This window comes from Pseudomonas sp. Z3-8 (assembly GCF_051131975.1).
Classification (GTDB): domain Bacteria; phylum Pseudomonadota; class Gammaproteobacteria; order Pseudomonadales; family Pseudomonadaceae; genus Aquipseudomonas.
The window spans coordinates 2,192,785-2,644,751 of record NZ_CP071643.1 but is presented as its reverse complement, the minus strand read 5'-3'; the positions used below and the strand labels follow the sequence as shown (position 1 = coordinate 2,644,751).

The 451,967-nt window shown below is 61.5% G+C and carries 417 protein-coding genes, 3 tRNA genes, 4 pseudogenes and 1 riboswitch (1 of these 425 running past the window's edge); of the genes and pseudogenes, 180 read left to right on the top strand and 244 right to left on the bottom strand.

Features of this window, described 5'->3' with window-relative positions; translation table 11 throughout:
• Nucleotides 1-1,215: 1,215 nt before the first annotated feature.
• The 3 genes from J3P94_RS12270 to J3P94_RS12260 are packed head-to-tail and all read right to left on the bottom strand — an operon-like array spanning nt 1,216 to nt 4,114.
• Nucleotides 1,216-2,235 carry a TRAP transporter substrate-binding protein gene (locus J3P94_RS12270; RefSeq protein ID WP_434573692.1) on the bottom strand — a complete coding sequence of 340 codons (1,020 nt, stop codon included), beginning with the start codon at nt 2,233-2,235 and terminating at the stop codon, nt 1,216-1,218.
• Between the two features lie 56 nt (nt 2,236-2,291).
• Complete coding sequence (locus J3P94_RS12265) at nt 2,292-3,572, bottom strand: TRAP transporter large permease subunit (RefSeq protein WP_434573690.1); 1,281 nt, start codon at nt 3,570-3,572, stop codon at nt 2,292-2,294.
• Nucleotides 3,569-4,114: a TRAP transporter small permease gene (locus tag J3P94_RS12260; RefSeq protein ID WP_434573688.1), complete on the bottom strand. Its 546-nt coding sequence runs from the start codon at nt 4,112-4,114 to the stop codon at nt 3,569-3,571. Before J3P94_RS12260 ends, J3P94_RS12265 begins: the two co-directional genes overlap by 4 nt.
• Before the next feature lie 500 nt (nt 4,115-4,614).
• Between J3P94_RS12260 and J3P94_RS12255 the strand changes: the two genes are divergently transcribed.
• Nucleotides 4,615-4,830 (top strand): phage infection protein, encoded by a 216-nt coding sequence (locus J3P94_RS12255; protein WP_434573686.1) that lies wholly within the window; start codon nt 4,615-4,617, stop codon nt 4,828-4,830.
• A 162-nt stretch (nt 4,831-4,992) separates the two neighbouring features.
• Here the strand turns inward: J3P94_RS12255 and hpaR (J3P94_RS12250) are convergent, their stop codons facing one another.
• Together hpaR (J3P94_RS12250) and hpaA are read right to left on the bottom strand one after the other, a co-directional pair.
• Nucleotides 4,993-5,415: a homoprotocatechuate degradation operon regulator HpaR gene (gene hpaR / locus J3P94_RS12250; protein ID WP_305500516.1), complete on the bottom strand. Its 423-nt coding sequence runs from the start codon at nt 5,413-5,415 to the stop codon at nt 4,993-4,995.
• A gap of 215 nt (nt 5,416-5,630) precedes the next feature.
• Nucleotides 5,631-6,542, bottom strand: a complete 912-nt coding sequence (hpaA, locus tag J3P94_RS12245; protein WP_434573684.1) for a 4-hydroxyphenylacetate catabolism regulatory protein HpaA — start codon at nt 6,540-6,542, stop codon at nt 5,631-5,633.
• Nucleotides 6,543-6,726: 184 nt separating this feature from the next.
• Between hpaA and J3P94_RS12240 the strand changes: the two genes are divergently transcribed.
• From J3P94_RS12240 to hpaI, 8 genes are all read left to right on the top strand, one after another.
• The gene (locus J3P94_RS12240; protein ID WP_434573682.1) at nt 6,727-7,404 is read left to right on the top strand and encodes a fumarylacetoacetate hydrolase family protein; all 678 of its coding nucleotides are present in this window, start codon (nt 6,727-6,729) and stop codon (nt 7,402-7,404) included.
• On the top strand, nt 7,401-8,171 hold the full coding sequence (locus J3P94_RS12235; RefSeq protein ID WP_434573680.1) for a fumarylacetoacetate hydrolase family protein: 771 nt from the start codon (nt 7,401-7,403) through the stop codon (nt 8,169-8,171). Before J3P94_RS12240 ends, J3P94_RS12235 begins: the two co-directional genes overlap by 4 nt.
• Before the next feature lie 5 nt (nt 8,172-8,176).
• Complete coding sequence (gene hpaE, locus J3P94_RS12230; RefSeq protein ID WP_434573678.1) at nt 8,177-9,637, top strand: 5-carboxymethyl-2-hydroxymuconate semialdehyde dehydrogenase; 1,461 nt, start codon at nt 8,177-8,179, stop codon at nt 9,635-9,637.
• Between the two features lie 105 nt (nt 9,638-9,742).
• Nucleotides 9,743-10,600: a 3,4-dihydroxyphenylacetate 2,3-dioxygenase gene (gene hpaD, locus J3P94_RS12225; protein WP_434573676.1), complete on the top strand. Its 858-nt coding sequence runs from the start codon at nt 9,743-9,745 to the stop codon at nt 10,598-10,600.
• Between the two features lie 82 nt (nt 10,601-10,682).
• A complete protein-coding gene (locus tag J3P94_RS12220) occupies nt 10,683-11,075 on the top strand; it encodes a 5-carboxymethyl-2-hydroxymuconate isomerase (protein ID WP_434573674.1) in 393 nt (130 codons plus the stop codon).
• Between the two features lie 42 nt (nt 11,076-11,117).
• Nucleotides 11,118-12,422: an MFS transporter gene (locus tag J3P94_RS12215; RefSeq protein WP_434573672.1), complete on the top strand. Its 1,305-nt coding sequence runs from the start codon at nt 11,118-11,120 to the stop codon at nt 12,420-12,422.
• An 11-nt stretch (nt 12,423-12,433) separates the two neighbouring features.
• Entirely contained in the window at nt 12,434-13,237 is an 804-nt protein-coding gene (gene hpaH, locus J3P94_RS12210) for a 2-oxo-hept-4-ene-1,7-dioate hydratase (RefSeq protein WP_434573671.1), read from the top strand.
• Between the two features lie 13 nt (nt 13,238-13,250).
• Complete coding sequence (gene hpaI, locus J3P94_RS12205) at nt 13,251-14,048, top strand: 4-hydroxy-2-oxoheptanedioate aldolase (RefSeq protein ID WP_434573670.1); 798 nt, start codon at nt 13,251-13,253, stop codon at nt 14,046-14,048.
• 170 nt (nt 14,049-14,218) lie between these two features.
• On the opposite strand, the gene hpaR (J3P94_RS12200) is transcribed toward hpaI, so the two are convergent.
• Nucleotides 14,219-14,641, bottom strand: coding sequence for a homoprotocatechuate degradation operon regulator HpaR (hpaR, locus tag J3P94_RS12200; protein ID WP_434573669.1), 423 nt, complete (start codon nt 14,639-14,641; stop codon nt 14,219-14,221).
• A gap of 145 nt (nt 14,642-14,786) precedes the next feature.
• The gene (locus J3P94_RS12195; protein WP_434573667.1) at nt 14,787-19,655 is read right to left on the bottom strand and encodes an NAD-glutamate dehydrogenase; all 4,869 of its coding nucleotides are present in this window, start codon (nt 19,653-19,655) and stop codon (nt 14,787-14,789) included.
• Between the two features lie 430 nt (nt 19,656-20,085).
• Between J3P94_RS12195 and J3P94_RS12190 the strand changes: the two genes are divergently transcribed.
• Nucleotides 20,086-20,439 (top strand): hypothetical protein, encoded by a 354-nt coding sequence (locus J3P94_RS12190; RefSeq protein WP_434573665.1) that lies wholly within the window; start codon nt 20,086-20,088, stop codon nt 20,437-20,439.
• Between the two features lie 156 nt (nt 20,440-20,595).
• Here the strand turns inward: J3P94_RS12190 and J3P94_RS12185 are convergent, their stop codons facing one another.
• The gene (locus J3P94_RS12185; RefSeq protein WP_434573663.1) at nt 20,596-22,749 is read right to left on the bottom strand and encodes a WG repeat-containing protein; all 2,154 of its coding nucleotides are present in this window, start codon (nt 22,747-22,749) and stop codon (nt 20,596-20,598) included.
• A 243-nt stretch (nt 22,750-22,992) separates the two neighbouring features.
• On the opposite strand from J3P94_RS12185, the gene J3P94_RS12180 reads away from it, so the two are divergent.
• From J3P94_RS12180 to J3P94_RS12115, 14 genes are all read left to right on the top strand, one after another.
• Nucleotides 22,993-24,018 (top strand): LacI family DNA-binding transcriptional regulator, encoded by a 1,026-nt coding sequence (locus J3P94_RS12180; RefSeq protein WP_434573661.1) that lies wholly within the window; start codon nt 22,993-22,995, stop codon nt 24,016-24,018.
• A gap of 152 nt (nt 24,019-24,170) precedes the next feature.
• Nucleotides 24,171-24,953: a sugar phosphate isomerase/epimerase family protein gene (locus J3P94_RS12175; protein ID WP_434573659.1), complete on the top strand. Its 783-nt coding sequence runs from the start codon at nt 24,171-24,173 to the stop codon at nt 24,951-24,953.
• Nucleotides 24,946-25,926, top strand: a complete 981-nt coding sequence (locus J3P94_RS12170) for a sugar kinase (RefSeq protein WP_434573657.1) — start codon at nt 24,946-24,948, stop codon at nt 25,924-25,926. Before J3P94_RS12175 ends, J3P94_RS12170 begins: the two co-directional genes overlap by 8 nt.
• 82 nt (nt 25,927-26,008) lie before the next feature.
• Nucleotides 26,009-27,304 (top strand): MFS transporter, encoded by a 1,296-nt coding sequence (locus J3P94_RS12165; RefSeq protein ID WP_434573655.1) that lies wholly within the window; start codon nt 26,009-26,011, stop codon nt 27,302-27,304.
• 16 nt (nt 27,305-27,320) lie between these two features.
• Nucleotides 27,321-28,298 carry an NAD(P)-dependent oxidoreductase gene (locus J3P94_RS12160; RefSeq protein ID WP_434573653.1) on the top strand — a complete coding sequence of 326 codons (978 nt, stop codon included), beginning with the start codon at nt 27,321-27,323 and terminating at the stop codon, nt 28,296-28,298.
• A gap of 393 nt (nt 28,299-28,691) precedes the next feature.
• On the top strand, nt 28,692-29,651 hold the full coding sequence (locus tag J3P94_RS12155; protein ID WP_039589986.1) for an AAA family ATPase: 960 nt from the start codon (nt 28,692-28,694) through the stop codon (nt 29,649-29,651).
• Nucleotides 29,652-29,660: 9 nt separating this feature from the next.
• Nucleotides 29,661-30,605 carry a DUF58 domain-containing protein gene (locus J3P94_RS12150; RefSeq protein WP_434573652.1) on the top strand — a complete coding sequence of 315 codons (945 nt, stop codon included), beginning with the start codon at nt 29,661-29,663 and terminating at the stop codon, nt 30,603-30,605.
• Nucleotides 30,602-31,096, top strand: coding sequence for a DUF4381 domain-containing protein (locus tag J3P94_RS12145; RefSeq protein WP_434573650.1), 495 nt, complete (start codon nt 30,602-30,604; stop codon nt 31,094-31,096). The genes J3P94_RS12150 and J3P94_RS12145 overlap by 4 nt, the downstream gene beginning before the upstream one ends.
• Nucleotides 31,089-32,168: a vWA domain-containing protein gene (locus tag J3P94_RS12140; RefSeq protein ID WP_434573649.1), complete on the top strand. Its 1,080-nt coding sequence runs from the start codon at nt 31,089-31,091 to the stop codon at nt 32,166-32,168. Before J3P94_RS12145 ends, J3P94_RS12140 begins: the two co-directional genes overlap by 8 nt.
• Nucleotides 32,165-33,898: a tetratricopeptide repeat protein gene (locus tag J3P94_RS12135; protein WP_434573647.1), complete on the top strand. Its 1,734-nt coding sequence runs from the start codon at nt 32,165-32,167 to the stop codon at nt 33,896-33,898. Before J3P94_RS12140 ends, J3P94_RS12135 begins: the two co-directional genes overlap by 4 nt.
• A complete protein-coding gene (locus J3P94_RS12130; protein WP_434573645.1) occupies nt 33,895-35,532 on the top strand; it encodes a BatD family protein in 1,638 nt (545 codons plus the stop codon). Before J3P94_RS12135 ends, J3P94_RS12130 begins: the two co-directional genes overlap by 4 nt.
• Nucleotides 35,533-35,705: 173 nt before the next feature.
• Nucleotides 35,706-36,950: an exonuclease SbcCD subunit D C-terminal domain-containing protein gene (locus J3P94_RS12125; protein WP_434573643.1), complete on the top strand. Its 1,245-nt coding sequence runs from the start codon at nt 35,706-35,708 to the stop codon at nt 36,948-36,950.
• A complete protein-coding gene (locus tag J3P94_RS12120) occupies nt 36,947-40,588 on the top strand; it encodes an AAA family ATPase (RefSeq protein ID WP_434573641.1) in 3,642 nt (1,213 codons plus the stop codon). Before J3P94_RS12125 ends, J3P94_RS12120 begins: the two co-directional genes overlap by 4 nt.
• A complete protein-coding gene (locus J3P94_RS12115; RefSeq protein ID WP_434573639.1) occupies nt 40,585-41,187 on the top strand; it encodes a glutathione S-transferase in 603 nt (200 codons plus the stop codon). The genes J3P94_RS12120 and J3P94_RS12115 overlap by 4 nt, the downstream gene beginning before the upstream one ends.
• Before the next feature lie 134 nt (nt 41,188-41,321).
• Here J3P94_RS12115 and J3P94_RS12110 read toward each other — a convergent pair whose 3' ends face one another.
• From J3P94_RS12110 to J3P94_RS12070, 9 genes are all read right to left on the bottom strand, one after another.
• Nucleotides 41,322-41,579: a hypothetical protein gene (locus J3P94_RS12110; protein ID WP_434573637.1), complete on the bottom strand. Its 258-nt coding sequence runs from the start codon at nt 41,577-41,579 to the stop codon at nt 41,322-41,324.
• Nucleotides 41,576-41,761, bottom strand: a complete 186-nt coding sequence (locus J3P94_RS12105) for a hypothetical protein (protein ID WP_434573635.1) — start codon at nt 41,759-41,761, stop codon at nt 41,576-41,578. Before J3P94_RS12105 ends, J3P94_RS12110 begins: the two co-directional genes overlap by 4 nt.
• Before the next feature lie 114 nt (nt 41,762-41,875).
• Nucleotides 41,876-42,001: a hypothetical protein gene (locus J3P94_RS12100; RefSeq protein ID WP_305500469.1), complete on the bottom strand. Its 126-nt coding sequence runs from the start codon at nt 41,999-42,001 to the stop codon at nt 41,876-41,878.
• A 170-nt stretch (nt 42,002-42,171) separates the two neighbouring features.
• Nucleotides 42,172-42,351: a hypothetical protein gene (locus J3P94_RS12095; RefSeq protein WP_018611529.1), complete on the bottom strand. Its 180-nt coding sequence runs from the start codon at nt 42,349-42,351 to the stop codon at nt 42,172-42,174.
• A gap of 156 nt (nt 42,352-42,507) precedes the next feature.
• Nucleotides 42,508-43,683 (bottom strand): lactonase family protein, encoded by a 1,176-nt coding sequence (locus tag J3P94_RS12090; protein WP_434573633.1) that lies wholly within the window; start codon nt 43,681-43,683, stop codon nt 42,508-42,510.
• Nucleotides 43,670-43,966 (bottom strand): DUF5629 family protein, encoded by a 297-nt coding sequence (locus J3P94_RS12085; protein WP_434573631.1) that lies wholly within the window; start codon nt 43,964-43,966, stop codon nt 43,670-43,672. The genes J3P94_RS12090 and J3P94_RS12085 overlap by 14 nt, the downstream gene beginning before the upstream one ends.
• 233 nt (nt 43,967-44,199) lie before the next feature.
• Complete coding sequence (locus tag J3P94_RS12080; RefSeq protein WP_434573629.1) at nt 44,200-45,780, bottom strand: aldehyde dehydrogenase (NADP(+)); 1,581 nt, start codon at nt 45,778-45,780, stop codon at nt 44,200-44,202.
• A gap of 13 nt (nt 45,781-45,793) precedes the next feature.
• On the bottom strand, nt 45,794-46,786 hold the full coding sequence (gene araD1 / locus J3P94_RS12075; RefSeq protein ID WP_434573627.1) for an AraD1 family protein: 993 nt from the start codon (nt 46,784-46,786) through the stop codon (nt 45,794-45,796).
• 219 nt (nt 46,787-47,005) lie between these two features.
• Nucleotides 47,006-48,328 carry an MFS transporter gene (locus J3P94_RS12070; RefSeq protein WP_434573625.1) on the bottom strand — a complete coding sequence of 441 codons (1,323 nt, stop codon included), beginning with the start codon at nt 48,326-48,328 and terminating at the stop codon, nt 47,006-47,008.
• Nucleotides 48,329-48,521: 193 nt separating this feature from the next.
• Between J3P94_RS12070 and J3P94_RS12065 the strand changes: the two genes are divergently transcribed.
• From J3P94_RS12065 to J3P94_RS12055, 3 genes are all read left to right on the top strand, one after another.
• A complete protein-coding gene (locus J3P94_RS12065) occupies nt 48,522-50,258 on the top strand; it encodes an IlvD/Edd family dehydratase (RefSeq protein ID WP_181290491.1) in 1,737 nt (578 codons plus the stop codon).
• Between the two features lie 199 nt (nt 50,259-50,457).
• The gene (locus J3P94_RS12060; RefSeq protein ID WP_434573623.1) at nt 50,458-51,177 is read left to right on the top strand and encodes a FadR/GntR family transcriptional regulator; all 720 of its coding nucleotides are present in this window, start codon (nt 50,458-50,460) and stop codon (nt 51,175-51,177) included.
• A 150-nt stretch (nt 51,178-51,327) separates the two neighbouring features.
• Nucleotides 51,328-56,034, top strand: a complete 4,707-nt coding sequence (locus J3P94_RS12055; RefSeq protein WP_434573621.1) for a dermonecrotic toxin domain-containing protein — start codon at nt 51,328-51,330, stop codon at nt 56,032-56,034.
• 91 nt (nt 56,035-56,125) lie between these two features.
• On the opposite strand, the gene J3P94_RS12050 is transcribed toward J3P94_RS12055, so the two are convergent.
• The 8 genes from J3P94_RS12050 to J3P94_RS12015 all read right to left on the bottom strand — a co-directional run bounded on the left by J3P94_RS12050 (nt 56,126) and on the right by J3P94_RS12015 (nt 66,493).
• Nucleotides 56,126-58,501 (bottom strand): efflux RND transporter permease subunit, encoded by a 2,376-nt coding sequence (locus J3P94_RS12050; RefSeq protein ID WP_434573619.1) that lies wholly within the window; start codon nt 58,499-58,501, stop codon nt 56,126-56,128.
• A gap of 43 nt (nt 58,502-58,544) precedes the next feature.
• Nucleotides 58,545-59,597 (bottom strand): WD40/YVTN/BNR-like repeat-containing protein, encoded by a 1,053-nt coding sequence (locus tag J3P94_RS12045; protein ID WP_434573617.1) that lies wholly within the window; start codon nt 59,595-59,597, stop codon nt 58,545-58,547.
• Nucleotides 59,598-59,958: 361 nt separating this feature from the next.
• Entirely contained in the window at nt 59,959-62,616 is a 2,658-nt protein-coding gene (gene pepN / locus J3P94_RS12040) for an aminopeptidase N (protein ID WP_434573616.1), read from the bottom strand.
• A gap of 13 nt (nt 62,617-62,629) precedes the next feature.
• The gene (locus J3P94_RS12035) at nt 62,630-63,460 is read right to left on the bottom strand and encodes a DUF2797 domain-containing protein (RefSeq protein WP_434573614.1); all 831 of its coding nucleotides are present in this window, start codon (nt 63,458-63,460) and stop codon (nt 62,630-62,632) included.
• Nucleotides 63,457-63,717 carry a YeaC family protein gene (locus J3P94_RS12030; RefSeq protein ID WP_434573613.1) on the bottom strand — a complete coding sequence of 87 codons (261 nt, stop codon included), beginning with the start codon at nt 63,715-63,717 and terminating at the stop codon, nt 63,457-63,459. Before J3P94_RS12030 ends, J3P94_RS12035 begins: the two co-directional genes overlap by 4 nt.
• A gap of 45 nt (nt 63,718-63,762) precedes the next feature.
• The gene (locus J3P94_RS12025) at nt 63,763-64,635 is read right to left on the bottom strand and encodes a rhomboid family intramembrane serine protease (protein ID WP_434573612.1); all 873 of its coding nucleotides are present in this window, start codon (nt 64,633-64,635) and stop codon (nt 63,763-63,765) included.
• On the bottom strand, nt 64,632-65,606 hold the full coding sequence (locus J3P94_RS12020) for a metallophosphoesterase (protein WP_434574157.1): 975 nt from the start codon (nt 65,604-65,606) through the stop codon (nt 64,632-64,634). Before J3P94_RS12020 ends, J3P94_RS12025 begins: the two co-directional genes overlap by 4 nt.
• A complete protein-coding gene (locus J3P94_RS12015; protein ID WP_030142621.1) occupies nt 65,603-66,493 on the bottom strand; it encodes an NAD(+) kinase in 891 nt (296 codons plus the stop codon). The genes J3P94_RS12020 and J3P94_RS12015 overlap by 4 nt, the downstream gene beginning before the upstream one ends.
• A 104-nt stretch (nt 66,494-66,597) precedes the next feature.
• Here J3P94_RS12015 and J3P94_RS12010 point away from each other — a divergent pair, with 104 nt between their 5' ends.
• Entirely contained in the window at nt 66,598-67,548 is a 951-nt protein-coding gene (locus J3P94_RS12010; protein WP_434573610.1) for a DUF1853 family protein, read from the top strand.
• 123 nt (nt 67,549-67,671) lie between these two features.
• On the opposite strand, the gene J3P94_RS12005 is transcribed toward J3P94_RS12010, so the two are convergent.
• Both J3P94_RS12005 and J3P94_RS12000 read right to left on the bottom strand, forming a co-directional pair.
• The gene (locus J3P94_RS12005; RefSeq protein ID WP_434573608.1) at nt 67,672-68,955 is read right to left on the bottom strand and encodes an arsenic transporter; all 1,284 of its coding nucleotides are present in this window, start codon (nt 68,953-68,955) and stop codon (nt 67,672-67,674) included.
• 176 nt (nt 68,956-69,131) lie between these two features.
• Nucleotides 69,132-69,689 (bottom strand): NADPH-dependent FMN reductase, encoded by a 558-nt coding sequence (locus tag J3P94_RS12000; RefSeq protein ID WP_305500446.1) that lies wholly within the window; start codon nt 69,687-69,689, stop codon nt 69,132-69,134.
• A 186-nt stretch (nt 69,690-69,875) separates the two neighbouring features.
• Here J3P94_RS12000 and J3P94_RS11995 point away from each other — a divergent pair, with 186 nt between their 5' ends.
• Both J3P94_RS11995 and J3P94_RS11990 read left to right on the top strand, forming a co-directional pair.
• Nucleotides 69,876-70,136 (top strand): hypothetical protein, encoded by a 261-nt coding sequence (locus J3P94_RS11995; protein WP_305500444.1) that lies wholly within the window; start codon nt 69,876-69,878, stop codon nt 70,134-70,136.
• A gap of 85 nt (nt 70,137-70,221) precedes the next feature.
• The gene (locus tag J3P94_RS11990) at nt 70,222-71,115 is read left to right on the top strand and encodes a LysR substrate-binding domain-containing protein (RefSeq protein WP_434573607.1); all 894 of its coding nucleotides are present in this window, start codon (nt 70,222-70,224) and stop codon (nt 71,113-71,115) included.
• Here J3P94_RS11990 and J3P94_RS11985 read toward each other — a convergent pair.
• The 4 genes from J3P94_RS11985 to J3P94_RS11970 form a co-directional block, all read right to left on the bottom strand.
• Complete coding sequence (locus tag J3P94_RS11985) at nt 71,081-71,695, bottom strand: GNAT family N-acetyltransferase (RefSeq protein WP_434573605.1); 615 nt, start codon at nt 71,693-71,695, stop codon at nt 71,081-71,083. The genes J3P94_RS11990 and J3P94_RS11985 overlap by 35 nt on opposite strands.
• Before the next feature lie 258 nt (nt 71,696-71,953).
• Nucleotides 71,954-72,715, bottom strand: coding sequence for a DNA polymerase III subunit epsilon (gene dnaQ, locus J3P94_RS11980; protein WP_434573603.1), 762 nt, complete (start codon nt 72,713-72,715; stop codon nt 71,954-71,956).
• An 87-nt stretch (nt 72,716-72,802) separates the two neighbouring features.
• The gene (gene rnhA, locus J3P94_RS11975) at nt 72,803-73,255 is read right to left on the bottom strand and encodes a ribonuclease HI (RefSeq protein ID WP_030142629.1); all 453 of its coding nucleotides are present in this window, start codon (nt 73,253-73,255) and stop codon (nt 72,803-72,805) included.
• Nucleotides 73,256-73,347: 92 nt separating this feature from the next.
• Nucleotides 73,348-74,106 (bottom strand): class I SAM-dependent methyltransferase, encoded by a 759-nt coding sequence (locus tag J3P94_RS11970; protein WP_434573601.1) that lies wholly within the window; start codon nt 74,104-74,106, stop codon nt 73,348-73,350.
• A 65-nt stretch (nt 74,107-74,171) separates the two neighbouring features.
• On the opposite strand from J3P94_RS11970, the gene gloB reads away from it, so the two are divergent.
• The 8 genes from gloB to fabI all read left to right on the top strand — a co-directional run bounded on the left by gloB (nt 74,172) and on the right by fabI (nt 84,969).
• Nucleotides 74,172-74,939 carry a hydroxyacylglutathione hydrolase gene (gene gloB, locus J3P94_RS11965; protein ID WP_434573600.1) on the top strand — a complete coding sequence of 256 codons (768 nt, stop codon included), beginning with the start codon at nt 74,172-74,174 and terminating at the stop codon, nt 74,937-74,939.
• A 99-nt stretch (nt 74,940-75,038) separates the two neighbouring features.
• Complete coding sequence (locus J3P94_RS11960; RefSeq protein ID WP_434573598.1) at nt 75,039-76,496, top strand: transglycosylase SLT domain-containing protein; 1,458 nt, start codon at nt 75,039-75,041, stop codon at nt 76,494-76,496.
• A 265-nt stretch (nt 76,497-76,761) separates the two neighbouring features.
• A complete protein-coding gene (locus tag J3P94_RS11955; protein WP_434573597.1) occupies nt 76,762-78,594 on the top strand; it encodes an extracellular solute-binding protein in 1,833 nt (610 codons plus the stop codon).
• Nucleotides 78,591-80,444, top strand: coding sequence for an extracellular solute-binding protein (locus J3P94_RS11950; protein ID WP_434573595.1), 1,854 nt, complete (start codon nt 78,591-78,593; stop codon nt 80,442-80,444). Before J3P94_RS11955 ends, J3P94_RS11950 begins: the two co-directional genes overlap by 4 nt.
• A 4-nt stretch (nt 80,445-80,448) precedes the next feature.
• Nucleotides 80,449-81,522, top strand: a complete 1,074-nt coding sequence (locus J3P94_RS11945; protein WP_434573593.1) for a microcin C ABC transporter permease YejB — start codon at nt 80,449-80,451, stop codon at nt 81,520-81,522.
• 1 nt (nt 81,523) lies between these two features.
• Complete coding sequence (locus J3P94_RS11940) at nt 81,524-82,543, top strand: ABC transporter permease (RefSeq protein ID WP_434573592.1); 1,020 nt, start codon at nt 81,524-81,526, stop codon at nt 82,541-82,543.
• Nucleotide 82,544: 1 nt separating this feature from the next.
• Nucleotides 82,545-84,155: an ABC transporter ATP-binding protein gene (locus J3P94_RS11935; RefSeq protein WP_434573590.1), complete on the top strand. Its 1,611-nt coding sequence runs from the start codon at nt 82,545-82,547 to the stop codon at nt 84,153-84,155.
• 19 nt (nt 84,156-84,174) lie between these two features.
• Nucleotides 84,175-84,969 (top strand): enoyl-ACP reductase FabI, encoded by a 795-nt coding sequence (gene fabI / locus J3P94_RS11930; RefSeq protein ID WP_003202751.1) that lies wholly within the window; start codon nt 84,175-84,177, stop codon nt 84,967-84,969.
• 54 nt (nt 84,970-85,023) lie between these two features.
• On the opposite strand, the gene J3P94_RS11925 is transcribed toward fabI, so the two are convergent.
• From J3P94_RS11925 to J3P94_RS11915, 3 genes are all read right to left on the bottom strand, one after another.
• Nucleotides 85,024-85,437, bottom strand: coding sequence for a hypothetical protein (locus tag J3P94_RS11925; protein ID WP_434573588.1), 414 nt, complete (start codon nt 85,435-85,437; stop codon nt 85,024-85,026).
• Between the two features lie 6 nt (nt 85,438-85,443).
• Nucleotides 85,444-86,142, bottom strand: coding sequence for a lipid II-degrading bacteriocin (locus tag J3P94_RS11920; RefSeq protein WP_434573586.1), 699 nt, complete (start codon nt 86,140-86,142; stop codon nt 85,444-85,446).
• A 1,465-nt stretch (nt 86,143-87,607) separates the two neighbouring features.
• The gene (locus tag J3P94_RS11915) at nt 87,608-88,579 is read right to left on the bottom strand and encodes a sensor domain-containing diguanylate cyclase (RefSeq protein ID WP_434573585.1); all 972 of its coding nucleotides are present in this window, start codon (nt 88,577-88,579) and stop codon (nt 87,608-87,610) included.
• A 119-nt stretch (nt 88,580-88,698) separates the two neighbouring features.
• Between J3P94_RS11915 and J3P94_RS11910 the strand changes: the two genes are divergently transcribed.
• Nucleotides 88,699-89,523, top strand: coding sequence for an AraC family transcriptional regulator (locus J3P94_RS11910; protein ID WP_434573583.1), 825 nt, complete (start codon nt 88,699-88,701; stop codon nt 89,521-89,523).
• Between the two features lie 141 nt (nt 89,524-89,664).
• Here J3P94_RS11910 and J3P94_RS11905 read toward each other — a convergent pair whose 3' ends face one another.
• The gene (locus tag J3P94_RS11905) at nt 89,665-90,252 is read right to left on the bottom strand and encodes a LysE family translocator (RefSeq protein ID WP_434573582.1); all 588 of its coding nucleotides are present in this window, start codon (nt 90,250-90,252) and stop codon (nt 89,665-89,667) included.
• A 176-nt stretch (nt 90,253-90,428) separates the two neighbouring features.
• Between J3P94_RS11905 and J3P94_RS11900 the strand changes: the two genes are divergently transcribed.
• On the top strand, nt 90,429-91,883 hold the full coding sequence (locus J3P94_RS11900) for a TrkH family potassium uptake protein (RefSeq protein ID WP_434573580.1): 1,455 nt from the start codon (nt 90,429-90,431) through the stop codon (nt 91,881-91,883).
• Between the two features lie 77 nt (nt 91,884-91,960).
• On the opposite strand, the gene J3P94_RS11895 is transcribed toward J3P94_RS11900, so the two are convergent.
• Nucleotides 91,961-92,464, bottom strand: coding sequence for a hypothetical protein (locus J3P94_RS11895; RefSeq protein WP_434573578.1), 504 nt, complete (start codon nt 92,462-92,464; stop codon nt 91,961-91,963).
• Nucleotides 92,465-92,608: 144 nt separating this feature from the next.
• Between J3P94_RS11895 and J3P94_RS11890 the strand changes: the two genes are divergently transcribed.
• The 3 genes from J3P94_RS11890 (at nt 92,609) to J3P94_RS11880 (ending at nt 94,982) form a co-directional block, all read left to right on the top strand.
• Nucleotides 92,609-93,691: a bifunctional transcriptional activator/DNA repair enzyme AdaA gene (locus J3P94_RS11890; RefSeq protein WP_434573576.1), complete on the top strand. Its 1,083-nt coding sequence runs from the start codon at nt 92,609-92,611 to the stop codon at nt 93,689-93,691.
• Nucleotides 93,692-93,694: 3 nt separating this feature from the next.
• Nucleotides 93,695-94,309, top strand: a complete 615-nt coding sequence (locus J3P94_RS11885; RefSeq protein WP_434573574.1) for a DNA-3-methyladenine glycosylase family protein — start codon at nt 93,695-93,697, stop codon at nt 94,307-94,309.
• Between the two features lie 184 nt (nt 94,310-94,493).
• On the top strand, nt 94,494-94,982 hold the full coding sequence (locus J3P94_RS11880; RefSeq protein WP_434573573.1) for a GFA family protein: 489 nt from the start codon (nt 94,494-94,496) through the stop codon (nt 94,980-94,982).
• A 140-nt stretch (nt 94,983-95,122) separates the two neighbouring features.
• On the opposite strand, the gene J3P94_RS11875 is transcribed toward J3P94_RS11880, so the two are convergent.
• Complete coding sequence (locus J3P94_RS11875; protein ID WP_434573571.1) at nt 95,123-95,728, bottom strand: tRNA-(ms[2]io[6]A)-hydroxylase; 606 nt, start codon at nt 95,726-95,728, stop codon at nt 95,123-95,125.
• Nucleotides 95,729-95,887: 159 nt separating this feature from the next.
• Between J3P94_RS11875 and J3P94_RS11870 the strand changes: the two genes are divergently transcribed.
• On the top strand, nt 95,888-96,751 hold the full coding sequence (locus J3P94_RS11870) for a universal stress protein (RefSeq protein ID WP_434573569.1): 864 nt from the start codon (nt 95,888-95,890) through the stop codon (nt 96,749-96,751).
• Between the two features lie 189 nt (nt 96,752-96,940).
• Here J3P94_RS11870 and J3P94_RS11865 read toward each other — a convergent pair whose 3' ends face one another.
• Nucleotides 96,941-97,411 carry a DUF1289 domain-containing protein gene (locus J3P94_RS11865; protein ID WP_434573568.1) on the bottom strand — a complete coding sequence of 157 codons (471 nt, stop codon included), beginning with the start codon at nt 97,409-97,411 and terminating at the stop codon, nt 96,941-96,943.
• 407 nt (nt 97,412-97,818) lie between these two features.
• On the opposite strand from J3P94_RS11865, the gene acnB reads away from it, so the two are divergent.
• Nucleotides 97,819-100,419, top strand: a complete 2,601-nt coding sequence (gene acnB, locus J3P94_RS11860) for a bifunctional aconitate hydratase 2/2-methylisocitrate dehydratase (protein ID WP_305501222.1) — start codon at nt 97,819-97,821, stop codon at nt 100,417-100,419.
• A gap of 371 nt (nt 100,420-100,790) precedes the next feature.
• Here acnB and J3P94_RS11855 read toward each other — a convergent pair whose 3' ends face one another.
• The gene (locus J3P94_RS11855; RefSeq protein ID WP_434573566.1) at nt 100,791-102,071 is read right to left on the bottom strand and encodes a serine/threonine transporter; all 1,281 of its coding nucleotides are present in this window, start codon (nt 102,069-102,071) and stop codon (nt 100,791-100,793) included.
• 382 nt (nt 102,072-102,453) lie between these two features.
• Between J3P94_RS11855 and J3P94_RS11850 the strand changes: the two genes are divergently transcribed.
• Entirely contained in the window at nt 102,454-103,407 is a 954-nt protein-coding gene (locus J3P94_RS11850; protein WP_434573565.1) for a 2-hydroxyacid dehydrogenase, read from the top strand.
• Here the strand turns inward: J3P94_RS11850 and tssA are convergent.
• Genes tssA through J3P94_RS11825 form a run of 5 tightly spaced genes read right to left on the bottom strand, consistent with a single transcriptional unit; the run spans nt 103,404 to nt 110,924 of the window.
• On the bottom strand, nt 103,404-104,486 hold the full coding sequence (gene tssA, locus J3P94_RS11845; protein ID WP_434573563.1) for a type VI secretion system protein TssA: 1,083 nt from the start codon (nt 104,484-104,486) through the stop codon (nt 103,404-103,406). The genes J3P94_RS11850 and tssA overlap by 4 nt on opposite strands.
• A complete protein-coding gene (locus J3P94_RS11840) occupies nt 104,483-108,307 on the bottom strand; it encodes a type VI secretion system protein (protein WP_434573561.1) in 3,825 nt (1,274 codons plus the stop codon). Before J3P94_RS11840 ends, tssA begins: the two co-directional genes overlap by 4 nt.
• A complete protein-coding gene (locus J3P94_RS11835; protein WP_434573560.1) occupies nt 108,304-109,065 on the bottom strand; it encodes a DotU family type IV/VI secretion system protein in 762 nt (253 codons plus the stop codon). Before J3P94_RS11835 ends, J3P94_RS11840 begins: the two co-directional genes overlap by 4 nt.
• Nucleotides 109,066-109,083: 18 nt before the next feature.
• A complete protein-coding gene (gene tssK, locus J3P94_RS11830; protein ID WP_434573558.1) occupies nt 109,084-110,415 on the bottom strand; it encodes a type VI secretion system baseplate subunit TssK in 1,332 nt (443 codons plus the stop codon).
• Nucleotides 110,416-110,465: 50 nt separating this feature from the next.
• Nucleotides 110,466-110,924 carry a type VI secretion protein gene (locus tag J3P94_RS11825; RefSeq protein ID WP_434573556.1) on the bottom strand — a complete coding sequence of 153 codons (459 nt, stop codon included), beginning with the start codon at nt 110,922-110,924 and terminating at the stop codon, nt 110,466-110,468.
• Nucleotides 110,925-111,148: 224 nt separating this feature from the next.
• Between J3P94_RS11825 and tssB the strand changes: the two genes are divergently transcribed.
• From tssB to J3P94_RS11775, 10 genes and pseudogenes are all read left to right on the top strand, one after another.
• Entirely contained in the window at nt 111,149-111,709 is a 561-nt protein-coding gene (gene tssB, locus J3P94_RS11820; RefSeq protein WP_030142659.1) for a type VI secretion system contractile sheath small subunit, read from the top strand.
• A 30-nt stretch (nt 111,710-111,739) separates the two neighbouring features.
• Entirely contained in the window at nt 111,740-113,221 is a 1,482-nt protein-coding gene (gene tssC / locus J3P94_RS11815; protein WP_434573555.1) for a type VI secretion system contractile sheath large subunit, read from the top strand.
• 260 nt (nt 113,222-113,481) lie between these two features.
• Nucleotides 113,482-113,975, top strand: a pseudogene (locus J3P94_RS11810) (Hcp family type VI secretion system effector).
• A gap of 12 nt (nt 113,976-113,987) precedes the next feature.
• The gene (tssE, locus tag J3P94_RS11805; RefSeq protein WP_434573553.1) at nt 113,988-114,431 is read left to right on the top strand and encodes a type VI secretion system baseplate subunit TssE; all 444 of its coding nucleotides are present in this window, start codon (nt 113,988-113,990) and stop codon (nt 114,429-114,431) included.
• Nucleotides 114,415-116,205, top strand: a complete 1,791-nt coding sequence (tssF, locus tag J3P94_RS11800) for a type VI secretion system baseplate subunit TssF (protein WP_434573551.1) — start codon at nt 114,415-114,417, stop codon at nt 116,203-116,205. Before tssE ends, tssF begins: the two co-directional genes overlap by 17 nt.
• Nucleotides 116,169-117,194 carry a type VI secretion system baseplate subunit TssG gene (gene tssG / locus J3P94_RS11795; RefSeq protein WP_434573549.1) on the top strand — a complete coding sequence of 342 codons (1,026 nt, stop codon included), beginning with the start codon at nt 116,169-116,171 and terminating at the stop codon, nt 117,192-117,194. Before tssF ends, tssG begins: the two co-directional genes overlap by 37 nt.
• 1 nt (nt 117,195) lies before the next feature.
• Nucleotides 117,196-119,739 carry a type VI secretion system ATPase TssH gene (tssH, locus tag J3P94_RS11790; protein WP_434573547.1) on the top strand — a complete coding sequence of 848 codons (2,544 nt, stop codon included), beginning with the start codon at nt 117,196-117,198 and terminating at the stop codon, nt 119,737-119,739.
• Nucleotides 119,740-119,772: 33 nt separating this feature from the next.
• Nucleotides 119,773-120,186, top strand: coding sequence for a hypothetical protein (locus J3P94_RS11785; protein WP_434573545.1), 414 nt, complete (start codon nt 119,773-119,775; stop codon nt 120,184-120,186).
• Nucleotides 120,187-120,228: 42 nt separating this feature from the next.
• Nucleotides 120,229-122,238, top strand: a complete 2,010-nt coding sequence (gene tssI, locus J3P94_RS11780) for a type VI secretion system tip protein TssI/VgrG (protein ID WP_434573543.1) — start codon at nt 120,229-120,231, stop codon at nt 122,236-122,238.
• A gap of 10 nt (nt 122,239-122,248) precedes the next feature.
• The gene (locus tag J3P94_RS11775) at nt 122,249-122,791 is read left to right on the top strand and encodes a toxin-antitoxin system YwqK family antitoxin (RefSeq protein WP_434573541.1); all 543 of its coding nucleotides are present in this window, start codon (nt 122,249-122,251) and stop codon (nt 122,789-122,791) included.
• Between the two features lie 135 nt (nt 122,792-122,926).
• Here J3P94_RS11775 and J3P94_RS11770 read toward each other — a convergent pair whose 3' ends face one another.
• Complete coding sequence (locus J3P94_RS11770; RefSeq protein ID WP_434573539.1) at nt 122,927-123,322, bottom strand: DUF4280 domain-containing protein; 396 nt, start codon at nt 123,320-123,322, stop codon at nt 122,927-122,929.
• Nucleotides 123,323-123,519: 197 nt separating this feature from the next.
• On the opposite strand from J3P94_RS11770, the gene J3P94_RS11765 reads away from it, so the two are divergent.
• From J3P94_RS11765 to J3P94_RS11755, 3 genes are all read left to right on the top strand, one after another.
• Nucleotides 123,520-124,587, top strand: a complete 1,068-nt coding sequence (locus J3P94_RS11765; RefSeq protein ID WP_434573537.1) for a phosphotransferase family protein — start codon at nt 123,520-123,522, stop codon at nt 124,585-124,587.
• A 24-nt stretch (nt 124,588-124,611) separates the two neighbouring features.
• Complete coding sequence (locus J3P94_RS11760) at nt 124,612-125,379, top strand: SDR family oxidoreductase (protein WP_003180553.1); 768 nt, start codon at nt 124,612-124,614, stop codon at nt 125,377-125,379.
• A gap of 209 nt (nt 125,380-125,588) precedes the next feature.
• Nucleotides 125,589-126,704: a Gfo/Idh/MocA family protein gene (locus J3P94_RS11755; protein ID WP_434573535.1), complete on the top strand. Its 1,116-nt coding sequence runs from the start codon at nt 125,589-125,591 to the stop codon at nt 126,702-126,704.
• A gap of 147 nt (nt 126,705-126,851) precedes the next feature.
• Here the strand turns inward: J3P94_RS11755 and J3P94_RS11750 are convergent, their stop codons facing one another.
• Both J3P94_RS11750 and J3P94_RS11745 read right to left on the bottom strand, forming a co-directional pair.
• Complete coding sequence (locus J3P94_RS11750; protein ID WP_434573533.1) at nt 126,852-128,282, bottom strand: FAD/NAD(P)-binding protein; 1,431 nt, start codon at nt 128,280-128,282, stop codon at nt 126,852-126,854.
• Between the two features lie 151 nt (nt 128,283-128,433).
• A complete protein-coding gene (locus J3P94_RS11745) occupies nt 128,434-128,997 on the bottom strand; it encodes a helix-turn-helix domain-containing protein (RefSeq protein WP_434573531.1) in 564 nt (187 codons plus the stop codon).
• Here J3P94_RS11745 and J3P94_RS11740 point away from each other — a divergent pair.
• Complete coding sequence (locus J3P94_RS11740; RefSeq protein WP_434573529.1) at nt 128,992-130,014, top strand: DMT family transporter; 1,023 nt, start codon at nt 128,992-128,994, stop codon at nt 130,012-130,014. The two genes, J3P94_RS11745 and J3P94_RS11740, sit on opposite strands and share 6 nt — an antisense overlap.
• Nucleotides 130,015-130,271: 257 nt before the next feature.
• On the opposite strand, the gene J3P94_RS11735 is transcribed toward J3P94_RS11740, so the two are convergent.
• The 6 genes from J3P94_RS11735 to J3P94_RS11710 all read right to left on the bottom strand — a co-directional run bounded on the left by J3P94_RS11735 (nt 130,272) and on the right by J3P94_RS11710 (nt 135,574).
• On the bottom strand, nt 130,272-131,771 hold the full coding sequence (locus J3P94_RS11735) for a bacteriocin immunity protein (RefSeq protein WP_434573527.1): 1,500 nt from the start codon (nt 131,769-131,771) through the stop codon (nt 130,272-130,274).
• 81 nt (nt 131,772-131,852) lie between these two features.
• Nucleotides 131,853-132,128 (bottom strand): bacteriocin immunity protein, encoded by a 276-nt coding sequence (locus J3P94_RS11730; protein ID WP_434573525.1) that lies wholly within the window; start codon nt 132,126-132,128, stop codon nt 131,853-131,855.
• Nucleotides 132,129-132,133: 5 nt separating this feature from the next.
• Entirely contained in the window at nt 132,134-132,415 is a 282-nt protein-coding gene (locus J3P94_RS11725; RefSeq protein WP_434573523.1) for a hypothetical protein, read from the bottom strand.
• A gap of 93 nt (nt 132,416-132,508) precedes the next feature.
• Nucleotides 132,509-132,634: a hypothetical protein gene (locus J3P94_RS11720; protein ID WP_434573522.1), complete on the bottom strand. Its 126-nt coding sequence runs from the start codon at nt 132,632-132,634 to the stop codon at nt 132,509-132,511.
• A gap of 82 nt (nt 132,635-132,716) precedes the next feature.
• Nucleotides 132,717-132,995, bottom strand: coding sequence for a bacteriocin immunity protein (locus J3P94_RS11715; RefSeq protein WP_434573520.1), 279 nt, complete (start codon nt 132,993-132,995; stop codon nt 132,717-132,719).
• The gene (locus J3P94_RS11710; RefSeq protein WP_434573518.1) at nt 132,992-135,574 is read right to left on the bottom strand and encodes an S-type pyocin domain-containing protein; all 2,583 of its coding nucleotides are present in this window, start codon (nt 135,572-135,574) and stop codon (nt 132,992-132,994) included. The genes J3P94_RS11715 and J3P94_RS11710 overlap by 4 nt, the downstream gene beginning before the upstream one ends.
• 251 nt (nt 135,575-135,825) lie before the next feature.
• Here J3P94_RS11710 and J3P94_RS11705 point away from each other — a divergent pair, with 251 nt between their 5' ends.
• Genes J3P94_RS11705 through J3P94_RS11680 form a run of 6 tightly spaced genes read left to right on the top strand, consistent with a single transcriptional unit; the run spans nt 135,826 to nt 141,886 of the window.
• Nucleotides 135,826-138,750 (top strand): monovalent cation/H+ antiporter subunit A, encoded by a 2,925-nt coding sequence (locus J3P94_RS11705; protein ID WP_434573516.1) that lies wholly within the window; start codon nt 135,826-135,828, stop codon nt 138,748-138,750.
• On the top strand, nt 138,750-139,094 hold the full coding sequence (locus J3P94_RS11700) for a Na+/H+ antiporter subunit C (protein ID WP_003202835.1): 345 nt from the start codon (nt 138,750-138,752) through the stop codon (nt 139,092-139,094). The genes J3P94_RS11705 and J3P94_RS11700 overlap by 1 nt, the downstream gene beginning before the upstream one ends.
• Nucleotides 139,091-140,776, top strand: coding sequence for a monovalent cation/H+ antiporter subunit D (locus J3P94_RS11695; RefSeq protein ID WP_434573515.1), 1,686 nt, complete (start codon nt 139,091-139,093; stop codon nt 140,774-140,776). The genes J3P94_RS11700 and J3P94_RS11695 overlap by 4 nt, the downstream gene beginning before the upstream one ends.
• Nucleotides 140,773-141,261 carry a Na+/H+ antiporter subunit E gene (locus tag J3P94_RS11690; RefSeq protein ID WP_434573513.1) on the top strand — a complete coding sequence of 163 codons (489 nt, stop codon included), beginning with the start codon at nt 140,773-140,775 and terminating at the stop codon, nt 141,259-141,261. Before J3P94_RS11695 ends, J3P94_RS11690 begins: the two co-directional genes overlap by 4 nt.
• Nucleotides 141,258-141,536 carry a K+/H+ antiporter subunit F gene (locus J3P94_RS11685; protein WP_186615355.1) on the top strand — a complete coding sequence of 93 codons (279 nt, stop codon included), beginning with the start codon at nt 141,258-141,260 and terminating at the stop codon, nt 141,534-141,536. Before J3P94_RS11690 ends, J3P94_RS11685 begins: the two co-directional genes overlap by 4 nt.
• Nucleotides 141,533-141,886, top strand: coding sequence for a Na+/H+ antiporter subunit G (locus tag J3P94_RS11680; RefSeq protein ID WP_434573511.1), 354 nt, complete (start codon nt 141,533-141,535; stop codon nt 141,884-141,886). Before J3P94_RS11685 ends, J3P94_RS11680 begins: the two co-directional genes overlap by 4 nt.
• Before the next feature lie 34 nt (nt 141,887-141,920).
• On the opposite strand, the gene J3P94_RS11675 is transcribed toward J3P94_RS11680, so the two are convergent.
• The 3 genes from J3P94_RS11675 to J3P94_RS11665 all read right to left on the bottom strand — a co-directional run bounded on the left by J3P94_RS11675 (nt 141,921) and on the right by J3P94_RS11665 (nt 144,150).
• Nucleotides 141,921-142,358 (bottom strand): DUF3995 domain-containing protein, encoded by a 438-nt coding sequence (locus J3P94_RS11675; protein WP_305500389.1) that lies wholly within the window; start codon nt 142,356-142,358, stop codon nt 141,921-141,923.
• A 138-nt stretch (nt 142,359-142,496) separates the two neighbouring features.
• Nucleotides 142,497-143,513 (bottom strand): ABC transporter substrate-binding protein, encoded by a 1,017-nt coding sequence (locus J3P94_RS11670; protein ID WP_434573509.1) that lies wholly within the window; start codon nt 143,511-143,513, stop codon nt 142,497-142,499.
• 187 nt (nt 143,514-143,700) lie between these two features.
• Entirely contained in the window at nt 143,701-144,150 is a 450-nt protein-coding gene (locus tag J3P94_RS11665; RefSeq protein ID WP_305500385.1) for a hypothetical protein, read from the bottom strand.
• Nucleotides 144,151-144,928: 778 nt separating this feature from the next.
• Between J3P94_RS11665 and J3P94_RS11660 the strand changes: the two genes are divergently transcribed.
• Together J3P94_RS11660 and J3P94_RS11655 are read left to right on the top strand one after the other, a co-directional pair.
• Nucleotides 144,929-145,159, top strand: coding sequence for a hypothetical protein (locus J3P94_RS11660; RefSeq protein ID WP_434573507.1), 231 nt, complete (start codon nt 144,929-144,931; stop codon nt 145,157-145,159).
• Nucleotides 145,160-145,249: 90 nt separating this feature from the next.
• The gene (locus J3P94_RS11655) at nt 145,250-145,486 is read left to right on the top strand and encodes a DUF2789 family protein (protein WP_434573505.1); all 237 of its coding nucleotides are present in this window, start codon (nt 145,250-145,252) and stop codon (nt 145,484-145,486) included.
• Between the two features lie 146 nt (nt 145,487-145,632).
• On the opposite strand, the gene J3P94_RS11650 is transcribed toward J3P94_RS11655, so the two are convergent.
• The 14 genes from J3P94_RS11650 to J3P94_RS11585 form a co-directional block, all read right to left on the bottom strand.
• A complete protein-coding gene (locus tag J3P94_RS11650; protein ID WP_434573503.1) occupies nt 145,633-147,240 on the bottom strand; it encodes a methyl-accepting chemotaxis protein in 1,608 nt (535 codons plus the stop codon).
• A 173-nt stretch (nt 147,241-147,413) separates the two neighbouring features.
• Complete coding sequence (locus J3P94_RS11645) at nt 147,414-147,818, bottom strand: TraR/DksA family transcriptional regulator (RefSeq protein ID WP_434557518.1); 405 nt, start codon at nt 147,816-147,818, stop codon at nt 147,414-147,416.
• Between the two features lie 371 nt (nt 147,819-148,189).
• Nucleotides 148,190-149,212 carry an ABC transporter permease gene (locus J3P94_RS11640; protein WP_003180516.1) on the bottom strand — a complete coding sequence of 341 codons (1,023 nt, stop codon included), beginning with the start codon at nt 149,210-149,212 and terminating at the stop codon, nt 148,190-148,192.
• Nucleotides 149,213-149,247: 35 nt separating this feature from the next.
• On the bottom strand, nt 149,248-150,801 hold the full coding sequence (locus J3P94_RS11635; protein ID WP_434573500.1) for a sugar ABC transporter ATP-binding protein: 1,554 nt from the start codon (nt 150,799-150,801) through the stop codon (nt 149,248-149,250).
• A 74-nt stretch (nt 150,802-150,875) separates the two neighbouring features.
• Nucleotides 150,876-151,799, bottom strand: coding sequence for a sugar ABC transporter substrate-binding protein (locus J3P94_RS11630; RefSeq protein WP_434573498.1), 924 nt, complete (start codon nt 151,797-151,799; stop codon nt 150,876-150,878).
• A gap of 53 nt (nt 151,800-151,852) precedes the next feature.
• Nucleotides 151,853-152,053 (bottom strand): hypothetical protein, encoded by a 201-nt coding sequence (locus tag J3P94_RS11625; protein ID WP_434573496.1) that lies wholly within the window; start codon nt 152,051-152,053, stop codon nt 151,853-151,855.
• Nucleotides 152,054-152,147: 94 nt separating this feature from the next.
• The gene (locus J3P94_RS11620; protein WP_434573494.1) at nt 152,148-153,200 is read right to left on the bottom strand and encodes a Gfo/Idh/MocA family protein; all 1,053 of its coding nucleotides are present in this window, start codon (nt 153,198-153,200) and stop codon (nt 152,148-152,150) included.
• 397 nt (nt 153,201-153,597) lie between these two features.
• Nucleotides 153,598-154,608, bottom strand: a complete 1,011-nt coding sequence (locus J3P94_RS11615; RefSeq protein WP_434573492.1) for a Gfo/Idh/MocA family protein — start codon at nt 154,606-154,608, stop codon at nt 153,598-153,600.
• Nucleotides 154,609-154,637: 29 nt separating this feature from the next.
• On the bottom strand, nt 154,638-156,569 hold the full coding sequence (gene iolD / locus J3P94_RS11610; protein WP_434573490.1) for a 3D-(3,5/4)-trihydroxycyclohexane-1,2-dione acylhydrolase (decyclizing): 1,932 nt from the start codon (nt 156,567-156,569) through the stop codon (nt 154,638-154,640).
• Between the two features lie 149 nt (nt 156,570-156,718).
• Nucleotides 156,719-157,540: a TIM barrel protein gene (locus tag J3P94_RS11605; RefSeq protein ID WP_434573488.1), complete on the bottom strand. Its 822-nt coding sequence runs from the start codon at nt 157,538-157,540 to the stop codon at nt 156,719-156,721.
• Nucleotides 157,541-157,573: 33 nt separating this feature from the next.
• Entirely contained in the window at nt 157,574-159,079 is a 1,506-nt protein-coding gene (locus J3P94_RS11600) for a CoA-acylating methylmalonate-semialdehyde dehydrogenase (protein ID WP_434573486.1), read from the bottom strand.
• Between the two features lie 30 nt (nt 159,080-159,109).
• Complete coding sequence (gene iolB, locus J3P94_RS11595) at nt 159,110-159,919, bottom strand: 5-deoxy-glucuronate isomerase (RefSeq protein ID WP_434573484.1); 810 nt, start codon at nt 159,917-159,919, stop codon at nt 159,110-159,112.
• Entirely contained in the window at nt 159,916-160,809 is an 894-nt protein-coding gene (gene iolE, locus J3P94_RS11590) for a myo-inosose-2 dehydratase (protein ID WP_434573482.1), read from the bottom strand. The genes iolB and iolE overlap by 4 nt, the downstream gene beginning before the upstream one ends.
• 161 nt (nt 160,810-160,970) lie before the next feature.
• Nucleotides 160,971-162,908, bottom strand: coding sequence for a bifunctional 5-dehydro-2-deoxygluconokinase/5-dehydro-2-deoxyphosphogluconate aldolase (locus tag J3P94_RS11585; RefSeq protein ID WP_434573480.1), 1,938 nt, complete (start codon nt 162,906-162,908; stop codon nt 160,971-160,973).
• A 312-nt stretch (nt 162,909-163,220) separates the two neighbouring features.
• On the opposite strand from J3P94_RS11585, the gene J3P94_RS11580 reads away from it, so the two are divergent.
• Both J3P94_RS11580 and J3P94_RS11575 read left to right on the top strand, forming a co-directional pair.
• Nucleotides 163,221-164,144 (top strand): MurR/RpiR family transcriptional regulator, encoded by a 924-nt coding sequence (locus J3P94_RS11580; RefSeq protein ID WP_434573478.1) that lies wholly within the window; start codon nt 163,221-163,223, stop codon nt 164,142-164,144.
• A 34-nt stretch (nt 164,145-164,178) separates the two neighbouring features.
• On the top strand, nt 164,179-164,790 hold the full coding sequence (locus J3P94_RS11575) for a glutathione S-transferase N-terminal domain-containing protein (RefSeq protein WP_434573476.1): 612 nt from the start codon (nt 164,179-164,181) through the stop codon (nt 164,788-164,790).
• 160 nt (nt 164,791-164,950) lie between these two features.
• Here J3P94_RS11575 and hcnC read toward each other — a convergent pair whose 3' ends face one another.
• The 3 genes from hcnC to J3P94_RS11560 are packed head-to-tail and all read right to left on the bottom strand — an operon-like array spanning nt 164,951 to nt 167,872.
• Nucleotides 164,951-166,210: a cyanide-forming glycine dehydrogenase subunit HcnC gene (gene hcnC, locus J3P94_RS11570; RefSeq protein WP_434573475.1), complete on the bottom strand. Its 1,260-nt coding sequence runs from the start codon at nt 166,208-166,210 to the stop codon at nt 164,951-164,953.
• Nucleotides 166,194-167,612, bottom strand: a complete 1,419-nt coding sequence (gene hcnB / locus J3P94_RS11565; protein ID WP_434573473.1) for a cyanide-forming glycine dehydrogenase subunit HcnB — start codon at nt 167,610-167,612, stop codon at nt 166,194-166,196. Before hcnB ends, hcnC begins: the two co-directional genes overlap by 17 nt.
• Entirely contained in the window at nt 167,609-167,872 is a 264-nt protein-coding gene (locus J3P94_RS11560) for a (2Fe-2S)-binding protein (protein ID WP_434574155.1), read from the bottom strand. The genes hcnB and J3P94_RS11560 overlap by 4 nt, the downstream gene beginning before the upstream one ends.
• 336 nt (nt 167,873-168,208) lie before the next feature.
• Between J3P94_RS11560 and J3P94_RS11555 the strand changes: the two genes are divergently transcribed.
• Nucleotides 168,209-168,892 (top strand): response regulator transcription factor, encoded by a 684-nt coding sequence (locus J3P94_RS11555; RefSeq protein WP_434573471.1) that lies wholly within the window; start codon nt 168,209-168,211, stop codon nt 168,890-168,892.
• On the top strand, nt 168,870-170,255 hold the full coding sequence (locus J3P94_RS11550) for a sensor histidine kinase (RefSeq protein ID WP_305500350.1): 1,386 nt from the start codon (nt 168,870-168,872) through the stop codon (nt 170,253-170,255). Before J3P94_RS11555 ends, J3P94_RS11550 begins: the two co-directional genes overlap by 23 nt.
• 185 nt (nt 170,256-170,440) lie before the next feature.
• Here J3P94_RS11550 and J3P94_RS11545 read toward each other — a convergent pair whose 3' ends face one another.
• From J3P94_RS11545 to J3P94_RS11525, 5 genes are all read right to left on the bottom strand, one after another.
• Nucleotides 170,441-170,689 carry a DUF1652 domain-containing protein gene (locus J3P94_RS11545; protein ID WP_434573469.1) on the bottom strand — a complete coding sequence of 83 codons (249 nt, stop codon included), beginning with the start codon at nt 170,687-170,689 and terminating at the stop codon, nt 170,441-170,443.
• 233 nt (nt 170,690-170,922) lie between these two features.
• Nucleotides 170,923-172,407 carry a PAS domain S-box protein gene (locus J3P94_RS11540; protein ID WP_434573468.1) on the bottom strand — a complete coding sequence of 495 codons (1,485 nt, stop codon included), beginning with the start codon at nt 172,405-172,407 and terminating at the stop codon, nt 170,923-170,925.
• Nucleotides 172,408-172,498: 91 nt separating this feature from the next.
• Nucleotides 172,499-173,632: an HlyD family secretion protein gene (locus tag J3P94_RS11535; RefSeq protein WP_434573466.1), complete on the bottom strand. Its 1,134-nt coding sequence runs from the start codon at nt 173,630-173,632 to the stop codon at nt 172,499-172,501.
• A complete protein-coding gene (locus J3P94_RS11530) occupies nt 173,629-175,290 on the bottom strand; it encodes an MFS transporter (protein WP_434573464.1) in 1,662 nt (553 codons plus the stop codon). Before J3P94_RS11530 ends, J3P94_RS11535 begins: the two co-directional genes overlap by 4 nt.
• Nucleotides 175,291-175,526: 236 nt before the next feature.
• Nucleotides 175,527-175,805: a hypothetical protein gene (locus J3P94_RS11525; protein ID WP_434573463.1), complete on the bottom strand. Its 279-nt coding sequence runs from the start codon at nt 175,803-175,805 to the stop codon at nt 175,527-175,529.
• Between the two features lie 422 nt (nt 175,806-176,227).
• Here J3P94_RS11525 and J3P94_RS11520 point away from each other — a divergent pair, with 422 nt between their 5' ends.
• The 7 genes from J3P94_RS11520 (at nt 176,228) to J3P94_RS11490 (ending at nt 183,403) form a co-directional block, all read left to right on the top strand.
• Entirely contained in the window at nt 176,228-177,526 is a 1,299-nt protein-coding gene (locus tag J3P94_RS11520) for an OprD family porin (protein WP_434573461.1), read from the top strand.
• A 170-nt stretch (nt 177,527-177,696) separates the two neighbouring features.
• Nucleotides 177,697-178,518 (top strand): NAD-dependent epimerase/dehydratase family protein, encoded by an 822-nt coding sequence (locus J3P94_RS11515; protein WP_434573459.1) that lies wholly within the window; start codon nt 177,697-177,699, stop codon nt 178,516-178,518.
• Between the two features lie 41 nt (nt 178,519-178,559).
• Nucleotides 178,560-179,465, top strand: a complete 906-nt coding sequence (locus J3P94_RS11510; protein WP_434573457.1) for an SMP-30/gluconolactonase/LRE family protein — start codon at nt 178,560-178,562, stop codon at nt 179,463-179,465.
• Nucleotides 179,466-179,521: 56 nt separating this feature from the next.
• Nucleotides 179,522-180,490, top strand: coding sequence for a TRAP transporter substrate-binding protein (locus tag J3P94_RS11505; RefSeq protein WP_434573455.1), 969 nt, complete (start codon nt 179,522-179,524; stop codon nt 180,488-180,490).
• A gap of 76 nt (nt 180,491-180,566) precedes the next feature.
• A complete protein-coding gene (locus J3P94_RS11500; protein WP_434573453.1) occupies nt 180,567-181,094 on the top strand; it encodes a TRAP transporter small permease in 528 nt (175 codons plus the stop codon).
• Nucleotides 181,094-182,374 (top strand): TRAP transporter large permease, encoded by a 1,281-nt coding sequence (locus J3P94_RS11495; protein ID WP_434573451.1) that lies wholly within the window; start codon nt 181,094-181,096, stop codon nt 182,372-182,374. The genes J3P94_RS11500 and J3P94_RS11495 overlap by 1 nt, the downstream gene beginning before the upstream one ends.
• A 159-nt stretch (nt 182,375-182,533) precedes the next feature.
• Nucleotides 182,534-183,403 carry an aldose 1-epimerase gene (locus J3P94_RS11490; protein WP_434573449.1) on the top strand — a complete coding sequence of 290 codons (870 nt, stop codon included), beginning with the start codon at nt 182,534-182,536 and terminating at the stop codon, nt 183,401-183,403.
• A 132-nt stretch (nt 183,404-183,535) separates the two neighbouring features.
• Here J3P94_RS11490 and J3P94_RS11485 read toward each other — a convergent pair whose 3' ends face one another.
• The gene (locus J3P94_RS11485; protein ID WP_434573447.1) at nt 183,536-184,336 is read right to left on the bottom strand and encodes a sulfite exporter TauE/SafE family protein; all 801 of its coding nucleotides are present in this window, start codon (nt 184,334-184,336) and stop codon (nt 183,536-183,538) included.
• Nucleotides 184,337-184,543: 207 nt separating this feature from the next.
• Here J3P94_RS11485 and J3P94_RS11480 point away from each other — a divergent pair, with 207 nt between their 5' ends.
• Nucleotides 184,544-185,407: an MBL fold metallo-hydrolase gene (locus tag J3P94_RS11480; RefSeq protein ID WP_434573445.1), complete on the top strand. Its 864-nt coding sequence runs from the start codon at nt 184,544-184,546 to the stop codon at nt 185,405-185,407.
• A 134-nt stretch (nt 185,408-185,541) separates the two neighbouring features.
• On the opposite strand, the gene bkdR is transcribed toward J3P94_RS11480, so the two are convergent.
• Nucleotides 185,542-186,030 carry a Bkd operon transcriptional regulator BkdR gene (gene bkdR / locus J3P94_RS11475; RefSeq protein ID WP_003202929.1) on the bottom strand — a complete coding sequence of 163 codons (489 nt, stop codon included), beginning with the start codon at nt 186,028-186,030 and terminating at the stop codon, nt 185,542-185,544.
• A 194-nt stretch (nt 186,031-186,224) separates the two neighbouring features.
• On the opposite strand from bkdR, the gene J3P94_RS11470 reads away from it, so the two are divergent.
• From J3P94_RS11470 to J3P94_RS11450, 5 genes are all read left to right on the top strand, one after another.
• Nucleotides 186,225-187,460 carry a 3-methyl-2-oxobutanoate dehydrogenase (2-methylpropanoyl-transferring) subunit alpha gene (locus tag J3P94_RS11470; protein ID WP_434573443.1) on the top strand — a complete coding sequence of 412 codons (1,236 nt, stop codon included), beginning with the start codon at nt 186,225-186,227 and terminating at the stop codon, nt 187,458-187,460.
• Between the two features lies 1 nt (nt 187,461).
• Entirely contained in the window at nt 187,462-188,520 is a 1,059-nt protein-coding gene (locus tag J3P94_RS11465; RefSeq protein WP_305500321.1) for an alpha-ketoacid dehydrogenase subunit beta, read from the top strand.
• A complete protein-coding gene (locus J3P94_RS11460) occupies nt 188,521-189,801 on the top strand; it encodes a dihydrolipoamide acetyltransferase family protein (protein ID WP_434573441.1) in 1,281 nt (426 codons plus the stop codon).
• Between the two features lie 3 nt (nt 189,802-189,804).
• On the top strand, nt 189,805-191,187 hold the full coding sequence (gene lpdA, locus J3P94_RS11455) for a dihydrolipoyl dehydrogenase (RefSeq protein ID WP_434573439.1): 1,383 nt from the start codon (nt 189,805-189,807) through the stop codon (nt 191,185-191,187).
• 256 nt (nt 191,188-191,443) lie between these two features.
• Entirely contained in the window at nt 191,444-192,463 is a 1,020-nt protein-coding gene (locus J3P94_RS11450) for a branched-chain amino acid aminotransferase (protein WP_305500317.1), read from the top strand.
• Between the two features lie 414 nt (nt 192,464-192,877).
• Here the strand turns inward: J3P94_RS11450 and J3P94_RS11445 are convergent, their stop codons facing one another.
• Nucleotides 192,878-193,633, bottom strand: coding sequence for an ArsR/SmtB family transcription factor (locus tag J3P94_RS11445; RefSeq protein WP_434573436.1), 756 nt, complete (start codon nt 193,631-193,633; stop codon nt 192,878-192,880).
• 82 nt (nt 193,634-193,715) lie between these two features.
• Between J3P94_RS11445 and J3P94_RS11440 the strand changes: the two genes are divergently transcribed.
• Nucleotides 193,716-194,834 (top strand): cytochrome P450, encoded by a 1,119-nt coding sequence (locus J3P94_RS11440; RefSeq protein ID WP_434573434.1) that lies wholly within the window; start codon nt 193,716-193,718, stop codon nt 194,832-194,834.
• Between the two features lie 11 nt (nt 194,835-194,845).
• Here J3P94_RS11440 and J3P94_RS11435 read toward each other — a convergent pair whose 3' ends face one another.
• Nucleotides 194,846-195,187: an FKBP-type peptidyl-prolyl cis-trans isomerase gene (locus J3P94_RS11435; protein ID WP_434573432.1), complete on the bottom strand. Its 342-nt coding sequence runs from the start codon at nt 195,185-195,187 to the stop codon at nt 194,846-194,848.
• A gap of 141 nt (nt 195,188-195,328) precedes the next feature.
• On the opposite strand from J3P94_RS11435, the gene J3P94_RS11430 reads away from it, so the two are divergent.
• Nucleotides 195,329-196,393, top strand: coding sequence for a M4 family metallopeptidase (locus J3P94_RS11430; RefSeq protein ID WP_434573430.1), 1,065 nt, complete (start codon nt 195,329-195,331; stop codon nt 196,391-196,393).
• Nucleotides 196,390-196,713 carry a protealysin inhibitor emfourin gene (locus tag J3P94_RS11425; RefSeq protein WP_305500309.1) on the top strand — a complete coding sequence of 108 codons (324 nt, stop codon included), beginning with the start codon at nt 196,390-196,392 and terminating at the stop codon, nt 196,711-196,713. Before J3P94_RS11430 ends, J3P94_RS11425 begins: the two co-directional genes overlap by 4 nt.
• Before the next feature lie 4 nt (nt 196,714-196,717).
• On the opposite strand, the gene J3P94_RS11420 is transcribed toward J3P94_RS11425, so the two are convergent.
• Complete coding sequence (locus J3P94_RS11420) at nt 196,718-197,026, bottom strand: RcnB family protein (RefSeq protein WP_434573428.1); 309 nt, start codon at nt 197,024-197,026, stop codon at nt 196,718-196,720.
• 257 nt (nt 197,027-197,283) lie between these two features.
• Here J3P94_RS11420 and J3P94_RS11415 point away from each other — a divergent pair, with 257 nt between their 5' ends.
• Nucleotides 197,284-198,378: a DNA alkylation repair protein gene (locus J3P94_RS11415; protein WP_434573426.1), complete on the top strand. Its 1,095-nt coding sequence runs from the start codon at nt 197,284-197,286 to the stop codon at nt 198,376-198,378.
• A gap of 9 nt (nt 198,379-198,387) precedes the next feature.
• On the opposite strand, the gene J3P94_RS11410 is transcribed toward J3P94_RS11415, so the two are convergent.
• Both J3P94_RS11410 and J3P94_RS11405 read right to left on the bottom strand, forming a co-directional pair.
• A complete protein-coding gene (locus J3P94_RS11410; protein WP_434573424.1) occupies nt 198,388-200,466 on the bottom strand; it encodes a putative bifunctional diguanylate cyclase/phosphodiesterase in 2,079 nt (692 codons plus the stop codon).
• A gap of 96 nt (nt 200,467-200,562) precedes the next feature.
• Nucleotides 200,563-200,727: a hypothetical protein gene (locus J3P94_RS11405; protein ID WP_434573422.1), complete on the bottom strand. Its 165-nt coding sequence runs from the start codon at nt 200,725-200,727 to the stop codon at nt 200,563-200,565.
• A gap of 34 nt (nt 200,728-200,761) precedes the next feature.
• Between J3P94_RS11405 and J3P94_RS11400 the strand changes: the two genes are divergently transcribed.
• A complete protein-coding gene (locus J3P94_RS11400; RefSeq protein WP_434573421.1) occupies nt 200,762-201,403 on the top strand; it encodes a DUF1345 domain-containing protein in 642 nt (213 codons plus the stop codon).
• Nucleotides 201,404-201,457: 54 nt separating this feature from the next.
• Here the strand turns inward: J3P94_RS11400 and J3P94_RS11395 are convergent, their stop codons facing one another.
• The 4 genes and pseudogenes from J3P94_RS11395 to J3P94_RS11380 all read right to left on the bottom strand — a co-directional run.
• On the bottom strand, nt 201,458-202,759 hold the full coding sequence (locus J3P94_RS11395; protein WP_434573419.1) for an ATP-binding protein: 1,302 nt from the start codon (nt 202,757-202,759) through the stop codon (nt 201,458-201,460).
• Nucleotides 202,760-202,762: 3 nt separating this feature from the next.
• On the bottom strand, nt 202,763-203,464 hold the full coding sequence (locus tag J3P94_RS11390) for a response regulator (protein WP_434573417.1): 702 nt from the start codon (nt 203,462-203,464) through the stop codon (nt 202,763-202,765).
• A gap of 216 nt (nt 203,465-203,680) precedes the next feature.
• Nucleotides 203,681-204,865 (bottom strand): pyridoxal phosphate-dependent aminotransferase, encoded by a 1,185-nt coding sequence (locus tag J3P94_RS11385; protein WP_434573415.1) that lies wholly within the window; start codon nt 204,863-204,865, stop codon nt 203,681-203,683.
• Between the two features lie 41 nt (nt 204,866-204,906).
• A pseudogene (locus J3P94_RS11380) lies at nt 204,907-205,065 on the bottom strand (methyl-accepting chemotaxis protein); the annotation flags it as partial.
• Between the two features lie 251 nt (nt 205,066-205,316).
• Nucleotides 205,317-205,537: riboswitch (cobalamin riboswitch) on the top strand.
• A gap of 97 nt (nt 205,538-205,634) precedes the next feature.
• Between J3P94_RS11380 and J3P94_RS11375 the strand changes: the two are divergent.
• From J3P94_RS11375 to cobM, 4 genes and pseudogenes are all read left to right on the top strand, one after another.
• On the top strand, nt 205,635-205,823 hold the full coding sequence (locus J3P94_RS11375; RefSeq protein WP_420764493.1) for a CbtB domain-containing protein: 189 nt from the start codon (nt 205,635-205,637) through the stop codon (nt 205,821-205,823).
• A gap of 11 nt (nt 205,824-205,834) precedes the next feature.
• The gene (locus J3P94_RS11370) at nt 205,835-206,530 is read left to right on the top strand and encodes a CbtA family protein (RefSeq protein ID WP_434573412.1); all 696 of its coding nucleotides are present in this window, start codon (nt 205,835-205,837) and stop codon (nt 206,528-206,530) included.
• Nucleotides 206,527-206,931, top strand: coding sequence for a cobalamin biosynthesis protein (locus J3P94_RS11365; protein ID WP_434573410.1), 405 nt, complete (start codon nt 206,527-206,529; stop codon nt 206,929-206,931). Before J3P94_RS11370 ends, J3P94_RS11365 begins: the two co-directional genes overlap by 4 nt.
• 67 nt (nt 206,932-206,998) lie before the next feature.
• Nucleotides 206,999-207,746 (top strand): annotated as a pseudogene (gene cobM / locus J3P94_RS11360) (precorrin-4 C(11)-methyltransferase).
• Nucleotides 207,747-208,191: 445 nt separating this feature from the next.
• On the opposite strand, the gene nfuA reads toward cobM, so the two are convergent.
• Together nfuA and J3P94_RS11350 are read right to left on the bottom strand one after the other, a co-directional pair.
• Nucleotides 208,192-208,776 carry a Fe-S biogenesis protein NfuA gene (nfuA, locus tag J3P94_RS11355; RefSeq protein WP_003182850.1) on the bottom strand — a complete coding sequence of 195 codons (585 nt, stop codon included), beginning with the start codon at nt 208,774-208,776 and terminating at the stop codon, nt 208,192-208,194.
• Nucleotides 208,777-208,892: 116 nt separating this feature from the next.
• On the bottom strand, nt 208,893-211,184 hold the full coding sequence (locus J3P94_RS11350; protein ID WP_434573408.1) for a fatty acid cis/trans isomerase: 2,292 nt from the start codon (nt 211,182-211,184) through the stop codon (nt 208,893-208,895).
• A 155-nt stretch (nt 211,185-211,339) separates the two neighbouring features.
• Here J3P94_RS11350 and metH point away from each other — a divergent pair, with 155 nt between their 5' ends.
• The 4 genes from metH (at nt 211,340) to J3P94_RS11330 (ending at nt 218,049) form a co-directional block, all read left to right on the top strand.
• Nucleotides 211,340-215,050 (top strand): methionine synthase, encoded by a 3,711-nt coding sequence (metH, locus tag J3P94_RS11345; protein WP_434573406.1) that lies wholly within the window; start codon nt 211,340-211,342, stop codon nt 215,048-215,050.
• A gap of 97 nt (nt 215,051-215,147) precedes the next feature.
• Nucleotides 215,148-215,366: a DUF2970 domain-containing protein gene (locus J3P94_RS11340; protein WP_024781254.1), complete on the top strand. Its 219-nt coding sequence runs from the start codon at nt 215,148-215,150 to the stop codon at nt 215,364-215,366.
• A gap of 546 nt (nt 215,367-215,912) precedes the next feature.
• The gene (locus J3P94_RS11335; protein ID WP_434573404.1) at nt 215,913-217,571 is read left to right on the top strand and encodes a nitrite/sulfite reductase; all 1,659 of its coding nucleotides are present in this window, start codon (nt 215,913-215,915) and stop codon (nt 217,569-217,571) included.
• Entirely contained in the window at nt 217,555-218,049 is a 495-nt protein-coding gene (locus J3P94_RS11330) for a DUF934 domain-containing protein (protein WP_305500286.1), read from the top strand. The genes J3P94_RS11335 and J3P94_RS11330 overlap by 17 nt, the downstream gene beginning before the upstream one ends.
• Before the next feature lie 194 nt (nt 218,050-218,243).
• On the opposite strand, the gene sohB is transcribed toward J3P94_RS11330, so the two are convergent.
• Nucleotides 218,244-219,275: a protease SohB gene (gene sohB, locus J3P94_RS11325; protein ID WP_305500284.1), complete on the bottom strand. Its 1,032-nt coding sequence runs from the start codon at nt 219,273-219,275 to the stop codon at nt 218,244-218,246.
• Between the two features lie 226 nt (nt 219,276-219,501).
• Between sohB and J3P94_RS11320 the strand changes: the two genes are divergently transcribed.
• The 3 genes from J3P94_RS11320 (at nt 219,502) to J3P94_RS11310 (ending at nt 221,596) form a co-directional block, all read left to right on the top strand.
• Nucleotides 219,502-220,212 carry a histidine phosphatase family protein gene (locus J3P94_RS11320; RefSeq protein ID WP_434573402.1) on the top strand — a complete coding sequence of 237 codons (711 nt, stop codon included), beginning with the start codon at nt 219,502-219,504 and terminating at the stop codon, nt 220,210-220,212.
• 52 nt (nt 220,213-220,264) lie between these two features.
• Nucleotides 220,265-220,582 (top strand): SCP2 sterol-binding domain-containing protein, encoded by a 318-nt coding sequence (locus tag J3P94_RS11315; protein ID WP_434573401.1) that lies wholly within the window; start codon nt 220,265-220,267, stop codon nt 220,580-220,582.
• Between the two features lie 150 nt (nt 220,583-220,732).
• Nucleotides 220,733-221,596: a LysR family transcriptional regulator gene (locus J3P94_RS11310; protein ID WP_434574153.1), complete on the top strand. Its 864-nt coding sequence runs from the start codon at nt 220,733-220,735 to the stop codon at nt 221,594-221,596.
• A gap of 113 nt (nt 221,597-221,709) precedes the next feature.
• Here J3P94_RS11310 and J3P94_RS11305 read toward each other — a convergent pair whose 3' ends face one another.
• Complete coding sequence (locus J3P94_RS11305) at nt 221,710-221,943, bottom strand: YdcH family protein (protein WP_434573399.1); 234 nt, start codon at nt 221,941-221,943, stop codon at nt 221,710-221,712.
• A 217-nt stretch (nt 221,944-222,160) separates the two neighbouring features.
• On the opposite strand from J3P94_RS11305, the gene J3P94_RS11300 reads away from it, so the two are divergent.
• Entirely contained in the window at nt 222,161-222,682 is a 522-nt protein-coding gene (locus J3P94_RS11300) for a DUF4142 domain-containing protein (RefSeq protein WP_434573397.1), read from the top strand.
• Nucleotides 222,683-222,733: 51 nt separating this feature from the next.
• Here J3P94_RS11300 and J3P94_RS11295 read toward each other — a convergent pair whose 3' ends face one another.
• The 27 genes and pseudogenes from J3P94_RS11295 to J3P94_RS11165 all read right to left on the bottom strand — a co-directional run bounded on the left by J3P94_RS11295 (nt 222,734) and on the right by J3P94_RS11165 (nt 252,400).
• A complete protein-coding gene (locus J3P94_RS11295) occupies nt 222,734-223,000 on the bottom strand; it encodes a hypothetical protein (RefSeq protein WP_434573395.1) in 267 nt (88 codons plus the stop codon).
• A 93-nt stretch (nt 223,001-223,093) separates the two neighbouring features.
• On the bottom strand, nt 223,094-225,205 hold the full coding sequence (locus tag J3P94_RS11290) for an ATP-binding protein (protein WP_434573393.1): 2,112 nt from the start codon (nt 225,203-225,205) through the stop codon (nt 223,094-223,096).
• Nucleotides 225,206-225,295: 90 nt separating this feature from the next.
• Nucleotides 225,296-225,514: a hypothetical protein gene (locus J3P94_RS11285; RefSeq protein WP_434573392.1), complete on the bottom strand. Its 219-nt coding sequence runs from the start codon at nt 225,512-225,514 to the stop codon at nt 225,296-225,298.
• The gene (locus J3P94_RS11280; protein ID WP_434573390.1) at nt 225,487-225,702 is read right to left on the bottom strand and encodes a contractile injection system protein, VgrG/Pvc8 family; all 216 of its coding nucleotides are present in this window, start codon (nt 225,700-225,702) and stop codon (nt 225,487-225,489) included. Before J3P94_RS11280 ends, J3P94_RS11285 begins: the two co-directional genes overlap by 28 nt.
• Nucleotides 225,703-226,562: 860 nt before the next feature.
• Nucleotides 226,563-227,225 (bottom strand): GAD-like domain-containing protein, encoded by a 663-nt coding sequence (locus tag J3P94_RS11275; RefSeq protein WP_434573388.1) that lies wholly within the window; start codon nt 227,223-227,225, stop codon nt 226,563-226,565.
• A gap of 2 nt (nt 227,226-227,227) precedes the next feature.
• Entirely contained in the window at nt 227,228-229,066 is a 1,839-nt protein-coding gene (locus J3P94_RS11270) for a DUF2169 domain-containing protein (protein ID WP_434573387.1), read from the bottom strand.
• 9 nt (nt 229,067-229,075) lie between these two features.
• Nucleotides 229,076-230,086 (bottom strand): type VI secretion system Vgr family protein, encoded by a 1,011-nt coding sequence (locus J3P94_RS11265; protein WP_434574151.1) that lies wholly within the window; start codon nt 230,084-230,086, stop codon nt 229,076-229,078.
• 286 nt (nt 230,087-230,372) lie between these two features.
• Nucleotides 230,373-231,041 (bottom strand): GAD-like domain-containing protein, encoded by a 669-nt coding sequence (locus J3P94_RS11260; RefSeq protein WP_434573386.1) that lies wholly within the window; start codon nt 231,039-231,041, stop codon nt 230,373-230,375.
• 11 nt (nt 231,042-231,052) lie between these two features.
• Nucleotides 231,053-232,285: a polymorphic toxin type 15 domain-containing protein gene (locus J3P94_RS11255; RefSeq protein WP_434573385.1), complete on the bottom strand. Its 1,233-nt coding sequence runs from the start codon at nt 232,283-232,285 to the stop codon at nt 231,053-231,055.
• Between the two features lie 3 nt (nt 232,286-232,288).
• On the bottom strand, nt 232,289-232,645 hold the full coding sequence (locus J3P94_RS11250) for a DUF4150 domain-containing protein (RefSeq protein ID WP_434573384.1): 357 nt from the start codon (nt 232,643-232,645) through the stop codon (nt 232,289-232,291).
• Between the two features lies 1 nt (nt 232,646).
• A complete protein-coding gene (locus tag J3P94_RS11245) occupies nt 232,647-233,996 on the bottom strand; it encodes a DUF2169 family type VI secretion system accessory protein (protein WP_434573383.1) in 1,350 nt (449 codons plus the stop codon).
• A gap of 9 nt (nt 233,997-234,005) precedes the next feature.
• Nucleotides 234,006-236,018, bottom strand: coding sequence for a type VI secretion system Vgr family protein (locus tag J3P94_RS11240; RefSeq protein ID WP_434573381.1), 2,013 nt, complete (start codon nt 236,016-236,018; stop codon nt 234,006-234,008).
• A 354-nt stretch (nt 236,019-236,372) separates the two neighbouring features.
• Nucleotides 236,373-239,450, bottom strand: coding sequence for an error-prone DNA polymerase (locus J3P94_RS11235; RefSeq protein WP_434573379.1), 3,078 nt, complete (start codon nt 239,448-239,450; stop codon nt 236,373-236,375).
• Nucleotides 239,447-240,868 carry a Y-family DNA polymerase gene (locus tag J3P94_RS11230; protein ID WP_434573378.1) on the bottom strand — a complete coding sequence of 474 codons (1,422 nt, stop codon included), beginning with the start codon at nt 240,866-240,868 and terminating at the stop codon, nt 239,447-239,449. The genes J3P94_RS11235 and J3P94_RS11230 overlap by 4 nt, the downstream gene beginning before the upstream one ends.
• A gap of 7 nt (nt 240,869-240,875) precedes the next feature.
• Nucleotides 240,876-241,499 carry a translesion DNA synthesis-associated protein ImuA gene (gene imuA, locus J3P94_RS11225; RefSeq protein WP_434573376.1) on the bottom strand — a complete coding sequence of 208 codons (624 nt, stop codon included), beginning with the start codon at nt 241,497-241,499 and terminating at the stop codon, nt 240,876-240,878.
• Entirely contained in the window at nt 241,499-242,116 is a 618-nt protein-coding gene (gene lexA / locus J3P94_RS11220) for a transcriptional repressor LexA (RefSeq protein ID WP_305500270.1), read from the bottom strand. Before lexA ends, imuA begins: the two co-directional genes overlap by 1 nt.
• 397 nt (nt 242,117-242,513) lie before the next feature.
• A complete protein-coding gene (locus tag J3P94_RS11215) occupies nt 242,514-242,786 on the bottom strand; it encodes a DUF971 domain-containing protein (protein WP_434573374.1) in 273 nt (90 codons plus the stop codon).
• Nucleotides 242,783-243,745, bottom strand: a complete 963-nt coding sequence (locus tag J3P94_RS11210) for a HEAT repeat domain-containing protein (RefSeq protein ID WP_434573372.1) — start codon at nt 243,743-243,745, stop codon at nt 242,783-242,785. The genes J3P94_RS11215 and J3P94_RS11210 overlap by 4 nt, the downstream gene beginning before the upstream one ends.
• Complete coding sequence (locus J3P94_RS11205) at nt 243,742-244,590, bottom strand: ABC transporter ATP-binding protein (RefSeq protein WP_434573371.1); 849 nt, start codon at nt 244,588-244,590, stop codon at nt 243,742-243,744. Before J3P94_RS11205 ends, J3P94_RS11210 begins: the two co-directional genes overlap by 4 nt.
• Nucleotides 244,590-245,372 (bottom strand): ABC transporter permease, encoded by a 783-nt coding sequence (locus J3P94_RS11200; protein WP_434573369.1) that lies wholly within the window; start codon nt 245,370-245,372, stop codon nt 244,590-244,592. Before J3P94_RS11200 ends, J3P94_RS11205 begins: the two co-directional genes overlap by 1 nt.
• Nucleotides 245,373-245,501: 129 nt before the next feature.
• On the bottom strand, nt 245,502-246,908 hold the full coding sequence (locus tag J3P94_RS11195; RefSeq protein WP_434573367.1) for an ABC transporter substrate-binding protein: 1,407 nt from the start codon (nt 246,906-246,908) through the stop codon (nt 245,502-245,504).
• Nucleotides 246,909-247,144: 236 nt separating this feature from the next.
• On the bottom strand, nt 247,145-247,390 hold the full coding sequence (locus J3P94_RS11190; RefSeq protein WP_053213656.1) for a 4Fe-4S dicluster domain-containing protein: 246 nt from the start codon (nt 247,388-247,390) through the stop codon (nt 247,145-247,147).
• Nucleotides 247,391-247,414: 24 nt separating this feature from the next.
• Nucleotides 247,415-249,154 carry a fumarate reductase/succinate dehydrogenase flavoprotein subunit gene (locus tag J3P94_RS11185; protein ID WP_434573366.1) on the bottom strand — a complete coding sequence of 580 codons (1,740 nt, stop codon included), beginning with the start codon at nt 249,152-249,154 and terminating at the stop codon, nt 247,415-247,417.
• On the bottom strand, nt 249,151-249,903 hold the full coding sequence (locus tag J3P94_RS11180; protein ID WP_305500258.1) for a GntR family transcriptional regulator: 753 nt from the start codon (nt 249,901-249,903) through the stop codon (nt 249,151-249,153). The genes J3P94_RS11185 and J3P94_RS11180 overlap by 4 nt, the downstream gene beginning before the upstream one ends.
• Before the next feature lie 107 nt (nt 249,904-250,010).
• Nucleotides 250,011-250,982: a Gfo/Idh/MocA family protein gene (locus J3P94_RS11175; protein WP_434573363.1), complete on the bottom strand. Its 972-nt coding sequence runs from the start codon at nt 250,980-250,982 to the stop codon at nt 250,011-250,013.
• A gap of 92 nt (nt 250,983-251,074) precedes the next feature.
• A pseudogene (locus J3P94_RS11170) lies at nt 251,075-251,161 on the bottom strand (AraC family transcriptional regulator); the annotation flags it as partial.
• Nucleotides 251,162-251,515: 354 nt separating this feature from the next.
• Entirely contained in the window at nt 251,516-252,400 is an 885-nt protein-coding gene (locus J3P94_RS11165) for a LysR family transcriptional regulator (RefSeq protein WP_434573361.1), read from the bottom strand.
• A gap of 129 nt (nt 252,401-252,529) precedes the next feature.
• Between J3P94_RS11165 and J3P94_RS11160 the strand changes: the two genes are divergently transcribed.
• Together J3P94_RS11160 and J3P94_RS11155 are read left to right on the top strand one after the other, a co-directional pair.
• Nucleotides 252,530-254,173 (top strand): GMC family oxidoreductase, encoded by a 1,644-nt coding sequence (locus J3P94_RS11160; protein ID WP_434573360.1) that lies wholly within the window; start codon nt 252,530-252,532, stop codon nt 254,171-254,173.
• 204 nt (nt 254,174-254,377) lie between these two features.
• A complete protein-coding gene (locus J3P94_RS11155; protein WP_434573358.1) occupies nt 254,378-256,000 on the top strand; it encodes an MFS transporter in 1,623 nt (540 codons plus the stop codon).
• Between the two features lie 41 nt (nt 256,001-256,041).
• On the opposite strand, the gene J3P94_RS11150 is transcribed toward J3P94_RS11155, so the two are convergent.
• From J3P94_RS11150 to J3P94_RS11135, 4 genes are all read right to left on the bottom strand, one after another.
• On the bottom strand, nt 256,042-258,519 hold the full coding sequence (locus J3P94_RS11150; protein ID WP_434573356.1) for a TonB-dependent siderophore receptor: 2,478 nt from the start codon (nt 258,517-258,519) through the stop codon (nt 256,042-256,044).
• Between the two features lie 112 nt (nt 258,520-258,631).
• Entirely contained in the window at nt 258,632-259,582 is a 951-nt protein-coding gene (locus J3P94_RS11145; protein ID WP_434573354.1) for a FecR domain-containing protein, read from the bottom strand.
• Nucleotides 259,579-260,100: a sigma-70 family RNA polymerase sigma factor gene (locus tag J3P94_RS11140; protein ID WP_434573352.1), complete on the bottom strand. Its 522-nt coding sequence runs from the start codon at nt 260,098-260,100 to the stop codon at nt 259,579-259,581. The genes J3P94_RS11145 and J3P94_RS11140 overlap by 4 nt, the downstream gene beginning before the upstream one ends.
• Before the next feature lie 105 nt (nt 260,101-260,205).
• Nucleotides 260,206-260,613 (bottom strand): response regulator, encoded by a 408-nt coding sequence (locus J3P94_RS11135; protein WP_305500247.1) that lies wholly within the window; start codon nt 260,611-260,613, stop codon nt 260,206-260,208.
• A 241-nt stretch (nt 260,614-260,854) separates the two neighbouring features.
• On the opposite strand from J3P94_RS11135, the gene J3P94_RS11130 reads away from it, so the two are divergent.
• Together J3P94_RS11130 and J3P94_RS11125 are read left to right on the top strand one after the other, a co-directional pair.
• The gene (locus J3P94_RS11130) at nt 260,855-262,801 is read left to right on the top strand and encodes a DNA topoisomerase III (protein ID WP_434573350.1); all 1,947 of its coding nucleotides are present in this window, start codon (nt 260,855-260,857) and stop codon (nt 262,799-262,801) included.
• Nucleotides 262,802-263,470: 669 nt separating this feature from the next.
• On the top strand, nt 263,471-263,800 hold the full coding sequence (locus tag J3P94_RS11125) for a hypothetical protein (protein ID WP_305500244.1): 330 nt from the start codon (nt 263,471-263,473) through the stop codon (nt 263,798-263,800).
• Nucleotides 263,801-263,858: 58 nt separating this feature from the next.
• On the opposite strand, the gene glsB is transcribed toward J3P94_RS11125, so the two are convergent.
• On the bottom strand, nt 263,859-264,767 hold the full coding sequence (glsB, locus tag J3P94_RS11120; protein ID WP_434573347.1) for a glutaminase B: 909 nt from the start codon (nt 264,765-264,767) through the stop codon (nt 263,859-263,861).
• Between the two features lie 202 nt (nt 264,768-264,969).
• Between glsB and J3P94_RS11115 the strand changes: the two genes are divergently transcribed.
• Nucleotides 264,970-265,164, top strand: coding sequence for a hypothetical protein (locus tag J3P94_RS11115; RefSeq protein ID WP_434573346.1), 195 nt, complete (start codon nt 264,970-264,972; stop codon nt 265,162-265,164).
• A gap of 6 nt (nt 265,165-265,170) precedes the next feature.
• Here J3P94_RS11115 and J3P94_RS11110 read toward each other — a convergent pair whose 3' ends face one another.
• From J3P94_RS11110 to J3P94_RS11055, 12 genes are all read right to left on the bottom strand, one after another.
• Nucleotides 265,171-266,190: a hypothetical protein gene (locus J3P94_RS11110; protein ID WP_434573345.1), complete on the bottom strand. Its 1,020-nt coding sequence runs from the start codon at nt 266,188-266,190 to the stop codon at nt 265,171-265,173.
• A 192-nt stretch (nt 266,191-266,382) separates the two neighbouring features.
• On the bottom strand, nt 266,383-267,789 hold the full coding sequence (locus tag J3P94_RS11105; protein WP_434573343.1) for a saccharopine dehydrogenase C-terminal domain-containing protein: 1,407 nt from the start codon (nt 267,787-267,789) through the stop codon (nt 266,383-266,385).
• A gap of 94 nt (nt 267,790-267,883) precedes the next feature.
• Entirely contained in the window at nt 267,884-268,693 is an 810-nt protein-coding gene (locus J3P94_RS11100; RefSeq protein ID WP_434573342.1) for a DUF3618 domain-containing protein, read from the bottom strand.
• Nucleotides 268,690-269,121 carry a phage holin family protein gene (locus J3P94_RS11095; RefSeq protein WP_434573341.1) on the bottom strand — a complete coding sequence of 144 codons (432 nt, stop codon included), beginning with the start codon at nt 269,119-269,121 and terminating at the stop codon, nt 268,690-268,692. The genes J3P94_RS11100 and J3P94_RS11095 overlap by 4 nt, the downstream gene beginning before the upstream one ends.
• Nucleotides 269,121-269,786, bottom strand: coding sequence for a hypothetical protein (locus J3P94_RS11090; RefSeq protein WP_434573339.1), 666 nt, complete (start codon nt 269,784-269,786; stop codon nt 269,121-269,123). Before J3P94_RS11090 ends, J3P94_RS11095 begins: the two co-directional genes overlap by 1 nt.
• Before the next feature lie 352 nt (nt 269,787-270,138).
• On the bottom strand, nt 270,139-270,639 hold the full coding sequence (locus J3P94_RS11085) for a ferritin-like domain-containing protein (protein WP_434573337.1): 501 nt from the start codon (nt 270,637-270,639) through the stop codon (nt 270,139-270,141).
• Between the two features lie 126 nt (nt 270,640-270,765).
• Nucleotides 270,766-271,695: a ZIP family metal transporter gene (locus tag J3P94_RS11080; protein ID WP_434573336.1), complete on the bottom strand. Its 930-nt coding sequence runs from the start codon at nt 271,693-271,695 to the stop codon at nt 270,766-270,768.
• A 107-nt stretch (nt 271,696-271,802) separates the two neighbouring features.
• A complete protein-coding gene (locus tag J3P94_RS11075) occupies nt 271,803-272,684 on the bottom strand; it encodes a manganese catalase family protein (protein WP_434557679.1) in 882 nt (293 codons plus the stop codon).
• A 260-nt stretch (nt 272,685-272,944) separates the two neighbouring features.
• Entirely contained in the window at nt 272,945-273,322 is a 378-nt protein-coding gene (locus tag J3P94_RS11070; protein WP_039589227.1) for a general stress protein, read from the bottom strand.
• A gap of 510 nt (nt 273,323-273,832) precedes the next feature.
• Nucleotides 273,833-274,081 carry a metallothionein gene (locus J3P94_RS11065; RefSeq protein ID WP_434573335.1) on the bottom strand — a complete coding sequence of 83 codons (249 nt, stop codon included), beginning with the start codon at nt 274,079-274,081 and terminating at the stop codon, nt 273,833-273,835.
• 26 nt (nt 274,082-274,107) lie between these two features.
• Nucleotides 274,108-274,377, bottom strand: coding sequence for a hypothetical protein (locus J3P94_RS11060; RefSeq protein WP_434573334.1), 270 nt, complete (start codon nt 274,375-274,377; stop codon nt 274,108-274,110).
• A gap of 67 nt (nt 274,378-274,444) precedes the next feature.
• Entirely contained in the window at nt 274,445-274,954 is a 510-nt protein-coding gene (locus tag J3P94_RS11055) for a ferritin-like domain-containing protein (protein ID WP_305500226.1), read from the bottom strand.
• A 180-nt stretch (nt 274,955-275,134) separates the two neighbouring features.
• Between J3P94_RS11055 and J3P94_RS11050 the strand changes: the two genes are divergently transcribed.
• Complete coding sequence (locus J3P94_RS11050) at nt 275,135-275,962, top strand: NAD-dependent protein deacetylase (RefSeq protein ID WP_434573332.1); 828 nt, start codon at nt 275,135-275,137, stop codon at nt 275,960-275,962.
• 111 nt (nt 275,963-276,073) lie between these two features.
• On the opposite strand, the gene J3P94_RS11045 is transcribed toward J3P94_RS11050, so the two are convergent.
• The gene (locus J3P94_RS11045; RefSeq protein ID WP_434573330.1) at nt 276,074-276,976 is read right to left on the bottom strand and encodes a LysR substrate-binding domain-containing protein; all 903 of its coding nucleotides are present in this window, start codon (nt 276,974-276,976) and stop codon (nt 276,074-276,076) included.
• A 167-nt stretch (nt 276,977-277,143) separates the two neighbouring features.
• On the opposite strand from J3P94_RS11045, the gene J3P94_RS11040 reads away from it, so the two are divergent.
• The 3 genes from J3P94_RS11040 to J3P94_RS11030 are packed head-to-tail and all read left to right on the top strand — an operon-like array spanning nt 277,144 to nt 279,736.
• Nucleotides 277,144-277,842: a CoA transferase subunit A gene (locus J3P94_RS11040; RefSeq protein ID WP_434573329.1), complete on the top strand. Its 699-nt coding sequence runs from the start codon at nt 277,144-277,146 to the stop codon at nt 277,840-277,842.
• Nucleotides 277,843-277,877: 35 nt separating this feature from the next.
• Nucleotides 277,878-278,543: a CoA transferase subunit B gene (locus J3P94_RS11035; protein WP_003180355.1), complete on the top strand. Its 666-nt coding sequence runs from the start codon at nt 277,878-277,880 to the stop codon at nt 278,541-278,543.
• An 11-nt stretch (nt 278,544-278,554) separates the two neighbouring features.
• Complete coding sequence (locus tag J3P94_RS11030; RefSeq protein ID WP_434573327.1) at nt 278,555-279,736, top strand: acetyl-CoA C-acetyltransferase; 1,182 nt, start codon at nt 278,555-278,557, stop codon at nt 279,734-279,736.
• A 369-nt stretch (nt 279,737-280,105) separates the two neighbouring features.
• Here the strand turns inward: J3P94_RS11030 and J3P94_RS11025 are convergent, their stop codons facing one another.
• A complete protein-coding gene (locus tag J3P94_RS11025; RefSeq protein WP_434573326.1) occupies nt 280,106-280,819 on the bottom strand; it encodes a FadR/GntR family transcriptional regulator in 714 nt (237 codons plus the stop codon).
• Between the two features lie 328 nt (nt 280,820-281,147).
• Here J3P94_RS11025 and J3P94_RS11020 point away from each other — a divergent pair, with 328 nt between their 5' ends.
• Together J3P94_RS11020 and gudD are read left to right on the top strand one after the other, a co-directional pair.
• Nucleotides 281,148-282,494 (top strand): MFS transporter, encoded by a 1,347-nt coding sequence (locus tag J3P94_RS11020; protein ID WP_434573325.1) that lies wholly within the window; start codon nt 281,148-281,150, stop codon nt 282,492-282,494.
• 30 nt (nt 282,495-282,524) lie between these two features.
• Nucleotides 282,525-283,868, top strand: coding sequence for a glucarate dehydratase (gene gudD / locus J3P94_RS11015; protein WP_434573323.1), 1,344 nt, complete (start codon nt 282,525-282,527; stop codon nt 283,866-283,868).
• 151 nt (nt 283,869-284,019) lie between these two features.
• Here the strand turns inward: gudD and glgB are convergent, their stop codons facing one another.
• From glgB to J3P94_RS11000, 3 genes are all read right to left on the bottom strand, one after another.
• Complete coding sequence (gene glgB / locus J3P94_RS11010) at nt 284,020-286,254, bottom strand: 1,4-alpha-glucan branching protein GlgB (RefSeq protein WP_434573322.1); 2,235 nt, start codon at nt 286,252-286,254, stop codon at nt 284,020-284,022.
• Between the two features lie 11 nt (nt 286,255-286,265).
• Nucleotides 286,266-289,610, bottom strand: a complete 3,345-nt coding sequence (gene treS / locus J3P94_RS11005; RefSeq protein ID WP_434573320.1) for a maltose alpha-D-glucosyltransferase — start codon at nt 289,608-289,610, stop codon at nt 286,266-286,268.
• 172 nt (nt 289,611-289,782) lie between these two features.
• Entirely contained in the window at nt 289,783-291,780 is a 1,998-nt protein-coding gene (locus J3P94_RS11000; RefSeq protein ID WP_434573318.1) for an alpha-1,4-glucan--maltose-1-phosphate maltosyltransferase, read from the bottom strand.
• 209 nt (nt 291,781-291,989) lie between these two features.
• Between J3P94_RS11000 and J3P94_RS10995 the strand changes: the two genes are divergently transcribed.
• Nucleotides 291,990-292,154 (top strand): hypothetical protein, encoded by a 165-nt coding sequence (locus J3P94_RS10995; RefSeq protein WP_434573316.1) that lies wholly within the window; start codon nt 291,990-291,992, stop codon nt 292,152-292,154.
• Between the two features lie 140 nt (nt 292,155-292,294).
• On the opposite strand, the gene J3P94_RS10990 is transcribed toward J3P94_RS10995, so the two are convergent.
• A complete protein-coding gene (locus J3P94_RS10990) occupies nt 292,295-292,795 on the bottom strand; it encodes an MgtC/SapB family protein (RefSeq protein ID WP_434573314.1) in 501 nt (166 codons plus the stop codon).
• A gap of 136 nt (nt 292,796-292,931) precedes the next feature.
• On the opposite strand from J3P94_RS10990, the gene J3P94_RS10985 reads away from it, so the two are divergent.
• The 3 genes from J3P94_RS10985 (at nt 292,932) to mapR (ending at nt 296,272) form a co-directional block, all read left to right on the top strand.
• The gene (locus J3P94_RS10985; protein WP_434573313.1) at nt 292,932-293,168 is read left to right on the top strand and encodes a DUF3203 family protein; all 237 of its coding nucleotides are present in this window, start codon (nt 292,932-292,934) and stop codon (nt 293,166-293,168) included.
• A gap of 194 nt (nt 293,169-293,362) precedes the next feature.
• Nucleotides 293,363-294,775 carry a cytochrome c oxidase accessory protein CcoG gene (gene ccoG, locus J3P94_RS10980; RefSeq protein ID WP_434573311.1) on the top strand — a complete coding sequence of 471 codons (1,413 nt, stop codon included), beginning with the start codon at nt 293,363-293,365 and terminating at the stop codon, nt 294,773-294,775.
• Nucleotides 294,776-294,862: 87 nt separating this feature from the next.
• Nucleotides 294,863-296,272 carry a GntR family transcriptional regulator MpaR gene (gene mapR / locus J3P94_RS10975; protein WP_434573309.1) on the top strand — a complete coding sequence of 470 codons (1,410 nt, stop codon included), beginning with the start codon at nt 294,863-294,865 and terminating at the stop codon, nt 296,270-296,272.
• A 149-nt stretch (nt 296,273-296,421) separates the two neighbouring features.
• On the opposite strand, the gene J3P94_RS10970 is transcribed toward mapR, so the two are convergent.
• Nucleotides 296,422-297,168 (bottom strand): SDR family oxidoreductase, encoded by a 747-nt coding sequence (locus tag J3P94_RS10970; protein ID WP_305500206.1) that lies wholly within the window; start codon nt 297,166-297,168, stop codon nt 296,422-296,424.
• Between the two features lie 98 nt (nt 297,169-297,266).
• Nucleotides 297,267-298,145: a Dyp-type peroxidase gene (locus J3P94_RS10965; RefSeq protein WP_434573307.1), complete on the bottom strand. Its 879-nt coding sequence runs from the start codon at nt 298,143-298,145 to the stop codon at nt 297,267-297,269.
• 226 nt (nt 298,146-298,371) lie between these two features.
• Here J3P94_RS10965 and ampC point away from each other — a divergent pair, with 226 nt between their 5' ends.
• On the top strand, nt 298,372-299,520 hold the full coding sequence (gene ampC, locus J3P94_RS10960; protein WP_434573306.1) for a class C beta-lactamase: 1,149 nt from the start codon (nt 298,372-298,374) through the stop codon (nt 299,518-299,520).
• Nucleotides 299,521-299,670: 150 nt separating this feature from the next.
• Here ampC and J3P94_RS10955 read toward each other — a convergent pair whose 3' ends face one another.
• The 4 genes from J3P94_RS10955 to J3P94_RS10940 all read right to left on the bottom strand — a co-directional run bounded on the left by J3P94_RS10955 (nt 299,671) and on the right by J3P94_RS10940 (nt 303,429).
• On the bottom strand, nt 299,671-300,219 hold the full coding sequence (locus J3P94_RS10955) for a DUF4174 domain-containing protein (protein WP_434573304.1): 549 nt from the start codon (nt 300,217-300,219) through the stop codon (nt 299,671-299,673).
• 136 nt (nt 300,220-300,355) lie between these two features.
• Nucleotides 300,356-301,714 (bottom strand): erythromycin esterase family protein, encoded by a 1,359-nt coding sequence (locus J3P94_RS10950; RefSeq protein ID WP_434573302.1) that lies wholly within the window; start codon nt 301,712-301,714, stop codon nt 300,356-300,358.
• A gap of 69 nt (nt 301,715-301,783) precedes the next feature.
• Nucleotides 301,784-302,569, bottom strand: a complete 786-nt coding sequence (locus J3P94_RS10945; RefSeq protein WP_045156451.1) for a sulfite exporter TauE/SafE family protein — start codon at nt 302,567-302,569, stop codon at nt 301,784-301,786.
• A gap of 110 nt (nt 302,570-302,679) precedes the next feature.
• A complete protein-coding gene (locus J3P94_RS10940) occupies nt 302,680-303,429 on the bottom strand; it encodes a hypothetical protein (RefSeq protein WP_434573300.1) in 750 nt (249 codons plus the stop codon).
• A gap of 298 nt (nt 303,430-303,727) precedes the next feature.
• Here J3P94_RS10940 and J3P94_RS10935 point away from each other — a divergent pair, with 298 nt between their 5' ends.
• The gene (locus J3P94_RS10935; RefSeq protein ID WP_434573298.1) at nt 303,728-304,876 is read left to right on the top strand and encodes an aldose epimerase family protein; all 1,149 of its coding nucleotides are present in this window, start codon (nt 303,728-303,730) and stop codon (nt 304,874-304,876) included.
• 111 nt (nt 304,877-304,987) lie between these two features.
• Nucleotides 304,988-305,809, top strand: coding sequence for an aldo/keto reductase (locus J3P94_RS10930; RefSeq protein WP_434573296.1), 822 nt, complete (start codon nt 304,988-304,990; stop codon nt 305,807-305,809).
• Nucleotides 305,810-305,949: 140 nt separating this feature from the next.
• Here J3P94_RS10930 and J3P94_RS10925 read toward each other — a convergent pair whose 3' ends face one another.
• On the bottom strand, nt 305,950-308,313 hold the full coding sequence (locus tag J3P94_RS10925; protein ID WP_434573294.1) for a DNA polymerase II: 2,364 nt from the start codon (nt 308,311-308,313) through the stop codon (nt 305,950-305,952).
• 228 nt (nt 308,314-308,541) lie between these two features.
• On the opposite strand from J3P94_RS10925, the gene J3P94_RS10920 reads away from it, so the two are divergent.
• From J3P94_RS10920 to J3P94_RS10900, 5 genes are all read left to right on the top strand, one after another.
• Nucleotides 308,542-308,982 (top strand): CBS domain-containing protein, encoded by a 441-nt coding sequence (locus J3P94_RS10920; protein WP_305500192.1) that lies wholly within the window; start codon nt 308,542-308,544, stop codon nt 308,980-308,982.
• Between the two features lie 70 nt (nt 308,983-309,052).
• On the top strand, nt 309,053-309,649 hold the full coding sequence (locus tag J3P94_RS10915; protein WP_434573292.1) for a paraquat-inducible protein A: 597 nt from the start codon (nt 309,053-309,055) through the stop codon (nt 309,647-309,649).
• Nucleotides 309,646-310,305: a paraquat-inducible protein A gene (locus J3P94_RS10910; protein ID WP_434573290.1), complete on the top strand. Its 660-nt coding sequence runs from the start codon at nt 309,646-309,648 to the stop codon at nt 310,303-310,305. The genes J3P94_RS10915 and J3P94_RS10910 overlap by 4 nt, the downstream gene beginning before the upstream one ends.
• Nucleotides 310,286-311,941 carry an intermembrane transport protein PqiB gene (locus J3P94_RS10905; protein WP_305500189.1) on the top strand — a complete coding sequence of 552 codons (1,656 nt, stop codon included), beginning with the start codon at nt 310,286-310,288 and terminating at the stop codon, nt 311,939-311,941. Before J3P94_RS10910 ends, J3P94_RS10905 begins: the two co-directional genes overlap by 20 nt.
• A gap of 17 nt (nt 311,942-311,958) precedes the next feature.
• On the top strand, nt 311,959-312,495 hold the full coding sequence (locus J3P94_RS10900; protein WP_434573287.1) for a PqiC family protein: 537 nt from the start codon (nt 311,959-311,961) through the stop codon (nt 312,493-312,495).
• A 1-nt stretch (nt 312,496) separates the two neighbouring features.
• Here the strand turns inward: J3P94_RS10900 and J3P94_RS10895 are convergent, their stop codons facing one another.
• Complete coding sequence (locus J3P94_RS10895; protein ID WP_434573285.1) at nt 312,497-313,126, bottom strand: glutathione S-transferase family protein; 630 nt, start codon at nt 313,124-313,126, stop codon at nt 312,497-312,499.
• A 195-nt stretch (nt 313,127-313,321) separates the two neighbouring features.
• Here J3P94_RS10895 and J3P94_RS10890 point away from each other — a divergent pair, with 195 nt between their 5' ends.
• Nucleotides 313,322-313,756: a phage infection protein gene (locus tag J3P94_RS10890; RefSeq protein ID WP_434573283.1), complete on the top strand. Its 435-nt coding sequence runs from the start codon at nt 313,322-313,324 to the stop codon at nt 313,754-313,756.
• Between the two features lie 85 nt (nt 313,757-313,841).
• Here J3P94_RS10890 and J3P94_RS10885 read toward each other — a convergent pair whose 3' ends face one another.
• The 3 genes from J3P94_RS10885 to J3P94_RS10875 all read right to left on the bottom strand — a co-directional run bounded on the left by J3P94_RS10885 (nt 313,842) and on the right by J3P94_RS10875 (nt 316,869).
• Entirely contained in the window at nt 313,842-314,936 is a 1,095-nt protein-coding gene (locus J3P94_RS10885; RefSeq protein WP_434573282.1) for a DUF1615 domain-containing protein, read from the bottom strand.
• Between the two features lie 107 nt (nt 314,937-315,043).
• Nucleotides 315,044-316,018, bottom strand: coding sequence for a porphobilinogen synthase (hemB, locus tag J3P94_RS10880; protein WP_434573280.1), 975 nt, complete (start codon nt 316,016-316,018; stop codon nt 315,044-315,046).
• 152 nt (nt 316,019-316,170) lie between these two features.
• Nucleotides 316,171-316,869, bottom strand: a complete 699-nt coding sequence (locus tag J3P94_RS10875) for a glutathione binding-like protein (RefSeq protein WP_434573278.1) — start codon at nt 316,867-316,869, stop codon at nt 316,171-316,173.
• Between the two features lie 340 nt (nt 316,870-317,209).
• Between J3P94_RS10875 and J3P94_RS10870 the strand changes: the two genes are divergently transcribed.
• A complete protein-coding gene (locus J3P94_RS10870; RefSeq protein WP_434573276.1) occupies nt 317,210-317,881 on the top strand; it encodes a histidine phosphatase family protein in 672 nt (223 codons plus the stop codon).
• A gap of 1,072 nt (nt 317,882-318,953) precedes the next feature.
• Here the strand turns inward: J3P94_RS10870 and mnmH are convergent.
• Together mnmH and selD are read right to left on the bottom strand one after the other, a co-directional pair.
• Complete coding sequence (mnmH, locus tag J3P94_RS10865; RefSeq protein WP_434573274.1) at nt 318,954-320,057, bottom strand: tRNA 2-selenouridine(34) synthase MnmH; 1,104 nt, start codon at nt 320,055-320,057, stop codon at nt 318,954-318,956.
• Entirely contained in the window at nt 320,057-321,091 is a 1,035-nt protein-coding gene (selD, locus tag J3P94_RS10860; protein ID WP_434573273.1) for a selenide, water dikinase SelD, read from the bottom strand. The genes mnmH and selD overlap by 1 nt, the downstream gene beginning before the upstream one ends.
• A gap of 155 nt (nt 321,092-321,246) precedes the next feature.
• Here selD and J3P94_RS10855 point away from each other — a divergent pair, with 155 nt between their 5' ends.
• The gene (locus tag J3P94_RS10855) at nt 321,247-321,525 is read left to right on the top strand and encodes a hypothetical protein (RefSeq protein WP_305500172.1); all 279 of its coding nucleotides are present in this window, start codon (nt 321,247-321,249) and stop codon (nt 321,523-321,525) included.
• Between the two features lie 5 nt (nt 321,526-321,530).
• On the opposite strand, the gene J3P94_RS10850 is transcribed toward J3P94_RS10855, so the two are convergent.
• Together J3P94_RS10850 and J3P94_RS10845 are read right to left on the bottom strand one after the other, a co-directional pair.
• On the bottom strand, nt 321,531-321,983 hold the full coding sequence (locus J3P94_RS10850; protein WP_434573271.1) for a DMT family transporter: 453 nt from the start codon (nt 321,981-321,983) through the stop codon (nt 321,531-321,533).
• Between the two features lies 1 nt (nt 321,984).
• Nucleotides 321,985-322,482: a DMT family transporter gene (locus tag J3P94_RS10845; RefSeq protein ID WP_434573269.1), complete on the bottom strand. Its 498-nt coding sequence runs from the start codon at nt 322,480-322,482 to the stop codon at nt 321,985-321,987.
• Between the two features lie 109 nt (nt 322,483-322,591).
• Between J3P94_RS10845 and J3P94_RS10840 the strand changes: the two genes are divergently transcribed.
• Complete coding sequence (locus J3P94_RS10840; protein WP_434573268.1) at nt 322,592-323,527, top strand: LysR family transcriptional regulator; 936 nt, start codon at nt 322,592-322,594, stop codon at nt 323,525-323,527.
• Between the two features lie 14 nt (nt 323,528-323,541).
• Here the strand turns inward: J3P94_RS10840 and J3P94_RS10835 are convergent, their stop codons facing one another.
• Nucleotides 323,542-324,144, bottom strand: coding sequence for an NADPH-dependent F420 reductase (locus J3P94_RS10835; protein WP_434573267.1), 603 nt, complete (start codon nt 324,142-324,144; stop codon nt 323,542-323,544).
• Nucleotides 324,145-324,277: 133 nt separating this feature from the next.
• On the opposite strand from J3P94_RS10835, the gene J3P94_RS10830 reads away from it, so the two are divergent.
• Both J3P94_RS10830 and J3P94_RS10825 read left to right on the top strand, forming a co-directional pair.
• Nucleotides 324,278-325,222 (top strand): LysR family transcriptional regulator, encoded by a 945-nt coding sequence (locus J3P94_RS10830; RefSeq protein WP_434573266.1) that lies wholly within the window; start codon nt 324,278-324,280, stop codon nt 325,220-325,222.
• A 56-nt stretch (nt 325,223-325,278) separates the two neighbouring features.
• Nucleotides 325,279-325,869, top strand: a complete 591-nt coding sequence (locus tag J3P94_RS10825; protein WP_434573265.1) for a hypothetical protein — start codon at nt 325,279-325,281, stop codon at nt 325,867-325,869.
• 77 nt (nt 325,870-325,946) lie between these two features.
• Here J3P94_RS10825 and J3P94_RS10820 read toward each other — a convergent pair whose 3' ends face one another.
• From J3P94_RS10820 to J3P94_RS10805, 4 genes are all read right to left on the bottom strand, one after another.
• Nucleotides 325,947-326,663, bottom strand: coding sequence for an alpha/beta hydrolase (locus J3P94_RS10820; protein ID WP_434573263.1), 717 nt, complete (start codon nt 326,661-326,663; stop codon nt 325,947-325,949).
• Between the two features lie 64 nt (nt 326,664-326,727).
• Nucleotides 326,728-327,840 (bottom strand): succinylglutamate desuccinylase/aspartoacylase family protein, encoded by a 1,113-nt coding sequence (locus J3P94_RS10815; protein ID WP_434573261.1) that lies wholly within the window; start codon nt 327,838-327,840, stop codon nt 326,728-326,730.
• Between the two features lie 103 nt (nt 327,841-327,943).
• On the bottom strand, nt 327,944-328,723 hold the full coding sequence (locus J3P94_RS10810; protein ID WP_434573259.1) for an ABC transporter substrate-binding protein: 780 nt from the start codon (nt 328,721-328,723) through the stop codon (nt 327,944-327,946).
• 222 nt (nt 328,724-328,945) lie between these two features.
• Complete coding sequence (locus J3P94_RS10805) at nt 328,946-329,380, bottom strand: rhodanese-like domain-containing protein (RefSeq protein WP_434573257.1); 435 nt, start codon at nt 329,378-329,380, stop codon at nt 328,946-328,948.
• Between the two features lie 102 nt (nt 329,381-329,482).
• On the opposite strand from J3P94_RS10805, the gene ftrA reads away from it, so the two are divergent.
• Nucleotides 329,483-330,442 carry a transcriptional regulator FtrA gene (gene ftrA / locus J3P94_RS10800; protein WP_434573256.1) on the top strand — a complete coding sequence of 320 codons (960 nt, stop codon included), beginning with the start codon at nt 329,483-329,485 and terminating at the stop codon, nt 330,440-330,442.
• Between the two features lie 144 nt (nt 330,443-330,586).
• Here ftrA and cobF read toward each other — a convergent pair whose 3' ends face one another.
• Together cobF and J3P94_RS10790 are read right to left on the bottom strand one after the other, a co-directional pair.
• Entirely contained in the window at nt 330,587-331,342 is a 756-nt protein-coding gene (gene cobF / locus J3P94_RS10795; RefSeq protein WP_434573254.1) for a precorrin-6A synthase (deacetylating), read from the bottom strand.
• Complete coding sequence (locus tag J3P94_RS10790; RefSeq protein WP_434573252.1) at nt 331,339-331,917, bottom strand: histidine phosphatase family protein; 579 nt, start codon at nt 331,915-331,917, stop codon at nt 331,339-331,341. The genes cobF and J3P94_RS10790 overlap by 4 nt, the downstream gene beginning before the upstream one ends.
• Nucleotides 331,918-332,353: 436 nt before the next feature.
• On the opposite strand from J3P94_RS10790, the gene J3P94_RS10785 reads away from it, so the two are divergent.
• The 4 genes from J3P94_RS10785 (at nt 332,354) to J3P94_RS10770 (ending at nt 336,346) form a co-directional block, all read left to right on the top strand.
• Nucleotides 332,354-333,106, top strand: coding sequence for an N-formylglutamate amidohydrolase (locus tag J3P94_RS10785; RefSeq protein WP_434573250.1), 753 nt, complete (start codon nt 332,354-332,356; stop codon nt 333,104-333,106).
• A gap of 105 nt (nt 333,107-333,211) precedes the next feature.
• The gene (locus J3P94_RS10780) at nt 333,212-334,228 is read left to right on the top strand and encodes an arginine N-succinyltransferase (RefSeq protein ID WP_434573248.1); all 1,017 of its coding nucleotides are present in this window, start codon (nt 333,212-333,214) and stop codon (nt 334,226-334,228) included.
• Between the two features lie 61 nt (nt 334,229-334,289).
• On the top strand, nt 334,290-335,324 hold the full coding sequence (astA, locus tag J3P94_RS10775; protein WP_434573247.1) for an arginine N-succinyltransferase: 1,035 nt from the start codon (nt 334,290-334,292) through the stop codon (nt 335,322-335,324).
• Between the two features lie 152 nt (nt 335,325-335,476).
• Nucleotides 335,477-336,346: an isocitrate lyase/PEP mutase family protein gene (locus J3P94_RS10770; protein WP_434573245.1), complete on the top strand. Its 870-nt coding sequence runs from the start codon at nt 335,477-335,479 to the stop codon at nt 336,344-336,346.
• 141 nt (nt 336,347-336,487) lie between these two features.
• Here the strand turns inward: J3P94_RS10770 and J3P94_RS10765 are convergent, their stop codons facing one another.
• Nucleotides 336,488-337,717: an acyl-CoA dehydrogenase gene (locus J3P94_RS10765; RefSeq protein WP_434573243.1), complete on the bottom strand. Its 1,230-nt coding sequence runs from the start codon at nt 337,715-337,717 to the stop codon at nt 336,488-336,490.
• Nucleotides 337,718-337,895: 178 nt separating this feature from the next.
• On the opposite strand from J3P94_RS10765, the gene J3P94_RS10760 reads away from it, so the two are divergent.
• The 3 genes from J3P94_RS10760 to J3P94_RS10750 all read left to right on the top strand — a co-directional run bounded on the left by J3P94_RS10760 (nt 337,896) and on the right by J3P94_RS10750 (nt 340,477).
• Nucleotides 337,896-338,825: a LysR family transcriptional regulator gene (locus J3P94_RS10760; RefSeq protein ID WP_434573242.1), complete on the top strand. Its 930-nt coding sequence runs from the start codon at nt 337,896-337,898 to the stop codon at nt 338,823-338,825.
• A gap of 195 nt (nt 338,826-339,020) precedes the next feature.
• Nucleotides 339,021-339,422, top strand: a complete 402-nt coding sequence (locus tag J3P94_RS10755; protein ID WP_305500139.1) for a MerR family transcriptional regulator — start codon at nt 339,021-339,023, stop codon at nt 339,420-339,422.
• A 155-nt stretch (nt 339,423-339,577) separates the two neighbouring features.
• Nucleotides 339,578-340,477 carry a hydroxymethylglutaryl-CoA lyase gene (locus tag J3P94_RS10750; RefSeq protein ID WP_434573240.1) on the top strand — a complete coding sequence of 300 codons (900 nt, stop codon included), beginning with the start codon at nt 339,578-339,580 and terminating at the stop codon, nt 340,475-340,477.
• A 631-nt stretch (nt 340,478-341,108) separates the two neighbouring features.
• Here J3P94_RS10750 and J3P94_RS10745 read toward each other — a convergent pair.
• Nucleotides 341,109-342,818 carry an AMP-binding protein gene (locus J3P94_RS10745; protein ID WP_434573239.1) on the bottom strand — a complete coding sequence of 570 codons (1,710 nt, stop codon included), beginning with the start codon at nt 342,816-342,818 and terminating at the stop codon, nt 341,109-341,111.
• A gap of 202 nt (nt 342,819-343,020) precedes the next feature.
• Between J3P94_RS10745 and J3P94_RS10740 the strand changes: the two genes are divergently transcribed.
• Genes J3P94_RS10740 through J3P94_RS10725 form a run of 4 tightly spaced genes read left to right on the top strand, consistent with a single transcriptional unit; the run spans nt 343,021 to nt 348,581 of the window.
• Complete coding sequence (locus tag J3P94_RS10740) at nt 343,021-344,184, top strand: isovaleryl-CoA dehydrogenase (RefSeq protein WP_434573237.1); 1,164 nt, start codon at nt 343,021-343,023, stop codon at nt 344,182-344,184.
• An 11-nt stretch (nt 344,185-344,195) separates the two neighbouring features.
• Nucleotides 344,196-345,803 carry a carboxyl transferase domain-containing protein gene (locus J3P94_RS10735; RefSeq protein ID WP_434573235.1) on the top strand — a complete coding sequence of 536 codons (1,608 nt, stop codon included), beginning with the start codon at nt 344,196-344,198 and terminating at the stop codon, nt 345,801-345,803.
• Between the two features lie 13 nt (nt 345,804-345,816).
• Nucleotides 345,817-346,635, top strand: coding sequence for a gamma-carboxygeranoyl-CoA hydratase (locus J3P94_RS10730; protein WP_434573233.1), 819 nt, complete (start codon nt 345,817-345,819; stop codon nt 346,633-346,635).
• Complete coding sequence (locus tag J3P94_RS10725) at nt 346,632-348,581, top strand: acetyl/propionyl/methylcrotonyl-CoA carboxylase subunit alpha (RefSeq protein WP_434573231.1); 1,950 nt, start codon at nt 346,632-346,634, stop codon at nt 348,579-348,581. The genes J3P94_RS10730 and J3P94_RS10725 overlap by 4 nt, the downstream gene beginning before the upstream one ends.
• A 30-nt stretch (nt 348,582-348,611) precedes the next feature.
• Here J3P94_RS10725 and J3P94_RS10720 read toward each other — a convergent pair whose 3' ends face one another.
• Nucleotides 348,612-349,259, bottom strand: coding sequence for a LexA family protein (locus J3P94_RS10720; protein WP_434573230.1), 648 nt, complete (start codon nt 349,257-349,259; stop codon nt 348,612-348,614).
• A gap of 129 nt (nt 349,260-349,388) precedes the next feature.
• On the opposite strand from J3P94_RS10720, the gene J3P94_RS10715 reads away from it, so the two are divergent.
• Both J3P94_RS10715 and J3P94_RS10710 read left to right on the top strand, forming a co-directional pair.
• Nucleotides 349,389-349,730: a DUF6124 family protein gene (locus tag J3P94_RS10715; RefSeq protein WP_434573229.1), complete on the top strand. Its 342-nt coding sequence runs from the start codon at nt 349,389-349,391 to the stop codon at nt 349,728-349,730.
• A 488-nt stretch (nt 349,731-350,218) separates the two neighbouring features.
• Nucleotides 350,219-351,370, top strand: coding sequence for a M14 family metallopeptidase (locus tag J3P94_RS10710; RefSeq protein ID WP_434573227.1), 1,152 nt, complete (start codon nt 350,219-350,221; stop codon nt 351,368-351,370).
• A 163-nt stretch (nt 351,371-351,533) separates the two neighbouring features.
• On the opposite strand, the gene J3P94_RS10705 is transcribed toward J3P94_RS10710, so the two are convergent.
• Complete coding sequence (locus J3P94_RS10705; protein WP_434573226.1) at nt 351,534-352,070, bottom strand: cytochrome b; 537 nt, start codon at nt 352,068-352,070, stop codon at nt 351,534-351,536.
• Entirely contained in the window at nt 352,067-353,149 is a 1,083-nt protein-coding gene (locus tag J3P94_RS10700; protein WP_434573224.1) for a catalase family peroxidase, read from the bottom strand. The genes J3P94_RS10705 and J3P94_RS10700 overlap by 4 nt, the downstream gene beginning before the upstream one ends.
• A 167-nt stretch (nt 353,150-353,316) precedes the next feature.
• Here J3P94_RS10700 and J3P94_RS10695 point away from each other — a divergent pair, with 167 nt between their 5' ends.
• Nucleotides 353,317-353,823 carry a sigma-70 family RNA polymerase sigma factor gene (locus J3P94_RS10695; RefSeq protein ID WP_434573222.1) on the top strand — a complete coding sequence of 169 codons (507 nt, stop codon included), beginning with the start codon at nt 353,317-353,319 and terminating at the stop codon, nt 353,821-353,823.
• Nucleotides 353,820-354,572, top strand: a complete 753-nt coding sequence (locus tag J3P94_RS10690) for an anti-sigma factor family protein (RefSeq protein ID WP_434573220.1) — start codon at nt 353,820-353,822, stop codon at nt 354,570-354,572. The genes J3P94_RS10695 and J3P94_RS10690 overlap by 4 nt, the downstream gene beginning before the upstream one ends.
• A 131-nt stretch (nt 354,573-354,703) precedes the next feature.
• Here J3P94_RS10690 and J3P94_RS10685 read toward each other — a convergent pair whose 3' ends face one another.
• Nucleotides 354,704-355,540 (bottom strand): IclR family transcriptional regulator, encoded by an 837-nt coding sequence (locus J3P94_RS10685; RefSeq protein WP_434573218.1) that lies wholly within the window; start codon nt 355,538-355,540, stop codon nt 354,704-354,706.
• 245 nt (nt 355,541-355,785) lie between these two features.
• Between J3P94_RS10685 and J3P94_RS10680 the strand changes: the two genes are divergently transcribed.
• The 8 genes from J3P94_RS10680 to J3P94_RS10645 all read left to right on the top strand — a co-directional run bounded on the left by J3P94_RS10680 (nt 355,786) and on the right by J3P94_RS10645 (nt 364,073).
• Nucleotides 355,786-356,811 (top strand): ABC transporter ATP-binding protein, encoded by a 1,026-nt coding sequence (locus J3P94_RS10680; protein WP_434573217.1) that lies wholly within the window; start codon nt 355,786-355,788, stop codon nt 356,809-356,811.
• Nucleotides 356,808-357,677: an ABC transporter permease gene (locus tag J3P94_RS10675; protein WP_434573215.1), complete on the top strand. Its 870-nt coding sequence runs from the start codon at nt 356,808-356,810 to the stop codon at nt 357,675-357,677. Before J3P94_RS10680 ends, J3P94_RS10675 begins: the two co-directional genes overlap by 4 nt.
• A 6-nt stretch (nt 357,678-357,683) precedes the next feature.
• On the top strand, nt 357,684-358,478 hold the full coding sequence (locus J3P94_RS10670) for an ABC transporter permease (RefSeq protein WP_434573214.1): 795 nt from the start codon (nt 357,684-357,686) through the stop codon (nt 358,476-358,478).
• A gap of 7 nt (nt 358,479-358,485) precedes the next feature.
• Nucleotides 358,486-358,776: a (2Fe-2S)-binding protein gene (locus J3P94_RS10665; RefSeq protein WP_434573212.1), complete on the top strand. Its 291-nt coding sequence runs from the start codon at nt 358,486-358,488 to the stop codon at nt 358,774-358,776.
• A 148-nt stretch (nt 358,777-358,924) separates the two neighbouring features.
• Nucleotides 358,925-360,280 carry an FAD-dependent oxidoreductase gene (locus tag J3P94_RS10660; RefSeq protein WP_434573211.1) on the top strand — a complete coding sequence of 452 codons (1,356 nt, stop codon included), beginning with the start codon at nt 358,925-358,927 and terminating at the stop codon, nt 360,278-360,280.
• The gene (locus tag J3P94_RS10655) at nt 360,277-361,392 is read left to right on the top strand and encodes an NAD(P)/FAD-dependent oxidoreductase (RefSeq protein ID WP_434573209.1); all 1,116 of its coding nucleotides are present in this window, start codon (nt 360,277-360,279) and stop codon (nt 361,390-361,392) included. The genes J3P94_RS10660 and J3P94_RS10655 overlap by 4 nt, the downstream gene beginning before the upstream one ends.
• A gap of 18 nt (nt 361,393-361,410) precedes the next feature.
• On the top strand, nt 361,411-362,472 hold the full coding sequence (locus J3P94_RS10650; RefSeq protein WP_434573208.1) for an ABC transporter substrate-binding protein: 1,062 nt from the start codon (nt 361,411-361,413) through the stop codon (nt 362,470-362,472).
• 257 nt (nt 362,473-362,729) lie between these two features.
• A complete protein-coding gene (locus J3P94_RS10645) occupies nt 362,730-364,073 on the top strand; it encodes a leucine-rich repeat-containing protein kinase family protein (RefSeq protein ID WP_434573206.1) in 1,344 nt (447 codons plus the stop codon).
• A gap of 5 nt (nt 364,074-364,078) precedes the next feature.
• On the opposite strand, the gene J3P94_RS10640 is transcribed toward J3P94_RS10645, so the two are convergent.
• Nucleotides 364,079-364,783, bottom strand: coding sequence for a YebC/PmpR family DNA-binding transcriptional regulator (locus J3P94_RS10640; RefSeq protein ID WP_305500095.1), 705 nt, complete (start codon nt 364,781-364,783; stop codon nt 364,079-364,081).
• 219 nt (nt 364,784-365,002) lie between these two features.
• Here J3P94_RS10640 and J3P94_RS10635 point away from each other — a divergent pair, with 219 nt between their 5' ends.
• Nucleotides 365,003-366,394 carry a type VI secretion system Vgr family protein gene (locus J3P94_RS10635; protein ID WP_434573204.1) on the top strand — a complete coding sequence of 464 codons (1,392 nt, stop codon included), beginning with the start codon at nt 365,003-365,005 and terminating at the stop codon, nt 366,392-366,394.
• A 92-nt stretch (nt 366,395-366,486) separates the two neighbouring features.
• Here the strand turns inward: J3P94_RS10635 and J3P94_RS10630 are convergent, their stop codons facing one another.
• From J3P94_RS10630 to J3P94_RS10620, 3 genes are all read right to left on the bottom strand, one after another.
• Nucleotides 366,487-366,783 carry a T-complex 10 C-terminal domain-containing protein gene (locus J3P94_RS10630; protein WP_434573202.1) on the bottom strand — a complete coding sequence of 99 codons (297 nt, stop codon included), beginning with the start codon at nt 366,781-366,783 and terminating at the stop codon, nt 366,487-366,489.
• Between the two features lie 518 nt (nt 366,784-367,301).
• Nucleotides 367,302-368,210 (bottom strand): 1-aminocyclopropane-1-carboxylate deaminase/D-cysteine desulfhydrase, encoded by a 909-nt coding sequence (locus J3P94_RS10625; protein ID WP_434573200.1) that lies wholly within the window; start codon nt 368,208-368,210, stop codon nt 367,302-367,304.
• 201 nt (nt 368,211-368,411) lie between these two features.
• A complete protein-coding gene (locus tag J3P94_RS10620) occupies nt 368,412-370,451 on the bottom strand; it encodes an FAD-dependent oxidoreductase (RefSeq protein ID WP_434573198.1) in 2,040 nt (679 codons plus the stop codon).
• Between the two features lie 260 nt (nt 370,452-370,711).
• Between J3P94_RS10620 and J3P94_RS10615 the strand changes: the two genes are divergently transcribed.
• Together J3P94_RS10615 and J3P94_RS10610 are read left to right on the top strand one after the other, a co-directional pair.
• Nucleotides 370,712-371,842, top strand: a complete 1,131-nt coding sequence (locus tag J3P94_RS10615) for a carbon-nitrogen hydrolase family protein (RefSeq protein ID WP_434573196.1) — start codon at nt 370,712-370,714, stop codon at nt 371,840-371,842.
• A 2-nt stretch (nt 371,843-371,844) separates the two neighbouring features.
• A complete protein-coding gene (locus tag J3P94_RS10610) occupies nt 371,845-372,906 on the top strand; it encodes an AraC family transcriptional regulator (protein ID WP_434573194.1) in 1,062 nt (353 codons plus the stop codon).
• 10 nt (nt 372,907-372,916) lie between these two features.
• On the opposite strand, the gene J3P94_RS10605 is transcribed toward J3P94_RS10610, so the two are convergent.
• From J3P94_RS10605 to J3P94_RS10555, 11 genes are all read right to left on the bottom strand, one after another.
• The gene (locus J3P94_RS10605) at nt 372,917-373,060 is read right to left on the bottom strand and encodes a hypothetical protein (RefSeq protein ID WP_434573193.1); all 144 of its coding nucleotides are present in this window, start codon (nt 373,058-373,060) and stop codon (nt 372,917-372,919) included.
• A 113-nt stretch (nt 373,061-373,173) separates the two neighbouring features.
• Nucleotides 373,174-374,049 (bottom strand): DUF2242 domain-containing protein, encoded by an 876-nt coding sequence (locus J3P94_RS10600; protein ID WP_434573191.1) that lies wholly within the window; start codon nt 374,047-374,049, stop codon nt 373,174-373,176.
• A gap of 218 nt (nt 374,050-374,267) precedes the next feature.
• Nucleotides 374,268-376,139 (bottom strand): SurA N-terminal domain-containing protein, encoded by a 1,872-nt coding sequence (locus J3P94_RS10595; protein ID WP_434573189.1) that lies wholly within the window; start codon nt 376,137-376,139, stop codon nt 374,268-374,270.
• A gap of 223 nt (nt 376,140-376,362) precedes the next feature.
• On the bottom strand, nt 376,363-376,635 hold the full coding sequence (locus J3P94_RS10590) for an HU family DNA-binding protein (RefSeq protein WP_008077714.1): 273 nt from the start codon (nt 376,633-376,635) through the stop codon (nt 376,363-376,365).
• A gap of 148 nt (nt 376,636-376,783) precedes the next feature.
• The gene (gene lon / locus J3P94_RS10585; RefSeq protein ID WP_305500081.1) at nt 376,784-379,180 is read right to left on the bottom strand and encodes an endopeptidase La; all 2,397 of its coding nucleotides are present in this window, start codon (nt 379,178-379,180) and stop codon (nt 376,784-376,786) included.
• Nucleotides 379,181-379,341: 161 nt separating this feature from the next.
• Nucleotides 379,342-380,625 (bottom strand): ATP-dependent Clp protease ATP-binding subunit ClpX, encoded by a 1,284-nt coding sequence (clpX, locus tag J3P94_RS10580; protein ID WP_024778305.1) that lies wholly within the window; start codon nt 380,623-380,625, stop codon nt 379,342-379,344.
• A gap of 112 nt (nt 380,626-380,737) precedes the next feature.
• Complete coding sequence (clpP, locus tag J3P94_RS10575) at nt 380,738-381,373, bottom strand: ATP-dependent Clp endopeptidase proteolytic subunit ClpP (protein WP_030140021.1); 636 nt, start codon at nt 381,371-381,373, stop codon at nt 380,738-380,740.
• 92 nt (nt 381,374-381,465) lie between these two features.
• The gene (tig, locus tag J3P94_RS10570) at nt 381,466-382,776 is read right to left on the bottom strand and encodes a trigger factor (protein WP_434573186.1); all 1,311 of its coding nucleotides are present in this window, start codon (nt 382,774-382,776) and stop codon (nt 381,466-381,468) included.
• 417 nt (nt 382,777-383,193) lie between these two features.
• A tRNA-Leu gene (locus tag J3P94_RS10565) sits at nt 383,194-383,278 on the bottom strand.
• Between the two features lie 58 nt (nt 383,279-383,336).
• Nucleotides 383,337-383,412, bottom strand: a tRNA-His gene (locus J3P94_RS10560).
• A 41-nt stretch (nt 383,413-383,453) separates the two neighbouring features.
• Nucleotides 383,454-383,530: transfer RNA gene (locus J3P94_RS10555), tRNA-Arg, on the bottom strand.
• 281 nt (nt 383,531-383,811) lie between these two features.
• Between J3P94_RS10555 and folD the strand changes: the two genes are divergently transcribed.
• Both folD and pbpG read left to right on the top strand, forming a co-directional pair.
• Complete coding sequence (gene folD / locus J3P94_RS10550) at nt 383,812-384,666, top strand: bifunctional methylenetetrahydrofolate dehydrogenase/methenyltetrahydrofolate cyclohydrolase FolD (RefSeq protein WP_039589132.1); 855 nt, start codon at nt 383,812-383,814, stop codon at nt 384,664-384,666.
• 357 nt (nt 384,667-385,023) lie between these two features.
• A complete protein-coding gene (gene pbpG, locus J3P94_RS10545; protein WP_434573184.1) occupies nt 385,024-385,962 on the top strand; it encodes a D-alanyl-D-alanine endopeptidase in 939 nt (312 codons plus the stop codon).
• Between the two features lie 48 nt (nt 385,963-386,010).
• Here pbpG and J3P94_RS10540 read toward each other — a convergent pair whose 3' ends face one another.
• From J3P94_RS10540 to J3P94_RS10525, 4 genes are all read right to left on the bottom strand, one after another.
• Nucleotides 386,011-386,214 (bottom strand): DUF6021 family protein, encoded by a 204-nt coding sequence (locus J3P94_RS10540; protein ID WP_305500075.1) that lies wholly within the window; start codon nt 386,212-386,214, stop codon nt 386,011-386,013.
• A 100-nt stretch (nt 386,215-386,314) separates the two neighbouring features.
• Entirely contained in the window at nt 386,315-386,992 is a 678-nt protein-coding gene (locus J3P94_RS10535) for a peptidase C39 family protein (protein WP_434573182.1), read from the bottom strand.
• Between the two features lie 426 nt (nt 386,993-387,418).
• Nucleotides 387,419-388,168, bottom strand: coding sequence for a TerC family protein (locus tag J3P94_RS10530; protein ID WP_434573180.1), 750 nt, complete (start codon nt 388,166-388,168; stop codon nt 387,419-387,421).
• Between the two features lie 28 nt (nt 388,169-388,196).
• Nucleotides 388,197-388,460 (bottom strand): hypothetical protein, encoded by a 264-nt coding sequence (locus tag J3P94_RS10525; protein WP_305500071.1) that lies wholly within the window; start codon nt 388,458-388,460, stop codon nt 388,197-388,199.
• Between the two features lie 136 nt (nt 388,461-388,596).
• Here J3P94_RS10525 and nhaR point away from each other — a divergent pair, with 136 nt between their 5' ends.
• Nucleotides 388,597-389,493 carry a transcriptional activator NhaR gene (gene nhaR / locus J3P94_RS10520; RefSeq protein WP_434573178.1) on the top strand — a complete coding sequence of 299 codons (897 nt, stop codon included), beginning with the start codon at nt 388,597-388,599 and terminating at the stop codon, nt 389,491-389,493.
• On the opposite strand, the gene J3P94_RS10515 is transcribed toward nhaR, so the two are convergent.
• A complete protein-coding gene (locus J3P94_RS10515) occupies nt 389,490-390,650 on the bottom strand; it encodes an MFS transporter (protein ID WP_434573176.1) in 1,161 nt (386 codons plus the stop codon). The genes nhaR and J3P94_RS10515 overlap by 4 nt on opposite strands.
• Nucleotides 390,651-390,930: 280 nt before the next feature.
• Between J3P94_RS10515 and sstT the strand changes: the two genes are divergently transcribed.
• Nucleotides 390,931-392,163: a serine/threonine transporter SstT gene (gene sstT, locus J3P94_RS10510; RefSeq protein WP_434573174.1), complete on the top strand. Its 1,233-nt coding sequence runs from the start codon at nt 390,931-390,933 to the stop codon at nt 392,161-392,163.
• Between the two features lie 176 nt (nt 392,164-392,339).
• Here sstT and J3P94_RS10505 read toward each other — a convergent pair whose 3' ends face one another.
• Nucleotides 392,340-392,849 (bottom strand): DUF1993 domain-containing protein, encoded by a 510-nt coding sequence (locus tag J3P94_RS10505; RefSeq protein ID WP_434573173.1) that lies wholly within the window; start codon nt 392,847-392,849, stop codon nt 392,340-392,342.
• 130 nt (nt 392,850-392,979) lie between these two features.
• Between J3P94_RS10505 and J3P94_RS10500 the strand changes: the two genes are divergently transcribed.
• Nucleotides 392,980-393,630 (top strand): YceH family protein, encoded by a 651-nt coding sequence (locus tag J3P94_RS10500; RefSeq protein ID WP_434573171.1) that lies wholly within the window; start codon nt 392,980-392,982, stop codon nt 393,628-393,630.
• Here the strand turns inward: J3P94_RS10500 and J3P94_RS10495 are convergent, their stop codons facing one another.
• Complete coding sequence (locus tag J3P94_RS10495) at nt 393,631-394,449, bottom strand: shikimate 5-dehydrogenase (protein ID WP_434573170.1); 819 nt, start codon at nt 394,447-394,449, stop codon at nt 393,631-393,633.
• 248 nt (nt 394,450-394,697) lie between these two features.
• Between J3P94_RS10495 and J3P94_RS10490 the strand changes: the two genes are divergently transcribed.
• Nucleotides 394,698-395,066 (top strand): hypothetical protein, encoded by a 369-nt coding sequence (locus J3P94_RS10490; protein ID WP_434573168.1) that lies wholly within the window; start codon nt 394,698-394,700, stop codon nt 395,064-395,066.
• A 76-nt stretch (nt 395,067-395,142) separates the two neighbouring features.
• Here the strand turns inward: J3P94_RS10490 and J3P94_RS10485 are convergent, their stop codons facing one another.
• From J3P94_RS10485 to J3P94_RS10465, 5 genes are all read right to left on the bottom strand, one after another.
• On the bottom strand, nt 395,143-396,663 hold the full coding sequence (locus J3P94_RS10485; protein WP_434573166.1) for a nucleobase:cation symporter-2 family protein: 1,521 nt from the start codon (nt 396,661-396,663) through the stop codon (nt 395,143-395,145).
• 131 nt (nt 396,664-396,794) lie between these two features.
• Nucleotides 396,795-397,622, bottom strand: a complete 828-nt coding sequence (locus J3P94_RS10480; protein WP_434573164.1) for an arylamine N-acetyltransferase family protein — start codon at nt 397,620-397,622, stop codon at nt 396,795-396,797.
• 99 nt (nt 397,623-397,721) lie between these two features.
• A complete protein-coding gene (xth, locus tag J3P94_RS10475; protein ID WP_434573162.1) occupies nt 397,722-398,516 on the bottom strand; it encodes an exodeoxyribonuclease III in 795 nt (264 codons plus the stop codon).
• A 70-nt stretch (nt 398,517-398,586) separates the two neighbouring features.
• Entirely contained in the window at nt 398,587-401,163 is a 2,577-nt protein-coding gene (locus J3P94_RS10470) for a bifunctional diguanylate cyclase/phosphodiesterase (protein ID WP_434573160.1), read from the bottom strand.
• A 199-nt stretch (nt 401,164-401,362) separates the two neighbouring features.
• Entirely contained in the window at nt 401,363-402,934 is a 1,572-nt protein-coding gene (locus J3P94_RS10465; protein ID WP_434573158.1) for a diguanylate cyclase, read from the bottom strand.
• A 261-nt stretch (nt 402,935-403,195) separates the two neighbouring features.
• On the opposite strand from J3P94_RS10465, the gene chrA reads away from it, so the two are divergent.
• The 3 genes from chrA (at nt 403,196) to J3P94_RS10450 (ending at nt 406,542) form a co-directional block, all read left to right on the top strand.
• Complete coding sequence (gene chrA, locus J3P94_RS10460) at nt 403,196-404,554, top strand: chromate efflux transporter (protein ID WP_434573156.1); 1,359 nt, start codon at nt 403,196-403,198, stop codon at nt 404,552-404,554.
• Between the two features lie 155 nt (nt 404,555-404,709).
• Nucleotides 404,710-405,861, top strand: a complete 1,152-nt coding sequence (locus J3P94_RS10455; protein ID WP_434573154.1) for a mechanosensitive ion channel family protein — start codon at nt 404,710-404,712, stop codon at nt 405,859-405,861.
• A 204-nt stretch (nt 405,862-406,065) separates the two neighbouring features.
• Nucleotides 406,066-406,542 carry a hypothetical protein gene (locus J3P94_RS10450; protein WP_434573153.1) on the top strand — a complete coding sequence of 159 codons (477 nt, stop codon included), beginning with the start codon at nt 406,066-406,068 and terminating at the stop codon, nt 406,540-406,542.
• A 47-nt stretch (nt 406,543-406,589) separates the two neighbouring features.
• Here the strand turns inward: J3P94_RS10450 and J3P94_RS10445 are convergent, their stop codons facing one another.
• The gene (locus J3P94_RS10445) at nt 406,590-406,865 is read right to left on the bottom strand and encodes a hypothetical protein (protein WP_434573151.1); all 276 of its coding nucleotides are present in this window, start codon (nt 406,863-406,865) and stop codon (nt 406,590-406,592) included.
• A gap of 160 nt (nt 406,866-407,025) precedes the next feature.
• The gene (locus J3P94_RS10440) at nt 407,026-408,258 is read right to left on the bottom strand and encodes an MFS transporter (protein ID WP_434573149.1); all 1,233 of its coding nucleotides are present in this window, start codon (nt 408,256-408,258) and stop codon (nt 407,026-407,028) included.
• Here J3P94_RS10440 and J3P94_RS10435 point away from each other — a divergent pair.
• On the top strand, nt 408,257-408,400 hold the full coding sequence (locus J3P94_RS10435) for a hypothetical protein (RefSeq protein WP_434573148.1): 144 nt from the start codon (nt 408,257-408,259) through the stop codon (nt 408,398-408,400). The genes J3P94_RS10440 and J3P94_RS10435 overlap by 2 nt on opposite strands.
• A gap of 18 nt (nt 408,401-408,418) precedes the next feature.
• Here J3P94_RS10435 and J3P94_RS10430 read toward each other — a convergent pair whose 3' ends face one another.
• Complete coding sequence (locus J3P94_RS10430) at nt 408,419-409,468, bottom strand: NAD(P)-dependent alcohol dehydrogenase (protein WP_434573146.1); 1,050 nt, start codon at nt 409,466-409,468, stop codon at nt 408,419-408,421.
• Nucleotides 409,469-409,648: 180 nt separating this feature from the next.
• Between J3P94_RS10430 and J3P94_RS10425 the strand changes: the two genes are divergently transcribed.
• Nucleotides 409,649-410,566: an AraC family transcriptional regulator N-terminal domain-containing protein gene (locus tag J3P94_RS10425; protein ID WP_434573144.1), complete on the top strand. Its 918-nt coding sequence runs from the start codon at nt 409,649-409,651 to the stop codon at nt 410,564-410,566.
• A 31-nt stretch (nt 410,567-410,597) separates the two neighbouring features.
• Here J3P94_RS10425 and J3P94_RS10420 read toward each other — a convergent pair whose 3' ends face one another.
• Both J3P94_RS10420 and J3P94_RS10415 read right to left on the bottom strand, forming a co-directional pair.
• On the bottom strand, nt 410,598-411,449 hold the full coding sequence (locus J3P94_RS10420) for a TIGR03915 family putative DNA repair protein (RefSeq protein ID WP_434573142.1): 852 nt from the start codon (nt 411,447-411,449) through the stop codon (nt 410,598-410,600).
• Nucleotides 411,446-412,666, bottom strand: a complete 1,221-nt coding sequence (locus J3P94_RS10415) for a putative DNA modification/repair radical SAM protein (RefSeq protein ID WP_434573140.1) — start codon at nt 412,664-412,666, stop codon at nt 411,446-411,448. The genes J3P94_RS10420 and J3P94_RS10415 overlap by 4 nt, the downstream gene beginning before the upstream one ends.
• Nucleotides 412,667-412,835: 169 nt before the next feature.
• Here J3P94_RS10415 and J3P94_RS10410 point away from each other — a divergent pair, with 169 nt between their 5' ends.
• Both J3P94_RS10410 and J3P94_RS10405 read left to right on the top strand, forming a co-directional pair.
• Nucleotides 412,836-413,006, top strand: a complete 171-nt coding sequence (locus J3P94_RS10410) for a YhfG family protein (protein WP_434573138.1) — start codon at nt 412,836-412,838, stop codon at nt 413,004-413,006.
• A complete protein-coding gene (locus tag J3P94_RS10405) occupies nt 413,006-413,605 on the top strand; it encodes a putative adenosine monophosphate-protein transferase Fic (protein WP_434573137.1) in 600 nt (199 codons plus the stop codon). The genes J3P94_RS10410 and J3P94_RS10405 overlap by 1 nt, the downstream gene beginning before the upstream one ends.
• An 823-nt stretch (nt 413,606-414,428) precedes the next feature.
• Here the strand turns inward: J3P94_RS10405 and J3P94_RS10400 are convergent.
• On the bottom strand, nt 414,429-415,445 hold the full coding sequence (locus tag J3P94_RS10400; RefSeq protein WP_434573135.1) for a chemotaxis protein CheB: 1,017 nt from the start codon (nt 415,443-415,445) through the stop codon (nt 414,429-414,431).
• A gap of 378 nt (nt 415,446-415,823) precedes the next feature.
• Here J3P94_RS10400 and J3P94_RS10395 point away from each other — a divergent pair, with 378 nt between their 5' ends.
• Nucleotides 415,824-416,039 (top strand): hypothetical protein, encoded by a 216-nt coding sequence (locus J3P94_RS10395; RefSeq protein ID WP_434573133.1) that lies wholly within the window; start codon nt 415,824-415,826, stop codon nt 416,037-416,039.
• An 88-nt stretch (nt 416,040-416,127) separates the two neighbouring features.
• On the opposite strand, the gene J3P94_RS10390 is transcribed toward J3P94_RS10395, so the two are convergent.
• The 4 genes from J3P94_RS10390 to J3P94_RS10375 form a co-directional block, all read right to left on the bottom strand.
• A complete protein-coding gene (locus J3P94_RS10390) occupies nt 416,128-416,349 on the bottom strand; it encodes a hypothetical protein (protein WP_434573132.1) in 222 nt (73 codons plus the stop codon).
• Between the two features lie 1,049 nt (nt 416,350-417,398).
• Nucleotides 417,399-417,800 (bottom strand): response regulator, encoded by a 402-nt coding sequence (locus J3P94_RS10385; RefSeq protein WP_434573130.1) that lies wholly within the window; start codon nt 417,798-417,800, stop codon nt 417,399-417,401.
• A 202-nt stretch (nt 417,801-418,002) separates the two neighbouring features.
• Nucleotides 418,003-419,280 carry a translesion error-prone DNA polymerase V subunit UmuC gene (umuC, locus tag J3P94_RS10380; protein ID WP_434573128.1) on the bottom strand — a complete coding sequence of 426 codons (1,278 nt, stop codon included), beginning with the start codon at nt 419,278-419,280 and terminating at the stop codon, nt 418,003-418,005.
• The gene (locus J3P94_RS10375) at nt 419,273-419,698 is read right to left on the bottom strand and encodes a LexA family protein (protein WP_434573126.1); all 426 of its coding nucleotides are present in this window, start codon (nt 419,696-419,698) and stop codon (nt 419,273-419,275) included. Before J3P94_RS10375 ends, umuC begins: the two co-directional genes overlap by 8 nt.
• 224 nt (nt 419,699-419,922) lie before the next feature.
• Between J3P94_RS10375 and J3P94_RS10370 the strand changes: the two genes are divergently transcribed.
• A complete protein-coding gene (locus tag J3P94_RS10370; RefSeq protein WP_434573125.1) occupies nt 419,923-420,177 on the top strand; it encodes a hypothetical protein in 255 nt (84 codons plus the stop codon).
• A 21-nt stretch (nt 420,178-420,198) separates the two neighbouring features.
• Here J3P94_RS10370 and J3P94_RS10365 read toward each other — a convergent pair whose 3' ends face one another.
• The 35 genes from J3P94_RS10365 to J3P94_RS10195 all read right to left on the bottom strand — a co-directional run bounded on the left by J3P94_RS10365 (nt 420,199) and on the right by J3P94_RS10195 (nt 447,824).
• Nucleotides 420,199-420,993, bottom strand: a complete 795-nt coding sequence (locus tag J3P94_RS10365; protein WP_434573123.1) for a DNA adenine methylase — start codon at nt 420,991-420,993, stop codon at nt 420,199-420,201.
• A gap of 149 nt (nt 420,994-421,142) precedes the next feature.
• On the bottom strand, nt 421,143-421,685 hold the full coding sequence (locus J3P94_RS10360; protein WP_434573121.1) for a lysis system i-spanin subunit Rz: 543 nt from the start codon (nt 421,683-421,685) through the stop codon (nt 421,143-421,145).
• A complete protein-coding gene (locus J3P94_RS10355) occupies nt 421,667-422,230 on the bottom strand; it encodes a glycoside hydrolase family 19 protein (protein WP_434573119.1) in 564 nt (187 codons plus the stop codon). Before J3P94_RS10355 ends, J3P94_RS10360 begins: the two co-directional genes overlap by 19 nt.
• A 67-nt stretch (nt 422,231-422,297) precedes the next feature.
• Nucleotides 422,298-423,344: a phage late control D family protein gene (locus J3P94_RS10350; RefSeq protein WP_434573118.1), complete on the bottom strand. Its 1,047-nt coding sequence runs from the start codon at nt 423,342-423,344 to the stop codon at nt 422,298-422,300.
• Nucleotides 423,345-423,407: 63 nt separating this feature from the next.
• Nucleotides 423,408-423,614 carry a tail protein X gene (locus J3P94_RS10345; protein ID WP_434573116.1) on the bottom strand — a complete coding sequence of 69 codons (207 nt, stop codon included), beginning with the start codon at nt 423,612-423,614 and terminating at the stop codon, nt 423,408-423,410.
• Nucleotides 423,589-424,434, bottom strand: a complete 846-nt coding sequence (locus tag J3P94_RS10340; RefSeq protein ID WP_434573115.1) for a phage tail protein — start codon at nt 424,432-424,434, stop codon at nt 423,589-423,591. The genes J3P94_RS10345 and J3P94_RS10340 overlap by 26 nt, the downstream gene beginning before the upstream one ends.
• Nucleotides 424,435-424,443: 9 nt before the next feature.
• Complete coding sequence (locus J3P94_RS10335) at nt 424,444-427,020, bottom strand: phage tail tape measure protein (RefSeq protein WP_434573113.1); 2,577 nt, start codon at nt 427,018-427,020, stop codon at nt 424,444-424,446.
• Between the two features lie 14 nt (nt 427,021-427,034).
• Nucleotides 427,035-427,157 carry a hypothetical protein gene (locus J3P94_RS10330; protein WP_434573111.1) on the bottom strand — a complete coding sequence of 41 codons (123 nt, stop codon included), beginning with the start codon at nt 427,155-427,157 and terminating at the stop codon, nt 427,035-427,037.
• Nucleotides 427,120-427,446, bottom strand: coding sequence for a phage tail assembly protein (locus J3P94_RS10325; RefSeq protein ID WP_434573109.1), 327 nt, complete (start codon nt 427,444-427,446; stop codon nt 427,120-427,122). The genes J3P94_RS10330 and J3P94_RS10325 overlap by 38 nt, the downstream gene beginning before the upstream one ends.
• A 66-nt stretch (nt 427,447-427,512) precedes the next feature.
• On the bottom strand, nt 427,513-428,022 hold the full coding sequence (locus J3P94_RS10320) for a phage major tail tube protein (RefSeq protein WP_043041982.1): 510 nt from the start codon (nt 428,020-428,022) through the stop codon (nt 427,513-427,515).
• Between the two features lie 12 nt (nt 428,023-428,034).
• Nucleotides 428,035-429,198 carry a phage tail sheath subtilisin-like domain-containing protein gene (locus J3P94_RS10315; protein ID WP_434573107.1) on the bottom strand — a complete coding sequence of 388 codons (1,164 nt, stop codon included), beginning with the start codon at nt 429,196-429,198 and terminating at the stop codon, nt 428,035-428,037.
• A gap of 87 nt (nt 429,199-429,285) precedes the next feature.
• Entirely contained in the window at nt 429,286-429,705 is a 420-nt protein-coding gene (locus J3P94_RS10310) for a phage tail protein (protein WP_434573105.1), read from the bottom strand.
• Between the two features lie 8 nt (nt 429,706-429,713).
• Complete coding sequence (locus J3P94_RS10305; RefSeq protein WP_434573103.1) at nt 429,714-431,681, bottom strand: phage tail protein; 1,968 nt, start codon at nt 431,679-431,681, stop codon at nt 429,714-429,716.
• Nucleotides 431,681-432,283: a phage tail protein I gene (locus J3P94_RS10300; protein WP_434573101.1), complete on the bottom strand. Its 603-nt coding sequence runs from the start codon at nt 432,281-432,283 to the stop codon at nt 431,681-431,683. The genes J3P94_RS10305 and J3P94_RS10300 overlap by 1 nt, the downstream gene beginning before the upstream one ends.
• Complete coding sequence (locus J3P94_RS10295; protein ID WP_434573099.1) at nt 432,280-433,164, bottom strand: baseplate assembly protein; 885 nt, start codon at nt 433,162-433,164, stop codon at nt 432,280-432,282. The genes J3P94_RS10300 and J3P94_RS10295 overlap by 4 nt, the downstream gene beginning before the upstream one ends.
• Nucleotides 433,161-433,487: a GPW/gp25 family protein gene (locus tag J3P94_RS10290; protein ID WP_069971005.1), complete on the bottom strand. Its 327-nt coding sequence runs from the start codon at nt 433,485-433,487 to the stop codon at nt 433,161-433,163. The genes J3P94_RS10295 and J3P94_RS10290 overlap by 4 nt, the downstream gene beginning before the upstream one ends.
• A gap of 4 nt (nt 433,488-433,491) precedes the next feature.
• Entirely contained in the window at nt 433,492-433,740 is a 249-nt protein-coding gene (locus tag J3P94_RS10285) for a hypothetical protein (RefSeq protein ID WP_434573097.1), read from the bottom strand.
• 59 nt (nt 433,741-433,799) lie between these two features.
• On the bottom strand, nt 433,800-434,363 hold the full coding sequence (locus tag J3P94_RS10280) for a phage baseplate assembly protein V (RefSeq protein WP_434573095.1): 564 nt from the start codon (nt 434,361-434,363) through the stop codon (nt 433,800-433,802).
• Nucleotides 434,360-434,890 (bottom strand): hypothetical protein, encoded by a 531-nt coding sequence (locus J3P94_RS10275; protein ID WP_434573094.1) that lies wholly within the window; start codon nt 434,888-434,890, stop codon nt 434,360-434,362. The genes J3P94_RS10280 and J3P94_RS10275 overlap by 4 nt, the downstream gene beginning before the upstream one ends.
• Entirely contained in the window at nt 434,883-435,545 is a 663-nt protein-coding gene (locus J3P94_RS10270; RefSeq protein ID WP_434573092.1) for a hypothetical protein, read from the bottom strand. The genes J3P94_RS10275 and J3P94_RS10270 overlap by 8 nt, the downstream gene beginning before the upstream one ends.
• Nucleotides 435,542-435,862 (bottom strand): head-tail joining protein, encoded by a 321-nt coding sequence (locus tag J3P94_RS10265; RefSeq protein WP_434573090.1) that lies wholly within the window; start codon nt 435,860-435,862, stop codon nt 435,542-435,544. The genes J3P94_RS10270 and J3P94_RS10265 overlap by 4 nt, the downstream gene beginning before the upstream one ends.
• Nucleotides 435,862-436,050 (bottom strand): hypothetical protein, encoded by a 189-nt coding sequence (locus J3P94_RS10260; protein WP_434573088.1) that lies wholly within the window; start codon nt 436,048-436,050, stop codon nt 435,862-435,864. Before J3P94_RS10260 ends, J3P94_RS10265 begins: the two co-directional genes overlap by 1 nt.
• 1 nt (nt 436,051) lies before the next feature.
• Complete coding sequence (locus J3P94_RS10255; RefSeq protein WP_153388756.1) at nt 436,052-437,083, bottom strand: major capsid protein; 1,032 nt, start codon at nt 437,081-437,083, stop codon at nt 436,052-436,054.
• 12 nt (nt 437,084-437,095) lie between these two features.
• Nucleotides 437,096-437,446, bottom strand: coding sequence for a head decoration protein (locus tag J3P94_RS10250; RefSeq protein WP_343470293.1), 351 nt, complete (start codon nt 437,444-437,446; stop codon nt 437,096-437,098).
• Nucleotides 437,447-437,458: 12 nt separating this feature from the next.
• A complete protein-coding gene (locus tag J3P94_RS10245) occupies nt 437,459-438,679 on the bottom strand; it encodes a S49 family peptidase (RefSeq protein ID WP_434573086.1) in 1,221 nt (406 codons plus the stop codon).
• A 2-nt stretch (nt 438,680-438,681) separates the two neighbouring features.
• Nucleotides 438,682-440,289 (bottom strand): phage portal protein, encoded by a 1,608-nt coding sequence (locus J3P94_RS10240; RefSeq protein ID WP_434573084.1) that lies wholly within the window; start codon nt 440,287-440,289, stop codon nt 438,682-438,684.
• Nucleotides 440,290-440,291: 2 nt separating this feature from the next.
• On the bottom strand, nt 440,292-440,507 hold the full coding sequence (locus J3P94_RS10235) for a hypothetical protein (protein WP_135846607.1): 216 nt from the start codon (nt 440,505-440,507) through the stop codon (nt 440,292-440,294).
• A gap of 11 nt (nt 440,508-440,518) precedes the next feature.
• Entirely contained in the window at nt 440,519-442,408 is a 1,890-nt protein-coding gene (locus J3P94_RS10230; RefSeq protein ID WP_149632522.1) for a phage terminase large subunit family protein, read from the bottom strand.
• 43 nt (nt 442,409-442,451) lie between these two features.
• Nucleotides 442,452-442,976, bottom strand: a complete 525-nt coding sequence (locus J3P94_RS10225; RefSeq protein ID WP_149632523.1) for a terminase small subunit — start codon at nt 442,974-442,976, stop codon at nt 442,452-442,454.
• Nucleotides 442,977-443,094: 118 nt separating this feature from the next.
• Entirely contained in the window at nt 443,095-443,436 is a 342-nt protein-coding gene (locus J3P94_RS10220) for a phage holin family protein (RefSeq protein ID WP_135846610.1), read from the bottom strand.
• Nucleotides 443,437-443,972: 536 nt separating this feature from the next.
• On the bottom strand, nt 443,973-444,332 hold the full coding sequence (locus tag J3P94_RS10215) for a hypothetical protein (RefSeq protein WP_434573081.1): 360 nt from the start codon (nt 444,330-444,332) through the stop codon (nt 443,973-443,975).
• Nucleotides 444,325-446,544 (bottom strand): VapE domain-containing protein, encoded by a 2,220-nt coding sequence (locus J3P94_RS10210; RefSeq protein WP_434573079.1) that lies wholly within the window; start codon nt 446,542-446,544, stop codon nt 444,325-444,327. Before J3P94_RS10210 ends, J3P94_RS10215 begins: the two co-directional genes overlap by 8 nt.
• Nucleotides 446,534-446,761 carry a TraR/DksA family transcriptional regulator gene (locus J3P94_RS10205; RefSeq protein WP_014339657.1) on the bottom strand — a complete coding sequence of 76 codons (228 nt, stop codon included), beginning with the start codon at nt 446,759-446,761 and terminating at the stop codon, nt 446,534-446,536. Before J3P94_RS10205 ends, J3P94_RS10210 begins: the two co-directional genes overlap by 11 nt.
• On the bottom strand, nt 446,754-447,272 hold the full coding sequence (locus tag J3P94_RS10200) for a phage regulatory CII family protein (RefSeq protein ID WP_181289207.1): 519 nt from the start codon (nt 447,270-447,272) through the stop codon (nt 446,754-446,756). The genes J3P94_RS10205 and J3P94_RS10200 overlap by 8 nt, the downstream gene beginning before the upstream one ends.
• Nucleotides 447,273-447,599: 327 nt before the next feature.
• On the bottom strand, nt 447,600-447,824 hold the full coding sequence (locus tag J3P94_RS10195; protein ID WP_135846614.1) for a helix-turn-helix transcriptional regulator: 225 nt from the start codon (nt 447,822-447,824) through the stop codon (nt 447,600-447,602).
• 102 nt (nt 447,825-447,926) lie between these two features.
• Here J3P94_RS10195 and J3P94_RS10190 point away from each other — a divergent pair, with 102 nt between their 5' ends.
• From J3P94_RS10190 to J3P94_RS10160, 7 genes are all read left to right on the top strand, one after another.
• Nucleotides 447,927-448,637 carry an XRE family transcriptional regulator gene (locus J3P94_RS10190; protein WP_135846615.1) on the top strand — a complete coding sequence of 237 codons (711 nt, stop codon included), beginning with the start codon at nt 447,927-447,929 and terminating at the stop codon, nt 448,635-448,637.
• A gap of 249 nt (nt 448,638-448,886) precedes the next feature.
• Nucleotides 448,887-449,471, top strand: coding sequence for a hypothetical protein (locus tag J3P94_RS10185; protein ID WP_434573076.1), 585 nt, complete (start codon nt 448,887-448,889; stop codon nt 449,469-449,471).
• 10 nt (nt 449,472-449,481) lie between these two features.
• Nucleotides 449,482-449,766, top strand: a complete 285-nt coding sequence (locus J3P94_RS10180) for a phage antirepressor KilAC domain-containing protein (protein WP_434573074.1) — start codon at nt 449,482-449,484, stop codon at nt 449,764-449,766.
• A 158-nt stretch (nt 449,767-449,924) separates the two neighbouring features.
• On the top strand, nt 449,925-450,248 hold the full coding sequence (locus J3P94_RS10175; RefSeq protein ID WP_434573072.1) for a pyocin activator PrtN family protein: 324 nt from the start codon (nt 449,925-449,927) through the stop codon (nt 450,246-450,248).
• 49 nt (nt 450,249-450,297) lie between these two features.
• On the top strand, nt 450,298-450,714 hold the full coding sequence (locus J3P94_RS10170; RefSeq protein ID WP_434573070.1) for a hypothetical protein: 417 nt from the start codon (nt 450,298-450,300) through the stop codon (nt 450,712-450,714).
• Entirely contained in the window at nt 450,711-450,932 is a 222-nt protein-coding gene (locus J3P94_RS10165; protein WP_434573068.1) for a hypothetical protein, read from the top strand. The genes J3P94_RS10170 and J3P94_RS10165 overlap by 4 nt, the downstream gene beginning before the upstream one ends.
• Nucleotides 450,929-451,471: a phosphohydrolase gene (locus J3P94_RS10160; RefSeq protein ID WP_434573067.1), complete on the top strand. Its 543-nt coding sequence runs from the start codon at nt 450,929-450,931 to the stop codon at nt 451,469-451,471. Before J3P94_RS10165 ends, J3P94_RS10160 begins: the two co-directional genes overlap by 4 nt.
• Before the next feature lie 248 nt (nt 451,472-451,719).
• Here J3P94_RS10160 and J3P94_RS10155 read toward each other — a convergent pair whose 3' ends face one another.
• Nucleotides 451,720-451,967, bottom strand: partial view of a hypothetical protein gene (locus J3P94_RS10155; RefSeq protein ID WP_434573065.1) — the 3' portion only. 349 nt of this gene lie beyond the right edge of the window; only the last 248 of its 597 coding nucleotides appear in the window; its start codon lies beyond the right edge, outside the window; it ends in the stop codon at nt 451,720-451,722.

Below are 451,967 nucleotides of genomic sequence, written 5' to 3'. Positions count from 1 at the left end.
CAACCCAAAACAGACTGTGGGAGCGAACCTGCTCGCGAAGGCGCCAGATCAGTCGACATCTTCATTGACTGACACACCGCTTTCGCGAGCAAGCTCGCCCCCACAAGAGCATCTGTGGCGCATGCAGATCCTGAGTCCCACCCAAAACCACTGTGGGAGCGAGCCTGCTCGCGAAGGCGCCAGATCAGTCGACATTTTCATCAACTGACACACCGCTTTCGCGAGCAGGCTCGCCCCCACAAGAACATCTTTGGCGCACGCAGATCCTGAGTCCAACCCAGAACCACTGTGGGAGCGAACCTGCTCGCGAAGGCGCCAGATCAGTCGACATCTTCATTGACTGACACACCGCTTTCGCGAGCAAGCTCGCTCCCACAAGAGCACCTGTGGCGCATGCAGATCCTGAGTCCAACCCAGAACCACTGTGGGAGCGAGCTTGCTCGCGAAGGCGCCAGATCAGTCGACATTTTCATCAACTGACACACCGCTTTCGCGAGCAGGCTCGCTCCCACAAGAGCATCTTTGGCGCATGCAGATCCTGAGTCCAACCCAGAACCACTGTGGGAGCGAGCCTGCTCGCGAAGGCGCCAGATCAGTCGACATTTTCATCAACTGACACACCGCTTTCGCGAGCAAGCTCGCCCCCACAAGAGCATCTGTGGCGCATGCAGATCCTGAGTCCCACCCAAAACCACTGTGGGAGCGAGCCTGCTCGCGAAGGCGCCAGATCAGTCAACATTTTCATCAACTGACACACCGCTTTCGCGAGCAGGCTCGCCCCCACAAGAACATCTTTGGCGCACGCAGATCCTGAGTCCAACCCAGAACCACTGTGGGAGCGAGCTTGCTCGCGAAGGCGCCAGATCAGTCGACATTTTCATCAACTGACACACCGCTATCGCGAGCAAGCTCGCTCCCACAAGAACATCTGTGGCGCACGCAGATCCTGAGTCCCACCCAAAACCACTGTGGGAGCGAGCCTGCTCGCGAAGGCGCCAGATCAGTCGACATCTTCATCGACTGACACACCGCTTTCGCGCGCAGGCTCGCTCCCACAAGAACATCTGTGGCGCACGCAGATCCTGAGTCCAACCCAAAATTACTGTGGGAGCGAGCCTGCTCGCGAAGGAGCCAGATCAGTCGACATTTTCATCAACTGACACACCGCTATCGCGAGCAAGCTCGCTCCCATAGTCCAGGGTCTCTAAAGGGGTCTCACTGCCCCGCCCGCACCTTGGCGATTTCGGCGTACATCATCTTTACCAGCTCACCGTCCAGGGATTTGGCGAATTTATCGATCACCGGCTGCACGCGTTCGCGGAAACGATCTTTCTCGGCCGGGGTGATTTCGTTGACAGTCATGGCGCCCGCCAGCGTCGCCTTGGCCTTGTCCATGCTCGCCGCGGTGACTTCACGCTGGAACTTCTGCGCCTCGCTCGCGGCCTCGCGGATCAGCGCCTTTTCATCGTCGTTGAGGCGGTTCCAGGTTTTCTGGCTGATGATCAACGACTGCGGATTGAAGATGTGGCCCGTCACCGAAAGGTACTTCTGCACCTCGTAGAATTTGTTGCCTTCGATCACCGTGAACGGGTTTTCCTGACCATCAATAGTGTGTTGCTCCAGGCCGGTATAGACCTCCGGGAAAGCCATCGGCACCGGGTTGGCGCCCAGGGCACTGAAGGTTTCCAGATAGATCGGCGACTGGATGACGCGAACCTTCAAGCCCTGCATGTCTTCAAGTTTCGCCACCGGATGCTTGCTGTTGGTCAGGTGACGGAACCCCAGGTCCCAGTAACCCAGGCCGACCAGGCCCTTGCTGTCCAACTGCGCCGCGAGTTTCTGGCCGACCGGCCCGTCGATGACCGCGTGGGCTTCCTCGGCGTTGTTGAACAGGAACGGGAAATCGAGCATGGCGAAATCCGCGGCCTGGGCAGCGAGGATGCCGGAGTTCAGCACCGTGATGTCCAGCGTGCCGCCTTGCAGGGCCGAGACGGTCTGCACGTCGCCGCCCAGGGTTCCGCCAGGGAACAGACGAACCTTGAGCTTGCCGCCGCTCTTTTCACTGAGCAGGTCGGCAAACTTCTGCGCGCCCTGCCCTTGCGGATGTTCCTTGACGTTCTGGAAGGCAAAACGCAGGGTGCGCTCGCGGATCTCAGCGGCGTGGCCGGCCACGCTGCCGAGCAGCAAGCCTGTTGCGCAGGCCCCGGCCAGCAAGGTTTTCATCAGTTTTTGCATGTCAGTCTCCGATCTTTATTGTTGTTGGTTTCGAGCTGCTACGGATTGCACCGGCATCAACCGGTGAAGAACTTCAACGGTCCCAGGACGAGCTGAGGGAACAGCACCAGCAGGAACAGCACCGCAAATTGCGCAAGCATGAACGGCCACACGCCACGCACGATTTCCTCGAATTCCAGCTTCGCCACGCCACAGACCACGTTGAGCACCGTGCCCACGGGCGGCGTGATCAGGCCAATCGCGGTGTTGATCAGAAACAGCACGCCGAAGTACACCGGGTCGATGCCCGCCTGGATCACCGCGGGCATCAGCACCGGCGTGAGGATGAGGATGGTCGGGGTCATGTCCATCACCGTGCCGACCAGGATGATCAGCGCCATCATCACCAGCAGCAGGAGGGTCTGGTTGTCCATGAACGGCGCCAGCAGGTCGGCCAACTGGCCCGGCAGGTCGGCGATGGTCACCAGCCAAGACGAGACCATCGCGGCCGCCACCAGCAACATCACCACCGAGGTGGTCCTGGCCGATGACAGGATCACTTCGTACAGCTGGCTGATCTTCATTTCCCGGTAGATCACCAACGACACGAACAGCGAATAGACCGCCGCGACCACCGCCGCTTCCGTGGGGGTGAAGATGCCGAACTTGAGGCCGAGGATGATGATCAGCGGCAGGCCCATCGCCCAGCTGCCGTCCAGCAATGTGCGCAGTACCTCGGAACGGGAGCGCTTGGGCGCCGTCTCGACATTCTCGCGGCGGGAGATGAACCACCAGGCGATGGCGAGCCCGGCACCGAGCATGAGCCCGGGCACAATTCCGGCCAGGAACAGCTTGGAGATCGATACCCCGGAGGCCACGCCAAAAACGATGAAACCGATGCTCGGCGGAATGACCGGCGCGATGGTGCTGCCAGCGGCGATCAGCCCGGCCGAACGTCCTCGGTTGTGCCCGGCCAGCACCATCATCGGCACCAGCAGCGCTGCCAGTGCCGCGGCATCAGCCACCGCCGAACCGGATAGCGACGCCAACAGGCAGGAGGCGATGATCGCGACATAACCCAGGCCTCCGCGCTTGTGCCCCACCAGCGCCATGGCAATGTTGACGATGCGCTTGGACAGGCCGCCGACATTCATGACCTCACCGGCGAGCATGAAGAACGGCACGGCCATCAACGGAAAGCTATCAGCGCCATTGAGCAGGTTCTGCGCAATGATCTGGGCATCGAACAGGTCCAGGTAGAACATCAGCGCGACGCTGACCACCAGCAAGGCAAAGGCAATCGGCATACCCAGCGCCATGCTGCCCATCAACGACCCGAGGAAAATGGCCAAGGTCATGGGCGGCTACCTTTGAGGGTGTCGTGGTTGGCTGCCGAAGCATCGCTGGCTTCGACCATCACCAGCTCGTCATCCGCGAGTTTACCGAACAGCGCCAGGTACAGTTCATACAGCAAAATGACGGTGGCGCTGACGCCGAACACCAGGCCGGCGGCGTAGAACAACGCCATCGACAGACCCGAAGCCGGCGCGACCACGTCCAGGTTGATCACCGCCTGTTGCCAGCTGCCGCTGACGATCAAGCCGCAGATATACAGCATCAGCAGATGGCTGATGACCAGGCAGGCACGCTTGCCGGCGGGCGGCAAGCGCTTGACCAGGCTGTTCATGCCCAGATGGGCGCGGTCCTTGAGCGCCACCAGGGCGCCGAGGAAAATCATCCAGACGAAGAACCAGCGCGACAGTTCTTCCGAAACGCTGATGCCGGAGTTGAACGCATAGCGCAGCACGACGTTGCCAAACACCAGCACGATCATCGCGACCATGCACAGGACAATCAGCAGCTTCAGCAGCTTGAAATACAAATCGACGACTTTTGTCATCTTGAAGACCTCACAGGTTGACCGAGCGCCGACATGTATCCGGCGCGACAGAGCGCAAACGCGTGCGCTATCGGATCGAAACTGAAACGTCCCGGCAGATACCGGAGCTGGAGGCGTGGGACGGGGCGAAAGCCATTGGACGGGAGCGCATGAGGACCTCTGTTTTTTATTATGGCCTTGCCTGGGCATGGCGAGGCTGAGTGCCAGCTAAAATGTACTACCCAGTTAATCCGGTCAATAACCTTGCGGGGCCTGAGCACGAATCAAGACGGAACTAGCGTGCGATTATCGGTCACTGGTCAGTGGATTACGGGGTCTAACCCGCTGGTCACGGGGGATTTGTATCGCTGTGTATATGGGCAGCGAATTGATACGAATTCGCCGATTTCACGCCTTCCCGGCACACATCGCCGATACACCTGCGCGTTTAACTGCACACACCGGACAGCAGCACACAGGCGCTGCCACGGCCCACTCAATAACGCGCAAGGAGAATCACCATGTTCAATTTCTCGAAACTTTCATCCCTCGCAATTGCCCTGACGCTGGTTGGCGGTATCGGCTTGTCGACGGCGGCCTCGGCAAAGAGCTCCCTTTCCCATGGCCAGGCTGCGCAGCAGCTGGCTGAGGGTGGCTCTGATCGTCTGATTCAGAATCGCGTGGCTGAAGGCGGGGCTGATCGGTTGCAGGAGCTGCGTGAACGCAGCACCGCATGAAAGCGCTGTTGTGGCGAGGGAGCTTGCTCCCGCTCGGCTGCGCAGCAGTCGTCAACCTGCCAGCCGGTTTTTCCTGGAGAACCGGGTTGAATGGTTTTGGGGCTGCTGCGCAGCCCAGCGGGAGCAAGCTCCCTCGCCACGAAAAGCTCTAAGGGCAAAGGCTCAAGGCTTGATGTTTTTCAACTCATTGAGCAAACCCAGCAGTTGCTGCATTTTTTCTTCGCCGAACTGTTCCTCGATCCGCCGGTAGTTGCTTTCCATGCCTTCGCTCATGGACACAAAACACTGCTGGCCGCGCTCGGTCAGGCCAACAAAAACCCGACGCTGGTCCTGGCTGGATTTCTGCCGCCGCACCAGCCCGTCGCGCTCCAGGCGAGTGAGCACGCCGGTCATGCTGGGCTTGAGAATGCAGGCCTGATGGGCGAGCTGGTGGCTCTCCAACTCACCCTGCTGGTGCAGAATGCGGATCACCCGCCACTGCTGCTCCGTAAGATCATGCTGGTTCAGCGCCGGACGAAAAAAAGCCATCGCCGCTTCGCGGGCTTGCAGCAGAGTCAGCGTCAGTGAAGGTCTCGGGTTGGCCATGTTCTAACTGTATGGATGGGCGAGTCGGCAGCTTAGTGTCGCCGGCAGGCTGCTGCAAGCGCCTCGCTTTTGTGGCGAGGGAGCTTGCTCCCGCTGGGCCGCGAAGCGACCCCAAAACCATTCAACCCCGCTGTCCAGGACGAAATGCATTGGCAGGCTTTACGACTGCTACGCAGCCGAGCGGGAGCAAGCTCCCTCGCCACGGGTTAGTCGACCTATTTGAACAACATGCCCGACTGCCGTTGCCGATATTCCCCCGGTGTCAGCCTGGCGTAACGCTGGAAAAACCGGCTGAAATACGCGGGGTCCTTGAAGCCGAGTTGGTAGCAGATTTCATTGGCCGAGCTACCGGTGAACAACAGCAGCCGCTTGGCCTCCTGCATCAGGCGCTCCATGATCAAGCGCTTGGAAGGCAGGTCGGCGATTCGTCGACACACGTCGTTGAGGCGCGCCTCGGTCACGCCAATGTCCGCGGCATAACGCGACAGGGGCCAGTGCTGGAAATAATGCGCTTCGATCAACTCATTAAAACGGTGGAAGATCTTCAGGTCTTCATGCCGCGCCGGCCTGGCTTCCAGGGAGTTGGAGCACAGCCGCAGCAGGCTGATCATGATCAGCCGCGTCAAGCCGTCCAGCGCCGCGCTGCGCCCCGGCCGCCCGGCCGTCACCTCTTCGCTCAATTCCTCGAACAGGCAGTCCAGCCGCCGCACCTCCCCCGTCTGCTCCGGCCCCAACTGCGCCAGCGCGACGCAGGACGCCGGCATCTGCACGCCCGCCGGCGCCAGGCTCGGATCGGCATCGATCAATTGCCACACCAGTTGCTGACGCACCGTCAGTACGTGTCCGTCGCTGTCGGCTTCGGTAACAAAAGCGTGGGGGATGGTCGGCGGCGTGAGAAAAAACATCGGCCCTGATTCGACGTATTGCCGATCATCCAGATACACCCGCACGGTGCCGCTCTTGACGTAGTGAACCTGGAAGAACCGGTCATGCCGATGGACCGGCATGTTGCGCCCAAAAAAGCCGGCCAGGTTGGCGAGCCGGTCGTAATGCACTTCGGCATCGCTGTAGCGCTGGTCGTACACCTGGCCAATGTTGATGTTCGGGATCGGCTGCCGTTCGGTCATCACGCATTACTCGTTTTTATTCTGATTCAGGCCACTGCCTGCGCTCATGCTGCGCCGAAATCGGCAGGGCAACCAGTGCCGGAAGATTCTGCCACGCTTGACGATAGTTAACATCTTAATTATAACTGTTAACACGTTAACAATATCCGCAGAGCACTGGTCTCTGCCATCCCAGGAGACAAGCATGAGCCGTGCCCTGCATGACGTCGCGACCGGCACCCTGTTCGGGGTCGCGCTGAACTACCAGGGGCTGCTGAAGCAGCGCCTCGCCGAGTTCGAGCAAGCGCCTTACCAGAAGCCGCCGCTCAAGCCCGTGCTGTTCATCAAGACGCCGAACACCCGCAACCAGCACGAGGCCGAGGTGATTCATCCAGGCCAGGGCGAGCGCTTGCAACCCGGGCCGGCCTTGGGTGTAGTGATGGGCAAGTCCGCCAGCCGCGTCAGCGCCGACGAGGCGTTGAACTACGTGGCCGGCTACATGGTGGTCAATGAATTCAGCCTGCCGGAGGACAGCTACTACCGCCCCGCCGTCAAGGCCAAGTGCCGGGATGGCTTTTGCGCCATCGGTCCCGACCTGGTGCCCAGCGCCGACGTGGCCGACCCCCACAGCCTGGCGGTCACGCTGTACGTCAACGGCGAGGTTCGCCAGCAGAACAACACGGCCAATTTCGTTCGCGACATCCCCCGCTTGATCGCCGAGATCAGCGAGTTCATGACCCTGCATGCCGGCGATGTCTTGATCACCGGCACGCCCGAGGGCCGGGTCGATGTACTGCCCGGCGATCGCGTCGAAGTGGACATCAGCGGCATCGGCCGACTCGTCAATACCATCGTCGCCGAGCAAACAGGAGCCGCCTCATGAAACGCGCACGCATTCACTTTGAAGGCCGGGTCCACGCCGTCACGGTCGAGCACGATAACGCCGTGCGCCTGGCCGACGGTCGGCTGCTGGCCGAAAACCAGGTGCAGTGGCTGCCCCCGGCCACCGGCAGCATGTTCGCCCTGGGCCTGAACTATGCCGATCACGCTGCGGAGTTGGCGTTCAAGCCGCCGACCGAACCGCTGGCCTTCATCAAGTCCCCCGGCACCTACACCGGCCACAACCAGATCACCTGGCGCCCCGACAACGTTGCCTACATGCACTACGAGTGCGAGCTGGTGGCGGTCATCGGCAAACCGGCGCGCAACGTCAAGCGTGAGGACGCGCTGGACTACCTGGCCGGCTACACCGTCTGCAACGACTACGCGATCCGCGACTACCTGGAAAACTACTACCGCCCCAACCTGCGGGTGAAGAACCGTGACGCCACGACACCGGTCGGTCCGTACATCGTCGACGTTGCCGATGTAGCCGACCCCGGCAACCTGACCTTGCGCACCTGGATCAATGGCGAGTTGCGCCAGCAAGGCAGCACCAAGGACATGATCTTCGACATTCCCTACCTCATCGAATACCTGTCCAGCTTCATGACCCTGCAACCCGGCGACATGATCGCCACCGGCACGCCCGAAGGCCTGGCCGATGTGGTGCCGGGCGATGAAGTGGTCGTGGAAGTGGAAGGCGTCGGTCGCCTGGTCAACACAATCGTCAGCGAAGCCGAGTTCTTCGCGTCCCGGAAAGAGGCTTGAGCAGCATGATCAAACACTGGATCGATGGCCGTGAGGTCGAGAGCAAAGACGTCTTCGTCAACTACAACCCCGCCACCGGCGAGGCCATTGGCGAAGTCGCCAGCGGTGGCGCCGAGGAAGTCGCCCAGGCAGTCGCGGCGGCCAAGGCAGCGTTTCCGAAATGGGCCAACACCCCGGCAAAAGAACGGGCCCGGCTGATGCGCAAACTCGGCGAGCTGATCGAACAGAACGTGCCGAAACTGGCCGAACTGGAAACCCTCGACACCGGCTTGCCGATCCACCAGACCAGGAACGTGCTGATCCCAAGGGCCTCGCACAACTTCGATTTCTTCGCCGAAGTCTGCACCCGGATGGACGGTCACACCTACCCGGTCGACGACCAGATGCTCAACTACACCCTGTACCAGCCGGTGGGTGTCTGCGCCTTGGTCTCGCCGTGGAACGTGCCGTTCATGACCGCGACCTGGAAGACCGCGCCATGCCTGGCACTGGGCAATACCGCCGTGCTGAAAATGTCCGAGCTGTCACCGCTGACCGCCAACGAACTCGGGCGCCTGGCCGTCGAGGCCGGCATTCCCAACGGGGTGCTCAACGTGATCCAGGGCTACGGCGCCACGGCCGGCGATGCGTTGGTGCGTCACCCGGACGTGCGGGCGATTTCTTTCACCGGCGGCACCGCCACCGGCAAGAAAATCATGCAGACCGCTGGCCTTAAAAAGTACTCGATGGAACTGGGCGGCAAGTCACCGGTACTGATTTTCGAAGATGCCGATCTTGACCGTGCCCTCGACGCGGCACTGTTCACCATCTTCTCGTTGAACGGCGAGCGCTGCACCGCCGGCAGCCGGATCTTCATCCAGGAAAGTGTCTACCCACAATTCGTAGCCGAGTTCGCCGCCCGCGCCAGACGCCTGATCGTCGGCGACCCGCAGGACCCCAAGACCCAGGTCGGCTCGATGATCACCCAGGCCCATTATGACAAGGTCACCGGCTACATCAGGATCGGTATCGAAGAAGGCGCCACCCTGCTCGCCGGTGGCCTGGAGCGTCCGGCCAATCTGCCGGCGCATCTGAGTCGCGGCCAGTTCATCCAGCCGACGGTGTTCGCCGACGTGAACAACAACATGCGCATCGCCCAGGAAGAAATCTTCGGCCCGGTGGTATGCCTGATTCCGTTCAAGAACGAGGCCGAGGCGTTGCGGTTGGCCAACGCTACCGAATATGGCCTGGCCTCCTATATCTGGACCCAGGACATCGGCAAGGCCCATCGCCTGGCTCATGGCATCGAGGCCGGCATGGTGTTCATCAACAGCCAGAACGTGCGCGACCTGCGCCAGCCTTTCGGTGGCGTAAAGGGTTCCGGAACCGGCCGCGAAGGCGGACAGTACAGCTTCGAAGTATTCGCCGAGATCAAGAACGTGTGCATCTCCATGGGCAGCCATCACATTCCGCGGTGGGGGGTGTAGCCCAAGCCTCCTTGGCGACGATGGCCCCGTGGCGAGGGAGCTCATCGGCAAGACCTGATTCAGCGTTTTGAAGATCAACAAGAACAACATTTCAGGAGAATCATCATGGGCGAAGTCGTCCTGGCTGCGAAAATCTGCCACGTTCCCTCGATGTACCTGTCCGAGCTGCCCGGCAAGCATCATGGCTGCCGCGCGGCAGCGATTGCCGGGCACAAGGAAATCGGCCGTCGCGCCCGTGAACTCGGCGCCGATACCGCCGTGGTGTTCGACGTGCACTGGCTGGTCAACAGCGCTTATCACGTCAACAGCGGCGCGCATTTCAAAGGCATCTACACCAGCAACGAACTGCCGCACTTCATCAAGAACATGGAGTACGAATACCCGGGTTGTCCGGAGCTGGGCGAGTTGATCGCCGCCGAGGCCAATGCCGCCGATATAAGAACCCTGGCCCACGACATCCCCAGCCTCGAGCTGGAATACGGCACCTTGGTGCCGATGCGCTACATGCACATGGATGTACCGGCGCAGCAGAAATTCAACGTGGTGTCGATTGCCGCCTGGTGCGCCTGGCACCGCCTGCAGGACAGCTTTGCCTTCGGCGCCGCCGTGCGCCGGGCCATCGAGAAGAGCGACCGCAAGGTCCTGGTCCTGGCCTCCGGCTCGCTGTCCCACCGTTTCTCCGACGACCGCAACGCCGAAGCCAACATCCACAACTGGACGCGGGAATTCGACAAGCAGGTCGATCTGCACGTCGTGAAGTTGTGGCGCGAAGGCCGCTGGAAAGAGTTCTGCGCCATGCTGCCGGACTACGCCGAACACTGCTTCGGCGAAGGCAAGATGCACGACACGGCGATGCTGCTGGGGCTGCTCGGCGGGCCGGACTACGCCAAACCCGCCGAAATCATCACCGAGCCCTTCGGCAGCTCCGGCACCGGCCAGATCAACGCGATTTTTCCAGTCTGAACAACAGCCGCAAGCTCAAGCTGATCGCCTCAACTTGCCGCTTGCCGCTTACAACTCGAAGCTGCCGACGCAGGAGGCCCCCATGCCCCATTTCATCGCGGAATACACCGATAACATCGAGCAGCAGGCCGACCTGCCCGGCCTGTTTGAAAAGGTCCACCTGTTGCTAGGCGACAGCGGCGTGTTTCCCTTGGGCGGCATCCGCAGCCGTGGCGTGCGCCTGGACACCTGGCGCATGGCCGACGGCAAGCACGATTACGCCTTTGTCCATATGACGCTCAAGGTCGGCCATGGTCGCGACCTGGCTACCCGGCAAAAGATCGCGGAAAAACTTTTCGAACTGATCACCACGCACTTCGCCGACTTGCAGGCCCAACGCCTGCTGGCGTTGTCGTTCGAGATGATCGAGCTGCACGAGCAGCTCAACTTCAAGGCCAACAACGTCCACGCCTTTCTCAAGGGCCAGCCCAGCTAGCCCGTTCGCCCCATCGGCCTCTCAGACAAAAAGTACAAGATCATGAGCACAGCCAATACTGCCGACACCGCCGGCACCCTCGCGCACGACCGCACCCATGCCAGCATCACCTGGCGGCTGATGCCGCTGTTGCTGGTCTGCTACCTCTTTGCCCACCTGGACCGCATCAACATCGGCTTCGCCAAGATGCAGATGAGCGCCGACCTGCAATTCAGCGACACGGTCTATGGCTTCGGCGCCGGCCTGTTCTTCATCGCCTATGCGCTGTTCGGCGTGCCGAGCAACATGGCCCTGGACCGGGTCGGCCCGCGTCGCTGGATCGCCACGCTGATGGTGGTCTGGGGCGCGTTGTCGACCGGCATGTTCCTCATCGAAAGCGCCAGCGGATTCTACGTGTTGCGCTTTCTGCTGGGCGTGGCCGAGGCCGGGTTCTTCCCGGGCATCCTGGTTTTTCTCAACCGTTGGTACCCGGCGCGGCGCCGGGCCCAGGTCACGGCGCTGTTTGCCATTGCGGTGCCGATGGCGGGCGTGATCGGCGGGCCGTTGTCAGGCGGCATACTGGAACATTTCCATGACTTCGGCAGCCTGCGCGGCTGGCAATGGATGTTCATCATCGAAGGCTTGCCGGTGATCCTGCTCGGCCTGGTGGTGCTCAAGTGCCTGCCCGACAGCTTCGAGACGGTCAACTGGCTCAGCGCCGACGCCAAGCAGCAACTGCGTGCGCAACTGAGCCACGAAGAACAGCGCAAATCCATTACCTCGTTCTCGGCCATTCTCGGCAACCCGCAGGTCTGGCTGCTGGTGGCGGTGTATTTCGCGGTGATGCTGGCGGTCAACACCCTGGCGTTCTGGATGCCCACCCTGATCCATGGCGCCGTCATCGGCAGCGATGGCAAGGTCGGGCTGCTCAGCGCCGTGCCTTACCTGGCCGGCTGTTTCTTCATGATCGGTTGCGGACGCTCGTCCGATCACCACCGCGAACGCCGCTGGCACCTGTGCGTGCCGCTGTTGATGGCGGCGGCCGGCATTGCCGTCGCCGGGCTTTCCCCGGCCAATCCGACTCTGGTGCTGGGCGGCCTGATCCTCGCCGGCATGGGCGCCAGTGCCGCGTTGCCGATGTTCTGGCAACTGCCACCGGCGTTCCTGTCCAACAGCACCCAGGCCGCCGGCATCGCACTGATCAGTTCCTTCGGCAGCATCGCTTCGTTCTTCGCGCCCTACCTGATCGGCTGGATGCGCGACACCACCCAGAGCGCCAGCCTGGCCCTTTACGTCCTGGCACTGCTCATCGCCCTGGGTGGCCTGTTGGTGCTGCGCACCCGGGCAGCCATCGTCAATCCACAATAGAGACCCTTGTCATGCTCGATCAAAGCCTCATCCAGCAAGCCGCCGCGCGTCTTGACCAAGCCGAACGCTCCCGTGAACAGGTGCGGCAATTTTCCCTCGACCATCCAGGCATCACCATCGATGACGCCTACGCTATCCAGCGCGCCTGGGTCGCGCAAAAAATCAACGACGGGCGCAAGCTGGTCGGCCACAAGATCGGCCTGACTTCCCGCGCGATGCAGGTCTCGTCGAATATCACCGAACCGGATTATGGCGCGCTGCTGGACGACATGTTTTTCGATGAAGGCAGCGACATTCCGTTCGAACGCTTCATCGTGCCGCGCGTGGAAGTCGAACTGGCGTTCATTCTCGGCAAGCCGCTCAAAGGCCCGAACGTGACGCTGTTCGACGTGCTTGATGCCACCGAATGGGTGATTCCGGCGCTGGAAATCATCGATGCGCGTATCCAGCAGATCGACCCGCAGACCAAGGTCACCCGCAAGGTCTTCGATACCATTTCCGACAACGCCGCCAATGCCGGCGTGGTCATGGGCGGCCGTGCCGTGCGGCCCACCGAGATCGACCTGCGCAAAGTGCCGGCAGTGCTCTATCGCAACGGCGTGATCGAAGAGTCCGGCGTGTCGGCGGCGGTGCTCAATCACCCGGCCAAGGGCGTGGCCTGGCTGGCGAACAAACTGGCGGCCTACGACGTCACGCTGCAGCCGGGCCAGATCATCCTGGGCGGCTCTTTCACCCGCCCGGTGGCGGCCAATCCGGGCGATACCTTCCATGTCGACTACGACATGCTTGGCTCCATCGCTTGCCGTTTCGTCTGACCGGAGACTTCTCATGGACATGCCCGTCAATACCTTCAAGCAACGCCTGCGCAGCGGTGAAGCACAAATCGGCCTGTGGCTGGGCCTGGCCGACGCCTACTGCGCGGAGCTGGCAGCCAACGCCGGATTCGATTGGTTGCTGATCGACGGTGAACACGCGCCCAACGACCTGCGCACCGTGCTCGGCCAGCTCCAGGCCATCGCGCCCTACCCCGGCCAACCGGTGATTCGCCCGGTTATAGGCGACACGGCGCTGATCAAGCAACTGCTCGATATCGGCGCGCAAACGCTGCTGGTGCCGATGGTGGAAAGCGCCGCCCAAGCCAGCGAACTGGTGCGCGCCATGCATTACCCGCCCCACGGTGTACGCGGCGTCGGCAGCGCACTGGCCCGGGCCTCGCGCTGGAACAGCATTGCCGGCTACCTCGACCACGCCGATGAGCAGATGTGCCTGCTGGTGCAGATCGAGAGCTGCGAGGGACTCGCCAACCTGGACGCCATCGCCGCCGTCGAGGGCGTCGACGGGGTGTTCATCGGCCCAGCGGACTTGAGCGCATCGATGGGCCATCGCGGCAATCCCGGCCACCCGCAAGTGCAAGCCGCCATCGAGGACGCCATCGCGCGCATTCGCCAGGCGGGCAAAGCGGCCGGGATCCTCAGCGCCGACGAGACACTCGCCCGACGCTACATCGAACTCGGCGCAGCCTTTGTCGCCGTGGGCGTGGACACGACGGTGCTGATGCGTGGGTTACAGGCGTTGGCTGCAACATTCAAGAACACCCCAAGACCATCGACCGGCGGTGTCTATTGATTCAATGTTCCCCCCGTGGCGAGGGAGCTTGCTCCCGCCAGGCTGCGCAGCGGCCTCTGGATCAGCTACCAGGATGAACCAGACACTCCGGGTCGGCAGATCGAGGGGACTGCTGCGCAGTCCAGCGGGAGCAAGCTCCCTCGCCACAAAAGCACATCCACTCGCGCCTTCTAGCGTTTGATTGTCTTGAGGTCATCAAGCAACCCCAACAACGTCTGCAATTTCTCCTCCCCCAACCGCCCCTGCAGACGCTGGTAATTTTCCTCCATGCTCTGGCTCATCGAGTCGAAGCATGCCTGGCCCTGGGGTGCCAGGCGCACCAGCACGCGGCGCTGGTCCTGCTCGGCCTTGCGCCGCACGACCATGCCCGCTGCTTCCATGCGTACCAGTACGCCGGTCATGCTCGGCTTGAGGATACAGGCCAGTTCGGCCAGGCGATTGATTTCCAGCTCGTCATGCTGGCTTAGGATGCGGATGACCCGCCACTGTTGCTCGGTCAATCCGTGCTGGTTCAGCGATGGACGGAAAAAAGCCATGGCTGCTTCACGGGCCTGCAGCAGGGTCAAGGTCAGGGATTGCCGGGGTTTGGGCATGACATGTTTTCGCGGAAAAATAGTTAATGAGTTAACCAAATCTTATCAGCTTCACGCTGGAACACTCAGCTTTGTGCGAACTGTTTGAAAACCAATAAAAAAGCCCCGCTTCTCTCGAGGCGGGGCTTCTTTATTCAGCGGTGTATCAGTTGGCCGTGACGACCGCCTGACCGCTCAACGCCAGGTCGAGCAGTTCGCGGTTGGCGACTGCGTACATGGCGTAGTCGGTACCACTGGCGGCACGGATGTCCACCAGCATGGCGCGCCAGCGCTCGACCATCTCGCGGTGCTGCTCCAGCCACAGCGCCAGACGGGTTTCCACGTCCTGGCTACCGTCGCCTTCCTGCAGGACCGAGATGGTGATCGCCCGCTGCTGCCAGTCGATGTCATCGCGGAACGCTTCACGGGCCAGGGCCTGCCAGTTGTTTTCAACCGGCAAGGCGCTGATCTGTTGCAGGTACCAAGTGATGTCCAGCGCACTGCCCACGGCGAAGTAGGCCTTGGCCACATCGGCGGCGTTCTGGCCGGTGACGTCGGACGCCTCGATGATCGGCAGCAAGGTGTACAGGTGCGTGGTGCCGGCAACCATGCGCGCCAGCAACTCCGGCACGCCGGCGGCCACGTAGGCCTGGTAGCGGGTCTGCCAGCCTTCGCGGGTCGGGCCTTCCAGCAGTTCGTCGAGCTTGAGGCCCAACGCCGCCAGGTGCGGACCGAAGTGAGCGACGTCACGGGCAGCATTCTGCTCGTTGCGGCGGCTGCGCAGGAACCAGCGCGTGGCGCGACGGCCCAGGCGCATCAGCTCGTCCATCAGCTCCAGTTGCACGTCGGCGGAAACCTGGTGGTCCAGGGCTTCGATCTGACGGAACCAGTGCGGGAGATGGAAGATGTCCCGAACGATTACATAAGCACCGGCCACGTTCGCCGGGCTCATGCCGGTCGACTCTTTCAACCGCTGGACGAACGTGATGCCCATGTGGTTGACCAGGTCGTTGGCGATCTGGGTGCTGACGATCTCGCGCTTCAGGCGATGGCGACGCATCGCTTCGGAGAACTTGCTCACCAGCGTTGGCGGGAAAGCCGTCTCCATGTCGCGGGTCAGGTAGTCATCGTCCGGCACCAGGGAATTGAGCAGCGCTTCCTTGAGATCGATCTTGCTGTAGGAGATCAGTACCGAAAGCTCGGCACGGGTCAGGCCCTGGCCTGCAGCGACACGTTCGGCCAGTTGGTCTTCGGTCGGCAGGAACTCGATGGCACGGTCCAGCTTGCCACGGGCTTCCAGATCGTTCATCAGACGCTTGTATTCGGCGATCCGCACAAAGGCGCGACGCGCCGCCAGGGACAGGGCCTGGGTCTGCTTGTAGTTGTTGCCCAACACCAGGCCGCCGACTTCGTCGGTCATGCTCGCCAGCAACTGGTTGCGTTGCTTGTCGGTCATGTCGCCGGCCTGCACCACTTCGTTGAGCAGGATCTTGATGTTCACTTCGTGGTCGGAGCAGTCCACGCCACCGGCGTTATCGATGAAGTCGGTGTTGGTGGCACCGCCATGCAGGCCGAACTCGACGCGACCGAGCTGGGTCATGCCCAGGTTGCCGCCCTCGCCCACCACTTTGCAGCGCAGCTCGTTACCGTTCACGCGCAGCGCATCGTTGGCCTTGTCGCCGACATCGGCGTGGCTTTCGGTGCTGGCCTTGACGTAGGTGCCGATACCACCGTTCCACAACAGGTCCACCGGCGCCTTGAGCAAGGCGTTCAGCAGTTCGGTCGGGGTCAGCTTGTCGGCCTTGATGTCGAAGCGCTCTTTCATCTGCGGCGAAATCGCGATGCTCTTCGCGCTACGCGAGAAGATACCGCCACCTTCGGACATGATGCTGGTGTCGTAGTCGGTCCAGGCCGAACGCGGCAGATCGAACAGACGCTTGCGCTCGGCGAAACTGCTGGCAGGCGTAGGGTTCGGGTCGATGAAGATGTGCAGGTGGTTGAAGGCCGCGACCAGTTGCAGCTTGTCGGACATCAGCAAGCCGTTGCCGAACACGTCGCCGGCCATGTCGCCGACGCCCACCACGGTGATGCTGTCTTCCTGCACGTTGATGCCGCGCTCGCGGAAGTGACGCTGTACGCCAACCCACGCGCCCTTGGCGGTGATGCCCATTTTCTTGTGGTCGTAGCCGGCCGAACCGCCGGAGGCGAACGCGTCACCCAGCCAGAAGCCGTAGTCGATGGCAATGCCGTTGGCGATGTCGGAGAAGGTCGCGGTGCCTTTGTCGGCCGCCACCACCAGGTACGGGTCATCATCGTCATGCCGCACGACGTTGGCCGGCGGCACCAGGGCGCCGTCCTTCAGGTTGTCGGTGATGTCCAGCAGACCCGAAATGAAGATGCGGTAGCAGGCGATGCCCTCGGCCGCGATCTCGTCCCGGCTGCCACCCAGTGGCAGGCGACGCGGCAGGAAACCGCCCTTGGCGCCCACGGGCACGATCACCGAGTTCTTCACTTGCTGGGCTTTTACCAGGCCGAGCACTTCGGTGCGGTAGTCTTCCTCGCGGTCGGACCAGCGCAGGCCACCGCGAGCGACGTTGCCGAAACGCAAGTGCACGCCTTCGACCCGTGGCGAGTAGACGAAGATCTCGAACTTGGGCACCGGCTTCGGCAGTTCCGGAATCAGGTGCGGGTTGAACTTGAAGCTGAAGTACGACTTGTTATGGCCGTTGGCGTCGGTCTGGTAGAAGTTGGTCCGCAGGGTCGCCTTGATCAGGTCCAGGTAACGACGCAGGATGCGGTCTTCATTGAGCACCTGCACATCGTCGAGGGCCGTGAGGATCGCCTGTTCCAGACGCTGTTGCTTGTCTTCCAGGTCATCGCCGCTGAGCTTGCGCGCCAGGTAGAAACGCGTCTTGAACAACCGGGTCAGCTCGCGCGCGATATCGGTGTGGTTGTTCAAGGTGCTGGCGATGTAGCCGAGGTCGAAGCCCAGGCGGATCTGCTTCAGGTAACGGGCGTAGGCACGCAGCAACGCCACGTCGCGCCATGGCAGGCCGGCAGTCAGCACCAGGCGGTTGAACGCATCGTTCTCGGCATCGCCACGGACGATGTGGACAAAGGCGTCCTGCAGGGTGTCGTTGAGCTGCTGGATGTCGAGGTCGAGGCCTTCGGCGGCGGTGAACGCGAAATCGTGAATCCAGAACTCGCGGCCGTTGGTGTGGCGCAGGCGATACGGGAATTCGCCCAGCACGCGCAGGCCGAGGTTTTCCAGGATTGGCAGCACGTCGGACAGCGCCAGCGGCGTGTCGGCGTGATACAGCTTGCAGTGCAGCTCACGCTGGCCGGACACCTGGCCCAACGGCTGGTAGAAGCTCATCACCAGCGGATTGGTTTCATTCAGGCTCAGCAGGTGTTGCATGTCCACTACGGCCGAGTGCGCGGCAAAACGCTCGCGGTAGCCGGCCGGGAAGCCTTTCGGGAAGTCCGACAGCACGTTGGTGCCCTGGGCTTCGCCGAAGCTCTCGATCACCAGGCTGGCGTAGTCGTCCTTCCAACTGCGGCAGGCCTGCACGACTTCTTTTTCCAGCAGGACCGGGTCGATGTCGAGACGGTTTTTCGGGTCCACGCGCAGGATCAGTTGCACGCGAGCCAGTACGGATTCGGAGAAGAACGTCCAGAACTCGCAGTCCGAGGCTTTCAGGCGATCCATCAGCACTTGCTGGATCTTCTGGCGCACTTCGGTGGAGTAGATATCACGCGGCACATAGGCCAGGCAGTAGCAGAAACGACCGTACGGGTCCTTGCGCAGGAACACGCGGATCTTGTTGCGTTCCTGGATCTGCACGATGGACATCACCGTGCTGAACAGCTCGTCCACCGGGGTCTGGAACAGGTCGTCACGGGGCAGCACTTCGACCACCTGGGCCAGTTCCTTGCCCAGGTGCGCCTTGGCCTGGAAGCCCGAACGACGTTCGATTTCCTCGACCTTGCGACGGATATACGGAATGACCCGCACGCTTTCGCCGTACACCGAAGAGGTGTACAGACCCATGAAACGGCATTCCTTGATGACCTTGCCGTTGGCGTCGATTTCACGGATCGACACGTAGTCCGGGTAGGCCGGACGGTGCACGCGGCTTGGGTGCGCGGCCTTGGCGAACGACAACACGGTCGGTTCGCGCAGGTAATTGACCGCGTAGTCTTCGATGCGCAGGTCTTCGGCGGTCAGGCCGGCGCGCAGCAATTTGGTCAGGCCGAGGAACGATTCAGGATCGTATTCGATGTGGCCGCCGTCGGCTTCATCGCGAACCACGAACTCTTCGTAGCCGAGGAAAGTGAAGTGGTTGCCCACCAGCCATTCCAGGAAGCTCTTGATTTCGGCTTTTTCGTCGGCATCGGTGGTGTAGGCGCTGTTGTCCAGGCTCGCGAGGATTTCCCGGACCTTGGCTTTCATCGGCTCGAAATCGGCCACGGCCACGCGCACTTCGCCCAGCACCTGCTCAAGTTCCTTGCTCAGGACATTGAGTTCAGCGGCATTGGCGCAGCGGTCGATCTCCAGGTACATCAACGACTCTTGCAGCACGTCGTCGCTCTGGGTGCCTTTGGGCAGGATTTCCAGCAACTCGCCCTTGCTGCCGCGACGCACGCTCAGGACGGTGGTTTGCAGGGTATGGATGCTGTAGCCGCGACGGTTCAGCTCGGTGCGGACCGAGTCCACCAGAAATGGCAGGTCGTGGTGCAGCACTTCGACGGCGGTGTGGGTCGACTGCCAGCCGTGACGTTCATAATCGGGGTTGTAGACACGCACCTGCGGTTGCGCGTGATCAAAGCGCTCAAGCAGGCGCCAGGCGGACAGGGTGCAGCCGGCGAGGTCGGACAACCGGCGCTGGGTGAGTTCATCGAGGGAAATGATGCCGAAGAATTGTTCAGCGAACAGCGCCACTTGTGGCAGTGCCTGTTCACTGATGTGCTGCGCCAGTGCCGCTTGCAGTTGGTGCTGGAAGTCGGCTTTGCTGGCTGCGGTGAAGAACGCCATCTGTGGTACTCCGCTTGGGCTTGTTATTGATGGTAGCGTCGCGTGCAACCCCTTTCGGGGCCGTCGGCCATCCTGTTCCTGATTCTCGGGCAGAGGAAACAGGATGACAGGTGGGTGAAGCTGGACGAGACCCGCAGGTCACATCCTTTTCCATGTAATTCCATGTCATGGACACCTGCAAAAAACACCCTCGGGTGGCCTTTGCAGGTGCACATCCGTTGCGCAGCTTAACGAGTGCGACAATGTGCCTGCTTGCAACGCTGCGACATATTCGGTCATCGGCAAGCGTTATGACCGCTCCGCATCGAACAACCCTAGCAGCCTGGAGCCCAAACGGCACCCGAAGGTGGTAATCCTGCAGAAAATCGTCCGGACTGGCAGAATTCCCGTTTTCGCCCCCGCAAGGCTCATCGAGCCAGGAGCCCTCCCCATGCAAATGACCACCGCCCTGCTGATCGCCAACCCGTGCGACGAAGAAGAGGACAACATGGCCATGCTGTGCTGCCACAGCAACCAGGGCGACATGTTCCTGATGACCCGCTATCCCGACGAAGACGAGCTGGAGATCACCCTGGACGGCGAGCCTTCGACGCTGGAAGGCGTCAAGGTCACCCTCAGCCGTACCTTGTTGAAAATCGAAATCGCCGCGGCGGATGCCGATGCGCTCAATGGTGATGACGTGCTGGAGATAACCTACGACGCAAACGTGACGGATCTGGCGGAAGTCGAACTGACATTGCAGAACATCCTGAAGGGAACCGGTACTTACATCAGCCAGCTCTGAGCTCCCCGTGGCGAGGGAGCTTGCTCCCGCTGGGTTGCGCAGCAACCCCAAAACCAGGCACCACAGATCCGGCAGGCAAACCGCGCCGGCCGATTTGCGACTGCTGCGCAGCCGAGCGGGAGCAAGCTCCCTCGCCACAGGGGGGGGGCGGAGGCTTTATTCGCCGTCCTTCACCAGATTGCCATCCGCGTCATACACCAGATATTCATCGCTATCACCCGGTCCCCTTACATAATAACGGGCGTTATTGCCGTTATCCGGCACCTTCATGCTGGTATAGGAGCCCAGTTTCTTGAACAGTTTGTTGTCTTGACTGATCAACACCAGGGCAGAACCACCACCGGCCCGGGTAGCGGCTGCGTAGCGGGTCTGGAAGGCGTTGAGCCGGTCGTACTCCAGCGGCACCTTCAGCCTGCCGGCCAGGTCGATGGCACCGTAGCTGCCATCGCGCCCGACCACCGCCATGCCGTTGGAAAACGGCTCCACCTCGTCATAGGGCAACTTGATAGGCAGTCGCGCGCCCTGGCGATTGATAAACGCGAACTTCTTGCTTTTAACCTCCTGCACGAGCAGCGGTTGCTGCCCCACGAAGCGACCTGACGTGTTGTATCCCTCGGGGTTGATCCGCTTGCCGTCCAGGTTGTAGACATCCTGCCGGCTTCGATCGGCGGAGCTGGCGTAGAGGTAACCCTCGCTGTGCTCGATGCCGGAAAACTGCGCTGGCAGGATTTCCTTACCCTCCAGGGTATAGGCGCCGTAAAGGCCTTCCATGAGATCGGTGCGTTTGCCGAGACGAGCAATGAACACCTTGCCGGCCACGGTGGGGTTGACGAATTTCATCGGCAAGATGAAACGATGCTTCCTGGCATCGTAGAGCCCATAAGGGCCGTTGGTTTCTCGCTCCACCAGCAGCAGGCCATCGCTCAATGCCTCGGCGATGTACTCGAATGGCAGATCGACGAGCTTGTTGCCGCCCGCGGGGAAATAGGCGAACTGGCTGCGCAACGCCTGCCCGTCCGACTCCGGGTCGCTGGGCTTAGCGGCTGAAAACAGCGTGTAGGCATCCGCCATCAGGCTGTCCTGTATCTGTACCCAACGGGGCTTGATGAGCCACTGGCCGGCCTCATCGATAAAGCCGTAGCGCTCGGTGTCTCGGTCAAGCGCGATGTAACGCGCCTGTGGCGCAAGGACGTTGTTGACCTGGCCGAATTCAACGCTGTTGTCTTCCAGCGGCTCGAGCACATGAATGACGATACGTTGCGGGGTGGCCTCGAACTGGTACTCGACCTCGGTGTTTTTCAACGGCCCCACCTGGGCGACAAGCGCTTCGGTCAGGCGCTCCAGCTGTTGTTGCACCGCCTGGCCGGTCTTGAGTTGCTTGAGATCATCCTTGGTCTGCTGCAGCGCTTGGTAATAATCCTGCAACGCTGCGATATCGCTCTCGGAGGGAAACGTCCGCGAACTGCTGCCGTTGCTGTAGAGCGCCTTGCCCGTCCCGTCCAGGCCCTGCACGACGAAGGTCGACGACTTCGGCGTACTCAAGCGCACGGAGGCGCTCGCGTCGCCCAAGGCGGTGAGCTGGAAGGATTGTCCGTCGTCCAGCGTCACTTTCGGCTGATCCTTGTCCAGTTGCACTTTCCTGAACGCCGGATAGCTGCGGTAAGCAACCGTCAGGCCGATACTCGCCAATGGCTTGTTGACATCGATCAGGAAGGCGTCATGGGACGCGATCATGTCGTCCGACTCAATTTCGGAGGGTGCCTTGGGTTCGGCGAAGGCTTTTTCGCTGCCATCACGAAAGCGCAGGCGTTGCGGCAGGTACCGCTCGGCCACGGGCTCGTCCGGGGTGGCGGCGCGCTTCCAGAGCGGATCGAGGCTGCTGGTGTCGAGCCTTGCTTCGGAGCCATCGGCAAACAGCCTCTGGGCAAAACGCAGGCCTTGGATCGTCGCCAGTTCAGCTTTCAGCTGCGCGCTGGTGAACGGGACAAACAGCGGCTCGTATTGCAACGACTGCTCGCCGGCAGACTCGCTCGTTTCGATGGACACGCTCAGTTGCGCATCACTCACCAACTCCAGGGACCGCAGGGTTTGCCCGGTGTCCTGAAGCAAATAGTTGAGGCGCTTTTCCACCTCGGGCAACGTCAGGGTGCCGATGTCTTCCACGCCCCCTTCGTTGAGTTCCCCGGCGACAAAACCTTCGTCTTGCGGCGCGCCGCTGTGACGAAACAGGGTGTAGGACGTACCGCCTACCACCAATACGATCACACTCAATATCGACAGCAATCTCAAACGAGGCTGGGTAAGGTTCATGGTGGCTTCGGCAGTCAAGGGGCTGGGAACGTCAGGCAGCTAAACACACGGCCTGGCGCGCTGCAAATCGCCTGCCTGGCCCGGTTCTGACAAGACCTGCCTGAAGCGCCGCCACGGCCCCGCTGCTGCGAAGCACCGTTGGTCGCTCCTATGACACGCCGCCCTTGACGCCCGTTGAGCTTCTGGTGTTTCCTGAAACCGGTTTCAGAACCGCTAATAAATCCAATAAGCAGGTTTAAATCCGTGACTTCTTTCTCCGCCGCCCAGCGCAGCCGCGTGACCATGCTTGATGTTGCCGAGCGCGCCGGGGTTTCCAAGGCCAGTGTCTCGCGCTTTATTGGCGAAGACCGCGCCCTGCTCTCCGAAGCCATCGCCCGGCGCATCGAGCAGGCGATCGACGAGCTGGGCTACCGGCCCAACCAGATGGCCCGCGGCCTCAAGCGCGGGCGCACCCGCCTGATCGGCATGCTCGTGGCCGATATCCGCAACCCTTATTCGATTGCCGTGATGCATGGCGTGGAAACCGCTTGCCGTCGCCACGGCTACAGCCTGGTGGTGTGCAACACCGACCGTGATGACGAGCAGGAACGCCAGCACCTGGCGCTGTTGCGCGCCTACAACATCGAAGGGCTGATCGTGAACACGCTGGGTCATCACCGCGACGAACTGTTCGAGCTGCGCAGCGAAATGCCCATGGTGCTGGTGGATCGCAAGGTCGACCGGCTCGACACCGACCTGGTCGGGCTGGACAACCCGGCGGCCGTCGAGATGGCCCTCGATCACCTTGACCAGCGAGGCTACCGCGACCTGCTGCTGGTGACCGAGCCATTCGATGGCACGAGCTCGCGGATCGAACGGGTCGAGAGTTTCAAGACCGGCATCGAAAGGCGTCCAGCCCTGGCCGGCGCCGTGGTGGAAACCGGCGATCAACTCCTTTCGCGCATCAAGACCTTTCTCGCCCAGCCGGACCGGGGCCCCAAGGCACTGTTCTGCGCCAACGGCATCGCCGCACTGGCCGCCACTCAGGTACTGCGCGACCTCGGTTGCCATTTGTTCAACGACATCGGCCTGATCGCCCTGGATGACCTGGATTGGTACCCGTTGGTGGGCAGCGGCATCACCGCCCTCGCCCAACCCACCGCCGAAATCGGCGCCCGTGCATTCGAATGCCTGCTCAAGCGCTTGCGCGGTGACAACGGGCCGGTGCAGACCCTGGATTTTGCGGCGCGGTTGATTGAGCGCGGATCGACGCGGGGAGGTTCGCAGTGATCGGGCTGGCCCCTTCGCGAGCAGGCTCGCTCCCACACTGGATCGGCGTCGCACTGGAGCCCCCTGTGGGAGCGAGCCTGCTCGCGAAGCGGCCCTGAAGCAAAACCCTTTTTTTGAACAGAACTGAAACCGGTTTCAGAGGTACAACAACAATGACCAGACCACACGTTTCCATCAGCCTATCCAGCTTCGGCGCCGACCTCGTGCGCCAACGCGGCCAAGGCAGCTTCGTCGAACTGCTGGCCGCCGCCGGCGCCTCGCGCATCGAATGGCGAGAGGAACTGTTCACCCACGAACAGCCCGACGAGCTGGCTGCTGGCGCCCGGGCTCAAGGGCTGGCAAGCATCTATTCATCGCCGCTCGAACTTTGGCTGCCCGGCCAACCCAGGCCCAATCCAGCTTTGCTGATCGCCTTGCAACGTTGCGAGGCGTTCGGCTCGTCCTGGCTGAAAGTGTCCCTCGGCCACTTCACCGATTCCCATGACCTCTCGGCCCTGGCGCCAATATTGGCGACAAGCCCGGTGCAACTGCTGGTGGAAAACGACCAGACCCTGCAGGGCGGACGGATCGAACCCCTGCAGCGTTTTTTCACGGCAGTTGAAGCACAGGGGTTGCCCGTCGCCATGACCTTCGACATCGGCAACTGGCAGTGGCAGGACCAATCGGCCACCGTGGCGGCGCGCCAACTCGGGCGGCATGTGGCGTATGTGCACTGCAAGGCCGTGGCCAGACGTGACGACGGCAAGCTGATCGCCGTGCCCCCGGCGCTAGCAGACCTGCACCTTTGGGAACAATTGCTCAAGCACATGCCCGTCGGGGTGATGCGCGCCGCCGAGTATCCGCTGCAAGGCGACGACCTGGCGCAACTGACCGCTGAACATGTCGCCACCTTGTCCCGCCTCGGACAATCGCGCCGGGAGACTGTCCATGCCTGAGTTCGATGTGTTGTCGTTCGGCGAAACCATGGCGATGCTGGTGGCCGACCAGACCGGCGACCTGGCCAGCGTCGACCAGTTTCACAAACGCATCGCCGGGGCCGACAGCAATGTCGCCATCGGCTTGGCGCGGCTGGGTTTCCAGGTGGCCTGGCTCAGCCGGGTCGGCGCCGACTCCCTGGGACGCTTCGTGGTGCAGACGCTGGAGAAAGAAGGCCTGGATTGCCGCCACGTGGCGGTCGATCCGGCGCACCCCACCGGATTCCAGTTCAAGTCCCGCACCGATGATGGCAGCGATCCGCAGGTCGAGTATTTCCGTCGCGGCTCGGCGGCCAGTCACCTGTCGATCGATTCCATCGCACCGCCCCTGCTCCGCGCCCGTCATCTGCACGCTACCGGCATCGTCCCGGCGCTGTCGGACACAGCCCGCGCGATGTCCTTCGAATTGATGAGCCGCATGCGCGAGGCCGGCCGCAGCCTGTCGTTCGACCCCAACCTGCGCCCGAGCCTGTGGGCCAGCGAAGCGTTGATGATCAGCGAGATCAACCGCCATGCCGCCCTCGCCCACTGGGTCTTGCCGGGCCTCGGCGAAGGTCGGTTGCTGAGCGGTTTTGACGACCCGGCCGACATTGCTGCCTTTTACCTGGACCAAGGTGCCGAAGTCGTGGTGATCAAGCTTGGCCCGGACGGTGCCTACTACCGCACCCAGCTGGACCAGGGATTTGTCGCCGGCGTGCCGGTGTCCAGAGTAGTGGACACCGTCGGTGCCGGCGATGGTTTTGCCGTCGGCCTGATCAGCGCGTTGCTCGAAGGCCGCGACGTCAGCGAGGCGGTACAGCGCGCCAACTGGATCGGCAGCCGCGCGGTACAGAGCCGCGGGGACATGGAAGGCTTGCCGACGCGCCAGGAATTATTGGCTGGATTTGAAACTGCCGATCGCGAGCAGGCTCGCTCCCACAAGGGCCGCCGCTGACCCTGTGGGAGCGAGCCCGCTCGCGAAAAAGCCACCGCAAACGCACCTGCTGAACAAAAACAACAAGCTCAGGAGTCACAACATGCAAACGCTCAATCTCGCCACCCGCCGCTGGTGGTACATCATGCCCATCGTGTTCATCACCTACAGCCTGGCCTACCTCGACCGCGCCAACTATGGCTTCGCCGCCGCGTCGGGCATGGCCGAGGACCTGATGATCACCCCAGGGCTTTCCTCGCTGCTCGGCGCACTGTTTTTCCTCGGCTATTTTTTCTTCCAGGTGCCGGGAGCGATCTACGCGCAAAAGCACAGCGTCAAGAAGCTGATCTTCGTCAGCCTGATCCTCTGGGGCTCGCTGGCGACCCTCACCGGGGTGGTGTCCAACGCGTACTGGCTGATCGTGATCCGCTTCATGCTCGGCGTGGTGGAAGCCGCCGTGATGCCGGCGATGCTGGTCTATCTGTGTCACTGGTTCACCCGGGCCGAACGCTCGCGCGCCAACACTTTCCTGATCCTCGGCAACCCGGTGACCATGTTGTGGATGTCAGTGGTCTCAGGCTATCTGGTGGAGCAATTCGACTGGCGCTGGATGTTCATCATCGAGGGACTGCCGGCGGTGCTCTGGGCCTTTGTCTGGTGGCGCCTGGCCGATGATCGCCCGGCCCAGGCCAAGTGGCTCAGCGACCAGGAAAAACAAGACCTGGAAACCGTGCTGGCGGCCGAACAGGTCGGCATCAAGGCAGTGAAAAACTATGCCGAGGCCTTCCGCTCGCCCATGGTGATCATCCTGGCCATGCAGTTTTTCTGCTGGAGCATCGGCGTCTACGGGTTTGTGCTGTGGTTGCCGTCGATCCTCAAGGCCGGCCTGAAAATGAACATGGTCGAGGCCGGGTGGCTGTCATCGCTGCCTTATCTGGCGGCGGTGATCGCCATGCTGATCGTCTCATGGGCGTCGGACAAGGTGCAGAAGCGCAAGCGTTTTGTCTGGCCGCCGCTGCTGATCGCCTCCATCGCCTTCTACGCCTCCTATTTGCTCGGGGCGGAACATTTCTGGTGGTCCTACGCCTTGCTGGTGCTTGCCGGCGCGTGCATGTACGCGCCCTACGGTCCGTTTTTCGCCATTGTTCCGGAAATCCTCCCGGCCAACGTCGCCGGCGGCGCCATGGCGCTGATCAACAGCATGGGCGCGCTGGGCTCGTTCGGCGGCTCGTACCTGGTGGGTTACCTCAACGGCTCCACCGGCTCCACCGGCATGTCCTTCCTGCTGATGAGTGGCGCGTTGCTGCTGTCGGTGGTGCTGACCCTCGCCCTCAAGCCCGGCGCCAGTGACCGGGTCGTGTCCAAAACCGCGACGCCTCAGCCGGCGCCTGTCCGTTAACGAATCGGAAATCCCCATGAAAAAGCACGTGGTGTTGTACAAGAAACTGTCAGCGCAACTGATGGATCGCCTGCAAGCCCAGGCCCAGGTCACTCTCATCGAACACCTCGACGCCCAGGGCCTGGCGCAACTGCGCGACGCCCTGCCCAGCGCCCATGCCTTATTGGGCGCAAGCCTCAAGCTCGATGCCTCGTTGCTTGATCTGGCGCCGAATCTTGAGGCCATCGCCAGCGTTTCGGTCGGGGTCGACAACTACGATATCGATTACCTGAGCGAACGTCGGATCCTGCTCACCAACACGCCGGATGTACTGACCGAAACCACCGCCGATACCGGGTTTGCCTTGATCCTGGCTACGGCCCGACGCGTCGTCGAACTGGCCAATCTGGTTCGGGCCGGCCAATGGCAGCAAAGCATCGGCCCACGGCATTTCGGCAGTGATGTCCATGGCAAGACCCTGGGCATCGTCGGCATGGGCCGCATTGGCGAAGCCCTGGCCCAGCGCGGCCACTTCGGCTTTGGCATGCCGGTGCTCTATCACAGTCACTCACCCAAGCCTGCGGTGGAACAACGTTTCAACGCGCGCTACTGCGACCTCGATACACTGCTGCAACAAGCGGATTTCATTTGCCTGACCTTGCCCCTGACTGCTGAGACCGAAGGCCTGATCGATGCACGGGCATTCGCGCAGATGCGCCCTGAGAGCATCTTCATCAATATCTCCCGGGGCAAAGTCGTCGACGAAACGGCAATGATCGACGCCCTGCGCAACGGGCAGATCCGTGGCGCCGGGCTGGACGTTTTCGAACGCGAGCCCCTGAATGCGGACTCGCCGCTGTTGCAGATGGATAACGTAGTGGCGACGCCACACATGGGCTCGGCGACCCACGAGACCCGGGAAGCGATGGCGCGTTGTGCGGTGGACAATCTGCTGGCCGCGTTGGTGGGTGAGCGGCCGATGAATCTGGTGAATCCGGGGGCCTGGAAAGGCTGAGAATTGTCACCGGTCAGACTAATGCTGTTCACTTAACAAAATGATGTATCCGTGGCGAGGGAGCTTGCTCCCGCTCGGCTGCGAAGCAGTCGTAAACCGGCGGATGCGGTGTGTCTGATACTACGTATGCGGCAGGTTTTGGGGCAGCTTCGCGGCCCAGCGGGAGCAAGCTCCCTCGCCACGGGTTCTCCGATTGCCTTAAGTGAACAGCATTACACCGGTCAGACCGCCTTCGCGAGCAAATCCGCCCCCACACCAGACCGAAGCCGATCACAAATCCGCACCCTCCATCAAAATCCCGTTAGTCGCCACCCCCCGCCATGCATTAAAGTATCGCCCCCAGCCCCGGCGTTATCCGAACGCCTGGGCCACCCTTTCCAGGAACAGTCACCGATGGAACATCGTGAAGCGCTGCTGGCGCTGCGAACCTTTCTTTCAACGCAGATTCTCGGCCAGGAAAAACTCATCGAGCGCCTGCTCATCGCCCTGCTCGCCGACGGCCACATGCTGGTGGAAGGCGCCCCGGGGCTGGCCAAGACCAAGGCGATCAAAGAGCTGGCCGAGGGCATCGAAGCGCAGTTCCATCGCATCCAGTTCACCCCCGACCTGTTACCTGCCGACATCACCGGCACCGAGATCTATCGCCCGGAAACCGGCAGCTTCGTGTTCCAGCAAGGGCCGATCTTCCACAACCTGGTGCTGGCGGACGAAATCAACCGTGCCCCGGCCAAGGTCCAGTCGGCCCTTCTCGAAGCGATGGCCGAGCGGCAGGTCAGCGTCGGGCGCAGTACTTATGAGCTGTCGCCACTGTTCCTGGTGATGGCCACGCAGAACCCGATCGAGCAGGAAGGCACCTACCCGCTGCCCGAAGCACAGCTCGACCGGTTCCTGATGCACGTCAAGATCGGGTTTCCGGACGCCGCGGTCGAGCGCCGTATCCTGCAGCAGGCACGCGGTGAGGCGTTGAATGGCGAAACCAAGCCCGAGCGTCGCGTCAGCCAGCAGGCAATTTTTTCGGCGCGCAAGGAGATCCTCGGGCTGTACATGGCCGACGCCGTGGAGGAGTACCTGGTGCAACTGATAATGGCCACTCGCAACCCGGCCAAGTTTGACCCGGAGATGGCCGAGTGGATCGCCTACGGCGCCAGCCCGCGGGGCTCGATTGCCCTGGACCGCTGCGCCCGGGCCCACGCCTGGCTGGCCGGACGCGACTTCGTCAGCCCGGAAGACATCCAGGCCGTGCTGTTCGACGTGCTGCGCCATCGCATCATCCTGTCGTTCGAAGCCGAAGCCGCCGGCATCGACCAGGATCGGGTCGTGCAGCGGATTCTCGACGTCGTCGCTGTCGCTTGAGCATGAATCATGAATAACCCACTGGCGCCCGTCCCGGGCATCCGCGTCAGCCTCTCGGAGCTGATCGAGATGCGCCATCGCGTGCGCGAAGTGCAGTTGTTCTCCACCCCTGGCCAGCGCAGCCCGCTGATCGGCCTGCACCATTCCAAGCTGCGCGGGCGCGGAGTGGACTTCGATCAGGTGCGGGTCTACCAGGCCGGCGACGACGTGCGGACCATCGACTGGCGCGTCACCGCCCGAACCCAGGAGCCCCACACCAAACTGTTCCATGAGGAACGCGAACGGCCGATCTTCATCATGATCGAGCAAAGCCACCGCCTGTTCTTCGGTTCCGGGCAGGTCTTCAAGTCGGTGCTCGCCGCCCAGGCCGCCAGCCTGATCGGCTGGGCCGCGCTGGGGCACAACGACCGGGTCGGCGGTCTGGTGTTCGGCAATAACAGCCACTACGAGGTCAAGCCTCGGCGCAGCAAACAAAGCCTGCTGCAGCTGCTCAACCGCCTGGTGCGCGTCAATCAGTCGTTGCACACCGAAGGCGAGTCGGACCGCGATTCCTTCGGTGTCGCCTTGCGCCGGGCCCGGGAAGTCCTGCGGCCCGGCAGCCTGGCGATCGTGATCTGTGACGAGCGCGCCCTCTCCGACGGTGCCGAGCAGCAGTTGAGCCTGCTGTCGCGTCATTGCGACCTGCTGCTGCTGCCGCTGTCCGACCCGCTGGACCACGCCCTGCCTGCCGCCGGCCTGCTGCGGTTTGCCCAGCGCGGTGAGCAATTGGAGCTCGACACGCTGAACCTGGAACTGCGCCAGACCTACCGCGCCCAGGCCGAGGCGCGCCTGGAGCGCTGGGAAATGCTGGCGCAGAAGCTGCGGATCCTGATGCTGCCCTTGAGCACTCAAGGCGACATGGTCGAACAACTGCGCGAGTACCTGAACCCCAAGCGCCCAGGGAAAACCCGATGAGCAACCTCGATCAGTTGCAACCACTGATGGCGCCACCGGCCATCGGCTTCTGGCCGCCCGCGCCGGGCTGGTGGTTGCTGCTGGTATTACTGCCATTGCTGGGCCTGGGCCTGTGGCACTTGCGCCGGTTCATTCCCGCCAAGCGCACCCAGGACCGCGCCGAGCAACCTCTGGACCCGGTGCGCCTGGCCGCGCTGGCCGAGCTGGCGCGGTTGCCCAAGCCCTACGACGGCGCGCCGGCCGGCGCCTGGCTGCAGCAACTCAACGGGCTGCTCAAGCGCCTGTGCCGCAACCATTATCCCTACAGCCAGAGCCATACTCTCAACGGGCGCAAATGGCTGGCCTTCCTCGACAACCGCTGCCCGGCCGCCGGCCTGACCCGCTGGATGATCCTTGTAGAAGGTGCCTACAAGCCCGAATGCAAGCTTGACGACAAAGCCATCGCCGGCCTGACGCAAGCGGTCGAGACGTGGATTCGCAAACATGTTTGAGTTCGCCTGGCCGTGGATTTTCGCCCTGCTGCCGCTGCCCTGGCTGATGCGCATGGTGCTGCCCGCAGCGGACAGTGGCGAACCGGCACTCAAAGTGAGTTTCCTCGAGGACCTCGAAGGGCTGGTCGGGCGCCGGGCCCGGGCCAATCTGCCGACATGGCGCCAGCAGGCGCCTTTCATCCTGCTTTGGTTGTTGCTGCTGATCGCCGCCGCCCGCCCGCAGTGGCTGGGCGAGCCGTTGCCGATTGCCGCCAGCGGTCGCGACCTGCTGGTGGCGGTGGATGTCTCCGGGTCCATGGATTTTCCTGACATGCAGTGGAAAGACGAGGACATCAGTCGCCTGGCGCTGGTCCAGCACATGCTCGGGGATTTTCTCGAAGGTCGGGAAGGTGACCGGGTCGGCCTGATTCTGTTTGGCAGCCAGGCCTACCTGCAGGCGCCGCTGACCTTCGACCGCCGCACCGTACGCCACTGGCTCGACGAGGCGCGCATCGGCATTGCCGGCAAAAACACGGCGATCGGCGATGCGATTGGCCTGGCCCTCAAACGCCTGCGGCAACGCCCGGCCAACAGCCGCGTGCTGATCCTGGTGACCGATGGCGCCAATAACGGCGGCGAAATCGACCCGCTGACGGCCGCCCAGCTGGCTGCCGACGAAAGCGTGAAAATCTACCCGATCGGCGTGGGTGCCGATCCGGAGCAAAGTGGCACGGCGGGATTTCTCGGCGTCAACCCCAGCCTGGATCTAGACGAAGCGACACTCAGGGAAATCGCTCAGGTCACCGGCGGCCGGTATTTCCGCGCCCAGGATGGCGAGCAGTTGCTGGCGATCAAGACCACCCTCGACCAACTCGAACCGGTGACCCAGCAGCCGACCCAGGCCCGCCCCGCCCAGGCGCTTTATCATTGGCCGCTGGCCGTTGCCTTGCTGTTGAGCATGTTGCTGGTGGTTCGTGAGCGCTGGCCAGACAACCCCTTGCAACGCCTGTTCACCCAGCCGCTGTTCCAACCCTCGCAAACCTCCGAATGGCGCCAGCGGCTCAAGCGCCTGCGACTGCGGAGGCGTCGATGATCGCGCTCTGGCCGCATTGGCTGCGTCCCGCTTTTATCTTGCTGCTGCCCCTGTTGGGCTGGCTGCTCTGGCAACTGTGGCACCGACAGAAACGCGTGGGCCGCTGGCAGATGATCCTGCCGCCGGCGTTCCATGCCGTGCTGCTCACCGGTGGCAGTGGTCGCGAAAGCAAGCTGCCGTGGATCGCCCTCGGGCTGGGCTGGCTGCTGGTGGTGCTGGCCTTGCTCGGCCCCAGCTGGACGCGGGTCGAACAGACCAGCCAGAAACCCGCCGATCCGCTGGTGGTGATTCTCGAACTGACGCCAGAGATGCTCGCCACCGACGTCCCGCCTACGCGCCTGGAACAGGCCCGGCGCAAAGTGCTCGACGTGCTGCAGAACCGCAGCGACGCGCAGACCGCGATCATCGTCTATGCCGGCAGCGCCCATACGCTGGTGCCGCTGTCCGACGACCTGGCCACCAGCGCCAACCTGCTCGAAGCCCTGGCGCCATCGATCATGCCGCAAGGCGGCCACCGTGCCGACCTGGCCGTCAACAAGGCCATGGCGTTGCTGGACCAGGCCGGGCTCGGCCACGGCCGGATCCTGTTGATCGGCTCATCCCTGAACGAGCAGGAACGCCTTGGCATAAGCCAGAGGCTAGACGGCTCCGCCACTCGTTTGCTGATGCTCGGCATCGGTACGCGTGAAGGTGCGCCCGTGGCCCAGGAAGACGGCAGTTACCTGAAGGATGCCCAAGGCGCGATCCTGGTGCCGCGCCTGGACAGCCCAAGCCTCAAGTCATTTCTCGATGAGCTGGACGGCCGTTACCGTCCCGCGCACCTGGACGACAGCGACCTGCGCAGCCTGGGCCTGCTGGACGGTCCGCGCCGTCTGCGCAGCGATGGCCAGAAACTGCGCCTGGACACCTGGGCCGACCAGGGTTATTGGCTGCTGTTGCCGCTCCTGCTGCTGGCCGCTTGCGCCGGGCGTCGGGGCTGGCTGTTCTGCCTGCCGCTGCTGTTTGCGCTGCCGCAGACCGGCCATGCCTTCGAATTCGAGGACCTGTGGCTGCGCCCCGATCAACAGGGCCAGCACCTGCTCAAGCAGAAACGCCCAGCCGAGGCCGCCACCCGCTTCGAGGACAGCCAATGGCAAGGTGTCGCCCTCTACGAGGCCGGCCAGTACAGCGAGGCCGCCCGGCGTTTCGCCGAAGGCAACGATGCCCGCGCGCATTATAATCGCGGCAATGCGCTGGCCCGCAGCGGCGAACTGGAGGCCGCGATCGATGCCTATGAGCAAGCGCTGGAATTGCAGCCGGACCTGCGCCCGGCGCAGACCAACAAGGCCTTGGTGGAAAGCCTGCTGAAAGAGCAGGCTGCGCCACCGGACACCGCCAAGCCCGACGAAAACCAGGACCCCGCGCCCACCGAGCAATCGCCGGATAGCGATACCCCGAATCAGTCGTCCGAGCCGGGCCAGCCTTCTTCCGAGGCGCCAGCGACGCCGGAGCAATCCCCGGCGTCCCAGGCGCCACCGACCCGCGCCGAGGACGTGCCCGGCAGCGAACTGCCCGACGAGCAGACCACCACCCCGCCACTGCGCCCGGCCGCGGGCCAGCGCAATGCCGAAGAGCAGCGCCAGGCACTGGAACAATGGCTGCGCCAGATCCCGGACAACCCGGGCGAACTGCTCAGGCGAAAATTCTGGTATGAACAGCAAAGCCACCAGGCTCAGGAAAAACACCAATGACCCGCTTCACCGCCTATCTCCTCGTCTTGCTGCTCTGGGCTGCCGGGTCCCAGGCCGCGCAGCTGACTGCCAGCGTGGACCGCAGTCGCCTGAACTCCGGGGAGACCGTCGAGCTGACGCTGGAGTCCAACGATGCCACGCTGTTCGGCAAACCTGACCTGAGCCCGCTCCAGGCACTGTTTGATGTGCGCGGTACCCGCCAGGTCAACCAGTTGACCACCCTTGACGGCGAGAATCGCGCCACTACCCGCTGGATCGTCACGCTGCTGCCGCGTCAGAGCGGCACGGTGGTGATCCCGCCGCTGCAACTGGGCGAAGTCAGCAGCCAGCCGATTACTTTGCAGGTGATCGAAAGCGAAACCCGCAACGCCTCTGGCACCCTCGCGCCGGTGTTCATCGAAGCCAGCCTCGACCAGCGCGAGGTGTATGTGCAGGCCCAGGCCATCCTGACGCTGCGCATCTACCATTCGGTGTCGCTGTACGACGACAGCAGCCTGACACCGCTGCATATTCCCGATGCGCGCACCGAGCAACTGGGCGAATCGCGCACCTACGAAAAAGTCATCAACGATGTGCGCCACGGCGTCATCGAGTTGCGTTACGGCATCTACCCGCAGCGCAGCGGCGAACTGGCGATCCCGGCCCAGACCTTCAGCGCCACGCTGGTTGAACCCACGGCCCAGGGCACCGCAGCACCGGGCGCCAAACCCGGCCAGTTGATGCGCGTCAGTTCGACGCAACTGCAACTGACCGTCAAGCCCAAGCCCGCCAGTTACCCGGCAGACCTCCCCTGGCTGCCGGCGCGCAGCTTGTCCTTGAGCGAAAGCTGGAGCCCGGAACCGACTCACAGCCAGGTCGGCGATTCGCTCACCCGCAGCCTGACCCTGGAGGCGGAAGGCTTGACCAGCGCCCAGTTGCCGCCGCTTCCGCCTACCGAAATCAATGGCCTGCGGCGCTACCCCGACCAGCCGGTGCTGAGCAGCCGCAGCAGCGAGCGCGGCCTGGTTGGCAGCCGCGAAGACCGCGAAGCCCTGGTGCCCAATCGTAGCGGCACCATCGAGCTGCCGCCCGTGGAAGTGGTCTGGTGGAACACCCTGGAAGACCACCTGGACCGCACCAGCCTGCCGGCCCGGACCCTGCAAGTGGCGAACAACCCGAGCCTGATGGTCGACACACCGGCAGGCACCACTCAGATCGTCACCACTGTCGACAGCGAAACCCTCTGGTACTGGCAACTCAGCACGTTGATCCTGGCCTGCACGACGCTGCTCGGCTTCGGCCTGTGGTGGCGCGCGCGCTGGCAGCCGGCGATCCTGCGCTCGGCCCAGGCCGGGCCGAGCCCACGCACACTGCTGGATGACCTCAAGCGCGCCTGCCTGGCCAACGACTCGCACGCCACCCGCCAGGCGCTGGATGCCTGGGCTCGACAGCAACCGGAAACCCTGGCCGACATGGCGGCGCGTTTCGTGCCACTGTCCGACGCCCTTGATGGCTTGAACGGCGCGCTCTACAGCGAAACCGGTCAGTATTGGCAAGGTGAAGACCTGTGGCGGGCGATCCGGACCATTCCGCCTCTGGAAGGAACGCCGGACGCTGCCAGTGATTCCAGCCTGCCGCCGCTCTATCCAAAATAACCCGGTTTTGTTGCGCAGGGCTGTTGTGACAAGGGAGCAAGCTCCCTCGCCACAACAGCCGCGCCGGTGCATCCGACAAAGTTGGGCAGCCCCTGCCCCGCGTTTCCCAGTAAACTCTGCATTTTTGCGCCGCCTCTCCTCCCGCGGCCACCGTCTGTATTCTGGAGTCTGCCTTGCGTCTGTTTCACACCTCCGACTGGCACCTGGGGCAAAACCTCCACGGCCAGGATCGTGACTTCGAACACGCCTGTTTCCTCGACTGGCTGCTGCGTCAACTGGGCAGCGAAAAGCCCGATGTGCTGCTGATTGCCGGCGATATCTTTGACACCGTCAACCCACCGGTCAAAGCCCAGGAACGGCTGTACGACTTCATCGTCAGCGCCCACGAACAAAACGCCAACCTGACGATCGTCATGATTGCCGGCAACCACGACTCCGGCTCACGCATCGAACTGCCGGCGCCGTTGATGCGACGCTTGCGCACCCATGCCCTGGGCCGGGTGCTGTGGCTGGATGATGGACAACTGGACGTCGAGCGCCTGTTGCTGCCATTGCCCGACACCAAGGGCAAGGTCCGCGCCTGGTGCCTGGCGCTGCCGTTCCTGCGGCCGGCGGAAGTCACTGGCGCGCAGTTGGGGGATGACTACCTGCGCGGCATCGGCCAGGTCCATGAATGGCTGATCACCGCTGCCAACGACAAGCGCAAGAAAGGCCAGGCACTGATCGCCGTCAGCCATGCGCACATGGCCGGCGGCTCGGTATCGGAGGACTCCGAGCGCAGCCTGATCATCGGCAATGCCGAAGCGCTGCCCGCCAGCCTCTTCGGCCCGAGCATCAGCTACGTTGCCCTCGGCCACCTGCACAAGCCGCAGAAGGTCAACGGTGAAGAGCGCATCCGCTACAGCGGCTCGCCGATCCCGCTGTCGTTCTCCGAGATCGGCTATCGGCACCAGATCCTCGACGTCACCCTGGACGGCGAAACCCTGGTAAACGTCGAACCCCGACTGATTCCCCGCGCCGTCAACCTGCAACGCCTGGGCCCGGCGCCGCTGGCCGATATTCTGCTGCAACTGAAAGACCTGCCGGACATCGACCTGCTGGCGGACGTGCAGCGCCAGCCCTGGCTGGAGGTTCGAGTGCGCCTCGACGAGCCGCAGCCCGACTTGCGCCATCAAGTGGAGACGGCGTTGCAAGGCAAAGCCGTGCGGCTGGTGCGCATCGCCGCCGAGTACGCCGGCAACGGCAGCTCCAGCGGCGTCGAGGACGGCACCGCGCTGGTCGAACTGGACCAGTTGAGCCCGCAGGAATTGTTCAGCCGTGCCTGGCAGGACACCTACGGCAACGAAGTGGACGAACAGACCCTCAAGGATTTTGCCGTGCTGTTGCAAGACGTGCAGATGGAGAGCGAGCAGCCATGAAGATCCTCGCGATTCGCCTGAAGAACCTCGCCTCCCTCGCCGGGCCGTTTGAAATCGATTTCACCGCCGAGCCGTTGGCCAGCGCCGGCCTGTTCGCCATCACCGGCCCCACCGGCGCCGGCAAGAGCACGCTGCTCGATGCCTTGTGCCTGGCGCTTTTCGGTGCGGTGCCGCGCCTGAACAACACTGGTCGTGACGCCAAGGTGCCGGATGCCGACGGCGAGATCGCCACGGGCGATCCGCGCACGCTGCTGCGCCGTGGCACCGGCGACGGTTATGCCGAAGTGGATTTCCGCGGTATCGACGGGCGCCGCTACCGGGCTCGCTGGGAGGCCAATCGCGCCCGGGAAAAAGCCGGCGGCAAATTGCAGGCCAGCCGCCAGAGTCTGCGCGACCTGGACAATGACCAACTGCTGGCCAGCCAGAAAGGCGAATACAAGACCCAGCTCGAAGCCGCCTTGGGCCTGAACTTCGAGCAGTTCACCCGCGCGGTGCTGCTGGCCCAGAGCGAGTTCAGCGCCTTTCTCAAGGCCGACGACAACGACCGCAGCGAGTTGCTGGAAAAACTCACCGACACGGCCTTGTATACGCGTCTGGGCCGCCGCGCCTTCGACAAGGCCAAGCAGGCCAGGGAAACCCACAAGCAGTTGCAGGACCAAGCCACCGGCGTCACGCCGCTGGCCGCCGAAACCCGCGCCGAGCTGGACCAACGCTTCAACGACGCCCAGCAACTGCTCAAGACCCAGCAGGCACAGCTCAAGCAATTGGAACAGCAGCACACCTGGCTCAGGGACCTGCGCCAATTGCAGGACGAACAGGCCAGCGCCGCCGAACAACTGCAACGGGCCCAGGCCGATTGGGCTGCGCTGGCCGGCGAACGCCTGAAACTGACACGCCTGGAACAACTGGCGCCCCAGCGGCACCCATTCATCCGCCAAGCGGAATTGGATCGTCAGCTGGAGCCGCTGGCAGTCAGGATCCAGCAACTGACCCAGCAGCAAGTCGAGTTGCATGAGCAACAGGCCGAACTGGAAAAAGGCCTGGGCGTGGCGCAATTGGCCCTGGCCGCCGCCCGCCAGCAGAGTGCGGATAACGCACCGCTGCTACGCCAGGCATTCGACGAACAAAGCAGCCTCGCTCGCCTGGCCAGGGAAGCCGGCCAAGGCGCCGAACAGTTGCAACAGGTCCAGCAGGCTTGCACCGACGGCCAGCGCAGCATCGACACCCTGCTCGAACAGCAACGGCAGGTTGATGAGCGCCTGCAAAGGATCGCCGGCGAACTGGAACAAAGTACCGATCTCGCACCGCTGGGCGATGCCTGGTCCGCCTACCGCGATCGCCTGCAACAGTTGATGTTGATCGGCAACCGGCTGAACAAGGGCCAGGACGAACTCGCGCTGCTGGAACAAAGCGCCACTCGCGCCGCCGATGACCTGGCAACCCGCCGGCAAAACCTCGAAGTGCTCTACAAGGAAGCCGGGGCCGAACCGCAAGCGGTGGCGGAACAGATCCAGTTGCTCGGCAACCTGCTGCAAGACAATCGCAAGCAACTGCGCGCATTCGAAGAATTGACCCGGCTTTGGGCCAGCCAGCAAGAGCTGGACAAACGCAGCGCAGAGCTGGAGCTACGCCAGCAGCAAGCCTTGCAGGAACGCGACCGGCTGGGGCGCGAAGGCGGCGAAGCCAAGGCCGAGCTGACCATTGCCGAACAGACCCTGACTGTCACCCGTGAACTGCTGGAACGCCAGCGCCTGGCTCGCAGCGAAAGCGTCGAGCAACTGCGCGAACAGTTGCAGGACAACCAGCCGTGCCCGGTCTGCGGCAGCGTCGAACACCCGTACCATCAGCCCGAAGCGCTGCTGCAAAGCCTCGACCGATTCGATGAAAGCGAAGAGGCCAATGCGCGCAGAGCCGTCGACCTGCTCAATGAAAAAGTCATCGATCTGCGAGCGCAATACAGTGGGGTCATTGCCCAGCTCAAGGAATTCAAACAGCAGCAGGAACAACTCGCCGCCCAGCAACAAGGCCTCGCGCCAAGCCTCGAAGCCCATCCGTTGTCGGAGCAGTTGCTGGCTCAGGCGCCAGACCAGCGTGACGCCTGGCTGGCCCAGCAAAACAGCCAGTTGAACCTGCGCATCAGCCAGGACGAACAACGCCAGGCCGCCCTGCTCACCCTGCAACAGGACGCCGCGCGCCTGACGCAGCAACTGCGCGAAGCGGAAACCGCCAGCCAGCAGGCGTCGCTGCACCTGGGCAACCAGCAACAGGAAATGGCCCGCGACCGCCAGCGCCTGGACGAAGAGCTCGGGCATTTCAGTGCGCTGCTGCCGGCCGATACTTTGCAGGCCCTGCGCAGCGATCCCGCCGCGACGTTCATGCGACTCGACCAGCGGATCACCCAGCGCCTGGCGCAACTGGAACAGCAACGCGAAGAACTCGGCGAACAACTTCAACGCCAGCAAGCCCTGGAGAAAGAGCAGGACCGCCAGCAGACCCGTGTGCAACAACTCGAAGCGGCGCAGCAGCAATTCAACGCACTGAATGAACAACAGCAGACCTGCCAGCAAAAGCTCACGCAACTGCTGGGCGAACATTCCAGTGCCGAACAATGGCAGCAACAACTCGACCAGGCCCTGGAACAGGCCCGCCATGCCGAGGCAGCGGCCGGTCAGCAGTTACAGGAGTTGCGCAATACCCTTGTGCAACTGGCTGCCGAGCTCCAGGCCCGGCATGAGCAGGCCCAGTTGCTTGAGGCCGAACAGCAGACGCTCGCCGCCGGCATCGCCCAATGGCGCGCTTCTCATCCGGAACTCGACGACGCCGCGCTCGATGCCCTGCTCGGCCTCGACGAGCAACAGGTCAGTCAACTGCGGCAACGCCTGCTCACCAGCGAAAAAGCCATCGAGCAGGCCCGCGTCCTGCTCACCGAACGCGAGCAGCGCCTGCACAACCACCAGGCCCAACACAACGGCAACCTGCCGCCTGAAGAATTGACCCAAGCCTTGGCGGTACTGCAGGAGCAGTTTGCCGCCAGCGAACAACGCTGCGCCGAGTTGCGCGCCGAACAGGCTGAAGACCAGCGTCGGCAGCACGCCAACCAGGCCCTGGCCCGACAGATCGAGCAGGCCTATGCCGAATACCAGCGCTGGGCGCGCCTCGACGCCTTGATTGGCTCGGCCACCGGCGACCGCTTCCGCAAACTGGCCCAGGCGTACAACCTCGACTTGCTGGTCCACCATGCCAACGCCCAGTTGCGCCAACTGGTTCGCCGTTACCGGCTCAAGCGCGGCGGCAGCATGCTTGGCCTGCTGGTAATGGACACGGAAATGGGCGATGAACTGCGCTCGGTACATTCGTTGTCCGGCGGCGAGACCTTCCTGGTCTCCCTTGCCCTGGCGTTGGGCCTGGCTTCGATGGCGTCCAGCACGCTGAGAATCGAATCGTTGTTCATCGACGAAGGCTTCGGCAGCCTCGACCCCGAATCGCTGCAACTGGCGATGGACGCCCTCGACGGCTTGCAGGCCCAGGGGCGCAAGGTCGCGGTCATCTCCCATGTGCAGGAAATGCACGAGCGAATCCCGGTGCAGATCCAGGTCCGCCGCCAGGGCAATGGGCTGAGCACGCTGGAGGTGAAATGAGCCGTGCCACGCTGTACTCCTTCCGTCGCTGCCCCTATGCCATGCGCGCACGCATGGCGTTGCGTTACAGCGCGGTCGAACTGACGATCGTCGAAGTCAGCCTGAAGGCCAAGCCCGCCGAGATGCTTGCACTCTCGAGCAAAGGCACGGTGCCGGTGTTGCAGGTCGATGGCCGAGTGATCGACGAAAGCCTGGAGATCATCAACTGGGCCTTGGCCCAACACGATCCGCAGGACTGGCAGCTACGGGACGATGCCAAGGCCCAGGCATTGACGGCAGCGTTGATCGAGGAAAACGACCAGGTATTCAAGCTTCACCTGAACCGCTACAAATACCCGGAGCGACATCCCGAATACACGCAGGAACACTACCGCAGCGAAGGCGAAGTTTTTCTGCGCAAGCTGGAAGGACTGCTTGAAACCCGGCCGTTCCTGGCGGCCGAACATCAGAGCCTGGCCGACGTGGCGGTGATGCCCTTCGTACGCCAGTTCGCCCATGTCGATCGCGACTGGTTTGCCGAGGCGCCCTATCCGCGATTGCAAGGTTGGTTGCAGAAATTCCTGGATTCCGAGCTGTTCGTAGCGATCATGGCCAAGTGAGCTGCATCGCCGTCGTGGCGAGGGAGCTTGCTCCCGCTGGCCTGCGCAGCAGGCCCATTCGGTCTACACCCAAGGCGTCTGCTGCGCAGCCGAACGGGAGCAAGCTCCCTCGCCACAAAAGCCCGTAGATCCCTTCAAGCGGCGACGCTGCACATGCGCACCAGCGCGCAATCAACCTGAAACGGCCCAAACTCAGCCACCCTCGGCGCCGACGGCGGATTACCCACCAACACCCCCAATGCCCTGGCGGTGAGAATGTTATGGGCGATGTTGTGGTTGCACTCGATCGTCCGCGCCAACGACCCCGCCGACGCCTGCCCCAACCCAAGCAACGAAAACCCGTTGGTGATAAACGCCAGGAAGGCAATCACCCAGAACTTGCATCTGCTCATGCGCCGACAGCCCCTTTGCCTGCGCCGCGTTCGGCGGCGACAGTGGCAACCGACGCATGCAGCGACGAATCAACGAAGCCTTGGTATTGGGCGCCGACGCTGACCACCAGCACCAATGCGACGTAAAGGCCGATGGCGATGTAAGCGCCGTGTCTGGCGGAAGAAAGGATTGCGCGGGCCATGGGGTTCTCCGTGGGCATGTTTCGATGCCCACAGAATCAATCAAATAAACCGTTATGAATAGCGACGATTATGCATAGTCACCATCAGGTTTATTGATTGATGAAACCCTGAAATCAGTCGTTGACCAAGCTCAACAATCGCTCGCGAGCCACTTCCAGCTCTCCAGGAATTGGCTGGGCCGCCGAGACAATCGGAGTGGAGTAGAGAAACAGCAGCATCACTGCCAGACGCATCGCCATGGTGTCGATCCTTATTGGTAAGGAGTCAATTAACTAGCGTCAAATTTAAACACATGGCTATGTGATATCACAACGGGATTTTCTGCCCAGGCACGAAGCCTGCGATCTTTTCTCTCCGCTGGCATCCAGCAGCAAATGAAAAGATCGCAGGCTTCAAGGGTCAGCGTGATTCAGTGTTGGGTCTTGTGATCCAGTGCGGCGTAGAAGTTGGCGCTCTGTTGCAGGTATTTCTCGGTGTAGCTCTGGGTGCGGTTTTTCTTGTCGCTGATTTCGATGCTGGCACTGGCTGGCAATGCCACGGTAGCAGAGATAGCGGAAGCGGCAATAACGGAGAAGAGATTCAGATTCATGGCGGTAGTCCTCGGATTCAGTTTGCTGATTTGCCCGGTGGGGCCGTGAAGCAAACTTACGCGCCGAGGCGTCTCGTCTTGAAATGCTTTGTAATACTAGCGACTATCAGTCTGGTTGATACAACGGCGAAGGCCCCGTGAGCCGGGGCCTTCAGCTTACTGACGAACCATGAATTTCAAGTCGCTCGGCGCATCCATCGCCAGCTTCTGGACGGTTTTACCCAGCAGGCCGGTCTTCGGATCACGCTCGATGACGACGATCTGGTTGCTCTTCTGGTTGGCCACCAGGACAAATTTTTCACTCGGGTCGAGGCTGAATTCCCGAGGGTGGTCGCCCTCGACAGAGCGCCGCTGAAGTTCTTTCAGCGTGCCAGCCGCCGGGTCGATGGCAAACACCACCAGTTCGTTGGTGGTGCCCCGATTACTGACGTACAGGAACTTGCCGTCCCAGGACGCATGCAGCGCTGCCGCCGCTTTACCCGGCTGGGGCTTGCCGGCGGCGAGGTCGACCAGTTGACGCTGGGTAAGGCGGCCATCCTGGTAGTCGAACACCGCAACCTGGGCAGTCATCTCCATGGTCAGCCAGGCGTGCTTGCCGTCGTTGCTGAACAGCAGGTGACGCGGCCCGCTGCCCGGCGGCAACTGCACGAATGCCGGATCGGCAGGCGTCAGCGGCAGCTCGGGGTTGGCTTTCGGGTCGTAGCGGTAGACAAATACCTTGTCCGCCCCCAGGTCATTGGCGAACACATACTTGCCGTCCGGCGAAGGCACCGCCGAATGCACATGCCCCGAGTTCTGCCGCTCAGGGTTGACCCGGCTCGGCTGATGGCTGCCCGACTGCACCACTGGCGCGAGCTTGCCATCCGCCCCCACCGGCAGCACGACCAAGGTGCCGCCCGGGTTTTCCAGAACGGAATAATTACTCACCAGCAGATGCTGGCCGTCATGGCTCAGGCTGGAATGAGTCGGCTCGTTGCCCAGGGACTGGACCTGATTGATCAGGCTCAGTTCATGGGTCTTGGGGTTAACGGCGTAACTGCTGACCTTGCCCACCGGGTCTTTCTGGCCCGGGCCGTTTTCGTTGACCACGAACAGCCGGCTCAGGTCCTTGGAAAGGGTCAACCAGGACGGGTTGTCCGTCTTGATCACCTGCAGTGGCTTGGCGTCGAGCTGGCCGGTCCGGCTGTCGAACTGCATGCGGTAGATGCCCTGGCTCTGGTCCGCCGTGTAGGAGCCCACCAGCAATTGATAGTGCTCGGTGGTTTCTGCCTGGACGCCCATGGCGCCCACGCTGCCGGCCATCAGCAATGGCCAGAAACTACGCATCTTCATGCTCGGAGTCCTCGTCGTCGTGGCCGCTGGTCGCCTCCACGCATTCCAGATGGTGATCGCCCGAATCACTGGTGATGACCCAATGTTTCGAGGCTGTGTCGAAAGTCGCGGCCTGCATCTGTGCCGGCGTGAAGCGCCAATGCTCGAGGGTGCGGCCGTTCATGCATTCGACGTGCAGTTGGTCCTGCTCGTCGAGGGAAAAATCGAAAGCGTGCAGCCCGTCGATGATCAGCATGTCGCAGTGTTCGAGGGCTTGCAGCAGAGTGTCGGTCGGGGCAGTCATGGCGATCAGTCAGTCATTGGGAAAGGCGGCATGATAACCCAATGTCAGAGTGGGGCTTGGGCCATAAGGTTCGAAAGCGGTGCTGGCCGACCTATCGCCATCGCGAGCAAGCTCGCTCCCACAGTTGAGATTTTCAGTGAACACAAATTTGGTATTCACAATAGATTCCCTGTGGGAGCGAGCTTGCTCGCGATGGCGGCGGCCCATCAAACCTCAATGGAACGGTCGAAACTTCAGAGCGCCTCGCGCCCCGGCACGCCATCCACCAGCCGCAGGATCCCCAGCGGGTTGGCGTTCTTCAACGGCTCTGGCAACAGGTTGTCGGGGTAGTTCTGGAAGCACACCGGACGCAGGAACCGATCGATCGCCAGCGTGCCGACCGAAGTGCCACGCGCATCGGACGTCGCCGGGTAAGGCCCGCCATGGACCATCGAATCGCAGACCTCCACACCGGTTGGATAACCGTTGAGCAAGATGCGGCCGACTTTCTGCTCCAGCAACGGCGTCAGTTCACCGAACCGTTCGAAGTCCGCCGGTTCGCCAATGATCGTGGCGGTGAGCTGGCCGTGCAGGCCATGCAGCGCAGCGCTCAATTGCGCCTGGTCCGCCACTTCGACAAACACCGTGGTCGGGCCGAAGACTTCTTCCTGCAACGCCTCGTCACCGTCGATCAACAGGCTGGCGTCAGCCTTGAACAATTGCGGTTGCGCCTGCTTGCCTTGCTGCTCGCGACCGGCCAGGTGTTCGATGCCTGGGTGGGCGAGCAATTTTTGCAGGCCTTTGCCGTAGCTTTGCAGCGTGCCGGCATTGAGCATGGTTTGCGGCGCCTGGTCGCCGATCAGCGCAGCCACCTGCTGGGTGAAGGCAGTGAACTCAGGTGAGCGGATACCGATCACCAGGCCAGGGTTGGTGCAGAACTGACCGCAGCCTTGCACCACCGAGGCGGTCAGGTCGCGAGCAACGATTTCGGCGCGCGCTTGCAACGCTTGCGGGAGGACGATCACCGGGTTAATGCTCGACATCTCGGCGAAGACCGGGATCGGCTGGGGCCGCGCGGCCGCCATGTCGCACAGGGCACGCCCGCCTTTCAGGGAACCGGTGAAGCCGACGGCCTGGATCGCCGGATGCTTGACCAGCCATTCGCCGACGCCACCGCCGTAGATCATGTTGAACACACCGGCCGGCATCGAAGTCTTTTCAGCCGCGCGAATGATCGCATCGGCCACATGCTCGGCGGTGGCCATGTGGCCACTGTGCGCCTTGAATACCACCGGGCAACCGGCGGCCAGCGCGGCAGCGGTGTCACCGCCAGCGGTGGAGAATGCCAATGGGAAGTTGCTGGCGCCAAACACGGCCACCGGACCGAGACCAATGCGGTACTGGCGCAGGTCCGGGCGCGGCAGCGGCGTACGCTCCGGCAAGGCCCGGTCGATGCGCGCGCCGTAGAAATCGCCACGGCGCAAGACCTTGGCGAACAGGCGCATCTGCCCGCTGGTGCGGCCGCGCTCGCCCTGGATCCGTGCGGCTGGCAACGCGGTTTCGCGGCAGACCACGGCGACGAACTCATCACCCAAGGCGTCCAGCTCATCGGCGATGGCATCGAGAAATTCGGCCCGGCGCGCCGCGCTCAGGCTGCGGTAGGCTGGATAAGCCGCCGCGGCGGCCTTGGCGGCGGCGTCGACTTCTTCCGCCGTGGCCTGGACGAAATCATGCGGCAAGGCCTCGCCGGTGCTGGCGTCGAAACTTTGCAGGCGAGTCTGGCCGGCCGCGCTGCGGGCGCCGCCGATGTAGTTGTGGCCAAGGATCTGGTTCATCGCAAGTCTCCTTTTAAAGTGTGCCGATAGTACCTGGGTTGAACACCGCGTCTACCGGAGCAATGCCGTTGATCAGCGGTGCGCCGAATTCGGCCTGGCTGATTTCGAACACGTCCCCCGGCTGGGTGCGGATGCCGTCGGCGAACGACAGCGTCGCGGTGCCGAAGAAGTGAACGTGCACGTCCCCGGGGCGCAGGAACTGACTGTACTTGAAATGGTGGAACTCGAGGTTCTCGAGGCTGTGGCACATGTTCGCCTCGCCGCTGAGGAATTCGCTCTGCCACAGCACTTCGCCGTTGCGCAGGATACGACTGGTCCCGGACAGATGTTGAGGCAGTTCGCCCACGCGAAGTTCCGGGCCGAAGCTGCAACTGCGCAGTTTCGAATGGGCCAGGTACAGATAATTCTTGCGTTCCATGACGTGATCGGAGAATTCGTTGCCCACCGCAAAGCCCAGCCGATATGGCTTGCCGTCGTGACCGATGACATACAGGCCGCTGATTTCCGGCTCCTCGCCAGCGTCTTCGGCAAAGGGCGGCAGCGGGAACGGATGGCCGGGACGGACGACGATGCTGCCGTCGCCCTTGTAGAACCATTCCGGCTGAACGCCAGCCTGCCCGGCGGCGGGTTTGCCGCCCTCCACGCCCCATTTGAAGATGCGCATGGTGTCGGTCATGGCGCTCTCGTCGCCAGCCTGTTGGTGCATCTTGTCCCGGGCCGAGGCGCTGCCCAGGTGAGTCAGGCCGGTACCGCTGACCAGCAGGTGAGCCGGGTCTGGATGGTCCAGCGGCGGCAGGATGCGCAACTCGCTCAGCAGTTGCGCATAGTCATGGCTCGCTCCCAGGCCCAGGCCGTCGACCTGTTGCTCAAGCTTGACGCCCGCCTCGATGGCGGCCAGCGCCAGGTCGCGCACCGTCGCGGCGCCCTGCACTTCGCGCACCTGCTCGCCGTCAACTACACCGACGCGGCGTTCGCCGTTACTCAATTCGAACTGAACTAAACGCATGGGTTTCTCCCTGTAAACAAAACTTGAATATGAACGCCGAATCGCTTTGCAGGCTTTTTTGTGGCGAGGGAGCTTGCTCCCGCTGGGGGCGAAGCCCCCCTACTTTCAGGCGCCGTGTTCATTCAGGCAAAACACATCGCCCATATTGCGACTGCTACGCAGTCGAGCGGGAGCAAGCTCCCTCGCCACAAAAGCTCTTGCGCAGCGGATTGCAATAAATCAGCTACGCGTCGCCCCGCGGGCGCTTGCCGCGAACTGGTCAGCCGGCAATACGTGCTTGCGTTCGAGCAAGCGATAGACCACGCCGGTCAACACCAGGCCGAACACCATCACGCACGACAGGAAGTACAGCCCGGACGCCAGATTACCGGTGTATTCCTTCAAGGCGCCGATCACGAACGGGCCGATGTAGCCGCCCAGGTTGCCTACCGAGTTGATCAAGGCAATGCCCGCCGCCGCGCTGGCACCGGCGAAAAACCGCCCCGGCAAGGTCCAGAACACCGCCGTGCAGGAAAACAGTGCAAACGCCACCAGGCACAACGCCGCCAGTTGCAGCACCGGCACGGTCAACCAGGCGCTGAGGAACAGACCGATGGCGCCCAATACATACAACACGGCCAAGTGACCGTAACGGTCGTTCAGGCGGTCGGAGCTGCGAGGAATGATCAGCAGGCCAATGATGCCGAAGATATACGGCACGGAAGAGACAAAGCCGGTCACCAGGTCACTGCCGCCGAACTGCTTGATCAGCGTCGGCAGCCACAGCCCCAGGCCGTAGATGCTCAGGGTCACCGGCAGGTAGAACAGCGCCAGCAGCAGGACGCGCTTGTCCTTGAGCGCATGCAGCGGGTTGCCATGACGGGTCTGGCCGTATTCCTCCAGGTCCTTTTTCAGCTCACCGGTCAGCCAGTCCTTCTCGGACTGGTCCATCCATTTGACCTGTTGCGGGCCGTCCGGCAGATAACGCAGCACCGGCCAGGTCAACAGCACCGCCGGCAGGCCGATGACGATGAACAACCACTGCCAGCCGTGCAGGCCGAGGATGCCGTCCATGCCCAGCAAGCCACCGGAAACGGGGCCGGTGATCATCATCGCAATGGGTTGGGAAAGAATGAACAGCCCGAGGATCTTGCCGCGATGGCGCACCGGGAACCACTGGGTGATGTAATACAGCACGCCCGGAAAGAACCCGGCTTCGGCCGCGCCCAACAGAAAGCGCATCACGTAGAAACTATAAGGCCCCTGCACAAAAGCCATGCCGATGGTGATTGCGCCCCAGGTGATCATGATCCGGGCAAACCAGCGCCGCGCACCGAAGCGTTCCAGCATCAGGTTGCTGGGAATCTCCAGGAGGAAATAACCGATGAAGAACAGGCCCGCGCCGAGGCCGTAGGCGGCGTCGCCGATGCCGATGTCCGCGCCCATGTGCAGCTTGGCGAAGCCCACGGCGGAGCGATCCACGTACGCGATCAGGTAAAGCAGGATCAGGAAGGGAATCAGTTTGAGTGTGATGCGACGTATAAGCCGCAATTCCTGGCTCATGGGACCGGTCTCCGATTGTTGTTGTTATAGAACCTCGGGGGATTTCTCTCGCGAATGACCGCCAGGACAACCCCTCCGTTAAATCGGACTATATAGTAATACTATTTACCCAACAACACTTCCAAACGGCGTAAATTGCGCTTATGTTACGCTTCAGCTCGAACAATATAGTCATACAATAAGAGAATCGATCATGTCTGATAAGAAACCCTCCCTGCGCTCGGCCCAATGGTTTGGCACCGCCGACAAAAACGGCTTCATGTACCGCAGCTGGATGAAAAATCAGGGCATCGCCGACCACCAGTTCCATGGCAAGCCGATCATCGGTATCTGCAACACCTGGTCGGAGCTGACACCGTGCAACGCGCATTTCCGGCAGATCGCCGAGCACGTCAAGCGCGGCGTGATCGAGGCCGGGGGCTTTCCGGTGGAATTCCCGGTGTTCTCCAACGGCGAATCGAACCTGCGCCCCACCGCCATGCTGACCCGCAACCTGGCGAGCATGGACGTGGAAGAGGCGATTCGCGGCAACCCGATTGATGGCGTGGTATTGCTCACCGGTTGCGACAAGACCACTCCGGCCCTGCTGATGGGCGCCGCCAGTTGCGACGTGCCGGCCATCGTCGTCACCGGCGGGCCGATGCTCAACGGCAAGCACAAGGGCCAGGACATTGGCTCGGGCACCGTGGTCTGGCAGTTGAGCGAACAGGTCAAGGCCGGCACCATCACCATCGATGATTTCCTCGCGGCCGAGGGCGGCATGTCCCGCTCGGCCGGCACCTGCAACACCATGGGCACGGCGTCGACCATGGCCTGCATGGCCGAAGCCCTCGGCACCTCCCTGCCCCACAACGCGGCGATTCCGGCCGTGGACGCCCGTCGTTATGTGCTCGCCCATATGTCCGGCATGCGCGCCGTGGAAATGGTCCGCGAAGACCTGAAACTGTCGAAGATCCTGACCAAGGAAGCCTTTGAAAACGCTATCCGCGTCAACGCCGCCATTGGCGGTTCGACCAACGCGGTGATCCACCTCAAGGCCATTGCCGGGCGCATTGGCGTACAGCTGGACCTCGACGATTGGACCCGCATCGGGCGCGGCATGCCCACCATCGTCGACTTGCAGCCGTCCGGGCGCTTCCTGATGGAAGAGTTCTATTACGCCGGTGGCCTGCCCGCCGTGCTCCGTCGTCTCGGCGAAGCGAACCTGATCCCCCACCCGAACGCACTGACGGTGAACGGCAAGAGCCTCGGCGAAAACACCAAGGACGCGCCGATCTACGGCCAGGACGAAGTCATTCGCACCCTCGACAACCCGATCCGCGCCGACGGCGGCATCTGCGTACTGCGCGGCAACCTGGCGCCATTGGGCGCAGTGCTCAAGCCGTCCGCGGCCACCGCCGAACTGATGCAGCATCGCGGTCGCGCGGTGGTGTTCGAGAACTTCGACGAGTACAAGGCGCGGATCAACGATCCGGAGCTCGACGTGGATGCCGACTCGATCCTGGTCATGAAGAACTGCGGGCCGAAGGGTTATCCGGGCATGGCCGAAGTCGGCAACATGGGCTTGCCAGCCAAACTGCTGGCCCAGGGGGTGACGGACATGGTGCGTATTTCCGATGCGCGCATGAGCGGCACCGCCTACGGCACCGTGGTGCTGCATGTGGCACCGGAAGCGGCGGCCGGTGGGCCTTTGGCCGCGGTGAAAGAAGGTGACTGGATCGAACTCGATTGCGCCAGCGGCCGCTTGCACCTGGACATCCCCGACGCCGAACTCGCCGCGCGCCTGGCCGACCTGGCGCCACCGCAGCAATTGCTGGTCGGTGGCTACCGCCAGCTGTACATTGACCATGTGCTGCAAGCCGACCAGGGTTGCGACTTCGACTTCCTGGTGGGCTGCCGCGGCGCCGAGGTGCCGCGTCACTCCCATTGATCCTGTCTCATGTGGGAGCGAGCCTGCTCGCGAAGGCATCGGCTCAGCCTGCATCACTGTAGGCTGGGCCACCGCCTTCGCGAGCAGGCTCGCTCCCACAATGGATCTGCGTCTATGAAAAACTCGCACTAGCGACCCGCCCTCGCCGCGCCTGCTATCATGCGCAGCACCCCTCGCACACAGGATCGCGCCGCCCCCCATGGATTACCGCAAACCCTCCGACCGCAAGAGCATGCACGCGCGCATCGTCCAGGAACTGGGCATGCAGATCGTCTCTGGCCGCTTCAAGCCCGACGACAAACTGCCCGCCGAAGCCTTGCTGTGCGAAGAATATGCCGTCAGCCGCCCGGTACTGCGCGAAGCCACGCGCGTGCTGGTCGCCAAGGGCCTGGTGTATTCGCGGCCGCGAGTGGGCACGGTGGTCAAGCCGCGTCGGGAATGGCACATGCTCGACCCCGATGTGCTGCACTGGCTGATGCAGAGCAGTCCGCAGAACGAGTTCTTCGGACTGCTCACCAGCGTGCGCAGCATCATCGAGCCGGCCGCCGCCGCCCTCGCCGCGCAATTCGCCACCGACGCCGACATCGCCGCCATCAGCGAAGCCTACCAGCGCATGGAAGCCGCCCCGACCCCGGAAGCCCTTCTGCAACCGGACCTGGACTTTCACAGCCGCATCGCCGACGCCACCCACAACGACCTGCTCGCCAACCTGTGCAACATGCTGTCGGTGGCCATCGCCGAAGCCCTCAAGCACTCCAACCAACGGCCCAACCTGCACGAGCTGGCGATGCCACGGCACAAGGCGATCCTCACCGCCATCGAGAACCGCGATGCCCTCGGCGCCCGCCATGCCACGCTGGTGCAATTGGACGATGCCCGCAGTGCGCTGAATGTAGTGCTGGGCAGCGATCCCGCCTGATCCACCGCCGATTTACTGAAGTCCCTCACGAACCTGGCATGCCTGGCGTTCAAGCGGGCGGTATCTATGTACCGCACGCCTGGAACAGTCATGGCGATACTGCGCGAGTCGTCATCCTGACGGCCTCGGGTTTATGAAAAGGAACTTCACATGGCATCGCCCTCCCCGGCTGGCAACGCCAGCACACAGGCACAAACCGTCAGCCTGCAATTTGCCGGTCGCCCCACCTTCGAACAGGTTGTGCTGAGCGTGTTCGAGCAAACCATTAAACGCAGATACGGCTGGCGAATGTTGAACCTCAACCTCTCCAAGGTTGTATTGGCAACTCCAGACGAGACCTCTGCCGGCTGGACGACCGTCCCCTTCATGACGCTCGTCCTCGATTACCTGGCTACCGGCACTCCCATCGACTTCCCGCAGTGGAGCAAGCTTGGCTGTTTCCTTTCCGAAAATATGCCGCACCCTCTCATAGCTCAAACGCAGGACATGCGTAAGCTCGAAAATCTGTTACTTGAGCTGCCCTGGACAGTACCGATCGGATTTGAAGATGCGCTGGTCCGCTATTGGAATGCCGACATTGATCCTCATCAAGGCAGCAGCCGCTGGGACTGGCTCAGCGGTGTATTGAAAAACATATTGCAGACTCGCGGCTTGCAACAATCCGGGCTCAGCGAACAGGCACGTGAAATCATCGACCAGATCACCCGCCGGCCGGTCAGCAAGCAGCGCTTGCGCGCCGACAGTCAGGCCAACGTCTACGCCTACAGCCTGGAAAGTACCCTTGTTCGAGGCGCCTTGCGCAGCGTGACTTACAGCAGCGAGATTCTGCTGAGCCGCGCCACCAAAGGTGGAACTCTCCTGCTGCTTTGCAGCCCGGGCAGCGCCGTTCAGTCCTTTGAATCGCTGGAGGCCTTTCATCGTTACTGGAGTGAACTCATCGCCAGCCGGTACCTTGTCGACACCGTCACTTGCACACGCAACGAGATCGCCGGCAACGTGTTCGATACCCAGGCAGCGCTGATCCTGGAGCAACAACTGGCTGACCTTCGGGCGCTGGAGTTGCCTTCCCGGGTCGGGCTGCAGGACTTGCGTACGCTGCACCGCGAATTGAGCGACCCGGCCCGCTACCTGCTCGATACCCCGCACCTCACGCCTCAGATGTCGCAGCTCATTGAGCCGCTGTTGCCCGAGTGGTTGAAAAAAGCACCCATCGCCGATCAATCCAGATTCCAACATTACTGCCTGGTGTTGGCCGGCGCGAAAAAACGCAGCCCGGGCCAAACCTTCCTGAGTAATATCCAGGATATCAAGACCTTCACGTCCCAAGCCCTGTTTGAGCGCATGGCGCGAACGAACGATAACTCGCCAAAGAAAGCCCAGCCCTCCAGCTACAACCCCGACGATGTGATACTGACCTTCACCGTAGCGAGGGGATATCCCGGCACAGTCGGAATCATCGAGAAAAAAACGATGAAGCTGACCGAACTGGCCATCCACAATCTCGTCGCCCGCCCCAGTGGCAACCTCGCACTCAGCCATCACTTGGGCCTGACGCTCCCCGAATGGCTGACACCGGACTACATAACCCGCCAGGGAGGGCTGATTGAACAGGTCGACATCGGCGCGACTTATCCCAAGTATCTACAGCAAAAGCTGTTTGACGATCTGCCTACCCTGCGTCAACAGAGATTCGCTGACCAGGTCCCCGCAGAGCTGCTTCTCGAAGCACTCAAGCAAAAGCTCGACCACGAGCCGGGCATAACCCGTCAAGGCCTGGATCTTCTCGAAGCCGTCCTTCAACCCGATGTCGATGACCAAAAGGTCGACGGTCGCCCGGTGGTGATTCGCCTCCTGGCCCTTCTGCGTAAAACGGGGTCCCGCCCTGACGTCGTGACGAACATGTTTGTCATCGAAGCGCAAGACGTCGATACGGGACCGCACTTGCTGTATCGCCCGCTTTACTCGCCCTCGTTGATGGAGTTCCCAACACGCCAGGCACTGTTGACGGCCATTGGCGAGGACGGCGAACTGCAGACCAGCGTCTTGACTTGGTTAGCGGATGCCGCGCGCCCGGTGTATGCCAATGGCGGCTTCCTGGAGCCACACATCGTGCACTTTTTTCAAGGCGACGAATTCGGGCTTCCCGAAAAGCCGGCCCCGGCGACACTCGCGATGGACGGTATCAACGAGGAACTGTTGCAATTCCTGCACAACGGCAAGCTGATGGAGTATCTCTACGGCAGCAACGCCCGAGCCCTGGTCGCCCAGGCCGACAGGGATTCGGTGTCCAACGCCGAGAGCCGCTGGGCTACCCTTCTCGAGGGCGGCGGGCTGCTGTTCAACACACTGTTGGTGCCTATCCTGCGTGGCCCGCTGATAAGCGTCGCCTGGTTATGGAACGTGATCGCCGTCGCCGGGCAAGACATCCCGGCCATGCAGAGCGAGGATCGGACAACGCGGGAGCTCGCTACCGTCGACTTTCTCTTGAACTTCGCCATGCTCGGGCACCAGGCCTTGTCCCTCGGCGAGCCCGTTCGCAAGCCACTGCCCCACGAACTGGAAGACCGGGCGATGCGTGCGCCTGCGCCGCGCATCGTTCCCGAGCAATGGCCCAAGCCGGCCCTGCCAGACGTCATCGAAGGCCCCGTCTACCTGCCCGGGGAACACGCCCAAGCTGCTTTTGACCACCTCGACTTCAGTTTCGCCAGCGCCCGTCGGCGCCTGACGCTGGAGCAACGCACCCGCCTGCAGCGCCTGACAGTGCAGCGTCCCGCTGACATGCCCACTGCACTCGCGTCTGGTCCGTACACCGGCCTCTATGTCATTAACAACAAATGGCATGCCCTGGTTGAGGGCGAGCTGTATCAAGTCGACACGTGGGACGGCACCGTACAGATCGTCGACCCACACGACCCGACACGAAGGGGACCGGCATTACTATCGGACGGCCAGGGTAACTGGTCCGTGGATGTGGGTCTCGGCTTGCGTGGCGGGATGCCGCCCAAGCGCGTGGAGGAACAACGCCGCCTCAACGAAAAAAGAAAGACGGAAATCCACGCGCAAACCAGGGAATTCATCGAAAAAAGTGAAGAGCGGACTAAAAAGCTCAACATCACCTTCAAACTGCTGACGTCCTTGGAGGCTGGTACGCCACCTGATGAGACGCGGATGGCGCCAATACGTAAAAGCTTGTATGAACAGCTGAAAGAGCAGGCCGATGCCGCTTTGAAAATCCTGGACAACGAGCCCGAAGCTCTCAAACTGAACATACCAATCTCCCTTGACAATATTTACCAGATCACACAGGCGTTGATTGATTATGGTCGTTCAGCCATTTCCGTCGTCGCGAAGGACATGCGAGCCCTGGAGGCCGCTCAGTCCTTATTCGTGGGGGTGTTGCCAGACCGCTTGAAGGCGATCGCTGATGACCCGACGGGCTATTTGAGGTTTGCCGCGCAGTTGTACGAACTCAATGAGCGCACGATCTATTGGATGGAGCTCGAACACCGCTTGCTGGATTCACTATTGAACCGGTCTGGCAAGGGCCGGGAAGCGTTCGACCGCCTGACCCGTGATCGCCCGGTGGCAAAAACCGATTCGTTGAGTACCAAAGCGCTGCAGGCGACCTTAGGCGCAATGCTCGCTTCACGCGGCGAAAGCGAGGTGGGCGAGCGCCTGAAAAGCATCAGCACGCCGTTAATGGAACAAGTGCAATCTCACGCTACGTTGTGGACGTACGACTTCTCGGAACGGTTCGAGGTGTTGGAGAGCCTGTCCGAACACTATGGCAAGGCGCTGGATGCCCTACAGATCGTGAAGGCCCTTCACGCCGATGAGATGGACCTGCCTTATTTCGACAGGCTGGTGACCTTGGTCGAGGGGCTGTATCAGGAAGTTTCCCAGGAACTGGCCACGGAAATAAAACCCGAGCCGAAACCGCCCGTGCGTGCGCCCAAACGCACCGGAACATCCGCCGGACGCCCTCAGAAAAAAGTGATCCGAACCCGCCATAATGGTGTATTGGTTGGCGACCTAAAACCTGCCGGCGAAACGGTATTAGTCGGAGGTGAGACCGTCACGGGCACAACCTTGTCGATTGATGTCGTCGAGCTGCGTTCCGAAAACGATGGCCGGTTGCTAGGCACCTATTCCCGCCATGAAGACGCTTGGGACCTCGTCGAGGAAGTGCGACAGGCCCCGCTTCTGAAAACGAGACCTGTCAGCGAAATCAAAGGCGCCGCACGAAAACTGCTCGGGCAACTGGAACAACTTCTGAAAAAGTCAAAAGGCTATAAAGCCCAGTGCCGCTACCCGCAGGAAATCGAGGAGATCATGAACAACGAGGCGGCTCGCTTTCGTAAAGTCGCCGAGGAACTTGAGCAAGCCGTCAAGGCCTCCACAACGGCGCCCGATCCGCGAGACCAGACCTTGATCAAGGAACTGACAACGGCCGCCACCCGCCTCGCAGCCCAGGGCGGCTACCTGCGCACCGAGCTGAGCCTGAAACTGCCACCCACCGACGGCAATCTCCGCTATCTGTTCGCAAAAGAATTGATCCAGGTCGGCAAGTACGGCGACCGCACAGCAATGAGCGGAGTCCGCAAGGACTTCATCCAGGAATATGCAATCCACGACCGTAACGGCTTCCCCCTCTGGTATGCCCATTTTCACTATGAAAAGGCCGACACCCCGAAAGCCGACTACAGCGTTGCACACGTGAAAACCAAGGAGCAACGGAAGGAAAGCTACTATTCAATGCTGTCCAAAGCTGAAGGCCCCTACGCCGTCGTGAACGTGCATCGCGGCCAGATCGGCAAACCTCTGGCGCAACGCTGGTTCTTGCCCCTCGACCAATAATCGCTGAGCTATCGGCACGTTTGTCCGAAGCCGGATGAAAAAAGCCGCAACCTCAGGTTGCGGCTTTCCTGTTTTTTTCAGGCATCAGGCTTCAGTGAGCAAACAACGAGTTGCCCTTCTGCCCCGCCAGCTTCTCCGGCTTGATCAGGAATCGCGCCAGCGCGGGCAGCAGCCACAGCGCACCGAACATGTTCCACAACAACATGAACGTCAGCATCAGGCCCATGTCCGCCTGGAACTTGATCGCCGAGAAAATCCAGGTGCAGACGCCGATGGCCAGGCACAAGCCGGTGAACAGCACCGCCTTGCCAGTGGATTTCAGCGTCTGGTAATAGGCCTCCTGCAACGGCAGGCCGGCGCGCAGGAAACTTTCCAGGCGGCTGTAGATGTAGATGCCGTAGTCCACGCCGATCCCTACGCCGAGGGCTACCACCGGCAATGTCGCGACTTTCACGCCGATGCCCATGAACGCCATCAGAGCGTTGCCCAGCACCGAGGTCAGCACCAGTGGCAGCACGATGCACAGCGTTGCTGCCCAGGAACGGAAGGTGATCATGCACATCGTCGCCACGCAGATATACACGAGGATCAGGATGGTCAGTTCCGACTCCTTGATCACCTCGTTGGTGGCCGCCTCGATCCCGGCGTTACCGGCGGCGAGGATGAACTCCAGGCCATCGCGGTTGTGCTCCTTGGCGAAGTCCTGCACCGCCGTCACGGCGCGGTCGAGCGTCTCGGCCTTGTGGTCGTTGAGGAACACCAGCACCGGCGCCAGGGAACAGCTGTTGTTGTACAGGCCGTCGGCCCGGGCAATGGAGCTGTTCAGTACATCAGGGTTGCGCGACAGGGTTTCCCATTTCAGGTTGCCCTCGTTCATGCCCTTGATCATCTGCTTGGACACAGTCACCAGGGAAATAGCCGACTGCACGCCCTCGGTGTTCTGCATCTTCCACATCAGCTCGTCGATGGGCGCCATGGCTTCGTAGCGCGAACAGCCTTCGGCCTTGGTCTTGACCATCACCACCAGCACATCGGAACTGGTGGAATAGTTGCTGATGATGAAATTGTTGTCCTGGTTGTAGCGCGAGTCCGGACGCAATTCCGGGGCACCCTGGTCGAGGTCGCCGATCTTCAGGTTCTGGCTGTACCAGAGGCCGCCGCCAAACGCGAGCACGGCCAGGGCAATCGATACCGGCGCGACCTTGGCGCTGGCAAAGTTCGACAGCAGGCGCCAGAACGGATGTTCGCGGGTCGCGTCTTTCTTGCTGCGCTCGACCGCGCGCTTGCTGATACCGACGTAGGAAATCGCCACCGGCAGCAGGATCAGGTTGGTGAACACAATCACCGCCACGCCGATGGACGCGCCGATGGCCAGTTCGCGAATCACGCCGATGTCGATGATCAGCAAGGTGATGAAGCCGACGGCATCGGCCAGGATCGCGATCATCCCTGGCAGGAATAATTGGCGGAAGGTGCGCCGCGCCGCCGTCAAGGCGTTGTCCGCCTCGCTGGACTGCAAGGCGATGCCGTTGATTTTCTGTACGCCGTGGGAAATGCCGATGGCGAAGATCAGGAACGGCACCAGCATCGAGTACGGATCCAGGCCGAAACCGGCCGCGTGCATCAACCCCAGCTGCCAGACCACCGCCACCAGGGTGGTGCTCAATACCGCAACGGTGCTGCGCATGCAGTTGGTGAACCAGTACAGCAGGATCAGGGTGATGACGAAGGCCACGCCGAAGAACAGCACCACCATGACCAGGCCGTCGATCAGGTCGCCGACCTTCTTGGCGAAGCCGACGATGTGAATCTGCACATTCGGGTTCTGCGCTTCGAACTTGTTGCGGATCTTGTCTTCAAGCTCGTGGGAAAACTTCCGATAATCGAGGGCGAGCAATTTGCCTTGGTCTTGCGGGTCGGGATAGGACTCCAGCAGCGGGATATCGATGATGCTCGATTTGAAATCGTTCGCCACCAGGCGCCCGACCTGGCCGGACTTGAGCACGTTGTTGCGCAACAGGTCGAGGCTGTCGGCCGAACCGTTGTAGCTCTGCGGGATCACCTCGCCACCGGCGAAGCCCTCCTCCGTCACTTCGGTCCAGCGCACGCTCGGGCTCCACAGCGACTTCAGGCCGGAGCGGTCGACGCCGGAGATGTAAAAGACCTCGTCGTGGATCTGGCGCAGGGTCTCCATGTACTCCTTGGAGAAAATATCGCCGTTGGTAGCTTCCACGGAAATCCGTACCGTGTTGCCCAGGTTCGCCAGGTCATTGCGGTGTTCGAGCATCTTCTCGATGAACGGGTGCTCGAGGGGAATCATTTTTTCGAAACTGGTGGACGGCCGGATCAGCGTGGCCTGCCAGAACAGGAAAATGCTGACCAGCAGGCAAATGATGATCACTGCCGGGCGGTTGTTGAAAATCAGGCGTTCGAGGAACGTCGCCTTGTCTTGGTGATGACTGCTCATGGGGTCCGCCTTCTTGTTATTGTGCCCGTCTGACAGGCCCGGCTCATTTGCTCAGTTCGGCGCCAGTGGGCGTGGTAGCGCGAACGCCGCCCTGTCCCGCCAGGATCAGGTTGCCGTTGCCCGCCGCCGTGACGGCCGCCACGGAAATGCGATCCGGACGGTTGAACACGCTGAAGGTCACGCCATCGTCGGTGCTGCGAATCACGCTGCCGCCGTTGCCGACGATCACGATCGAGCCATCCGGCAACAGCGTCGCGCCCGACAAGCCGAATTCCAGCGCGCCACGGGCCGCCTTCAGCTCGACCTGCTCCCAGCTGTCGCCGAAATCCGTGGAGCGATAGAGATTGCCGCGCAGGCCGTAGGCCAACAGGGTCGAAGGCTGGGCGGTGCCGATGGCGCCAAACAGCGAACCTTCGTACGGACCTTCGAGTTTTTCCCAGGTCTGCCCCCAGTCGGCGGAGCGGAACATGCTGCCGGCCTCGCCGACGATGAACAGCCCGGCGTCCTTTACCGCGGCGATAGCGTTGAGGTGATATTGGTCTTCATTCTCGAGGCGGTCGCTGGCCTGCTCCCAGTGCTTGCCGCCATCGGTGGTCGCGTACAGCGCACCGTAGGCGCCCACCGCCAGGCCACTGCTGGCGTCCTTGAACCAGACGTCGAGCAGCGGTGCTTCACGGGTGAGGTCTTCGAACTGCTTGGTCCAGGTGGTGCCGCCGTCCTCGCTGGCGAGGATCTGCGCGTCGTGCCCCACGGCCCAACCGTGCTTGTCATCGACAAAGAACACCGCAGTGAGCAGTTGGCGCGTCGGCACCTTGGCCTGGGTCCAGGATTTGCCCTGGTCATCGGCAAAGACGATATGCCCACGGTCACCGACCGCGACCAGGCGCTGGCCGGCATGGACCACATCGAGCATGAGGGTTTTGCTGGCCTTGGCCGATTCGACGGAATAGATGACATCGGCCGTCGACGCCGCAACCGCCAGCACCGGCGCCGACAAAACGGCAGAGCCCAGCAGCGAGAGCGCCGAGACCAGCAGCGCAACTCTGCGCAGCACTGGCGGGCGGCAGCGGCCCACAGCCATGACAGGCTCATTCATAGACCTTTCCCCCATTTATTATTGTTATGGCTTGGTACGTTGCAGTCCTGAAGCATAGTCCTGAAACCTGCAATCTAGAGCCACTTCGCAAGCTGGACCTATCCTATCGGGCTTTCGAAAGGTCTGACAATCGACGCCACGTTATCTTTTGTTAACCGTGGGGGGTTGGTGACAAGGGTGAATGGCGGGGTATTCGGCGGGGTGATGGCGCGAGTTTCAAGTGGCCCCCTTCGCGAGCAGGCTCGCTCCCACAAGGAATCCACGTCGATCACAGAATATGTGTCCACAGAGATCCATTGTGGGAGCGAGCCTGCTCGCGAAAGGGGCACCGCGGTCCGCCAGGCAGACCGCGGCATCAAGGTCAAGCCAGGCTCTTGTTCACCACTTCAAACACATCGGCCGACAGCCCACCGGACGCCAGGATGCGCTCCAGCTCGCCCTTCATCAGGGCCTGGCGGGCGCTGTCGTATTTGCGCCAGCGGGTCAGTGGCGCCAGTTGCCGCGAGGCGATCTGCGGGTTGAAGGCGTTGAGCTGGATCACCAGGTCCGCCAGGAAGCGATAACCGGAACCGTCGGCGGCGTGGAAGTTGATCAGGTTCTGCCCGGCGAACGCGCCGACCAGTGCCCGCACCTTGTTCGGGTTCTTGATGTTGAACGCCGGGTGCTCCATCAACGCCTTGACCCGCGCCAGCCCGCCCGGCAACGGGCTACCGGCCTGGACGCTGAACCATTGGTCCATGACCAGCGGGTTGCCCTTGAAGTTCTCCGCGAACACTTCCAGGGCCTTGGCCTTTTCGGTCTCGAACGGCGAGTTGACCAGCACCGCCAGCGCCGTGAGGCGCTCGGTCATGTTGTCGGCGGTGTCGAACTGTTCAAGCGTGGCGCTCAACACTTCAGGCTTGTCGGTCAGCATCAGGTAGGACAGCGCGATGTTCTGCAACGCACGCCGCGCGAAGTGCTCGGCCTCGGCCACGTACGGCGTGCGCCGGGACAGGTCGCGGTTGGCCTCGTAGCGCAGCCACAGGGCTTCGAACAGGTTTTCGGCCAACTGCCGGCGAGCGAACTCGCGGGCGGCGTGGATCGCCTCGACGTCCGCCACTTCGCTGATTTCGGTCAGGTAGGCTTCGCTTGGCAGCGAGAGCATTTCCGCGACCATCGCCTGATCCAGGGATTCATCCGACAGCACGCTGCGCAACGCGCTGACCAGCCGAGGGTCAAGCACCAGGCTTTCGCCTTTCTGGTGCTGGCCGATCAGTTCCTGCAAGACCTGCACCGACAATTGCTGGCCGGCATCCCAACGGTTGAAGCCGTCGCTGTCGTATTGCATGAGGAACATCAGTTGATCACGGTCGTACGGGAAGCTCAGCTTCACCGGCGCCGAGAAGCCGCGCAGCAACGAAGGCAGGGGCTTTTCAGCGATATCGACGAAGGTGAAGGCCTGCTCGGCCTCGGTCACCGAGATCACCCGGGTCGTGCCGCTCGCCGCCGCTTCGCCGCTCAGGCGCAGTGGAATTTCGGCGCCATTGCTGTCCAGCAGGCCCAACTCGACCGGAATCACGAAGGGCAGTTTCTCGGCCTTGTCCGGCGTCGGCGGGCAGCTTTGGCGGAACGTCAGGCTGTAAGTCTTCGCCGCGGCGTCGTAGGACTCGCTCACCGCCAGTCGTGGCGTACCGGCCTGGCTGTACCAACGTTTGAACTGGCTCAGGTCGACGCCATTGGCATCCTCCATGGCCTTGATGAAATCGTCGCAGGTGACGGCCTGGCCATCGTGGCGCTCGAAGTACAGGTCGCTGCCCTTGCGGAAGCCTTCGGCGCCCAACAGGGTATGGATCATGCCGACCACTTCCGAGCCCTTTTCGTACACGGTCAGGGTGTAGAAGTTGGAAATCTCGATGAAGCTGTCCGGGCGCACCGGGTGAGCCATCGGGCCGGCGTCTTCAGCGAACTGGTGGGTACGCAGGTACGCCACGTCCTGGATGCGCTTGACCGTGGCCGAGTTCATGTCCGCCGAGAACCCGGCGTCGCGGAACACCGTGAAGCCTTCCTTGAGCGACAGCTGGAACCAGTCGCGGCAGGTCACGCGGTTGCCCGACCAGTTATGGAAGTATTCGTGGGCGACGATCGCCTCGACCCGCTGGTGCGCGGCGTCGGTGGCGGTTTCGGCGCGGGCCAGTACGGCGCTGGAGTTGAAGATGTTGAGGCCCTTGTTCTCCATCGCGCCCATGTTGAAATCGTTGACCGCGACAATCATGAAGATGTCCAGGTCGTATTCGCGCCCGTACACCTCTTCGTCCCAGCGCATCGACTTCTTCAGGCTGGTCATGGCGTGCTGGCACTTGTCGATGTTTTCCGGCTCGACGTAGATGCGCAGCGCCACGGTGCGCTCAGTCATGGTGGTGAAGGTGTCTTCGACGCACCACAGGTCACCGGCCACCAGGGCAAACAGATAGGCCGGCTTCTTGAACGGGTCTTCCCAGGTCGCCCAGTGCCGGCCGTCTTCCCCAGGGCCGCTGGCAATCGGGTTGCCGTTGGAGAGCAGCACCGGGTAGCTGTGCTGTTCGGCGACCACGGTGGTGGTGAACTTGCTCATCACGTCGGGACGGTCGAGGTAATAGGTGATCTTGCGAAAGCCTTCGGCCTCGCACTGGGTGCAGAACATGCTGCCGGATTTGTAAAGGCCTTCCAGGGCCGTATTGGTTTCCGGATGGATGCGCACGGTGGTATCGACGGTGAACGCCTGGGCCTTGGGCTGCAAGGTCAGGTGGCTGTCATCCAGTTGATAGTCGCCCTGCCCCAGGTCGGCGTCGTCGAGCTTGATCGAGAGCAATTCCAACTGCTGGCCATCGAGCACCAGCGGCGGTAATCCGGCGCCGCGCTCGGGGTTGCGGCGCAGCATCAGTTGCGCATGGACCAGGCTGTGGTCCTCGAACAACTCGAAGGTCAGGTGCGTCTCGTCGATCAGGTATTCGGGAGCCTGATAGTCCTTCAGGTAGATCATCTTCGGTTGTTCGGTGCGCATGGGTCGAATCCTTCTACTGATGCACGGCGAGCTGGTAGGCCGTGTATTTACGAATATTGATCACGCCGGTGTCGAAAATCAGGTATTGGCCCTTGATTCCCAGCAGCGTGCCCTCGGCGATCGGGTCCTTGTCCAGGTTGAAGCTGACGATCTTCGCCGGGTACTGCTGCACCGGATAACGGATCTCGACGGGTTCGACGTCCGCTATGGTCTGGATCGCCTGCAAGCCGAATCGTTCCTGCAAACCCTGCAGGCCCTGGGCGCAGCTTTCAAACAGTGAATCACGGATCTGCCGCAAGTCCACCGCCGCTGCGTCACCCTTGAGCAAGGCGCGCCAGTTGGTCTTGTCCGCCACCTGGCTGCGGAACAGGTCCTCGACGAAACCCGACTGCTGCCGGGTGGCGACCCGCAGGATCGGCAGCGCCTGGCTCGCGCCCTGGTCGAGCCAGCGGGTCGGCAGTTGCGTGGCGCGGGTGATGCCGACTTTCACGCCCGATGAGTTGGCCAGGTAGACCACATGATCGGTCATGCAGAACTGCTCGCCCCAGGCCGGGTCGCGGCAGGTACCCGCCTCGAAATGGCAACGCTCGGGGCTCATGATGCAGACGTCGCATTGGGCCAGTCTGGTCATGCAGGGGTAGCAATAACCCTGGCTGAAACTGGTCTTGGTCCGCCGTCCGCAATGGGTACAGTGGATCGCACCGAGGTATTCCAGGCGGATCCTGCTGCCGATCAACGGATTGACCGGCACCTCGACATCGCCCAGGCGAAAGGCGTATTGAACGGTCGGCCCGTCAAGGCGTGCCGACATCTTGCTGATTGCACCGCGGCCAATCTCGATCAATGGATGGCGTCCGACTTGAACAGGATATTCGGCACGACGGTGGCTTTCGACTGGCATTCCTGCGGGCCCATATAGCCGGTGCGCTCTTCTTCGGGCAGGTTCTGGATTTCCCAGGCGATCATCGCTTGCAGCGACAACTCGCGCTGCTCGGCGGTGAGCTTGTTGCCGTCGGCCCATTTACCGATTTCCACGGCCAGTTTCAGGCTGCGGTAGATGTCGGGGGTGATGTTGTCGATCATTTCGTTGAAGGAAGACATGGGTTCTCCGCGCAATTGCGCATTCTCAAAAGGCACAGGCGCCGGTCAAAGGGCCATTTTACGGCGAGCGAACAGCCCGCCCAACAAGCCCGTGAAGCAACCGACGAGCAACCCGCCGACGTGGGCCGCGTTGGCGATCTCGCCGAAACCGATCAGCGAAACCAGCCCGGACAGGCACAACAGCAACCACACCAGCATCATCACCAGCACCCCACGGGGCAAGTGATAGGCCGGGTTCGGCGCGAGCAACTGGTAGATCCAGCAATGGCCCAGCAGGCCGTACAGCACTCCGGACAGCCCGCCGAACAGGGTCGCGCCGCTGAACAGATACTGGGCGAAATTAGACACGAGGCTGAACAGCAGCGTCAGCCCCAGCAGGTTGATCCCGCCCTGGCGCGCTTCGATCCGGCGTCCCAGTTCCCAGTACCACATGCCATTCATGGCGAGGTGCAGGAAGCCGAAGTGAACCAGCATCGGCGTCACCAGCCGCCACCACTGCCCCGCCGCGAGGCTGTCGGCCAACGGCGTGAACTGGATGTAGTCGCCGACGACGCGAAACTCGAGGAAGGTCAACCAGCGCAGGGTTTGAAGATTTTCCCCCAGCAGGGTCACGGCACCGACGATCAGGCTCAGCAGCAATATCAGGGCCGTCACCGGACTGCGGGCCAGTTGCTGGACGAACCCTGCCCGCCGGGACGTACTGCCGGTGTCAGGCAGCTCCAGCTGTTGCTCGGGATCGCCAGCGGGAAAACGCTCATATAACGAACGCACGTTTTCGCTGATTTCATCCGGCACCCAGAGCACCTGCTCGCCCGCCTCTTCGCTGACGCGATGAGGCACCTGCATGCGCTGCAGCAGCTTGACGAAACCGCTCAGGTCCACTGCCAGGGGCAGGCGCAGGACGGCGACGACGCTCATCGCCCCATCTCCGGCCGCTCGACATCGACCCAGACGAACTTGTGCGGGTCCAGACGGGTTTCCTGGTCGAGCCGATAGGCGACCAGCTTGCCGTAGAGCACCGCGCTGTAGTCCAGGCAGGCCAGGTTCGGGCGGATCGGCGCCGGTTTGCCGCTGCGCCAATAGTGGCCGACGAACAACATCGGCTCATCGACGCCATACCGCAGCAGGTTGTTTTTTTCGTCCGGTGACAACGGTGTGCGGGCCACCGGCTCCGGCAATGCGTCGGGCTGGAAGACGATATCGCCGTAGGTCTGCGGGTTGTCTTCCCAGAATTTGGTGCGAAAGAACGCACGGGTCAGGCCGTCGCCACCCGTCAGGGTCATGCCATGGGGCAGGCGCATGTCGGTGCCGCGCAACAGGCGATCGAACACTGTGCAGGCAAAACTGCCCGATTCGGCCGAAGCCTGGAGAAAATGCTCGTCGATGCAGCCTTCCGGGAACAAGCCGCGCAATGGCTCGATCAGGCCGGCGTCCCAGCAGGCGTGGACGACCCGGAAGCGCCCGGCGTCGACAAACAGCGGCAGCTCGTAGAACCACTTGAGAAAATCACGCCATTCACCCGGGTGCTGATCGAACTGGGTCAGGGTTTCGTTGAGCAAGCGGGCATGGCGCGGCGTGTGTTCGCGCACGTAGCGCTGGCCGCTGCCCGGCAATGCCGGGGTGCTCCAGCCAAGGGCATTGAACTCGTGGTTGCCCATGATGCACAGCGCCTGGCCGGCCACGACCATGTCGTGGACGATGTGCAGCGCCTCGCGAATCCGCGGGCCCCGGTCGATGATGTCGCCGAGGAACACCGCCATGCGCGAAGGATGTCGCCAGACCCCGGCCTGCTTGCGGTAACCGAGTCGGTCGAGCAGGTGTTCCAGGGTCAAGGCGCATCCGTGCACATCGCCGATCAGATCGTAACTGCGCGCGGGATCGAGCATCAGTCGCCTCCACCCCCCAAACGACTGCCCCAGCCGAGCTTGGTCCGGCAGACTTCGTAGTAGTTGTGATCCAACGGATGGATCAGGCGCAGCTTTTGCGCCTTCTTGCTGACGGTGATGGTGTCACCCGGCGCGCAGGTGAAATGGTTCTGGCCGTCACAGGACACTTGCGGGTAGATCTGCATATCCTTGGACACGACGATTTTCAGCTCACTGTTGCCATCGACCACGATGGGTCGCCCAGACAAGGTATGGGGGTACATGGGCACAATCACAATAGCGTCGAGCTTGGGATGCATGATCGGGCCACCGGCCGACAGCGCATAGGCCGTGGAACCGGTCGGGGTGGCGACGATCAGGCCGTCGGCCTTCTGGCTGCAGACGAACTGGCCGTCGATGTACAGCTCGAATTCGATCATGCGCGTGGATTTGCCAGGGTGCAGCACCACGTCGTTGAGCGCATCGCCCTGGCCGATGGCCTCGGCATGACGGCGCACCTCGGCTTGCAGCAGGAAGCGGTTTTCCACCAGGTAATGGCCGTCCAGCACCTCGGCGACCTTGACCTCCAGCTCGTCAGGGCGGATATCGGTGAGGAAGCCCAGGCTGCCACGGTTGATCCCCAGCACCGGGATGTTGTGCCGCGCCAGGGCCCGGGCGGCGCCCAACAGGCTGCCGTCGCCACCGACCACGATGACCATGTCGCAGACTTCGCCGAGCATCTTGCGCGACGACGTCTGCAGGCCGTGGCCCGGCAGCACTTCGGCGATGGTATCTTCGAGGATCACGTGCAGGTGCCGCTCCAGGAGGAAGCGCTTGAGACGGCGAACGGTGTCCAACACCTGGGAACTGCCCAGGCGACCGATGATGCCGATATTGCGAAATTGCTCCATGAGGCTCCTGCGAGGTCTGCGACGGGCGAAAAACCCGATTATGGGCGAAACCGCGCCGTAGACAAAATCCTTTAAGCCTGCAGTGCAACGGCTATGCTCGCAACATGATCCTGTTTCCCGAATTGCTCGACCTGCCCCGCCGCCTGCGCCATCCCGAAGTACGGGACCTGGCGTGGGTGATCGTCGCCCCGCCGATGCTCATCGACACGCCCTGGCCCCAGCGTCATCCGCTGGCGGGCAGCGGCTGGGTGCAGCAGCCCCATCGCCTGGAACACTGGTTGCGCGAACTGGACCGCGACAGCTATCCGTTGTTGCAGTGCCTGTCCCAGGGGCGCACGCGGCGCCTGGGGCTGTATTACGAAAGGCTCTGGCAATTTGCCGTGCAGCATGCGCCGGGCATCGAACTGATCGCGGCGAACCTGCCGATCCGGCGCGACGGCCATACGCTGGGCGAATTGGACCTGCTGCTACGCGATAATGAAGGCGTGCATCACCTGGAGCTGGCGATCAAGTTGTACCTGGGCCCGCAGCAAGGCAACGGGCGGGATACCGCGCAATGGCTTGGGCCCGGCTGCCATGACCGACTCGACCGCAAGCTGACGCATCTGCATGAGCATCAACTGCCGATCTCGGCACGCCCGGAAAGTCGCGAGGCCTTGGCAGCGCTGGGCATCGAGTCGTTTCGCTCGCACCTTTGGCTCGGCGGCTATCTGCTCTATCCCTGGCCGGGCGAGGCCGAACCGCCGAGCGGTGCGCACCCCCGGCATTTGCGCGGCCGCTGGTTGCACCAGCGGGACTGGCCCGGATTCGTCACCCAGCGCCCGCCAGGGCGCTGGCAGCCCCTGCCCCGCGCGGCCTGGCTGGCCCCGGCCCATTACCCGGTTGACCAGGTCTGGACTGCCGGACAACTGGAGGCCTGGCGAACCGCCCTTGATCCCATGGCACCGGCGCAACTGATGGTGCGCCTGACCGAAAATGCCGAGGGCGAATGGGAAGAAGCCGAGCGGGCGTTCCTGGTGGCGGATCTTTGGCCGGATGTGCCGGGTAATAGCTGAGGGTTGGGGTGCTTCTCAAGGCCCCATCGCGAGCAAGCTCGCTCCCACAGGGGAACGTATTGCCAGAGGAAGCTGCACTTCCAATGTGGGAGCGAGCTTGCTCGCGATTGAAGCCGACTCGGTCTAGATGGATAAGCGCACAGCCAGCGCCGCCAACGTCACCAGCAGCACCGGCACCGTCAGCACAATCCCGACCTTGAAGTAATAACCCCAGCCGATGCGGATATCCTTGCGTGCCAGCACATGCAGCCAAAGCAAGGTTGCCAGGCTGCCGATCGGAGTGATTTTCGGCCCCAGGTCACTGCCGATGACGTTGGCGTAGATCATCGCCTCCTTGACCACGCCAGTGGCCTGGCTGGCATCGATGGACAAAGCGCCGATCAGCACCGTTGGCAGATTGTTCATCACCGATGAAAGCAGCGCGGTCAACAGCCCGGTCCCCATGGCCGCGCCCCACACCCCGTAACCGGCGAAGCCATCGAGCCAGGCGGCGAGGTAGCCGGTGAGGCCGGCGTTGCGCAGGCCATAGACCACCAGGTACATGCCGAGGGAAAAGATCACGATCTGCCAGGGCGCTTCTTTCATCGCCTTGCGGGTGGAGATCTTGTGTCCTCGAGCCGCCACCGCCAACAGCAGTGCAGCGCAGACCGCCGAAATCGCGCTGATGGGAATGCCCAGCGGCTCCAGGGCAAAGCAGCCCAGCAAAAGGATCGCCAACACCACCCAACCGGCATAGAAAGTTGCCGTATCGTGGATGGCGCTTGCCGAGTCGTCCAGCTGCTGCGGGTCATAGTCGCGCGGGATATCGCGACGAAACATCCACAGCAGTATCGCCAGGCTGGCCGCAACGCTGACCAGGTTCACCGGCACCATGACCGACGCGTAGCGGTTGAAGCCGATGCCGAAGAAATCCGCGGAAACGATGTTCACCAGGTTCGATACCACCAGAGGCAGGCTGGCGGTATCGGCGATGAAACCGGCGCCCATTACAAACGCCAGGGTCGCCGCCGGCGAGAACCGCAGGGCGAGCAGCATGGAAATCACGATGGGCGTCAGGATCAGCGCCGCTCCGTCGTTGGCGAACAATGCCGAGACCAGCGCCCCGAGCAACACCATGAACGCAAACAGCTTGCGGCCGCTGCCTCGCCCCCAACGGGCCACATGCAACGCGGCCCAGGCAAAGAACCCGGCCTCGTCCAGCAACAGGCTGATGATGATCAACGCGACGAACGTACCGGTGGCATTCCAGATGATCTGCCACACGAGGGCAATGGCCCCGACCTGTACCACACCGCTCAGCAAGGCCAACAGCGCACCAAGGGTGGCACTCCAGCCGACGCCCAACCCCTTGGGCTGCCAGATCACCAGCGTTATGGTCAGCAGGAAAATCAATGACGCGATGAGCATGCGTTACAGCCTTGAAAGGAAAAGAAAAAACCAGCAGCAGGACGCCACTGCGCCAGCGAACGGCGAAGATAGGGAGTTTCGGATATCCGGTAAAGCAGCAATTGAACGGCTTATGCGGTCATGGATGCACTTGTGGCGAGGGAGCAAGCTCCCTGGCCACGGGTTTCACGGTGATATCAAACCTTCTTATGCTGCTCCACCCACTTGCCATAGGCATCGATGAACTTCTGCAAAAACGGCCGCACCGATTCCGACAGGTTGCCCGCCTCGTCGAACGCCGTTCCCGCACCGCTCAGGTAGGCTTCCGGTTGTTGCATGCAAGGCACGTCGAGAAAAACCAGGGATTGGCGCAAATGGTGGTTGGCGCCAAAACCGCCGATGGCACCGGGTGAGGCGCTGATCACTGCGCCCGGCTTGCCGCTCAGGCAACTCTGACCGTAGGGGCGCGAGCCGACATCAATGGCGTTCTTCAGCGGGGCCGGCACCGAGCGGTTGTATTCCGGTGTCACGAACAACAACGCATCCGCCGCGCCGACCTTCTGGCGAAACGCGGTATAGGCCGCCGGCGGCGAGACGTCGATGTCTTCGTTATAGAGCGGCAGCTCGCCGATTTCGACGATCTCCAGTTTCAGGTTGGACGGCGCCAGGTCCGCCAGGGCCAACGCGACCTTTCGGTTGATCGACGCCTTGCGCAGGCTGCCCACTAAAACCGCCACTGTGTAGACATTACTCATGAGAGGCTTCTCGACTATCGGCTCAAAGGGAGCCTGTAGTTATAGATGATCGGCACCACAATTGGACCAGTGGATCACCTAAAACCTGCCAACCGGACTATTTTTTTACTGTAGGAAAACTTACCGCACTTGACCAAGGTCTACAGAACCGCAAATCGAGTGATCTATTTTCAGAGGTTCCAAGCAATGGCAGCAGTACTTGTCGGACAATTTCACGCACGGGACGCCGAAGGTCGCGTCTATTCGGTGCATGAATTCCAAGAATCAGACCCGTCACAAGACGGCATTGGCAAGGATGTCATCACTTATAAGCTGGCCATTGGAGATCGGGTCAACAAAGTCGACGAGGACACGTTCCTGCTGGTGCAATCCGGCATCCACCTGACCCGCGAGCCTGAAACGCCACGGCAGCCTCAGGCGCCAGTCGAAACGCAGATCGCTCTATAACTGTTTGCATGAGCAGAAGTCGCACCCGTAATTGGGTTAGGATTCAGCCACTCAATGGCTTACCTGCCTAATACGGACCTCTTGCATGCGTTTACGCCACATCGAAGTGATCCAGGCGCTGCTGCAGACTGGCCACCTGGGTACCGCGGCCGAATGGCTGCAATTGCCGGTGGCCGAAGTCGAGTCGATCCTGCGCGATGCGGAGGCCCAGCTCGGTTTCATGCTGTTCGCCAGCGTGCGCGGACGCTTGCAGGCGACGCGGGAAACCCTGGAATTACGCGAAGGCATCACGCGGCTGTACGACACCCTCGAACCGATACAGCGAATGGCCGCCAGCCTGAAGCATTATCAGGCGCCGCCCCTGCGCATTATCTGCACCCCACCACTCGCCCAACAGCTGTTACCCCTGAGCATTGCCGCCCTGCGTCGGCGCCATCCGGATGCGCCGTGCACCCTGCTCAGCCAGCCGACCCGGGAAATCGTCAAGAGCCTGCTGCTGCGTGAAAGCGATTTGGGCCTGAGCCTGCACGATCCCGAACACCTCGACATCGATTGCCAGATGATCGCCCAAGGCAAACTGCAGCTGCTAGCGCCCCATGGCTGGCTGCAACCACGACAGAAATACGTGTCGGTTCAGGATCTGGCGGGCCAGTCGCTGGTCGGGCTGGAGGGGCATGATCCGCTGAGCCCGGCGTTCGACCATAAGCTTGGCGCACTGCGCCCGGCACCGGTGGTGCAGATACGCGTGCAGACTCATCAGATGATGCGGGCAATGGTCGAGGCCGGTGAAGGCCTGGCGATTGTCGACCCGTTTACCGCCTCGGGGGCCAGGGGCGGCGACCTGGACATCTGTCCGGTATCGCCTGCCGTGCCCATCTGCCTCTATGCATTGAGCCTGAACGGTGCCACGCCTTCACCGGCGGTCCAGTCGTTGCTGGAACGGATCACGGAACAAGCCGAGGCGTTGCTGAACCACTGACCGTCATGCCCAGCGGATCGTCGAACAACCGGTACCAGAACAGCGCCACCTCGGCGGTGTGCCGGTCAATGCCGCGATAACGCAGGTGATCGATGCCGCCGAGCACATAGCCGCAGCGCTCGTAAAGCCGACAGGCGCCCAGGTTGTTGTTCTGGGTTTCCAGCATGATGCCCGGCAGTTTTTTCTTGCGGCTCCAGAACTGGGCCACGTCGAGCAAGGCCTTGGCCACCCCATGCCGGCGAGCCGGTGCATGCACCGCCAGCTCGTCGATATGGGCATACCCGTTCCAATTGGTGCTGACGACCAGATGGCCGACCGGTTGATCGTCCAGGTAGGCCATGAAGATTTCGCTGTCCGGGGCATCGCGAAAACTGCCGAACTCTTCAGGGTCGATGCCGTAGCACTTGCGGTAGGGAACGATCGGCGTCACCGGCCACTGGCTCACCGGCCGGCCGATCTGCGCCGTGCCATAGACGCTGACTTCGAAACTGAAATCGCTGCCCCAGATATAAGCGGCGAAGCCGTCATCGGCGACGCGCACCGACAGGCCGGGGTGCTTGGGATTCATGACCGGTTGCATACTGGGGAAGGTCCTCATTCCTTGAGACAACCAACGGCGCGAAGCCATCCATTGCCCTTGCTTGTCGAATCTTCACACGTCACGCGGATAACCATGGCCTGCCTTTACTTCAAATTGGAAGGTATTGGCGATTGCGCCGAAAACTGCATGAGGAAAGCTCTTGTGGGAGCGAGCCTGCTCGCGAAGGCGTAGGCACATTCGACAGTTGCCAATTGACCCAGCGCTTTCGCGAGCAGGCTCGCTCCCACAGATATCTCATCAACTCGCGGCAGCCTGCGCCTCGACCAATTGCGTCCACAATGCCGGGGCACCGGCGGACTTGGCGATGGCTTCCAGACGCGTGGCATGTTCGGCCAGGTCGCTTTCGCTGGCGCGGATGATCCGGGCCGGCTTGCGGTCTGCCGGTAAACGCCGGATCTCGCTCGCCTGGTTACCCGAACCTTCGCCGGTGCCATTGCCGTCAGACGCATTGCCGGCCAGGGACAGACTGGTCTGACCGCCAGTCATGGTCAGGTAGACGTCGGCGAGGATCTCGGAGTCGAGCAAGGCGCCGTGCAGCTCACGACCGGAGTTGTCGACCCCGTAGCGCTTGCACAAGGCATCAAGGCTGTTGCGCTGGCCCGGATGCCGCTCCCGCGCCATCATCAAAGTATCGAGGATAGTGCAATGCCGGGTGATGTCGGCCCGGTCGTGCTGGCCCATCAGGGCGAATTCATTGTTGATGAACCCGACGTCGAACGCCGCGTTATGGATGATCAACTGCGCGCCCTGGATGAATTCGAAGAACTCATCGGCTACCTCGGCGAAACGCGGCTTGCCTACCAGGAATTCGTTGGTGATGCCGTGCACGCCAATGGCACCCTCGTCGCTTTCGCGGTCCGGTTGCAGGTAAACGTGGAAATGACGACCGGTCAGGCGTCGACCGATCAGCTCGACACAGCCGATTTCGATAATCCGGTGACCGTCGGTCACCGGCATGCCGGTGGTTTCGGTATCCAGTACTACAGATCTGTTGGCCATCAGTGTTCAGCTCTCAAACGGGCAGTCTTGCAAAAGCGCGAATGTTAGCACGCTATTCGGTGGGATAAGCCCGGGACCGCTTTTGGATCAAGCCTGCTTATACCCCCGTACCTCATCGACCCCACGATTGGCCAACTGGTCGGCCCGCTCGTTGCCGTGGTGGCCGATGTGCCCGCGCACCCATTTCCAGGTGACGTTGTGGCGGTTGACCTGCTCGTCCAGCAGCTTCCAGAGATCAGCGTTCTTGACCGGTTCCTTCGCCGCCGTTTTCCAGCCGCGCTTCTTCCAGTTGGCCATCCACTCGTTGATGCCTTTCATTACATATTGCGAGTCGGTCACCAGCAGCACATCGCATGGCCGCTTGAGTTCTTCCAGGCCGCGAATGGCGCCCATCAGTTCCATGCGATTGTTGGTGGTATTGGCTTCGCCGCCCCAGAGCTCCTTTTCCACGCCCTTGCACACCAGCAACGCACCCCAGCCACCCGGGCCCGGATTGCCCTTGCAGGCGCCATCAGTGAAAAGTTCTACGCTATCGCTCATGCCAATCTATCCAGAAAAAATGCAAAGGCCCACCGGCCGGGACCGCTCGACGCCCGAAACCGAATGCCGGCCAGAACCATTGGAAATAAAAGTTACGGCTCGATGTGACGGCGATTGACCTTGGCCATCGGCAAGGGAATCAGCTTGCCCACCGGCTCGCGCCGCGCCTGGCGTACCGGGCGCAAGCCGACCACGATCTTGCGCGCCACCAACAGATAGAAGCCACCGCCGGACAACTGCCAGTCACTGGCCTTGCGCTCCCAGCCGGCCAGACGGGCCTGCCACTTGGGCGACGCAAGCGGCGGACGATAGCACCCGAAGCGGCGTTTCTCCAGCGCGAAGCCCAGCAGGTTGAGCCAGTCGCCCACTCGCGAAGCCGAGATGCAACGGGCCTGGCGCAGCGCGTCGCCGGCGAATACATGACGCAGCCCCCAACTGCTCCAGGGGTTGATGCCGATAATCAACAAATGGCCACCGGGACGCACGCTGCTGGCGGCCTCGCGCAACAGGCCATGGGGCGACAGGCAGAAATCCAGGCCGTGCTGCATGACCACCACGTCGGCGGCATGCTCGCTCAACGGCCAGGCCTGCTCCTCGCAGACGATCTCCACGCCAGGCAACGGCGCGCCCAGGCGTACGTTGCGCTGCACCTGCGGGGCCGACGGTGGGGTCTGCGCCGAGGGGCCGTAATGCACCAGGTAGCCGCCGAAGAACCGGCCCAACTCGTCTTCGAGCATGCGCCGTTCTTCTTCCAGCAGGAATTGCCCGACAGGGCCGGACAGCCATTCACGGGCGGAACTGATCAATGCCAGCCATTCAGGATCAGCCTGAGCGAACGCTTCATCGGTCATTGCATTCTCCAACGCGCCAGGAAGTTCTAAGATGCGCCTTTGTTTTGAGCTTGGCGAATTCAGCGATGATACAGATCAGTGCCCTGCCCGCGTTTACCGATAACTACATCTGGTTGTTACGGGATCACTCGACCCAGCGCTGCGCCGTGGTCGACCCGGGCGACGCCGCCCCCGTACGGGCCTGGCTCGACGCCCATCCGGGCTGGGTCCTGAGCGACATCCTGGTCACTCATCACCACCATGACCATGTCGGCGGTGTCGCGGCGCTGAAAAGCGCGACGAACGCCACCGTCTACGGGCCGGCCAGCGAAAACATCCCGGCGCGGGACATCGCCCTGGAGGACAACGCCAAGGTCAACGTGCTGGGCCTGGACTTCGATATTCACGCCGTGCCCGGACACACCCTTGGGCATATCGCCTACTACCATCGCGGCCTGCTGTTCTGCGGCGACACGCTGTTCGCCGCCGGTTGCGGCCGGCTCTTCGAGGGCACGCCCGAGCAGATGCACCACTCCTTGAGCCGCCTCGCCGCACTGCCCGACGATACGCTCGTCTACTGCACCCATGAATATACCCTGAGCAACCTGAAGTTTGCCGTCGCGGTCGAGCCGGCCAACCCGGACATTGCCGCGCGCCTGGAGAAAGTCGCCGAGCAGCGCAGCCAGGGTGTCATCACCCTGCCGTCGACCCTGGCCCTGGAAAAGCTCACCAATCCGTTTTTGCGCACCTCTGAAACATCCGTTAAAGAAAAAGCAGACGAACGGAACGGCCAGCGTAACCAGACGGCGAGTGAGGTTTTTGCGGCCTTGAGGGCCTGGAAAGATAAGTTCTAAGCCCGCTATCAATTGATACAAAAATTCTGAATGGTTGACCTGTTGGGGTGCGCTTCCTAGAATCGGCCGACATTTTTGCCCGGAACTTACTTCCAGCCAATGTCGTCATCTATTAGCAGGTCCGTCCAGTCAGACACATTGACCCGCTTGGCTCAAGCCATCGCGGTGGCTGTGTCCGCCACGCTGGCCGGCTGCCAGAGCACCAGTCAGGTGCCGCAGGCCGATGTCGCGCATACGCCGAATATCGCCGCGCGAGCCAAGCAAAAACCCGTCTGGCTGACGGAAAAACCCAGCCCGCAAGTGCCCCAGGACGTCTGGGAACGCATGCGCCAGGGATTCCAGCTGCAGGAAACCGCCGGGGTCAACCCGCGCATCGAGCAGCAGCGCCTGTGGTTCGCCAGCAATCCTTCCTTCCTGGAAAACGCCGGCGAGCGCGGCAGCCTGTACATCCATTACATCGTCGAGCGCCTGGAAGAGCGCAACATGCCGCTGGAGCTGGCGCTGTTGCCGGTGATCGAAAGCGCCTACAACCCGATGGCCTATTCCCGCGCCAACGCGGTGGGCCTGTGGCAGTTCATCCCCTCCACCGGGCGTTATTTCAACCTGCGCCAGACGCGTTTCTACGACGGACGTCGCGACATCACAGCGTCGACCACGGCCGCCATGGATTACCTGACGCGCCTGCATGACATGTTCAACGGTGACTGGCTGCTGGCGCTGGCGGCCTACAACGCCGGTGAAGGCACGGTCAGCCGGGCCATCGAGCGCAACGAAAAGCTCGGCCTGCCCACCGACTACTGGAACCTGCCTCTGCCCAGCGAAACCCAGGCCTACGTGCCGAAGCTGCTGGCGCTGTCCCAAGTGGTACTGGCCCCCGATGCCTACGGCGTGAACCTCAACCCGATCGCCAACGAACCCTACTTCCAGGTCGTCGAGATCAACCAGCGCATGGACCTTTCAAAAGTCGCAGCGGTGGCGAACATCGACGAAGACGAGCTGTTCCAGCTCAACCCGGCGTTCAAGCAACGCACCACCGTCGACGGCCCACAACACCTGCTGGTCCCGACTTCCAAGGCACAGTTGCTGACCGCCAGCCTGTCAACCATGCGCCCGGAAGAACTGATCAGCCCGCGCTCGCTCAAGCCGGTCTTCGAAAACGCCGATGACAGCGAAGTGGAAGGTGTACGGCGCAGCTACCGGGTCAAGCGCGGCGACAACCTGGCCCAGATCGCCAAGGCCAACAACGTCCAGACCAAGGACCTGCAACGCTGGAACAAGCTCAGCGGCAATAAGCTCAAGGTCGGCCAGACCCTGGTCATGCAAGACGTCAAGGCCACCAAGGCAACCAAGGCCAGCGGCAAACGCATCAACACTGTCGTAGCCGCCAAGGGCAAGGAACAGAAGAAGCAGACCCAATACAAGGTCAAGCAAGGCGACTCGCTTTACGTCGTTGCCAAGCGCTTCAACGTCGAAATGCAGCACCTCAAGCGCTGGAACCCGCGCATGGGCAAGGCGCTCAAGCCTGGACAGATGCTGACGGTCTATTCCCCGCATTAACAGCGGAGCTCCCGTGGCGAGGGAGCTTGCTCCCGCTGGGCTGCACAGCAGCCCCAAAAGCAGCGACTCAATTCACCTGTCACACCGAGGTGCCAGGTTCACGGGTTGCTTCGCAACCCAGCGGGAGCAAGCTCCCTCGCCACACAGGCACTCTCGCCATGGATCCAGGTAATCCAGCGCTTTGAGCCCCCGCCTTTTTCCTGCCGATACAAGCTGTTACTGTACAGGCCATAAAAGCCCAAGCCGCCTGGATCGGATCTCAGACTTGATACGTCCCCTCCTCCTGTTCCTGATCAGCCTGGCCTTGAGCTCCCCCGCCGGCGCCACCATCAGCGAAAGCCATGGCTATGCGCAGTTCGGCACGCTCAAGTACCCGGCCAGATTCACCCACTTCGACTGGGTCAACCCGCAAGCGCCCAAGGGCGGCACCTTGCGGGTCATGGCATTTGGCACCTTCGACACACTCAATCCGTATACCTTCAAGGGCAGCAGCCCGGTTTCAACGGCAAATTTCCTGCAATACGGCATCAATGAATTGAACGAGCCGTTGATGGTTGGCACCGGCCAGTACGCACCGTCCGGCGACGAACCGACGTCGAGCTACGGCTTGATCGCCCGATCCGTGGAATACAGCGAGGACCGTAGCTGGGTGGTGTTCAACCTGCGGCCGGAGGCGCGGTTCCATGACGGCGTGCCGATCACCGCTTATGACGTGGCGTTTTCCTACAGGACGCTGCTCAAGGAAGGTCATCCGCAATACCGCACCAACCTGCAGGAAGTGCTGCGGGTCGATATCCTCAACCCGCTGAAAATCCGCTTTGTCTTCAAGCGTGCGGGCAATCCCTTGCTGATTCTGCGCCTGGGGGAACTGCCGGTGCTGCCCCAGCACTACTGGAAAGACCGCGACTTCAAGGCGACCACCTTCGAGCCCCCCCTGGGCAGTGGCCCTTATCGCATCACCAAGGTGCAGCCCGGTCGCCAACTGGTCTTCGAACGGGTCAAGGACTACTGGGGCAAGGACCTGCCGGTCAATCGCGGCAAATACAACTACGACCGCATGGTCGTCGAGTTCTACCGCGACAGCGAGGTGGCCTTCGAAGCGTTCAAGGCCGGTGAATTCGATATCTACATCGAACACCAGGCCAAGAACTGGGCCAACGGCTACAACTTTCCGGCGATCAACCGTGGCGATGTGATCAAGGCGCAGATTCCCCATCAGATTCCGACCCAGACCCAGGGCCTGTTCATGAACACCCGGCGCAGCACCTTCGCCGAGGTCAAGGTGCGCGAAGCCCTGGGATTGATGTTCGATTTCGAATGGACCAACCGCACGTTGTTCAGCGGTGCCTACAAACGCACACTCAGCTATTACCCCAACAGTGAATTTTCGGCCACGGGCCTGCCCGTGGGGCACGAATGGCTGCTGCTCAAGCCCTATCGCGAACAATTGCCGCCCCGGTTGCTGACCGAACCCTTCAGTCTGCCTCGCACCGACGGTCGCGGCGTTCCGCGCGAGACACTGCGCAAGGCCCTGGGCCTGTTGAAAGAAGCCGGATGGACCCTCCACGGCCAGCACTTGCTGAACGCCGACAAGCAGCCCCTACGCTTTGAAATCCTGTTGGTGAACCCGAACCTGGAGCGCATCCTCCAGCCCTACGTCGAGAACCTCGCCAGCATCGGCGTCCAGGCCCGTCTGCGCACGGTGGACCGCGCCCAGTACAAGCAGCGCCTGGACCAGTTCGATTTCGACATGATCCTGCTGACCCTGAGCCAGACCCTCAGCCCGGGCCTTGAGCAATGGCAGTACTTCCACTCCAGCCAGGTCGGGATCAAGGGCAGTAAAAACTATGCGGGCATCGCCAACCCCGTGGTCGATCACCTGCTGGAGAAGCTGCTCGCCGCCCAGACTCGCGACGAACAGGTCGCCGCCGGCAAGGCCCTGGACCGCGTGCTGCTATGGCAGCACTACTGCATTCCCAACTGGTATCTCAATTATCATCGCCTGGCGTACCGCAACCGGTTCGCTTTCGTCACTACGCCGCCCTACACCCTGGGCCTGAGCGCATGGTGGCTGAAATCTTCGGAGAAAGATCAATGAAGCCTTTACGCGCCCTGCTCCTGCAGGCCAGCGGTCTGTTATTCGCCGGACTGGCCTGTGCCGCGCCGCAGCACGCCTTGACGTTGTACAACGAGCCGCCAAAGTACCCGGCCGACTTCAAGCATTTCGATTACGTGAACCCGGATGCCCCCAAGGGCGGGATATTCCGCCAGGGCGGGTTTGGCGGCTTCGACAGCCTCAACCCGTTTATCAGCAAAGGCGTACCGGCCGACGATATCGGCCTGATCTACGACACCCTGGCCAAGCAAGGCCTCGACGAGCCCTTTACCGAGTACGGTCTGATCGCCGAAAAGATCGAGAAGGCCCCGGACAATGGCTGGGTGCGCTTCTACCTGCGCCCCGAAGCCCGCTTCAACGACGGCCATCCGGTGCGCGCCGAAGATGTCGTGTTCAGCTTCGAGACCCTGACCAGGGACGGCGCCCCGATGTTTCGCGGCTACTACAACGATGTCGCCGAAGTCGTCGCCGAGACACCGCTCAAGGTCCTGTTCAAGTTCAAGCACACCAATAACCGCGAACTGCCGTTGATCCTCGGCCAACTGCCGGTATTGCCCAAACACTGGTGGGCCAACCGCGACTTCAACAAGGGCAATCTGGAGATCCCCCTCGGCAGCGGCCCCTACCGGGTCACCGAAGTGAAGGCGGGGCGTTCGATCCGCTACGAGCGCGTCAAGGATTACTGGGGCAAGGACCTGGCGGTCAACCGCGGCTTCTACAATTTCGACGTACTGACCACCGATTACTACCGCGACAACACCGTGGCCGTAGAGGCGTTGAAAGCCGGGCAATTCGATTTCTGGCTGGAGATGGCTGCCAAGAACTGGGCCAACGCCTACAACATTCCCGCCGTCAGCGAAGGCCGCCTGATCAAGGAACAGATCCCCAACGGCAACCCCACCGGCATGCAGGGTTTTGTCTACAACCTTCGCCGCCCGATCTTCCAGGACGTGCGGGTGCGCCAGGCGTTGAGCCTGTTGCTGGACTTCGAATGGACCAACAAGCAGTTGTTCCACGGTGCCTACGCCCGCACCCGCAGCTATTTCGAGAACTCGGAAATGGCCGCGACCGGCCTGCCCGGCGAAGACGAATTGAAGATTCTCGAACCGCTGCGCGGCAAGATTCCGGAACAGGTCTTCACTGAAACCTTCCAGCCTACGGTCTGCGATGGCAGCGGCATGATCCGCGACCAGCAGCGCAAGGCCTATCAATTGCTGCAGGAGGCCGGCTGGCGCATCGTCGACGACAAGATGGTCGACGCCCAGGGCAAACCGGTGGTGCTGGAATTCCTCCTGGCCCAGACCGAATTCGAGCGGGTGCTGCTGCCTTTCAAGCGCAACCTGAGCGACCTGGGCATCGAGCTGGTGATTCGCCGCGTCGACGTGTCCCAGTACATCAACCGCGTGCGCTCCCGGGACTTCGATCTGGTGGTGGGCAGCTTCCCGCAGTCCAGCTCGCCGGGTAACGAGCAGCGCGAGTTCTGGATGTCGGCTGCCGCGGACAAGCCTGGCAGCCGCAATACCATGGGCCTGAAGGACCCGGCCGTCGACCAGTTGGTGGAACAGTTGATCAACGCCGATTCGCGCAAAAGCCTAGTAGCCCATGCCCGGGCGCTGGACCGGGTGCTGCAGTGGGGCTATTACGTGATCCCCAACTGGCACATCAAGACCTGGCGCGTGGCCTACTGGAACCATATCGGCCACCCGAAAGTCACCCCGACCTACGACATCGGCACCACCACATGGTGGGTGAAGCCGGACGTCAAACCGGCCGACGAAGTGGAAAAACAAGTGATCGAGCAGCAAGTCGCCGCCCCTGTGAGCGTGGAGTAACCCGATGCTGGCTTATATTTTTCGGCGCCTGCTGCTCATCATCCCGACCCTGTTCGGCATCCTGCTGATCAACTTCGTGATCATCCAGGCCGCGCCCGGTGGGCCGGTGGAGCAGATGATCGCCAAGCTCGAAGGTTTCGAAGGCGCTACCAGCCGCATCGCTGGCGGCGGCGCGGAAGTGTCGGTGGCCGGCTCCTCCTACCGCGGCGCCCAAGGCCTGGATCCGGCACTGGTCAAGGAAATCGAGCGCATGTACGGCTTCGACAAGTCGGCCCCCGAACGCCTGTGGATCATGATCAAGAACTACGCCCGCCTGGACTTTGGCGACAGCTTTTTCCGCGACGCCAAGGTCATCGACCTGATCAAGGAAAAGATGCCGGTGTCGATCTCCCTCGGACTGTGGAGCACGCTGATCATGTACCTGGTGTCGATCCCGCTGGGGATCGCCAAGGCCACGCGGCACGGCAGCCATTTTGATGTGTGGACCAGTTCGGCGATCATCGTCGGTTATGCGATCCCGTCGTTCCTGTTCGCCATCCTGCTGATCGTGGTGTTTGCCGGCGGCAGTTATTTCGACTGGTTTCCATTGAGGGGGCTGACGTCGAACAATTTCGAGGAACTGAGCCTGGGCGGCAAGATCCTCGATTATTTCTGGCACCTGGCCTTGCCTGTCACCGCCCTGGTGATCGGCAACTTCGCCACCATGACGCTGCTGACCAAGAACAGCTTCCTCGATGAAATCAACAAGCAGTACGTGGTCACCGCCAAGGCCAAGGGGCTGACGCGCAACCGGGTGCTCTACGGGCATGTATTTCGCAACGCCATGCTGCTGGTGATTGCCGGTTTCCCTTCGGCGTTCATCGGGATCTTCTTTACCGGCTCGCTGCTGGTGGAAGTGATCTTCTCCCTCGACGGCCTTGGCTTGATGAGCTTCGAAGCCGCCATCAACCGTGATTATCCGGTGGTCTTCGGCACACTGTTCATCTTTACCCTGCTGGGGCTGGTAGTGAAACTGATCGGCGACCTGACCTATACCTTCGTCGATCCGCGTATCGACTTCGAAAGCCGGGAGCATTGAGATGAACCTCTCCCCTCTCAATCGTCGCCGTTTCGAACTGTTCAAGGCCAACAAGCGTGGCTGGTGGTCGTTGTGGCTGTTTCTGTTCTTGTTCATCCTCAGCCTGGGCGCCGAGCTTATTGCCAACGACAAGCCACTGGTGGTGCACTACGACGGCGGCTGGTACTTCCCGGCCCTGAAGCGTTACCCGGAAACGACGTTCGGCGGCGAATTCCCGCTGGAGGCCAACTACAAGAGCCCGTATATCCGCGAGTTGCTCGCCGCCAAGGACGCCTGGGTCGTGTGGGCACCGATTCCATTCAGCTACCAGAGCATCAATTACGACTTGAAGGTCCCGGCCCCGGCACCGCCCTCGGTGGTGAACTGGCTGGGCACCGATGACCAGGGCCGCGACGTGCTGGCGCGGGTCATCTATGGCTTCCGCATCTCGGTGCTGTTCGCGCTCACGCTGACGGTGCTCAGCTCGATCATCGGGGTGATTGCCGGTGCGTTGCAGGGCTTCTATGGCGGCTGGGTAGACCTGGCCGGACAGCGCTTCCTGGAAATCTGGTCCGGGCTGCCGGTGCTCTATCTGCTGATCATTCTCGCCAGCTTCGTCCAGCCGAACTTCTGGTGGCTGCTGGGCATCATGTTGCTGTTTTCCTGGATGAGCCTGGTGGATGTGGTGCGCGCCGAGTTCCTGCGCGGGCGCAACCTCGAATACGTGCGCGCCGCGCGAGCGCTGGGCATGCAGAATGGCGCGATCATGTTCCGCCACATCCTGCCCAACGCCATGGTCTCGACCATGACCTTCATGCCGTTCATCCTCACCGGCGCCATCGGCACCCTCACCGCCCTGGATTTTCTCGGTTTCGGCCTGCCGGCCGGAGCGCCATCCCTCGGTGAGCTGGTGGCCCAGGGCAAGTCCAACCTGCAGGCGCCCTGGCTGGGCATCAGCGCATTCGCCGTGCTGGCGATCATGCTGAGCCTGTTGGTGTTCATCGGCGAGTCCGCTCGCGATGCCTTCGATCCGAGGAAGTGAAATGAACCAGGACAATCTGATCGAAGTGCGCGACCTGGCGGTGGAGTTCATCGTTGGCGAACGCCGCCAGCGCGTGGTCGAGGGCATCAGCTTCGACATCAAGCGCGGCGAAACCCTCGCCCTGGTGGGTGAAAGCGGCTCGGGCAAGTCGGTGACGGCCCATTCGATCCTGCGCTTGCTGCCCTACCCGCTGGCCCACCACCCGACCGGGACCATCCAGTACGCCGGCCAGAATCTGCTGGGCCTGAAGGAAAAGACCATCCGCCATATCCGTGGCAACCGGATCGCGATGATCTTCCAGGAGCCGATGACTTCCCTGAACCCGCTGCACTGCATTGAAAAACAGCTCAATGAAGTGCTCGGCATCCACAAGGGCCTGACCGGCAAGGTCGCCACCCGTCGCTCCCTCGAGCTGCTGGAACTGGTCGGCATCCCCGAACCGCACAAACGGCTCAAGGCGTTGCCCCACGAACTGTCCGGTGGCCAGCGTCAGCGGGTGATGATCGCCATGGCCCTGGCCAACGAGCCGGAACTGCTGATAGCCGACGAACCGACCACCGCGCTGGACGTCACCGTGCAGTTGAAAATCCTCGATCTGCTCAAGGATTTGCAGGCGCGCCTGGGCATGTCGCTGCTGCTGATCAGCCACGATTTGAACCTGGTGCGAAGAATTGCGCATCGTGTATGTGTCATGCAGCGCGGTTGCATCGTCGAACAGGCATCGTGCGCAGAGTTGTTCCGCGCGCCGCAACATCCGTACACTCGGGAATTGCTCGCCGCCGAGCCCAGCGGCAACCCGGCGACCAACGTGGTCGGCCCGCCGCTGCTGGAGGTCGAGGACCTGAAAGTCTGGTTCCCGATCAAGAAAGGCCTGTTCAAGCGCACGACGGATTACATCAAGGCGGTGGACGGAATCCGCTTCAGCCTGCCCCAGGGCCAGACCTTGGGCATCGTCGGCGAGAGCGGTTCCGGCAAGTCCACGCTGGGGCTGGCGATCTTGCGGTTGATCGGCAGCCAGGGCGGGATCCGCTTCGACGGCAAGCAGCTCGACAGCCTGTCGCAGCAGCATGTCCGGCCGTTGCGCCGGGAGATGCAAGTGGTGTTTCAGGACCCGTTTGGCAGCCTGAGCCCGCGAATGTGTGTGAGCCAGATCGTCGGCGAAGGACTGCGGATCCACAAGATCGGCACCGAAGCCGAACAGGAACAAGCGATAATTGCGGCATTAAAGGAGGTAGGCCTGGACCCGGAAACCCGGAACCGCTACCCCCACGAATTTTCCGGAGGGCAACGGCAGCGCATCGCCATTGCCCGGGCCCTGGTGCTCAAGCCGGCGTTGATTCTGCTGGACGAACCAACGTCGGCCCTGGACCGTACCGTGCAACGCCAGGTGGTGGAGCTGTTGCGGTCATTGCAAACCAAGTACAACCTGACGTACCTGTTTATCAGCCATGACCTGGCTGTCGTCAAAGCGCTGAGCCACCAATTGATGGTGGTCAAGCATGGCCAAGTGGTCGAACAAGGTGATGCCCGCAGCATATTCGCCGCGCCGCAACACCCCTATACACAGCAGTTGCTGGAGGCCGCTTTCCTGGCCCCGACAACTGCCGAATAACCTGAAAGAGGAGCAACACATGGGTTTTCTCGCCGGTAAGCGCGTACTGATCGTCGGTGTCGCCAGCAAGCTGTCCATCGCATCCGGCATCGCTGCCGCCATGCATCGCGAGGGCGCTGAGCTTGCCTTCACTTATCAGAACGACAAACTCAAGGGTCGTGTCGAAGAGTTCGCGCAAGGCTGGGGTTCGAGCCCTGAGCTGTGCTTCCCGTGCGACGTCGCCAGCGATGAAGAAATCGCCAAGGTCTTCGAAGAACTGAGCAAGAAGTGGGATGGCCTGGACTGCATCGTGCACTCCGTGGGCTTCGCCCCGGGCGACCAACTGGATGGCGACTTCACCGAAGCCACCACCCGTGAAGGTTTCCGCATTGCCCACGACATCAGCGCCTACAGCTTCGTGGCCCTGGCCAAGGCCGGTCGCGAGATGATGAAAGGCCGCAACGGCAGCCTGCTGACCCTGTCGTACCTGGGCGCCGAGCGCACCATGCCGAACTACAACGTCATGGGCATGGCCAAGGCCTCCCTGGAAGCTGGCGTTCGCTACCTGGCCGGCTCCCTGGGCCCGGACGGCACCCGCGTGAACTGCGTATCGGCCGGTCCGATCCGCACCCTCGCCGCTTCCGGCATCAAGAACTTCCGCAAGATGCTGGCCGCCAACGAAGCGCAAACCCCGCTGCGTCGCAACGTCACCATCGAAGAAGTCGGCAACGCCGGCGCCTTCCTGTGCTCGGACCTCGCGTCGGGCATCAGCGGTGAAATCATGTACGTGGATGGCGGCTTCAACACCACCGCCATGGGCAACATCGAAGAGTAAATCTTCACGTTGCAATAAAACGCCGCTTGCCCTGGAAAGGCCAAGCGGCGTTTTTTATTGCGGCTTTGGGGGGATGGCCAACAACACGAAGGCAAAGGCGAGCAGGAACAACAACGCCGCTATTAATCCGGACACGGCGTCATACAGGTAGGCCAAGGAGACCAACCCCCCCAGGAGCGACGTTAAAACAAGGGGAATATTGGCAAGCACATACACGCTGATACGCAGTCTGAAAGACCGGCGCCTGAGAAACCGCTGGGCGATACTGCCTATTCCGGTCAGGGCCAATGATGCCGAAGCCAATATGATCAGCAAGACCAGGTAGATCGAAACAGCGGGAACACCCCGGGTGTCGGTGAGATCTCCGGGATTCTCCACCACGCTGTCTGGGGGAAAGAAAAACAGCAGTGCACAGGCCGCCAATAGGCAAAGGATAGCGGCGCCCAGTCTTTTCTCGCTGCGTATCATGGTGGGTCACCTTGAAAAATTGATCGGAAGCTCGCCGGTAATTCGTATTTCATAGTCCTGCGCTCGGGCAACGCGCCCCACCTGATGCAGTGCCGTGGTCGCTTTTTCATCAAATACCGAACGATGATTGCTGGCATTTGCATCATAACGATCCGAAAAAGCCTTGGCAGTCCCTGTAAACGACAGGCTACCTGAGGTGTTACGGATCACCTGACCGGTTATTTGAAGCGTGATGTTTCCAAGGTAGATCCTTGCGATATTCGAATCCTGAGCCGTGGAATAGGGAAACCTCATATTGACACTGGTTACCCCTACTCCCGCGGTATTGATAATCGCCATCAGGTCGGGAATCTTGTTCGGTGCTGGGCTGATTCCAATTCTGTCGAGTCGAACGCTTGCAGGTTTGCCCTTGCCAAGTAACCAATGACCGATAGCTTTGAAGGGTGTGAACACGCCTCCGGAAAACTCCTGCTCGACCGCCAGCTGTTCAATAGCAGTTATCTTGGTTCCTTCTTTAACTCCCAGCTTCCAAGCGTCTGCAGTGCCAAGCCCGGGATTCTTCAGCATTAACAGATCAGAACCATGGGCAACCTTCAAATCACCAATGATGAAGCCGTCCAAGCCATAACGAACCGGTCGATTATTGCGCATGGCTACGAGATGACGTCCAAGCATCTGAGGCCAATGACCCCGTTCGTAAGCCACGTGCGCTCTTGGATCATTTTTCCAATCATCGCCAGCGGCGCAGGGAATGGGAGCCCCCTTCCACTTCCGCGTGACGTGCCAAATTCTTCGGGATAAACAAATGTCAGGGGCAATTCGTTATTCATAAGGGGTACCAGTCAGATGGAGGTAAGGCTGCGGTCATGGGTCTGCAAACATGATGCAAAGCTCATTCTGCGTACCTCCGCTCCCCCTTGTGCGGTACATATATATAGCGTCGCGTCGGCTACCTGCATCACTGCTGAATGCCTCCAAAGTGGAGCTGGACCATTCATCCCACAATGCATTTGCGCCATCCGAAGCATCCAGGAAAAACACAAAATCCTGTGGGAGCAAGCTTGCTCGCGATAGCGGTGCATCAGTCGACGGGGATGCTGAATGGGCTGGCCTCTTCGCGAGCAAGCTCGCTCCCACAGTGGAGCTGCGCCATTCGGAGCATCCAGGCACAACACAAAATCCTGTGGGAGCGAGCCTGCTCGCGAAGGCGGTTTTTCAGTCGCCATAGATGCTGAATGGGCTGGCCTCTTCGCGAGCAGGCTCGCTCCCACAGTGGTTCTGCGCCATCCGGAGTGTCAGGCAAAACACAAAATCCTGTGGGAGCGAGCTTGCTCGCGAAGGCGGTGTTTCAGTCGCCATAGATGCTGAATGGGCTGGCCTCTTCGCGAGCAAGCTCGCTCCCACAGTGGTTCTGCGCCATCCGGAGTGTCAGGCAAAACACAAAATCCTGTGGGAGCGAGCTTGCTCGCGAAGGCGGTGTTTCAGTCGCCATAGATGCTGAATGGGCTGGCCTCTTCGCGAGCAAGCTCGCTCCCACAGTGGTTCTGCGCCATCCGGAGTGTCAGGCAAAACACAAAATCCTGTGGGAGCGAGCCTGCTCGCGAAGGCGGTGTTTCAGTCGACAGAGATGCTGAATGGGCTGGCTTCTTCGCGAGCAGGCTCGCTCCCACAGTGGGTCTGCGCCATCCGGAGTATCCAGGCACAACACAAAATCCTGTGGGAGCGAGCCTGCTCGCGAAGGCGGTGTTTCAGTCGACAGGGATGCTGAATGGGCTGGCCTCTTCGCGAGCAGGCTCGCTCCCACAATGGAGCTGCGCCATCTGGAGCTCCAGGCACAACACAAAATCCTGTGGGAGCGAGCCTGCTCGCGAAGGCGGTGTTTCAGTCGACAGAGATGCTGAATGGGCTGGCCTCTTCGCGAGCAAGCTCGCTCCCACAGCGGAGCTGCGCCATTCGGTGCATCCAGGCACAACACAAAATCCTGTGGCAGCGAGCTTGCTCGCGATGGCGGGGTTTCAGTCGACGGGGATGCTGAACTCTTCGCGAGCAGGCTCGCTCCCACAGTGGTTCTGCGCCATCCGGAGTGTCAGGCACAACTCGAGACCGTGTGGGAGCGAGCCTGCTCGCGAAGGCGGTGGGTCAGCTGGGGGTGACGTCGAGGGTGGCTTACTCAGCTTGGGCTATTGCGCCGCTCCTGCTTCTGCGCATACATCGCCGCATCCGCCTCTGCCAGCAGGCTGTCGATCGACTCATGCCGCTCGGGGTCGTATTCGATCTGGCCCACGCTGAAATCGATGTCATAGCCGCGCTGCAACGTTATGTTGCGCTCTTCGAGCATTTCCCTGAGCCGTGCCATGATCGCCGTCGTCTCGACATGGGAAGCGCCGGTGAGCAAGGCGACGAACTCGTCTCCGCCCATGCGACCGATCACGTCGCTTTCACGAAAGGCAATGCGCAATACGTCGGCGAATGTCTTCAGCGCGCCGTCACCCTCGGCATGCCCGAAGCGATCGTTGATCGGCTTGAAGTCGTTGAGATCGAAAAACAGCAGTGTTGCCGGCCGCGAAAGACGGCTGCAGACACTCAGCGCGTGCTGGGCCAGCGTCATGAAGCCGCGCCGATTGGACAGCAGTGTCAGTTCATCCATGCTGGCCATCTGCACGGCCACCAGCTCCTGCTCGGCCATGCTCGCCAGATCGCGCAGCAGCTCGCGCTCGTCGTCGTTGAGGGTGCGCGGCCGGGTGTCCAACAAGCACAGGGTGCCCATCTTGCTGCCATCATCCAGCCCCAGCGGATGCCCGGCATAGAAGCGGATGCCAGGTTGGCCCTTGACCAACGGATTATCGTGGAACCGCACGTCCTGTTCCGCGTCGCAAATCTCCAGGATCTCGTCCTGCAAGATCGCATGCCCGCAGAACGACACCTCGCGCGGGGTCTCACTGGCTTCCAGGCCGGCGCTTGACTTGAACCATTGCCGATTGGCGTCCACCAGCGACACCAGGGCGATCGGCACGTTGAACAGACGCCGGGCGAGACGGGTCAGGCGGTCAAACCGCTCCTCAGGAGGGGTATCAAGCAGTTTGAGCGACTGCAATTGTTTGAGGCGAACGGCTTCGTTGTCAGGTTTGCCTGGCGCAAGCATCAGTAACTCCGTTGGCGGGACTCATCAGAGTCTAGCGCAGACCGGAGCAAACTCGAACGGGCATTTTCCGGCACGGACGCATACACTCAGGCACAGCCAATAAAACAGGACATTGCCTGATGAAGCCCGCCAACCACGACGCCGCCCCACGCTTCTGGCGCGACGCGGCGCTGCCTTTCATCGAGGCCCGGGCCATCGCCGATGGGCGCAAGGTCTGTTATTCGCGTCATTCCCATGATCACTTTTCCATCGGCGCAATCACCGCCGGACGCAGCACCTACCTGCACGAGCAATTGCGGTTCCAGGTCCAGAGCGGCACGGTAGTGCTGATGAATCCCGGCGACGTCCATGCTTGCAACCCGATCGACGATCAGCCCTGGTCTTATGTGATGCTGTATGTCGACACTCAATGGCTGCGGGATCTGCAACGCCGTATCGGCTTTGACCCCTCGCTGGACTTCCAGGCATTCGGCACAACCCATAGCCGTGATGTCGCGCTTTTCTCCGGCCTGTGCGGGCTCTACGAAACGCTGGTGGCTGAACATATCGATGCCAGCGGCAAGCAAGTCGCCGCCGAAGTGTTTTTCACCGATCTCCAGCATCGACTCAACCCGGCAGGACGTCCGGAGCGTGGCAGCCATCCGGCGCTGATGCGGGCGGCGCAGTTCATTCACGACCATTGCACCGAAGCCCTCAAGCTCGAGGATATCTGCGCCTTCGCGCAGCTTTCGCCATCCTATTTGAGCCGGGCTTTCAAGCGCCACTACGGCATGACACCGCACGCCTTCCTGATCAACCGGCGTATCCAGTTCGCCCGCCGTCAACTGCGCGAGGGCAAGCTGATTGCCGATGTGGCGCTGGACAGCGGGTTTGCCGATCAGGCGCACTTCCAACGGGCGTTCAAGCAACACCTGGCGGCTACACCCGGGCAATACCGCGGCTGACGTAGCCACTTGACTCCATGGCGAGGGAGCTTGCTCCCGCTGGGCTACGCAGTAACCCCAAAACCTGGCGACTGCTGCGCAGTCGAGCGGGAGCAAGCTCCCTCGCCACAAAAGCTCTGCCAGTTGGACACCTCGTCAGACTCAAGGCAACAACAGATACACCGCGCTCGCCACCAACAACGCCGCCATCAGTCGATTGAACAGGCGCATGGTCGCCGGGTTACCCAGCCACGTGCGCAGAAAGCTGCCCGCATAGGCCCAGCAACCCACCGAGACATAGCAGATGACCAGGTAGATCGCCGCAAACTGCCACACCAGCCGCGCCTCGCCGTCGGCCACGAAGGCGCCCATCCCCGCCACGCAAGCCAGCCACGCCTTGGGGTTGAGCCACTGCATCAACGCGCCATGGAACATCGAAGGCGCGCGCCCCTCGTCCCGGTCACCCAGCTCGCCTTTGTCCACCGCCAGTTTCCAGGCCATGTACAACAGGAACGCCACGCCAGCCAGTTGCACCACACGCGTGAGCCCAGGCCAGCGCTGCAATACTTCATGCAACCCCAATCCCATCAAGACCAGCAGCAGGACGAACCCGAGCGTGGCGCCGGCGACATGGCGCAAGGTTGCGCGAAATCCATATCGGGCACCGGAGCTGAGGGCGACGATATTGACCGGGCCCGGAGTAATGGAAGCCACCAGGGCAAAGGTGGCCATGGAAAATATCAAGCTCATCACATATCTTCTTGAGTTCAGGAAAGAGGTCCCAAGGTAATGGGGTCGCCTGCTCGGGTATTGAAGAAAACTGCCTTGGTCGTCGAGCACTTCCGCTTCATTTTTTTACGCAAATTTTACGCGGTAAGCGATTCACCGAATCGATACTGGGCAGCTCTTTGAATCAGGCGTCATCCATGTCTATAGCGGTTCTGCGTCTCATCGGTTTCATCCTCGGGATTTTCCTGATCACCCTTGCGATCAGCATGGCGATTCCGCTGTTTACGCTGATGTTCTACGAGCGCAACGATGACTTGTCGGCGTTTCTATGGTCGAGCCTGATCACCTTCGTCTGCGGTGTGGCACTGGTGGCCCGTGGAAGGCCGGACCACGTCCAGATGCGTCCCAGGGAAATGTACCTGCTCACCACCGCCAGCTGGGTAATTGTCTGCGCATTCGCCGCCCTGCCCATGGTATTCATCCAGCACATCAGCTACACCGATGCATTTTTCGAGACCATGTCAGGCATCACCACCACCGGCTCGACCATCCTGACCGGGTTGGATAGCGCATCGCCCGGCCTGTTGATCTGGCGGTCGATGTTGCACTGGCTCGGCGGAATCGGCTTTATCGGCATGGCCGTGGCGGTCCTGCCGCTGCTGCGGGTCGGCGGCATGCGGCTGTTCCAGACCGAATCTTCGGACTGGTCGGAGAAAGTCACGCCGCGCTCTCACGTCGCGGCCAATTACATCCTGTGGATCTACATCGGCTTGACCGCTCTCTCGACGTTGGGGCTGTGGCTTGCGGGGATGACGCCTTTCGAAGCGATCAACCATGCGATGTCGCTGATTTCCACTGGAGGTTTTTCCACCTCCGATTCATCCCTGGCGCACTGGCCGCAACCGGCGGTTCATTGGGTGTCAGTGGTCGTCATGATGGCCGGATCGCTGCCCTTCACGCTGTATGTCGCGACATTGCGGGGCCATCGGCGCGCCCTGCTCAAGGACCAGCAAGTCAGGGGCTTCATCGGCTTCCTGGTCGTTACATGGCTGTTGGTGGGTACCTGGCTGAGCCTTAACAGCGATCACGCGTGGTGGGACGCGGTCCGTATCGTGGCGGTCAACGTCACTTCAGTCGTCACGACCACTGGCGTGGCGCTGGGTGACTACACGTTGTGGGGCAGCTTTGCCCTGTTGCTGTTCTTTTACCTGACGTTCGTCGGCGGCTGTTCGGGATCCACGGCCGGGGGCCTGAAGATTTTTCGCTTTCAAGTCGCCAGGGTGCTGCTGATGGGCAGCTTGAAGCAGCTGATCCATCCCCGGGCGGTGATCCAGAAGAAATACAACAACCATCCCATCGACGAGGAAATCGTTCGTTCGCTGCTGACGTTCTCGTTCTTCTTCACCATCACGATCGGCGCCATCGCCCTGGGTCTGGCCCTGATCGGCCTGGACTGGACGACCGCCTTGACCGGTGCCGCCACTGCCGTCTGCAACGTGGGTCCTGGCTTGGGCAACATCATCGGCCCCGCCGGCAACTTCTCGACCTTGCCGGATGCGGCAAAATGGCTGCTGACCATCGGCATGCTGCTGGGACGGCTGGAAATCCTGACGGTGCTGGTGCTGTTCACGCCGGTGTTCTGGAAGTACTGACTCGTCGAACAGGACTGAACAGCAGACGAAAAAAATCGCGAGGCCCGGAAACAGGCCTCGCGATTTCATTCAAGCAATCAGCGGTCGTTCTTCATCGATGAACGGGTCGCGTTGCTCAAGCCCTTGGTGTTATGGGTGCCCGGCGTAGCGGCGGAAATCGCCGAAGCCTTGGTCAAGCCGCGAGTATCACGGTCCTTGGCAATGGCGGAAGTTGCCGACGCCTTGCTGGCGCGATCGGTGCGGGTGGTGCCGGTGTGCTTACCGCTCAGGCCATGATCGCGAGTCCGGGTACCGGCGCGATCACTGGCCAGTCCTTTGCCGTGGCCGCTGGAGTCGCTGGACTTGCCACCGTTGCCATTGCCTTGCCCACCGCCCACGCCGCCACCGTGGCCGCCGCCATTCCCTCCGCCATTGCCGCCACCGCCTCCATTACCGCCGCCACCGCCGCCGCCACCGCCGTTGCCACCGCCCGCGGCATAGCTCGAACCGATAGGTGACAGGTCGGCAGGCAACAAAGCCGAGGCGCCGAACGCCAAGGCACAGACAGCTACGGCGACGAGGGATTTCTTGTGTTTGGACATGATGTCTCCGAAAGACAAAAACAGCGGGTGAACCTCTAAGACTTGAAGGTTCAATTTTTGTTCGCGGGCATCCGACCAAATGACCATGAATTCATTGTCGATTTTTCGGTGGAGTCGTCCCGGCCACGGTTCTATGCTCTGCCCATGAACCTACATCACTCGCTGCTTCCGCCCCACGCCGAGATGGTCCGCGCCATGCTCGAACGAGACACCACCTACGAGGGGGTGTTCTTCACCGCGGTCAAGACCACCGGTATTTTCTGCCGCCCTAGTTGCACCGCGCGCAAGCCGAAACCGGAGAACGTCGAGTTCTTCGCCCACGCCGACGAGGCGATGTCCGCCGGTTATCGGGCCTGCCTGCGTTGCAAGCCGCTGGATGCCGCCGCCATTGCCCCGGACTGGATCCAGGCATTGCTCAAAGCCGTCGACGCCGAGCCAGACCTGCGCTGGACCGACGCCCTGCTGCTGGAACAAGGCATCGAACCGCTGAAATTACGCCGCTGGTTCAAACAGCATTTCGGCATGACCTTCCACGCCTACCTGCGCACCCGGCGCCTGGGCATCGCCCTGGGCGGGATAAAGGAAGGCGCCTCGATCGACAATGCGGCGTTCGACTCCGGCTATGAATCGCTGAGCGGGTTTCGTGATGCCTTCGTCAAATCCTTCCACATCACCCCCGGCCGCGCCGGCCTCAGCGAACCCTTGCTGTTTACTCGCCTGACCACGCCATTGGGGCCGATGCTGGCCATGGCCGAGTGCCGCGGCCTGGTATTGCTGGAGTTTCTCGATCGCCCGGCCTTGACCAAGGAGCTGGAGGAACTGCAGCAACGCTACGGCTATACGGTTGCGCCGGGCCACAACGCGCATCTGCAACAGATCGAAAGCGAGCTGGCCGACTATTTCGCCGGCAAGCTCACGGTTTTCAACGTCCCGTTGCACATGCCTGGCAGCGCCTTCGCGGCCAGGGTCTGGGCCGAGCTGCAGAAAATCCCCTACGGCGAAACCCGCAGCTACGGCGCCGTCGCCAACGCACTGGGCAGCCCTGGCGCCAGCCGCGCCGTGGGCCTGGCCAATGGACAGAACCGCTTGGCCATCGTCATCCCTTGTCACCGGGTGATTGGGGCGGATGGCTCCTTGACCGGCTATGGCGGCGGTCAGCCGCGCAAGGCGTTTCTATTACGGTTGGAGCGAGCCGCGGTGCAGGTTTCGTTGCCTTTAGCGTTTTGACTGATGGCGGCGTCTTATCAGCAAGCGAGCACTTTCCTGGCAGGCCTGGACGAAGACTGGCGACGCCATATCGAGTCGATCGGTCCTTGCCTTCTGCAACCCAAACCGGCCCGGGATCCGTATGAGGCGCTGATGCGGGCGATTGCCTATCAGCAACTGCACGCCAAGGCCGGGGATGCGATCATTGGCCGGCTGCTCGGGCTGTACCCATCGGGGACGTTTCCCGGGCCTGAGCAGATACTGGCAACTGATGCAGCGCAATTGCGCGGTTGTGGATTTTCAGCCAGCAAGATCGCCACTCTCCAGGGTATCGCCCAGGCCACGCTGGACGGCATCGTGCCGGATTACGCCACGGCGCAGGCCATGGACGACGAAGCATTGATCAAGCGCCTGGTCACCCTGCGCGGCGTCGGACGCTGGACCGTGGAGATGCTGTTGATCTATAGCCTGGAACGGCCGGATATCCTGCCTGCGGATGATTTTGGGGTTCGCGAGGGTTATCGGCGGCTGAAGGGGCTGGATGCCCAACCGAGCTCCAGACAGATGAGCGAAATCGGCCGGGCCTGGAGTCCCTACCGGACGGTGGCGGCGTGGTACCTGTGGCGGGTGCCCAAGTAATGCTGGCTGTACCAACGCCTTCGCGAGCAGGCTCGCTCCCACAGGGGATTTGTGGACCTCCCGATTCCAATGTGGGAGCGAGCCTGCTCGCGAAGGCGTCCGCACATTCAACATAAATCCAACCGGCAAAAAACGCCGACCGTCTAGGCTGTACTGAACCATTTCCAATCCACCGGAGGCTCCCATGCACCTCGAAGGATCCTGCCACTGCGGCGCCGTATCGTTCAGCCTGGACAGCAGTCACCCCTACCCTTACCAACGTTGCTACTGCTCGATCTGCCGCAAGACCCAGGGCGGCGGCGGTTTTGCGATCAACCTGGGGGGAGACGCCACGAGCCTGAAGGTGCAGGGTCGCAAGCACATCTCGATCTACCATGCGCGGCTCAAGGACGAGGGCGACAAACGCGCCCACCGCAGCAGCGCCGAGCGGCATTTCTGCTCGCTGTGCGGCTCGGGATTATGGTTGTTCAGCCCTGAATGGCCGGAATTGATCCACCCTTTTGCTTCCGCCATCGACACGCCGCTGCCGGTGCCGCCGGAACGTACCCATCTGATGCTGGGTTCCAAGGCGCCATGGGTAGAGGTCGAGGCGCGCTCGGGTGACCAGCAGTTCGACGTGTATCCCGAAGAATCGATTGCCCAGTGGCATGAACGCCTGGGTTTGACCCGTTGAGATGCAGCGCGGCTTTGGGCCCTATCGCGAGCAAGCTCGCTCCCACAGGGGATTCGGGATGGACTCAGGATTTGTGTTCAAAGAGAGTCCAATGTGGGAGCGAGCTTGCTCGCGATGGCGCCGTCATAACACCACAGTTCCTAAAGCGCAGGCACACCACTGTGGAACCGAAACTCCACATCCACTGATTCGATCAACTCGCGCTCCGCCTCGCGGACCTTCTCAATGACCTGGGCAATATCCTTGGCGTCGCCATACTGGTAGGCCAGTTTCAGGTAACCCTGAAAATGCCGGGCCTCGCTTTTCAGCAGGCCGAAATAGAACTTGCCCAGCTCCTCGTCCAGATGCGGCACCAAGGCCTCGAAACGCTCGCAACTGCGAGCTTCGATAAAAGCGCCGACCACCAGGGTGTCCACCAGTTTCACCGGTTCGTGGCTGCGCACCACTCTACGCAGGCCCGAAGCGTAGCGCCCGGCAGAGAGCTGGCGCAGGGCGACCTTGCGTTTTTTCATCAGGCGCATGACCTGCTCGTGATGCACCAGTTCTTCCCGGGCCAGGCGTGACATCATATTGATCAGGTCGACATGGGAGTGATATTTGGCGATCAGACTCAAGGCCGTGCTGGCGGCCTTGAATTCACAGTTCTTGTGGTCGATCAGCAACGTTTCCTGGTCGGCCAGCGCCGCCTGGACCCAGGCATCGGGGGTGCGGCAGCCGAGGAATTCGTGGATTTCGGGAAGGATCATGAGACTCACGGGCAAAGGTAGTCGAGCGAAGGGCGCCGATTATACCGGCCTGCCCCCAGACCACCAGCCACCGCCGTTGATATGCATCAAGTCGACGGGCCGTCCAGAACAACTATAGTTGAGCAACGCCGTGCCTTTTCACTGCTGGAGACGCCGATCATGCAAGCCATTCGCAGCATCCTCGTGGTCATCGAACCCGAACATTCGGAAAGCCTGGCACTCAAGCGCGCCAAACTGATCGCCGGCGTGACCCAGGCCCATTTGCACTTGCTGGTCTGCGACAAACACCATGACCATGCCGGGATGCTCAGCGTCCTGAAGGCCGCACTGGCGGCCGACGGCTACAGCGTGACCACCGAGCAGGCCTGGAACGAAAGTCTCTACGAAACCATCATCGACGTGCAGCAGGCCGAAGGCTGTGGCCTGGTCATCAAGCAGCACTTCCCCGACAGCCCCTTGAAAAAAGCCCTGCTGACCCCGGCCGACTGGAAACTGCTGCGCCATTGCCCGACTCCGGTGCTGCTGGTCAAGACGTCGGGGTCCTGGAAAGACCGGGTGATCCTGGCCGCCGTCGACGTGGGCAATGCCGATGGCGAGCACCGCCACCTGCACTCGACGATTATCGACCATGGCTACGACATCGCCCTCCTCGCCAAGGCGCACCTGCATGTCATCAGCGCCCACCCGTCGCCGATGCTCTCGTCCGCCGACCCGACCTACCAGCTCAAGGAAACCATCGAGGCGCGCTACCGTGAGCAATGCCGGGCGTTCCAGGCCGAATTCGACATTGATGACGAGCACCTGCATATCCAGGAAGGCCCGGCGGATGTCTTGATTCCCTACATGGCCCACAAGCTACAGGCCGCTGTCACCGTGATCGGCACCGTGGCCCGCTCGGGTTTGTCAGGGGTGCTGATCGGCAACACCGCCGAAGCCGTGCTCGATACGCTGGAAAGCGATGTGCTGGTGCTCAAGCCGCAGGAGGTGGAGGACCATCTGGTGGAGATGGCGGCAAAAGAATAAAAACCTTGGGCGATCAAGCTATTGTGGCGAGGGAGCTTGCTCCCGCTCGGCTGCGCAGCAGACGCTTGGGTTTTCAGGTTCAAAATTATCCGGATCAAGAGCGAGGGTCGCTTCGCAACCCAGCGGGAGCAAGCTCCCTCGCCACAAGAGCTACTGGGTACAAAGCAACTTGCCACAGATGAGGGCCTTTCAGCCGCCGATCGCATCCTTCAAGAACCCCGGCGCGATGTAGCGCTGGTAATGCGCTTCGGACAGGAGGAAAAATTCCCGATCAATGGCATCGCGCAGGTCGGGCAGCTCCCAGTCGCGAAATTCCGGCAGCAGCACCATTCCGTACGCTTCCAGGTTATTGATCACCCGCGCGCCCCGGGCGATCAACTGATAGGCCCAGCAATATTCCGACTGATGCGGCACGAAGCGGATCTTGCGCGATTCCAGTTGCTGGCGCAGCAGCTGCGGGTCGAAAACCTCGAGCTTGGCCACCATCACCTGCACCAGCAGCTGCTCGAGCCGCAACCACACCGCGCGCTTTTCCTCTTCGTTGTAGCCGTTCCAGTGAATCACTTCATGGTGGAACCGCTTGCAGCCACGGCACACCAGGTCGCCGTAGACAGTGGAACAGAGGCCGACGCAGGGGGTCTTGATGAGCTGGTTGGGCATAAGGCAACGCACACGCAAAAACAGGACAGGCCGGCATGTTAGCCCTTTGTCTAAGATTGATCACCCCTCAAACTTCCAGGCTCAACTTACCTTTAATTTTTTTTTCCCGTAGAATCAGCCAGCCTTTTAAGGCGCCAATGTCCGTTAGAAGCTGTTTTCAAAGCGTCACGAGCACAGTCGTTCCTTCAGAGCGGTGTTGGCGAAGGGTCTTTCCAGCGGGGAAAGCCCAACGCCAACCCTCATCAGCTCCCGTTCTGCAGGCGTAAAACTTTGAAAGCAGCTTCTGTGAGGAACTCCGGCAATTCTGGCGTGGAGGCCCAAAAAGCCCCCTGACGCGCATGAGTGCCGTGAGTTTCTGGATGAGCGTCCCGGACACCCATTTGGGACCACTGATGAGGGTAATAACTGTGCTTGAAGCCTACCGCAAACATATCGAAGAGCGCGCAGCACTGGGTATCGTTCCCCAGCCGCTTAACGCCGAACAAACCGCAGGCCTGATCGAGCTGCTGAAGAATCCCCCGGCTGGCGAAGAAGCTTTCCTCGTTGACCTGATCACCAATCGCGTTCCGCCTGGAGTCGACGAAGCCGCCTACGTCAAGGCCGGTTTCCTGTCCGCCCTGGCCAAGGGCGAAGCCCAATCCCCTCTGATCGACAAGAAGCGCGCTGTAGAACTGCTCGGCACCATGCAGGGCGGCTACAACATCGTGACCCTGGTAGACCTGCTGGACGACGCCGAGCTGGCTCCGGTCGCCGCCGAAGAACTCAAGCACACGCTGCTGATGTTCGATGCCTTCCACGATGTGGCGGAAAAAGCCAAGAACGGCAACGTCCACGCCAAGGCCGTCCTGCAATCCTGGGCCGACGGCGAGTGGTTCAAGAACCGCCCGGTGCTGGCCGACAAGATCAGCCTGCGGGTCTTCAAGGTCACCGGCGAAACCAACACCGACGACCTGTCCCCTGCCCCTGACGCCTGGTCCCGCCCGGACATCCCGCTGCACGCCCTGGCCATGCTGAAAATGGCTCGCGACGGCATCGTGCCCGATGAGCAAGGCAAGACCGGCCCGATGAAGCAGATCGAAGAGATGCGTGGCCAAGGTTTTCCGATCGCCTACGTCGGTGACGTGGTCGGTACCGGTTCCTCGCGTAAATCCGCCACCAACTCGGTGCTGTGGTTCTTCGGCGACGACGTCCCGTATGTGCCGAACAAGCGCGCCGGTGGTTTCTGCTTCGGCAGCAAGATCGCGCCGATTTTCTACAACACCATGGAAGACGCCGGCGCCCTGCCGATCGAGTTCGATGTGTCGAACATGCACATGGGCGACGTGATCGACCTGTACCCGCATGCCGGCAAAGTCTGCAAGCACGGCACCGATGAAGTCCTGACCACCTTCGAAATGAAGACGCCGGTCCTGCTTGACGAAGTCCGTGCCGGCGGTCGTATTCCGCTGATCATCGGCCGTGGCCTGACCGAAAAAGCCCGCGCCGAGCTGGGCCTGCCGCCTTCGGACCTGTTCAAGAAGCCTGAAGCGCCGGCCGAAAGCACCAAGGGCTTCACCCTGGCGCAGAAAATGGTCGGCAAGGCTTGCGGCGTGACCGGCGTTCGCCCGGGCACCTACTGCGAGCCGAAGATGACCACCGTAGGCTCCCAGGACACCACCGGTCCGATGACCCGTGACGAACTGAAAGACCTGGCGTGCCTGGGCTTCTCGACCGACCTGGTGATGCAGTCCTTCTGCCACACCGCGGCGTATCCGAAGCCGATCGACGTGACCACCCACCACACCCTGCCAGACTTCATCATGACCCGTGGCGGCGTGTCCCTGCGTCCGGGCGACGGCATCATCCACAGCTGGCTGAACCGCATGCTGCTGCCGGACACCGTCGGCACCGGTGGTGACTCCCACACCCGTTTCCCGATCGGCATCTCGTTCCCGGCCGGTTCCGGCCTGGTCGCCTTCGCCGCCGCCACCGGCGTGATGCCGCTGGACATGCCCGAGTCGATCCTGGTGCGTTTCAAGGGCAAGCTGCAACCGGGCGTCACCCTGCGCGACCTGGTCCATGCGATCCCTTACTACGCGATCCAGAAAGGCTTGTTGACTGTCGAGAAGAAAGGCAAGAAAAACGCCTTCTCCGGCCGCATCCTGGAAATCGAAGGCCTGGAAACCCTGACCGTCGAGCAGGCTTTCGAACTGTCCGATGCCTCGGCAGAACGTTCGGCTGCAGGTTGCACCATCAAGTTGTCCAAGGAATCGATTGCCGAGTACCTGAAGTCGAACATCACCCTGCTGCGCTGGATGATCGGCGAAGGCTACGGCGATGCCCGCACCCTGGAGCGTCGTGCCCAGGCGATGGAAGCCTGGCTGGCCAACCCGGAACTGCTGGAAGCCGACAAGGACGCCGAGTACGCGGAAATCATCGAAATCGACCTGGCCGACGTCAAGGAGCCTGTGCTCTGCGCGCCGAACGACCCGGACGACGCCCGCCTGCTCTCCAGCGTTGCTGGCGAGAAGATCGACGAAGTGTTCATCGGTTCCTGCATGACCAACATCGGTCACTTCCGCGCTGCCGGCAAGTTGCTCGACCAGGTCAAGGGCCAGCTGCCAACCCGTCTGTGGCTGTCGCCGCCGACCAAGATGGACGCTCACCAGCTCACCGAAGAAGGCTACTACGGCATCTACGGCAAGGCCGGTGCACGGATGGAAATGCCGGGCTGCTCGCTGTGCATGGGTAACCAGGCACGCGTGGAACCGAACTCCACCGTGGTCTCCACTTCGACCCGTAACTTCCCGAACCGTCTGGGTGACGGCGCGAATGTCTACCTGGCTTCGGCTGAGCTGGCATCCGTGGCGTCGATCCTGGGTCGCCTGCCGACCGTCGAGGAGTACATGGAATACGCCGGCAAGATCGACAGCATGGCAGCGGACGTATACCGCTACCTGAGCTTCGACCAGATCGCCGAGTTCCGTGAAGCGGCTGCCAACGCCAACATCCCGGTCGTTCAAGCGTAAAGCTTAAAACGCACCACTGAAACGCCGCCCTTCTTGCGAGGGGCGGCGTTTTTTTATGCCTGGGGATTTGATGCAAGCTGACAGACCGCCATCGCGAGCAGGCTCGCTCCCACCTTGGACTGCGGATGGGCGCAGAACCCCTGAACACCTTGGCCCTCTGTGGGAACGAGCCTGCTCGCGAAGACGGCGGCACAGCCACCATCCCTGCCGACTGAACCACCGCGATCGCGAGCAAGCTCGCTCCCACATTGGATTGCAGATAGACGCAGATCCTCTGAACACCTTGGCCCTCTGTGGGAGCGAGCTTGCTCGCGATTGCGGCCGGACAGCCAACATCCCTGCCAACTGAGCCACCTTCCCACCCTGGGTTATCAGGCCATGAGGGAATAGACCAACGCAGTGATCGCCACCAAGCCCACCGACACCACAAAGACATTCGACGCCTGGCCACGATAGCGGGCCATGGCTGGGACTTTGCGGATCGCGTACATCGGCATCAGAAACAGGATGGCCGCGATGACCGGGCCGCCCAGGGTTTCGATCATGCCCAGGATGCTCGGGTTAAGGGTCGCAACGACCCAGCACACCACCAGCATGAACGCCGCCGTCAGGCGATCGAGGGTTTTCGGCGCCGGGCGCCGGCCGCTCTTGACGATCAGGCCCTTGAGACCTTCGCTGGCGCCGATGTAGTGCCCCAGGAACGACTTGGAGATCGCCACGAAGGCAATCAGCGGTGCCGCGAAGGCGATGGTCGGGTTGCTGAAATGGTTGGCCAGGTACGACAGGATCGACAGGTTCTGCGCCTTGGCCTCGGCCAGTTGTGCCGGGGACAGGGTCAGCACGCAACTGAACACGAAGAACAGCACCATCACCACCATCAGCACATGCGCGCGCGACAGGATCTGTGAGCTGCGCTCTTCAGCGTTATCGCCGTAGCGACGTTTCTGGTCCACCGCAAATGCCGAAATGATCGGCGAATGGTTGAACGAAAACACCATTACCGGAATTGCCAGCCACAAGGTATGCAGCAATGCCGAAGGCTCCGGCAGCGTCGACGCAGTGGTCAGGATCCCGCCGTTCCAATGGGGCATTAGGAACACCGCAAGGAACAGCAGCGCCACGATGAACGGGTAAACCATCAGGCTCATGGCCTTGACGATCGCCTGCTCGCCGCAACGCACCACGGCCAGCAGGCCGAGAATGAGCATCAGCGACAACACAATCCGAGGAGGCGGCTGCACGTGCAGCTGATGTTCCAGGAAACTGCCCACCGTATTGGTCAGCGCCACGCTGTAGATCAGCAGGATCGGAAAGATCGCAAAGAAGTACAACAGGGTGATCAACGCGCCGGCCTTGATGCCGAAATGCTCTTCCACCACCTCGGTGATGTCTGCCCCGTCGCGACCGGACAGCACGAAACGAGTCAGGCCCCGGTGCGCATAGAACGTCATGGGGAACGCCAGCAGCGCCAGGATCAGCAGCGGCCAGAAACCGCCGAGGCCGGCGTTGATCGGTAGAAACAGCGTGCCAGCGCCAATGGCGGTACCAAAAAGGCCCAGCATCCACGTCGTGTCGTGGCGACTCCATTGACCGAGGGTGGCTGGGGCTGTCGTTTCAAAGCGCTCTTCGACGCTGTTGGCCTGATCATTCATCCGGTCGGATCTCCGCTTTCCGGTCACATGCACCCGGCCAGGACGAGTCGGAAAACCCCGACAGGCAGCGCCCTGGCCGAAACAGGGGCGCGATTGTCCGGGATTCATGAACAGAAGCAAAGACTTAGCTGAGGAGTGGTTATCCGGAGCAGATCATGGACAGAAAAATTGTCCCCCACATTCCTTGTGGGAGCGAGCCTGCTCGCGAAGAGGCCCTTCCTGTAACACCTCGCTGCCTGAACCAGCGTCTTCGCGAGCAGGCTCGCTCCCACAGGGAAATGTGCCAGCCAAAAATGAAATACAAAAAGCCCAAGCTACACCTCCCTGCGGCCCCTACAATCAGGTTGAATATCAAAATCGCCCGCGCCCACAGGAGCACAGCATGACTGCAACCGTTCTGGTACTGGTTGAAACCGTTAACGAATACCTGCCGATCCTGGAGCGCCAAGGCTATCACCTGGAACTCGCGCCCACGCCCGCCGAACGCAAGGCAGCGGTTTTCGAACACGGTGAACGGTTCAGCGCGGTGTTGACCCGCGGCCCCTTGGGCTTGACTGCCGAGGAAATGGCCGCCCTGCCCAACCTGAAGATCATCTGCGTGATCGGCGCCGGTTATGAACAAGTGGACCTGCAAGCCGCCAGCGACCGAGGCATCGTTGTCACCAACGGTGCCGGGGTCAACGCTTCATCGGTGGCCGACCATGCCATGGCGCTGTTATTGGCGTTGGTGCGCGATGTGCCTCGATCCGACGCAGCCCTGCGCCGGGGCGAATGGCCGCGAAGCACGCGCCCTTCCCTCGCTGGCAAGCACTTGGGCGTGCTGGGACTCGGCGCCGTGGGCATGGCGATTGCCAAGCGGGCCGCCCTCGGTTTCGACATGAACATCAGCTACCACAATCGCCGCGTACGCAGCGACGTGCCCTACGCCTTCTGCGCAACGCCCACCGAACTGGCCAGGGTCTCGGATTTTCTGATTATCGCCACGCCCGGAGGGCTGGACACCCGCCAGTTAATCAACAAGCAAGCCCTCGACGCCCTGGGTCCCAACGGATTCCTGGTCAACATTGCCCGCGGCAGCGTGGTCGCCACGACCGAGCTGATCTACGCCCTCGAACATCGGCGAATTGCCGGGGCTGCGCTGGATGTATTCGACCATGAACCCGAAGTACCCGACGCCCTGAAGCAATTGTCGAACGTCGTGCTGACACCTCACGTGGCCGGCCTGTCGCCGGAAGCGACACGCGCCATGGTGGAGTTGGTCGGCGATAACCTGAACGCGTTTTTTTCCGGCAAACCGGTGCTGACGCCAGTGGAGCTACCCGACGCGCAGCATTAGAGGACCCCGAGTAACGTCCACAGCCGCCGAGACTCGGCATCGGCACTGATCAGTTCTCCCAGCAGCTCGCTCAGCGGCTTGTTGCCCCACTCCACACCGCGCCGGATCAGATAGGGCACGGGACTGTGGGGTTCGGTGCGCGCCAGGTAACCGGCGATGACCAGCAATTGTCGATAGGCCTCCTCACGATTGGCCGGTTCCTGGAAGACCTGGGCAGGTGCCGCCGTCGGCGGGGAGGTCGGCGTCGTTGCCACCGTGGGCGTTTGCGCGGGCACGACGGCGGGTTGCTGTGGATGCATCGCGATGAACTCCTTTACCAATGCCAACATGGCTTGCATCACGTCCTGCAAGGATTTGTAGCCCGGCGCCAGGTTACCCAGGTAGGCGTCGCTCCAGGCTTCGAGCCGTTGCAAGTGTTGCAGGCTCAACATCAGGCTGCCCTGGCGGTGCAACCAAAACGACAACGGGGTGTTGCGAATCAGTTCGCTGAGCTTCTTTTGTTCGTTGCGCGCCGCCTCCGCCGAGGCCTTGGCATTCTTGCTGTCGTTGCCCAGCACTTGCTGGCGCTGCAGGCGCTGCCAATCGTCCAGGCTGAAACCCGCGAAGGCTGGGTCACGACCATCAAGCAACGGCACCCGCGTCAGCAGCACTTCGCTGTAGCGACGGGCCAGCCATTCCAGCGGAATCACCCGCCACGATTGATCGCCATCCTCGGCAAGGGGATGCAGGTGTTCCGGATAGCGCTCGCATAGCCCCGCCACCAGTGCCAGGCTGCCGGGCAAACCTTCCAGCCCGGCCAGGTGCAGCCAGGCCTCCCCCAGCCAGGCACTGATCATCAGGTCCTTGCTGCGCTCCAGCAGCAACGTGGTCGCGAGCCGCTCCAGGTCCGGCCAGAGCGCGCGCTTGATCGAAGACTGCCACACGCCGGTGGGTAGGCTGGTGTCGTCTTCCCGACGCAATTCGCGTAGCTGGTCGTACTCCGTTTCGTAACGCAGATCCTGGCCACAGGGCGACTCGGCGCTGATCGGTTCGAGCAGTTGGCTGACCAATTCGGGCAACGGGGTTATCGGCAAACTCACAGGCCCTCCTCACGGGTGGCAATGGCAGGCCTCGACGCAGGCGCGAGGAAAGGTGAACGAGGCGCCTGTGTCGGCAGCGGCGGGATCGACAGCGGCAATTTGGAACCCTGGCTCATCAACGACAGGCGCACGAACATCAAGGTCTGTTGCGCCGTGCGGGCTTGGGTCTGGGCGGTCACCGGCAGTTGCAGGGCCAGGGGAAAATCGGTGTAGTCGACATTCGGCTGGCGTTGGACCGAGCCCAGCGAACGCATCAGGCGCAGCAACGACCATGGCCCTTGGTATTCCCAGCCGGCTTCGAGGTCGCGCACCACCAGGTTCGGTTGCAACGGGTCGTTGGCCGGGCGCTGGTAGCCGTTGCGGGCCCAACGCAAGGTCAGGCGCACGGGCTGGCCGACCATCCAGCGCAGGTTCTGCTGGCCCTCACCGGGGTAGTTGATCTGCTGGTTGCCGGCGTCCAGGCTCCAGGCGATGACCTGGTCGGCGCCGCGCTCTTCCTCGCGGTCGGTGCGCCAGCGCACGTCCATCTCCACGCCCAGGATGCCGCTCTTGTCCCGCACGAACAGCGGCCCGAGCCAGACACCGGCCTGCTTCAAGCGGTTGAGGAAATCCTCGGCCGCCAACCGCTCCGGCGTCTGGCTGAGCGTCAGCCCGGCCTGGGCCAGGGGCACACGTGTCTCGATCAATTCCAACAGGTGCCGGACCCGTGCCGGGTCGGCATCACTGGCCCACACGTCCTGGGAAAACGGGAAGCGTCCCGCCAGGTACTGGTTGAAATAATTGGCCAGGTCATTCCAGGCCATTGCCGCCTGGTTCTGTTGCAGGTACAGGCAACGCTGCAGCGCCCCCTGCTGCAATGCGACCGTGCGCCGAGCCAGGTCGCCGCGCCCACCGGACAGGCTGGAGGTCTGCAAGATCTGCGCGCAGGACGCGGTGTCCATCGCATTGAAATCCCGACTTACCAATTGTTCCAACTGGGCAGCCGAACTGGCCGGGTTCTGATTCTTGTACTTGAGCAGTTCGTCGTTGAGGGCCATGAACCGCGCCACCTGGTCATGCTCCAGGGCGGACAGGTCGTCCTGCTGGACGATCAGCCATTCCAGGGCAGGCATGCGCTGTTCGGCGATCTGCAGCATGGCACTGAATTGCTGGTTCAGGTTCAGCTTCAGTTCCTGTGGATCGTTGGCGCCATACAGCTGCAAGCCGAAGTTCTTCGAACCGTCCCAACGCTCGATATCGGCGCGCTGGCTGAATAACGGCTGGGCATCGATTTCGGCCAGGCCATTGTTGATCTGCGCCAATGCCCGGCGATTGAGCAGGCGCTGGAAACGTATCGCCAGGTCGCCCCGGTGCACGTCCATGAAGGCTTTCTGCAGCGCCACGGCTTGGGCGGTCTGTACGTTGAAGCCCAGGTCCGGCGACGGCTCGTCGCTTTCATCCAGGCTCAACCACATGGCCCGTGCCGCGGCGCTTTCGGCGGCCTGCATCAGCGCGTCACGGTAATCCGGCGGGATCCGCGACAGCTCTTCGCTGGCATAGCTCTTGTAGCTGGCGAAATAATTCAGGGCGACGCTGAAATCATCACTGCCATCGCCCTGGCCTATTGAATCCGGATTGCCGGTCGACGGATCCTTCTGCATCGCCAACGCCACGAAATCCCGTTTGAACAGCGCTTGCACCGCGCCGTCCAACGCCGTGACATGGTCCTGCAACACCAGCAAGCCACTGCCCTGCTGCACCAGCAGATTGTCCCGGGAACCACTCTGGACGATCCATTGGTCGCGAAAACTTTGCTGCAACTTCGCCGCCTGGCTCTCCAAGTCCTGTGTGATATCCGGGCCAAGCAAAGTGCTGTGGCTGACCTTGTCCAGCATCTGGGTGTAGCCAGGCACGAGGTCCTGGCCCTTGCCCCGCCCCCAGGCGGAGTTGGTCAGGCTGACCAGCGTCTGCAGGTCATCGATCAGCGCCATCAGGTCTTCCAGCTCACTCAAGGAGTTGCCGCTGCCTGCCTCCAGTCCTTGCAGGTGCAACTTGAGATAACCGGCCTGGCGAACGAAGTTGTCCGCCAGGAAGTAATGGTCCAGCCAGCGTTGCATCAGGCCGGTGAAATTATCGGTAATCACAGGGCGCGCGGCGTTCAGGTCCAGCCCTTGCAAATCACTGTTTCGCGCATCGAACAGGACCCGGTTGTAAAACTGTGGGCGACTCAAAGTCCCGGTGTTCAGGCCCAAGGACAACGCGGCGTTGCTCAACTGCACCAGTTCGTCCAGTGGCGCCTTGGGGTCGTTCACCACTTGGCTGAACATCTGGTTGTGCTGCTCGAGGCGTGCCGCCAGATCCACCAGCGCCTTGGCCTTCAGGTAGCTTTGCCACTGCGCCGGATCGTCGTTCTCGACGTTGCCCCGCCGCTCGGTGTTGCGGATGGACTTGAGCTGTTCCAGGTCGGAATCGAGCAAGTCTCGCAGCGGTAGTATCCAATGGTGCCGGGCGGTCAGGCGCAAGCCATCCTCCAGCTGCGTGTCCACGGAGGAAAACCAGGAGGTGGGGAAGACGACCGAGACATAACGCCAGCGCGGGGCTTTCTCCAAGACGTTCCAGTAGTTCTGCACGTTATGCCGGGTCGGCTCCAGTTGCGGCTGGTCCGGGTCAACGACGATGTGGTTCTTGTGGGCACTGAGGACCAACCGTGACAGTCCCTCGGCGTTTTCCACCGAATCGCGCCAGACCCAGACCATGCCTCCCAACCAGACCAGGCCCACCACCAACGCCACCGCGCCGGCCAGCCGATGACCGCGTTGGCGCACGCGCAGCAAGCGAGGCACCGGCTGGGCCAGGCCGCGTTCGGCCATAAGACGTCGCGACCACAATTGCCGGGCAAACACCGTTTGCCGCTGGCCATCGTGATGGGCGGCCAAACTGTCGCCGCTGACGGCCGGTGCCTGACTGGCGGTGAAGTACACGCCGCGAAATCGCGGCGCTTCGCCTTGGGCGTTGCCCTGGAATACCGGCTCCAACAAGATCTGCAAGGTTCGTCGCAAGCCTTCGAAGCGTTCCGGCAAGCCATAAAGATCGGTGCTCAGCTGTCCCGACAACGCACCGATCTCGATGATCGATTGCGCCAGTGCGGCGTTGATCTCATCCAGCGCCTGGTCACTCCAGTGCGACTGCCACGCCGCATCCGGCAAATAAGGCGACGACCAACCCAGCATCGACTCCCGCGCCTTGGCAGGCAGCGCGCTGACCAATTCCTGGAACCCGGGCAACTCTTCCATCCCGGTGATCACCACGTAAACCGGCAGGCTCAGGCCAAACCGTTGCAGCAAATCGATAAAAACCCGTCGGACCTTGAGGCTCAGCTCAGTGGTGTGCTCGATGTCATCGAACTTGCTGAACGGTACTGTCCAGATCACCCCGTCCAATGGCCGCTTGCTGCGCAGCCGCAACAGCAGGCCCAGCAGTCGCCACCAGTTGCCCCGTTGCCGGTTCATGCCTTCATCGGGCAGGAACAACGCCTGGGGCACTACCAGCAAGGCGCCTTCGGCATCGCAAAACCAGCGCCCGAACCAGCCCGCCTTGTCCGTGGGTTGCAAACGCCATTGGCTGCACAGCTGGGCGCCGTCGGTTTCGTTGCCGAGCATCATCAGCCATGGCGTCTGATAGCGGTCGCGGGTGCCCTGCTCCTGCTCCATCTGGCGCACCGCCCCGTAGAAATTGCGAACCGCCGCGCCGCCCTGGGTTCGCAACCACCAGACCGCTGCCGCGACCACCAGCACCACGACAATGGCGAGCAGCACCAAGGCGACGATGCTCAGGGTATTCATGAATCCTTCTCCTGGCCTGACGACTCGTTCAGTTGCAATACCGGTTCGAGCTCCAGGCGGATGTCACGCCAGAAGACCTGCCCCAGGCCAGTCAACAACAGCACCATCGCCACGATCGCCAACCCCAGGCGAAAGCCGTCCGGCAAGGATTGCTGCGCGGGCATACGCGCGGGCGTCGCCGCCGCAGACATCGCCAGGCGCTGGCTGACGTCGACGTAATCGGGTTCGTGCTGCCAGGCAAAGGTGAACAACGCCACGCGCCATTTTTCGTGCTGGACCTGGCCAGGCTCGCCGCGCAAGCGCCCTTGGAATCCCAGGATCAGGCATTGCAGGTAGACATTCGCCAGGTCCCGAGTGCCCGGCATCTGCTCATCCAGCAGTTTCTTGATCGCTGCGGGCAAGCGCTCGCCGGCCTGGCGGCTGGCGTACATGCGTGACTCGAGGGGATGCTGCTGCCAGGCCAGTTGGCCGGGCCAGGTGCTGAACAGCAAGGTCTCGTCCACCAGCGCGACGAAGGCATAGACCAGCGCCTTGACCTGCTCGGAAGCGGCATCGCCGACGGTGGCATAGGCCACCCGCCAGAGACGCTGGGCGCCGCGACCGGAAAACTCCACGACCCGATTGACCAGCACCGCAGGGTCGCTGTCCTTGGGCAAGTCTTGCCATTCCTGGGACCACTTCAACCAGGCTTGACGAAACGCACTGCTCAGCGGCGCCTCGTGCAGACTCCGAACCACCCCGCCACTTCCGTCAGGCATACGACTCCCCTTCTGCGATCAGGCATTTTCACTGGCTTGCGCCACGAACAACACCACTTGCCACGGGCTGCTGGCCTGGGCTGAGGCCGGCGCCACGATGTGCAGCGGCAATTGCCCGTCGAACCATTGCCCGCTCGCGGCCACCACAAACAAACGGGTGTCGTCACCGACGCTGTAGGCCACCTGCTCGTTGCGGCTCATGGCCTGGTGCGGCAAACCACTCATGCGTTGGCGGCTCAGCAGCGCAATGTGGGGCGCCGACGCGATGATCGCGCCGCGCAACCATTCCGCCGCCGCTTGTTCGCCGGCGCCGTTGGGCATGCGCAAACCGATCACCAGGCGTTGATCGGGCTGGTCATCAGGCAACTGGATCGAGAAGACCTGCTCGTTGCGCTCGAATGCCAGGCTGCGGTAGCCGGCGCGGACCAATTCCAGGGTGGTTTCCAGCCAGTCGAGCAGCGGCTCGTAGCCGCGCTGCAACTCGAGAAAATCCAACGGCGCGAAAGCCGGGACGCCCGCCAACGGGTCCAGCGCCGACCAACTCCCGGCCAGCCCCAGCAGCAAACCGTAGAGCGCCTGGGGCGTCGCCACCCGGGTATTCAGCATCCCCTCGAGCTCCGGCAAGCGCGCCCACAGGGCCGTCAATTGCCGACGGATCTCCATGGCATCGTCCTGGTTGCCAGCCGCCTGGGCCTGACGCAAGCGACCGGCGAGAAACATGCACTTTTCCCTGGCCCTCGCGCACACCCCGGCCACCCGCCGACCAAGGGCCGACTCCGGCAGCAGGATCGGCGTTGGCGGCGTATACGGCACGCGCCAGAAACCGCCGCCTTCCTTGCGGATGCGCAGCAATGGCAAGCAGATCGAATCAGCCTTGCTCAATTGCGTGCACAACCTCGGGTTGGGCCGCCAGACGGTGATCGACTCGGGAAACTCGCCGCTGGTGAGGTCTGGCAAAGCCTCGCCGACCACCGATTGCAAACGTCCCTTGAGCGGCAGCAACTGCCCGGCACGCCACAGCGGGCTGACCGCCAGGTACACGGTCACGGTGGCGTCGTCGGTCTTGTCGATCGCCTCGCTGACGTCCAGTTCCAGGGTTGGCCCGACACCGGCCAGCAGATTGACCGGCAAGCCGTCCGGCAAGGTGCCTTGCAATTGCAACAGGCGTACCTGGCCGGCACTCAGGGCCGAAGGATCGACTTCCAACTGGCTGACGCCCCAGAACCAAGGGTTGCAAGCCCCGGCAAAATGCGCGGCAAGGGCCTCGGCGCGCAGTCCTTGCAACTGAAAATGCTGGGGCAACAGTTGCATGCCCTCGTGCCAGCACACCGCGTCAGGTAACAGGCTCATACGACTCCCTTCGACATCCCAAATTGCCGCGCGAGGCGGCCCGCGGTCACTCAAGGCTGCTTGTGCCGATCATCATTCACGAGGGTCATCTCGCGACTGTCGAACTTCAGCCAGGCCTCGTGCTGATCGTCCAGCCGAAGCCGGTGGGCTCCCGGAGTGTTATAGCTGGCGAAGACCAAAAGTCCAGCGGCGCGCCGGCCCTCCAGCGGGAAGGGTTGGCGGTCGATGAATTGCCCCGGGACCAGCTCCAGCCCCCACACCGACATGAGCTGACGATAGTCACGCTGGAACTGTTCGCGCTCGGCAAACCACTGGCTAGCGGTGATGCCCGAGAGTTGCTTGAGCAGGTCCGGGTCGTTTACCGCAATGAAATCCACGGCGATCGGCGTGTCGTCGTTGGCCCGAGGCGCGACGTCCAGGGTCAGGCTGTCGAGGTCGACGCTGGGGGCAAAGAGCGAGCAACCGGTGAGTGCCAGGCTCAAAAAAAACCCATGAAAAAACCCACGCAAAATGAATCTTCCTTTTCTCAGCGGTCAAAAATTGTTTTTGCTTGCATTTTTATAGACCTGTTCTAGCGTCTTGGATAGTTCGACCCACACAGTCGAATGGACCAGGTTCGTCAAGGGAATGACAGGTTTTCTGCCGTCCGTTTGCAACCTGCGGATCAGCAAGGGAATGCGATGAGCGGGACTCCCGATGCATTGCTTCCACACCTGCATCGGAGTCGGCCACCATGGCAGAAAGTACCCAGCACAAGCTCGACAGAGTCCGTCCTCCCCGCGTCCAGATCACCTACGACGTGGAAATCGGCAACGCCATCGAGAAAAAAGAACTGCCACTGGTCGTCGGCATTCTGGCCGACCTCTCGGGCAAGCCACTGGAGCCGCTGCCCAAGCTCAACGAGCGGCGCTTCACCGAGATCGATCGGGATAATTTCAACGAGGTGCTCGCCTCCATCTCCCCCCGCGCCACGCTGCAGGTGAACAACACCCTCAGCGGCGACGACAGCAAGCTCAATATCGAACTCAACTTCCGGCACATCGACGATTTCGACCCGGTAAAGGTCGTCGAGCAGGTCACGCCGCTGCGCCGCTTGTTCGAAGCCCGGCAGCGCCTGCGGGACCTGTTGACCAAGCTCGACGGCAACGATGACCTGGACAAGCTGCTGCGTGACGTGATCGCCAACACCGAAGGCCTGCAGGAGATCAAGTCGGCCCGGCCCCAGGACGCGACGCAAGAACTGCCCACCGTAGCCGCCAACGATGACCCTGCCCCGGCCGAACCACAGGCCTGATCGCGCGCCTCAATCAAGGGAGATAAAGCCATGCCTGCTTCATCCAGCGCTCAAACCAGCGAGAGCACGACCCAGACCCTGTCCTTGCTGGACAAGATCATCGCCGAAGGCCGCATGGCCCACGACGACAGCCAGCAAGACTACGCCCGCGACATGCTGGCGGAGTTCGCCACCCAGGTCCTCGACGAAGGCATGGCCATCGACAAGGACACCGTGGCCATGATCAACGACCGCATCAGCCAGATCGACGAGCTGATCAGCGCCCAGCTTAACGAAGTCCTGCACCATCCCGACCTGCAAAAACTCGAGGCCTCCTGGCGCGGCCTGCACCTGCTGGTGCAGAACACCGAAACCAGTACCCGGCTCAAGTTGCGCCTGCTCAACGTCACCCAGAAAGAACTGCAGAACGACTTGGAGAAAGCCGTCGAATTCGACCAGAGCGCGTTGTTCAAGAAGATCTACGAGGAAGAGTACGGCACCTTCGGCGGGCACCCGTTCAGCCTTCTGGTGGGCGACTACACCTTTGGCCGGCATCCGCAGGACATCGGCCTGCTGGAAAAACTCTCGAACGTCGCCGCCGCCGCGCACGCGCCGTTCATTGCCGCCGCCAGCCCGCGGCTGTTCGACATGACCAGCTTCACCGAACTGGCGATCCCCCGGGACCTGTCGAAAATTTTCGAAAGCCAGGAGCTGATCAAGTGGCGCGCCTTCCGCGAAAGCGAAGACTCGCGTTATGTGTCCCTGGTGTTGCCGCAGTTCCTGCTGCGCCTGCCGTACGGCCCGGACACGCTGCCGGTGGAAGGCATCAATTACGTCGAGGACGTCAACGGCACCGACCACAGCAAATACCTGTGGGGTAACGCCGCCTGGGCACTGTCGCAACGCATCACCGAGGCCTTTGCCAAATACGGTTGGTGCGCGGCGATTCGCGGGGCCGAGGGCGGTGGTGCGGTCGAAGGCCTGCCGGCCCATACCTTCCGCACCAGCTCCGGGGACCTGTCGCTCAAATGCCCGACCGAGGTGGCGATCACCGACCGTCGCGAGAAAGAACTCAATGACCTCGGCTTCATCGCCCTGTGCCACAAGAAAAACAGTGACGTGGCGGTGTTCTTCGGTGGCCAGAGCACCAACAAGGCCAAGGTCTACAACACCAACGAGGCCAACGCCAACGCACGGATCTCGGCGATGTTGCCGTATGTGCTGGCGGCCTCGCGTTTCGCCCATTACCTGAAGGTGATCATGCGCGACAAGGTCGGCAGCTTCATGACCCGCGACAACGTCCAGACCTACCTCAACAACTGGATCGCCGACTACGTGCTGATCAACGACAACGCGCCGCAGGAGATCAAGGCGCAGTACCCGTTGCGCGAGGCCCGGGTGGACGTGACCGAGGTGGCTGGCAAGCCCGGGGCCTATAAAGCGACGGTGTTCCTGCGGCCGCACTTCCAACTGGAGGAACTGACCGCCTCGATCCGCCTGGTGGCGACGCTACCGCCGCCGGTAGCTGCCTGACCACGGCGTGGCTGTGTGGCTATGTGGCTGGAGAGCTTTTTGTGGCGAGGGAGCTTGCTCCCGCTGGGGCGCGAAGCGGCCCTGTTTTTTGGGACTGCTGCGCAGTCCAGCGGGAGCAAGCTCCCTCGCCACAACAGCTCCATTGCCACAAAAGCGCTCCAGCCACAAAAAGCTATCTAGCCACAGCAAGCGCATTGGCCACGGGTTAATTCATCGGTATCGGGCACTGCCTCATTCGTCTTCTTCAGGAGTTCCAAACAATGGACGCAATCATTCTCGACCTCGGCGGCGACATCAAGGGCGACAGCCTGCTGGAGGGTTTCACGGACAAGATCGAGGTCATGTCCTACAGCCACAACGTGGCGATGCAGGTCACCAACGACGTCAGCAACTCGGAGCGCACCTCCGGCCGCCCGCACATCGGCGAGTTCACCCTGACCAAATTCATCGACAGCTCAACTCCGTCGCTCAATGAATATTGCTGCGCCGGTAAGCCGATCCCGCAAGCCGTCGTCACCATCGGCCGCAACGCCGCCGAAGGCAGCGGCCAGATCATGCCGTTCATCGTCTACACCCTGACCAACGTCGTGCTGTCCAACGTCAGTGTCAGCGGTGGTACCGGTGGCAAGCCGGTGGAAACCCTGTCGCTGAACTTCACCAAGATCAAATGGGAGCTCACCGCCCAGAAGACGGCACCAAGGAAGGCACGGCCGGCACGACCTGGGATTTGGCCGCCAACAAAATGACCAAGTAGGGACGCCGCGCCATGGCTGGCTTCGGGCTGCGGCCGCCCCTGTTCGAACGTTTGGCAAGCCCGGCAGACGATGCCGGGCGGGTGTTCGATCGACAGGCATTGCAGGACTCGGTGCATGCCGAACTGTCACGCCTGTTCAATACCCGGCGCGGCTCACGGGCGCTGACCGAACCGCCGAGCATCCTGGACTACGGCATCGCCGACTGGACCGCGCTGCAACAGCAGCGCAGCGATGACCGTCGTCAACTGACCCGGGAAATTCGCCAGGCCATCACCCACTTCGAACCGCGCCTGCGCCTGGGCGAGGTAGAAGTCTGCCCGGTGCCGGGCCATCCGCAGCAACTGTGCATACGGCTGTCGGGCGAACTGCGTGGGGACCCGCACCCATGGCCCGTGGCGTTTGTAATCGAGCACGCCGGCGACGGCCTTGAGGTGCGCCATGAGCGACTCGATTGACCCGCAACTGTTGGATTACTACCAACGCGAATTGACTTGGCTGCGCCATGCCGGAAGCCTTTTCGCCGAGCGTTACCCCAAGGTTGCCCGGCGCCTGGAATTGTCCCCCGGTGAATGTCCCGATCCCCACGTCGAACGACTATTGGAAGGCTTCGCGCTGCTGGCCGCGCGCTTGCAACGCCGGCTGGATGACGACTACGCCGAATTCAGTGATGCCCTGCTCGAACAACTTTACCCGTTGGCCATGCGACCCTTGCCATCGTGCGCCATCGTGCAGTTCGAGCCCGACCCGAGCAAAGGCAACTTGAACGAGGGCTATCCCCTGCCCCGCGACACGCCATTGTTCGTCACCACGGACAAAGGCCAGAGCATTCATTTCCGCACCACTGCTGCCGTGCATCTATGGCCACTGCAAGTGAGCGAAGCGTTGCTGCTGGGCAGTGACGAGGCCCAGGCGTTGACCGGAGTAGTCCAGGCCCGCTCGGCCTTGCGCCTGGAGTTGCGTTGCCTGGGAAAAAGCCAATGGTCGACGCTGGGCATCGATTCGCTGCGGATACACCTGGCGGCGTCACCGATGATCAACGCCGGGCTGTACGATTTGCTGGGCGCTCACGCCATCAAGGTCCTGGCTGGCGCGCCGGGCAGCGTGCCGGAACCGTTGGCGGGTTTGCCACGCATCGTCGGTTTCGCCAGCGACCAAGCCTTGCTGCCGGACGAGGACGGCGTGCACCCAGGCATGCGCCTGTTGGCGGAGTATTTCGCCTTTGCGGACAAATTCGGCTTTTTCGACCTGCCGCTGGCCGGCGCCCACAGCGACAACGCATCTTTATACCTGTACATCGCGTTCGACCGGGCACCAACCAGCCGCTTGCCGCTCCAGGCCAGCGACATCGCCCTGGGCTGCGCTCCGGTGATCAATCTGTTTCCCCGGACCTCCGAGCCGCTGCGCCCGGACGGCACTCGCAGCGAGTATCGGCTGGTGGCCGACAGTCACCGGGAAAACAGCGTCGAGATCCACAGCATCCGAGGCATGCGCGCCATGACCGAACAAGGAGTGCGCAAAGTGCCGGCCTATTACGGCAGCCAGCATGGCAACGAGCAAACTTGCTACTGGCATGCGCGCCGGGTCAGCGGCATGAGCCCGAACCGACTGGGCACTGACGTGATGGTCAGCCTAGTGGACACCCGCTTCGATCCACTGGCCGAATCCCGGGATTACAGCCTCACCGCCGAACTGCTGTGCACCAACCGCCACCTGGCCCAGAGCCTGCCGGCCGGCACGCCATTGGGTTTCGAGCGCCCCGGACCGGTGGCCTGGGCGCGCCTGCGCAATCCTCCCAGCCCGCAGAGCCTGCCGCGCCTGGACGGTGAGTCGCGCTGGCGACTGGTGTCGCAACTGACCCTCAATCATCTGTCACTGGTGGAAGGTCCCCAGGCGCTGGACGCATTGCGCGAGATTCTCGAATTGCACAACCTGCGGGACGAGGCCAGCGCGCGCCGCCAGATCGAAGGCGTATCCGGACTGACCTGTGAGCGGGTCATCGCCCATGTTGGCGAGGATGCCTGGCGCGGGTGGCGCAACGGCTTGGAGGTGCGCCTGCAATTGGATCCGCATCACTTCGTCGGCAGCAGCGCCGTGCTGTTCTCCGGCGTGCTGGCGCAATTCTTTTCTTTGTATGCCACCGCCAATCGATTTGTGCGCACCGTGCTGGTCCAGTCCGACAAGGAGGTGAAGACATGGCAACCCCAAGCCGGCAAACCCCTCGCGCTCTGAACCTGGGCGAGCGACTGCGGCGCGACCCACAACGCTTCGAATGGCTCCAGGCCCTGTTGCTGCTCGAACGCGAACATCCCCAGGCCGAGCCCCTGGGCAGCGGCACCGCGCCACAGGCCGAGGCCGTGCGTCTGCGTGGACCGCTGACGCCACTGTTCGCCGCCAGTGAGGTCGAGAGCCTGGGCCAGGAACCCGGCCTGCCGCCGACCCTGACCACGCCGATCTTTGGCCTCGGCGGCCCGGACGGCCCGCTGCCCTACGCCTACCAGGAATGGCTGCAACAACGGGCGCGGGCGAAGGACCATGCCCCGGCGGAATTCCTCGACCTGTTCCAGCACCGCCTGCTCAGCCTGCTGTACAAGGTGATGCGCAAACATCGCATCGCCCTCGGTTTCACGGCGCCAGGCGCGTCCGCCGTACACGCGCAACTGCGCGCTTTGACCGGCCTGCTGCCCAAGGCCTTGCAGGAACGCCAGGCCGCACCCGACTCGGCGGTCCTGGCCTGCACCGCGCTGTATGCCGATGGCCGGCGCTCCCTGGAGGGGTTCGCGGCGATTGTCCGTGAACAGTTCGGCTTGCCTGTGGAGCTGAGCGGTTATGAAGGTGGCTGGCGTGAAATCCCGCCGGCCAGCCGCAGTTACTTGCAGCCGGACGGACGCAACCTGCGCCTGGGCCGCAACGCAGTCGCCGGCACTCGGGTCTGGGACGAACATGCCGGCGTGCGCCTGACGCTGGGACCGTTGAGCGCGCCCCAAGCCAGCGGCGTGCTGCCCACTGGCGAAATCCATCCGCTGCTCGCCAGCCTTTATGCGCTGTATTTCGGCCCGGACCTGGATTGCACATTGGTCCTGCTGGTTCGTGGCGCCGGCCCGTTGCAGTTGAGTCGCCAGACTGCGCCACGGCTGAATTGGAACGGTGGCCTGCAACGCCAGCCGAGCCTGGCCGTGCAACGCATCGAAACCCGCCTTCGCCAGCCGGAGATCGCCTGAAATGGAACTGGCCAGCCTGATCGGACGCCTCAATCCGGACAATCGCCGAGCCCTGGAACGGGCCGCGCAACGCTGCCTGCAACGCAGCCACCACTACGTCGAAATTGAACACCTGCTGTTGGAACTGCTCGACATCGAAGGCGGTGACTTCGCCTGCCTGCTGCCGCGTTTCGGCCTGGAGCGTGACGCGGTGGCCGCCGAAACCAATAAGGCCCTGGACCTGTTCAAATCCGGCAGCACCCGCACGCCCGCCCTGTCGGCACAAACCATCGGCCTGCTGGAGGACGCCGTGGTCCAGGCCAGCGTGTTGGGCCTGGACAGCATTCGCTCCGGGCTATTGTTGCTGGCGTTGTTGGACCGTGACGAACGTCGCAGCCTGCTGCTCAACAGCGCCTCGTCCCTGCTGCGCATTCCCCGCGATGCCCTGCGCGCCCATCTGTTGGAATGGACCGAAAGCTCCCGCGAGCATGTCGGCGGCGTGCGCCCGGCCAAACCCGGCGAAGCACCACCGAAACAGGACCCGGTGCTGGACCAGTACACCCAGGACCTGACCGCCGACGCCCGGAATGGCCGCATCGACCCCATCGTCGGCCGCGACGGCGAGATCCGCCAGTGCATCGACATCCTCCTCAGGCGCCGGCAGAACAACCCGATCCTGGTGGGCGCGCCCGGCGTCGGCAAGACCGCCGTGGTGGAAGGCCTGGCCCTGCGCATCGCCGCCGGGGATGTGCCGCCGTCGTTGCAGGAAGTCACCCTACGCGTACTCGACCTGGGCTTGTTGCAGGCCGGCGCCGGGGTCAAGGGCGAGTTCGAACAGCGCCTCAAGGGCGTGATCGACGCGGTACGCAGCGCCGAAAAACCGATCATCCTGTTCATCGACGAGGCTCACACCCTGATCGGCGCCGGCGGTGCGGAGGGCGGCAGCGACGCGGCCAATCTGCTCAAGCCAGCCCTGGCCCGGGGCGAACTGCGCACCCTGGCCGCCACCACCTGGCTGGAATACAAGAAATACTTCGAGAAAGACCCGGCCCTGGCCCGCCGCTTCCAACTGGTTCAAGTCGAGGAGCCGGACGAACTCACTGCCGTGGAAATGCTCCGGGGCGTGGCGAGTAAATTGGAACAGCACCACGGCGTGCAGGTGTTGGATGCTGCCATCCACGAGGCGGTGAAGCTGTCCCACCGCTACATCTCCGGACGACAGTTGCCGGACAAAGCCATCAGCGTGCTCGACACCGCCTGCGCCCGGGTTGCCCTCGGCCAGCACGACGTACCGCCGCCGCTGGAAAGCCTGCGCCACCGGCAGAACAGCCTCAAGGATGAAGTCGAACGCCTGCGCCGGGAACAGGCCACCGGTCTGGATCATCGCGAGCGCATCACCTTGCTGGAAAGCGAATCGACCAGCAACGTGCAGGCCATTCGCGAGCTGGAAACCCGCTGGGGCGAAGAGCGCGAAGCCGTGCGCGAACTGCTCGACACCCGCCGCGAACTGCTCACCCTGAGCGAACGTGCCGACAGCGAAAAAGCCGACACCGAGATCGATAATCGCATCGACCACCTGGCCGCCGAACTGCTGCGCCTGGAGGCGGGCCTGGATGCCATTCGCCAGGACGATCCGCTGGTGCCCGAACAGGTCGACAGCAAGACCGTCGCCGCCGTGATCGCCGGCTGGACCGGCATCCCGGTGGGCAAGATGCTCGCCGATGAAGCCCATGCCGTGCGCACCCTCGGCCAACGCATGGGGCAGCGGGTCATGGGCCAGGGCACCGCGCTGAACACCATCGCCCAACGCCTGCAAGCCTACCGCGCCGGCCTTACCGACCCGCAGAAACCGGTCGGCGTGTTCCTGCTGGTGGGCCCAACTGGCGTGGGCAAGACCGAAACCGCCTACGCCCTGGCCGATGCCTTGTATGGCGGTGAGCGCAACCTGATCAGCATCAACCTCTCGGAGTACCAGGAAGCCCACACCGTCAGCCAACTCAAGGGCGCCCCGCCCGGCTACGTCGGCTACGGCAGCGGCGGCGTGCTCACCGAAGCGGTGCGCCGCAAGCCCTATTCCGTGGTGTTGCTGGATGAAATTGAAAAAGCCCACCCGGACGTGCTCGAGGCCTTCTACAACGTCTTCGACAAAGGCCTGATGGAAGACGGTACCGGCCTGGTGGTGGACTTCAAGAACACCGTGATGCTCGCCACCAGCAACGTCGGCGCCGAACTGCTTTTGGACACGCCAGTGGCGCAACTGGGCAGCGAGGCCTTCAACGACGCCTTGCACAAGGTCCTGCTGCAAGCGTTCCGCCCGGCGTTTTTGGCGCGCATGACGGTGGTGGCGTACCGGCCGCTGGATGAAGCGACGCTGGAGGGGATCGTGTTGGCGAAGTTGGAGAAATTGCGCGGGCGCTATAAGGCAGCCACCGGCAAGCAGTTCGAGTTCGATGCGGGAATCGTCAAGGCTGTGTTGGCCAAGTGCAGCGCGGCGGGGGCACGGGATGTCGAGAATGTGTTGATGACGCAGGTGACGGGGAAATTGGCGGAGTGGGTGTTGGAATGAACATACCTGATCGGCAGCAACCGGAGAATTAAAATGATATCGGATGAAGTAAAACAAAAAGTGCGAGTCGAATTACTTAGAAGGGAAAGGGCTTACCAGCATACCGCTGCCGCGGGCATTGTATTGTATGACGACGATAACTATGGCGAGATTCATTTTGGTCACAGTGGCTACATCCCCCCCGGCAAACACAACTTTACGGTTTACGACCATCGGTACCTTGCTGGAAAAAGCAAAAATGACGCCGAGGTGACTGTATTCAATGAAGCCGGCTGGGAAATCATCTACTGGAAGCAACGGAAGATCAAACCGAGTGAGATGTATATCTACATCGTGGGCCCTCATGACATGTGCAAACAATGCAAAGCACTCAAGTCCAAATTCGCCATGTCATTCGGAATAAAGTTTGGATCTATAAAAAAAGAGTACGCACAAAAAACAAACTGACCGCATCAACCCGATATCCCGCGATTTATATCCAGGTATTTTATGCCCCGCTCCACTGACAGCAACACCACCCTCTCCCTCACCGCCACCTCCCTGTCGGCGCTGTACCCCGATTCGCTGTCCGGCGAAGAACGCCTCAATGCCTTGGGCTCGCACATCCTCAACGGCATCAACGACGGCGCCTCGCTGGACCTCACCACGGCCGTCGCCAGCCACGTAACCACCACGCTGCACAAGGACGCCTTGCTGCGCCCGCTGGATTGGCTGGTGGCCGAGATCCGCCAACTGCCGGCCGACGCCACCGCCGAGCGGTATCAGCTTTTGCTCCGGCCGTGGCTTTGGTGGTTGAGCCTTGCCAGTAACAACCGTGTGTTCCAGAACCTCGCCACGTCGGACATCGTCACGACGATTTTCAAGGTCCACGGCTTCACCGACTTCCAACTCAAGCTCACCGGTAGCTACACACCCCGCGAGTATTGCGTGCAATATGGCGAAACCGACCTGGCCTTCGTCTCGCGCCTGCTGGAGGAAGACGGAATTTTCTGGTTCTTCAGCCATGAAGCCGGCAAGCACACGCTGGTACTGGCTGACAGCAACGACGCCTTCGCGCCCATCCCCAATGGGCCGACGGTGAACTATCTCGGGCAAAAAATGGGCGAGCGGGAACTGCACGGCATCCGTTCGGGGCAGGTGTGCCTGCAAGCGGTGGCCGGGGTTTACCAAGCCACCGATTATGAGTTCACCACGCCGACCACCTCGCTCTTCAGCCAGGCCGAAGCCACGGCCGGGCCGAGTTCGATGTACGAGCATCCCGGCGGTTATACCGCCAAGGCCCAGGGCGATGCGCTGACCAAACAGCGGGTGGACGGCCTGCGCAGCCAGGAGAAACGTTTCGTTGGCGAAAGCGATTGCCGCTGGCTGGTCCCGGGCTATTGGTTCACCCTCGCCGGCCATGAAGACACGACGCTGAATATCGATTGGGTAGTGACGTCGGTCAGCCATGAAGCCAGCCACGACAGCTATCGCAACCGCTTCGAAGCGATCCCCAAGACTACCGCCTACCGACCGGCTCGCATCACGCCAAAACCGCGCATGCACACCCAGACGGCGGTGGTGGTGGGCAAGGCCGGCGAAGAAATCTGGACCGATGAATACGGCCGGATCAAATTGCAGTTCCCCTGGGACCGCACCGGCAAGAACGACGAGACCTCCTCCTGCTGGGTGCGTGTGGTCTTGCCCTGGAGCGGCAAGGGCTTCGGCATGCAGTTCGTGCCGCGCATCGGCCAGGAAGTCATCGTGACCTTCATCGACGGCGACCCGGATCGGCCCCTGGTCACCGGTTGCGTCTACAACGGCGACAATGCCATGCCCTATGCGCTACCGGCGAACCAGACCCAATCCGGGATCAAGACCAACTCGTCCAAGGGCGGCGGCGGTTTCAACGAGTTGCGCTTCGAAGACAAGAAAGACGCCGAGGAGGTGTTTCTCCAGGCGCAAAAGGACTTCAACATCAACGTGCTCAACGACACCACCGCCACCGTCGGCCACGATGAAACCCTCACGGTGCAGAACGCCCGCACGCGCACGGTGAAGGACGGCGACGAAACCGTCACGCTTGAGAAAGGCAAGCGCAGCGTGACCATCCAGACCGGCAGCGACAGTCTCGACGTGAAGGACGCCCGCACCGTCACCGTGGGCTCGGACCAGACCCACAGTACCGGCGGCAATTACGATCACAAGGTCACCGGCAATTACAGCCTGACGGTGGACGGCAACCTGACCATCAAGGTCAGCGGCACCCTGACCCTGCAAAGCGGCGGCAGCTTCGCCATCAAGAGCGGCGCGGACCTGGCCGCCCAGGCCAGCACGTCCATCAGCCAGAAGGCCGGCACCGCCTTGAGCAATCAGGCGGGTACTTCGCTGGAAAACAAGGCCGGCACCACCCTGACCAACGATGCTGGCATCAGCCTGGTGAACAAGGCGGCCGCCGAACAGACCGTGGACGGCGGCGGCATGCTGACCATCAAGGGCGGCCTGGTAAAGGTCAACTGAGGAAGCGGCCATGGCCTCGAAAAAACTGGACGTCGAGCGTGGTGACAGTCGACTGAATGGGCAACTGATCGATGGCAAGCTCGACGGCCCCTTGCAGATTGAAGAAGCGCAGCGCCCACAAGCGAAACTCAACTACAGCCAGGGTGAACTGGAAGGCACCAGCACGTTGTATCACCCCAATGGCAAGGTCTCGGCCGTGTTGCCGTTCGTCAAAGGCAAACTCCAGGGAATGGCAAGCTTCTACGCGGCCGAAGGCGGCTTGCAACGCCAGGCCAGTTACCGCCGCGGGTTGTTGCACGGTGAGGCGAACAATTATTTTCCCGACGGGAAACTGGCCGAAGCCGAGTTCTATCGCGACGGCGTGCGTGACGGCCATTATCGGCGCCTGCACCCCAACGGCAGCCCGGCAGTCGAGGCCCGCTACCTCAACGGCCAACTGCTGGAACCGGCCCAGGCCTACGCCGAAGACGGCCGGCCACTGGACGCCGAGGGCAAGCCGATCTCCCGGGTGCGCTGGTGGTTCAGGCGCTGGAATGACCCGGCGCAGGCCTGAGTTTTCTGCCTTACCCCTTTCCCTTGTGGGAGCGAGCCTGCTCGCGAAGACAACAGTTCAGTCAACATCGAGCCCAACCGAGTTGGCACTTTCGCGAGCAGGCTCGCTCCCACAAGAGTCATCTTTTTAGCGCTATCAAGGAATCAACATCTGCACCTGCCCCGGCACGACGATCTTGATCACCCCGGCCCAGGTACACATCAACGTGCTGTTGGCGTCGATAGCCGGCATGTTGCCGAGCAACAGGGTCGGTGCGCCGCCGGGGATCCACGGGGTCGCGGTGGCCGGAATGCATGGCATGGGCGTCAGCACGCCCAACGCCGCCGCAGTGGCCGCGGCCACCGTCGGATTCGCCAGGCTCTGGCACATGCCGAACGTGGTGATGTTCACCAAGGGAATATGATCCATGATATTGGCCGCCGGCATCCCGCCGGTCAGCAGACGATTGACCGGCAGCACATTGAGCACCGCCGACGCCACGCCGAAGCTGCATTGCAGGGTCGCGGTGCCACAGACTTGCGGACATCCCATCGCGGTTGCTCCTTGGAGGCGACAGTCTCCAAACCTTAGCTCGCAAGCGCCCGCTGCGCACGGACGCCATGCATCAAGGCCGCTGATTATCCAGCAACACGCTAACCTATAAGACCCCGGCGTGCTTGTGACGCCTCCCACGCGCCATTAGATTAGCCAATGATCGATGGCCCCCAAAATAAGCAGAAGGGATAAGCATGGCAGTGACTGATCAGTCCACCCGCGTGCGCGACGGTGAAGAACTCGATGCCAACCTGATCGACCCGTACCTCAAGGCCCACATTCCTGGCTTGACCGGCACGCCGGTGATCAGCCAGTTTCCCGGTGGCGCGTCGAACCTGACGTACCTGCTGGAATATCCCGAGCAGGAGTTCGTCCTGCGGCGTCCGCCGTTCGGCCACAAGGCCAAGTCGGCCCACGACATGGGCCGTGAGTTCCGCATCCTCAATCAGTTGCGCGAAGGTTTCCCGTACTGCCCGAAAGCCTACGTGCATTGCACCGACGAGGCGGTGATGGGTGCCGAGTTCTACGTGATGGAACGGGTCAAGGGCATTATCCTGCGCGCCGAGCTGCCACCGGAACTGGGCTTCGACGCCGCCCGCACCGAAGCACTGTGCAAGAGCTTCATCGACCGGCTCGTCGAGCTGCACCGCGTCGATTACAACGCTTGCGGCCTGGCCGACCTGGGCAAACCCGAAGGCTACGTGGCGCGGCAGATCCGTGGCTGGAGCGAGCGCTACGAAAAAGCCCTGACCCCGGATGCGCCCAAGTGGGAGACGGTCAAGGCATGGCTCAACGACAAGATGCCTGCCGACCATCCAACGTCGAGCATCGTCCACAACGACTACCGCTTCGACAACGTGATCCTCGACCCGGACAACCCGATGCAGATCATCGGGGTGCTGGACTGGGAGCTGACCACCCTTGGCGACCCGTTGATGGATTTGGGCAACAGCCTCGCCTACTGGATCGAGGCCGGCGATCCGGCACCGGTGCAATTGATGCGCCGCCAGCCAAGCCACGCGCCGGGCATGCTGACTCGCCGCGAATTCGTCGATTACTACGCCGAGCGCGCCGGGATCCGCATCGACAACTTCGACTTCTACTACACCTACGGGCTGTTCCGCCTGGCCGGCATTGTCCAGCAGATCTACTACCGCTTCTTCCATGGCCAGACCCAGGACAAACGCTTCGCGCAGTTCGTTCAGATGAACAAACTGCTGGAGCAGATGAGCCTGCAGGTCATCAGCAAATCCACGCTCTGAGCGCACCTATAACAAGGAAACAGCATGTCCAAGACCCAGTTGTTCGACCTCGACGGTAAGATCGCTTTCGTTTCCGGCGCCAGCCGTGGCATCGGCGAAGCCATCGCCAAACTGCTGGCCCAGCAAGGCGCCCACGTAATCGTTTCGAGCCGCAAGCTCGACGGCTGCCAGCACGTCGCCGATGCGATCATCGCCGCTGGCGGCAAGGCCACCGCCATTGCCTGCCACATCGGCGAAATGGAGCAGATCAGCCAAGTGTTCGCCGGCATCCGCGAGCAATTCGGGCGCCTGGACATCCTGGTGAACAACGCCGCCACCAACCCGCAATTCTGCAACGTGCTGGACACCGACCTGGGCGCATTCCAGAAAACCGTCGATGTGAACATCCGCGGCTATTTCTTCATGTCGGTGGAAGCCGGCAAGCTGATGCGCGAGAACGGCGGCGGCAGCATCATCAATGTCGCGTCGATCAATGGCATCTCGCCGGGCATTTTCCAGGGCATCTATTCGGTGACCAAGGCCGCGGTGATCAACATGACCAAGGTCTTCGCCAAGGAGTGCGCGCAGTTCGGCATTCGTTGCAACGCCCTGTTGCCGGGCCTGACCGACACCAAGTTCGCCTCGGCGCTGGTCAAGAACGACGCCATCCTGAAGACCGCCCTGGCGCAGATCCCCCTCAAGCGCGTGGCCGACCCGAGCGAAATGGCCGGCGCGGTGTTGTATCTGGCCAGCGATGCGTCGAGCTACACCACGGGCGTGGCGTTGAATGTGGATGGTGGGTTCTTGTCCTGAGGATATTTCCCTAGTGGGAGCGAGCCTGCTCGCGAAGGCGTCAGGTCAGTCGACCTCAATGTTGACTGAACTATCGTCTTCGCGAGCAGGCTCGCTCCCACAGGAATCAGTACCGAAAATAAAATGAATATTTATTCCAGTATTTGCAATTAGAGAATATTTATTCCATAAAGAGCCTTCTGAAAATAACAATTCAAAGGGCTCCTCTCATGCGCGAACTCGGCATCGGTCTGATTGGCACCGGCTTCATGGGCCGTGCCCATGCCTTGGCATTCCACAATGCCAAGGCAGTGTTCGACCTCCCCCTGAACCTGACACTGGCCGCCCTGGCCGACGCCGATCCGCAACGTGCGCGCCAATGCGCGCAGAGTTGGGGCTTCGAGACGGCCCATAGCGACTGGCAACGGTTGATCGACGACCCGAAGGTTCATCTGGTCGCCATCACCACCCCCAACCATCTGCACTTCCCGATGGCCATGGCCGCGCTGGCTGCGGGCAAACCGGTGTATTGCGAAAAGCCCCTTGCGGTGTCCCTGGAACAGGCCGAGCAGATGCACCAGGCGGCCAAGGCTGCTGGCGTGGTGACACGCGTCGGCTACAACTATCAGCACAACCCGATCATCCGGTTGGCGCGGGAAATGATCCAGCGCGGCGAGCTGGGGCAGATCGTCAGCTTCCAGGGGGAATTCAGCGAGGACTTCATGGCCGACCCGACCTCGCCATGGTCCTGGCGCTGCGAAGCCGAGCATGCCGGCGGCGCCCTGGCTGACCTGGGCAGCCATTTGCTGGCCATGGCTCGTTACCTGCTGGGCGCTGTCGATTCGGTGTGTGCCGACAGCCAGACCGTCCACAACCGGCGTCCGGCCAGCGCCGGCGCGATCGAACAACGGGTCATTGCGGTTGACGACCAGGTCCAGGCACTGTTGCGCTTCACCAGCGGCGCCCGAGGCTCTGTGAGCAGCAGTTGGCTCAAGCACGGCTACAAGAACCACTTGAGCTTCGAGATCAGCGGCACCCTCGGGACGCTGGCCTTCGATCAGGAACGACTGAATGAATTGCGCCTGTGCCGCGCCGGCCAGGCAGGTTTCCAGCGACTATTGGCCGGCCCCGACCTGCCGGGCTACGCCGCCTTCAGCCCGGCGGCCGGGCACCAGCTGGGGTACAACGAATTGAAGACATTGGAAGTCCAGGAGCTGGTTATGGCCCTCGCGGGCGATGGCGGCAACGGGACGGATTTCGAAGAAGCCTGGGAAGTGGAACGCTTGGCGGCAGCGATCCGCGTGGCGGCGCGGGAGGAGCGTTGGGTACAAGTGCAGTCGCAATGAAACTCGCTTCTGTGGCGAGGGAGCTTGCTCCCGCTGGGTTGCGCAGCAACCCCAGAGAATGGGGAGGTAGTTGACCTGACACACCGAGGTGAATGGTTTTAGGGCTACTTCGTAGCCCAGCGGGAGCAAGCTCCCTCGCCACGGTGCTCAGTTTTGAGCTTTTAGTTCAACCAACCGCCCCGCCAGCGCCTTGGCCTGGCTCGCCACATCTGTCACCGCCGTGCTTTCCCACCACACCCCGCGCAATGGCGGGCCCATTGCAAACAGGCGACTGGCCGGCTCGCCATGGGCGTCCAGCACCGCGCCATCTGCACGCGCGGCGATACCCAGTGCCAAGGGACCGGGCTGGACCAAACCTCGTGCCAACAACTGCTGCGGCAACGGTCGCGCAACCCGGCGCCAGTCGTATTCGATACCACTGGAGTTGATCAACGCGGCGCCCTGCACCACTTCCAGTCCAGCCTCGCCCCGTCGGCGAATGTTGATTGCCACTGATCCTTCGCCAGCCGATACCAGCCCCTTGTACGACGCCGCCTGAATCCGCAACCGCCCTTCCCCATGCAGACGCGCCACCAGTTCCGCGCTCAACGGCGGCGAGCGATGGTGATGGCTTTCCCACCACGGCCGCACATGCCGCACGAACTGTCGGCGCTGCACGTCGCTGGCCTGGTTCCACAAACGCCCGATGTGTGCGCGCACCGTGTCCAGCGGCGCCTGCCAATCGATCCCCTCGGCCTCGGCTTTACGGCATTGCTCGCGCAGCACACGCATCAACTGCCGGGGCGAACGCAAGTTGTGATCTTCGGCGAGGAAATCCACCCAGGCCGGTGGCTGGCGACGTACGTGAGGCAACAGGCCATGGCGGGAAAACACTTCGATCGGCCCACGGTGCCCGGCCTGCTCCAAAGACACCACGGCATCGACCATGGTCAGGCCCGAGCCGATGACCAGCACTGTGGACTGCGGATCGAGCTGGCGCATCGCGGCCACGTCCCAAGGATCCAGCGCCGCGGCATTCAAGCCGCTCGATTCAGTCTGCGGGGTCCGCGCCGCTGGGAACATGCCGGTGGCCAGCACCGCAAAACGACCATGCAAGACCTGGCCGCCGCCCAGCGTCACCGTCACGCCACCGTCGGCAAGCCGTAGGTCCACGGCTTCCCCGCGCACATGCTCGGCGGTCGAACCGTGTTGTGCGCCCAACTCGCGCGCTTCGGCAAGGCGTTGCTGCGCGTAAAGGCCGAATATGCCGCGAGGCGGGAACAACTCACTAATGGGCACGTGTTGCTGATCCGACTCGGGCCAGCCGCCGGCCTCAATGAATGCGGTGAGCCATTGGGTCAAATCGTCGGCGTTGTCCGGATCGACACTCATGCGCGCCGCGTTGCCGTTCAAGGTGTGGCCCAGCTCCACCGCGCTGTAGGCCTCGCCCCGGCCCAACTCGCTGCGCGGCTCGACAATCAACACCTCGCGCCGGCCCGGCAGGCGCAGCAGCTGCGCCGCGAGCATGGCACCGCTCAGGCCACCGCCGATGATCAGCACATCGGCGGAACGGGAAATCGAGGTTGGCACGTCAGTCATCGAACGCTTCCGTCCTGAAAACAGCGGTTATCGTTCGCGGCTCAAGGCCCTGACGGGGCGCCGAAGCAACGGAACGACGAGACGCTACCTTACTGCCATCGCCTGATGCTCCGGAAGCGTTCTTTGGTAGCACTCGCGATGCAACGGAAGTTCAGATCACCACATTGCGCACAAACCGCGCCGCCACCAAATCGTTGTTGCGATAGGCATGGGGCTGGTTGCTGGCAAACATGAAAAATTCACCGGCCTCGATTCGACGCTCCTCGCTGCCCAGCAGTAGCGTCAGACAACCTTCGAATACATAAAGCTGCTCGCTCCAGCCGTCCGCGTCAGGCTCCGAGACATAATGCTCGCCGGGCTCCAGGCGCCATTCCCAAAGTTCCACTTCGCGATTGGCGGTGGCCTTGGCCAACAGTACAGCTTTGCTGCCTGGAATCACGCCGGCCCAGGCCAGCTCATTGATACGGCTCGGGTCGCGGGCATCGGGAGCCTGGATCAAATCGCTGAAAGCCACATCCAACGCTTCGGCGACACGGTCCAGGGTGGTCAGGCTGACATTTTTTTCGCCAGCTTCGATGGCGACCAGCATCCGTCGACTGACCCCGGAACGCTCTGCGAGCGCGGTCTGGCTGAGCTGCGCGGCGTGCCTCAGGCGTCGGACGTTCTGGCTGACGTGTTGCAGGACCGATGCCCGCTGGCTGTTTTCTTTGTGCACTATATTGCTCATCTGCCGGGGTTGCGCATTATACTGCCCAACTTCGGGCGCATTGTGCGTCCGCCTCAAGTAGCGCGCAAGGTCATGGCATCGTTGAACTCCCCGCAAGCGTCCACCCGTATCCCAAAGTTCAGCAAGGCCGAGTGCGTGCTGGTGCTGATCACCATGATCTGGGGCGGAACGTTCCTTTTGGTGCAGCACGCCATGACCGTCAGCGGACCGATGTTCTTCGTAGGCTTGCGCTTCGCCGCGGCGGCGGCATTCGTTGCGCTGTTCTCCTGGCGACACCTGCGCGACCTGACCTGGTTCGAACTCAAGGCCGGAGCCTTCATCGGTGTGGCGATCATGCTCGGCTATGGCCTGCAGACGGTCGGCCTGCAAACCATCCCCAGCAGCCAATCGGCCTTCATCACCGCCCTCTACGTACCCTTCGTGCCGTTGTTGCAATGGCTGGTGCTGGGCCGCCGGCCAGGGTTGATGCCGAGCATCGGGATTATGCTCGCGTTCACCGGGCTGATGCTGGTGTCCGGCCCGGCCGGCGCGTCACTGAATTTCAGTCCGGGGGAAATCGCCACCCTGATCAGCGCCATCGCGATCGCCGCCGAGATCATTCTGATCAGCGCCTATGCCGGCCAGGTCGATGTGCGCCGGGTGACCGTGGTGCAACTGGCAAGCACGGCGGTGCTGGCGTTCCTGATGGTGGTGCCGACCCAGGAAGCGATCCCGGATTTTTCCATGTTGCTGCTGGCCAGCGCCGTGGGCCTGGGCGCCGCCAGCGCGGCGATCCAGGTGGCAATGAACTGGGCACAGAAAAGCGTCTCGCCGACCCGCGCCACACTGATCTATGCCGGCGAGCCTGTGTGGGCCGGTATTGCCGGGCGCCTGGCCGGCGAACGGTTGCCGGCGATCGCCCTGGTGGGCGCCGGGTTGATTGTGGCGGCGGTGGTCGTCAGTGAGCTGAAGACTCGAAACAAAGCCGTTGTCGAAGTGGACGAGGCGCTTGAGCGCGAGCAGTAATACCGATCAATCAGCGAATAGCCGCGAACAGAAGTCCCCTGTGGTGGTGGATTGAACCTCTTGAACCTGTGGCGAGGGAGCTTGCTCCCGCTGGGCTGCGCAGCAGCCCCCCCCCCCCGCAGACCACCCAATCAACCTGGAATATCGCATCGACAGGTTTCAGGGTCGCTGCGCGCCCCAGCGGGAGCAAGCTCCCTCGCCGCGGGTTATGTGTATGCCGCGCTATTGAGCGCTATCTCCTACCCGAGTGCCTTCGATCACGAGTCGCGACGCTCGTTGAACACAGCATAGAGCGGCTCCAATCCCGAGTCTTGCGGAAATACCACGACGTAGTCATCAAATCCAACCTCTCCAAGGGAGTCGAAGGATTCCAACGTCGGTACCGGCGATGAGTGAATAAAACCGGCAGAATCGAGTCGATTTTGCTCGGATGTCATCGACGCCTCCATGGAGTCTGCGAAGGTCCATTCGAGCACTCGTGGTTGCGGGCCGTCCGTGGTCAAGCGAAAAAACCGTCCAGCTTCATCCCAAACCGCCAACCTCACGCGCACCTTGGACGCCAACACACCGGTGGCAGGCGTGATGTATATCTGAAAAAGCTCACGTATTTCTTTCAGGCCCCTGAAATGGCTGCCGGGTTTTGTCGCGATCATTGCCGTGCCCATTCGCAACGGCAACTCCACCTCGTCCTGCCGTGCGGCGAGAGCCTGCCAGTCTTGTTCGATTGCAGAAATCTCGGCCAGCGCAACACACAGGCCAAAACGCACTTCTTTGGTTCGACTGGCAAGATCAAAACTAAGGACTCCGGCATATTGCCCGGTGTGTGCCTGTTCTGGATGCGTCATCAGCCAATTGAACTCGGCGACAGCTGAACGAATGGATTTTTGCAAGTCCACCTTTTGACTGGTTCTTAGCGGCGGCGCGTCGCTTAGCAGCAGATTCGGACGCCTCATATCCTGGATCGCGGACATACGAAACAACACCGAGCCGTTGTCCTGCCCGCGTAACCGCATGAGTTGCTGCGAGGAACGCTCCAGTACCGCTTCAGCGGCGGCATGAAGAACGGCATTGCGCTGAGCGACGGAGGACAAACGCGCAAGATATTGGCCATGATTGGCAGCGGCCTGCCGTGCATTCGCTTGCCAGAGCGCCTCGTCAGCTTTGTTATAGGCCAGATCACGATGGGCGCCACTCAGGGCGAACTCGACGCGCATTTTATGGCGCTCGAACGTGCGAACGGCCATGACCACTTCGTGTTGAGCGTGCTCCACTCGCCGCATCCCCTGCTTGAGTGCATCCAGCGTCTGCTCGGCATCCCGTTCGTCCTGTCGTTGCCGGGTCGTAAGCTCCAGCTGGCTAAAAGCCTTTTCAACCGTCTGTGCTGCGGCAGTGATGTCCGAGGCCAACTGCTGTGCATTGGCAAGCTCGCGCTGGGCTCTTGCCGTCGCGTGTTGCGCCATGCTCAAGCGAGGCGCGGGCTTGGCCGGGGCAGGCAGTACCCCACCTTTGAAGGGAATAACATTTTTTTTGAAATGCCACTGTTTTACGAAGCGGACAATCGTTTCCGGGCCGTTCGAATACCCGGTGTCCTCGGGATAAAACAGCAGGTCCGCGCCTTTGGGGTGCCCGACAATTCGATCGAAGTGGTTGATCAGTCGGTCATGCTCTTCTTTGCTCATGTCGACATTCCAGATTTGCCCTACGAGCGCCTGAAACTCGGTTTCAGTGTAATCCTGGAGTTTGGGTTTAAGTTCCATCTATGGTTTTCCTTATTTAGCGTGCATGCTCGGTAAGGCACCTGCTCGATTGTTCGAGCAGATGCGTACACGGGGCTTGGTCTATTCCGGTTTGAAGCCGGGTTTGCTATTGCGGGCGCGCCATTCCTTGACTTCTTTCAGGATGCCTTCGGGGCTGTCTTCCTGGCCCTCCTTTGGGTAGAAGAGAACATCTGAGCCGTCGGGGTGTTCTGTAATAAGTTCGAAATGATCAACCAGTTTATCCAGATACTTCCCCAGCTCCTGCCCTTTAAGATCACTCGTATGACGGAATAGCTCCCCGAGAAAGGATAAAAATTCCAGCTCGGTATAATCTTCCAGCGCTTCTTTAAAGATCATTATCCTTAACCCTCCCTGTGGTGTTGGATGTGACGCTTGGGCGTAAGTACACGAATGTTGTCCACGTTATACACATCACCACCTTTTGAAATTTCAATCTCATGATGGAGTTCAAATACTTTTCGCCCTCCTACTTGGTCCTTTCTTATGGAGTATGGTGACTGGCCATTTCGCATCCTATCCAAATTGATGCCGGTAAATTGCTGACCCAGCTCCACATCCGCCGCCACGGCCTTCCAAACTGCCTCCCTGAACCGATGAAAGTTCGCAAACTCCCTCCCCCTCAACTGGTTTTAGGTAGTAGACGATATCGCTCGGAGAAGTCGGATCCAAGGTATCTTCCGGATAGAACAGCAGGTCCGCACCGCTGGGATGACCCACTATGCGATCAAAGTGATTATCGGTCTGTCATGGTCCTCTTCAAGAATATCGACGTTCCAGAACGGGTCGACGAACATCTGAAGCTCGGAATCGGTGTAATCCTGGAGTTTTGGTTTAGTTTCCATCTTTTGCTTTTCCTTGTTAAGCGTGCCTCCTTGACGACGCACCTGCTTGTATTGAATCAAGCGGTGCGTTCGAGGGGCTTATTTATTCCGACTTGAAACCAGGCTTGTTATGGCGCGCTCGCCATTCTTTTACCTCTTTTAGTATTCCTTCTGGACTGTCCTCCTGACCTGTCTTTGGGTAGAAAATAACGTCTGAGCGATCTGGATGCTCAGTAATCTCATTGAAGTGATCAATTAGCTGGTCAGTGTAACCATTCAGGGCTTCCCCCGTCATGCCGTCAGGAAACTCAAAAAAACAGCGTAAAAACTCGAGAAATTCACTCTCTGAGTACTCCTCATACTTCTTCTTCGCAAAGATCATTGGCCATTACCTTTATGAATATTGATATGCCGCTTAGGAGTCATAACAGTCAGATTTTCCATATCGTAAACCCCGCCGCCTTTTGCCACCTCTACCTTATGGTGCAATTCAAACTTTTTGCGTCCGCCGACTTGATCAAGTTGACTTGGATACGCAGCAGAGCCGTTGAGCATATGTTTCAGATTCCTTTCGTTGAATTGTTTCTGCAACACATCATCCACAGCCACAGCCCGCCAGAACGCCTCCCTGAACCGATGAAAATTCGCAAACTCCCTCCCCCTCAACTGATCTGCAATCCGATCAGGAATAGCTGCGCCAGTCGTCCTCGCCGCCTCCCCCAACCAAATACCCGAGACTGGCTGCCCAAACCCGAGCGCCACGCCGCGATCATCTCGCCGGTCGTAAAACAGCGCGTCCGGTGAAGGCAACTCCATGTCCGCCGGGTACCCCGGAATATTGGCATCGGTTTGCCCTGGATCAACAGCCGGAAACGTCTGGTTTTCCGGTAGGACCGGGATGACAGGGTTGCCGGGATATACCGACGAGAGTGGCGGTGTAATCGGTGAGGTGGTCGGGGCGAGCAGTTCGATGCCCGGCGGGACCAGGGGTGTTCGGGTGCCGTTGCCAATGGGAGGCGCCGGCCATGGGATGACGGCCGGAACGATGCCTGGCCTGCCGAGCAGGCTGTTCGGCGTGGTAATGCTGATGCGGTCGAGATTGAATGGGTTCTCACCCAGTTCTGCCCGTTCCTGGTAACGCAGTTCGAATTCGCGGCGCTCGCCGACCCACGTGCTTTTCGGCGCATAGGGGGCAAAGCCGCGTTCGATGCGTTTTTGGTTGATTTCGTCGGCGTTGCCCGACACCGACAGCGTTGGGTGCTCGGCGAGGGTACGCCACACTGCCTGGTCGAAGGCGCTGAAGGACTTTATTGGCTGCGCCCGCATCTGATGACCGACTTGCTCGGGAATGGCCGCGCCTTGGGGCTGGCTGGCCGTGCTCCACCAATCATTCGCAGCCGGCTTGCCGGCGCCCGTGACGATGCCCGAGCCCAGCGGCGGCAAATCGAATGAGAAATAGGTCGGTGGCAAGCCGGGAACACAGACGATGCAGTCTTGAATGCGCAGGTCCACGCCCGCTGGCAAGGTCTCCACCTGAGGCGCCATCGCCGTCAGCACCGGTTGGCTTGCAGGCATCGCCTGGCTGGCGGCATCGGCGGTAAATTGCAGGTGTCGGGTCGGTGAGCCGGGGACCTCTGCGTAGTAGAGGCCGGTCAGCGGATCAAATTGCGCGTTGATGACGGGTACATGAGCGCTGATCGTGTCGCCGGTACTGGCAATGCTAAGCGCAGTGCCTTCAGGAACAGCGTGCGGCTTGAGCCGGTACGCCACTTCAACCGAACCGCCTGCATCAGCAATCGATTGCAGCGCGGGTCCGTCGGTGAGACCGAGCGCTTGCGCCGATACCCCGACGCCTTGGAACAGGCGGCTGCGTTGTTCTGGAGTCAGTTCGCCGTCGCCCAGCGTTGGCGAGTAAACCATCGCCGTGACGAAGACCGGCCCCGTTCTGGCGAGGATCCGCCCGTAGTCCTTGAGCGTTTCGACGGAAGTGGCGACAGCCTGTTCCAGTACCGCTACGGCTTGCTGGCCGACGAACACGGCATCACGGGTCAGTACCATCCCGCCCGCAGTCAACGAAGGCGCAGGTATACTCAAGGTATGAACTTGCCGGAACCGCTCCAGCCGGACATTTTCATCCAGCTGCTGTTTGAAGCGAATGCGCGCCGCCCGTTGTTCGGCGTATTGGCGCTGGCGTTCCCAGACAGCCTCCCGTTCACGCCACACCACTGTCTGTTCGGCATGGTACCGGGCCAGCGCGTTGGATTTTTCGCTCAAGGCCTTGATCAGCTCGGACAGCAGCCGCGCCTCCTGGGCCGCGGTGTAACTTTGCTCCCAGAGTCGATGACCGTCATCGAGCGCGGCGCCGAACTGATCCAGTCGTGTGCGGTAGTCGTTCACCGAACGTATGAGCGGGTCCTGTCCATCAAAGACCTGGGCAGCGAGTTTCCTGGCGTTGAGTTCCTGGGTCTTGTGGGCAATCAGCCCGTCGATTTCGCTTTTTTCCTTGGTGATGGTGTAAAGCTGCCAACGCTCGGTCGAGTTCGAGGCGGGTGGCCGTTTTGCTGCCGAAATTTCCTTTTGAAGCGTCGCCTCGAGTTGTTGCTTTTTATTCGCGAAGATTCGATCCACCTCGGTCCGGGTGGAGGTGTGGCGTTGCACCATAGTCGCCAGTGCTTGTTGGCGTGCCTGCTCATTGGCGTTTGCGGCAGCCGCAGCCTTGGCTTTCACAGCGTCTGCTTTCGCTTTTGCAGCAGCATTCGCTTCCTCGGCCCGGCGCTTGAGCGTCGCTTGCCGCCGCTTTTTCATCCCCTTGGCTGAACGCATCGGACCGCCTGTGGCTCCGACGCGGTTCCCTCCATAGCCGCCACCGTATCCGCCCTCGGAACCGCCGCCCGAAGAGGGCCGTCCCGGCCTGATGACTACCGTTCCATCCGATCCATCGTTAAGTGTTTGCTTTGCCATACAGTTCTCCTTGTCTGTATGGCGCACAGTGGCGATGGAGCCACGTTCGGGGGCGGTACATATGTATGGCGCCCGGGTTTTTTTGCGTGTCTCCAGTACTCATGCCGAATTCTGACGCGCCGTCCCCCGCCCCTAAACGACGCAAAGTCAGAAAACTTCACCTACCTTGTAGGATTCTGCGACACCCTGGCGGTTGGTGATCGGGAATACGCCACGTATGATCCCGCACAACCTTTGCCGAATAGAAGCCTATGTCACTGATAGTTCTATTGCTTTTGCCCTTTATCGGCAGCTGTGTCGCGGCGCTGTTACCGCATAACGCCCGTAACGCCGAATCGCTGCTGGCCGGCCTCGTAGCCCTGGCCGGCACTGTTCAGGTGGCCTTGTGGTACCCGCAGATCGCCGATGGCGGCGTAATCCGTGAACAATATGATTGGCTGCCGAGCCTGGGCCTGAATTTCGTGCTGCGCCTGGACGGTTTTGCCTGGCTGTTCTCGTTGCTGGTGCTGGGCATCGGCACGCTGGTGTCGTTGTACGCCCGCTATTACATGTCGCCGGACGATCCGGTGCCGCGTTTCTTCGCGTTTTTCCTGGCGTTCATGGGCGCGATGCTCGGGCTGGTGATCTCCGGCAACCTGATCCAGATGGTGTTCTTCTGGGAACTGACCAGTCTGTTCTCGTTCTTGCTGATCGGCTATTGGCATCACCGCGCCGACGCCCGACGCGGTGCCTACATGGCGTTGATGGTGACCGGTGCCGGCGGGCTGTGCCTGTTGGCCGGGGTGATGCTGCTCGGCCATGTGGTGGGCAGCTATGACCTGGACAGGGTCCTGGCCGCCGGCAACCTGATTCGTGACCACGCCCTCTACCCGATCCTGCTGCCGCTGATCCTGATCGGCGCCTTGAGCAAAAGTGCTCAGTTCCCCTTCCACTTCTGGCTTCCCCACGCCATGGCCGCACCCACACCAGTGTCGGCGTACCTGCACTCGGCAACCATGGTCAAGGCCGGTGTCTTCCTGTTGGCGCGGCTGTGGCCGTCATTGTCGGGCAGCGAGCAATGGTTCTATATCGTCGGCGGCGCGGGGGCCTGCACCCTGGTGCTGGGCGCCTACTGCGCGATGTTCCAGAACGACCTCAAGGGCCTGCTCGCCTACTCGACCATCAGCCACCTCGGGCTGATCACCCTGCTGCTGGGTCTCAACAGTCCGCTGGCGGCGGTGGCGGCGGTGTTTCATATCCTCAACCACGCCACGTTCAAGGCCTCGCTGTTCATGGCCGCCGGAATCATCGACCACGAAAGCGGCACCCGGGACATCCGCAGGCTCAGCGGCCTGGTGCGACTGATTCCGTTCACCGCCACCCTGGCGATGGTCGCCAGCGCGGCGATGGCCGGGGTGCCGTTGCTCAATGGTTTCCTGTCCAAGGAGATGTTCTTCGCCGAGACGGTGTTTATCTCGGCCACCGCCTGGGTCGAACTGGCGTTGCCGATCATCGCGACCATCGCCGGCACCTTCAGCGTCGCCTACTCCCTGCGCTTTACCGTGGACGTGTTCTTCGGCCCCACCGCCACCGACCTGCCTCACACGCCCCATGAACCGCCACGCTGGATGCGCGCGCCGGTCGAGCTGTTGGTATTCACCTGCCTGCTGGTGGGGATTTTCCCGGCCCAGGTGGTCGGCTCGTTGCTGGCCGCCGCCGCACTCCCCGTGGTGGGCGGCCCGCTGCCCGAATACAGCCTGGCAATCTGGCACGGGCTGAACGCGCCCATGCTCATGAGCCTGGTGGCGATGGCCTCGGGCATCGTCCTGTACTTGCTGCTGCGCAAGCAATTCAAGCAAGGCCAAATCAAGCATCCGCCCCTGATCGGCCGCCTCAGCGGCAAGCGCCTGTTCGAACGCTGCCTGGTGCTGATGATGCGCCACGGCCGCCGGCTGGAGCGCAAGATCAGCACTCGGCGCCTGCAGGCGCAACTGTTCCTGCTGGTACTGGCGGCGCTCCTGGCCGGGTTGATCCCGATGCTGCACAGCACGCTGGTCTGGGGCGACCGGCCGAAGATTCCCGGCTCCGTTGTGTTCGTCACCCTGTGGGTACTGGCAATCGCCTGCGCCCTGGGCGCGGCCTGGCAAGCCAAGTATCACCGTCTCGCGGCGCTGACGATGGTCAGCGTCTGCGGCCTGATGACCTGCGTGACCTTCGTCTGGTTCTCGGCACCGGACCTGGCCTTGACGCAACTGGTGGTGGAGGTGGTCACCACGGTGCTGATCCTGCTGGGGCTGCGCTGGTTGCCCCGACGGATCGAGGACGTATCGCCCCGGTCCAACAGCGAACGGCGCGCGCGCATCCGACGCCTGCGGGACCTGCTGCTGTCCGGCGCGGTGGGCGGCGGCATGGCGCTGCTGTCCTATGCCATGCTGACGCGCCAGACCCCCAACGATATTTCCTCGTTCTACCTCAGCCGCGCGCTGCCTGAAGGCGGCGGCAGCAATGTGGTGAACGTCATGCTGGTGGACTTCCGCGGTTTCGACACCCTGGGGGAAATCACCGTGCTCGCGGCGGTGGCCCTGGCGGTGTTCGCCCTGCTGCGGCGCTTCCGTCCACCGAAGGAAAGCATGCAACTGCCGGCGCAACAACGCCTGCTGGCGCCGGACGTGGTCACCGACCTGGTCAACCCGCGCCACGCCAGCGACACCGCCCTGGGCTTCATGATGGTGCCGTCGGTGCTGGTTCGCCTGTTGCTGCCGATTGCCCTGGTGGTGTCGTTCTATCTGTTCATGCGCGGCCACAATCAACCCGGCGGCGGCTTCGTGGCCGGGCTGGTGATGTCGGTGGCGTTCATCCTGCAATACATGGTCGCCGGCACCCAGTGGGTCGAAGCGCAGATGAGCCTGCGACCACTGCGCTGGATGGGCACCGGGCTGCTGTTCGCCAGCGCCACGGGGTTGGGCGCGCTGGCGGTGGGTTATCCGTTCCTGACCACGCACACCTGGCATTTCGAATTGCCGCTGCTGGGGGATATTCACCTGGCCAGCGCGCTGTTCTTCGACATCGGCGTCTATGCCGTGGTGGTTGGTTCGACCCTGCTGATTCTCACTGCCCTGGCCCACCAGTCAGTGCGCGCCCACAAGCCGGGCCTGCACGCCAAACCCGTCGCCCCTCTCAAAGGAGCCAACGCCTGATGGAAGAAGTCATCGCAATCGCAATCGGCGTATTGGCCGCCTCCGGTGTCTGGCTGGTGCTACGGCCGCGGACCTTTCAAGTGGTCATGGGCCTGTGCCTGCTGTCGTATGGCGTCAACCTGTTCATCTTCAGCATGGGCAGCCTGTTCATCGGCAAGGAGCCGATCATCAAGGACGGCGTGCCCCAGGACCTGCTGCACTACACCGATCCGTTGCCCCAGGCCCTGGTGCTGACCGCCATCGTGATCAGCTTCGCCATGACTGCCTTGTTCCTGGTAGTCCTGCTCGCGTCCCGGGGCCTGACCGGCACCGACCATGTGGACGGTCGGGAGCCGAAGGAATGACGTTGACGCCACACTTGATCGCTGCGCCCATCCTGCTTCCGTTGCTGACCGCCGCGGTGATGCTGATGCTCGGCGAGAAGCACCGCCCGCTCAAGGCGCGGATCAATCTGTTCTCCAGCCTGCTGGGTCTGGGCATCGCCGTGCTGTTGTTGCGCTGGACCCAGGAGCAGGCGCTGCCCGCGTCCATTGGCGTCTATCTGCCCGGTAATTGGCAAGCGCCGTTCGGCATCGTGCTGGTGGTCGATCGGCTGTCAGCTCTGATGCTGGTGCTGACCGGGATCATCGGCGTCTGCGCGCTGCTGTTCGCCATGGCCCGTTGGGACCGGGCCGGGGCGAGTTTCCATGCGTTGTTCCAGATTCAGCTGATGGGGCTTTATGGGGCCTTCCTCACGGCGGACCTGTTCAATCTGTTCGTATTTTTCGAGGTGCTGCTGGCGGCGTCCTACGGCTTGATGTTGCATGGATCGGGCCGGGCGCGGGTGTCGTCGGGGCTGCACTACATTTCCATCAACCTGCTGGCCTCGTCGCTGTTCCTGATTGGCGCAGCCCTGATCTACGGCGTTACAGGGACCTTGAATATGGCCGACCTGGCCCTGAAGGTGCCCCTCGTGCCGGAAGCCGACCGCGGCCTGCTGCACGCCGGCGCGGCGATCCTGGCGGTGGCGTTCCTGGCCAAGGCCGGCATGTGGCCGCTGAATTTCTGGCTGGTGCCGGCCTACAGTGCAGCCAGTGCACCGGTGGCGGCACTGTTTGCGATCATGACCAAGGTCGGCGTCTACACCATCCTGCGGCTGTGGACCTTGCTGTTTTCCGGGCAGGCCGGCGCCTCGGCCTATTTTGGCGCTGACTGGCTGGTCTACGGCGGCCTGGCGACTATCGCCTGCGCGGCCATCGCCATCCTCGCCGCCCAACGCCTGGAGCGCATAGCCAGTCTGAGTATCCTGGTCTCGGCCGGCATCCTGTTGTCAGCCATCGGCTTTGCCCAGCCAAACCTGGTGGGGGCTGCGCTGTTTTACCTGGTGAGCTCGACCCTGGCGCTGTGCGCGCTGTTCTTGCTGGCCGAGTTGATCGAGCGTTCACGCTCGGCCAATGATCTGCCGCTGGAAGACGATCTCGACAGCCTGCCGCGCCCACTGGAATCGCTGCAGCCGCCCAAAGGCATCAACCTCGACGACGAACAGAAAGCCGTAGTCGGCCAAGTGATCCCCTGGACCATGGCCTTCCTCGGCCTGAGCTTCATCGCCTGTGCGCTGCTGATTATCGGCATGCCACCGCTTTCGGGCTTCATCGCAAAACTCGGGCTGCTCAACGCGTTGCTCAACCCCCAAGGACTCGGAGCAAGTACCGACACGCCCGTCTCTGCCGCCGCCTGGGGCCTGTTGGCGCTGTTGATCCTGTCCGGGCTCGCCGCGCTGATCGCCTTCTCGCGCCTGGGCATCCAGCGCTTCTGGACGCCACAGGAGCGGCCGTCGCCACTGTTGCGGCCGTTCGAATGCGTGCCGATCATCGCGCTGCTCGGCCTCGGAATCGCCCTGACCTTCAAGGCCGAGCCGCTGCTGCGCTACACCCAGTCCGCCGCCGATGCGCTGAACACACCTGAATATTATGTGATGGCGGTGCTTGGCACCCGCGCCGTACCCAACCCGCAAGTCGACACCGCAGTGCAGGCGGTGCAGCCATGAAGCGGCTGTTTCCCGCACCCTGGTTGTCGCTGGCGTTGTGGCTGCTCTGGCTGCTGTTGAACCTGTCCGTCAGCGCCGGCCAGCTGCTGCTGGGCGCGGCGCTGGGTTTCCTGGCGCCATTGATGATGCGTCCACTGCGGCCGCGGCCCATCCGTATCCGCCGGCCCTGGGTCATGCTGCGGCTGTTCCTGCTGGTGGGACGCGATGTGCTGGTGTCCAACCTGGCCGTCGCCTGGCGCGTACTGAACGCCGGACGCCGCCCGCCTCGCTCGCGTTTCGTCAAGGTGCCGCTGGACCTGTACGACGCCAATGGCCTGGCAGTGCTTTCAATGATCACCACGGTGATTCCCGGGACGGTCTGGTCGGAGCTGGCGCTAGACCGCAGCATCCTGTTGATGCACGTGTTCGATCTGGAGGACGAAGGCGCATTCATAGCGCACTTCAAGGCCACCTACGAGCGCCCGTTGATGGAGATTTTCGAATGAGCCCGTTGCTGTCCAATGCCATCCTGCTGAGCCTGTTCCTGTTCTCCCTGACCATGGTCCTGACCCTGGTGCGCCTGTTCAAAGGCCCCTCGGCACAGGACCGGGTCCTGGCCCTCGACTACCTGTACATCGTCGCGATGCTGATGATGCTGGTGCTGGGCATCCGTTATGCCAGTGACACCTACTTCGAGGCCGCGCTGCTGATCGCCCTGTTCGGCTTTGTCGGCTCGTTTGCCCTGGCCAAGTTCCTCTTGCGTGGCGAGGTGATCGAATGAACGTCGAGCTGTCGATGTGGGTGGAAATTTCAGTGGCAATCCTGCTGGTGGCCAGCAGCCTGTTCGCCCTGCTCGGGGCAATCGGGCTGGTACGGTTGAAGGATTATTTCCAGCGCATGCACCCCCCTGCCCTGGCGTCGACGCTGGGCGCCTGGTGCGTTGCCCTTGCCTCGATCATCTACTTTTCCGCGATCAAGTCCGGGCCGGTGCTGCATGCGTGGTTGATACCGATCCTGCTGTCCATCACGATGCCGGTGACCACCCTGCTGCTGGCCCGGGCGGCATTGTTCCGCAAGCGTATGGCCGGCGATGACGTGCCGGCGGAGGTAAGTAGTCGCAAGAATGACTGACAAACCGGCTTTCGTGGCGAGGTTATGGTTGTATTCAAGCCCACGCCACCGTCAGCAACCCCGCCCCCAGCACGACACACAACGGCGAATAGACCCAGGTGTCGAGCCGGGCAAACGTCGAGCCCTTGACCTCCTTGAAGAAGCCCACCAGGTTCGACTCGCCAATGGCCCGGGCGAACATCAGCAAGGCAATCGCACTGATCAGCCATTGCAAGGCGCGATGAGTGACGGGCGGCGAAATCAGCCCGACCCGCAGGCACACCAGCAGCGCAATCATCAACAGCGCCAGGGCCACCAGCAGCGTCAGCCATCCTGACGGGTTGAACGCCGGTCGCAGCGTGTCGCCCTGCTTCACCGGAACCTGCGGTACCACCGCCAGGGCTGCCCAGCGCCCACCCAGGGCCCAATACAAATGAAACAAGCTGATGGTCGCAAACACTGCGACCAGCGACCGAGCCAATAAAAGCGTCATTCGCCAGCCTCCTGAAAAAGGTTGAACAATCATCCTAGCTTGAATCTGACATTTCGCTGGACGGGCTCAGGTTGCCAGGTTCCAGCGGATGACGATTTGCCCGGGATCAACTGTTCAACAGGCTGGCATCACCAAGTTTTACAGCCCCGCCGCGACTTTGTCGGCGACGTCCTTGGGCAACCAGGCCTGCCAGACCTGTGGGTGGGCCTTGAGGAACGCCTCGGCGGCTTCGCGGGGCGGCGTGCGTTTCTCGCTCATGTCGGCCAGGGCCTTGTTCAGCGGCTCGATGGGCAGGTCGACCTTGCCGAAGAACTCGGCGATGTCCGGATGCTGCTTCTGGAACGGCACGGACACACCGATCGACAGCTTCGAGGCCAGGGAGCGAGTCGGTTTCGGGTTCGGATTGTCGGCGTCGGTCAGGGTCTTCCAGGCCTCGGCATCGAATGGCGGTTCTTGCAGTTGCACCAGCTTGAAACGCCCCAGCAACGGCGTGGGCGACCAGTAGTAAAACAGGATCGGCTTGCCACGGCGAATCGAGGAAGTAATTTCCGCATCAAGCGCGGCCCCGGAACCGCTGCGGAAATTCACGTAGCTGTCGGAAAGACCATAAGCCTTGAGTTTCTGCTTGTTGACGACTTCGGACGTCCAGCCGATGGGGCTGTTGAGGAAGCGCCCCTTGTCGGGGCTTTCAGGATCCTTGAACACATGTTTGTAGCGCGCCAGGTCCTCGACGCTGCGCAGGTCCGGGGCCAGCGGCTTGATCCCCTTGGCCGGGTCGCCCTTGATGACGTATTCCGGCACCCACCAACCTTCGGTCGCGCCCTTGACCGTATCGCCCAGGGCAACCACCTTGCCCTCGGCCTCGGCCTTGACCCATACCGGGCTGCGCCCCGCCCACTCTTCACCGATCACCTGGATATCGTTGTTGGCCAGGGCGGTTTCCAGGGTAATGGTGGTGCCCGGTAACGTGTCGGTCGATAACCCGTAGCCTTTTTCGACGATGATCCGCAGGATGTCGGTGATCAGGCTGCCACTTTCCCAGTTCAGGTCGGCAAAGTGGATCGGCGTCGAAGCAGCAGCGGATGCCGGAAGTGGCGAAACCAACACAGCGAGGGTAGTGGCGCAGCCAGCCAGCCACTGTCGAACTCGTTTCATGCTTGATACCTCATGCCGGACACAGCAATAACCGAACGGCGTTGCGAAGCGAACGCAAGCCTGTGAATAGTTCAGTCATTTGACTGTAGCCAAGGTTCCAGCAACAGCCTTTTAAAAACTGTTAAAGGATGAGGAAGGCCGAAAAAGATTCAGACCCATGCGCCATTTCCCAATGGGCGCGGACTGACTATTCGCTGGCCTTGAACGTCACGAGTTCGCCCTTGCGCCATTTGGCGGCCTTGGCGGTGACCGCTTTCAGCGTCTTGGTCAAACCTTCCTGCAACTGTTCGTGGGCCGCGAAGACGGTCAACACGCTGTGGCCTTCCTTGAACAGAATCGCATGGCCATCGGCCGTCGTGACGAAGGCATAGTCGCCGAGGCCATAGACCGTCAACTTGATTTCACGAAAACGGATTTCAAACTTGCCACCCTCGCGACTTGGCAATACCGCCGCGCGAAAATGATCACCGACCTTGAGTTCAAGCCGAGGCTTGTCATCAACCACCAGCGCCGATTCCGTATCGAGTTCGGCAACATAGATGCCCTCGGCGGTTTGTTCGGTGATATAGACAAAACGTGACTGGAATTGCTTGACCAGCTTTGCCCGAAGGTCACCCAGTACAAATAACGCGTGCATGTCGAGATTACTTACTGCCAAGGAAACATCCCCATCTTTGAATGACCCGCCCTGAAAGACGGACCACGAGAACCCGCAAGGTCACAATGACCTGAAGTTGAATTCGAATTGAACGACGCGCCCAGACCCAAGCGAGAGAAGACTAATGGATTGCCACTCTCGCTGCCTTTCCCCGTGATCGTCAGAGGCTGAAGGAAAACGCCACTCTGCGCATCGGAAAAGGTGGGACTACTAACTTTAGGGAAATTTCTCAGTTAAAAAAGCATTTTTCTGACATCGAGGGCAAAAAAAATTGCTTTAGATAGGCACAGCCGTCCACACGGCGCCGTCGATTCTAGAGCAGCCGATGGCGCGCAGACTACTCGAAACAACCGGCAATTCGTCGGTAAACCATGAAAAGGAATTCACATGGGTACTTCCCCAACGTTGCTCCGCCCCCTTGATTCGCGTACTGCCCAAGCATATGAGCGCCCTGGTGCCGAGAACCACCTCGCAACGGCCCTGATCCTGCCGCGATACCGAGTCGTGCTGGCCGGGACGTGTTTTTTCCATATCGAAGAAACGGCGACTGGACGTGTAAGAGGTTTCCGCGCCGATCATAACGAAGCCTGCTACCTGGCCAGGCGCCTCGAACAGAGCGCTTGCGTTTTATCCGCACCCCGTCCATGACTTAACTCAGCCGCCGACCGACAACTGCTGCCATACTGACCGCCCAGCGCAGGCCGCCATCCATTGGCGACCTGCGCACAATAAAATGACTTTGAAGGGAAGGCGCGACGTGACGGAATTGGATATCGGCGAATTTTTCATCCGGGGCGAAGCCAGAGAGGTCGAAGGCGAGTTCCAGGCCGTCATTGTGATGCGCGCCAAATCACCTTCCAACGCTGTCACTTACCACCAGGTGGAGAAGGATCGCTGGTTCAAGACTACGGAAATTGCTGCCGAAGCCGCCAGGGATGCGGCAAGGGCATTGAAGCTCGCCGTGGATGAAGGTGCGTTGAAAGCTTGAAATCGATCGAACTCCTGACGACTGCCTGGCCTCAGATAAGGGAAGCAACCGAGGCGCCATGACGGCGGCAGTCCAGAGGAGTCCTGCAACATGGAACAACCATCACACGAGCTCAAAACCCTGTTTGATCAATTGGGTCTGCCTTCGGAAGGCAGTGCCATCGACGACTTCATCATGGCACACCCGCTGGATCCGAACACCAAATTGGTCGATGCGCCTTTCTGGTCGGACCAGCAAAGAGACCTGCTGCGTGAATGGCTACTCGCCGACGGTGAGGAAGCAGTGCTGGTAGATCAACTGAATGTGCGCTTGCACGACGGTAAATAACCCAAGAACATCGTTAGACCGCTCTCGTGGCGAGGGAGCTTGCTCCCGCTGGCCTGCGCAGCAGGCCCATGATTTGCGACCGCTGCGCAGCCGAGCGGGAGCAAGCTCCCTCGCCACAACAGCTCTTCGCACCGTTGCGTTGAGGCTCAGCGCGGCTTCTCAGGCTTGTAACCCAACCGCAATCCCCCCCAGTGACGCCCCTTGAGCATGATCGGCACCGACAGGTCGTGCATCAGTTCCCCGGTGTCACGCGTATAGGTTTGCAGCAACACCGGCTGTTGGTGGCTGCCGCAGCGAATCCCGGTGCGATCGGAAAACTTGCGCTTGGTGCGGTTGCTCAGCGTGTCCACCTGGGGATCGCCGGTCAGTGGCTGGCAGAAGGCGTTGTTGTGGGTCGGCACGTAGCCTTGCTGGGTACAGGCGATTGCAAACACCAGGCCTTCATGCCGGGCGAGTAGCGGTTCCTGGATGGCCGGCAGTACCTGATCGGTGTAGCGGTCAAAACGGGTCTGGAACTTGGCCGGGTGGGTATTGGGGATGGGCTGGTAGTTGCGGTCGAACAGGTCTTCGAGGCTGACACGGCCCTGATCGACATCCGCTTCGAACTGCGCGGTAATCCGGCTAGCGCCTTCGCGGGCCAGGTCATAGACCCGCTGGTGGTAATCATCGAGGCCCACCTCGGCCAAACGCTCGCTGATGGTTTCGGCCTGGCCTTCCATCTGTACGGCAGCCTCGGCCAGGCGCTGGGTCTGTTGATCGCTGATCGCCAGATCGCTGCGCATCTGCTCGATGGCATGGAACAGACTGTCGAGCTGCTCGCGGTTGGTATCGGTGCCTTGGGCGATAGCGCTGACCTGGGTTTCGACACCCGCGGCGAGCCGGGCAATGTTCTCCAGGTGCTGGCCGGTGTGCTCGACTTGCTGCACGCCGCTGTCCAGGTCGCCAGCCAGTTGCCGGATCTGTTCAACCACCTGCGCAGTGCGCTGCTGGATGTCCGCCACCATCACCCCGACCTCGCCGGTTGCCGCGGCCGTGCGCCCGGCCAGGCCGCGGACCTCGTCGGCCACTACCGCGAATCCGCGGCCATGCTCACCGGCCCGGGCCGCTTCGATGGCGGCATTGAGCGCCAACAGGTTGGTCTGGCTGGCGATCGATTGAATCACCAGGCTCACGCGCTGGATTTCGTCGCTGCGCACGCTCAGCGCTTCGATCAACTCACGGCTGTCATTGGCGCGCTGGCTGAGCTGATGCATGCGGCTGATGGATTCCACCAGTTCGCTGCGCCCGGCGACACTGCTGCGATGGGCCTCGCTGGCCGCGCCCAGCGCCTGCTGGCTGAGGTGCGAGGTGGCCTGTTCGGTCGCGATCATCGCCTCCGCATTGCTGACGATCTGCGCCGCGGCGCCCAGCTGCGACTGGACCTTGCCGGCCAATTGCTTGACCGAATAGGCCACCCCCGCCGCCGACAGAGCGTTATGGCTGGTGGTGTAGGAGAGATCGCGGGTCAGCTCGGCCAGGCTGTCGCTCGCCGCTGGCGCGGGAGCATTGGCCAGGCGTGAGCGCAGACGTGGCAACCAGACGATGAGCAGCGCCAGCGGCAGGCCCAGATACAACGACCAACCGCCCAATGTCATGCCGCAAAGCAGCAAAACCAGCGCGACGCTTTGCAAAGTCGGCGCAACCCAGCGCGCCGTGCCACCCGCCGCGGGCACCGAGGCCGACGCTGTCGCCGCCAGAGATCCGTCTGTCGCCATGTTTGTCACCCACATTTATCATTGTTATGCACGCATTAAACGCCACTACAAGGCCATTATCCATGGTCCATTAGTCGTGTTTTTTGCATCAGCTCAATGAGCATAGGCGAACAGGCGAAAGCAAAAAGATCGCAGCCTCCGAAAGAAGGCTGCGATCTTTTTCTGGAACGGAATCAGGCCTGACGCTGGTGCTTGTCGATCTGTTCGTGACGTTCCTGGGCTTCGATGCAGTACTTGGTGGTCGGGCTGATCAGCAGGCGCTTGAGGCCGATCGGCTCGCCGCTGTCGTCGCACCAGCCGAAGCTTTGGTCGTTGATGCGGTCCAGCGCCTGCTCCAGTTGCGGCAGCATGCGTTGGTCGCGATCGATGGCGTTGACCAGCCAGGTGCGCTCTTCTTCCACGGAAGCGGCGTCCGCCGGGTCGGCCGGGGTGTCCAGGCTCTCAATGGCGATTCGGTTCTGTTCGATGCGCTCGTGGGTTTCGACCTTCATGTTCTGCAACAGCTTGGTGAAGTAAGCCAGTTGCTCGGCATTCATGTAGTCATCCGCCGGCATGGCCAGCAACTTTTCCTTTGTCATTGATATCTCTATAAAAAAACGTGCATTAAGGCGAATTATGGAGCGTCCCGCACCGGACTTGGTACGAAAGGCGCCTGCGTGACTTCTCGTACCCGTCCTGAGCCGCCACGCTCATCGGGAAGGCGCCGTTTATTCCAAGCGCCACCCGGCACTCAATTTACGAGGGGCGGCAGTCTAAGGCCGAGTTGGGGTGTCAGCAACCGAAAACATGGGGAAAATGTCCGACAACCGCTTCAAATGCTGCCTCGACAGGCTTCTACCGGCCATCGGAGTGCGTTTATAACAAGAAATTCGCTTCAATGGCTGTATTAAGAAGACAAATGGCAACGCCACGCGGGTCAGGCGTGGCGCTTTGTCGCATAGGCAGTGACCTAGCGCTTGAGTTTGCGCTTGTTGCGGTATTGGTCGATGACCACCGCGACCACGATGATCAGCCCCTTGATGATGTCCTGGATATAGGCGTCGACACCGACAAAGGTGAAGCCGCTGGCCATCACCCCGAGGATCAGCGCGCCGATCACCGTCCCGGTGATGCGCCCCACCCCGCCAGCCAGGCTGGTGCCGCCGATCACCGCCGCGGCAATCGCGTCCAGCTCATAAGACATGCCCATGCCCGCCTGCCCGGTCGCCGCACGCGCCGAAGCCACCACGCCGGCGAGTCCCGCCAGCAGCCCGGCGATGCTGTAGACGATCACCAGATGACGCTTGACGTTGATGCCCGAGGTCCGCGCCGCCTGCATGTTGCCGCCGATGGCGTAGGTGTATTTGCCGTACTTGGTGTAGCGCAAGGCGATGTGAAAGATCACCGCCACCACCAGGAAGATGATCACGGGCATCGCGCCATGACCGATGGCCGTGTACGAATCAGACAGCATGCTCACCGGCTGGCCTTCGGTGTAGTAACGCGCCAGGCCACGGGCCGAGACCATCATGCCGAGGGTGGCGATGAACGGTGGGATGCCGGTAAGGGCGATGATGCTGCCGTTGATTGCGCCGGCCAGCAAACCGACCCCCAGCCCCGCCACCACCGGGATCCACACCGGCAGGTCGGTCAGGGAAGGAAACACCGCCCGGGCGAAATCCGAAGTCTGGGCCAGGCTGGCGGCAATCATCGCCGACAGCGCCAGTACCGAGCCGGACGACAGGTCGATGCCGGTGGTGATGATCACCTGGGTCACGCCGATGGCCAGCAGGCCGATGATCGACACTTGCAGGATCATCAGCACCAGGCGCTGCGAATTCATCAGGAAACTCTGGTCGCGCATGATCCAGCCGAACATCTCGAACACCAGCCCGATGCCGATCAGCACCAGGAAAATGCTCAGTTCCGTCGGCAACCGTCGACGCGTCCTGGCCGGTGCGGCCGCGGGTTTGTTTTCCAGTATCGCGTTCATAGCCATTTACCTTCGTTATCTGGGCGGACGGGCAATCAGGACAGGCCCGACGCCAGTTGCATGACTCGTTCCTGGGTCGCTTCGCTACGGTCGAGAGTGCCCATCAGGTCACCTTCGTGCATCACCATGACCCGGTCGCTCATGCCGAGCACCTCGGGCAGTTCCGAGGAAATCATGATGACCGCCATGCCTTCGCTGGCGAGGTAGGAAATGAGTCGGTAGATTTCCGCCTTGGCGCCAACATCGATGCCGCGGGTCGGCTCGTCGAGGATCAGGATGCGCGGGTTGGTCATCAGCCAGCGGGCCAGCAACGCTTTCTGCTGGTTGCCGCCGGACAAGGTGTCGATGCACTGCTCGAGGGACGGCGTCTTGACCCGCAATTTCTTGCACATTTCTTCGCACAGCGCGCGCAGGGCTTTTTGCTGGATGAAGCCGTTGCCGACGTAATGGGGCAACACCGCTATCTCCATGTTTTCCAGCACCGACAGGCAGGGAAACAGGCCGCTGAGCTTGCGGTCTTCGGTCAACAGGGCGAAGCCCTTCTCGATCGCCATGTGCGGATCGGTGATGCGCACCGGCTCGCCGTCCAGCTGGATCTCGCCGCCGGTGGCCGGGGTCACGCCAAAGATGGCCTCGGCGACATTGGTCCGGCCCGAGCCCATCAACCCGGCGATGCCGAGGATTTCGCCAGCATGCAGGTCGAACGACACGCCTTTGAAGATACCGTCCAGGCTCAGGTCGCGTACCGACAGCACCTTATCGCCGATGGGCTTGTCCCGCTCGGGAAACAACTGGCTCAACTCGCGCCCGACCATCATCGAAATCAGGCTGTCGCCGTCCATGCTGTCGGCCCGTTGCAGACCGATGTAGGCACCGTCACGGAACACCGCCACCTCATCGGCGATGGCGAACACTTCATTCATCTTGTGGGTGATATAGATGATGCCCTTACCCTGGGCCTTGAGGTCGGCGATGATCGAAAACAGATGCGCGACTTCCGTCTCGGTGATGGCCGAGGTCGGTTCGTCCATGATCAGGATGTCCGAGTCATACGAAACGGCCTTGGCGATCTCCACCATCTGCCGCTCGGCGATGCTCAGGTTGCCCACCTGCTCCTCGGGGTCGAGCTTGATTCGCAGGCGCTCCAGCAAGCGCGCGGTGCACCGGTGCATCTCACCGTGGTCGATCATGTGCAGGCCGTTGAGCTGCTCACGGCCGATCCAGATGTTCTCGGCGATGCTCATGTGCGGCATCAGGTTCAATTCCTGGTGGATCATCGCGATCCCGGCCTGCAAGGCTGCCAGCGGGGTGTCGAAAGTGATCGGCTTGCCGCGCAGGCGCAGCTCACCGGCATCCGGCTGGTAGATGCCGGCGATGATTTTCATCAGCGTGGATTTGCCTGCGCCGTTTTCGCCCATCAAGGCCAGCACCGAGCCGGGGCGCACCCGCAGTTGCACGTCGGACAGGGCCACCACGCCGGGAAAACCCTTGCTGACGTTGACGACTTCCAACAGGTACGGTTCGTCAGGTAATGCGCCCGGCTGGAAAGTCGCCGCCGGGGCGCTCGTAGCAGTCGCTGATGCGAACATGGTCAGGTACTCCCCTCGGCAAGATCGGCGCGGCGACCTTGCCTGTTTATTGTTGTGATGGAACGGGTGGGACGTCACTTGAACTGATCGACGTTCTCCGGCGTGATCAGGCGATAGGGCACCACGACGGATTGCATCTTCTCGCCCTTGGCCATTTTCACCGCCGTGTCGATGGAGCCATCGGCCTGGCCCTTGGCGTCCTGGAACACCGAGACCGCCATCTCGCCTTTCTTGATGGCGTTCAAGCCATCCGGCGTGCCATCGACCCCGGCAATCAGGACGCTGCCCTTCTCTTTGCCAGCGCCCTTGAGCGCCATGGCGGCGCCGATGGCCATCTCGTCATTGTTGGACACCACGGCCTGGAAGTCGCGGCCCTGGGTCAGCCAATCGTTGACCAGGGTCATACCCTTATCCCGCGACCAGGTGCCGGTCTGTTCCTGTTCGATCTTGATGCCCGGGTACTTGGCCAGCACTTCCTTGACGCCCTTGGTGCGGTTAGTGGTGGAATTGTTGGCCAGGTCGCCCAGCAAGATCACGATGTCGCCCTTGCCGCCCATCTTGTCGGCCAGGTATTGCATCTGCATGCGCCCGGCTTCCAGGTCATCGGAGGCCACGGTGACCACCCCTTCCGGTAATTTCAGATCGTCCGGGCGGCGGTTGACATACACCAGCGGGATGCCGGCGGCGACCGCGGCCTTGGTGATGCGCTGGGTCGCGGCGGTGTCCACGGGGTTGACGATGAGCGCATCGACCTTCTGGCTGATGAAGCTTTCCACCTGGCTGAGCTGCTTGACCACGTCACTGCGGGCATCTTCGAATTGCAGCGTGACGCCGTCCGGCAGGGACTTGGCTTTCTTGTCCATGGATTCGCGCAGGTAGGTCAACCAGGTGTCATCGAACTGGGACATGCTGACGCCGATCTTCAGGTCCGCCAGGGCAACGCCGCTGGCGAACATCAACGACAGGGCCAGCGAGGCAATACGGGTCTTGGTCTTCATGAACGGTCTTTCTCCACATTTTTGTTGGTCTTATGGATAAGGCGTGACGGACTTCAGGAACGCGGCAAACGAACAATCGGTGCGCCGGGCATGCAGCACACCACGGCACCCTTGCGCTGGATGCACAGGGATTCGAAAAAAGGAAGGATTGCGGACAGACGCAAGGGCAGTGGCAGGTGAAACGCAGAGCGGTTGAAGGTTTTCATCGACGGTACCTGGCTGTGTTTCTTGTTTTTGTTTAGTTCGTCGTTCATTCAAGCCGAGCCTGGATAAACGCGAACAGGGTTGTCGGTCACCTGGAATCGACTTTATTGGAAAATATTTTCCATATCAACTTATTTTAGAATTTTATTCGTTTTTTGTTCCATGTCCTACGGGCGTGGATAAACACACCACCACGCCTTGCTCAGCACTTTGCCTGGCAGCGTCCAGAACGCGCGTCGTGGCCAAGGCATCGCGGGCCGCCACCGGCAATGGGCCGTTGCCCTGCAACGCGGCTTGGAGGCGCTGGTAGAATTCCAGCCAGCATCCCCGCTCCGAGGCGACCCGCTCGCGCTCTGCGCCGTGTTCGAACCAGCCCCAGCGGCGGTGCTCCTCTGCGCCCCAGCGTTCGCCTTCGGTAGCCGGGCTCAACCCCGCCAATGCCAAGGCTTCCTGCCCGTCGAGGCCTTCGACGGTATAGCAGCCTTCGCTGCCGCTGACCCGGAAACGTGGGCGTGGAGCGTTTTGCACGCAATTGCCGCTCAAGTGGGAAATGACGCCACCGACATGGGTCAGTGACATGAAGAAACCGTTATCGAACGCCTGGCCCGGCTGTCGATAATCGAGCTCGGCGTAAACCCGCATCACCGGACCAAACAATTGCAGCGCCTGGTCCACCAGATGGCTGCCCAGATCCAGCAGGAATCCGCCGCCGCTGCCCTTGCCCACCGAGGACGGTGAGTAACGTTCGACGCTGGATTCAAAGCGAATCACCTGCCCCAGTGCGCCGGATCCGAGCAACTTGCGCACGGTCAGGAAATCCGAATCCCAGCGCCGGTTCTGGTAGACGCTCAACGGCACGTTGCGGCGTTCGGCGGTCAGCACCATCGCTTCGGCCTGTGCGGCGTCCAGGGCAAAAGGCTTATCGCTGACCACCGCCACGCCGAGTTCGATCGCCTGCATCACGATGGCCGGGCGACCGTCCAAAGGGATAGACACGACCACCGCCTCGACACCCGCCGCCACCAACTGTTCGAGAGTGTCGAACGCCTGGACCTTCGGGTAATCGCTGGCCAGCTGCTGGCGCCGCTCGGCGGAGCGGGTCACCACGCCGATGAAGGTAGCCCCCGGCAGGCTGCTGATCAGCGGCGCATGGAAAAAACGACCGCCCTTGCCGTAGCCTACTAATCCGATTCGCATGAAAGCCCCTTATGTAGATGCAACTCCTGTGGGAGCGAGCCTGCTCGCGAAAGCGTCAGGCCCGCCAGCATCAATATCGCCTGACCCACCGCCATCGCGAGCAAGCTCGCTCCCACAAATTTGACCGAGTACTCTTGGGATAACACAGTCGACCGTGGGAGCGAGCCTGCTCGCGAAAGCGTCAGGCCCGCCAGCATCAATATCGCCTGACCCACCGCCATCGCGAGCAAGCTCGCTCCCACAAATTTGACCGAGTACTCCTGGGATAACACAGTCGACCGTGGGAGCGAGCTTGCTCGCGATAGCGTCGGATCAAGCTGGATTGTGTGACCTGACACACCGCCTTCGCGAGCAGGCTCGCTCCCACAGTTTGATTGCATGCCCAAAGGGCATGTGCTCAGCCGTAGAACCGAGGCCGCTCGGGCAGCTCGACCTTGACGATCTGCCCGCTCTGCTGCGCTTCGATACACGCGTCCGCCGCCACCGCCGCGGCAAAGCCATCCCAGGCCGAGGGGCCGCCCACCTGGCCGGCGCGCACGCCGTCGATGAAGGCCTGCAGTTCGACGTCGTAAGCGCCGATGAACCGGTCTTTCCAGTCCATCAGGATCGCATTGGAAAGCTTGGCGCCGCTGCGCAGTTGCACCTGGGACGGTTCTGGCAGCCTGGCGATGCCGGTCTCCCCCACCACTTCGCACTGGATGTCGTAGCCGTACTGGCAATTGACGAACACTTCAACGTCGATGCGCGTCCCCTTGGCGGTTTCCAGCAGGACGATCTGTGGATCGCGCAAGTGCACCAGGGCCTTGCTGGTCTTGCGTGGAAACACCACCTGCACCGAGACGTAGTCGTCGGCGAGCAACCAGCGCAACACGTCCAACTCGTGAATCAAGGTGTCGGTGATGGCCATGTCGGTCTTGTAGTTTTCGCCCACGCTGGGGTTGCGGTGGGCACAGTGCAGCATCAACGGCTCGCCGATCTGTCCGCTGTCGATCACCGACTTGAGCGCCCGATAACCTTCATCGTAGGGGCGCATGAACCCGACCTGTACCAGGCGCTTGCCGTGGGCCACTTCGGCTTCGACGATCCGGCGGCAACCTTCGGCGGTAACGGCCAACGGCTTCTCACAGAACACCGGCTTGCCGGCCGCGATGGCCGCCAGCACGAATTCTTCATGACTCGGGCCCCAGGACGTGACGAGGATCGCCTCGACGTCCGGCGCCTTGATCAGCGCATGGCCGTCGGGATAGACCTCGGCGGTGAGTTTCAGGTCGGCCACCACTTTCGCCGCCTGCACCAGGTTGATGTCGGTCACCGCGACGACCTGGCTGTTGAGCAACGTCTGGCTGCAACGACGGATATGGTCCTGGCCGATGGCCCCGGTGCCGATGACGCCCAGCTTCAAAGACATGTGGAACTCCTTTCGTAGGGTTGGGGCAATCAGTATTGACGGGCCTTGGCCAGTCGTTCGTTGAGGGTCTTGGCGACGGCATCGGTACGCGCGCTGGTAGAGACTTGCGCCACGCCGACCCGCCACCACGACAGGTACTTGTGGATCATGGTCTTGGGCAGGACCTTGATGTCGATCAGCGTCGAGACCGTCTGGAGTCGGGCGTCGGCCAGCGCGGCGTGCAGCTCCTCCAGTGTCTTGACCTTGTAGGTCTTGCAACCGTAGGCCGCCGCGCTCATGGCGAAATCCACCGGCACGAAGGCGCCGTCGAGCTTGCCCGTCTCGGGGTTGCGGAAGCGGAACTCGGTGCCGAAGCTGTCCATGCCGTGTTCCATCTGCAGGTTGTTGATGCATCCGAACGTCATGTTGTCCAGTAGCACCACATTGATCTTGCGGCGCTCCTGGATCGAGGTGGCGAGTTCGGAGTGCAGCATCATGTAGGAGCCATCGCCCACCAGCGCGTAGACCTCCTTGTCCGGCTCGGCGAGCTTCACGCCCAGGGCGGCATTGACCTCGTAGCCCATGCACGAATAGCCATATTCGACGTGGTAGGTGTTCACGCCCTTGCTGCGCCAGCTGCGCTGCAAATCACCCGGCAGGCTGCCGGCGGCGGCGACGATGACGGCATCATCGGCCAGGGTTTCGTTGAGGGTGCCGAGCACGCGGCTCTGGGTCAGGCAGGATCCGGTGAGCTCGATGAACTCGCGAAACACCGCCGGGTCCATGTGGTCGTTGATTTCCGGGACGAAATCCTTGGCCTGGTAATCCGCCTGGTAGACCCGGTCCACTTCGGCGTCGAGTTGGGCCTTGGCATCGGCGATCTGCCCGCCCCATTCGGCACGATAATACCCCATCGCGGCGGACAAAGCCTCAAGCCCGGAACGCGCATCGGCGAGCAATTGCACACCGTCGAGCTTCAAGGCATCGCATGGACTGATGTTGAGGTTGAGAAACTGCACCTCGGGATGCTGGAACAGCCATTTCGACGCCGTGGTGAAATCACTGTAGCGGGTGCCAATGCCGATGATCAGGTCCGCTTCCTTGGCCAGCAGGTTCGCCGCCAGGCAACCGGTTTCGCCGACGCCGCCGACGTTCAATGGATGACTGGAGACCACGGCGCTTTTGCCCGCCTGGGTTTCGGCGAAGGGGATGTCGAAACGCTCGGCAAAGGCCTGCAACGCGGCGCTGGCCCCCGAATACCTGACGCCACCACCGCAGATGACCAACGGCCGGCGCTTGCCCTTGAGCAGCGCCAAGGCATCGCCGAGCATCGCCTCGGTGGCCGGGCGACGGTCGATGCGGTGCACGCGTTTCTGCAGGAAATAATCCGGGTAATCGTAGGCTTCGGCCTGCACGTCCTGGGGCAGCGCCAGGGTCACCGCGCCGGTTTCGGCCGGGTCGGTCAGCACCCGCATCGCATGGATCGCGGCGGTCATCAATTGCTCAGGACGGTTGATCCGATCCCAGTATTTACTCACGGCCTTGAAGGCATCGTTGGTGCTGATGCTCAGGTCATGGAACTGCTCGATCTGCTGCAGCACCGGGTCGGGTTGGCGGCTGGCGTAGACATCGCCGGGCAATAGCAACAACGGGATGCGGTTGGCTGTCGCGGTCGCGGCGGCGGTCAGCATGTTCGCCGCACCGGGGCCGACCGACGAGCTACAGGCGTAGATCCTGCGCCGCAGATGTTGCTTGGCAAACCCGATGGCGGCATGGGCCATGCCCTGCTCGTTGCGGCCCTGATGGACCACCAGGTCGCCGCTGTCCTGCTCCAGCGCCTGGCCCAGGCCCAGCACGTTGCCGTGGCCGAAAATGGTAAAGACCCCGGCGACGAACTTGCTCTGGACGCCATCGACCTCGATGTACTGGTTATCGAGGAATTTCACCAGGGCCTGGGCCATGGTCAGTCGTGTTGTGGTCATGCTTGCACCTTTTCAAACGCAACTCGGTCAAGTGTGGGAGCGAGCTTGCTCGTGATAGCGGTGTATCAGGCAACTGATGTGTTGAATGGGCTACCGTCATCGCGAGCAAGCTCGCTCCCACAGGGGTTCTCCATCGTTTTGAGATCAGGTCAGGCCTGCGAGCCTTGCAGGTGGTTAATACTCGCCCCCAACGCCTGGCGGATGTCGGCCAGCTCATGGACGCTCTCGGCAAATGGCTCGAAGGACAGGTAACCCTCGTAGCCACCGGCCCGTAGCGCCTCGATCTGCTTGGCATTGCCGAGAATGTCAGCCTCGCCCACCAGCACTCGATGACCGTCGCGAATACTCGCCAACGGAGCCTGCGCATCCTCGACGCCGGAGATGTGCACCAGCCCGGTCAGTTCGGGGAAGAACTCCTGCTCGCCGGCCAGATGATGGTGGAAGGTGTCGTGCACCAGGCGGAACACATCCAGCCCGCCAATGCTCTTGATCGCTTCCACCGCCGCGCGTTTGCGCCGCAGCGAGCACTCCTCGAACCCCAGGGGTTCGATAAAACCGTAGATACCGAAGGCCCGCAGGATCGGCGCCAGTTCACTGAGGGCGGTACGCAGCCCCGCCGCACGCTCGGCTTCGCTGCGCGGGTCGGCGCGGTCGTTGAGCGGGCACATCACCAGCCCCTCGGCGCCGCATTCGCGGGCGTAGTCGGCCAGGCGCACGGCCTGGGCGCGGCGCTCCTCGTTCCAGACATCGAAGGGGTACAGGGCGTTGATCGACAGCACCTTGATCCCGCGGGCCTCGCACAACTCACGGACGCGGGCCGGCGGCATGCCGTCTTCGATCTCGACCCCCTCGAGGTCGTTGCGGATCTCGATGGCATCGGTTTTCAACGCCAGGGCCAAGTCGATGAACGCGGGCAGTGACAGGCGTGGGGCAACCATTCGGTTCAAGGCAAAACGCAGGGGCTTGTTCATTGTTGTTCTCCCTCCGGCATTCATGGAAATGGGTTATTGAGCAGTGGGCATGCTGAATTCGGGACCCTTGGCGATGCTGTCCGGCCAGCGCTGCATCACGCTCTTGTAGCGACTGTAGAAGCGCAGGCCTTCCTCGCCGTAAGCGTGGTGGTCGCCGAATAGCGAGCGCTTCCAGCCGCCAAAGGAGTGCCAGGCCATGGGCACCGGAATCGGCACGTTGATACCGACCATGCCGACCTTGATGCTGCGGGCGAATGCCCGGGCGATGCCGCCGTCACGGGTAAAACACGACACGCCGTTGCCGAATTCATGGGCGTTGATCAGCGCGACCGCCGTGGCGAAATCCGGCACACGGACGATCCCCAGCACCGGGCCGAAAATCTCTTGCTGGTAAATGCTCATCTCGGCAGTGACCTGATCGAACAGCGTCGCCCCGACAAAGAACCCCTGCTCCGCCCCCGGCACTTTGAAACCACGGCCATCGACGATCAAGCGAGCGCCCTCGGCCACGCCGGCATCGATGAACCCTTCGACCTTGGCCTTGTGCTCGGCGGTGACCAGCGGCCCCATGTCAGTTCCGGGCTGTTGGCCGTCGCCGACCTGCAACTGGTCGATGCGCGGCAACAATCGCGCGATCAGCTCATCGCCGACGTCACCCACCGCCACGGCGATGGAGATCGCCATGCAGCGCTCGCCGGCCGAGCCGTAGGCTGCGCCGATCAGCGCATCCGCCGCCTGGTCGAGGTCCGCGTCGGGCATGACGATCATGTGGTTTTTCGCCCCGCCCAGGGCCTGCACGCGCTTGCCGTTCGCGGTGCCCTGCTGGTGGATGTATTCGGCGATGGGCGTAGAGCCGACAAAGGAGATCGCCTCGATGTCCGGGTGTTGCAACAGCGCATCCACCGCCACTTTGTCACCTTGGACCACGTTGAACACGCCGTCCGGCAGGCCGGCTTCCGTCAACAAGCGGGCCATCAGCAAACTGGCGGACGGGTCGCGCTCCGAAGGTTTGAGGATGAAGCAGTTACCGGCGACCAGCGCCAGGGGAATCATCCACAGCGGCACCATCACCGGGAAATTGAACGGCGTGACTCCGGCGCAAACGCCCAGGGGCTGGCGCAGGTTCCAGTTGTCGATGCCGCCGCCGATGTTATCGCTGAAGTCGGTCTTGAGCAGGCTCGGCGCACCGCAGGCGTACTCGACGATCTCGATGCCGCGGGTGACTTCGCCGTGGGCGTCGGAGAGTACCTTGCCGTGTTCACGGCTGATGATCTGCGCCAGTTCGTCGTGGTGACGATCGAGCAGCTCCTTGAACTTGAACATTACCCGGGAACGGCGCAACGACGACTGCTCGGACCAGGCCGGGAACGCCGCCAGCGCCGAGGCCACCGCCGCGTCAACGGTGCTCGGTTCGGCCAGGGCCACCCGGGCTTGCACCGCACCGGTGGCCGGATTGAAGACGTTGCTGGACCGCGGGCTGTTGTCGCTGTCCTGCACCTGACCGTTGATGTAATGGCCTACTACCGGGGCGTCGCTCATCGTGCTTGTTCTCCCTGCGTATGTGTGGGGTCAGAGATCCAGCAGCCAGCTGTGCTGCGGATCGTTGTGGAATTGCCAGACCCGCTTCGGGCCGGCCATGACATTCAGGTAATACGACTCGTACCCGTAGGGCACGCTGACCGGGTGGTAACCCTTGGGCACCACGACCAGATCGCTATCTTCCACGGCCATGGCCTGGTCGATGCTGCGGTCGTCGGTGTAGACCCGCTGGAACACGAAGCCTTGGGACGGGTTGACCTGGTGGTAATAGGTCTCTTCGAGGAAACTCTGGTGCGGCAGGTCGTCGGTGTCGTGCTTGTGCGGCGGATAGCTGGACGAATGCCCCGACGGCGTACGCACTTCCACCACCAGCAGCGAGTGGGCCGGTTCGCTGTCCGGCAGGATGTCGCAGACGTAGCGGGTATTGGCGCCTTTGCCACGCACGCTGCGCTTCATGCTGTCCGGGCGGATCAGCCGTGGGACATAGCTGTTTTGCGCCGAACCCGGTGCGGCGCACACGGCAATCTGCACATCGCTCAGGGCGCTGACCAGGGCCTGGCTGCCGGGCGGCAGGTAAGCGGCATAAGGTGATTTGTCCTCGAACACCGACTGGCGATCACCGAGGTTGTCCCAATCGAAGGCGCCCTGCCCCGGCGCTTCGCCCTTGAGGCTGATGCGACCACTGAGCAGCACCAGGCACAGTTCCTTGTCGCCGGCGGCCACCGGCAGGGTTTCACCCAGGCTCAGGCGATAGGCGGCAAAGCCGACGTATTGCAGCTCACCCGCCGGCAACTGGACCATGGTTCGACCGCTGGGTTGGCTCTTGATCAACAGGCTCATGCCGGGCTCCTTTCCTGCAACAAGGCGCGCAAGGTGTCGTAGCCCTTCTTGGCGTAGGCATAACTCGGCGCTACGGCCGGGTCCTGCTCGGCTTCCACCACCAGCCAGCCTTGGTAGTCGGCAGCCAGCAGCACATCGAGCAACGCGGCGAAGTCGATATCTCCATCTCCAGGCACGGTGAACGTGCCGTTGATGATGCAGTCGGGAAAGCTCCAGAGGTTGTTGCGCGCCAACTGCACCACCGGTTTGCGCACGTCCTTGAAGTGCACGTGGCAGATGCGCTCGATGTGTTTGCGCAGCACCTGCAGCGGTTCGCCGCCGCCCATGTAGCAATGGCCCGAATCGAACAACAGGCCGACCTCGCTGCCGGTCAGCGCCATCAGCTTGTCGATGTCCGAAGGCGATTCAACGTAGGCGCCCATGTGGTGGTGATAGGCCAGGCGCACGCCTTGGGACAAGGTGAAGCGGGCCAGCTCGGTGAGCTTGTCGGCATAGGCCTGCCAGGCCTCGTCAGTGTGAAAGCGTGGCCGCTCGATCAACGGAATGCGCTGGCCCTGGATCGAATCGGCAACTTCGCCATAGACCAGCACCGTTGCGCCGTTCTGCGCCAGCAGCTCGACATGGCTGGCGATGGCGTCGATCTCCTCGGCCGCCGAACGACGCGCCAAGCGACTGGAATACCAGCCGGAGACCAGCGCCAGGTCGTAAGGTCGCAACACGTCGCCGACGCCCTTGGCGTCCTTGGGAAACTTGCCATTGAGCTCGAAACCTTCATAGCCGATTTCCTTGCCTTCGCTCAGCGCCGTACTCAACGGCGTCTCGCCGCCCAACGATGGCAAGTCGTCGTTGCTCCAGGAAATCGGGTTGATGCCAATTCGAATAGCGGGCATGGCTGCACCTTTTGTTGTTTTACATAACCAGGGCGGCGAACCCCTGTGGGAGCGAGCCTGCTCGCGAAAGCGGAGGGTCAGTCACATCAATGCTGCAGACCCGACGCCTTCGCGAGCAGGCTCGCTCCCACAGGCTCAGTGTTCACAATCTTTGACTTCCTTTAACTTCGCGCGGCGCGCCAGGCCTCGATCAATTCCACAAACCGGTCCTGCACATCCCGGATCAGCGTTTCATCATCGATCTCCCCGGCCAGCCAGGCGCGGCTCGGTTCCTGGAAGATCGTCCGGCCCACGGCAAACCCTCTGCAAGTGCTGCTCTGGCTGGCCTGGCGAAAGCCTTCGGCCAACGCGGCGGCAGGGGCATTGAGGCCCAGCAGCACCACGCCACGGCAATACGGGTCGCGCTGTTGAATCAGCTCGTCGAGCTGCTGCCACTCCTTCGCGCCCTGGGCTTCGATCTTCCACCACGCCGGGAAGATACCCAGGTTGTAGAGGCGCTTGAGGGCACGATAGAGCACGTCCGGGTGCGGTGATGGATGATCCTTGGGCGGTATGACTTCCAGCAACAACTCATGGCCGCTGGCCTGGGAGGCCTTGTACAACCCCATCAATTGCGCCTCTTGCTCCAGGCGCAGCAGCGGTTCGTCGTCAGGATGAAATTGCACCAGGCATTTGATGATCTGCTCTTGTGGCCAGGCAATCAGGTTGCTGCCGATGGAACGGCCGTGTTCGAACGCCAGCGGCCGTGAACCTTGCACCTCCACCGGCCGCGCCACCCACCAGCCGCGCCCGGTGGCAGCGTTCAGCGAATCCTGGCCGAAACGCTGGTCGGCCAGCAGACCGACGTCGGCCTCGATGCCCTGGTGCCGCAGGACGGCTTCGACCCGCGCCACGGCCTGGATGAATAATTGCTTGAGCTCGCCAATGCTGCTCAACTCGCGACCGCCCTTCTGGGCCAGCTCCACCAATTGTCCGCGATGGTCGAAGGCAAAGATGAACAACTGTTTCCAGGCCTTGCGGGGCACGCTGACCTGGTGCAGCCGTTGCAGCACGGCATCCTGATCGGGCCGGGTGATCGGCACCGGGCTTTGAAATAGATAGTCGAGCTCGGCCCGGGTCGGCATCGCCGGGGCGCAGGCATGGCGCGACACCACCAGGCCGCCGCAGGCATTGGCCAACTGGCAGCAGCGTTCATCACTGGCATCTTCCAGCCAGCCGGCAAGAAAGCCCGACATGAACGCATCACCGGCGCCCAGTACGTTCAAGACTTCGACTCGAACACCCGGGTAAATCGCACCGTCTTCGAGCCGGGCCGGGATGGCGCCATGGATCACCGTGCAGCCCTGGGGGCCGAGCTTGACCACCAGGGTCGCCGCCGTCAGCGAGCGTACGGTGCGCAGCGCGGTCAGCAGGTCTTCGCTACCGCCGGCAATGAGGAATTCTTCTTCGGTGCCAACGATCAGGTCGAAACGCGGCAGGATGCCTTGCACATGCTGGCTGACCTTCTGGTCGGCCACGAACCGGGTCTCTCCGTCAGCCTTGGCCGCCAGGCCCCAGAGCACCGGCCGATAGTCGATGTCGAGGACGCGCTTGACCTGGTGCTTTTGCGCGTAGTCCAGGGCCTGGATACTGGCCTGGTAGACGCCATCGGTGGAGAAATGCGTGCCGGTGATCAGCAGGGCCTTGCTGGCGGCAATGAAGGTTTCGTCGATGTCTTCGGCGCGCAGCGCCATGTCGGCGCAATTTTCCCGGTAGAACACCAGGGGAAAGGTTTCCCGGTCCTTGATACCCAGCAGGACCATGGCCGTCAGGCGTTCGGGATCGACCTTGATGCCACTGACATCGCAGCCTTCGCGAGCCAGGGACTCCACCAGGAAGCGCCCCATGTGGTCGTCCCCGACCCGGCTCAGCATCGCCGACCGGAGCCCCAGGCGTGCCGTGCCGAAGGCGATGTTGGCAGAGGAACCGCCCAGGTACTTGGCGAAGCTCGAAACATCTTCCAGGCGCGCGCCGACTTGTTGCGCATAGAGGTCGACGCCCAGGCGCCCCAGGCAGATCACATCCAATTGACGCCCACTGGCAAAACGAGTCTGGCCCATGCTGGCTCCTGTTATTTTTATCAGCCTGCGTTTGTCGCCGACACCGGCGCCAACGCTGTTGGTGAATGCAGACTAAAACGAGCCGAGGGCAATAATCAATAATTATTCTATAAATTTTTTACGTGGAATATTTTTTCCAATACGCTACAACCCAGGCGAACCAGACACAGTGCATCGTTTCAGCACTGCTGCAACATTTGTTCGCCCATGATTTTCCCCGCGCCTACGCTGTAGACTGCGACCAGCCAACCTATTGTCGAGGGCCGGCCTTTTTCCGGGCCGCCCTATAAGAACAAGCCAGAAGGATTTTCTATGACCCGCCCCGATGATCTGCCGGCGCCGACCGAGAGCGCGTCCGAACCCGCCCTCCCGAGCCCGCCGATCAATGCCGAGCGCCTGTTGCAACTGATCACCGATGAATACGAAAGCCTGCCGCGCCAGCTCAAACGCATCGCCAGCTACATGAGCCAGCAGAGCGACCGGATCATGGTCGATCGCATCAGCGACATCGCTCGGGAATGCGAAGTGCACCCTTCGGCCATCGTGCGGTTTTCCCAGCGCTTCGGCTTCAGCGGGTTCAGCGAAATGCAGGCGCTGTTTCGCGAGGCGTATACCCACAAGACCACGCCGGTGCAGAACTACCAGCAGCGCATCCGCAGCATGATCGCCAACAAGTCGCAGAAGGCCAGCGCCGGCGATCTCGCTCGAGAATGCGTCAACGCCACCCTGTCGGGCATCGAGCGCCTGGGGTTGGAACTCGACGACGAGGCGTTCGAAAAAGCCGTCGACCTGGTGGTCAACGCCGACAACATCTACGTCGTTGGTGTGCGGCGCTCGTTCGCGGTGGCCGATTACCTGGTCTATAACCTTCAGCACACCAACAAGCGTATTCACCTCGTGTCGGGCCTGGGCGGCAGTTATCGCGAGCAGATGCGCAGCGTCCGGGCCAATGATCTGGTGATCGCCATCAGCTTTACCCCGTACGGCAAGGAAACCCAGCACTGCCTGCGCATCGCCCAGCATCACCAGGCCAAGACGCTGATCATCACCGACAGCAACCTGTCGCCCCTGGCCAAGCGGGCGAATGCGGTGCTGCTGGTGAACGAAGGCAGCTCGTTCGCCTTTCGCTCGTTGAGCGCCACCCTGTGCCTGTGCCAGGCGCTGTTCATCGCCGTGGCCTACCGGCTTGAACTCAAGGTTGATGAAATCCACGAACAGGTCGGATTCGAAGATTGAGCCCGGCCTGAAACATACCGCTGAAGGAGAAGCCATGAAGCTGATCGGCATGCTGGACTCGCCCTATGTACGACGCGTCGCCATTACCGCCAAGCGCCTGGGCATCGCCCTGGAACACCAATCGGTTTCGGTGTTCAGGCATTTCGAGCAATTCCAGCGCATCAACCCGGTGGTCAAGGCCCCGACCCTGGTGCTGGATGACGGCTCGGTGTTGATGGACTCGACCTTGATCATCGATTACCTGGAAACCTTGGCCGGGCCCGGGAAGAGCCTGATGCCGAGCGATCCGGGGCAACGGTTGCAATCGTTGCAACTGATCGGGTTGGCATTGGCGGCGTGCGAAAAATCGGTGCAGATCTATTACGAACGCACTTTGCGCCCAGCACAAATCCAGCATGAGCCGTGGCTCACGCGGGTGTCGGGCCAGTTGCTGGCGGCATATGGCGAGTTGGAAAAGGTATTGGTGAAACAACCATTGCCCACCGATGGCTCGCTCGACCAGGCCGGCATCAGCGTCGCGGTGGCATGGACCTTCACCAACCTGTTGGTGGCCGATCAGGTACAAGGCAAGGCCTTCCCGCAGATCAGCGCGTTTACCGCTTATGCCGAAGGCCTGGAAGCATTTGTCAGTACACCGGTGGAGTAACCTCCCACAAGGGATTGTGGTGAACAAAAAAATCCTGCTCAACCGAAAAACAATGTGGGAGCGAGCCTGCTCGCGAAGGCGCCAGTGCATAGACATTGGCGTCGACTGACACGCCGCTTTCGCGAGCAGGCTCGCTCCCACACTGGGTTCGACCCGGCTCTCAGGCCGGTTGCATTTTCCTCGGTTCTGCAACCGCCGCCACTTCAAACCGGTCCGCCAGGAACGGTGTGATGTCCAGCGGCAACGGCTCGTCGTTCACCAGTTTGTCCAGCAGCACCCCGGTGATGGCCGAGGTCAGGATGCCGGTGCGAAAATGCCCGCAGGCGTTGAGGTAGCCCTCCACGCCGCGCATCGGCCCAAGGATCGGCAACTCATCCGGTGAGCCGGGACGCAGGCCGGCCCAGGTGCGTTTCAGGTTGATGTCGGCCAGTTGCGGGATACACCGCACCGCGCCTTGCACCAATCCCTCGATTTCAGGGTAGGTGGTGGTCACGTCGAACCCTTTGTCTTCCGTGGTGCTGCCGATCAGGATCTCGCCGTTGTCCTTCTGCGCCACATAACAATCGCTGGTGGTCAGGCATCCGCTGAGGATTTTCGGCATGCGCTCGGTCAGCAGGATCTGCCCCTTGACCGGCTTGACCGGAATCCGCACGCCCGTCGCCTGCTCGCTCAAGTCCGCCGCCCAGGCGCCGGCAGCATTGATCAACGTCCGGCAGTTGAAGCTGCCGGCTTCGGCAGTTTTCACCCCTGTCACCCGACTGCCATTACGCAACACGTCAGTCACATCGGTGTTGAAGAACAGATCAACACCATTCTGCCGCGCGCCCTCGGTGTAGGCGTCGGCCAGGCGGAATGGGCTGACCTGGTGGTCGCAGAGAAACTCCAGCGCGCCCAAGGCCTCATGGCTGACACTCGGCTCGGCCTCGCGCAACGCCGCCTGGTCGAGCCAGCGCACCTGATCAGCCAGGTGGGGAATGCAGGCGACAATGTGTTCGGCGTAGGAGCGGTCCTCATCGTCATAGATCACGAACTTGAGCCCGGTCTCTTCAAACTTGAAATCCATGCCGTGACGCTCGATCAGTTCCCTGTGCAATTGCGGATACATCGCATTGGACTGCAAGGCGAAATCGAAAAACGAGTCGGGCAGGATATGCGGCGTGCTGGCATCCACCGCCACGGCGGCGCCTCGGGCCTGGCGCTTGCGGTTGGCCGACATCATGCGGAAAAAAATCACCCCACAGCCCAGCCCCACCGATTCGCCGATGGCCCACAGGCCGCCGGCCGATGCGCGGGTGGCGTTGCCTGGACGCTTGGCATCGATCAGGGCGATCTTCAGGTGCTTGCGCTTGGACAGTTGATAGGCGCAGGACGCCCCGATCACCCCTCCACCGGCAATCACTACGTCATAGTGCCTGATCATGGGATACCGCCTCCGGGTCATCGTTCTGGAACGCAGAGAAAGGAATCGGGTCGATCGGAAAACGTGGCCGTAGCCAGCCCACATCGGTCCGTCCGGTAGCTTCGCGCAGGCGGTCGCTGCAGTAGCCGACACACAGGCGACCTTGGCAATCGCCCATGCTCACCCGGGTGCGCATTTTCAGGCTGGCCATGTCTTGCACGCCCTGTTCAAGGGCGCGGTCGATGTCCGCGCGGGTGGCGTGTTCGCAACGGCAGATCACCGTATCGGCGGCTGGCAGCGCGATTTGCCCGGCGCCGCGCCGGGTGTAGCGATCAACAGCGGCGCGAAAACGAATGATCCGGTCCAATTGGGCCTGATAGCACCTGCGGCGCCCCAGCGCCGTGGCCTCATCCAGGACATTACGCTGCAGCAGGACCGACAACGCCGCGATGCGCCCGCTCAACATGGCCGCTTCACCGCCGCGGATCCCGCCCATGTCGCCCGCCAGGTGGATATGCGCCTCGCTGCTGCGCTGCCAGGCATCGGACACGGCGCGCAGGTAGCCGTCCTCGCTGAAGCCATGGTCAAGCCCCATCTGCTGGCTCAACTGCGTGCGCGGGATAAACCCGTAGCCGACCGCCAGCGTCTCGGCCGACAGCTGTTCGGCCTGTCCGAGGTCCGGCTTCCAGTCGGCGGAGTAAGGCGCAACGGTCACGCTGCTCAGTTCACCCGCGCCCTCGGCGCGCACCACGCCCCAACCATAGCGCACCCGGATGCGGTGCCGCTTGAGGTACGCCAGCATGCCCAGGCCATCGAGAAACAATTGCGGTTTGTTCAATAACGCCAGGCTTTCCTTGGCGATCCTGCCGAAGGCACAGGCTTCGTAGACACCCGCCACGGTGACGCCCGAGGCGTGCAGCTGGCAGGCCACCAAGGGCAGCAACGGGCCGGTGCCGGCAATCACCACCGGGCTCGGCGGCTTGACCACGCCACTCTTGATCTGCAATTGCAGGCCACCGAGCATCATCACCCCCGGCAGTGTCCAGCCGGGGAACGGCACACTGCGTTCATGACAACCGGCTGCCAGGATCAACTGGGAATAGGCCACGTCCCGCAAGCGCTCGTCGCCGTCCAGCAGCATCAGGGCCCGGAACCCCTCGGCACCGATGACCCGACTGCCCAGTCGCACATCAATCAGGCCGGCGTTGCGCTGGAATTCCCCATGGAGCTTTGCCAGGGCCTCACTGTAGCGCGCCCCGAGGTAGTCCAGGCTCACCCCATCGCGCAACGGCCCGCGGTACACCACGCCGCCCACGCGTGGCGCTTCTTCGAGCAGCGTGCAACGCAGACCATTGGCGGCCAGCTCGATGGCCGCCGCCATACCCGCCGGCCCGCCGCCGACAATTACCGGATCGAGGTTCATGGCGCCTCCGTTGCGGCGATGCGATTGACCCGGGTTTCGATCTGCATGCCCGGTCGCACCAGCGTCTGGCAGGCCCGTCGCTTGTGGCGGCCATCGATCCTGACGAGGCAGCATTGGCAAATGCCCATGCCGCAGTAGGCACCGCTGACCTGGCCGTGGTCGTTGCGGGCCACCTGGCGTTGGCCCATGGCCTGGATGACGGTGAGTACGGTCTCACCCTCGGCGGCGTCGACAGCCTGGCCGTCCAGGCGAACGCTCATGTCGGCCCGTTTCAGCGGTTGGATATCGAATTTACGGCGTAGGACATTCTGGGAGTTGATCACGCGACTCATCCTTAAGGTTCAGTAGGTCTCGGCTCCTTGCGCCACTTGCCACCAGCTTCTCGTCATTGCCCGCCAGCGACAGCGCGGCGGAACACAGCGAGGGACGCAGCATGATGGTGCGTGCCGGAATATGTTAGGGATTATTTGTGACGAAGTATTGATCCAGGCCAGGGAATGCATTTGCCGGCGCCCATGAACTTTTTTTCAGAAAGCCGACAGGTAATCTTTGGCAGAATGCTGCGCAATGGCTCCACTTCCCAACCGGTAACGCCCATGAACCGTATCCTGACCATCGAAGACGACGCCGTGACCGCCCGTGAAATCGTCGCCGAACTGACCCGCAACGGCCTGGACGTCGACTGGGTCGACAACGGCCGGGAGGGCCTGGAACGGGCGGTCAGCGGTGACTATGACCTGATCACTCTCGACCGCATGCTGCCCGAACTCGACGGCCTGGTGATCGTCACCCAGCTGCGTAGCATGGGTGTGGCCACGCCGATCCTGATGATCAGCGCCCTCTCCGATGTCGACGAGCGGGTGCGTGGCCTGCGGGCCGGTGGCGACGATTACCTGACCAAGCCGTTCGCCACCGACGAAATGGCCGCCCGGGTCGAAGTGCTGCTGCGCCGCAACAACGGCGCCTGCGAGCCGGAAACCGTGCTGCGAGTGGCGGACCTGGAGCTGAATCTGATCAGCCGCGAGGCCAGCCGCAACGGCCAGTTGCTGAGCCTGCTGCCCACCGAATACAAGTTGCTGGAATTTCTGATGCGCAACAGTGGCCAGATCCTCTCGCGCATGATGATTTTCGAAGAAGTCTGGGGTTATCACTTCGACCCGGGCACCAACCTGATCGACGTCCACATCGGTCGCCTGCGCAAGAAGATCGACCCGCCGGGCCTGGAACCGCTGATTCGCACGGTACGAGGCTCCGGCTATGTCATTGCTGAACCCCGCTAAGGGCTGGCGCTCCTCCAGCAGCCGCCTGCTGGCGCTGTACAGTTCGCTGTTCGTGATCTGGAGCGCGATCCTGATGGGGGTCATGTATTACGAGGTGTTCGGCTACCTCGACAGCCTCGCCAAGCATTCCCTGATGCAGCGCCAGCACCTGTTCGCGCGCATCCATGGCGAACAGCTGGAAGACGCGCTCATGGCCAGCCTGTCGCTGGATGAACGCGGCGTCGACGCCTACGGCCTGTTCGACCCGCAGCTGCGCCATCTGAGCGGACCGATCCAGCGCATCCCCGCCGACCTGCCGCTGGACGGCAAGATCCATATGCTCGGTGGCTGCGTCGACTCCGACGACCCGATGATCCCCTCCGACAGTTGCGACGCGGTCGCGACCCGGACCCAGGACGGCCGCTGGCTGGTATTGGCGCGGGACAACGGCTCGCTGTTCGCCGTGACCCGCATCATCCTGCACGCGCTGCTCTGGGGGGTCTCGTTGACTATCCTGCCGGGCATCGCCGGCTGGCACCTGTTGCGACGTCGACCGCTGCGGCGTATCCGCGCCTTGCAGGCCAGCGCGGAAGCCATCGTCGCCGGCGACCTGACCCATCGCCTGCCGCTGTCGAGCCGTCGCGATGAACTGGACATGCTGGCAGCCATCGTCAATGCCATGCTCGATCGCATCGAACGGCTGATGAATGAGGTCAAGGGCGTCTGCGACAACATCGCCCATGACTTGCGCACCCCGCTGACGCGCCTGCGTGCCCAACTCTATCGCATCCAGCAGGAGGCCGCGGACGGCTCGCCGGAAGCGTTGCAGATGGATCAGGTGATCGCCGAGACCGATACGCTGATGGCGCGGTTTCGCGGTCTGTTGCGGATTTCGGAACTGGAGGACCAGCAGCGCCGCTCCGGTTTCGTGCGTCTGGATCCGTTGCAGTTGTTGCAGGAACTGCATGACTTCTATCTGCCGCTGGCCGAGGAACGCGAGCTGGTGTTCAAGCTGGAAGTGCCCGACACCCTGCCCTTGCTCAACGGTGACCGGGCATTGTTGTTCGAGGCGGTGTCGAACCTGTTGAGCAACTCGATCAAGTTCACCCCATCGGGCGGCGAGGTGATCCTGCGGGGCGTCGACCAGGGCGACAGCAGCCGCATCGAAGTGCTCGATTCAGGCCCTGGCATTCCCGAGGCGGAACGCAAGGCGGTGTTCCGCCGCTTCTACCGCGCCGAGGGCAGCAGCCAGCACGGCGGCTTCGGCCTGGGCCTGTCGATCGTCGCGGCGATTGTCACGCTGCACGGGTTTACGCTGGAGGTGGATCGCAGCGAGCTGGGCGGGGCGCGGTTGGCGCTGGATTGTCGGGCGACATTGCTTTGATTACGCAGCCCCATTGATGACGCGGTCTCCGTGGCGAGGGAGCTTGCTCCCGCTCGGCTGCGCAGCAGCCGCAAGCTGTTAGACGCGATGTGCTTGGGGACTGCCGATTCGACAGGTTTGGGATCGCTGCGCGATCCAGCGGGAGCAAGCTCCCTCGCCACGGGGGATCGCGTCGGTCTTATGGATCACGCCGGATCGCTGCGATGCAGCGGCGTGTTGTACAGCTCATAACGCAGTTCATCGATCAGCTTGTTCAAGCCTTCCTCGGAGCGGATGCTGTCGACGCTCATGCCGCTCACCACCAGGTCGACCTCGCCGCTTTCCTCGCGGTACAGGCGAATGGTCAGGGTGCCGTCGCCGTTGAGGCTGCATTCACAGGCCAGTGGCGCAAAGCTTTGCTCGAGACGGGTACGTAACGGAGCCAGATGGGTCATCTGTGTACCTCAGCTTCGAAGTCGCAAATGACCGGTGGCCGGCCTCCTGGCTCCCATAGACGTCCTGTCGATCTCACACTTGAAGGGTTTGCTGCACATCGGGGCGTATTCCTTGACTGTTTCGTGGGGACGCGGCGTTCAACAGCAATGCCGCACCCCTCCAGCCTAGGGAGGTTATAGCCTGCGCAGAACCTGAATTTGCACCAGAATACCAGGTGCATTTGCACTGGCTATCATGGTGCCTTCATCCGCCATTCGTTCGCGAACAAGCCCCGCTCCCGCGCCCAGACAATCGCCTCGCTACGACTATGGACGTCGAGTTTCGAATACAGCGTCGCCACGTGATTGCGCACGGTGTTGGGGGCCAGTTTCAAGCGCGCGGCGATTTCCTTGTCGGCCAGGCCCTCGCAAATCAGCCCCAGTACGTCACGTTCGCGGGCGGTCAGCTCAGTGAACGACGTCGTGGGGGTCTGCGCATTGATACTCTTCACGTTGGCCAGTTTTTCGATCAGCGTACGGCTGAACCACGACGCGTCCTTCATCACTTCTTCGATGGCCGCTACCAGCTCCAGCTCCGAGCGCTTGCGTTCGGTGATATTCATCAGCACCAGCAGGAAACATGGCTTGCCCTGGATGATGACGGTATCGGCCGCCACTTCGCAGTCGATCTGCTCCCCGCCTTTCTTGTGCACCTTGACGTCGACCCTGGACACGGTGGCAGTCTTTTCCAGGCGCCCGAACAACGTCGCCGCCGCTTCCTTCTCGAGGAAGCCGATCTCCTCCACGGTCTTGCCCAACAGCTCTTCGCTGGCATAACCCGTCGCCTGGAGGAAGGCCTCGTTGATTTCCGCCAGTTGCAGCTCGGCGCTACAGATCAGCGTCGGCACCGGTGACAGCCGGAACGACTTGGCAAAACGCTCCTCGCTCTGGCGCAGCGCCGTTTCGGCCTTGCGACGCGGCTCCATGTCCATGAACGAAAACAACATGCAGTCTTCATCGTGGAGGTCCAGCGGCTGGCCAGCGACGATCACCTGTTTGTTGGTGCCATCGGGCAAGCGCAGTTCGGCCTGCATCTGCGGGATGGTCGCGCCCTGCCCCAGGCGCTCGACGGCCAGATCGCGCTTTTCGGCAGCCTCGAGCACATCCAGTTCATACACCGAACGCCCGATCACCTCTTCGCGGCTGTAGCCGGTCATTTCCAGGAAACCCGCGTTGACCTTGATATAGCGCAAATCGCTGAGACGGCAGATCACCGCTGGTGCCGGGTTGGCGCCAAAGGTTTTCTCGAAGCGCTGTTCGGCGCTGGCCCATTCCGTGGCATCGCTGAGAATCAGCACCAGGTATTCCGGCTCGTCGTTGCGGTCGGTCAGCACCATGCTGCGGATGCGGTGCACCCAGGTGCGGTCCGGATCGGCCACGGGCGTGACCTCCACCAGCACATCGCTGAATTCGTCGCCGCGAGCGACGCGGGCGATGGGATAGTTGTCTTCGGGCAGCGAATGGTTGTTGCGATAACGCAAATTGAAACGCCGGGCGTACTCCTTGGCGTTGGCGCCCAACTCGCCAAGCTCCTCGACTCCGTGCATGGTCAAGGCCGCTTCGTTGGCCCAGGCAATCGTCTGGTCGACTTCGATCAGCATCACGCCATCCGATAGCCCGGCGATGATCTGCAGCAGTTGGCGGCGATTGGTATCGGTGCTCGGGACTTCCAGATTCATTGGATCTCCGTGGGGGTCAGAAACGCATGGAGGTTACGACTCCTGCACGAGTGACGCGTTCCCTGTGCAGGAAACGGCTTTCTTCTGCGGGTCATTGCTGTTCGGCGGCCGTGTCGATGCTCACCACCACCGACATCCCCGGCCGCAGGCGTTCACTTTCGGGCTGGTCCGGATCCACGGTGATGCGAACCGGAACGCGCTGGGCAATCTTGACGAAATTGCCGGTGGCGTTGTCGGCCTGCAGCAGGCTGAACTCGGAACCGGTGGCCGGGGAAATGCGTTCGACATGCCCCTGGAAGCGGCGATGGCCGAGGGCATCCACGGTGAAGCTTGCCGGCTGACCGACCCGTACCTTGTCCATCTGGGTTTCCTTGAGGTTGGCGATCACCCACTTCTGGTTCGGCACCAGCGCCATCAACTGCGCTCCGGAATTGACGTAGGCGCCCAGGCGCACGCCGATCTGCCCCAGCTGACCGTCCCGTGGCGCCAACACGCGCGTGTTGGACAGGTCAATGCGCGCCAGTTGCACCGCCGCCTCGGCGCTAGCGACAGCCGCTTCCAGGGAGCCGCGGTTGACGATGACGGTTTGCCGGTCCTGACGGGCAATTTCCAGGCTGGCCTGGGCCTGGGCGACGGCCGCGGTGGCTTGGGCGCTGGCGGCGCGACTGATATCCAGTTCACGCCTGGACACCGAACCGTCCTTTATCAACGCCTCGTTGCGGCGCAGGTCGGCGGCGGCTTTGTGGGCCTGGGCCTGGCTGTCGGCCAGCGCGGCCTGGCGCAGCCTGATGGTCGCCTCGGCGCTGTTGCGCTGCTGTACGACGTTGGCCAGGGCCGCCTGCTGCACCGCCAGTTGCGCCAGCGCCTGGTCGAGCCGTTGCCGGTAGATGCGGTCATCCAGGCGCACCAGCAGATCGCCGGCCTTGACGAACTGGAAGTCCTGCACCAGGACTTCATGGACATAACCACTGAGCTGCGGCCCGATAATCGTCACCTGCCCGCGCACCAGAGCATTCTCGGTGGTTTCCACGGCGCTGCTGAACGGCGGCAATTGCCAGGCATAAAGCACCACCAGCACGCCGACAATCGCCACTGCGGCGAATCCGAGGGATGAAAGCACCCGCACTCGCAGAGAGCGCGGTTTTGTCGCCGGAGCGGCAGGAGGCGCCTGGTCTTCCGGCGTATCGGCGATGGCGTTGGTGGTCGTGGTGGTCGGCTCGGTCATGGAGAAGTGGCACCGCTGGGTTGTGTCGAAGGGGCAGGCGCTGCGGCGGCGGGCTGGGTGGTGCTCATCAGCCACAGGGCACGAATGGAAATCCAGATCATGGTCAGCACGGCGATCACCGCGATCAGCATGAACACGTCGTTATAGGCAAGTATGTTGGCTTCGCGGGTAGCGGCCGTGGCGAGGCTGCGAAGGCCTTGCAGGTGACGCAGGCCCGGATCGGCAATCAGCGAACCCACCGCCGAACCGCCGCTGTCCACCCGCGCGGCGACGCGAGGATCGAACTGACTCAGGTTCTCCACCAGATGGCTGGAATGGAATTTCTCGCGCACCACCTGGAACGTGCCGAGCACCGCGGCCCCTACCAGGCCGCCGAGGCTCTGGCAGATCCCGAACAGCACGGAAAAACTCACCAGGTTTCGCGGGTTGGTCAGCACATTGCGCACACCCAGGATCATCGTCGGCCCGAGGAAGAACGTGCTGCCGAACGCCAGCAGGAACTGGCTGAAATACATGTTTTGCGGACGGCTCAGGTTGTTCGAATAACTGTCCATCACCGACCCCGTGGCCATCAACGCCAGGGAAATGATCAGCGGCATGAACAGGTGCGCCGGGTTGATCGTCAGCGCACTGGTCACCAGCCCGGCGATACTGCCGATCAGCATCACCACATAAAGGCTGTGCATCTGCTGGCTGCTCATGTTCAGCGCTTGCAGGAAACCCACCGCCCCGGTGGACTGTTCCGAGGTCACCATGCGGATCAGAATCACCGCCAGGGCCAGGCGGATCATCACCCCGCTGCCGAGCCAACGCGTCATCAGCATCGGGTTGCTGCGGTTATGTTCGATCGCCAGGCCTGCCATGATCAACACGATGGAAGCCGCCGAGGCCACGCCGATCCATGGCGCTTCCAACCACCAGTCGATGCGCCCCAGCGACAACACCGCGCACAGCAAGGCGACGCCGCTGGCGAGCACGGTGAAGGTCAGGAAGTCGAGTTTTTCAAAGGTCTTGAGGCGATCACCCGGCGGCAACTTGAGCAGCAGCACGCAGCCCAGCGACAGCAGCGCCATGCCCAGCTCGAACAGGTACAAGCCGCGCCATTCGGCGATTTGCAGCAGGTCTTCAGAGAACAGCCGGGCCATTGGCAAGGCCAATTGCGAAGTGCCCAGGCCCAACACCAGCGCCTTGAGCCGCCATTTGGCCGGGAAAGCCTGGACCATGTAATACAGGCCCAGGGAGCTGAGAGCCGCACCCACCATGCCATGGGCCGCACGCACGGCGATCGCCGAGTTCAGGTCGTTGACGAACAGATGGCCGAAGGTCACCAGGGCGTAGAGCGCCAGGAACACTTCGGTGAACGCGCGCAAGCCGAACTGCTGGCGGAACTTCACCAGCAGCAGGTTCATCGAGACGTTAGTCATGACGTAGGCCGCGGGCAACCAGGCCATCTCAGCCGTGGTGGCGCCCAGGGACCCTTGCAGATAGGGCAGATTGGCGATCACCAGCGAATTGCCCAAGCCCCCGGTCAATGCCACCAGCACGCCCACCAGCGCGTAGGCAAACCGCTTGGGCGTGGGATGCAACGGCGTCGAGGGCGAACCGGGCAGCGTCGGCCGTTCGTGCGGCTGCCAGGCGCGCGGGGTGTAGTGATCCATTCAAAAACCTTGCGGGAACATAACGACAATAGGCCGCTGGAAACTTTCCAGATGCCTGTTCGACGACAAGGACCGCCAAGAAGTGCCGCAGTTGCTTTCGTGGGGAGGGAGCTTGCTCCCGCTGGGCTGCGCAGCAGCCCAATCACTGGCAACTTGGCGACAATGATGCAAGGTGTTCAAGAGGGGCTGCTACGCAGCCAGCGGGAGCAAGCTCCCTCGCCACGGATCGTGATGGTTCAGGCGTCGCTGGCAGGGCCTGCCGCCTTCGAGCGGGCGCGATCCTTGGCGGCCTTGGCCTCGGCGGCCAGGCACTCCAGGCAGAACTGCTCGGCGTAAGACATGAGGATTTCCGTGGTGTCGCCCTTGATCGTACGCGAGCCCACAAGAATGTAGCGCATGCGTTTTTCAGTGATGCCGATGCGCAAGGCAATCCAGGCCGGCGTCTGGCCGATGCGGTCGACGAGTTTGTTGGCATATTCGGTGGAATGGTTGTAACGCTCGGCGTTGGGAAACATGAGGAGGGTCCATGGAAGGGAATCAAAGCAGGGCGGCAGGTTACTCCTTTTTGCGCTGGCAGCCTGTTTTTGTGCCTGTTCGATGACTGGAAACGCCGCCGATGCTTTGTGGCGAGGGAGCTTGCTCCCTCGCCACAAAAGCTTTATAGGCAGGCCCATTCGACTAATGTCTTAGACCAGTCATCGCACAACCCGATCTGCTCGCAGCTATTCTTCAGACCGCAGCATGCCTCACAGCGAAGCCCTTCCAGCCTAAGGTGCGCCCATAACCCCACGAGATGCCCACCCATCAGCGGCTATCGGGAAGCAAAATTCGCAGTAATGGCCAGTTGACAAGAATCACCCGCCACCAAATAATCCCTGCCATGTTGTACGACGACGTATAACAGATAAAAACAACAAAAAAGCAAGGGAGCGTCAGAGTGAGCACACGTGTCCGTTTTTCGCCCAAGAACCGTCCAACCCGTCCTTTTTCCCCATCGAATGTCGCCCTGGGCCTGATCAGTTGCAGCAGCCTGGCCATGTTCATGCCCATGACAGCCAACGCCGCAGGTTTTGTCGATGACGCCAAAGCCACGCTGAATCTGCGCAACGCTTATTTCAACCGCAACTTCGTCAACGACGCCGCCGCCCAAGGCAAAGCCGAGGAATGGACTCAAAGCTTCATCCTCGACGCCAAGTCCGGTTTCACCCAAGGCACGGTCGGCTTCGGCGTGGACGTGCTCGGCCTGTACTCGGTCAAGCTCGACGGCGGTCGCGGCACCGCCGGCACCCAGTTGCTGCCGGTGCACGACGACGGTCGCCCGGCCGATGACTTCGGCCGGTTGGGCGTGGCCCTCAAGGCCAAGGTCTCTAAGACCGAGCTGAAAGTCGGCGAGTGGATGCCGGTGCTGCCGATCCTGCGTTCCGACGACGGTCGCTCCCTGCCGCAAACCTTCCAGGGCGGCCAGGTCACTTCCACCGAGATCAACGGCCTGAGCCTCTATGGCGGTCAGTTCCGTGGCAACAGCCCGCGTAACGACGCGAGCATGGAAGACATGTCGATGAACGGCCGCGGTGCCTTCACTTCCGACCGTTTCAACTTCGGCGGCGGCGAATATGCCTTCAACGAAAAACGCACCCAGGTCGGCGTCTGGTACGCGGAACTGTCCGACATCTACCAGCAGCAATATTTCAACCTGACCCACAGCCAACCCATGGGCGACTGGACCCTGGGCGCCAACCTGGGCTACTTCACCGGCAAGGAAGACGGCAGCGCCCTGGCCGGCGACCTGGATAACAAGACCGCGTTCGCCATGCTCTCGGCCAAATACGGTGGCAACACCTTCTATGTCGGCCTGCAGAAAGTCGGCGGCGATGATGCCTGGATGCGCGTCAACGGCACCAGCGGCGGCACCCTGGCGAACGACAGCTACAACTCCAGCTATGACAACGCCAAGGAAAAATCCTGGCAGTTGCGCCACGACTTCAACTTCGCCGCCGTCGGCGTGCCGGGCCTGACCCTGATGAACCGCTACATCAGCGGTGACAACGTGCACACCGCCACCGTCGATGACGGCAAGGAATGGGGCCGCGAGACCGAGCTGGCGTACACCGTGCAGAGCGGTGCGCTGAAGAGCCTTAACGTAAAATGGCGTAACGCATCGATTCGTCGCGACTTCAGCACCAACGAATTCGACGAGAACCGGATCTTCATCAGCTACCCGATTTCGCTGCTGTAACGGAAGGATTCAGCCTGGGCGCATCCCATGGCAATCTACGGCAAGGACGCCGTTCCAGAGCGGTTCGTCGATCAAACGTTGACAAGGCAGCAGAAGGATAAGGATATTCGCCCTCGGTCGTACGACAACTTATAACAACTGTACCTCTCACTGTTTGCTCAGGTAATGCCATGACCACCACACAGATTCGCCACCCTTTCAATCGCTTGCTGTTGACCGGCGCCGCCGGCGGCCTTGGCAAAGTCTTGCGCGAACGCCTCAAGCCTTACGCTCGCCATATTCGCCTGTCGGACATCGCCAACATGGCACCGGCCATCGACGAAAGCGAAGAAGTGGTGCCCTGCGACCTGTCGGATAAACAGGCCGTGCACCAATTGGTGGAAGGCGTCGACGCCATCCTGCATTTTGGCGGTGTGTCGGTCGAGCGTCCGTTCGAAGAGATCCTCGGCGCCAACATCAGCGGCGTGTTCCATATTTATGAAGCGGCGCGCAAGCACGGCGTCAAGCGCGTGATCTTCGCCAGTTCCAACCACGTCATCGGCTTCTACAAGCAGGACCAGACCCTTGACGCCCTCTCCCCTCGCCGTCCGGATGGCTACTACGGCTTGTCCAAGTCCTACGGCGAAGACATGGCCAGTTTCTACTTCGATCGCTACGGCATCGAGACCGTGAGCATCCGCATCGGCTCGTCATTCCCGGAACCACAGAACCGCCGGATGATGAGCACCTGGCTGAGCTTCGACGACCTCACCCAACTGATCGAATGCTCGCTCTACACCCCGAAGGTCGGCCACACCGTGGTCTACGGCATGTCCGCCAACCGCGACGTCTGGTGGGACAACAGCCATGCCGCGCACCTGGGCTACCAGCCCAAGGACACGTCGGAAATCTTCCGCGCCAAAGTCGAAGCCCAGCCGATGCCGACCGAGGATGACCCGGCCAGGATCTACCAGGGCGGCGCCTTTGTTGCTGCCGGCCCGTTCGACAACTGATTCGCCTGTTTCATGGGATACACACGAACCAAGGAATCGCCATGCAAGCCGAATTGATTGTCGACGCACGCAATGCCGTCGGGGAAAGCCCCGTGTGGGTCCCCGAGGAAAATGCCCTCTATTGGGTGAACATCCCCAGCGGGGGCCTGCAACGCTGGAACGCCAGCACTGGAAAAATCCAGGGCTGGGAAGCACCGGAAATGCTCGCCTGTATTGCCCGTCACCAGGACGGCGGCTGGGTCGCGGGCATGGAAAGCGGTTTCTTCCGTCTGCAGCCCAATGACGATGGCAGCCTGGACAGCGAGCTGTGCGCCAGCGTCGAGCACAGCCGTACCGACATGCGCCTCAACGATGGCCGCTGTGATCGCCAGGGCCGTTTCTGGGCCGGCAGCATGGTGCTGAACATGGGCGCCAACGCCGACGAAGGCCGGATGTACCGATTTGACGCCGGGCAAAGCAGCCCGGTCGAGCCACAGCTCAGCGGTTTCATCGTACCCAACGGCCTAGGCTTCAGCCCTGACGGACGGACGATGTACCTCTCCGATTCGCACCCGTTGATCCAGCAGATCTGGGCCTTCGACTACGACATCGACAGCGGCACCCCGTCCAACCGGCGGCTGTTCGTCGACATGATGCCCCTGGCCGGTCGCCCGGATGGCGCGGCGGTGGATGCCGACGGTTGCTACTGGATCTGCGCCAATGACGCCGGGCTGATTCACCGCTTCACCCCGGACGGACGCCTCGACCGTTCGCTGGAAGTGCCGGTGAAAAAACCGACCATGTGCGCCTTCGGCGGCAGCCAGCTCGATACCCTCTTCGTCACCTCGATCCGTCCGGGTGACGACAATGATCCGCAATCCCTGGCCGGCGGCGTGTTCGCCCTCAATCCCGGCGTCAAGGGCCTGGCTGAACCTGCTTTCGGAGGACGGAAACACTCCGCGAACTGATCTGCTTTGCCGCTTCACATCGATAGACATAAAAACAACAACACTGGAGATTGACCATGAATTTCAAACGCACGCTTCTGATCGCGGCCCTGCCCCTGGCCTTCCTGGCGCAGGCGGCACACGCACTCGATATCAAGATCGCCGACATCCACCCCAAGGGCTACCCGACCGTGGTAGCCGAGGAATCCATGGGTAAAACCCTGGAAAAGGAGAGCAACGGCGAACTGAAGTTCAAGTACTTCCCTGGCGGCGTACTCGGCTCCGAAAAGGAAGTCATCGAGCAGATGCAAGCCGGCGCGATCCAGATGTCCCGCGTCAGCCTGGGCATCGTCGGCCCTGTGGTGCCGGACGTGAACGTGTTCAACATGCCATTCATCTTCCGCGACCAGGCGCACATGCGCGCCGTCATCGACGGTGAGGTCGGCGATGCGATCCTCGACCGGATCACCAACTCCGAATTCGGCCTGGTGGCCCTGGCATGGATGGACGGCGGCACCCGCAACCTCTACACCAAGAAGCCGGTGCGCACGCCCGAAGACCTCAAGGGCATGAAAATCCGCGTCCAAGGCAACCCGATGTTCATTGAGATGATGAACGCCATGGGCGGCAACGGCATCGCGATGGACACTGGCGAGATCTTCAGCGCCTTGCAGACTGGCGTGATCGACGGCGCGGAAAACAACCCGCCGACCATGCTCGAGCACAACCACTACCAGAACGCCAAGTTCTACAGCCTGACCGGTCACCTGATCCTGCCTGAGCCGATCGTGATGTCGAAAATCACCTGGAACAAGCTCACCCCAGAGCAGCAGGACATGGTGAAAAAAGCGGCCAAGGCTGCCCAGGCTGAAGAGCGCGTGCTGTGGGACAAGAAGTCCGCCGCCAGTGAAGAAAAACTCAAGGCCGCCGGCGTCGAGTTCATCACCGTCGACAAGAAACCTTTCTACGACGCCACCGCGCCGGTCCGGGCCAAGTACGGTGCTCCGTATGCCGACCTGATCAAGCGCATCGAAGCTGTCCAGTAAGGCCTCTCAATCTGTATTCATGAAACGGCTGGGCGCGCCTGCGGTTAAAAGGCGCGCCCAGTTACGGTGGAACCCGATGAAGAATTTGCTGCTGCGTATCAACGACACGATTTACATGACTTGCATCTGGGTCGCCGGCCTGTCTGTCCTCGCCGTTGCGCTGATGATCCCTTGGGGCGTGTTCGCCCGCTACGTCCTCGGCACCGGCTCAAGCTGGCCGGAGCCCACCGCGATCTTGCTGATGATCGTATTTACCTTCATTGGTGCTGCTGCCAGCTACCGCTCCGGCTCGCACATGGCCGTGGACATGGTCACCAGCCGCATGCCCCCGCACTTGCAAACCCTGGCTTCGGTGTTCACCCAGCTGTTGATGGCGGCGGTATGCATTTTCATGACTGTCTGGGGCGCCAAGCTGTGCATGACCACCTGGAACCAGTTCATGAGCGCCATCCCTACCCTGCGCGTTGGCATCACTTACATGCCGATCCCGATCGGTGGGTTCCTGACCCTTATTTTTGTCCTGGAAAAACTCTTGCTGGGTGATCAAAGCAAGCGTCGGGTCGTGCAGTTCGACCTGGTTGAAGAAAACGAAGGTGCCGTTTAATGGACGCTCTGATTCTGCTGGGCAGTTTTTTGCTGTTGATCCTGATCGGCATGCCGGTCGCCTACGCGCTGGGCGCTGCCGCCCTGATCGGGGCATGGTGGATCGATATTCCGTTCCAGGCCATGATGATTCAGGTAACGGGCGGGGTGAATAAGTTCTCGCTGCTGGCCATTCCGTTCTTCGTCCTGGCCGGCGCGATCATGGCCGAGGGCGGCATGTCCCGCCGCTTGGTGGCATTCGCCAGTGTGTTGGTAGGCTTCGTGCGCGGTGGCCTGTCTTTGGTCAACCTCGTGGCCTCGAGTTTTTTTGGCGCGATCTCCGGCTCCTCAGTGGCCGATACCGCCTCGGTCGGCTCGGTGCTGATCCCGGAAATGACACGCCGGGGCTATCCGCGTGAATACGCCACCGCCGTCACCGTCAGTGGTTCGGTACAAGCGCTGCTGACGCCGCCCAGCCACAACGCGGTGCTGTACTCGCTCGCCGCTGGCGGCACCGTCTCCATTGGTTCGCTGTTCATGGCCGGCATCGTCCCCGGCATCATGATGAACCTGTGCCTGATGGCGCTGTGCCTGGTCTTTGCGAAAAAGCGCAATTACCCCAAGGGCGAAGTGATTCCGCTCAAGCAAGCGTTGAAGATCTGCAAGGAAGCCATGTGGGGCATGATGACCCTGTTCATCATCCTTGGCGGCATTCTCTCGGGTGTGTTCACCGCCACCGAATCGGCCGCGATTGCCGTGGTGTGGGCATTCTTCGTCACCATGTGCATCTATCGCGACTACAAGTGGAGCGAGTTGCCAAAACTGATGCACCGTACGGTACGCACCATCTCCATCGTGATGATCCTGATCGGCTTCGCCGCCAGCTTCGGCTACATCATGACGTTGATGGAGATTCCGGCGAAGATCACCACCGCGTTCCTGACACTGTCGGACAACCGCTACGTGATCCTGATGTGCATCAACGTGATGTTGCTGCTGCTGGGCACCGTGATGGACATGGCGCCGCTGATCCTGATCCTGACGCCGATCCTGATGCCAGTGATCGTCGGCATCGGCGTGGACCCGGTGCAGTTCGGCATGATCATGCTGGTGAACCTCGGTATCGGCCTGATCACGCCACCGGTGGGCGCGGTGTTGTTCGTCGGTTCCGCCATCGGCAAGGTCAGCATCGAAAGTACCGTGAAGGCGCTGCTGCCGTTCTACGCCATGCTGTTCCTGGTCCTGCTGTTGGTGACCTACGTTCCTGCCATTTCGCTGTGGCTGCCGAATCTGGTGTTGTAACCCCAACAGTGAGCAAGCCCTCTTGTGGCGAGGGAGCTTGCTCCCGCTGGACTGCGCAGCAGGCCCCTGCGGTGTCAATCGGGGCGTCTGCTTCGCAGCCGAGCGGGAGCAAGCTCCCTCGCCACAAAAGCTTTCAGCCCTTACAAAAAAGACGCCGCCATGACACCACCTCTCCTTCATCTCGAAGACGAACTCACCCGCCTCACCCTGGCCCCGCACCTTGGCGCCAGTCTGGTTGAATGGACATTGCGCAGCACCGGTGCGCCGTTGCTGCGCCCGCCCGCACCGCAAGCACTGGAAAACCGCCTGCCGGGAAAACTCGGCTGCTTCCCGTTGATCCCCTGGTCGAACCGGATCGCCCAAGGCGGTTTCGACTGCCCGGGCGGCTGGCTCGCCCTGGAAGCCAATAGCCCCAACGACCCCTTTCCGATCCATGGCAGTGCCTGGCAGCAGCCCTGGCAAGTCACCGAACAAACTGGCCAGGAAGCCTTGCTGCAACTGGACAGCCTGCACCCGTTCGCCTATTGCGCCAGCCTGCGCATCCGCCTCGGTGGCGGCCAATTGCAGATAGCGCTGCACGTGACCCACATGGCCGAACAGGCGGCCTGGCACGGGTTGGGCTTGCATCCATATTTGCCACGCACCGCCGGCACTCGCCTGCAAACTCGTGCCAGCGAAGTCTGGATGTGCGACGCCTCGAAACTGCCAACGGAACTGACGGGCGTACCCCCAGCGTGGGATTTCCAGCAACCTCGACTACTGCCCGACACTCTCGTCGATAACGGTTTCGGCGGTTGGGATGGGCAGTGTCTGATCCAGCAACCTGACTTGGGCTACGAACTGGAATGTCGCGCCAGCGGCAGCGAATATTTCCTGTTGTACTGCCCCGTCGGTCTGGATTTCTTCTGCATCGAACCGGTCAGCCATCCGGTCAACGCTCATCATCTGCCAGGACGGCCGGGGTTGCGCTTGCTGGAGCAAGGGCAGTCGGTGGCGTTGGGGTTTTCGATGCAATGCCGAGAACTATAGGCGCGCCAATCCCCGTGGCGAGGGAGCTTGCTCCCGCTCGGCTGCGAAGCAGACGCCAGGCTTGATAATGGATGGGCCTGCTTCGCAGGCCAGCGGGAGCAAGCTCCCTCGCCACAAAAGCCTTCTCCTGCGCTAAGCCCGCAACAACATGAACCCCGCCACCGCCAGACACACCCCGGCAAACCCCACCTGCAACCCGCGCGCCGGAAGCTTCGCGGAGAATCGTCGCCCCAAAGTCATTCCGACGATGCTCGCCGCAATGAACGCCGCCCCTACCCGGTCGATGCTGACCCCGGCATGAAACGCGCCCACCACGCCGATCAACGAAATCAGGCTGATGACCATCAAGGAGGTGGCGACAATGCCGCGCATCTGCACGTCGGTCAGTTGCTTGAACGCCGGGACTATCAGGAAACCGCCACCCACCCCCAGCAGGCCCGAAACCATGCCCGTGACTGCGCCCAACGCCGACAGCGTGGCGGTGCAGCGGGCGGTCCAGGCCAGGCGCCCGGTCTGCTGATCCAGCATGCAGTTCTTCTGGCCCCAACTGGCCGCGCCGTGGTCGCTGGGTCCCGGCTGCGGGGTTTCCCGGCGCAGCATGCGCGCCGCCACCAGCACCATCAGCAGGCTGAACAGAATCATCAGGATTTTTTCTGAAAGCTGGTGGGCGAAATAGACACCCACCGGCGAGAACACCGCGCCCAGCAGCGCGATGAGCAAGGCCGCGCGGTAACGCACCAGCCCATGGCGCAACCCATCGATGGCGCCGACAGCTGCGGCGCTGCCCACTGCAAACAACGCCACCGGCGCCGCCTGGGTCATGCTCCAACCCAGGCCCAACACCAACGCCGGCACGGCCAGAATTCCGCCGCCCGCCCCTGTCAGGCCAAGGATCAGGCCCATGATCACACCAAAAAAACTTGCCAGTAACATAACCATCTCTCAAGCCGCGCACGCCTGTTGTCAGGTGTGATCGCATTTGCAGGACGCGGTGGCCCTCACTTAAGCTGCGGACCATATGTTGTAAGTCCCAAGCGTTGCAACCCGCTATTCATAGATTGGTATATGGCGAGGAAGCTTGCTCCCGCTGGGACGCGTAGCAGCCCCTTTCATGAGTTCTTCCCGCACAGGTTCGTTGTCATGCCCGCGCAGATCCAAAGCTTCCTCGACCCCGCTTCAAAGACCTATACCTACGTGGTTTATGAACACGCTGGCGGGTCCTGTGCGGTGGTCGACCCGGTGCTCGACTACGACCCGGCGTCAGGCCGCAGCGGCACTGAGCAGGCCGATCGGGTGATCGCTTTCGTGGCTGAACACCAGTTGACAGTGCAATGGCTGCTGGAAACCCACGCCCATGCCGATCACTTGTCCGCCGCTCCTTACCTGCGGGGGAAACTGGGCGGCAAGATTGCCATCGGCGAATCCATCCATCAGGTACAGAGTGTCTTCAAGACCCTGTTCAATCTCGAAGCGCAATTTGCCGTGGATGGTTCACAGTTCGATCACCTGTTCGCGGCCGACGAATCTTTTTTTATCGGCAACCTCAAGGCCACCGCGCTGCACGTTCCCGGCCACACCCCGGCGGACATGGCCTACCTGATCGATGGCGATGTGATCCTGGTGGGTGACACGCTGTTCATGCCTGATGTGGGCACTGCCCGCTGCGACTTCCCTGGCGGCGATGCCCGTCAGCTCTACGCTTCGATCCGCAAGCTGTTGGCCTTTCCTGCCGGCGTTCGACTCTACGTTTGCCACGATTATCCGCCGGAGGGCCGCGAGCCCCAGTGCATGAGCACCGTGGGCGAGCAGCGCCAGCACAACATCCATGTTCGCGACGGCATCGACGAGAACGCGTTCGTGGCCATGCGCACCCAGCGCGACAAGACCCTGGGCATGCCGACGCTGCTGTTGCCGGCGATCCAGGTGAATGTGCGGGCAGGCCATTTGCCGCCGGCGGAGGGGAATGGCGTGACCTATCTGAAGATTCCGATCAATCAGCTCTAAGATCACCCCATATCCAATGTGGGAGCGAGCTTGCTCCGGGCGGCGATCCGACGAAAGCGGTGGGTCTGCTTGCAGGATGTTGAATGTGCCGACGCCTTCGCGAGCAGGCTCGCTCCCACAGGGATTGGGGTGACTCAGGTACCCAGCGTCAACCCGTTGGCTGGCAGCGGCAACGCGGTCTTGTAGCGCACCTGCTTGAGGGCGAAGCTTGAGCGGATGTTTGCCACCCCGGGGACTTTGGTCAGGAAATCCATCATGAACCGCTCCAGCGACTGGATGGTCGGCACCAGCACACGGATCAGGTAATCCGGGTCGCCCGCCATCAGGTAGCACTCCATCACTTCCGGCCGGTCGGAGATCGCCTCTTCGAAATGCTGCAGTGCCTCTTCCACCTGTTTCTCCAGGCTGACATGGATAAACACGTTGACGTGCAGGCCCAGCAGGTCGGCATCCAGCAGGGTGACCTGCTCGCGAATCACTCCGAGCTCCTCCATCGCCCGGACCCGATTGAAGCACGGCGTCGGCGACAGGTTGACCGAACGGGCAAGGTCGGCATTGGTGATGCGGGCGTTTTCCTGGAGGCTGTTGAGAATGCCGATGTCGGTGCGATCCAATTTGCGCATGAGACAAAATTTCCTTCTTCTTATCGTTGTGCAGATTTTTTATCTGCAAATCATCTAAACAGCAAGCCAACAGAGAAAAAAATTCTCCTACGTCGAGCCTATGATTGTTGTAGGACAATTTCCCACCTACCCAGGGAAATTCGTCAGCTAGCGCGCCCACTACAAGAAATTCACAAGATCGAGCGTAGAAAGCCATGAACCCAGCGTACGAACCGCTACGCCTGCACGTCCCCGAACCTTCGGGCCGTCCCGGCTGCAAGACCGACTTCTCCTACCTGCATCTGACGGATGCCGGCACGGTGCGCAAACCTCCCATCGACGTCGAACCCGCCGACACCGCCGACCTGGCGCGCAGCCTGATCCGCGTGCTCGACGACCAAGGCAACGCCTTGGGCGAATGGGCTGAAAACGTCCCCGTCGAGATCATGCGCAAGGGCATGCGCGCCATGCTCAAGACACGCATCTACGACAACCGCATGGTCGTCGCCCAGCGCCAGAAAAAGATGTCGTTCTACATGCAGAGCCTTGGCGAGGAAGCCATCGGCAGCGCCCAGGCCCTGGCCCTGAACATCGACGACATGTGCTTCCCGACCTACCGCCAGCAAAGCATCCTCATGGCCCGCGACGTGCCGCTGGTGGACCTGATCTGCCAACTGTTGTCCAACGAGCGCGATCCGCTCAAGGGCCGGCAGTTGCCGATCATGTATTCGGTGAAGGACGCCGGTTTCTTCACCATTTCCGGCAACCTCGCCACCCAGTTCATCCAAGGCGTGGGCTGGGGCATGGCCTCGGCGATCAAGGGCGACACCAAGATCGCCTCGGCCTGGATCGGCGACGGCGCCACCGCCGAATCGGACTTCCACACCGCCCTCACCTTCGCCCACGTCTACCGCGCCCCGGTGATCCTCAACGTGGTCAACAATCAGTGGGCGATTTCCACCTTCCAGGCAATTGCCGGCGGTGAAGCCACCACTTTCGCCGGACGCGGCGTCGGCTGCGGCATCGCCTCGCTGCGGGTCGATGGCAACGATTTCATCGCCGTCTACGCCGCGTCGCGCTGGGCCGCCGAACGGGCCCGCCGCAACCTCGGTCCGGCCCTGATCGAATGGGTCACCTACCGCGCCGGCCCGCACTCCACATCTGACGATCCTTCGAAATACCGCCCCGCCGATGACTGGAGCCACTTCCCGTTGGGCGACCCGATCGCGCGCCTCAAGCAGCACCTGGTGAAGATCGGCCAATGGTCCGAAGAGGAACACGCCGCTGTCACCGCCGAGCTTGAAGCCGAGGTGATCGCCGCGCAGAAAGAAGCCGAGCAGTACGGCACCCTCGCCGGCGGGCAGATTCCGAGCGCCGCGACCATGTTCGAGGACGTCTACAAAGAGATGCCGGAGCACTTGAAGCGCCAGCGTCAGCAGTTGGGGATCTGACATGAACGATCACAACAACAATATTGCGTTGGACACCGCCATGACCACTACCACCATGACCATGATCCAGGCGCTGCGCTCGGCCATGGACGTGATGCTCGAGCGCGACGACAACGTCGTAGTGTTCGGCCAGGACGTCGGTTACTTCGGCGGCGTGTTCCGCTGCACCGAAGGCCTGCAGAACAAGTACGGCACCTCGCGAGTATTCGACGCGCCGATCTCCGAAAGCGGCATCGTCGGCGTGGCCGTGGGCATGGGCGCCTATGGGCTGCGGCCGGTGGCCGAGATCCAATTCGCCGACTACGTCTACCCGGCGTCGGACCAGATCATTTCCGAAGCCGCGCGCCTGCGCTATCGCTCGGCCGGCGAGTTCACCGCGCCGATGACCCTGCGCATGCCCTGCGGCGGCGGCATCTATGGCGGCCAGACCCACAGCCAGAGCATCGAGGCGATGTTCACCCAGGTCTGCGGGCTGCGCACAGTCATGCCGTCCAACCCCTACGACGCCAAGGGCCTGCTGATCGCTTCCATCGAAAACGATGACCCGGTGATCTTCCTTGAACCCAAGCGCCTGTATAACGGCCCGTTCGACGGCCACCATGACCGCCCGGTAACGCCGTGGTCCAAACACCCGCAGGCGCAAGTGCCCGACGGCTACTACACCGTGCCGCTGGACGTCGCCGCCATCACCCGTCCGGGCAAGGACGTGACGGTGCTCACCTACGGCACAACGGTCTACGTCTCCCAGGTAGCAGCCGAAGAAACCGGGATCGACGCCGAAGTCATCGACCTGCGCAGCCTGTGGCCGCTGGACCTGGACACCATCGTCAAATCCGTGAAGAAGACCGGCCGCTGCGTGGTGGTCCACGAAGCCACCCGCACCTGCGGTTTCGGCGCCGAACTGGTGTCGCTGGTGCAAGAACACTGCTTCCACCACCTGGAAGCGCCCATCGAGCGTGTCACTGGTTGGGACACCCCCTACCCGCACGCGCAGGAGTGGGCGTATTTCCCTGGGCCGTCCCGTGTGGGCGCGGCGTTGAAACGGGTCATGGAGGTCTGAATGGGCACGCACGTTATCAAGATGCCGGACATCGGCGAAGGCATCGCGGAAGTTGAATTGTCGGTGTGGCACGTCAAGGTTGGCGACATGGTGGTCGAGGACCAGGTGTTGGCCGATGTCATGACTGACAAGGCGATGGTGGATATCCCTTCGCCGGTGCATGGCCGGGTCATTGCCCTGGGCGGTGAGCCGGGTGAGGTCATGGCGGTGGGCAGCGAGCTGATCCGCATTGAAGTGGAAGGCGCCGGCAACCTGAAGGAATCGGCGCAATCGGCGGCACCGGTGGCCAAGCCTGAGCCCGTCGCGAAGCCTGAACAGGCTTCCAGACCCGAGCCTGTGACGGAAAAACCTGTCGCCGCGCCCCGCCCGGCCCAAGCGGCACAGGCGCCGGTGGCCCGCGATCCCGACGAGCGCCCGCTAGCCTCGCCGGCCGTGCGCAAACACGCGCTAGACCTGGGTATCCAGCTGCGCCTGGTCCAGGGCAGCGGCCCCGCCGGGCGGATTCTGCACGAAGACCTGGAGGCTTATCTGGCCCAGGGCCCATCGTCCCAGCCCAAGGGCGGTTCGGGTTATGCCGAACGTCACGACGAACAGCAGATCCCGGTGATCGGCATGCGCCGCAAGATTGCCCAGCGCATGCAGGAAGCGACCCAGCGCGCCGCCCATTTCAGCTACGTCGAGGAAATCGACGTCACCGCCCTGGAAGAATTGCGTGTTCACCTGAATGAAAAACACGGCGCCGGTCGCGGCAAGTTGACGTTGCTGCCGTTCCTCGTGCGCGCCCTGGTCGTGGCGCTGCGGGATTTCCCGCAAATGAACGCCCGTTACGATGATGAAGCCCAGGTCATTCACCGCTCCGGCGCCGTGCATGTCGGCGTCGCCACTCAGAGTGACGTCGGCCTGATGGTGCCGGTGGTGCGCCACGCCGAGGCCCGCAGCCTGTGGGACAGCGCGGCGGAAATCTCGCGCCTGGCGACAGCGGCCCGCAACGGCAAGGCCAGTCGCGACGAATTGTCCGGTTCGACCATCACCCTGACCAGCCTCGGCGCGTTGGGCGGCATCGTCAGCACGCCGGTGCTGAACCTGCCTGAAGTGGCGATCGTCGGCGTCAACAAAATCGTTGAGCGGCCCGTGGTGATCAAGGGTCAGATCGTGATCCGCAAGATGATGAACCTCTCCAGTTCCTTCGATCACCGGGTGGTCGACGGCATGGACGCGGCGCAATTCATCCAGGCCCTGCGTGGCCTGCTCGAACAACCCGCCACCTTGTTTGTGGAGTAGGCGATGCAGACTTTGAATACCAAACTACTGATCATCGGCGGCGGCCCGGGCGGTTATGTCGCGGCGATCCGCGCCGGCCAACTGGGCATTGAAACGATCCTGGTGGAAGGCCAGGCGTTGGGCGGGACTTGCCTGAACATCGGCTGCATTCCGTCCAAGGCGTTGATCCATGTGGCCGAGCAGTTCCACCAGACCCGCCATCACAGTCAGGGCTCGGCCTTGGGCATCACCGTGGCGGCGCCGAGCCTGGACATCGGCAAGAGTGTGGAATGGAAGGATGGCATCGTCGATCGCCTGACCACCGGCGTCGCGGCGTTGTTGAAGAAGAATAAGGTCCAGGTCATTCACGGCTGGGCCAAGGTGATCGATGGCAAGACCGTTGAAGTCGGTGACACCCGCATCCAGTGCGAACACCTGCTGCTGGCCACCGGTTCGAAAAGTGTCGAGCTGCCGATGCTGCCGATTGGCGGGCCGATCATCTCATCGACCGAAGCCCTCGCCCCCACCTCGGTGCCCAAGCATCTGGTGGTGGTCGGCGGCGGCTACATCGGCCTGGAGCTGGGCATCGCCTATCGCAAGCTCGGCGCCGAAGTGAGCGTGGTCGAGGCCCAGGAGCGGGTCCTGCCGGCCTACGACGGCGAGCTGACGCAACCGGTGCACGAGGCGCTCAAGCAAATGGGCGTGAAGCTGTACCTCAAGCACAGCGTCGAAGGCTTCGATGCCCAGGCCAGCACCTTGCAAGTGCGCGATCCCGACGGCGACACGCTGAACCTGGAGACCGACCGCGTGCTGGTGGCGGTCGGACGCAAACCCAACACCCAGGGTTGGAACCTCGAAGCGCTGGACCTGGCGATGAATGGCTCGGCGCTGAAAATCGATAACCGGTGCCAGACCAGCATGCGCAATGTCTGGGCCATCGGTGACCTGAGCGGCGAACCGATGCTCGCCCACCGGGCCATGGCCCAAGGCGAAATGGTCGCCGAGCTGATTGCCGGCCAGCATCGGGAATTCAACCCGATGGCCATCGCGGCAGTGTGTTTCACCGATCCGGAGGTGGTCGTGGTCGGCAAGACGCCGGACGAGGCCAAGGCCGCCGGAGTCGATTGCATCGTGTCGAGCTTCCCGTTCGCCGCCAATGGCCGGGCCATGACTCTGGAATCGAAAAGCGGTTTCGTCCGGGTCGTGGCGCGCCGGGACAATCATCTGATTATCGGTTGGCAAGCGGTCGGTGTCGGCGTGTCGGAGCTGTCCACGGCGTTTGGCCAATCCCTGGAGATGGGCGCGCGGCTGGAAGACATCGCCGGCACCATCCACGCCCACCCGACGCTGGGCGAAGCGGTGCAGGAAGCGGCGTTGCGGGCATTGGGGCATGCGTTGCATCTGTGACTCAGGAGAATTGATGGTGTGAGCGAGGGCCCCTTCGCGAGCAAGCTCGCTCCCACATGGAATTGCGTTCGCATGAACGACCGAGATCACCTGTGGGAGCGAGCTTGCTCGCGATTTTCAAGAGCACCATCATTTATCTGTCTGCCCCTTATCGAGCGGGCTGCGAAACACCCCCGGAATGAAGTATTGTTGTCCCCATTAAAAAACGTCAGAAGCCTTGAACCGTTTCGACGGTTGTCAGGAAATAGAGGGTGTCATGGGTAACGAGAGCATCAATTGGGACAAACTGGGCTTTGACTACATCAAGACCGACAAGCGCTATCTGTCGCACTGGCGCGACGGCGCCTGGGACGCGGGCACCCTGACCGACGACAATGTGCTGCACATCAGCGAGGGTTCCACTGCTCTGCATTACGGCCAGCAATGCTTCGAAGGCCTGAAGGCCTATCGTTGCAAGGACGGTTCGATCAACCTGTTCCGCCCGGACCAGAACGCCGCCCGCATGCAACGCAGCTGCGCCCGCCTGCTGATGCCACATGTCGACACCGAGCAGTTCGTCGAAGCCTGCAAGCAAGTGGTCCGCGCCAACGAGCGCTTCATCCCGCCGTATGGCACCGGCGGTGCGCTGTACCTGCGCCCGTTCGTGATCGGCGTGGGTGACAACATCGGCGTGCGCACCGCGCCCGAGTTTATCTTCTCGATCTTCTGCATCCCGGTCGGCGCTTATTTCAAGGGCGGCCTGACCCCGCACAACTTCCTGATCTCCAGCTTCGACCGCGCGGCCCCGCAAGGCACCGGCGCGGCCAAGGTCGGTGGCAACTATGCCGCCAGCCTGATGCCCGGCTCCCAGGCCAAGAAGGCCAGTTTCGCCGACTGCATCTACCTGGACCCGCTGACCCATTCGAAAATCGAGGAAGTCGGCTCGGCCAACTTCTTCGGCATCACCCACGACAACAAATTCATCACCCCCAACTCCCCTTCGGTATTGCCGGGCATCACCCGCCTGTCGCTGATCGAACTGGCCAAATCGCGCCTGGGCCTGGAAGTGATCGAAGGCGACGTGTTCATCGACAAGCTGTCGGAGTTCAAGGAAGCCGGCGCCTGCGGTACCGCAGCCGTGATCACGCCGATCGGTGGTATCAGCTACAAGGACAAGCTGCATGTGTTCCATAGCGAAACCGAAGTCGGCCCGATCACCCAGAAGCTCTACAAAGAGCTGACCGGCGTACAGACCGGCGACGTGGAAGCACCCGCGGGCTGGATCGTCAAAGTCTGACCCGGACACCTCGGTAGCAAAAGCTTGTGTAAGAGCGAGCCTGCTCGCGAAAGCGGTGGGTAAGCTTGCAGATATGTTGGATGTGCAGGCCCCTTCGCGAGCAGGCTCGCTCCCACAGGGATTGCCGGTGTCCAGAAATCCTGGACTCACCTCAAATCCACTGTGGGAGCGAGCCCGCTCGCGAAAGCGGTGGGTCAGCTTGCAGATATGTTGGATCTGCAGGCCCCTTCGCGAGCAGGCTCGCTCCCACAGGGATTGCCGGTGTCCAGAAATCCTGGATTCACCTCAAATCTACTGTGGGAGCGAGCCCGCTCGCGAAAGCGGTGGGTAAGCTTGCAGATATGTTGGATTTGCAGGCCCCTTCGCGAGCAGGCTCGCTCCCACAGGGATTGCCGGTGTCCAGAAATCCTGGACTCACCTCAAATCCACTGTGGGAGCGAGCTTGCTCGCGATGGCGCCTGTGGGTACGACATCGACTTCTGCATTGACCCCGAACCGCCCCGCCATTTCCCTGCGTCCGCAGGCCGTCAATGTCAGGGCCCGGCTGTCCAGGTCCTGCCGTACCCATTTGCGCTTGATCACCAGTTGCAGCAACGCCGCGCCCAGGGCTCCGCCCAGATGCGGTCGGCGCATGCTCCAGTCCAGGCACGGGCAGGCGAACCGGCGTCGTTGAAGCATCAGCGTAGAAACGTCCATGCCCAGCCCTTCAAACAGCGCTTCGCCGGATTCACTGAGCCGATAGCCCCGCCCTTCCACCTCCACCAGCCACCCGGCTTCCAGCAAGCGATCATGCAACCGCACCGCCAGCGTACCGGCCATGTGGTCGTAGCAAGTGCGGGCGAACTGCAAGCGATCCGGCGTGCGCGGCGTGAAGGTCGGCCTGGCGCCCTGGCCAATCATCATCAACGCCTCCAGAGCCTCGGCTACGCGCTGGTCGGCGAGGCTGTAGTAACGATGGCGCCCCTGGACGTGCAAACGCACCAAGGCGAGGTCCTTGAGCTTCGCCAAGTGCGCACTCGCGGTGGAAGCGCTGACCTCGGCAATCGCCGCCAACTCCGTGCTGGTGCGGGCGTGGCCGTCCATCAGCGCGCAGAGCATTCGGGTACGGGCCGGTTCGGCAATCGCTGCGGCCACCTGGGACACGCCCATGTCATGGTGTTCTGCGTTCATATTTCGCTCCCGGACGAATCAAGCCATGCATCGACTGGAGATAGTAGCAACACTTTCTCCACCACGAACGAGGCTGCGCTTCATGGACCCGATCACCGCCGCGACTCACGCTGATCCCTACCCTTACTACGCCAGCCTGCAAGACAACGGAGGATTCGGTTTCGACGCGCATCTGAAACTCTGGGTCGCCAGCAGCGCCGAGGCGGTGTGCGCGGTACTGCATCATCCCGATTGCCATGTGCGCCCTGCTGACGAGCCGGTGCCCAAGGCAATTGCCGATGGCCCCGCCGGCCAAGTGTTCGCACACCTGATGCGGATGAACGAAGGCGAACGGCAGCGCTGCCCGAGGGCGGCGATCGCGCCGCGGTTGCAGGACATCGATCCGCGCCAGGTCGAGGCATTGGTCAGGGCACGCTTGCTCAGGGAGGGCGCCGAAGGTCTGCACCAGGCGCAGTTCGTCGGGCCGGCCAGCGTGGTGGCGGCATTGCTGGGTTTCAACCCGGCGGAGAGCCGCCTGATCAGCGAATTGACCGCAGACTTCGTCGCCTGCCTGTCACCCCTGAGCCAGGTGAAGCAGCTTGAAGCCGCGCACCGGGCCAGCGAGCAATTGACGAGCCTTTTCCAGGAACGGATCGAGGCGCAGGACACTCCCTTGCTGAGCCTCATATGCCAGGACTTCGAAGGCGCCGCCCCGAACAGCCGGATCGCCAACCTGATCGGTCTGCTCTCGCAAACCTACGAAGCCACGGCGGGCTTGATCGGCAATGGACTATTGGCGTTAGCTCGCGACCCCGCTTTACATCAACAAGTTCGGGACGATCCCAAACAGATCGGCGCGTTGCTGGCTGAAGTGCAGCGCTTCGACCCGGCGGTGCAGAACACTCGACGCTTCATCGCCATGCCCTGCGAAATCGTTGGCACTGCGCTAGAACCGGGAGATGTGGTACTGGTCCTGCTGGCTTCAGCCAACCGCGACCCGCAGCTCAACCCGCAACCGGACGCCTTGCTGCTGGCTCGCGCCAACCGCCGCAGTTTCAGCTTTGGCAGCGGCCGCCATGAATGCCCTGGCCAAGACTTGGCCATGAACATCGCTCGGGCCACCGTGGAAACAATCCTTGAGCACAATCCACGCCTGGACCGGTTGGCCTGGAGCTATCGCCCCTCGATCAACGGACGCACCCCGCTATTCAGCGACCGCTAAACACGGCGCCATCAATCATCGCGGGTCAGCACTTCTAGCAACTCGATTTCAAAAACCAGGTTGCTGTTGGGCTTGATGTAAGCGCCCATGGAGCGCTCACCATAGGCCAGATGGGCCGGCACCAGCAGCTTGCGCTTGCCGCCGACTTTCATCCCCATCAGGCCGATATCCCAGCCCCTGATCACGCGACCGGTGCCAATCACGCATTGAAAGGGCTTGCCACGACTGTAGGACGAATCGAACTCGGTGCCGTCCTCGAGGGTGCCGCGATATTGAGTGGTAATCAGCGCTCCTTTGACTACGCTTTTGCCGTCGCCCGGTTCCAGGTCGATGATTTGCAGCTCTTCATTCATGGCGTTATTCCTGTGTGATCCAGGCGCGGGGTTTTCGCAGAAATCCGCGCGACAGGCAACCTTTTGCGGCAAAGGGGAACCGCAACGGCCACTTCGGTTCACATGGGTATCGACCCTGCATTTTCAGATAAGGACCTTCTGATGATCGACTCTCGTCCGCTCCACGGTTTCATTCCGCCTTATATCCTCAATCGCATCATTGCCCATGGCTCCGAACAGCAACGTTCCAGCGCCCTGGGCACCTTGACCCACGTCAAGAATCTGCGCCACAACCCTGGCCCGCCGAGCAACCCACCCGCCACGGCGAAACTGCCCAGACCCGGCAAGGCCGGTCATCCACAGCGCAGCGTGCACGACGCGCAGAACACCATGGAGTTGCCCGGCCAGCCGGTACGCCTGGAAGGCCAGGCGGCCAGCGGCGACCCGGCGGTGGACGAAGCGTATGACGCCCTCGGCGCCACCTATGAGTTTTTCTGGAAAGTGCTCGGGCGCGATTCCATCGATAACAAAGGCTTCGCCCTGGTCGGCAGCGTGCATTACGGCCAAGGTTATGAGAATGCCTTCTGGAACGGCGCGCAGATGGTGTTCGGTGACGGTGATGGCGAGATTTTCCAGCGTTTCACCCGCTCCCTGGACGTGGTGGCTCATGAACTGGCCCATGGCGTCACCGAAAGCGAAGCCGGCCTGATCTATGCCAACCAGTCCGGGGCGTTGAACGAGTCGATCTCCGACGTGTTCGGCGTGTTGGTCAAGCAATTCGTATTGGGCCAGACCGCCGACCAGGCCGACTGGCTGATCGGCGCCGACCTGCTCACCGACAGGATCAACGGTGACGGCCTGCGCAGCATGTCCAACCCTGGCACCGCCTACGATGACCCGCTGCTGGGCAAGGACCCGCAACCGGGGCATATGCGCGAATTCGTCATCACCCGTGAAGACAACGGCGGCGTGCACATCAATTCCGGCATTCCCAACCGGGCCTTTTATCTGGTGGCAACAACCCTGGGCGGATTTGCCTGGGAAAAGGCCGGGCGAATCTGGTATGACACTTTGTGCGACAGACAACTGGCCAACGACGCCTCCTTCAGTGCGTTCGCCCGCCTGACCGTCGAGCATGCCCGCCAGCGTTTCGGTGAGCGGGAAGTGCAAGCGGTGCAGGATGGCTGGGCACAGGTGGGCGTCGACCTGAACGAGGAGAACGGATGAAAACCCTTCCAGACCTTGACGATAAAGCCGTGGTCAAGCTGTCACGCCAAGGTGGCGTGGCGGCCATCCATGCCCTGACCCGCCCCCGGGAAATCGAATTCGCCCAGTGCGATATCAACCAGCGCTCGCGCATCTGCTCGGTGCTGGAGGGCTGCCTGCCGCTCACGTCCTCCACGCCGGGTCGGGGCGACCAAAGGTATTTCCAGATCGAGGTACGTTATCGGGCGAACGATCAGGATGACGAGATGGTGCTTCAGGTGCCCGAGGACCGGGCACCTGGCGAGCTTGTCCACTTGTGGGACAAGGGCGAAGTGCTTTGAGGGTCTAGCGTGTAGCGGGAACGATCTTGACGATGGCGCCGGACACGGTTTCGATCAGCAGATACTTGTCGTCGATCTGCACCCATTGCTGCTCGTCGGTCGGCTGCTCAAGTTTCTTCTGTTTCCAGTCCTTCATGGCCCTGTCCGCGCGCTGATAGTCTGCCGGTACCCGGTCATTTTCCACCAGCCGGCGGCCATTGCTCGGCGAATGCTCAAGGGCGTCGCCGGTTTTCTCGACCGCTTGCGCAACGGGCCCAAAGGCTCCGAGGCCGGCGATCAGGACCAGACTGGCGATCAAGGTTGGTTTACGCATAAAAAACTCCAGTTATTCAAGGTACTGAATCTGGGACTGCACTGGCGGCGAATCATTCCTTTTCCATGAACCGCATCTCCGTGGCGAGGGAGCTTGCTCCCGCTGGGTTGCGTAGCAGCCCCAATCCAGACGGCGCGGTCGTTCAATGACATTGCATTTACCGCGCTTACGACTGCTGCGCAGCCGAGCGGGAGCAAGCTCCCTCGCCACGGGTCCGCCATGGCATAGTGGCGAACCCTTGGACCACGGACCTCGCCATGACCTCTTCAGCCCCCGCCCTCAAGGAAATCTTCAACGCCGCGCGCCTTGAACACATCGCCAGCGAAATGCGCGCGGTGTACCCGGCCTTCGATGCCAAGGCGTTCTTGGACCTGGCAAACGACGGATTGGCCGAATTGTCGGTCATGCAGCGCATGGCGCGGGTCAGCGAGTGCCTGCATGAGGTCCTGCCGCTGAGTTACGAAGCCTCGCTGGAGGTGCTGCGGGCCGTGGCCCCGCGTGTGAACAGCATGTTCGTCAGCATGTTCCTGCCGCACTATGTCGCCTCCTACGGTCGGCAAACCTTCGAGCTGTCGATGGACGCGCTCAAGTATTTCACCCGGTTTGGCTCCGCTGAGTTTGCCGTGCGGCATTTCCTGCGCGACGACCTGACGCGCACCCTCGGGGTCATGCATGACTGGGCGCTGGACGCCAACGAGCACGTCCGCCGCCTTGCCAGCGAAGGCAGCCGGCCGCGCTTGCCTTGGTCGTTTCACCTGGAGCCGATCCAGGCCAACCCGGAACTCGCCGCCGGAATCCTTGATGCGCTCAAGGCCGACGACAGCCTGTACGTGCGCAAATCCGTCGCCAATCACCTGAACGACGTGACCAAGCAGCATCCCGATTGGGTCCTGGAGCGGATCGAAGGCTGGCCATTACACGAGCGCCATAGCGCATGGATTGCCCGACACGCGCTGCGCAGCCTGATCAAGCAAGGCAATCCGCGGGCGCTGGCGGTTATCGGCGCGGGCGCCAGGGCGCAGGTGGAAGTTTCCGAGCTGCAAGTGACGCCAGCGGTGATTCGCCTGGGCGAGCCCATCACCTTGTCGTTCAAGGTGCAGTCCACGGCCGGACAAAGCCAGCGCCTGGTGATCGATTACGCGATCGACTATGTGAAAGCATCCGGCGGCACGTCAGCCAAAGTGTTCAAGCTCAAGACCTTCGACCTGCCCGCCCTGGCTTCTGCCAGCCTCAGCCGTTCCCAGCAGATTCGCGAGCTGACCACCCGCCGGCACTACGCGGGCCGGCATGCGGTCCATCTGCTGATCAATGGCGAACGGCTGGGCAGTACCGCGTTCGAGATCGCTCCCTGAACGATCGCCTCAGGCCATCTCGACGCGTCGGGCCTGACGAATGTCCTTCAGGAAGTGTTCGGCCGGCTGCGGATGCCCCAGCAGATACCCCTGCAGCGAATCGCAGCCCAACTGGGTGAGGAAGTCCTGTTGCACATCGGTCTCCACGCCTTCGGCAACGATCCGCAAGCCCAAGGCCTGGCCGAGGGCGACGATGGCCGAGACGATAGCCGCGTCGTCACTGTCGTGCTCAAGATCTCGCACGAAACCGCGGTCGATCTTCAGCTCGTTGGCCGGCAGGCGCTTGAGGTACATCAGGCTCGAATAACCGGTGCCGAAGTCGTCGATGGACAGGTCCACACCCATGTCCGACAGCTGTTGCAGCACCGTCATGCTCGCGTCCGCGTCGCTCATGGCAGTGGTCTCGGTGATTTCCAGGGTCAGGCTGTTGGCCGGCAGATGGTGCGTCTCCAATGCCTTGGCCACGCTCTGCACCAGGCCCGTATGGCAGAACTGCAACGCTGACAGGTTCACCGCGATACGCCAATCGGTGTAGCCCAACACGTACCATTCGCGCATCTGCCGGCAGGCTTCGTTCAGCACCCATTCGCCGATCGGGATGATCAGCCCGGTCTTTTCCGCCAGGTCGATGAAAGTGTCGGGCATCAGCAGGCCCTGGGTCGGATGGTTCCAGCGCAGCAGTGCTTCGGCGCCCACCGGGCGGCCGTTCGCTGCGTCGAACTTTGGCTGGTAATGGAGGCTGAACTGGCGCTGTTCGACCGCGATGCGCAAATCCTGCAGCAGTTGCAGCTGCCGGCGGGCGTTGCTGTTCATCGAGGCGTCGAAAAAGCTGTAGCCATTCTTGCCGGCACCCTTGGCGTGGTACATCGCCGCATCGGCATTCATCAGCAATTCATCGGCGCTCTGGCCATTACCAGGGTACAGCGCGATGCCGACGCTGGCGGAAATCTGCAGGTCATGGTCGGCGACCCGGAACGTGCGACCGATCAGCCCGACCTGACGCGCGGCCAGGCGCAAGGCGTCGTCCGGCTCGGCCAGTTGCACCAGCAGGACAAACTCGTCACCACCGATCCGCGCCAGGGTGTCCTGGCTGCGCAGGTCTTCACGCAGGCGCAGCGCGACGTCCCGCAGCAACAAGTCACCCATGTGATGGCCAAAGGCATCGTTGACCGGTTTGAAGCCGTCCAGATCGATGAACATCAGGGCGAAACAACCGCCCTGCTCTTGCACCCGGTGCATCGCCTGGCCGATGCGATCCGCCAGCAAGACCCGGTTGGGCAGGCCGGTCAGGGGGTCGTGCAGGGCCAGTTGGGTCAGTTCACGATTGGCCTGGGTCAAGGACCTGGCCAGTTCCGCGGTACGGGCTTCCAGGCGTGCATCGAGGATCGAAGTCAGCAAGGCAATCGCCAGCACCGCCAAGGTGGTGATCAGCACCAGGTTATCCAGGCCCTTACCGCTCAAACCGTCCAGGGAACCGCAGAAACTGCCTTCGCTGAACTGCGCCGCGGCCATGCCGGTGTAATGCATGCCGACGATGGCAGCGCCCATCACCACGGCGGCACCGGCGCGAGCGAGACGTACATGAGGGGTGTTCTGGCGCAGGTGAAAGGCGATCCATAACGCCGCCGCGCACGCCACCACGGCTATTACCAATGAGGCGCCGAACAGCGTCGGGTCATAATCGATACCCGGCTGCATCCGCAGGGCCGCCATACCGGTGTAGTGCATGGCGCTGATGCCAGTGCCCATCACCAGCGCGCCGAACACCAGCTGCCAGGCCCGCAGTTGTGGCTGGCTGACCAGCCACAGGGCAAAGCCGCTGGAAAGGATGGCGATCAGCAGCGACAACGCAGTAATCGCCACATCGTAGCCAAGCTCCACCGGCAAGCTGAACGCGAGCATGCCGATGAAATGCATGGACCAGATGCCCACCCCCATCGCCAAGGCACCGCCCGCCATCCAGAAATGCACGGCCCGACCCTGGGCAGTGGCAATGCGTCCGGTCAGGTCCAGCGCGGTATAGGACGCCAGGATCGCGACAAACAGGGAAATCGAAACAAGGGCGGGGGAATAGCTGCCGATGAGCATGGATTTTTCTCGTGGCCAAAAGGCCGAACTGCTTCCATGCCTGGTTGAAAAGTCGGCGATTGTACACAATTGGTACGGCGGTGCACGAACCAAGCATCAAAAAGCCATCATCGGCGGGATATTTGCGACGAAAGACACTTCGCCATCGCGATCAAGCTCGTCCATACACAAATCCATGTGGGAGCGAGCCTGCTCGCGAAGGCGGCAGCCGCCGCAAATGAAGAACCCGAGCCTGACTGCTTCGGCTAAGATCTGATTCATACTCCCCGGCATTACCCCGCCACAGTGAGCTCCCATGCCCCGCCTCACCCGCACTCACCCGCGTCTTTCCTGCGCCACGGTCATCGGCCTGGCGGCGGGCCTGCTGATCCCTGCGGATTCGATCATCGGCAAGGTCCTGATCGGCTGGAACGTCGGGGTCTGGACCTACCTGGCGCTGATGTTCTGGCTGACGGTGCGAGCCAAGGCACCTGACGTCAAGCGCATCGCCGAAACCGAAGACGAGAACGCCGGGTTGGTCCTGCTGATGGTCTGCATCGCGGCCTTGGCGAGCCTGGCGACCATCACCTTCGAACTGGCCGGCAGCCGCGACCTGCAAACCGCAGGCAAGCTGCTGCATTACGGTTTCACTGCATTGACCGTGATCGGTTCATGGCTACTGATCGGGGTGATTTTCAGCGTGCACTACGCGCGCCTGTATTACACCTGGTCCGGCAAGGAGCCCGCCCTGCGTTTTGCCGAGGGACTGACCACGCCGAACTACTGGGACTTTCTGTACTTCTCTTTCACCATCGGCGTGGCGGTGCAGACTTCGGACGTGGGTGTCGCGACGCGGCAGTTGCGCAAGATCGTGTTGGCGCAGTCGTTGATCGGGTTTGTGTTCAACACCGCGATCCTGGGGTTTTCGATCAATATTGCGGCGGGGTTGTTTGGCTGAAGGGGGGCCACTTTGTGGCCCAGCGGGAGCAAGCTCCCTCGCCACAGGAGGTGATCAGCAGGTTGGAGGTAGCCAGAGCCGGAAGCGTGCCCCACCCAGCGGCGAGGCTTCGACCGTCAGGGTGCCGCCCTGGGCTTGCAGGGCGCGGCGGCTGATCGCCAGGCCGAGGCCGAAGCCGCCCGTGGCGCGATCACGGCTGCGGTCCAGCCGGTAGAACGGCTCGAATACCCGCTCACGCTCGCTGTCGGGAATGCCGATGCCGTCATCGTCGACCCAGATTTCGCAGCCTTGCTCGCTGACCAGCACCCCCACCTGGATGCGTTTTTCGCAATAGCGCATCGCATTGCGCAGCAGGTTCTGCAAGGCCCGGGCGGTGAGGCGCGGGTCGAGCTCGAAACGCTCCAGCGCCCCGTGCAGCAAAACGTCGATCACCACCTCCGGCGCCGCCAGGTCCTCATCGAGGCTGCCGAGGATGCTGTCGATGAACTCGTCCAGCGGCACTTCGACCCGCTCCGGCAGGCGCTCTGGGTTCTGCAGGCGGCTATAGGACAACAGCTCCAGCACCAACTCATCCAACTCACGAATGTGCGCCACCAGCCCTTGCAGACGCTCGCGGCTGGGCGCCGGCAAATCCTCGGACAAGGCCAGTGCCAGGCCGAAATCGAGCCGGGTCAAAGGCGTGCGCAGCTCATGGGATACGGCATTGAGCAGGTCGCGCTGCTGATTGAGCAGGTTCTCGATATCGCCCGCCATGGTGTCGAACACATGGGCCAGGCTGCCGATGTTGGAGCGCGGGGCGATATGCGTGCGCTCACCCAGGTGGCCCTTGCCGAAACGCTCGGCGGTGCGCTTGAGCCGCTCCAGGTCGCGCCAGTGCGGCCGCAGCCAGAGCAGCAGGCAGCCGAGCATCGTCGCGCCGATCAGCACGTTGATGCTCCAGTACAGCCAGCTGACATCAGCCGGATCCGGGGGAACGATCATCTTGACCGCGGTGCGCCCATCCAGCGGCGCGGCCGCCAGGGTTCGCCAACCCCAGTCGCCGATGCGCACCACATTCTCACCGCGCTGCAGACGCGCCTGCTCGGCGGCGGTGAAATCCGCATCATCGGTGGCGGCGAGCTCGATGTGCAGCGGCTCGAATTCCTTGTCCATCTGCGCTGCCAGCGCCGGCCATTGCGCGCTGGGCACGGCGCGAAACTGCTTGGCCATCAAGGTTTGCAGGCCACGGGAATAGTCGAGGTTGTAAGTCTGGAAGCGCTCATGGAACAGGCGGATCACCAGTTCCGGCATCAGGTAGATCGCCGCGCTGTAGGAGACGATGGTCACAAGATAGAGGCGAATCAGCAGTTTCCACATCGATCAGCATTCCCACTCGGAACGGCTGAACAGGTAACCCTTGCCCCACACGGTCTTGATCTTGCGCGCCTCGCCGGCGTTGTCGTCGAATTTGCGCCGCAATTTGGAAATGGCCACGTCCACCGAGCGATCGGTGCCGTTGAATTCGATGCCGCGCAAGCGCTGCAAAATCTGGTCGCGGCTGAGCACCTCGCCGGAATGCCGGGCCAGCACCACCAGCAGGTTGTACTCGCCGCTGGACAGCTCCACCGGCTGCCCGCGCCAGGTGACGGTGCGCTCGGACAGATCGATGCACAGGTTGCCCATGACAATACGGTCGTTGACCGTTTGCGGTTCAGCGAGGCTGCTGCGCCGCAGCAGGGTGCGTACCCGCGCCAGCAATACCCGCGGCTCGCAGGGCTTGGTGACGTAGTCATCGGCGCCCATTTCCAGGCCCAGCACCTGGTCGTGGCTGTCATCCCGAGCGGTGAGCATCAGGATCGGCAGGGTCGCCGAATCGGCGCGCAGCAGACGGCAGACCTGCAAGCCATCCAGGCCCGGCAGCATCAGGTCGAGGATCACCAGGTCCGGCGGATTGGCCCGTGCCCGCTCACGGACGTGATCGCCACGGTTGAGGACGCTGACCTGATAGCCGTTGCGCTCCAGATAGCTGGAGATCAGTTCGCAAAGGGCGGCGTCGTCTTCGACGAGGAGGATGTTGGGCATGGGTGGTCCAGAAAATACGGTGGCGCCTGGGCGAGACTCATCGCGAGCAGGCTCGCTCCCACAAGGGTTTCGGTACGCAGCAAAAACCGTGTGGGAGCGAGCTTGCTCGCGATGGCGGTCCCACAGGCGCAAGAAATCTCAAGCCACCTAGGATATACGCCGGCGCCCGTGGTCGAGCAAAACCCTTACACAATTTCACATAGCGTCTACAAAACTTCACCAATCGACCTGCAGCAAGGCCGCCGCACACTCGACGATCCGGAGGCACGCATCCGCCAATTGCACTTTGTCGACCACCAGGCCGATCCGGATATGCCCTGCCGCGCTCGGCCCGAACGCCTCGCCCGCCAGCACCGACACGCCATAGCCGTCGAGCAGGCGCTCGGCAAATGCCTGGGCGGCGAGACCCGTCTGGCGCACGTCGACCATCACGAACATCCCGCCATCAGGCCGTACCGGCCTGAGGCCCGCACGCCCCTCCAGCGCCGCGCACACCAGGTCACGGCGCTGGCGATATTCCTCGCGCATCCGCGCCACTTCAGGCAGATCCCGCTCAAGGGCAACCTGGGCGGCGCGCTGGACGAAGTCCGGCAGGCCGAACAGCATGCACAGCGACAGGTTCGCCAGATGCCCGGCAAGGGACTCGGGGCCGATGGCCCAGCCGATGCGCCAGCCTGTCATGGCGTGGGATTTGGACAGGCTGTTGAGGGTGGCGGTGCGCTCGGCCATGCCCGGCAGGCTGGCCGGGCTGATATGTTCGCCGTCGTAGAGCAAGTCGCTGTAGACCTCATCGCTGATAAGCCACAGGTCATGCTCGATGCACAGTTGCGCCAACGCTTGCCAGGTGGCCAGCGGCAGGCTGGCGCCGGAGGGATTGTTGGGGCTGTTGAGCAGCATCACGCGGGTACGCGGCGTGATCAGCTGGGCCACGTCGGCCGGCTCTACCCGAAAAGCGTTTTCCGGACGCACCGTCACCGGGACCACTTTCGCCCCGCAGGCGCCAAAGACCGCTTCGTAGGTGACGTACATCGGTTCGGCGACGATCACCTCGTCGCCGGGGTCGAGCAGGCATTGCGCGACCGCGAAGACCGCACACTGGGCGCCGGGCAGCACCGTAACGTGCCCGGCGCCCACCGGCTGGCCGCAACGTTGCTGGTGGCGCCGGGCGATGCTGGCGCGCAACGCATGCAGTCCACGGGTATCCGAGTAATGCGTGTCCCCCGCCCGCAGGCTCGCGACGGCGGCCTCGACAATGGCCGGAGGCGTGTCGAAATCCGGATCGCCCACCGACAGCAACAGCACCTCCCTGCCCTGTTCGCGCATGGCCAGCGCCCGGTCATGGATCTGCCAGGCGGCGGCGCCGTCGCCGGTGATGCGTTGAGTCAAGGCTGAAAAGCGCATGCATTGCTCCTGTTCGCGCGGTATCCAGCTTCAACCCTATCTCAAATAACGAAGCGCGCCACCGTCGCATTCAAACCCACCGCCAGGCGCGACAGTTCGTGAGTGGCGTCGCTGGTCTGTTGCGCGCCGCTGGCCGATTGGGTCGCCAGATCACGAATGTTCATCAGGTTGCGGTCCACTTCGCGGGAGACTTGGGCCTGTAAGTCTTGTACAGCTCGGCCTCTTGCGGGGTGGCCGGCAGCGCCGCATAGCTGTATTCAAGCTGCGTAGGGACATGGGAAGACCTCGGATGGTGGTCGAGCGTCCATGCCGCCGGCGTATCGTTTGGGATAATTGTGGGTACGCCTGCCTCGTTATCGGCCCGGCCTGCGGCTTTTGCAGGGCGAGATGAAAAATCCGCCGCATCGGTGGCGCGAAGCCGCGATTGACGCCCCGGCCTCGCCCATGGTCTCCTGTCGGCCTAGTTACGGGTGCCCTTCACAGGGTGAAACGGGAAACCGGTGAATCGTGTGCTTTACTCCAAGGCCACGTCAGTCCGGTGCTGCCCCCGCAACGGTAAGCGAGCGAAGCGTCGAATCCACTGTGCCTTGGCATGGGAAGGTGACGCTTGCAGGCAAGGCTTTGGCCCGGCCCCTCGCGAGCCCGGAGACCGGCCCATGACTCAAGCTCAACAAACCCGCGGTGGGCGGGCGCTGTTCGAATTCTGGCGAGCCCTCGCCCGGGTTTTCATTGCGCTCGCTTCCCCGCCGACAAACCCGAGGGAAGCGCCATGTCGACCATCAGCAGCACCGCCCGCACCACCAGCAGCACTGTCACCCTGAGCCAGCGCCTGAGCGCGGCGGTCCTCGCCTCGATCCTCGGTGCGGGCCTGGTCTACTTCGCCGGTTTCTCCCACATCGAAGCGGTGCACAACGCGGCCCACGACACCCGGCACAGCGCCGCGTTCCCGTGCCACTGAGACCTGACGACATGATCAAGCGTATCGCTCGGACTGCCGGTTTCAGCGGGCTGCTGGCCGCCCTGCTGTTGACTCTTATACAAAGCCTGTGGGTCTCGCCGCTGATTCAGCAAGCCGAAACCTACGAAAAGGCCCCGGCCAGCGAAGTCCATGAGCATGCTTCGGGCGCTGCCCACAGCCACGACGCCGAAGCCTGGGAACCGCAAGACGGCTGGCAACGCCTGCTCGCCACCACCGGCGGCAACCTGGTGGTCGCGGTGGGTTTCGCCCTGATGCTGGCGGGCCTGTACACCTTGCGCGAGCCGACGCGTACGTCCCAGGGCTTGCTTTGGGGCCTGGCCGGTTACGCCACCTTCGTCCTCGCGCCAACGCTTGGCCTGCCACCGGAACTGCCTGGCACGGCGGCGGCTGAGCTGGCCCAGCGGCAGATGTGGTGGATCGGCACGGCGGCGTCCACGGCGGTAGGCATAGCCCTGATTGCCTTCGGCCGGCAGTGGCTGCTGAAGCTTCTGGGTGTTGCGACGTTGCTGGTGCCTCACGTCATCGGCGCGCCGCAGCCTGAAGTCCATTCGATGCTGGCCCCCGAGGCGCTGGAAAGCCAGTTCAAGATCGCCGCGCAACTGACCAATGTCGCGTTCTGGCTCGCCCTGGGCCTGATCAGCGCCTGGCTGTTTCGCCGTGGCGCCCAGGCTCGCCACGACGCATGAATAGCGGGCCGATCCTGGTGGTCGGCCTGGGCTGCCAACGCGGTTGCCCGGCCAGTGCATTGCGGGCATTGCTTGAGCAGACGCTGCTGGCCCATGGCATTGCGCTCGATAATGTACAGGCCTTGGCCAGTATCGATCTCAAGCACGACGAACCGGGCCTGCTGGAGCTGGCCGAGCAATTGGCGCTGCCACTGACCTGCTTCACTGCCGAGCAGTTGGCGGGTTATCAAACCCAGCTCAGCCAGCGTTCCCGGGTCGCCTTCGAGCGTACGGGCTGCCACGGCGTCGCCGAAAGCGCCGCCCTTGCCCTGGCCGATCAACTGGGCGATTCGCCCGCGAGACTGCTGATTACCCGCCAGAAAAGTGCGCAAGCCACTCTGGCATTGGCGGCAGCTTCGTAACCCTCGATAATCGCCGCCGGAATCATGAGCGCTGCTCATGCAAGGCCCTTTTCTACAGGAACCGGTCATGACCGTTTACTTCATCGGTGCCGGCCCCGGCGACCCGGAACTGATCACCGTGAAAGGCCAGCGCCTGATCCACCGTTGCCCGGTGATCATCTACGCCGGCTCCCTGGTGCCGGAGGCCGTGCTCGAAGGCCACAGCGCCGAACAGGTGGTCAACAGCGCAGAGCTGCACCTGGAGCAGATCGTCGAACTGATCAGGATCGCGCATCTGAACGGCCAGGACGTGGCCCGGGTGCACTCCGGCGATCCAAGTCTGTATGGCGCGATCGGCGAGCAGATACGCTGCCTGCGGGAACTGGACATCCCTTTCGAAATCGTTCCGGGCGTCACCGCCACCTCAGCCTGCGCGGGCCCTGCTCGGCGCCGAGCTGACGCTACCGGACGTGTCCCAGAGCGTGATCCTGACCCGCTACGCGGACAAGACCGCGATGCCCGCCGGGGAAGAACTCGCCAGCCTGGCGCAGCATGGCGCAACCATGGCAATTCACCTGGGCGTCAATCACCTGGAAAAAATAGTCGCGGAACTGCTGCCCCACTACGGCGCGGATTGTCCGATCGCGGTGATTCACCGGGCCACGTGGCCGGATCAGGATTGGGTGGTGGGTACGCTGGAGGATATCGCCGGGAAGGTCCAAGCCAAGGGCTTTCGACGTACGGCGCTGATACTGGTGGGGCGTGTGTTGGGCAATGATGTGTTCAGCGAATCATCGCTGTATCGCGCCGGGCATGCGCATCTGTACAGGCCCTGACTCGTCGATATGGCTCAATCGGAATCCCTTGTGGGAGCGAGCCTGCTCGCGAAAGCGGTGGATCAGCCGGCAACGATGTCGAATGTGCCGGCCCCTTCGCGAGCAGACTCGCTCCCACACGATGCGCGCCGGAATCGTGACCCTGACCCGGATCCTGTGGGAGCGAGCTTGCTCGCGAAAGCGGTGGGTCAGTTGGCAACGATGTTGAATGTGCAGGCCTCTTCGCGAGCAGGCTCGCTCCCACAGGGATCGGCGGCGCTCCAAGATGGCATGCTGACCTTAGAAGCTTTTGTGGCGAGGGAGCTTGCTCCCGCTGGACCGCGAAGCGGTCCCTTGGCGACTCACGCGTCAATCACGGAAGACGCGCGGGTTGCCTTGCGATTGCTACGCAATCGAGCGGAAGCAAGCTCCCTCGCCACAGTGTTCTGCGCGCAACTGGCACCTATCAGTAGTAGGCGTTTTCTTTCTGCGTGTGGTCGGTCACGTCGCGTACGCCCTTGAGTTCCGGGATGCGCTCGAGCAAGGTGCGCTCGATGCCTTCCTTCAAGGTCACGTCAGCCTGGCCGCAGCCCTGGCAACCGCCGCCGAACTGGAGCACGGCGATGCCGTCTTCCACCACGTCGATCAGCGACACCTGGCCGCCGTGGCTGGCCAGCCCCGGGTTGATCTCGGTTTGCAGGTAATAGTTGATGCGCTCGTTGACCGGACTGTCGGCGTTGACCATCGGTACCTTGGCGTTTGGCGCCTTGATGGTCAGCTGGCCGCCCATGCGGTCGGTGGCGTAGTCGACCACCGCATCGTCCAGGAAAGCTTCGCTGAACGAGTCGATGTACGCGGTGAAGCTCTTGAGCCCCAGCGCGGTATCTTCGGGTTTTTCTTCTCCCGGCTTGCAGTAGGCAATGCACGTCTCTGCGTACTGGGTGCCGGGCTGGGTGATGAAGATGCGGATCCCGATACCCGGGGTGTTCTGCTTGGACAGCAGGTCGGCCAGGTAATCGTGGGCGGCATCGGTAATGGTAATGGCGGTCATGGAAACTCCTCGCAGGCTTGCCGGCAGTTTACGCCAATCATCGCGCCGGACAAAGTCCCAGTATTTTTGTCAGGAAAGCAGCCGACCGCGCAAGGGCGCTCCGTCGGCTACTTTGCTCAGAGGTTCTGATAACGATTCATGTCCAGCACGCCCGCTTCCATGGGGTCGGTTTGCTCGATGTAGCGGCTCAGATCGTGGAAATACCGCCAGAACTGCGGATGACTGCGGCGAATCCCCCAGCGCTCGACGATTCGCTCGAAAGCCGCCGCATCCGGCGCGTTCTCCATGGCATCGACAAACGCCGGCACTTGCCCCGCCGGGATATCGAAAATGAAATTCGGATAGCTGCTGAGCACACCCGGATAAACGGTCAGGGTGTCCAGCCCTGGCTGGTAGCGCAGCGCTTCACCCAGCAGGAACGCCACGTTGCTGTGGGCGCGGTTGCGCAGCAGGCTGTAGACCTCGCGCCGACCGTCCAGGGTTTCGACGCGTAGCATCGTCGCTTCCGGCAGTTGGTCGATGACCCTGAGACCCGCCGCCGGACGCGACACCAGGCGACTCAAAGCCTGCTCGGCATCCTGCAGCGCCGGGTCGATGTTGGGGCGCGAGCAATACGCTCCCGCACAACGGTTGATCGGGTCGGGGCGCGCGTTCAGCTCGCCATAGCGAAGCAGCAACTGCCGGGCGAAGTCGCGCTTGGGGTCTGCTTCGTCGAGCTTGAGCGCAGTCGGCTTGTCGTCGTCGATGGCCTCGTAATCCAGCCACATCTTGAATTTCCCACCGGCCTGGTACCAGTCGTCGAGGTAACCTTCGCGGGAATCGGCCGGCATCAGGCGCAGGAAATTCTGTTCCGCGCCGTTGCGGATCAGGTCGAAATACAGCCGGGTCTGGGCCTGGTGGGAGACATTGCCGAACACGTCGAAATTCACCGCCAGTTGATAATAGGTGCGCTCCAGCAGCGGGAAATCGAACAGCCACAGCGTCTGCGGCACCTCGCCAATCAGGCCCTTGGTGACCGCGGCGCTGTCGAAATGCCGGAAGATGCTCAGCAGCGCATTGTCATTTCCCGCCCACAGCGTCGACCAGCCCGGAGCCGGGAGCTCGGCGTAGCTGTCGCGGCGCAGGGCTTCGTACGCGTTGCGCTTGTCACGGTAATCGAGCCACAGGCTGACGACGCTGCCGACGTCATCGTTCTGGCCCGGCATCGCCAGCAACGGCGTCGCCCGGCCGCGATAGTTGGGGTCGGTGATGTACAAGTCGTGCTCGGGTGCCTGGAACAACGCCCAGAAGTTATCGCGAATGACGTCCGTGGCGATCTGGCCCCGGCACACCGGGCCACGGATGAACGTGCGCACGAAATACTCGGCGTTATTGAGCATGAACTGATAGCGGGCCTGGGCCGGAATCGCCTCGAAGGTGGAAAACGGATTGGCCCGACGCTCCGGCCCGTAGCCCGGCAATGAGCTGACCTGCCAGTTACCGCTGTAAAACAGACTCTTGATCCGCGCCATCTTCGCCGCGCTCAAGCCGTAAGTGATGTGGGTCTTGTGGACGATCACCCCCTGCACCGGCCAGAGCCGGTAATAGATGCGGGTGCCGGGGTCGTCATTCGGACGGCGAGTGTTGATCAGGTCGATCGGCTGGCCGGTCGGCGTGCGCGAGCGCACCCACTGGAAGAAATGCCCCGGCTCGCCGCCCTTGAAATAGATGTGGGCCAAGAAGAGGTGCTCGAACAGCCAGCGACCGACCAGGCTTTCCCGGGCGCCGGGGGCATTGAGCAGGTTTTCCCACTGCACCACCTGCAAGGCTTCGGCGGCGCTTGGCGCCAGGGCCTGCTGGTCGATGGGCGCGCCGGCGGCCAGCCAGCGCTGTAGCGTCTGGTATTGCTGGTCGGTCAGGCCGGTAACGGCCAGCGGCATGCCTTCCCTGGGGTGCGCGCCGGCATATTCCGCGAACTGGCCTGGCATCGGGCAGCTGTTGTTGCGGTTGAGCCCGAGGAGGATGGCTTCCGGCAGCTTGGCGTTGGGCTGCAAGGGCGTGTTGTGTCCCAGTTCGAGCATTTGCGCCATCAGTGCCGCCTGGCTGCCCTGGGCATCGATGACCGAGTAAAAGCCCTTGCGCTGCCAGGCCCGTTGGCCGGAGGCATCATAGAACAGGCGGGTCGGGTCGGCGGCCTGGCGGCGCTCGCCGTCGTACACCGGCAGCTTGCTCGCCCCCCGCAGCGCACCTTCGCCGCTGCCCAGGTTCAACTGGCAGGCGGAGTCGTAGCAGGCATGGCAGGCCACGCACTTTTCCGTGAAGATCGGCTGGATGTCACGAGTGTAGGAGATCGCGGGAGCGGGATTCTCGGCGGCTGCGCTAGAAGACAACAGCAGCAACAGACTGCCGAACAAGACGCGGTACGGCATGTCTCGGGTTCCTGGAAAATTATCCGGCGATTCTACCGGGCCAGCATGGCCTTGCAAACATGAGCGATATTCATGCAAAAGCCCTGCATGATCAAATCCCGCACAGGTTTGCTATCATTCCGGCCTTCGTAATGGTCTTTTTTCCAGGTAGTCCTATGTCTGATCGCAGCGCTCGCCTTTATCTTCTCCAGCAAGCCCTCAAGGAACGCATCCTGATCCTCGACGGCGGCATGGGCACGATGATCCAGAGCTACAAGCTGGAAGAGCAGGACTACCGTGGCAAACGCTTCGCCGACTGGCCGAGCGACGTCAAGGGCAACAACGACTTGCTCGTGCTGACCCGCCCCGACGTGATTGGCGCTATCGAAAAGGCCTACCTGGATGCCGGCGCCGACATCCTCGAAACCAACACCTTCAACGCCACCCAAGTGTCCCAGGCCGACTACGGCATGCAGGGGCTGGCCTACGAGCTGAACCTGGAAGGCGCGCGCCTGGCCCGCAAGGTGGCCGACGCCAAGACCCTCGAAACCCCGGACAAGCCGCGCTTCGTCGCCGGCGTGCTCGGCCCGACCAGCCGCACCTGCTCGCTGTCGCCGGATGTGAACAACCCCGGCTACCGCAACGTGACCTTCGACGAGTTGGTGGAGAACTACACCGAAGCCACCAAGGGCCTGATCGAAGGCGGCGCAGACCTGATCCTGATCGAGACCATTTTCGACACGCTCAATGCCAAGGCCGCGATCTTCGCCGTGCAAGGCGTCTATGAAGAGCTGGGCATCGAGTTGCCGATCATGATTTCTGGCACCATCACCGACGCCTCCGGCCGCACCCTCTCCGGCCAGACCACCGAAGCCTTCTGGAACTCGGTGGCCCACGCCAAGCCGATCTCCGTCGGCCTGAACTGCGCCCTCGGTGCCAGCGAACTGCGCCCGTACCTGGAAGAACTGTCGAACAAGGCCAGCACCCATGTGTCGGCGCACCCCAACGCCGGCCTGCCCAACGAATTCGGCGAATACGACGAGCTGCCGGTGGACACCGCCAAGGTCATTGAAGAATTCGCCCAGAGCGGCTTCCTCAATATCGTCGGGGGTTGCTGCGGCACCACCCCGGCGCACATCGAAGCTATCGCCAAGGCCGTCGCTGGCTATGCTCCACGGCAGATTCCCGAGATTCCCCGGGCGTGCCGCCTGTCGGGCCTGGAACCGTTCACCATCGATCGCAGCTCGTTGTTCGTCAACGTCGGCGAGCGGACCAACATCACCGGCTCCGCCAAGTTCGCCCGGCTGATCCGCGAAGACAACTACACCGAAGCCCTGGAAGTGGCGCTGCAACAGGTCGAGGCCGGCGCCCAGGTGATCGATATCAATATGGACGAGGGCATGCTCGATTCGAAGAAGGCCATGGTGACCTTCCTCAATCTGATCGCCGGCGAACCGGACATCTCCCGCGTGCCGATCATGATCGACTCTTCCAAGTGGGAAGTCATCGAAGCGGGCCTCAAGTGCATCCAGGGCAAGGGCATCGTCAACTCCATCAGCATGAAGGAAGGCGTCGAGCAGTTCATCCATCACGCCAAGCTGTGCAAGCGCTACGGCGCCGCCGTGGTGGTGATGGCCTTCGACGAAGCCGGCCAGGCCGACACCGAGGCGCGCAAGAAGGAAATCTGCAAGCGCTCCTACGATATCCTGGTCAACGAGGTTGGCTTCCCGCCGGAAGACATCATCTTCGACCCGAACATCTTCGCCGTCGCCACCGGTATCGAAGAGCACAACAACTATGCCGTGGATTTCATCAACGCCTGCGCCTACATCCGCGACGAACTGCCCTACGCGCTGACCTCCGGTGGCGTGTCCAACGTGTCGTTCTCGTTCCGTGGCAACAACCCGGTGCGCGAGGCGATCCACTCGGTGTTCCTGCTGCATGCGATCCGCGCGGGCCTGACCATGGGCATCGTCAACGCCGGCCAACTGGAGATCTACGACCAGATCCCGGTGGAACTGCGCGACGCGGTGGAAGACGTGATCCTCAACCGTACACCCGAAGGCACCGACGCCCTCCTCGCGATCGCCGACAAGTACAAGGGCGACGGCAGTGTCAAGGAAGCGGAAACCGAAGAATGGCGCGGCTGGGAAGTGAACAAGCGCCTGGAGCACGCGCTGGTCAAGGGCATCACCACCCACATCGTCGAGGACACCGAGGAATCGCGCCTGTCCTTCGCCCGCCCGATCGAAGTGATCGAAGGCCCGCTGATGGCCGGCATGAACATCGTCGGCGACCTGTTTGGCGCCGGCAAGATGTTCCTGCCCCAGGTGGTCAAGTCCGCCCGCGTGATGAAGCAGGCCGTGGCGCACCTGATTCCGTTCATCGAAGCGGAAAAAGGCGACAAGCCAGAGGCCAAGGGCAAGATCCTGATGGCCACGGTCAAGGGCGACGTCCACGACATCGGCAAGAACATCGTCGGCGTGGTGCTGGGGTGCAACGGCTACGACGTGGTCGACCTCGGCGTGATGGTGCCGGCGGAGAAAATCCTTCAGGTGGCCAAAGATGAGAAGTGCGACATCATCGGCCTGTCCGGCCTGATCACACCGTCCCTGGATGAAATGGTGCATGTGGCGCGGGAGATGCAGCGCCAGGACTTCCACCTGCCGCTGATGATCGGTGGCGCCACGACCTCCAAGGCCCATACCGCCGTGAAGATCGAACCCAAGTACAGCAATGATGCAGTGATTTACGTCACCGACGCCTCCCGCGCCGTGGGCGTGGCGACGCAGTTGCTGTCCAAGGAGCTCAAGCCGGCGTTTGTCGAGAAGACCCGCCTGGACTACATAGACGTGCGCGAGCGCACCTCCAACCGCAGCGCCCGCACCGAGCGCCTGAGCTACCCGGCGGCGGTGGCGAAGAAGCCGCAGTTCGACTGGAGCAGCTACCAGCCGGTCAAGCCGACTTTCACCGGCGCACGGGTGCTGGACGATATCGACCTGAACGTCCTGGCCGAGTACATCGACTGGACGCCGTTTTTCATTTCCTGGGACCTGGCCGGCAAATACCCGCGCATCCTCACCGACGCAGTGGTCGGCGAAGCGGCCACCGCGCTGTACGCCGATGCCCGGGCGATGCTGCGCAAGCTGATCGACGAGAAACTCATCAGCGCCCGTGCCGTGTTCGGCTTCTGGCCGGCCAACCAAGTGCATGACGACGACCTGGAAGTCTATGGCGACGACGGCAAGCCACTGGCGCGCCTGCATCACCTGCGCCAGCAGATCATCAAGACCGACGGCAAGCCGAACTTCTCCCTGGCCGACTTCGTCGCACCCAAGGACAGCGGCGTGACCGACTATGTCGGTGGCTTCATCACCACCGCCGGCATCGGTGCCGAAGAAGTCGCCAAGGCCTACCAGAACGCCGGCGACGACTACAACTCGATCATGGTCAAGGCCCTGGCCGACCGATTGGCCGAAGCTTGCGCCGAATGGCTGCACCAGCAGGTGCGCAAGGAGTATTGGGGCTATGCCAAGGATGAGCGCCTGGACAACGAGGCGCTGATCAAGGAGCAATACACCGGCATCCGCCCTGCCCCCGGTTACCCGGCCTGCCCGGATCACACCGAGAAAGCCACCCTGTTCCGCCTGCTCGACCCCGAGGCCAGCGAACTGAAAGCCGGACGCAGCGGCGTGTTCCTCACCGAACACTACGCGATGTTCCCGGCGGCGGCGGTCAGCGGCTGGTACTTCGCCCATCCCCAGGCGCAGTATTTCGCCGTGGGCAAGATCGACAAGGACCAGGTCCAGAGCTACACCGCGCGCAAGGGCCAGGACCTGAGCGTGACCGAGCGCTGGCTGGCGCCGAACCTGGGCTACGACAACTGATCAGGCGCCTCTGAAAAGATCGCAGCCGAGGCTGCGCTGCGATCTTTTCCCCGGGGTTGTCTATGCTTGTCCCAAACCCATGGCAGACGAGGGATTTATGGACGATCCAGTCGACAACAAGCCGCCGACCCTGTTGCAGATGATGCACAGCGTGCTGGCCGCCGCTTTCGGCGTGCAGAGCGGCAAGAACCGCGCCCGGGATTTCACCCACGGCAAGCCGAGTCACTTCGTGATACTGGGAATCGCGTTCACGGTGATCTTCGCCTTGACCCTGTTCGGCATCGTCAAGCTGGTGGTGCATCTGGCGGGGTTGTAACGCCCTTCAACATCACACACATACCCTTGTGGGAGCGAGCCCGCTCGCGAAAACGATAGTCCAGTCGATGATCATGTCGACTGACACATCGCTTTCGCGAGCAGGCTCGCTCCCACAATGGGTTATGCGTGGATTGGGAGGTTATTGATGACTGACCCAGAACACCGCCGTGCCCACCACCAGGATAATCAGGAACAGAATGGCCCAGGCATCAACGGTACTGTCGCTTTTCCTTGCTTTGGTCGGATTACTCATTGCATCGCCTCTTGTCGGTTTTGTAGGTGATTGCATAGGGACTCGACCACAGTTAAGACGATGATTGCCCGTACGACAAATGTGGGTTAGCCAATAATCGAAGGCATTAGTCGATTTGGTTCTTTACATATACTCAAACATCACTTTTGCGCATAACTCAAAACAGGTATCTTGCACCGGCTCCTCTAGGAGTGCGCGGCCGTGCGCGCAGAATTGCCGAGGCAGAACCCGATTTCAGCGAGCCAACCTGCAGCTGTTTCTGATCGGCCCAAGCCTGAGAACGAGACTTATATGTACGTATATGACGAGTACGATCAGCGGATCATCGAGGACCGCGTCAAGCAGTTCCGTGATCAGACCCGACGCTATCTGGCAGGCGAGCTGAGCGAAGAAGAATTCCGCCCTCTGCGCTTGCAGAATGGCCTGTATATCCAGCGCTTCGCCCCGATGCTGCGCGTGGCGGTGCCTTATGGCCAACTGACCTCGCGCCAGGTGCGCAAGCTGGCCCAGATTGCCCGCGACTATGACAAGGGCTATGCCCATATCAGTACCCGGCAGAACGTCCAGTACAACTGGCCTGCCCTGGAAGACGTGCCCGAGATCCTGGCGGAACTGGCCACCGTGCAGATGCACGCGATCCAGACCAGCGGCAACTGCCTGCGCAACGTGACCACCGACCAGTTTGCCGGCGTCGCGGCCGACGAACTGATCGACCCGCGCCCATGGTGCGAGATCGTTCGCCAATGGACCACGTTCCACCCGGAATTCGCCTACCTGCCGCGCAAGTTCAAGATCGCCATCAATGGCTCGACCTCGGACCGCGCGGCCATCGAAGTCCATGACATCGGCCTCGAAGCGGTCTACAACGCCGCCGGCGAGCTGGGCTTCCGCGTGCTGGTGGGCGGCGGCCTGGGCCGTACGCCGGTGGTCGGCGCGTTCATCAACGAGTTCCTGCCATGGCAGGACCTGCTGAGCTACCTCGACGCCATCCTGCGGGTGTACAACCGCTACGGGCGTCGCGACAACAAATACAAGGCGCGGATCAAGATCCTGGTCAAGGCCCTGACGCCTGAAGTGTTCGCCGAAAAGGTCGAGGCCGAAATGGTCCACCTGCGTGGCGGCCAGACCACCCTGACCGAAGCCGAAGTCCATCGCGTGGCCAAGCATTTCGTCGACCCGGCCTACAAGGCGCTGGACAACCAGGACGCCGAACTGGCCGCCCTCGACAAGGAACACCCGGGCTTCGCGCGCTGGCGGACACGCAACACCCTCAAGCACAAGAAACCGGGCTACGTCGCGGTGACCCTGTCGCTGAAGCCGACCGGTGTCGCACCGGGCGATATCACCGACAAGCAGATGGACGCCGTGGCCGACCTGGCCGACCGCTACAGCTTTGGCCAGTTGCGCACGTCCCACGAGCAGAACATCATCCTGGCGGACGTTGAACAGAGCCAGTTGTTCACCCTTTGGGGCGAGCTGCGCGAGCAAGGCTTCGCCACGCCGAACATCGGCCTGCTGACCGACATGATCTGCTGCCCGGGCGGGGATTTCTGCTCGCTGGCGAATGCCAAATCGATTCCGATCGCCGAATCGATCCAGCGCCGCTTCGACGACCTCGACTACCTGTTCGACATCGGCGAGCTGGACCTGAACATTTCCGGCTGCATGAATGCCTGCGGTCACCACCACGTCGGTCACATCGGCATCCTCGGCGTGGACAAGAAAGGCGAGGAGTTCTACCAGGTTTCCCTCGGCGGCAGCGGCAGCCGCGACGCCAGCCTGGGCAAGATCCTCGGCCCGTCGTTTGCACAGGACGACATGCCGGATGTGATCGAGAAGCTGATCGACGTGTACATCGAACAACGTACCGAAGACGAGCGTTTCATCGACACTTATCAACGTATCGGCATCGACCTCTTCAAGGAACGCGTCTATGCAGCGAATCATTAAGAACAACGAGGTCATCGACGAAACCTGGCACTTGCTGCCCAAGGACGCGACCTTCGATGGCATTTCCAACTGCGACGACCTGATCGTGCCCCTCGCCCTTTGGCGCGACCATGCCCATGCGCTCAAAGCCCGTGATGGCGGCCTGGGCGTGTGGCTGGATGCCGACGAAGAAGCGGAAGAAATCGGCGATGACGCCAATCAGCTCCAAGTCATTGCACTGAACTTCCCGGCCTTCACCGACGGGCGCAGCTACTCCAACGCGCGCCTGTTGCGCGAACGGTATGGCTTCAAGGGCGAATTGCGCGCCATTGGCGATGTGCTGCGCGACCAGTTGTTCTACATGCGCCGCTGCGGTTTTGACGCCTTCGCCCTGCGTGCCGACAAAGACCCCTATGAAGCCCTCGAAAGCCTCAAGGACTTTTCGGTGACCTACCAGGCGGCCACTGACGAACCGTTGCCACTGTTTCGCCGCCGCTGATAGTTGAAGTATGAAAAAGCCCTGATCCGGGTGTACCGGGTCAGGGCTTTTTCATTGGTCTCGACTCGAAACCATTGTGGGAGCGAGCCTGCTCGCGAAAGCGGTGGATCAGCTGGCATCCATGGCGAATGCACCGCCGTCTTCGCGAGCAGGCTCGCTCCCACAGGGGACAATGTTGGTGCGACTTCAGTGGATTACCAGAACCGCTGCTGCGTCAGGCGGCTCCACCAGCTCAGCAGCACCCGGTCCACCGAACCGCTGGCCGCCATGCCGATGCGCTCCTGCAGGCTTTTGCGTTCGGCATAGTGCAGGTGATAGAGCTCGGCACCCTTGGCCCGTTCGGCCAGGTATTCATCGCTGGTCTTGAGCTCGTCCACCAGGCGTTTCTCCAGCGCGGCGACACCGAGCCAGACCTCGCCGGTTGCCACTTCATCGATAGCCAGCTGCGGGCGGTAGTTGGACACGAAGTTCTTGAACAATTCATGGGTGATGTCCAGGTCTTCCTGGAATTTTTCCCGGCCCTTCTCGGTATTCTCACCAAACACCGTCAATGTGCGTTTGTACTCGCCGGCGGTCAGCACTTCGAAATCAATGTCGTGTTTCTTCAGCAGGCGATTGACGTTGGGCAACTGGGCCACGACGCCGATGGAGCCGAGGATTGCGAACGGGGCGCTGATGATCTTCTCGCCGATGCACGCCATCATGTAGCCGCCGCTGGCTGCAACCTTGTCGATGCACACCGTCAGCGGCACGCCGGCCTGGCGGATCCGCGCCAGTTGCGACGAGGCCAGGCCGTAGCTGTGGACCATGCCGCCACCGCTTTCCAGGCGCAGGACCACTTCGTCCTTCGGGGTCGCCAGGGTCAGCAGCGCGGTAATTTCGTGACGCAGGCTCTCGGTGGCGGAAGCCTTGATATCGCCATCAAAGTCCAGCACGAACACCCGGGGCTTGGCCGCCGGTTTGTCTTTCTGTTTCTTCCCGGCCTTCTCGGCCTTGCCTTCGCTCTTGCGCAGCGCCTTGAGCTGGTCCTTGTCCAGCAGCGTCTGCTCCAGACGCTCACGCAAGCCCTTGTAGAAATCGTTGAGCTTGCTGACTTGCAACTGCCCGGCCGACTTGCGCCGTCCCTTGCTGCGCAACGCAGCAAAACTGGCCATGACCACCAGAATGGCGATCACCAGCGTCACCGTCTTGGCCAGAAAACCGGCGTATTCGACAAAAAACTCCACAGCGACTCCTTAAATGCAATGCGCCACTGAACGCAGGCGCGTAACGGTCCCAGCATACCCATGCGCCTGCCCCGCTGCCAGCCATGAAACCTGCTGTTACCGTAACGCGAGTGAGTCCGGACGGGCCTGTAACGGTCATTTCAAACGAGCGTATGTTTTTTCGTTGACAGCCCTCCGCCATCCTCATAACCTCGCCAAACCTTCAACGTACCGGGATGACGCGGACGTGGGCAGCATTTATCTGATACGACATGGCCAGGCCTCCTTTGGTGCGGATGACTACGATGTCCTTTCGCCCAATGGCATACGCCAGGCCCAAGTGCTCGGCGGCCACCTGGCGGAGCTCGGCATCGTGTTCGATCGCTGCCTCTCGGGCGACCTGCGTCGCCAGCAGGACACCGCTATCGGCACGCTGGGCGCGATGTCCGCTGTCGGGCTGCCGGTTCCCGAGGTGGAAATCGACGCGGCGTTCAACGAATTCGATGCCGACGCGGTGATCCGCGCGCTGCTCCCGGACATGCTGCCCCAGGAGCCCGAAGCGCTGCATATCCTGCGCAACGCGGCGCAGAACCGCGGAGAGTTCCAGCGCATTTTTGCCTTGATCGTCGAACGCTGGCTCAGCGGCCAGTATGACCCGCCCGGGCTGGAGAGCTGGCTGGGCTTTGTCGAGCGGGTCCAGGCCGGCCTGCACCGCATCCTAGAAAAGGCCGACAAGACCCACAAGATCGCCGTGTTCACCTCCGGCGGGACCATCACCGCCCTGCTTCACCTGATCACCCAGATACCTGCCCGGCAAGCTTTCGAGCTGAACTGGCAGATCGTCAACACCTCGCTCAACCAACTGAAATTCAGAGGCCGCGAGGTGGCCCTGGCTTCCTTCAACAGTCATGCGCATCTGCAACTGCTGAAGACCCCGGACCTCATCACCTTCCGCTGAGGCCGGATTACTTGCAGACCCTTGCTGTACCACTCAAATAAGGATCGAAACAATGACCTCCGTAGCCGACGCCGTAAAAGCCATGCAAGCCAAGTTCAACCCAGCCGCCGCTGCCGGCCTGGACCTGGTATTTGGTTTCAATATCACTGACGAAGACAAGCAGTACGCCCTGATCGTCAAGGATGGCACCTGCGACATCCAGGAAGGCGCGAACCCCGACGCCAACTGCACGCTGGTCCTGGATAGCCAAACCCTCAAGGACATCGTCAGCGGCGAAACCGACGGCATGCAAGCCTTCATGGGCGGCAAGCTGCGCGTTGAAGGCGACATGATGCTGTCGATGAAACTGTCCGAGCTGTTCCCGTCCTGAGATCGGGTCGCGCCCTGGCTGTAACCAGATCCCGCCCTTGTGGCGGGATTTTTGTTTTTCGCGAGCAGGCTCGCTCCCACAGGGATGTGGATGGTATCGGATAGCTGGGCCAGCTCTTACAATGCCCGCTCCACCCGCTTCGGCCCGACCATGGACATCGACCTCGCCCGTACCTTCCTGGAAATCGTCCGCCACGGCAGCCTCGCCGCTGCGACGCAAAAACTGCACGTCACCCAGACGGCGATAACCGCCCGGGTCCAGAAGCTCGAAAGCCAGCTCGGCTGCGCGCTGTTCGTGCGTAACCGTGCCGGTGCGCGACTGACCGCCGATGGCGAAGCCTTCGTGGTCTACGCCAACCAGCTCGTACAGACGTGGGAGGCCGCCCGCCGGGACCTGCCGTTGCCCGAGGGTTATCGCAACGTCTTGCATCTCGGTGGCGAGGTCAGTTTGTGCAATCCCCTGATGCTTGCCTGGGCGGGGGAGCTGCGCCAAAAAATCCCCGGCCATGCCCTGCGCATGGACATCCGCGACGGTGAAAAACTCTTGCAGCAACTGGAGCTGGGTCTGCTGGATGCGGCGGTGGTCTATCAGCCCGAGTACTGGCCGCGATTGCAGGTGGAGCAGTTGCTGGAGGAAAAACTCATCCTGGTGCGCCTGGCCGCTCGCCCCGAGCCCTACGTGTACATCGACTGGAGCGCGGACTTCCGGCGCCAGCACGACACGGCGCTTCCGGACAAGGCCAAGGCCGCCGTGACCTTCAATCTCGGTCCACTGGCGCTGCAATATATTCTGGAAAACGGCGGTAGCGGCTACTTCCGCACCCGGGTCGTGCAGAGCTACCTGGACAGCGGCATTCTGGAGCGGGTGCCCAAGGCGCCGGAGTTCAACTACCCGACCTACCTGGTGTATTCCAGGGACCGCGATTCGGCGGCATTGCAGCAGGCGTTCGAGGTGCTGCGGGGGATCGTCAAGGCTGGCAGTGACTGGTCCCAGCGTTGGGATCCGCTGGGCTGAGAGATCAGGATGGGGCCGCTTCGCGGCCCAGCGGGAGCAAGCTCCCTCGCCACACAAGCGCTTACTGTCAGAAGGCCCTTTGCAGAACAAAGGGCCCGTACAACCTGGTTGGACTACGCCCGCATCAATTCGGCGATCTTGTCCTTGGTCTGCAAGCGTTCTTTCTTGAGTGTCTCCAAAGCAGGATCGGACAGCGTGACGGGCGGCTTCTCGGCATTCACGACCTCGGCGTCGATTCGCGCATACTTCTTGAGCAATTCGTCGAGCGTCGGATCCTCGCTACGCTTCTGCTGGATGTGGTCTTTTGTGCAATCAAGATCCTGGCAAAGATCATGGGACACCGGCATGGAGCACCTCCTTTGGTTGGTTCGGTGGCGAGTGCTTTTCATGGCACTGCCTGTCACCAGCATGGCCTTGCCGGTCGGCTTCTGTCGACCGCCAATCCGACCAGCGGTGACCGTTCGTCGTGCCGCGCCGCGCTCCGATCAAACCTTCGGCCCCTTCCCGCTCTCCATTGAACAGTGACCACAAGAACACTCGTACAACCTGTGTGGAGACTTACCTATGGACAGATTTACCCTGCGTCAACTCGGCCTTGCAGTTGCCCTGAGTACCAGCATGGGCATGGCATGGGCCGCGACGTCCAACGACTTTGTCGATAACGCGGCGGCCAACGGCATAGCGGAAATCGAAACCAGCAAACTGGCGCTGCAAAAAAGCCAATCGGCGGACATCAAGGAGTTCGCCAACAAGATGATCACCGACCACACCAAAGCCAACGAAGAGCTGAAGGCGCTGGCGCAAAAACACGACATCGAAGTACCGGATGACACCACGCTGATGAAAAAGGCCAAGGCCAAGATTCTCGATGTGCGTGACGAGTCCTTCGATCCAGCCTTCGCCAATAACCAGGTGATGGCCCATGAAGAAACCATCGCCCTGTTCAAGAAGGAAGCCGAGACCGTCACCGACGACAAGAAGCCCGGCAATACCGAACTCAAGGCGTTTGCCCAGAAAATGCTGCCCGACCTGCAGCACCACCTGGAAATGGCCAAGAAGCTCCAGGCCGCGCATCCTAGTAAATAACTCAAAGCAATGCATGAAAAAGCCCGACTATCGAGTCGGGCTTTTTGTTGGCTAGCTGTCGGCGGTATCGATGTCGGCGTCGGTCTTGTCGCCGGGGCCAGGTCGATCCGGCTCTGGCTTGAAGCCAGGGCTGTAGGTGTTGTCGTTGTCCTGGTGATGTTGTTTCTGATCGACCTCGCTGGCAGCGCTGTGAGCCTGGTGCGTTCCAGCCGGACCGGCGGGCGGGTTGCCCGGCGCTTGGGGATCGACGGCCGGATCGTTACGCGAAGACTGGGTCTGCGTCTGGCCTTGTTGCTGGGTATTTGCAGGATCGCTCATTGGACACCTCGTTCATGACAGGGCCGGTTCAATCGACGGCCTTGGTTATTCGAAGGTGGCAAGGCGGCTGGGTTCCATTCTTTTGCAGCATGCTCAGCCGCCCAGTACCGACCTGACCATCCGGGTCAGCGCATCCGGGCTGTAGGGTTTGCTCAGCAGATGGGTGTCCGGGCTCAACTGATGATTGCGCGAGATGATGTCGCGGGTGTGCCCCGACGTGAACAACACCGGCACCGGCGGGGACTGGACCTTGGCCCAGGCGGCCAGGTCGGAACTCTTGATCAGCCCGGGCATGACCACATCGGTGAAGATCAGGTCGACCGAGATGCCTTCCAGCAACAGCTTCATGGCCTCGTCGCCATTCGCTGCGGTCAGGGTCCGATAACCCGACAGCTTGAGCAATTCCACCGAGGCACTGCGCACGTCATCGTTGTCCTCGACCACCAGGACGGTTTCCTGCAAGCCCGACTGATGCGTGCGGTGGTGCGTCTGCTCCTCCGACTCGGGCCTATGGCTGCGCGGGAAGTACATGTGCACCTGGGTGCCTTCTCCCGGATGGCTGGAAATCTCGATATGGCCGCCGCTCTGCTTGACGAACCCGAACACCATACTCAACCCGAGTCCGGTACCGTGGCCGTCGGTCTTGGTGGTGAAGAACGGCTCGAAAACCTGCTTGAGGACTTCAGGCGCCATGCCCGCGCCACAATCGGTCACCGATAGCCGTACGTAATCGCCAGCCGCAACACCTTTACCGGCGCATGATGACTCATCCAGTGCGATATTCTCGCCAATCAGGCAGATAGTCCCTTCGCCGCCCATGGCATCGCGGGCGTTGATCGCCAGGTTCAACAGGGCATTTTCCAATTGGTTGCGGTCGACATGGATGCACCAAGGCTCATCCGGCAACGCCACCTCGATCCGGATGGTTTCCCCCAGTGCCCGTTGCAACAATTCGCCCAGGCCATCGTAGATGCGCCGTGGGTTGTAGACGGCCGGGGACAAGGGCTGGCGCCGGGCAAAAGCCAATAGTTGCGATGACAGCTTGGCGCCTCGCTCCACGGCTTCGATGGACGCCCCGACCCGCCGTTGCACGTTGGGATTGTCGGGTTCGTGGCGAGCCAGCAAATGCAGGTTTCCACCGATCACCTGGAGCAGATTGTTGAAGTCGTGGGCCACGCCCCCCGTAAGCCCGCCGATGGCCTCGAGCTTCTGCGATTGGCGCAACTGTTCTTCAGCCGCCAGCCGCGCCTGTACTTCATCGGCGACCCGTTGTTCCAGATCGCGGGTGAACTTGAGCAACGACGCTTCGGCAGTCTTGCGCTCATTGATGTCGATCAGCACACCGGGAAAACGCAGGGGTTTGCCCAACGCATCGAACTCGCAGCGGCCGCTGGCCAGCACCCAGAGGTATTCGCCCTCGCCACGGCGCACACGGTATTCAGCGCTGTAGGGCGCGCCCGTGCGCACCGTCAAGTCGACGCGTTGCTCCACGTCGGCAAGATCATCCGGATGGATGCGCTCGCGAGCGATCTCGATGGGCAGTGCATCCAGCGAACATTCGGGCGGATAGCCGAACGTACGGGCGAAACGCTCGTCGCCGGACAGTGTGTCGGCCGGGATATCCCAGACAAACGAGCCCAGCAACGGCCCGGCCGAAAGCGCCAACTGAATACGCTCGTTGACCGCACGGTAGCTGCGTTCCGCCTCTTGTCGGGCCCGCTCGCTGAGCACCAGTTCGGTGGTTTCCACGACGATCGCCAGGACGCCAGCCGGCGAATGATCATCGTCGGGCACCGGGCTGTAATAGAGGTCCATCCAGACGTCTTCGGGCTTGCCGTCGCGCAGCAATACCAGTTCCTTGCTGCGGTAGGACAAGGTGCCGCCAGCCAGGCACACGTCGAGTACATGGCGATTGAAATCAGCGACCTCTGGCCAACCCAGCTCCACCGCGCGCCCCAACAGGTACGGGTGACGGCCACCGGCAAACTCGGCATAGGCATCGTTATAAATCATGAAGCCCTGGCGGCCCCACAACATGACCATCGGCAAGGGCGAAGCCAGCATCAACTGAACAGCGCTGCGCAGGCTGGCGGACCAGTACTCGATCGCGCCCAGATCGGTGCGACTCCAATCGTAGGCCCGGATACGTCGGGCCATCTCACCGTCCCAACCGGGACACCCGTTACTCTGGGATAAGAACTTCATGGAACGACTCTCACCTCAAACTACCAGCAGGGAAGCGGCATACCACAAGTCCCTTGTGCTAGTGCTTCGAGCGCGGGGTTGGCAATTGGTTCATGCAGAAGCCTTTGCGCCGGCCAGGCTATAGTCATTGGCCGCTGCGGTCGGGCGGTTGGCGCCTGGGCGCTGCGTCAGTAGGTCGGCCGTCAGTTTGTCGCCGACGTCGTACTTGTAATCCTTCTGCAGCAGCGGCGGCTGGTGGTCGAAACAGATCTCGCTGCGGATGTCGGTCAGCTGTTGCTCAGTCAACACGCTGCTGAGGATGTCGGGCACAGTCTAGCCTTGGAAGATGCGCCAATTGGAACGCAGCCTAAACGCGCCAATGCGGGTTCGACCACGGCGGTGTAGCGGGTGCGGCGAAAGCCGGTGTCACCCTGCTGGAACAGGCTGACCAAACCGTGGACGTAGCGTACCGGAATGTTGTTGCGCCAAATGGTGAACACCGCGGCCAGGTCGAGCATGCGGAAGAAGTCGATAGCCGGGTGGCGGCTGACCAGTTCCAGCTGAACTTGTGGTAAGTCGACTTAGTCTGAGCGTGTGGGTAATTGATAATAACAAACTCAGTTGTCCGGCGTTTGACTTGTATTATTAACCTCCTCCGCGGCTTCTTGGCTCAGATCCAATATTTGAGGGTTAATATGATTCTCTATAGCTCGACGAATAGCACCCTCGTTCCTTCGAAGAGAATACGCCCGTATAACTCGAATTGGAGCGAACTCTAGTCCTTCCACACGGGAGTGGCCAGTGATTACTGGGGTGTTGAAGTTGACGTTGTGTTTGTCATCAAGAGGTAGAGTCCATAGCCCTCCATGATTAAGTCGTACGAACTCACCAAGGTAACCTGCCGAAAATTACAATCAGACTCGCAGTATCATCTTCGTTCATCCCTGCCGAGAGTAGGTTGAATAGATTTTCGAGTAAATCAGGTGTGCTGGGTGAGTTTGTCAGTTTAATATTGTATTTTTCTGATTCATCAGCTAGCTATTCAGTTTGGTCGTCCATTGCGATTAGGAAGTCATCAAATACTTCTTCTGCTTAATTTTTGTCAATATTCATTGTTGTTTCCTTAGTGTCCATCTGGCTTAAATAAACTAAAAGGGCCAGTCGCGATAAGCACCGGTCAGCCTGACTAGCCAGTCGGCGATGATTGCATTTTCCCGGTTTGGCTTGGCCTGATAGCGGCGGCAGGTCTGACTCACCTCAATTTTTTTCAAAACGGGTATCAGATCAGTCGAGATTTTTGCACGTAAATAGCCGGAGATATCCGGCTATTTCAGAGCATCCCAATCTGTGCAATGCGTGCCCGGTTCTCCGTTCTTGTTTATTTCATGAGTTTGTCGAAATCGACGTTGGAGAAAGGAAGAGTCGGACTGTCGAATTGACGCAACATGTGAAGGTGTGGATCCAGCTTAATACGACGAAGGTTATCCAGTGTCGCGCTTCCACCCATGACAAGCGCAGGTTCGAAGCCGAACATTTCGTCGGGCTCAAGTGGGCCGTACTTCTTTAAGGCGCGTTCAAACAGTAGTTTTCCGTTGATGTCTTGGTAGTCGAAGTCCTCTGGCTCGCGGGAACCAAAGAATGATTGAATTGAAGAGTCTTGCTCAAGCAAAGGTTTGGTTTTTAACTTATTTTTCAACGCTAGTATTTCGTTATCAGAGCAGGCAATTGTGACGCTTCTTCCTGTTTTCTCTCCACATAAATAGAGGTTGCCAAACGCACTGCGTGCGATCACGTGGAAGTTGTCTATACTGGTAAACGGTGTCTCCTCAAGCCAAACATGCTTGATGTCCTCATATTCTTCGGGATTCACTGTCCACACTCGACCGTTTGCATATCCTGCCCAGCCTTCTTCACGCCAATAAGTGATCAAGATGGGAGGAAGCTTGTCGGCCCATTGAGCAAGGGTGGTTTCTGAAACAGGCGTGCTGTAAGTGGCTTCGCCAAACTTCTCGATGAAGTATTCGAAATGGGGGTCTTTCATGTTCACTTTCCTTTCTTGTCAGAAGGACAGACTGTCAGTTCCACATTCATTATGTCTGAGTCATCGCCGCGAGCGACTGCGTTATTGGCAGCATCTTCCAGTAGTTTTGCTCGCCCTTTTTGACTCCAGCTTCCGCCAATGGCGCTATTTATGCCTTTACTGCCCAACGCTGATGGTTTGGGTTCATGCCAACCACCTGCCACCATGTCTGGTTCGTGCAGCGCTGCTAAGGAATCCATGATTGCTTTGGTTCGGACGGCTGCATTGGATTCAGCTACCCTCGGATCGTTTTTTGGATTCTTATTGATGATGCTCTCATAAATGCTGTCTTTAATTTCTGCTGCACGCTCACTCCGATAAGCATCCTGAGCTGCGGCAGCCTTGAGATTTCGCCCCTCATTATTAGGCGACGCTTTTTTGGCTGCATTGAACTTACTTCGAGCATTGGCAAAGTTCTTGGCCGACATGTTGTTTATGGCGTCTTCCTGTCGTTTGAGCTGCCGAGCGTATTCGCGTAGATATTCCTTCTGTTCGGCCTCGCTCATCTTCTTATATTTTTTGGACTTCCGTGGGTCGAAGCACTCTGGCTTTTTCTTCGGCAGTTTTTTGGGTTTGATCTTTGCCCCTTGCTCCTGTTTACGGGCTGTTTCCCTGGCTGTCTTCTCCGCCGCTTCTTTCGCGGCGTTGTCTGCAACCTCCTTACCCGCTTTGCCCGATACCTCGGCCATCTTCGCACTGTATCGGGCGGCCTTGCCAGCGGTGCCCGCATAGCCAACAAACGGGATCGCCGAGAGCAGCGAAAGACCTGCGCCCACGTAGTCTCCCCGAGCGAGACTAATAACGCCGCTGGCAATATCGGCCGGCCAGCGTTCGCGCTGCCAGGTTTCGTCATAGCGCCCGGCCAAGGGCAGGCGCGGAGCCCAGGCACGGCCCACCACGCCAAATCCGGCGGGCTGATTTTTGTAGCTGGCCGCGACCTGCGCCATGCCGTTGGCGTCGAGTTCGCCCTCGGGATGTTTGGCCCGCTCCAGGCGCCACACCGGTTGGTCGATGAGTTCGATCTGCGGCGCAGGCAATTCGCGTAGTGGTTTGTCCAGTTGATAGCCCAGATCTTCCTGGCGCTTTTCGATCCAGCCCCGGCCCAGCGGGTTGCTGTAGCACACCTCGTTCAGCAGGTAGGGTGGCGTGTTTTCATCAACCGCATGTTCGGGGTTGATGACTACGCTGCTGCCCCCGAAGGCATATTCCCAGCGCAGAGGCACCAAGGTGGCCGGTTGCGGTTCGGTCAGTTGCCAGCCACCAAACAGGCTGTGGTTGAACTGCCGAGGGCCAGTGAAATTAAGATATTTGTCCAATAGGTAACGACGTGTCGGCGCATTGGCTCGGCGTTGAAAAGCCTCTTGGCGAGCGGCTTGCCACGCGGCCAGTTGATACTCGGTCAACCGTTCGCCGGGGCTCAGCGGCGTCGGCAGCGGCACGTCCACATGGGGCAGTGGTGGCACCGACGCACTGATGCGCAGGCCAGCAGTCCACTGTGCGATCGGTTGGCCTTGGGGCGCATAGGCATTGCCGACCACGATCACATCACAACGAGGTTTGAACGGCGCCAGGTCGCTTTCCTCGCAGACGCTGCTTGACCCTTCCTCACCGTAGTAGCGATCAGCGGTGCACAGCGCCAGTGGATCCTCATCCATCACTTCGGCGCGAAACTGCCCCGGTTGTCCGTCTATAGGCAACAACCGATAACCCACTTTCATGACCAGCACCGGGTACTCTTGATCGTCCATGCCCAGCGCGCTAAAGCACAACGCATCGAAGGGCGTCAGATTACGAAACTCCATGTTCGCCCCTCAGTTGATATCGACGTCTTTGCCGTTGATCTGCACGGCGCCGCTGGCGCTGAAATCGAAGGTGCGGCCATTGATCAGCACGGTGCCGTCGGACTTCATCACCAGCGTGGATTTGCCTACCGTGACCTTGAATTCATCCCCGGCGTCGATGGTGAATGTCTTGCCCACCGCCACTGATTTGTGGATGCCGATCTGCTCGCTCTGGCTCAGGCCCACGGTGGTGTTCATGGCGGCGCCGACGCTGGTCTGGTACGCCGCGCCAATGGTCAGCGCCTTGGCCAAACCAATGGTTTCTGCTTTAGCCAGCTTGATGGTCTCGGCCTTGTTGCCGCCGATGGTCACGCTGCGATTGGCACCGATGCTGATGGTTTCGTTCTGGCCGACGTCCTCGGTGCGGTGGTCGCCGATGGACACGGTTTCGTTGTGCTCAACCCGCTCCTTGCGGTCGTTGCCGACGAAGACGCCGTTGTTGTTTTTGATATGGACGTTTTTGTCTTTTTCGGCATGGATGAACACTTCCTGGTGGCCCAGCTCATCCTCAAAACGCAGCTCGTTGAAGCCAGAACCCTTGTGGGTGCGGCTCTTGATGGTCATGCGTGTTTTGTGTTTGGGCAGCTCGTAGGGCGGCAGATTGGTTTGGCGATAGGTCCGCCCCGTGGCGATCGGCTGGTCAGGATCGCCATCCAAAAAGCTGATGATCAGTTCCTGATTTATCCGAGGCACGGCCATGGCGCCCCAGGTCGCACCGGCCCAGCCTTGAGCCACACGAATCCAGCACGAACTCTGGTCGTTGTTTTTATCCGAACGATCCCAAGGAAACTGCACCTTGACCCGGCCCCATTCATCGCAATAGATCTCTTCCCCTGGCGGGCCGACCACCGTGGCAATCTGCGGGCCGTCGATGCAGGGTTTATCACGCAGTGGGGCTTTCCAATCCGAGGTCCAGCGAATGGCCGTGGCCTTCAATTCATAGGTCGTGCCGCTGTCGCTGCCGAAGGCTTCTTCCTCCAGGCTGGAGTGTTGTTTGCCCTCATGCTGGACGGAACAGGTTCACCAAGCCGAGCTGAAGGCGATCTGCTGATTGATCGGCGCACCATACCAATACGGGTGTCAAGATAAAGCGGCATCCCGGCGAACGCTCCCCTCAGGAAGTTATATGAACGAAGCTGGCCAATAATAGACGCGATGTCTGAATGGCTCAGCGGGTTCGTCATCAAGGGCCGGGCTAGGGTAGCTCGGTTACGTCAATCCGTACGTCGGCGTCAGTTCTGAGGATCAACGTTGTAAAGTAGTCTGGTTATTTGCCAATTTTTCGAATGATGTTTGATGCCCCGTAACCAGTAGAGTCAATAAGGTGCAGTTCCTGCGTTTGGGAGATAATTGAAAGGTGTTCAATTGCTTTTACTCTTTTAAGATTGTCTATGTGCGCTAATCCTGCCATTGATAATGCGGGGAAGAACCCATAGCATTCGCCAACCTCTAACGGTCCAAGCTTTCTTTTCGCGCGTGAGAAAAGTGGGGCGTCTTCAATGTCGAAAAAATCTAAGGATTCGCAATCTAGTGCAAAAGGCAAGTAAATCGTGTTTTCCAGGTTTGAAGTAGTCTTGGGCGGCGATGTAAGATTTGCGCTGTATAAGTGGCCGTTTATCAAGTCAATTTCTCCACAGCCATATAGGTCGTGATAAAAATAAAGTGTCCCGAACGCGGAGTATGCGAATGCGTGACAGTTGTCCTTGTTGAAAACTTGGTCGTTGGCAAAAATTATTGAAAGAAGACCTTTGAAGTCAATTGGATGGCAGGTTTGTAAACGCCCGTCTTGGAGAGTGAAGCGACCGTGGCTTTGATATAACTCAAAAAGACAATTTGGTAGAGTGGTCGGTAGTTGGCTTAGCTCCTCCTGAGTGAGATGGGCAATTTTTTTTGGTGCTCCGTTTGCTTCGATTATAAAATTTATTAATTTGCTCACTGTTTACGTCCTCAGCATCTTTTGAGTTTTACTTTCATTTTTTCTTTGCCTGTACCGGCTTTTGCCATTTCCTTTGCATGGTTCTCAATCGATTGGGATCTGCGTCCCTTCCATTGTGCGCCAACTGAAGAGTTGGTTCTTTTATCTCCCATGGTGACATCGCTGGGATTGCCGCCTGCAATGATATCTAAGATATGTGTTGCTGCTAGTTCTTTAAGCTCTGTAGACACGATTTTTTTCGCTTTATTAGCATCGACGTCTTGGGCGAGCAGGTCACTCAAGCGTTTTCTTTCGTAATTCTTCCTTGCTTTGCGTTGGGCCTTTTTGTCTCGAAGAGCTTCAGTTCCCCCCGCATCATCTATGGCCTTTCTGCGTGAAATCAGCGTGTCTGCGTCCATTGCGTTGAGTGCATCTTCTTGTTCTTTAAGCTGACGGATAAATTCATCTTCGTTTGCTCCTTCAGGCAGATTGAAGCATTCAACATCAAATGTTGTTCGTTGTTTTATTTTCCCGCCGCCTTCGGCTTTGGAGGTAGCAGACTGCCCTGCCATGGGGTGTTCTACTGCATTTTTCCAAAGTCGTTCCGAAGCCTCTCGTTCCGCTCGTTCTGTTGCCTCTTTCGCAGCCTTGTGTGCCGTTTGTTGTGCTACCTCCGCGCCTAGATGATGGGCACCTTTGCCGACAAGCACTCCTCCCTTTATTGCATCTCCCGCAAAGGGTATCGCCGCGACTGCTGAGAGGCCAGCATTGACTGCATCACCCTCTGCCGCATAAATCCCTACGTTGATCAGGTCCGGGATAGCCCCCAGTCCAGGCATGAAGCCCAACGCGTCCAAGCCGCCGTGAACCCATGGGCTCGCGCTGCCCCACCAGCCTTTTTCTGCATCTGTTTCGGCCTTTATTGGCGGATTGGCCTGCGAAGCTGGAACTGTCGCAGGCACCGTCTCACCCACCACCCGCCCAATGGTATTGCCGCTCTTGAACGAACTGAACGGCGGTAGGGTCGCCAGTTCACGGGTCATGAAATACTTGCGCAATTGCTCGTATTCCTGCTCGTTGAAGGTGCGAGATTCATGGTAGGGCTTGCCCTGCGGATCTGTTCCGAAGAGGTCAGCCTGTACGGTATCGTCACCGTTGGCCTGCAGCATCATCTCGTCGAACTTGTGTAGCTGCGTCGGATCAGGACGCATCGGTACGCTGATCGCGTGTACCCGTACCGGGGCTAGATTGATCGGTTCGGCCATGCGTTACGCCCCATTCATCCAGAACATGTCGTCATGACGCACCAACAATTTGCCCTCGGCCCGCACGCTGCTGCTCTTCTCCAACGGGTAGCACTTGCCGCCGACGGTGTTGCTCTTGATGCCTTTAGCTGCGCCAGCCCCATCCCCCTTTGTGGTCGGCACCAAACTCTTGTCGAACACCACCAGCGGTTTACCGTTGGCCCTTACCGACTTGGCGACGCCGGTGGCAGTTCTCAGTTCGGCAGTCACGGGGTAAGGCACCGGCGGGATGGCACTGCCCATCGGCGTCTTGCATACATCCGGGACGATGCTGATGACTTTCCATTTGTCCTGCTGGCGGGCGATCACGTTATCGGCCATGTCAGAGCACCTCCTTGGCTGTGCGCTTGATCAGCGGTGCGTTCGGATCCGTCTCGAAGCGCGCTTCAAGGACGCGGATGTCCAGGTGGTTGGGCAGGCTGATGCGGTGGGTCAGCGCCAAGGTCATGGCTTCGGTGTCGATGCGTAGGGTGTCGGTGAGCATCGGCAGTGGCAGCATGGCGCCGTTGCGTAGGCGCAACAGGACAAAGGGGCGATGGCCGGGCAGTTCGACGCACAACGTGCCGTCGGGGGTGAGGTCGGGATTGGTCAGATTGAACAGTTCAAGACGAAACGCAGGCGGCGGAAAATCCATCTGCTGATCCACGGGCGCGCCGTTCCAGTAGGCAAAGTCGAAATCCCGTGGCAAGCCCGGCCAGCGTTCGCGCTGCCAGGTTTCGTCATAGCGCCCGGCCAATGGCAGGCGCGGTGCCCAGGCACGGCCCACCACGCCAAATCCGGCGGGTTGGTTCTTGTAGCTCGACGCCAACTGTGCCATGCCATGGGCATCGAGTTCGCCTTCGGGGTGTTTAACCCGATCCAGGCGCGACACCGGCTTGTTGATGGGCTCGATCTGCGGTGCTGGAAGTTCGCGCAGCGGCTTGTCCAGTTGAAAACCGAGGTCTTCCTGGCGCTTTTCGATCCAGCCCCGGCCCAATGGGTTGCTGTAACACACCTCGTTGAGCAAATACGGCGGTGTGTTTTCATCAACCGCGTGTTCGGGGTTGATCACAACGCTGCTGCCCCCGAAGGCATATTCCCAGCGCAAAGGCACCAAGGTGGCCGGTTGCGGCTCAGTCAATTGCCAGCCACCGAACAAGCTGTGGCGAAACTGGCGAGGGCCAGAGAATTTCAGGTGCATGTCCAATAAGTTATGGCGTGTCGGCGCGTTGGCCCGCTGCTTAAAAGCCTCTTGCCGGGCGGCTTGCCATGCCGTTAGCTGACACTCGGTCAATCGTTCGCCAGGACTCAGCGGCGTCGGCAGCGGCACGTCCACATGGGGTAGTGGTGGCACTGGCGCACTGATGCGCAGGCCAGCAGTCCACTGTGCGGTCGGTTGGCCTTGGGGCGCATGAGCATTGCCGACCACGATCACATCACAACGAGGTTTGAACGGCGCCAGGTCGCTTTCCTCGCAGACGCTGCTTGACCCTTCCTCGCCGTAGTAGCGATCAGCGGTGCACAGCGCCAATGGATCCTCATCCATCACTTCGGCGCGAAATTGCCCCGGTTGCCCGTCTATAGGCAACAACCGATAGCCTACTTTCATGACCAGCACCGGGTACTCTTGATCGTCCATGCCCAGCGCGCTGAAGCACAACGCATCGAAGGGCGTCAGATTACGAAACTCCATGTTCGCCCCTCAGTTAATATCGACGTCTTTGCCGTTGATCTGCACGGCGCCGCTGGCGCTGAAATCGAAGGTACGGCCGTTGATCAGCACGGTGCCGTCGGACTTCATCACCAGCGTGGATTTGCCCACCGTGACCTTGAATTCATCCCCGGCGTCGATGGTGAATGTCTTACCCACCGCCACTGATTTGTGGATGCCGACCTGCTCGCTCTGGCTCAGGCCCACGGTGGTGTTCATTGCGGCGCCGACGCTGGTCTGATACGCCGCGCCGATGGTCAGTGCCTTGGCCAAGCCAATGGTTTCTGCTTTAGCCAGCTTGATGGTCTCGGCCTTGTTGCCGCCGATGGTCACGCTGCGATTGGCACCGATGCTGATGGTTTCGTTCTGGCCGACGTCCTCGGTGCGGTGGTCGCCGATGGACACGGTTTCGTTGTGCTCAACCCGCTCCTTGCGGTCGTTGCCGACGAAGATGCCGTTGTTGTTTTTGATGTGGACGTTCTTGTCTTTTTCGGCGTGGATGAATACTTCCTGGTGGCCCAGTTCATCCTCAAAACGCAGCTCGTTGAAGCCAGAACCCTTGTGGGTGCGGCTCTTGATGGTCATGCGTGTTTTGTGTTTGGGCAGCTCGTAGGGCGGCAGATTGGTTTGGCGATAGGTCCGCCCCGTGGCGATCGGCTGGTCAGGATCGCCATCCAAAAAGCTGATGATCAGTTCCTGATTTATCCGAGGCACGGCCATGGCGCCCCAGGTCGCACCGGCCCAGCCTTGAGCCACTCGAATCCAGCACGAACTCTGGTCGTTGTTTTTATCCGAACGGTCCCAAGGAAACTGCACCTTGACCCGGCCCCATTCATCGCAATAAATCTCTTCCCCCGGCGGGCCGACTACCGTGGCGATCTGCGGGCCGTCGATGCAGGGTTTATCACGCAGTGGGGCTTTCCAATCCGAGGTCCAGCGAATGGCCGTGGCCTTCAATTCATAGGTCGTGCCGCTGTCGCTGCCGAAGGCTTCGTCCTCCAGGCTGCAGTGTTGTTTGCCCTCATGCTGGACGGCGATGGTGCGCCAACGATCATTGAAATCCTCACGCGGATGTTCATTGAGGTCGAACGCCAGCCCCGGTTGCAGGCGCGCGTCGTCACCGGCCAGGTGCGCCAGCTTGGCGTCGTTGCGCAGGGCAGCGAGGCGGGTCTTGGTGAAGGGCTTGCCGGCGATGTCGCGTTTGTAGCGGCCAGGGTAGTCGTAGCGTTCGTAGTCTTTGTGCTGGTTGTTCAGGTCCTGGTTGCCGGTGGCGGTGTGCTGCTGGTTGTAGCGCGGGTGGGTGAAGGTGTAGTCACGCTGCACCTGCACGGCGGTGCGCACCTGTTCGGTGTAATGGAAGCGGGTCAGGGCCGGTTCCAGGGCATCGCCGCCACTCATCGGTTGGTAGATCACTGGGCAATCGGTATGAGTACCGATGGTGCCGAGGCCACCGACGCGGTCGGTGAGCCACAGCGTATGGCCGTCGGCGCGGTGTTCGAAGGTGTAGACCAAGCCTTCTTCGGCGGCGAGGCGGGTGATGAAATCGAGGTCGGTTTCGCCGGCTTGCACGCAGTATTCGCGCGGTTGGTGCTCGAAGCAGAGGTAGGTTTTAACGTCGGTCAGCTGCTTTTCGGCGAGCATGCTGGTGATGATGTCGGGTACGTTCTGGCACTGGAAGATGCGCCAGTTGGAACGCAGTCCAAACCGCGAAAGGGTCGGTTCGACCACGGCGGTGTAGCGGGTGCGACGAAAGCCGGTGTCGCCCTGGGTGAACGAGCTGACCAGGCCGTGGACGTAACGCATCGGGGTTTCGCCGCGCCAGATCGTGAACAGCCCCGCCAGATCGAGCACCCGATTGAAGTCGATGGCGGCGTTGTGGCTGGCCAGTTCCAGGGTGAGCTTGAATGGCTGGGACAGGCCTTCTTCAAGGGTGAAGGAGATTACCTCGAAGGGGTCACCCTTCAAGGGCTTGAAGGTGAAGCGTAAGTCGCTTTGGCGGGGCATGGTCGCTCCTTGCGTAGGTCTAGGGGCGGTACCCGGCTGTGCGGTTTGCTCCCCGTGGCATACCGACTCGCAGGGTTTTTGCCCTCCGGCGCCGAAGTGTAGGAGGGGCTTGAATGCGCTCACAATGACTTGAGGTGAATTCAGAAAAGGCCTACTGCCACAGTCTTTTTCGCTGAAGGAAAGGGACTACGGCACGAGGCAGTTGCGGAATTTTGTGCGGAAAAGGCATTCGAGAAGGCGACTTGAATGATCAGGGCAACTGCCTTCCGGCCCCCATGGTCTGGGGGCGCTTCGCACCCCAGCGGGGCGGTGCGGCGTTTCGATAAATCCCCCAGTTTTAACCACAGTTCAGGTTCAGCGGAAATCGCGGCTGCGCACATTGATGCCCGCCAGCAATCCAGTCAGGTCGCTCAGACGCCCGGCGATCAGGTGCCGAACCTCACCGACACTCTCCCAGCGCCCGTCCACTCGAAGCAATTGCGAACCCACCAGGACCTTGCGTTGACGCTCGGCCAGGTCGCGCCAGACCACCACGTTGAGATTGCCGAATTCATCTTCCAGGGTGACGAAGGTCACGCCACTGGCCGTGCCCGGGCGCTGGCGGCCGGTGACCAGCCCGGCGACGCTGACGTTGCGACCGTGTTCCACCGCTTGCAATTCCCGCGAACTGCGGCAGCGCCGGGCGCGCAATTCGGGACGCAACAAGGCCAGCGGATGCGGCCCCAGCGTGGTGCCCAACGTGGCGTAGTCGGCGAACAGGTTCTCCCCCACCGTGGGCGTCGGCAAGACCACGGGCGGTTCCTCCTCGCTGGGCAAACCGGCGAACAGGCCCAGTTGTTTTTGCACCCCGGCGATTTCCCAGCGGGCACGGTGACGATCGCCGGCCATACCGCGCAACGCGCCGGCGTCGGCCAGTTGTTCCATGGCCCGGGCATCGAGTCGAGCCCGTTCGGCAAGGTCCGCCACATCGCTGAAAGGCCGCTGTCTGCGAGCCGTCTCGATACGGCGGGCATCGTCTTCGCGAAAGCCCTTGATCAGGCGCAAGCCCATGCGGATCGCCGGTTGCCGGCCCTCCAGGGGTTCGAGGCTGGATTCCCAGTCGCTGGCGCGCACGTCCGTCGCACGGATCTGCAAGTGGTGCCGACGGGCATCCTGGAGGATCTGGTCCGGGCTATAGAAACCCATGGGCCAACTGTTGATCAGGGCGCAGGCGAACGCCGCCGGTTCGTGGCATTTGAGCCAACTGCTGGCGTAGGTCAGCAAGGCGAAACTGGCGGCATGGGATTCCGGAAAGCCGTAGTTGCCGAAGCCCTTGATCTGCTCGAAGATCTGCGCGGCGAACTCGGGCGTGTAGCCGTTGTTCTTCATACCTTCCGCCAGGCGCTCGCGATGCGGCTCAAGGCCGCCGTGGCGTTTCCACGCGGCCATCGAGCGACGTAACTGGTCCGCCTCGCCGGGCGTGTAGTCCGCCGCGACAATGGCGATCTGCATTACCTGTTCCTGGAACAACGGAATGCCCAAGGTGCGACCCAGCACTTTTTTCAGTTTTTCCGAAGGATAAGTGACGGGCTCTTCGCCATTTCGTCGCCGTAGATACGGATGCACCATGCCGCCCTGGATCGGTCCCGGCCGTACGATCGCCACCTCGATCACCAGGTCGTAATACTCCCTGGGCTTGAGCCGGGGCAACATCGCCATCTGCGCCCGGGATTCGATCTGGAACACGCCAATGGTGTCGGCGCGGCTGATCATCTCGAACGTCGCCCGATCGTCCTTGGGCAACGACGCCAGGGTATGCCGCACACCCCGGTAACGGGCGATCAGGTCGAAACAGCGGCGGATCGCGCTGAGCATGCCCAGGGCGAGAATGTCCACCTTGAGCAACCCGACCGCATCAAGGTCGTCCTTGTCCCACTGGATGATGGTGCGCTCGGCCATCGCGGCGTTTTCCACCGGCACCAGGGTGTCCAGCGGTTGCTGGGAAATCACGAAACCGCCGGGGTGTTGGGACAGGTGCCGGGGGAAGCCGATCAGTTGCCGGGTCAGGCTCAGCACCCGGCGCAACACCGGGCTGTCCGGGTCGAAACCACCTTCGCGCAAGCGGTCCAGGGGCGGCGCTTCATCGCTCCAGCGCCCGCAGCAGTCGGCCAGCGCGTTGACCTGGTCCGGCGGCAGGCCCAAGGCCTTGGCCACATCGCGCACCGCCCCGGCGCCATGGTAACTGCTGACCACCGCCGTCAACGCCGCGCGATGCCGGCCGTAACGCTGGAACACATACTGCAAGACTTCTTCGCGGCGCTCGTGTTCGAAATCGACATCGATGTCCGGCGGCTCATTGCGCTCACGGGACAGGAAGCGTTCGAACAACATGTCCGTCTGGCTCGGATCGATTTCGGTGATGCCCAGGGCGTAGCACACCGCCGAGTTGGCCGCCGAGCCTCGACCCTGGCAAAGAATGTGGCGGCTACGGGCGAAACTGACGATGTCCTGCACGGTGAGGAAGTAGCTGTCGTAGCCCAACTCGGCGATCAGCTCCAATTCCTTGTCGATCTGCACGCGCACCTTGTCTGTCGCGCCGTTCTCCCAGCGTTCGCGCAGGCCGCGCTCGGTCAATTCCCGCAGCCAGGACGCCGGATCGTGGCCATCAGGCACCAGCTCGCGGGGGTATTCGTAGCGCAACTGGCCGAGGTCGAACGTACAACGCCGGGCGATTTCCAGGGTTTCGTCAAGCAAGGCGCGTGGGTAGAGATCGGCCAGGGCCTGCAAGCTGCGCAGATGGCGTTCGCCGTTGGGGTGCAGGCGCTGGCCGGCCTCGGCCACGGTGACGTGGTGACGGATGGCGGTCATGGTGTCTTGCAAGGCACGCCGACCACGCACATGCATGTGCACATCCCCCGTGGCGACGGCGGGAAGGCCCAGGTGTCCGGCCAATGCGAGCAAGTCCGCCAGCCGCTGGCGATCGTCCTGGCCGCAATGCAACTGCACGGCCAGCCATAGTCGCCTGTTGAAAACCTGTTGGAGCCAGCGCCCCTGCTCCTCGGGCGCCTTGCCTTCGGGGATCCACAGCGCCAGCAAACCCGGCAGAGGTTCGTCGAAGTCTTCCCGGACGATGCGATAACAGCCTTTCTCGCTGCGCCGCCGGGCGCGGGTGATCAGCCGGCACAAGGTCTGGTAGCCCTCGAGGTTTTCCACCAGCAGCACCAGTTTCGGGCCGTCCTCGACCTGGATTTCGCTGCCGACGATCAGTTGCAGTCCAAGCTCCCTGGCCGCCTGCCAGGCCCGGACGATCCCGGCCAGGGTGCATTCATCGGTAATCGCCAGGGCCGCATAACCCTGCTCCTTGGCGCGGCGACACAATTCCAGGGCGCTGGAGGCGCCGCGCTGGAAACTGAAGTTCGACAGGCAATGCAGCTCGGCGTATTCGATGCTCATGCGAACCAGCCCTGGAGCCACAACGGCCCGCCCTCGCCCACCGGTCGGTAGGCCCAGCCGCGTTGCCCGGCGCGGGTTTCGATCAGGTAGTAATCGCGGCGCACGTCGGCTCCGTCCCACCAGCCGGACTCGATGCGCTCCGGCCCCATGAGGATTCGCGCCTGGCCCTCGGGAAACGCCTGGGGCTCGCCGAGCAGCCAGCCGGGACGCTGGACTTCCTCGCGCAGCGGGCATGCCTGTTGCCGCGGCTGGGGAGTCATCTGCCAGGCGCACTCAGGTCGATGATCCTCACCGAATCCCAGCCCCAGCACGGCGTCATCCCCCAGGCGCGCCCGCAGCCGTTCGCGCAGTTGTTCCCAGGGCAAGGACTGTTGAGGACGCTCGTCGAACAACTCCAGGCGCTGGGGCACGAAGCTCGGCAGGTTGTCGGCACACAAGCGAAATCCGCGCACTGGCGCCTCGACCTGTACCTGTTCAAGACGACCACGGGCCAGTTCGAACAGCATCGAAGGCTCTCGCTCGGCGCTGAGCAGGCCGACCTTGATCACCGTGTCCGGCAGACCGGCGTGTTCCAGATGCAAGTCGAAACGCTGCACACCGCTGTCGCGCCCACACAGGAAAGCCGACAGGTCACCGGTCAACCGGCGCAGCGGAAACAGCAGTGCCTGGTGGGACTGCACGTCGTAATTGAGTTCGATGCGCACATCAAAACGGTCCGGAGGCAGGTAGAACGACAGCGCCAGGGTACGACTGCCCGTCAGCGCGTCGAGGTGCTTGAGCACATCGGCCTCGAAGCGCCGCGCCAGGGTGTGCCGAGGCAAGGCCCGGATCTGATCCAGGCGGCGCAGGCCCATGCGCGACAGTGCCGTGGCGACGTCGGCGGCCAGACCGATGCGGTCCACCGGCATTTGCCCCAGGTACGCTTGCAAAGTTTCGCCATCGGGCACGACCAGGGCGTCATGGGCATTGGCCAACATCCGCGCCGCCACGGGGTTGGGGGCGGCGACGATGCGATGACGGAAGCCCAGTTCAGTCAGCTCGGCCCGCAACCGAGCCTCGAACACCGGCCAGGGCCCGAACAGCCCTAGGCTCGATTCGATCTCGAACAGCACCGTGCGCGGGTAATGCACGCTGACCTGGGAACTGAAGCGGTAGGCCCAGGCCGCCAGGAATTGTTGCCAATGCTCGATCTGCGCCGCGTCGTATTCGGCCGTGGCGAACCCTTTGCTCAGGGCCTGGGCGGCGGTCATGGTCTGGCCGGGCCGCAAGCCCAGGGCGCGCGCCGGCTCATTGACCGCTTGCAACACCCGGCGCTGGGCCGGACCGGTCAACAGCGCCAGGGGCTCGTCGGGATCGGGGCGCTGGCGCAGCGCGGCGTCCAGCGCCAATTGCGGGAAGAGGATACAGACCCAGCGCATTGCAACCTCAATGCCCCGTGTGCGTGGTGAACGCAATCGGCGCCGAACGGGCCAGTCCACCCCGGGACTTGAGCACCCGCAATTGTGCCGGGCGGGCATCGATGGCGATGCGCAAGGCCGCCGGGGATGGGTTGATCGCTTCCTGGATCGAGCGCCAGGCGAACGCCAGGGTCTGGCCGGTTTCCGCCGCGACCTGCAAGCGACGCAGAGCCCGGTCATCCGCCTGGCGCGGCCAGCACAGCACCGCGCCGCAACTGCCCGAACGCAGGCATTGTTCGGTGGCCCACAAGGCATCCCGTGGGTCGGCCTGGATGATCGACAACTGGCGCAGGTCCACCCCGGCATTTCGCCAGGCCTGGGGATAGGGCACGAACGGCGGCGCCACCAGCACGATGCGTTCCCCCGCCGCCGACAGCCGCGCCAGGGTCGGCCACACCAGTTGCAACTCGCCCACGCCCGGCGCGCCGATGAGGATTTCCGTCAACGCCGCGTCCGGCCAGCCACCACTGGGCAATGCCGCGTCCAACGCTGCATGACCGGTGGGCTGCGGGCTGGCGGCCGGCGGCGCAGGCCGGCCCCTCCAGACCTGGCCGCCATTGAACAGCGTGTCCAGCGCAACGACGGCGCCCATCAGCCTTGTCTCACCAGGCCACAGAACACGCCTTCGATCGCCAGGTCCTGGTCGGCTTCGACGATGATCGGCTGGTAGGCCGGGTTGCGTGGCAACAAGCGCACGCGCTCGCCGACTCGCTCGAAGCGCTTGATGGTCACTTCACCGTCCAGGCGTGCCACGACGATCTGCCCGTTGGCGGCCTGGGGCGTACGTTGTACACCGACCAGATCGCCATCGAGGATACCGTCCTCGATCATCGAATCGCCCTGGACCCGCAACAGGTAATCCGGCGCCTTGGTGAAAATCGCCGGGTCCAGCAACAAGCGGCTGTGGACCTCGGCATCGGCGCCAATCGGCAGGCCGGCGGCCACCCGACCCAACACCGGCACGTCCAGAAGCTCGGGGCGCGGCGGCTGGTTCAACAGCCGGATGCCTCGGGCCTGGTGCGGATTGACTTCGATGAAACCGGCTTCGGTCAACGCCAGCACATGCTTGCGCGCCACGCTGCGGGAGGCAAAACCGAACGCCTCGCTGATTTCAGCGAGGCTGGGAGGCTGGCCCTGCTCGGCGATGCGTTCGCGGATGAAGGTCAGGATGGCGGTACGGCGGGGAGTGAGAGTCGTCATGGAGTACATTTGTACTCCTGTCGGTTTTGCCTGACAAGCGCCGCCAGTCAGTTCATGGGGTGGCTGACGAGCCTGATTTTGGAGGAAATACTCTTTCCCCAAGAAAAGGATAAACCCGTGGCGAGGGAGCTTGCTCCCGCTCGGCTGCGCAGCAGTCGTAAAAAACCTGCTGTTGTCCGGATGAATCCTGCTGAATGGTTTTGGGGCTGCTGCGCAGCCCAGCGGGAGCAAGCTCCCTCGCCACGGGATTCATCGTCGTCTTTGAACAACACTCCTCCCGAGTAGGAGAATTTTTGCGAGGGCTTCAACACATTCAACATCCATGCAAGCTGACCCACCGCCTTCGCGAGCAAGCTCGCTCCCACAAAGAATCTCCTACAAAGAATCTGCGAACAGTTGGATTCAACTAAAAACCCGCCAGATAAGCCCAGGGAAAAATCCCCCGCTCGTGCCCATCACTGAACACCAGCTGAACCCCATACCCCTGGGCATTGACCTCAACCACCCGCACCCGGGCATCGACCTGAACCGTCAGCCCTTGCAGGCGAAACGCCCGGCATTGGGAGCATGGGCATTGCCTGCGTAGCTCGACAGGGTCCAGCCGTTGCTCGCGACCATCGGGCCAACTCAGCCGCAACTGGCCCTTGTCCCGGGAATTGCCGATCGTCAACGGACTCATTGCAACTGGCCCAAGGCGATGCGAACGGCCTTGCGCACTTCAGGGTCGCCATCGTCCCGGGCTGCCTGCAAGGCGGGGATCGCTCCCGGATTGTTCAACTCGCCCAACGCCAACGCCGCCTCCTTGCGCAGATTGCTGATTCGATGGCCCAGGGTTTCGATCAGTGCCGGCAACGCCTGGACATAACGCAAGCGGCCAAGACTGCGGGTGGCGCGCAGGCGCACTTGCCAGTAATCATCATCCAGGGCATCGATCAGGGCCGGGCCGGCGTCGGCGTGACCCACTTTGCCCAGCGTGGTGGCGGCCTCTTCACGCACCGTCCAGGCCGGGTCGCGCAAGGCCTGGCGCAGCGCCGGCAAGACTTGCGCATCCGCAGCCAGGCCCAGGGCGCCGGTGGCCGCGCGGCGCACTTCGCTGTCCGGATCGGCGCTGGCGAGCCGGGCCAGGGCCGGCAGAGCCTCAAGCTGCTTGAGCCAGCCCAGCACGCCAACCGCCTCGCGACGCACGCCGGCATCGGCGTCGACCAGGGCCGCGATCGCAGCCGGTGCGGCAGCGCCCAGGCGCAACTCGCGCAAGGCCCGGAACGCAGCGATGCGCACGCGGGCATCTGCGTGGGTGGTCCAAGGCAATATCACCTCCCCCGCCGCCTCGCCCTTGAGCAGGCTCAGGCTCTGGGCAGCCGCGGCCTGCACGGTCGGGGAGGTATCGGTCAGGGCCTGGCACAGGGCCGCGACCACCGGCGCGTCCTCCCAGGCTTCGAGCAAGCGCGCGGCTTCGGCCCGCACCTCGGCGCTGGGATCCTCGGCCAGACGGTCTACGAGCCACAGCAGGCCTTCGGGTTCCTCCAGGTCAGCCAGTTCGATCAGGGCGATGCGACGCACCCCCGCGTCGTCGTCCGTCAGGCGTGGTTGCAGGGCAAGAATGTCATCGTTGTCGGTGTTTTCGAATAGAGAAGTCATAGGGCAAATCGCGGCAAGGAGGTTTCAGGAGGAAGCCCGAGGGGATTGAGGCGCGGCAATTGCCGGCCGTCTCCATGGCGCAGCAGCTCGAGGCAATGGCGTTTCAATCGGGAAAACTCAGGGCGGGTGACCAGGTCGGTGGTTCGTGGCCGGGGGAAATCCAGGCGCAAGTCCTCGATGATCCGGCCCGGGCGCGGGCTCATCACCAGCAAGCGATCAGCGAGGAACAACGCCTCGTCGATGTCGTGGGTGACGAAGACAACGGTGGTGCGGATGCGCGTCCAGATGTCCAGCAGCAGCTCCTGCATGTTCAACCGGGTCAATGCATCCAGCGCGCCGAAAGGTTCGTCCATCAGCAACAAACGCGGGCGGTTGACCAGCACCCGGGCGATCTCCACCCGTTGCTGCATGCCGCCGGACAGTTGGTCCGGCCAGTGTCCGGCGAAACCTTCCAGGCCCACCAGGGCAAGGATTTCATCGGCAGCCCGGTATCGTTCAAGCTTGCCCTGGCCGCGCATCTTCAAGCCGAAAGCGACGTTGTCGCGCACACTGCGCCACGGAAACAGGGTGTGCTGCTGGAACACCATGCCGCGCTGGGGCGACGGCCCGGCCACCGGCAGCGCATCGACATTCAGCGTGCCGGCACTGGGTCGCAGGTGCCCGGCGAGCGCGCCGAGCAACGTCGATTTGCCGCAGCCGGACGGCCCGAGGATGCAGACGAACTGGCCGGCCTCGATCTGGCAATCCAGCCCCTGCACTGCTTCGAAAGCCTGGGCGCCCTGGCCCAGGACAATGGATAACTGGCGGATATCGATCCGCCCTTCAGGGGTTTGCATCGCGCTCATCAGGCTTTTCCTCGGGGTCGGTGCCAAGGCGTGAACAGCCCGCCCAGGCGCTTGATCAACAAACTGCTGCCCATGCCCAGCACGCCGATCAGCAACATGCCGACGACGATGTCGGGGTAGTTCTGCACGGTGTAGGACGCCCAGGTGTAGTAGCCGATGCCGTACTGGCCGGCGATCATTTCCGCCGTCACCAGGCAGAACCAGGACGTGCCCATGCCGATGGCGAGGCCGGTGATGATGCTCGGCGCCGCGCCCGGCAGGATCACCTCCAGCAGGATTGCCCGGCGCCCTGCCCCCAGGCTTTTCGCCGATGCGACCAGTCGCCGGTCCACTCCTTCGACGCCGTGCACGGTGTTGAGCAGGATCGGGAACAGCGCACCGGTGAAGGTGATGAACACCATCGACAGTTCCGACGAGGGAAACATCAGGATCGCCAGCGGGATCCAGGCCACCGCCGGAATCGGCCGCAGCACTTCCAGCGGTGGCAGCAACAGGTCCTCGGCCCACCGGGAGCGGCCGATGGCCAGGCCCAGCGCCACGCCCACCAGCAACGCCGCGCCATACCCGGCAAAGACCCGGCCCAGGCTGCTGCCCAAGTGCCGAACGAGATGGCCCGACTCGCCCAGGCCGAGCGCGGCCTCGATCACCGCCAGCGGGGCCGGGACGTTGGCGAATGTCACCAGGCCGAGGTCCCAATGGCCGTTGGCGGCGAGCTGCCAGAGCAGCAGGCAGAGCAACAAGGAAGCGGCTCGCAGGAGCCAGCGTTTGGGTGATGGGTACACAAATCTATCCTCCGCAATGGACCCTGTGGGAGCGAGCTTGCTCGCGATAGCGGTGTATCAGGCACTTCAACTTCAACTGACCTGACGCCATCGCGAGCAAGCTCGCTCCCACAGGGGTCGGTGTCAGGTTTATCGGGCGGCGACTGCCTGGGTGGTAGCTTCGGTAAAATCGAGGACCTTGCCGCCCTCGGCCGTGGCAAATTGCTCAGCCTGCCCTTTCAACAGGAACGCGCTGAGTTGGCCCTTGGCATCGCTGGCGAACCACGCCTGCTCGGCCAGCAGCTTGATTCCACTGTCGCTGGCCTGGGCGTAAACGGCGCGGATGCCCTTGCCTTCCTGTTTGAGATTCGCCAGCGCGGTGAAGGCCGATTGCGCCGAGGCGTAATGACGCACTGTCGGCTCGCCGCGTACCCAGATCTGCGCCACATGGCGGGGATCGGTGATGGGCTGGCCGGTCAAGGCATCGGGGTTGCCAAGGGGCGTCTGGGCGTAGTTGCCCAGTTGCGCGGCGTAATCCAGGCTCGATGCCTTGAACGCGGCGCGGATGTACTGATCGTCGATAAAGGTGTTGAGGTCCAGGCCGCGATCAGCCTTTTTCAGCAATTTGAGGGTGTCGATCGCGGTGCCGACGGCTTGCCGGTATTCGGGTTTCCAGGTCAGGTCGCGGGTCTGTACGCCCAGCGGCCCGTGGAACAGGTAATTGACCTCGGCATCCACCCCGGTGACCTTGGCGATCAGCTCGCTGTATTTCTCAGGCTCGGCGGCCAGCAATTGATTGGCCTCGATGGTCGCGCGCAAATAAGCGACGACGATTTCCGGGTACTTTCTGGCATAGGCCTGATCCACCAGCGCGCCGTGGAAAGTCGGCGTCCCGGCCTGGGCACCGTCGTAGATCTTGCGGGCGAAACCGCGGCTGGGGAACAGTTCGGCGAACGGTACAAAATCGGCGTGGGCATCGATCTTGCCAGCTTGCAGCGCCGAGCCGGCGACCTCCGGCGGCTGGGCGATGATGTTCACGTCTTTGAGTGGATCCCAGCCCTGGGCCGCGACGGCTCGCAGCAACATGCCATGGGCGGTGGAAGCAAACGGCACGGAAATCGTCTTGCCCTTGAGCTCGGCGAGGGACTGCACGCCCGAGGCGCTGGGCACGACAATGCCGTTGCCGCTGCCCTGGGTGCTGCCCGACAGCACGCTGATGAACAGGCTGTGCTTGCCGGCGGTCTCGAACGCCACGCCGTTGAACGCCCCGGGGAAGTCGGCCATGGCGCCGAAGTCGAGTTTGCCGGCGACCATCTCGTTGGTCAGCGGCGCGCCGCTGGTGAAGTTTTTCCACTGGATGTCGTACTCGGCGTCCTTGTACGCGCCGTCGTGGGGCAGGTATTTATCCAGCAGGCCGAGCTCGCGGATCAACAAGCCGCCGGCGGCGCAGTTGATGGTGGTGTCCTGGGTGCCGATGGCAATGCGGATGGTTTCTGCCTGGGCAGGCAAGGTCAATGAAGCCAGTACCAGACCGGCCAGCGCTGCACGCAATAACATGGGTGTGTCCCCTCGAATCATTGATTGGATGTTCGTCTCCGCCACGATCAGGGCGCGGTGGGAAACGAGGGGTGTTCTGAATGGTGCGTCCGGGGGTGACCGGATGGCTTTTGTGGTGCTAGGGCGGGCCTCATCGCGAGCAAGCTCGCTCCCACAGGTTCAGGGGTGTACATAGCAACCGCGACTGGCCTTGATCCCCTGTGGGAGCGAGCTTGCTCGCGATGGCGTCCGCTCGGTCAACGCAGCAAATAAGGAATCTCCACTTTCACCGCCCCCGTCGGGCAGTCCTTTTCACAGGGCATGCAATACCAGCATTCATCGAACGCCATGTAGGCCTTCTGGGTGGCCGGGTTGATCGCCAACAGGTCCATCGGGCAGATATCGACGCAGACCGTGCAGCCCTTGTGGGCGATGCATTTGTCCTCGTCCACGGTGACGGGGGCATTGGAGCGGAAGAAGATTTCCTGGGGTTGATAGGCCATGGGAGTTCTCTCTGGGTATAGGGCTCACGCCGCGTCGGCACCGAGCCGAAGCCGGTCGTAGGCCTGCAGTTCGTCGGCATCGAGGGCGATGATGTAGGGCTCGACGGCTTTCTTGAACGAGGTCATCGCGCCGTCCTCGCCTTTCTTCAAATGGCAATGGCAGAACCAGTCGCTGTCGTTGCGTTGCGGATGATCGACCCGGTAGTGGTACAACCCCCAACGGCTTTCGGCGCGAAACAGCGAGGCGCGGGCGGCCATCTCGGCGCAATCGCGGATCACGCTGACTTCCATGGCGCGCATCAGTTCGTGGGCGTTGTGGGCCTTGAGCTGATCAAGGTCGCGCTGAATATCGCTGAAGCGTTGCAGGCCGATCTGCATTTTTTTGCTGACCTTCGGCGGTTGCAGGTAATCGTTGACGAAGCGGCGCAGCTTATATTCCACCTGGGCCGGCGGCAGGCCATGCGCACGGTCGAGCGGCGCGTAGACGCGGTTTTTTTCCTGCTCGATCTGCTGAGTATCCAGTGCCGAAAAATCCCTGCCAGCGACAAAGTCCGCCGCGTTCTGGCCGGCAAACCAGCCGTAGGTGAACGCGCCGAGCATGTAGTTGTGCGGCACTGCCGCCATGTCGCCCGCCGAGTACAAACCCTTGACCGAGGTCTCGGCGCGCTCGTTGACCCACACTCCAGAGGCCGAATGACCGCTGCAGAAGCCGATCTCGGAAATGTGCATCTCCACCATCTGCGTGCGGTAATCGGTGCCCCGGTTGGCGTGGAACTGCCCGCGACTGGGGCGCTCGTTGCTGTGCAGGATTTCCTCGATGTTCTGGATGGTTTCCTCGGCCAGGTGATCGAGCTTGAGGAACACCGGACCGTTGCCGCCTTCGAGCTCCTGGTGGAACTCCCACATCATCTGCCCGCTCCAGTAGTCGCATTCGATAAAGCGCTCGCCCTTGTTGTTGGCGGTGTAGCCGCCCAGCGGGCCGGTGACGTAGGCGCACGCCGGGCCGTTGTAATCCTTGATCAAGGGATTGATCTGGAAGCACTCCAGGTTCGCCAGCTCGGCCCCGGCGTGATAGGCCATCGCATAACCGTCGCCGGCATTGGTCGGGTTCTCATAGGTGCCCATCAGGTAGCCGGAGGCCGGCAACCCCAGGCGCCCCGCCGCGCCGCAGCAGAGGATGACGGCCTTGGCCTTGATCACATGGAAGTCGGCGGTGCGGCAGTCAAAACCCATCACACCGTTCACCGCGCCCTCCCCGTCGGTCAGCAACCGGGTGCAGACCAGCCGGTTGGTAATGCTGACTCGCGCCCGTTTCAACTGGCGATAGAGGACTTTCTTGATGTCGTGACCTTCCGGCATCGGCAGCACATAAGCGCCCATGTGGTGAACCTTTTTCACCGCGTAATCGCCGGTTTCGTCCTTCTCGAACTTCACGCCCCAGCGGTCCAGTTGCTCGATCGTTTCGAAGCTGTGGGTGGCGTAGGCGTACACCGCCGCCTGGTTGACGATGCCGTCATTGGCGATGGTGATTTCTTTGGTGTACTGCTCGGGCGTCGAATGGCCCGGGATAATCGCGTTGTTGAGCCCGTCCATGCCCATGCTGATGGCGCCGCTGCGCTTGACGTTGGCCTTGTCCACCAGCAACACCCGCAGGTCGCGGTTGCGTTCCTTCGCCTTGATCGCCGCCATGGGGCCGGCGGTGCCGCCGCCGATGACGACGATGTCGTATTCCTGTTCGAGGATATTCCTGGAGCTCTGGGTCATGCCTGCGTCCCTTTTTGCCGGTCGATCCGCAAGCGATACTGGAAGGCATCGCCACGGTAGTAGAGGTATTCGAAGTCCAGCGGCTGGCCGCCGGCGTCATGGGTCAGCCGTTCGATGCGCATGACCGGCGAGCCAGGCTCGACGTCGAGTGCTTGGCACAAGTCGCTGTCGGCCAGCACCGCATCGATGGCAAGGTCGGCGTGACCGAGGGCCAGGCCACAATCGTTTTCCAGGATCAGGAAGATGTCGCGGGTCACCAGGTCGGCTTTTTCCAGACGCTCGCCGAGGGCCTTGGGCAGGTAGGTGATTTCCAGGGAAACCGGCTCGCGGTTGATCAGCCGCACCCGCTTGATCTGCGTTACCACGTCGCCTTCCGCCAGTTTCAGTCGCTCGGCCACCGACTTGTCCGCCGGGATGAACTTGAAACTGCGCAGGCGGTTGATCACCTCGTAGCCGCGACCGGTCATGGACTCGGCCAGGCCCTGCAGTGTGCTGACGTTCTGGAAGGTCTTGGGCTTGGCGACGAACGTGCCTTTGCCGTGGATCTTGAAAATCAGTCCTTCCTTTTGCAGATCGCCCAAGGCCTGGCGCACGGTGATGCGACTGACGCGAAACAGCGCGCCGAGCTCGCTTTCCGAGGGCATCTGGCTGCCTTGCGGGTATTCACCGTCAAGAATGCGCGCGCGCAGCACGTCGCGCAGTTGGGTGTGCAGCGGCACGCTGCTGAGGGAAAGAAGGTTGTCGGGCATGGGTAGCAAGTCACTTGTCATAACGAGTTATGACAAGATCTTAAGAAAACTGTCCGACGCTTGGGAAATACTCTTTGAGCATTAGGTTATGCCCGCGTGGGCTCGCTTCAGCAGCGCTGGAGGATGCGGTCCATCACCCAGTCGGTCTTCAAGGCCTGTTCGGCAACGGCCGGATGCTGCGATTCGCCACGGATATGAGCATTCATGCCGAGTACATGGTGCCACTGAATATGCTCAGGATGATGAGGAATGTCGAGGCTGACGGAGGTGTCCGTACACAGTTGCAGCGGCTGATCATCGAACACCGAAAAACTGATCCGCCCTTGACTGCCGATCACTTCCACACGGTCCTCACGTCGGTCAGCAACGAAATTCCAACAGCCCATGCCCGTGGCACCGGAGGCGAAACGCCAATTGGCCACGACCGCATCTTCCGCCTGGTACAAGCCGTTCTGGCGAGCGGCGAAACCCGTTACCTCGACAATGTCCCCCAACAGGAACTGGAACAGGTCCAGGCCATGGCAGGCCAGATCAGTGAAATAACCTCCCCCTGCAATCGCCGGATCGGTACGCCAATTGACCGCTCCGTTGATATCCACCGACGACGCGGGCTTGGTCAGTGTCCAGGTCAAATGCCGGATGTTACCGATGCAGCCTTGCTCGATCCATTGCTGCACTTTGCGAAAACGCGGCAGTGAGCGCCGGTAATACGACACAAACAGATGCACCCCTGCGGCGTTGAAGACTCGCTGCATTTCCCGGCTCTGCACGACATTGAGGGCCATGGGTTTTTCAACGCAGCAATGCTTGCCTGCGGCCGCCACCAGCAGGCTATAGCTGAAATGGCTGTCGGGCGGCGTCGCAATGTAAACCGCATCGACATCGGGATCATCGACCAATGCCTGCGCGTCGGTGTAGAACCTGGCGATACCGTGGCGTTCAGCATAATCGGACACGGCCTCTAAACGTCGTCCCATCACCGCAACCAGTGCAGAACCGGGCGCCTTGTAGAAGGCCGGCCCACTCTTGCGCTCCGTCACGCTGCCACAACCGATCATGCCCCAGCGTACCGTTTTCATCGTTTGACTCATGGAATCGAGGCCACCGGGCTCCGCAATGAAGCCCCTCACAAAAGGCAGGAGTTTAATCAGACTCGGCCTGAATGTCTTGGCTACAACGTTTGCCCCTCATTGCGAAACGCACTCGGGCTCATGCCGGTCCAGCGTCGGAACGCCCGGCGGAAACTGCGCACATCGCTGATGTCGTTGCCGGCATGGGGCCCTCTTGGCTGCGCCTTTCTTGTTGTAGGGCAACACTAAGGCACGCCAGCGCGTCGGCTTGAGGTCATTGGGGGCCATAAAAGGGGGCTTGGGCGGCCAGCCCATTCGCTATGCCCCCCTGTGGCGAGGGAGCTTGCTCCCGCTGGGGTGCGAAGCAGCCCTGAGCCTGCCGCCCGGAAAACGGCCGATCGAGATTGAGCAACCAGCACTGCCCTCTGTGGGAACGAGCTTGCTCGCGATAGCGGTCTGTCCGTCAGCTATGTTTTGAATGTGCCGACGTCATCGCGAGCAAGCTCGCTCCCACAGTTTTTTTGGGGGGGTGTTGCATGAGCTCAGGGGAGCAACAACACCTGCTCGCGCTCGCACAACTGCACCACGTAATCCCACAACACCCGCAACCGGACGGACTTGTGCAGCTCGCGGCGAGTGCTGATCCAATAGCTGCGGCGGATGGTTTCGTCCGGCAGCAGCGGCACCAGCGTCGGATCGCTGCTGGCCATGTAGCACGGCAGCACGGCGATCCCCAAGCCCGAGCGCGCGGCCTGTTGCTGGGCAATGACGCTGGTGCTGTGGAACACCACGCGAGGGTTTCGGCAAAAGCTGTTGAGGAACATCAACTCCTGGCTGAACAGCAGGTCATCGACGTAGCCGATCCAGGCATGGCGAGCCAGATCCTCGCGACTGCGTAACGGTGGCGAACGGTCCAGGTAAGCCTGGCTGGCATAAAGCGCCAGGCTGTAGTCGGTGAGCTTGCGCGTCACCAGCAGGTCGGCCGCCGGGCGTTCGAGGTGAATGCTGATTTCCGCCTCGCGGTTGAGGATGCTGACAAACCGCGGCACGGCCACCAGTTCCACTTCAAGCCCCGGATAGCGCTGGAACAAGCCGTCCATGCGACTGGCGAGGAACATGATGCCCAGCCCTTCCGTCACGCCGAGGCGGATCTTGCCGAGGGGCGCGCTGGATTGGGTGATGTCTTCCTGGGCCAGCAACGCGACGTTCTCCATGGCCTCGGCATGCTTGAGCAGCGCTTCTCCGGCCGGAGTCAATTCATACCCTTGGGCGTGCTGGACAAACAACGCAGTGCCGAGGCTTTTCTCGATCGCCTCGATGTGCCGCGCCACCGTGGCATGGGTGGTGTTGAGCCGTCGCGCGGCCGTCAGCAGGCGGCCACTGCGTTGCAGTTCGAGGAAGTAGCGCAGGTCATTCCAGTCGAACATGAGCCATCCTTGAATCGCCTGAAGTCATGACTGTTCATAAACGCACAGCCGCTGCGCAAAAACTAACATTCTTTTGACGAAAACTAACAACTAGGATGAATCCCACAAGAACAAAAAATGAGGTCGCGAATGCAACCTGTCGTCGATGAATACGATTACGTAATCGTGGGCGCCGGCCCTGCCGGCTGTCTGCTGGCGAACCGGCTTTCGGCCAGTCCGCAACACCGGGTGCTGTTGCTCGAAGCCGGCGGGCGGGACAATTATCCGTGGATCCACATCCCGGTCGGCTACCTGTTCTGCATCGGTAACCCACGCACCGACTGGTGCTTCAAGACCGAAGCGCAACCCGGCCTGCAAGGGCGCGCCTTGAGTTACCCGCGCGGCAAGGTGTTGGGCGGTTGTTCGTCCATCAACGGCATGATCTACATGCGTGGCCAGGCGGCGGACTACGACGGCTGGGCCGCCGAAGGCAATGTCGGCTGGGGCTGGAAGGATGTGTTGCCGCTGTTCCGGCAGAGCGAAAATCACTTCGCGGGGGATTCCGAGCTTCACGGCGCAGCCGGGGAATGGCGAGTCGAACGCCAGCGCCTGTCATGGCCGATTCTCGATGCCTTCCGCACCGCCGCCGAACAGAGCGGCATCCCCAGCGTCGAGGATTTCAACGGTGGCGACAATGAAGGTTGCGGCTACTTCCAGGTCAACCAGAAAGCCGGGGTGCGCTGGAACGCGGCCAAGGCCTTCCTCAAACCGATTGGCAATCGCCCCAACCTGACGGTACTGACCGACGTCGAGGTTGATCGGGTGTTGCAGCGCGACAACCGCGCCGACGCCGTCAGCGCCCGCTGGCAGGGCAAGAACATGAGCTTCAGGGCGCGCAAGGAAATCGTCCTGTGCGCCGGCGCCGTCGGCTCGCCGGGCATCTTGCAGCGCTCCGGGATCGGCCCGCGCAGCCTGTTGCAACGCCTGGGCATCGGCGTGCTGCATGAACTGCCCGGCGTCGGTGGCAACTTGCAGGACCACTTGCAACTGCGGCTGATCTACCAGCTGGAAAACGCCCGCACCCTGAACCAGATCGCCGGCACCCTGTGGGGCAAGATGGGCATGGGCTTGCGTTATCTGTACGACCGCAGTGGCCCGCTGTCCATGGCCCCCAGTCAACTCGGCGCGTTCGCCCGCTCGGGGCCGGAACAGGCCTCCGCCAACCTCGAATACCACGTACAACCGTTGTCCCTGGAACGTTTCGGCGAACCGCTGCACAGCTTCCCGGCGTTCACCGCGTCGGTGTGTGACCTGCGCCCGATGAGCCGTGGTCGCGTGGACATCCGCTCGGCCGATCCTCATGAGGCGCCGTCGATCCAACCCAATTACCTGAGCCATCCCGAGGACCTGCGGGTCGCCGCCGACGCCATCCGCCTGACCCGCAGAATTGTCGCCGCGCCGGCCCTGAGTGCTTTCAAACCGGTGGAATATCTGCCAGGCCCGAGCCTGCAGACCGAGGAAGAACTGCATCAGGCCGCCGCCCGCATCGGCACGACGATTTTTCATCCGGTGGGCACCTGTCGCATGGGCCAGGACGGCGAGGCGGTGGTGGATGCGCAACTGCGCGTCCACGGCATCAAGGGCCTGCGCATCGCCGACGCCTCGATCATGCCGCGCATCACCTCCGGCAACACCTGCTCGCCGACGCTGATGATCGCCGAGAAGGCCGCGCGGATGATGCTTGAGCCGGCCACCGTGGGCGCTACGCTGCAGAAGGAGCCCGCCACGGTCTGAAATCGCCGAGTTCCATGTGGGAGCGAGCTTGCTCGCGATAGCGGCGGAACATTCACCACATCGGTGACAGACAGACCGCCATCGCGAGCAAGCTCGCTCCCACAGGGGAAATGAGTAGGCCAAGGAAGTGTGTCAAATCAGGAGACGCCCCAACCCGGCGTCGACAGTGGAACAACAAAAACAATCACTGTGAGGGATACCGCTATGTCTGAACATGTTCAGCCCCTGGAAGCCACGCGCAGCGCAGGCACCAGCCAGGAAACCCAGAAAGTCATCTTCGCCTCGTCCCTGGGGACGGTGGTCGAGTGGTACGACTTTTTCCTCTACGGCGCCCTCGCGGCGGTGATCAGCAAGCAATTCTTCGCCGGGGTGAACGACACCACGGCGTTCATTTTCGCCCTGATGGCTTTCGCCGCCGGTTTCATCGTGCGGCCCTTCGGGGCGCTGGTGTTTGGTCGGCTGGGGGACATGATCGGGCGCAAGTACACGTTCCTGGCAACCATCGTGCTCATGGGCCTGGCGACCTTCTGCGTCGGCCTGCTGCCCAACTACGCGAGCATCGGCATCGCCGCGCCGATCATCCTGGTGGTATTGCGCATGCTCCAGGGTCTGGCCCTGGGCGGTGAATACGGTGGCGCGGCGACCTATGTGGCCGAGCATGCACCGATGGGCAAGCGCGGCTTTCACACCAGCTGGATTCAGTCCACCGCGACGCTGGGCCTGTTGCTCTCGCTGCTGGTGGTGCTCGGTTGCCGTTACTTCACCGGTGACCAGTTCGAAGTCTGGGGCTGGCGCATTCCGTTCCTGCTGTCGATCCTGCTGCTGGGCATCTCCACCTGGATCCGCCTGAGCCTGCACGAGTCGCCGGCCTTCCTGAAGATGAAAGAAGAAGGCAAGTGCTGCAAAGCGCCAATCCGCGAGTCCTTCGGCAAATGGGAAAACCTGAAGGTGGTGCTGATCGCCCTGTTCAGCATCAACGCCGGGCAAGCGGTGACCTTCTACGCCGCGCAATTCTACGTGCTGTTCTTCCTAACCCAGTTTCTCAAGATGGACCCGGCCCTTGCCAATAGCCTGCTGATTGTCAGCGTGGTGATCGGCGCGCCGTTCTTCATCTTCTTCGGCTGGCTGTCGGACAAGGTCGGGCGCAAACCGGTGCTGATGATCGGCCTGCTGCTGGCGACGGCGTTGTACTTTCCGATCTTCAAGACGCTCGCCCATTACGCCAACCCGGCCATCGACCTGGCGAGCCGCCAGGCGCCGATCACCGTCGTCGCCGACCCGGCCACCTGCACCTTCCAGTTCGACCCGGTGGGCAAGGCGCGTTTCGACAGCCCTTGCGACAAGGTCAAGACCTTCCTGGTCAAGCAAGGCCTGCCTTACACCAGCGTCGCGGCACCGGCCGGCAGCACCGTGCAGGTCAGCGTCGGCGACGTGAAACTCGAAGGCTACGACGAAGCCGCCCTGCGCGGCGCGGTGACCCTGGCGGGCTACCCGCAACAAGCCGATGCCCAGCAGATCAACCGGCCGATGATCGTCGCCCTGATCGTGGCGCTGATCATCATTTCAGCGATGTGCTACGGCCCGCTGGCGGCGCTGATGGTCGAACTGTTCCCAACCCGCATTCGCTATACGTCGATGTCCCTTCCGTACCACATCGGCAACGGCTGGTTCGGCGGTTTCCTGCCAACCGTGTCGTTCGCCCTGGTGGTCTACACCGGGGATATTTTCTACGGCCTGTGGTACCCGGTGGTGATCACCGGCGTGAGCCTGGTGGTGGGGATGATCTGCCTGCGGGAAACCCGCAACGTCGATCTGGATACCAACTGAAAACCGCCCGTGGCGAGGGGCAGGCTCCTTCGCCACGGCACTCAGAAGCGCGCCTTCACCGTCGCGGTGAAATTGCGCGGCTCACCGTAATAGTTACCGAAGCTTTCGGTGCCGATGGTGGTGTAGTAGCGCTTGTCGAACAGGTTGTTGCCGTTGAGCGCCACCGACCAGGTGTCATCGATGCGGTAGCCGATCCGACCGTTCCACACCGCATAGCCGGCCTGGGTGATCTTTTCACCGCTAAGCGGCGATACGCGGAAATTATCGCTCTGCGCATTGACCCCGGCGCCGACGCTGAACCGCTCGAAGGCGCCACCGAGGGCGTAATCGCCCCAAAGGCGCAGCACGTGGCGCGGCACATAGCTGTTGAACGAACCGCCATTGAGGCTGCTGTCGATGTCGTCCAGGGTCTTGGTCTGGGTGTAGGTATATCCGGCGAGCAGTTGCAGGCGCTCGATGGCTTCGCCGCTGATCTCGGCCTCGAAGCCCTGGGCGCGGACCTTGCCAGCGTTCTCGTAGCAGTAGCCGTCCGATGAGGCGCAGGTGGAGTTGTAATCCGTCTGAGCCTGATCCTTCTGCACGGTGCGGAACAGGTTGAACGCCGTGTTCAGGCGCCCTTCGAACCACTCGCCCTTGATCCCCAGTTCATAACTTTCGCCCACCAGCGGCTTGAGCGCCGAGCCGCTTTGCGAGCGGTAGTTGCCCTGGGGCGTGAAGATATCCGAATAACTGGCGTAGGCGGTCAGGTGTTCGTTGAGATCGAGCAACACGCCGGCAAATGGCGTGACCTGGCCGGTCTCGGTGCTCCTGGCCTGTTCCGTACCGCCGGTGAGAAATACCGAGTCGCTCTTGGAGCTGTACCAACTCACCCGACCGCCGACAACGAAGGTCAACGGATCCGCCAGTTTCAGGCGCAACGTGGAATACACGCCTTGCTGTTCGGTGAGGGTCTTGACCGGCCCACCGCGGGTCGAATTATCAATGAAGTAGCTGTCGTCCGGCTCCGGGATGTGCCGATCCGGGTCGAAGACGTTCTGCTTCTGCGGCAACAAGGCGACCGAATAGAAATCATCCTTGTCCGAACGACTGGCGTTGACTCCGAAGATCAATTCATGTTGCTGGCCGAAGGCGTCGAACTTGCCGTCCAGGTAGGCGTCGAGGCCGTAGTCGACCTGATCGTAGTCATACAGGCTGCCCAACAGATTGGTGGTAGAGCCCCCCGGCGTCACCGCACCCGATGCAAACGCGTATTTGGTGTCCTGGGTGTTTTTTGTATAGACGCCTGCGACTTTCACGGCCCAGTCATCGTTGAGCTGATGCCGCAGGTCGCCGAAGACCGTGGTCCGCTGGCTGCGCCAAGTGTTCCACGAAGGGTCCAGGCAGGTGGAACGGCTGAGTTTCAGGTCGCGGCCATTGCGGTAGCGTGGCAGCCCGCCCCAGCAAGGGCTCGCGTCGACATCCTCGTACGCCACGCCCAGGCCGAGCGTGGTGTCGGGTGCAAGGTCCATATCCAGGGCGCCGTAATAGACCTGATCCGTACGCCGGGCATCGTCGTAGAAGTAGTGCCGGCTCTGCTCGGCGATCACCGCCCTGCCCCGCACGGTGCCGGCATCGTTCAACGGGCCACCGGTATCGACCTGCCCGCGATAGTTGTCCCAGGTGCCGCCCGAGAGGCTGAGTTCAGTCTGCGCCGTAGCCTGGCCGCGCTTGCGGACGAAATTGACGCCACCGGACGTACCGCCGGATCCCTTCATCATGCCGGCAGCGCCGCGCAGGACTTCGACCCGGTCGTAATAGGCCATGTCACTGCTGAAGCTGTCGGCCTGGACATAGCTGTTGCCCATGTCCAGCGGCACGCCGTCGTACTGGTATTGGCCGGACATCCGGAACCCGCGGGAATAGAAATACTTGCCGCCCATGGTCGAGTCGTAGACGGTGATACCCGGGGTCTTTTCCATCACCTGCTCGATGGTGTTCAGGTTCTGATCGTCGAGCATCTTGCGAGTGATCACGGTGACCGATTGCGGCGTTTCGCGCAGCGAATGCTCGCCTTTGCCGATGGTCACCGCCCCAGTGGTGTAGGACCCGCTGTTTTCGGTGGTTGCCGTGAGCAGTTGGCCGTCGATGGTCGTGGTGCCGAGCTCCAGCGCCGAGCCGGGCGCAGGTGCGGTACGCAGCCGGTAGGTCCCGTTGGCCTGGGGTTCGGCTTGCAGGCCGCTACTGCCGAGGATGCGCGCGAAACCTTCGGCCACGCCAAAGGAGCCTTTCAAGCCTGGCGACCGCAGCCCCTGCATTTGTGCGGCATCGAACGAAATCGCGACGCCGGCGAGGCTGGAGAAACGCGTCAGCACATCCACCAAGGTGCCAGCGCCGATATCGTAGGCCTGCGCCGAGTGTTGTGGCACCGAAGCCTGCGCAACCGGACTGGCGTAAGCCGCCCAGGCGCCGAAAGACGTGGCGGTCAGAAAACCGATTTTCATTGCGATTGCCAGACGACCTGGCGTGTTCACGCGAGACATGTGTCCCTTCCCCCAAAACAGTCAAGAAAACTCACTGAGGGATGAGCCGAACGATGCCGAGGAAAAGTGCAAAAACATTTTCAACCGGACCAACGGGAGCGCGTCGGCCTTGTCAGGCACGCGACACCTGGGCCCAGAACCGGCTGTAGCGAGTCACTCGCAACGAGAAACCGGTTTCGAGTGCGGCCAGGGCAAGATCGGTATTGTCGATGGGGAAAACGCCGGAGACTTTCAAGTCGCCGATGGCCGAGTCGCAGCGCAATATTCCCGTGCGATAGCGGGAAAGCTCCACCAGCAAGGCCGACAGCGGGCGATCGATGGCGATGATGCTGCCCTGTTGCCAGGCACCCACCGATACATCATTGGCGCGAAACGCACCCAGCGACCGACCGGTGAAGCCCAGGCGATCACCCGCGTCGACCCGCTGGGCTGGCCCGCCGCTGCGCAAACTGACTTGCACGGCCTTCTCCAGCACCGCCACCTCACCGCCGTCGTCCTGGGCGCGGACGATGAATCGCGTCCCCAGGGCCAGCACTTCGACTTGGCCAGTGATGACCTTGAATGGCCGCTGCAAGGGATCGACCCCGGTCGTCACGAGAATTTCGCCCCACAACAGCGTCAATGTCCGCTGGCGGCCATCGAAACGGACGTTTACCGAGGTGTCGGTGTTGAGCAGCAGCGTGCTGCCGTCCACCAACTGGAACTCACGCCGCTCGCCCACGCCGGTCCGGTAATCGCAAAGCAGGTTCTGCGCGGTCTCGCTGCGCCAGCCCAGCCATCCCAGGCAGCCGGCGGAGGTCAGCAGCAAGGCGCTGCGCAGCACCTCTCGACGAGGTCGGCCAGGGTGGGCACTCAAGGTTGGCGCAGCCAATGCGCCCGGCACGCTGGCCATCTGTTCCGACACCGCCGCCATGCGTTGCCAGGCCTGCTCGTTCAGCGGATCCGCGGCCAGCCAGGCCCGCCACCCTTCGTGCTCCGCGTCAGTTGTGGTGCCGGAGTGAAGCCGGGCATACCATTGCGCCGCGACACGGATGGCCTGCAATTGCTCGGACGACACGTTCATTCGGGCTGCAACTGGATGTGCATCAGACAGCAGTGTTCCATGGCTTTGGCCATGTGGTTGTTGACCGTCCGTACGCTAACGCCGAGGCGCTCGGCGATCTGCGGGTAGGTCAGGCCGTTGAACTGCGAGAGGATGAACGCCTGCTTGACCTTGGGTCCCAGGCCTTGCAGCAGCCGATCGATTTCCATCAGGGCCTGGAACAGGATCGCCTGCTCTTCCAGCGATGGCTGCTGCGCTTCAGGCATCGCGGCCAGCGCTTCGAGGTACGACTGCTCAAGGGAACGGCGGCGAAAGAGATCGATCAGCAGCCCTTTGGCGATCATCGACAGATAGGGCCGCGGCTCGCGGATATCCAGTGCCGAGCGCGCCTTGATCACCCGAACGAAGGTATCCTGGGCCAGGTCCGCCGCATCGAAGGTATTGCCGAGGCGCTTGCGCAGCCACCCCTGAAGCCAACCATGATGGTCGCAATACAGATCGTTGACGGCGCTGCGTAGGGACAGATCGTGGGCGGACATGACAATGGAATAATTCGCGACTGATAATGACTCGCATTGTCATCGTAGCGACCACCGTATTGCAACCGGATGTGAGCGAAAAACCCTGCCGTGGCTTCAGCCTGATCAGTGAACCGAATGGCTTTTAACAGTGCTCTCCACCAGATCGAGCATCTGTCCCAGCGCCCACGGCTTGGCGATGAACGAGGCCTGGTGCTTGATCCCCGCGCTTTCCGGCGTCTCGAAGCCCGACATGATCAGCAGCGGTATCTGTGGCCAGCGGTCCCCGGTCAGGTTGGCCAGGTCCGCTCCGTCCATCGCCCCGGGCATGGTGATATCGGTCAGCAGCAGGTCCACATAGTCGGCGCTCTCCTCCAGGAACGTCAGCGCCGAATCTGCGCTTTCCCGAGGCTCGACGACAAACCCTTCCTCTTCCAGGATTTCGCACAGAAACTCCAGGATGGTCGGATCATCCTCAACGACGAGAATCAAACGTGTGGTCGCCTGTCCGTTGCCCTTCGGCATCGAATTCATGAAAGTGACTCTCCTTGATTCCATTAGCTTGCTTTGCGGTTTCAGCCGCTCTGCAAGTTATGAGCGACGCCCTTGCGAGAAATTCATTCTGCTTGTGCAGACAACCGCCGGGCGTTGCGCCAAACGGCCCGTTGCAACGCAGCGCAACGTTTTATCTGTATATCCATACAGATAAAGCTTGCCGCGACGCCGATCCCTGACCATGCTAGCGCCCCATGAAACCTGCTTAGGAAGAGGCGTTATGCGGCTGTACCTGTGTGAAAAACCGTCCCAGGCCAAGGATATCGCCGCGGTACTGGGCGCCACGCGACGCGGCGACGGCTGCTGGCTGGGCGCAAACGTCACGGTCACCTGGTGCATCGGTCACCTCCTGGAGACGGCCCCGCCCGACGCCTACGATGCCCGCTACAAGCGCTGGGTGCTGGCCGACCTGCCCATCGTGCCGGCGCAATGGAAGATGACCGTCAAACCGAAAACCGCCAGCCAGTACAAAGCGGTCAAGCGCCTACTGGGCGAGGCAACCGAACTGATCATCGCCACCGACGCCGACCGCGAGGGCGAAATGATCGCCCGCGAGCTGGTCGAGCATTGCCGCTATCGTGGGCCCATCCAGCGCCTGTGGCTGTCGGCGCTGGACGAAGCATCGATCCGCAAGGCCCTGGCCGCCCTCAAGCCCGGAGCGGAAACCTTCAACCTCTACCACTCGGCCCTGGGCCGCTCTCGGGCCGACTGGCTGATCGGCATGAACCTGAGTCGCCTGTTCACGCTCCTTGGGCGTCAGTCCGGCTATCAGGGCGTGCTGCCGGTAGGCCGCGTGCAGACACCGACTTTGCGGCTGGTGGTAGACCGCGACCGTAGCATTGCCGATTTCGTCCCGGTCGCCTACTGGGCCATCGACGTGCGACTGAGCCACGCCGGCACGGCCTTCACCGCCCAGTGGCGCGCCGATCCGGATGCCTGCGACGACCAGGAGCGCTGCCTGAACCAGGCCCTCGCTCGCGATGCGGCACAAGCCATGGGCAATGCCGCTACCGCCAGGGTGATCAAGGTCCGCACCGAACGGTTGCGTGAGGCCGCGCCGCTGCCGTTCGACCTGGGCACGCTGCAGGAGGTCTGCTCGAAAAAGCTCGGCCTTGGAGCCCAGGAAACCCTGGACATTGCCCAGTCGCTCTACGAAACCTACAAGCTCATCACCTATCCGCGCAGCGATTGCGGTTTCCTGCCCTTGAGCCAGCACGGCGAAGCACCCGCCATTCTCGCCGCCCTCGCCCAGGCCGACCCGGGCCTTGCGCCGCTGCGCGAGCACCTGCAACCGCAACGCAAATCCCGCGCCTGGAACGATGCCAAGGTCAGCGCGCACCACGGTATCATTCCCACGGCCGCGGCGAAGAACCTCGACAAGCTCGCCGGCAAGCAACGGGCCGTCTATACGCTGATTCGCGCGCGCTACCTGGCGCAGTTCCTGCCCAACCATGAATACGACCGGACCCAGGCCGACTTCGATTGTGCCGGCCAGGCCCTGCGAGCCGTCGGCAAGCAGATCATCGACCCCGGCTGGAAACGCGCCCTGCCCGAAGCACTGGCGCCCGCACGCGGCCGCGAAGCCCCCGCGCCACAAACCCTGCCGCCGCTGGCCGAAGGCCGCGATTGCAATGTGGACGAGGTGATCCCCAAGGACCTGTGGACCCAGCCGCCCAAGCCGTTTACCGAGGGCGACCTGATCAAGGCGATGAAAAATGTCGCCAAGCTGGTGGAGGACCCGCTGCTCAAGCAGAAGCTCAAGGACACCACCGGCATCGGCACCGAAGCAACCCGAGCCTCGATCATCCAAGGTCTGCTCGATCGTGGTTACCTGGTAAAAAACGGCAAGGCCCTATCCGCCACTCCAGCGGCGTTCAGCCTGATCGACGCGGTGCCTCGGGCGATCGCCGACCCCGGCACCACAGCCATCTGGGAACAGGCCCTGGACATGGTGCAGAGCGGTGAGATGAGCCTGGAAGAATTCGTCACGCGACAAGCCGCCTGGATGAGCAAGCACGTCGCCCGCTGCCAAGGCATGAGCCTGACCATCAACGGCCCGGCCAGCCCCGCCGGACGTGGCGCGGCGCCGTGGAAGAAAAAACGCAAACCAGCCAAGCGCAAGGCTGACGGCGCACCGCGCAAAGCGGGCAAGGCCAAGGCCACCTGAACCCCGCCATACGCGCGGTCCCCGTGGCGAGGGAGCTTGCTCCCGCTGGGCTGCGTAGCAGCCCCAAGGAACCACACGCGCTATATCTGATATATCGCATGTGCCTTTTTGAGGGCCGCTTCGCACCCCAGCGGGAGCAAGCTCCCTCGCCACGGCAAACCAATCGCAGCCGGTTTTTCATACCCAAACCATTTTGTCCGACAATATGTAGTGACCAAAAATAATCACTACAAAACCGTTGACGCCTCCGATTTGCCCTTGCATGATGCAGACGTCTCCCCGATCGGGAGTACGGTAAATGTTTGAGCAAGCTCGTCTGACCGCCGAGCTGTTTTTTTGATAAGGGACTGCCCACAAGGCAGATTGAAGGTGCTGACCTGGCAAGACCGTCCGGTAACAAGGACGAGAAACGCTGGCGATCAATCCTCATGACGCATGGGCTCGACTGTCAAAAGTCGACACTGACCTGAAGATTCTTCGCTGTTTCTCATCGTTGTAGCGCATTTGCGTAGCAGCCCTTCGATAACACTACACAACCGATGCACGACCCCGTCGGATTCGACGGACGAGCGCTGACGACCTGTTTTCGGTAGCAGGCAGGCAATTTACCGAACAGCGAAGTTTTGCGAACCACCAGACAGATCAACCAAATGGTCAAGGGGCTTACACATGAATCTGAATAATCAACCATCTATTGATGAACTGGCTCGCATGTTCGCAGCACACAAGGACACCCTGGATAGCCATATCCTGTGGATCAGCAAGACTGGCCAGGTCCATATGGACTGCCTCTCGCCTTTCACCCAGGAAGAAGAATTCGAGAAAAGCCAGGAAGACCTGTGCGCCCGGCTGAAGATGTACCGTCGCGGCCAAGGCTACGTCGGCAAGAAAGCCGCCGCCGACAAGGACTTCATGGGCCGCGTGCTGCAAACGCTGACCCAGGCCTGGCAATCGGTGCAGAACTCTGCCGAGGTCCGGGTCATCGACCGCCTCTGCTGACATTCCACAAACACAAAAGGCCCGCTCCTGCGTCAGGAGCGGGCCTTTTTTTTGGCTTCTAGAAAACCGACCAGCCGATCCGTTGGCTGAGCAGTTCCAGCGCGGCCATGCCAGCCAGGGAGTTGCCGGCGGTATTGAGTTCCGGCGACCAGACGCAGACGCTGAACTGCCCGGGCACCACGGCCACAATGCCGCCGCCCACCCCGCTCTTGCCAGGCAGGCCGACGCGATAGGCGAAGTTGCCGGCCTCATCGTACAAACCGCTGGTGGCCATGATGGAGTTGACTTGCTGGGTCTGGCGAGCGCTGAGGATCTGCTCACCGCTGTGCTTGCAGAAACCATCGTTGGCCAGGAAGCAGAACGCCCGAGCCAGGTCGATGCAGTTCATTCGCAGCGCGCAATGGCTGAAATAGCTGCGCAACACCGCTTCCACGTCGTTATGGAAATTGCCGAAGGACTGCATCAGATAAGCCATCGCTGCGTTGCGGGCGCGGTGCTGGTATTCCGACTCGGCAACCTTGCCGTCTACCATCACCTGGGGATTGCCCGACAACCGTCGGACGAAATCGCGCATCGACAACGCCGGAGCGGCGAAGCGTGACTGGTTGATATCGCAAATCACCAAGGCCCCGGCGTTGATGAACGGATTACGCGGCCGGCCGCGCTCGAATTCCAGTTGCACCAGGGAATTGAAGGGCTGGCCAGAGGGCTCATGGCCCAAGCGCTCCCAGATGGCTTCGCCGGAATGCTCGATGGCCTGCACCAGGCTGAAAACCTTGGAAATACTCTGCACCGAGAACGGCGTCTCGGCATCGCCCGCGCAATAGATCTCGCCATCGTTGCTGTACACGGCAATACCGAGTTGATTGGCCGCCACGGTGCCGAGGGCAGGAATATAGTCGGCCACCTTGCCCTGACCAATCAGGGGGCGAACCGCATCGAGGATCTCGTTCAACAGTGCTTGCATGTGCGCAGGGGTCCGGTCATTCCCCGTTCGAGTGCGGGGATACAGACGCTAGACGCTGGTGGGTGGGGTCAGAGCACACTGAGTTGCCCGAAAAAAACCGTGGCCAGGAGCAAGCTCCTTCGCCACAAAAGCAATGATGCGTGGGCGCTTGTGGTGAAATCCTGCGGTCTATAGTCAAGAATCAACCCGCAGGAGGTAACCGATGCGCCAGATTATGCAAAAGGAACCCTGGTGGGCCGCGCCGCCCCGGCCTGGGCAGGATGAAAGTGAATTGGAATGGGGCTGGCTGGTGGTCTACAGCGAAGGCGAGCCGCGTTTCGAGTTCATCAAGGAGCGTCCCACGGACGAACAGATCCGTCAGCGCAAAGGCTGCCGGGTCACACTCGGGTCCGAGTGACCGCGCTCATGGTTCGATGACAGGCAGGAACACCGGTCGGTTGCTCAGGTCTGCCGCCACCAGGCTATCGTCGATTTGCCCAGCCAGGTAGTAGACCGCCGCCATGACGCCGCTGAGGGGATGCTTGAGCGATTTGAACCACGCTTCGTCGAACGCCGCGCTCAGGCTTTTACGGATCTGCGCTTCCATTTCCGGCCGTTCGCCCTCATGGATGATCGCCCGGATGCCCGCCACGCCTACCGAAATCAGCGCCCCTGCCGCCTTCCCGGCGACAGCCGCCGCCGCACCGGTCGCTCCTCGCGTGGCGAACTGCGCCTCGATTTTTTCACTGGTACGTTGCGCCACCGTGGCAATCACGGCGTCCGACGGACCGGAACCGGTGTCGGCGGCTTTGTCGACATGATCGATCAGCGCCGCATAGGCCGGCAGTGTATTGAGCGGTTCGGTGTGGACCATTTCGTACAACGTTGCGTTGCGCGTCGCTGGCGGTCCCAGGTTGATGGCCGTAATTGCGTGCAGGCGCCGGTTCATCAGTTCGGTCGGGATTCGGTGCCGTTGCGCAATGACCTGGACCTGTTGGTTGAGCAGGCGCAGGTAATGCCCCGTCGCGTTGGCCCGGATCGCCTCGGGATCGATTTCCACCGCCACCGGTTCCAGCACCTGCTCGCGATATTGTTCCTGCAGGTAACCCGCCAGGCGCCTGGACGACGAGTCCGCCTCGCCCTTGGCGCTTGCCGAATACCAACTCACCTTCACGGCCAGCCACTCCTGGGTCCAGTAGCTACTGAACCAGGGGATAAATGCAGCCTCGGTGCGCTCGTAGACCAGCACTCGCCAATGTTCCATTGATCCGCGCGCATAGAGTTCGGCTTGCTCGGTGGCGCTTTTCGACGCGGCGATGATCTGCCGGTCCGCCTGCCGCCAGGTGTCCGGCGCAATCACCACCGGGGCGACCTGTTGGCCGCGCTGCGACGTGGCGCACCCCGCCAGAACGAGCATCACGGCCAGCATCAGCGAACGCCGCACGATTGCGCCACCTTGGAATCCTCTCAACCCTGGGATTGAGTGTAGGCCGTTAGACAAATCATTGTGGGAGCGAGCTTGCTCGCGATGGCGGCGTATCAGTCGATATCAACTTTGCTGACACACCGCTATCGCGAGCAAGCTCGCTCCCACAAGGGTCTAGCGCAAGCTCGCCACGAGTCGCGGTCGTGTCAGTTAAAACCGGGTGAAATGCTCGAATTGCCAGCTATCCGCAGCGCCATCCTCGGACGGTTTATGCGAAGTGCCACTCGGCGTCCAGTCGGTGCGCTGCCCAACCAAAGTGCCGAGGTAGGGCCTGGCGACCTCCAGCACCCGCTCATGGTCCAGCTGTTCCGGCTCGACGATGCCGCGATCCGGATGCTCAACCGCCCAGACGATGCCAGACAGCACGCCTGCCGCCACCTGCAGGGTGGTGGCACTGTTGAAAGGCACCAGCGCGCGAGCTTCGTCAATGCTCAGCACCGAGCCAAACCAGTAGGCATTCAGCTCATGCCCCATGAACAACACCCCCAGCGCATCTGCCCCGCCGCTGTCGATTTCGCCGTTGAGGATGCGCTGCCGGGCTTGGGTTTGCCAGCCGCGACCGATCAGCTCGTGGACCGAGAGCAAGGCGTCATTGCAGGGGTGATAGGCGTAATGCAGGGTCGGGCGATAGATCAGTCGACGCTGGTCTTTCACGGTAAGCAGGTCGGCTGTGGAAGCGGTTTCATGATGGGTGATCATCAGCCCCAGGCATGGCCCGCCCAACGGCGTCCAGGTCTTGACCGGCACGCTGGCGCTCGGGCGTGCCAGGTAGATCGCATTGCGACTGCCAAAGCGATGGCGCCGGGCGGACGCTGGCCAGGTTCGCTCATGGCTGCCCCATGCCAGCTCCGCCGGTTGGCTGCCTTCACTGATGAAGCCCTCCACCGACCAGGTGTTGACGAACTCATCGTCCTCCTTGAGTTGCCGGGAACGCTGGGTATCACGCTCGGCAAAATGAATCACCTTGATCCCCAATTCCATGCATAACCTGGCCCAATCGACACCGGCGCGGCGCTGAGGTATCGGATGCCCCAACTGCACCGCCAGCTCCACCAGGCCGGCCTTCAGCAAGTGGGTGATCAAGCCCGGATTGGCCCCGTGAGCGACCACCGCCGTCGGCCCTCCGGCCAATTTCTTGCGCAGGCTCAGGACCTGATAACGCAGCGCGTAATTGGTGCGATGGGAAAAATCCAGGTGCGGATCGTCGTATCCGCCGGCCCACGGTTCGACGCAGGTGTCCAGGTACAAGGCGCCCTTGGCGCAGGCATATTCGATAATTGCCAAGGAGCTGACTTCCACCGAAAGATTGACGATGAAGTCACCGGGTTTGACCCAGCGATCCAGCGTCTGCGCGAAGGTTTGCTCGGTCAATGCCTTGCGGACAAAACGGATCCCCCGATCCTTGAACCAGAGGTTCTGGTCGATCACCGGCGCGATCACGGTGATTTGCCTGACCTCGATATGGTCCTGCCCCAGTACCAATGGCAACGTGGCCCGGGCGATGGAGCCGAAACCGATGAAGACCATGTGGCCGCTGAACGCAACCTGATGGTTCATGTGCCGCCTCCTTGACGGTATAACCGGACGAACAAGGCTGCCGCCACTCTCGACAGATAAGGCGCGGGCCACCCCGCGCCGTATCATTGCCCGTTTACGAGGTACCCAGGCCGCCAGACAGATCCGCGCCGGAATGCGCATGCCCGGTGGCCGGCGCAGCGCTTGGCTCGTCACGGTGCTCGGTGGTCTTGCTCACCGTATCGCGGACCGTTTCGTAGCCGTCGCGGGCCTTTTGCTTGGCCTTGTCGGCCAGGCCGGCACTGGTCTTGCCCATTACCCGCTGTTCGGTCGACGTGCTGGGTAGGGCTGCTCCGAGCATGGCGCCCAAGGCGATACCCGCTGCCGCCATCATCAGCGGTTGCTCCTTGAGCAGGCGGCTGAACTGATCGCCCAGATCCTGGGAACCTTGGGCCAGGCGGTCGCCTGTCTGCGTGGCGCTATGCCGTGCATTACGGGCGCTCGCCCCCAGGCCATCAGCCAGATGCGAAGCCTTGTCCTTGAGCTGATGAAACCCTTCGCGCAAGGAGTTGGTGGTGTCATGCAGATGACCGCGGGCGCTGTCCAGGCCACCCGACAGCCCCTCGCTCCAGCCGCTGGCGTCCTGGTCGGGCCCAACGCGATAGCCGACCCGGGGCGGGTGGTTCTGGCCGAGCATCAGCCAGCACAAGCCAACCGTGGTCAGCACGGTTGGCACCGGATTGTTGCGCACCGTCGTGCCCAGGTTGCCGAAAAATTCGGCGCCATTGCCTTTCACCATGCCCAAGGCCTGGTCAAGCATCTGCCCCGGCGTGAACTTGCTGCCCAAGGCATCGACGATGTGGCTGATATGGGCGCGCTGTTCGTCGATCTCGCGCTCGATGGTCTCCGAGCTCTTCTCCGCTTCAGTCTTCAATTCATCCTTCATGAGGCTTTCCTCCGCAGGGCTTCCTGGTCTTTGTGCATGGCATCGAGCGTTCGGTCAGGCTTGAAATGGGAAGGCTCGAATTGCTTCTTGCCGGACTGGACCATGACAAAACCGATGATCATCACCACCACGCCGACAATCAGTGCGGCCAGCCAGGGCGCCATCATCGTGCTCAGGCCATACACCACTGCCATCAGGAGGATGATGAAGCCGGCCATCAGCACCATGGCGCCGCCGGCCACTGCGGCGATACCTGCCTTCAGGGTGTTGAGGCTCGCCTGGAATTCAGCCTTGGCCAGCGCCAGCTCCTTGGTAAAGAGCGACGGGACTTCGTGGGTCAGTTGCCGCAGCAAGCCCATGACCGAGGCATCGTTTTCGGGCGTCGAGGCGCCGGCGGAACGCTGGATATCCGGGTCTGGTCGATTCATCACAATTCTCCTCTGGTATTGGCCGAGCCCGGCAGCGAGCCGGTGGCGGAATCACTGGGATGGTCCTGAACGCTGGGTGAAGTCGGGGTTACGCCGGTGGCGAGGCCGCTGCTGGTCCCTGCCCCCGGACCGATAGGATCAGGCATGGGGTCAAAGGGTTGGGCGTCGAAGGGCTGGGCTCCGAAACCTTCGGCGGCTGGATCCGACTGCGTAGAGGCAGGGCTTTGCACTTCGGTGGTGATCGGCGAGGTGCCGGCCTTGAGGAAACGCGAAAGCCCGAACCCCACCGCAATACTGCCGGCGAGGAACAGGCCGGGGTTATCCCGCGCCAGGCGAGAGCCATCGTGCAGCAGCTCTTCAGCGCTCTTGTTGCGCAGTTTGCTGGCCAGGCCGCTCATGCTGTCGGCCATGTCCGCCAGATAATGCGACAAGCCAAGGGTGTCGTTGGCTTCAAGCTCGGACATCGCGGACTTCGCGCCACGCGCCAATGCATCGATCTGGTCCGCCGCGGTATCGCGGTACTGGCCGAAATGCGCATCGGCCTTTTCGCGGGCGCTGCCGATGGCTTCGTTAACGTCCTCCTTGATGTGGTTCAGGGATTCTTCAGGTCGTCCCTGGTTTGCGTTACCGCTTTGTCGCTCGGTGTTGTTGTCCGGGATAGTCATGTCTGTCCATCGCCTCCGTGATGAAAAACTCAACATCAGGCAAGCGCCGAAACGTTGCCTGGATAAGTGCCTCTCAGAACAAGTGACGGGACGCGCGGGAGCGTAGTTCCAACGAGTTTTATTGTCAGACGCTGTGCGGTCGTTGGGGGCGTTTGGCTGGGTTTCGCTTAAAAAAATCGGGCATTGGGTGAACACCAATGCCCGATTCAACACTGCACCCGTGGCGAGGGAGCTTGCTCCCGCTGGGTTGCGCAGCGGCCCTGAAAACTCCTGCGTCTATACAAAAACCTGGGCCTGCTGCGCAGTCCAGCGGGAGCAAGCTCCCTCGCCACAAGAGCTCTTCAATTCAACCTCAGGTTTCCATCGTCGCCGCCTGGTTGCCGCCCTGCTCGGCGATTTTCGAAAGTTTCTCGTCGGTGGCTTTCTCTTCCTTGAGCGTCGCCAGCAACAAACCGACCACTTCGTCGCCCAGGTTCAAGTGCTTGGCCATGGCGATCAGCGTGCCGTAGCTGGCGATTTCGTAGTGCTCGATCTTCTGCTGGGCACCGATCAGCCCTGCATCGAGCACTGCGCCTTTTTCGATTTCGTCGATCAGCTCCTTGGACTCCTCCACCAGCCCTTCCATGGCAATGCATTTCATGCGCTTGAGCTTGATACCCGCCACCTCGACAAGGGTGTCGATGCGTTCGATCTGGCCTTGGGTTTCTTCAAGGTGATCGTTGAAGGCTTGCGCCAGCAAGGGGTTGGTGGTGGCTCGGGCCATGCGTGGCAAGGCACGAGTGATCTGCTTTTCGGCGCTGTAGACATCGGACAGTTCGTGAATGAACAGGTCCGTCACGGTTTTTCTGGCCATCTCGGCATCCTCCTTCGGGTTGAAGTGGTGAAGCGCCGCTTCACCTGTCATCAACACTGACCCGGAGCAAAATGCGGATGTTCAAGAAAATCCGTGCACGCCTGGACAGAGGGTTCCGGGTGCGCTTTAACCCAGCGCGGTATCGAGGAACATCATCACCGCAAAGCCCATCATCAGGCCCAGGGTCGCGGGTGTCTCGTGGCCGTTGCGATGGGTTTCCGGAATGACTTCATGGGAGACCACGAAGATCATCGCCCCCGCCGCCAGCCCGAGGCTGATGGGGTAAGCCACGGCCACGCCCGAGGACATGCCCAGGCCGATCACCGCGCCCAGCGGTTCCATCAATCCCGAACCGACCGCGATAAGCGCGGCCCGCAGGGTGCTGATCCCGGTCACACGCAGCGCCATGGCAATGGCCAGGCCTTCGGGGATGTCCTGGATCGCGATAGCGGTGGTCAGGGGCAGGCCGACCTTGAGGTCGCCATTGGCAAAGCTGACGCCGATGGCCATGCCCTCCGGCAGGTTGTGCAGGGTGATCGCGAGGACAAACAACCACACCCGGTTGATGCGCTTGGCCTCGGGACCGCGGCGCCCACTCAGCTCATGTTCGTGGGGCACGAAGCGGTCGAGCCCGACCATCAGCGCGACGCCCAGCGCCAGGCCGATAACGACCACCAAGGCAGCAAGCAACTGGTTGCCGCAAATGATCTGCGCAGCCTCGATCCCCGGCAATATCAGCGAAAAAGAGCTGGCCGCGAGCATCATCCCGGCAGCGAAACCGAGCATGATGTCCTGGGTACGCGACGAGATATCGCGTAGCACCACCGCCATCATCGCCCCCAGCGCGGTAGCGGCAAAACCGGATATCCCACCCAATGCCGCATAGCCGAGGTGTTGGCGATCGGCCCCCACCAAGGCGTTGTAGCCGCTATACAGCAGCAGTACGGCGACCAGTGCCAATCCCAGCCAGAAGCTCACGCCCAGCAGCAGGTTGTTTTGCACAGGATCAAGCCAGGTACGCCAGGGCGATCGGATCCGGGAGGTGGGCTGGTCCATCAAAGGTCCTTGTTGATTTGGCCGTGCAATACCCGACCGCCGAGCGCATTGGCAGAACGATCAGGCGGAATTTTCGGGCGGGGGGGCAAGGCCCCCTCGCCAACTTCTTACAGTTTGTCACCTTGCATCCCCGAACCCAAGTCGGCGCCCGTGGTGGGATTGCTTTCAGGATTGGACATCGTCCGCGCCTTCATGTCCATCAACAGTGCCTCGTCCTTTTCACTCAACTGCACGCTGGCCAGGCCATCGCCGCCGTCGACCGCTGGCGTCGGATTCTCGACGTACTCCCAATCGTCGCCCTGGTTCCATGGGCCGCGCACGGTAGGTTCACCCTGGGACATGTTGAAATACACGTTGGTGAACTCCGGCATGCCTGGCAGCTTACCTTGCGGGAAGTTGGGCTGGATGGAATGCAGGGCTTTTTCGAACGACAGCTGGTGGGCGATTTCCCGGGTCATCAAGAAGCCCAGGGCTTCTTTCACACCAGGATCATCCGTGACGTTCATCAGCCGCTCGTAAACGATTTTCGCCCGGGCCTCGGCGGCGATATTCGAACGCATGTCCGCCGTCGGTTCGCCGATCGTATCGATGTAGGCGGCGGTCCATGGCACACCGGCCGAGTTGGTCAACGGCGAGCCGGCGCCATACAGCACACTGGTGATGTGCGAGTCATTGCCGGCCCCGTTGATTTCCCGGTACAGCTGGCCCTCCTGCTCGACGCCTTCAGCCATCTTGCCCTTTGCACCCTTGTTCAGCATGACGATGATCGAACCGATCACCTCCAGATGGCTGAGCTCTTCGGTGGCAATGTCCATCAGCAGGTCCTTGCGGCCCGGATCATCTTCGGACAAGGCCTGGGTGAAATAGCGCGACGCCGCCGCCAACTCGCCCTGGGCGCCGCCAAACTGTTCAAGCAACAGATTGGCCAGTCCTGGATTGGGCTCAGCGACACGCACGGTATATTGCAGTCGTTTGTTATGTACGAACATGGTAGAACTCCTCGATCAGGACACTCATGAGAACACTGCCGGCGGCAGGCCCATGAAAGTCAGAAGAAGTTAAACGGATAAGATTTGTTTTTTATTCAAGGCAGAAGACGAATGGTAGTTTCAATCAACAGAAACTCATCCACGTCTCAATATAAGTGAACAAACGGAGCCGGGCATGACATGACCGACGCTATTTAAATCGATAGTGGCCGGAACAGACCCCATGCCAACGGCATGGGGCCTGCAGAGACCACGGGACATTACGATTTGCGACCGCCACCGTGGCTGTTTTCACCGCCTTTCTTACCGGCTTCGGAAGCTTTTTCCCGGTCGTTGGCAAAGTTGCCACCCGACGCCTGGCCACCTTTGCGGCCCGCTTCAGAAGCCCGTTCAGGGTCATTGGCAAAGTTGCCACCCGAGGCTTGACCACCTTTGCGGCCGGCCTCTGCGGCACGTTCCGGATCGTTGGCAAAATTGCCACCCGACATATGGCCACCCTTACGGCCGGCCTCGGCTGCGCGTTCCGGATCGTTGGCGAAGTTGCCACCCGATGCCTGGCCGCCTTTCTTGCCGGCTTCCGATGCTTTCTCACGATCGTTAGCGAAATTGCCAGGGTTGTTATTGCCTGTATTTGCCATTTCATTCACCTCGTTAGTTGCTATTTGCGAACCCCGTTGGCTCGTACTTATTCGGAAAACCTGAACCGTTCAAGGTTTGAATAAAGTTCTTCAAACGGCGACGAACGGTCATCGTCTTATTTATATACCGCTGCGCTTGGTATGTATTGAAACTGGCTATCAAACAAGCGGCGATCGATTAACGACAGCAAATACCAAACAATGTAGGAGCGAGCCTGCTCGCGAAAGCGTTAGGAAGTTCAACATTCATATCGAATGATAAATAGCATTCGCGAGCAGGCTCGCTCCCACAGGGGCGTACTCCAAACCTCAAAAACAGTGCGTGTCTTTCCACGCTGTCCGCCAAGGGCCGGATGGCGCCAGCACCCCATTGCACCGGTCTCGTCACCCAGGCCGCGCGCCGTTCCAGGAAGCCAAAACTCGCGAGCTGCCGGTGTTGTCTTGCACCACCGCACTGACCGGCTTGCGGTGTCCGGGCACCCTGTCGCCGATGCCCGGATAAAGCGATGTTCAAGGTGAAATCGGATCGCTGGCCGGGAACGTTTCCTCCAGCGCTTCATCCAGTTGGTTATTGGTAATGTCCCGCTCGCCGACCTTGCCACTTTGTTCGCAATGACAATCCGCCGCCGGACATGGCTCTCCATTCGGGTGTTGTTCCGCGCAGGCCTGGCTGCAATAGGCCTCGCCGACATGATTGAACACCCGTTCAGGATCTACCTCGCAATGGCAGCCGGGGCAGCCACACTGCAGTTCGCTCATGTTTGTCCTCCAGGGGACCGGTGTCGTCAGGATCCCACCAGTAATTGAACTTCAAGGTTGGCCGCCGCGACGCCGTGCTTCGCTACATACACTTCGTCGGTCCAGCCTTTGGTCAGGTTGCGATAAGTCTGCGTGCCAAGGGCCGCTCCGCTGTTCCATTCAATGACATCGCCAATGTCGACATCATTGGCGGGCCCAAGCTCAAGTACCGTATGGCCGTCTTCTTCCGCCACATAGACGCCCACCCTGGCACTCTGTCGATTGATGGCCCTAACCTCACCGGTGGTCTGCTTCATACCTGTCCTCTTTGCGGTTGATGGCAGGTTTGGCGCGGCCGAACCGGGCCGCGCCTCGCATTGCACCTCAGCGCTTGGCTTCGGTATGCGGATTGGCCGAACGCTCAAGGAACGCCTGGGTGATTTCCGGCAGATGATCGCGCAGCCATTCAGCCATGGCGATTTCCTGCGGCAGAATCTGCTCGCAGGCCTTTTGCGTTTCCACATCGCCAGCCACTTTCGCCGCTTCGATCAGCACCGTGTACGAAGCAATTTCCAGGTTCTCGAAGACGTAGCCACTCATGGCGCCCTTGACTACTTCGTCGCTCATCGCCATGCCACCCATGGCTTGACCGAACGCCATCAGCTTGCCGGCCATGTCCTTGAGCATCGACGGGCTACCGCCCAGGCGCTGGATGCATTGTTCCACCAGCTTCTGCTGGCCGAGCGTCTCTTCGATGTGCTGTTCGATCCGCGCCTTGAGCACCGGGTAGTGCTCCAGCCGCTCGGCCTGGGCCTTGAGCATTTTCTCCGCTTGCTGTTCCATGGCATGAGCGTCGTTGAGCCAATCCAGCAGGTTCTCTTTAGGGGTTGCCATTTACCTTCTCCTTAATCAGTGTTCATCGACGCACCGCAGTGCGAGAGCGCTGAAATACCGCACATAAGGTGGATGTCGCGCGCGCCGGGAAAGTTTGAACAATCACCTTCGGCGGGCGACGAAAGGCGCTTGGCGAAGCCGATGCTACCCTCAAGGAATCCAGGCCAGCGGAGTACACCCATGCCCGACGATCTACACCGTGACCCCGTCGAACAATTGCACGAATACCTGACCGGGCGGCGCTTCCTGGTGCTGACCGGAGCGGGCATCAGCACGCCGTCCGGCATACCCGATTACCGGGACAGCGACGGCGTGCGACGGGGCAGGCAACCGATGATGTACCAGGAGTTCCTCGCTAGGCCAGAAGCGCGACGGCGCTACTGGGCGCGAGCGATGCTGGGCTGGCCACGCTTGCGCCAAGCACAGCCGAACCAGGCTCATGAGGCCTTGGCGGCGTTGCAGGGCCAGGCGCGCATCAGCGGCTTGATCACCCAGAATGTCGACGCCTTGCATGACCGGGCCGGGAGCCGCGATGTCATCGAGTTGCACGGCAGCCTGCATCGGGTGCTGTGCCTGGACTGCGGCCAGCCGAGCGAACGGCAACAGATCCAGTTGTTGATGGAGGACCAGAACCCGTACCTGGCCGGTGTCGATGCGGTGCAAGCGCCCGACGGCGATACCTTGCTGGACTCGGCCTTCGAGGCCCGCTTTCAAATCCCCCGTTGCCCGCATTGCGATGGCGAACGCTTGAAACCCGACGTGGTGTTCTTTGGTGAAAACGTCGCCGCCGCTACCGCGACTCGCGCCACCGAGGCAGTCGGGCAGGCGGATGGATTGCTGGTGGTGGGTTCATCGCTGATGGCGTATTCGGCCTTTCGCCTGTGCCGGGCGATCAAGGATCAGGGCAAGCCGCTGCTGGCGATCAACCGCGGCAAGACCCGCGCCGATGAGCTGTTGGATCTGAAGGTTGAAGTGGCTTGCGAAGACTTGTTGCCATTGCTGATCTAACACCGCCATCCACTGTGGGAGCGAGCTTGCTCGCGATAGCATTGGATCAGTTGCATCAATGTTGGCAGACACACCGCTATCGCGAGCAAGCTCGCTCCCACAGGGATTGGGTTATGCCGAAGGTAACTGCATGCCCATATCCTGATCCCTGAGCGTATCGAACATCGCCTGCGCCGCCGCCGACAATTCATGACCCGGCTTGGTCAGCACGCCGATGGCCCGCTCTATTACCGGATCGCTGAGGGTGATGCAGCGAGCGCCCAGCTCGTGCATCTGGCCGACACACAGGGCCGGTACGGCGCTCACGCCCAGGCCGCTGGCAACCATCCGCCCGACTGTCGCCAACTGATGACTTTCAAACTCGACCGGCAATTTCATGCCGCGAGCGTACAGATGCTCTTCGAGCATCACCCTTACCGTCGAGGGTCGTTGCAAGGTGATGAACGGCTGCTCCAGCAGCATTTGCCAACGGATCTCGCCGAGCTTGGCCAGCGGCGAATCCAGCGGCACCACCGCGACGAAGCGATCGAGGTACAACGGCGTGAACGCCAGCGATGAACTTTGCATCGGCTCGAACGCAACGCCCAGTTCCACGTGACGATCACGGACCATTTCCAGCACCTGCTCGTTGATCACGTCGTTGACCGTGACGTTGACATTCGGGAACTGGGCGCGGAAGGTCTTGAGGATCGGCGGCAGCAGGTTGCCGGCAAACGAGGGCATCGCCGCCAGCGTCACGCGGCCGCGCTGCAAGGTGAAGCGCTGGCGCATTTCATCCTCGGCGTTTTCCCAGTCGGCCACCAGGCGGCGTGCCAATGGCAGCAGTGATTCACCTTCGGGAGTCAACGCCACGTTACGGGTGTTACGACTGAACAGGCGACCGCCGAGCCCTTCCTCCAGGGCCTTGATCGTCAGGCTCAGGGCCGATTGGGACAGATGTAGCCGCTCGCCGGCGACGGCGAAGCTCAGGCTCTGGGCCACGGCGAGGAAGGCGCGGATTTGCTTGAGGGTCATGGTCGCTGCGCTCCCAGCGGCAAGCAGTGAGTTCCAAGCTGCAAGTGAAGGGCAGCAACTATTGAGTTTTATCAATCAATCCCACGTAAAAATCAACTTAACAAATATATGACTTGGCGCAACACTGCATTTCATTGCGACCCCACTCAAGAATAAAAGAGGTGTCTATGGCAGGTTTCGACAAACGCGTGAGCTCCTATGAGGAAGCGCTTGAGGGCTTGAAGGACGGCATGACTGTCATTGCCGGCGGCTTCGGCCTGTGTGGTATCCCGGAAAACCTGATCGCCGAGATCAAGCGCAAGGGCACCCGCGATCTCACCGTGGTTTCCAACAACTGCGGCGTCGACGGTTTCGGCCTCGGCGTGCTGCTGGAAGACCGGCAGATCCGCAAGGTAGTCGCCTCCTACGTGGGCGAAAACGCCCTGTTCGAGCAGCAACTGTTGAGTGGCGAAATCGAAGTCGTGCTCACCCCCCAAGGTACCCTTGCGGAAAAAATGCGTGCGGGTGGCGCGGGCATCCCGGCCTTCTTCACCGCCACCGGCGTCGGCACGCCAGTGGCCGAAGGCAAGGAAGTGCGTGAGTTCCATGGCCGCCAGTACCTGATGGAAGAGTCCATCACCGGTGACTTTGCCATCGTCAAAGGCTGGAAGGCCGATCATTTCGGTAATGTGGTCTATCGCCATACCGCGCAGAACTTCAATCCGCTGGCCGCCACGGCGGGCAAGATCACCGTGGTCGAAGTCGAGGAAATCGTCGAGCCCGGCGAGTTGGACCCGGCGCACATCCATACGCCCGGCATCTACGTCGACCGGGTCATTTGCGGCACGTTCGAAAAGCGCATCGAACAGCGCACCGTGCGTAAGTGATCCCCTGCCCCCGGCCCGAATGAAGGAATAACACCATGGCACTTTCCCGCGAACAAATGGCTCAGCGCGTCGCCCGCGAAATGCAGGACGGCTACTACGTGAACCTCGGCATCGGCATCCCGACCCTGGTCGCCAACTACATTCCCGAAGGCATGGAAGTCATGCTGCAATCGGAAAACGGTTTGCTCGGCATGGGCGCGTTCCCCACCGAAGCCGAAGTCGATGCGGACATGATCAACGCCGGCAAACAGACGGTCACCGCGCGCATCGGCGCTTCGATCTTTTCTTCGGCCGAATCCTTCGCCATGATCCGTGGCGGCCACATCGACCTGACCGTACTCGGCGCGTTCGAAGTCGACGTCGAGGGCAACATCGCGTCGTGGATGATTCCCGGCAAGCTGGTCAAGGGCATGGGTGGCGCGATGGACCTGGTGGCCGGTGCCGAGAACATCATCGTCACCATGACCCATGCGTCCAAGGACGGTGAGTCGAAACTGCTGCCGCGCTGCAGCCTGCCGCTGACCGGCGCCGGTTGCATCAAGCGCGTACTGACTGACCTCGCCTACCTGGAAATCCAGGACGGCGCCTTTATTCTCAAGGAACGTGCCCCAGGCGTCAGCGTCGAGGAAATCGTCGCCAAGACCGCCGGTAAGCTGATCGTGCCGGACCACGTACCTGAAATGCAGTTCGCTGCCCAGTGAGGAGAGATTCGATGCAAGAAGTCGTGATTGTCGCCGCTACCCGTACCGCCATCGGCAGCTTCCAGGGTTCGCTGGCTGCCATTCCCGCGCCGGAACTTGGCGCCGCGGTGATCCGTCGCTTGCTGGAACAGACCGGTCTTTCCGGCGAGCAGGTCGATGAAGTGATCCTCGGCCAGGTATTGACTGCTGGTTCCGGACAGAACCCGGCGCGCCAGGCGTCGATCCTCGCCGGCCTGCCCCATGCCGTCCCTGCGCTGACGCTGAACAAGGTCTGCGGCTCGGGTCTCAAGGCGCTGCACCTGGGCGCCCAGGCGATTCGCTGCGGTGATGCCGAAGTCATCATCGCCGGCGGCATGGAGAACATGAGCCTGGCCCCGTACGTGTTGCCAGCGGCCCGCACCGGTTTGCGCATGGGTCACGCGAAGATGATCGACAGCATGATCACCGATGGCCTGTGGGACGCGTTCAACGATTACCACATGGGCATCACCGCCGAGAACCTGGTGGACAAATACAGCATCAGCCGCGAGGCGCAGGATGCTTTCGCCGCGGCGTCCCAACAGAAAGCCGTCGCCGCCATCGAAGGCGGTCGTTTCGCCGATGAGATCACGCCGATCCTGATTCCCCAGCGCAAGGGTGATCCGGTGGCCTTTGCTACTGACGAGCAGCCTCGCGCCGGTACTACCGCTGAATCCTTGGGCAAGCTCAAGCCGGCCTTCAAGAAAGACGGCAGCGTCACTGCGGGCAATGCGTCCTCGCTCAACGATGGCGCCGCCGCCGTGATCCTGATGAGCGCGGAAAAAGCCAAGGCGCTGGGCTTGCCGGTATTGGCAAAAATCAGTGGCTACGCCAACGCCGGTGTCGATCCGGCCATCATGGGCATCGGCCCGGTCTCGGCCACCCGTCGCTGCCTGGAGAAGGCCGGCTGGTCGCTGGATCAACTTGACCTGATCGAAGCCAACGAAGCCTTCGCCGCCCAATCCCTGGCTGTCGCCAAGGAACTGCAATGGGACATGGACAAGGTCAACGTCAACGGCGGCGCCATTGCCCTGGGCCATCCGATCGGGGCATCGGGTTGCCGGGTGCTGGTGACGCTGTTGCATGAAATGATCAAGCGCGACGCCAGGAAAGGCCTCGCGACACTGTGCATCGGCGGTGGCCAGGGCGTAGCTCTCGCGCTGGAGCGGGCGTAACCGGCAACAGGCAAAACGGTGGCTGCGCGGACCCACGATATCCGCGTGACCACTGGCAGCAGACCGGCGCAACTTTGGTTGCGCCGGTTTTTTTTTGCCTGCACCGGCCCCGTGGCGAGGGAGCTTGCTCCCTCGCCACGGGGGATTCGCCATGGCGCCGAATTCGGCAGCGCCTGCGATCGAATGTGGGAGCGAGCCTGCTCGCGAAGGCGGTGGGTCAGTTTGCATCAATGCTGAATGTGCCGGCCTCTTCGCGAGCGGGCTCGCTCCCACACAGGTTCTGTGGCAGCTGCGGAACTCGATAACACCCAAGATCCATGTGGGAGCGAGCCTGCTCGCGAAGGCGACAGACCAGGCGACGCGGATCTTTCAGGTCCCCGCGCCAAACCGGTCGCGGCTGTTGGTCAGGTGCAGCCACATGGCGGCGCGGGCGGCGTCGGGGTCCTGGCGCTTGATGGCGTTGAAAATCGCCTCGTGCTCCAGGTTCGCAAACTGCGCCAGCTTGCCCAGGTCCGCCTGGCCGCGTTCGGCCATGTTCACCCGGGTGCGGGGGATCATCGCGCTGCCCAGGTGCTGCATGATTTCGACAAAACAGCTGTTGTCCGTGGCCTCAGCGATCAGCAAATGAAAACGCCGGTCAGCCTCGACGCAGCTGTCGTTGTTGTTGAGCAAGCGCTGGTAGTCGTCCAGCGCCTGGCGCATCTGCTGCAATTGCTCCTCACTGCGGCGCTGGGCCGCCAGCGCCGCAGCCTGGGTTTCCAGGCCCAGGCGCAATTCGAGAATCCCGCGCACGCCCGCTGCCGTATCGACGTTGAGCCTCAGCCCCTGCTCTCCCGTCTGCTCCAGCACAAAAGTACCGATGCCATGGCGAGTCTCCACCAACCCCGAGGCCTGCAATTTGGAGATCGCCTCGCGCACCACCGTGCGGCTGACCCCATGCTCGCGCACGAAAGCACCCTCCGACGGCAATTTCTCTCCGGGCTTCAACTGCCCCAGCAGGATGCTCTGGCTCAACTTCGCCACCAGGTCATGGGCCAGGTTGTGGGTGCGCTTGCGCAGAGGCGATTGAGTGTCTTGCTGCATGTGCCACGGGTTCCTTGAAAACAGGCTCGTCGATCCTACCATCCGCCGCGTCGGAGTTGTTTGTCGATGCAAGCCAACTTGTATGACAACAGACTGTAGCCTACTGGTTCAATCCTCAAAGCTCACCAGGCATTTGGCAGCTAAATGCCAGGACCACCCCGCCAAAAACCTTACCAAAGCCAACAAACACAGCATAAAAAAGACCCAGCACCAATCCAATCGTGCTCAAAAACTGCTTGTCAGACAAAAAAATCAACTTGTATGATGTCTATCAACATCGGCACCTGCACGATGCCCCGCATAAAAATAAACAGTGGGAGAAAATCCAGTGAACTCATCCAGCCTCAAGGCAGATGCCGGCGCGGATCCGGTGCTGTCCTTGGCCATATCCAAGGTCAAGCGCCACATCCTGCCGCTGTTCGTCATCATGTTCATCGTCAACTACATCGACCGTGTGAACATCGGCTTCGTCCGTTCCCATATGGAGCACGACCTGGGCATCGGCGCAGCCGCCTATGGTTTTGGCGCCGGCCTGTTCTTCATCGGCTACGCGCTGTTCGAAGTCCCGTCCAACATCCTCCTGCAACGCATCGGCGCCCGTATCTGGCTGACCCGCATCATGCTCACCTGGGGCCTGGTGGCGGCAGGCATGGCCTTCATCCAGAACGAAACCCACTTCTACATCCTGCGTTTCCTGCTGGGTGTGGCCGAAGCCGGTTTCTTTCCCGGCGTGATCTACTACTTCACGCGGTGGCTGCCCGGCGTCGAGCGCGGCAAGGCCATCGCGATTTTCCTCAGCGGCTCGGCGATCGCTTCGCTGATATCCGGCCCGCTGTCGGGGCTACTTTTGCAGATCAACGGCCTGGGCATGCACGGCTGGCAGTGGATGTACTTCATCGAGGGGATGTTTTCGGTCTGCCTCTGTGTGTTCGTCTGGTTCTGGCTGGACTCCAAGCCTCACGACGCCAAGTGGCTCAGTCGCGACGAGCAGGATGCGCTGGTCAAGGCCATCGACGATGAACAGGCGGCCCGTGAAGCGGCGACGCCGATCAAACTGTCGATCGGCCAATTGCTCAAGGACCGCCAGATCATCCTGTTCTGCCTGATCTATTTCTTTATCCAACTGACCATCTACGCGGCGACCTTCTGGCTGCCGAGCATCATCAAGAAGATGGGCGAGCTCAGCGACCTTCAGGTCGGGCTGTTCAATTCGATTCCCTGGTTGCTGTCGATCGTCGGCATGTACGCCTTCGCCTCGCTGTCGGCCAAATGGAAGTTCCAGCAGGCCTGGGTTGCCGCTGCCCTGTTGATCGCTGCGGCAGGCATGTTCATGTCCACCTCTGGCGGGCCGATCTTCGCCTTCGTTGCGATCTGCTTCGCCGCCCTGGGTTTCAAGTCCGCCTCTTCGCTGTTCTGGCCGATCCCCCAGGCCTACCTGGACGCACGGATCGCCGCCGGCGTCATCGCACTGATCAACTCGGTGGGCAACCTCGGCGGATTCGTCGCCCCGACTACTTTCGGCCTGCTTGAGCAGCACACCGGCTCGATCCAGGGTGGGCTCTATGGCCTGGCGGCCACATCGATCATCGCCGCGATCATCGTGTTTGCCGCGCGCAATACGCCCAGGCCGATAACCCTCAAGCCTTCCACCGACCCGGCTACCAGTCACGCCTGACCACAACAATAACTCAAGGATCCGTACACGATGACTACTCCAGAAACCAGCAAAGCCCCGATCATCACCAGCATGCAAGTAGTGCCCGTGGCTGGCCACGACGGCATGTTGCTCAACCTCAGCGGTGCCCATGGCCCGTTTTTCACCCGCAACATCGTGATTCTCAAGGACAACGCAGGGCATACTGGCGTGGGCGAAGTGCCCGGCGGTGAGCGCATTCGCCAGACCCTCGAAGACGCTCGCTCACTGGTGGTCGGCAGCCCCATCGGCACCTACCAGAAAATCCTCAACAGCGTACGCCAGGCCTTTGCCGATCGTGATGCCGGCGGTCGCGGCCTGCAAACCTTCGACCTGCGTATCACCATCCACGCCGTCACCGGCCTGGAAGCTGCGTTGCTCGACCTGCTCGGCCAGCACCTGGATGTGCCGGTCGCCGCCCTGCTCGGCGAAGGCCAGCAGCGCGATGAAGTGAAGATGCTCGGCTACCTGTTCTATGTCGGTGATCGCCAGCAGACCGACCTGCCCTACCGCAGCGAACCGCAGGCTGAAAATGACTGGTTCCGCGTACGCCACGAAAAAGCCCTGGATGCTGACGCGGTGGTACGTCTGGCCGAGGCGGCCCACGCGCACTATGGCTTCGAGGATTTCAAGCTCAAGGGCGGCGTGCTCAGGGGCGATGAAGAGATCGAAGCGGTGACGGCGTTGGCCGAGCGTTTCCCCCAGGCGCGCATCACCCTGGACCCGAACGGCGCCTGGTCACTCAAGGAGGCCATCCGCCTGTGCCGTGATCAGCACAAGGTGCTGGCCTATGCCGAAGACCCTTGCGGTGCCGAGAATGGTTATTCGGGTCGTGAAGTCATGGCCGAATTCCGTCGCGCCACAGGCCTCAAGACCGCCACCAACATGATTGCCACCGACTGGCGCGAAATGGGTCACGCGATTACGTTGCAGTCGGTCGACATTCCCTTGGCGGACCCGCATTTCTGGACGATGCAGGGTTCGGTGCGGGTGGCGCAGATGTGCAATGAATGGGGCCTGACCTGGGGCTCTCACTCCAACAACCACTTCGATATTTCCCTGGCGATGTTCACCCACGTCGCGGCTGCCGCGCCGGGCGACATCACCGCCATCGACACTCACTGGATCTGGCAGGACGGCCAACGGCTGACCAAGGCGCCCTTGCAGATCCGCGGTGGCTGCGTGCAGGTGCCGAAGAAACCAGGGCTGGGGATCGAGCTGGACATGGACCAGTTGGCCAAGGCTCATGAGTTGTACAAAGGCATGGGACTTGGGGCGCGGGATGATTCGGTGGCGATGCAGTATCTGATCCCGGGCTGGACATTCAACAACAAGCAGCCGTGCCTGGTTCGCTGAGAGGCTGAGGACTTTTAGCTCAGCAACATACTGTGGGAGCGAGCTTGCTCGCGATAGCGGAGTGTCTGTCAGCACTTTTGTGACTGACTGACCGCCATTGCGAGCAAGCTCGCTCCCACATTGGATCAATGTGATCCAAATGAATCCGGGCCTACCCCTCCGGTCGCAGGATCAGCACCGCCAGCGGCGGCAGGTTCAGTTCCAGCGACAGCGCCTGGCCATGGCTGGGGATCGCCTCGGTGGAGGCGCCGCCGCCATTGCCATAGTTGGAACCGGCATAGGTGTCGGCGTCGCTGTTGAGCAATTCCACCCAGCGTCCGCCAAACGGCACGCCGACCCGATACGCCTCGCGTGGCACCGGCGTGAAGTTGGCCACCACCAGCACCGGCCGGCCATCCTTGCTCCAGCGCAGCCATGCATAGACACTGTTGACCGCATCGTCACCGATCAGCCATTGGAAGCCTTGCGGCGCATCGTCCTGGTCATGCAGCGCCGGTTCTTCGCGATAGAGCCGGTTCAGGTCGCTCACCAGCTTCTGCACGCCCCGGTGCTCGGGGTACTGCAGGAGGTACCAGTCCAATTGCTGGTCGTGGTTCCATTCGCGCCATTGGCCAAACTCGCAGCCCATGAACAACAGTTTCTTGCCGGGATGGCCCCACATGAAACTCAGGTAGGCGCGCAGGTTGGCGAACTTCTGCCAGCGGTCACCGGGCATCTTGTCGATCAGCGAGCGTTTGCCGTGGACCACTTCGTCATGGGAAATCGGCAAGACAAAACGCTCGGACCAGGCGTAAACCAGGCCGAAGCTCAATTCGTTGTGGTGATGAGCGCGGTACACCGGGTCCTGCTGGATGTAATGCAGCGAATCGTGCATCCAGCCCATGTTCCACTTGTAGGCGAAACCCAGGCCGCCCTGTTGCGTGCTCTGGCTGACACCCGGCCATGCCGTGGACTCCTCGGCGATCACCAGCGCGCCGGGCGTCTCCAGTGCAACCACGTCGTTGAGGTGGCGCAGGAAGTCGATGGCTTCCAGGTTCTCCCGTCCGCCGTGGCGATTGGGTACCCACTCGCCGGCCTTGCGCGAATAGTCGCGATACAGCATCGAGGCCACCGCATCCACCCGAAGGCCGTCGACGTGGAAATGCTTGAGCCAATGCAACGCCGAGGCCAGCATGAACCCATGGACTTCCGTGCGCCCGAGGTTGTAGATCAGCGTGTCCCAATCCTGGTGGAAGCCTTCCAGCGGGTTGCCGTATTCATACAGCGCGGTCCCGTCGAACTGGGCCAGGCCGTGGGTATCGGTCGGGAAATGCGCCGGCACCCAGTCGAGGATCACGCCGATATTGGCCTGGTGGCAGGCGTTGACGAACGCGGCGAAATCATCGGGCGAACCGAAACGCGCGGTTGGGGCAAATTGCGACAGCGGTTGATAGCCCCACGAGCCGCCAAACGGGTGTTCCATGATCGGCATCAGTTCGATGTGGGTGAAGCCCAGGTCCTTGACGTAGGGAATCAACCGCTCGGCCATTTCATGCCAGTTGTACTGCCGGGAAACCTCCCCCGCCTCGTCGATTTCGCACTGCCAGGAACCGGCGTGCAACTCGTAGATCGACAGCGGCGCGCCTGGTAGCTGGCGCTCGCGTCGGCTTTGCATCCACTCGTCGTCCTGCCACTCGATTTTCAACGGCGCGGCGACCTTGGATGCCGTGTCCGGCGGCATCTGGGTGGCCAGGGCCACCGGGTCGGCCTTGAGCGGCAGGATACCGTGGGCGCCAAGGATTTCGTATTTGTAGCCTTCGCCCGGACCGAGCCGCGGGATGAAGATCTCCCACACGCCGGACGGATAACGGATGCGCATTGGATGCCGGCGCCCGTCCCAGACGTTGAAGTCCCCCACCACCGACACACGGCGCGCGTTCGGCGCCCAGACCGCGAAGCGCACACCGTCGACGCCATCGACCGTCTTCAGTTGCGCACCGAGGCACGCGCTGAGGTCGCGGTGATTGCCCTCGGCGAACAGGTAAAGATCCATTTCCCCCAGCAGCGGGCCGAAGCTGTAGGGGTCTTCGGCAACCTGCTCGCCGCCCGCCCAACGGGTGCGCAGCAGGTACGGCTGTGCGCGGTCGAAATGGCCGACGAACAGGCCTGGCGTTTCGGTAGCCTGCAATTCGCCCAGCTCCTCGCCGCCGTCACGGGCCAGCACATGCACGCTCAACGCACCGGGCAGGTACGCGCGGATGAATTGCCCGCCCGCCCCGTCGCCATGCGGGCCCAGGATCGAGAACGGGTCGTGGTGTTCGGCGCGCACCAGCGCGTCGATGTCGTGGGGGGCCGGCAGCAATGCCTCTTTGGCCTGCCCCTGGGTTTCCTTGTTCGAGACGCTCATGATTCTCTCCACTAAATCGGTCCGGCTAAATCGGAAAAGGGTTGCAGCCCACTCAACAGCCCGTACAGACCGTGCAACGGCACGGGCAGCCAGGCGGGGCGATTCTCGGCTTCATAAGCCACTTCATAGGCCGCCTTCTCCAGGCCGAACAACGCCAGCGCGGCGTCCTCGCCTTCAGCATCCTTCCATTCATGGGCAAGACTAGCTGCCGCCAGCCGATACGCCTCGACAAATGCCTGGCGGGCCTCAATCAAATAACGGTCGGCGACCCGTTTGCGCGCCGCATCGGCGTCGGCCGTGGTGTCCACGGTGTGCAGTTGGACCGCCATCGCTGCCGCGTAATCGAAGGAACGCAGCACGCCGCTGACGTCCTTGTACGGGCTGTGCTTGCCACGCCGCTCATGCAACGGCCGCGCCGGCTCACCCTCGAAGTCGATCAGGTAGGCGTCGCCCTTGATCACCAGCACCTGCCCCAGGTGCAGGTCGCCATGCACCCGGATACGCAAGCCACCGGCGGCCTTGCCGGCCAGCTCCTGGACATGGGCCAGCACGGTTTTCCTGTGTTCCAGCAAGCGTGCGACCATGGCTTGGTCCGCCGGGTTCAATTGCCCCTGGTTCTGCTTGAGCAGACGCAAGGCGTTTTCCACCTGGGCGACGACGTCCTTGCCGATCGCCTGGGCCTCTTTGGCGCTGGTGGCCTGCGGCGCGAAGTCCGGGTTGTCGGTAGGCTGGGCGAGCACCTTGTGCATTTCCCCCAGGCGCTGGCCGAGCATGCCGGCGAAGTCCTTCAGCTCGCCCAGGGCGTTGTAGTGCTGTTCCTGTTCGGACACCGCGTCCGCCAGTTCGTCGCGCAAGGCGCGCTCGAGGTTGTTCTGGGTCCATTCCCACGCATCACCCTGATTGCTCAGGTAACCCTGGGCGATCATCAGCAGCGCATCCTCGCCCCTCGCGTCGCGGCGAATCACCGAACCCAGCAGCGGCGAAATATTGCTGAAGCCGGCAGCGGTCAGGTAAGCACTCATCTCCAGTTCCGGGTGCACGCCCGACGCAACCTTGCGGATCAGCTTGAGCACCAGGCTGCCGCCAACCACCACCGAACTGTTGGACTGCTCGGCGGACAGGTAGCGCACCTCCGGCTCGGCGCCAAGGTTCAGCGCCGCCAGGCCTGCGGTGGGTTCAAAACGCAACTCGCCATCGGCGCACGGCAATACGGTGTTGGCCTGGATGCCTTGCATCACGGCTCGCACGAAGCTCTCCAAGGTGAACGCATCGGTAATCAGCCCGACCTGACGCCCCCGGCGGACCCGCGACAAGGCCAGTTGCTGGGGCAGCGCCGGGCCCACTTGGTCCTCGGCCAACAGACCGAATGGCAGTTGATAGCGCAGCGTCTGACCGGCACTGGTCACGTCGATTTCGCTCAACAGCACAGGCCGTTGCGGATCACCGAAGCGCACGCCATAGACGATGTCGACTTTCTCGATGGCGCTGTCCTTGCCGGCGAACCAGCGACGATTCTGCAGCCAGCTTGGCAGAATGCTCTGCTCCAACGTCGTGCGTGACGGCGCCTCAAGCAATTCTTCCAAGCGCTTTTTCAGTACCAGCGTGGTGAAGTCCGGCAGGCTCTGGGCAGGTTCCACATGCCAGCTCGGCATCTGGTTTTCCGCCGCCAGGGCGAACCAGTAGAAGCCGTACGGTGCCAGGGTCAGGAGGAAATTCAACTGGCCGATGGGCGGGAAGGCATTACCCCCGAGCATCTCCACCGGGACCATGCCGGCATAGGCCGAGAGGTCCAGCTCCGCCGCCTGGGCGCTACGTGAAACGTTGGCCACGCAGAGGATGATTTCATGCTTGCCATCCGGGCCGGTGTATTCACGGGTGTAGGCAAGGATCCGGCGGTTACTCGGCGACAGCATTTTCAGCGTGCCCCGGCCGAAGGCCTTGGACTGCTTGCGCACCGCGAGCATCCGACGGGTCCAGTTGAGCAGCGAATGCGGGTCGCCGGCCTGGGTCTCGACGTTCACCGAGAGGTAGCCGTACTGCGGATCCATGATCGGCGGCAGCACCAGGCTCGCCGGGTCGGCGCGGGAGAAACCGCCGTTGCGGTCGATGGACCACTGCATCGGCGTGCGCACGCCATCGCGGTCACCGAGGTAGATGTTGTCGCCCATGCCGATTTCATCGCCGTAGTACAAAGTCGGCGTACCGGGCATCGACAGCAGCAAGCTGTTGAGCAATTCCACGCGGCGCCGGTCGCGCTCCATCAGCGGCGCCAGGCGACGGCGAATGCCCAGGTTGATCCGCGCCCGGCGATCGGCCGCGTAGTAATTCCACAGGTAGTCGCGCTCCTTGTCGGTGACCATTTCCAGGGTCAGCTCATCGTGGTTGCGCAAGAAAATCGCCCATTGGCAATTGGCTGGAATCTCTGGAGTCTGGCGCAGGATGTCAGTGATCGGGAAACGATCCTCCTGGGCCAGCGCCATGTACATGCGCGGCATCAGCGGAAAGTGAAACGCCATGTGGCATTCGTCGCCATTGAGGCCTTGAGCGTCGACATCGCCAAAATACAGCTGGGTGTCTTCCGGCCACTGATTGGCCTCGGCCAGCAGCATGCGGTCGGGGTAATTGGCGTCGATCTCGGCGCGGATCAACTTGAGGACATCATGGGTCTCGGGCAGATTCTCGTTGTTGGTGCCGTCGCGCTCGATCAGGTACGGAATCGCGTCCAGGCGCAGGCCATCGATGCCCATGTCGAGCCAGTAGCGCATCACCGACAGCACGGCCTTGATGACCTGCGGGTTGTCGAAGTTGAGGTCCGGCTGGTGAGAATAGAAGCGGTGCCAGAAGTACTGGCCGGCCACCGGATCCCAGGTCCAGTTGGACTTCTCGGTATCGAGGAAAATGATCCGCGTGCCGTCGTACTTGTGATCGTCATCCGACCAGACGTAGAAGTCCCGCGCCTTCGAGCCCTTCTTGGCCTTGCGCGCGCGCTGGAACCAGGGGTGCTGGTCCGAGGTGTGGTTGATGACCAGCTCGGTGATGACCCGCAGGTTGCGCTTGTGGGCCTCGGCAATGAAGCGCCGCGCATCGGCCATGGTGCCGTAGTCGGGGCTGACGCCACGGTACTCGGCGATGTCATAACCGTCATCGCGCCGGGGCGAAGGATAGAACGGCAGCAGCCAGATGGTGTTGACGCCCAGGTCGGCAATGTAGTCCAGCTTCTCGATCAGCCCGGGAAAGTCGCCGATCCCGTCGTTGTTGGAGTCGAAATAGGATTTGACGTGGACCTGATAGATGACCGCGTCCTTGTACCAGAGCGGGTCGTTGATAAAGGTGGCAGACCGGGGTTTCTTGGCCATTTGCAACTCCTGAAAATTCGATAGAACCGCTGGACTGGCTGGCGATATCTACGTGGCGAGGGAGCTTGCTCCCGCTGGGCTGCGTAGCGGCCCTCTGAGATCACGACTGCTGCGCAGCCGAGCGGGAGCAAGCTCCCTCGCCACAAGAGCGATCACTGAAATCGCTTACACCTCACGCCACGCTGATCCGCCAGATCCCGAACGGTTGGTATGCCGGGTCAATCCGCATGAACTGGTACTTGCCGTACCAGGTCCAGCGGTGGCCGTTCATCAAATCCTCGCCCTGGGTCTGGGCATCGTCCGGCAGGCCCATCTCCCACAACGGCAACTCAAAATTGGCTTCCTGGACATTGCGCGGATCGAGGCTTACCGCCACCAGGATGAAGTTGCTGCCATCCCGCGTGCGCTTGCCGAAGTACAGGATGTTGTCGTTCCAGGCGTTGTAGATCTTCAGGCCCAGGTGCGTATGCAGCGCCGGGTTCTGGCGGCGGATACGGTTGAGCTGAGCGATCTCGGCGATGATGTTGCCCGGCGCGGTGAAATCCCGTGGCCGGATTTCGTACTTCTCCGAATCGAGGTATTCCTCCTTGCCTGGCACCGCTGCTGATTCGCAAAGCTCGAAGCCCGAATACATGCCCCACAGGCCCGACCCCATGGTCGCCAGCGCGGCGCGAATCAGAAAACCGGCGCGCCCCGACTCGTGGAGGAACGCCGGGTTGATATCCGGTGTATTGACGAAAAAATTCGGCCGATAGCATTCGCGCAAGGGCGACTCATTGAGCTCGGTGAAATAGGTCGCCAGTTCGGCCTTGGTGTTGCGCCAGGTGAAATAGGTGTAGCTCTGGGAATAACCGACCTTGCCCAGCCGCGCCATCATCGCCGGCGTGGTGAAGGCTTCCGCCAGGAACATCACGTCTGGGTACTGCGCACGCACATCGGCGATCAGCCACTGCCAGAACGGCAACGGCTTGGTGTGGGGATTGTCGACGCGGAATATCTTCACGCCCTCGTTGACCCAGCCCACCACGATGTCACGCAGTTCGGTCCACAGGCTCGGTATCGCATCGGCGGCGTAGAAATCGACGTTGACGATGTCCTGGTATTTTTTCGGCGGGTTCTCCGCGTATTTGATCGTGCCGTCCGGCCGCCAGCTGAACCAGCCCGGATGCTGCTTGAGCCAGGGGTGGTCCTGGGAACACTGGATGGCGAAGTCGAGGGCGATTTCCAGGCCGTGATCGGCTGCGGCGGCCACCAGGCGGCGGAAATCCTCGCGAGTGCCCAACTGCGGGTGAATCGCCTCGTGCCCGCCCTCCTCGCTGCCAATGGCGTAAGGGCTGCCCGGATCGTCGGGGCCGGCGGTCAGGGAGTTGTTCGGACCTTTGCGGAAACTGCGCCCGATCGGGTGGATCGGCGGGAAGTACAGCACGTCGAAGCCCATGTCCTGGATCACCGCCAGGCGCGAATGCACGTCGTTGAACGTGCCGTGGCGGCTGGGATCATCGGTGATCGAGCGAGGGAACAACTCATACCAGCTTGCGAACTCGGCCCGTTCGCGCTCCACGTCCAGCGGATATTCGGGACTGATGCTCAGGTAAGGCCGATGGTCGGCCAGCGACATCAGGTCCGCGCTGCGTGGTTCAAGGAACAGGGCGACCTGTTCTTCCGGCAACAGGCTCGAAAGCTGCTGGTGCAACTCGGCCAGCTGTTCGCTCAATTCCCCATCGCTGCGCTCGGCAGCCTGTTGCACATGATTGCGCCCTTCCTGCAGCTCCAGGCTGATGGGGACCCCGGCGGCGAATTTTTTTTCCAGCTCGTAGCGGAAGCTGGCGAACTGATCAAACCAGGCCTCGATGCAAAACACGTAGCGGCCGACGGCCGGTACGTTAAATTGACCGCGCCAGCTGTTGTTGCCCAGCTCGGTCATCACTTCGCTGTTCCAGATATCGTCTTCCAGCGCCCGCCAGCGGATCCGCACAGCCAACTTATCGTGGCCATCGGCAAACACCTTGCTGGTCACCGTCACGTCCTGCCCCGCCAGGGCCTTGGCGGCAAACTGCCCGCCATCGATCACCGGCATGGTGTTTTCAATTGCAATACGTGGCAATAACAACGCCTGGGACAACGGCAGATGCGGGTTGTACGCCAGGTCATTTGGCTGTTCGGCAGTCATCGAGCATCGCTCCTTCTACGCCCCATGGACGCACTTGTGGCGGTAAAGGCCCAATGGGTCCCTGATTTAACTCACTTAAGCTCCGAACCGGACCGGCGACCAAAAGTTCAGCACGATTTACTGGCCGGCACCGGGGAATCAAACCCGTCGGACCATGGTCAACCAGACAAGCACGACTCAAGCCACATCCACCCCGGAGGCCCGATCGAATGACCATTCCCATCCCGGCCGAAACACCCGATCCGAACATCGACGACCCAACCCTGCCGCCACCCGGTCCGGATCCCGAGCCGATTCCAGAGAAGGACCCACCGCTGGACCCGCAACCGCCTTTGGGAGATCCGCCGAGCGAGGCGCCGCCGGAGCGGGTTTGACTCGACAGATCAGTGATAAACCTGTGGGAGCGAGCCTGCTCGCGAAAGCGGTGTGTCCGTCAGCATAGGTGGGGCTGATTACTCCGCCTTCGCGAGCAGGCTCGCTCCCACAGAATTCCCATGCCCAGTCCGGCGAATGGTTACAACTTTTCGTCTTTTTCCAACGCGCGAACAATCATCGGCATCACACTGAAAATCGCCAGCGCCAGCACCGTACTGAGCAACGCTGTCGCTTCCCGGCCCAATCCGGCGGCAACGCCGATGGCGGCGGTCATCCACAGGCCGGCGGCGGTGGTCAGGCCTTTTACGTGGCTTTCGTCGCCATTGTCGTTTTTCAGGATGGTGCCGGCGCCGAGGAAGCCGATGCCAGCGACGACGCCCTGAATCACCCGGCTCATCGCGTCGGCCTGGGAGCCGGACATCTGCGGCACCAACACGAACAGCGCGGCGCCCAGCGCCACCAGCATATGGGTGCGCACGCCGGCGGCCTTGCCCTTGTGCTCACGCTCGAACCCCAGGATGCCCCCCAGCAGTGCAGCCATTACCAGGCGCACCGTCACCCGTGTCATCTGCTCGGTATCGGTGATGTCGGCGAATTCAGCTTGCAGGGTTATCCAGACTTCATCCCACCACGATTCCATGGACCTTCCTCTCTTCACTCGATAAATGATGGACCACAAGCGATGCGAGACGTGCGACCGACCGCTGATCAGCCGCAACGAACCCTGCCGGCGGCACGCCACCTAACGTTCATACATTGAAGGAAGGAGCATCAACATGACTGTACGAATCGATGACAACCGGACCTGCCACTTCGACACCCCCAACGGCCCGGAACAGCGACCGGCGAGCGAATTGACGATCATTACCGACCCGGACAAGGCCATGTCAGCCGTGGAGCTCAATGGCGGGCGGGTCTACCTGACCGAGGCGGAAGTGGATGCCCTGACCGTGGCCGGAGCGGCTGACGGACGGCAGAACCTGAAGGCGACTGACAGCGACTCAGTGATCTGACTCCAGGTGGCGAGGGAGCTTGCTCCCTTGCCATAGGAGGGGGTTGTTCGGTCATCTCCGGGTGCATCAAAGTGTCGCAGGGCCGGGGCCGCGCGGTATCTGATCCGGTTTTTATCCCGCTACCTGAGTCTGTTATGCAAACAGTTCGATGGTCATAGTGCTCCGGCCAGATAGCGGCTGATGAGCGACCGACCATGAGCGAAAGAATCCCCGCCCAGTTGATACAGACTTTCGACCCCGCACCCACGAGAATCAGGGCCAGGACTACCGACAACCTGATCCACACCCGTAGCTTCAGCGGTTTGTTTCGTACCCTGCGCATCAGCGGTGCCGGCGTCCTGTTCCTGCTGTTCTTCGGCACGGTTTGGCTGGACTGGAACGGTCGCCAGGCAGTGCTCTGGGATCTTTCCGAGAGCAAATTCCATATTTTCGGCGCGACCTTCTGGCCCCAGGACTTCATCCTGCTCTCGGCGTTGTTGATCATTGCCGCGTTCGGCCTGTTTGCGATTACCGTGTTCGCCGGGCGTGTGTGGTGCGGCTACACCTGCCCTCAGAGCTCATGGACCTGGATCTTCATGTGGGTCGAGAAGATCACCGAAGGTGAGCGCAACCAGCGGATCAAGCTGCAAGCCGCGCCGTGGGGCGTGAACAAACTGCTGCGACGCTTGGCCAAACATACGTTGTGGCTGGCCATCAGCCTGCTCACCGGCCTGACGTTCGTAGGCTACTTCACCCCGATCCGGCCGCTGGCGGAAGAGCTGCTGACCCTGCAAATGGCTGGCGTCAGCCTGTTCTGGGTGGTTTTTTTCACCGGGGCCACTTACCTCAACGCCGGCTGGCTGCGCGAAGCCGTGTGCATGCACATGTGCCCTTATGCGCGATTTCAAAGCGTGATGTTCGACAAGGACACGCTGACCATTTCCTACGACGTGGCCCGTGGCGAAATTCGCGGCCCGCGCAAACGCGATGCGGTCCCGGCCAACATCGGGCTGGGCGACTGTATTGACTGCCAGATGTGCGTACAGGTCTGCCCGACCGGCATCGATATTCGCGACGGTCTGCAAATGGAGTGCATCGGCTGCGCGGCCTGCATCGACGCCTGCGATTCGATCATGGACAAGATGGGCTACGCCCGTGGCCTGATCAAATACACCTCCGAACGTCAGCTGCAAGGCGGCAAGACTCACCTGCTGCGACCACGGCTGGTCGGCTACACGGCGGTACTGATGGTCATGATCGCTGCGCTGGCCCTGGCACTGGTGGAGCGGCCAATGGTGTCGCTGGATGTGAGCAAGGACCGTGGCCTGTTCCGTGAGAACAGCCAGGGCCAGATCGAAAACATCTACAGCCTGAAAATCATCAACAAGACCCAGCAACGCCAGGCGTACCAACTGTCGCTGGTGGACAGCGACGGTTTCGTCCTGCAAGGCAAGACCCAGTTGAGCCTGGCACCCGGGGAAATCGTCGATGTTCCGGTTTCGGTGGTGATGCTCAGCGTACGGCCCAAGAGCGGGTCCCAGGAAATGACGTTCAAGGTCGCCGACAGTGATGAGCCCGATATTTCCAGCGAAGCAAAAAGCCGTTTTGTAGCACCGATGAATCGGTGAAGCCTTAAGATGCCTTGCTTTTGTGGGAGCAAGCTCGCTCCCTCAGAAAAAAGCGCAAACCATGCGTGATTCAAGACCGGACCCGCCATGAAACGCTACGAAAAATTTGCCGACGATATCGCCGAACTGATCCGCTCCGGCATGCTCGGGCCGGGCCAACGGGTGCCGTCGGTGCGCTACGCCAGCCAGACCTACGGCGTCAGTCCTTCCACCGTGTTCCAGGCCTATTACCTGCTGGAGCGACGTGGTCTGATCCGTGCCCGGCCGCGCTCCGGCTACTTCGTCAATCATCACGCGCCGAGCCCGTTCTGCGAGCCGGTCGCCAGCAGCCAGGTCCACGAGTCCACCGAGGTCGACGTCAGCGAACTGGTATTTTCCGTGCTCGACTCGATCAAGGATCCGACGACCGTACCGTTCGGCTCGGCATTCCCCAGCCCGACGCTGTTTCCCCTGCAACGCCTGTCCCGATCGTTGTCCAGTGCCACGCGGGACATGGATCCGCGCGTAGTGGTCACTGATATGTCGCCGGGCAACCCTCAACTGCGCCGCCAGATCGCCCTGCGCTATATGGTCGGCGGGCTGATGCTGCCCATGGAGGAACTGCTCGTCACCAACGGCGCCCTGGAGGCATTGAACCTGTGCCTGCAAGCCGTGACCGAGCCGGGCGACCTGGTGGCAATCGAGGCGCCCGCGTTCTATGCCAGCCTGCAAGTGCTCGAACGGCTGAAACTCAAGGCGGTGGAAATCCCCGTCCACCCACGCGACGGCATTGATCTCGATGTGCTGGAACAGACGCTGGCGCGCCATCCGGTCAAGGCCTGCTGGTGCATGACCAGCTTCCAGAACCCGATTGGCGCGACCATGCCCGAAGCGCGCAAACAGGCCCTGGTCGAACTGTTGCGTCGCTACCAGGTGCCGTTGATCGAGGATGATGTCTATGCCGAACTCTACTACGGCCAGCAGGCTCCCAAGCCGGCGAAAGCGTTCGACACCGAAGGCCTGGTGATGCACTGCGGCTCATTCGCCAAGAGTCTGGCCCCGGGCTACCGCATCGGCTGGGTCGCCGCCGGGCGCTACGCCCGCAAGATCGAGCGGCTCAAGCTGATGACTTCACTGTGCGCCTCGATGCCGGCCCAGGCCGCCATCGCCGATTACCTGCAACATGGAGGCTACGACCGTCACCTGCGCAAGTTGCGCTACGCCCTGGAAGAACAGCAAAGCGCCATGCTCGCCGCCATAGCCCGGTATTTTCCGGCGCAGACTCGGATGAGCCAGCCGGCGGGTGGGTACTTCTTGTGGCTGGAGCTGCCGGAGCAGATTGATTCGCTGAAACTGTTCCAGATGGCTCTGGCGCAAGGCATTAGTATCGCACCGGGGCCGATCTTTTCAGCGACCCGGCGGTTCAGGAACTGTATTCGCCTGAACTATGGCGGGCCCTGGACCGATGTGTCGGAAAAGGCCATGGAGACGTTGGGGCGGATTATCCGGTCGTTCTGAGTGCAATGTTGCCTTTGGGGTTGCCTTCGCGAGCAGGCTCGCTCCCACACTGGATTGTGCTGCGCACCTGAAATAGGTGCCAAAAAGAGAGCCAATGTGGGAGCGAGCCTGCTCGCGAAGAGGCCGGCAAAGACAACCAGAAACTAAGATCAGCGCCCGCCCCCCAGCTCCACAAACGTCCCGGTCGCATACGAAGCCTTGTCCGACAGCAGCCAGATAATCGCCTCGGCCACTTCGTCCGGACGTCCGCCCCGGGCCATGGGGATCGCCGATTCCAGCTTGCTGACCCGCTCCGGATCGCCGCTGAGGGCATGGAAATCGGTGTAGATGTAGCCCGGGCGGACCGCATTGACGCGAATACCTTCGCCAGCGACCTCCTTGGAAAGGCCGACGGTGAAGGTGTCCAATGCGCCCTTGGAAGCCGCGTAGTCGACATATTCACCCGGTGCGCCCAAGCGGGCGGCAACCGAGGAAACGTTGACGATGCTGCCGCCCTGCCCGCCATGCCGGGGCGACATGCGCAGCACCGCCTGCTTGGCGCACAACATCGGCCCGAGCACATTGGTCTTCAGGATCTTGAGCATGCGGAACTCGGACATTTCATCGAGTCGGGACTTGTGGGCAACCGTACCGGCGTTGTTCACCAGGGCGGTGACGCGGCCCAGCTCGGTGTCCACGCGGTTGAACAGGCCGACCACTTCGTCCTCGATGCTCACGTCGGCCCGCACCGCAATGGCCTGCGCGCCCTTGGCACGGATCTGGGCGAGCACATCCTGGGCAGCGTTTTCATCCGACTGGTAGTTGATGCAGATCCGATAGCCCAGGTCGGCCGCCAACAACGCCGTGGCCGCCCCGATCCCACGCCCGCCACCGGTGATGACGATGACTTTATCCACGCTTGCTCTCCCGTTTCCAGGCAAATACGTCGGGCCCAAGGATAGCGTTGACTCGACGATTTGCACAACGCGACCGGCCTGTCGGGGCGGGACGCTGCTTAGCGGGCGAGAGCCCGCAGGTCCAGGCGCCCGTCCAACTGCGGCGGGCACCAGTAGTAACCACCGGTAATCGGCCGGCTCATGCGATACAGGCCATCGGTAATACCGTCCTCCAGACCGCTCATGCGCCGCAATTGCGCCTCGAAGGCGTCCAGGGAAAAACCGAACGCCAGGAACATCAGGCCAGCGCGGTCACCTTCGATCCAGGGCATGGAACGGCGTACGACAAAAGCCTCCGGAGCAAAGCTTTCCTGGGCCGTGCGCTTGACGTGGGCAGACTCAGGCGCATCTTCGAGCTCTTCGTTATCGCTCAGGCGCCGGCCCATGATGTTGTCTCGCTCATGGGGCTGCATCGCGGCGAAACCGTCCAGGTCATGCTGCCATTGCTGGATCGCAGCAAAACTGCCACCGCGCAGCCCGTCGTTGCCCTGGGCCAGGGCGGCGGCCACGGCCGCTTCGTCGTGAGGGTTTTCGGTGCCATCTTCGTAGCCGGTCAGGTCGTGGCCGGTCATGTGCCGAAAGGTTTCGTTCATCTGCACCAGACGCAGTGCCGGCGCCAATGCCGCTTCGATGGCGCGACTGCGGTGCATCAGCTCGCCGCGATCTTCGCCATGCAACCAGCACCAGAGCGCGTGCTGGGTCGAAGGGTTGTCCACGCCGACGCCCGCCAGCGCCGGGAACGCGCGCAAGCCCTCGACCTTGGCGCCCAGCGCCTGGACCAGCGACTCGCCAAAGCCGACTACCACGCGGCCATCCAGTTGCAGCAACAGCTTGTCGATCGCAGCCGGCAGTGCCTCGACCGATTCCAGGGCAAAAAACAGATGACGGGCCTGAGGCGGAACAGGGGTGGCGAGAATGCCGGGCTGGTAGTAACTCATGGGAACTCCTTTGGAAAGAGCCGCGAGTTTACCCGGCGGCCGCCGCTTTGTGTGGTTTGGCTTGACGCCGGTCGCGTCAGGCCGCCGGGCTTTTTTGTAGGAATGCTCCCGCATCCTTGTGGGACCACTCTGAACCTGGCCCTCTACCCGATAGCCTCGGATTGCCCGACAGCGGAAAACGTCCTAGATTGACCGCCCTCAAGGAGAGCTAACGAGAGCGGTCCAGATGCACATTGCCAAATCGATACTCGCCGGGACTTTTGTCCTGGCCTGCGGGACGACCCCGGGCTTCGCCCAGGAGCGCATTGAAGACACGGTCAATGCCGTTATCCAACCCTTGATGAAAGAGCAGGACATCGCGGGCATGGCCGTGGCGATCACGCACAACGGCCAGCGCCGGTTCTTCAATTATGGCGTTGCCTCCAAAGATACGAAAAAAGCCGTCACCGAGCAGACCCTGTTCGAAGTCGGCTCGATCAGCAAGACCTTTACCGCGACACTCGGCGCCTACGCCCAGGCCCAGGGCAAACTGCAGCTGTCAGACCTCGCCGGTCGCTATGCCCCCGAATTGCGTGGCAGTGCCCTTGAAAACGCCCGCCTGCTCGATCTCGCCACCTATAGCGTGGGCGGCCTGCCGTTGCAGTTTCCCGACGATGCCGACCATCCCGACCGGATGTTCGGCTACTACAAATCCTGGAAACCGCTCTACCCGGCCGGCACCCAGCGGCTCTATTCGAACCCGAGCATCGGCTTGTTCGGCTTCCTGGCGGCCCGCAGCCTGGGTCGACCGTTTGATGAGGTGATGGAACAGACGCTGATGCCCGGGCTGGGCCTCAAGCACAGCTACGTACAAGTGCCACAAGATCAAATGGGAACCTACGCCCAAGGCTACGCCAAGGATGGCAAGCCTGTGCGGGTCGGGCCTGGCGCGCTGGCCTCCGAAGCCTATGGGGTGAAGATCAGCTCAGCGGACCTGATCCGGTTTGTCGAGGTCAATCTGCAACCCGGGAAACTGGACGCGGACCTGCAGCGAGCCATTGCTACGACACAAACAGGTTTCTACAAGGTTGGAGGGATGCACCAGGGGCTGGGCTGGGAGTTCTACCTACCTCCGCTCACCGTCGATGGCTTGCTCGCCGGCAACAGTCCACAGATGGCTTTGACGCCGCAAAAGGCCGAGCCGCTCACCCCGCCGCGCCCCGCGCCCGACGGCGCCTGGATCAACAAGACAGGGTCGACTAACGGTTTCGGCGCATACGCAGCGTTCGTCGCTGGAGAGGACTTGGGAATCGTGATGCTGGCGAACAAGAACTACCCGATTGAAGAACGGGTGAGAGCCGCGCACCAGATCCTGATGGCATTAGAAGCGCGGTGAGGTGCTTTTGTGGCGAGGGAGCTTGCTCCCGCTGGGTCGCGCAGCGGCCCCAAATCTGTCAGACGATGAGCCCGGAAAAAGCATAGGGCTGCTACGCAGCCCAGCGGGAGCAAGCTCCCTCGCCACGGGGGGTATCGTTGCTTTCAGGAATCAATCATCCAACGGTTTCGGCGCAGCCGCAGGCTTGGTCGCCTTGCCCGGCTTGGTGCCTTTGGCGTCCTTGGCCGGCTCGGGTTCCGGCGCTGGTGGTGGGGTTGGCGCCGTGGCTTGTTTTTCCGTCTCGGGCAGCTTGTCGACGGTATCGAACAGCGCCTTCAGTTCGATCGCGCCGGAATGCTCAAGCTTCTTTTCCCCGTCCTTGCCTACCAGGATGATCTTGGTCTGCGCTCCCGCTCCCAGCTTGAGGGAACGGATCAACGCCATGGTGCTTTGCGGGTCGAGGTCTTCGCCATCACGCTGGCCGATGGTATTGAGCACGGTATAGAGCACCATGTTGCGCTCCGAGAAACCCTGCTTGCCCGCCGGCTCGTCCAAGGCTTTTTTCAGGCTGACCCACGCAGAATCGACAGAGCTGCGCGCGATGACAATCACGGGCCGGGACTTGCCCACCTCCGCCACCAGGGGTGAGTCGCCATCTGCAGCGAACAACGGGCCGGCGATGGCCAGCAAGGTAGCGAAGGTCAACGACCGAATAAGCATGCGCCTCTCCTCTTGATAATTACGCTGTACTGATTGCACATGGCGGCGATTGTTCCGCGAGAGTCGCCCGATACCGCTATTGCCTGCCCTGAAGCTTAGGCCAACGGACTCATAGCGCAACCACGGCAGGCCGGCTTCAGAGGCCAAACGGGAAGGTGTCTTCCTCGCGCTCCAGCGTGTGCGGCGTGGGCAGCGGAGTGACGGCTTCGGTCTGCTCGAACCAGAGCCAGGCATCAAATTGCTCGGCCAGTACCGCTTCGAAATAATGACTCTGGCGTTCGGTTTCAGGGCGGTAGATCACCCCGATGGCGCGCTCGAGCAGCGGCTCGGACAGCACGTCCAACAGTGCTTCGTCCGGGTCGGTCCGCCAGTCCGTGAGCGATGCGCGCACACCCGCCAGTGAAAACTCCCACTCCCAACTGCCGGCCAGCGCCGGCACCACCTGCTTGATTTTCATCGGCGCGTCCCAGTCATCGGCTGCCGCCACGCTGCCACGGTCGGTGCCCATGCCCAGCAATACCGCGTCGCGGCCATAAGCCATGCGGCACAACTGGCCGATGTTGAACTCACCCTCCCAGCCCATTCGTGTCGCGGCGGCGTTGCCGATGTGGGAGTTATGCGCCCAGACGATCGCTTTCGCATCGGGCCCGCGATGCTCCAGCAGGCTTTGCAGAGTGTCGAACATGTGCCGGTCGCGCAGGTTCCAGGACGACTTGCCGCCGCGATACATGGCGCGGTAGTACTGTTCGGCGGCGCGCACGACGCGGGCGTTCTGCACCGCGCTGAAGAAGCTCTCGTCATCCTCGATCAACGGATCAAGGCGCTCGGCGAGCAGCGTGTTGAGCTGTTCGACCACTGCGTCTTCGCATGTCGCCAGGTTGCCGCGCTCGGTGAAATGGCCATACAGCGCCGGGTCGTCGTGCCAGGGCGTCAGACAGCCATAACGATGGCGGGCGTCACGGGCCAGGTGGGGATGGCTCTTGTCGAGGTAATCGAGTACCTCGTCGATGGAATGGCGCAGGCTGTAGACGTCCAACCCGCGAAACTCCACGCGATGAGCGTCAGGCTGGCCGAGATTGTAGCCGCGCAACCAACGGACAAAGTCCTGGACATCGGTGTTGCGCCACATCCAGCTGGGAAACCGGGCGAACGCCTGCTGTTTCCAGGCCGAAGGCCCAAGGTCGCGCACGCAGCGGTCAATCTGTCCGGCATCGGGCCAGTCGGCTTCGACCGCGACAATGCCGAAGCCGTGACGCTCGATCAGGTGCCGGGTAATAGCAGCGCGGGTGCGGTAGAAATCATGGGTGCCGTGGCTGGCTTCGCCGATCAGCACGACCTTGGCGTCGGCGAAGCGATCAAACATTTCGCCAAAGCTTGGGCTGTCCTCGGCAGGCAGCGGTTCGGCGTAACGGCGCAGGATGTCGGCGATGTCGGTGCGCGGTTCGGCGCGACGACGGCGCAGGCGTTGCAGCAGATCTCTGGCTGGGCTGTTCATGGATCGAGGCCTCATCAGTACCTGGTTTACAGGTATGACTATGCCGAGGCAGCCATGACTCCGACCAAATCAGAACGCGAGTTTGAAACCGATCATGGCCAACATCACCGCCAGGCAAGGGCGCAGGAGCTCGTCGGAAATGCGTCCCGACAAGTGGCTGCCCAGATAGATGCCCGGCAACGAACCGATCAGCAGAAAGCCGAGGATGTGCCAGTCCATGTTGCCCATGCTTGCGTGGCCAAGGCCCGCGACCAGGGTCAACGGCACGGCATGGGCGATTTCGGTGCCAACCAGGCGCTTGGTGACCAGGAACGGATAGAGGATGAACAGCGCGACGGTGCCCAGGGCGCCGGCGCCGATGGAAGTCAATGCGACCATCGTGCCCAGCACCAGGCCGGTGATGACAGTCAACAGGTTGAGCCGCGAGCCACTGGGGTTGTAATGGCCGCCGGCGCGGTCATGGGCAAACTGCAGCAGGCGCTTCTTGAACAGGATTGCCAGGGCGGTGGCGAACAGCACAAAGCCCAGGGCTTGCTTGATGACCGCGTTCATCGCGTCGGGAGAACTGTTCAGGCTGCTGAGAAACCACAGGGTCAGCCCAACCGCGGGCACACTGCCCAAAGTCAGCCAACCGGTGATGGCCCAGTCGATATTGCGGTTTTTCGCATGGACCAGAACGCCGCCGGATTTGGTAATGGCGGCGTACAGCAGGTCAGTCCCCACCGCCGTCGCGGGGTTGATGCCGAACCACAATAAAATGGGCGTCATCAGCGATCCGCCGCCAACGCCGGTCATCCCGACGATGAAACCGACCACCAGTCCCGCTACGACTAAACCGACATTACCGAAATCCATCAAACCCGTCTCAGCGCGACCGCATGAAAAATCTGGCCGCGAGCATAGCGATTTTTCTTATAACTCCCTATATCGATGTGATCTATGTTTATTCCATTTGCACGACGCAGCTACTGAACAGGCAGGAAATTGAGAAACAGCAGACTCTGCGCATAATTCAAGCCGATTCGCCGATAGCGCTCGTCCAGCATCTGGGTCAGCAGGTCGAGGCGCGCGACGATCTTCCCGAACTCCACGGCAAAGCTCAGGTTGCTGCCCTCCTCCGAGATTTCATTGGAGAACAGCATCGGCGTGCCGTCCTTGTTCTGCCGCTGGCCCAACAGCCACGTGGCTTTCTCGATGTTGCGCGCCGCGTTGCTGACGAAGCGCGGATCGATGGTGTCGGTCATGTAGAACTCGAGACGGTTGCCGTGAGCCGTCACCAGCATGCTGCCAATGGCATAGATGAACGCTCCGACCCGGTCACCGAGAAACTCGGGACTCATCGCATAGCTCAGCGCTGCCAGGTCCTTCCTGTTGCCCAGGGCCGGCAACGGTTGCTGCTGTTCAATCGCCTCGCGCACTTGCTTGACGGCGATACGGGCATCGAGAAAGCCGGATTTGCGCAGTTCTTCCGGGTTGCGCAGGTAGAGCTTGTGCATCAGCAGGTAAAGGCTCTGCAGGTTGTCATGCATCGACAGCGTGGCCATGCGGTCGACGCTGGTCTGCAAGAACTCCTGGGGCCTGGCATTGCTGAACTGGGTAACCATGTCCTGGCCTTGCTGATGGCTGCATCCGCCGCTGAGCATCAGCAACAGGCTCGCCAGCAGCAAGCCGCAGCGACGTGGCAAGACCCTCACGGAATGTAAGACAGCGGCCATCGAATCTCGGTCTGGGCATGGGGAAGCGGTGGGGAATCGCCGTTTCCTGGCCATGCATAGAGCGGCAAAAACCGTAAAAGTGCGGTAACGGCCGTGAGAGTACACGTTTGGCCAAGGCTCGCCTCGCTCAATTAGTCTTACTTTTTAATTGATAAATCTCGATTTATAGCTATAAATCCCTTCTGCACCCTCAAATAGAAAGACTACTGAACAGAAAAACCTTCATCGCTGTCCGACAGGTAACGGACTCGACCACGTTAAAAACAACAACAAAACAACAGGAAAGGAAGGTCACACCATGCTTGAATCCAGACATCTGCTCACGGCCCTCGGAGTCTCTCTGATGATTGCCACCTCTGCCCAGGCCGCCGGCCTGACCAATGAACGCGTTGCCTTCGGCAAGACCAACGACGGCACGCCGGTTGAAAAATACGTACTGCGCAACAGCCACGGCGTCGAGGCGACCGTCATCACTTACGGCGGGATCCTCCAGTCACTGATCGTGCCGGACAAAAACGGCATGACTGCCGACATCGTGCTCGGCTTCGACGATGTGCAGGGTTACCAGAAGAACGGCAACGTGTATTTCGGCGCGACCATCGGCCGCTTCGGCAACCGTCTGGCCGGCGGTGCGTTCGAGCTGGATGGCAAGCGTTACCAGGTGCCGCAGAACGACAAGGACAACTCCTTGCACGGTGGGCCGCAAGGCTTCGACAAGCGTGTCTGGAAGGCCGAGCCGAGCAACGGCAAGGACTCGGTAGGCGTGACCCTGACGTATCTGTCGGCGGACGGTGAAATGGGCTTTCCCGGCAACCTGAAGACCGATGTCACCTACAGCCTCAACGACCAGAACGAATTGCGCATCGACTACAAGGCCAGCACCGACAAGCCGACCGTGCTGAACCTGACCAACCACAGCTATTTCAACCTGGCCGGCGCTGGTAATGGCGACATCCTCAAGCAAGTCGCGACGCTGCACGCGTCCCGCTACACGCCAGTGACCGCCAAGCTGATCCCCACCGGCGAGCTGGCGCCAGTAGCCGGCACCCCGATGGATTTCACCAAGCCCACGCCCATTGGCACGCATATCAAGGCTGATCATCCGCAGCTGAAATTTGCCGAACCGAAACAAGGCGGCTTCGATTTCAACTGGGTACTCGACGCCAAGGGCGACGTGAACAAACTCGCCGCCGAGGTCCAGGATCCACAGTCCGGACGGCGCCTGCAGCTCTACACCAGCGAGCCGGGCGTGCAGTTCTACACCAGCAACTTCCTCGACGGCACGATCAAGGGCAAGCAAGGCAAGGTCTACCCGCACTGGAGCGCGTTTACCCTGGAAACCCAGCATTATCCCGATTCGCCAAACCAGCCGTCCTTCCCTACCACGCGACTTGATCCGGGCCAGACCTACACCCAGACCATGGTGCTGAAGTTCTCGGCCGAGTAATCCTGCCACCAACCGATCGTTCCCGCCTTTTGCGCGGGAACGATCAAGGTTGGAACGCCTGGTCTATCCTGCTGCCACACGCTGTATCGACCAGCACGACAGGAGATGTGCATGAGAACTGTGGAATTGGCCGGCGTATCCGTACCGGTAATCGGCCAGGGCACCTGGCGGATGGGTGAGGAACCGTCCCATCACAAGAAAGAAGTAGCTGCCCTGCGCCTGGGCATCGAACTGGGCATGAGCCTGATCGACACGGCCGAAATGTATGCCGAGGGCGGCGCCGAGCAGGTCGTTGGCGAAGCGATCACCGGGCTACGCGACCAGGTGTTCCTGGTGAGCAAGGTCTACCCGCACAATGCCAGCCGCAAAGGCATTCCGTTGGCCTGCGAGCGCAGCTTGCGGCGCCTCGACACCGATTATATCGACCTCTATTTGCTGCACTGGCGCGGCCAGTACCCACTGGAAGAAACCGTCGAAGCGTTTGAGCGCCTGCGCGAAGAAGGCAAGATCGGCCGCTGGGGCGTGTCGAACTTTGACGTCGACGATCTGGAGGCGCTGGCCTCGCCGGTCTGCGCTACCAATCAAGTGTTGTACAACCTGCAAGAACGCGGCATCGAATTCGACCTGCTGCCCTGGAGCCAGCAACAGCGTATGCCGATCATGGCCTATTGTCCGGTCGGCCAGGGCGGGCATTTGCTCAAGGACCACACCCTGCAACAGATCGCCGAACGCCACCGCGCGACGCCGGCACAGATCGCCCTCGCCTGGCTGCTGCGCCAGGACAACGTCATCGCCATCCCCAAGGCTGTGCAAGCTGAACACGTGCGCCTGAACGCCGAAGCGGCGAATCTGCAGCTTGAGCCTCAGGATCTGGCGGCATTGGACCTGGTGTTCCCGCAGCCACAGGGCAAGCAGCGGTTGGCGATGGTTTAGTCCTCAGCGGCGCGCTCTTATGGCGAGGGAGCTTGCTCCCGCTCGGTTGCGCAGCAACCGCTAGAAACTCAGGGCCGCTACGCAGCCCAGCGGGAGCAAGCTCCCTCGCCACAAGGGCACCCTGCGGCCAACAATGCCGATCAGAACAACCCCATCTGCCCACCGATCAACGTTGAAAAATCATCATCCACAAACGGCAGGATCGCATCCGCCACCGGCTGCAGCTGCTTCGTCACGTAGTGGTCATAGTCAATCGGCGCGCTACGGGTTTCCAGCGGCTCGGGGCCGGCGACGGTGATGACGTAGCTGATCCAGCCGCCATTCTGGTATTGCCGTGGCCGGCCCTGGCGCTCGTTGAACTCGTCGGCCAGCCGCGCGGCCCGCACATGTGGCGGCACGTTGCGCTCGTAGTCGTCCAGCGGACGACGCAAGCGCTTGCGGTAGACCAGGCGTTCGTCGAACGCGCCGGCCAGGGTCTGCTGGACATAATCGCGAACGTAATCCTGATAGGGCTGGCGATGGAAGATCCGTCCATACAGTTCCTGCTGGAACTGCCGGGCCAGGGGCGACCAGTCGGTGCGCACGGTCTCCAGGCCCTTGTAGATGATCTCGTCGCTGCCGTCGGCACGGGTCACCAAACCGGCGTAGCGCTTCTTGCTGCCCTCCTCCGCGCCGCGGATGGTCGGCATCAGGAAACGCTTGAAGTGGGTTTCGAATTGCAGCTCCAGCGCGCTTTCCAGCTCGAACTCTTCACGTACGTGATCACGCCACCATTGGTTGACGTGAGCGACCAGCTCCCGGCCGATCGTCGCGGCTTCTTCCTGGCCGTGGGGGCGGCGTAACCAGACGAAGGTCGAATCGGTATCGCCATAGATAACCACATGGCCCCGCGCTTCGATCAGTTGCCGGGTACGCTGCATGATCTGGTGGCCACGCAAGGTGATGGACGACGCCAGGCGCGAATCGAAGAAACGACAGCCACTGGAGCCAAGCACGCCGTAGAACGCGTTCATGATGATTTTCAGTGCCTGGGACAGCGGCGCGTTGTGTTCGCGCTTGGCGGTTTCCCGGCCGTCGGCAACCCGCGCCACGATGGCCGGCAGGCAGTGCCGGGTGCGCGAGAACCGCGCCCCGCGAAAACCTGGCACCGACTCGGTGTCGTCCGGGTGGCGCAGGCCTTCGATCAAGCCCACCGGGTCGATGAGAAAGGTGCGGATGATCGATGGATACAGACTCTTGTAGTCCAGCACCAACACCGATTCGTAGAGCCCCGGCTGGGAATCCATCACAAACCCGCCAGGGCTGGCCTCCGGCGGACGCTGGCCGAGGTTCGGCGCGACGAAACCCTGGCGATGCATCAGCGGCATGTACAGATGCGTGAACGCCGCCACCGAGCCGCCGCTGCGATCCGCCGGCAGGCCGGTGACGCTGGCCCGTTCCAGCAAGAACTTGAGCAGCTCGGTCTTGGCGAAGATGCGCGTGACCAACTCGCAATCCTTGAGGTTGTAGCGAGCCAGGGCCGGTTTATCCTCGGCGAACATGCGGTTGATTTCGTCCATGCGCTGGTACGGGTTGTCGATGGACTTGCCCTCGCCCAACAGGGTCTGGGCGACGTTTTCCAGGCTGAACGAAGGAAAACTCCAGGTCGCCGAGCGCAAGGACTCGATCCCATCGATGATCAACCGGCCAGCCGCCGAGGCAAAAAAATGGTTGTTGCGCGCGCCGTGCTCGCGCCATTGCATTTCTTCCCCGCCACGGCCAAGACGCAGCGGCACGGCCAGGCGGCGGGCGTGTTCATGCAACACGCGCAGATCGAACTGCACCAGGTTCCAGCCGATGATCGCGTCGGGATCGAAGCGGGCGAACCACTCGTTGAGTTTCTTCAACAGCGCCGCGCGGGACTCGCAGTATTCCAGCTGGAAATCCACCTCACGATCATCGCCATTGGGCGGCCCGAGCATATAGACCTGGCGCTCGCCGCAGCCCTCCAGGGCAATCGAATACAAATCGCCCTGGGCGGTGGTTTCGATGTCCAGGGATACCAGCCGCAGCGGTGGCCGGTAGTCGGGCGCGGGTTTCATCTGGGCATCCAGGAGCAAGCCATCGGCTGAGGGCGTGCCGCCGAACCAGACCGGCGCGGTGATGAAGCGCTCCATCAGGTAGCGTTCCGGCGGCCGGACGTCGGCCTCGAATACATCCACGCCAGCCCGCCGCAATGTCGTGTCCAGCCGCATCAGTTGCGCATGTTGCCGGCAATACAGGCCGAGCACCGGGCGGTGCTCGAAATCCAGCAGGTCCAGGGGCCGCAACTCGACATCCTTCTCGTCCTGCAACAGCGCCTCGACCTGGCCACGCTGGACCTGCGGCACGAACGCCACCGACGTCTGCACCGGCAGGCGCACGCGCCGGGGACCGGCATCCGTCGCCAGCCAGAACTCGACTTCGGTGCCCGCCGGGGTATCGCGCCAATGCCGGGTCAGGACGAAGCCCTGCTGTAAATCCACCGCTGAAACCTCGAATTTTGCGTGTTACGCATTCTACCTGACCTGGGGACTTCACCTGCCCTTGGATCTGCTGTCGTGGCGAGCCACGACAGCGCGCCACAATAAAATCAGTGGTTTTTCACCATCCATGACGGTTTTGGACGGCTGACTGCCGCTTTACCGCTTGCTCTGCGCCGTTGGGTCTACGATTCTTGAACCACCCGCACAAACAACACCCGAGGCTTCCCCATGAAAACCGTCGCGCAGTTGCTCCGGATAAAAGACGAGAAAAACCAGCAAGTGCACACCATTTCCCCGGACGACATGGTCTTGCAGGCCCTGATGCGCATGGCCGAGAAAAACGTCGGTGCCTTGCTGGTGGTCAAGAACGATGAAGTGCTGGGCATCATCAGCGAGCGCGACTATGCGCGCAAAATGGTCCTGCACGGGCGCTCTTCGGTGGGCACGAAAGTCAGCGACATCATGGTTTCGCCCGTGATCACGATCGATCCACACCAGAACGTCGAGACCTGCCTGAGCATCATGACCGAGAAACACCTGCGACATTTGCCCGTGGTGGAAAACGGCAAGCTGGTCGGCCTGTTGTCCATCGGTGACCTGGTCAAGGAAGCCATTGCCGAGCAGGCGGACCTGATCAGACAACTGGAGCAATACATTCGCGGCGAATGATTGGCTCGGGCGGGTTGCTCATTCTCGACTCACTTCTATATTGAAGGAGTTGCCCCCGCCGAGCATCCTCATGGCCGTTACCGACCGACTGATCATTTGTGAACATTGCGATGCAGTGTACGAGCCGGTTGCGCTCGCCCCGCATCAAAAAGCCTCGTGCGTGCAATGCCATGCAGTGATCCAGCGCTACAACGGCCTGACCATCGAACAGCGCCTGGCCCTGACCATCACGGCAGCGGTGCTGTGGGCCTTCGCCAATGTCTATCCGGTGATGAGCATCCGCCTCCAGGGTCTGAGCAACAGCGCGACCCTGTGGGATTCGGTCGTGGCCCTGAGCCAGGGACCCATCACCTTCATCGCCCTGGTGGCCGCGGTCGCGATCATCATCGCTCCGGCGTTCCAGTTGGCGCTGCTGCTCTGGGTGCTGGGCTACGCCCATTCCAACCGACGCGCCCCGGCCTTCAACCTGTGCATGCGCAGCCTGGAAACCCTGCGCCCGTGGAGCATGCTGGAGGTGTGCTTGCTGGGAGCCCTGGTGGCTGTCATCAAGCTTGCCGGGTTGCTGGATGTGCTTCCCGGTATCGGTCTGTTCGCCCTGGCGGCCTTGAGTCTGTTGATGATCCGCATTGCCGGTCGCGATGTGCGCGACCTGTGGAACACCCTGTGAACGCCGCAACGCCGGGCAATCCGCCCCGCGCCAACAATCTGAACCTGTGCCTGTGCCACAGCTGCGGCCTGGCTTGCGACATGACCGACGAACCCGACACCTGCCCACGCTGCGATGCCGCCCTGCACCGGCGCAAACCCGATACCCTGACTCGCACCTGGGCCTACATGCTGGCGGCACTGGTGTTCTACATCCCGGCCAACCTGCTCCCGGTCATGAACACGCAGATGCTCGGCGACGGTGCGGACAGCACCATCATCAGCGGTGTTCTCGAGTTCTGGCAGAGTGGTGCCTGGGACATCGCGCTGATCATCTTCATCGCCAGCATCGCGGTGCCTGGCATCAAGTTCGTCGTGTTGACGTTGCTGCTGGTGACCGTGCAACGGCGCAGTACCTGGGCCCAGGTGCAGCGCGCCAAGCTGTATCGGCTGGTCGAAGTCATCGGCTACTGGTCGATGCTTGACGTGCTGGTCGTGGCCCTTGTGGCGGCACTGGTCAAGTTCCAGGCCTTGAGCGACATCGAACCGCGACCGGGGATCCTGTTCTTCGGCCTCGTGGTGCTCTTTACCATGCTGTCGGCCATGAGTTTCGACCCGCGGCTGATCTGGGACACCCAACCATCCGAGGAGGTCATGGATGAAGTCACAAGCCACTGACGGACAACCCGCACCGGGCCGTGCCCATGTCTCCACCCGCCGCTGGACCGTGTCGCTGGTGTGGATCGTGCCGATCATCGCGGTGCTGGTGGGCGTGTCCCTGGTGGTCAACAACTGGCTGCAGGAAGGCCCGACCATCACCATCACCTTCAAGACAGGCGAAGGCCTGACCGCCAACAAGACCCCGGTCAAATACCGCAATGTGGTCATTGGCCAGGTCACCGACGTGCAACTGAGCGACGATCAGAAAAACGTGACCGCCACGGTCAAGCTCGCCAAGACCGCCGACACCTTCACTCATGAAGATTCGGTGTTCTGGGTGGTCCGGCCGCGGATTGGCGCGGGCGGGATCTCCGGGATCGACACCTTGCTGTCGGGAGACTTCATCGGCGCCGACGCCGGTCATTCGAAAGTGCGCGCCAAGTCCTTCACCGGCCTGGAGGCTCCGCCACCGATCACCTACGGCGAACCGGGCAAGCGCTTCACCCTGCATTCCCAGGACCTCGGTTCGCTGGACATCGGCTCGCCGGTGTATTTGCGCAAGATTCCGGTGGGCCAGGTGGTGTCCTACGCATTGGACGCCGATGGCAAAGGCGTCAATATCGAGGTGTTCATCAACGCGCCAAATGACGCCTACGTCACCGAAAACACCCGGTTCTGGAACGTCAGCGGCGTCGACGTGAACGTCGGCGCCAACGGTTTTGCGGTCAAAACCGAGTCGCTGTCCGCCCTGCTCGTCGGCGGCATTGCATTCCGGGCCCCGGAATACAGCCCCAACGACACGCCCGCGGCCGAAGACAAGGATTTCGAACTGTTCGCCGACCAGCAAAGCGCCCTGGCCCCGCCCAGTGGCAAGGCGCAGTACCTGGCCTTGCGCTTCGACCAGGCCTTGCGCGGATTGCGCGTCGGCGCCCCGGTGGAATTCCTCGGGATCGAGATCGGCCGGGTGGTCTCCATGAACCTGGACTTCGACGAAAAGCAGCGCACGTTCCCGGTCAACGTAGGAATCGTGATCTACCCGCAACTGCTCGGCAAGGCCCACGAGAAACTGCTCAAGTCATTGAACTATGACCCGGAAGACGAAGCCGCCGCCGCGCGCCTGGTCGGCAGCTTCGTCGAACGCGGCCTGCGCGCCCAGGCCCGCAGCGGCAACCTGCTGACCGGGCAGTTGTACATTTCCCTGGATTTCTACCCCAAGGCCGAGAAAGTCGCGTTCGACCTCGCCGCGCGCCCCCTGCGGATCCCGACTATCCCGGGCAGCCTCCAGCAGTTGCAGGAACAATTGCAGACGGTGGTCGAGCGCATCAACAAGCTGCCGCTGGAAAGCATCGCCAGCAACCTGGACGGTAACCTCGTGGAGCTGCGCAAGGGCCTGTCGCAATTCAACAGCAAGACCCTCCCGGGCGTGCAAAGCACCTTGCAGGACGTAAGCAAGACCTTGCAGTCGGCGAACTCGACCCTGGCGGAAGATTCGCCGCAGCGCGAACAATTGACCCAGACGCTGGATGACCTGGGCCGAATGTCGCGTTCGCTGCGCGAGCTGTCCGATTACCTGAGCCGACACCCTGAGTCGCTGCTTCGTGGCCGTCCGAAAGATGCTCCGGCGCAGAACCTTACCTTTCCGGTGAAAGAATGATCACAGGAGCACGCCCGATGCCGCTGATGCTGAAATGTTCGTTGATCGCCCTGGCGCTGCTGCTCGGTGCCTGTCGCAGCGATCCCATTCACTACCACACCCTGAGCCCGGTCCAGCCGGCGGGTCAGGCGCGTGCAGGGGTGGATATCCAGATCGAACAACTCAGCGTCCCGCCGCAAGTGGATCGCACCCAGATGGTGATTCGTCAGGGCGACAGCGGTCTGGCGATCCTGGAAACCGAATGGTGGGGCTCAAGCCTGGCGGATGAACTACGCAGCAGCCTGGACGAGCAATTGAGCAACCCCGGGGCCCCCAGGCGGCTGTTGCGGGTGGAGGTGCAACGCTTCGACTCAATCCCAGGCCGCTATGCGCGCATGGACGTGCAATGGCGCTTGCGTAGCCATGGCAACGAAGCTCAGGCCCTTACCTGCCGCAGCAGCCTGCAGACACCGGCCGGCGGCAGTATTGACGACCTGGTGAAAGGCCATCAGCAGAACGTTCGACAGCTTGCAGAACTTGTCCGCCAGGCCGCCTCGCGCAATGCGTGTCCCTGATTCATTCGGGCCAGTGCAATGAAAGCACTGGCGCGATTCGCGGATGGCGGTCGATGCGCTCCAGCAGGGCGTAGAACTCAGGACGGGCACTGAGCATCGCTTCGCGGGTTTCGACCCACTTGGTAATCACCGCCGCCAGGATATCCAATGCACCGGGCTCGGCACCGCCGAGGAATGGGCTCGCAGGAAACTGGTCGGCAAACAACGCCCAGTTGCGATACAGACGTTGCTTGGTGCCCGCCACCAATCGCTCCCGAGCAGCGTCGTCGGCGTCGGGCAGCCAGCGCTGCGGAAAATCGATGATGCCGATCGGCGTGTAGCAATTGGCGGCGATATACACCAGGCCGCGTATGACCTGCGCACGTTGGGCCGGATCATCCGGCAGCAGTTTCGATTCCGGAAAAGACAGCCCCAGGTGAATCAGGATCGCCGCCGCCTCGGTGAGCACCGAGCCGTCCGGCAATTGCAGGGTCGGGACCTGCTTCTGTGGATTCAGGGCTTCGAGTTCCTTCGCCGCGTCGTTGTCCTCGGTCGAATAGGTATCTACCCGGCGGTAAGGCACGCCGCAAACATCCAAGGCGACCTCCACGGCAGAGGAACCGGATTGGCTGTGGCCGAATAACTGATACATGGACTGGCCTCCTTCAAAAGGGATTCAGGTCGGTAGAGCGCACCGGTGCCCCAGTGTTCCATCAACCTGGCTGACACCAACCCGGCGAGCTATCACCGCCATCGATGTTCACCATCACGTCAATGAAGTTCTCACGATCGGTGCCCGGCGCAACAATGGCCCCACACAAACCAACGCACCCCGGAGCACACCATCATGAAACGCCAAATCATCCTCAGCCTCGCTTTCTCCGTTCTGGCAGCCAACGTATTCGCCGCCACTTCCCAGCCCGTCGTTGCCGAAGGCGGCTCTGACCGACTGATCGAAAACCGTGTTGCCGAAGGCGGTGCCGATCGCCTGCTGGAACGCCGCGTCGCCGAGGGTGGCTCCGACAAGCTGATTGAAAACCGTGTTGCCGAAGGCGGTGCTGACCGTCTGCTGGAACGCCGCGTCGCCGAAGGTGGCTCCGACAAGCTGATCGAAAACCGTGTTGCCGAAGGCGGTGCTGACCGTCTGCTGGAACGCCGCGTTGCCGAAGGTGGCTCCGACAAGCTGATCGAAAACCGTGTTGCCGAAGGCGGTGCCGACCGTCTGCTGGAACGCCGCGTTGCCGAAGGTGGCTCCGATAACCTGGCCAAGAACCGCGCATGAATTGTTACCACCGTGCTGCAAGATCCTTCAAGCCATCACAGTAGAAGCCCGGCCTCATCCGCCGGGCTTTTTCATGGCCGAAGATTCAGCGCCCCGAAGCCCGCGTCATGCACCGCTGATACCGCTCGTCCACGCGCTTGGCAAACCATGCAGTGGTCAGCTTGCGAGTGATTTTCGGACTCTTGAGCACGATGCCCGGCAACACCGCCCGAGGTAGCGGCTTGCCCTCGGCCTTCTCAGCTAGTTCGAACACCCGCTTGTAGAGCTTGCTGTCCTCGAACGCCAGGCTGTCGCCCAGTTCCAGCTGATCGCGGATGGTCGGGTTGCGCATGCCCAATGACTTGCCCAACGTGCGCACCGCCAGCTCCGTGCTGCCGGGCATGATCGAATCAGGCAGGATCAAATCACCGTCCAGGGCCAGCGTAATGCCCGAAGCGCGACTCACCGCATGCTGGAAGGCCGCGTTGCGACTGGCATACCAGCCAGCATTAAAATCGGCGAAACGGTACAGCGGCTCGGTATAACTGACGGGATACCCCAACAAATGCGCGATGCCGAAATACATCCCTCCGCGACGACTGAATACTTCCCGACGAATCGAGCCATCCACCGCGTAGGGATAATCGCGCGCATTGGCTTGGGCAAAGGCGATGCTGACCTGCATCGGCCCGCCCGTATGCACCGGGTTGAAGCCATCGAACAGGGTTTTGCCGAGCGGCACCATGCCGATGAAATCATCAAAAATTGCACTGAGTTCCTTCTCGCTGCGCGCCGCGTTGAGGCGGTCGCTGTAGCTTTTGCCATTGGACGAGCGCACCTGGAGGGCGCCGCTCACCAGAAACCCGGGGATGCGTAGCTTCGCCGCCCGGCGATCGATTTCCTGCCGGGCGATCTTGCCCAGCCCCGGCACGGCGGGATCGGCCTGGAAGGTCGACTCCTGCTCAGTCACCGCCAGCACCGAACAGATGTTCTGGGTCGTTGGCGGGATCTGCTGCGCCGCAAAGGCCACGTAGATGTCCGTGGCCCAACCTTCCCGATCGGCGGTCTTGGCCGGCAATAAGCGCGCGATCTGCGCCTTGACTTCGGCAGGCTGGCGCTCAGGCTCCTGGGCCTGACGGCTGCCGCAGCCGGCCAGGGCCAGCAATGCGGCAAGAGTGATCATCAATCGAGTGAAATGCATGGTGCTCCATCAGTTCCCTTGTTCGGGAGCAACCATACGATCAAAAGCCTGTGGAGGCTACTGATGCACTGATGCAAAGCCAGCACAAACCTGGTGGGAGCGCTGGGTCAGATCCCGCTCAGCGCCAGATCCATCGCGAAGTAAGTGAAGATCAGGTCCGCCCCTGCCCGCTTGATCGCGCCGAGGCTTTCTCGCATGACTCGGGCTTCGTCGATGGCGCCGGCCTGTGCGGCGAACTTGATCATCGCGTACTCGCCGCTGACCTGGTAGGCCGACAATGGCAGGTTCGAGGCCTCGCGGATGTCGCGGATGATGTCGAGATAGGCCCCGGCCGGCTTCACCATCAGCCCATCGGCGCCTTCCTGCTCGTCGAGCAGCGACTCGCGCAAGGCTTCGCGGCGATTCATCGGGTTCATCTGGTAGCTCTTGCGGTCGCCTTTCAACGCGCTGCCGCCGGCCTCGCGGAACGGCCCGTAGAGCGCGGAGGCGAACTTGGTGGAATAGGCCATGATCGCCGTCTGGCTGAAGCCCGCGTCATCGAGCGCCCTGCGAATGGCCTGGACTTGCCCGTCCATGGCCGCCGACGGCGCGATGACATCCGCGCCGGCGCGTGCCGCCGCTACCGCTTGTTTGCCCAGGTTGATCAGGGTTCGGTCGTTATCGACTTCGTGACCGTGCAGCACCCCGCAGTGGCCATGATCGGTGTACTCACAAAAACAGGTATCGGACATCACGATCATTTCCGGCACGGCGTCCTTGCAGATTCCGGCCATGCGCGAAACCAGGCCACGCTCGCTCCACGTGTCGCTGCCGTCGCTGTCCAGATGATGGGACACACCAAAGGTCATCACCGCCTTGATACCGGCACGAGCATACCGCTCGATTTCCCCGGCCAGCTTCGATTCCGGGATACGCACCACGCCGGGCATGCTCTTGATCGGCACGAAATCGTCGATTTCCTCTTCGACGAAAATCGGCAGTACCAGATCATTCAAGGCCAATTCGGTTTCCTGGAACAGGTTGCGCAGGCTTGCATTGCGACGCAGACGGCGTGGACGGGCTGCGGGGAACTGACTGGACATGGGACTCCGGAGGCGAAATGGGACACCAGATAAAGCTTATGCCCTGACCAGGCAGGGCACAAACGCCGACACATGAACAGAGTGTTACCGGACAGGCAATAATCCACTCACAACGTCAGCGAGCCGTTGCTGCACGTCACCCGATTAGCGGGTCATTCCGGAATCTTCAAGCCGCGCGCCACCGCCGGCCGCGCCAGGAAACGTTCCAGCACCCGCGTCACGTTCGGGAAGTTCTGGATACCCACCAGATCACCGGCCTCATAAAAACCAAGCAGGTTGCGCACCCATGGGAACGTGGCGATATCGGCGATGGTGTAGCGCTCGCCCATGATCCAGTCGCGTCCTTCCAGACGTCCATCGAGTACCTTGAGCAGGCGTTTGCTTTCCTCGACGTATCGGTCGCGCGGCCGTTTGTCCTCGTAATCCTTGCCGGCGAACTTGTTGAAGAACCCCAGCTGACCGAACATCGGACCGATGCCGCCCATCTGGAACATCAGCCACTGGATCGTCTCGTAGCGCGCCGCCGATTCCTGCGCGAGCAGCTGGCCGCTCTTGTCGGCCAGATAAATCAGGATTGCTCCCGATTCGAACAACGCCAACGGCCTATCTCCCGGCCCGTGGGGGTCAAGGATCGCCGGGATCTTGTTGTTGGGGTTGAGCGAGAGGAACTCGGGGGACAGTTGGTCATTGTTGCCAAAGTCCACCTTGTGCGCCTCGTAGGGCAGACCGATCTCCTCCAGCATGATCGACACCTTCACGCCGTTGGGGGTCGGCAGGGAATAGAGCTGGAGCCATTCAGGGAACTGGGCGGGCCATTTCTGGGTGATGGGGAAAGGGGTCAGGTCGGGCATGGCATGGGTTCCATGGATCAGTCGGAAAGCCCAAGCATAAATCAGCTGAGCAGGCTTTGGGGCCTTTGAACACAAGCCTTGGCTCTTTAGGGACAGCGCCTCTTTCTTAATTCCGCAACATCCTGTCGCTAACATTCGCTGCGTCCCTTGGCGGGACGCCGCTACAGTGCCCGGCATCAACCAGGATCGCCCCCAGGATCGAACCAAAGAAGCAGCGGGGACTCTGAGAGATGCCCCGAGCAATCGAAGCGGCCATAACGACAGGGAAAACACCCGGAGCCAGAGGCTTTGCGGTGCCTGGGTTTGTCAGCCTGAATCGAGAAGACAAAGACGTATATCGATGATCAACCCACTGAAGTTCGCCCAGTTGAAACGCCGTCCGTGGCTATTGCTACCGACGCTGCTCGTGACCTGTGGGCTGGTGCTGTCGCTGGAATCCAGCGTCAGCAGTGCCCAGCCCGTCGACGGCGTGCAGACGCTGGTGTTCCTGCGCCACGCGGAAAAACCGGTCGGTGGCCTCGGCCAACTCAATTGCCAGGGGCTGAACCGCGCCATCGACCTGGCCACCCTGCTGCCAGAAAGATTCGGCGAAGCCGACTACGTGTTCGCGGCCAATCCGACCCGTAACGTCGAAGAGGGTGAGCTGGACAACTCCTACAGCTACATTCGCCCCTTGATGACGATCAGCCCCAGCGCCATCAAGCTCGGCCTGCCGGTAAACATCGAGTATTCAGCCAACGACACCAGTGACCTGGCTGACGAATTGATGCAGGACAAATACCACAACTCCACGATCTACACGGCCTGGTCCCACGGCTACCTGCCTGAACTGATCAACAAGGTCGCGGGTGAAGCGGTGGGCAAGCGGCAGACCATCACCGACGACTGGGCATCGAGCGATTTCGACTCCCTGTACGTGCTGACCCTGACCTGGCACAACGGCAAGGCCAGCCTCACCAGCCAGAGCTACAAGCAAGGCCTGGATAACGGGCAGAAGACCTGCCCGACGTAATCTGCTGACTTCCCCTGTTGGAGCGAGCTTGCTCGCGATGGCGGCAGCACATCCAACATTCCCGCCAACTGACCCACCGCTTTCGCGAGCAAGCTCGCTCCCACAGGAAATCGGTGGTGGACGCAGAATTTGTGAGCAGCCGCAGATCCATGTGGGAGCGAGCCTGCTCGCGAAGACGGCAGCACATCCAACATCCCCGCCAACTGACCCACCGCTTTCGCGAGCAAGCTCGCTCCCACAGGAAATCGGTGGTGGACGCAGAATCTGTGAGCAGCCGCAAATCCATGTGGGAGCGAGCCTGCTCCCGAAGACGGCAGCACATCCAACATTCTCGCCAACTGACCCAGCGCTTTCGCGAGCAGGCTCGCTCCCACAGGAAATCGGTGGTGGACGCAGAATCTGTGAGCAGCCGCGAGCCCTTGTGGGAGCGAGCCTGCTCGCGAAGACGGCAGCACATCCAACATTCTCGCCAACTGACCCAGCGCTTTCGCGAGCAGGCTCGCTCCCACAGGAAATCGGTGGTGGACGCAGAATTTGTGAGCAGCCGCAAATCCATGTGGGAGCGAGCCTGCTCCCGAAGACGGCAGCACATCCAACATTCCCGCCAACTGACCCACCGCTTTCGCGAGCAAGCTCGCTCCCACAGGAAATCGGTGGTGGATGCAGAATTCGTGCGCAGCCGCGAGCCCTTGTGGGAGCGAGCTTGCTCGCGATGGCGGCGTCACGGACGAAGAAGATGTTGAATATGCTGGCCTCTTCGCGAGCAGGCTCGCTCCCACAGGAAATCGGTGGTGGACGCAGAATCTGTGAGCAGCCGCGAGCCCTTGTGGGAGCGAGCTTGCTCGCGATGGCGGCGTCACGGACGAAGAAGATGTTGAATATGCTGGCCTCTTCGCGAGCAAGCTCGCTCCCACAGGAAATCGGTGGTGGACGCAGAATTTGTGAGCAGCCGCGAGCCCTTGTGGGAGCGAGCCTGCTCGCGAAAGCGGCGGGTCAGCCAATGAGGGGGTGACTGACCGGATCCCTTCGCGAGCAGGCTCGCTCCCACAGGTTGTGTGCCAAGACTTGAGTTTTATCCTTCCCGAGCGGCGCGTTCACGCAGATATTCCAATACCGCCGCCTGCTCCCCGACAAACTCGATGCGCCCGCCCTTCTTTTCCCGCTGGAATACATACATCGGGTCGTAGTACTCGCGCAGCAAGCCTTCGATCCAAGCGCGATGCAGGTCGACGGCGCCGCTGGCGGCCTGTTCGGCCAGGGCGGCTTCCATGATGCCCAGCAATCGCCTATGGCGATCGCCACCCAGGCGTTTGTGGATGTTGTCCAGGCTCGCCAGCAATCGTTCGCCAAACAGCGAAAACCCTTCGTCGCCATGGACCTCGACAAACTCGGCGCAGAGGTTGATCACGTAGTCGCGCAGGATCCGCTCGACCCGCCGCTCCAGGCGATCTTCCAGCCAGACCATCGGCACCTGCTGCATGCGCTGGTACAACGGCAACGGCAAGGCGCAACTGCCGACCATGCGGCTTTCATCCTCCAGCACGAATTGCTCGATGCCGGCGGCACGCTTTTTCAGCACATCCACCGCCAGCTGGTTTTCGAAATCGATATTGGAAGGCTGCCCGGTCGCCCGCTTGCCGAAGCTCGAACCGCGATGATTGGCATAGCCTTCCAGGTCCAGGCCGTTATTGAGCTGCGCCAACACCTCGGTCTTGCCGGTGCCGGTCATGCCGCCCAGCAGGACCAGATCGCACTGAGCGACCGCCTGGTCGATAGTGCCCAACAGGAACGTACGCATCGCCTTGTAGCCCCCGCCGACTCGGGGGTATTCGATGCCCGCCTCGTCCTTGAGCCATTGCTGGACGATCTGTGAGCGCAAGCCCCCGCGGAAGCAGTACAGCAGGCCATCAGGATGGGCCTGGGCAAATTCGGCCCAGGCCTGGATGCGTTGGGCCTTGGTCTCGCCGCTGACCAGTTGATGCCCCAGGACAATGGCGGCCTGTTGCCCCTGCTGCTTGTAGCAGGTCCCGACGCGTTGCCGCTCGATGTCAGTCATCAACGGCAGGTTGACCACGCCGGGAAACGCGCCCTTGAGAAATTCCACCGGCGCGCGAGTGTCCATCATCGGGCGATCATTGAGGAAAATATCGCGGTAATCGGTGATGTCGTTGGGCATCAAGACACCTCGACCGCGTGGTTCTGTCGCTCGACCAATTCACCAATCGGTTCCAGCGCCAGACCCAGTTCAACGGCGACCCGCAGGAACTCGCTCTCCCCTTCGGGTGTGACGGCAATCAGCAGGCCGCCACTGGTCTGCGGGTCGCACAGCACCCGCTTGTGCAGCTCCTGGACGCGACCGACCTTGCTGGCGTAGCTGTCATAGTTGCGCAATGTGCCGCCCGGTACGCAGCCTTGATCGAGGTAGTACTCGACGCCTGGCAGGCGCGGCACCGCGTCGTAGCGGATACGCGCGGTCAGTTGGCTGCCATCGGCCATTTCCACCAAATGCCCGAGCAAGCCGAAACCGGTGACATCGGTCATCGCCGTCACGCCATCGAGCTTGCCGAAACGGCTGCCGGGCTTGTTCAGCGTGCACATCCAGTCTCGGGCCAGGCCCACGTCGGCGGCGCGCAGCTTGCCTTTCTTTTCCGCCGTCGTGAGGATGCCGATGCCCAGGGGTTTGGTCAGGTACAACCGGCAGCCCGCGGTGGCGGTGTCGTTGCGTTTCATGTGGCGCTTTTGCACAAGGCCCGTCACTGCCAGACCGAAAATCGGCTCGGGCGCATCGATCGAGTGCCCGCCCGCCAGGGGGATGCCTGCCTCGTCGCACACCGAGCGGCCACCGCGAATCACCTCGCGCGCGATTTCCGGGGCGAGCACGTTGACTGGCCAGCCGAGGATCGCAATCGCCATCAGCGGATCACCGCCCATGGCATAGATATCACTGATGGCATTGGTCGCGGCGATGCGACCGAAGTCGAACGGATCGTCAACGATCGGCATGAAGAAATCGGTGGTCGAGACCACGCCGCGCTTCTCATCGATGGCATAGACCGCCGCATCGTCCCGGGAAGCGTTCCCGACCCACAGGTTGGGATCAAGGTTTTGCGCACCGCTGCCGGCCAGGATCACTTCCAGCACCTGGGGCGAAATCTTGCAGCCGCAACCGGCACCGTGGCTGTACTGGGTCAGGCGAATCGGCTCGCTCATGGGCATACCTCTCGTAAGTCAAGGTGGCCGATTCTAGCAGCAACGCCAGCCGTTCACTGCCGGTCACGACCAGTCGGCACTCATCCGACGGAATTTTTCTGTTGCCAACAGACTCACTTGTTCAATAGCCGAGCCTTCATCCGGGGAGATTGCCGATGGACTTGAACCCACGCGTGGACACCCACCTTGATTACGGCCTCGACACGCTGTTCGGACGCGAAACCAAAAGCGTCGACTGCCAGTTCGATGTCAAGCGCCTCGACGACGGCGAGCCGCCATGGTTCGCCCTGCATGTACGCCCACCGCTGCCCGAAGACCTGGCAAAAGCCCAGATCGTGGTGTTCAGCGTCGAAGGCCGGCGCATCAGCGGCATTGTCCGACGTACCGAGCGCCTGGCTGATGACAGCCTGCAACTGGACGTCGAACCGGACTGAGCCGTTCAGCTCTGCCGCGTACTGCTGCGATACATGAACACCAGCGCCAGTGCCAGGCAGGCCATGGCCAACAAGCGGCTGGCGGACAGTTCGACAGGTGGATTGCCCAGCCAGCCAAAGTTGTCGATCAGCATGCCCATGGCAAGTTGCCCGACGATGACCGCGACAGTTGCCACGGCTGTGCCGACTCTCGGCACCGCGCCGACCATCACGATCATGTACACCACACCAAACAATGCGCCGCTGAGCTGCCATTTCGGCACGTCCAACAGGCTTACCGCATGGGCCGGCTCGAAAAACACGATCAACAACCCGGTCACCACCGTGCCTACCGCAAAGGTCAGCAGACTGCTGCGCAGTACGCCGACCGTCTCGCCCAGACGCCCGTTGATGGCAGCCTGGACGCTCAATACCGCGCCGGCGGCGACGACCACCAGCAATAACAGGATTACGCTCATATCAACCTCGGGCAATCAGGACAAGGGCCACGACAATCAACGCCAACGCCAGCCAGCGCTCGCGGTTGACACGCTTGCGGCTCGCGCCGAACCAGCCGAAATGGTCGATCAGCACGCTTTTGCCGACCTGTCCGGAGAGAATCGCGATCATGGTCATGGCAATGCCGATGTGCGGGGTGGCGAGCGTCAATACCACCACGTAGATCGGCCCCAGGAAGCCACCGATCAATTGCCAGCGCGGCAACTCATTCAGAGCCGGGCCTCGTTGCGGACCGCTGAGCAACAACAGCAGGAACAGCAGCGCCGCGCCAACGCCAAAGATGCTTAACGTTGCCCACAGATGCCCGACCTGGAGACCGAGCGGCCCGAGCAGACCGGCCTCCACCGATAGCCCCATGCCCGCCACGATCACCAGGGGTAGCAGGAGCCAGCGCAGGAAAGTCCGGGGTGGCGCGGCATCCGCTACCGCTGCGGCGGAGGGGGTGGATGTTGATTGCATGAGATAAACCTGCCTGAAAAGAAACGACGGGCATTATCGGCTGGCGCTGTTGTGCGATAAATGGCAGCATTCTTACAACTCTTTTGCGTAACACGCACAGCGGAGTCCCATGCACGGTCTTGATGAACTGGGTTTCAAGGCACTCCGATTGTTCGTCGCGGTGCTCGATCACGGCAGCTTCTCGGAAGTCGCGCGGCGCGAGGGGTTGGCGCCCTCCTCGATTTCCCGGCAGATCCAACTGATGGAGCAGGCGCTGAACCAGCAGTTGCTGTATCGCCATACCCGCGCCGTTTCGCCCACCGAAGCCGGCCGCCTGCTCGGGCACCATGCACGCTTGCTGCTGGTGCAATTGGAAGAAGCCGAACAAGCCTTGCAGGAACAGCGCAGCGAACCGGCCGGACTCGTGCGGATCAACGCCCCGGTAGTCTTCGGACAGCGCCACCTGACGCCCTGGCTGGGACAACTGTGCGAGCGCTACCCGAAGCTGCAGCTGGATATCCAGCAGACCGACAGTTACGTCGACCCGCTGCAGGAAGGTGCCGATCTGCTCTTTCGCATCGGCTCGTTGCACGATTCGAGCATGCAGGCGCGGATCATCGCTCCACACCGTTTCCAGATCGCGGCCAGCCCCACCTACCTGGCCCGCCACGGCGCTCCACAAAAACCCGAAGACCTGGCGGCCCATCAGTGCCTGGCCTACAAAGGCGTAGCCGGGCAACAGCGCTGGTTTTTCCGCAAGCCAGGTCAAGCCTGGATACGCTACAGCGTGAGCGGGCCAATCACCGGCAACCACGCCGACACCCTGACCCAGGCCGCCGAACAAGGCCTGGGCCTGGTGATGTTTCCGTCATGGCTGATCGGCGAAGCCGTGCGCAACGGCACGCTGGTACCGGTCCTGGGCGATTACGAAGCGTCCAACAGCCTCGAACCCCAGCAAATCGCCATCCTCTGGCCCGGCAGCCGACGCCTGTCAGTGAAAGTGCGCACGGTGATCGATTTTTTCCTCGAGTGTTTCGGCGAAGTGCCCTACTGGGATCGTCCTTGATCGCCCGGGGTGGCTCAGTCGAACTTGACCAGATTCAGCACCGGCAACGGGCCGCCGGGAAATTGCGTCAGGTGCGCTCCGGCGCTCAGCGGGCCGAGGTCCACGGCGAAGAATCCCAGCCGCTCGATCAACCCGGCCACTTCCACACGCGCCTGTTGGTCATCGCCGGTCAGGAACAGCACACGCTTGCCACCCTCGGCAGCCGGATCAGCCTCGAGCAATTTCGCCAGCATGTGGTTGAATGCCTTGACCACCCGCGCGCCGGGCACCCACTCGCTGAACACCTCGGTGGAGGTCCGCCCGTGCAGATCGATCGCCTGGAATTCCGGCACCTTGATGGCATTGTTGGCGTCGATCACGATCCGCCCGGCGAAATCCGGCAAACCTGCCAGGGCTTGCGGCAACTTCTGCCAGTTGACGGCCACCAGCACCATGGGTTGCGCGGCAGCTTCCTGCACGGTGCCGGCACGTACGGTCGGGCCCAGTTCGGCGACCAGCTCGGTCAGGCTTTCCGGCCCGCGACTGTTGGAAATGACCACGTTGATGTCTTGGCGAGCCAGGGCCCGGGCGAATGCGCTGCCGATGGCGCCAGCGCCGATAATGCCGATGGTGTTCATGTGATGTCCTCAATGGTTGGAAAAACCGTGCGGTGATGTCCGCCGTTGAGGTGCATATTGCGCTTGCCATTGCGCCCTGATTAGCCGGTAATGGCTTGAATTATCTTCAAGCATTACTATCAGGTCCCATCAAATGGAAACCCTCGCCAACCTCGAATGTTTCGTGCGCAGTGCCGAGACCGGCAGTTTTTCCGCTGCCGCCAGGCTGCTGGCGCTGACGCCCGCCGCCGTCAGCCGCAACGTGGCGATGCTGGAGCGAAACCTGGGTGTACGCCTGTTCCAGCGTTCGACCCGCAAGCTTTCCCTGACCGAAACCGGCGAACATTTCCTCGCCAGCATCGGCGGCAACCTTCAAGCCCTGCAGGTTGCGATTGGCGCGGTGAGCGCCGAACGTGGCGAGCCGGCCGGCCTGTTGCGGGTCAGCCTCTCCCCCAGCTTTGGCATGGCTCACGTCTTGCCGTTAATGCCTGCTTTCCTCGGTCGATATCCCCTGATCCGGCCGGAATGGCATTTCGAAAATCGTCGGGTCGACTTGATTGCCGAGGGTTTCGACGCGGCGATTGGAGGCGGTTTCGAATTGACTCCCGGCGTGGTGTCCCGGACTTTGGCGCCAGCCCACCTGATTGCCATCGCCAGCCCGCAGTACCTGGCCGTTCATGCCCAGCCCCAGCATCCGGAGCAATTGGCCGATCACGCTAACATCGTCCTGCGCTCAAGCCTGACCGGCCGTGTGCGCCAACCGATGATGCGCAACAGCGCCGGGCTCGAGTGCGCGGTGTCGTTGCCGGAGTCGATCACCTTCAACGATCCGGTCGCGATGCGTGAATCTGCCTTGCTGGGCCTGGGCGTTGCGCTGTTGACGGTGCCGGATGTCTTGCCCTGGCTGGAGCGCGGCGAGCTGGTGCGGCTGCTGCCGCAATGGTATGTCGACCTTGGCGCGATCTCGCTCTATTACCCGAGTCGTACGCTGATGCCCGCCAAGACCCGGGTCTTTGTCGACTTCATTACCGAGCACTTCGAACGTCGGGCGCTGGCGCGGCGCTTCAGTGCCGTCGGTGTTAACGTATCGAACCCATGACCGACAAGGACGACTCGTGTTCCAGTTTCAAGCCAACCAGCCCATGGAGCGTTTTAATGTCATTGCTGAGTAAACCAGCTGCCGCCCTGCTACTGGCAGCGATCACCAGCCTGGTCGCATCCCCGGCCCTTGCCGCCCAGCCCAAGAAACCCGTGGCGCAAGCACCGGCCCAGAAGGTTTCGCTGCTGGGCGGCAAGTTCAGCTTCACCCTCCCCCCGGGCTTCACGGCGACGCCCTTGTCCGCAGGGGACGTGGCACAGGGAACCGCCGGGGCGAGCGGTACGATGTACAGCAATGCCACCCGCAAAACGGTGGTGATCACGGCAGAGAACACCCTGGTTGACGGGGCGAATGTAAACGATAACGACGCAGCCTTCCTGGACACGACCTTCGCCGATTTCGCGGTCCAGAAGACCAAGGCCCTGCCGGATGCCAAAATCCTCGGGGAAAAGAGCCTGACCCTGAAAGCCACCGGCCTCGGCCTGCGCCAGCTCGACACCCGGGCCACCCAAGGTGGCGGGCCCACGTTGGACACTACCCTGATAGGGGCTTCCGGCACGCGCATGGCCGTGGTGCAGATCATCTCCAGGGCGAGCGACCAGGCCGGTCATGAGGCATTGGTCAAGCAGATCGCCAGCGGAAAGTGATGGGCCTGTGCGGTGTGCCTGGTGGACCCCATTGCTGCATTCGCGAGCAGGCTCGCTCCCACAGGGATCCGGCTGGATCAAGGGTTGAGCCGCTCCAGCCAGGCCCGCAGGTCCTTCACTTCCTGCGCGCTGATATTGTGACCAAGCCCCGGATACGCGTGGAATTCCGGTTCCAGGGCCAGGGTCTTGAGGAACGTGTCAGCGTCGGTGCCGTCGTGGTAGGGAATGATCGGGTCCACCGTGCCGTGGCCTATGAACACCGCCAGATCCCGGCGCGATTCATCGGGCGTCAGTTCGGCGCGCAACACCGAAAGAACTCGCCCGCCCATCGCGGCAATGCCGCCGACGGCTTCGGGGTGTCTCAGGGCTACCTCGTAGCTCATCATCGCGCCTTGACTGAAACCCACCAGATAGACGTTGCTCGCATCGGTCGGGTATTTGGCCCGAGCCTTCTCGATGAATTCCAGGAGCATCTGGCCGCTGGCCTTCAGGTCTGACGTGTCACCTTCATAGGCGCCCTCGCCTTTCCTGGCAAACCATTGGTAGCGCCCCGGCTCCATCGACTTGGGTGCCCGCACCGAAAGGTAGTTGTAGTGCTTGGGCAGTTCGTCGGCGAGCGTCAGCAGGTCTTCTTCGTTGCTGCCCGAACCGTGCAGGAAAATCACCAGTGGCCGGTTCCTGGCCTGTTCATCGGCGCGGGCCAGGTAGTTGAGTGGCAAGTCGGTATGCAGCGACGGTTGGGCCTGCGCTCCGGCAGACACCAGCAGCAGAAACAGGGCGAACGCTTTGAACATCGGTCTTCCTCCAGCATTGGATAACCGCACGGTGACGACCGTGCGGTGAGGTAGACAGCACTTATCAGCCGTTGATCAATTTCCCCGCCCGAATCGGCTCACGCCCGGCGACTTTCGCCTGCCAGACGCCCGGCTGGGTATAGCGCCCGCGATCCAGGGCGAACAATACGCCGCTGGTGCCGGCGCGGACCGTGGTCACTCGGTCGTTCAACGGATCGACCACTTCGAACAAAGCATCGCCTCGCTCCACCCACTCGCCAGCGTCGCGCAGGAAGCTGACCACGCCATGGTGCGGGGCAAACAGGTATTCGGTGCCTTCGAACGGAAAACCCTCGCAGCATTGCGCCGGCGCGGCCGGCCAGTCACCGCCGATGAGTCCCTGTTCGGCGAGAAATCCGAGGATAGCCTCGCAACTGGCCCGGGCCTGCTCCACCCGGGTGTCGCCCATGCTGCCCAGTTCCAGCGTTGTCGCCAGGTTGGCCGCCGGAATGGCCGCTTGCGGAAAGATCCTCGCCAGGCGCAACCAGGGCGTGGAGCAGGACTCATCGAACGAGCTGCCGCCGGAATCCTCGCACAACAACGCCACACCGGCCCTCAGCCGCGCGGCCAGCGAGCGCCACTGCGGCCATTGTTGCGGCAACGCGTACAAGTGAATCGCGGCCTCGAAATCGCAGTGCAGGTCGAGAGTGACGTCGGCGTCGCAGGCATGGCGAAGCAACAGCCGATGCATGGCTTCGAGTTGCGAAGGTGGCGCGGGAAGTTCGTCGAGCACCTCGGCCATGGTTTGCCGGATCAAGGTGACGTTGGCAGCCGGATCGTCGCCCAGACGAGCCCCGATGCGCTGCGCCACCGGGGCGCTGAGTTCGACGAAGGAACGGTTGAAATTTTTCCCGCTGCCCAGCTCGAAACGCCCCATGTGGGCACTCTGCAGATGCTGGTCCAGGCCGATGGGATTGGCCACCGGCACCAGTTCGATCACGCCTTTGAGCAGGCCGCGGGACTCAAGGTCGCTGAGCCGCTGTTTCAGTTCCCATGCCGTGCGCATGCCCGGCAGTTCATCGGCGTGCAGGCTGGCCTGGATGTAGGCCTTGCGCGGGCCATGGCCGAAACGAAACACGCTGAGCCGGCGCTCCGTGCCCAGGTGGCTCCACGGCAGGGTATGGTCGATGCGTTGCATTGGCACTCCAGATATCGGTTCTCGACAGGCTCAGGGTAAAACAATCGCCCATGAAAAAGGTGGCCGGCCGGGTCAGCGGCGGGCCACCTGTTTCCTTCAGCGATTAATGCCCGTAGACGTCAAAGGCGAAATATTTGTCCTGCACCTTTTTGTAGGTGCCATTGGCGCGGATTTCGCTGATGGCGGCGTTGAATTTGTCCGCCAGGGCCTTGTCACCCTTGCGCACCGCGATGCCGGCGCCGCCGCCAAAATACTTGGCGTCTTCATAGGTCGGCCCGACGAAGGCAAAGCCTTTGCCGGCGGCGGTTTTCAGGAAACCTTCGTCGAGGTTGACCGAGTCGGCCAGCATGGCGTCGAGGCGACCGGCGACCATGTCCAGGTTGGCTTCTTGCTGGGAGCTGTAGCGCACCAGGTTGATTCCCGCCGGCACCAGCACTTCGGTCGCGAAGCGGTCATGGGTACTGGCGCGCAGCACGCCGACTTTCTTGCCCTTGAGTTCGGTCAGCGGGTCCTTGACGTCCGTACCTTCCTTCATCACGAAACGCGCCGGGGTGTGGTAGTACTTGATGGTGAAGTCGACGTTTTTCTTGCGGTCGTCAGTGATGGTCATCGACGACAGGACCGCGTCGATTTTCCTCACCTTTAGTGCCGGAATCAGCCCGTCGAACTCTTGCTCGACCCAGGTGCATTTGACCTTCATCTGCGCGCACAGCGCGTCGCCGATATCCACATCGAAGCCGGTCAGCTTGCCATCAGGGGTTTTCATCGAAAAAGGTGGATAACCGGCCTCGATCCCGAGGCGGATCGGCTTGGCGTCTTCGGCCACGGCCGACAGGGAGAGTACGGACAGTGCCAGGGCACCGAACATGACAAGCTTCTTCATTTTTGCTCCTGAGTGCGCAGGTTTTTTTGATCGTTATGGGCAGATTCGGAAACAGCGTTCGGTCAGCGAGAACCGAAGTGAGCGGGAGTCTAGAGGGGCACTCGGGAGCGGAATTGCGTATAGGCGACAAATAGTTATAAAGATGGAAAGCATTTGCAAAACCGAAAGCAATCAGCCCTTGTGGCGAGGGAGCTTGTTCTCACCACAAGGAGGACGCACCGTTCAACAATCGCAGCTGACCGCCTGCTCCGTCACGCGCTCCACGGAACCGGTCAGGCGGAAACCTTCGTCGAGCCAGCCCATGACACCACCGATCATTTCCTTGACCGGGTACCCCAGGGTCGCCAGGCGCACCGCAGCCTTGTTGGCGCCGTTGCAATGCGGCCCCGCGCAATAGACCACGAACAGGGTGGCCTTAGGATAGGCCGCAAGCGCCTCGGCGGTCAGCGTGCGGGTCGGCAGGTTGATCGCCCCGGGCACGTGCCCGCGTGCGTAGGCCTGCGGCCCGCGCACATCAACGAGGACAAAATCGATCTCAGCGGCGTCCTGGCTGGCACGTACGTCGGAACAATCGGTTTCGAACATCAGGCGCCGACTGAAATGCTGCAGGGCAATGTCGGACGGGGCGGCAGGCACTTCGCGAACAGGGCTGGTCATCGTTTTTACTCCAGGGACGGATAAGGGCTTGGAGAGACTTTATCCACCCGCCGCCAACCGCTACAGTGGCGTACAAGACACTCTGTGGGAATTTTCCGCCAAATGCAGCCCACCCCTGGCCTCGTCGCGATTCTCGCCTACGACGGGCTGTGCACGTTCGAATTCGGCGTCGCCGTCGAGATATTCGGACTGGCACGGCCCGAGTTTGATTTTCCCTGGTATGAACACCGCATCGTCGCTGTCGACGACGGCCCGATGCGCGCCATGGGCGGCTTCCAGGTATTGGCCGATGGCGGCATGGAGCTGCTCGACAGCGCGCGAACCATTATCGTGCCGGGCTGGCGCAGTCGCAGCGAACCGCCCTCCGATGCCCTGCTCCAGGCCTTGCGACGAGCCCATGCCCGTGGCGCTCGCCTGTTGTCGATCTGCTCGGGGGCTTTTGTCCTGGCGGCCACCGGGCTGCTCGACGGCTTGGGCGCCACCACGCATTGGCGCTACACCGACGAACTCGCCGACAGCTACCCGATCATCGAAGTCGATCCCGACGTCCTTTACGTCGACTCAGGCCAGATCATCACGTCGGCTGGCAGCGCGGCCGGCATCGATGCCTGCCTGCACTTGGTGGCGCGGGATTTCGGCGCCCAGGTCGCCAATGCCGTGGCGCGCCGGCTGGTCATGCCGACCCAGCGCACCGGTGGCCAGGCACAGTTCATCCCCTCGCCGGTCAGCCGCACGCCGCGCAGCGATTTGTCCGGCGTCATGCAATGGGCCCGGGAACGTCTCCACGAGCCGCTGGGAGTGCGCGACCTGGCCAGTCACGCCGCCATGAGCGAACGGACCTTCCTGCGTCGCTTCACCCAGGCTTGCGGCCTGTCGCCCAAGGCCTGGCTGCAACATGAGCGCCTGGCACGGGCGCGGGAATTGCTGGAAAGCACGCAAGACAACACCGACAACATTGCCCAACTGTGTGGCTATCGTTCGGTGGAGAGTTTCCGGGTAGCGTTTCGCAACGTGGTGGGGCTGGCGCCGTCGGTGTACCGGGAGCGGTTTGGGCGAGGGTGACGACGTCTTCGAGGTCCTCCGTGGCGAGGGAGCTTGCTCCCGCTGGGTTGCGCAGCAACCCCGATGCACAAGATGGCTAATGTCTTGCGCCTGCTTCGCAGTCGAGCGGGAGCAAGCTCCCTCGCCACGGGTTGATCCGCACCATCAGGGTTTGCGCAACAAATACGTATCCATGATCCACCCATTCGCCTGTCGCGCCGCCTTGCGGGTGCGTTCGATGTCGTCGGCCACGTCCCCCAGCCGTCCGGCAATGAGCAATTCATCCGCCATTCCCACGTAGGCGCCCCAATAGATCTGCGTATCAGGATCGCTGACCTGGCGATACGCATCCTCGGCATCAAGCATCACCACCGTGCTCGCGGCATCGCCAACCTGCCCCGCCGCCAGCCTGCGCCCCGTGGTGATCTCCAGCGAGCCGCCGATACTGTTCAACGGCACCTTGTGTCGCGCCGCGAGGGCCTGGACGCAGGTGATCCCCGGAACGACATCGAACTCGAAGACGCAGCGCCCCGAATCAAGGATCGCCTGCAGGATGCGCAGGGTGCTGTCGTACAGCGATGGGTCGCCCCACACCAGGAAACCGCCACGCTGCCCGTCAGACAATTGCTCATTGATCAATCTTTCGAACGTTGCCTGCTTCGCCCGGTTAAGTGCCTCGACACTGGCCGTGTAGTCCAGATCCTCGCGCTGGCGCTCGGGACTGCCGGCTTCGACAAAACGGTAAGTGCGATCAGTGATGTAGCGGCGACAGATGTCGCGACGCAGGTCCAACAGCGCGTCCTTGCCGGGCCCTTTGTCCATCAGGAAAAACACATCGACCTGATTCAGGGCCTTCACTGCTTGCATCGTCAGGTGATCGGGATCACCGGCACCGATGCCTATCACCGACAATCTCTTCATGCTTGCGGCTCCCGGCCAGGCCCCTGGGTGCGAAATCGCCACACCCCATTGAAACGCAACTCAGTGACGGAAAGCGATTCGATGTCGATCCGGTGGAACATGCCCAGCGGGCAACCCAGTACGTTCACCAGGGCAGCGCGAATCACGAACGGATGGGTAACGGCCAGCCAGTGGCCCGGAGTGTGTTGCAGCGTCGTCAGCCAGTCGCCGACCCGGCGACATACCCCGCTGACGGACTCGCCGCCGTGGGGCGCGGCGTCCGGGTCGTCACGCCAGGCTTGAAGGCATTCCGGCTCCGTCTTGAGCAATTCATCGACAGACATCCCGCGCCAACGCCCGAAATCACAATCGGCCAACGCCTGGACCACCTGCGGATCGTCGCCCAACAGCGCCGCGGTCTGGCGGGTGCGCAGCTCTGGCCCGCAAAGCAGGCGGCGGACGTTCCGGTATTCATGGCCGATCTCGGCACGCGTCGCCAGCCAGCCGGCGTCCAGCGGTTCGTCCAAGCCGAAACGTGCATCTTTCTGGGCGGCGGTGCGGGCATGGCAGATCAGGGTCAGGCGAGTGGCTTGCACGTTGGATACTCAGGCTGTCGGACGGCTCAACACAGCAACCCTCCCGTATTTTCTTGTACAACACCTTATATGAAATCAAATAACCCGGACAAAAAGGCGGTATGTCTGACACAGACGGGAGCGATAGCTGACATACATTGGCGTTCCAACCAAACCCTTGCCCTACAAGGCCTCTACATGACTTGAGGCTTTTTAAACGGAAAGTAAAAACCTCTGGACACGCGGCACCTGCTGCCCAAATACTATTTTCGGCGCTAGAAAAGAAACCAGCACTCATCCCGGCAAGGAGCACGGATGCCTCTCTTCAGAGACCCGATCACTGATCCATGCCTGGCTATGATGCTTTCGGTACACAAGATCATATGTGCCCTGTATGGCCGGGCGCCGCCCGACGCCTTGCCCCAGGCGCTGTCACCAGCCGAACTTTGTGAGCACTATGCGTGAATCCATTGAATGTGCCGAATCGGGCCTCTATACCAAGCCTGCTTTCCGGTTGCTGCGTGAAGACTCCGAGCATCCATTGTTGCTGGTTTGCGAGCATGCCAGCCGCTACATTCCTGATGCACTGAACGACCTGGGCCTGGATGAAACCGCCGCTCAGGAACATATTGCCTGGGACATCGGTGCGCTGGCCCTGGCCGAGCGGCTGTCCGAAACCCTCGGCGCCACCTTGCTGTCGGCCAACTATTCAAGGCTGTTGATCGACCTGAACCGTCCGCTTCACGTCGCCGACAGCATTCCGGCGCAAAGCGAGATCTACCAGATTCCTGGCAACCAGTCCTTGGATGAAGCTACGCGCGCGTATCGCCAACGGTACCTCTTCCATCCATTCCATGATCAATTGCGCGCCTTGATCGACCGACGCCTGGCCGACAACCGGACCGTGCGAGTGGTCGGCATCCACAGTTTCACCCCGGTGTTCTACGGCCAGCCGCGGGCCCTTGAGGCCGGGGTATTGTTTGGCGAAGCCCGGGAATATGCCCAGCGCATCGTCGACGGGTTGATGCGCCATTCGCTGCGGGCCGCCGGCAATCAGCCCTATAAGGTCAGCCCGTTGAGTGACATGACGGTTCCAGTCCACGGCGACGGCCGCGGCCTGGATTCGGTGCTGATCGAAGTACGCAACGACCTGTTGCGCAGTCCCGAATCGGTGCGGACCTGGAGTGCCTATCTCGCGCCGCTGCTGTAACGCGACAGTGTCAAATCTCTGCTACAAGCTTCAACGCGTGGACATCGACAGTGATCGTCAGGCCCGGCACCTCTCGGCGGGCTCTTTGAAACAGGAGTGTTATCCATGCTGGCTTTACGCCCAGTTCAGTTAACCGATTTGCCGCAGTTGCAGCAGCTGGCCCGCGACAGCCTGGTGGGCGTCACCTCGCTTCCCGACGACACTGATCGCCTGCGGGACAGGATCCTCAGCTCATGCGCCTCGTTCGAAACCGACGTGCAACGCCCCGGTGCCCAGAATTACTTTTTTGTCCTGCAGGACCTGGGGTCGGGCCGCCTGCTGGGCTGCTCGGAAATCGTTGCGGCCACCGGTTGCGACGGGCCGTTCTACAGCCTGCGCAACCGGCCGTTTTCCAGCGAGTCCCGGGAATTGAACATCCAGCATGGCGTACCGGCACTGTCGCTGTGCCAGGACCTTAATGGCCAGACGCTGCTGCGCGGCTTTCATATCGACGCCGCACACGTGCACACGGCGCAATCGCAATTGTTGTCCCGCGCCCGGCTGATGTTTATCGGCGCCCATCCCCAACGCTTTGCCGACTCGGTGATCACAGAGATCGTCGGGTACAGCAGCGAGGAAGGCCATTCGCCCTTCTGGGATGCCATTGGCCAGCACTTTTTCGACCTGCCCTACACCGAAGCCGAACGACTGTGCGGCCTGCAGAGTCGGACCTTTCTCGCTGACCTGATGCCGCAATACCCGATCTATGTCCCTATGTTGCCGCCCCAGGCCCAGGCTTGTATCGGCCGGATCCACCCCGACGGCCAGGAAGCCTTCGACATTCTCGAACGCGAGGGTTTCGAAACCAATAACTACGTGGACATCTTTGACGGCGGGCCGACGATGCATGCCCGGGTCGCGAACATCCGCTCGATCATTCATAGCCGCTCGGCCGTCGTGCGTCCGAGCCAGCAGGTTGACGCCACGGGGCGCTACCTGGTGAGTAACGATGGCCTGGGTAATTACCGGGCCATCATCGCCGACCTGGACCTTGACGCCGAAGGCTTCGTGCGCCTGTCCCCTGACATGCTGGCAGCGCTAGACGTTGCCGACGGTGACCGGATTCGGATGGTCAGCTTATGAGCTGCATACGATCGCGCATCGTGCGGCAGCGTCCCGCCCGGCCTGTAGAAGGAGGCGCTTCGTGGTAGTCCGCCCGGTTGCCCTGACCGACTTGCCCGCATTGATGGACCTCGCCCGTTGCGCCGGCCCTGGGTTCACCAGCCTGCCGGCCAACGAGGAGCGCCTGGCGCACCGGGTACGCTGGGCCCAGCGCACCTTCGCCGGACAGGTCGAACGGGCGGACGCCGACTATCTGTTCGTGCTCGAAGACGACGACCGTCAGGTAGTGGGTATCAGCGCTCTCACTGGCGCAATCGGACTGCGCGAGCCCTGGTACAACTATCGGCTCGGGGTCACGGTCAGCTCGGCGCCCGAGCTGGGCATCCAGCGGCATATTCCGACGCTGTTCCTCAGTAACGAAATGACCGGGCAGTCGGAAATCTGCTCGTTGTTTCTTCATCCCCAGCACCGTCGCGGCCATAACGGGCGGCTGCTGTCCCTGGCGCGCCTGCTGTTCGTGGCGGAGTTTTCCGGGCTGTTTGGCGATAAGCTGATCGCGGAATTACGCGGCCACGCCGATGAACAAGGTTGCTCGCCGTTCTGGGACAGCCTGGGACGACACTTTTTCCAGAAGGACTTCAGCCACGCCGACCAGCTGTCCAGCATGGGCAACAAATCCTTCATCGCCGAGCTGATGCCCCGCCAACCGCTGTACACCTGCCTGCTCACCGAACAGGCCCAGGCCGTGATCGGCAAGGCTCACCCCAACACCGAGCCGGCCTTGAAGATCCTTGGCGATGAGGGTTTTGCCCATAAAGGGTACGTGGATATCTTCGACGCCGGCCCGGTGATCGAAGCGCCGGTATCGAACATCCGCAGCGTCCGCGACAGCCAGTCGCTGACGCTGACCATAGGCACCCCGGACGAACGGGCGCCGGTCTGGCTGATTCATAACAGGCGCCTGGAAAACTGCCGCGTCACCAGCGCCCGGGGGCACCTGCACGGCCAGGGCCTGGTGGTCGATCGCCTGACCGCCAAGCGCCTGCAAGTACAACCGGGTGACACGGTGCGCGCCGTGCTGCTGTTCAAACAGGATCGCCAGGCGGTGGCGGCATAGCGTCGCGGCGCCTGCCATATCTCACGGGATCGACTTCGGCCAGCCTGTCCCTGTAAATTCGTCATCATCCTTGGCCGTCCCGCGTGATAGCTTTCCATCCTTAGGCGTTGACACTTTTGCTCAAGCCCTTCCATTCCATTGGTGGAACTCATATGTCCAGGCTTTCCCATCAAGATTTGCGTCGAAATTTCCGCCAATTGCTGGCTTCCACAAATTGCTACCACACAGCTTCAGTGTTCGATCCGATGTCGGCGCGCATTGCCGCCGACCTGGGTTTCGAGGTAGGCATCCTTGGAGGCTCGGTGGCGTCACTGCAAGTATTGGGCGCGCCGGATTTTGCCCTGATCACCCTCAGCGAATTTGCCGAGCAGGCCACCCGCATCGGACGTGTCGCGCAACTGCCGGTGATCGCCGACGCCGACCACGGCTACGGCAACGCACTGAACGTGATGCGTACCATCATCGAGCTCGAACGCGCCGGCGTGGCGGCGTTGACGATTGAAGACACCTTGCTGCCGGCGCAATTTGGCCGCAAATCCACCGACCTGATCAGCGTGGCCGAAGGCGTCGGCAAGATTCGCGCGGCTCTGGAGGCGCGGGTCGACTCGGAAATGGCCATCGTCGCCCGCACGAACGCGGGGATTCTGCCGGTCCAGGAGATCATCAGTCGCACCCGGCAATACGAGCGCGCCGGCGCGGACGGCATTTGCATGGTAGGCGTGCAGGATTTCGGGCATCTGGAGCAAATCAGCGAGAACCTGAACGTACCGCTGATGCTCGTGACTTATGGCAACCCGCTGCTGCGCGACGATAAACGCCTGGCTGAACTGGGCGTGAGGATCACGATTGACGGCCACGGCGCGTATTTCGCCGCGATCAAGGCTACCTACGACAGTCTGCGGGAACAGCGTCAGATCTTCACCCAGGCATCAGACCTCAGCGCCACGGAACTGACCCACACCTACACCCAGCCCGAGGAATACATCCGTTGGGCAGAGGAGTATATGAGCGTCAAGGAGTGAGCTGATTCGTTGACCTGAAGGCCGCCATCGCGAGCAAGCTCGCTCCCACAGGGGCTTGCGGTGAGCGCAAATAACGCGTCCACCGATGAACCTCTGTGGGAGCGAGCCTGCTCGCGATAGCAGTCTCAGCGTAAACGAGCTTCAGCGCCCGCTACGCAACATCTCCTTCGGCACATACTTGCCGATCTCGAACTTGCCGATAGCCGCCCGGTGGACCTCATCCGGACCATCAGCCAGGCGCAGCGTGCGCTGCATGGCATACATGTAGGCCAGCGGGAAATCGTTGGAAACCCCGGCCCCGCCGTGGATCTGGATCGCCCTATCAATGACTTTCAAGGCCACGTTCGGCGCGACGACCTTGATCTGGGCGATTTCGCTTTTGGCCACTTTATTGCCGACCGTATCCATCATGTACGCCGCCTTCAAGGTCAGCAGGCGCGCCATGTCGATTTCCATTCGCGAGTCGGCGATCTTGTCGATGTTGCCACCCAGGCGCGCCAGCGGCTGGCCAAACGCGGTGCGACTGATGGCGCGCTGGCACATCAATTCCAATGCGCGCTCGGCCATGCCGATGGAGCGCATGCAGTGGTGAATCCGGCCCGGCCCGAGGCGACCCTGGGCGATTTCAAAGCCGCGTCCTTCGCCCAGCAAGACGTTTTCGTACGGCACCCGCACGTTATCGAACAGCACTTCGGCGTGGCCGTGAGGTGCATCGTCATAGCCGAACACCGGTAGCGGCCGGACAATTTTTACCCCGGGGGTGTCCACCGGCACCAGGATCATCGAGTGCTGGGCGTGACGAGGTGCGTCGGGATTGCTCAGGCCCATGAAGATCAGGATCTTGCAGCGTGGGTCACAGGCGCCTGAGGTCCACCATTTCTTGCCGTTGATGACCCATTGATCGCCGTCACGCTCGGCACGGGCAGCCATGTTGGTGGCGTCCGACGAAGCAACGTCCGGTTCGGTCATGGCAAAGGCCGAACGAATCTCGCCCCGCAGCAGCGGTTCGAGCCAGCGCTGCTTTTGTTCCTCGTTGGCGTAACGCACCAGCACTTCCATGTTGCCGGTGTCCGGCGCCGAACAGTTGAACGGCTCCGGGCCCAGCAGCGAACGCCCCATGATCTCCGCCAGCGGTGCATATTCCAGGTTGGTCAGGCCGGCCCCCAACTCGGACTCGGGCAGGAACAGATTCCACAACCCTTCGGTTTTGGCCTTGGCCTTGAGCTCCTCCATGATCGCAGTCGGCTGCCAACGGTCGCCTTCAGCCACTTGCCGTTCGAACACGGCCTCGGCCGGGTAGACATAGGCATCCATGAACGCCGTGACGCGCTCACGCAGTTCCTGAACCTTGGGGGAGTAGGCAAAATCCATGGGCAGCACCTTCTTGGCAGAGGTTGTTTTTAGGTCATGAAATCGATGCTAGTTCAGCTACGAAAATTTACCTAACCTATTCTCGGCGTGTATTAACATTCATCACCGATATATGGTTCACTGATTCGCATCGCCTTCCGGCACCTCACAACAAGCCCAAGAACAAGAGTGCAGCGCCATGAATCTGAGCAAGGTCGACCTCAACCTTTTCATTGTCTTTGATGCGATCTACACCGAAGCCAACCTGACCCGGGCCGGGCAGATCGTCGGCATCACTCAACCGGCGGTATCCAACGCCCTGGCGCGTTTGCGCGAGACGTTCAACGACCCGCTGTTCGTGCGTACTGCCCAAGGCATGGTGCCCACGCCGATGGCCCAGAATATTATCGGGCCGGTGCGCAACGCCCTGTCGCTGCTCCGGGTGTCGGTGCAGGAAAGCCGGATCTTCAACCCGCTGCAAGCCGTCAAGACCTATCGCATCAGCATGACCGACCTCACCGAGGGCGTGATCCTGCCGCCGCTGTTCCAGCGCCTGCGCCGCCTGGCGCCGACCGTGGCCATCGAGAGTTTCCTGTCCAAGCGTCGGGAAACCACCAAGGAGCTGGCCGCCGGGCGCCTGGATTTCGCGGTTGATGCTCCACTCAATACCGATCCGCAGGTGCGCCACGTCAAGCTGATGGAAGATCGCTACGTGTGTGCCATGCGCAAGGGCCACCCGTTGGCGGGCAAGGAAAAACTCAGCCTGGATGATTACCTGGCGCAGACCCATGTACATATCTCCAGCCGCCGCAACGGCCTCGGTTATGTCGATCTGGCATTGGGCAAGATGGGCATCCAGCGCAAGATCGCCCTGCGCTCGCAACATTATCTGATGGCTTCCCAGGTGCTCCAGCAGACCGACATGGTCATGACCGTTCCCGAACGTTTCGCCCGTCGCCACGATTTGCATGCGTTCCTGTTGCCCGTCAATGATGTGCCGCCGGTGGAAACCCATCTCTACTGGCACGAAAGCACCGACCAGGACCCGGCCAACCGCTGGATGCGCGAGCAGATGATCGAGCTGTGCCAGCAGGTGACGGCGCATGAGAAGAAGCTTGATAAGGTTTAGCCGATCAAACGGGTCTGATCCCAAATTGTGGGAGCGAGCTTGCTCGCGATGGCGGCGGTTCATTCAACATTGATGCAAGCTGATCCACTGCTATCGCGAGCAAGCTCGCTCCCACAGGTTTGCAGGGGGCCTGCTTGACGTGAACGTCAACCTGCCATTAGCTTAGCGCCAACCCCTTTCGTTTCGAGCGCTTCCATGAGCAGCCAGACCTACAGCATCTCCGACCTCGCCCGCGAATTGGATATCACCACCCGCGCCATCCGCTTCTATGAAGAACAGGGTCTGTTGCGCCCGGAGCGCCGTGGTCAGGAACGTATCTACTCGCCGCGGGACAAGGTCAGCCTGAAACTGATCCTGCGAGGCAAGCGCATCGGTTTCTCTCTCGCCGAGTGCCGTGAGTTGATCGAACTCTACGACCCCAGCAGCGGCAATCAGAAACAACTGCACAGCATGCTGGCGAAAATCGCCGAACGGCGCGAACAGCTCGAACAGCAGTTGCTGGATATCGAACAGATGAAGCTGGAGCTTGACACCGCCGAAGAACGTTGCATCCAGGCGCTGGAGCAGACGATCAAAGGCGAGGAAGTCGTCCAGTAATACGACACGTCCCCTGTGGGAGCGAGCCTGCTCGCGATGGCGATATGACTGGCAATATCGAATTGACTGTCATACCGCTATCGCGAGCAGGCTCGCTCCCACAAGGGTTCGTCATTGGTCCCGGATAGTTGGCAACTCACTACAGGTCAATCCCCATGTCCCTCCCCTCCTTTGTACGTTTGATCGAAGTCGGCCCCCGCGACGGCCTGCAGAATGAATCCCAACCCATCAGCGTGGCGGACAAGGTGCGTCTGGTTGACGCCCTGAGCGATGCGGGCCTGGGTTACATCGAAGTCGGCAGTTTTGTCTCGCCCAAGTGGGTGCCGCAGATGGCCGGTTCGGCCGAGGTATTTGCGCAGATCCAGCGCAAGCCCGGCGTGATCTATGGCGCCCTGGCACCAAACCTGCGGGGTTTCGAGGACGCACTGGCGGCGGGGGTCAAGGAGGTCGCTGTATTCGCCGCGGCGTCCGAAGCGTTCTCCCAGCGCAACATCAATTGTTCGATCAAGGAAAGCCTGAAACGCTTCGCACCGATCATGGAGGCGGCGAAGCACAGCGGCGTCAGCGTGCGCGGCTATGTGTCCTGCGTGCTGGGCTGCCCCTATGAGGGCGAGGTCAAGCCCGAGCAGGTCGCGTGGGTCGCCCGGGAGCTGTACGCCATGGGCTGTTACGAGGTGTCCCTCGGCGACACCATCGGCACCGGCACCGCCGGTGCAACGCGCAGGATGTTCGAGGTAGTCGGCGCGGACGTGCCCCGGGACAAACTGGCGGGACATTTCCATGACACCTATGGCCAGGCCATGGCCAACGTCTACGCCAGCTTGCTGGAAGGTATTGCCGTGTTCGACAGCTCAATCGCCGGCCTGGGCGGCTGCCCTTATGCCAAGGGCGCCAGCGGTAACGTCGCCACGGAAGACGTGCTGTACCTGCTCAACGGCCTCGGCATCGAGACCGGCATTAATCTGGATGCACTCATCGCCGCGGGCCGGCAGATCTGCGACGTGCTGGGTCGCTCGACCGGTTCGCGCGTGGCCAAGGCGCGCCTGGCGCGGTGAGGTGTTACCGCCCCGCTTGTAACGGGGGCGAAACGAGTAACACGGAAACAATTTGTCTGGAATCGTCGTACCGAGTTTTCAGCCAAATAACCTAATCCATTGATTTAAAAGGATTTCTAAAAGTTGGCACGGCACCTGCTATATCTCCAGTACAACAAGAATAAAAAAAAGCGACAAACCCAATAAAAACAAGACGAAACGACTCTGACATAACAAAAACAACACGGCAGAGACGCAGCTAACAGATTTTTTTGGAGAAGATGTGCTTTTCAGGGTGCTTCCAGGAGCAACCCGCAACCGGGCAGAGAATAATAAAACTACCTCCAGGTAGCTCCCGAATCGGTTGGATCGCAAGGCGAAAAAGCAGATCAGCGCTCAAAAAAATACGTTTGCTCTTGATCCCGGATGGGGATCGCCAAAAACAGCGGTAAAGGGTCACGGCTGCCAAAAACAACAACAGGCCGCCCCTCAATAATAAAAAAAGAGCACGCGACGACAAAATTAAAGGGGAGCTTCGGCTCCCCTTTGTGCTGTCTGGGGTTTGGTTTCCTTCCATGGGCTCAGAAGGCGATGTGTCACACCATGGCAGCTTGAATGACACACCGCTTTCGCGAGCAGGCTCGCTCCCCCACTAGGATTGTGGTTGGCCCTGGTGATTGCGCAGCTCTTCGATACTGATTTCGCGCATGCGAAATTTCTGGATCTTGCCGGTAACCGTCATCGGGAACTGCTCGACAAATTTGAAATGACGCGGTGTCTTGAAGTGAGCGATGCGTTCCTTGCACCACGCTTGCAACTGCTCCTCGGTGACGCTGTGGCCGGGATGGAGTTTGATCCAGGCCACGATCTCTTCACCGTAGCGCGGGCATGGAATGCCGATTACCTGCACATCTGCCACTGCGGGATGGGTGAAAAAGAACTCCTCCAGCTCCCGGGGATAAACATTCTCGCCGCCACGGATGATCATGTCCTTGTTCCGTCCGACGATACAGACGTAACCCTGCTCATCCATGCTCGCCAGGTCGCCGGTGTGCATCCAGCCCTGCGCATCGATCGCCTCGGCCGTGCCCTTGGGGTTGTTCCAGTAGCCGAGCATCACGCTGTAACCGCGCGTGCACAATTCGCCGATGGTGCCGCGAGGGACAACCTCGCCGTTCCCGTCGATGATCTTGCTCTCCAGTTGCGGCTGGGTACGCCCAACGGTGGTGACGCGCAACTCCAGTTCATCCGTGGGACCGGTCTGCAACGACACCGGGCTGGTTTCCGTCATGCCGTAGGCAATCTGCACTTGGGCCATGTGCATTTCGCTGATGACCCGCCGCATCACCTCGATCGGACAGGTGGCTCCGGCCATGATCCCGGTGCGCAGGCTGGACAGGTCGAAATCCCCGCGCTGCGGCTGGTCCAGCATGGCGATGAACATGGTGGGGACGCCGTACAGCGCGGTGGCTCTTTCTTCGGCCACGGTCCGTAGCGTCAGCAACGGATCGAAGGCATCGTTGGGGTAGATCATGGTACTGCCGTGGGTCATGCACCCCAGGTTACCCATGACCATGCCGAAGCAGTGATACAACGGCACCGGGATCACCAGACGATCGCCGGCGGTCAGGCCGAGGCTTTCACCGACCATGTAACCGTTGTTGAGAATGTTCTGGTGACTGAGGGTCGCGCCCTTGGGAAATCCGGTGGTGCCGGAGGTGTACTGGATATTCACCGGCTGCTCGAAATGCAGGCTGCCCTGGCGCTCGGCCAATTGCCCAGGCGAGATGGCTGCACCGAGGTCGGCCAGCTGCGACCAGGGCAGGAAGCCTGAAGGCGGCTGGGAATCGAGGCTGATCACGCCGCGCAGATCCGGCAAGCATTCGCTTCGCAGTTGGCCGATCGATTGCTCTGCCAGTTCCGGCGCCAATGCCTGCAACATGGCGTGGTAATCCGAAGTCTTGAAAGCGCCCGCACACACCAGCCAGCGGCATCCGGACTGCTTGAGCACATACTCCAGTTCCGAGGCCCGATAGGCCGGGTTGATGTTGACGAGGATCACGCCGATCTTCGCGCTGGCAAACTGGGTAATGCACCACTGCGCGCAATTGGGTGCCCATATGCCTAGCCGATCGCCGGTTTCCAAACCCAGCGCGAGCATGGCCCGGGCGTGCAGATCGACCGCCGCGGCCAATTCGCGCCAGCTGTAGCGCAATGATTGGTGGCGAACCACCAGCGCTTCGCCGTCAGGAAGGTCGGTCACCGTCTGGTCAAACGCCTCGCCGATGGTTTGGGCCAGCAAGGCCTTGGCCTGGGAACCGCGGGTATAGCTGAGTTGCGTATGCGAACCGGGTTGATCCATGACGCCCCCTGTTGTCTTTATTAGTGGGTGTATCGGTGGAATCTCACGACTTCGAAAGCTGTTCAAGCGGCCTTACTCTGGCCCAAGTTGACGTTAACGTAAAGAGCGATTGACAGCCATGGGTCGCGCGCTTACGTTAACGTAAAGGTGAGAGCGCTCCCGCCGCTTCCCCGCACCCGACAAAAAATCCAAAAGGTGTCCCATGAGCTACCCATCCCTGAATTTTGCCCTCGGCGAAACTATCGATATGTTGCGCGACCAGGTGCAATCCTTCGTCAAGGCAGAGTTGGCGCCTCGGGCGGCGCAGATCGACATCGACAATCTGTTCCCCGCCGATATGTGGCGCAAGTTCGGCGACATGGGCCTGCTGGGCATCACCGTCCCGGAAGAATATGGCGGCGCTGGCCTGGGTTATCTGGCCCATGTGGTGGCGATGGAAGAAATCAGCCGCGGCTCGGCCTCGGTCGCCCTCTCCTACGGCGCCCACTCCAACCTGTGCGTCAACCAGATCAATCGCAACGGCAACCATGAGCAGAAAACCAGATACCTGCCCAAGCTGATCAGCGGCGAACACATCGGCGCCCTGGCCATGAGCGAACCGAACGCCGGCTCCGATGTGGTCTCGATGAAACTGCGCGCAGACAAACGCGGCGACCGCTACGTTCTCAACGGCAGCAAGACCTGGATCACCAACGGGCCTGACGCCAACACCTATGTGATCTACGCCAAGACCGACCTGGAAAAAGGCGCCCACGGCATTACCGCGTTCATCGTCGAACGCGACTGGAAAGGCTTCAGCCGCAGCAACAAGTTCGACAAGCTCGGCATGCGCGGCTCCAACACCTGTGAGCTGTTTTTCGACGATGTCGAGGTGCCGGAAGAAAACATCCTCGGCGTACTCAATGGTGGCGTGAAGGTCCTGATGAGTGGCCTCGATTATGAACGCGTGGTCTTGTCCGGCGGCCCGACCGGAATCATGCAGGCCTGCATGGACCTGATCGTGCCCTATATCCATGATCGCAAGCAGTTCGGCCAGAGCATTGGCGAATTCCAGCTGATCCAGGGCAAGGTTGCGGATATGTACACCCAGCTCAACGCCAGCCGCGCCTACCTGTATGCGGTGGCCCAGGCCTGCGAGCGCGGCGAAACCACGCGCAAGGACGCCGCCGGGGTGATTCTCTACAGCGCCGAACGCGCGACGCAAATGGCCCTCGATGCCATCCAGATCCTGGGCGGCAATGGCTATATCAATGAATTCCCGGCCGGGCGCCTGCTGCGTGACGCCAAGCTGTATGAAATCGGCGCCGGCACCAGTGAAATCCGACGGATGCTGATCGGCCGCGAACTGTTCAACGAAACCCGCTAACGGAGCTGACCATGGCCACGCTGCACACTCAGCTCAACCCACGCTCACCGGAATTCAGCGCCAACCGCGACGCGATGCTCGGCCAGGTCGAGGCCCTGCGTACCTTGCTCGCCCACGTCCAGCAAGGCGGCGGAGCCAAGGCCCAGGAACGGCATACCTCACGGGGCAAATTGTTGCCCAGGGAACGCATCAATCGCTTGCTCGACCCGGGTTCGCCGTTCCTGGAGATCAGTCCGCTGGCGGCTTACGAGGTGTACGGCGAAGACGTTCCGGCCGCCGGCGTGATCGCCGGGATCGGCCGCGTGGAAGGCGTCGAATGCATGATTGTCGCCAACGACGCGACCGTCAAAGGTGGTTCGTATTACCCGCTGACGGTGAAAAAACACCTGCGCGCCCAGACCATCGCCCAACAGAACCGCCTGCCCTGCATCTACCTGGTGGATTCCGGCGGTGCCAACCTGCCGCGACAGGACGAGGTGTTCCCCGACCGTGAGCATTTTGGCCGGATCTTCTTCAACCAGGCCAACATGAGTGCCCAGGGCATCCCGCAAATTGCCGTGGTCATGGGCTCCTGCACCGCTGGCGGCGCGTACGTGCCGGCGATGGCGGACGAGGCGATCATGGTCCGCCAGCAGGCAACGATTTTCCTCGCCGGCCCGCCCTTGGTAAAAGCGGCGACTGGAGAGGTGGTCAGTGCCGAGGACCTGGGCGGCGCCGACGTGCACTGCAAGATTTCCGGTGTCGCCGACCATTACGCCGACAGCGATGAACACGCCCTGGCCCTGGCCCGTCGCAGCGTGGCCAACCTCAACTGGCGCAAGCTCGGTGATGTGCAGCAACGCGCGCCCATCGCCCCGCTGTATTCGAGTGAGGAGCTGTACGGCGTGGTCTCGGCCGACGCGAAGCAGCCATTCGACGTGCGGGAAGTGATCGCACGTCTGGTGGACGGCTCGGTGTTCGACGAGTTCAAAGCCCTGTTCGGAACGACCCTGGTGTGCGGTTTCGCCCACTTGCACGGTTACCCGGTCGCCATCCTGGCCAACAACGGCATCCTGTTCGCCGAGGCCGCACAAAAAGGCGCGCACTTCATCGAACTGGCCTGCCAGCGCGGCATACCGCTGTTGTTCCTGCAGAACATCACCGGCTTCATGGTCGGTCAGAAATACGAAGCCGGCGGCATCGCCAAGCACGGCGCAAAACTGGTGACCGCGGTGGCCTGCGCCCGAGTGCCGAAATTCACCGTGATCATCGGCGGCAGTTTCGGCGCCGGTAACTACGGCATGTGCGGCCGCGCCTATGACCCGCGCTTTTTGTGGATGTGGCCGAATGCGCGGATTGGCGTGATGGGCGCCGAACAGGCGGCCGGCGTGCTGGTGCAGGTCAAACGCGAACAGGCCGAACGCAGCGGCCAGCCGTTCAGCGCAGTTCAGGAGGCCGAGATCAAGCAACCGATCCTCGACCAGTACGAAGAACAGGGACATCCCTACTATTCCAGCGCGCGGCTGTGGGATGACGGCGTCATTGACCCGGCACAGACGCGCGATGTGCTGGGCCTGGCCTTGTCCGCGTCGCTGAACGCGCCCATCGAACCGAGCCGCTTCGGCGTGTTCAGGATGTAACCGGGGAACGCCCATGAATCATTACAACACGCTCCAATTGCAGATGGACCCGCGCGGCTTCGCCACCTTGTGGCTCGACCGCGAGTCGAAAAACAACGCGTTCAACGCCGAGATGATCCGCGAGCTGATCCTCGCCCTGGACCAGGTCGGCAGCGATCCGACCCTGCGTTTCCTGCTGATCCGTGGTCGTGGCAAACACTTCAGCGCCGGCGCCGACCTGGCCTGGATGCAGCAATCGGCCGAACTCGATTACCACACCAACCTCGACGACGCTCGGGAACTGGCGGAGCTGATGTACAACCTGGCCAAGCTGAAGATCCCGACACTCGCCGTTGTCCAGGGCGCGGCATTCGGCGGCGCGCTGGGTTTGATCAACGCCTGTGACATGGCCATCGGTGCCGATGATGCGCAGTTCTGCCTGTCCGAAGTACGCATCGGCCTGGCGCCGGCCGTGATCAGCCCATTCGTGGTGCAGGCCATCGGCGAACGGGCGGCACGGCGTTACGCCCTGACGGCTGAACGTTTCGGTGGGCAACGGGCGAAGGAAATCGGTTTGCTGGCGGACAGTTACCCGGCCGAGACCCTGGATGATCAGCTCGGCAAGTGGATCGACAACCTGCTGCTCAACAGTCCGGCGGCCATGCGCGCCAGCAAGGAACTGCTGCGCGAAGTCGGCAACGGTGCGTTGACCCCGGCGTTGCGGCGCTACACCGAAAATGCCATCGCGCGGATACGGGTCAGCCCCGAAGGCCAGGAAGGCCTGCGGGCGTTCCTGCAAAAACGACCGCCGAGCTGGCAAGCCGAGTCCAACCACAAGGAGCCGCGTCGATGAGCGCCCCTGCCCTCACTACCCTGTTGGTCGCCAACCGCGGCGAAATCGCCTGCCGCGTCATGCGCACGGCCAAGGCCATGGGCCTGACCACCGTTGCGGTGCACAGCGCCACCGACCGTGACGCGCGTCATAGCCGGGAAGCCGACGTGCGTGTCGATCTGGGCGGCAGCAAGGCCGCCGACAGCTATTTGCAAATCGACAAACTGATCGCTGCGGCGCAAGCCAGTGGCGCCCAGGCTATCCACCCAGGCTACGGTTTTCTTTCCGAGAATGCCGGGTTCGCCAGGGCCATCGAAAATGCCGGGTTGATCTTTCTCGGCCCACCCGCCTCGGCCATCGAAGCCATGGGCAGCAAGTCCGCCGCCAAGGCCTTGATGGAAACCGCCGGCGTGCCGCTGGTACCCGGCTATCACGGTGAAGCCCAGGATCTGGAGACGTTCCGCGCCGCCGCCGAGCGCATCGGTTATCCGGTGCTGCTCAAGGCCACGGCAGGCGGCGGCGGCAAGGGCATGAAGGTCGTCGAGGAGGTCAGCCAACTGGCCGAGGCATTGGCCTCCGCGCAGCGCGAGGCGCAGTCCTCGTTCAGCGATGCGCGAATGCTGGTGGAAAAATACCTGCTCAAGCCACGCCACGTGGAAATCCAGGTGTTCGCCGACCGGCACGGCAACTGCCTGTATCTCAACGAACGCGACTGCTCGATCCAGCGTCGCCATCAGAAGGTCGTGGAGGAGGCACCGGCGCCGGGCCTGAGCCAGGAATTGCGCCGGGCGATGGGCGAAGCCGCCGTACGGGCGGCCAAGGCGATCGGCTATGTCGGCGCGGGTACGGTGGAGTTTCTGCTGGATTCGCGAGGCGAATTCTTCTTCATGGAAATGAATACCCGGCTGCAGGTCGAGCATCCGGTGACCGAAGCGATTACCGGGCTCGACCTGGTGGCCTGGCAAATCCGCGTCGCCCAGGGCGAGCCATTGCCGATCACCCAGGAGCAGGTGCCGCTGCTGGGTCACGCCATCGAAGTACGTCTGTACGCCGAAGATCCGGCCAATGATTTTCTTCCCGCCACGGGGCGCTTGTCGCTGTATCGCGAGTCGGCCGAAGGCCCAGGTCGCCGGGTAGACAGTGGTGTTGACGAAGGCGATGAGATCTCGCCCTTCTACGACCCGATGCTCGGCAAGTTGATTGCCTGGGGGGAAAACCGTGAACAGGCACGTTTGCGGTTGTTGTCCATGCTCGACGAGTTCGCCATTGGCGGGCTGAAAACCAACATCGGTTTTCTCCGCCGTATCATCGCTCACCCCGCCTTCGCGGCGGCGGAACTGGACACCGGTTTCATCCCGCGTTACCAGGCGCAATTGTTGCCGGAGCCGGGCGAACTGGACGACGATTTCTGGCGCGCTGCGGCCCAGGGTTTCGCCTTGAACCTGACGCCACGTGTCCGCGCCGATGACAGCAACTCGCCATGGGCCGCTACCGCCGGGCTGCGCCTGGGGCTGCCAGCGGAAATCACCCTGCACCTGAGTTGCGATGGCCAGGACCGCGCCGTGACGCTGGATGTTGCTGGTCGCGGCGCCGAGCTCAGGGGCGAGCACTTGATCATCGAGCACAACGGTGTGCGCCGCGAACATCGAGTCATTCGGCACGGCGACAGTCTCTACTTGCAATGGAAGGGCGATCTGTATCGAGTCGACTCCTACGACCCGCTGGCGGCGGCCGAGGCCAGCCACAGCCAGCAGGGCGGCCTGGTCGCCCCCATGAATGGAAGCATCGTTCGGGTGCTGGTGAGCGCTGGCCAGGCGGTGGAAGCCGGCGCGCAACTGGTGGTGCTGGAGGCGATGAAAATGGAGCACAGCATCCGCGCGCCCAAGGCTGGCGTGATCAAGGCGGTGTATTGCCAGGAGGGAGAGATGGTCAGCGAGGGCAGCGCGCTGGTGGAACTGGAAGAATAGACATTCGGCCCGGTTTCCGGGCCGATCCAGTCAGAATCTGATGGTTGCCTGTACGACCACGCCGATGATGCGGCATTGGTCGGTAAACAGGGTTTTCGGATAAGTCGGATTGAGCGGAACCAGGTAACGCTGCCCGCTCTCTTCCATCAGCTTGCGGAAAGTCGCTTCGCTGCTGCCTGGCAATCGGGCAATCACCAGTTTGCCGGGCACCGCTTCGATCGCCGGATCCACCAGGATCGACATGCCCTCGGGAATGCTCAAGCCGCTTGGCGCCGTCATCGCATCCCCCATCACCACCAGCCAGAACGCGTCGCCCCGAGCATGGTAATCCGTCAGCTCATAGCGCGGCTGGCCGTAGTCCGCGACATTCTCTTCGCGAACGAGACCGATGTCGCGCCAGTCACTGACCGGGTAGCGAAAGTACGGGTTGTACTTCTGCGCCAGGGCCATCCCCTCGTCGGTGGAAGTGTCCGGCTCGCGGATCACCATTGCCACCTCGAGGAACTCCAGCCCCAGCTCCTGCAGCACCCGGTTCATGTCTCCAAGACTGGGTTGTCGGCGCTTGGTCAGCCAATGGCCGACTCCACCCTGAGACATCCCCAGACGCTCTGCGAGCACCACTTGCGTGATGTGCTGCTCCTTCATCCTGGCCTTGACCAACTCTATCCATTTATCCATGAGCGGCACGATACGTGGCTGACGCCGTCCAGCAAAACACAAGTTGTAGTATTTAAATTATCGTCACAATTACGCCGAGTACTAAGCTGGGATCAGGATTTCCAAACCCGCACGGAGAAACTCGACGTCATGGACAAGCCCAACAACGATGAGCCCGCAGCCCCCTCGAACAACCCATTTTCGTCGCTTCAGGATTGCCCGGCGGCCAAACGCGCCCTGGACCACTACCTGAAACCGGATATTGCCGACAACCCGGCGGAACATCGCTTCTTCGACGTCAACCGAAACATCAGTGGGGAGGAAGCCCTGGTTCATGCTTGCGACCTGCTACGTTGTGCAGCCGCTACCGCCCACGAATCCGCCAGCCGATTGAACGGCCCGAGTCGTGACCTGGCGTTTTCGGTGGTGCATATGATCGACCTGGTCAAGGTCATGCTCGACCGGACCCTGGACGGCTACCCGGCACGCTAGTCGCAACGCTTGAAATGACGCCGCGAACGCGGGCCACGAGAAATAATTTCCAATTGAGGCAATAAAAACATTTGACTTGCAAATGATAATGATTATTATTGCATCAGCTGGTCGCGAGATCAGTCGATAGCCCAGAGGACCTTAGGTCGGACCTCTGGAATATCTCCTCATCAGGCTAATCACGGTTTTTGACCCGGCTTTTTGCCGGGTCTTTTTTTGCCGATTTTTCGGCTTATGGCTTCAGGCTAATGAAGTCTTTGGATGCTGCTGATTCGATGACGGCGATGATAGCAAACGCACTTCGCTCGCCAAAGCATCTGCGCTGCAACAGAGTGAATGAACGACAGGCAGCACTTGAGAATCATTCAGCGACTGTCTAATCTGCTTCTGCGTCCAGGGAGGGCGCCCCCTTCTTTTCATGGCGCTAATCGTCCCGGTTCGCCCGTCCTGCGTGTAAAGTAACGGCCACAAGATCCTCTACCGGAACCGTGACCGTGGCTAAATCTTCCTTTGATATCAGCGCCAACTTCGACAGTGGCAATATTGACGTCGTGGACATCAGCAACCCGTTGCAGTCGCTGCTGAAAATCAGGCCAGACACCCGTAGCGCGCATTTCCAATGGTTTCATTTCAAGGCCAGTGGCCTGCACGTCGGCCAGGAATATTCCTTCCGCCTGCTCAACGCCAGCCAATCGTCCTACAACAAGGCGTGGACAGGCTACCAAGCCGTAGCGTCCTACGATCACGTCAACTGGTTCCGTATTCCTACGCAATACGAGGGCGATGCCCTGCGCTTTCATCTGGAAGCCGAACAGCCCCACGCCTGGTTTGCCTATTTCGAACCCTACAGCCGCGGCCGTCACGACTGGCTGATCGAACAGGCGCAGCACAAGGCCGGTACCGAACTGCTGGCGACCGGCAAAAGCGTCGAGGGCCGTGATATTCAATTGCTGCGCAAAGGCAGCGGTGCCGAGGGCCGACGCAAGATCTGGATCATTGCGCAGCAGCACCCCGGCGAGCATATGGCCGAGTGGTTCATGGAGGGAGTAATCGAACGTCTCCAGCACCAGGACGACGCCCAGCTGAACCGTTTGCTCGCCAAGGCCGATCTGTACCTGGTGCCGAACATGAATCCGGATGGCGCGTTCCACGGGCACCTGCGCACCAACGCGATGGGCCAGGACCTCAACCGGGCCTGGCAGAGCGCCAGTCCGCAAATCAGCCCCGAGGTCTATTTCGTACAGCAGCAGATGGAAAAGTACGGCGTCGATCTGTTCCTTGATGTCCATGGTGACGAAGAGATACCCCATGTCTTCACCGCCGGTTGCGAAGGCAACCCTGGTTATACGCCACGCATCGCCGGACTCGAAGAGCGCTTTCGCAGCCACCTCAAGCACCAGACCAAGGACTTCCAGACCGCCCATGGCTACACCCGCGACGAACCGGGCCAGGCCAACATGACCTTGGCCTGCAACGCCGTTGGCCAGAAATATGATTGCCTGTCCCTGACCCTGGAAATGCCGTTCAAGGACCACGACGACCACCCGAACCCACGCACGGGCTGGTCCGGCAAACGCTCAATGCAACTGGGCAAGGACGTGCTGAGCACGGTCGAGGACATCATCGACGAATTGCGCTGAGATTCCCCGGCGCCCCGCTCCCCGTGGCGAGGGAGCTTGCTCCCGCTGGGTGGCGTAGCCACCCCGAATGGCTCGATGCAGTTTTTCAGACATATCGCGTCAGCCGGTTTTACGACGGCTGCGCCGCCGAGCGGGAGCAAGCTCCCTCGCCACGGGTTATGCGTCAGTCCTTGCCGCGCAACATGCTGCCCAACACCTCATCCCGGCGCACCCACCCATGGAACAGCGCCGCCGCCAGATGCACCAGCACGGTCAGGAACAACAGATAGGCCAGGTAGCCATGGGCCTTGCGCAGCCACGCAAAAGTCTGGGCATCCGCTGGCAGGATGGAGGGCAACCGCAGCGATTCGCTAAGCATCACCGGGTCGCCTGCTGCCGAAATCATGCTCCAGCCCAACAGCGGCAGGATCAGCATCAAGGCGTACAGCAAGACATGCGAGGCCTTGGCCGCCAATACCTGCCACCCCGGCAGATCGGCTGGCAGCGGCGGCGTACGGCGAGTGAAGCGCACCACCAGGCGCACGATCACCAGCAACAGAATCGCGATGCCCAGAGGTTTGTGCAGCTGGAGCAGCCATTCGTGGCGCTCGGACACCGAGGCGACCATGCCTGCGCCGATAAACAGCATGGCGATGATCATCAGGGCCATCAGCCAGTGCAGCAGCCGGGCCAGCGGTGCGAAGTGTCGAGGGGCGTTCATTGACGGGACTCCTGGGTAGCGGGCAATTGGCTGACTTCGCTGGTGCGCCGCAGATAGGAACTGGCATAGGCTGCCGAGCGGGCGGCCAGCAGCGGATCATCCGAGCCTTCGATGCCACTGGGCAGGATCAGCGGGTCATAGTTGATGTCGCGGCAATCCCCGTTGTCCTGCGCCTGGGCGCGCTCCAGTACCAGGGTACCGGCGTTGAGCACCTTGCGGTCGCCGGGCCAGGCCTTGCTGGCGTCGTTGACCGGGTCGCCCGGATTGGCCAGGGTAATGTTCAGCTGCCAGCGCAGTGGCCCGGCAGCCAGGCGTTTCGTCAGGTCCTGCTCAAGGAAGTCAGCGCCTTGGGGCGGCGTGGTCTGAGCCGCGTCCTGGCGCGTTGGTACTACCGCCCAGCGCACCGCCTGGCGCTCCCCCGAGGGGTTCACCAGATAGAACGCGTTAATCCCGTTATAAGTTTCGGTGGCATAGCTGGCCGACGGTTTTGCGGTCTTGATCCATTGCAGGAACGGCATCGCCTCGGGATGCGCGGCAAAAAATGCCGGCACCGCCGCGGGGTTCGGTTTACCCGTGGCCGGATCCGGCGACTGGGCCTGTTGGAGCTGGAAGAACGCCTCGGGCGTCCCCACCGGGAAAACCGGCATGCTGTTCATGCCCGTGCGCCATTGCTGGCCATCGGACTGGGTAAAACGCAACGCCAGGCTGCGGATCGGCACGCTGCCATCGGGTGCGTAGGGGTTGCCGCTGGGCAGTGCAAAACGGCCCACCACCGGCGTCCGCGCATCGTTGAACACCTGCGCGCTGGAGTAGGCTCGCGCCTCGCCGCTGTTCTCAAAATAGCCCGCAACACAGACACCTTTGGAGTGATTGCGCCGAAAACCCGGATGAACCCCGTTATTGGTTTCCAGCACGTTGACCAAGGCCTTGGGCGTCAGCCGTTGCGGGTCCAGGGTACCGTTCACGTAAGCGAATGCCCCGGCCAGCGCCGCGACGACCGCGGCGATGCCGGTCAGGCGCAACGCCAGGCTGGCAGCGCTCAACGGCGGCCGACTCGATTCAGAAGAAGGGTCAACCATTTGCAGACTCCAGGGCACACGGCCATCTGTGAAAAGGACCTGTCAGACGAAAGCCCGACGGGTTTATTCCCACGTCGCGTATTTAATTTTCCTGCGCTGGAATAATCTCGTTCCCGGGTCGTCTTTCCAGTCCCAACTCAGCGATTGCCCAACGAAGCCGCCCGCCCATGAACGAACTCGACGACCAGTTGCGCCTGCTCATCCCACGGCTACGACGTTTTGCCGTGTCGCTGACTCGCAACCCCAGCAATGCCGATGACCTGGTGCAGGCGTGCCTGGAACGGGCCTTGTCGAAATGGACCGACAAGCGCCCGGACGGCGACCTGCGGGCCTGGCTGTTTTCGATTCTCTACCGGCAGTTCCTCGACGCCCATCGCCGCTCCCGACGTTATGCGCGGATGCTCGAACTGTTCACCGGCCGCGACGATGCGCACCCTTCGGCCGAACGCAGTGTCATCGCCCAATCGTCACTCCAGGCCTTCGATCAACTGCCCACCGAGCAACGCGCGCTGCTGTTATGGGTCTCGGTGGAAGGCTTGAGCTACCAGCAAGTGGCCGACATCCTGGACGTGCCGACGGGCACCGTGATGTCGCGTCTGTCCCGTGCGCGCCAAGCGTTGCGTCAACTCAGCGAAGGCGAAATCGCCCGCCCTGCCCTGCGGATACTCAAATGATCAGCATGCCCCCCAGCGACAGCGACCTGCACGCCTATGTCGATCGCCAGCTCAGCGAAGACGACCAACGCCAGGTGCAGATCTACCTCGACAGCCATCCCGATGTCGCCGCGCGGGTCCGCGGATGGCAGCAAGACACCCAGCATTTGCGCGCGGCCATGAGCGCGGCCCTGCAGCAATCACACAACCCTGGCCTGGATCCGGCGATCATCCGGCAACGCCTCAGGCATCGGTCCCGACGCCAGCTGGCCAGTGCGGCGGTGCTGGTGCTGGCGGTCGGGGTCGGCGGATTTGGCGGATGGCAGGCACGGCAGATGACCCTGCTCAGCGCCGCAGCACCCATGGCTGATGCGCTGCAGGCCTACCGCTTGATTGCCCAGCAGGGCGTCCTGCCCGCCGACTACCAGACGGGCGACGAGCAAAGCATGCAAGGCTGGCTCGACCGCTACTTCACCCAGGCCGACCGCCTGCCGGATCTCTCGGCGGCGGGCTTCAAGCCGGTCAGCGGACGATTGCTCAGTACTGACCAAGGCGCCGCGGCGATGGTGGTCTATCAGGACCCGAGCGGCCTGAAGATCAGTTTCTACGTGCGCCCACCTGGCCCGAAAAACTACCTGCTGCCCCGTGGCAGCCGGCGCGACGGTGAATTGCAGGCCGAATACTGGTCCGGGCCGGGATACAACTATGCGATGGTCATCCCGAGTGATATGCCGGCGGCGCAGAAGCTCAAGCAAACCTTGAACTTTTAATAGCGCCAACCCCTGTGGGAGCGAGCTTGCTCGCGATGGCAGTGGTTCAGTTGGAAATAATCTCGGCTGACCCACCGTCATCGCGAGCAAGCTCGCTCCCACAAAGGATATGGGCTGTTCTGGGATTGTACTCAGCCCTGCCTGAACACCTGCGAAGGCCTGCGTAGCAGCGGGTCGAACGGGTTGATGCGCGGACCGATCGCCGCGGCTTCGCGCTTGAGCATCTCCACCACCGTCGGCAGGCGATCCGGCCCGAGCCGGTCGCTGATGGTCGCCACGCTCAGCGCTGCGACGGCCCGGCCTTCACGATCGAGAATGGGCACCGCGACCCCGGCCATGCCTTGCAACACACCGGTGTTGCGTCCGGCGTAGCCCAGTGTCCGCACGTTCTCGACCTCGGTGCGCAGGAAGACTTCATCGTACAAATGAAAATCCTTGAGCCGCGGCAGGTTGTAATGGATCACCGTGTCGCGCTCTTCCTCTGGCAGGAATGCCAGGATCGCCAGGCTGCCCTGTCCCACGCCCAGTGCCACGCGACCGCCGATGTCGCCGGTGAACGTGCGAATCGGAAACGGCCCCTCGCTGCGATCCAGGCAGATGGCATCGAAACCGCAGCGCGCCAGCAGAAACAGCGAATCCCCCAGCGACGCCGACAGCCGCAACATGGCGGGCCTGGCCAGTTCACGCAGGTTACCGGTATTGCCAGCGCGGGCAGCCAGGGCAAAGAAGTCCAGGCTGAGTCGATAGCGTTTGCTGCGCGCATCCTGCTCGACCATGCCCTCGTCCATCAGGTTACGCAACAAGCGGTGCGTGGTCGGCTGGGACAGGCCGATGCGCTGGGCCAGTTGCGTCACGCGCTCACCGCCTTCAACGGTCTCGCCCAGGCTGCGCAGCACCGCGAACAGCCGAGAGACCGAGCCGACCCCAACTTCACCTTTTTCTGTATTCCGCTCAGTGGAATCAGGCATGTCATTTCTCTTCAGATAATTTACTCACCGGACGAAACTGAAAATAGTCGTCGTCTCAGTGAAATAGTCCATTGAGCCCATCCTATTCTTCGTCCTACTCTGCGTCCATACAGGGGCGATTCGAACAACAGCGGCAGCCGACTTGATCTCGAGCGCCAACGCACCCCGCGACATCCTTTCGTATCTGCCCATACAAAAAAGCGCGCCTCGCGGCGACGCATAACAATCTCAGGTGGAACGCAGTCATGGCTTTCGTGCAACTTGAAAACTTGAGCAAACGTTACGGCGACCTCGATGCTGTGGTCGCCACCAACCTCTCGGTGGAAAAAGGCGAGTTCGTCTCCCTGCTGGGGCCTTCAGGTTGCGGCAAGACCACGACCCTGCAAATGATCGCCGGCTTTGTCGAAGCCAGCAGCGGGCGCATCCTCCTCGACGGTCGCGACATCACCCACGCCAAGCCGGCCAGCCGGGGCCTGGGCGTGGTGTTCCAGAGCTACGCGCTGTTCCCCCACATGACCGTCAAGGACAACGTTGCCTTCGGCTTGCGTATGCGCAAAGTGCCGAGCACCGAATTGCAGACACGGGTCGATCGGGTACTCAAGCTGGTGCGCCTCGACCAGCACGCCGAGCGCTACCCGCGTGAACTCTCCGGCGGCCAGCGCCAGCGCGTGGCTTTGGCCCGGGCGCTGGTGATCGAACCGCCGGTGCTGCTGCTCGACGAACCATTGTCCAACCTCGACGCCAACCTGCGCGAGGAGATGCAGTTCGAGATCCGCCGCATCCAGCGCGAGGTCGGCATCACTACGTTGATGGTGACGCATGACCAGTCCGAGGCGCTGTCGATCAGCGACCGGGTGGTGGTGATGCAGGCCGGTCGGATCACCCAGATCGACGCGCCCTACACGCTTTATGAACACCCGCGCACCGAGTTCATTTCCGGTTTTGTCGGCAAAGCCAACCTGCTCCCGGGCCAGCGGGACAGCGCCGGCGTCGTGCAAGTCTGTGGCGCCGGTCAAGGCGAGCTGACCCTGAGCCTGCGCCCGGAGAAAATCGATCTGTGCGCCGCCGGCGCGGGGCGGCTGCAAGGCACTGTCACCAGCCGTTTTTTCCTCGGCAGTCAATGGCTGTACGGCGTCAACACCACCCTGGGCGAGCTCAGCGTGGTGCGCCGCAACGACGGCTCGGCGCCCCTGACCGAAGGCACCGCCGTCGGCCTGGACTGGGATCCGGCGCTGCTGCGGGTGCTGAGCGTGGACGAGGTGTCGGCATGAAGCTGATCGATGCCATCAAGCGCGGCCGCCAGGGTTACCTGATGTCGGCCCCGGCCCTGGCCTTGTACCTGAGCCTGCTGGTCATTCCCCTCGGGTTGACGCTGGTGTTGTCGTTCAACGTCTTCGACTACGGCTCGGGCATCAACAGCGAGGCCTACACGTTCGAGCATTACACCAGCCTGCTGGGCGATCCGTACTTTTATGAAATCTTCCTGCGCACGTTGTGGATCAGCGCCCTGACCACCGTGCTCTGCGTGCTGATCGGCGTGCCCGAGGCCTACATTCTCAGCCGCATGGGCGCGCCCTGGCGCTCGATTTTCCTGATTCTGATCCTCACGCCGCTGTTGATCTCAGTGGTGGTGCGGGCCTTCGGCTGGAGCCTGCTGCTCGGCGCCGACGGCCTGGTCAACCAGACGTTGCAGGCCCTTGGCGGCTCGCCGATGAAGCTGCTCTACACGCCGTTTGCCGTGGTCATCGCCCTGGTCCATGTGATGTTGCCGTTCATGATCATTCCGGTGTGGACCTCGTTGCAAAAACTCGACCCGGCCGCCGAACAGGCCGCCCTGTCCCTGGGCGCGAGCCAGTTTACGGTGATCCGCAAGGTCGTGTTGCCGCAGATCATGCCCGGCGTACTGTCCGGCACCCTTATTGTGTTCGGCCTCGCCGCCAGTTCTTTCGCAATACCCGGCCTGCTCGGCGGGCGTCGCTTGAAGATGGTCGCCACGCTGATCTACGACCAGTACCTGTCGGAACTCAACTGGCCCATGGGCGCGGCCATTGCCGTCGCGCTGCTGCTGCTCAACCTGCTGATCATGCTCTCGTGGAACCGCATGATCGAAGGCCGCTACAAGAAATCATTGGGGTAATTCTTCATGTCCAGGAACGGTCCTTTCGCCCTGTTGTTTCACGCCCTGGTCGTGGTGTTCATGCTGGCGCCACTGGTGGTGGTCTGCCTGGTGGCCTTCACCCCGGAAAACACCCTGAGCCTGCCCACCACGGAGTTTTCCCTGCGCTGGTTCCGTGCTGTGTTCGAGCGCGCGGATTTTGTCGATGCGTTCTACAACAGCCTGGTCCTGGCGTTCTGCGCGGCGTCGCTGGCGACATTGATCGCGGTGCCGGCGGCGCTGGCAATCACCCGGCTGGAGTTTCCTGGCCGGGATTTTTTCAACGGCCTGTTCCTGTCGCCGATCATCATTCCGCACCTGGTGCTGGGCGTCGCGTTACTGCGCCTGTTTGCGCTGATGGGCGTGAACGGCAGTTTTACCTGGCTGATCTTCGCCCACGTGCTGGTGATCACGCCCTATGTGCTGCGCCTGGTGCTGGCGTCGGCCATCGGCCTGGACCGCAGCGCCGAACAGGCTGCGCAATCGCTGGGCGCGGGGCGCTTCACCCTGTTCCGGCAGATCACCTTGCCGATGATTCTGCCGGGCGTGGCCGGAGGCTGGTTGCTGGCGTTCATCAACAGCTTCGATGAAGTCACGCTGTCGATCTTCGTCACCTCGCCGGCCACGCAAACCCTGCCGGTGCGCATGTATGTGTACGCCACCGAATCCATCGACCCGATGATGGCGGCGGTGTCGGCGCTGGTTATCGGGCTGACTGCATTGACGATGATTCTGCTCGATCGGGTCTACGGCCTGGATCGGGTCCTGGTGGGCAAACAATGAGGGCGCCATGGCTCTGCTGAAACGACTGGCCGAGCGCGATCGCCCGGCCCTGGACTTCACGCTCGACGGCTTGCCTGCCAGCGGTCTGCTCGGCGATACCGTGCTGACCGCCGTGCTGACCTGCGCTGAGCACTTGCGCGGCAGCGACTTCAGCGCGGAGCCCCGGGCCGGTTTCTGCCTGATGGGCGCCTGCCAGGATTGCTGGGTCCGATTGGGCGACGGCCGCCGCGTGCGCGCCTGCTCGACGCTGCTCGAAGCCGGTCAGCAGATCAGCCGCGAACCGGGGCGCAAGGTATGAATGACTTTGGCAGACGCGGCCTCTTCGCGAGCAGGCTCGCTCCCACAGAAGAGCCGGCATCATCACAACCCCATTGTGGGAGCGAGCCTGCTCGCGAAGGCGGCATCAGCCACTCCACCGATCTCCAAGCATCGCCAGCGAGGTGGCCATGAACCCCATAGCCATCATCGGTGCCGGCCCCGCCGGCATCCGCGCTGCGCAAACCCTGGTTGCCCATGGCGTGTACCCGGTCCTGCTGGACGAGGCGGCACGCGGCGGCGGTCAGATCTACCGGCGCCAGCCGGCCAACTTCACGCGCACGCCGGCCCAGCTCTATGGCTTCGAAGCGCACAAGGCCAGCGCCCTCCACCAGACCGTGGATGAATTGCGCGAGCAGATCGACTATCGCCCCGACACGCTGGTGTGGAACGCCGAGGGCGGGCTGCTGGATACCTTGCATGAAGGCCGCGCCGCGCGCCTGGCGTATGCCAGCGTGATCGTCGCGACGGGCGCCACCGACCGGATCCTGCCGGTCCCTGGCTGGACGCTGCCCGGGGTATACAGCCTGGGCGCGGCGCAGATCGCCTTGAAGTTCCAGGGCTGCGCCATCGGCGAGCGAGTGGTGTTCGCTGGCAGCGGGCCGTTGTTGTATCTGGTGGCGTACCAATACGCCAAGGCCGGCGCCAATGTCGTCGCGGTGCTCGACAGCTCCCCCTTGAGCGCCCAGGCCCGCGCCCTGCCCGGCCTGCTCGCACAACCGGCCACCCTCGCCAAAGGCCTCTATTACCGTGCCTGGCTGACGGCCAAGGGCATCGCCGTGCAGCAAGGCGCCAGCCTTTCGCGCATCGACGGCGAACGCCGGGTGCAGTCGTTGTCATGGCAAAACGGAAAAGGCCAGCACCGGCTCGATTGCGATGCGGTGGCCTTCGCCCACGGCTTGCGCAGCGAAACCCAGCTGGCCGACCTGCTCGGTTGTGAATTTGCCTGGAACCCGCTCAACCGAGCCTGGTTGCCGCAGCGCGACCGCGCCGGGCGCAGCAGCTCGCCAGGGGTCTACCTGGCCGGCGATGGCGCCGGGATCATGGGCGCCAATGCCGCCGAGATGGCCGGCGAACGGGCAGCCCTGGCATTGCTCGAAGATCTCGGCTACCAGGTCGACCCGCAACGCTGCGCCCAGCTGGAACAATCCCTCGAACGCATCGGCCGTTTCCGGCAAGGCCTGGAGCGCGCCTTTGCGTTTCCCGAGGACTGGGCGGACCGCGCCGCTGATGGGCTGATGATTTGCCGCTGCGAAGAAGTCAGCGTCGGTGACATCCGGCAAATCGTGGGTGAAGGCCATTGGGAAATCAACCGGGTCAAGGCCCATTGCCGGGTCGGCATGGGCCGCTGCCAGGGGCGGATGTGCGGTGCCGCGGCGGCGGAAATCATCGCTCGGAAAAGTGGACGCAACGTTCAGGAAATCGGCCGTCTGCGGGCACAGGCGCCGATCAAGCCGGTCCCGTTTGGCCTGGAGGTCGAGTCATGATCGAAGTGGATGCGCTGGTCATCGGCGGCGGTATCGTCGGCGCCTCGGCGGCGTTGTTCCTGAGCCAGGCCGGGCGGAGCGTGGCGCTACTGGAGCGGGACTTCTGCGGTTCGCATTCCAGTGGCGTGAATTACGGCGGCGTACGGCGCCAGGGGCGGCCATTGTCGCAACTGCCGTTGTCGCAACGCGCGCATGAGCTCTGGGCGCGATTGCCGCAACTGATCGGCATCGACGGTGAGTATCAGCGTAGCGGTCATCTGAAGCTGGCCCGCAGCCTCGATGACCTGCGTGCGTTGCATGATTATGCCGCGAGCAGTCATGGCTTCGGCCTGGATCTGCAATTGCTGGATCGCGATGAACTGCGCAGGCGGTTTCCCTGGGTCGGCGACGTCGCGGTCGGCGCTTCGCTGTGCCCGGACGACGGTCACGCCAATCCGCGCCTGGTCTCGCCGGCATTTGCCCAGGCGGCTCGCCGGCATGGCGCAAAGGTTTACGAACAATGCCCGGTCAACCAGGTGACGCACGACGGCCAGCGCTTTGTCGTGCGCACCGAGACAGGCCTTGAACTGCGCGCGCCATGGCTGCTGAACTGCGCCGGGGCCTGGGCGAGTCGGTTCGCCGCGCAGTTTGGCGAGGCCGTACCGATGCACGCCGGACACCCGGCCATGCTGGTCACCGAGCCGCTGCCGGTCGTGATGGACGCCAGCACTGGCGTGGAAGGCGGCGGCATTTATGCGCGCCAGGTCGCCCGGGGCAATTGCGTGTTGGGTGGCGGCCAGGGTTTCGCCCTCGATGACGCCCGCGCCCGCCCCGGCCAGAGCGCCGTCATCGAGATCCTGCGCCAGGCCGTCGAACTCTACCCGTTCCTGGAGGGCGCCCAGGCGATTCGCACCTGGAGCGGCACCGAAGGTTACCTGCCCGATCGCCAACCGGTGATCGGCCCGAGCAGTACCCAGTCCGGTCTGTTGCATGCGTTCGGCTTTGCCGGCGCCGGTTTCCAGATCGGCCCGGCGGTGGGCCAGGCGCTCACTGAGATCATCTGCTGCGGCGCATCAACGACGCCGCTGGATGCGTTTTCCATCACCCGGTTCCACTCCATCTCCGTTGCTTGATAGAGGAAGGTCGCGCCAATGAATAACGTCAAACGCAGTGCACTGTTCGGTTTCTGCTCGCTGGGTTCCGCTTGCCTGGGCGCCCTGCTCCCGGTCACCCAGGCGTTGGCCGAGCCGACGCTTTACCTGGGCATGAACGGCGGCACCATGGAGCGGCTGTATGCCGACAAGGTCCTGCCGGCCTTCGAGAAAGCCAACAACGTCAAGGTAGTGATCGTGCCGGGCACCTCGGCCGACATCCTCGCCAAGGTCCAGGCCAGCAAGGGCAACCCGCAGATGCACGTGATGTTCCTCGACGACGGCATCATGTACCGCGCCATCGCCATGGGGCTGTGCGACAAGCTTGAAGACAGCCCGCCCCTGGCGCAGATTCCGGCCAAGGGCCGGATCAAGGACCAGGCCGTAGCTGTCAGCCTCGGAGTCACCGGGCTCGCGTACAACGCGCGGCTGTTCAAGGAAAAAGGCTGGAGCACGCCCACCTCGTGGATGGACCTGGCCGACCCGCGGTTCAAGGACAAGGTAGTGTTCCAGTCCATGGCGTCGTCGACCTTCGGCCTGCACGGTTTCCTGATGTTCAACCGGATCCAGGGCGGCAGCGAAACCGACGTCGAACCGGGTTTCAAGGCCTGGCCGAACATGATCGGACGCAACGTGCTGGAGTACATTCCCAGCTCGGCGAAAATCTCCGAAATGCTGCAAACCGACGAAGCCGCGCTGTTCCCGCTGACGCCGACCCAGGTGACCGCCTTGAAACTCAAGGGCATGCCAGTCGAGTATGCACAACCGAAGGAAGGCGCAGTGGTGCTCAACGTCGCGGAATGCGCGGTGGCCCACAACAGCGAACCCGAACTCGCGCAGAAACTTGCCGCGTTCCTGCTGACGCCTGAAGCCCAGGCCATTGCCCTGGAGGAAGGCGACCAGATCCCGTCCAACCCCAACACCCCGACCACTGACAAGACTCGTGGCCAGGTGCAAGCGATGAAGCAATACCTGGAAACCGCGATCGCGGTGGATTGGGACCAGGTCAATGAGCAACGTCCGGCCTGGAACGCGCGGTGGAATCGCAGCATCGAGCGCTAGGCAACAGGCGCCGGTCTTTTTGTTTATCATGCGGGTCAACAACGCCAACGAACTCGACGCTTGATCCCAGTGGCTAGGGAGCTTGCTCCCGCTGGGCTGCGAAGCAGACCCCGAATCTGGCACCTCGGTGTGTCAGGTTGATGGAGTTGCAGCTTTGGGGCTGCGCTGCAGCCCAGCGGGAGCAAGCTCCCTCGCCACTGGTTCGGTGCTGATTTCGATATTTGCGCTCTCCTCATGGCCTCTATGCGAACCCGCCCATGCACACCCTCACCCAACTGCGCACCGGCCAGCTGTCAGGCATTACCCGACTGAAGCTCTCGTGCGGCCTGACGGAGTTTCCCCGGAAAATTTTCAACCTGGCGGACTCCCTCGAAATTCTCGACCTGAGCGGCAACCAGCTCGATACGCTGCCCGACGACCTGTATCGGCTGCCGCACCTGCGCGTGCTGTTCTGCTCCGATAACCGCTTCACTGAATTGCCCGAATGCCTGGGACGCTGCAGCGCGTTGACCATGATCGGCTTCAAGGCCAACCGCATCGAGCATGTGACGGCGCAGGCTTTGCCGCCACTGCTGCGCTGGCTGATCCTGACCGATAACCGCGTCAGCCAGTTGCCGAATGAACTGGGCCATCGCCCGCACCTGCAAAAGCTGATGCTGGCGGGCAATCGTCTTCAGCAACTGCCCGAGAGCCTCGCCCAGTGTCATCGCCTCGAATTGCTGCGCATCGCCGCCAATCAGCTGACCGAACTGCCGTCCTGGTTGTTGGAGCTGCCGAGCCTCAGTTGGCTGGCCTACGCCGGGAATCCCTTGGAAGCCCAGGCCGAGGCCGCCGCGCTGCATGCCGCCACGCCTGTCGACTGGCGGCAACTGAGATTGCAACACACTCTCGGCGAGGGTGCTTCGGGGGTGATTCATCAAGCGCTGTGGCAAGCACCGGGCCGCCCCGCGCGAAACGTCGCGGTCAAGCTGTACAAAGGCCAGATGACCAGCGATGGCTCGCCACTGCATGAAATGCATGCCTGCATCACAGCCGGCAAGCATCCGAACCTGATCGAAGTATTGGGCCAGGTCAGCGGTCATCCCGAGCAGCAGGTCGGGCTGGTGATGGCCCTGATCGGACCCGATTACCGCAACCTGGCCGGGCTGCCGAGCCTGGCGTCCTGCACCCGCGACGTCTACGACGACGAGCTGCGGCTGAGCGCAGCGGCGGCCTTGCGCATCGCCCAAGGCGTTGCGTCGGTGGCGGCGCACCTGCATCGCCAGGGCATCACCCATGGGGATCTGTACGGCCACAATATCCTCTGCAACGACCAGGGCGATTGCCTGCTCGGCGACTTCGGCGCGGCGTCTTTCCATGCCACGGCTGACGCGCCGCAAACGCGCGCCCTGCAACGCATCGAGGTGCGGGCGTTCGGGATTCTGCTGGGGGAGTTGCTGGCGCGGATCGAGCCGGCGCTCGCGGATGAGACGCTTGAGCGGTTGCGACAGCTGGAGACGCGCTGCTGTCAGCCGGACGTACTGGCGCGGCCTGGATTTGACGAGATAGCTGGCTTGTTCGGCGACCGCGGCGAGGGAGCTGCCTCCCTCACCACAAGGTAAGTCGCTTAACCGGCGAGGCCGACAAACATGTCCTGCACATCGTCATGGTTGTCGAGGCCTTCCAGGAACGCCTCGACTTCGGCCATCTGCTCGTCGCTCAGGCCGCTGACCGGGTTTTTCGGCTGATAGCCCAATTTGGCCGACAGCACGGTGAAACCCTGCTCCGGCAACGCTTTCTGAACGGCGTCAAGGTCGGCAGGTTCGGTGATGAAAAGCGTCGCCCCGTCTTCGCCCGGCTCGAAATCCTGGGCACCAGCCTCGATGGCGGCCATTTCCGGATCGGCGTCAGGGCTGTCCGGCGCAGCTTCGATCATGCCGACATGGTTGAAATCCCAGGCGACCGAACCGGAGGCACCCAACTGGCCCTTGCGGAACGCGACACGGATTTCGGCGACGGTACGGTTGATGTTGTCGGTCACACACTCAACGATCAGCGGCACCTGATGGGGCGCGAACCCTTCGTAGGTCACGCGATGATACTGAACGGTTTCACCGAGCTGGCCGGAGCCTTTCTTGATCGCGCGCTCCAGGGTCTCGCGGGGCATCGAGGCCTTTTTCGCCTGTTCAACCACCAGGCGCAGGTGCGCATTGGTAGCGACATCGGCGCCGTTACGCGCCGCGATGGTGATCTCCTTCACCAGCTTGCCGAAAATCTTGCCTTTGGCGTTGGCAGCCGCTTCTTTGTGTTTAACCTTCCACTGTGCGCCCATTACTCACTCTCTTGTCTGACGCGCCGAGACATCTGCCGGCCGGCGCTGTGGCGCCAAGTTTATACGGCCTAAACCGGCTGATCGACCAAAAAATCGCGCTGGCCAGATCGACATTTTCACAATCTGATGTAGGGGATTTCTGAAAGTGCCGTTCGGGTACACCTTAGTGCACAGCGGTTTCGTACCCTCAGCGCCCTCTCCCAGTAAATAAGAGCTGCGATGCGCAACGACACGGATTATTCCTTCAGCCTCACACTCACCGAAAGCAACCTGCAGCTTCACGTCCAGAGATTCGGCGGCCGAGAAGCCCTCAACCAGCCTTTTCGGTTCGACCTCGACTTGCTTGGCCTGACGCCGCCGATCGACCTCGACATCATTCTCGGCCAACAGGCGTTCCTGCACCTCGGTGCCGAGTCGGGCGTGCATGGGATCATCGCCAGCGCCAGCCTGACCTCCCACTCCCGGCAATGCGTAGGCTATCGCCTGACACTGGTGCCATACCTGCAGAGGCTGGAGCAGAGTCCGCGACGCCGGGTATTTGGCCGACTCAGCGCAGTCCAGGTGCTGCAACACTTGCTGGAAGAACACCAACTGCCCACCCACAGTTACCGGTTTGAATTGCCACACGGGCACTACCCATGCCGGCCGTTCTGTGTCCAATACGACGAAAGCGATCTCGAACTGTTGCAACGGCTGTGTGAGGAAGAAGGCATCCACTATCACTTCGAGCACGCCCCTACCGGCCATGTGGTGGTATTTGCCGAAGATGCGACAAGTTTCCCCGATCAGCCGGTCGGGTTGAACCTGCATCAGGAGGAAGGCCGGCGGCCAACAATAGCGCGACTGTACCAGCGCCATCACCTCACGCCACCGGCGTTGCCGGCCAACGCCAGGGATCGGGCGCCGGTTGCGGTTTTTGAAACCTCGGCAGCTAACCACCCGTTCATCGGCCCCGCGCTGGAAACCGCCTGGCACAACGTTGCACATACCCAGCAGGCGGGTCGCCGTACCCTTGAGCGGCTGCGCTGCACATACAGCGACATCCACGGCCAGAGCAGCCAGCCAACCCTGCGCAGCGCCGTCATCGTACAGATCGAAGGCCATCCCATATCAACGTTCAACGATCAATGGTTGGTTACCGAGATCACGCATCGCGGGCGGCAGCCTTCGATCCTCGACGCCCCGTCTTCCTTCCTTCCTGCGTCCCGACACTATCGCAATCGGTTCCTGGCGATCCCATGGTCGACGGTGTTCAGGCCGGCCCTCAAGCACCCGAAGCCGCGCATCGCCGGCAGTCATCTTGCCTATGTGCACGGTCAGCATGGGCATGGCCAGGTTAACGTCAGCCTTTGGACCCGGGAGGGCGAAGTCATCACATTGCCTCTGTCGCGGTTGACCTTGCACGACTGCCAGGTACCGCCGGCTGGCAGCCAGGTGCTGGTGACTTTTCTCGACGGCGATCCCGACAGGCCAGTGCTATGCCCCGGAATATTCAGCCTTCCGGGCGCCGGCGACGTCGGCGGGCCAATCGTCGGCCCTTCCACACCGCCCGCTCGTGATACTGGATTATTGCTGGATTGGCTGCTGAGTCCTCCTGATCCTACCCCTTGAACGCCCGGGCTGCTGGCGGCGGCTCCCCTTCGATAATGCCCACCCGATGCGTCAGTACCGCCCCGGCTCGGTCGCGAAAAGTTATAAAGGTGTCAATTGATTTTATGGCCGTCTTTATCCAGTAAATCTCCATCGGGATACAACACGCTGCCATCCGGATATTCAGTTTGGCCGTTGGCAAAAACAATACGTCCGTCAGGATATTTCACTGTTCCGTCATCGTACTGAATAATTCCATCCGGTCGCGTCACGGAATTGTTTTCTGCATTAATCACACTGTCATCCGCTAAAGAAGTTGATCCGTCTTTGTTCTGGACACTTCCAGGCGCTTTGATGAGGTTATAGATGGCGAGAGGATCAACAGCGATATTTAAAACAGGCCAAGGCATTGGCGCGGATGTCGGCTGGGGCGTTGGATTAGGCTTGGGCTGGGGAGGCGCTGGTGGTGCGTCGTTTGGCTTGGGCCTGGGTATTGGCCGAGGGGCCGGCTTGGGTGCGGGTTTTGGCACTGGCCTCGGGGCCGGTTTGGGCACTGGTTTAGGCGTTGGTTTGGGCACTGGTTTAGGCGTTGGTTTGGGCACTGGTTTAGGCGTCGGCGGAACGACCGGCTTGGGGGCTGGTTTCGGTCTCGGCCTCAAGGGCGGCCCTATTGCCATCAACTTTCTTGCGATGCCTTTGCGGCCGTCTCTACCACATGACTTATTCATCTTTAAATTCCTTTTAGAAACAAGTACGACCCGGCCAAGCCGAATCGTCAATTCGCCAATCCTGCGAACTTGCGGACAACAATAAATAAATCCCCCGCCCCCTACAAATTATAAAAAGCGTACAAATATTATTTCAGCCAAACCCGGCACTCCTCAACAGCATTTGCTACCGATGATGCCCAAATGTAATCAGCGGTCGATCACTCAAACCCGCGGCGACCTTGCAAGCCACCGGTATGAACAAAAATCAAGCGAGTGCCGGCGCCAAAGACCCCGGCCTCGATCCGGGCCTTGAGCAGCATCAGCGCCTTGCCGGTATAAAGCGGCTCCAACTCGATAGCGCTGGTAGTCTCGATGAACTCGCGGAGCTCGGTATCCACCCGGGCAAAACCGCCACGAGTGCCGTCCAGCAACTCATAACGCGGATTGCCCATGCCCGCCTCTGCCAGAATGCTTTCAACATGTTGCAGCACCCCATGGTCTTCAGGCACCGCCAGGACACCATGAACCGGATGCTCGCCCGCTTCAGCCAGAACCAGCCCCGCCAGCGACGTCCCGGTGCCGCAGGCCAGCCACCAACCGTGATAATCCTCCCAACCCAACGTGGCCAATTGGCTGCGGGCGGCCGTTACCCAGGACATGCAGCCTTGCGCGCCGGGCAACCCCGAGCCCCCTTCAGCTATCGGCCATAAATGCGGGTATTGTGCCTGCCAGGGAGCCCAGAACCCCGGCTCATGCCGCTCTCGATACCCGCCGTAACCCAACCAGTGCAAGGTCATGCCGAACGTCTGTAGATCAAGCGTCGTAGGCGTCTCCCGGGGATGGCCGCGCAATAACCCCACCGTCTGGAAACCGAATCGCTGCCCCGCCGCAGCCAACGCATGCAAATGATTGGAATAGGCGCCGCCGAGGCTCATCACGCCCTCCGCGCCGTTGGCATGGGCAGCACGCAGATGATGAAGCAGCTTGAACCATTTATTGCCGCTGATGAGCGGATCGATACGGTCCAGGCGCAAGACCGCCACCTCGATACCGGCCCGCGCCAGCCAGTCGAGGTGAAGGAGTTCGAGGCGCGGTTGAGGATGCCAGTCGAGGGCAGACAAAAGCATTGCAGCAGACCGGATGGGAAGGTGCCGGGATCTTATCAGCTTGGTGGCGGCCGTATGAGGATCCGGATACACCCCCGTCACCCTGTGGGAGCGAGCTTGCTCGCGATAGCGCCAGGTCAGTCGACACTCATGCAAATGACTGACCGCTATCGCGAGCAAGCTCGCTCCCACAAGGGCAAACCTTTCCCGGAAGGTTGAGCGCTACAACTGCGCCGCCAACCGCGAGCCCTGGTTGATCGCGCGCTTGGCATCCAGCTCCGCCGCCACATCCGCGCCGCCGATAAGGTGGACAGTCTGCCCCGCCGCCTCCAGGCCTTCCTGCAACTCGCGCAACGGATCCTGGCCGGCGCAAATAACCACGTTGTCGACGGCCAGCACTTGTGGCTCGCCCGCTTCGCCGATGCGAATGTGCAGGCCTTGGTCATCGATCTTCAGGTATTCGACGCTGTTGAGCATCTGCACCTGTTTGTTCTTCAGGCCGGTGCGATGAATCCAGCCGGTGGTCTTGCCCAGCCCGTCGCCGACCTTGGACTTCTTGCGCTGCAACAGGAACACCTGCCGCGCCGGTGCATGAGGTTCGGGCTTGATTCCAGCCACGCCGCCGCGAGCCTGCAACTGGGTGTCGATGCCCCACTCCTTCCAGAACGCCTCACGGTCCTGGCTGGTGGCAACCCCCTGATGAACGAGAAACTCCGACACATCGAAACCGATCCCGCCGGCCCCGATCACCGCGACACTGCGGCCCACCGGCTTGCGCTCAAGGATCACGTCCAGGTAGCTCAGCACCTTGGGATGCTCGACACCCGGGATCGCCGGTACGCGCGGGGCGATGCCGGTAGCCAGGATGATCTCGTCAAAACCGCCGGCCACCAGTTGCGCCACATCGACCCGGGTATCGAGGCACAACTCGACGTGGGTCGTCTGCAGCTTGCGTTTGAAATAACGCAGGGTTTCGAAGAACTCTTCCTTGCCCGGAACGCGCTTGGCGACATTGAACTGGCCACCAATTTCGCTGGCCGAATCGAACAGCGTCACTTGATGACCGCGTTCGGCCGCCACGGTGGCCGCGGACAATCCGGCAGGACCGGCGCCCACCACGGCGATTTTCTTCACCTGGGTTACGGGCAGGTAATTGAGTTCGGTTTCATGGCAGGCCCGCGGGTTCACCAGGCAACTGGTGAGCTTGCCCCCGAACGTATGGTCGAGGCAGGCCTGGTTGCAGCCGATGCAGGTGTTGATTTCGTCTGCGCGGCCAGCGGCGGCCTTGTTGACGAACTCCGGGTCCGCAAGGAACGGCCGCGCCATGGACACCATGTCGGCGTCGCCTTCGGCGAGGATCTGCTCGGCCACCTCAGGGGTGTTGATGCGGTTGGTGGTGATCAACGGAATACTCACCGAGCCGCGCAGCTTGGCGGTGACTTTACTGAACGCCGCCCGCGGGACCTTGGTGGCGATAGTGGGAATACGCGCCTCATGCCAACCGATACCGGTATTGATGATAGTTGCGCCGGCCTGTTCGATGGCCTTGGCCAACTGGACGATTTCATCCCAGGTGCTGCCACCCTCAACCAGGTCGAGCATGGACAGGCGAAAGATAATGATGAAATTCGGCCCCACCGCTTCGCGTACGCGGCGCACGATTTCCACCGGTAGACGCATGCGGTTTTCGTAGCTCCCACCCCAGCGGTCGGTACGGTGGTTGGTATGCGCAGCCAGGAACTGGTTGATGAAATAGCCTTCCGAGCCCATGATTTCGACACCGTCGTACTCGGCCTTTTGAGCCAATACCGAACAGGTGACAAAATCGCGGATCTGTTTCTCGATGCCCTCTTCGTCCAGCTCCTTGGGCTTGAACGGGTTGATCGGCGCCTGGATCGCGCTTGGCGCCACCTGCTTGGGGCTGTAGGCATAACGTCCCGCGTGGAGGATCTGCATGCAGATCTTGCCCCCCGCTTCGTGCACGGCCCGCGTGACGACCTGATGCTTGAGGGCCTCTTCCTCGGTGGTCAGCTTGGCCGCGCCGGAGTACACGCCACCTTCATCGTTCGGCCCGATTCCACCGGTGACCATCAGGCCGACCCCACCCCGGGCCCGCTCGGCGAAGTACGCCGCCATGCGCTCGAAGCCGCCGGGCTTTTCTTCAAGGCCGGTGTGCATCGATCCCATCAGGGTACGGTTGCGCAACGTGGTGAAACCCAGGTCCAACGGGGCCAGCAAATGCGGGTAATGAGGGGCGGTCATCGGTAACTCCACGGGCGATCACGGAAAAATGCGGAAGCTCTGCGGCTTCCATCAGTCATGACCGACAGCGTAAGAGTCGGGATGCGAGCGCTCAATGGCCGTAACTGACAACTTGATGATCGAAATGCACAGAGGCCGCGCCGGCAGGCGGGTCCCGAAGCGCACGCACGCGCCCTTTCGCTAAACCGTTGTTTTACCGTACCCTGCCGTGTGACTTCTGATGAAAATCATGAACCTGTACGCGGCCATCGACTGTCCCCATGCGCAAATTTCTGTACCTGCTGTTCTCATTGGCCCTGACGGCCGCCCTGACCACTTATGCACTGTGGACAGCAGACCGTCCGGCGGGCCATTACCTGTCAGACCTGCGGATCAACCTGGCGGTCGACCGGGGCACGCCGGCCAATCGAGGCAACCTGCTGGGCATCCAGCCGGAATTGTTCCCCACCGACTACCAGAGCCCCGAACGCCTGCATCGCAAGCTAGCGGCGTACCTGCAGACTGCCCGCGACCAAGGGTTCGTCAACGAAAAAACCGTCGTGGTCCTGCCCGAGCATATCGGCACCTGGCTGATGGTCAGCGGCGAAAAGGACGAGGTGTACCAGGCCACTACCCTCAAACAGGCCATGAACTGGCTCGCCATCAGCAATCCGCTGGCCTTTATCCGCGCATTGGCGCAGGCCGAGGGCGACAGCCGGCTGGACGATGCGTACCTGCGCATGAAGGCGGACAGCATGGCCCATGACTACCAGGCACTGTTCGGTGGACTGGCCAAGGAGTTCGGCGTAACGCTTGTGGCCGGCTCCATCGTACTGCCCGAGCCCAGCGTCAGCGAAGGCGAGCTGAAAATCGGTGGTGGCGCGTTGTACAACAGCAGCCTGGTGTTCGGTCGTGACGGCCGGCCGATCGGCCAACCACAACGCCAGCGACATCCGGTGTTTGACCAGCAGGACGTGCTTGGGGCCGAACGGCCGGACGTCACCCAGGTCATTGACACGCCGGCCGGGCGCCTGGGCGTGCTGATCGGCAGCGACAGTTGGTATCCGCTTCATTATCGACAACTCGACGAACAAGGGGCCCAACTGATCGCCGTGCCCGCCTTTGTCATCGGCCGCGACGCCTGGAACAAGCCTTGGGCCGGCTACAAAGGCCTGTCCACGCCAAGCGAAGTGAGCCTCAAGCCCGGTGAGGTGAGCGAGGGGCAGGCCTGGCGTCGGCTGACGTTGACCAGCCGGTTGCCCATCAGCCAGGCCCGCGGCGGCGTCAGCGTATTCTTGCGTGGGCAGTTCTGGGACAAAGGCAGCGCTGGCCAGAGCTTCATCAGCCACAACGGCGAGCAATTCACCGATGGTGAAGCCCGTGGCGCACGCCTGCTGAACTTGTGGCTTTAGATATGCAAAAGCCTATGCGCCTGGGTGACCTGTCCGTAGGTTTCGTCCATAGCCTGGCGGACGCAGTGGCCAGTCACGGCCATGACCCACAGCCATTGCTCGAACAATACGGCCTCGATGCCGCGCGCCTGGCTGAGCCCGGGGCGCGCCTGTCGATCCCGCGCTACATGCGCCTGGGCCATGCCGCCATCCAACTGACACAGGATCCGGCCTTGGGCCTGCGCATGGGCCAGCTCAGTCGCCTGAGCCAGGCCGGGCTGGCCGGCGTCACCGCGGCCCAGGCGCCCACCGTACGCGAAGCCGCACGCTGTATGATCCGCTTCGAGCCGCTGTACGGTTCCAACTACCGTGGGCAATCGAGTCTTCACGAGGACGCCCGGGGCGCGTGGCTGCGGTTCTACTCCATCAGCCCGTATAACGCCTACAACCGCTTCGTCGTGGACTCGATCATTGCGGGCTGGCTCCAGCAACTGTCCAGCGTCTGCGACGTGGTGTTGCGGGCCGAACGTATCGAAATCGAATTCGAGGAGCCAACTTACCTCGAAGCCTACCGCTGCCTCGGCGAAGGCCCGATCCAGTTCGCAGCCGAGCAGAACCAATTGCGCCTGGGGCTGGACAGCCTCGCCCTGCGCAACCCACAGCATTGCCCGAGCACCTGGCGTCACCTGGTTCAGTTATGTGAACGAGAACTGGAACAGCTGACTCGCACCCGCACCCTGCGCGAGCGAATCATTCAATTGCTGGGGCCGCTGCTCAATGGCGGACGGGAGCCGGATCTGGAAGAAGTGGCGATGCGCCTGAAGCTGCCGACCTGGACGCTGCGCCGCAAGCTCGCGGAAGAAGGTACGCAGTTCCGGGCGATCCTCAACGACACTCGCCGAGACCTTGCCATGACGTACATCCGCGACACGGAGCTGGCCTTTGGCGAAATCGCTTACCTGCTGGGGTTCGCCTCGGCCGAGGCATTCCAACGGGCTTTCAAGCGCTGGAACAACCAGACGCCGGGAGAGTTCCGGCGTAGCCGTAGAGCGACTTCAAGACCAGGCTCCCGGCCTGCACTGTAGTGTCTGCTACCTACAGTTCCGTGGCGTCTTCGGCAGGTTCCAGGGGGTCCAGCTCATAAGCCTGATATTCGAGCAGCTCTTCCTGATAATCGTCCATTGCCTGTCCTTCCCAATAATCGTTGAAACCGATGCCTGATGGCCTTGGAATCAGCATAAAGCTGCTTGATGAACAAAACATGAAGCCAAGGCTTCATGAATTAAACGTAGCACAGCATTGGGAATTTAATCAGCGCAGGTGTGGCAAGGCGTTACCGCCCGACCACAGGCTCAGGATGCAGGAAGCGGCTGGATCGGCTCGGTTGGCGCCGGCAGGGAACTGGGCGGTGGCGGAGTAATGCTCTCTGTCGACGGGGGTGCGTAGGACTCCGGCTCGCTGGGAGCGATTGGCGCAGGCTCGGCAGGTGGCGCGACCGGCTCGGAAGCGGCCGGCGCGGTTTCGACAGGTGCTGGAGCAGCCTCTTCGACCGGCGCAACGGGAGCAGGAGTCGGCTCGGGTGCCGGGATTGTCGCGGGCGCGGGAGTTGCGGCGGGAGCCAGGGCAGCCGGCTCCACCTTCGGCTCTGGAATGCCCAGTTCGGCTTTCGGTTTGTCGACGTTTCCAGCGGCTTTTTTCGCTTCGGGAGGCAGGAACACCTCCACCAGCGCAAAGAAACGCTCATAGAATTTGGCTGCGGACACCGTTTCGCTGGCGACTTTGACCATCGAATCGTCCGACGAGCCAATCGGCATCGACACCGACCCCAATACACCCACGCCAAGGCTGGCGGAGTTATTGGTCTTCTTCAGGGCATACCGGTCCTGTAGAGCGTTGGCAAAGATCGTGGCGCGGTGGCCCGGACCGCCATCTTCGGCACAGACCAGGTTGAAACTGATCTCCATGTGCGTGTCGCCGGTCTGCTGGAAACTCTTGTGGCCGCTGACCAGCTTCGGATCGCTGCTGGTGATGATGTACCCCTGGCTCAGCAGCGCACGACGTCCTGCTTCACAAGTCGCCACGTCAGTCACCGGATAGGTACGCGAGAACGTGCCCGAATCATCGAAGTTCTCGTGCTCGTAAATGGCCGCTTTCTTGGAAGAGCAACCGGTCGCGACGACCAGCAGCAATGCCAGCCCAACGGTGCGCATGTGAAATGATCTGAACATTGAACATCCTGAGGAAAACAGTCCGGGGCGTATTGTGCAACAGAATGCGGCCGGACAGCTTGGGTAATCTTGTCTCAAACGGCTTACAAGTCTACGGGGGGATGCCAGCGGGAAAAAGAAGCAATCCTGATGAATCGACGAACATCGCCGTCGTGGCAATACACGGATACAAAAAGACCCCGACCTTTCGGCCGGGGTCTTCAGGGTCACGCATCAAGTCAGAAGCGCTTGATGTCTGCCTCGCTTTCCAATTGCTTGCGATAAGCCGCGAAGTCCTGCTGGCCGACACGGGACGCCAGGTACCGACGGTATTCGGCCTTTTCTTCCTCGGTCGGAGCAGCACCTTCGTTGACGCCGTTCAAACGCAGGACCGTCACGCCGCCGTCAGGCAGGGTCACGCTGGCGAATGTCGGCTTGTCCTTCGACTCAGGCTTGGACATGCGGAACAGCGCCTGCAGCACAGCAGGGTCGATACCTTCCTGGCTGCGGGTCGCCGCCTCGACGACTTTCCAGCCTTGACCGTTGACAGGCTTGTCCAGCGCCGTCTTGCCATCGCGCAGGCTGGCAATCAACTCATCGGCCTGAGTCTTGGCGGCAGCGCTGGCATGTTCCTTGGCCAACTGGGCGCGGATCGGACCGGCCACGGTTTCCAGCGGAAGCTGCTGAGGCTTGCGATGCTCCTTGGCACGCAGCACCACGACGGTTTCCGGATCCAGCTCGATGGCGGTACTGTTGGCCCCCTCCTCCAGCACTTCCGGGCTGAACGCAGCGGTGATCACGGCACGGTTGGCCGCGATCCCTTCGCCGCCTTCACGACCGAAAGGTGCCGACGTATGGACGGTCAGCTTAAGGTCCTGGGCTGGCTGGGCCAGGTCGGAAGCCTCGAACGAAGCGTCTTCCAGTTGCTTGGTCGCCTCGACGAACCGCTGCTCCACTTGCTGGGTCTTCAGATCGCGGGTCAGCTTGTCCTTCAGGCTCGCAAAAGTCGGAACCTCAGGCGCTTCGACACCCAGCAGCTTGATCAGGTGCAGGCCGAAATCGGTTCGCACCGGTGCCGAGACCTGATCCTTGTTCAACGCATACAGCGCCTTTTCGAACTCCGGATCATAGACACCTGGACCGGCATAACCGAGATCGCCGCCGTTGTTGGCTGAGCCCGGATCCTGGGAGAATTCCTTCGCCAGCGCCTCAAACGACTCGCCTTTGGCCAGTCGAGCCTGGATTTCCTCGATCTTGGCCTTGGCCTGGGCTTCGGTGACCTTGTCGTTCACTTCAATCAGGATGTGCGCAGCACGACGCTGTTCGGAAAGATTGGCGATCTCTTTCTGGTAAGCCGCCTGCAGATCTTCATCCTTGACGCTGACTTGATCGAAGAACGAAGCCTTCTTCAGCTCGAGATAGTCGATGACTACCTGATCAGGCGTCATGAACTCCTTGGCGTGCTGGTCGTAGTAAGCCTTGACCTCATCGTCGGTCAGCTTCACGGCAGCCGGATCCGCCTTGACGGTGAGCGTAGCGAAATCACGGGTCTGCTTTTCCAGGCGGGCGAATGCCAACACCTGGGCATCGGTGACAAAACCGCTGCCAGCGAGACCGGCACGCAATTGGCCAATGAGCATTTCCTGCGCCAGCATCTCGCGGAACTGCAGTCGGCCATAACCCAACTGGCGAATCACCTGGTCGAAACGCTCAGGACTGAATTTACCATCGACCTGGAATTCCGGCGTTTGCAGGATCACCTGGTCCAACGCGGCTTCGGAGAAAGCGAATTTCGCATCGTGTGCGCCTTGCAGCAACAGCTTGCGATCGATCAGCCCTTTGAGCGCCGAGTCACGCAGCATCTTCTCGTCCAGCAGGGAGGCGTCGAAATCCTTGCCCAGCTGTTGCATGAGCTGACGGCGTTGCATATCGACCGCCTGGCTCAGCTCGTTCTGGCTGATTTTTTCGCCGTTGACCTTGGCCGCGTCATTGCTGTTGGTGGTGGCTTGAAAAATAGCTTCGAAACCGGTCAACGCCATCAATGCGACGATGATTCCGATGATGGTCTTGGCAATCCAGCCTTGTGAATTGTCCCTGATATTCTGCAGCATGCGTCCCCCAGAAACGGTTGAACTTCAAAATTAGGCAACCGTGGAGCGTGGGTAGAATCCGGATAGAAGAAAGGCGCATCCGAGGATGCGCCTTCTCGTAACTGGCGGAGCGGACCGGGCTCGAACCCGCGAGCCCTGGCGTGACAGCCCGTTTGTGCCGGCTGCATTACCGCTCCGCTGCCAAGCCAGGCATGACCCCGACCCGGATAAACTCAATGAAACCTTAGTTGACGGCTTCTTTCAGCGCTTTACCAGCTTTGAAGCCTGGCTTTTTGGCAGCGGCGATTTGCAGCGTCTTGCCAGTCTGCGGGTTGCGACCAACACGAGCTGGACGATCGGTAACGGAGAAAGTACCGAAACCCACCAGAACAACAGAGTCGCCAGCCTTGAGAGCGCCAGTGACGGATTCGATTACAGCGTCCAGCGCACGGCCAGCAGCAGCTTTCGGGATATCAGCGGATGCAGCGATAGCATCAATCAGTTCCGACTTGTTCACTCTAAGTCCCCTTATATCTATTTGAGATGATTCTAAGTTTTTTTGGTGAAAGCAAAAACGAGTGCTGAATGGCCTGCAGACACTTAAGAGCCGCTTTATAACAAGGGCTCTAAAAAACTGTCAAGGAAGCCCCCCAGGCAAATGCGTATTAATGCGTGCTAATTCTTTCCTTAGAGTCAGACTCTCGCTTTTCTTCCTTTGCGACAATCTCCGGAGCCACATCCGGCAAGGGCTCCGGCGCGTATTGCAGCGCAATTTGCAGGACTTCGTCAATCCATTTAACCGGTTTGATCTGAAGATCCTGCTTGATGTTGTCGGGAATTTCCTTGAGATCACGGACATTCTCTTCCGGAATGATCACGATCTTGATCCCGCCACGGTGAGCTGCCAGAAGTTTTTCTTTCAGGCCGCCAATCGCCAGGACCTGGCCACGCAGGGTGATTTCACCGGTCATGGCGACATCCGCACGCACCGGAATGCCAGTCAATGCAGAAACCAGGGCGGTGCACATGCCCACGCCGGCGCTCGGTCCATCCTTGGGTGTAGCCCCCTCCGGCATGTGGATATGCGTGTCCCGCTTCTCATGGAAATCCAGGGGAATGCCCAGGCTGCGCGCACGGCTGCGCACCACCGTCAGCGCCGCGGTGATCGACTCCACCATGACATCGCCAAGGGAACCGGTCTTTATCAATTGGCCCTTGCCCGGAACCACGGCGGCCTCAATGGTCAGCAACTCGCCGCCGACCTGCGTCCACGCGAGGCCGGTCACCTGACCGATCTGGTCCTGTTGCTCGGCGAGCCCATAGCGGAACTTGCGCACACCGAGGAAGTGCTCCAGCAGGTCGGATGTCACCTTGACCGCGAAGCGTTTTTCCAGCGCGTGCTCCTTGACCGCCTTGCGGCAGACCTTGGCAATCTGCCGCTCGAGACCACGCACACCGGCTTCACGGGTGTAGTAACGAATGATGTCGCGAATCGCCTCCTCGTCAAATTCCAGCTCACCCTTTTTCAGGCCGTTGGCCTGGATCTGCTTGGGCGAAAGGTACTTGACGGCGATGTTGATCTTCTCGTCTTCGGTGTAGCCCGGCAGACGAATCACCTCCATCCGGTCCAGCAACGCTGGCGGGATATTCATTGAGTTGGAGGTGCACAGGAACATCACGTCGGAGAGGTCGTAATCGACTTCCAGATAGTGATCGTTGAAATTGTGATTCTGCTCGGGATCGAGCACCTCAAGCAACGCGGACGCAGGATCACCGCGCATATCGCTGCCCATCTTGTCGATTTCATCCAAAAGGAACAGCGGGTTGCGCACACCCACCTTCGTCATCTTTTGAATCAATCTTCCTGGCATGGAACCGATGTACGTGCGGCGATGACCACGAATTTCCGCCTCGTCACGCACGCCGCCAAGCGCCATTCGCACAAATTTGCGGTTGGTGGCGTGGGCGATCGATTCCGCCAGGGAAGTCTTACCGACACCCGGCGGACCGACCAGGCACAGTACCGGACCACGAATCTTCTTCACGCGTTTCTGCACGGCAAGGTATTCAAGGATGCGTTCCTTGACCTCTTCCAGGCCGTAATGGTCCGCATCGAGGATGTCCTCGGCACGCGCCAGGTCCAGGCGAACCTTGCTCTGGGCTTTCCACGGCACCTGGACCAGCCAATCGATGTAGGAACGCACCACGGTGGCTTCGGCAGACATCGGCGACATCTGCTTGAGCTTGTTAAGCTCGGCCTGGGCCTTGGCGAGCGCATCCTTTGGCAGGCCAGCGGCATCGATGCGCTTTTTCAGCTCTTCGATTTCGTTGTGACCTTCGTCGCCATCGCCGAGCTCTTTCTGAATGGCCTTCATCTGCTCATTCAGATAGTACTCACGCTGACTGCGCTCCATCTGTTTCTTGACGCGACCACGAATGCGTTTTTCAACCTGCAGCAGGTCGATTTCGCCGTCGAGCAATGCCAGTACGTGCTCGACACGCGCCGACAACTCGATAATCTCGAGGATTTCCTGCTTCTGCTCGATCTTGAGGGCCATGTGGGCCGCCATCGTATCGACCAGGCGTCCTGGCTCGTCGATGCTGTTGAGCGACGACAGGACCTCGGCAGGCACCTTCTTGCCCAACTGCACGTACTGTTCGAACTGCGACAGCAGGCTGCGGACAAAAACCTCCGACTCACGCTCCGGCGCCTCGACTTCGTCGATCAGCGACACCTCGGCGCGGCAATGCCCGTCTACTTCGCTGAAACGCTCGACCGCCCCGCGCTGCTCGCCCTCGACCAGGACCTTGACGGTGCCATCAGGAAGCTTGAGCAGCTGCAGGACCGTTGCAATCGTACCTACGCGATAAAGTGCGTCTTCACCGGGATCATCGTCGGCAGGGTTTCTCTGAGCGATCAGAAGAATCTGCTTATCACCCGTCATCGCGGCCTCGAGGGCTTCGATGGACTTCTCGCGCCCCACGAACAGCGGGATAACCATGTGCGGATATACCACGACATCGCGCAATGGCAGGAGAGGCAATTCGATGGTTGTCTTCATGATTTCGCCTCTACGGCGGCCGTAAGGCCGTGAACAGATGGAAGTAAGCTTGAAACCAAGATGGGGGCAGCCTTCAAAAAAAACAAGCGCTAAGACACGTCTAAAACGCGCGAATAGCAAAGGGGCCCGAAGGCCCCTCCTTTATTCCGACAGCGGGACACTTATGCGTCCGGCGCAGCCTTGGCAGCCGGCTCACTGTTTTCGTAGATATACAGTGGCTTGGACTTGCCTTCTATGACGCTTTCGTCGATGACGACTTTACTCACCTCGGACTGCGAGGGGATTTCGTACATCGTATCGAGCAATACGCCTTCGAGAATCGAACGCAACCCACGGGCACCGGTTTTACGCTCCAGGGCACGCTTGGCGACGGATTTCAGCGCGTCGGAACGGAATTCCAGGTCTACGCCTTCCATTTCGAACAGCTTGGCATATTGCTTGGTCAGGGCGTTTTTCGGCTCGGTCAGAATCTGCATCAACGCAGCTTCATCCAGCTCGTCCAGTGTCGCCAGGACCGGCAGACGACCGACGAATTCCGGAATCAAGCCGAACTTGACCAGATCGTCAGGCTCGACTTCACGCAGGGATTCACCGACCTTCTTGCCCTCTTCCTTGCTGCGAACCTCGGCGTTGAAGCCGATGCCGCCACGGGTGGAACGGTTCTGGATGACTTTTTCCAGGCCGGAGAACGCACCACCGCAGATGAACAGGATGTTACGCGTGTCGACCTGCAGGAATTCCTGCTGCGGGTGCTTGCGACCGCCTTGGGGCGGAACGGAAGCGACCGTGCCTTCGATCAACTTGAGCAACGCCTGCTGCACGCCCTCGCCGGAAACATCCCGGGTGATGGACGGGTTGTCGGACTTGCGAGAAATCTTGTCGATTTCATCGATGTAGACAATGCCCATCTGGGCCTTTTCCACGTCGTAGTCGCACTTCTGCAGCAGTTTCTGAATGATGTTCTCAACGTCCTCACCCACATAACCCGCCTCGGTGAGGGTGGTTGCGTCGGCGATGGTGAACGGAACGTTCAGCAAACGGGCCAGGGTTTCGGCAAGCAGGGTCTTACCCGAGCCTGTCGGGCCGATCAGCAGGATGTTGCTCTTGCCGAGTTCGACTTCGTCATTCTTCTTGTCACGCTGGTTCAGACGCTTGTAGTGGTTGTACACCGCTACGGCCAGTACCTTTTTCGCGCGCTCCTGACCGATTACATACTGGTCAAGGATGCCGCTGATTTCTTTGGGCGAAGGCAACTTATGCGCGCTGCTTTCGGCCTGGGCTTCCTGCACCTCCTCGCGGATGATGTCATTGCACAGGTCGACGCACTCGTCGCAAATGAAGACCGAGGGGCCGGCAATCAATTTGCGTACTTCATGCTGGCTTTTGCCACAGAAGGAGCAATAGAGCAGTTTGCCGTTGTCCTCGCCGTTGCGGGTGTCAGTCATTCGATCGATCCAAATCCGATAGGCTTGCAACACAAGATGAAGGCAATTGCGGGCTTTTTCAAGCCCGCAGATGATCGGACCTGCCGATCAACCTTATTTTGAGCTGCTTATTTTAAGCGGGGCGCTGGCTGATCACTTCATCGATCAGACCATATTCACGTGCGGCTTCAGCGCTCATGAAATTGTCGCGATTGGTATCGCGCTCGATTTCTTCAAGCGTGCGCCCGCTGTGCTTGGCCATCAACGTGTTGAGGCGCTCGCGGATGAAGAGGATTTCCTTGGCATGGATTTCGATATCAGATGCCTGGCCTTGGAAACCGCCCAGCGGCTGGTGAATCATCACGCGGGAATTCGGCAGGCAGTAACGCTTGCCTTGGGCACCGGCGGTCAGCAAAAACGCACCCATGCTGCACGCCTGACCGATGCAGGTCGTCGAAACGTTAGGCTTGATGAACTGCATGGTGTCGTAGATCGACATTCCCGCCGTCACCGAACCGCCCGGGGAGTTGATATAGAGATGGATGTCCTTGTCCGGGTTTTCGGCTTCAAGGAACAGCAGTTGTGCACAGATCAGGTTGGCCATGTAGTCCTCTACCGGACCTACCAAAAAGATCACTCGCTCCTTGAGCAGACGCGAATAGATGTCATAGGCACGTTCGCCACGGGCGGACTGCTCGATAACCATAGGGACCAGGCCGCCTGCGGCCTGGATGTCAGAGCTCTGCTGATAAAAAGAATTGCGGGACATGTCTCGCAGTCACTCCCAAATAGTTATGTCTTGAATACGCATAAGCCAGCGCGAAGGCTGGCTTATGGTGTGTATTTCTTACCGCAGAACCATCAATCGGCTTGTGGAGCTTCCACCGGCTTGACCGCTTCTTCGTAAGAGACCGCTTTGTCGGTCACGCTAGCTTTCTGCAGAACAGTATCCACAACTTGCTCTTCCAGCACAACCGAACGGACTTCGTTCAGCTGCTGCTCGTTCTTGTAGTACCAGGACACTACCTGCTCAGGCTCTTGGTAAGCCGAGGCCATTTCCTGGATCAGCTCGCGAACGCGGGCTTCGTCAGGCTTGAGTTCGAACTGCTTGACGACTTCAGCGACGATCAGGCCCAGTACGACGCGGCGCTTGGCTTGCTCTTCGAAGAGTTCGGCCGGCAGTTGGTCCGGCTTGATGTTGCCACCAAACTGCTGAACGGCCTGCACGCGCAGACGGTTTACTTCGTTGTCCAGCAGAGCCTTCGGCACTTCGATCGGGTTGGAGGCCAGCAGACCGTCCATGACCTGGTTCTTGACCTTGGACTTGATGGCCTGACGCAGCTCGCGCTCCATGTTCTTGCGAACTTCGGCGCGGAAACCTTCCAGACCGGTTTCCTTGATACCGAACTGGGCGAAGAACTCTTCGTTCAGCTCAGGCAGCTTAGGCTCGGAAATGCTGTTGACGGTCACGGTGAATTCGGCGGCTTTGCCGGCCAGATCCAGGTTCTGATAGTCCTCTGGGAAGGTCACGTTCAGAACGCGCTCTTCGCCAGCCTTGGCGCCAACCAGGCCATCTTCGAAGCCCGGGATCATGCGACCGGAGCCCAGCACCAGCTGGGTAGCCTTGGCGGAACCGCCAGCAAACACTTCACCGTCGACCTTGCCGACGAAATCGATGTTCAGCTGGTCTTCGTTCTGGGCGGCACGATCAGTGGCTTCGAAACGGGTGTTCTGCTTGCGCAGGATGTCGAGCATCTTGTCCAGGTCGGCATCCGAAACGTCAGCGCTCAGGCGCTCGACGGCAATGGACTCGAAACCGGCGACGGTGAACTCGGGGAACACTTCGAACGTGGCAACGAACTCGAGGTCCTTGCCTTTTTCCAGCACTTTAGGCTCGACGGAGGGAGCGCCAGCCGGGTTCAGCTTCTGCTCGACCACCGCTTCGTAGAACGAAGACTGGATCACGTCGCCCACGGCTTCCTGGCGCGCATCAGCTTCGTAACGCTGACGGATCACGCTCATTGGCACTTTGCCTGGGCGGAAACCTGGGATTTTGGCCTTTTGGGCAGTCTGCTGCAGACGCTTGTTGACCTGAGTCTCGATACGCTCAGCTGGCACGGTGATGCTCATGCGGCGCTCAAGAGCAGAAGTATTTTCAACAGAAACTTGCATGGATATTCCTCGTTGCACAGACGTTGGCCGGGCGTTTCCGACCCCAGAATCAAGGGCATGCATTCTAGTAGGTCAAACTCAAGAAGTCACCCTACTGAAAACACGCAGGAAACAGACGCCGAATTTATAAGCAGGGCCATGGTTCATGCCCCGCCCGGTTTGCTAATACAGTTGATCACCGCCAAGGCTCTGCGCAGCACCTTCCTATATAGAAGCACCGCAACCGCGCGCTTGGCATGCAGCCTTTTATAAAAAGACCGACGGGCATGCCGAGTATCATCGCGAAACACAATCGCGAACACAGCCGCCTCGCGCCCGCCCCAGGACCGACGCCGACACGTAACCAGTGAAAACAAAAACGGCGCAGCCCCTTCTCAGGTTCTGCGCCGTTCTCTGCTAATTAAATAGCGACTTGTATGGTGCGGACGGAGAGACTCGAACTCTCACACCTTGCGGCGCTGGAACCTAAATCCAGTGTGTCTACCAATTCCACCACATCCGCGTATCAAGCTTTTAAAGCAAAGGCGCCAGATTGTTAGATCTGGCGCCTTTCTAGAATATGGGGTGGACGATGGGGATCGAACCCACGACAACGGGAGTCACAATCCCGTGCTCTACCAACTGAGCTACGCCCACCATATTGCCTTGTAGCGTTACTTGTGCCAAAGCTGCCTAATTGGCGCACCCGGCAGGACTCGAACCTGCGACCATCCGCTTAGAAGGCGGATGCTCTATCCAGCTGAGCTACGGGCGCCTTTTTAATCTGTATTCTTGGACGATTACAAACTAAGTGCTTTCAGTTTTGCCGAGTTTAAACTACCAACTCCGCTCAACCTTCTTAACCAGTGCTAGGCTGTGCCCGACAAGTGCGACGAATGTTATAGACGGCCCGATAGGTCGTCAACTCTTTTTTAAAAAAAATTCATTTAATTAAAGGGCTTAGGGGAATTTGCAGACCAAGCGCCTTTGCCCTCACGCCTCGGCATGCGAGAATGCGTTCTCTTTTTTTCCCCTCTCGATGGTTAACCACGCGCAATGACTGCACAACTTATCGACGGCAAATCGATCGCCGCCAGCCTGCGCCAGCAGATCGCCCAACGAGTCACCGAGCGCCGCCAGCAAGGCCTGCGCACGCCCGGCCTTGCGGTGATCCTGGTCGGCAGCGATCCTGCCTCTCAGGTTTATGTCTCGCACAAGCGTAAAGACTGTGAAGAGGTCGGCTTCCTTTCCCAGGCCTACGACCTGCCTTCCGAAACCACTCAGCAAGCGCTGGCCGATCTGATCGACCGCCTCAATGACGATCCGAACATCGATGGCGTGCTGCTCCAGCTACCGCTGCCCGAACACCTTGACGCCTCTAAACTGCTGGAGCGTATCCGCCCGGACAAGGACGTCGACGGTTTCCATCCTTATAACGTCGGTCGGCTCGCCCAACGCATCCCATTGCTGCGCCCTTGCACGCCCAAGGGCATCATGACCTTGCTGGAAAGCACTGGCGTGGATCTTTACGGGCTCGATGCCGTGGTCGTGGGCGCCTCCAACATCGTTGGCCGGCCGATGGCCATGGAATTGCTGCTCGCTGGCTGTACCGTCACCGTGACCCATCGCTTCACCAAGGACCTGGCAGGCCACGTCGGTCGGGCTGACCTGGTGGTGGTGGCCGCCGGCAAGCCGGGCCTGGTCAAAGGCGAATGGATCAAGGAAGGCGCCATCGTCATCGACGTCGGCATCAACCGCCAGGACGACGGCAAGCTGGTGGGCGATGTGGTCTATGAGACCGCCCTGCCCCGCGCCGGCTGGATCACGCCGGTACCCGGCGGCGTAGGACCGATGACCCGGGCCTGCCTGCTGGAAAACACCCTTTATGCGGCCGAGACGCTGCATAGCTGATTAGCCGTTTCAACTCAGCCACAAACCCTGTGGGAGCGAGCCTGCTCGCGATAGCTTGGGATCAGCCGACATCAATGCCGGCAGAGACACCGTTATCGCGAGCAGGCTCGCTCCCACAGTATTTTGTCATCTGATCCCTGATCGGCGGACGTTGGCCCGTGCAGAGTGCCCCCCGACTCTGCCAATTTACAAATTTTTCAGATTCGATTCGCCAGAATCGCCTTCATTAAACTTTATTTATTGATGCGCCCCGACGGCACAGGCATATAGCGCTGACGTCGCCCATACTCCTAAAATGCGGCGCTTTTTAACAAGCCGCTGCTCGACAGCACCTTCAACTCCATCGAGTCTACTCGCGTGAAAATCCGTCTTTCGATCCTCAGCCTGTTTTTCCTTTTCACGGGCACCTTCATCACGCAGAACATCAGCGCGCAGGAAACCATTGCCCCGCCACGAGACACTTCAAAACTGCAGGTCGCCTCTGGCAGTGCGATCCTGCTGGACCTGCAGACGGACAAGGTGGTCTATTCGAGCAATCCGGATGTCGTGGTGCCGATCGCATCGGTGACCAAGTTGATGACCGGCCTGATCGTGCTGGACGCCAGGCAGAACCTGGACGAATACATTTCCATGACCATCGCCAACACGCCGGAAATGAAAGGTGTGTTTTCCCGGGTCAAGCTCAACAGCGAACTGTCACGCCGGGACACGCTGCTGATCGCCCTGATGTCGTCGGAGAACCGCGCCGCCGCCAGCCTCGCCCATCATTATCCGGGCGGCTACGCGGCGTTCATTGCGGCGATGAACGCCAAGGCCAAGGCGCTGGGCATGTCCAGCACCCACTATGTCGAGCCCACCGGCCTGTCCATTCACAACGTCTCGACCGCCAGGGACCTGACCAAGCTGTTGATCGCCGCTCGCAAGTATCCATTGCTGAGCGAATTGAGTACCACCAAGGAAAAGACCGTGACGTTCCGCAAGCCGGCCTACAGCCTGGGCTTTCGCAACACCGATCATCTGGTCCACAAGGCCAACTGGGACATTCAGTTGACCAAGACCGGCTTCACCAACCAGGCCGGTCATTGCCTGGTGCTGGTGACAAAAATGGGTAATCGTCCGATGGCGCTGGTGATTCTCGACGCGTTCGGCAAATACACTCATTTTGCCGATGCCAGCCGTATCCGCAGCTGGGTCGAGACAGGCAAAAGCGCCAGTGTCCCGGCCGTGGCCTTGCAATACAAGGCCGCCAAGAACCTCAAGAGCCGCCAGAGTGGCGTGGTAGAAGCGTCAAAATAATTCGGCTAGGCGCAAACAGATAGCCCCGACTCGTCGGGGCTATTTTTGTCAGGGCTTAAGGTTACCCAGTGGGTCATAAGCTCTCGAAGAAGGTGGTTCCTCATCCTCCTCGTCCCGGGGCGCCTTGGCCGGCCCTACCGGGTCCACTTGCGGATCGTCGAGATCCGGCGAGTCCGGATCGAACCCCAAGTCATCATCACCGGATGAATGCTCGGAAGAATGCGGCCCTGAAGGTGTTTTCGACTGTGCCATGGTTGCCTCCTTGAATCATGGCCCGGAGATTCCAGGCCTTGACGATAAGAACCCGAGGCATGCGAGGTCGTGCCCGAAAGCTGACGAACGGGGACGCGACTCAGCGTGCGGAGCCCAACGCCTTGGTGGCCCGCGCGGCGGCCTGCTCCTGCCCTGCCCCGGCTAACTCGTCGGCGGCCTTCAACCAGCGCTGGGAGTCAACGTTGGCCGGAAGTTGCGTGGGTTGCTGTATCAACACCGCCCAACCGCCCGCGTCCTTGAACGCCGATTCGAATGCATCGAAACTCATCAACGACCGCCGGTTCATCCCCGACCGCAGCAGCACGGTGCGTTTTTGTCGGTTGTAGCCAGCCAGGATCGCGTAGCGCGGCCCGGACCAGAACGCCGAGCCCTCGGTGTAGCGCAACAGCACGGGATAACCCGCCGCCACCTGTTCGAGCAACGCCGCGAGCTCCTGGTCGAGGGGATAGACGACCAGTCCGTATTCACGTGCCAGGGTTTGCAGACTCTGCTGCAAACGCGCCTCGCCACCGGGCAGGTGTAACGGTTTCTCCAACAACCCGGGCGTGATGACCGTTCCTTGCAAGGTCAACAAGGACGCCAATGATTGCGGCGCTCCCTGATACATCTCGCCGCGAAAGAACGGCACGCTGTTGAGTTCGACCCGCTCGGGCAGACGCTTTATCTGCGGCGATACGCCCCCCGCGCACCCCGCCAGGACGGCGGCGCAGGTCAGCGCCACTACCAGTGATCGAAAAGATGAAATTACCGGCACCATTAATGACTCTCTTGTTCAGGCAGACCCGGCATCCGGGCCGGGCTTGGGCCGACGATCATAAAGTGCGCGCCCGCCTGGGTATAGCCACAAGCAAGAGTTTCACAACCGCGATAGAACGAACCGATCCGTCGCCACTGCCGACGATCGACTGCTCGTAACACTTGAGCGGCTAGACTGTCCATTGAAGGAGGCACAGATGAGCCTGACGACGACTATTCTGATGCTGATATTTGGCTGGCTGAGCGTAGCGACGGCCATGTTGTGGGGCGTACTGCGGATCGCCCGGCGTCATCACCACGCACCTCCCCCTCAAGCGAAACAGCCCTCCAAACCCGCCAGGCGCCACGCCACCGCACACTGAGATTATCGCCGCGCATGAAAAAGCCGCCCGGGCCTTGGACCCGGGCGGCTTTTGTCTGCCTGGTATCAGGCTTTGTCGACGAGCGCTTTCTCCCTGGCGCGTCGGGACAACATGTTCAACACCTCGATCGCCGCCGAGAAGGCCATGGCCGCGTAGATATAGCCCTTGGGCACATGGGCACCGAAACCTTCGGCGATCAGGGTCATGCCAATCATGATCAGGAAGCCCAGGGCCAACATGACCACGGTGGGGTTGTCATTGATGAACTTCGCCAACGGCTCGGCGGCCAGCAGCATCACCAGCACCGAAACCACCACGGCGATGATCATGATAGGCAAGTGTTCGGTCATACCCACCGCGGTAATGATGCTGTCGATGGAAAACACCAGGTCGAGCATCAGGATCTGACCGATCGCAGCAGCGAACCCGAGGGTCACGCCAGAAGTGGCCGACTTGGGATCGTTCGGCGCCGGGTCCATGCTGTGATGGATCTCGGTGGTCGCCTTCCACAACAGGAACAGGCCACCGGCGATGAGGATCATGTCCTTCCAGGAAAAGGCCTGGCCAAGGATTTCGATGACCGGTTCCGTCAACTGCACAATGAACGCGATGGTGCTCAGCAGGCCCAGGCGCAGGATCAGCGCCATGCCGATACCGATCCGCCGCGCCTTGGCGCGATGCTGTTCGGGCAGCTTGTTGGTCAAGATCGAAATGAAGATCAGGTTGTCGATGCCAAGCACGATTTCCATGACGACCAGGGTGGCCAAGGCAATCCAGGCGGTGGGGCTGGCGGCAAGCTGTAACAGATAATCCATGGGTCAGTCCTGACTCGATATGACGGGGTTAGATGGTCTTGGTGGAGGATTCGGATTCTTCAGCGTCTTTCTCCGGCTCTTTTTTGGGGCTTATCAGCCCACCGGTAGCCTCGCTGATGGCCTGTTCGGCAGCCTTGTGAGTATCGTCGATTGCCTGCTTGGCCGTTTCGACTGCTTGTTCCTTAAGTTGCTGGGCCAACTGCTGGGCGCTTTTTTCCGCTTGTTCACAACCCACGAGCGCTATCGATGACAGCGACAGGAAGGCTGCAAGACCCAAGGATTTATACGTCATGGACAGTGCCTCTTCAAAAAATGGATGGAGCACAAAGATGGCTCACCGATGGCCCGGCATTCTAGAGAGGCTGATACTTCAGGAAAATTCGTATTTTCAGCGGCTATACTTCGGTTTTTACGAATCGGCGAAAACCATGCTCAATTATCGACAGCTGCATTATTTCTGGGTGGTGGCAAAAACCGGCAGCATCGTGCGCGCCTGTGAGCAATTGAACCTGACCCCGCAAACCATCAGCGGGCAGATCTCCCTGTTCGAACAGACCTACAACATCAAACTGTTCCAGCGCGTCGGGCGCCAGTTGGAGCTGACAGAAGCCGGTCGCCAGACGTTGCCTTACGCCGAACACATGTTCCAACTCGGCGGTGAATTGGAATTGATACTGCGCGCCCAGCCCAACGAGCAGCAGACACTTTTTCGGGTCGGGGTGGCGGATGTCGTGCCCAAGTCCATCGTCTATCGGCTGCTGGCCCCGACCATGGAACTGAGCGAGCCACTGCGTATCACCTGTCGCGAGGACAAGCTCGAACGGCTGCTGGCGGACCTGGCAATCCAACGCCTGGACCTGGTGATTTCCGACAGCCCGATGCCGACTCACCTGGATATCAAGGGCTACAGCCAGAAGCTTGGAGAATGCGGGATCAGCTTTTTTGCCACCGCCGCGCTGGCCGATCGTCATGGGCGGGATTTTCCCCATGGCCTGCATGACGCCCCGCTGCTGATCCCGGGACCGGAAACCGTCGTACGCAGCCGCCTGCAACGCTGGTTCGCCGAACAACAGATCCAGCCGCGGATTGTCGGCGAGTTCGACGACAGTGCGTTGATGCAGGCATTTGGACAGTCAGGCAGCGGGATTTTTATCGGTCCCAGCGTGATTGCCGAAGAGGTCAAGCGGCAATATGGGGTGCAGGTTATCGGCCAGACCGAGGCGGTGAGCGAGTCGTTCTACGCCATTTCCGTGGAACGCAAGGTCAGCCACCCTGGCATCGTCGCGATTGCCGAAGGGGCACGCCGCGAGCTGTTCAGCGCCTAGCAATCAGCGCAGGCATTGCGGGGCTTGAACGTCATCAGCAACAGCGCCAGCAGGATCGATACCAGGATGAATCCGGCCGCCGCAAAACCGACGCTGCCCAGGCCCAGGGTATCGATGACCCGACCGCCCACCAACGCCCCCAGGCCAATGCCCAGGTTGGCCCCGGCGATGTTCAGCGAAGCAGCAAACGCCGGCGCTTCAGGGGCCGCTTTCATCAGCCGCACATGGCTGACCAGGAACAGCGCCGCCTGGGTCACGCCCCAGATACCCATCGCGGCGGCCAACCCCAGCGTCGAATGAATGCTCGGCACCAGCGCCACCATGCCGCCGATCATGAACAGGCAGAACACCATTGAGGCGATCAGCGGATGCCGGTCTACCGCGCGCCCCCCCAGGGAGTTGCCGAGCAGGCCGACAGCTCCAAAGCCCATCAGGCACCAACCCACGAGCGTACCGTCGAACCCGGCCAGGCGTTCGAGGATATCCGCCAGATAGGTATAGGCGGTAAACATGCCGCTGAATACCAGGATCGACAGCAGCACATGCCCCTGCATCAAGGGGCTGCGCAGAATCTTGAATTGCGAGCGAAAACTCACTTGATGCTGGTGCAGATTGGTTTTCGGAAGGTAGATAAACAGCAGCAGCGCCTTGGCAAACGCGATGACCGCCAGGATGGCAAAAGCGCTGCGCCAGCCGAATGCGTCGGAGATCAGGGTGCCGACCGGAATGCCGAATACCGTGGCGCAGACGATGCCGAAGCCGATACGCGCGATGGCTCGCCCGGCAAACTGCGGCCCGACGATGTCCACCGCGGTTTCACTGGTCAACGCCCAGAATACCGGCAGGCCCAATGCCGGGACCAACCGGGCAATGGCCATGACCCAGATGTTCGGCGCCAGCGCCGCCAAAGTGTTGGCCAGGCCGAACATCACCAGCACGCTGATGAACAGCCGACGCCGTTCGACACGGGCAAACCACGCGGTCAGGAACGGCCCGAACGCCGCGACAGTAAACGCGAACAAAGTCACCAGCAGTCCAGCCTGAGGGATGGTGACATGCAAGTCCCGGGCGATGGCTGGCAACAGACCGACAATGATGAATTCCGTGGTCAGCACCGTGAAGCCGGCGGCGGACAACAGGAAGATGGGCAACAGCATGCAGAACTCCAACAAAACGACGACACCAGCGTTAGCCCAAGGGCCCGCTGGAAAACAAATGAGGTGAGAGCTACAAAGCCTAACAGATTGGGGCCGTCAGAAAAACGCAGATAAACAGGCAGGTGACGGATCGTCACAGGTCCGTCAGATTTTTCGCCGGGCTGTGATAAAGTCCGCGGCCTGCAAATGCTCCACACTCTTTTCGGTCCCGATCATGTGGCCTGCCCGCTTGTTGCCCTGATTGACGGACCGTTGCACATAAAAAATCAGAGATACCGTCATGACTGCTGTGTCCTCTTCCCTTCTGCACCGCTTCAAACGCACCAGCCTGGTGACGCAAATTGTCATCGGCCTGATCGCCGGCATTGTCCTGGCGTGGCTGGCCCCTGACGTGGCGAAATCCACGGCGTTCATCGGCAAGGTCTTTGTGTCGGCGCTCAAGGCCGTGGCGCCGATCCTGGTGTTCGTGCTGGTCATGGCGTCGATCGCCAACCATAAGCACGGCCAGGAAACCCATATCCGCCCGATCCTCTTCCTTTATCTGCTGGGCACTTTCGCTGCGGCCGTGGTCGCGGTCATTGCCAGCACCCTGTTTCCCTCGAGCCTGGTGCTGAGCGCCCAGGACGTTGCCGTTACCGCGCCCGGCGGGATCAGTGAAGTGCTGCAGAGCCTGTTGCTCAGCGTGGTGGACAACCCCGTTCGAGCGCTGATGGACGGTAACTTCATCGGCATCCTGGCCTGGGCCATCGGCATGGGTATTGCCATTCACCATGCCGGCGAAACCACACGCACCGTACTCGCAGACTTGTCCAATGGCGTGACCGTGATTGTGCGACTGGTCATCCGCTTTGCCCCGCTGGGTATTTTCGGCCTGGTGGCCTCGACCCTGGCCACCTCCGGCTTCGGTGCGCTGCTCGGTTACCTGCACCTGTTGACCGTGCTGATCGGCTGCATGCTGTTCGTGGCACTGGTGGTCAACCCGCTCATCGTGCTCTGGAAACTGCGTCGCAACCCCTTCCCGCTGGTGTTCACCTGCCTGCGTGAAAGCGGCATCACCGCGTTCTTCACGCGCAGCTCGGCGGCGAACATTCCCGTGAACCTGGAGCTGAGCAAGCGCCTCGGCCTGCACGAAGATACCTACTCGGTCTCGATCCCGCTGGGCGCCACCATCAACATGGCCGGGGCCGCCATTACGATCACCGTACTGACGCTGGCGGCCGTACATACCCTGGGCATCGTGGTGGATGTGCCCACGGCCGTGCTGCTCAGTGTCGTCGCCGCCATCTGCGCCTGCGGCGCGTCCGGGGTCGCCGGCGGTTCGCTATTGTTGATTCCCCTGGCGTGCAGCCTGTTTGGCATCCCCAGCGAAATCGCCATGCAAGTGGTCGCGGTCGGGTTCATCATCGGCGTGCTGCAGGATTCAGCTGAAACCGCGCTGAATTCCTCCACGGATGTGCTGTTCACGGCGGCGGCTTGCCTGGGTGAAGAAGAGCGGGCGCGGCGTACTGCATAAACCGTGCGTCTTCATCGCGAGCAGGCTCGCTCCCACAAGGTCCCTGCGCAATCATTGATTCCTGTGGGAGCGAGCCTGCTCGCGAAGCGGCGCAACAAGCGCTGATGACCTGACAGGCAGCCACAAAAAAGCCCGGAACGGCTCACACCGTCCCGGGCTTTTTTATGCTCGCGGGTTTAGAACGCGCCCATGTAATCGCGCTTGCCTACTTCTACGCCGTTGTGACGCAGCAGTGCATAAGTGGTGGTGACATGGAAGAAGAACTGCGGCAGGCCGTAGGTCAGCAGGTAGGTTTGACCGCTGAAGCGTTTTTCCTTCGGGGTGCCCGGACGGGTGACAATTTCAATGCCTTCCTTGCCATCGATCTGCTCGGGGCTGATGCCGTCGATGAAGGCCAGCACCTTGGCGATCAGCGCTTGCAGCTCGGCGAAGGTGGTCTCGCTGTCGTCGTATTTCGGCACTTCGATCTCGGCCAGGCGCGCGGACACGCCCTTGGCGAAGTCGACGGCGATCTGCACCTGACGCACCAGCGGGAACATGTCCGGGAACAGGCGTGCTTGCAGGAAAGCGTTCGGATCGATGTTTTTCGCGGTGGCGTGGGCTTCGGCCTTGTTCAGCACATCGCTCAGGGCGTTGAGCATCTGTTTGAAAACCGGGACGGAGGCGGCGTACAAGGAAATGGTCATGGCGATCTCATGCGGGTGATAGAAGGAAACGAATCAAACGTGGGCGATTATAGCCACGCCTTGTTGCGCTCCTTGTCTTTTATTACGCAAGGATTAGGCTAGGCGGCTTCCACCGCATAGGGAACGCGCAATGAGCATCGAAGAACAAAGCCAGGCCGAAGAACCACGGCTCAACAGCACGGAAATCCGCATCCTTGGCGCCCTGATCGAAAAACAGGCCACCAACCCCGAGACCTACCCTCTCACCCTCAACGCGCTAGTGCTGGCCTGCAACCAGAAGACCAGTCGCGAACCGGTGACGAATCTCAGTCCGGGCCAGGTCGGCCAGAGCTTGCGGGCCCTGGAAGGCCGCGGTTTTACCCGGCTGGTCATGGGCAGCCGCGCCGACCGCTGGGAGCATCGGGTCGACAAGGCGCTGGAGCTGGTGCCTGCCCAGGTGATCCTGATGGGATTGCTGTTCCTGCGCGGCCCACAGACCGTCAATGAACTGCTGACCCGCAGCGGCCGCATGCATGATTTCGAAGACACCGAGCAGGTCGTGCATCAGCTTGAGCGCCTGATCGCCCGAGGCCTGGCGCTGCTGGTGCCACGCCAGGCCGGCCAGCGTGAAGACCGCTACGTGCACGCCATGGGCGACCCCGCGGACATCGAGGCCATCCTCGCCGCCCGCCAGCACCCGGTAGAACGCGGTGGCGCCGGCAGCGGCGTGTCACTGGAACGCCTTGAAGAGCTCGAAGCGCGGATCGCCGCGCTGGAGGAGCGTCTGGCGCGCCTGGAGTAATCAGGACCGTGCGAAAGCCACGGCCTTGTCGAATTGCTCCAGGTTGGGCCGCACGCCCGTGTACAGCACAAACTGCTCCAAGGCCTGGATCGCGATCACCTCCAGCCCGGTGATGACTCGCTTGCCTTCTGCCCGGGCCCGGACGATCAAGGGCGTTTCCGACGGAATCGCCACCACATCGAATACCGTCTCGGCTGCGACGAGGGCATCGGGCTCGAACGCCAGGTGGTCCGCTTCAGGACCGCCGGCCATGCCGATCGGCGTCACGTTGATCAGCATTTGTGGCCGGCGATCGCCCAGCTCGGCTTGCCATTCGTATCCCAGCGAGTCGGCCAGGGCTCGGCCGGTGGTTTCGTTGCGGGCGACGATCAGGCCATTTTTATAGCCGCCATCGCGCAAGGCACTGGCGACCGCCTTGGCCATGCCGCCGCTGCCGCGCAGGGCGAAAGTCGAATCCTTGGGTACCGCATGGGTCTGCAGCAACTGGGCGATGGCAATGTAGTCGGTGTTGTAGGCCTTCAAATGGCCGTCAGTGTTGACGATGGTATTGATCGACTGGATCGCGGCCGCGGAAGGATCCAACTCATCGACCAGGGCGATGCAGGCCTCCTTGAACGGCATCGACACGCCGCATCCGCGGATGCCCAGGGCGCGAATGCCACGCACCGCACCCGGCAGGTCGCGACTGCTGAACGCCTTGTAGTAGAAATTCAGGCCCAGTTGTTCGTAGAGGTGATTATGAAAGCGCAGGCCGAAATTGCCCGGGCGCCCCGATAGTGACATGCACAGCTGGGTGTCTTTGTTGGGGTTCATCTGCATGCTCGTCTCCTTGAAACACTTTCGGAAAAACGCGATCGCCGTACCGACCGGTCCTGTTCGATGCTCAGACCTCGGGCGCAGCGCAGCGACTCGCCATCCGCTGTAAAAAAATCAGCCACAGACCTTACACAATATTTACCCAACGGCGGTGCAAATCCTGGGAAAATCGCTGTCAGAGCAAGTATCCCCGCGCCTCTTATCGGGTCTGTCGCAGGCCACAGGCGCCGGGGCCGGAACGAGGAAACGCCATGAAACGCAAACTTCCCATTATCGCCCTGCTCGTGGGGGCACTCGCGGTCACCGGCCAGGCATCCGCCCATGGTCGCGGTGGTTGGGAGGGTCCCGCGGTATTTGGTGCGATCGTCGGCTCGGCCATTGTCGGCTCCGCGCTCATCAGCCGCGACCGACCGGTTTATGTCCAGCAACCGGTGTATGTCCAGCCACAACCGGTCTACGTGCAACAACCTGTCTATGTGCAACAACCGCCACCGGTCTATTACGCGCCGCAACCGGTATACATCGAGCGCCCGGTCTACTATCGCCCGGCGCCGGTGTATTACGGGCCACCACGGGGCTATTACTATGGCCCGCCGCGCGGCCATTACGGTCGCTGGTAGTCCGTTCAGGGGTCATAAAAAAGCAGCCGGTGATCGATGATCACCGGCTGCTTTTTTTACTCTTTCGATCGCCAGATCAGACGTGCTCGCTGCTCTTCAGCCGCACCGGGCCGTGCTCTTCCGGCGAGTGGGCGAGTTCCGCCACCACTGGAATCTCGTTGCCTTCGCAGTCATGCAATTTTCCGTCGCTGAAATAGTCGCCTTCACGCAGTGCAGCCAGGTCCTGATAGCGCAGCACCCGCTCGGTACCGGCGGCAAAAACTGACTGCTGGTCGGAGTTGCCGGTAGTGAAATGGTTGAACGCCAGGTTCAGGATAATCGCCATGATTGCCGAAGAACTGATCCCCGAATGGAAGATCGTCGCGAACCAGCTGGGAAAATGGTCGTAGAAGTTCGGTGCGGCGATCGGGATCATGCCGAAGCCAATGGAAGTGGCGACGATGATCAGGTTGACGTTGTTGCGGTAGTCGACCTTCGACAGGGTTCGGATACCACTGGCGGCAACCGTGCCGAACAGCACGATACCAGCACCACCGAGCACCGAGGTCGGCACGGCGGCGATCACCCGCCCCATGAATGGCAGCAGTCCGAGCACCACCAGAAATATCCCGCCAGTCGCCACGACAAAACGGCTCTTGATGCCGGTCACCGCCACCAGCCCGACGTTCTGGGCAAAGGCACTCTGGGTGAAGGAGCCGAAGATCGGGGCGATCATGCTCGACAGCATATCGGCTCGCAGACCATTGCCCAGACGGCGGGAATCGACCTTGGTGTCGATGATTTCCCCCACCGCCAGGATGTCAGCGGAGGTTTCCACCAGCGTCACCATGATCACGATACACATCGACAGGATCGCCGCGATGTGGAAAGTCGGCATGCCGAAGTGGAACGGCGTCGGAAACCCGAACATCGGGCCTTCGCTGACGGACGAAAAGTCCGCCATACCGAGGAATACCGCGATGACGGTGCCGATGACCATCGCCAGCAGGATCGACAGGCGGGAAATCGTCGCACTGCCCATTTTGCTCAGTACCAACACCAGTACCAGGGTCAGCGCAGCCAGGCCGATGTTCGCCATGCTGCCGAAATCCGCGGCGTGGCTGTTGCCGCCCATGGCCCAGCGCGCCGCCACCGGCATCAGCGTCAGGCCTATGGTGGTGATGACGATGCCGGTGACCAGCGGCGGGAAGAACCGGGTGATGCGCGAGAATACTGGAGTGATCAACAAGCCGATCAGGGACGCCGCGATTACCGCACCAAGGATGGCCTGGAAGCCCCCTTCCCCGCCGGTTCCAACGATCGCCACCATGGTCGCGACGCCGGAGAACGAAACGCCCTGCACCAGCGGCAACTGGCAGCCAAAGAACGGCAGGCCAAGCGTTTGCAGCAATGTCGCCAGCCCTCCCGCGAACAATGACGCCGCGATCAACAGACCGATGTCCGCCGGCGACAAGCCGGCCGCCTGGCCGATGATCAAGGGCACCGCGACGATGCCGCCGTACATGGTCAACACATGTTGCAGGCCGTAAGCCATATTCGCGCCGACGCCAAGGTTTTCGTCCTCGGGCCGTGGGAGTGAAACATGGGGCGTTTTCATGGTTCGGGGGTTCCCTGTTTTTTGTTATGCGCACACTGTATTCAAAACTTAGGACAAATGTCTATAGAGTTGTATACAACTTGTTGCGCATTGATCACGGACAAGGTTGCAAATCCCGAACCAGATTGCATTCAACTTCGCGTTATCAGTCCTTCCAGCGCCGGCCGCAGCAGTTCCCGTGGCGGCACCCGCAGCCCGAACTCCGTCTCCAGCAGGTCGATCAACTCATCGGCGTCCATGATTGTGCGTCGCTCGCTTTCGTGCCCGATCTGGTGCACGGCGTAGCTGTTGCCGTTGAGGGTCTTGCGCAACCCGTCGCCCGTGCGGGCCACCATCAACCGGTCCTTGAACGGAGAATCCGGATGGCTGCAGACGTACCAATTGCCGACGATGTAATCGATCTCTTCCTGGCGCTGCAGGTCGAACAGGTACATCGGCCGCCATTCGCCCCCTACGTTGGCGCGCAGCATGTAGCCGTCTTCAGTGGTCTCGATGCGGTATGGCTCGTGAGGAGTGGCCTGGACCTCGCGACTGTCCAGCAACAGTGGCGCGGTCGGCACCATGCCACCGAAGCCGACGTCGGTTACATAGCGCACGCCGTCAAGCGTCACCAGGCTCAAGCGATGGGTGCGTGCGGTCCAGGCGCCTTCAGGTGCGTTCATCACTACTCGCCCGGTAATGCCGCGGGCCTCGAAGCCCAGGTCCTGTAAAAGGGCCAGGAATAACTGATTGAGCTCGTAGCAATAACCGCCGCGCCCTTGCTCGAAGATTTTTCGTTCCACCGACTCAAGGTCGATCGGCACCGGCTGCCCTAGCAGCGTCGCGAGGGTTTCGAAGGGGAACTCGGCCGTATGACGCCACTGCAACTGGCGCAACGAATCGAGCGTCGGGGGTGGCGCCGTGTCGAAACCCAGGCGCCGCAGATAACGAGCGCAATCACTCAGTCGAGGTTGGTTCATGGGGTGTCCTTTCCTGTTCAGGTGCAGGGCTTGTGCAGGCACCCCGCCGTTGGCACAGGTATAAGGCATTTCCCCTGGGTGGACAATGATCCGGCGGCTTCAACGGCGCTTGCGCGAAGACAGACGAATCCACGTCGGGGCATGGTCGCTGGGGTGTGGCTGGTTTCTGACCCAGGCATCCACCCCCGCCTCGCTCAGGTAGGTACTGGCGGCAGGGTTGAGCAACAGGTGGTCGATACGTAGCCCGGAGTTTTTTTGCCAGTGCTGGCGGAAATAGTCCCAGAACGTATAGATCCGTTCTTGCGGGTAGAGATGTCGCAGGGCATCCGTCCAGCCCTGGTCCAGCAGGCGCTGGTACCGCTCGCGGCTTTCCGGCTGCAACAGGGCATCCTTGAGCCAGGAGCGTGGGTTGTAGATGTCGAAGTCAGTGGGCACCACGTTGTAGTCGCCCGCCAGCACCACCGGGTGATCGCTGGCTTGTAGCCCCTGGGCATAATCGATCAGCCGCTCGAACCAGGCCAGCTTGTAGTCGAACTTCGGACCAGGCTGCGGATTGCCATTGGGCAGATAAAGGCAACCTACCAGGACGCCATGCACGGCCGCCTCGATATACCGACTGTGGCTGTCTTCCTCTCCGCCCGGCAGGCCGCGCCGACTCTCCAGCGGTTGCGCATCGCGGGCCAGGATCGCGACGCCATTCCAGGAAGCCTGGCCGTGCCAGATCGCCCCGTACCCGGCCGACTCAAGCTCCGCCGCCGGAAAATCCTTGTCCGCCGCCTTCAACTCCTGCAAGCAGGCGATGTCGGGTTTCTCCCGCTCCAGCCACTCCAGCAGGTTGGGCAGCCGAGCCCGGATACCGTTGATATTGAAGGTCGCGATTCGCAGCTTTTTCATGGGCAGGCAACTCGAAAAACCAAAGTACTAGCTGTGACCGATGACAAGCCGCGGAGGTTGCAACAACCGCTCAGGAGCCGGTTTTCGACAGGGGCGGAGCGCTTTCCAGCAGATGCGCGAACGCCTGCTTGTCGATGGGGCGGCTGAGAAAATACCCTTGCACTTCGTGGCATTCATCCGAGCCCAGCGTGCCCAGTTGGGCCAGGGTTTCGACACCTTCGGCGGTGACCGTCAGGCCCATGGCCTTGCCCAGGTTGATGATCGCCTGGACCACGGCGCGGTCGTTGCTGCTGTTGCTCATGGAGGCGATGAAGCGCTTGTCGATCTTGATGCCATCAAACGGATAGGTGCGCAAATAACCGAGCGACGAATAGCCGGTACCAAAATCGTCCATGTTCAGGCGCACCCCCAGTTCCTTGAGCGCATTCATGACCTGGAGCGCACCGTCCACATCGTTCAGCATGACGTTCTCGGTGATTTCCAGCTCCAGGCGACTCGCCGGGAAGTGGGTTTCGATCAATACCTGGCGCACGTCCTCGACCACATCGCTGCGTTCGAATTGCGCAGGCGAGAGGTTGACCGAGACCATCAGCTCGCCCGGCCAGGTCAACGCGGTTTCGCAGGCCTCGCGTAACACCCAACGCCCAAGCGGGACAATCAGGTCGGTTTGCTCGGCCAGCGGGATAAACGCGTCGGGGCCCAGCAAGCCTTGGGTCGGATGTTGCCAACGGACCAGCGCCTCGACAGCGACGATGGTCTTGCCGTCCACGGTATAGCGAGGCTGAAAATGCAGGACGAACTCATTTTTCTTCAATGCCTGGCGAAGGTCGCTTTCCAGCTGGCGACGATGCTGGATCTGGTCGTTCATGTGCGAGGCGAAGTAGCACCAGGTCTTCTTGCCCTCGGATTTGGCCTGGTACAGGGCGATGTCGGCGCAACGGATCAACTCGCCCGGCACATAACCTTGGCGCCGGCTTACGGCAATGCCGATGCTGGCGCCTATGTGCAATGAATGGGTCTCGTAATGGATCGGTTGCTGCAGGCTGTCGATCAGCCGTGCGCAAAACCGGTCGATTTCGGTGGAGTGCTCCACTGCGCTGAGTACCACCACGAACTCATCCCCACCCAGGCGCGCCACCAGATCGTGCTCTCGGGTGCAGTCGCGCAGGCGCTGTGCCACTTCCAGCAGCACCGCATCGCCGGCCGGGTGGCCCAGTGAATCGTTGATCGGCTTGAAGTTATCCAGATCCACCATCAGCAAGGCCAGCGGTACGGAATGCTCCTTGGCAAGCAATGCATCGTCCAGGTGCCGGGCCAACTTGTTTCGATTCGGCAGGCCGGTCAGCGCATCGTGCATCGACAGATGCTGGACCTGGGCGTGGGCGGCCACTTCATCGGTGATGTCGCTGGCGGTACCGCGATAGCCCGTTACCACGGCCTTGTCGTAGATCGGCCGCGCCGATACCCGACAAAATCGCAACTGTCCGGAATGGTCGCGGTAGGAACACCGCAGGTTGCTGGCATTCTGTTCTTCGACCAGTTTGCCCAGCCACAAGGCAATCGGCGTGGTGTCGCAATACAGCAACTGTTCGATGTCCTGTCCCAGCCATTGCTGATCGGAAAAACCGGTAACGGTGTTAAAACGCCCCGACAGATAGGTGATGCGCTGCTGGCTGTCGATTTCCCATATCCAGTCCGACGCCGCCTCCGCCACGGCACGGAAGCGCTCTTCGCTCGCCTGGAGCGCCTGCTTTGAGGTTTCCAGGCTGTCGTAGCTGGCGTCCACCTGTCGAGCGGTACGCATGGCATAGCGGAAAAAATAAGCGGTGAGCAACGCCAGGATCAGCAACGCCCCGCCCAATGGCGGAACCAGAGACCACAACAATTGGTGGCCTGGCCGCTCCAGCCGGGATACCAGGCTGTAACCGGTGCTATCCAGCGGTACGGCTGGCTGACCGGTCGCCAGCGCCGTATCTTTCACCAGGTTCAACTCGTTCAGGCCGTAGCTCTTGCCTACCTTGCGAAGCTTGACCGGCGTTAGCTGGTCGACAAAAAGCAGCACCGACGTCCCCTTGGCCTCGACCTGAGGACGTTCGTCGTTGGGCAGGATCACCGAAGCCGTGACGATGGCCGGCCAGCCTTCGAACAAGGTGTAGCGGATCATGGGCCGGGTCAGGTCCGGTTGCGCCTGGAGCTGATCGACAAGGCCCCTCAGCGGTGTATCGATATAGGCCGTAGCCTCTGCCTGGACATTTTGTCCCCGCACCACCGCATATTTGGTGCGTTCACGGTCGATGACGAACACCCCTTCGTATTCATCGTTGGTGAACAGGGTCTTGCCGATGTTCTGTTCGGCATAGGCCCATTGCACATCGACCTCGCCGTTAAGACGCTCATAGCCGGTGGTCCAGTAGGCGTAACTGGCCATGTAGTTTTTCGACGCGGTGATGCGATTCTCGAGCGCGCGCTCGATGTAGAAGTGGGTCTTGCCCACATCGTCCGCGTCCAGCTTTTGCGCAATGTTGAACAGCGCGGCGACAGCCATCAGGACACCCATTACGAACAGCACGCCGACCGCCACCACCAGGCGACGGGTAATCGGCGTATGACGCGTGACGTCAGGGGGGATATCGGCAGAGGTGTCCATTGACCTGCTCCTGTCCTTCGGCGTTGGCTTCGCCGTGCAAACTTCACTGCATGAACTGCGTTTGACCCTTGGGTTTTCTTAACCTTAGCAGCCGCTGCCGCGTCAGTTGGCGAGCCTACAGAGTTTGGCGAAAAGGGCTACGCGTCGCCTATGCGTTGAACAATGGACCTTGATCCGCCGCCGATGATTCCGACGAATCTCAGCGATCGGAACGCTCCAGCGCATCGAACGCGTCTTCCCTGGACAATGCCGCGACACAGTTGCGACCGCTGTGTTTGGCCTGATACAGCGACGCATCGGCTCGCTGGATGAAGACTTCCGTACTGTCCAGGCTGCTGGGCACGAAGGCATGGCAACCCAGGCTCACCGTCAGGTAGCCGGAGGGGGCAGCCGAATGGGTAATCTGCCTGTCGATGACGCGGCGGCGGATCTGTTCGGCCAATGCCATGGCGCCGTGCAGGTTGGTATCGGGCAGCAGGACAGCAAACTCTTCGCCACCATAACGCACCGCCAGGTCGGCCTTGCGATGACAGCAGTCCTTGAGCACCTTCGCGACCTCCGCCAGGCAATGATCACCCGCGACATGCCCGTAGGTATCGTTGTAGCGCTTGAAAAAATCGATGTCGAGCATGATCAGGCTCAGGGGGCTGCGCTGGCGGGCGCCTCGGCCGAACTCGATGCCCAGGGCCCGCTCGAACAGCCGGCGGTTCGCCAGCCCGGTCAGGCTGTCATGAGTGGCGATCAGCTCCAGCGCTTGCTGGGCCTTGCGCAGGTCCGCTTCAATCCGCTCGCTGTTACGCACCTGATGCACGAAAACCCAGCCAAACAGACAGATACCCAGCACCACCAAGGCCACGATCAGGCTCGATTGCACCGCCCGGTCATACCAGCCCGCCAGGATCGCTGACTCGGACATCGCGGCAACGACCACCAGTGGGTAGGCTTGCAGATGCCGATGGCCATAGAGCCTGACGATATTATCGGTGTCGGAGCGGATCATCTCATCGCCGGAAGCCCCCACCACCGGATCGTGCTGGAAAATATGATGCCGCGCCATGGACGCACCAATCAGCGCCTCGTCGAAGGGCCGGCGCGCCAGCAAAGTCCCATCGGACAACGCCAGGGCCATCTCGCCTTGATCATCGAGATTAAAACTCTTCAGGAACTGGTCGAAATACGACATCTTGATCCCGGCCATCAGCACGCCCTGGAAATTGCCTTTGCGGTCATTCAGCCGACGGGAAACGGGGATGATCCACTCGCCGTTCTGCCGGCTGCGGATCGCCGGGCCGATATGGGCGACGAGCGAGGCATTTTCCTGGTGAAACTGGAAATACTCGCGATCCGCGATACCGGATCCCCGGTGCAGCTTTTCAAACGAGGTGATGACCCACTGGCCGCTCTTGTCGAACAGAAACAGGCCATGCAGTTGTTCCAGAGATAACACGCGCCGGGCGAATGTCTGTTGCAGGCGCGCGCGCACGGCCGGGCCGTAGCCATCGATCTGGATCCCGTCTGCCAGGCTGCCGAGCACGAGATCGGCCTGCAGGAAAGTATCCTGGGCCTGCTGGGCCATGGCACGGGTAAGGTTGGCCGAAGCAATCCGCGCCGACTCCAAGTCGTGACGACGAGATTGCTCCAGTTGCAGATAGAGCAAACCGCAGAGGCACAGGCAAACCGCCGCAATAAACGCCACCGCAGCCTTGAGCAATGGCAGGCGCTTGAGGGTGCCGCCGGGCGCATGGAGCGGATCGTTGATGGGGATAGGCAAGCGAATTCCTGAAGAGGGCAAAGCATGAGCAAAACGCTCAAAGCCCCCAATATTCGTGAGCTTAGCGTACCGCTTGGAGGCCGGCAATTTGCCAGTGGGGCGAAGTCGATGGATGGCGCTGTGGATCCAAAATCCCCCTCATCATTTGGCAATTCTGCCGCCCTTGGCGCGTTTTTTTTACACGCGAACCTTACCGGGGGCTATCTAAAACGTGTCTCGCCCCATAACGTAGGTGGCCTTTATATCAAGGCCCCGCGGACCATGAGCACTCCGAACCAGCGCACTGTAGAACAGGTACAGGCCAGACCGTCGACCGTCAGCCTGCGAGAGGCCTTCTGGTTCTGGCTGAAACTGGGTTTCATCAGCTTCGGCGGACCGGCGGGCCAGATCTCGATCATGCACCAGGAACTGGTGGAGCGTCGGCGCTGGATCTCCGAGCGTCGCTTCCTCCACGCCTTGAACTACTGCATGCTGCTGCCCGGCCCCGAGGCCCAGCAACTGGCGACGTACCTGGGCTGGCTGATGCATCGAACCTGGGGCGGAGTAATCGCCGGGGCGTTGTTTGTCCTGCCCTCGCTGTTCATTCTCATCACATTATCCTGGCTATACGTCGCCTTTGGCGAAGTGCCGGTGGTGGCCGGCATTTTTTATGGCATCAAGCCCGCCGTGACGGCGATCGTCGTGCATGCCGCGCACCGGATAGGCTCGCGCGCGCTCAAGAACAACTGGCTGTGGGCAATCGCCGCCGCGTCGTTTACGGCGATCTTCGCCTTCAACGTACCCTTCCCGCTAATCGTACTGGGGGCGGCGGTCGTCGGTTACTTCGGCGGTCGCTGGGCACCGGCGAAGTTCAGCCTGGGCGGCCACGATGCCAGGCACAAGTCGTTCGGCCCGGCCCTGATCGATGACGATACACCGACCCCGGAACACGCTCGTTTCAGTGCCACCCGCCTGGCCCGACTGTTGATCGTCGGGGCGCTGCTGTGGATTCTGCCAATAGGCCTGTTGACCGCGATGTTTGGTTGGGAAGGAACCTTGACGCAGATGGCCTGGTTCTTTACCAAGGCGGCACTGCTGACTTTCGGCGGCGCCTATGCGGTTCTGCCCTACGTGTATCAAGGCGCCGTCGGACATTTCGGCTGGCTGACACCGACCCAGATGATTGACGGCCTGGCCCTGGGCGAAACCACTCCGGGACCGCTGATCATGGTGGTCGCGTTCGTCGGTTTCGTCGGGGGTTACGTGACACAGGTGTTCGGCCCCGAACAGGCGTTTCTGGCGGGCGCGGTTGCGGCCACGCTGGTGACCTGGTTCACCTTCCTGCCCTCGTTCCTGTTCATCCTGGCCGGCGGTCCGCTGGTGGAATCGACCCATGACGAGTTGAAATTCACCGCGCCGCTCACAGCGATCACCGCGGCGGTGGTGGGGGTGATTCTCAACCTCGCCTGCTTCTTTGGTTATCACGTGCTCTGGCCCAAGGGCTTACACGCAGCACTGGACTGGCCATCGGCAATTCTTGCAGTCGCGGCGTTCATTGCACTGTTCCGCTATAAACGCGGCGTCATCCAGGTGTTGCTGGCCTGCGGCCTGGCCGGGCTGGCGGTGCACCTGCTGCGCTAAGAGAGGCGCTTGAGTCGGATCAGCGGCCCATGCCCGGGGCCGCTGACGGCAAGAAAATTGAACGGGCCTCTGCCACCTGCGAACTAACCAAGTTCATGGCCCGGCCAGTGCGGCCAGGGCACAACCTGAACAGAAATGGCACAGGTGATCCATCCATGGACTCAAGCTCCCTCGATATTTTTACCGACACCCAGGTACTGGGCATTTCCATCGCCAATTGGCTGCTGGCACTGAGCGTGATGACGGTGAGTTTCATCATCGCCAGGGCTGGCGTCGGTTTTCTGTTGAAAAACGTGCGTGCCCGGGCACAAAAACCCGACGCTTATGTCAGCCACATCGCCGTCGAAGTACTGTCCAGTACCAGCAATACTTTGTTATTGCTGGCCTCGATCCTGATCGGCGTTGGCGTACTGGACTTGCCGGAACGCTGGCTGAGTCGAGTCAGCAGCCTGTGGTTCGTGGTGGCGGCCCTGCAAGTGGGATTATGGGCAAACCGAGCGATCGCCCTGGCGCTGATGCATTATTTCGCCCGCCACAGCCACTCCGACATCCATCAGAAAAGCGCCTTGGCCACCCTGAGCCTGTGGGGTGCGAAAGTATTTCTCTGGGCGGTGGTGCTCCTGGCGATGCTTTCCAACCTGGGCGTGAACATCACGGCGTTCGTTGCCAGCCTCGGCGTGGGCGGCATCGCCGTGGCGCTCGCGGTGCAGAATATCCTCGGGGACCTGTTCGCGTCGCTGTCGATTGCCGTGGACAAACCTTTCGAAGTCGGCGACTTCATCGTCGTCGGCTCCCTGGCCGGGACCGTGGAACATGTCGGCCTGAAGACCACGCGAATCCGCAGCCTGGGTGGCGAGCAGATCGTCATGGCGAACGCCGGCATGATCAGCACTACCATCCAGAACTACAAACGCCTGCAGGAGCGCCGTATCGTCTTCGAATTCGCCCTGCCCCAGGAATGCTCGACAGAGCAACTGCGGCAAGTGCCCGTCATCGTCGAAAAGATCATCAAGGCCCAGGAAAAAACCCGCTTCGACCGCGCGCATTTTCGCGGTTTTGGCGAAAGCGCACTGGAGTTCGAAACGGTCTATATCGTGCTGGACCCCAGCTACAACGTCTACATGGACATCCAGCAGGCGATCAATCTGGGCATGATGGAAGAGTTCGCCAGGATCGGCGTGCGCTTCGCCATGCCGTCGCGCGCGGTGCATGTGGCTTCGTTGCCGGATGCGGTCGAGCGGATGGCCAGCAGAGGCAACGAGAGGACCTCCACGCAAAGCGCCCCCTCGTTTCGGGCGCAACACTGAGTCCACGCAGACGTTGGAGATTGCCGTTACAACTCACCAGATGAATAGGGGAGCTGCGTCCTATAGCATTGTCCGCCGGTAAGCCAATGGCGTACATTAGCTAATCAGCTCGCTGCGCAAAACGAAACCTCGCCATGACCCAGCGCAACTGAGCCCCCCACTCCTTCAGCTACGCTCAACCTATCACCACGACAGGGAATCGACATGAGCAAGGCAGACGAACTCGCGGCGAAGCTGAGGCAGGCCCAACGAACCCCAGCCGGCGTCGACAACTGCGCCGACCTGGCCATCGAACACTGGCCCGGCCAGGTCTACGACTTGTACCGTCAGATCGAAACATGGCTGGCGCCGGTGTGTGAGGCGGGCCTGGTTATCCGGCGCAATCCGACCCACGTCTTCGAGCGCCACTCCAGCGGTTCGACGTACAACTACGCCATTGACCAATTGGTGATCGAGGGCAACCACCGGCGCATCTCGCTCGATCCGATCGCCCGCTTCTCCACTAGCGCAGAGGGATGCATCGAAATCCATATGCAAGGCGTGGAACGCTGCATTCTGCGCACCGTGGGCGAGCATGGCGAATCGCTTTGGCAGCTGCGACCGGCCGGGCAACACACCGAACCCGTAGCGCTGGATGAAGATGCTCTTCTCTTGATCATCGAGGAAGGGTTGGGGCTTTAAAGCAAATGGGCGACCTATCGAGTCGCCCATTTCTGAAGACAGGAGGTTCAGCCGGCAGCCGATTCAAATGCTGCATCGGGCCCGCTTTGCACGGGATTGCCAGGCGTAGCCGTATACCGGCCGACCAGGACTGCCAAGGCGTTATCGATCTCGTCAGCCGCGCCTTGAGCGTGCTGGGCATCCGCCCAGCTCCAGTAGCGCTCGGACAACAGCCCGCCCACAGCCTGCGCGCAAAGTTCATCACAACTGACGCCCATCTTGCCCGCGGCAGCAATGACCGCCAGGAGCGCCTGCTCCAATTGGGAAATTCTTTCAGTAGACACAACTAACCAACTCGGTAGGTAACGAGCCTGAAGCTTACCAAGATATCAATATGCCACCAAACTGTAGGCGCCCAACGGTCTCGTCCAGCTTCGGTTGCCCGATAGCATCAGGGTTTTTTTTCCCCTGCTTATAGATCAACGAAGCCTGCATTGGTTTCGATCAGTTTGACTCCCGCACCGCGCCATATGTCGCGTCGCTCGACGCTTGCGAAGACTTGCGAGCCGCGGCACGGGCCGCCAGCATGGTCAGCACCGCCGCAACGACCAACACGGCCACGCTGGTTTCAAACGTCGCCCGATAACCGCTCAGGTCGAACAGGACGCCACCCACCGTGGCACCAGACGCAATGGCGAGCTGGACGATCGCCACCATCAATCCGCCGCCGGCCTCGGCATTTTCCGGCAACGTCCTGGCCAGCCAGGTCCACCAGCCAACCGGCGCCGCCGTTGCCACCAGGCCCCAGACACCCAGCAGCACCGCGGTCATTACCGCTGACCCGCCGAACGCAACCAGCGCAAGAGCGATTGCAGCCATCAACAACGGGATGCCGATGAGGGTCCGATACAGGCCGTTCCTCAAGAACGAACCGATCAGGAAGGTTCCGAGCAAACCGGCCAAGCCAATCACCAGCAACATGAACGACAACAGCGACACGCTCACCTGCGTCACCGTTTCGAGGAAGGGACGCAGATAGGTGAACAACATGAACTGGCCCATGAAGAACGTGCTGACGGCCAGCATGCCCAACGCAACCGGTGCCTGGGTCATCAGTTTGAAAGGATTGCCGCTGTCCTGCTTCACCCGCGAGGGCAGCGAGGGCAGGCTCAACAGCAACCACGCCAGGGCGAGCGCGGCGACAGGCACGATGCAGAAGAATGCGCCACGCCAACCGATGATTGCCCCCAGGAAGCTGCCCAATGGCGCAGCGACTACCGTCGCCAAGGCATTGCCGCCGTTGACGATGGCCAATGCGCGGGGGACCTTGTCCGCCGGCACCAGGCGCATGGCCGTAGCCGCCGACAGCGACCAGAAGCCGCCAATCGCAACGCCGATCAAGGCGCGGCCGACCATGAACGTCACGTAGTCGGGGGCCAGCGCAGCCACTGTGCCGGAAACGATCATCAGCAGTGTCAATGCCGAGAGCAGCCATTTGCGGTCGACCCGGGCGGCAATCGAGGCGATGAACAGGCTGGTGACCAGGGCGAAGGCGCCGGAGACGGCGATGCCTTGGCCGGCCTGCCCTTCGCTGACATGAAGGTCCGCCGCTACCGGTGTCAGCAGGCTGACCGGCATGAATTCCGAGGCGACCAGCGCGAATGCAGCCAACGACATGGCCAGCACCGCGCCCCACGCAGGCTTACCCTGCGGGGTGGGCGATAAAGTATGGATCATGGATAACAACCTGAAATTTATGAAAGGGCTCGAAACCCTTGGGCGAGCGAACTCGCTCGCGATGACGACGGCACAATCCGCACACAGGCGACTGGAGCACCGCCATCGCGAGCAGGCCCGCTCCCGCATCAATCGGGCCTGAACGCTTTGCGGCTTACATTCAACCGGCCAACGTAGCGTTGTCGATCACGAAGCGATACTTGACGTCGCCCTTGAGCATCCGCTCGTAGGACGCGTTGATCTGATCCGCACGAACCAGCTCGATGTCGGCAACGATGCCGTGCTCAGCGCAGAAATCCAGCATTTCCTGAGTCTCGGCAATCCCACCGATCATCGAGCCGGCAATGGTTCGACGCTTCAGGATCAAGTTGAAGACATTGGGCGACGAATGAGGCGTCGCTGGAGCGCCCACCAAGGTCATCGCGCCGTCGCGCTTGAGCAATACCAGGAAAACGTCGAGGTCATGGGGCGCCGCCACGGTGTTGAGGATGAAGTCGAAGCTCTTGGCGTGGGCGGCCATTTCATCAGCATTACGCGACACGATGACTTCATCGGCGCCCAACTGCCGGGCGGCCTCGCGCTTGGATTCTGATGTGGTGAATGCCACGACATGCGCGCCCATCGCGTGAGCGAGCTTGATGCCCATGTGCCCCAGGCCACCAATCCCGACCACGCCGACTTTCTTGCCCGGCCCGGCGTTCCAGTGACGCAATGGCGAATAGGTGGTGATGCCTGCACAAAGCAGTGGCGCGACGGCGGCCAATTGCTCTTCGGGGTGACGGATGCGCAGCACATAACGCTCATGCACCACGATGTTCTGCGAGTAGCCACCCAGGGTCCAGCCCGGTTCATCCGGCGTCGGGAAGTTGTAGGTACCGATCATGCCGTCGCAGTAGTTTTCCAGGCCGCTTTCGCAGTCCTCGCAGTGCTTGCAGCTGTCGACAATGCAGCCGACGCCGACCAGATCACCGGTCTTGAACGCGGAAACATGGGCGCCCACCGCCGACACGCGGCCGACGATTTCGTGGCCAGGGACGCAAGGGAACTGAGTGCCTGCCCACTCGGCGCGCACCTGGTGCAGGTCCGAGTGGCAGATCCCACAAAAGGCGATGTCGATCTGCACGTCGTGCGCGCCGGGTGCGCGGCGATTGATCTGCATCGGTTCAAGGGGTTTGTCGCCCGCGTGGGCGCCGTAGGCTTGTACACGCATGAGATGACTCCTTGTTGAGTTGAATTCGACTGGCAGTTTCAGGGACCGGCGTCATTGGCCGGTAGAACATTTCGCTGGAGTTCTTGCCCGATCCTGTGAGCCTGCTTATTTGCCGTAGGCAGCGCTTCGCTTGGCGAGTTAAGGTTCTGCCTATAACTATCACCCCGACAGACAATCGACATGACCAGCCACGGCAAATCGCCGCAAAAGATGCTCGCGGACCTCATCGCTCCCCGGACCACAGAATCGGGGGACGTCGAAACGTCGATGCCCGGCCTCTGCCTCTTCCGGCGCGACGCCCCTGCCCCGCCCGCGACCTGCATGATCGAACCGAGCATCGTCCTCGTCGCCCAAGGGATGAAGCAGGTCTGGATTGGTGGCCAGGCGTATGGTTACGACACCGGGCGATTCCTGATGACTTCACTGGATATGCCGGCGAACTCCGAAGTGATGGTCGCGAGCCCGGAACAGCCATGCCTGGGCCTGGTCCTGCGGCTGGATTTGCGCATGGTTGCCGATCTGGTCGCCCAGGGCGGGCTGGCGCCGCGTCTTGAGCGCCCAGTCGGGATTGGTGCGGGCATCGGCACCAGCACAGCGGACTTCCTGGCGCCGTTCGTACGCCTGCTGGCATTGCTGGATGAACCCGAGGCGATCCCCATCCTGGCGCCGCTGATCCAGCGCGAGATCCATTACCGATTACTGATGAGCGACCAGGCGGCGCGGCTGCGCCAGATCGCGTCCGTCGACAGCCAGGGCTACCGGATCGCCAAGGCCATCGACTGGCTGAAGTTGAACTACGCCGCGCCAATCCGCGTGGATGACCTGGCGGCGCGGGTGCAGATGAGCGCCCCGACCTTTCACCATCACTTCCGCCAGCTCACGGCGATGAGCCCCCTGCAATATCAGAAGTGGCTGCGGCTAAACGAAGCAAAACGGCTGATGCTCAACGAACACCTGGACGTGGCCAACGCCGCCTACCGAGTGGGTTACGAAAGCCCCTCGCAGTTCAGCCGCGAATACGCCCGCCTGTTCGGTGCATCGCCCAAGCGGGACATTGCGGCGTTGCGCAGGCCGGCAAGTGCGAGCAAGGGTATCTGACTACTGTGCCGGAGCCATCGTGGGCGCCGTCTTATCCCTGTGCCCCTACCGCAGCGCCTACGACAATCCGCTTCCCCATCTTCTCCCCCACCTCCAAAGCCTGCCCATCCCTCTGCTTCCCCTGCCGCGCCTGCCCCACCAGTTGAGGAATCAATTCCCCTTCAGGCAAATGCTTCCAGAACCGCCCGGGCATGTGCTGGCGCAACGCGGTCGGGTTGAGCCTCGCCGGGTTGAAGATGTGCCTGTAATAGGTCCGCCACAACTCGGCGCCGGGGTCTTCGGCGTGGCGGGCCCATTGTTGCCATTGCGCGGGGCAGTGGCGGTGGTAATCCAGCGATTGGCCGTCGAAACGAATACCGTCGCGAGGCGTTGCAATCAGCCAGCGTTGTCGACCGAGCCGCTCGGCAAAATGGCCGCTCGCGCTCTCAAGGATATCGTGTGCCGGCTGGTGGAACGCCACCAGGTCCAACTGCAATTGTTCGGCCACAGCTGGCGGCAAGGGAATGAAGCGCACGAAGGCGTGCAAGTGATGAGCCTCGCGACTGACCTGCTTGATGCGCCGTTGCAACTCGCTGCCCAGGCGATCGCCCGCGAGCATGGCGGTGCGGTCGCCATGCGCTACGCGCCAGAGCACTTCGTACAACAGGTTCCAGCGCTGTTCGCCGTGATAACGACTGGCCTGTTGCAACTGGCTCAACAACGCTGCCGGGACGCGAGTGCGGAACGGACCCGGGCCTTGCGGCAAGGGCGTCGGCATTGCCAACAGATCGGCTATGGGGCCCTGGGCCCAAGTCACGTCACAGGGGTCTATTCCATGACCAAGCAACGTCCGGGCTTGGTCGCGCCAGATGGCGAAATCGTCATCGCAATCCAGCGCGATCATCCCCACAGCCCCATTTGCACAGGCCTTTGCGGATCGCGCAAACGTGCCCGCAGCAAGCCGCTGCGCGTTTGCGCGTCAGCGGGCCGGTAATCGCTGGTCACAATGAACGGGCGGGCCTTTTCCAGCACGCAGCGCAACTGCACCAGATCGTCATACCGAATCCGCCGCTCCCTGCGCAGCGTCACCAGGCGCTGCACGCTACGCAGGCCGATCCCGGGAATGCGCGCCAGCAGGGCCGGCTCGGCACGGTTGAGGTCGAGTGGAAACACATCGCGATTAGCCAGCGCCCAGGCCAGCTTCGGATCAATGTCCAGGTCCAGGTTGCTGGACGTGTTCAACAGCTCGCCCGCCTTGTAGCCGTAGCCACGCATCAGGAAGTCGGCTTGATACAGCCGATGCTCGCGCAGTAACGGCGGCGCGGCGAGCGGCACACTGGCGGGGCTGTCGGGAATCGGACTGAAAGCGGAATAGTAGACCCGCCGCAAACCATAGCCCTGGTAGAGCGACTCGGCGTTGCTCAGGATGGCATGGTCGTCGGTGGCATCCGCCCCCACGATTACCTGGGTGCTCTGCCCGGCCGGCGCAAAGCGCGGCGCCCGCGGCTCGCCGGCCACCGCCTGCTGACCGTCATGGATGGTGCCCATGGCCTGACGAATCGTGATCAATTGCTTTTCCGGCGCGAGGCGCTTGAGGCTCACCTCGGAGGACAGTTCGATGTTCACACTCAGGCGATCCGCTAGCCGACCCGCCTCCTCGATCAATAGCGGATCAGCATCGGGAATGGTCTTGAGGTGAATGTAGCCTCGAAATTGATGCTCCTCGCGCAGCAAGCGCGCCACGCGAACCAGTTGTTCCATCGTGTAATCGGCCGAGCGAATGATACCGGAACTCAAAAACAGCCCGCTGATACAATTGCGACGATAGAAATCCAGCGTCAGCCGCACCACTTCCTCCGGCGTAAAGCGTGCCCTCGGCACGTTGCTGGAACGACGGTTGACGCAATACTGGCAGTCGTACAGACAGAAATTGGTCAGCAGCACCTTGAGCAGCGACACACAGCGCCCATCCGGCGTGTAACTGTGGCAGATCCCCATGCCATCCGTGGCCCCAAGCCCATCGCGACCGCGCGAACTGCGCTTCGGCGCCCCACTGCTGGCACACGACGCGTCATATTTGGCGGCGTCTGCAAGAATGCCGAGCTTGGCGATGAGCTGCATGGAGAATTCCCGAATACTGGATGCATGAACAGTATTTGGAGATGCACCGATATGCAAGCCCCGTTGGTCAATCCGTTTGCCGATTGAAGACTGATCCCGACCGCGACATAGGCCTCGCCGGGGCGATGGGCTATAATTCGCCAACCAACGCGATTCGAGGTCCACCCCGATGGGCACTGTCAGCCTGGAAACAAAAAAGGCCTACGCGGCCAGGACTCGCCGGTCCAACTACGCGGCCAGCCTGCGCCTGGAAGGGTTCAAGGTGTCTGCGCAAGACGGCGAAGACAAGCTGCCTTCCCGTGAGGAAGTCCTGAAGACCTTCACCAAGACCCGAGCCTGATGCCCGACAAATACGGCGTCGGCGAAGACGCCTATTGTTACCCGGGCTCCGCGGTCCTGCGCAATAAACTCGATATCCGCGATGAACAGACCCTGAGCGAAGCCGAACAACAGCTCTCGGCCATCGCTGCGAGCCATGTCGAATTCAACCCTCCTCCTTACAGCCTGCCTTATTTGCAGAATATTCATCGAGCGCTGTTCTCGGACCTGTTCGAATGGGCCGGAGCGCTGCGGACCGTTGGCATGGCCAAGCAAGCCACGCGTTTTTGCCAACCTGAATACATGGAAAAGGAAGCCAACAAAATATTCGCCAACCTGGCGGCGTCGAACTGGTTCGAGGGACTGAGCAGAACTGAACTGATCATCGCCGTGGCAGATGCCTATTCCGATATCAACATCATCCACCCATTCCGCGAAGGCAACGGCCGCGCCCAGCGCATCCTGTTCGAACACCTCATCATGAATGCCGGATTCGAGATCAGTTGGTGGGGGATCGATAAAGACGAATGGATCGACGCCAATATCGCGGCTTACAACTGTGCACTGGACCCCATGGAGGCGGTTTTTGAGAAGTGCATTGGGGAAATGATTCAGACCTGAGCCGCGGACAGTTGCACTTCATCACTGATAAACTGCGCCGATCCGCCCTTCTGATTCAAATTCCCAATGTATTTACACGCCGCTCCACTCTCCCGCCGCTTTTCTGTTGCCCCCATGATGGATTGGACAGATTAATCGTCGAACCCGCCGCTCCGCTTGCTTAGCGCCGCTTTCTTCGTTGTCCCTGTAGCAAATATCCAGCAACCACAGCTTGGCGTGTCACAACCGTGCGGTGCTGGCCGAGAATTACACCGCGATGCGGTGTGGGGTCTGCTTAGTATCCTGAGGTAGTAAAATCAACGGGTTAGCGCCCTTGCTTACCCGATTTGCCCTTCTAAAACACACTCGTTGGTACGAGAATTGGTACGAGTCAATCCTCCGTCACACTGAAATGTCGTGGCAGCCTGGCATTGACCGCGAAGTTCCACGATCAAGCACTTCAACTGCCACTTCTCCTCTCCCTTTAGCCAGAGTCGCGATCGCTTACAAATTGCCATCAGCTTCGATGCAGACGCTCTCAGCGCCTCATCCAGTAATCGCTGCTGCGCTTGAGCGATACACGCTTCGCAAAAAGGCTCGGTGGTTGGCGGTACGTCCAAGCCTTCTTTCAGAACGGCATTGTACGAAACCCCACATTCTGTACACTTTACGATTCATATGACTCAGCCATAAGACACATCCTCCTATCCAAACAATTCCTTTTTTAATACTAAACCTAAATAAAGCGTTGGAGCGATCGGTTTTTTTTGCCGAGTGGCGCGTTGCCAAGCGTGGTAACAAAACTTTTTCAACGTCGCTACCATGCAGCGTGGGATCGATTGCATCACTCAACTGGTGCGAAAAAATTTGGGTCCAGTACAAGTTCGCGAAGCGGCTTCAAACGCTCTTCTGCGTCTTTGGCTTGAGATCGGGAAAGCTCCGCATCTTCCTTAGAGCCTTGCGCTTCTGCCAGATCGCCCATTTGACGAAGCAGCATGATTCTTTCTTCAATCGCCCTAAGCGCGTCCCACAGCCCGGTATCAATCGCGGCGTTAACTTCAGCAATTAGCGTCTTGATCGAAAAAGCATGGCCCGTGTGGCAGCGAAACCTGACAATCGATCCCTCCTTTACTTGTACCAAAACTCCGTGACAATCGGGACATGTGTAATTTGAGATATTCCCTATATTCATGACGCCAGCTTCTAGGCCGTTACCGTGCTCACTGATGCTCGTCTCCATCAGATGGCGCTCGTTCAATGGGCTTATAACCAGTTGTTCGATAGGCAATCTAACTCGCGTCGCAATCTGATTCGCCAGCTCAGCGAGCGTGCCTACAAAGTCTGTTTCGACGTGTTCTATTGCACTGCGTGGCATGGAATCATAAGTAGCTTCAGAAGGGTCCTGCACGAGTGCCGTACCGTTTCTGTCCTTTATTGCCCAAAGGCCAGCAGTTCCGTCGTCCAGAGCGCCGGTCAATATCACGCCGATCACCCTAGAATCATAAGCCACCGACGCTGAGCGAAAGAGCACATCTATAGCCGGACGAACTCTGCACTCCTTGGGGCCGCGGGTAAGACGAACACCTTCCTTCGTCAAAAGCAGATGGTGATCAGCGCTGGCTACGTACACGGTTGAGGTTCTGAGAGATTGACTGGCTTGGACCGAAATGACGTCCATTCTGGTTTCACGAGCGAGTATCCTGCTTAACTCACTCGGCGAGTGTGGTGGAATATGTAGCACGACCAAAAACGCCGCTGGCAAGTCAGCGGGCAAGGAGCGAAATAGGCTTCTCAACGCTTCGACTCCGCCGGCGGAAGCGCCGATAACAATAATATTCCGACCCAGACTATCGAGCTCCATACGAACTCACCTCCCTTTATCAAAGCAAAACGTCAGATGACCGGCCCGCCCTGGTGGAAAACGATAGATCTTCAAAGGGCAACTATGTACGTTTATGAAGGCCTGGCTACCGTCACCGTACTGGCCCGCTATGTCGGGTAGCAGCCGGTGGAGTTGACCGCCTTGGAATGTCCAGTGCGGCTCCTCGATGCCGGACTCGGTCGCGTCCACGTCGAACTGCGGGATTACCTGCTAGGCTCCGGGGTACGCTAACACGCTGCCGGTGATACTGCCGCACGAAATGGTGCAAGGTCCCTTTTCGACGGTTGCAACGAACCCAAGCTCTTTTATCTGAGGGGAGCTATCCTCATATGCTCCACTCAGGCGGAAGACGATCATATGGCTGACGACTATTCTCTCTCGAACTTACTAGAAAGGATGTACCTCAATCAGTTGGCGCTGGAGGCTGGGCTGATGGAACTGGCTATTCATCTAGAAACGAGCGGGGCAGCTGAGACCGGAAGTAATATCAGAGGAGCTCTGGAGACGCTCGGAGAAAACGCAGGGTTTATCAAACAAGGTTTGGCTCGACTTAGGGCTCAAGAGATCGAGTAATCCTTCTAACACCTCCTCCCGAAGACCAGCCCATGGCGAAAGGCCTGTCGCTCTAGTCTTCGACGTAGTCACTGCTTGGCGATGTCTGTCACGACCTCGGCTCTATCTTTTCGATAGCGTGCGCGTAGTAGCCGACCGCCTCCCCCATCAACCATCTCCAGTCGTCCTTGCCAATAATCCCCTGCTGCTTGAAATCATCAGCCATGGCAATCAGCTTCTCATACTGCTCCTCCGCATCCATTCGAATGTCAGGTTCCTTAAGCGCCTTGTGCCAAGCGGCTAAAGCTTGTCTCCTCCGGTCCTCGCTCATCGTTGCAGCCTCCTTGTGACGTAACGTGTTGACTTTGACGCTTGATGGTCTGTTCCAAATTTGCTCGTGATACGGGCCTTGAATAAACCGGTCCCAGCCCCAGACGGACGATTTGCTCCAGCTCTCTCGCAGCTCTCCAGTCTGAGGATCACACCATGACCGTTCGGGTAGGTCCAGGGAACCTGAGCTTTGGCAGAAAAATCGAAGTTAAAATCACATTCAAAACTCTGTTATGAACATCGAAAATACAGCCTCGCTGATAAGTTTCTTACTGGATCAGATGTCCGCCGACATGCGATTCGACGCGGACCAATTGCAAGGAGAGCGGGAAATCGTTTTGTTCGGAATTCGAGAGATGCTGCGGCTCGGGCTGCTCACAGCGGAGTGTGAATACGCGCTAATTTGCGACGCTAACGGACCCCTCTTAGCGTCTGCTTCCAACATCTGCCTCACAAAAAGGGGCGTAAATTTCCAAAGGCATTAGGCCAGTATTTACTTAAGGCGCAGCTGGAATATGCTAGCACGCTAATAATTCCTAGGTGCTGTTATGGACAGGTTGTCGAAACATGAAATCGAGGCAGCACTGAGGAATCTCCTTCCTGGATGCTCTGTCGAATGCACCTTAGGCTTCAACGGAACAGCCTCGCTTTTAGTAGAAGGTCGCGACGGAGAATCTTTTGCCGTTGTGGGTCTGACCAGACACCAATTTCGAGGCGACGCCGGCTTAAAAAAGCTGGCTCGATTCATCTTTGAAGACATTGAACTGGCTCGCCAAGGCTTAAAGACTCAAAAAATGCAGATGGTCTCGCCTTCGTCCTTCCGAACCAAGGCAGCGCCAACGCTTAACGAAGCTTTCTGTTGAGGATGCTTCATGCCTGAGCAACCTGTTGCCAAGTCCCATACCACTGCCAGCCATAGCACGGTGGTAGCTTACTGAACACCTCAGCAGGACCTGGCAAATGGGGTGATTCTCATGGGGCCGGCTCACTTTCAACACATCCTGCGATCCAGCTGCGGAGCGGCTACTTCATTGCATGAACAATGGGTATCTACCGAGCAAGAGATGTGGGCTGAAGTACATCCCACATCAAAGCTACCAAATCGCTGGCGGCCCAAGGTTTCTGCAAATATCGGGTTGGGCGAGGCACTGTTTCCGGTAGAAATGAATACCCTGATGTGAGTATCGAACCTATGGCAGGCCATTTCCCCCTTACCATCCGGATGAAATCCATACCATTGATTTGCCCAGGAACACCGTAGTCAACAATCACAAGGCAACATTGGACTTGAGATTGAAGAAGGTAAATCAGTGCGTCATCGGCTGATCCGAAAGCGACAGTTCTTGCTCCGACGTCTTCCAAGATTTCGACCATGATCAAACGCAGCGTTTCATCATCCTCGACGATCAACACTTCGCCTTCAAAGCCGATCTCTATCCAATTTGTGATCATAGTCTGTCCCTGCCTGAACCGGCTTTCAGAAGCAGCCACCACAAACGAATATTCCCTTATATCGCGATTCTACTATGATCACGTAACGCTTAGCTAAGCGTAGCGCACTCAACTTTTGCTGCGTCGCTTCCTACGCCTCTCGTGCAGAAAGACGGTCGTACAGCCAGAACGAAGAAAGCAGAGCGGTGGGTACGGCTATTAATCATCGACAGGACACCTGCCACAGCTGATCCAGCTTAGTCGTGTAGCTCTGGCTCATCATCTCCCGGCGCATGGCCCATTCAGGATTTGCAGGCACGCAGGCTGAACGCATCGTCCCCCTGCCCCAGCGTCCGTTGATCTGGTCCAACACCGCCATCAACTTCGTGGCGTCGACAGGCTGCGAGGTGGCAAACAGGTCGTCGGTGTACTCTCCTCGCTGACAGAGGTTCATCAACAGCACCTCGGCCTTGCTGTACTTGAAGCCTGGTCGGAAAACCCGGTCAAGTGCATCTACCGCAGCCTTGGTCAGCAGCCGCCCATCGTCCGTGGGGTACGGCATGTCGATCAGCACACCGTTGGCGTACTTCGCCTCCTCCGGGTTGAACATGCCGGTGCGGATGCTGACACGGACCTTCTTACACAGCGACTTCTGCGCCCTGAGCTTTTCCGAGGCTCGCATCATGTAGGTGGCCACCGCCTCCTTGATCGGCGTCAGCTCCGTGAGCCGCTTCCCGAACATCCGACTACAGCAGATCTCCTGTTTCGGCGGGTCCGGCTCATCTAGCTCCAGGCATGGCGTGCCGGCGAGTTCGCGGGCCGTCTTCTCTATCACCACGCTGAATTTCTTACGTAGTGTCCAAGGGTCGGCCTTCGCCAGATCCATCGCGGTTTTGATGTCCATGGCGTCCAGGTGAAGTTTCATCTTGCGACCGACTCCCCAGACTTCGGACACGTCGGTGTTGCGCAGCACCCAGTCGCGCTTGAACGGGTCGCATATATCGACCACGCCGCCCGTTTGCACCTGGAGCCGCTTGGCGGTGTGATTGGCCAGCTTCGCCAGGGTCTTGGTGTGAGCGATCCCTACCCCGACGGGAATACCAGTGCAGCGCAGCACCTGACTACGGATCTTCCGGCCAAGGGCATCCCGGCCGTCAATGCCGGTCAGATCCGCGAAGGCTTCGTCGATGCTATAGACCTCAACTGCGGGCACCATCGATTCAATGAGCGTCATGACCCGCTCACTCATGTCCCCATAGAGCGCGTAATTCGACGAGAACGGGACAATGCCGTGTTTCTGCAGCTTGTGCTTGATCTGGAAATACGGCTCGCCCATCTTTACGTAGGGCTTGGCGTCGTAGCTGCGAGCGATCACACAGCCGTCGTTGTTGCTCAGCACCACAATGGGCACGCGGGCCAGGTCCGGACGGAACACTCTTTCGCAACTGGCGTAGAAGCTGTTGCAGTCGATCAGGGCGAAAACGGGCTGGGCTTTAGACATGGCTGCGCACGCTGCAGGTGATGACGCCCCAGATGACCAGCTCGTCGCCCTCGAGCACGTACCTCGGTGGGTACTTTGGGTTCTCCGACAGGAGAATCACCTCCTTCCCACGTATGCAAAGGCGTTTGCATACGGGTTCGTTGTTCAGCAGCGCCACGACGATGTGGCCATGCGCAGGTTCAATCGCACGGTCCACGACGGCTAGGTCCCCTTCAAAGATCCCAGCCCCTTGCATGCTTTCCCCGGCGATGGACACCAGGTAGACATGCGGGGCGCGTATGTTGAGAACCTCATCCAACGAGATGTGCGCTTCGATGTGGTCCGCTGCCGGAGACGGAAACCCGGCGGGTACTCGAAACGAACAGAGAGGCAGCTTTAAGCCGCCTTCGGCGATAGGACCTAAAATTGAAAAGCTCATCACGCACGACTTCCGAAACCTGTACAGATATACAGTTAACGTTGTACAAGTTTTGCGGTCAATTTCTTTGTAGGGGAATTCGGACAAGCGGATGAGTCGTACCGCCTCCACAGGTGGTAGTCGTACACTGCCTTGGTCCGCATCTGCATTTCGTCGGGTTGCTATCGTCCAGCGCTTACTGCCTCGATTACTGTATATCCAAACAGCTATACAAGGTATCGGTCATGGACCAGTACGAAATTGAAGACACAGACCACTGGCTCGGCTCGCCGACACTCGAAGAAACGCGGGCGCATTATGTGAACATGCTGGAGGGCGAAATGGCCGACCTGCGCGTTCTGCTCCGTAACGCACAGAGGAATATCACAGGCCTAATCGAGATGAACGCACAGCTATCTGCTGAGAGAGTTGCGCTTGTCCGAGAGGTCCAAAAATACAGAACCGGGAAAGACATCATGAATGTCGACGGGGAAAACTAGCTTCGTGGACTCACCTTGTGATTAAAAAAGTCCTCCCAACGATGCAGATTCCCAGTTCATGATCACGAGTTCGCCGCTGACCTCGGCCTTGCCCTGACGCTGGTTCGTGTTGCTGTAGCGTATGTCCAACGTTTCGAAGTGAAAGCCTTCAAACACACGCCGGATATCCGGGTGATCGTTGATGCTGACCATGACCTTGCCTTTGCAGCGGCGCATGAAGTCAGCCATCCGCTCGTAATTCTCGAACGGGAAGTCCACGCCATAACCAGCGGTCTGCCAGTACGGCGGGTCCATGTAGTGGAACGTATGGGCGCGGTCATAGCGCTCAGCACAATCAAGCCAGGGGAGGTTTTCGACGTAGGTGCCGGACAGTCGCTGCCATGCGGTCGAGAGGTTCTCCTCGATCCGCAGCAGGTTGATGGCCGGGCCAGTGGTCGCGGTGCCAAACGTCTGCCCGGTGACCTTACCGGCGAAGGCATGGTGCTGCAGGTAAAAGAAACGGGCAGCGCGCTGGATGTCGGTGAGGGTTTCGGGACGGGTCATTTTCTGCCACTCGAACACCTGGCGGGAGCTGAGAGCCCATTTGAACTGGCGCACGAATTCTTCTAGGTGGTTCTGCACGACGCGATAGAGCGTCACCAAGTCGCCGTTGATGTCGTTCAGGACTTCAACCGGAGCGGCCTGGGGTCGCATGAAGTAAAGCGCGGCACCGCCGGCGAAGACTTCAACATAGCATTTGTGAGGCGGAAAAAGCGGAATGAGGCGGTCGGCTAGGCGGCGCTTGCCGCCCATCCAAGGGATGATGGGTGAACTCATTGAAAGCAAGACCTTTACTGTATGGATAAACAGGTGCTAGGCTCGCCGCGCTTTGTGCACGGAGCAGGAGCCTTGGCTGGACTTGCAGGGACATCTGCAGGGACGGCGACCGGGTCGGATGTTGGCGCATCCGGCCCGGTCGCTCCTTTTCACTTCGGTGTTGAAACTTCTTTGGCGTAGGCCTGGCAGGCCGCCAGGGCTATCAGCCCCCGGTCGCCGACATCGGTGATGCCGATAATTCGTTGAGCATGCGCCGGGTCAAGTCGGGCGCGTGTGGTTCCATGAACCACGCCGCCGGCGCTGGTGGTGGCTGGCACTGCACAACCGCTGGCGGTATCGGTGGCGTCGAGTAGGACTGACAGCCGGACATCAGCAGTAGCGAGGCGATCACGCAGGCGATCTTGATCACGTAGGGCATCGGTTAGGGCTCGATAGTGGGTTTGGTCATTGGCGGCCAGCTGCTGTTCCAGGACCAGGCGCTTGTCCTGCTCGGTACGCTGCAGCGCGGCCGAGGCCAGGGTGACCTGGTTGAGGGTTTCGGTGTGGAGCCGGGCTTGTTTTTCCAGCTGCAGACCGTATCGCCAGCCTTGGACAGTCCAGGCAATGGCCGCCGAAACGGCGACCAGAGCGAACAACAGAAGCACGGCGACCAGCACGCGGTATTGCAGCGGGATCAGGTCGACGAGACGCATAGCACTGCCCTCGCCCGCTCCCACAGCTGCAGGCGATCCTGCAGGCCGTTGAGCCCGCCGTTGATTTTCCGGGTGATCGTTTCGAACTCACCCCGATCAGCCAACACGTTCAATTCCCTGACCCACCAGAACCATGCAGCCGACTCGGCCGCCCATTGGGGCAGCTCCAGTAGTTCAGGCGTACGCAACAGGCGCTCGTCACCGAACAGCGCCAAGCTGCAGCGTAGGTAGTTGTGGGCACCGGTAATCTGGATTAAGCCGCGACCACGATAGCGCTGGCCATCTCCGTCGAGTTCGGGGGTGTTGCCGAGCTTCGAAGCCAGCGAACCGGTGTCGTATTTGCTGAGGTATTGAACGCCGCCCAGCTCCCGCACGTACTGCAGTTGGCCGGACTCATGCCCAACCTGGGCCAGGAATGCCGCCTGTCGCTTGGGCGTATCGATCTGTCGGTGGGCCATGGCGGCGTTCAGGGCCAATACAAAAACGCCCGCTTGGCGGCGGGCGTTGGGCATGATCCGTTGTAGTTGCTGCTCGGTGAGTGGCATGGTGGCTCCAAAAAAAAACCGCTCGATGGCGGGTTGCGGTTGTGTTTGAGGGTGGTGCTTGGCGCATCTAAAGCTGGACGACCTTGACCGGCTTGGCTTCCTTCTTCTTTTTCTTACCTTTGGCATTGGCCTTGCCCTTCTTGCCGCCGTTGCACTCGACGGTGGTGGTCCAGCCACTGGAGGTGAACAGTTGCTCCACCGCCTCAGCCAGGTATTCACCATCAAGCCCGGGCTTGATCCCCTGGACGATGATCGACCGCTCGGCAAATACATCGGTGCGCCCGGCCATTTCCAGACGGACCCCGGCGCTGCTGCGATTGAAGGCGGCCAAGCGCGCCTTGGCGGCCTGCTCGGCGGCTGATTTGTTAGGGTAGATATGCCGGTCGGTATGCACCGCTGGTAGGCCGTTCGGCAGGTCATCGTTGTCCAGCTCGACCACCTTAAGCGCGCCGGATTTTTTGTCCTGGTGCTTGGTGCGTACCGCCTTTTGCGTATTACGGTCACCGAGACGGAATTGATAGCGGCTCAGATCAGAGCGCCTCAGAACTACAGGGCTCAGGTTCTTGCCGCTCGCGGTCTGGCCGCCCTGTCTAGGCATGACCAACAGTTTGCCGTCGGCCAGCTTGGCCGTGCAGTCATATTGTTTGGCAAGGCGGGTGATGAAGTTGTAATCCGACTCGTTGAGTTGGTCGACGCGGGGCACTTTGGTTTGCACTGGGCACACTGGCTGCCAGCCGTTCCGAGCGGCCACGTCGCGGACAATTTGCTGCAGGGGCACGTTTTCCCAGGACCCGCTGCGCACGGTCTTGCCGCTGCCGCGCATGTCACTGGCTTTACCCCGAATCACCAACGTATCAGGCGGCCCCGACAACTCGATCTCGTCGACGGTGTAGCGCCCCAAACGGGTCAGGGCCTGGCCGGTGTATCCCAGGTAAACCTCGACACCCGCCCCCCGCGGGGGCAGCGCAACCGCTTGATCACGATCATCAATCCGCAACTCGAAGTCGTCCGAATCCATGCCCGGCTTATCCGAGGTGCGCAGACTCAATAACCGGTCATTGATCAACGCGGTGATGTCCTTGCCGTCCGCAACGATGCGATAGGTCGGCTTCATGGTGATACTCCAGAAAAGAGAACCCCCGCGCAGGGCGGGGCTTGCGACGTGCGACGGCGTTGGTTAATCCCATAGCTGGATATCCTCTAGCGTCTGCGCTGGCAGATCTGGCAGCAGGATGATCACACCGGCACGAAACGGTTGTGACTCATCGGCCAAGCCTTGATTGGCGGCAAGCACGGCCTCTACCGTGCCATTCAGGTGGCCGTAGTAGTGATGACAGACGGTGTCCAACAGATCCCCGTCAGACGTTCTGCAGGTCGTCGCCATAGCTTACAAACTCCAGTGAAAAGGACTGCTTACGCGGAATGCCACCCGCGAGCAGGTTGCTTTGATCTTCCTCGATGTTGAGCAGGCACCAGGTGCCGAGCACTTCGCCGTAGCCAGTGGTCAGGCTCACCGGCTGCAGACGCCGCCCGATGGTGCGCAGAGTGTCCAGCTGTTTGAGCCCACCTTTGAAGCCCGGAAAAATCGCGCCCTTGAGGCTGATCTTGTCCTCTCCCTGGCCGACCGCTTGCTGGGCGATGCTACGTGTCAGCCGTTCCTGGCCTGCCCAGCGAAACGACGTCTGCCGACGTAGCTCCTCGAAAGCCGCCGTATCCAGGTTGAAGTAATACGGCGGCGCGTTCGGCTCCAGGGGCTGCATGATCAGCAGGTGCGGGAACGGCTTCACCGCCTCGGCAGCTGGTGTCAGCTGGGGCGCAAATGACCCCGTGGGCATGATGTTGCTCAGCGATGGGCTCACTTGGCCGGCGATGCGATTAATCGCCGCACCCGCCTTGCCTGCCTGTTCCTTGAGCGAACCCAGCCGCTCTTGGACTTGGCCGGCTGCGCTGACGGCTTGGTTGTACTTCGCCGCCACCTGGCCCACGGTGGACTGCGCCGCGTTGATTGCCCGCATGGTCCGTTGCATCTTGGCGCCGATGGCAGGCCCAATGAATGGCACCCCCTCCAGCTCCGAGGCTGCGCCCGTCATGTCGCTGATTGCACCATTGAGTGGGCCCAGCATGCCGTCGAGACTGGTACGGCCAGCCTCCCCCGCTGCAAGCAGTGATTTGAACACCGATTGCAGTTGCTCCATGTAGGCCATGGCACCTCCTTAAACGTGAGGGGCATCGAACAACTGGCTCGACGACTGTCGAGCGAGCGTCTCCCGAGAGAAAGCCTCCATGAGCTGACGCAAATGCGGCTCCAGCTCCCGAGCCAGCTGCGCAGGATCTTTAACATCGCCCTGAACAGTGATGGAGACATTCGGCGCAAAGCTGAAAGCTTGCTCAACCTTTGGCGGCACGGGCGGTGTGGGGTCAGCTGGCTTGGCGACCTCGGCAGGCTTGGCCTCTTCCGCCTTGGCCTCACTGCCAAACCAGGACTTACCCAAGAAGCTGCCGATGCTTTCGCCACCCAGGCCGCCCAGCGCGGCACCGATTGCGCCGCCGATGGCCGTACCGATGATCGGCACCACCGAACCGATAGCGGCACCTGCTGCACCGCCGGCCAGGGCGCCCGCGAAACCACCCGCAGCACCGCCGTATCCCTCGGCTTTTTCGTTTTGGGTCTTGGCGTTAAGCGCGGTATCGATAACTCCCACCCCGGCATCTAATACCGAACCGCCGGGGAGACGCTTGGTGGCTCGGGTGACGCCCCTGATCGACTGAACCGCACGGCCGAGCGAGCTATCGGGCACCGCCTCCGCCGCAGCGGCAATAGGCGCAGCAGCCAACAGGCCAACCTTTGGCATCATAGAAACGGCGGCAGGAGCCGATACGGACGGGATATTCGACGCCCGGCCGGGCAATCGGCGACGTGGAAGGTTTCCGATGCCGGAACGGCGACCGCGTCGTCCACGCTGACGTCTGCCTGCACCGTCGGGGCCTGAGCTTGGACCAGAGCCTGCTCGGCCTATCGCATCAGCGTTGACGACGAACACACGTTGCGGCTCAGTGCTCAGCCCCCCACCGGAATCATTGCCCGCTCCCATCAGCTTACCGAGTACGCCGAGGCCCTTATCCACCGTCTTGATACCGGTTTTCGGAGCTTTGGCAGCCGCATCACCAAGGGCACCCACGCCTCGTTCCATCGCTCGACCACGCGATATGTTGTAGAGCCCCTTGCCAATCTTCACCGCGCTGGCAGCCGTCTTGAGGGCCAACAGGCCGGTGGTGATAGCAGCAATGCCAAGCACCACCGGTTGCGAGCCATCGGAAAGCTTGGTCAACCCACGCACAATTGACGTCAGACCCTGGGCGACCGCGTCAGTCGCCGGGCGGATGGCGTCACCCACGCTACGCATGCCATCGCTGACCGCCTGGCCCAGCTCATCCCACATCTGTTTCGACGTTTCGCGCCGCTCGGCCAAGTTCTTATCGAGGATCCCGCCAGAAGACTGGGAATCCTTTTTCAACTGCTCGTACAGCGACTTGTTTTGCGAGTAGGCCGTGAGCGCCGCCTTGACCTGCATGTCGGCGAACAGGTCACCGGTCCGCAGGGATTTCTCCAGCGCATCGAGCGCAGCCTTGGCCTTCTCCGGATCCGTCTCCTTGCTGATCTTAGCCTGGGCCTCGGCCATCTTCCCGGCTTTCGCCGGGTCGGTGGCCTGGATGTATTTCATCGCCAGGGCGAAGCTGGATTCCAGGGTCGACATGCCCTTCTGAATGCCAGTGTTCAGGGAGCCTTGATAGTCAATGCCGGCGTCCTTGTACGCCTTGACCACGTCGCCCGAACCGATTTTCTCCATCCAGTTTTTCAGGTTGTTGGCCGCTTCGTCCGAGCCGCCGGCCGTTTTCATCTGGACTTGAAGCATCGCGCCCAAGGAGCTGACCGCCTCCATGCCGGTGCTGCCGTTCTTCTCCATGCTGGCCAGCAGTTGCGGGAACCACCGGGCCATGTCGCTGGCCTCGAAGCTCCCCGCCTGTCCTTGGTAGGCGATGGCCTCCAGGGCCTGTTGCATTACCTTGGGGTCAGTGATCTTGGCGTTCTGCTGTAGCGCCATGATCATGCTGGCCGTGTCGACGCCGGAGGCGCCCTGGCCGATGGCAAACTTCGCCGCCGTCGGCGCGTAGGCCATAGCCTGCTTGAGGTCCATACCGGCACCAACCAGCTGGTTTACCAGGTCCGCCACGTCGTTACGGGCCATGCCCGTATCGCGGGAGGTCTGGATCACTGTCTGGCTAAGCTGTGTTTCTTGCGGCTTGTTGACCACATCCGCCTTGATCGCAATGTCGCGGATGATCGCCTGATAATCCGCGCTGACCTTGGTCGGAATCGCTGCAAGACCGGTGGCGACAACACCTTGACTAATGCTCGACGTAAGCCCTTTCTTGCCGGCATCGAGCTGCTGGTGACCTTTGAGCTGCAGATCGGCGGTTTTGGCTGCGCGGCCGAGGCGCTGGTACTCCTGCCCCAGCCTGCCCACCTCCACGCCCTGTTTACGCAGGGCGTCAAGGTTGCCGTTGAGCTTGCGCAACAGACCATCCGCCGAAGCAGCACCGCTGTCGTGCGCCCGCTTCCATTCATCGCGCAGGCGGATGGTTTCGCCAATGGTGCTCTTGAGCACCTTGGCCTTACTGCCTTTTTCCTCCAGCTTTTTGATGTGGCCATCAACCGTGCGGAAGGCAGACGCCATCGTCGAACTGACGGCGCCGCCAATCACTAGCGATAACGCCAGTTTGCTAGCCATCGTCTACCCCTTGTTCAGTCTGAGAGCCACCAGACCATGTCGGAGAACGGCATGGCCAGGATTTCAGCGGCGGAAAAGTTCAGTTCGGTGGCAAGACGCTTAGCCAGTTGCTTCTGCACCTTGGGGCTGAAGTTCATCTTCTCGCACCAGGCGAAAATAGCCGGCCTGTATGCGGTTGAAGTCCTTCAGCGTCAAGCCATCCAAATCCTTGGTCCCGACTTCGGCCAGGGAGGCGAACAAGTTCAGATCTTGTTGCTCCTCATCATTGGGCGCTGTTTGGCGGGCAATGCGAAGGTCACGCACGGTCGGTGTTCGGAGGCTCAGCGTATCGACACGCACGCCGTTGGCTTCAGATGGCACAGTCAGTTTCACGGTGACGCGATCAGCGGTGAGGGTCATCCAGCTTGGAATTGCGATACTGCTCATAGAGGTGTGTCCTTAAAAAGAGGAACCGCCGCCCGGGCGAATCACCAGGCGGGGTATCAAGAGGAGTTAAAGGCCCAATGCGGAGCGCTGGGCAGCCAGTTGATCAACGCCATTAATCACGCGGCGCATGCCGATGGGGTCGATCTCGTAGACGGTTCGGCCGTCCACTTCGAGCTTGTAGTACGTCAGCCCAATGGAGTGCTTGATCTCGGCCTTGTCGCCCGGCTTCCAGTCGCCCATGTCGACTTCTTTCAACGTGCCGCGCAGGGTGACGATGACCGGCGTGACTTTGCCTTTGAGCCCTTTGTAGGCTCCCCGGAACGTTCCGTTGAACGCCGTGCCGTCGGCCAAGCCGAAGAACTTCAACGACTCACGACGAACGCCTGTAGTGGTGAAGTTCGCCTCTTGTTTTTCCATGCCCATGTCCAGCTCGACCGGCGCGTCCATGCCGCCGCCGCGATGCTCTTCCATCTTGAGCGTGAGTTTGGGGAGCGTCAGGCTCGGCACGTCGCCTTGGAAGCTGACGCCATCGGCGAACAAGTTCAGGTTCGCCAGGGTTTCGGGAATCATTGCCATCGAGATCGCTCCTTAAGCGGCGGTGTCGAGCACTTCGGTCAGCCATTGATTGGTGACCTCTACGCGGAAGTTGGGGTTTTCTGCCGGCGGAACATCGGTGAAGCGGATGTTCCAGTACACCTTGCCCTGCTCCAGCTGGCTGGCCGTATTCAGCTCCGGGTCGGCAAAAACCTCGAAGTTGATGATCGCGCCCTGGGCTTTCAGGTCGCGCATGAACGCTTGAAGACCTTCGGTCACGTCCTTGATGTAGGTCGCGGTGATGGAGCGGTCGACCGCCCATTTGTGGCCGTAGAGGATCGCGTCCATGACGATGTCCATCGTCCGTACGCGAGTGACGAACGCCCACTTCGGATCGCTCGACAGGGTGCGGTTACCCCACAGGCGGAAACCGTCATCACGGATAATCGTGGTGATGTTGGCGTTGTTGAGCAGGTTGGCCCGGCAGGTTTCGTCACCGTCCAAAAACTCGATGGGCCGCGTGGTACCGGTGATGCCGACAAACTCCTTGTTGGAAGGCGATGCCCAAAAGCCGTATTCACTGTCGGTCCAGGCAAACAAGCCAGCCACCCAGGCAGAGCCCGGCGCGTCGACCGTGGCGTCCACCGTGGTGTCCCAATACTGCACGCCTGGATCAACCAAGTACGCCCGCTTGGCGCCGAAGTTCTCGGCGTAGGCCATCACTGCCTCATCGGTGGTGTTCGGACCGTCGAGGATGGCGAGCCCTCGCAACTTGTCGGCCAGCGCGACCAGGGCGGTACCGACAGCCTGTGTCGCACTGTGCTTGGGAGTCACCAACAGCCGCGGCTGCGCGTTGAACCGGCTCTTGCCGTCCAGCAGCGCTTGCAGGCCGGTACGCTTACCGTTGGCTTGTACGCCACCGATGATGGCCGAGGTTTGTTCGGCTGGATTTTCCAGCTTGGCCACACCGCAGGCCACGATCACCGCCTTGGCTCGGGTGTAGATGGCTTGGCAGGCTTTGGTCATTGCCGAGTCAGGCCCGAAGGCGGCCACCGCTTCGCGCTCGTTGGTGATCATCACCAGATCGTTGGGCTGCGCGCTGTAGGCCGGCGCCGGCACAAAGGTGTCAACCAGTCCAATGATCGAGGACGAAGGCAACGCAATGACACGAGCGCCGGTGTCGACGTTCGTGGTGGTAACGCCGTGAAAGAAGCTCATAGATTCTCCAGATACGAAAAAGCCCCGCAGTGCGAGGCCTTGTTTTTGGTGAAGCGGAAAAGAAAACGCCCCGTCAGTGCGGGGTGCTTATTGGACCTGGCCAGCCAGCCAAAGGGGCGGCGGCGGTCGATGATCAATCAACGGGAACTCGCCCGCTTCCGGCCAGTTGCGAAGCGCACGACGGTACGCCTGAAGCTCGACGTATTGCTCGGCAGTCAATGTAGGCTCTACGCCTTCTTCCAGTTCGTCGCGATGGCGTGTCACAACCCCATCAGTAAGCGAAAGTTGATTATCACGCCAAGCCCGCTCGATACCCGCTAGCTCCTCTACGGTCGGCTGTGGCGGGTCCTGCAACTCCGGTAGGCCATCAGCACCCTTTCCAATAATCTTGACCACCTGGCGCGGCTCGAATAGTGCTGCGTGATCTTCTTCAGATATTTCGATGCCCCCGTTATCCGTTACCTCGAAGGCAAATCGACCGTCTTCCTCAATCCATTTAGCGAACATAGATACCCTCAATAGCCGATGGCCAACCAGTTGTAGCCACCCGTAGTAACAGCCGAAGTATTGCTAGCCACACTCGTTATGTAGCCCGTAAATCCCGTACGGGTCGGTTGTCCGCACTGACAAACACTTGGATTCGGCGCCGCACTGGCCCCGGCATACATGGCTCCCACGAACATGCAGGCCGTAGGAAATGCAGTGGGGAAAGTTACCGGCACAGTTCCCGTTGAGGTGTCCGTTGATGCGTGCCCGATTTTGAATATCCATCCGCTGGGCAAAACTTGGTGGCCGTTAGCTCCAAACATGGCGGCAAACAGCGAAGACGTTCGCAAACACTCAAGACTTGCGTGAGCCCGCCACATCGCACCATCCGACACCAACAATATGTCCGACCCCATGACCATGGTGTAAGGCGACGCGACAGCAACGTTATTGATAGCCAGCGAGTCACCTGCCATGAGCGCCAATTTGGCCGCGTCGACTGCACTGGAAGTGGTAATCAGAATTGACGACCCCTTGGGCAGCGCACTTGCCCTGGGCAATGTCAACGTGCCGTTGGCGGACATCTCAATTCGTGTGCCGACGTGCGCCGCCGTTAAGGTGACATTGCCTCCCGCAATCCCCGCACTGCCGGCAAAACTCCCTTTTTCGCGCTGCACAAACTCTGAAGTCACCAGCGATTTGCTGCTGTCAAATTGCGGCGGAGTGATCCAGTTAGGGCCAGACATGACGGCCGCATATTTCAGCGAGACACTACCGCCCATTAACCGCCACAGCGAGTCGATACGAATAAACTCGGCGGTATCACCTTGAGCCATGGAGATGTTGCCGACGAAGTTAATGGCATCGATTGAATCGCCAGCGGCGGCCTTTACCGTTACCGTGCCCATGCTGCACAGGATCTTGACCACCGCCCCCCGTGGAATTTGCCCGCCAGTTGGGAGAGTGGCGGTCACTGACCCAGCGCTACCAAACGCAGCCACCTTGCCAATGTCAGCGGCGGTTAGTGTCGTCGTCGCCGTGTAGTTGGTGTAATCCCGGTATTCAAGCCCCATCCTCTTTACAAACTCGGAAGTGGCCAGCGCCTTCGAGTTATCAAACTGAGGCGGAGTGTTTGCCGTTGGGTTCACCAACGCCGGGGAATTTATGGTTGCGAACCCCTGGGTGATGTTCTGAAAAGTCAGCGACGTGGTACCTAGGACAATCGCCCCATCCGTTACCAACTGCCAGCGAGTGTCGGCCAGCGTAGCGCCTTGCTCAACGGACAGAATCATCGCCGAGGTAACTTCAGCACTGCTGTCAGCATCCGGCGCACGCTGCCATGCCGCTACGCCAACAATGTAGATGCCGTTGTCCTTGGAGGCCGCTTGATTCTTCACCAACACCCGGTCGCCTGCGAGCAGGCTAACGCCGTCGATGGTCTGAAGCCCAGTCAACGCAATATTGGCCGTAGTCGCAGCGCGCACCGACTGCTTGTTATCGAGCTTGTAGAGTTCTTCCTGGATTCGTCTTTCGACAAACTCCCGTGTCGCCAACACCACAGAAGGGTCAATCTTCAACGTGATATTGCCCGTGCTGCTGACAATGAAGTTCATCCGAACGACTTGGGTCCTGCCCGAGCCCTGCGACATGATCGGCTTAAAACTCGGCGGGCAGTTCGCGACCGCCACCAGGTCACCGTCAGCGTCGTACAGGCCGATTTCACGAATCCAGTATCCACCCTCATCGGCCGGAATCACTTGCTCGGCGATAATCACCGCCGGATTGACCGGATCAATGAAAAGCTGATTCAGCGGCCGACGGCGCCATTCGTTGATAAGAGACGTTTGAGCCGCGCTTGGAGTCGGGTCGGTGCCGTTGGCATCGCCCACGCCCATTTCACTAAGTTTCCAAGGAATGCCAAGGGCATCGGCATTCGCCTGTTTCGCCGCTCCAACGTTCGTGAGAATCGCGAAAAATTGCGAGGTCTGATCAATCATTAGTAAACGTCCAAGGTGTCTATGGTGTGTTCGCGCCCTACCACGCCGATGGATCCGGTGACTTCAATGTCACGCATGATCGGCGGGTACACGTCGATTTCGTCGCCCTCATACAGGGCAACACCGATGTTCAATTTCCCCCGAGTTTCGAGGCTGATCGCCAGTCCGGTCATGTGGCGACTGACCGGCCGGGCGTCATCGATCAGCCACGTCAGTTCCTGATAGGTTTCTTCGCTGATGCCTTCATCGGAAACACCGATCTTCAAGGCGAACGTTCCAGGCACCCCCATGGGCTCAGTCTTGAACCACTCGACTACCTCAATCAGATAACCGAACGGTTCCACCACCCGGCGCAAGGCGCCGATGGTTCCTTTATGGGCATGGACGTAGAACGAAGAGCGAATCACCGAACGCTTGATCTCTTCGGGCCATGCCTCGTCCCAGCGGTCCACGGACCAGGCCCAAGCCAGTTGGTAAAGCAGGTGCGCCGGGCAGGTGTCCGGGTTGTATAAGGTTCGAAGCGGTATCTGCGTTGTTTCGTCGATAGCCGCTTCAATTGCCCGTTCGACCTGCGTGCTGTTGAGGGGAAGCAGACTTTTCATTTGCTACCCCGCGTTATGGTGAACCCCGTGCACCACGCCGCTTGGGCTTTGGTTGGGCGGATGTCCACCCATCCAGGGATCTCGACCCGGGCCACGCCACTGACGTGGATCTGTGCATCAATCGCCGAACGGGCCACCTCAACGCCTAAGCGGCGCCGGGGGTTGATCCAGGCCTGCAATCGCGCATTGCATTCGGCCAGCGCTGCCTCGTTTTCCGGGCCATTACCGGCCATGTACACCACGGCATCGATTCGATAAGGCAGGATCTCGGCGCCCTGCACCGTCAGCCGATCAGCAACAGGCCGCCGATCTTCGTCGTTGAGGTGAGTGTCCACCTCGGCCAACAACTCGGGGCTGGCCGTACCATCGCCCTCCAGGGACAGTACCGTCACGACCACCTCGGCCGGCGCCGGGCTTTCGGCCGTGGCGTCTGCCACCAGGCCCGAGGCGTTACGGGCATGCAGGATGTAACTGTTCCGAGGCCCAGCAGTGGTCAGCCCTTCGTACCTCAATTGGATGCGCTCGCGCAGTGCGTCGTAGCTTTCCAGCACCGCCGACACCGGCGGCACGGCGGACAGGTCCTCGGCCTGAATGACCAGCCGTTCAAGGTTCACGTTCGCGGCCAACTGCACCAGGTCAGCACCAGTGGCATGAGCCAGAAACAGTGCCTTGGCCGCGTCGTTGACCCTCGCCCGATTCTGCATGCGTCGATAGGCGCCCAGCTCCAGCAGCTTGGTCACCGGATCGCTTTCAAGGAAAGCGGTCCAGTTATCGCCCATGTAGTCGCGGAACGTCGCCAGCTCGCCCTGATACAACTCTTCAAAATCCAGACTCTCCAGCACCTGTGGTGCCGGCAACGCCGAAAGGTCGATAGTGCTCATGCGTTCACCTCCAGCACCACGCCATCGCCAATGTAAGAGCCCGTCAGTTGCAAGGTGATTTGTCCATCCACCACCGCAATGACCCGGACACGTTCAAGTTTCAAACGGGGCTCCCAGCGCCCGAGGGCACGAGCGACTTCAGCCTGTACCGCGCTTTTCCAGCCCTCATTAACTGGCAGGTCGACATAGCGACGCATTTGGCTGCCGTACTCTGGCCGCATGCGGCGGCTGCCGACAGGCGTGCTCAGAATGTCCTCAATGGACTGCCGCAAATGCGCCTGCCCGGACAGCGGCTGCCCCGTGCGACGGTCCACTCCGATCATGGAATTACTCCGTCAGCTGTTGCATATCCGGGTGGGCCTTGAGAAAGGCGTATTGATCATCGCCGCAGGCTGTGACCTGGCCGGCGATGATCGGCAAGCTGCTGCCGTCCGGCATGATCAGCGTGCGTGAGGTGTATCGGGTGTCACGAAACACTCGTGCCGGTCCGATGGGGGCCGACGACTCGGTTTGGACGGGCTCAGGCACCGCCGCGACGGCAGTTGGCCGCTCGGTGTCTGTTCGCGTTTTGCTCATTTGGGCAGCTCCAGAAATGCGAAAGCCCGCACGTGGCGGGCTATGGATAAATGTCGGAGTCAGTGTTTGTGGTTCGGCGTGTTGCCACCGGTATCGATGATTTTTCCGCCGCCGTTGATATCGCCCGTGACCTGCAACGGGCCGTTGATCAGCACATTGCCCGTCAGGGTGATATCGCCTGCCGTGGCGTTGATCTCGCTGTCCGTTACGACCACTTCGGTTCCGCCGACTTTGATCGTCACGGTACCGCTTGGCACGGTGATGATGTAGGTGCCGGCCTGCCAGTCATAGACCAGCGAGCCCCCATCCTCGAAGCGCCATACCTCGACGTGGTCGCGGTTGTCCGGCGGTGCCCCGGCATCGCCATAGAGGCCCGGGATAAATGTGCCCTGCGCCACATCGCCGCTGGCACTTACCAGAGTTCCCTGCTCGCCCATGCTGGGGGCTCGCCAATGACGGGCTTTGCCGGCGGCGATGCTGTGCCAACGCACCCAGGCACTGACCCAGTCCCCATCCGACACCCGACATGCGGGTGGCGAAGCGGTCAGATCCAGCGCGACCACATAACAATCCTTGACCAGGCCGGCCAGCATGCGGTCATGCTGCGCACTGGGGTAGCTCATGCCATTTCCTCCGGTGGTTGATAGCTTTCCTCGCTACCAGGGCCAGTGTCAGGGCTGAAGCCCCAGAGCAAAGTACCTGGGGGCTGATTCGGCCACGGCCACTCTTCCCTGCCTAAGTAAATACCCTGGGTCCACTCAACGACCCACACCGCATAGCTGTCGAGCTCCGGCCGGGTCCAGTCCTGTGATGCCTGGACGAACTCTGCCGGCTCGACCGCCAATCCCCATGTCTGCATGCGCAGCACAATGATTAGCTGAGCCGCGATGAAAGCCGCTACCTGCTGGCAGTGCTCGTGATCGCTGCCGACGATGATGCGCGCTTCGAAACGCGCCTCGACTCCGACTTCGCCTGTGCCGGGGTCCCGACCGGGCTCCAGCTCGACCAGCTCAAGCACAACTGCAGGGATGGGTACGTGCTGCAGCATGTCGGGCATGGTGCAGATGTATGCCAAGCCGGGAATAGCCTGGGCGATCTGTTCTTCAATGGCTGAGTAAAGGTGGTCGAGAGGAATGATGGGATCAGACATGGGCTGATTTCCTCAAGTATTTTTGCAGCTCGAAATTCATCTCCTGCTCCAGGATCTCAAGCAGCCGCTGATGCGCACGACGCGACCATTCCTCAAAGTGAGGCCGCACGTCGTCGAGCGATATCTTGGCCTTGGCCAGTGGATAGCGGCTACCGTTCTCGGCAATCCAGCCCGAACTTGGCCCACCGCCGCCAGACACGTCACTGTCGGGATAGTCGCTTGCTCTGAAGTGTTTACTGGCGGTACGAATCCATATGTCAGGCGCGCCGCCATAAACGGTCTGATAGAACGCCCCCTGATACTTGCGACCCGCGACAGAGACGCCAGAGCGGCCCTGTCGTACCCGGCCTGCGCGACTGGCCTCAATGGGATTGACGCCAAACCACAACTTGGCTTGCTCGTTGGAGTTGACTGGGTAAGCCTTTAGTCGCTGACGCACAGCGGCGATGGCGATTCGGGCTTGCCGGCCTACTGCTCGTGCAATGTGAGTGCGCAACCAACGCAGCGTCTTGTTCAGTGCTCGCCGTTGAGCTGCACGGGCGGCTTGTGGAACAAGAGCGGCAAAGTCGGAGAACGCATCCTTATCGGCTTGAGCCAGTTGCAGCGTGAACAGACCGGAGCTGGCCGAGGATTTGACATGACTGCCGACGCTCATCGCACCTCCCGAAGAATCAAGTTGACCCAACCGGTGCCATCCGGCTCACGTTTGACGATGACATAACGCCCGCCGCCGTCTTCTGGCATCAGCTGGACAGTGATTAACTGGCCATCCGAAATGAGGTGGGCATCAACAATACGGACGGCGAACACTGGCTCGCGTATACCGGTGTTGATCCTTCCCACCTTTGGTTGCAACCAGGGCGCCGAGAAGAATCCCGGCACCGGTAAGTCACGCCCGTCAACCAGAGCCTCGTCGCCCAGGACATCCAGCAACTGCACATCCATCGCTGCAACCTGGTCACGGAAAGCCATCAGCTATCTCCGCCATCCGAAGTAGAGGATCCAGACTCCAGCTTGCCGCGCTTGGCAATGACGCCTTCGTCGAGCAACAGATCCCGGATCTCAATGCTGGGCGGAACGTACACTTCGCCTTTCCGCACCAACTTAGCACCGTCCTGCACACAGCCTTCGATCACAACGTATTCAGCTTTCGCGGCCATATCACACCACCTTTGCAAAGACGAAAGCGTTAGGCTCTAGCATCCCGGCCAGGGCAGCGCTTTGCAGCTTCAACCACCGGGCGCTCGGATCTTGGGTGACCCAGCTTTTGGGGAAACGGGCCGCTTCGACCAGGCCACTTTCAATGGCTTCGATGTCCTTGATCGCGCCATACAGCATCGCGTTTCGAGTCGAGGTCGAGCCGAGCATCAAGCCGCCGCTTGGCACCATCTGCTGCTCGTCACCCTCATCGTCTAGGTACCACTCGTCGTAGACGTACAGGTCGATGCCGGGGTCGTTCAAATAGCCGAGATAGGTCACGCCATCTGGCAGCTCTTCAGGCTTGATCACGCCCATGTCCACTCGGCGAGAGTTGAGCTGTTTCAACACTGTTTCGTTGCGCTGGAAAGCATCCTGGGCTTCGCCACTGAGCACAGCGACGTTACCGGTGCGCCCGGAATCCTTGGCAATCTGGCGTTTCCACTGCCGCAAGTTGGCGATAGGATCGGAGTCCGCCGTGTCCCAACGCCCAGCGCCCAAGACGATCTTGTGGCTGTCCTCCATCAGAAAATCGATGGTGTCATCCACGCCATCGCCCAGCACCCGAACGCGCCCAGTGCTCAGCGCCTGGGCGCACATCCACTCTTCACGGCGAGTGATCTCGTCGTCCAGGTCGATCAGGTCGCGCCCCAACTGCTCGCCCGCTCGCTCCAGGGGAGTCCGTGAGGAGAATGGGTTATCGCCGGCAGCACGCTTGAGGATTTGTTCTGCTCGCGTCTCGCGCTTAGGCTGGATGTAGGGCGGCTTGTACGTCTCAGAACTGAAGCCGTTACGCAGCGAGACACTGCCGGGCAGCGACGGGTGTACGAAAGGCGCCATCTTGCGCTGGCCCTTGATGATGTCGATGGTCACCGCCTCGGTGCCGAAGGTAACGGGGTTGCCGCCGTTGAAGAAAGTGTTCATCAAGAAGCGACGAGGCGTATTCATCTGCTCAACGGCTTCGAGCATGGTGAGGGTGTCAAAAATATCAGTCATCAGATGCTCCGGTCAGCGGATGAAAATGCAGAAATGTCGAAGGGCGGCTTTGGCCGCAGCCAAGGTCAGGCCCTCACCGAGGTGGAGCTGGGTGCCCAGCACTTGACCCGTCAAACGAACGGGCGCGCTCTTGGCCCCGCCCGTGGTGTCTACGTCCTCGTCGAGGATGGCCGTAGGCACCTGGGAGCCGTCTTCAGCAGCGGTTTTACACAGCACGAACTCTTTCGAACTGGTTACCTGCCCCAGGACAGATCCCCGCAGGAGCGTCTGGCCAGCGGCGATCAAACCGGTGTCCATTGCAATGGGAAAGTCACCGGCAGAAAGGTGGCTCGGCTGGTAGGTTTTACGTTCCGGGTTGCTCATGAATGTCTCCTGTCAGCGGCGCGAAGCGCCCGCAACGATTGCACTGACGGCTGCCTGGCGTTCGCCCTGCTTGCCATCACCGCTTGGGGTTGTAGCCGTGACGCCCTGTGCATCGCTTTTGATGGCAGAAAGGGAAATCCCGCGATCCTGGGCGGCTTTGAACAATTGCAAGGCTGTGGCCTCGACCGTAGTGCCTGCATCAATCGCCGCTTCGATATCTTTCTCGAAGCCTTTGCTGGCCAAGGCGTTAATGCCCTTGATGCGCTCGCGTTCTGCAGCGGCGCCTTCGGCTCGAATGGCGCCGAGGTCAGGCTGCTGGGCCTGGGCGATTTCGATGGAGTTCGGATCAGTGCCGGCGGCCAGCGCAGTACGCAGCTCCGCCGTGGTGTGTACGGTGGTCATGGTGGTTTTCCTTGGGACAGTGATGGCCGGTCTGGCCAGTTCGGTGATGAGGGATTCAAGCGAGCCCAACCGATGGGCAAGACCCGACTCAACAGCGGCGGCTCCGACGCGTAATCCACCGAAGTCACCCATTGCGGGGACCTTGGCGGCGTCGGTGCTCAGGTTTCGCGCCACTTTGCCGACGAAGACTTCACCGAGGGCATTCACGGTTTCACCGATCTTGGCGCGCCCTTCTTCGGTTGCGAGATCGGGCCGCTTGTTCGGGGCGTTGCTGCTAACGATCTGATAGCGCTTGCGGCCGTTGGCAGCGTCACTTTCAACGACAGCCTCAACGACTACGCCGATGCTGCCGGCCAGACTGGCTTCGTCGATGACGATCTCGTGCGCTGCCGAGGCGATCCAATACGCAGCGCTCGCCCCTATGCCACCAATGTACGCGACGATCCGCTTGCGCTCTCGACCCGCGAATATCATCTCGGCCAATTCATTGATGCCGGAAGCGACACCGCCAGGGCTGTCGATGTTGAGCACAATCGAACGGACTTTGGGATCGTCCAGCGCTCGCTGGATGTCCGTGCCCAGGACCTGAGTGCTAGTAGCGCCACTGATTTCAGTGAACATGTTTGCATAGCGAAAGATCGGCCCAGTTACGGGGATCACTGCCACGCCGTTTCGCATAGTGACTTTGCGGGTATCTTCCAGCCGCTCGCCGCGTCGGGTCGCCAGGGCCATCGGATCGCCCATACGGTCGGCAATGGTCAGCAAGTTTTCCAGGGCGTCAGGCAGCATTAGCCAAGGCTGCGACGCAGCCAGCTCAAGTGCTCGAGGCATATTCAGTCCTCTTCGGATTTGGGGTCAGGCGGGTTTTCTAGCCCGCTCTTGGGCAGGGCCTGCAGGTTTTTAGCGCGGCGTTGCTCCACTTCCCGTACACGCTGACGGAACACCTGCTGCCAGGGCTCGCCGGTCATGGCCGCTGTTTCGAGGGTTTCGTTGCTCACGCCAATTTCGATGCGCTTACCGGCCGCGTTGGCTTCCTTCAGCTCATCAATAGCCCCACGGGCCGGACCGATCCAAATGGCCTGACAGTAGGCCTTGCGCTTGGCTGGGTCGCCGTAGCCCGGAAGGTCAATCAGGCCCCTAGCCACGGCTTCGTCGATAATCAGCTCACGGCTTGGCTGGCAGAAATCACAGGCAAGCCACCAACGACGCAGACTGTAGAAACGCCAAGCCTGAAGCATGGCGGCGCGGGCCGCGCTGTAGCTGCTGCTGTAATGGAGCAAGAGCTCTTCAAGTGGCAGCTCCAGGGCAGCGCCGATCTCTTTCACCACGGCGGTGAAGAAGGGATCAAACTGGGCATTGGGTCGACCTGGGTTCGCTACGACTGGCTCTTCACCAACGCCGAGGTCAATCACGGCCCCCTCGCCTAGGGCCAGCTCGCCATCGGTGGTGTCATCGCCTTCAGGGCGCTCGTCCGCCAAAGCAGTCATTGGCAGGTTGCCGGTTGGGAAATCAGAGCTCTTTTTGATGAACACCGTGAACATTGCGGAGATCACGGCGGCCATAAGCTCCGCGCTGCTGTAGCGCTCGAGCTTTTGCAGCGGCTCCAGCACAGGCGCCAGGTAGGGAGCCCCGCGCTTCTGACCTGGACGTTCCTTGTCCGCCAGGACGTGCAACACACGTCGCCGGCCTGTCTCCTCACCGAAAGCGGTAAGTCGCTCCCAGCTCAGTGGCTTACCGGCTAGATGCTCGCCGGGATAGCCGGTGCAGACGTGATAGGCCACGGGCGCGCCCAGCGAATCGAACTCAACGCCATCAACCAGATTGACCCGGTCCATACCGCCGTTCGGATTGCCGACCCGATCCGACTCGATCAACTGTAGTCGCGTGCTGAAGACACAGCCCGGACGCTCCTGATCCGGGCTGGCCACCAACACATCACCAGCGACCAGCGACGACACCAAGACCAGGGCTTGCAACTGGTAATGATTGAGGGTCGCTTCGGCATCACACTCTCTCGGATCATCGGCATACAACGACCAAAGCCGGTCCAACCGGCCATTCAATTCGTCTGCCTCCTCTTCGGTAAGGCCTAGGGCCTCATGGTCCACCTGGGCGCGGCACACCAGCCCGGTGCCCACGACATTGGTGCGCAACCGGGTGATGGCAGCGCGGGCTATCAGGTGGTTACGCATGGCGTCCCTTGACCGGGCCACCAGCATTCGCCGCTCGCTCTGATTGAAGTCCCGTCGCGGACTCCCGAGGCCAGGTATCCAGCTGGCCATGCTGCGCAGCATGCGCGAAGCGCCTCGCCAGCGAGTTTCAACACCGCCGCCACCGCCCTGAGCAACAATCTGCTGGCCGTCCACCGAAGCCTTGGCCACCTTAATGGCCTCGCGCATCAGCAGATCGGCCGGGCCTTCACGCTTACTGAATGGCCACATGATCAGATCCCCAGGTACGAGACGCGATTGCGGCCTCGACCACGCAGTGCCGCCTGTTCGTTGGCGACTTCCTGAGCATATTGTTTCTCCAGCAGGCGCAAGCTGTTGAGCTCTGCCAGTTGTACCTCACGATCAGCCCGGCGCAGGCGCTGACCCTTTTTCAGGACGTCAGAAATTGCCGCCCTAACTTCAGCTAGGCGCTGTTGTGCGTCAGTCATGGTTGATTTCCTTAATAGCCCGCTCGACTGCGGGTGCCCCGCCCACGAGCGACTACTCGGCGCGGTACCGGTGCGACCGGTTGTTCGGTGTTGAACAGCGTTGGCTGCATCAATTGCTGTTCCAACTGGTCCCACTCGTGGTCACGTAGCAGATGCGTTTTAAGGCTACGTGCGGCATGCAGGGCATACACCTCGCAGTCCAGGGCTTCGTTGCGGCGCCCGGCTTTTTTCTGCCAGACCATCTTGCTGGGGTTACGCGCATGCGGCGCCAGCACTTCGTTGGTGAGCTGTTCGTAGTAATCCGAACGGATCTCGCTGTACCAGTGCATGCGCCCCGGCCCGACACCCTTCAAGCGCAGACGGCCATCGATCAGCGTCTTGGCCTTATGCGTGCCAACGATGTGCACCCGCAGGCCATATTTCGCCGCTTTGGTGTTGTCCTGCGAGGTGTCCACAGACTGCGGTGGTTTGGTGAAAATTTCCTTGTCGCGGCTGTCAATCGACGCGCCCTTGATCGCCATGATGTTGAAGCGCTGCCGATCACGGACATAGCTGTAAACGGCATCGCTGGTATTACCGTCCGAGCTGTCGATACTGACCGCCGACACCGCGAGGTGCGCGCCGCCCTCGGTAGGGATTGGCTGAGCGATGACCCGATCCAACTCCTGCCAGACGCTGTCGTGGGGATCGATGGGGTTGCCGTGTAGCTCGCCCCAATAGAGCCGCCAGGACTCTTCGCCGCGCCCCCATCCGGTGATGATCAGCGCTAGCCGGTCACCTTGCACGTCCACACCCACGGTGACCAACAGCACGCCCCTGGGCGCTGTCAGTTCGGCGTATGGTTCGGCTCGCTTCTCCAGTTCGTCTGTCTTGGGCGCATCGCTTTGGTACTCGTAGCTTTCGCCCTTGGAGCTGTTCACAAAGGCAATCATCGGACCGATGTTGCCTTGCGCCGCTGCGTGTTCGGCCTGGAGCTTTTTCTCCATCAACGCCTGGAAGCGTGACCCCCAAAAGGTAGCGTACAGCTCATTTAGGATGTAGCCGGCAATACCGCGAAACTCAGCCGTAGCCTGCCAGCGCCCATGCTTGAGGTTCGCGTTTTTCTGGTTGTCGTCCCAAATCGCGCCGCAATGTGGGCACGAATAGAACGCCTTCTCCGGCCGTTTTTTGCCGTAGACCTCGTGGTGATACTCGGGGTCTTCATCGCAGTGAAGGTTGTCAAAGCTCAGCGCATGTTCCTGGCCGCATTCGTGACACGTCACCAAGCCGATGCGCTTGTCCGACAGCTCCAGCTCCGCATCAATCGCCGACAGACCTTTGATCGTTGGTGTGCCGCCGATGATGATCTTGGAACGGCGAAAGGTTTTAAGACGCTCCTTGGCGAGCTTGATGCTATCGCCCTGCCCGCGCAGGTTGAGGTTGCAGTCATCGGGCTCTTCAATGGCTACACGCGGTACCGGTGTAGATTTCACGCTGGCCGGGCTGTTGGAGCCCACCATCTTGAGGAAACCGCCAGGAAAGCGCTTAAAGTCTTGGCGCTGCTGCAACTTGCGACTGCGTAAATCGACCTTTTTGCGAAGCCGTGGTGTCGCCTCGATCATGGGTTCGAGCTTCTCACCCACGTACTGCTTGGCGGCTTCGGCCTTGGGAAACAGCACCAATATCGGCGACGGATCGATGTCGATCCACTTGCCCAGGGCGTTACCGAGAACGCCCGACGTCCAGGCTACCTGAGCCGATTTGCGACCGACGATCTCGGTGACCGCCGGATCGTCCAGCGCCTCCAGAGGGCCGCCGGGCCAGGTCAGGTGAGGCGTGACGTTGAAGCGATATTTGCCGGGGCGGGCTGATTCTTCTGGCGCCAGCCAGCGGTATTTTTCCGCCCATTCGATAATGCTCATGCGCGGCGGCGGTGCCCACTTCCGGCAGGCGCCGCGCAGCGCGTTAATCGCCGTCTTTTTCAAGGCCCTCCGGATCGTCCGGTTCGTCAGAATCTCCATCTGACTGGGCATCATCCTTGTCATAGTCTGACAGCCTCCTCAGGATGGTTTCGATGGGGTCGGCGATCAGGCGCTCGTCAACTTCAACGCCGTAGCGCGCCGACAGTTGTTCCGCCAACTCATCCGGAAATGAGTTGAGCAGCTCGACTTTGGCTGCCGTGATCATTGCCTCAAAGCGTCCGATCAGATCCGCCGCGATTACGACCTCGCCCAAATCCTTGGCCAGCGCCAGCTCTTCACGATTGGCCCTGACACGGTCGAGCCGGTCACGAGAGGATTCTTTTTTGCCGTTGAGCGCGGCCTGTTGCATCAGCCACTGGATCACCGCCTCGGTGTCGTATTGGTTTTCATTGCCCCGGCCCAGGCCGAACTCGATTACGGGCATGCCGTCGTTCTGCCAACGGGTCAGCGTGCGTTCATCGCGGCCGACGATCTCGCTCAACTCGGCTTTGCTGACTGTTCTTCCCATCGCTAACCCCTTGAAAAGACGGACATCCCAGCAAAAAACTCAGCTGCAGGGAATCCGCGAGTTCGGTAACCCGTGTAGGGGGCGAGCCAAGGGGAGGACCCAGAAAATCCCCCTCCCCCTACCCCTGCCCCGCGTTGCTTGATGCCTCGGTGACACCCAATCGTTTCGCTACCCAGCGTTCGTACAGGCCAATCGCAACGTCGGCGCCGGCCATAGCCGTCAAACATCCCAAGGCGCCCGCCGTCCAGATCGACATGCCGGCGGCGATCATCAACATCATCGCCGTCACTCCGCAGGCGATACAGGCACCGGATCGAAGGGCGAGGCGCCGCAGCAATGCCCAGCCCCGCGCCCCGTCCTTGTCGGCCCGCCACATCTCCCCCGATACGCCGCCAACCAAGGCCAGGAGAATCACTAACCAGATCGGCATCTCTGCCAGTGCTTGTTGTTCGTTCGTCATTGCCCCGCCCCTTAAACGCAAAAACCCGGCGCAAGGGCCGGGTTTGGTGTGTGGTGCCTGCCGCTTTATGCGGTCGCACCTATCGAAGATGAGTACTTTTTACAGGTCGATTCCGGTGGCAGCAAGCCGGTTTTAATGCCACCCCATCAATAAGGGGTCAACGCAAGGTCAATGTGGGGGTAATGCACGGGTAATGCGCGGCGGGGCATAGTTATCGCGGCTTCCAGCGCCTAGGGCGCTGTCCTTCCTGTCCCACTATCTCGGGTCGAAGTAGGACAGCTACAGGCGCCTAGAATCGGGGCCTGCCCCACTGTCCTACTTTATTTTCTCTTCTCTCCCGTAAAGAGAAAAAGCTAAGAGCACGCGTGCGCGCCATGGGCGCGTATGCGCTCCCGCTACGCTCACACATGGGCGGGACGTGCTGGAAGGTTGGACAGTAGGACAGCTCAACAACAGCGCGGCCCGCGCTTGTCCAACTGCATCGAACAGCAGTGGGACAAGGCGAGCCGGTAGGACAGCCACGGACGCAAACGAGGTCAAGCAGCAACTCCCATCAGTAGCCAATAGATGCACAAGTGCGCGTCATGCAGACGCTGGTAGTAGGTGTCGCGCCCGCAGCCGCAGTGGGCATACTTCAAGCGCATGTCGCTGTCTTGGTTGCAGTAGTGCTCTCGCACGATTTGCACATGCAGAGGATCGAGATGTTTGGTCACGATCAGCTCGACATCAAGCGAACCTTCCAGCGGCGCACGGAACGCCCGCCGGCCTCGAATCAGCTGTCCATTGCTCTCCATCATCATGGCAACCATGTTCCCACCGGCGAGCCCGCCGGCACTGAGGTCGCTATGCAGCTCCTCGGCCCATTTGCGCAGCCGCGCATCGATCTCCTTAATCATCGAAACATGGCTCCTCAACCGGCTGCTGCTGAAGGTTCGATGACCTGCCCCAGTTTTCTGGCTTCTTGTAAGCCCAAGGCCTGATGCCACTCTTGCGCAGAGCAGGTTGCCGGACCTTTCGCCAACCCAACCGGTGCATGATCGCCCCCACCCGCATCTGCTCCGGCTTGCCCCAGTGACCGAAGTCCAGCTTCAGAGCCCCGAGGAGAATGTCGGTGCCGGTCGCAGTCTCGCCAAGCTGAGACTCTTCGAGCCAAGCCAGGATCGGGCCTTCCCACTCATCCACCACGAAGCGTTCTTCCTGAGCCTCAGCGAACAGCGGCGCCTCCTCCCTGTTGACCCACCAGATATCGCCTGACTGATAGCAAAACATTGCCTCGGCCCATAGCTGGTCGCGGATCTCGCGCAACTTATCAAGGTCCACCTTGGTACAAGCAACCGGCCAATATCGACGGTTGCCGGTGGCATCCTTCAGGTACTCATCTTGGTTCGTCGTACCCACGAAAACACACTGGCGTGGCACGTCCATCGTTCTGCGGCCATAGCTCTCGCGGTAAGTGTCCGTCGAGGCAGAAAAGAACTGCTTCGCCTTGGTGGACTCGGCCTTGTTGAAACTGTCCAGCTCCCCCAGCTCAACGATCCACTTGCCGCGAATCGCCTGGAACCCATCCTTGTCGCCCAAGGCGAAGGGGGTATCCATAAACCAGGCACCACCCAACACCGACATGGCCGTGGATTTACCGGCGCCCTGTGCGCCTTCGAGGATCATCACCGAGTCAGCCTTGCAGCCCGGCTGCATCACCCGGCCGACCGCCGATACCATCCAGCGCTTACCGACCTTGGAGCTGTAATCTGTCGGGGCTACGCCCATGATGTCTGTTAACCAGGTGTCGAGCCGGGGTACCCGATCCCACTCCAGGCCATTGAGATAATCGCGTACCGGGTGAAAGGCATGGTCATGTGCAACAACACTGACGGCCTCAATAACGCTGCTCGCCTTGACCCGCAGGTTGTATTGTTGCCCGAGCCACTTCATGACCAGCATGTCATCAATGTCGGCCCAATCGCCGACACCGCCGCCATACGGGGCAGCACGCAGCTTGACGATCTTTGAGCTGAACGCACTGAAGCCAATCACACCGGCCCAACGTTCGTCGTTGCCCAGAATCAGCTCTACGTTTTGCATGTGCGCGATCAACATGCCGTTTTCCGTGCGGGCCAACTGGTCTTTCCAGCCTCCTGCCGCAGGTGGCTTGACCACGGCCAGTATCTGGCGGCGCACCGCCTCCAATCCTTCAGCACAGTGCAGGTCGTTGAAGTCAGTCCACTTGTCCTCTCGCTCCACCGAAAAGATAGGGCCGACTACCTGACCACCTACAACCGTTGCCGCGTTGTTGGCTTTCTCTTCACCTGGGTTCCAGGGCTCGCCATTCGGGCGCTTGGTTTTCCAGTCATCATCCCGGCAGATGATTAGAGGACGCCCTGGGAACCGCTCGCGCATTGCCTTGGCGACCGTCATGAGGTTGCCCGCATCAAAGGCAATGGCGACCGTCAACGATGTCGCCATGTGCAGGCTTGCACCGGTGGCGTAGCCCTCACACACAAGCACTGGCTCACCCGGCTCAGGGTGCGGACCAATGAGGTGGAAGGCACCCTCTTTCGCCATCCCATAGGGCCAGTAAGACTTGTCGCGGCCAGTGTCCTCTTGCTTCTCGGGAAATATCACTTGCAACCCGACGATCTGGTCCCGAGCGCTTTGCATGGGCACCAAAACCGCGCCGGAGCGCGGAGCATAACGAACGCCGAGGCCTACGATCTGCTTTCGATCCAGATAGGCGCTACGGCCCTTCTCGGGCATCCGTTTGAATAAACCAGCAGCACGGTTAGCCGCTCGACGGGCAGCGTTGGCAGCCTTCTCGGCGGCCTTGCGCTTGGCCTCCTCCTGACGAGCGCGCATGACTTCACGCTCTTCAGGCGTCATCCGGCCGGGCTTCACCCTGATCTTTTGCGTTTCCCCTGTGCGCCAGTCTCCGAACGCACCGAAGATCAAAGTTTCGCCTTTCTCGGTGTGGTGCTCGTGTAGAACGTACCAGCCGTTTTTTTCTTTGCCCTTATCCAGGGCGGTCTTGCATCGAGTCAGCTTGCCGTAAAGCAGTGGTTGCGCGGGCTCCAGACCGAAGTCCGCAAATTGATTCAGCACGTCATCGAGCATGGCGAGCCTCTCGCATCTCATCGATGGACTGGCAGTTCACACACTGCGTGCAGCCCTGCTGGGCCAGTCGCCGCGCCTCGGGGATCGGATCGTCACAGCTTTCACAGAACAACAACGAATGCCCAGGCAGCGCCGGCTTGAACGCACTGCGAGCAGCAAGCGCCTGATCGATGCGCTCCTGCACCAAGTCATTGGCAAAATCAGCAATATCAGCCACGGCCGTCACCCCGCGTTGTCTGGTTGACGTACGTGGCGCGGTTGAACAAGCCCAGCAGCCCCTGGATACCTCGAAATACTTGCAGGCGGATCGCGGCCAGCTCGTGATCGCTGACCACTCCATCGCCAATGCTCTTGGCCCAGGTGTCGGCCAGATCGGCCACCTGCCGAAAATACTCGGCGAGGCCCACGGTCAGGGTTTCCGGCATGTCAGTGGTGTACACCTCAGACAGCTCATGCCAGATCGTATCGCCGACCAAGGCATGCACCGCATCCAGAATGCGCCTGTCCTTTGTCAGCTCGAGGATCTCGCCAAACTCTTGAATGTTCACCGAGTGGCTGGGATGCGTGGGGGACAGTTTGTGCTGCAGCGTGGTGGGGTTTCGGCCGGTGGTGGCGGCGATTGCAGCGGCGCCGCCTGGGTAGTCCCGTGCGGCATGGTAAAGCGCCAGATCGAGCGGCAGGACTTCCCGCTGTGCTCGTTCAACGCAACTCAGAGCGATTCGGCTCATGGCATTAATCCTTAAAAGTTGCCAGTGCCGCGCGACATGCAGTGGTGATACATTTGCCGCGTGGCTTGAAAGGGCCCAAACGCCGGCTAGATCTAAGGGATCGATACCGGCACCGTGCCGGGGCAAACAATCCGTTGTTCACCCCTGGCGCAACAGCTGCCCAATCTGTGGTGGAAAGGCAGCAACACCAAGGCTTCCGAGCCTTGGGAAAGCGCGATAAAGAGAGGTGGTTTGCATGTGGTGTGCCCGCCTATCTTTATCGCGACCCGACAGCGCTGTGGTGGTGCGTGCCGGGAGGAACTGGGCGACCTTTGGGTCGCCTTTTTTCTAAGCTGCGCGGGCCAGGACAGGCTCCGGAGGAAACACATCATCAAGCGTGCAGGTAGCCCCGAGTCGATTCAGTGCAGCCGTTATGGCGCGACAATCACTCAACCCAGGCATCCGATTGCCTGACTCGTAGTTACTCAATCGAGCCTGCGTCCAACCCAGCACCTGCCCCAGATCTCTTTGCTTTATTTGTGCCTCTTTCCTGAGGCGAGCGATGTTATTCATGGAAATGACTCCTCTAGTCAGCGCAGAGAATAAACACATTACGTGTTTTATTCAACACGATAAGTGAGAAAAATATATTTCATTACGTGATAAAAAATCCCGATGGATACTTTAGGCTCACGCATCAAGCGACTTAGGAAACAGAAACGCATCAGCCAGAAGGCCTTAGCGGAGGTCTGCGGCTGGTCGTCTCAATCTCGAATAGGTAATTATGAGAGCGATCTCAGGGAGCCAAACCTGATGGACCTTGCCCTTTTAGCCCCTGCGTTGGGGGTGACGGTGGCAGAACTCATTAGCGGCACGAACTCAACACAGTCGGCTTTAGCAGGACATGAAGATGCGTCGATAGCTGTATCGAACTCTTCAGATGGGGCGGCAAGGCTGATAGGCCCCGCCAAGACAGGAGTGGTGCCAGTGGTAGGCACAGCGAAACTAGGGATGGACGGCTATTTTGAAGCCTTGGACTTCCCGGTAGGCCACGGTGATGGCTACCTGCATATTTTCAGCGATGACCCAAATGCTTATGGCTTGAGGGTCATCGGCGACAGCATGCATCCGCGCATCAAAAGCGGAGAATACGTCCTGATAGAACCGAATAAGGCCTATGTTACCGGCGATGAAGTCATGGTTCAGACTTATGACGGCCGCTCGATGATCAAGGAGTTCATCTATCTACGAGAAGGCGTGTACCGGTTCGATAGCGTCAATCAGGACCATAGTCCATTGCACCTGGACCAGCACGAAGTGATGAAGGTCCATCTGGTTGGCGGCATCCTTAAATCATCACGGTTCACGCATGAGCCTCAAAAATAATCACAGTACGTGTTGACTTAGTCAACACAACACGTGATATTTGCCTCACTCTTCCACCACAGAGCGAGGCAAAACCATGTACACCACAGCATCCCTTCACATCCATCCGGCAGTTGCCGACCTAGCCCGCGTCTTTGAAGTAAGGCGTCTGGCCCGCATCTACGGCTGCGCATTCATCCCGTCTAAACCGAAGCAACAGGCCCGTACCGCACCGGCTTCCTTCGATCCAAACGACGGAGGACGGGCGGCATGAGCAAATTCAAGATAGACAACCGCGCACTGACGTTGCTTAGCGCCCAGGTGAACCTCAGCGGGACTTTCAACCACACCCTACGGTCAACGCCTCGACGCGATGTGCTGGCGTTTCGTTTGAAGGTTGAACGCAACAAGGCGGACAGCACCTTCACCATTGAGCTGGGCTCAGAGCGCCACACGTTGACTCTGCCCAACACCAAGAAAACTCACCTGAAGCTGGCCGACTTTATTGAGGAGATCGTCAACGGCCCTTTTGACCAGACTGGCGAACCGCATCCGGTACGACATGCTGAGCGCGAGTACGGCGCTTTCAGCGCCCAGCAGCGCGAACAAGTTTACATGCTGGTTTGCACGGGCGGATTTATCGACCTGGACCTGGGCTTTGAGCTACCGATCCGGCTCGCCGTGCACCGAACGCGCACGCGCTCCGGAATCACCGTAGTCATGAGCATCGGCGTCAAAAGCCCGCGTACCAAGTGCTTCACCGTGTACGGCACCGACGCTGAGATGTACGAGCAGGTTTGCGAATCCATTAACCACCTGGCTGCGCTGGCGACACCCGCCGCGCACGCAGCTTAGGAGGTCTGGCATGGAGCGCAATCTCGAAAAGACCGCCAAACATTTCGGCCTGACTCGCCCCGCCCTGATCAAGCTCATGCGTGAGAAGGGCCTGCTCACCGACCGCAACCTGCCGGCGTTCCCCGTTCGTGACCGTGAATACCTGCGGGTCAAGGACAGTAATTGGTACCACGACACGCTGGGCATGCAGTACAGCCAATCGACCCGCGTCCGGCAAGCCGGCATCCCCTGGCTAGCAGTGCAACTAGGCCTCGACCTTCCTACCATCCCGGCAGAAAACCGTGACGTGGCCTAGGGAATATGCCCGCCAGATCATCGCCCTACGCACCCGAGAGGAGCGCAACGCCGCGCTCCTTGAGGTGCCGGAGCATCTGCGCGAGCTGACCAAACGCCACTGCCTCAATGCCTGGAATCACCCTGCCCGAAACAAACGCATGGAGAGCCGAAAGCCTCATGACTAGCCAGCCTCAAAACCCGCTGCGCCTGATGCCAGCACCGGAGACGGCCACCGTCGAGCTGCTCTATCGCACCTTCGGCGACGTGCTTATCCCCCTCGAAAAGCTGCGCGTGCAGTACTTCCGCAACATCAACGCTGAGCGGTTTGCTGCAGAGATCAACAGCGGACGCATACAGCTTCCAGTTACGACCTTGGACGGTAGTCGTAAAGCCTTGAGGTACGCACACATCCGCCACGTCGCTGCACTCATCGACATCCAGGCATACAAGGCCGACGAACTCCACGCGAAGGCCCACGCCGACGCCACCGAAGAAGCCTAACCGTAACGGCTGTCACCACCGGCCACCCACACCACCAGGAGCACACCACATGACTGCAATTCAAATCTGCGCGTTGATCGGCCTGATAGTCGGCGCGGCCCTCATCTACTGGACCGGCTACCGAGGCGGGCTCATTGACGGCCGCGTCGAAGGCATCGAAGAGGGCACGAACGACGAACGCGCCGCCAACGCGAAAACCATTCGTGAGCTGGAGGCATCCCTCCAATTCATCCGCGCCGATCACAAGCACCTCGCAGCCCATGCGAAGCGGCTGAGAGAAAGCCAAGCCTTTGGTCCTCAAGAGCGCCAAACGCTTATGCAGATCGCCGAAAAATTGAGGCTGGCCTCTGACACCTTCCGCGCCATGAGTTCGAAGGCCCAGGCACAGCAGGCGCTCGACCTGCGCGAAAAAACGCTGGGCATGGCCGCTCTGCTGGATCAGGCCAAAGTGGAGGACGCAGCATGAGCCGTCATTGCCCGATGCTACGCCTCTCACCTCAAGACGCCGGCGCGCTTCACCAGCAACACGCCAAAGCCACCGCCGAACTGCGCGAAGTGACTCGATTCCGCAAAGAGTTCGACCGGCAGCTGTCGTTGCTGATCGGCAACGACGCCCTGCGCAAGTTGCACAAGGACACCCAGAACGCCCTGCTGCTCGCCGACCTGGTCAAGGAGGCAGCATGAACTGGATCCTCACGCATACCGGCAAACGCTTCGACCTGTTCGAACCGGACGTCGACATGATCGACCCACGAGACATCGCGCACTCGCTTGCCCATTTGTGCCGCTTCAACGGCCACACCCGCGAATTCTATAGCGTGGCCCAGCACAGTTGCTTGGTTGCGGATCTGGTACCGACCGAGCATAAGCTCGCCGCCCTCCTACACGACGCCACCGAGGCCTACCTCGGCGACATGACCCGGCCGCTCAAGGAGTGGATGCCTTATTACCGTGGCTTCGAGGACGTCGTGTGGGGGCGCGTTTGTGAGCGCTTTGGCCTGGAGATCGACCTTCCCGCAAGCGTGCGCCAAGCCGACCTGATCGCCCTGGCCACCGAACGCCGCGACCTTATGCCACCCGACCCGGCTACCTGGGATCGCCTTGTCGGCATAGAACCCGCGCCTGAGCGCATCCGGCCGTGGTCACCCACCGAAGCCCGGCTCACCTATCACCAGCGCTTGATGGACGAGCTCGCTATCGAACACCGGAGGAAAGCGGCATGAAGCAGAATCAGACCAACACCCAAACCCAGCCCGATTTGCTCCGCAGTGCTAGCAGGGTCGACGCGCCTGTAAAAAACAGCCTCTGCTGCGCAGCAGCAGGCATTACTGCTCTTCCCTGCAACGCCACCGAGGCGCTTATACCCCACGAAAAGCTGCGCGGGGCAGCGCACACTGAAGCAACGCTGATCGCTCAACATAGCCCGCTCGCGCAGCCTGCTCAGGGGTATAAAGCCCACCAGAATGTAGTTTCATGCTTTACAAGCGGCATTAATCCGACCTCGAGCCTTTTCAGCCGCGATGGCAGCCGCCTCGATGTCATAGATAACAAGCATGGAAATGCCACCAGGTTTCGCTTCCTGAATTATCTGTATGCCATGAAGGACATCTCTGACCGCTGCACGGAGTTCAAGCCAGCCTATAGCTGCTTCAGCGCGAGGCACCTCATTGAACTGCACCTCACGCATCAAGTAATCGCAGTCGCGCATAGAGACCTCAA

What these genes read in the sequence shown, in the direction of transcription:
- J3P94_RS12270 (WP_434573692.1), bottom strand. Translation starts at nt 2,235, where the DNA reads ATGCAAAAACTGATGAAAACCTTGCTGGCCGGGGCCTGCGCAACAGGC.
- J3P94_RS12265 (WP_434573690.1), bottom strand. Translation starts at nt 3,572, where the DNA reads ATGACCTTGGCCATTTTCCTCGGGTCGTTGATGGGCAGCATGGCGCTG.
- J3P94_RS12260 (WP_434573688.1), bottom strand. Translation starts at nt 4,114, where the DNA reads ATGACAAAAGTCGTCGATTTGTATTTCAAGCTGCTGAAGCTGCTGATT.
- J3P94_RS12255 (WP_434573686.1), top strand. Translation starts at nt 4,615, where the DNA reads ATGTTCAATTTCTCGAAACTTTCATCCCTCGCAATTGCCCTGACGCTG.
- hpaR (WP_305500516.1), bottom strand. Translation starts at nt 5,415, where the DNA reads ATGGCCAACCCGAGACCTTCACTGACGCTGACTCTGCTGCAAGCCCGC.
- hpaA (WP_434573684.1), bottom strand. Translation starts at nt 6,542, where the DNA reads ATGACCGAACGGCAGCCGATCCCGAACATCAACATTGGCCAGGTGTAC.
- J3P94_RS12240 (WP_434573682.1), top strand. Translation starts at nt 6,727, where the DNA reads ATGAGCCGTGCCCTGCATGACGTCGCGACCGGCACCCTGTTCGGGGTC.
- J3P94_RS12235 (WP_434573680.1), top strand. Translation starts at nt 7,401, where the DNA reads ATGAAACGCGCACGCATTCACTTTGAAGGCCGGGTCCACGCCGTCACG.
- hpaE (WP_434573678.1), top strand. Translation starts at nt 8,177, where the DNA reads ATGATCAAACACTGGATCGATGGCCGTGAGGTCGAGAGCAAAGACGTC.
- hpaD (WP_434573676.1), top strand. Translation starts at nt 9,743, where the DNA reads ATGGGCGAAGTCGTCCTGGCTGCGAAAATCTGCCACGTTCCCTCGATG.
- J3P94_RS12220 (WP_434573674.1), top strand. Translation starts at nt 10,683, where the DNA reads ATGCCCCATTTCATCGCGGAATACACCGATAACATCGAGCAGCAGGCC.
- J3P94_RS12215 (WP_434573672.1), top strand. Translation starts at nt 11,118, where the DNA reads ATGAGCACAGCCAATACTGCCGACACCGCCGGCACCCTCGCGCACGAC.
- hpaH (WP_434573671.1), top strand. Translation starts at nt 12,434, where the DNA reads ATGCTCGATCAAAGCCTCATCCAGCAAGCCGCCGCGCGTCTTGACCAA.
- hpaI (WP_434573670.1), top strand. Translation starts at nt 13,251, where the DNA reads ATGGACATGCCCGTCAATACCTTCAAGCAACGCCTGCGCAGCGGTGAA.
- hpaR (WP_434573669.1), bottom strand. Translation starts at nt 14,641, where the DNA reads ATGCCCAAACCCCGGCAATCCCTGACCTTGACCCTGCTGCAGGCCCGT.
- J3P94_RS12195 (WP_434573667.1), bottom strand. Translation starts at nt 19,655, where the DNA reads ATGGCGTTCTTCACCGCAGCCAGCAAAGCCGACTTCCAGCACCAACTG.
- J3P94_RS12190 (WP_434573665.1), top strand. Translation starts at nt 20,086, where the DNA reads ATGCAAATGACCACCGCCCTGCTGATCGCCAACCCGTGCGACGAAGAA.
- J3P94_RS12185 (WP_434573663.1), bottom strand. Translation starts at nt 22,749, where the DNA reads ATGAACCTTACCCAGCCTCGTTTGAGATTGCTGTCGATATTGAGTGTG.
- J3P94_RS12175 (WP_434573659.1), top strand. Translation starts at nt 24,171, where the DNA reads ATGACCAGACCACACGTTTCCATCAGCCTATCCAGCTTCGGCGCCGAC.
- J3P94_RS12170 (WP_434573657.1), top strand. Translation starts at nt 24,946, where the DNA reads ATGCCTGAGTTCGATGTGTTGTCGTTCGGCGAAACCATGGCGATGCTG.
- J3P94_RS12165 (WP_434573655.1), top strand. Translation starts at nt 26,009, where the DNA reads ATGCAAACGCTCAATCTCGCCACCCGCCGCTGGTGGTACATCATGCCC.
- J3P94_RS12160 (WP_434573653.1), top strand. Translation starts at nt 27,321, where the DNA reads ATGAAAAAGCACGTGGTGTTGTACAAGAAACTGTCAGCGCAACTGATG.
- J3P94_RS12155 (WP_039589986.1), top strand. Translation starts at nt 28,692, where the DNA reads ATGGAACATCGTGAAGCGCTGCTGGCGCTGCGAACCTTTCTTTCAACG.
- J3P94_RS12150 (WP_434573652.1), top strand. Translation starts at nt 29,661, where the DNA reads ATGAATAACCCACTGGCGCCCGTCCCGGGCATCCGCGTCAGCCTCTCG.
- J3P94_RS12145 (WP_434573650.1), top strand. Translation starts at nt 30,602, where the DNA reads ATGAGCAACCTCGATCAGTTGCAACCACTGATGGCGCCACCGGCCATC.
- J3P94_RS12140 (WP_434573649.1), top strand. Translation starts at nt 31,089, where the DNA reads ATGTTTGAGTTCGCCTGGCCGTGGATTTTCGCCCTGCTGCCGCTGCCC.
- J3P94_RS12135 (WP_434573647.1), top strand. Translation starts at nt 32,165, where the DNA reads ATGATCGCGCTCTGGCCGCATTGGCTGCGTCCCGCTTTTATCTTGCTG.
- J3P94_RS12130 (WP_434573645.1), top strand. Translation starts at nt 33,895, where the DNA reads ATGACCCGCTTCACCGCCTATCTCCTCGTCTTGCTGCTCTGGGCTGCC.
- J3P94_RS12120 (WP_434573641.1), top strand. Translation starts at nt 36,947, where the DNA reads ATGAAGATCCTCGCGATTCGCCTGAAGAACCTCGCCTCCCTCGCCGGG.
- J3P94_RS12115 (WP_434573639.1), top strand. Translation starts at nt 40,585, where the DNA reads ATGAGCCGTGCCACGCTGTACTCCTTCCGTCGCTGCCCCTATGCCATG.
- J3P94_RS12110 (WP_434573637.1), bottom strand. Translation starts at nt 41,579, where the DNA reads ATGAGCAGATGCAAGTTCTGGGTGATTGCCTTCCTGGCGTTTATCACC.
- J3P94_RS12105 (WP_434573635.1), bottom strand. Translation starts at nt 41,761, where the DNA reads ATGGCCCGCGCAATCCTTTCTTCCGCCAGACACGGCGCTTACATCGCC.
- J3P94_RS12100 (WP_305500469.1), bottom strand. Translation starts at nt 42,001, where the DNA reads ATGGCGATGCGTCTGGCAGTGATGCTGCTGTTTCTCTACTCCACTCCG.
- J3P94_RS12095 (WP_018611529.1), bottom strand. Translation starts at nt 42,351, where the DNA reads ATGAATCTGAATCTCTTCTCCGTTATTGCCGCTTCCGCTATCTCTGCT.
- J3P94_RS12090 (WP_434573633.1), bottom strand. Translation starts at nt 43,683, where the DNA reads ATGAAGATGCGTAGTTTCTGGCCATTGCTGATGGCCGGCAGCGTGGGC.
- J3P94_RS12085 (WP_434573631.1), bottom strand. Translation starts at nt 43,966, where the DNA reads ATGACTGCCCCGACCGACACTCTGCTGCAAGCCCTCGAACACTGCGAC.
- J3P94_RS12080 (WP_434573629.1), bottom strand. Translation starts at nt 45,780, where the DNA reads ATGAACCAGATCCTTGGCCACAACTACATCGGCGGCGCCCGCAGCGCG.
- araD1 (WP_434573627.1), bottom strand. Translation starts at nt 46,786, where the DNA reads ATGCGTTTAGTTCAGTTCGAATTGAGTAACGGCGAACGCCGCGTCGGT.
- J3P94_RS12070 (WP_434573625.1), bottom strand. Translation starts at nt 48,328, where the DNA reads ATGAGCCAGGAATTGCGGCTTATACGTCGCATCACACTCAAACTGATT.
- J3P94_RS12065 (WP_181290491.1), top strand. Translation starts at nt 48,522, where the DNA reads ATGTCTGATAAGAAACCCTCCCTGCGCTCGGCCCAATGGTTTGGCACC.
- J3P94_RS12060 (WP_434573623.1), top strand. Translation starts at nt 50,458, where the DNA reads ATGGATTACCGCAAACCCTCCGACCGCAAGAGCATGCACGCGCGCATC.
- J3P94_RS12055 (WP_434573621.1), top strand. Translation starts at nt 51,328, where the DNA reads ATGGCATCGCCCTCCCCGGCTGGCAACGCCAGCACACAGGCACAAACC.
- J3P94_RS12050 (WP_434573619.1), bottom strand. Translation starts at nt 58,501, where the DNA reads ATGAGCAGTCATCACCAAGACAAGGCGACGTTCCTCGAACGCCTGATT.
- J3P94_RS12045 (WP_434573617.1), bottom strand. Translation starts at nt 59,597, where the DNA reads ATGAATGAGCCTGTCATGGCTGTGGGCCGCTGCCGCCCGCCAGTGCTG.
- pepN (WP_434573616.1), bottom strand. Translation starts at nt 62,616, where the DNA reads ATGCGCACCGAACAACCGAAGATGATCTACCTGAAGGACTATCAGGCT.
- J3P94_RS12030 (WP_434573613.1), bottom strand. Translation starts at nt 63,717, where the DNA reads ATGTCTTCCTTCAACGAAATGATCGACAACATCACCCCCGACATCTAC.
- J3P94_RS12025 (WP_434573612.1), bottom strand. Translation starts at nt 64,635, where the DNA reads ATGAGCGTCGTCGCCGTCCTGCGCCTGCCCCTGGCAGTGGACCTGAGC.
- J3P94_RS12015 (WP_030142621.1), bottom strand. Translation starts at nt 66,493, where the DNA reads ATGGAGCAATTTCGCAATATCGGCATCATCGGTCGCCTGGGCAGTTCC.
- J3P94_RS12010 (WP_434573610.1), top strand. Translation starts at nt 66,598, where the DNA reads ATGATCCTGTTTCCCGAATTGCTCGACCTGCCCCGCCGCCTGCGCCAT.
- J3P94_RS12005 (WP_434573608.1), bottom strand. Translation starts at nt 68,955, where the DNA reads ATGCTCATCGCGTCATTGATTTTCCTGCTGACCATAACGCTGGTGATC.
- J3P94_RS12000 (WP_305500446.1), bottom strand. Translation starts at nt 69,689, where the DNA reads ATGAGTAATGTCTACACAGTGGCGGTTTTAGTGGGCAGCCTGCGCAAG.
- J3P94_RS11995 (WP_305500444.1), top strand. Translation starts at nt 69,876, where the DNA reads ATGGCAGCAGTACTTGTCGGACAATTTCACGCACGGGACGCCGAAGGT.
- J3P94_RS11990 (WP_434573607.1), top strand. Translation starts at nt 70,222, where the DNA reads ATGCGTTTACGCCACATCGAAGTGATCCAGGCGCTGCTGCAGACTGGC.
- J3P94_RS11985 (WP_434573605.1), bottom strand. Translation starts at nt 71,695, where the DNA reads ATGCAACCGGTCATGAATCCCAAGCACCCCGGCCTGTCGGTGCGCGTC.
- dnaQ (WP_434573603.1), bottom strand. Translation starts at nt 72,715, where the DNA reads ATGGCCAACAGATCTGTAGTACTGGATACCGAAACCACCGGCATGCCG.
- rnhA (WP_030142629.1), bottom strand. Translation starts at nt 73,255, where the DNA reads ATGAGCGATAGCGTAGAACTTTTCACTGATGGCGCCTGCAAGGGCAAT.
- J3P94_RS11970 (WP_434573601.1), bottom strand. Translation starts at nt 74,106, where the DNA reads ATGACCGATGAAGCGTTCGCTCAGGCTGATCCTGAATGGCTGGCATTG.
- gloB (WP_434573600.1), top strand. Translation starts at nt 74,172, where the DNA reads ATGATACAGATCAGTGCCCTGCCCGCGTTTACCGATAACTACATCTGG.
- J3P94_RS11960 (WP_434573598.1), top strand. Translation starts at nt 75,039, where the DNA reads ATGTCGTCATCTATTAGCAGGTCCGTCCAGTCAGACACATTGACCCGC.
- J3P94_RS11950 (WP_434573595.1), top strand. Translation starts at nt 78,591, where the DNA reads ATGAAGCCTTTACGCGCCCTGCTCCTGCAGGCCAGCGGTCTGTTATTC.
- J3P94_RS11945 (WP_434573593.1), top strand. Translation starts at nt 80,449, where the DNA reads ATGCTGGCTTATATTTTTCGGCGCCTGCTGCTCATCATCCCGACCCTG.
- J3P94_RS11940 (WP_434573592.1), top strand. Translation starts at nt 81,524, where the DNA reads ATGAACCTCTCCCCTCTCAATCGTCGCCGTTTCGAACTGTTCAAGGCC.
- J3P94_RS11935 (WP_434573590.1), top strand. Translation starts at nt 82,545, where the DNA reads ATGAACCAGGACAATCTGATCGAAGTGCGCGACCTGGCGGTGGAGTTC.
- fabI (WP_003202751.1), top strand. Translation starts at nt 84,175, where the DNA reads ATGGGTTTTCTCGCCGGTAAGCGCGTACTGATCGTCGGTGTCGCCAGC.
- J3P94_RS11925 (WP_434573588.1), bottom strand. Translation starts at nt 85,437, where the DNA reads ATGATACGCAGCGAGAAAAGACTGGGCGCCGCTATCCTTTGCCTATTG.
- J3P94_RS11915 (WP_434573585.1), bottom strand. Translation starts at nt 88,579, where the DNA reads ATGCTTGCGCCAGGCAAACCTGACAACGAAGCCGTTCGCCTCAAACAA.
- J3P94_RS11910 (WP_434573583.1), top strand. Translation starts at nt 88,699, where the DNA reads ATGAAGCCCGCCAACCACGACGCCGCCCCACGCTTCTGGCGCGACGCG.
- J3P94_RS11905 (WP_434573582.1), bottom strand. Translation starts at nt 90,252, where the DNA reads ATGAGCTTGATATTTTCCATGGCCACCTTTGCCCTGGTGGCTTCCATT.
- J3P94_RS11900 (WP_434573580.1), top strand. Translation starts at nt 90,429, where the DNA reads ATGTCTATAGCGGTTCTGCGTCTCATCGGTTTCATCCTCGGGATTTTC.
- J3P94_RS11895 (WP_434573578.1), bottom strand. Translation starts at nt 92,464, where the DNA reads ATGTCCAAACACAAGAAATCCCTCGTCGCCGTAGCTGTCTGTGCCTTG.
- J3P94_RS11890 (WP_434573576.1), top strand. Translation starts at nt 92,609, where the DNA reads ATGAACCTACATCACTCGCTGCTTCCGCCCCACGCCGAGATGGTCCGC.
- J3P94_RS11885 (WP_434573574.1), top strand. Translation starts at nt 93,695, where the DNA reads ATGGCGGCGTCTTATCAGCAAGCGAGCACTTTCCTGGCAGGCCTGGAC.
- J3P94_RS11880 (WP_434573573.1), top strand. Translation starts at nt 94,494, where the DNA reads ATGCACCTCGAAGGATCCTGCCACTGCGGCGCCGTATCGTTCAGCCTG.
- J3P94_RS11875 (WP_434573571.1), bottom strand. Translation starts at nt 95,728, where the DNA reads ATGATCCTTCCCGAAATCCACGAATTCCTCGGCTGCCGCACCCCCGAT.
- J3P94_RS11870 (WP_434573569.1), top strand. Translation starts at nt 95,888, where the DNA reads ATGCAAGCCATTCGCAGCATCCTCGTGGTCATCGAACCCGAACATTCG.
- J3P94_RS11865 (WP_434573568.1), bottom strand. Translation starts at nt 97,411, where the DNA reads ATGCCCAACCAGCTCATCAAGACCCCCTGCGTCGGCCTCTGTTCCACT.
- J3P94_RS11855 (WP_434573566.1), bottom strand. Translation starts at nt 102,071, where the DNA reads ATGAATGATCAGGCCAACAGCGTCGAAGAGCGCTTTGAAACGACAGCC.
- J3P94_RS11850 (WP_434573565.1), top strand. Translation starts at nt 102,454, where the DNA reads ATGACTGCAACCGTTCTGGTACTGGTTGAAACCGTTAACGAATACCTG.
- J3P94_RS11840 (WP_434573561.1), bottom strand. Translation starts at nt 108,307, where the DNA reads ATGAATACCCTGAGCATCGTCGCCTTGGTGCTGCTCGCCATTGTCGTG.
- J3P94_RS11835 (WP_434573560.1), bottom strand. Translation starts at nt 109,065, where the DNA reads ATGCCTGACGGAAGTGGCGGGGTGGTTCGGAGTCTGCACGAGGCGCCG.
- tssK (WP_434573558.1), bottom strand. Translation starts at nt 110,415, where the DNA reads ATGAGCCTGTTACCTGACGCGGTGTGCTGGCACGAGGGCATGCAACTG.
- tssB (WP_030142659.1), top strand. Translation starts at nt 111,149, where the DNA reads ATGGCAGAAAGTACCCAGCACAAGCTCGACAGAGTCCGTCCTCCCCGC.
- tssC (WP_434573555.1), top strand. Translation starts at nt 111,740, where the DNA reads ATGCCTGCTTCATCCAGCGCTCAAACCAGCGAGAGCACGACCCAGACC.
- tssE (WP_434573553.1), top strand. Translation starts at nt 113,988, where the DNA reads ATGGCTGGCTTCGGGCTGCGGCCGCCCCTGTTCGAACGTTTGGCAAGC.
- tssF (WP_434573551.1), top strand. Translation starts at nt 114,415, where the DNA reads ATGAGCGACTCGATTGACCCGCAACTGTTGGATTACTACCAACGCGAA.
- tssG (WP_434573549.1), top strand. Translation starts at nt 116,169, where the DNA reads ATGGCAACCCCAAGCCGGCAAACCCCTCGCGCTCTGAACCTGGGCGAG.
- tssH (WP_434573547.1), top strand. Translation starts at nt 117,196, where the DNA reads ATGGAACTGGCCAGCCTGATCGGACGCCTCAATCCGGACAATCGCCGA.
- J3P94_RS11785 (WP_434573545.1), top strand. Translation starts at nt 119,773, where the DNA reads ATGATATCGGATGAAGTAAAACAAAAAGTGCGAGTCGAATTACTTAGA.
- tssI (WP_434573543.1), top strand. Translation starts at nt 120,229, where the DNA reads ATGCCCCGCTCCACTGACAGCAACACCACCCTCTCCCTCACCGCCACC.
- J3P94_RS11775 (WP_434573541.1), top strand. Translation starts at nt 122,249, where the DNA reads ATGGCCTCGAAAAAACTGGACGTCGAGCGTGGTGACAGTCGACTGAAT.
- J3P94_RS11770 (WP_434573539.1), bottom strand. Translation starts at nt 123,322, where the DNA reads ATGGGATGTCCGCAAGTCTGTGGCACCGCGACCCTGCAATGCAGCTTC.
- J3P94_RS11765 (WP_434573537.1), top strand. Translation starts at nt 123,520, where the DNA reads ATGGCAGTGACTGATCAGTCCACCCGCGTGCGCGACGGTGAAGAACTC.
- J3P94_RS11760 (WP_003180553.1), top strand. Translation starts at nt 124,612, where the DNA reads ATGTCCAAGACCCAGTTGTTCGACCTCGACGGTAAGATCGCTTTCGTT.
- J3P94_RS11755 (WP_434573535.1), top strand. Translation starts at nt 125,589, where the DNA reads ATGCGCGAACTCGGCATCGGTCTGATTGGCACCGGCTTCATGGGCCGT.
- J3P94_RS11750 (WP_434573533.1), bottom strand. Translation starts at nt 128,282, where the DNA reads ATGACTGACGTGCCAACCTCGATTTCCCGTTCCGCCGATGTGCTGATC.
- J3P94_RS11735 (WP_434573527.1), bottom strand. Translation starts at nt 131,771, where the DNA reads ATGGAACTTAAACCCAAACTCCAGGATTACACTGAAACCGAGTTTCAG.
- J3P94_RS11730 (WP_434573525.1), bottom strand. Translation starts at nt 132,128, where the DNA reads ATGATCTTTAAAGAAGCGCTGGAAGATTATACCGAGCTGGAATTTTTA.
- J3P94_RS11720 (WP_434573522.1), bottom strand. Translation starts at nt 132,634, where the DNA reads ATGGAAACTAAACCAAAACTCCAGGATTACACCGATTCCGAGCTTCAG.
- J3P94_RS11715 (WP_434573520.1), bottom strand. Translation starts at nt 132,995, where the DNA reads ATGATCTTTGCGAAGAAGAAGTATGAGGAGTACTCAGAGAGTGAATTT.
- J3P94_RS11710 (WP_434573518.1), bottom strand. Translation starts at nt 135,574, where the DNA reads ATGGCAAAGCAAACACTTAACGATGGATCGGATGGAACGGTAGTCATC.
- J3P94_RS11705 (WP_434573516.1), top strand. Translation starts at nt 135,826, where the DNA reads ATGTCACTGATAGTTCTATTGCTTTTGCCCTTTATCGGCAGCTGTGTC.
- J3P94_RS11700 (WP_003202835.1), top strand. Translation starts at nt 138,750, where the DNA reads ATGGAAGAAGTCATCGCAATCGCAATCGGCGTATTGGCCGCCTCCGGT.
- J3P94_RS11695 (WP_434573515.1), top strand. Translation starts at nt 139,091, where the DNA reads ATGACGTTGACGCCACACTTGATCGCTGCGCCCATCCTGCTTCCGTTG.
- J3P94_RS11690 (WP_434573513.1), top strand. Translation starts at nt 140,773, where the DNA reads ATGAAGCGGCTGTTTCCCGCACCCTGGTTGTCGCTGGCGTTGTGGCTG.
- J3P94_RS11685 (WP_186615355.1), top strand. Translation starts at nt 141,258, where the DNA reads ATGAGCCCGTTGCTGTCCAATGCCATCCTGCTGAGCCTGTTCCTGTTC.
- J3P94_RS11680 (WP_434573511.1), top strand. Translation starts at nt 141,533, where the DNA reads ATGAACGTCGAGCTGTCGATGTGGGTGGAAATTTCAGTGGCAATCCTG.
- J3P94_RS11675 (WP_305500389.1), bottom strand. Translation starts at nt 142,358, where the DNA reads ATGACGCTTTTATTGGCTCGGTCGCTGGTCGCAGTGTTTGCGACCATC.
- J3P94_RS11670 (WP_434573509.1), bottom strand. Translation starts at nt 143,513, where the DNA reads ATGAAACGAGTTCGACAGTGGCTGGCTGGCTGCGCCACTACCCTCGCT.
- J3P94_RS11665 (WP_305500385.1), bottom strand. Translation starts at nt 144,150, where the DNA reads ATGCACGCGTTATTTGTACTGGGTGACCTTCGGGCAAAGCTGGTCAAG.
- J3P94_RS11655 (WP_434573505.1), top strand. Translation starts at nt 145,250, where the DNA reads ATGGAACAACCATCACACGAGCTCAAAACCCTGTTTGATCAATTGGGT.
- J3P94_RS11650 (WP_434573503.1), bottom strand. Translation starts at nt 147,240, where the DNA reads ATGGCGACAGACGGATCTCTGGCGGCGACAGCGTCGGCCTCGGTGCCC.
- J3P94_RS11645 (WP_434557518.1), bottom strand. Translation starts at nt 147,818, where the DNA reads ATGACAAAGGAAAAGTTGCTGGCCATGCCGGCGGATGACTACATGAAT.
- J3P94_RS11640 (WP_003180516.1), bottom strand. Translation starts at nt 149,212, where the DNA reads ATGAACGCGATACTGGAAAACAAACCCGCGGCCGCACCGGCCAGGACG.
- J3P94_RS11635 (WP_434573500.1), bottom strand. Translation starts at nt 150,801, where the DNA reads ATGTTCGCATCAGCGACTGCTACGAGCGCCCCGGCGGCGACTTTCCAG.
- J3P94_RS11630 (WP_434573498.1), bottom strand. Translation starts at nt 151,799, where the DNA reads ATGAAGACCAAGACCCGTATTGCCTCGCTGGCCCTGTCGTTGATGTTC.
- J3P94_RS11625 (WP_434573496.1), bottom strand. Translation starts at nt 152,053, where the DNA reads ATGAACGACGAACTAAACAAAAACAAGAAACACAGCCAGGTACCGTCG.
- J3P94_RS11620 (WP_434573494.1), bottom strand. Translation starts at nt 153,200, where the DNA reads ATGCGAATCGGATTAGTAGGCTACGGCAAGGGCGGTCGTTTTTTCCAT.
- J3P94_RS11615 (WP_434573492.1), bottom strand. Translation starts at nt 154,608, where the DNA reads ATGTCTTTGAAGCTGGGCGTCATCGGCACCGGGGCCATCGGCCAGGAC.
- iolD (WP_434573490.1), bottom strand. Translation starts at nt 156,569, where the DNA reads ATGACCACAACACGACTGACCATGGCCCAGGCCCTGGTGAAATTCCTC.
- J3P94_RS11605 (WP_434573488.1), bottom strand. Translation starts at nt 157,540, where the DNA reads ATGAACAAGCCCCTGCGTTTTGCCTTGAACCGAATGGTTGCCCCACGC.
- J3P94_RS11600 (WP_434573486.1), bottom strand. Translation starts at nt 159,079, where the DNA reads ATGAGCGACGCCCCGGTAGTAGGCCATTACATCAACGGTCAGGTGCAG.
- iolB (WP_434573484.1), bottom strand. Translation starts at nt 159,919, where the DNA reads ATGAGCCTGTTGATCAAGAGCCAACCCAGCGGTCGAACCATGGTCCAG.
- iolE (WP_434573482.1), bottom strand. Translation starts at nt 160,809, where the DNA reads ATGCCCGCTATTCGAATTGGCATCAACCCGATTTCCTGGAGCAACGAC.
- J3P94_RS11585 (WP_434573480.1), bottom strand. Translation starts at nt 162,908, where the DNA reads ATGGGCCAGACTCGTTTTGCCAGTGGGCGTCAATTGGATGTGATCTGC.
- J3P94_RS11580 (WP_434573478.1), top strand. Translation starts at nt 163,221, where the DNA reads ATGACCCGCCCCGATGATCTGCCGGCGCCGACCGAGAGCGCGTCCGAA.
- J3P94_RS11575 (WP_434573476.1), top strand. Translation starts at nt 164,179, where the DNA reads ATGAAGCTGATCGGCATGCTGGACTCGCCCTATGTACGACGCGTCGCC.
- hcnC (WP_434573475.1), bottom strand. Translation starts at nt 166,210, where the DNA reads ATGATCAGGCACTATGACGTAGTGATTGCCGGTGGAGGGGTGATCGGG.
- hcnB (WP_434573473.1), bottom strand. Translation starts at nt 167,612, where the DNA reads ATGAACCTCGATCCGGTAATTGTCGGCGGCGGGCCGGCGGGTATGGCG.
- J3P94_RS11560 (WP_434574155.1), bottom strand. Translation starts at nt 167,872, where the DNA reads ATGAGCGTTCGCCTGGACGGCCAGGCTGTCGACGCCGCCGAGGGTGAG.
- J3P94_RS11555 (WP_434573471.1), top strand. Translation starts at nt 168,209, where the DNA reads ATGAACCGTATCCTGACCATCGAAGACGACGCCGTGACCGCCCGTGAA.
- J3P94_RS11550 (WP_305500350.1), top strand. Translation starts at nt 168,870, where the DNA reads ATGTCATTGCTGAACCCCGCTAAGGGCTGGCGCTCCTCCAGCAGCCGC.
- J3P94_RS11545 (WP_434573469.1), bottom strand. Translation starts at nt 170,689, where the DNA reads ATGACCCATCTGGCTCCGTTACGTACCCGTCTCGAGCAAAGCTTTGCG.
- J3P94_RS11540 (WP_434573468.1), bottom strand. Translation starts at nt 172,407, where the DNA reads ATGAATCTGGAAGTCCCGAGCACCGATACCAATCGCCGCCAACTGCTG.
- J3P94_RS11535 (WP_434573466.1), bottom strand. Translation starts at nt 173,632, where the DNA reads ATGACCGAGCCGACCACCACGACCACCAACGCCATCGCCGATACGCCG.
- J3P94_RS11530 (WP_434573464.1), bottom strand. Translation starts at nt 175,290, where the DNA reads ATGGATCACTACACCCCGCGCGCCTGGCAGCCGCACGAACGGCCGACG.
- J3P94_RS11525 (WP_434573463.1), bottom strand. Translation starts at nt 175,805, where the DNA reads ATGTTTCCCAACGCCGAGCGTTACAACCATTCCACCGAATATGCCAAC.
- J3P94_RS11515 (WP_434573459.1), top strand. Translation starts at nt 177,697, where the DNA reads ATGACCACCACACAGATTCGCCACCCTTTCAATCGCTTGCTGTTGACC.
- J3P94_RS11510 (WP_434573457.1), top strand. Translation starts at nt 178,560, where the DNA reads ATGCAAGCCGAATTGATTGTCGACGCACGCAATGCCGTCGGGGAAAGC.
- J3P94_RS11505 (WP_434573455.1), top strand. Translation starts at nt 179,522, where the DNA reads ATGAATTTCAAACGCACGCTTCTGATCGCGGCCCTGCCCCTGGCCTTC.
- J3P94_RS11500 (WP_434573453.1), top strand. Translation starts at nt 180,567, where the DNA reads ATGAAGAATTTGCTGCTGCGTATCAACGACACGATTTACATGACTTGC.
- J3P94_RS11495 (WP_434573451.1), top strand. Translation starts at nt 181,094, where the DNA reads ATGGACGCTCTGATTCTGCTGGGCAGTTTTTTGCTGTTGATCCTGATC.
- J3P94_RS11490 (WP_434573449.1), top strand. Translation starts at nt 182,534, where the DNA reads ATGACACCACCTCTCCTTCATCTCGAAGACGAACTCACCCGCCTCACC.
- J3P94_RS11485 (WP_434573447.1), bottom strand. Translation starts at nt 184,336, where the DNA reads ATGTTACTGGCAAGTTTTTTTGGTGTGATCATGGGCCTGATCCTTGGC.
- J3P94_RS11480 (WP_434573445.1), top strand. Translation starts at nt 184,544, where the DNA reads ATGCCCGCGCAGATCCAAAGCTTCCTCGACCCCGCTTCAAAGACCTAT.
- bkdR (WP_003202929.1), bottom strand. Translation starts at nt 186,030, where the DNA reads ATGCGCAAATTGGATCGCACCGACATCGGCATTCTCAACAGCCTCCAG.
- J3P94_RS11470 (WP_434573443.1), top strand. Translation starts at nt 186,225, where the DNA reads ATGAACCCAGCGTACGAACCGCTACGCCTGCACGTCCCCGAACCTTCG.
- J3P94_RS11465 (WP_305500321.1), top strand. Translation starts at nt 187,462, where the DNA reads ATGAACGATCACAACAACAATATTGCGTTGGACACCGCCATGACCACT.
- J3P94_RS11460 (WP_434573441.1), top strand. Translation starts at nt 188,521, where the DNA reads ATGGGCACGCACGTTATCAAGATGCCGGACATCGGCGAAGGCATCGCG.
- lpdA (WP_434573439.1), top strand. Translation starts at nt 189,805, where the DNA reads ATGCAGACTTTGAATACCAAACTACTGATCATCGGCGGCGGCCCGGGC.
- J3P94_RS11450 (WP_305500317.1), top strand. Translation starts at nt 191,444, where the DNA reads ATGGGTAACGAGAGCATCAATTGGGACAAACTGGGCTTTGACTACATC.
- J3P94_RS11445 (WP_434573436.1), bottom strand. Translation starts at nt 193,633, where the DNA reads ATGAACGCAGAACACCATGACATGGGCGTGTCCCAGGTGGCCGCAGCG.
- J3P94_RS11440 (WP_434573434.1), top strand. Translation starts at nt 193,716, where the DNA reads ATGGACCCGATCACCGCCGCGACTCACGCTGATCCCTACCCTTACTAC.
- J3P94_RS11435 (WP_434573432.1), bottom strand. Translation starts at nt 195,187, where the DNA reads ATGAATGAAGAGCTGCAAATCATCGACCTGGAACCGGGCGACGGCAAA.
- J3P94_RS11430 (WP_434573430.1), top strand. Translation starts at nt 195,329, where the DNA reads ATGATCGACTCTCGTCCGCTCCACGGTTTCATTCCGCCTTATATCCTC.
- J3P94_RS11425 (WP_305500309.1), top strand. Translation starts at nt 196,390, where the DNA reads ATGAAAACCCTTCCAGACCTTGACGATAAAGCCGTGGTCAAGCTGTCA.
- J3P94_RS11420 (WP_434573428.1), bottom strand. Translation starts at nt 197,026, where the DNA reads ATGCGTAAACCAACCTTGATCGCCAGTCTGGTCCTGATCGCCGGCCTC.
- J3P94_RS11415 (WP_434573426.1), top strand. Translation starts at nt 197,284, where the DNA reads ATGACCTCTTCAGCCCCCGCCCTCAAGGAAATCTTCAACGCCGCGCGC.
- J3P94_RS11410 (WP_434573424.1), bottom strand. Translation starts at nt 200,466, where the DNA reads ATGCTCATCGGCAGCTATTCCCCCGCCCTTGTTTCGATTTCCCTGTTT.
- J3P94_RS11405 (WP_434573422.1), bottom strand. Translation starts at nt 200,727, where the DNA reads ATGAATCAGATCTTAGCCGAAGCAGTCAGGCTCGGGTTCTTCATTTGC.
- J3P94_RS11400 (WP_434573421.1), top strand. Translation starts at nt 200,762, where the DNA reads ATGCCCCGCCTCACCCGCACTCACCCGCGTCTTTCCTGCGCCACGGTC.
- J3P94_RS11395 (WP_434573419.1), bottom strand. Translation starts at nt 202,759, where the DNA reads ATGTGGAAACTGCTGATTCGCCTCTATCTTGTGACCATCGTCTCCTAC.
- J3P94_RS11390 (WP_434573417.1), bottom strand. Translation starts at nt 203,464, where the DNA reads ATGCCCAACATCCTCCTCGTCGAAGACGACGCCGCCCTTTGCGAACTG.
- J3P94_RS11385 (WP_434573415.1), bottom strand. Translation starts at nt 204,865, where the DNA reads ATGCGCTTTTCAGCCTTGACTCAACGCATCACCGGCGACGGCGCCGCC.
- J3P94_RS11375 (WP_420764493.1), top strand. Translation starts at nt 205,635, where the DNA reads ATGTCGACCATCAGCAGCACCGCCCGCACCACCAGCAGCACTGTCACC.
- J3P94_RS11370 (WP_434573412.1), top strand. Translation starts at nt 205,835, where the DNA reads ATGATCAAGCGTATCGCTCGGACTGCCGGTTTCAGCGGGCTGCTGGCC.
- J3P94_RS11365 (WP_434573410.1), top strand. Translation starts at nt 206,527, where the DNA reads ATGAATAGCGGGCCGATCCTGGTGGTCGGCCTGGGCTGCCAACGCGGT.
- nfuA (WP_003182850.1), bottom strand. Translation starts at nt 208,776, where the DNA reads ATGACCGCCATTACCATTACCGATGCCGCCCACGATTACCTGGCCGAC.
- J3P94_RS11350 (WP_434573408.1), bottom strand. Translation starts at nt 211,184, where the DNA reads ATGCCGTACCGCGTCTTGTTCGGCAGTCTGTTGCTGCTGTTGTCTTCT.
- metH (WP_434573406.1), top strand. Translation starts at nt 211,340, where the DNA reads ATGTCTGATCGCAGCGCTCGCCTTTATCTTCTCCAGCAAGCCCTCAAG.
- J3P94_RS11340 (WP_024781254.1), top strand. Translation starts at nt 215,148, where the DNA reads ATGGACGATCCAGTCGACAACAAGCCGCCGACCCTGTTGCAGATGATG.
- J3P94_RS11335 (WP_434573404.1), top strand. Translation starts at nt 215,913, where the DNA reads ATGTACGTATATGACGAGTACGATCAGCGGATCATCGAGGACCGCGTC.
- J3P94_RS11330 (WP_305500286.1), top strand. Translation starts at nt 217,555, where the DNA reads ATGCAGCGAATCATTAAGAACAACGAGGTCATCGACGAAACCTGGCAC.
- J3P94_RS11315 (WP_434573401.1), top strand. Translation starts at nt 220,265, where the DNA reads ATGACCTCCGTAGCCGACGCCGTAAAAGCCATGCAAGCCAAGTTCAAC.
- J3P94_RS11310 (WP_434574153.1), top strand. Translation starts at nt 220,733, where the DNA reads ATGGACATCGACCTCGCCCGTACCTTCCTGGAAATCGTCCGCCACGGC.
- J3P94_RS11305 (WP_434573399.1), bottom strand. Translation starts at nt 221,943, where the DNA reads ATGCCGGTGTCCCATGATCTTTGCCAGGATCTTGATTGCACAAAAGAC.
- J3P94_RS11300 (WP_434573397.1), top strand. Translation starts at nt 222,161, where the DNA reads ATGGACAGATTTACCCTGCGTCAACTCGGCCTTGCAGTTGCCCTGAGT.
- J3P94_RS11295 (WP_434573395.1), bottom strand. Translation starts at nt 223,000, where the DNA reads ATGAGCGATCCTGCAAATACCCAGCAACAAGGCCAGACGCAGACCCAG.
- J3P94_RS11290 (WP_434573393.1), bottom strand. Translation starts at nt 225,205, where the DNA reads ATGAAGTTCTTATCCCAGAGTAACGGGTGTCCCGGTTGGGACGGTGAG.
- J3P94_RS11280 (WP_434573390.1), bottom strand. Translation starts at nt 225,702, where the DNA reads ATGCTCGACCTGGCCGCGGTGTTCACCATTTGGCGCAACAACATTCCG.
- J3P94_RS11275 (WP_434573388.1), bottom strand. Translation starts at nt 227,225, where the DNA reads ATGAAAGACCCCCATTTCGAATACTTCATCGAGAAGTTTGGCGAAGCC.
- J3P94_RS11270 (WP_434573387.1), bottom strand. Translation starts at nt 229,066, where the DNA reads ATGGAGTTTCGTAATCTGACGCCCTTCGATGCGTTGTGCTTTAGCGCG.
- J3P94_RS11255 (WP_434573385.1), bottom strand. Translation starts at nt 232,285, where the DNA reads ATGGCCGAACCGATCAATCTAGCCCCGGTACGGGTACACGCGATCAGC.
- J3P94_RS11250 (WP_434573384.1), bottom strand. Translation starts at nt 232,645, where the DNA reads ATGGCCGATAACGTGATCGCCCGCCAGCAGGACAAATGGAAAGTCATC.
- J3P94_RS11245 (WP_434573383.1), bottom strand. Translation starts at nt 233,996, where the DNA reads ATGGAGTTTCGTAATCTGACGCCCTTCGATGCGTTGTGCTTCAGCGCG.
- J3P94_RS11240 (WP_434573381.1), bottom strand. Translation starts at nt 236,018, where the DNA reads ATGCCCCGCCAAAGCGACTTACGCTTCACCTTCAAGCCCTTGAAGGGT.
- J3P94_RS11235 (WP_434573379.1), bottom strand. Translation starts at nt 239,450, where the DNA reads ATGAGCATCGAATACGCCGAGCTGCATTGCCTGTCGAACTTCAGTTTC.
- J3P94_RS11230 (WP_434573378.1), bottom strand. Translation starts at nt 240,868, where the DNA reads ATGCGCTGGGTCTGTATCCTCTTCCCGCAATTGGCGCTGGACGCCGCG.
- imuA (WP_434573376.1), bottom strand. Translation starts at nt 241,499, where the DNA reads ATGGGCGCCGTCGTTGCGCTGGACACGCTGTTCAATGGCGGCCAGGTC.
- lexA (WP_305500270.1), bottom strand. Translation starts at nt 242,116, where the DNA reads ATGTACTCCATGACGACTCTCACTCCCCGCCGTACCGCCATCCTGACC.
- J3P94_RS11215 (WP_434573374.1), bottom strand. Translation starts at nt 242,786, where the DNA reads ATGAGTCCGTTGACGATCGGCAATTCCCGGGACAAGGGCCAGTTGCGG.
- J3P94_RS11210 (WP_434573372.1), bottom strand. Translation starts at nt 243,745, where the DNA reads ATGACTTCTCTATTCGAAAACACCGACAACGATGACATTCTTGCCCTG.
- J3P94_RS11205 (WP_434573371.1), bottom strand. Translation starts at nt 244,590, where the DNA reads ATGAGCGCGATGCAAACCCCTGAAGGGCGGATCGATATCCGCCAGTTA.
- J3P94_RS11195 (WP_434573367.1), bottom strand. Translation starts at nt 246,908, where the DNA reads ATGTTATTGCGTGCAGCGCTGGCCGGTCTGGTACTGGCTTCATTGACC.
- J3P94_RS11190 (WP_053213656.1), bottom strand. Translation starts at nt 247,390, where the DNA reads ATGGCCTATCAACCCCAGGAAATCTTCTTCCGCTCCAATGCCCCCGTC.
- J3P94_RS11185 (WP_434573366.1), bottom strand. Translation starts at nt 249,154, where the DNA reads ATGACCCAGAGCTCCAGGAATATCCTCGAACAGGAATACGACATCGTC.
- J3P94_RS11180 (WP_305500258.1), bottom strand. Translation starts at nt 249,903, where the DNA reads ATGCCCGACAACCTTCTTTCCCTCAGCAGCGTGCCGCTGCACACCCAA.
- J3P94_RS11175 (WP_434573363.1), bottom strand. Translation starts at nt 250,982, where the DNA reads ATGAAAACGGTACGCTGGGGCATGATCGGTTGTGGCAGCGTGACGGAG.
- J3P94_RS11165 (WP_434573361.1), bottom strand. Translation starts at nt 252,400, where the DNA reads ATGTTCGACTGGAATGACCTGCGCTACTTCCTCGAACTGCAACGCAGT.
- J3P94_RS11160 (WP_434573360.1), top strand. Translation starts at nt 252,530, where the DNA reads ATGCAACCTGTCGTCGATGAATACGATTACGTAATCGTGGGCGCCGGC.
- J3P94_RS11155 (WP_434573358.1), top strand. Translation starts at nt 254,378, where the DNA reads ATGTCTGAACATGTTCAGCCCCTGGAAGCCACGCGCAGCGCAGGCACC.
- J3P94_RS11150 (WP_434573356.1), bottom strand. Translation starts at nt 258,519, where the DNA reads ATGTCTCGCGTGAACACGCCAGGTCGTCTGGCAATCGCAATGAAAATC.
- J3P94_RS11145 (WP_434573354.1), bottom strand. Translation starts at nt 259,582, where the DNA reads ATGAACGTGTCGTCCGAGCAATTGCAGGCCATCCGTGTCGCGGCGCAA.
- J3P94_RS11140 (WP_434573352.1), bottom strand. Translation starts at nt 260,100, where the DNA reads ATGTCCGCCCACGATCTGTCCCTACGCAGCGCCGTCAACGATCTGTAT.
- J3P94_RS11135 (WP_305500247.1), bottom strand. Translation starts at nt 260,613, where the DNA reads ATGAATTCGATGCCGAAGGGCAACGGACAGGCGACCACACGTTTGATT.
- J3P94_RS11130 (WP_434573350.1), top strand. Translation starts at nt 260,855, where the DNA reads ATGCGGCTGTACCTGTGTGAAAAACCGTCCCAGGCCAAGGATATCGCC.
- J3P94_RS11125 (WP_305500244.1), top strand. Translation starts at nt 263,471, where the DNA reads ATGAATCTGAATAATCAACCATCTATTGATGAACTGGCTCGCATGTTC.
- glsB (WP_434573347.1), bottom strand. Translation starts at nt 264,767, where the DNA reads ATGCAAGCACTGTTGAACGAGATCCTCGATGCGGTTCGCCCCCTGATT.
- J3P94_RS11115 (WP_434573346.1), top strand. Translation starts at nt 264,970, where the DNA reads ATGCGCCAGATTATGCAAAAGGAACCCTGGTGGGCCGCGCCGCCCCGG.
- J3P94_RS11105 (WP_434573343.1), bottom strand. Translation starts at nt 267,789, where the DNA reads ATGAACCATCAGGTTGCGTTCAGCGGCCACATGGTCTTCATCGGTTTC.
- J3P94_RS11100 (WP_434573342.1), bottom strand. Translation starts at nt 268,693, where the DNA reads ATGAAGGATGAATTGAAGACTGAAGCGGAGAAGAGCTCGGAGACCATC.
- J3P94_RS11095 (WP_434573341.1), bottom strand. Translation starts at nt 269,121, where the DNA reads ATGAATCGACCAGACCCGGATATCCAGCGTTCCGCCGGCGCCTCGACG.
- J3P94_RS11090 (WP_434573339.1), bottom strand. Translation starts at nt 269,786, where the DNA reads ATGACTATCCCGGACAACAACACCGAGCGACAAAGCGGTAACGCAAAC.
- J3P94_RS11085 (WP_434573337.1), bottom strand. Translation starts at nt 270,639, where the DNA reads ATGGCCAGAAAAACCGTGACGGACCTGTTCATTCACGAACTGTCCGAT.
- J3P94_RS11080 (WP_434573336.1), bottom strand. Translation starts at nt 271,695, where the DNA reads ATGGACCAGCCCACCTCCCGGATCCGATCGCCCTGGCGTACCTGGCTT.
- J3P94_RS11075 (WP_434557679.1), bottom strand. Translation starts at nt 272,684, where the DNA reads ATGTTCGTACATAACAAACGACTGCAATATACCGTGCGTGTCGCTGAG.
- J3P94_RS11070 (WP_039589227.1), bottom strand. Translation starts at nt 273,322, where the DNA reads ATGGCAAATACAGGCAATAACAACCCTGGCAATTTCGCTAACGATCGT.
- J3P94_RS11065 (WP_434573335.1), bottom strand. Translation starts at nt 274,081, where the DNA reads ATGAGCGAACTGCAGTGTGGCTGCCCCGGCTGCCATTGCGAGGTAGAT.
- J3P94_RS11060 (WP_434573334.1), bottom strand. Translation starts at nt 274,377, where the DNA reads ATGAAGCAGACCACCGGTGAGGTTAGGGCCATCAATCGACAGAGTGCC.
- J3P94_RS11055 (WP_305500226.1), bottom strand. Translation starts at nt 274,954, where the DNA reads ATGGCAACCCCTAAAGAGAACCTGCTGGATTGGCTCAACGACGCTCAT.
- J3P94_RS11050 (WP_434573332.1), top strand. Translation starts at nt 275,135, where the DNA reads ATGCCCGACGATCTACACCGTGACCCCGTCGAACAATTGCACGAATAC.
- J3P94_RS11045 (WP_434573330.1), bottom strand. Translation starts at nt 276,976, where the DNA reads ATGACCCTCAAGCAAATCCGCGCCTTCCTCGCCGTGGCCCAGAGCCTG.
- J3P94_RS11040 (WP_434573329.1), top strand. Translation starts at nt 277,144, where the DNA reads ATGGCAGGTTTCGACAAACGCGTGAGCTCCTATGAGGAAGCGCTTGAG.
- J3P94_RS11035 (WP_003180355.1), top strand. Translation starts at nt 277,878, where the DNA reads ATGGCACTTTCCCGCGAACAAATGGCTCAGCGCGTCGCCCGCGAAATG.
- J3P94_RS11030 (WP_434573327.1), top strand. Translation starts at nt 278,555, where the DNA reads ATGCAAGAAGTCGTGATTGTCGCCGCTACCCGTACCGCCATCGGCAGC.
- J3P94_RS11025 (WP_434573326.1), bottom strand. Translation starts at nt 280,819, where the DNA reads ATGCAGCAAGACACTCAATCGCCTCTGCGCAAGCGCACCCACAACCTG.
- gudD (WP_434573323.1), top strand. Translation starts at nt 282,525, where the DNA reads ATGACTACTCCAGAAACCAGCAAAGCCCCGATCATCACCAGCATGCAA.
- glgB (WP_434573322.1), bottom strand. Translation starts at nt 286,254, where the DNA reads ATGAGCGTCTCGAACAAGGAAACCCAGGGGCAGGCCAAAGAGGCATTG.
- treS (WP_434573320.1), bottom strand. Translation starts at nt 289,610, where the DNA reads ATGGCCAAGAAACCCCGGTCTGCCACCTTTATCAACGACCCGCTCTGG.
- J3P94_RS11000 (WP_434573318.1), bottom strand. Translation starts at nt 291,780, where the DNA reads ATGACTGCCGAACAGCCAAATGACCTGGCGTACAACCCGCATCTGCCG.
- J3P94_RS10995 (WP_434573316.1), top strand. Translation starts at nt 291,990, where the DNA reads ATGACCATTCCCATCCCGGCCGAAACACCCGATCCGAACATCGACGAC.
- J3P94_RS10990 (WP_434573314.1), bottom strand. Translation starts at nt 292,795, where the DNA reads ATGGAATCGTGGTGGGATGAAGTCTGGATAACCCTGCAAGCTGAATTC.
- J3P94_RS10985 (WP_434573313.1), top strand. Translation starts at nt 292,932, where the DNA reads ATGACTGTACGAATCGATGACAACCGGACCTGCCACTTCGACACCCCC.
- ccoG (WP_434573311.1), top strand. Translation starts at nt 293,363, where the DNA reads ATGAGCGAAAGAATCCCCGCCCAGTTGATACAGACTTTCGACCCCGCA.
- mapR (WP_434573309.1), top strand. Translation starts at nt 294,863, where the DNA reads ATGAAACGCTACGAAAAATTTGCCGACGATATCGCCGAACTGATCCGC.
- J3P94_RS10965 (WP_434573307.1), bottom strand. Translation starts at nt 298,145, where the DNA reads ATGAGTTACTACCAGCCCGGCATTCTCGCCACCCCTGTTCCGCCTCAG.
- ampC (WP_434573306.1), top strand. Translation starts at nt 298,372, where the DNA reads ATGCACATTGCCAAATCGATACTCGCCGGGACTTTTGTCCTGGCCTGC.
- J3P94_RS10955 (WP_434573304.1), bottom strand. Translation starts at nt 300,219, where the DNA reads ATGCTTATTCGGTCGTTGACCTTCGCTACCTTGCTGGCCATCGCCGGC.
- J3P94_RS10950 (WP_434573302.1), bottom strand. Translation starts at nt 301,714, where the DNA reads ATGAACAGCCCAGCCAGAGATCTGCTGCAACGCCTGCGCCGTCGTCGC.
- J3P94_RS10945 (WP_045156451.1), bottom strand. Translation starts at nt 302,569, where the DNA reads ATGGATTTCGGTAATGTCGGTTTAGTCGTAGCGGGACTGGTGGTCGGT.
- J3P94_RS10940 (WP_434573300.1), bottom strand. Translation starts at nt 303,429, where the DNA reads ATGGCCGCTGTCTTACATTCCGTGAGGGTCTTGCCACGTCGCTGCGGC.
- J3P94_RS10935 (WP_434573298.1), top strand. Translation starts at nt 303,728, where the DNA reads ATGCTTGAATCCAGACATCTGCTCACGGCCCTCGGAGTCTCTCTGATG.
- J3P94_RS10930 (WP_434573296.1), top strand. Translation starts at nt 304,988, where the DNA reads ATGAGAACTGTGGAATTGGCCGGCGTATCCGTACCGGTAATCGGCCAG.
- J3P94_RS10920 (WP_305500192.1), top strand. Translation starts at nt 308,542, where the DNA reads ATGAAAACCGTCGCGCAGTTGCTCCGGATAAAAGACGAGAAAAACCAG.
- J3P94_RS10915 (WP_434573292.1), top strand. Translation starts at nt 309,053, where the DNA reads ATGGCCGTTACCGACCGACTGATCATTTGTGAACATTGCGATGCAGTG.
- J3P94_RS10905 (WP_305500189.1), top strand. Translation starts at nt 310,286, where the DNA reads ATGAAGTCACAAGCCACTGACGGACAACCCGCACCGGGCCGTGCCCAT.
- J3P94_RS10900 (WP_434573287.1), top strand. Translation starts at nt 311,959, where the DNA reads ATGCCGCTGATGCTGAAATGTTCGTTGATCGCCCTGGCGCTGCTGCTC.
- J3P94_RS10895 (WP_434573285.1), bottom strand. Translation starts at nt 313,126, where the DNA reads ATGTATCAGTTATTCGGCCACAGCCAATCCGGTTCCTCTGCCGTGGAG.
- J3P94_RS10890 (WP_434573283.1), top strand. Translation starts at nt 313,322, where the DNA reads ATGAAACGCCAAATCATCCTCAGCCTCGCTTTCTCCGTTCTGGCAGCC.
- J3P94_RS10885 (WP_434573282.1), bottom strand. Translation starts at nt 314,936, where the DNA reads ATGCATTTCACTCGATTGATGATCACTCTTGCCGCATTGCTGGCCCTG.
- hemB (WP_434573280.1), bottom strand. Translation starts at nt 316,018, where the DNA reads ATGTCCAGTCAGTTCCCCGCAGCCCGTCCACGCCGTCTGCGTCGCAAT.
- J3P94_RS10875 (WP_434573278.1), bottom strand. Translation starts at nt 316,869, where the DNA reads ATGCCCGACCTGACCCCTTTCCCCATCACCCAGAAATGGCCCGCCCAG.
- J3P94_RS10870 (WP_434573276.1), top strand. Translation starts at nt 317,210, where the DNA reads ATGATCAACCCACTGAAGTTCGCCCAGTTGAAACGCCGTCCGTGGCTA.
- mnmH (WP_434573274.1), bottom strand. Translation starts at nt 320,057, where the DNA reads ATGCCCAACGACATCACCGATTACCGCGATATTTTCCTCAATGATCGC.
- selD (WP_434573273.1), bottom strand. Translation starts at nt 321,091, where the DNA reads ATGAGCGAGCCGATTCGCCTGACCCAGTACAGCCACGGTGCCGGTTGC.
- J3P94_RS10855 (WP_305500172.1), top strand. Translation starts at nt 321,247, where the DNA reads ATGGACTTGAACCCACGCGTGGACACCCACCTTGATTACGGCCTCGAC.
- J3P94_RS10850 (WP_434573271.1), bottom strand. Translation starts at nt 321,983, where the DNA reads ATGAGCGTAATCCTGTTATTGCTGGTGGTCGTCGCCGCCGGCGCGGTA.
- J3P94_RS10845 (WP_434573269.1), bottom strand. Translation starts at nt 322,482, where the DNA reads ATGCAATCAACATCCACCCCCTCCGCCGCAGCGGTAGCGGATGCCGCG.
- J3P94_RS10840 (WP_434573268.1), top strand. Translation starts at nt 322,592, where the DNA reads ATGCACGGTCTTGATGAACTGGGTTTCAAGGCACTCCGATTGTTCGTC.
- J3P94_RS10835 (WP_434573267.1), bottom strand. Translation starts at nt 324,144, where the DNA reads ATGAACACCATCGGCATTATCGGCGCTGGCGCCATCGGCAGCGCATTC.
- J3P94_RS10830 (WP_434573266.1), top strand. Translation starts at nt 324,278, where the DNA reads ATGGAAACCCTCGCCAACCTCGAATGTTTCGTGCGCAGTGCCGAGACC.
- J3P94_RS10825 (WP_434573265.1), top strand. Translation starts at nt 325,279, where the DNA reads ATGTCATTGCTGAGTAAACCAGCTGCCGCCCTGCTACTGGCAGCGATC.
- J3P94_RS10820 (WP_434573263.1), bottom strand. Translation starts at nt 326,663, where the DNA reads ATGTTCAAAGCGTTCGCCCTGTTTCTGCTGCTGGTGTCTGCCGGAGCG.
- J3P94_RS10815 (WP_434573261.1), bottom strand. Translation starts at nt 327,840, where the DNA reads ATGCAACGCATCGACCATACCCTGCCGTGGAGCCACCTGGGCACGGAG.
- J3P94_RS10810 (WP_434573259.1), bottom strand. Translation starts at nt 328,723, where the DNA reads ATGAAGAAGCTTGTCATGTTCGGTGCCCTGGCACTGTCCGTACTCTCC.
- J3P94_RS10805 (WP_434573257.1), bottom strand. Translation starts at nt 329,380, where the DNA reads ATGACCAGCCCTGTTCGCGAAGTGCCTGCCGCCCCGTCCGACATTGCC.
- ftrA (WP_434573256.1), top strand. Translation starts at nt 329,483, where the DNA reads ATGCAGCCCACCCCTGGCCTCGTCGCGATTCTCGCCTACGACGGGCTG.
- cobF (WP_434573254.1), bottom strand. Translation starts at nt 331,342, where the DNA reads ATGAAGAGATTGTCGGTGATAGGCATCGGTGCCGGTGATCCCGATCAC.
- J3P94_RS10785 (WP_434573250.1), top strand. Translation starts at nt 332,354, where the DNA reads ATGCGTGAATCCATTGAATGTGCCGAATCGGGCCTCTATACCAAGCCT.
- J3P94_RS10780 (WP_434573248.1), top strand. Translation starts at nt 333,212, where the DNA reads ATGCTGGCTTTACGCCCAGTTCAGTTAACCGATTTGCCGCAGTTGCAG.
- J3P94_RS10770 (WP_434573245.1), top strand. Translation starts at nt 335,477, where the DNA reads ATGTCCAGGCTTTCCCATCAAGATTTGCGTCGAAATTTCCGCCAATTG.
- J3P94_RS10765 (WP_434573243.1), bottom strand. Translation starts at nt 337,717, where the DNA reads ATGGATTTTGCCTACTCCCCCAAGGTTCAGGAACTGCGTGAGCGCGTC.
- J3P94_RS10760 (WP_434573242.1), top strand. Translation starts at nt 337,896, where the DNA reads ATGAATCTGAGCAAGGTCGACCTCAACCTTTTCATTGTCTTTGATGCG.
- J3P94_RS10755 (WP_305500139.1), top strand. Translation starts at nt 339,021, where the DNA reads ATGAGCAGCCAGACCTACAGCATCTCCGACCTCGCCCGCGAATTGGAT.
- J3P94_RS10750 (WP_434573240.1), top strand. Translation starts at nt 339,578, where the DNA reads ATGTCCCTCCCCTCCTTTGTACGTTTGATCGAAGTCGGCCCCCGCGAC.
- J3P94_RS10745 (WP_434573239.1), bottom strand. Translation starts at nt 342,818, where the DNA reads ATGGATCAACCCGGTTCGCATACGCAACTCAGCTATACCCGCGGTTCC.
- J3P94_RS10740 (WP_434573237.1), top strand. Translation starts at nt 343,021, where the DNA reads ATGAGCTACCCATCCCTGAATTTTGCCCTCGGCGAAACTATCGATATG.
- J3P94_RS10735 (WP_434573235.1), top strand. Translation starts at nt 344,196, where the DNA reads ATGGCCACGCTGCACACTCAGCTCAACCCACGCTCACCGGAATTCAGC.
- J3P94_RS10730 (WP_434573233.1), top strand. Translation starts at nt 345,817, where the DNA reads ATGAATCATTACAACACGCTCCAATTGCAGATGGACCCGCGCGGCTTC.
- J3P94_RS10725 (WP_434573231.1), top strand. Translation starts at nt 346,632, where the DNA reads ATGAGCGCCCCTGCCCTCACTACCCTGTTGGTCGCCAACCGCGGCGAA.
- J3P94_RS10720 (WP_434573230.1), bottom strand. Translation starts at nt 349,259, where the DNA reads ATGGATAAATGGATAGAGTTGGTCAAGGCCAGGATGAAGGAGCAGCAC.
- J3P94_RS10715 (WP_434573229.1), top strand. Translation starts at nt 349,389, where the DNA reads ATGGACAAGCCCAACAACGATGAGCCCGCAGCCCCCTCGAACAACCCA.
- J3P94_RS10705 (WP_434573226.1), bottom strand. Translation starts at nt 352,070, where the DNA reads ATGAACGCCCCTCGACACTTCGCACCGCTGGCCCGGCTGCTGCACTGG.
- J3P94_RS10700 (WP_434573224.1), bottom strand. Translation starts at nt 353,149, where the DNA reads ATGGTTGACCCTTCTTCTGAATCGAGTCGGCCGCCGTTGAGCGCTGCC.
- J3P94_RS10695 (WP_434573222.1), top strand. Translation starts at nt 353,317, where the DNA reads ATGAACGAACTCGACGACCAGTTGCGCCTGCTCATCCCACGGCTACGA.
- J3P94_RS10690 (WP_434573220.1), top strand. Translation starts at nt 353,820, where the DNA reads ATGATCAGCATGCCCCCCAGCGACAGCGACCTGCACGCCTATGTCGAT.
- J3P94_RS10685 (WP_434573218.1), bottom strand. Translation starts at nt 355,540, where the DNA reads ATGCCTGATTCCACTGAGCGGAATACAGAAAAAGGTGAAGTTGGGGTC.
- J3P94_RS10680 (WP_434573217.1), top strand. Translation starts at nt 355,786, where the DNA reads ATGGCTTTCGTGCAACTTGAAAACTTGAGCAAACGTTACGGCGACCTC.
- J3P94_RS10675 (WP_434573215.1), top strand. Translation starts at nt 356,808, where the DNA reads ATGAAGCTGATCGATGCCATCAAGCGCGGCCGCCAGGGTTACCTGATG.
- J3P94_RS10670 (WP_434573214.1), top strand. Translation starts at nt 357,684, where the DNA reads ATGTCCAGGAACGGTCCTTTCGCCCTGTTGTTTCACGCCCTGGTCGTG.
- J3P94_RS10665 (WP_434573212.1), top strand. Translation starts at nt 358,486, where the DNA reads ATGGCTCTGCTGAAACGACTGGCCGAGCGCGATCGCCCGGCCCTGGAC.
- J3P94_RS10660 (WP_434573211.1), top strand. Translation starts at nt 358,925, where the DNA reads ATGAACCCCATAGCCATCATCGGTGCCGGCCCCGCCGGCATCCGCGCT.
- J3P94_RS10655 (WP_434573209.1), top strand. Translation starts at nt 360,277, where the DNA reads ATGATCGAAGTGGATGCGCTGGTCATCGGCGGCGGTATCGTCGGCGCC.
- J3P94_RS10650 (WP_434573208.1), top strand. Translation starts at nt 361,411, where the DNA reads ATGAATAACGTCAAACGCAGTGCACTGTTCGGTTTCTGCTCGCTGGGT.
- J3P94_RS10645 (WP_434573206.1), top strand. Translation starts at nt 362,730, where the DNA reads ATGCACACCCTCACCCAACTGCGCACCGGCCAGCTGTCAGGCATTACC.
- J3P94_RS10640 (WP_305500095.1), bottom strand. Translation starts at nt 364,783, where the DNA reads ATGGGCGCACAGTGGAAGGTTAAACACAAAGAAGCGGCTGCCAACGCC.
- J3P94_RS10635 (WP_434573204.1), top strand. Translation starts at nt 365,003, where the DNA reads ATGCGCAACGACACGGATTATTCCTTCAGCCTCACACTCACCGAAAGC.
- J3P94_RS10630 (WP_434573202.1), bottom strand. Translation starts at nt 366,783, where the DNA reads ATGCCTTGGCCTGTTTTAAATATCGCTGTTGATCCTCTCGCCATCTAT.
- J3P94_RS10625 (WP_434573200.1), bottom strand. Translation starts at nt 368,210, where the DNA reads ATGCTTTTGTCTGCCCTCGACTGGCATCCTCAACCGCGCCTCGAACTC.
- J3P94_RS10620 (WP_434573198.1), bottom strand. Translation starts at nt 370,451, where the DNA reads ATGACCGCCCCTCATTACCCGCATTTGCTGGCCCCGTTGGACCTGGGT.
- J3P94_RS10615 (WP_434573196.1), top strand. Translation starts at nt 370,712, where the DNA reads ATGCGCAAATTTCTGTACCTGCTGTTCTCATTGGCCCTGACGGCCGCC.
- J3P94_RS10610 (WP_434573194.1), top strand. Translation starts at nt 371,845, where the DNA reads ATGCAAAAGCCTATGCGCCTGGGTGACCTGTCCGTAGGTTTCGTCCAT.
- J3P94_RS10605 (WP_434573193.1), bottom strand. Translation starts at nt 373,060, where the DNA reads ATGCTGATTCCAAGGCCATCAGGCATCGGTTTCAACGATTATTGGGAA.
- J3P94_RS10600 (WP_434573191.1), bottom strand. Translation starts at nt 374,049, where the DNA reads ATGTTCAGATCATTTCACATGCGCACCGTTGGGCTGGCATTGCTGCTG.
- J3P94_RS10595 (WP_434573189.1), bottom strand. Translation starts at nt 376,139, where the DNA reads ATGCTGCAGAATATCAGGGACAATTCACAAGGCTGGATTGCCAAGACC.
- lon (WP_305500081.1), bottom strand. Translation starts at nt 379,180, where the DNA reads ATGAAGACAACCATCGAATTGCCTCTCCTGCCATTGCGCGATGTCGTG.
- clpX (WP_024778305.1), bottom strand. Translation starts at nt 380,625, where the DNA reads ATGACTGACACCCGCAACGGCGAGGACAACGGCAAACTGCTCTATTGC.
- clpP (WP_030140021.1), bottom strand. Translation starts at nt 381,373, where the DNA reads ATGTCCCGCAATTCTTTTTATCAGCAGAGCTCTGACATCCAGGCCGCA.
- tig (WP_434573186.1), bottom strand. Translation starts at nt 382,776, where the DNA reads ATGCAAGTTTCTGTTGAAAATACTTCTGCTCTTGAGCGCCGCATGAGC.
- folD (WP_039589132.1), top strand. Translation starts at nt 383,812, where the DNA reads ATGACTGCACAACTTATCGACGGCAAATCGATCGCCGCCAGCCTGCGC.
- J3P94_RS10540 (WP_305500075.1), bottom strand. Translation starts at nt 386,214, where the DNA reads ATGGCACAGTCGAAAACACCTTCAGGGCCGCATTCTTCCGAGCATTCA.
- J3P94_RS10535 (WP_434573182.1), bottom strand. Translation starts at nt 386,992, where the DNA reads ATGGTGCCGGTAATTTCATCTTTTCGATCACTGGTAGTGGCGCTGACC.
- J3P94_RS10530 (WP_434573180.1), bottom strand. Translation starts at nt 388,168, where the DNA reads ATGGATTATCTGTTACAGCTTGCCGCCAGCCCCACCGCCTGGATTGCC.
- J3P94_RS10525 (WP_305500071.1), bottom strand. Translation starts at nt 388,460, where the DNA reads ATGACGTATAAATCCTTGGGTCTTGCAGCCTTCCTGTCGCTGTCATCG.
- nhaR (WP_434573178.1), top strand. Translation starts at nt 388,597, where the DNA reads ATGCTCAATTATCGACAGCTGCATTATTTCTGGGTGGTGGCAAAAACC.
- J3P94_RS10515 (WP_434573176.1), bottom strand. Translation starts at nt 390,650, where the DNA reads ATGCTGTTGCCCATCTTCCTGTTGTCCGCCGCCGGCTTCACGGTGCTG.
- sstT (WP_434573174.1), top strand. Translation starts at nt 390,931, where the DNA reads ATGACTGCTGTGTCCTCTTCCCTTCTGCACCGCTTCAAACGCACCAGC.
- J3P94_RS10505 (WP_434573173.1), bottom strand. Translation starts at nt 392,849, where the DNA reads ATGACCATTTCCTTGTACGCCGCCTCCGTCCCGGTTTTCAAACAGATG.
- J3P94_RS10500 (WP_434573171.1), top strand. Translation starts at nt 392,980, where the DNA reads ATGAGCATCGAAGAACAAAGCCAGGCCGAAGAACCACGGCTCAACAGC.
- J3P94_RS10495 (WP_434573170.1), bottom strand. Translation starts at nt 394,449, where the DNA reads ATGCAGATGAACCCCAACAAAGACACCCAGCTGTGCATGTCACTATCG.
- J3P94_RS10490 (WP_434573168.1), top strand. Translation starts at nt 394,698, where the DNA reads ATGAAACGCAAACTTCCCATTATCGCCCTGCTCGTGGGGGCACTCGCG.
- J3P94_RS10485 (WP_434573166.1), bottom strand. Translation starts at nt 396,663, where the DNA reads ATGAAAACGCCCCATGTTTCACTCCCACGGCCCGAGGACGAAAACCTT.
- J3P94_RS10480 (WP_434573164.1), bottom strand. Translation starts at nt 397,622, where the DNA reads ATGAACCAACCTCGACTGAGTGATTGCGCTCGTTATCTGCGGCGCCTG.
- xth (WP_434573162.1), bottom strand. Translation starts at nt 398,516, where the DNA reads ATGAAAAAGCTGCGAATCGCGACCTTCAATATCAACGGTATCCGGGCT.
- J3P94_RS10470 (WP_434573160.1), bottom strand. Translation starts at nt 401,163, where the DNA reads ATGGACACCTCTGCCGATATCCCCCCTGACGTCACGCGTCATACGCCG.
- chrA (WP_434573156.1), top strand. Translation starts at nt 403,196, where the DNA reads ATGAGCACTCCGAACCAGCGCACTGTAGAACAGGTACAGGCCAGACCG.
- J3P94_RS10455 (WP_434573154.1), top strand. Translation starts at nt 404,710, where the DNA reads ATGGACTCAAGCTCCCTCGATATTTTTACCGACACCCAGGTACTGGGC.
- J3P94_RS10450 (WP_434573153.1), top strand. Translation starts at nt 406,066, where the DNA reads ATGAGCAAGGCAGACGAACTCGCGGCGAAGCTGAGGCAGGCCCAACGA.
- J3P94_RS10435 (WP_434573148.1), top strand. Translation starts at nt 408,257, where the DNA reads ATGGATAACAACCTGAAATTTATGAAAGGGCTCGAAACCCTTGGGCGA.
- J3P94_RS10440 (WP_434573149.1), bottom strand. Translation starts at nt 408,258, where the DNA reads ATGATCCATACTTTATCGCCCACCCCGCAGGGTAAGCCTGCGTGGGGC.
- J3P94_RS10430 (WP_434573146.1), bottom strand. Translation starts at nt 409,468, where the DNA reads ATGCGTGTACAAGCCTACGGCGCCCACGCGGGCGACAAACCCCTTGAA.
- J3P94_RS10425 (WP_434573144.1), top strand. Translation starts at nt 409,649, where the DNA reads ATGACCAGCCACGGCAAATCGCCGCAAAAGATGCTCGCGGACCTCATC.
- J3P94_RS10420 (WP_434573142.1), bottom strand. Translation starts at nt 411,449, where the DNA reads ATGATCGCGCTGGATTGCGATGACGATTTCGCCATCTGGCGCGACCAA.
- J3P94_RS10415 (WP_434573140.1), bottom strand. Translation starts at nt 412,666, where the DNA reads ATGCAGCTCATCGCCAAGCTCGGCATTCTTGCAGACGCCGCCAAATAT.
- J3P94_RS10410 (WP_434573138.1), top strand. Translation starts at nt 412,836, where the DNA reads ATGGGCACTGTCAGCCTGGAAACAAAAAAGGCCTACGCGGCCAGGACT.
- J3P94_RS10405 (WP_434573137.1), top strand. Translation starts at nt 413,006, where the DNA reads ATGCCCGACAAATACGGCGTCGGCGAAGACGCCTATTGTTACCCGGGC.
- J3P94_RS10400 (WP_434573135.1), bottom strand. Translation starts at nt 415,445, where the DNA reads ATGGAGCTCGATAGTCTGGGTCGGAATATTATTGTTATCGGCGCTTCC.
- J3P94_RS10395 (WP_434573133.1), top strand. Translation starts at nt 415,824, where the DNA reads ATGGCTGACGACTATTCTCTCTCGAACTTACTAGAAAGGATGTACCTC.
- J3P94_RS10390 (WP_434573132.1), bottom strand. Translation starts at nt 416,349, where the DNA reads ATGAGCGAGGACCGGAGGAGACAAGCTTTAGCCGCTTGGCACAAGGCG.
- J3P94_RS10385 (WP_434573130.1), bottom strand. Translation starts at nt 417,800, where the DNA reads ATGATCACAAATTGGATAGAGATCGGCTTTGAAGGCGAAGTGTTGATC.
- umuC (WP_434573128.1), bottom strand. Translation starts at nt 419,280, where the DNA reads ATGTCTAAAGCCCAGCCCGTTTTCGCCCTGATCGACTGCAACAGCTTC.
- J3P94_RS10375 (WP_434573126.1), bottom strand. Translation starts at nt 419,698, where the DNA reads ATGAGCTTTTCAATTTTAGGTCCTATCGCCGAAGGCGGCTTAAAGCTG.
- J3P94_RS10370 (WP_434573125.1), top strand. Translation starts at nt 419,923, where the DNA reads ATGGACCAGTACGAAATTGAAGACACAGACCACTGGCTCGGCTCGCCG.
- J3P94_RS10365 (WP_434573123.1), bottom strand. Translation starts at nt 420,993, where the DNA reads ATGAGTTCACCCATCATCCCTTGGATGGGCGGCAAGCGCCGCCTAGCC.
- J3P94_RS10360 (WP_434573121.1), bottom strand. Translation starts at nt 421,685, where the DNA reads ATGCGTCTCGTCGACCTGATCCCGCTGCAATACCGCGTGCTGGTCGCC.
- J3P94_RS10355 (WP_434573119.1), bottom strand. Translation starts at nt 422,230, where the DNA reads ATGCCACTCACCGAGCAGCAACTACAACGGATCATGCCCAACGCCCGC.
- J3P94_RS10350 (WP_434573118.1), bottom strand. Translation starts at nt 423,344, where the DNA reads ATGAAGCCGACCTATCGCATCGTTGCGGACGGCAAGGACATCACCGCG.
- J3P94_RS10345 (WP_434573116.1), bottom strand. Translation starts at nt 423,614, where the DNA reads ATGGCGACGACCTGCAGAACGTCTGACGGGGATCTGTTGGACACCGTC.
- J3P94_RS10340 (WP_434573115.1), bottom strand. Translation starts at nt 424,434, where the DNA reads ATGGCCTACATGGAGCAACTGCAATCGGTGTTCAAATCACTGCTTGCA.
- J3P94_RS10335 (WP_434573113.1), bottom strand. Translation starts at nt 427,020, where the DNA reads ATGGCTAGCAAACTGGCGTTATCGCTAGTGATTGGCGGCGCCGTCAGT.
- J3P94_RS10330 (WP_434573111.1), bottom strand. Translation starts at nt 427,157, where the DNA reads ATGAACTTCAGCCCCAAGGTGCAGAAGCAACTGGCTAAGCGTCTTGCC.
- J3P94_RS10325 (WP_434573109.1), bottom strand. Translation starts at nt 427,446, where the DNA reads ATGAGCAGTATCGCAATTCCAAGCTGGATGACCCTCACCGCTGATCGC.
- J3P94_RS10320 (WP_043041982.1), bottom strand. Translation starts at nt 428,022, where the DNA reads ATGGCAATGATTCCCGAAACCCTGGCGAACCTGAACTTGTTCGCCGAT.
- J3P94_RS10315 (WP_434573107.1), bottom strand. Translation starts at nt 429,198, where the DNA reads ATGAGCTTCTTTCACGGCGTTACCACCACGAACGTCGACACCGGCGCT.
- J3P94_RS10310 (WP_434573105.1), bottom strand. Translation starts at nt 429,705, where the DNA reads ATGTTCGCTAAATGGATTGAGGAAGACGGTCGATTTGCCTTCGAGGTA.
- J3P94_RS10305 (WP_434573103.1), bottom strand. Translation starts at nt 431,681, where the DNA reads ATGATTGATCAGACCTCGCAATTTTTCGCGATTCTCACGAACGTTGGA.
- J3P94_RS10300 (WP_434573101.1), bottom strand. Translation starts at nt 432,283, where the DNA reads ATGAAAAGTCTGCTTCCCCTCAACAGCACGCAGGTCGAACGGGCAATT.
- J3P94_RS10295 (WP_434573099.1), bottom strand. Translation starts at nt 433,164, where the DNA reads ATGAGCACTATCGACCTTTCGGCGTTGCCGGCACCACAGGTGCTGGAG.
- J3P94_RS10290 (WP_069971005.1), bottom strand. Translation starts at nt 433,487, where the DNA reads ATGATCGGAGTGGACCGTCGCACGGGGCAGCCGCTGTCCGGGCAGGCG.
- J3P94_RS10285 (WP_434573097.1), bottom strand. Translation starts at nt 433,740, where the DNA reads ATGAGCAAAACGCGAACAGACACCGAGCGGCCAACTGCCGTCGCGGCG.
- J3P94_RS10280 (WP_434573095.1), bottom strand. Translation starts at nt 434,363, where the DNA reads ATGAGCTACCCCAGTGCGCAGCATGACCGCATGCTGGCCGGCCTGGTC.
- J3P94_RS10275 (WP_434573094.1), bottom strand. Translation starts at nt 434,890, where the DNA reads ATGTCTGATCCCATCATTCCTCTCGACCACCTTTACTCAGCCATTGAA.
- J3P94_RS10270 (WP_434573092.1), bottom strand. Translation starts at nt 435,545, where the DNA reads ATGAGCGTCGGCAGTCATGTCAAATCCTCGGCCAGCTCCGGTCTGTTC.
- J3P94_RS10265 (WP_434573090.1), bottom strand. Translation starts at nt 435,862, where the DNA reads ATGGCTTTCCGTGACCAGGTTGCAGCGATGGATGTGCAGTTGCTGGAT.
- J3P94_RS10260 (WP_434573088.1), bottom strand. Translation starts at nt 436,050, where the DNA reads ATGGCCGCGAAAGCTGAATACGTTGTGATCGAAGGCTGTGTGCAGGAC.
- J3P94_RS10255 (WP_153388756.1), bottom strand. Translation starts at nt 437,083, where the DNA reads ATGACTGATATTTTTGACACCCTCACCATGCTCGAAGCCGTTGAGCAG.
- J3P94_RS10250 (WP_343470293.1), bottom strand. Translation starts at nt 437,446, where the DNA reads ATGAGCAACCCGGAACGTAAAACCTACCAGCCGAGCCACCTTTCTGCC.
- J3P94_RS10245 (WP_434573086.1), bottom strand. Translation starts at nt 438,679, where the DNA reads ATGCCTCGAGCACTTGAGCTGGCTGCGTCGCAGCCTTGGCTAATGCTG.
- J3P94_RS10240 (WP_434573084.1), bottom strand. Translation starts at nt 440,289, where the DNA reads ATGTGGCCATTCAGTAAGCGTGAAGGCCCGGCCGATCTGCTGATGCGC.
- J3P94_RS10235 (WP_135846607.1), bottom strand. Translation starts at nt 440,507, where the DNA reads ATGACTGACGCACAACAGCGCCTAGCTGAAGTTAGGGCGGCAATTTCT.
- J3P94_RS10230 (WP_149632522.1), bottom strand. Translation starts at nt 442,408, where the DNA reads ATGAGCATTATCGAATGGGCGGAAAAATACCGCTGGCTGGCGCCAGAA.
- J3P94_RS10225 (WP_149632523.1), bottom strand. Translation starts at nt 442,976, where the DNA reads ATGGGAAGAACAGTCAGCAAAGCCGAGTTGAGCGAGATCGTCGGCCGC.
- J3P94_RS10220 (WP_135846610.1), bottom strand. Translation starts at nt 443,436, where the DNA reads ATGACGAACGAACAACAAGCACTGGCAGAGATGCCGATCTGGTTAGTG.
- J3P94_RS10215 (WP_434573081.1), bottom strand. Translation starts at nt 444,332, where the DNA reads ATGATTAAGGAGATCGATGCGCGGCTGCGCAAATGGGCCGAGGAGCTG.
- J3P94_RS10210 (WP_434573079.1), bottom strand. Translation starts at nt 446,544, where the DNA reads ATGCTCGATGACGTGCTGAATCAATTTGCGGACTTCGGTCTGGAGCCC.
- J3P94_RS10200 (WP_181289207.1), bottom strand. Translation starts at nt 447,272, where the DNA reads ATGAGCCGAATCGCTCTGAGTTGCGTTGAACGAGCACAGCGGGAAGTC.
- J3P94_RS10195 (WP_135846614.1), bottom strand. Translation starts at nt 447,824, where the DNA reads ATGAATAACATCGCTCGCCTCAGGAAAGAGGCACAAATAAAGCAAAGA.
- J3P94_RS10190 (WP_135846615.1), top strand. Translation starts at nt 447,927, where the DNA reads ATGGATACTTTAGGCTCACGCATCAAGCGACTTAGGAAACAGAAACGC.
- J3P94_RS10185 (WP_434573076.1), top strand. Translation starts at nt 448,887, where the DNA reads ATGAGCAAATTCAAGATAGACAACCGCGCACTGACGTTGCTTAGCGCC.
- J3P94_RS10180 (WP_434573074.1), top strand. Translation starts at nt 449,482, where the DNA reads ATGGAGCGCAATCTCGAAAAGACCGCCAAACATTTCGGCCTGACTCGC.
- J3P94_RS10175 (WP_434573072.1), top strand. Translation starts at nt 449,925, where the DNA reads ATGACTAGCCAGCCTCAAAACCCGCTGCGCCTGATGCCAGCACCGGAG.
- J3P94_RS10170 (WP_434573070.1), top strand. Translation starts at nt 450,298, where the DNA reads ATGACTGCAATTCAAATCTGCGCGTTGATCGGCCTGATAGTCGGCGCG.
- J3P94_RS10165 (WP_434573068.1), top strand. Translation starts at nt 450,711, where the DNA reads ATGAGCCGTCATTGCCCGATGCTACGCCTCTCACCTCAAGACGCCGGC.
- J3P94_RS10160 (WP_434573067.1), top strand. Translation starts at nt 450,929, where the DNA reads ATGAACTGGATCCTCACGCATACCGGCAAACGCTTCGACCTGTTCGAA.